General features: G+C 63.7%; 433 protein-coding genes, 7 tRNA genes and 6 pseudogenes (2 of these 446 running past the window's edge). 230 read left to right on the top strand and 216 right to left on the bottom strand.

The genetic code is table 11. From position 1 onward, the window contains the following. A protein-coding gene (locus tag AArcSl_RS04730; protein WP_119815734.1) for a glycoside hydrolase family 68 protein crosses the window boundary here: on the bottom strand, positions 1-623 show its start. The gene continues 673 nt to the left of window position 1, outside the view; the window shows 623 of its 1,296 coding nt (coding positions 1-623); the start codon lies at positions 621-623; its stop codon lies beyond the left edge, outside the window. 145 nt (positions 624-768) lie between these two features. Between AArcSl_RS04730 and AArcSl_RS04735 the strand changes: the two genes are divergently transcribed. Continuing rightward, positions 769-1,707 (top strand): DUF7260 family protein, encoded by a 939-nt coding sequence (locus tag AArcSl_RS04735; RefSeq protein WP_119815737.1) that lies wholly within the window; start codon positions 769-771, stop codon positions 1,705-1,707. 61 nt (positions 1,708-1,768) lie between these two features. On the opposite strand, the gene AArcSl_RS04740 is transcribed toward AArcSl_RS04735, so the two are convergent. The 3 genes from AArcSl_RS04740 to rbcL all read right to left on the bottom strand — a co-directional run bounded on the left by AArcSl_RS04740 (position 1,769) and on the right by rbcL (position 5,501). After that, positions 1,769-2,833: an amidohydrolase family protein gene (locus tag AArcSl_RS04740; RefSeq protein WP_119815740.1), complete on the bottom strand. Its 1,065-nt coding sequence runs from the start codon at positions 2,831-2,833 to the stop codon at positions 1,769-1,771. A 67-nt stretch (positions 2,834-2,900) separates the two neighbouring features. Continuing rightward, positions 2,901-4,142 carry an HD domain-containing protein gene (locus tag AArcSl_RS04745; RefSeq protein WP_119815743.1) on the bottom strand — a complete coding sequence of 414 codons (1,242 nt, stop codon included), beginning with the start codon at positions 4,140-4,142 and terminating at the stop codon, positions 2,901-2,903. 81 nt (positions 4,143-4,223) lie between these two features. Continuing rightward, a complete protein-coding gene (gene rbcL, locus AArcSl_RS04750; RefSeq protein ID WP_119815746.1) occupies positions 4,224-5,501 on the bottom strand; it encodes a type III ribulose-bisphosphate carboxylase in 1,278 nt (425 codons plus the stop codon). Between the two features lie 103 nt (positions 5,502-5,604). Between rbcL and priS the strand changes: the two genes are divergently transcribed. The 3 genes from priS to AArcSl_RS04765 all read left to right on the top strand — a co-directional run bounded on the left by priS (position 5,605) and on the right by AArcSl_RS04765 (position 8,455). Beyond that, entirely contained in the window at positions 5,605-6,777 is a 1,173-nt protein-coding gene (priS, locus tag AArcSl_RS04755; RefSeq protein WP_119815749.1) for a DNA primase small subunit PriS, read from the top strand. 67 nt (positions 6,778-6,844) lie between these two features. Continuing rightward, positions 6,845-7,756, top strand: a complete 912-nt coding sequence (locus tag AArcSl_RS04760) for a hypothetical protein (RefSeq protein ID WP_119815752.1) — start codon at positions 6,845-6,847, stop codon at positions 7,754-7,756. A 48-nt stretch (positions 7,757-7,804) separates the two neighbouring features. After that, positions 7,805-8,455: a zf-TFIIB domain-containing protein gene (locus AArcSl_RS04765; RefSeq protein WP_119815755.1), complete on the top strand. Its 651-nt coding sequence runs from the start codon at positions 7,805-7,807 to the stop codon at positions 8,453-8,455. 58 nt (positions 8,456-8,513) lie between these two features. Here AArcSl_RS04765 and AArcSl_RS04770 read toward each other — a convergent pair whose 3' ends face one another. Then, positions 8,514-8,819: a hypothetical protein gene (locus AArcSl_RS04770; protein ID WP_119815758.1), complete on the bottom strand. Its 306-nt coding sequence runs from the start codon at positions 8,817-8,819 to the stop codon at positions 8,514-8,516. A 192-nt stretch (positions 8,820-9,011) separates the two neighbouring features. On the opposite strand from AArcSl_RS04770, the gene AArcSl_RS17015 reads away from it, so the two are divergent. After that, positions 9,012-9,347 (top strand): hypothetical protein, encoded by a 336-nt coding sequence (locus AArcSl_RS17015; protein WP_193588502.1) that lies wholly within the window; start codon positions 9,012-9,014, stop codon positions 9,345-9,347. A 164-nt stretch (positions 9,348-9,511) separates the two neighbouring features. Here AArcSl_RS17015 and AArcSl_RS04780 read toward each other — a convergent pair whose 3' ends face one another. Then, positions 9,512-9,706, bottom strand: coding sequence for a cold-shock protein (locus AArcSl_RS04780; protein WP_119815761.1), 195 nt, complete (start codon positions 9,704-9,706; stop codon positions 9,512-9,514). Between the two features lie 146 nt (positions 9,707-9,852). Next, complete coding sequence (locus AArcSl_RS04785) at positions 9,853-10,056, bottom strand: hypothetical protein (protein ID WP_119815764.1); 204 nt, start codon at positions 10,054-10,056, stop codon at positions 9,853-9,855. 126 nt (positions 10,057-10,182) lie between these two features. Here AArcSl_RS04785 and cofD point away from each other — a divergent pair, with 126 nt between their 5' ends. The 6 genes from cofD (at position 10,183) to AArcSl_RS04815 (ending at position 13,405) form a co-directional block, all read left to right on the top strand. Next, positions 10,183-11,181: a 2-phospho-L-lactate transferase gene (cofD, locus tag AArcSl_RS04790; RefSeq protein ID WP_119815767.1), complete on the top strand. Its 999-nt coding sequence runs from the start codon at positions 10,183-10,185 to the stop codon at positions 11,179-11,181. Continuing rightward, positions 11,178-11,966: a tRNA-dihydrouridine synthase gene (locus AArcSl_RS04795; protein ID WP_119815770.1), complete on the top strand. Its 789-nt coding sequence runs from the start codon at positions 11,178-11,180 to the stop codon at positions 11,964-11,966. The genes cofD and AArcSl_RS04795 overlap by 4 nt, the downstream gene beginning before the upstream one ends. Before the next feature lie 150 nt (positions 11,967-12,116). Further along, positions 12,117-12,353: a hypothetical protein gene (locus AArcSl_RS04800; RefSeq protein WP_119815772.1), complete on the top strand. Its 237-nt coding sequence runs from the start codon at positions 12,117-12,119 to the stop codon at positions 12,351-12,353. Beyond that, positions 12,346-12,699, top strand: a complete 354-nt coding sequence (locus AArcSl_RS04805; RefSeq protein ID WP_119815775.1) for a type II toxin-antitoxin system PemK/MazF family toxin — start codon at positions 12,346-12,348, stop codon at positions 12,697-12,699. Before AArcSl_RS04800 ends, AArcSl_RS04805 begins: the two co-directional genes overlap by 8 nt. A gap of 159 nt (positions 12,700-12,858) precedes the next feature. Continuing rightward, the gene (locus AArcSl_RS04810) at positions 12,859-13,131 is read left to right on the top strand and encodes a ribbon-helix-helix domain-containing protein (RefSeq protein ID WP_119815778.1); all 273 of its coding nucleotides are present in this window, start codon (positions 12,859-12,861) and stop codon (positions 13,129-13,131) included. Continuing rightward, the gene (locus AArcSl_RS04815) at positions 13,124-13,405 is read left to right on the top strand and encodes a type II toxin-antitoxin system RelE family toxin (RefSeq protein ID WP_119815781.1); all 282 of its coding nucleotides are present in this window, start codon (positions 13,124-13,126) and stop codon (positions 13,403-13,405) included. Before AArcSl_RS04810 ends, AArcSl_RS04815 begins: the two co-directional genes overlap by 8 nt. A gap of 27 nt (positions 13,406-13,432) precedes the next feature. Here the strand turns inward: AArcSl_RS04815 and AArcSl_RS04820 are convergent, their stop codons facing one another. After that, positions 13,433-13,768: a chorismate mutase gene (locus AArcSl_RS04820; RefSeq protein ID WP_119815783.1), complete on the bottom strand. Its 336-nt coding sequence runs from the start codon at positions 13,766-13,768 to the stop codon at positions 13,433-13,435. Positions 13,769-13,778: 10 nt separating this feature from the next. Then, complete coding sequence (locus AArcSl_RS04825) at positions 13,779-14,639, bottom strand: shikimate kinase (RefSeq protein WP_119815786.1); 861 nt, start codon at positions 14,637-14,639, stop codon at positions 13,779-13,781. A gap of 145 nt (positions 14,640-14,784) precedes the next feature. Here AArcSl_RS04825 and AArcSl_RS04830 point away from each other — a divergent pair, with 145 nt between their 5' ends. The 6 genes from AArcSl_RS04830 to AArcSl_RS17020 all read left to right on the top strand — a co-directional run bounded on the left by AArcSl_RS04830 (position 14,785) and on the right by AArcSl_RS17020 (position 22,099). After that, positions 14,785-15,231, top strand: coding sequence for a DUF5796 family protein (locus AArcSl_RS04830; protein WP_119815789.1), 447 nt, complete (start codon positions 14,785-14,787; stop codon positions 15,229-15,231). 40 nt (positions 15,232-15,271) lie between these two features. After that, the gene (locus AArcSl_RS04835; RefSeq protein ID WP_119815792.1) at positions 15,272-15,505 is read left to right on the top strand and encodes a DUF7508 domain-containing protein; all 234 of its coding nucleotides are present in this window, start codon (positions 15,272-15,274) and stop codon (positions 15,503-15,505) included. Between the two features lie 158 nt (positions 15,506-15,663). Further along, complete coding sequence (locus AArcSl_RS04840) at positions 15,664-17,898, top strand: universal stress protein (protein ID WP_119815795.1); 2,235 nt, start codon at positions 15,664-15,666, stop codon at positions 17,896-17,898. A gap of 284 nt (positions 17,899-18,182) precedes the next feature. Next, positions 18,183-20,486: an amino acid permease gene (locus AArcSl_RS04845; RefSeq protein WP_119815798.1), complete on the top strand. Its 2,304-nt coding sequence runs from the start codon at positions 18,183-18,185 to the stop codon at positions 20,484-20,486. Positions 20,487-20,542: 56 nt separating this feature from the next. Next, on the top strand, positions 20,543-21,835 hold the full coding sequence (locus tag AArcSl_RS04850) for a tRNA (N(6)-L-threonylcarbamoyladenosine(37)-C(2))-methylthiotransferase (RefSeq protein ID WP_119815801.1): 1,293 nt from the start codon (positions 20,543-20,545) through the stop codon (positions 21,833-21,835). A gap of 108 nt (positions 21,836-21,943) precedes the next feature. After that, the gene (locus AArcSl_RS17020; protein WP_193588503.1) at positions 21,944-22,099 is read left to right on the top strand and encodes a DUF7563 family protein; all 156 of its coding nucleotides are present in this window, start codon (positions 21,944-21,946) and stop codon (positions 22,097-22,099) included. 37 nt (positions 22,100-22,136) lie between these two features. Here AArcSl_RS17020 and AArcSl_RS04855 read toward each other — a convergent pair whose 3' ends face one another. Then, a complete protein-coding gene (locus AArcSl_RS04855) occupies positions 22,137-22,352 on the bottom strand; it encodes a helix-turn-helix domain-containing protein (protein ID WP_119821730.1) in 216 nt (71 codons plus the stop codon). A gap of 230 nt (positions 22,353-22,582) precedes the next feature. Here AArcSl_RS04855 and AArcSl_RS04860 point away from each other — a divergent pair, with 230 nt between their 5' ends. The 3 genes from AArcSl_RS04860 to AArcSl_RS04870 all read left to right on the top strand — a co-directional run bounded on the left by AArcSl_RS04860 (position 22,583) and on the right by AArcSl_RS04870 (position 25,656). Further along, positions 22,583-23,119 (top strand): metal-dependent hydrolase, encoded by a 537-nt coding sequence (locus AArcSl_RS04860; protein WP_161945909.1) that lies wholly within the window; start codon positions 22,583-22,585, stop codon positions 23,117-23,119. A 91-nt stretch (positions 23,120-23,210) separates the two neighbouring features. Beyond that, the gene (locus tag AArcSl_RS04865) at positions 23,211-24,215 is read left to right on the top strand and encodes a VOC family protein (protein ID WP_119815808.1); all 1,005 of its coding nucleotides are present in this window, start codon (positions 23,211-23,213) and stop codon (positions 24,213-24,215) included. An 82-nt stretch (positions 24,216-24,297) separates the two neighbouring features. Then, positions 24,298-25,656, top strand: coding sequence for a HEAT repeat domain-containing protein (locus AArcSl_RS04870; protein WP_245883362.1), 1,359 nt, complete (start codon positions 24,298-24,300; stop codon positions 25,654-25,656). An 18-nt stretch (positions 25,657-25,674) separates the two neighbouring features. Here AArcSl_RS04870 and AArcSl_RS04875 read toward each other — a convergent pair whose 3' ends face one another. Both AArcSl_RS04875 and pcm read right to left on the bottom strand, forming a co-directional pair. After that, entirely contained in the window at positions 25,675-26,088 is a 414-nt protein-coding gene (locus tag AArcSl_RS04875; protein ID WP_119815814.1) for a universal stress protein, read from the bottom strand. Positions 26,089-26,113: 25 nt separating this feature from the next. Then, positions 26,114-26,713: a protein-L-isoaspartate O-methyltransferase gene (pcm, locus tag AArcSl_RS04880; RefSeq protein WP_119821732.1), complete on the bottom strand. Its 600-nt coding sequence runs from the start codon at positions 26,711-26,713 to the stop codon at positions 26,114-26,116. A 110-nt stretch (positions 26,714-26,823) separates the two neighbouring features. Between pcm and AArcSl_RS04885 the strand changes: the two genes are divergently transcribed. Continuing rightward, positions 26,824-28,518, top strand: a complete 1,695-nt coding sequence (locus tag AArcSl_RS04885; protein ID WP_119815817.1) for a phospholipase D-like domain-containing protein — start codon at positions 26,824-26,826, stop codon at positions 28,516-28,518. A gap of 35 nt (positions 28,519-28,553) precedes the next feature. On the opposite strand, the gene AArcSl_RS04890 is transcribed toward AArcSl_RS04885, so the two are convergent. Continuing rightward, entirely contained in the window at positions 28,554-30,458 is a 1,905-nt protein-coding gene (locus AArcSl_RS04890) for a DHH family phosphoesterase (RefSeq protein ID WP_119815820.1), read from the bottom strand. A 146-nt stretch (positions 30,459-30,604) separates the two neighbouring features. Between AArcSl_RS04890 and AArcSl_RS04895 the strand changes: the two genes are divergently transcribed. Beyond that, entirely contained in the window at positions 30,605-31,099 is a 495-nt protein-coding gene (locus AArcSl_RS04895) for a Mov34/MPN/PAD-1 family protein (RefSeq protein ID WP_119815823.1), read from the top strand. Next, complete coding sequence (locus AArcSl_RS04900) at positions 31,096-31,581, top strand: adenylyltransferase/cytidyltransferase family protein (protein ID WP_119815826.1); 486 nt, start codon at positions 31,096-31,098, stop codon at positions 31,579-31,581. Before AArcSl_RS04895 ends, AArcSl_RS04900 begins: the two co-directional genes overlap by 4 nt. Before the next feature lie 27 nt (positions 31,582-31,608). On the opposite strand, the gene AArcSl_RS04905 is transcribed toward AArcSl_RS04900, so the two are convergent. The 3 genes from AArcSl_RS04905 to AArcSl_RS04915 all read right to left on the bottom strand — a co-directional run bounded on the left by AArcSl_RS04905 (position 31,609) and on the right by AArcSl_RS04915 (position 34,872). Next, a complete protein-coding gene (locus tag AArcSl_RS04905) occupies positions 31,609-32,745 on the bottom strand; it encodes a Gfo/Idh/MocA family protein (RefSeq protein WP_217563500.1) in 1,137 nt (378 codons plus the stop codon). Between the two features lie 10 nt (positions 32,746-32,755). Next, positions 32,756-33,727 (bottom strand): sugar phosphate isomerase/epimerase family protein, encoded by a 972-nt coding sequence (locus tag AArcSl_RS04910; protein ID WP_119815832.1) that lies wholly within the window; start codon positions 33,725-33,727, stop codon positions 32,756-32,758. Between the two features lie 83 nt (positions 33,728-33,810). Next, positions 33,811-34,872 (bottom strand): Gfo/Idh/MocA family protein, encoded by a 1,062-nt coding sequence (locus AArcSl_RS04915; RefSeq protein WP_119815835.1) that lies wholly within the window; start codon positions 34,870-34,872, stop codon positions 33,811-33,813. Between the two features lie 133 nt (positions 34,873-35,005). Here AArcSl_RS04915 and AArcSl_RS04920 point away from each other — a divergent pair, with 133 nt between their 5' ends. After that, positions 35,006-35,389 carry a DUF4870 domain-containing protein gene (locus AArcSl_RS04920; protein ID WP_119815838.1) on the top strand — a complete coding sequence of 128 codons (384 nt, stop codon included), beginning with the start codon at positions 35,006-35,008 and terminating at the stop codon, positions 35,387-35,389. A gap of 54 nt (positions 35,390-35,443) precedes the next feature. On the opposite strand, the gene AArcSl_RS04925 is transcribed toward AArcSl_RS04920, so the two are convergent. The 5 genes from AArcSl_RS04925 to AArcSl_RS04945 form a co-directional block, all read right to left on the bottom strand. Beyond that, a complete protein-coding gene (locus AArcSl_RS04925) occupies positions 35,444-35,977 on the bottom strand; it encodes a hypothetical protein (protein ID WP_119815840.1) in 534 nt (177 codons plus the stop codon). Positions 35,978-36,076: 99 nt separating this feature from the next. Continuing rightward, a complete protein-coding gene (locus tag AArcSl_RS04930; protein ID WP_119815843.1) occupies positions 36,077-37,204 on the bottom strand; it encodes an ABC transporter ATP-binding protein in 1,128 nt (375 codons plus the stop codon). A gap of 2 nt (positions 37,205-37,206) precedes the next feature. Continuing rightward, positions 37,207-38,244 carry a carbohydrate ABC transporter permease gene (locus AArcSl_RS04935; protein WP_119815846.1) on the bottom strand — a complete coding sequence of 346 codons (1,038 nt, stop codon included), beginning with the start codon at positions 38,242-38,244 and terminating at the stop codon, positions 37,207-37,209. Beyond that, positions 38,241-39,248 carry a carbohydrate ABC transporter permease gene (locus AArcSl_RS04940; RefSeq protein ID WP_119815850.1) on the bottom strand — a complete coding sequence of 336 codons (1,008 nt, stop codon included), beginning with the start codon at positions 39,246-39,248 and terminating at the stop codon, positions 38,241-38,243. Before AArcSl_RS04940 ends, AArcSl_RS04935 begins: the two co-directional genes overlap by 4 nt. 15 nt (positions 39,249-39,263) lie before the next feature. After that, positions 39,264-40,718, bottom strand: a complete 1,455-nt coding sequence (locus tag AArcSl_RS04945) for a substrate-binding domain-containing protein (protein WP_119815853.1) — start codon at positions 40,716-40,718, stop codon at positions 39,264-39,266. A gap of 134 nt (positions 40,719-40,852) precedes the next feature. Here AArcSl_RS04945 and AArcSl_RS04950 point away from each other — a divergent pair, with 134 nt between their 5' ends. After that, positions 40,853-41,653 carry a hypothetical protein gene (locus AArcSl_RS04950; protein ID WP_119815855.1) on the top strand — a complete coding sequence of 267 codons (801 nt, stop codon included), beginning with the start codon at positions 40,853-40,855 and terminating at the stop codon, positions 41,651-41,653. Positions 41,654-41,690: 37 nt separating this feature from the next. Here AArcSl_RS04950 and trmB read toward each other — a convergent pair whose 3' ends face one another. After that, positions 41,691-42,746, bottom strand: a complete 1,056-nt coding sequence (gene trmB, locus AArcSl_RS04955; protein WP_119815858.1) for an HTH-type sugar sensing transcriptional regulator TrmB — start codon at positions 42,744-42,746, stop codon at positions 41,691-41,693. A 112-nt stretch (positions 42,747-42,858) separates the two neighbouring features. After that, positions 42,859-43,273, bottom strand: a pseudogene (locus AArcSl_RS04960) (proteasome assembly chaperone family protein); the annotation flags it as partial. A gap of 131 nt (positions 43,274-43,404) precedes the next feature. On the opposite strand from AArcSl_RS04960, the gene AArcSl_RS04965 reads away from it, so the two are divergent. The 6 genes from AArcSl_RS04965 to AArcSl_RS04990 all read left to right on the top strand — a co-directional run bounded on the left by AArcSl_RS04965 (position 43,405) and on the right by AArcSl_RS04990 (position 47,741). Beyond that, positions 43,405-43,698 carry a 50S ribosomal protein L21e gene (locus tag AArcSl_RS04965; protein ID WP_119815861.1) on the top strand — a complete coding sequence of 98 codons (294 nt, stop codon included), beginning with the start codon at positions 43,405-43,407 and terminating at the stop codon, positions 43,696-43,698. Position 43,699: 1 nt separating this feature from the next. Continuing rightward, the gene (locus AArcSl_RS04970; protein WP_119815864.1) at positions 43,700-44,056 is read left to right on the top strand and encodes an RNA polymerase Rpb4 family protein; all 357 of its coding nucleotides are present in this window, start codon (positions 43,700-43,702) and stop codon (positions 44,054-44,056) included. An 86-nt stretch (positions 44,057-44,142) separates the two neighbouring features. Next, positions 44,143-44,754: a DUF655 domain-containing protein gene (locus AArcSl_RS04975; RefSeq protein WP_119815866.1), complete on the top strand. Its 612-nt coding sequence runs from the start codon at positions 44,143-44,145 to the stop codon at positions 44,752-44,754. Continuing rightward, entirely contained in the window at positions 44,751-45,632 is an 882-nt protein-coding gene (locus AArcSl_RS04980) for a 16S ribosomal RNA methyltransferase A (protein WP_119815869.1), read from the top strand. The genes AArcSl_RS04975 and AArcSl_RS04980 overlap by 4 nt, the downstream gene beginning before the upstream one ends. A 3-nt stretch (positions 45,633-45,635) precedes the next feature. Beyond that, on the top strand, positions 45,636-46,238 hold the full coding sequence (locus tag AArcSl_RS04985) for a HemK2/MTQ2 family protein methyltransferase (protein WP_119815872.1): 603 nt from the start codon (positions 45,636-45,638) through the stop codon (positions 46,236-46,238). 114 nt (positions 46,239-46,352) lie between these two features. Further along, positions 46,353-47,741 (top strand): ABC transporter permease, encoded by a 1,389-nt coding sequence (locus AArcSl_RS04990; RefSeq protein WP_119815875.1) that lies wholly within the window; start codon positions 46,353-46,355, stop codon positions 47,739-47,741. On the opposite strand, the gene AArcSl_RS04995 is transcribed toward AArcSl_RS04990, so the two are convergent. After that, on the bottom strand, positions 47,738-48,745 hold the full coding sequence (locus tag AArcSl_RS04995) for an ABC transporter permease (protein ID WP_119815878.1): 1,008 nt from the start codon (positions 48,743-48,745) through the stop codon (positions 47,738-47,740). The two genes, AArcSl_RS04990 and AArcSl_RS04995, sit on opposite strands and share 4 nt — an antisense overlap. 217 nt (positions 48,746-48,962) lie before the next feature. Here AArcSl_RS04995 and AArcSl_RS05000 point away from each other — a divergent pair, with 217 nt between their 5' ends. Both AArcSl_RS05000 and AArcSl_RS05005 read left to right on the top strand, forming a co-directional pair. Further along, positions 48,963-49,955 carry a ribose 1,5-bisphosphate isomerase gene (locus AArcSl_RS05000; protein ID WP_119815880.1) on the top strand — a complete coding sequence of 331 codons (993 nt, stop codon included), beginning with the start codon at positions 48,963-48,965 and terminating at the stop codon, positions 49,953-49,955. A 10-nt stretch (positions 49,956-49,965) separates the two neighbouring features. Then, on the top strand, positions 49,966-50,934 hold the full coding sequence (locus AArcSl_RS05005) for a carbohydrate kinase family protein (RefSeq protein ID WP_119815883.1): 969 nt from the start codon (positions 49,966-49,968) through the stop codon (positions 50,932-50,934). Positions 50,935-50,936: 2 nt separating this feature from the next. Here the strand turns inward: AArcSl_RS05005 and AArcSl_RS05010 are convergent, their stop codons facing one another. From AArcSl_RS05010 to tbsP, 10 genes are all read right to left on the bottom strand, one after another. Beyond that, positions 50,937-51,839 carry a DMT family transporter gene (locus tag AArcSl_RS05010; protein WP_119815886.1) on the bottom strand — a complete coding sequence of 301 codons (903 nt, stop codon included), beginning with the start codon at positions 51,837-51,839 and terminating at the stop codon, positions 50,937-50,939. 80 nt (positions 51,840-51,919) lie between these two features. After that, a complete protein-coding gene (gene pepF / locus AArcSl_RS05015; protein ID WP_119815888.1) occupies positions 51,920-53,716 on the bottom strand; it encodes an oligoendopeptidase F in 1,797 nt (598 codons plus the stop codon). 34 nt (positions 53,717-53,750) lie between these two features. Continuing rightward, positions 53,751-54,338 carry a GNAT family N-acetyltransferase gene (locus AArcSl_RS05020; protein WP_119815891.1) on the bottom strand — a complete coding sequence of 196 codons (588 nt, stop codon included), beginning with the start codon at positions 54,336-54,338 and terminating at the stop codon, positions 53,751-53,753. A gap of 75 nt (positions 54,339-54,413) precedes the next feature. Then, positions 54,414-54,791, bottom strand: coding sequence for a hypothetical protein (locus AArcSl_RS05025; protein ID WP_119815894.1), 378 nt, complete (start codon positions 54,789-54,791; stop codon positions 54,414-54,416). A 74-nt stretch (positions 54,792-54,865) separates the two neighbouring features. Beyond that, positions 54,866-56,851 carry an aconitate hydratase gene (locus tag AArcSl_RS05030; protein ID WP_119815897.1) on the bottom strand — a complete coding sequence of 662 codons (1,986 nt, stop codon included), beginning with the start codon at positions 56,849-56,851 and terminating at the stop codon, positions 54,866-54,868. 104 nt (positions 56,852-56,955) lie between these two features. Continuing rightward, complete coding sequence (ndk, locus tag AArcSl_RS05035) at positions 56,956-57,432, bottom strand: nucleoside-diphosphate kinase (RefSeq protein ID WP_119815899.1); 477 nt, start codon at positions 57,430-57,432, stop codon at positions 56,956-56,958. Continuing rightward, the gene (locus AArcSl_RS17750) at positions 57,429-57,800 is read right to left on the bottom strand and encodes a 50S ribosomal protein L24e (RefSeq protein WP_119815902.1); all 372 of its coding nucleotides are present in this window, start codon (positions 57,798-57,800) and stop codon (positions 57,429-57,431) included. Before AArcSl_RS17750 ends, ndk begins: the two co-directional genes overlap by 4 nt. Next, entirely contained in the window at positions 57,800-58,024 is a 225-nt protein-coding gene (locus AArcSl_RS05045) for a 30S ribosomal protein S28e (RefSeq protein ID WP_119815905.1), read from the bottom strand. Before AArcSl_RS05045 ends, AArcSl_RS17750 begins: the two co-directional genes overlap by 1 nt. Positions 58,025-58,030: 6 nt before the next feature. Next, positions 58,031-58,393: a 50S ribosomal protein L7Ae gene (rpl7ae, locus tag AArcSl_RS05050; protein WP_119815908.1), complete on the bottom strand. Its 363-nt coding sequence runs from the start codon at positions 58,391-58,393 to the stop codon at positions 58,031-58,033. Positions 58,394-58,625: 232 nt separating this feature from the next. Beyond that, entirely contained in the window at positions 58,626-59,444 is an 819-nt protein-coding gene (gene tbsP, locus AArcSl_RS05055; protein WP_119815911.1) for a transcriptional regulator TbsP, read from the bottom strand. A gap of 290 nt (positions 59,445-59,734) precedes the next feature. Between tbsP and glyA the strand changes: the two genes are divergently transcribed. Beyond that, positions 59,735-60,982, top strand: a complete 1,248-nt coding sequence (gene glyA / locus AArcSl_RS05060; RefSeq protein WP_119815914.1) for a serine hydroxymethyltransferase — start codon at positions 59,735-59,737, stop codon at positions 60,980-60,982. Between the two features lie 185 nt (positions 60,983-61,167). Next, entirely contained in the window at positions 61,168-61,776 is a 609-nt protein-coding gene (locus tag AArcSl_RS05065; RefSeq protein ID WP_119815917.1) for an RAD55 family ATPase, read from the top strand. A 56-nt stretch (positions 61,777-61,832) separates the two neighbouring features. Here the strand turns inward: AArcSl_RS05065 and AArcSl_RS05070 are convergent, their stop codons facing one another. Continuing rightward, entirely contained in the window at positions 61,833-63,689 is a 1,857-nt protein-coding gene (locus AArcSl_RS05070; protein WP_119815920.1) for a cation:proton antiporter domain-containing protein, read from the bottom strand. A gap of 163 nt (positions 63,690-63,852) precedes the next feature. On the opposite strand from AArcSl_RS05070, the gene AArcSl_RS05075 reads away from it, so the two are divergent. Beyond that, positions 63,853-64,377, top strand: coding sequence for a redoxin domain-containing protein (locus tag AArcSl_RS05075; protein WP_119815923.1), 525 nt, complete (start codon positions 63,853-63,855; stop codon positions 64,375-64,377). A gap of 35 nt (positions 64,378-64,412) precedes the next feature. Here AArcSl_RS05075 and AArcSl_RS05080 read toward each other — a convergent pair whose 3' ends face one another. Then, the gene (locus AArcSl_RS05080) at positions 64,413-64,883 is read right to left on the bottom strand and encodes a MaoC family dehydratase (protein ID WP_119815926.1); all 471 of its coding nucleotides are present in this window, start codon (positions 64,881-64,883) and stop codon (positions 64,413-64,415) included. Positions 64,884-65,049: 166 nt separating this feature from the next. Here AArcSl_RS05080 and amrS point away from each other — a divergent pair, with 166 nt between their 5' ends. Further along, the gene (gene amrS, locus AArcSl_RS05085) at positions 65,050-66,120 is read left to right on the top strand and encodes an AmmeMemoRadiSam system radical SAM enzyme (RefSeq protein WP_133412124.1); all 1,071 of its coding nucleotides are present in this window, start codon (positions 65,050-65,052) and stop codon (positions 66,118-66,120) included. A 26-nt stretch (positions 66,121-66,146) separates the two neighbouring features. Here the strand turns inward: amrS and amrB are convergent, their stop codons facing one another. Next, positions 66,147-67,046: an AmmeMemoRadiSam system protein B gene (amrB, locus tag AArcSl_RS05090; protein WP_119815932.1), complete on the bottom strand. Its 900-nt coding sequence runs from the start codon at positions 67,044-67,046 to the stop codon at positions 66,147-66,149. 104 nt (positions 67,047-67,150) lie between these two features. Here amrB and AArcSl_RS05095 point away from each other — a divergent pair, with 104 nt between their 5' ends. Beyond that, complete coding sequence (locus AArcSl_RS05095; protein WP_119815935.1) at positions 67,151-68,047, top strand: HpcH/HpaI aldolase/citrate lyase family protein; 897 nt, start codon at positions 67,151-67,153, stop codon at positions 68,045-68,047. 61 nt (positions 68,048-68,108) lie between these two features. After that, the gene (locus AArcSl_RS05100; RefSeq protein ID WP_119815938.1) at positions 68,109-69,365 is read left to right on the top strand and encodes a Glu/Leu/Phe/Val family dehydrogenase; all 1,257 of its coding nucleotides are present in this window, start codon (positions 68,109-68,111) and stop codon (positions 69,363-69,365) included. A 46-nt stretch (positions 69,366-69,411) separates the two neighbouring features. On the opposite strand, the gene AArcSl_RS05105 is transcribed toward AArcSl_RS05100, so the two are convergent. Together AArcSl_RS05105 and AArcSl_RS05110 are read right to left on the bottom strand one after the other, a co-directional pair. Then, the gene (locus AArcSl_RS05105) at positions 69,412-69,870 is read right to left on the bottom strand and encodes an NOB1 family endonuclease (protein ID WP_119815941.1); all 459 of its coding nucleotides are present in this window, start codon (positions 69,868-69,870) and stop codon (positions 69,412-69,414) included. Continuing rightward, positions 69,871-70,116: a PRC-barrel domain-containing protein gene (locus AArcSl_RS05110; protein WP_119815944.1), complete on the bottom strand. Its 246-nt coding sequence runs from the start codon at positions 70,114-70,116 to the stop codon at positions 69,871-69,873. It lies immediately after the preceding gene. A 147-nt stretch (positions 70,117-70,263) separates the two neighbouring features. Here AArcSl_RS05110 and infB point away from each other — a divergent pair, with 147 nt between their 5' ends. The 4 genes from infB to AArcSl_RS05130 all read left to right on the top strand — a co-directional run bounded on the left by infB (position 70,264) and on the right by AArcSl_RS05130 (position 75,126). After that, positions 70,264-72,078: a translation initiation factor IF-2 gene (gene infB, locus AArcSl_RS05115; protein ID WP_119815947.1), complete on the top strand. Its 1,815-nt coding sequence runs from the start codon at positions 70,264-70,266 to the stop codon at positions 72,076-72,078. Between the two features lie 35 nt (positions 72,079-72,113). Beyond that, complete coding sequence (locus AArcSl_RS05120; protein WP_119815950.1) at positions 72,114-72,833, top strand: phosphoribosyltransferase; 720 nt, start codon at positions 72,114-72,116, stop codon at positions 72,831-72,833. A gap of 1 nt (position 72,834) precedes the next feature. Continuing rightward, positions 72,835-73,935 (top strand): ATP-NAD kinase family protein, encoded by a 1,101-nt coding sequence (locus tag AArcSl_RS05125; RefSeq protein ID WP_119815953.1) that lies wholly within the window; start codon positions 72,835-72,837, stop codon positions 73,933-73,935. A 159-nt stretch (positions 73,936-74,094) separates the two neighbouring features. After that, the gene (locus AArcSl_RS05130) at positions 74,095-75,126 is read left to right on the top strand and encodes a phosphate signaling complex PhoU family protein (RefSeq protein ID WP_119815956.1); all 1,032 of its coding nucleotides are present in this window, start codon (positions 74,095-74,097) and stop codon (positions 75,124-75,126) included. Between the two features lie 30 nt (positions 75,127-75,156). On the opposite strand, the gene AArcSl_RS05135 is transcribed toward AArcSl_RS05130, so the two are convergent. After that, entirely contained in the window at positions 75,157-76,203 is a 1,047-nt protein-coding gene (locus AArcSl_RS05135; RefSeq protein WP_119815959.1) for a radical SAM protein, read from the bottom strand. 178 nt (positions 76,204-76,381) lie between these two features. On the opposite strand from AArcSl_RS05135, the gene AArcSl_RS05140 reads away from it, so the two are divergent. The 6 genes from AArcSl_RS05140 (at position 76,382) to AArcSl_RS05165 (ending at position 82,866) form a co-directional block, all read left to right on the top strand. Next, complete coding sequence (locus AArcSl_RS05140) at positions 76,382-78,022, top strand: type II/IV secretion system ATPase subunit (RefSeq protein WP_119815962.1); 1,641 nt, start codon at positions 76,382-76,384, stop codon at positions 78,020-78,022. Beyond that, the gene (locus tag AArcSl_RS05145) at positions 78,022-80,163 is read left to right on the top strand and encodes a type II secretion system F family protein (protein WP_119815965.1); all 2,142 of its coding nucleotides are present in this window, start codon (positions 78,022-78,024) and stop codon (positions 80,161-80,163) included. The genes AArcSl_RS05140 and AArcSl_RS05145 overlap by 1 nt, the downstream gene beginning before the upstream one ends. A gap of 3 nt (positions 80,164-80,166) precedes the next feature. Then, positions 80,167-80,844, top strand: coding sequence for a class I SAM-dependent methyltransferase (locus AArcSl_RS05150; protein WP_119815968.1), 678 nt, complete (start codon positions 80,167-80,169; stop codon positions 80,842-80,844). A 64-nt stretch (positions 80,845-80,908) separates the two neighbouring features. Next, positions 80,909-81,967 carry an NAD(P)/FAD-dependent oxidoreductase gene (locus AArcSl_RS05155; protein WP_119815971.1) on the top strand — a complete coding sequence of 353 codons (1,059 nt, stop codon included), beginning with the start codon at positions 80,909-80,911 and terminating at the stop codon, positions 81,965-81,967. 49 nt (positions 81,968-82,016) lie between these two features. Further along, positions 82,017-82,583: a pyruvate kinase alpha/beta domain-containing protein gene (locus AArcSl_RS05160; RefSeq protein WP_133412125.1), complete on the top strand. Its 567-nt coding sequence runs from the start codon at positions 82,017-82,019 to the stop codon at positions 82,581-82,583. 91 nt (positions 82,584-82,674) lie between these two features. Further along, positions 82,675-82,866, top strand: coding sequence for a 30S ribosomal protein S17e (locus tag AArcSl_RS05165; RefSeq protein WP_119815977.1), 192 nt, complete (start codon positions 82,675-82,677; stop codon positions 82,864-82,866). Positions 82,867-82,912: 46 nt separating this feature from the next. Here AArcSl_RS05165 and AArcSl_RS05170 read toward each other — a convergent pair whose 3' ends face one another. Together AArcSl_RS05170 and AArcSl_RS05175 are read right to left on the bottom strand one after the other, a co-directional pair. Beyond that, entirely contained in the window at positions 82,913-83,230 is a 318-nt protein-coding gene (locus AArcSl_RS05170; RefSeq protein ID WP_119815980.1) for a hypothetical protein, read from the bottom strand. Then, positions 83,227-85,698 carry a penicillin acylase family protein gene (locus tag AArcSl_RS05175; RefSeq protein WP_119815983.1) on the bottom strand — a complete coding sequence of 824 codons (2,472 nt, stop codon included), beginning with the start codon at positions 85,696-85,698 and terminating at the stop codon, positions 83,227-83,229. The genes AArcSl_RS05170 and AArcSl_RS05175 overlap by 4 nt, the downstream gene beginning before the upstream one ends. A gap of 122 nt (positions 85,699-85,820) precedes the next feature. On the opposite strand from AArcSl_RS05175, the gene AArcSl_RS05180 reads away from it, so the two are divergent. Both AArcSl_RS05180 and AArcSl_RS05185 read left to right on the top strand, forming a co-directional pair. Then, positions 85,821-87,185, top strand: a complete 1,365-nt coding sequence (locus tag AArcSl_RS05180; protein WP_119815985.1) for a hypothetical protein — start codon at positions 85,821-85,823, stop codon at positions 87,183-87,185. Between the two features lie 22 nt (positions 87,186-87,207). Next, positions 87,208-88,182 (top strand): aldo/keto reductase, encoded by a 975-nt coding sequence (locus AArcSl_RS05185; protein WP_119815988.1) that lies wholly within the window; start codon positions 87,208-87,210, stop codon positions 88,180-88,182. A gap of 27 nt (positions 88,183-88,209) precedes the next feature. Here the strand turns inward: AArcSl_RS05185 and AArcSl_RS05190 are convergent, their stop codons facing one another. Continuing rightward, entirely contained in the window at positions 88,210-88,497 is a 288-nt protein-coding gene (locus tag AArcSl_RS05190; RefSeq protein WP_119815991.1) for a phenylalanine--tRNA ligase subunit alpha, read from the bottom strand. Between the two features lie 129 nt (positions 88,498-88,626). Further along, positions 88,627-90,168: a thermosome subunit alpha gene (gene thsA, locus AArcSl_RS05195; RefSeq protein WP_119821734.1), complete on the bottom strand. Its 1,542-nt coding sequence runs from the start codon at positions 90,166-90,168 to the stop codon at positions 88,627-88,629. Between the two features lie 193 nt (positions 90,169-90,361). On the opposite strand from thsA, the gene aceB reads away from it, so the two are divergent. The 3 genes from aceB (at position 90,362) to AArcSl_RS05210 (ending at position 93,904) form a co-directional block, all read left to right on the top strand. Then, positions 90,362-91,669, top strand: coding sequence for a malate synthase AceB (aceB, locus tag AArcSl_RS05200; protein WP_119815994.1), 1,308 nt, complete (start codon positions 90,362-90,364; stop codon positions 91,667-91,669). 97 nt (positions 91,670-91,766) lie between these two features. Next, positions 91,767-92,969: a pyridoxal-phosphate-dependent aminotransferase family protein gene (locus tag AArcSl_RS05205; RefSeq protein ID WP_119815996.1), complete on the top strand. Its 1,203-nt coding sequence runs from the start codon at positions 91,767-91,769 to the stop codon at positions 92,967-92,969. Between the two features lie 146 nt (positions 92,970-93,115). Further along, entirely contained in the window at positions 93,116-93,904 is a 789-nt protein-coding gene (locus AArcSl_RS05210; RefSeq protein ID WP_119815999.1) for a DUF2797 domain-containing protein, read from the top strand. 47 nt (positions 93,905-93,951) lie between these two features. On the opposite strand, the gene AArcSl_RS05215 is transcribed toward AArcSl_RS05210, so the two are convergent. From AArcSl_RS05215 to AArcSl_RS05225, 3 genes are read right to left on the bottom strand one after another with little or no spacing between them, the layout of a single operon-like run. After that, positions 93,952-95,019: an ABC transporter permease gene (locus AArcSl_RS05215; RefSeq protein WP_119816002.1), complete on the bottom strand. Its 1,068-nt coding sequence runs from the start codon at positions 95,017-95,019 to the stop codon at positions 93,952-93,954. Next, positions 95,012-96,877 carry an ABC transporter permease gene (locus AArcSl_RS05220; RefSeq protein ID WP_119821736.1) on the bottom strand — a complete coding sequence of 622 codons (1,866 nt, stop codon included), beginning with the start codon at positions 96,875-96,877 and terminating at the stop codon, positions 95,012-95,014. The genes AArcSl_RS05215 and AArcSl_RS05220 overlap by 8 nt, the downstream gene beginning before the upstream one ends. Positions 96,878-96,933: 56 nt before the next feature. Then, complete coding sequence (locus AArcSl_RS05225) at positions 96,934-97,851, bottom strand: ABC transporter ATP-binding protein (protein WP_119816005.1); 918 nt, start codon at positions 97,849-97,851, stop codon at positions 96,934-96,936. Between the two features lie 400 nt (positions 97,852-98,251). On the opposite strand from AArcSl_RS05225, the gene AArcSl_RS05230 reads away from it, so the two are divergent. The 3 genes from AArcSl_RS05230 (at position 98,252) to AArcSl_RS05240 (ending at position 101,848) form a co-directional block, all read left to right on the top strand. After that, a complete protein-coding gene (locus AArcSl_RS05230) occupies positions 98,252-99,556 on the top strand; it encodes a glucose-6-phosphate isomerase (RefSeq protein ID WP_119816008.1) in 1,305 nt (434 codons plus the stop codon). A 213-nt stretch (positions 99,557-99,769) separates the two neighbouring features. Next, positions 99,770-100,525 (top strand): CPBP family intramembrane glutamic endopeptidase, encoded by a 756-nt coding sequence (locus AArcSl_RS05235; RefSeq protein WP_119816011.1) that lies wholly within the window; start codon positions 99,770-99,772, stop codon positions 100,523-100,525. Positions 100,526-100,609: 84 nt separating this feature from the next. Then, on the top strand, positions 100,610-101,848 hold the full coding sequence (locus tag AArcSl_RS05240; RefSeq protein ID WP_119816014.1) for a mandelate racemase/muconate lactonizing enzyme family protein: 1,239 nt from the start codon (positions 100,610-100,612) through the stop codon (positions 101,846-101,848). Between the two features lie 178 nt (positions 101,849-102,026). Here AArcSl_RS05240 and AArcSl_RS05245 read toward each other — a convergent pair whose 3' ends face one another. From AArcSl_RS05245 to AArcSl_RS05265, 5 genes are all read right to left on the bottom strand, one after another. Beyond that, positions 102,027-103,439 carry an ABC transporter ATP-binding protein gene (locus AArcSl_RS05245; protein ID WP_119816017.1) on the bottom strand — a complete coding sequence of 471 codons (1,413 nt, stop codon included), beginning with the start codon at positions 103,437-103,439 and terminating at the stop codon, positions 102,027-102,029. After that, positions 103,432-104,556, bottom strand: coding sequence for an ABC transporter ATP-binding protein (locus tag AArcSl_RS05250; protein WP_119816020.1), 1,125 nt, complete (start codon positions 104,554-104,556; stop codon positions 103,432-103,434). Before AArcSl_RS05250 ends, AArcSl_RS05245 begins: the two co-directional genes overlap by 8 nt. Before the next feature lie 9 nt (positions 104,557-104,565). Next, positions 104,566-105,552, bottom strand: coding sequence for an ABC transporter permease (locus AArcSl_RS05255; protein ID WP_119816023.1), 987 nt, complete (start codon positions 105,550-105,552; stop codon positions 104,566-104,568). Positions 105,553-105,568: 16 nt separating this feature from the next. Then, on the bottom strand, positions 105,569-106,555 hold the full coding sequence (locus tag AArcSl_RS05260) for an ABC transporter permease (protein WP_281259902.1): 987 nt from the start codon (positions 106,553-106,555) through the stop codon (positions 105,569-105,571). Between the two features lie 117 nt (positions 106,556-106,672). Then, on the bottom strand, positions 106,673-108,280 hold the full coding sequence (locus AArcSl_RS05265) for an ABC transporter substrate-binding protein (RefSeq protein WP_245883369.1): 1,608 nt from the start codon (positions 108,278-108,280) through the stop codon (positions 106,673-106,675). A 261-nt stretch (positions 108,281-108,541) separates the two neighbouring features. Between AArcSl_RS05265 and AArcSl_RS05270 the strand changes: the two genes are divergently transcribed. Then, positions 108,542-108,626 (top strand) — tRNA-Leu (locus tag AArcSl_RS05270). A gap of 321 nt (positions 108,627-108,947) precedes the next feature. On the opposite strand, the gene AArcSl_RS17340 is transcribed toward AArcSl_RS05270, so the two are convergent. Next, positions 108,948-109,133 carry an HVO_0416 family zinc finger protein gene (locus AArcSl_RS17340; RefSeq protein ID WP_119816029.1) on the bottom strand — a complete coding sequence of 62 codons (186 nt, stop codon included), beginning with the start codon at positions 109,131-109,133 and terminating at the stop codon, positions 108,948-108,950. A 122-nt stretch (positions 109,134-109,255) separates the two neighbouring features. Here AArcSl_RS17340 and pyrF point away from each other — a divergent pair, with 122 nt between their 5' ends. Continuing rightward, a complete protein-coding gene (gene pyrF / locus AArcSl_RS05280; RefSeq protein WP_119816032.1) occupies positions 109,256-110,101 on the top strand; it encodes an orotidine-5'-phosphate decarboxylase in 846 nt (281 codons plus the stop codon). 250 nt (positions 110,102-110,351) lie between these two features. After that, on the top strand, positions 110,352-110,852 hold the full coding sequence (locus tag AArcSl_RS05285; RefSeq protein ID WP_161945910.1) for a J domain-containing protein: 501 nt from the start codon (positions 110,352-110,354) through the stop codon (positions 110,850-110,852). Between the two features lie 58 nt (positions 110,853-110,910). Here the strand turns inward: AArcSl_RS05285 and menD are convergent, their stop codons facing one another. Then, positions 110,911-112,770 (bottom strand): 2-succinyl-5-enolpyruvyl-6-hydroxy-3-cyclohexene-1-carboxylic-acid synthase, encoded by a 1,860-nt coding sequence (gene menD / locus AArcSl_RS05290; RefSeq protein WP_119816038.1) that lies wholly within the window; start codon positions 112,768-112,770, stop codon positions 110,911-110,913. Positions 112,771-112,849: 79 nt separating this feature from the next. On the opposite strand from menD, the pseudogene AArcSl_RS05295 reads away from it, so the two are divergent. The 4 genes and pseudogenes from AArcSl_RS05295 to AArcSl_RS05310 form a co-directional block, all read left to right on the top strand. Further along, a pseudogene (locus AArcSl_RS05295) lies at positions 112,850-113,530 on the top strand (nucleotide exchange factor GrpE); the annotation flags it as partial. Between the two features lie 203 nt (positions 113,531-113,733). Next, on the top strand, positions 113,734-114,063 hold the full coding sequence (locus AArcSl_RS16610; protein ID WP_133412126.1) for a zinc ribbon domain-containing protein: 330 nt from the start codon (positions 113,734-113,736) through the stop codon (positions 114,061-114,063). A gap of 89 nt (positions 114,064-114,152) precedes the next feature. Continuing rightward, on the top strand, positions 114,153-114,800 hold the full coding sequence (locus AArcSl_RS05305; RefSeq protein ID WP_119816046.1) for a phosphate ABC transporter permease: 648 nt from the start codon (positions 114,153-114,155) through the stop codon (positions 114,798-114,800). Positions 114,801-114,862: 62 nt separating this feature from the next. Continuing rightward, the gene (locus tag AArcSl_RS05310) at positions 114,863-115,543 is read left to right on the top strand and encodes an isochorismatase family protein (protein ID WP_119816049.1); all 681 of its coding nucleotides are present in this window, start codon (positions 114,863-114,865) and stop codon (positions 115,541-115,543) included. Positions 115,544-115,571: 28 nt separating this feature from the next. On the opposite strand, the gene AArcSl_RS05315 is transcribed toward AArcSl_RS05310, so the two are convergent. Beyond that, complete coding sequence (locus tag AArcSl_RS05315; protein ID WP_119816051.1) at positions 115,572-116,267, bottom strand: hypothetical protein; 696 nt, start codon at positions 116,265-116,267, stop codon at positions 115,572-115,574. A 142-nt stretch (positions 116,268-116,409) separates the two neighbouring features. Here AArcSl_RS05315 and AArcSl_RS17590 point away from each other — a divergent pair, with 142 nt between their 5' ends. From AArcSl_RS17590 to AArcSl_RS17595, 3 genes are read left to right on the top strand one after another with little or no spacing between them, the layout of a single operon-like run. Further along, complete coding sequence (locus AArcSl_RS17590) at positions 116,410-116,538, top strand: hypothetical protein (protein WP_281259898.1); 129 nt, start codon at positions 116,410-116,412, stop codon at positions 116,536-116,538. After that, entirely contained in the window at positions 116,535-116,831 is a 297-nt protein-coding gene (locus tag AArcSl_RS05320) for a hypothetical protein (protein ID WP_119816054.1), read from the top strand. The genes AArcSl_RS17590 and AArcSl_RS05320 overlap by 4 nt, the downstream gene beginning before the upstream one ends. Further along, positions 116,828-116,956, top strand: a complete 129-nt coding sequence (locus tag AArcSl_RS17595; RefSeq protein WP_281259899.1) for a hypothetical protein — start codon at positions 116,828-116,830, stop codon at positions 116,954-116,956. The genes AArcSl_RS05320 and AArcSl_RS17595 overlap by 4 nt, the downstream gene beginning before the upstream one ends. A gap of 107 nt (positions 116,957-117,063) precedes the next feature. Here the strand turns inward: AArcSl_RS17595 and AArcSl_RS05325 are convergent. Together AArcSl_RS05325 and AArcSl_RS05330 are read right to left on the bottom strand one after the other, a co-directional pair. Beyond that, positions 117,064-117,135, bottom strand: a tRNA-Thr gene (locus AArcSl_RS05325). Between the two features lie 48 nt (positions 117,136-117,183). Then, entirely contained in the window at positions 117,184-117,843 is a 660-nt protein-coding gene (locus AArcSl_RS05330; protein ID WP_119816057.1) for a DUF7114 family protein, read from the bottom strand. 125 nt (positions 117,844-117,968) lie between these two features. Between AArcSl_RS05330 and AArcSl_RS05335 the strand changes: the two genes are divergently transcribed. Next, positions 117,969-118,664 (top strand): enoyl-CoA hydratase/isomerase family protein, encoded by a 696-nt coding sequence (locus AArcSl_RS05335; RefSeq protein ID WP_119816060.1) that lies wholly within the window; start codon positions 117,969-117,971, stop codon positions 118,662-118,664. A 30-nt stretch (positions 118,665-118,694) separates the two neighbouring features. Here the strand turns inward: AArcSl_RS05335 and AArcSl_RS05340 are convergent, their stop codons facing one another. Further along, positions 118,695-119,534: an NAD+ synthase gene (locus AArcSl_RS05340; RefSeq protein WP_119816062.1), complete on the bottom strand. Its 840-nt coding sequence runs from the start codon at positions 119,532-119,534 to the stop codon at positions 118,695-118,697. A gap of 183 nt (positions 119,535-119,717) precedes the next feature. Between AArcSl_RS05340 and AArcSl_RS05345 the strand changes: the two genes are divergently transcribed. Then, a tRNA-Gly gene (locus AArcSl_RS05345) sits at positions 119,718-119,788 on the top strand. Positions 119,789-120,161: 373 nt separating this feature from the next. Here the strand turns inward: AArcSl_RS05345 and AArcSl_RS05350 are convergent. Continuing rightward, complete coding sequence (locus AArcSl_RS05350) at positions 120,162-120,509, bottom strand: winged helix-turn-helix transcriptional regulator (protein ID WP_119816065.1); 348 nt, start codon at positions 120,507-120,509, stop codon at positions 120,162-120,164. A gap of 75 nt (positions 120,510-120,584) precedes the next feature. Between AArcSl_RS05350 and merA the strand changes: the two genes are divergently transcribed. From merA to AArcSl_RS05370, 4 genes are all read left to right on the top strand, one after another. Next, a complete protein-coding gene (gene merA, locus AArcSl_RS05355; RefSeq protein ID WP_119816068.1) occupies positions 120,585-122,033 on the top strand; it encodes a mercury(II) reductase in 1,449 nt (482 codons plus the stop codon). Positions 122,034-122,138: 105 nt separating this feature from the next. Beyond that, the gene (locus AArcSl_RS05360; RefSeq protein WP_119816071.1) at positions 122,139-123,893 is read left to right on the top strand and encodes a cation:proton antiporter; all 1,755 of its coding nucleotides are present in this window, start codon (positions 122,139-122,141) and stop codon (positions 123,891-123,893) included. Positions 123,894-123,919: 26 nt separating this feature from the next. Next, entirely contained in the window at positions 123,920-125,599 is a 1,680-nt protein-coding gene (locus AArcSl_RS05365; protein WP_119816074.1) for a cation:proton antiporter, read from the top strand. 53 nt (positions 125,600-125,652) lie between these two features. After that, complete coding sequence (locus tag AArcSl_RS05370) at positions 125,653-125,859, top strand: hypothetical protein (protein WP_133412127.1); 207 nt, start codon at positions 125,653-125,655, stop codon at positions 125,857-125,859. A 144-nt stretch (positions 125,860-126,003) separates the two neighbouring features. Here the strand turns inward: AArcSl_RS05370 and AArcSl_RS05375 are convergent, their stop codons facing one another. After that, the gene (locus tag AArcSl_RS05375; RefSeq protein WP_119816080.1) at positions 126,004-127,200 is read right to left on the bottom strand and encodes a threonine synthase; all 1,197 of its coding nucleotides are present in this window, start codon (positions 127,198-127,200) and stop codon (positions 126,004-126,006) included. A gap of 267 nt (positions 127,201-127,467) precedes the next feature. Between AArcSl_RS05375 and AArcSl_RS05380 the strand changes: the two genes are divergently transcribed. Further along, positions 127,468-127,896: a universal stress protein gene (locus tag AArcSl_RS05380; protein WP_119816083.1), complete on the top strand. Its 429-nt coding sequence runs from the start codon at positions 127,468-127,470 to the stop codon at positions 127,894-127,896. A 68-nt stretch (positions 127,897-127,964) separates the two neighbouring features. Here the strand turns inward: AArcSl_RS05380 and AArcSl_RS05385 are convergent, their stop codons facing one another. From AArcSl_RS05385 to AArcSl_RS05400, 4 genes are all read right to left on the bottom strand, one after another. Further along, a complete protein-coding gene (locus AArcSl_RS05385) occupies positions 127,965-130,037 on the bottom strand; it encodes a TRAP transporter permease (protein WP_119816086.1) in 2,073 nt (690 codons plus the stop codon). Positions 130,038-130,108: 71 nt separating this feature from the next. After that, a complete protein-coding gene (locus AArcSl_RS05390; protein WP_119816089.1) occupies positions 130,109-131,239 on the bottom strand; it encodes a TAXI family TRAP transporter solute-binding subunit in 1,131 nt (376 codons plus the stop codon). Positions 131,240-131,568: 329 nt separating this feature from the next. Continuing rightward, entirely contained in the window at positions 131,569-131,760 is a 192-nt protein-coding gene (locus AArcSl_RS05395) for a hypothetical protein (protein ID WP_217563501.1), read from the bottom strand. A gap of 213 nt (positions 131,761-131,973) precedes the next feature. Beyond that, the gene (locus AArcSl_RS05400) at positions 131,974-132,204 is read right to left on the bottom strand and encodes a DUF7385 family protein (protein WP_119816095.1); all 231 of its coding nucleotides are present in this window, start codon (positions 132,202-132,204) and stop codon (positions 131,974-131,976) included. Between the two features lie 170 nt (positions 132,205-132,374). On the opposite strand from AArcSl_RS05400, the gene AArcSl_RS05405 reads away from it, so the two are divergent. Next, positions 132,375-133,403: a lysylphosphatidylglycerol synthase transmembrane domain-containing protein gene (locus AArcSl_RS05405; RefSeq protein ID WP_119816098.1), complete on the top strand. Its 1,029-nt coding sequence runs from the start codon at positions 132,375-132,377 to the stop codon at positions 133,401-133,403. A 28-nt stretch (positions 133,404-133,431) separates the two neighbouring features. Here the strand turns inward: AArcSl_RS05405 and AArcSl_RS05410 are convergent, their stop codons facing one another. Beyond that, positions 133,432-134,394: a phosphatase PAP2 family protein gene (locus tag AArcSl_RS05410; RefSeq protein ID WP_217563502.1), complete on the bottom strand. Its 963-nt coding sequence runs from the start codon at positions 134,392-134,394 to the stop codon at positions 133,432-133,434. A gap of 153 nt (positions 134,395-134,547) precedes the next feature. Between AArcSl_RS05410 and AArcSl_RS17025 the strand changes: the two genes are divergently transcribed. Continuing rightward, positions 134,548-134,763 (top strand): hypothetical protein, encoded by a 216-nt coding sequence (locus tag AArcSl_RS17025; protein ID WP_119816100.1) that lies wholly within the window; start codon positions 134,548-134,550, stop codon positions 134,761-134,763. Between the two features lie 301 nt (positions 134,764-135,064). Here AArcSl_RS17025 and AArcSl_RS05420 read toward each other — a convergent pair whose 3' ends face one another. Beyond that, on the bottom strand, positions 135,065-136,402 hold the full coding sequence (locus tag AArcSl_RS05420) for an NUDIX domain-containing protein (RefSeq protein ID WP_119816103.1): 1,338 nt from the start codon (positions 136,400-136,402) through the stop codon (positions 135,065-135,067). 121 nt (positions 136,403-136,523) lie between these two features. Then, entirely contained in the window at positions 136,524-136,754 is a 231-nt protein-coding gene (locus AArcSl_RS05425; RefSeq protein ID WP_119816106.1) for a hypothetical protein, read from the bottom strand. A 156-nt stretch (positions 136,755-136,910) separates the two neighbouring features. Between AArcSl_RS05425 and AArcSl_RS05430 the strand changes: the two genes are divergently transcribed. Beyond that, on the top strand, positions 136,911-138,719 hold the full coding sequence (locus AArcSl_RS05430) for a site-2 protease family protein (protein ID WP_119816109.1): 1,809 nt from the start codon (positions 136,911-136,913) through the stop codon (positions 138,717-138,719). A 38-nt stretch (positions 138,720-138,757) separates the two neighbouring features. Beyond that, positions 138,758-139,258 carry a hypothetical protein gene (locus AArcSl_RS05435; protein WP_119816112.1) on the top strand — a complete coding sequence of 167 codons (501 nt, stop codon included), beginning with the start codon at positions 138,758-138,760 and terminating at the stop codon, positions 139,256-139,258. A gap of 47 nt (positions 139,259-139,305) precedes the next feature. On the opposite strand, the gene AArcSl_RS05440 is transcribed toward AArcSl_RS05435, so the two are convergent. Beyond that, the gene (locus AArcSl_RS05440) at positions 139,306-140,808 is read right to left on the bottom strand and encodes an amidohydrolase family protein (RefSeq protein WP_119816115.1); all 1,503 of its coding nucleotides are present in this window, start codon (positions 140,806-140,808) and stop codon (positions 139,306-139,308) included. A gap of 77 nt (positions 140,809-140,885) precedes the next feature. Here AArcSl_RS05440 and AArcSl_RS05445 point away from each other — a divergent pair, with 77 nt between their 5' ends. Further along, the gene (locus AArcSl_RS05445; RefSeq protein ID WP_119816118.1) at positions 140,886-141,797 is read left to right on the top strand and encodes a 1,4-dihydroxy-2-naphthoyl-CoA synthase; all 912 of its coding nucleotides are present in this window, start codon (positions 140,886-140,888) and stop codon (positions 141,795-141,797) included. 14 nt (positions 141,798-141,811) lie between these two features. Here the strand turns inward: AArcSl_RS05445 and AArcSl_RS05450 are convergent, their stop codons facing one another. Beyond that, a complete protein-coding gene (locus AArcSl_RS05450) occupies positions 141,812-142,093 on the bottom strand; it encodes a hypothetical protein (protein WP_119816121.1) in 282 nt (93 codons plus the stop codon). Positions 142,094-142,446: 353 nt separating this feature from the next. Here AArcSl_RS05450 and purD point away from each other — a divergent pair, with 353 nt between their 5' ends. Both purD and AArcSl_RS05460 read left to right on the top strand, forming a co-directional pair. Next, positions 142,447-143,730, top strand: coding sequence for a phosphoribosylamine--glycine ligase (purD, locus tag AArcSl_RS05455; RefSeq protein WP_119816124.1), 1,284 nt, complete (start codon positions 142,447-142,449; stop codon positions 143,728-143,730). 54 nt (positions 143,731-143,784) lie between these two features. Further along, complete coding sequence (locus tag AArcSl_RS05460) at positions 143,785-144,354, top strand: acyltransferase (RefSeq protein ID WP_245883370.1); 570 nt, start codon at positions 143,785-143,787, stop codon at positions 144,352-144,354. Between the two features lie 16 nt (positions 144,355-144,370). Here AArcSl_RS05460 and AArcSl_RS05465 read toward each other — a convergent pair whose 3' ends face one another. Both AArcSl_RS05465 and dacZ read right to left on the bottom strand, forming a co-directional pair. Further along, a complete protein-coding gene (locus tag AArcSl_RS05465) occupies positions 144,371-145,162 on the bottom strand; it encodes a mechanosensitive ion channel domain-containing protein (RefSeq protein ID WP_119816130.1) in 792 nt (263 codons plus the stop codon). Further along, positions 145,162-145,977: a diadenylate cyclase DacZ gene (gene dacZ / locus AArcSl_RS05470; protein WP_119816133.1), complete on the bottom strand. Its 816-nt coding sequence runs from the start codon at positions 145,975-145,977 to the stop codon at positions 145,162-145,164. Before dacZ ends, AArcSl_RS05465 begins: the two co-directional genes overlap by 1 nt. Before the next feature lie 166 nt (positions 145,978-146,143). Between dacZ and AArcSl_RS05475 the strand changes: the two genes are divergently transcribed. From AArcSl_RS05475 to AArcSl_RS05495, 5 genes are all read left to right on the top strand, one after another. Beyond that, the gene (locus AArcSl_RS05475) at positions 146,144-147,451 is read left to right on the top strand and encodes a Zn-dependent hydrolase (RefSeq protein WP_119816136.1); all 1,308 of its coding nucleotides are present in this window, start codon (positions 146,144-146,146) and stop codon (positions 147,449-147,451) included. A gap of 72 nt (positions 147,452-147,523) precedes the next feature. Beyond that, entirely contained in the window at positions 147,524-148,339 is an 816-nt protein-coding gene (locus tag AArcSl_RS05480) for an alanyl-tRNA editing protein (protein ID WP_119821742.1), read from the top strand. 2 nt (positions 148,340-148,341) lie between these two features. Continuing rightward, a complete protein-coding gene (locus AArcSl_RS05485; protein ID WP_119816139.1) occupies positions 148,342-149,421 on the top strand; it encodes a DUF3179 domain-containing protein in 1,080 nt (359 codons plus the stop codon). Positions 149,422-149,469: 48 nt separating this feature from the next. Then, on the top strand, positions 149,470-150,420 hold the full coding sequence (locus AArcSl_RS05490; RefSeq protein ID WP_119816142.1) for a calcium/sodium antiporter: 951 nt from the start codon (positions 149,470-149,472) through the stop codon (positions 150,418-150,420). A gap of 91 nt (positions 150,421-150,511) precedes the next feature. Continuing rightward, complete coding sequence (locus AArcSl_RS05495; protein ID WP_119816145.1) at positions 150,512-151,894, top strand: D-aminoacyl-tRNA deacylase; 1,383 nt, start codon at positions 150,512-150,514, stop codon at positions 151,892-151,894. A gap of 64 nt (positions 151,895-151,958) precedes the next feature. Here AArcSl_RS05495 and AArcSl_RS05500 read toward each other — a convergent pair whose 3' ends face one another. Beyond that, positions 151,959-152,975 carry a glutathione S-transferase family protein gene (locus AArcSl_RS05500; protein WP_119816148.1) on the bottom strand — a complete coding sequence of 339 codons (1,017 nt, stop codon included), beginning with the start codon at positions 152,973-152,975 and terminating at the stop codon, positions 151,959-151,961. 95 nt (positions 152,976-153,070) lie between these two features. Here AArcSl_RS05500 and AArcSl_RS05505 point away from each other — a divergent pair. The 5 genes and pseudogenes from AArcSl_RS05505 to sufD form a co-directional block, all read left to right on the top strand. After that, a pseudogene (locus tag AArcSl_RS05505) lies at positions 153,071-157,531 on the top strand (3'-5' exonuclease); the annotation flags it as partial. Between the two features lie 921 nt (positions 157,532-158,452). Then, a pseudogene (locus tag AArcSl_RS17850) lies at positions 158,453-159,682 on the top strand (DNA polymerase domain-containing protein); the annotation flags it as partial. Between the two features lie 145 nt (positions 159,683-159,827). Then, a complete protein-coding gene (locus AArcSl_RS05510) occupies positions 159,828-160,742 on the top strand; it encodes an ABC transporter ATP-binding protein (protein WP_119816153.1) in 915 nt (304 codons plus the stop codon). Between the two features lie 51 nt (positions 160,743-160,793). Further along, positions 160,794-162,221 (top strand): Fe-S cluster assembly protein SufB, encoded by a 1,428-nt coding sequence (sufB, locus tag AArcSl_RS05515; RefSeq protein ID WP_119816156.1) that lies wholly within the window; start codon positions 160,794-160,796, stop codon positions 162,219-162,221. A gap of 15 nt (positions 162,222-162,236) precedes the next feature. Beyond that, positions 162,237-163,448, top strand: coding sequence for a Fe-S cluster assembly protein SufD (gene sufD / locus AArcSl_RS05520; RefSeq protein WP_119816159.1), 1,212 nt, complete (start codon positions 162,237-162,239; stop codon positions 163,446-163,448). A 21-nt stretch (positions 163,449-163,469) separates the two neighbouring features. Here sufD and AArcSl_RS05525 read toward each other — a convergent pair whose 3' ends face one another. The 5 genes from AArcSl_RS05525 to AArcSl_RS05545 form a co-directional block, all read right to left on the bottom strand. After that, positions 163,470-163,802 (bottom strand): hypothetical protein, encoded by a 333-nt coding sequence (locus AArcSl_RS05525; protein ID WP_119816162.1) that lies wholly within the window; start codon positions 163,800-163,802, stop codon positions 163,470-163,472. A gap of 67 nt (positions 163,803-163,869) precedes the next feature. Beyond that, the gene (locus AArcSl_RS05530; RefSeq protein WP_119816165.1) at positions 163,870-164,700 is read right to left on the bottom strand and encodes a CPBP family intramembrane glutamic endopeptidase; all 831 of its coding nucleotides are present in this window, start codon (positions 164,698-164,700) and stop codon (positions 163,870-163,872) included. 53 nt (positions 164,701-164,753) lie between these two features. Beyond that, entirely contained in the window at positions 164,754-165,299 is a 546-nt protein-coding gene (locus AArcSl_RS05535) for an NUDIX hydrolase (RefSeq protein ID WP_119821744.1), read from the bottom strand. Between the two features lie 20 nt (positions 165,300-165,319). Next, positions 165,320-165,886 carry an NADPH-dependent FMN reductase gene (locus AArcSl_RS05540; RefSeq protein WP_119816168.1) on the bottom strand — a complete coding sequence of 189 codons (567 nt, stop codon included), beginning with the start codon at positions 165,884-165,886 and terminating at the stop codon, positions 165,320-165,322. A 53-nt stretch (positions 165,887-165,939) separates the two neighbouring features. Next, positions 165,940-166,917, bottom strand: coding sequence for an FtsZ/tubulin family protein (locus AArcSl_RS05545; protein ID WP_161945911.1), 978 nt, complete (start codon positions 166,915-166,917; stop codon positions 165,940-165,942). 82 nt (positions 166,918-166,999) lie between these two features. On the opposite strand from AArcSl_RS05545, the gene AArcSl_RS05550 reads away from it, so the two are divergent. Further along, positions 167,000-167,182, top strand: a complete 183-nt coding sequence (locus AArcSl_RS05550) for a hypothetical protein (RefSeq protein WP_119816174.1) — start codon at positions 167,000-167,002, stop codon at positions 167,180-167,182. Positions 167,183-167,218: 36 nt separating this feature from the next. Here the strand turns inward: AArcSl_RS05550 and AArcSl_RS05555 are convergent, their stop codons facing one another. After that, positions 167,219-167,539 (bottom strand): hypothetical protein, encoded by a 321-nt coding sequence (locus AArcSl_RS05555; RefSeq protein WP_119816178.1) that lies wholly within the window; start codon positions 167,537-167,539, stop codon positions 167,219-167,221. After that, positions 167,529-168,569, bottom strand: a complete 1,041-nt coding sequence (locus AArcSl_RS05560) for a zinc-binding dehydrogenase (RefSeq protein ID WP_119816181.1) — start codon at positions 168,567-168,569, stop codon at positions 167,529-167,531. Before AArcSl_RS05560 ends, AArcSl_RS05555 begins: the two co-directional genes overlap by 11 nt. A gap of 112 nt (positions 168,570-168,681) precedes the next feature. On the opposite strand from AArcSl_RS05560, the gene AArcSl_RS05565 reads away from it, so the two are divergent. The 3 genes from AArcSl_RS05565 (at position 168,682) to AArcSl_RS05575 (ending at position 172,255) form a co-directional block, all read left to right on the top strand. Further along, complete coding sequence (locus AArcSl_RS05565) at positions 168,682-169,446, top strand: Nmad3 family putative nucleotide modification protein (RefSeq protein WP_119816184.1); 765 nt, start codon at positions 168,682-168,684, stop codon at positions 169,444-169,446. A gap of 74 nt (positions 169,447-169,520) precedes the next feature. Further along, positions 169,521-169,778, top strand: a complete 258-nt coding sequence (locus tag AArcSl_RS05570; protein ID WP_119816187.1) for a hypothetical protein — start codon at positions 169,521-169,523, stop codon at positions 169,776-169,778. A gap of 95 nt (positions 169,779-169,873) precedes the next feature. After that, on the top strand, positions 169,874-172,255 hold the full coding sequence (locus AArcSl_RS05575) for a DEAD/DEAH box helicase (protein WP_119816190.1): 2,382 nt from the start codon (positions 169,874-169,876) through the stop codon (positions 172,253-172,255). Here the strand turns inward: AArcSl_RS05575 and AArcSl_RS05580 are convergent, their stop codons facing one another. From AArcSl_RS05580 to AArcSl_RS05605, 6 genes are all read right to left on the bottom strand, one after another. Then, positions 172,256-172,912, bottom strand: a complete 657-nt coding sequence (locus tag AArcSl_RS05580) for a bifunctional 4-hydroxy-2-oxoglutarate aldolase/2-dehydro-3-deoxy-phosphogluconate aldolase (RefSeq protein WP_119816193.1) — start codon at positions 172,910-172,912, stop codon at positions 172,256-172,258. A gap of 61 nt (positions 172,913-172,973) precedes the next feature. Beyond that, a complete protein-coding gene (locus AArcSl_RS05585; RefSeq protein WP_119816194.1) occupies positions 172,974-173,756 on the bottom strand; it encodes an ABC transporter permease in 783 nt (260 codons plus the stop codon). After that, positions 173,753-174,772, bottom strand: a complete 1,020-nt coding sequence (locus tag AArcSl_RS05590) for an ABC transporter ATP-binding protein (protein WP_119816197.1) — start codon at positions 174,770-174,772, stop codon at positions 173,753-173,755. The genes AArcSl_RS05585 and AArcSl_RS05590 overlap by 4 nt, the downstream gene beginning before the upstream one ends. A 74-nt stretch (positions 174,773-174,846) precedes the next feature. Continuing rightward, the gene (locus AArcSl_RS05595; RefSeq protein ID WP_394337321.1) at positions 174,847-176,286 is read right to left on the bottom strand and encodes a heme o synthase; all 1,440 of its coding nucleotides are present in this window, start codon (positions 176,284-176,286) and stop codon (positions 174,847-174,849) included. Positions 176,287-176,655: 369 nt separating this feature from the next. Next, a complete protein-coding gene (locus AArcSl_RS05600) occupies positions 176,656-177,663 on the bottom strand; it encodes an AIR synthase family protein (protein ID WP_119816201.1) in 1,008 nt (335 codons plus the stop codon). An 87-nt stretch (positions 177,664-177,750) separates the two neighbouring features. After that, complete coding sequence (locus AArcSl_RS05605; protein ID WP_119816203.1) at positions 177,751-178,158, bottom strand: SHOCT domain-containing protein; 408 nt, start codon at positions 178,156-178,158, stop codon at positions 177,751-177,753. Between the two features lie 175 nt (positions 178,159-178,333). On the opposite strand from AArcSl_RS05605, the gene AArcSl_RS05610 reads away from it, so the two are divergent. Next, the gene (locus AArcSl_RS05610) at positions 178,334-179,263 is read left to right on the top strand and encodes an alpha/beta fold hydrolase (protein WP_119816205.1); all 930 of its coding nucleotides are present in this window, start codon (positions 178,334-178,336) and stop codon (positions 179,261-179,263) included. A 73-nt stretch (positions 179,264-179,336) separates the two neighbouring features. Here the strand turns inward: AArcSl_RS05610 and AArcSl_RS05615 are convergent, their stop codons facing one another. Further along, complete coding sequence (locus AArcSl_RS05615; protein WP_119821746.1) at positions 179,337-179,984, bottom strand: TVP38/TMEM64 family protein; 648 nt, start codon at positions 179,982-179,984, stop codon at positions 179,337-179,339. Positions 179,985-180,120: 136 nt separating this feature from the next. On the opposite strand from AArcSl_RS05615, the gene AArcSl_RS05620 reads away from it, so the two are divergent. Continuing rightward, positions 180,121-180,486, top strand: a complete 366-nt coding sequence (locus AArcSl_RS05620) for a DUF5830 family protein (protein WP_119816207.1) — start codon at positions 180,121-180,123, stop codon at positions 180,484-180,486. 16 nt (positions 180,487-180,502) lie between these two features. Here the strand turns inward: AArcSl_RS05620 and AArcSl_RS17030 are convergent, their stop codons facing one another. Then, positions 180,503-181,750 (bottom strand): DUF7115 domain-containing protein, encoded by a 1,248-nt coding sequence (locus AArcSl_RS17030; RefSeq protein ID WP_119816210.1) that lies wholly within the window; start codon positions 181,748-181,750, stop codon positions 180,503-180,505. 129 nt (positions 181,751-181,879) lie between these two features. Here AArcSl_RS17030 and AArcSl_RS05630 point away from each other — a divergent pair, with 129 nt between their 5' ends. From AArcSl_RS05630 to AArcSl_RS05645, 4 genes are all read left to right on the top strand, one after another. Further along, the gene (locus tag AArcSl_RS05630; RefSeq protein WP_119816213.1) at positions 181,880-182,323 is read left to right on the top strand and encodes a bis(5'-nucleosyl)-tetraphosphatase; all 444 of its coding nucleotides are present in this window, start codon (positions 181,880-181,882) and stop codon (positions 182,321-182,323) included. Between the two features lie 210 nt (positions 182,324-182,533). Further along, the gene (locus tag AArcSl_RS05635; RefSeq protein ID WP_119816216.1) at positions 182,534-184,735 is read left to right on the top strand and encodes a thioredoxin domain-containing protein; all 2,202 of its coding nucleotides are present in this window, start codon (positions 182,534-182,536) and stop codon (positions 184,733-184,735) included. Between the two features lie 48 nt (positions 184,736-184,783). After that, a complete protein-coding gene (locus tag AArcSl_RS05640) occupies positions 184,784-186,067 on the top strand; it encodes an HAD family hydrolase (protein WP_119816219.1) in 1,284 nt (427 codons plus the stop codon). 85 nt (positions 186,068-186,152) lie between these two features. Then, complete coding sequence (locus tag AArcSl_RS05645; protein WP_119816222.1) at positions 186,153-186,746, top strand: DUF7344 domain-containing protein; 594 nt, start codon at positions 186,153-186,155, stop codon at positions 186,744-186,746. A 3-nt stretch (positions 186,747-186,749) separates the two neighbouring features. Here the strand turns inward: AArcSl_RS05645 and AArcSl_RS05650 are convergent, their stop codons facing one another. The 3 genes from AArcSl_RS05650 to AArcSl_RS05665 all read right to left on the bottom strand — a co-directional run bounded on the left by AArcSl_RS05650 (position 186,750) and on the right by AArcSl_RS05665 (position 190,829). Next, positions 186,750-188,060, bottom strand: a complete 1,311-nt coding sequence (locus AArcSl_RS05650; RefSeq protein ID WP_119816225.1) for a DUF5305 domain-containing protein — start codon at positions 188,058-188,060, stop codon at positions 186,750-186,752. A 202-nt stretch (positions 188,061-188,262) separates the two neighbouring features. Continuing rightward, positions 188,263-189,162, bottom strand: coding sequence for a hypothetical protein (locus AArcSl_RS05660; RefSeq protein ID WP_119816231.1), 900 nt, complete (start codon positions 189,160-189,162; stop codon positions 188,263-188,265). A gap of 11 nt (positions 189,163-189,173) precedes the next feature. Next, entirely contained in the window at positions 189,174-190,829 is a 1,656-nt protein-coding gene (locus tag AArcSl_RS05665; protein ID WP_119816234.1) for a DUF1102 domain-containing protein, read from the bottom strand. 564 nt (positions 190,830-191,393) lie between these two features. Here AArcSl_RS05665 and AArcSl_RS05670 point away from each other — a divergent pair. The 4 genes from AArcSl_RS05670 (at position 191,394) to AArcSl_RS05685 (ending at position 193,976) form a co-directional block, all read left to right on the top strand. Then, on the top strand, positions 191,394-191,984 hold the full coding sequence (locus AArcSl_RS05670; protein WP_119816237.1) for a DUF7344 domain-containing protein: 591 nt from the start codon (positions 191,394-191,396) through the stop codon (positions 191,982-191,984). Between the two features lie 6 nt (positions 191,985-191,990). Beyond that, positions 191,991-192,734 (top strand): hypothetical protein, encoded by a 744-nt coding sequence (locus tag AArcSl_RS05675; protein WP_119816240.1) that lies wholly within the window; start codon positions 191,991-191,993, stop codon positions 192,732-192,734. Positions 192,735-193,006: 272 nt separating this feature from the next. Continuing rightward, positions 193,007-193,678: a casein kinase II subunit beta family protein gene (locus AArcSl_RS05680; RefSeq protein ID WP_119816243.1), complete on the top strand. Its 672-nt coding sequence runs from the start codon at positions 193,007-193,009 to the stop codon at positions 193,676-193,678. Positions 193,679-193,793: 115 nt separating this feature from the next. Next, on the top strand, positions 193,794-193,976 hold the full coding sequence (locus AArcSl_RS05685) for a DUF5786 family protein (protein ID WP_119816246.1): 183 nt from the start codon (positions 193,794-193,796) through the stop codon (positions 193,974-193,976). A 36-nt stretch (positions 193,977-194,012) separates the two neighbouring features. On the opposite strand, the gene mtnP is transcribed toward AArcSl_RS05685, so the two are convergent. The 11 genes from mtnP to AArcSl_RS05740 form a co-directional block, all read right to left on the bottom strand. Then, on the bottom strand, positions 194,013-194,882 hold the full coding sequence (gene mtnP / locus AArcSl_RS05690) for an S-methyl-5'-thioadenosine phosphorylase (RefSeq protein WP_119816249.1): 870 nt from the start codon (positions 194,880-194,882) through the stop codon (positions 194,013-194,015). A gap of 74 nt (positions 194,883-194,956) precedes the next feature. Next, positions 194,957-197,062: a hypothetical protein gene (locus AArcSl_RS05695; RefSeq protein WP_119816252.1), complete on the bottom strand. Its 2,106-nt coding sequence runs from the start codon at positions 197,060-197,062 to the stop codon at positions 194,957-194,959. A 160-nt stretch (positions 197,063-197,222) separates the two neighbouring features. Then, on the bottom strand, positions 197,223-197,651 hold the full coding sequence (lrpA1, locus tag AArcSl_RS05700) for an HTH-type transcriptional regulator LrpA1 (protein WP_119816255.1): 429 nt from the start codon (positions 197,649-197,651) through the stop codon (positions 197,223-197,225). A 186-nt stretch (positions 197,652-197,837) separates the two neighbouring features. After that, positions 197,838-198,776, bottom strand: coding sequence for a thiamine pyrophosphate-dependent enzyme (locus tag AArcSl_RS05705; protein ID WP_119816258.1), 939 nt, complete (start codon positions 198,774-198,776; stop codon positions 197,838-197,840). A 3-nt stretch (positions 198,777-198,779) separates the two neighbouring features. Further along, entirely contained in the window at positions 198,780-200,675 is a 1,896-nt protein-coding gene (locus tag AArcSl_RS05710; protein ID WP_119816261.1) for a 2-oxoacid:acceptor oxidoreductase subunit alpha, read from the bottom strand. 170 nt (positions 200,676-200,845) lie between these two features. Further along, positions 200,846-202,693 (bottom strand): FAD-binding protein, encoded by a 1,848-nt coding sequence (locus AArcSl_RS05715; protein ID WP_119816264.1) that lies wholly within the window; start codon positions 202,691-202,693, stop codon positions 200,846-200,848. A 108-nt stretch (positions 202,694-202,801) separates the two neighbouring features. Further along, on the bottom strand, positions 202,802-204,634 hold the full coding sequence (locus AArcSl_RS05720) for an FAD-binding protein (protein ID WP_119816267.1): 1,833 nt from the start codon (positions 204,632-204,634) through the stop codon (positions 202,802-202,804). A gap of 31 nt (positions 204,635-204,665) precedes the next feature. Continuing rightward, the gene (locus AArcSl_RS05725; RefSeq protein WP_119816270.1) at positions 204,666-205,622 is read right to left on the bottom strand and encodes a succinate dehydrogenase/fumarate reductase iron-sulfur subunit; all 957 of its coding nucleotides are present in this window, start codon (positions 205,620-205,622) and stop codon (positions 204,666-204,668) included. A gap of 3 nt (positions 205,623-205,625) precedes the next feature. Next, a complete protein-coding gene (locus AArcSl_RS05730; RefSeq protein WP_119816272.1) occupies positions 205,626-205,997 on the bottom strand; it encodes a succinate dehydrogenase in 372 nt (123 codons plus the stop codon). A gap of 1 nt (position 205,998) precedes the next feature. Then, positions 205,999-206,424, bottom strand: coding sequence for a succinate dehydrogenase, cytochrome b556 subunit (gene sdhC / locus AArcSl_RS05735; RefSeq protein WP_119816274.1), 426 nt, complete (start codon positions 206,422-206,424; stop codon positions 205,999-206,001). Between the two features lie 98 nt (positions 206,425-206,522). Further along, positions 206,523-207,527 (bottom strand): succinylglutamate desuccinylase/aspartoacylase family protein, encoded by a 1,005-nt coding sequence (locus tag AArcSl_RS05740; protein WP_119816276.1) that lies wholly within the window; start codon positions 207,525-207,527, stop codon positions 206,523-206,525. A 121-nt stretch (positions 207,528-207,648) separates the two neighbouring features. On the opposite strand from AArcSl_RS05740, the gene AArcSl_RS05745 reads away from it, so the two are divergent. After that, a complete protein-coding gene (locus AArcSl_RS05745) occupies positions 207,649-208,995 on the top strand; it encodes a putative ATP-dependent zinc protease (RefSeq protein ID WP_119816278.1) in 1,347 nt (448 codons plus the stop codon). A 79-nt stretch (positions 208,996-209,074) separates the two neighbouring features. On the opposite strand, the gene AArcSl_RS05750 is transcribed toward AArcSl_RS05745, so the two are convergent. The 4 genes from AArcSl_RS05750 to AArcSl_RS05765 are packed head-to-tail and all read right to left on the bottom strand — an operon-like array spanning position 209,075 to position 212,135. Further along, positions 209,075-209,872 carry a GHMP family kinase ATP-binding protein gene (locus AArcSl_RS05750; protein WP_245883373.1) on the bottom strand — a complete coding sequence of 266 codons (798 nt, stop codon included), beginning with the start codon at positions 209,870-209,872 and terminating at the stop codon, positions 209,075-209,077. 9 nt (positions 209,873-209,881) lie between these two features. Beyond that, positions 209,882-210,649 (bottom strand): Sir2 family NAD-dependent protein deacetylase, encoded by a 768-nt coding sequence (locus AArcSl_RS05755; RefSeq protein WP_119816280.1) that lies wholly within the window; start codon positions 210,647-210,649, stop codon positions 209,882-209,884. Between the two features lie 42 nt (positions 210,650-210,691). Then, on the bottom strand, positions 210,692-211,414 hold the full coding sequence (locus tag AArcSl_RS05760) for a DUF2391 domain-containing protein (protein WP_119816282.1): 723 nt from the start codon (positions 211,412-211,414) through the stop codon (positions 210,692-210,694). A gap of 40 nt (positions 211,415-211,454) precedes the next feature. Then, positions 211,455-212,135 (bottom strand): DUF2391 family protein, encoded by a 681-nt coding sequence (locus tag AArcSl_RS05765; RefSeq protein WP_119816284.1) that lies wholly within the window; start codon positions 212,133-212,135, stop codon positions 211,455-211,457. A gap of 103 nt (positions 212,136-212,238) precedes the next feature. On the opposite strand from AArcSl_RS05765, the gene AArcSl_RS05770 reads away from it, so the two are divergent. Further along, positions 212,239-212,313, top strand: a tRNA-Glu gene (locus tag AArcSl_RS05770). A gap of 88 nt (positions 212,314-212,401) precedes the next feature. Here AArcSl_RS05770 and AArcSl_RS05775 read toward each other — a convergent pair. Further along, positions 212,402-212,782: a secondary thiamine-phosphate synthase enzyme YjbQ gene (locus tag AArcSl_RS05775; protein ID WP_119816286.1), complete on the bottom strand. Its 381-nt coding sequence runs from the start codon at positions 212,780-212,782 to the stop codon at positions 212,402-212,404. A gap of 232 nt (positions 212,783-213,014) precedes the next feature. On the opposite strand from AArcSl_RS05775, the gene AArcSl_RS05780 reads away from it, so the two are divergent. Further along, on the top strand, positions 213,015-213,554 hold the full coding sequence (locus AArcSl_RS05780; protein ID WP_119816287.1) for a DUF7344 domain-containing protein: 540 nt from the start codon (positions 213,015-213,017) through the stop codon (positions 213,552-213,554). Between the two features lie 30 nt (positions 213,555-213,584). Here AArcSl_RS05780 and AArcSl_RS05785 read toward each other — a convergent pair whose 3' ends face one another. The 6 genes from AArcSl_RS05785 to AArcSl_RS16770 all read right to left on the bottom strand — a co-directional run bounded on the left by AArcSl_RS05785 (position 213,585) and on the right by AArcSl_RS16770 (position 222,238). Next, positions 213,585-214,187: a DUF7344 domain-containing protein gene (locus tag AArcSl_RS05785; protein WP_245883375.1), complete on the bottom strand. Its 603-nt coding sequence runs from the start codon at positions 214,185-214,187 to the stop codon at positions 213,585-213,587. A 68-nt stretch (positions 214,188-214,255) separates the two neighbouring features. Next, positions 214,256-216,328 (bottom strand): SpoVR family protein, encoded by a 2,073-nt coding sequence (locus AArcSl_RS05790; RefSeq protein ID WP_119816289.1) that lies wholly within the window; start codon positions 216,326-216,328, stop codon positions 214,256-214,258. A gap of 25 nt (positions 216,329-216,353) precedes the next feature. Then, a complete protein-coding gene (locus AArcSl_RS05795) occupies positions 216,354-217,667 on the bottom strand; it encodes a DUF444 family protein (protein WP_119816292.1) in 1,314 nt (437 codons plus the stop codon). Further along, the gene (locus tag AArcSl_RS05800) at positions 217,658-220,000 is read right to left on the bottom strand and encodes a PrkA family serine protein kinase (protein WP_119816294.1); all 2,343 of its coding nucleotides are present in this window, start codon (positions 219,998-220,000) and stop codon (positions 217,658-217,660) included. Before AArcSl_RS05800 ends, AArcSl_RS05795 begins: the two co-directional genes overlap by 10 nt. Continuing rightward, positions 219,993-222,068 carry a PrkA family serine protein kinase gene (locus tag AArcSl_RS05805; protein WP_119816297.1) on the bottom strand — a complete coding sequence of 692 codons (2,076 nt, stop codon included), beginning with the start codon at positions 222,066-222,068 and terminating at the stop codon, positions 219,993-219,995. Before AArcSl_RS05805 ends, AArcSl_RS05800 begins: the two co-directional genes overlap by 8 nt. Further along, entirely contained in the window at positions 222,065-222,238 is a 174-nt protein-coding gene (locus AArcSl_RS16770) for a hypothetical protein (protein WP_154670802.1), read from the bottom strand. The genes AArcSl_RS05805 and AArcSl_RS16770 overlap by 4 nt, the downstream gene beginning before the upstream one ends. A 304-nt stretch (positions 222,239-222,542) precedes the next feature. On the opposite strand from AArcSl_RS16770, the gene AArcSl_RS05810 reads away from it, so the two are divergent. The 8 genes from AArcSl_RS05810 to AArcSl_RS05845 all read left to right on the top strand — a co-directional run bounded on the left by AArcSl_RS05810 (position 222,543) and on the right by AArcSl_RS05845 (position 228,852). Beyond that, the gene (locus AArcSl_RS05810; RefSeq protein ID WP_119816300.1) at positions 222,543-222,920 is read left to right on the top strand and encodes a DUF5820 family protein; all 378 of its coding nucleotides are present in this window, start codon (positions 222,543-222,545) and stop codon (positions 222,918-222,920) included. An 88-nt stretch (positions 222,921-223,008) separates the two neighbouring features. Further along, positions 223,009-223,665, top strand: coding sequence for a hypothetical protein (locus AArcSl_RS05815; RefSeq protein WP_119816303.1), 657 nt, complete (start codon positions 223,009-223,011; stop codon positions 223,663-223,665). Between the two features lie 84 nt (positions 223,666-223,749). Further along, positions 223,750-224,925, top strand: a complete 1,176-nt coding sequence (locus AArcSl_RS05820; protein ID WP_119816306.1) for an ABC transporter substrate-binding protein — start codon at positions 223,750-223,752, stop codon at positions 224,923-224,925. Positions 224,926-225,024: 99 nt separating this feature from the next. Beyond that, the gene (locus tag AArcSl_RS05825) at positions 225,025-225,918 is read left to right on the top strand and encodes an ABC transporter ATP-binding protein (RefSeq protein WP_119816310.1); all 894 of its coding nucleotides are present in this window, start codon (positions 225,025-225,027) and stop codon (positions 225,916-225,918) included. A 6-nt stretch (positions 225,919-225,924) separates the two neighbouring features. After that, a complete protein-coding gene (locus AArcSl_RS05830; protein ID WP_119816313.1) occupies positions 225,925-226,692 on the top strand; it encodes an ABC transporter permease in 768 nt (255 codons plus the stop codon). 28 nt (positions 226,693-226,720) lie between these two features. Continuing rightward, entirely contained in the window at positions 226,721-227,500 is a 780-nt protein-coding gene (locus tag AArcSl_RS05835; RefSeq protein ID WP_119816316.1) for an ABC transporter permease, read from the top strand. A 68-nt stretch (positions 227,501-227,568) separates the two neighbouring features. Continuing rightward, positions 227,569-228,615 (top strand): Mrp/NBP35 family ATP-binding protein, encoded by a 1,047-nt coding sequence (locus AArcSl_RS05840; RefSeq protein WP_119816319.1) that lies wholly within the window; start codon positions 227,569-227,571, stop codon positions 228,613-228,615. Positions 228,616-228,633: 18 nt separating this feature from the next. Further along, entirely contained in the window at positions 228,634-228,852 is a 219-nt protein-coding gene (locus tag AArcSl_RS05845; protein ID WP_119816322.1) for a hypothetical protein, read from the top strand. Positions 228,853-228,880: 28 nt separating this feature from the next. Here the strand turns inward: AArcSl_RS05845 and AArcSl_RS05850 are convergent, their stop codons facing one another. From AArcSl_RS05850 to sucC, 3 genes are all read right to left on the bottom strand, one after another. Continuing rightward, a complete protein-coding gene (locus AArcSl_RS05850; RefSeq protein WP_119816325.1) occupies positions 228,881-230,449 on the bottom strand; it encodes a carotenoid oxygenase family protein in 1,569 nt (522 codons plus the stop codon). Positions 230,450-230,531: 82 nt separating this feature from the next. Next, entirely contained in the window at positions 230,532-231,401 is an 870-nt protein-coding gene (sucD, locus tag AArcSl_RS05855; RefSeq protein WP_119816328.1) for a succinate--CoA ligase subunit alpha, read from the bottom strand. Further along, the gene (gene sucC, locus AArcSl_RS05860) at positions 231,398-232,546 is read right to left on the bottom strand and encodes an ADP-forming succinate--CoA ligase subunit beta (protein ID WP_119816331.1); all 1,149 of its coding nucleotides are present in this window, start codon (positions 232,544-232,546) and stop codon (positions 231,398-231,400) included. Before sucC ends, sucD begins: the two co-directional genes overlap by 4 nt. A 114-nt stretch (positions 232,547-232,660) precedes the next feature. On the opposite strand from sucC, the gene AArcSl_RS05865 reads away from it, so the two are divergent. Then, the gene (locus AArcSl_RS05865; RefSeq protein ID WP_119816334.1) at positions 232,661-233,530 is read left to right on the top strand and encodes an acetyl-CoA synthetase; all 870 of its coding nucleotides are present in this window, start codon (positions 232,661-232,663) and stop codon (positions 233,528-233,530) included. Positions 233,531-233,536: 6 nt separating this feature from the next. Here AArcSl_RS05865 and AArcSl_RS05870 read toward each other — a convergent pair whose 3' ends face one another. After that, a complete protein-coding gene (locus AArcSl_RS05870) occupies positions 233,537-234,028 on the bottom strand; it encodes an SRPBCC family protein (RefSeq protein WP_119816337.1) in 492 nt (163 codons plus the stop codon). Between the two features lie 203 nt (positions 234,029-234,231). On the opposite strand from AArcSl_RS05870, the gene AArcSl_RS05875 reads away from it, so the two are divergent. Beyond that, positions 234,232-234,429, top strand: a complete 198-nt coding sequence (locus tag AArcSl_RS05875; RefSeq protein ID WP_119816340.1) for a DUF7501 family protein — start codon at positions 234,232-234,234, stop codon at positions 234,427-234,429. Between the two features lie 170 nt (positions 234,430-234,599). Continuing rightward, positions 234,600-235,217: a hypothetical protein gene (locus AArcSl_RS05880; protein ID WP_119816343.1), complete on the top strand. Its 618-nt coding sequence runs from the start codon at positions 234,600-234,602 to the stop codon at positions 235,215-235,217. A 37-nt stretch (positions 235,218-235,254) separates the two neighbouring features. On the opposite strand, the gene AArcSl_RS05885 is transcribed toward AArcSl_RS05880, so the two are convergent. Together AArcSl_RS05885 and AArcSl_RS05890 are read right to left on the bottom strand one after the other, a co-directional pair. Then, positions 235,255-235,911 carry an ArsR/SmtB family transcription factor gene (locus tag AArcSl_RS05885; protein WP_119816346.1) on the bottom strand — a complete coding sequence of 219 codons (657 nt, stop codon included), beginning with the start codon at positions 235,909-235,911 and terminating at the stop codon, positions 235,255-235,257. A gap of 58 nt (positions 235,912-235,969) precedes the next feature. Next, positions 235,970-236,995 (bottom strand): type II glyceraldehyde-3-phosphate dehydrogenase, encoded by a 1,026-nt coding sequence (locus tag AArcSl_RS05890; protein ID WP_119816349.1) that lies wholly within the window; start codon positions 236,993-236,995, stop codon positions 235,970-235,972. 160 nt (positions 236,996-237,155) lie between these two features. On the opposite strand from AArcSl_RS05890, the gene AArcSl_RS05895 reads away from it, so the two are divergent. The 7 genes from AArcSl_RS05895 to AArcSl_RS05925 all read left to right on the top strand — a co-directional run bounded on the left by AArcSl_RS05895 (position 237,156) and on the right by AArcSl_RS05925 (position 243,366). Then, positions 237,156-238,109, top strand: coding sequence for an aminopeptidase (locus tag AArcSl_RS05895; RefSeq protein ID WP_119821752.1), 954 nt, complete (start codon positions 237,156-237,158; stop codon positions 238,107-238,109). A gap of 63 nt (positions 238,110-238,172) precedes the next feature. Continuing rightward, positions 238,173-238,829: an HVO_0476 family zinc finger protein gene (locus AArcSl_RS05900; RefSeq protein WP_119816352.1), complete on the top strand. Its 657-nt coding sequence runs from the start codon at positions 238,173-238,175 to the stop codon at positions 238,827-238,829. 120 nt (positions 238,830-238,949) lie between these two features. Further along, positions 238,950-240,155: a tryptophan synthase subunit beta gene (gene trpB, locus AArcSl_RS05905; RefSeq protein WP_119821755.1), complete on the top strand. Its 1,206-nt coding sequence runs from the start codon at positions 238,950-238,952 to the stop codon at positions 240,153-240,155. A 54-nt stretch (positions 240,156-240,209) separates the two neighbouring features. Then, positions 240,210-240,503, top strand: coding sequence for a twin-arginine translocase TatA/TatE family subunit (tatA, locus tag AArcSl_RS17600; RefSeq protein WP_119816355.1), 294 nt, complete (start codon positions 240,210-240,212; stop codon positions 240,501-240,503). A gap of 35 nt (positions 240,504-240,538) precedes the next feature. Next, positions 240,539-240,611 (top strand) — tRNA-Arg (locus AArcSl_RS05915). Between the two features lie 199 nt (positions 240,612-240,810). After that, the gene (locus tag AArcSl_RS05920; RefSeq protein WP_119816360.1) at positions 240,811-242,211 is read left to right on the top strand and encodes a trimethylamine methyltransferase family protein; all 1,401 of its coding nucleotides are present in this window, start codon (positions 240,811-240,813) and stop codon (positions 242,209-242,211) included. A gap of 63 nt (positions 242,212-242,274) precedes the next feature. Then, positions 242,275-243,366, top strand: coding sequence for an FKBP-type peptidyl-prolyl cis-trans isomerase (locus AArcSl_RS05925; RefSeq protein ID WP_119816363.1), 1,092 nt, complete (start codon positions 242,275-242,277; stop codon positions 243,364-243,366). A 96-nt stretch (positions 243,367-243,462) separates the two neighbouring features. On the opposite strand, the gene AArcSl_RS05930 is transcribed toward AArcSl_RS05925, so the two are convergent. After that, entirely contained in the window at positions 243,463-244,185 is a 723-nt protein-coding gene (locus AArcSl_RS05930) for a DUF7546 family protein (protein WP_119816366.1), read from the bottom strand. Between the two features lie 136 nt (positions 244,186-244,321). Between AArcSl_RS05930 and AArcSl_RS05935 the strand changes: the two genes are divergently transcribed. From AArcSl_RS05935 to AArcSl_RS05945, 3 genes are read left to right on the top strand one after another with little or no spacing between them, the layout of a single operon-like run. Then, on the top strand, positions 244,322-244,738 hold the full coding sequence (locus AArcSl_RS05935; RefSeq protein WP_119816369.1) for a cobalamin B12-binding domain-containing protein: 417 nt from the start codon (positions 244,322-244,324) through the stop codon (positions 244,736-244,738). Positions 244,739-244,742: 4 nt separating this feature from the next. Then, positions 244,743-245,837, top strand: coding sequence for a methylmalonyl Co-A mutase-associated GTPase MeaB (meaB, locus tag AArcSl_RS05940; protein ID WP_119816372.1), 1,095 nt, complete (start codon positions 244,743-244,745; stop codon positions 245,835-245,837). Continuing rightward, on the top strand, positions 245,830-246,555 hold the full coding sequence (locus AArcSl_RS05945; RefSeq protein ID WP_245883377.1) for a class I SAM-dependent methyltransferase: 726 nt from the start codon (positions 245,830-245,832) through the stop codon (positions 246,553-246,555). Before meaB ends, AArcSl_RS05945 begins: the two co-directional genes overlap by 8 nt. 17 nt (positions 246,556-246,572) lie before the next feature. On the opposite strand, the gene AArcSl_RS05950 is transcribed toward AArcSl_RS05945, so the two are convergent. The 3 genes from AArcSl_RS05950 to AArcSl_RS05960 form a co-directional block, all read right to left on the bottom strand. Then, the gene (locus AArcSl_RS05950; protein ID WP_217563503.1) at positions 246,573-248,288 is read right to left on the bottom strand and encodes a ferrous iron transporter B; all 1,716 of its coding nucleotides are present in this window, start codon (positions 248,286-248,288) and stop codon (positions 246,573-246,575) included. Between the two features lie 13 nt (positions 248,289-248,301). Further along, positions 248,302-249,333 carry a nicotianamine synthase family protein gene (locus AArcSl_RS05955; protein ID WP_217563504.1) on the bottom strand — a complete coding sequence of 344 codons (1,032 nt, stop codon included), beginning with the start codon at positions 249,331-249,333 and terminating at the stop codon, positions 248,302-248,304. 207 nt (positions 249,334-249,540) lie between these two features. Further along, positions 249,541-250,182 carry a methyltransferase domain-containing protein gene (locus AArcSl_RS05960; protein ID WP_119816381.1) on the bottom strand — a complete coding sequence of 214 codons (642 nt, stop codon included), beginning with the start codon at positions 250,180-250,182 and terminating at the stop codon, positions 249,541-249,543. 68 nt (positions 250,183-250,250) lie between these two features. On the opposite strand from AArcSl_RS05960, the gene AArcSl_RS05965 reads away from it, so the two are divergent. Together AArcSl_RS05965 and AArcSl_RS05970 are read left to right on the top strand one after the other, a co-directional pair. Next, entirely contained in the window at positions 250,251-250,691 is a 441-nt protein-coding gene (locus AArcSl_RS05965; protein WP_119816384.1) for an SRPBCC family protein, read from the top strand. 121 nt (positions 250,692-250,812) lie between these two features. Then, positions 250,813-251,727 carry a serine/threonine-protein kinase RIO2 gene (locus AArcSl_RS05970; protein ID WP_119816387.1) on the top strand — a complete coding sequence of 305 codons (915 nt, stop codon included), beginning with the start codon at positions 250,813-250,815 and terminating at the stop codon, positions 251,725-251,727. Positions 251,728-251,854: 127 nt separating this feature from the next. On the opposite strand, the gene AArcSl_RS05975 is transcribed toward AArcSl_RS05970, so the two are convergent. The 6 genes from AArcSl_RS05975 to AArcSl_RS06000 all read right to left on the bottom strand — a co-directional run bounded on the left by AArcSl_RS05975 (position 251,855) and on the right by AArcSl_RS06000 (position 257,910). After that, positions 251,855-252,751, bottom strand: coding sequence for a hypothetical protein (locus AArcSl_RS05975; protein WP_119816390.1), 897 nt, complete (start codon positions 252,749-252,751; stop codon positions 251,855-251,857). Between the two features lie 95 nt (positions 252,752-252,846). After that, the gene (locus AArcSl_RS05980) at positions 252,847-254,940 is read right to left on the bottom strand and encodes a coiled-coil domain-containing protein (RefSeq protein WP_119816393.1); all 2,094 of its coding nucleotides are present in this window, start codon (positions 254,938-254,940) and stop codon (positions 252,847-252,849) included. Positions 254,941-255,021: 81 nt separating this feature from the next. Continuing rightward, positions 255,022-255,468, bottom strand: a complete 447-nt coding sequence (locus tag AArcSl_RS05985; RefSeq protein ID WP_119816396.1) for a universal stress protein — start codon at positions 255,466-255,468, stop codon at positions 255,022-255,024. A gap of 66 nt (positions 255,469-255,534) precedes the next feature. Next, complete coding sequence (locus AArcSl_RS05990) at positions 255,535-256,368, bottom strand: MBL fold metallo-hydrolase (protein ID WP_119816399.1); 834 nt, start codon at positions 256,366-256,368, stop codon at positions 255,535-255,537. A gap of 25 nt (positions 256,369-256,393) precedes the next feature. After that, on the bottom strand, positions 256,394-257,290 hold the full coding sequence (locus tag AArcSl_RS05995) for an SAM hydrolase/SAM-dependent halogenase family protein (protein WP_119816402.1): 897 nt from the start codon (positions 257,288-257,290) through the stop codon (positions 256,394-256,396). Continuing rightward, positions 257,287-257,910, bottom strand: coding sequence for a nicotinamide-nucleotide adenylyltransferase (locus AArcSl_RS06000; protein ID WP_119816405.1), 624 nt, complete (start codon positions 257,908-257,910; stop codon positions 257,287-257,289). The genes AArcSl_RS05995 and AArcSl_RS06000 overlap by 4 nt, the downstream gene beginning before the upstream one ends. Before the next feature lie 264 nt (positions 257,911-258,174). Here AArcSl_RS06000 and lonB point away from each other — a divergent pair, with 264 nt between their 5' ends. Further along, positions 258,175-260,337, top strand: coding sequence for an ATP-dependent protease LonB (lonB, locus tag AArcSl_RS06005; RefSeq protein WP_449267271.1), 2,163 nt, complete (start codon positions 258,175-258,177; stop codon positions 260,335-260,337). A 57-nt stretch (positions 260,338-260,394) separates the two neighbouring features. Then, the gene (locus AArcSl_RS06010) at positions 260,395-261,297 is read left to right on the top strand and encodes a CPBP family intramembrane glutamic endopeptidase (protein ID WP_119816411.1); all 903 of its coding nucleotides are present in this window, start codon (positions 260,395-260,397) and stop codon (positions 261,295-261,297) included. Here AArcSl_RS06010 and AArcSl_RS06015 read toward each other — a convergent pair. The 3 genes from AArcSl_RS06015 to tmk all read right to left on the bottom strand — a co-directional run bounded on the left by AArcSl_RS06015 (position 261,294) and on the right by tmk (position 263,530). Further along, entirely contained in the window at positions 261,294-261,980 is a 687-nt protein-coding gene (locus tag AArcSl_RS06015; RefSeq protein WP_119816414.1) for a DUF7095 family protein, read from the bottom strand. The genes AArcSl_RS06010 and AArcSl_RS06015 overlap by 4 nt on opposite strands. Positions 261,981-262,044: 64 nt before the next feature. After that, complete coding sequence (locus AArcSl_RS06020) at positions 262,045-262,848, bottom strand: ZIP family metal transporter (protein WP_119816417.1); 804 nt, start codon at positions 262,846-262,848, stop codon at positions 262,045-262,047. 91 nt (positions 262,849-262,939) lie between these two features. Further along, positions 262,940-263,530, bottom strand: a complete 591-nt coding sequence (tmk, locus tag AArcSl_RS06025) for a dTMP kinase (RefSeq protein WP_119816420.1) — start codon at positions 263,528-263,530, stop codon at positions 262,940-262,942. Between the two features lie 139 nt (positions 263,531-263,669). Here tmk and AArcSl_RS06030 point away from each other — a divergent pair, with 139 nt between their 5' ends. From AArcSl_RS06030 to AArcSl_RS06040, 3 genes are all read left to right on the top strand, one after another. Next, the gene (locus AArcSl_RS06030) at positions 263,670-264,569 is read left to right on the top strand and encodes a complex I NDUFA9 subunit family protein (protein ID WP_119816423.1); all 900 of its coding nucleotides are present in this window, start codon (positions 263,670-263,672) and stop codon (positions 264,567-264,569) included. Positions 264,570-264,827: 258 nt separating this feature from the next. After that, entirely contained in the window at positions 264,828-266,006 is a 1,179-nt protein-coding gene (locus tag AArcSl_RS06035) for a tubulin/FtsZ family protein (protein WP_193588505.1), read from the top strand. 68 nt (positions 266,007-266,074) lie between these two features. Then, on the top strand, positions 266,075-266,938 hold the full coding sequence (locus tag AArcSl_RS06040; protein ID WP_119816426.1) for a mechanosensitive ion channel family protein: 864 nt from the start codon (positions 266,075-266,077) through the stop codon (positions 266,936-266,938). A gap of 12 nt (positions 266,939-266,950) precedes the next feature. Here AArcSl_RS06040 and AArcSl_RS06045 read toward each other — a convergent pair whose 3' ends face one another. Further along, positions 266,951-267,187, bottom strand: a complete 237-nt coding sequence (locus AArcSl_RS06045) for a hypothetical protein (RefSeq protein ID WP_245883379.1) — start codon at positions 267,185-267,187, stop codon at positions 266,951-266,953. A gap of 537 nt (positions 267,188-267,724) precedes the next feature. Between AArcSl_RS06045 and AArcSl_RS16895 the strand changes: the two genes are divergently transcribed. After that, the gene (locus tag AArcSl_RS16895) at positions 267,725-276,985 is read left to right on the top strand and encodes an LAGLIDADG family homing endonuclease (protein ID WP_193588506.1); all 9,261 of its coding nucleotides are present in this window, start codon (positions 267,725-267,727) and stop codon (positions 276,983-276,985) included. A gap of 37 nt (positions 276,986-277,022) precedes the next feature. Here AArcSl_RS16895 and AArcSl_RS06070 read toward each other — a convergent pair whose 3' ends face one another. From AArcSl_RS06070 to AArcSl_RS06085, 5 genes are all read right to left on the bottom strand, one after another. Beyond that, on the bottom strand, positions 277,023-277,982 hold the full coding sequence (locus AArcSl_RS06070) for a phytoene/squalene synthase family protein (RefSeq protein ID WP_119816429.1): 960 nt from the start codon (positions 277,980-277,982) through the stop codon (positions 277,023-277,025). Positions 277,983-278,140: 158 nt separating this feature from the next. Next, positions 278,141-278,269, bottom strand: coding sequence for an HVO_2523 family zinc finger protein (locus tag AArcSl_RS17665; RefSeq protein WP_303645936.1), 129 nt, complete (start codon positions 278,267-278,269; stop codon positions 278,141-278,143). Positions 278,270-278,340: 71 nt separating this feature from the next. After that, complete coding sequence (gene cruF / locus AArcSl_RS06075; protein WP_119816432.1) at positions 278,341-279,222, bottom strand: bisanhydrobacterioruberin hydratase; 882 nt, start codon at positions 279,220-279,222, stop codon at positions 278,341-278,343. Next, entirely contained in the window at positions 279,219-280,073 is an 855-nt protein-coding gene (locus AArcSl_RS06080) for a prenyltransferase (protein WP_119816435.1), read from the bottom strand. The genes cruF and AArcSl_RS06080 overlap by 4 nt, the downstream gene beginning before the upstream one ends. Positions 280,074-280,086: 13 nt before the next feature. Then, positions 280,087-281,595 (bottom strand): phytoene desaturase family protein, encoded by a 1,509-nt coding sequence (locus tag AArcSl_RS06085; protein ID WP_119816438.1) that lies wholly within the window; start codon positions 281,593-281,595, stop codon positions 280,087-280,089. A gap of 92 nt (positions 281,596-281,687) precedes the next feature. Between AArcSl_RS06085 and AArcSl_RS06090 the strand changes: the two genes are divergently transcribed. Next, the gene (locus AArcSl_RS06090; protein WP_119816441.1) at positions 281,688-282,386 is read left to right on the top strand and encodes an SDR family NAD(P)-dependent oxidoreductase; all 699 of its coding nucleotides are present in this window, start codon (positions 281,688-281,690) and stop codon (positions 282,384-282,386) included. Here the strand turns inward: AArcSl_RS06090 and trpG are convergent. The 7 genes from trpG to proS all read right to left on the bottom strand — a co-directional run bounded on the left by trpG (position 282,358) and on the right by proS (position 289,800). Next, positions 282,358-282,996 (bottom strand): anthranilate synthase component II, encoded by a 639-nt coding sequence (gene trpG, locus AArcSl_RS06095; RefSeq protein ID WP_119816444.1) that lies wholly within the window; start codon positions 282,994-282,996, stop codon positions 282,358-282,360. The two genes, AArcSl_RS06090 and trpG, sit on opposite strands and share 29 nt — an antisense overlap. Continuing rightward, entirely contained in the window at positions 282,993-284,609 is a 1,617-nt protein-coding gene (gene trpE / locus AArcSl_RS06100) for an anthranilate synthase component I (RefSeq protein ID WP_245883381.1), read from the bottom strand. Before trpE ends, trpG begins: the two co-directional genes overlap by 4 nt. After that, entirely contained in the window at positions 284,606-285,253 is a 648-nt protein-coding gene (locus tag AArcSl_RS06105; RefSeq protein ID WP_119816447.1) for a phosphoribosylanthranilate isomerase, read from the bottom strand. Before AArcSl_RS06105 ends, trpE begins: the two co-directional genes overlap by 4 nt. After that, complete coding sequence (trpD, locus tag AArcSl_RS06110) at positions 285,253-286,248, bottom strand: anthranilate phosphoribosyltransferase (RefSeq protein ID WP_119821765.1); 996 nt, start codon at positions 286,246-286,248, stop codon at positions 285,253-285,255. The genes AArcSl_RS06105 and trpD overlap by 1 nt, the downstream gene beginning before the upstream one ends. A gap of 130 nt (positions 286,249-286,378) precedes the next feature. Next, positions 286,379-287,278 carry an ArsR/SmtB family transcription factor gene (locus AArcSl_RS06115; RefSeq protein ID WP_119816450.1) on the bottom strand — a complete coding sequence of 300 codons (900 nt, stop codon included), beginning with the start codon at positions 287,276-287,278 and terminating at the stop codon, positions 286,379-286,381. A gap of 74 nt (positions 287,279-287,352) precedes the next feature. Next, positions 287,353-287,553 carry a hypothetical protein gene (locus tag AArcSl_RS06120; protein ID WP_119816453.1) on the bottom strand — a complete coding sequence of 67 codons (201 nt, stop codon included), beginning with the start codon at positions 287,551-287,553 and terminating at the stop codon, positions 287,353-287,355. Between the two features lie 765 nt (positions 287,554-288,318). After that, a complete protein-coding gene (proS, locus tag AArcSl_RS06125) occupies positions 288,319-289,800 on the bottom strand; it encodes a proline--tRNA ligase (RefSeq protein ID WP_119816456.1) in 1,482 nt (493 codons plus the stop codon). 270 nt (positions 289,801-290,070) lie between these two features. Here proS and AArcSl_RS06130 point away from each other — a divergent pair, with 270 nt between their 5' ends. The 5 genes from AArcSl_RS06130 (at position 290,071) to AArcSl_RS06150 (ending at position 293,487) form a co-directional block, all read left to right on the top strand. Then, the gene (locus tag AArcSl_RS06130) at positions 290,071-290,790 is read left to right on the top strand and encodes a phosphatase PAP2 family protein (protein ID WP_119816459.1); all 720 of its coding nucleotides are present in this window, start codon (positions 290,071-290,073) and stop codon (positions 290,788-290,790) included. Positions 290,791-290,875: 85 nt separating this feature from the next. Beyond that, the gene (locus AArcSl_RS06135; protein WP_119816462.1) at positions 290,876-291,472 is read left to right on the top strand and encodes a metal-dependent hydrolase; all 597 of its coding nucleotides are present in this window, start codon (positions 290,876-290,878) and stop codon (positions 291,470-291,472) included. Positions 291,473-291,639: 167 nt separating this feature from the next. Then, a complete protein-coding gene (ftsZ, locus tag AArcSl_RS06140) occupies positions 291,640-292,788 on the top strand; it encodes a cell division protein FtsZ (RefSeq protein ID WP_119816465.1) in 1,149 nt (382 codons plus the stop codon). An 85-nt stretch (positions 292,789-292,873) separates the two neighbouring features. Beyond that, entirely contained in the window at positions 292,874-293,050 is a 177-nt protein-coding gene (locus AArcSl_RS06145) for a protein translocase SEC61 complex subunit gamma (protein ID WP_119816468.1), read from the top strand. Continuing rightward, on the top strand, positions 293,050-293,487 hold the full coding sequence (locus tag AArcSl_RS06150) for a transcription elongation factor Spt5 (protein ID WP_119816471.1): 438 nt from the start codon (positions 293,050-293,052) through the stop codon (positions 293,485-293,487). The genes AArcSl_RS06145 and AArcSl_RS06150 overlap by 1 nt, the downstream gene beginning before the upstream one ends. A 45-nt stretch (positions 293,488-293,532) precedes the next feature. Here the strand turns inward: AArcSl_RS06150 and AArcSl_RS06155 are convergent, their stop codons facing one another. Next, positions 293,533-293,883: a DUF7565 family protein gene (locus tag AArcSl_RS06155; RefSeq protein ID WP_119816474.1), complete on the bottom strand. Its 351-nt coding sequence runs from the start codon at positions 293,881-293,883 to the stop codon at positions 293,533-293,535. A 150-nt stretch (positions 293,884-294,033) separates the two neighbouring features. Between AArcSl_RS06155 and AArcSl_RS06160 the strand changes: the two genes are divergently transcribed. Next, positions 294,034-294,786: a PHP-associated domain-containing protein gene (locus AArcSl_RS06160; RefSeq protein ID WP_119821767.1), complete on the top strand. Its 753-nt coding sequence runs from the start codon at positions 294,034-294,036 to the stop codon at positions 294,784-294,786. 132 nt (positions 294,787-294,918) lie between these two features. After that, the gene (locus AArcSl_RS06165) at positions 294,919-295,284 is read left to right on the top strand and encodes a hypothetical protein (RefSeq protein WP_119816476.1); all 366 of its coding nucleotides are present in this window, start codon (positions 294,919-294,921) and stop codon (positions 295,282-295,284) included. On the opposite strand, the gene AArcSl_RS06170 is transcribed toward AArcSl_RS06165, so the two are convergent. Continuing rightward, the gene (locus AArcSl_RS06170; protein ID WP_119821769.1) at positions 295,281-296,330 is read right to left on the bottom strand and encodes a KaiC domain-containing protein; all 1,050 of its coding nucleotides are present in this window, start codon (positions 296,328-296,330) and stop codon (positions 295,281-295,283) included. The genes AArcSl_RS06165 and AArcSl_RS06170 overlap by 4 nt on opposite strands. A 119-nt stretch (positions 296,331-296,449) precedes the next feature. Here AArcSl_RS06170 and AArcSl_RS06175 point away from each other — a divergent pair, with 119 nt between their 5' ends. The 13 genes from AArcSl_RS06175 (at position 296,450) to AArcSl_RS06235 (ending at position 303,105) form a co-directional block, all read left to right on the top strand. After that, positions 296,450-297,298, top strand: a complete 849-nt coding sequence (locus tag AArcSl_RS06175) for an NAD(+)/NADH kinase (protein ID WP_119816479.1) — start codon at positions 296,450-296,452, stop codon at positions 297,296-297,298. After that, positions 297,298-297,855: a hypothetical protein gene (locus AArcSl_RS06180; RefSeq protein ID WP_119816482.1), complete on the top strand. Its 558-nt coding sequence runs from the start codon at positions 297,298-297,300 to the stop codon at positions 297,853-297,855. Before AArcSl_RS06175 ends, AArcSl_RS06180 begins: the two co-directional genes overlap by 1 nt. Before the next feature lie 68 nt (positions 297,856-297,923). Next, positions 297,924-298,127: an HVO_0649 family zinc finger protein gene (locus tag AArcSl_RS06185; protein ID WP_119816485.1), complete on the top strand. Its 204-nt coding sequence runs from the start codon at positions 297,924-297,926 to the stop codon at positions 298,125-298,127. Between the two features lie 89 nt (positions 298,128-298,216). Then, a complete protein-coding gene (locus AArcSl_RS06190) occupies positions 298,217-298,747 on the top strand; it encodes a hypothetical protein (RefSeq protein WP_119816488.1) in 531 nt (176 codons plus the stop codon). 72 nt (positions 298,748-298,819) lie between these two features. After that, positions 298,820-299,359, top strand: coding sequence for a DUF5812 family protein (locus tag AArcSl_RS06195; protein ID WP_245883383.1), 540 nt, complete (start codon positions 298,820-298,822; stop codon positions 299,357-299,359). Between the two features lie 87 nt (positions 299,360-299,446). Continuing rightward, positions 299,447-299,725, top strand: coding sequence for a ubiquitin-like small modifier protein 1 (locus AArcSl_RS06200; protein WP_119816491.1), 279 nt, complete (start codon positions 299,447-299,449; stop codon positions 299,723-299,725). Positions 299,726-299,728: 3 nt separating this feature from the next. Further along, positions 299,729-300,031 carry a hypothetical protein gene (locus AArcSl_RS06205; RefSeq protein ID WP_119816494.1) on the top strand — a complete coding sequence of 101 codons (303 nt, stop codon included), beginning with the start codon at positions 299,729-299,731 and terminating at the stop codon, positions 300,029-300,031. Further along, complete coding sequence (locus AArcSl_RS06210) at positions 300,031-300,411, top strand: hypothetical protein (RefSeq protein WP_119816496.1); 381 nt, start codon at positions 300,031-300,033, stop codon at positions 300,409-300,411. Before AArcSl_RS06205 ends, AArcSl_RS06210 begins: the two co-directional genes overlap by 1 nt. Before the next feature lie 89 nt (positions 300,412-300,500). Then, complete coding sequence (locus tag AArcSl_RS06215) at positions 300,501-301,181, top strand: AzlC family ABC transporter permease (RefSeq protein WP_119816500.1); 681 nt, start codon at positions 300,501-300,503, stop codon at positions 301,179-301,181. Next, complete coding sequence (locus AArcSl_RS06220) at positions 301,178-301,531, top strand: AzlD domain-containing protein (protein WP_119816503.1); 354 nt, start codon at positions 301,178-301,180, stop codon at positions 301,529-301,531. Before AArcSl_RS06215 ends, AArcSl_RS06220 begins: the two co-directional genes overlap by 4 nt. A 59-nt stretch (positions 301,532-301,590) precedes the next feature. Beyond that, the gene (locus tag AArcSl_RS06225; protein ID WP_119816506.1) at positions 301,591-302,292 is read left to right on the top strand and encodes an FxsA family protein; all 702 of its coding nucleotides are present in this window, start codon (positions 301,591-301,593) and stop codon (positions 302,290-302,292) included. Positions 302,293-302,424: 132 nt separating this feature from the next. Beyond that, positions 302,425-302,498, top strand: a tRNA-Ile gene (locus AArcSl_RS06230). A gap of 154 nt (positions 302,499-302,652) precedes the next feature. Further along, positions 302,653-303,105, top strand: a complete 453-nt coding sequence (locus tag AArcSl_RS06235; protein WP_119816510.1) for a nucleoside deaminase — start codon at positions 302,653-302,655, stop codon at positions 303,103-303,105. 103 nt (positions 303,106-303,208) lie between these two features. Here AArcSl_RS06235 and AArcSl_RS06240 read toward each other — a convergent pair whose 3' ends face one another. Further along, the gene (locus AArcSl_RS06240) at positions 303,209-303,652 is read right to left on the bottom strand and encodes a pyridoxamine 5'-phosphate oxidase family protein (RefSeq protein ID WP_119816513.1); all 444 of its coding nucleotides are present in this window, start codon (positions 303,650-303,652) and stop codon (positions 303,209-303,211) included. Positions 303,653-303,775: 123 nt separating this feature from the next. Beyond that, positions 303,776-303,988 (bottom strand): annotated as a pseudogene (locus tag AArcSl_RS06245) (HVO_2922 family protein); the annotation flags it as partial. Positions 303,989-304,140: 152 nt separating this feature from the next. On the opposite strand from AArcSl_RS06245, the gene AArcSl_RS06250 reads away from it, so the two are divergent. Continuing rightward, positions 304,141-304,869 (top strand): hypothetical protein, encoded by a 729-nt coding sequence (locus AArcSl_RS06250; protein ID WP_119816518.1) that lies wholly within the window; start codon positions 304,141-304,143, stop codon positions 304,867-304,869. 191 nt (positions 304,870-305,060) lie between these two features. Next, positions 305,061-305,492, top strand: coding sequence for a universal stress protein (locus AArcSl_RS06255; RefSeq protein ID WP_119816521.1), 432 nt, complete (start codon positions 305,061-305,063; stop codon positions 305,490-305,492). Between the two features lie 25 nt (positions 305,493-305,517). On the opposite strand, the gene AArcSl_RS06260 is transcribed toward AArcSl_RS06255, so the two are convergent. Further along, a complete protein-coding gene (locus AArcSl_RS06260) occupies positions 305,518-307,158 on the bottom strand; it encodes a sensor histidine kinase (RefSeq protein ID WP_119816524.1) in 1,641 nt (546 codons plus the stop codon). A gap of 42 nt (positions 307,159-307,200) precedes the next feature. Further along, positions 307,201-308,649 (bottom strand): hypothetical protein, encoded by a 1,449-nt coding sequence (locus AArcSl_RS06265; RefSeq protein ID WP_119816527.1) that lies wholly within the window; start codon positions 308,647-308,649, stop codon positions 307,201-307,203. Positions 308,650-308,835: 186 nt separating this feature from the next. Here AArcSl_RS06265 and AArcSl_RS06270 point away from each other — a divergent pair, with 186 nt between their 5' ends. Both AArcSl_RS06270 and AArcSl_RS06275 read left to right on the top strand, forming a co-directional pair. Further along, positions 308,836-309,276, top strand: coding sequence for a metal-dependent transcriptional regulator (locus tag AArcSl_RS06270; protein ID WP_119816531.1), 441 nt, complete (start codon positions 308,836-308,838; stop codon positions 309,274-309,276). Beyond that, positions 309,273-309,749, top strand: coding sequence for a DUF7533 family protein (locus tag AArcSl_RS06275; protein ID WP_321167772.1), 477 nt, complete (start codon positions 309,273-309,275; stop codon positions 309,747-309,749). The genes AArcSl_RS06270 and AArcSl_RS06275 overlap by 4 nt, the downstream gene beginning before the upstream one ends. On the opposite strand, the gene AArcSl_RS06280 is transcribed toward AArcSl_RS06275, so the two are convergent. Further along, positions 309,746-311,602: a UvrD-helicase domain-containing protein gene (locus AArcSl_RS06280; RefSeq protein ID WP_119816534.1), complete on the bottom strand. Its 1,857-nt coding sequence runs from the start codon at positions 311,600-311,602 to the stop codon at positions 309,746-309,748. The two genes, AArcSl_RS06275 and AArcSl_RS06280, sit on opposite strands and share 4 nt — an antisense overlap. Before the next feature lie 385 nt (positions 311,603-311,987). Here AArcSl_RS06280 and AArcSl_RS06285 point away from each other — a divergent pair, with 385 nt between their 5' ends. From AArcSl_RS06285 to AArcSl_RS06295, 3 genes are all read left to right on the top strand, one after another. Further along, positions 311,988-312,314, top strand: a complete 327-nt coding sequence (locus AArcSl_RS06285) for a hypothetical protein (RefSeq protein WP_119816537.1) — start codon at positions 311,988-311,990, stop codon at positions 312,312-312,314. Between the two features lie 164 nt (positions 312,315-312,478). After that, positions 312,479-312,670, top strand: coding sequence for a hypothetical protein (locus AArcSl_RS06290; protein WP_119816541.1), 192 nt, complete (start codon positions 312,479-312,481; stop codon positions 312,668-312,670). Positions 312,671-312,754: 84 nt separating this feature from the next. Beyond that, entirely contained in the window at positions 312,755-314,041 is a 1,287-nt protein-coding gene (locus AArcSl_RS06295; RefSeq protein WP_119816545.1) for a tRNA pseudouridine(54/55) synthase Pus10, read from the top strand. A gap of 32 nt (positions 314,042-314,073) precedes the next feature. On the opposite strand, the gene AArcSl_RS06300 is transcribed toward AArcSl_RS06295, so the two are convergent. After that, entirely contained in the window at positions 314,074-314,421 is a 348-nt protein-coding gene (locus tag AArcSl_RS06300; protein ID WP_119816548.1) for a hypothetical protein, read from the bottom strand. A gap of 139 nt (positions 314,422-314,560) precedes the next feature. On the opposite strand from AArcSl_RS06300, the gene AArcSl_RS06305 reads away from it, so the two are divergent. The 6 genes from AArcSl_RS06305 to AArcSl_RS06330 all read left to right on the top strand — a co-directional run bounded on the left by AArcSl_RS06305 (position 314,561) and on the right by AArcSl_RS06330 (position 320,380). Further along, complete coding sequence (locus AArcSl_RS06305; protein WP_119816551.1) at positions 314,561-315,640, top strand: aminopeptidase; 1,080 nt, start codon at positions 314,561-314,563, stop codon at positions 315,638-315,640. Between the two features lie 44 nt (positions 315,641-315,684). Next, positions 315,685-316,311, top strand: coding sequence for a hypothetical protein (locus AArcSl_RS06310; protein WP_119816554.1), 627 nt, complete (start codon positions 315,685-315,687; stop codon positions 316,309-316,311). A 98-nt stretch (positions 316,312-316,409) separates the two neighbouring features. Then, positions 316,410-317,513, top strand: coding sequence for a branched-chain amino acid ABC transporter permease (locus AArcSl_RS06315; RefSeq protein ID WP_217563506.1), 1,104 nt, complete (start codon positions 316,410-316,412; stop codon positions 317,511-317,513). Then, positions 317,510-318,856: a branched-chain amino acid ABC transporter permease gene (locus AArcSl_RS06320; protein ID WP_119816559.1), complete on the top strand. Its 1,347-nt coding sequence runs from the start codon at positions 317,510-317,512 to the stop codon at positions 318,854-318,856. Before AArcSl_RS06315 ends, AArcSl_RS06320 begins: the two co-directional genes overlap by 4 nt. Beyond that, on the top strand, positions 318,849-319,676 hold the full coding sequence (locus AArcSl_RS06325; protein ID WP_119816562.1) for an ABC transporter ATP-binding protein: 828 nt from the start codon (positions 318,849-318,851) through the stop codon (positions 319,674-319,676). Before AArcSl_RS06320 ends, AArcSl_RS06325 begins: the two co-directional genes overlap by 8 nt. Beyond that, positions 319,676-320,380 carry an ABC transporter ATP-binding protein gene (locus tag AArcSl_RS06330; protein WP_119816565.1) on the top strand — a complete coding sequence of 235 codons (705 nt, stop codon included), beginning with the start codon at positions 319,676-319,678 and terminating at the stop codon, positions 320,378-320,380. The genes AArcSl_RS06325 and AArcSl_RS06330 overlap by 1 nt, the downstream gene beginning before the upstream one ends. 45 nt (positions 320,381-320,425) lie before the next feature. On the opposite strand, the gene AArcSl_RS06335 is transcribed toward AArcSl_RS06330, so the two are convergent. Continuing rightward, positions 320,426-321,643 carry an ABC transporter substrate-binding protein gene (locus AArcSl_RS06335; protein ID WP_119816568.1) on the bottom strand — a complete coding sequence of 406 codons (1,218 nt, stop codon included), beginning with the start codon at positions 321,641-321,643 and terminating at the stop codon, positions 320,426-320,428. Between the two features lie 199 nt (positions 321,644-321,842). On the opposite strand from AArcSl_RS06335, the gene AArcSl_RS06340 reads away from it, so the two are divergent. After that, positions 321,843-323,186 carry a sodium-dependent transporter gene (locus tag AArcSl_RS06340; protein WP_119816571.1) on the top strand — a complete coding sequence of 448 codons (1,344 nt, stop codon included), beginning with the start codon at positions 321,843-321,845 and terminating at the stop codon, positions 323,184-323,186. Positions 323,187-323,268: 82 nt separating this feature from the next. Here the strand turns inward: AArcSl_RS06340 and AArcSl_RS06345 are convergent, their stop codons facing one another. The 13 genes from AArcSl_RS06345 to AArcSl_RS06405 all read right to left on the bottom strand — a co-directional run bounded on the left by AArcSl_RS06345 (position 323,269) and on the right by AArcSl_RS06405 (position 336,308). Beyond that, positions 323,269-324,069 carry a ZIP family metal transporter gene (locus tag AArcSl_RS06345; protein WP_119816574.1) on the bottom strand — a complete coding sequence of 267 codons (801 nt, stop codon included), beginning with the start codon at positions 324,067-324,069 and terminating at the stop codon, positions 323,269-323,271. 78 nt (positions 324,070-324,147) lie between these two features. Beyond that, positions 324,148-324,654, bottom strand: a complete 507-nt coding sequence (locus AArcSl_RS06350) for a hypothetical protein (protein ID WP_119816577.1) — start codon at positions 324,652-324,654, stop codon at positions 324,148-324,150. Positions 324,655-324,753: 99 nt separating this feature from the next. Beyond that, positions 324,754-326,667 (bottom strand): Na(+)/H(+) antiporter subunit D, encoded by a 1,914-nt coding sequence (locus tag AArcSl_RS06355; RefSeq protein WP_119816580.1) that lies wholly within the window; start codon positions 326,665-326,667, stop codon positions 324,754-324,756. A 37-nt stretch (positions 326,668-326,704) separates the two neighbouring features. After that, positions 326,705-328,153 (bottom strand): proton-conducting transporter transmembrane domain-containing protein, encoded by a 1,449-nt coding sequence (locus tag AArcSl_RS06360; RefSeq protein WP_119816583.1) that lies wholly within the window; start codon positions 328,151-328,153, stop codon positions 326,705-326,707. Next, a complete protein-coding gene (locus AArcSl_RS06365; RefSeq protein ID WP_119816586.1) occupies positions 328,150-329,616 on the bottom strand; it encodes a proton-conducting transporter transmembrane domain-containing protein in 1,467 nt (488 codons plus the stop codon). The genes AArcSl_RS06360 and AArcSl_RS06365 overlap by 4 nt, the downstream gene beginning before the upstream one ends. Next, positions 329,613-331,472 (bottom strand): Na(+)/H(+) antiporter subunit D, encoded by a 1,860-nt coding sequence (locus AArcSl_RS06370; protein WP_217563507.1) that lies wholly within the window; start codon positions 331,470-331,472, stop codon positions 329,613-329,615. Before AArcSl_RS06370 ends, AArcSl_RS06365 begins: the two co-directional genes overlap by 4 nt. Continuing rightward, positions 331,469-333,097, bottom strand: coding sequence for a proton-conducting transporter transmembrane domain-containing protein (locus tag AArcSl_RS06375; RefSeq protein WP_119816589.1), 1,629 nt, complete (start codon positions 333,095-333,097; stop codon positions 331,469-331,471). Before AArcSl_RS06375 ends, AArcSl_RS06370 begins: the two co-directional genes overlap by 4 nt. Then, positions 333,090-333,452, bottom strand: coding sequence for a sodium:proton antiporter (locus tag AArcSl_RS06380; protein WP_217563508.1), 363 nt, complete (start codon positions 333,450-333,452; stop codon positions 333,090-333,092). The genes AArcSl_RS06375 and AArcSl_RS06380 overlap by 8 nt, the downstream gene beginning before the upstream one ends. Then, positions 333,449-333,940 (bottom strand): MnhB domain-containing protein, encoded by a 492-nt coding sequence (locus tag AArcSl_RS06385; RefSeq protein ID WP_119816592.1) that lies wholly within the window; start codon positions 333,938-333,940, stop codon positions 333,449-333,451. Before AArcSl_RS06385 ends, AArcSl_RS06380 begins: the two co-directional genes overlap by 4 nt. Then, positions 333,937-334,509, bottom strand: coding sequence for a DUF4040 domain-containing protein (locus tag AArcSl_RS06390; protein WP_119816595.1), 573 nt, complete (start codon positions 334,507-334,509; stop codon positions 333,937-333,939). The genes AArcSl_RS06385 and AArcSl_RS06390 overlap by 4 nt, the downstream gene beginning before the upstream one ends. Then, on the bottom strand, positions 334,506-334,901 hold the full coding sequence (mnhG, locus tag AArcSl_RS06395; protein WP_119816599.1) for a monovalent cation/H(+) antiporter subunit G: 396 nt from the start codon (positions 334,899-334,901) through the stop codon (positions 334,506-334,508). The genes AArcSl_RS06390 and mnhG (AArcSl_RS06395) overlap by 4 nt, the downstream gene beginning before the upstream one ends. A gap of 2 nt (positions 334,902-334,903) precedes the next feature. After that, positions 334,904-335,182: a cation:proton antiporter gene (locus AArcSl_RS06400; RefSeq protein WP_119816602.1), complete on the bottom strand. Its 279-nt coding sequence runs from the start codon at positions 335,180-335,182 to the stop codon at positions 334,904-334,906. After that, positions 335,175-336,308, bottom strand: a complete 1,134-nt coding sequence (locus AArcSl_RS06405; RefSeq protein ID WP_161945912.1) for a monovalent cation/H+ antiporter subunit E — start codon at positions 336,306-336,308, stop codon at positions 335,175-335,177. The genes AArcSl_RS06400 and AArcSl_RS06405 overlap by 8 nt, the downstream gene beginning before the upstream one ends. 438 nt (positions 336,309-336,746) lie before the next feature. Here AArcSl_RS06405 and AArcSl_RS06410 point away from each other — a divergent pair, with 438 nt between their 5' ends. Both AArcSl_RS06410 and AArcSl_RS06415 read left to right on the top strand, forming a co-directional pair. After that, positions 336,747-338,660, top strand: a complete 1,914-nt coding sequence (locus AArcSl_RS06410) for a COG1361 S-layer family protein (protein WP_133412129.1) — start codon at positions 336,747-336,749, stop codon at positions 338,658-338,660. Between the two features lie 6 nt (positions 338,661-338,666). Then, the gene (locus tag AArcSl_RS06415) at positions 338,667-341,081 is read left to right on the top strand and encodes an efflux RND transporter permease subunit (RefSeq protein WP_119816610.1); all 2,415 of its coding nucleotides are present in this window, start codon (positions 338,667-338,669) and stop codon (positions 341,079-341,081) included. Positions 341,082-341,270: 189 nt separating this feature from the next. Here AArcSl_RS06415 and AArcSl_RS17350 read toward each other — a convergent pair whose 3' ends face one another. Beyond that, complete coding sequence (locus AArcSl_RS17350; RefSeq protein ID WP_245883385.1) at positions 341,271-342,230, bottom strand: hypothetical protein; 960 nt, start codon at positions 342,228-342,230, stop codon at positions 341,271-341,273. Between the two features lie 185 nt (positions 342,231-342,415). Here AArcSl_RS17350 and ddh point away from each other — a divergent pair, with 185 nt between their 5' ends. Both ddh and AArcSl_RS06430 read left to right on the top strand, forming a co-directional pair. After that, the gene (gene ddh, locus AArcSl_RS06425; protein WP_119816613.1) at positions 342,416-343,345 is read left to right on the top strand and encodes a D-2-hydroxyacid dehydrogenase; all 930 of its coding nucleotides are present in this window, start codon (positions 342,416-342,418) and stop codon (positions 343,343-343,345) included. 136 nt (positions 343,346-343,481) lie between these two features. After that, positions 343,482-343,556, top strand: a tRNA-Val gene (locus tag AArcSl_RS06430). Positions 343,557-343,869: 313 nt separating this feature from the next. Here the strand turns inward: AArcSl_RS06430 and AArcSl_RS06435 are convergent. From AArcSl_RS06435 to AArcSl_RS06510, 16 genes are all read right to left on the bottom strand, one after another. Next, positions 343,870-344,202 (bottom strand): hypothetical protein, encoded by a 333-nt coding sequence (locus AArcSl_RS06435; RefSeq protein ID WP_119816616.1) that lies wholly within the window; start codon positions 344,200-344,202, stop codon positions 343,870-343,872. Positions 344,203-344,297: 95 nt separating this feature from the next. Then, positions 344,298-346,478: a LamG-like jellyroll fold domain-containing protein gene (locus AArcSl_RS06440; protein WP_119816620.1), complete on the bottom strand. Its 2,181-nt coding sequence runs from the start codon at positions 346,476-346,478 to the stop codon at positions 344,298-344,300. 2 nt (positions 346,479-346,480) lie between these two features. After that, the gene (locus tag AArcSl_RS06445) at positions 346,481-346,936 is read right to left on the bottom strand and encodes a hypothetical protein (protein ID WP_119816623.1); all 456 of its coding nucleotides are present in this window, start codon (positions 346,934-346,936) and stop codon (positions 346,481-346,483) included. Positions 346,937-346,979: 43 nt separating this feature from the next. After that, a complete protein-coding gene (locus AArcSl_RS06450) occupies positions 346,980-349,661 on the bottom strand; it encodes a phage tail tape measure protein (protein ID WP_119816626.1) in 2,682 nt (893 codons plus the stop codon). 267 nt (positions 349,662-349,928) lie between these two features. Next, a complete protein-coding gene (locus AArcSl_RS06455) occupies positions 349,929-350,378 on the bottom strand; it encodes a hypothetical protein (protein WP_119816629.1) in 450 nt (149 codons plus the stop codon). Between the two features lie 84 nt (positions 350,379-350,462). Next, complete coding sequence (locus AArcSl_RS06460) at positions 350,463-350,987, bottom strand: hypothetical protein (protein ID WP_119816632.1); 525 nt, start codon at positions 350,985-350,987, stop codon at positions 350,463-350,465. A gap of 93 nt (positions 350,988-351,080) precedes the next feature. Then, complete coding sequence (locus AArcSl_RS06465; RefSeq protein WP_119816635.1) at positions 351,081-352,280, bottom strand: hypothetical protein; 1,200 nt, start codon at positions 352,278-352,280, stop codon at positions 351,081-351,083. 113 nt (positions 352,281-352,393) lie between these two features. Further along, complete coding sequence (locus AArcSl_RS06470; protein ID WP_119816637.1) at positions 352,394-352,885, bottom strand: hypothetical protein; 492 nt, start codon at positions 352,883-352,885, stop codon at positions 352,394-352,396. 3 nt (positions 352,886-352,888) lie between these two features. Then, a complete protein-coding gene (locus AArcSl_RS06475) occupies positions 352,889-353,278 on the bottom strand; it encodes a hypothetical protein (protein ID WP_133412130.1) in 390 nt (129 codons plus the stop codon). Between the two features lie 8 nt (positions 353,279-353,286). Further along, positions 353,287-353,613, bottom strand: coding sequence for an HK97-gp10 family putative phage morphogenesis protein (locus tag AArcSl_RS06480; RefSeq protein WP_119816645.1), 327 nt, complete (start codon positions 353,611-353,613; stop codon positions 353,287-353,289). A 22-nt stretch (positions 353,614-353,635) separates the two neighbouring features. Further along, a complete protein-coding gene (locus AArcSl_RS06485) occupies positions 353,636-353,968 on the bottom strand; it encodes a hypothetical protein (protein ID WP_119816648.1) in 333 nt (110 codons plus the stop codon). 73 nt (positions 353,969-354,041) lie between these two features. Next, positions 354,042-354,875, bottom strand: a complete 834-nt coding sequence (locus tag AArcSl_RS06490; protein WP_119816651.1) for a phage major capsid protein — start codon at positions 354,873-354,875, stop codon at positions 354,042-354,044. 118 nt (positions 354,876-354,993) lie between these two features. After that, positions 354,994-356,202, bottom strand: a complete 1,209-nt coding sequence (locus tag AArcSl_RS06495) for a hypothetical protein (RefSeq protein WP_119816653.1) — start codon at positions 356,200-356,202, stop codon at positions 354,994-354,996. Between the two features lie 4 nt (positions 356,203-356,206). Next, a complete protein-coding gene (locus AArcSl_RS06500) occupies positions 356,207-356,524 on the bottom strand; it encodes a BppU family phage baseplate upper protein (RefSeq protein WP_119816655.1) in 318 nt (105 codons plus the stop codon). A gap of 13 nt (positions 356,525-356,537) precedes the next feature. After that, positions 356,538-356,927, bottom strand: a complete 390-nt coding sequence (locus AArcSl_RS06505; RefSeq protein ID WP_119816656.1) for a hypothetical protein — start codon at positions 356,925-356,927, stop codon at positions 356,538-356,540. 139 nt (positions 356,928-357,066) lie between these two features. Next, a complete protein-coding gene (locus tag AArcSl_RS06510; RefSeq protein ID WP_161945913.1) occupies positions 357,067-358,896 on the bottom strand; it encodes an outer membrane protein assembly factor BamB family protein in 1,830 nt (609 codons plus the stop codon). A 1-nt stretch (position 358,897) separates the two neighbouring features. Between AArcSl_RS06510 and AArcSl_RS16900 the strand changes: the two genes are divergently transcribed. Beyond that, positions 358,898-359,257, top strand: coding sequence for a hypothetical protein (locus AArcSl_RS16900; protein WP_161945914.1), 360 nt, complete (start codon positions 358,898-358,900; stop codon positions 359,255-359,257). A gap of 114 nt (positions 359,258-359,371) precedes the next feature. Here AArcSl_RS16900 and AArcSl_RS06515 read toward each other — a convergent pair whose 3' ends face one another. From AArcSl_RS06515 to AArcSl_RS06550, 8 genes are all read right to left on the bottom strand, one after another. Next, complete coding sequence (locus AArcSl_RS06515) at positions 359,372-360,499, bottom strand: hypothetical protein (protein ID WP_119816660.1); 1,128 nt, start codon at positions 360,497-360,499, stop codon at positions 359,372-359,374. Between the two features lie 69 nt (positions 360,500-360,568). Further along, positions 360,569-361,402 (bottom strand): phage head morphogenesis protein, encoded by an 834-nt coding sequence (locus AArcSl_RS06520; protein ID WP_119816662.1) that lies wholly within the window; start codon positions 361,400-361,402, stop codon positions 360,569-360,571. A 107-nt stretch (positions 361,403-361,509) separates the two neighbouring features. After that, entirely contained in the window at positions 361,510-362,892 is a 1,383-nt protein-coding gene (locus AArcSl_RS06525; RefSeq protein WP_161945915.1) for a phage portal protein, read from the bottom strand. 170 nt (positions 362,893-363,062) lie between these two features. Continuing rightward, the gene (locus AArcSl_RS16905) at positions 363,063-364,628 is read right to left on the bottom strand and encodes a hypothetical protein (protein WP_161945916.1); all 1,566 of its coding nucleotides are present in this window, start codon (positions 364,626-364,628) and stop codon (positions 363,063-363,065) included. A gap of 422 nt (positions 364,629-365,050) precedes the next feature. Beyond that, positions 365,051-365,482 (bottom strand): hypothetical protein, encoded by a 432-nt coding sequence (locus AArcSl_RS06535; protein ID WP_119816666.1) that lies wholly within the window; start codon positions 365,480-365,482, stop codon positions 365,051-365,053. A 184-nt stretch (positions 365,483-365,666) separates the two neighbouring features. Continuing rightward, positions 365,667-365,996 (bottom strand): hypothetical protein, encoded by a 330-nt coding sequence (locus tag AArcSl_RS06540; protein WP_119816668.1) that lies wholly within the window; start codon positions 365,994-365,996, stop codon positions 365,667-365,669. After that, entirely contained in the window at positions 365,989-366,285 is a 297-nt protein-coding gene (locus AArcSl_RS06545; RefSeq protein WP_119816669.1) for a hypothetical protein, read from the bottom strand. The genes AArcSl_RS06540 and AArcSl_RS06545 overlap by 8 nt, the downstream gene beginning before the upstream one ends. Before the next feature lie 231 nt (positions 366,286-366,516). Then, a complete protein-coding gene (locus AArcSl_RS06550) occupies positions 366,517-370,638 on the bottom strand; it encodes an Eco57I restriction-modification methylase domain-containing protein (RefSeq protein ID WP_217563509.1) in 4,122 nt (1,373 codons plus the stop codon). Positions 370,639-370,729: 91 nt separating this feature from the next. Here AArcSl_RS06550 and AArcSl_RS06555 point away from each other — a divergent pair, with 91 nt between their 5' ends. Continuing rightward, complete coding sequence (locus AArcSl_RS06555; protein ID WP_119816672.1) at positions 370,730-371,272, top strand: TATA-box-binding protein; 543 nt, start codon at positions 370,730-370,732, stop codon at positions 371,270-371,272. 1,462 nt (positions 371,273-372,734) lie between these two features. Here the strand turns inward: AArcSl_RS06555 and AArcSl_RS06560 are convergent. Together AArcSl_RS06560 and AArcSl_RS06565 are read right to left on the bottom strand one after the other, a co-directional pair. Then, positions 372,735-373,352 carry a tyrosine-type recombinase/integrase gene (locus AArcSl_RS06560; protein WP_119816675.1) on the bottom strand — a complete coding sequence of 206 codons (618 nt, stop codon included), beginning with the start codon at positions 373,350-373,352 and terminating at the stop codon, positions 372,735-372,737. 376 nt (positions 373,353-373,728) lie between these two features. Further along, positions 373,729-375,450, bottom strand: coding sequence for an AAA family ATPase (locus tag AArcSl_RS06565; RefSeq protein ID WP_161945917.1), 1,722 nt, complete (start codon positions 375,448-375,450; stop codon positions 373,729-373,731). Between the two features lie 251 nt (positions 375,451-375,701). Between AArcSl_RS06565 and AArcSl_RS06570 the strand changes: the two genes are divergently transcribed. The 5 genes from AArcSl_RS06570 to AArcSl_RS06585 all read left to right on the top strand — a co-directional run bounded on the left by AArcSl_RS06570 (position 375,702) and on the right by AArcSl_RS06585 (position 379,175). After that, positions 375,702-376,691 (top strand): hypothetical protein, encoded by a 990-nt coding sequence (locus AArcSl_RS06570; protein ID WP_133412132.1) that lies wholly within the window; start codon positions 375,702-375,704, stop codon positions 376,689-376,691. 27 nt (positions 376,692-376,718) lie between these two features. Continuing rightward, positions 376,719-377,279 (top strand): hypothetical protein, encoded by a 561-nt coding sequence (locus tag AArcSl_RS06575; RefSeq protein ID WP_133412133.1) that lies wholly within the window; start codon positions 376,719-376,721, stop codon positions 377,277-377,279. Further along, positions 377,272-377,397: a hypothetical protein gene (locus AArcSl_RS17605; RefSeq protein WP_281259900.1), complete on the top strand. Its 126-nt coding sequence runs from the start codon at positions 377,272-377,274 to the stop codon at positions 377,395-377,397. Before AArcSl_RS06575 ends, AArcSl_RS17605 begins: the two co-directional genes overlap by 8 nt. A 92-nt stretch (positions 377,398-377,489) precedes the next feature. After that, positions 377,490-378,122, top strand: a complete 633-nt coding sequence (locus tag AArcSl_RS06580; RefSeq protein ID WP_133412134.1) for a hypothetical protein — start codon at positions 377,490-377,492, stop codon at positions 378,120-378,122. A gap of 291 nt (positions 378,123-378,413) precedes the next feature. Then, entirely contained in the window at positions 378,414-379,175 is a 762-nt protein-coding gene (locus AArcSl_RS06585) for a hypothetical protein (protein ID WP_133412135.1), read from the top strand. Positions 379,176-379,389: 214 nt separating this feature from the next. On the opposite strand, the gene AArcSl_RS06590 is transcribed toward AArcSl_RS06585, so the two are convergent. Continuing rightward, entirely contained in the window at positions 379,390-380,412 is a 1,023-nt protein-coding gene (locus tag AArcSl_RS06590; RefSeq protein ID WP_119816692.1) for a tyrosine-type recombinase/integrase, read from the bottom strand. A 613-nt stretch (positions 380,413-381,025) separates the two neighbouring features. Between AArcSl_RS06590 and AArcSl_RS06595 the strand changes: the two genes are divergently transcribed. Then, positions 381,026-381,370: a hypothetical protein gene (locus AArcSl_RS06595; protein ID WP_119816695.1), complete on the top strand. Its 345-nt coding sequence runs from the start codon at positions 381,026-381,028 to the stop codon at positions 381,368-381,370. 60 nt (positions 381,371-381,430) lie between these two features. On the opposite strand, the gene AArcSl_RS06600 is transcribed toward AArcSl_RS06595, so the two are convergent. From AArcSl_RS06600 to fer, 7 genes are all read right to left on the bottom strand, one after another. After that, positions 381,431-382,123, bottom strand: a complete 693-nt coding sequence (locus AArcSl_RS06600; protein WP_119816698.1) for a hypothetical protein — start codon at positions 382,121-382,123, stop codon at positions 381,431-381,433. A 116-nt stretch (positions 382,124-382,239) separates the two neighbouring features. Further along, positions 382,240-383,241 (bottom strand): Cdc6/Cdc18 family protein, encoded by a 1,002-nt coding sequence (locus AArcSl_RS06605; RefSeq protein WP_119816702.1) that lies wholly within the window; start codon positions 383,239-383,241, stop codon positions 382,240-382,242. A gap of 76 nt (positions 383,242-383,317) precedes the next feature. Next, positions 383,318-385,444 carry a type B DNA-directed DNA polymerase gene (locus AArcSl_RS06610; protein ID WP_119821781.1) on the bottom strand — a complete coding sequence of 709 codons (2,127 nt, stop codon included), beginning with the start codon at positions 385,442-385,444 and terminating at the stop codon, positions 383,318-383,320. Next, positions 385,428-385,712, bottom strand: coding sequence for a hypothetical protein (locus tag AArcSl_RS06615; RefSeq protein ID WP_119816705.1), 285 nt, complete (start codon positions 385,710-385,712; stop codon positions 385,428-385,430). The genes AArcSl_RS06610 and AArcSl_RS06615 overlap by 17 nt, the downstream gene beginning before the upstream one ends. Next, positions 385,699-386,397: a P-loop NTPase family protein gene (locus tag AArcSl_RS06620; protein ID WP_119816708.1), complete on the bottom strand. Its 699-nt coding sequence runs from the start codon at positions 386,395-386,397 to the stop codon at positions 385,699-385,701. The genes AArcSl_RS06615 and AArcSl_RS06620 overlap by 14 nt, the downstream gene beginning before the upstream one ends. Before the next feature lie 110 nt (positions 386,398-386,507). Continuing rightward, positions 386,508-387,014, bottom strand: a complete 507-nt coding sequence (locus AArcSl_RS06625; protein WP_119816711.1) for a DedA family protein — start codon at positions 387,012-387,014, stop codon at positions 386,508-386,510. 55 nt (positions 387,015-387,069) lie between these two features. Beyond that, a complete protein-coding gene (gene fer, locus AArcSl_RS06630; protein ID WP_119816715.1) occupies positions 387,070-387,723 on the bottom strand; it encodes a ferredoxin Fer in 654 nt (217 codons plus the stop codon). A 139-nt stretch (positions 387,724-387,862) separates the two neighbouring features. Here fer and AArcSl_RS06635 point away from each other — a divergent pair, with 139 nt between their 5' ends. From AArcSl_RS06635 to AArcSl_RS06660, 6 genes are all read left to right on the top strand, one after another. Beyond that, positions 387,863-389,053: a hypothetical protein gene (locus AArcSl_RS06635; protein WP_119816717.1), complete on the top strand. Its 1,191-nt coding sequence runs from the start codon at positions 387,863-387,865 to the stop codon at positions 389,051-389,053. Positions 389,054-389,109: 56 nt separating this feature from the next. Beyond that, positions 389,110-389,517, top strand: coding sequence for a winged helix-turn-helix domain-containing protein (locus AArcSl_RS06640; RefSeq protein ID WP_119816719.1), 408 nt, complete (start codon positions 389,110-389,112; stop codon positions 389,515-389,517). Between the two features lie 20 nt (positions 389,518-389,537). Continuing rightward, positions 389,538-389,699, top strand: a complete 162-nt coding sequence (locus tag AArcSl_RS06645; protein WP_119816722.1) for a DUF7560 family zinc ribbon protein — start codon at positions 389,538-389,540, stop codon at positions 389,697-389,699. Positions 389,700-389,804: 105 nt separating this feature from the next. Next, positions 389,805-390,275, top strand: a complete 471-nt coding sequence (locus tag AArcSl_RS06650; protein ID WP_119816725.1) for a pyridoxamine 5'-phosphate oxidase family protein — start codon at positions 389,805-389,807, stop codon at positions 390,273-390,275. Between the two features lie 70 nt (positions 390,276-390,345). Further along, a complete protein-coding gene (locus tag AArcSl_RS06655) occupies positions 390,346-391,038 on the top strand; it encodes a helix-turn-helix domain-containing protein (protein ID WP_119816728.1) in 693 nt (230 codons plus the stop codon). Between the two features lie 56 nt (positions 391,039-391,094). Then, positions 391,095-391,472, top strand: a complete 378-nt coding sequence (locus AArcSl_RS06660; RefSeq protein WP_119816731.1) for a winged helix-turn-helix domain-containing protein — start codon at positions 391,095-391,097, stop codon at positions 391,470-391,472. A 70-nt stretch (positions 391,473-391,542) separates the two neighbouring features. Here the strand turns inward: AArcSl_RS06660 and AArcSl_RS06665 are convergent, their stop codons facing one another. Continuing rightward, positions 391,543-392,394, bottom strand: coding sequence for a universal stress protein (locus AArcSl_RS06665; protein WP_119816735.1), 852 nt, complete (start codon positions 392,392-392,394; stop codon positions 391,543-391,545). Positions 392,395-392,581: 187 nt separating this feature from the next. Between AArcSl_RS06665 and AArcSl_RS06670 the strand changes: the two genes are divergently transcribed. The 12 genes from AArcSl_RS06670 (at position 392,582) to pheT (ending at position 406,149) form a co-directional block, all read left to right on the top strand. Further along, positions 392,582-393,037, top strand: a complete 456-nt coding sequence (locus tag AArcSl_RS06670) for a 30S ribosomal protein S19e (protein WP_119816738.1) — start codon at positions 392,582-392,584, stop codon at positions 393,035-393,037. 84 nt (positions 393,038-393,121) lie between these two features. After that, a complete protein-coding gene (locus tag AArcSl_RS06675; RefSeq protein WP_119816741.1) occupies positions 393,122-393,472 on the top strand; it encodes a DNA-binding protein in 351 nt (116 codons plus the stop codon). 4 nt (positions 393,473-393,476) lie between these two features. Next, positions 393,477-394,070, top strand: a complete 594-nt coding sequence (locus AArcSl_RS06680; protein ID WP_119816745.1) for a DUF7411 family protein — start codon at positions 393,477-393,479, stop codon at positions 394,068-394,070. 121 nt (positions 394,071-394,191) lie between these two features. Continuing rightward, the gene (gene hisS / locus AArcSl_RS06685; RefSeq protein ID WP_119816748.1) at positions 394,192-395,496 is read left to right on the top strand and encodes a histidine--tRNA ligase; all 1,305 of its coding nucleotides are present in this window, start codon (positions 394,192-394,194) and stop codon (positions 395,494-395,496) included. Between the two features lie 30 nt (positions 395,497-395,526). Further along, a complete protein-coding gene (gene truA / locus AArcSl_RS06690; RefSeq protein ID WP_119816751.1) occupies positions 395,527-396,366 on the top strand; it encodes a tRNA pseudouridine(38-40) synthase TruA in 840 nt (279 codons plus the stop codon). Positions 396,367-396,470: 104 nt separating this feature from the next. Next, complete coding sequence (locus tag AArcSl_RS06695; protein ID WP_119816754.1) at positions 396,471-396,722, top strand: AbrB/MazE/SpoVT family DNA-binding domain-containing protein; 252 nt, start codon at positions 396,471-396,473, stop codon at positions 396,720-396,722. Further along, complete coding sequence (locus tag AArcSl_RS06700) at positions 396,723-397,157, top strand: PIN domain-containing protein (RefSeq protein ID WP_119816757.1); 435 nt, start codon at positions 396,723-396,725, stop codon at positions 397,155-397,157. A gap of 123 nt (positions 397,158-397,280) precedes the next feature. Next, positions 397,281-401,315, top strand: coding sequence for a replication factor C small subunit (locus AArcSl_RS17755; protein ID WP_394337315.1), 4,035 nt, complete (start codon positions 397,281-397,283; stop codon positions 401,313-401,315). A gap of 15 nt (positions 401,316-401,330) precedes the next feature. After that, positions 401,331-401,846 carry a metallophosphoesterase gene (locus AArcSl_RS06715; protein WP_119821785.1) on the top strand — a complete coding sequence of 172 codons (516 nt, stop codon included), beginning with the start codon at positions 401,331-401,333 and terminating at the stop codon, positions 401,844-401,846. Between the two features lie 138 nt (positions 401,847-401,984). Next, entirely contained in the window at positions 401,985-402,458 is a 474-nt protein-coding gene (locus tag AArcSl_RS06720) for a hypothetical protein (RefSeq protein ID WP_119816760.1), read from the top strand. Positions 402,459-402,781: 323 nt separating this feature from the next. Next, the gene (gene pheS / locus AArcSl_RS06725; protein WP_119816763.1) at positions 402,782-404,338 is read left to right on the top strand and encodes a phenylalanine--tRNA ligase subunit alpha; all 1,557 of its coding nucleotides are present in this window, start codon (positions 402,782-402,784) and stop codon (positions 404,336-404,338) included. Beyond that, positions 404,338-406,149, top strand: coding sequence for a phenylalanine--tRNA ligase subunit beta (gene pheT / locus AArcSl_RS06730; protein WP_119816766.1), 1,812 nt, complete (start codon positions 404,338-404,340; stop codon positions 406,147-406,149). Before pheS ends, pheT begins: the two co-directional genes overlap by 1 nt. A gap of 36 nt (positions 406,150-406,185) precedes the next feature. Here pheT and AArcSl_RS06735 read toward each other — a convergent pair whose 3' ends face one another. Then, a complete protein-coding gene (locus AArcSl_RS06735) occupies positions 406,186-406,500 on the bottom strand; it encodes a YbjQ family protein (protein WP_119816769.1) in 315 nt (104 codons plus the stop codon). Positions 406,501-406,623: 123 nt separating this feature from the next. On the opposite strand from AArcSl_RS06735, the gene mce reads away from it, so the two are divergent. The 3 genes from mce (at position 406,624) to AArcSl_RS06750 (ending at position 408,763) form a co-directional block, all read left to right on the top strand. Then, positions 406,624-407,025, top strand: a complete 402-nt coding sequence (mce, locus tag AArcSl_RS06740) for a methylmalonyl-CoA epimerase (protein WP_119816772.1) — start codon at positions 406,624-406,626, stop codon at positions 407,023-407,025. Positions 407,026-407,078: 53 nt separating this feature from the next. Then, a complete protein-coding gene (locus tag AArcSl_RS06745; RefSeq protein WP_119816774.1) occupies positions 407,079-408,047 on the top strand; it encodes an aldo/keto reductase in 969 nt (322 codons plus the stop codon). Positions 408,048-408,127: 80 nt separating this feature from the next. Next, on the top strand, positions 408,128-408,763 hold the full coding sequence (locus AArcSl_RS06750) for a cupredoxin domain-containing protein (protein WP_119816777.1): 636 nt from the start codon (positions 408,128-408,130) through the stop codon (positions 408,761-408,763). A gap of 55 nt (positions 408,764-408,818) precedes the next feature. Here AArcSl_RS06750 and AArcSl_RS06755 read toward each other — a convergent pair whose 3' ends face one another. Beyond that, on the bottom strand, positions 408,819-409,244 hold the full coding sequence (locus AArcSl_RS06755; protein WP_119816782.1) for a DUF4440 domain-containing protein: 426 nt from the start codon (positions 409,242-409,244) through the stop codon (positions 408,819-408,821). Positions 409,245-409,291: 47 nt separating this feature from the next. Further along, a complete protein-coding gene (surE, locus tag AArcSl_RS06760; RefSeq protein WP_119816785.1) occupies positions 409,292-410,185 on the bottom strand; it encodes a 5'/3'-nucleotidase SurE in 894 nt (297 codons plus the stop codon). 129 nt (positions 410,186-410,314) lie between these two features. Between surE and AArcSl_RS06765 the strand changes: the two genes are divergently transcribed. The 8 genes from AArcSl_RS06765 to AArcSl_RS06800 all read left to right on the top strand — a co-directional run bounded on the left by AArcSl_RS06765 (position 410,315) and on the right by AArcSl_RS06800 (position 419,438). After that, positions 410,315-412,033 carry a glycoside hydrolase family 13 protein gene (locus AArcSl_RS06765; RefSeq protein WP_119816788.1) on the top strand — a complete coding sequence of 573 codons (1,719 nt, stop codon included), beginning with the start codon at positions 410,315-410,317 and terminating at the stop codon, positions 412,031-412,033. Positions 412,034-412,144: 111 nt separating this feature from the next. Then, on the top strand, positions 412,145-414,532 hold the full coding sequence (locus AArcSl_RS06770) for a type II/IV secretion system ATPase subunit (RefSeq protein WP_119816791.1): 2,388 nt from the start codon (positions 412,145-412,147) through the stop codon (positions 414,530-414,532). Beyond that, complete coding sequence (locus AArcSl_RS06775) at positions 414,529-416,451, top strand: type II secretion system F family protein (protein WP_119816794.1); 1,923 nt, start codon at positions 414,529-414,531, stop codon at positions 416,449-416,451. The genes AArcSl_RS06770 and AArcSl_RS06775 overlap by 4 nt, the downstream gene beginning before the upstream one ends. Beyond that, entirely contained in the window at positions 416,448-417,191 is a 744-nt protein-coding gene (locus tag AArcSl_RS06780; RefSeq protein ID WP_119816797.1) for a DUF7289 family protein, read from the top strand. Before AArcSl_RS06775 ends, AArcSl_RS06780 begins: the two co-directional genes overlap by 4 nt. Then, entirely contained in the window at positions 417,184-417,720 is a 537-nt protein-coding gene (locus AArcSl_RS06785; protein ID WP_193588507.1) for a DUF7266 family protein, read from the top strand. The genes AArcSl_RS06780 and AArcSl_RS06785 overlap by 8 nt, the downstream gene beginning before the upstream one ends. Continuing rightward, positions 417,717-418,430: a DUF7263 family protein gene (locus AArcSl_RS06790; protein ID WP_133412136.1), complete on the top strand. Its 714-nt coding sequence runs from the start codon at positions 417,717-417,719 to the stop codon at positions 418,428-418,430. Before AArcSl_RS06785 ends, AArcSl_RS06790 begins: the two co-directional genes overlap by 4 nt. Before the next feature lie 10 nt (positions 418,431-418,440). Beyond that, a complete protein-coding gene (locus tag AArcSl_RS06795) occupies positions 418,441-418,890 on the top strand; it encodes a DUF7262 family protein (RefSeq protein ID WP_119816802.1) in 450 nt (149 codons plus the stop codon). Beyond that, a complete protein-coding gene (locus tag AArcSl_RS06800) occupies positions 418,887-419,438 on the top strand; it encodes a DUF7261 family protein (RefSeq protein WP_119816805.1) in 552 nt (183 codons plus the stop codon). Before AArcSl_RS06795 ends, AArcSl_RS06800 begins: the two co-directional genes overlap by 4 nt. A gap of 10 nt (positions 419,439-419,448) precedes the next feature. On the opposite strand, the gene AArcSl_RS06805 is transcribed toward AArcSl_RS06800, so the two are convergent. Beyond that, entirely contained in the window at positions 419,449-420,033 is a 585-nt protein-coding gene (locus AArcSl_RS06805; RefSeq protein ID WP_119816808.1) for a hypothetical protein, read from the bottom strand. Between the two features lie 20 nt (positions 420,034-420,053). Beyond that, on the bottom strand, positions 420,054-420,821 hold the full coding sequence (locus AArcSl_RS06810) for a nucleotide-binding protein (protein ID WP_119816811.1): 768 nt from the start codon (positions 420,819-420,821) through the stop codon (positions 420,054-420,056). Between the two features lie 137 nt (positions 420,822-420,958). On the opposite strand from AArcSl_RS06810, the gene AArcSl_RS06815 reads away from it, so the two are divergent. Genes AArcSl_RS06815 through AArcSl_RS06825 form a run of 3 tightly spaced genes read left to right on the top strand, consistent with a single transcriptional unit; the run spans position 420,959 to position 421,684 of the window. Next, positions 420,959-421,237: an eL43 family ribosomal protein gene (locus AArcSl_RS06815; protein ID WP_119816814.1), complete on the top strand. Its 279-nt coding sequence runs from the start codon at positions 420,959-420,961 to the stop codon at positions 421,235-421,237. Positions 421,238-421,239: 2 nt separating this feature from the next. After that, positions 421,240-421,374: a DNA-directed RNA polymerase subunit P gene (locus AArcSl_RS06820; protein ID WP_119816817.1), complete on the top strand. Its 135-nt coding sequence runs from the start codon at positions 421,240-421,242 to the stop codon at positions 421,372-421,374. Between the two features lie 28 nt (positions 421,375-421,402). Further along, positions 421,403-421,684 (top strand): KEOPS complex subunit Pcc1, encoded by a 282-nt coding sequence (locus AArcSl_RS06825; RefSeq protein WP_394337322.1) that lies wholly within the window; start codon positions 421,403-421,405, stop codon positions 421,682-421,684. A gap of 19 nt (positions 421,685-421,703) precedes the next feature. Here AArcSl_RS06825 and AArcSl_RS06830 read toward each other — a convergent pair whose 3' ends face one another. Next, entirely contained in the window at positions 421,704-423,506 is a 1,803-nt protein-coding gene (locus AArcSl_RS06830) for an acyl-CoA carboxylase subunit beta (RefSeq protein WP_119816820.1), read from the bottom strand. A gap of 386 nt (positions 423,507-423,892) precedes the next feature. Further along, on the bottom strand, positions 423,893-424,366 hold the full coding sequence (locus AArcSl_RS06835; RefSeq protein WP_119816823.1) for a DUF7282 domain-containing protein: 474 nt from the start codon (positions 424,364-424,366) through the stop codon (positions 423,893-423,895). A 169-nt stretch (positions 424,367-424,535) separates the two neighbouring features. Here AArcSl_RS06835 and AArcSl_RS06840 point away from each other — a divergent pair, with 169 nt between their 5' ends. Further along, positions 424,536-425,462 (top strand): sulfide-dependent adenosine diphosphate thiazole synthase, encoded by a 927-nt coding sequence (locus tag AArcSl_RS06840; RefSeq protein WP_119816825.1) that lies wholly within the window; start codon positions 424,536-424,538, stop codon positions 425,460-425,462. 17 nt (positions 425,463-425,479) lie between these two features. Next, entirely contained in the window at positions 425,480-426,265 is a 786-nt protein-coding gene (locus AArcSl_RS06845) for a DUF7001 family protein (protein ID WP_119816828.1), read from the top strand. Between the two features lie 132 nt (positions 426,266-426,397). Here AArcSl_RS06845 and AArcSl_RS06850 read toward each other — a convergent pair whose 3' ends face one another. Then, on the bottom strand, positions 426,398-426,652 hold the full coding sequence (locus AArcSl_RS06850; RefSeq protein WP_119816831.1) for an acc operon protein: 255 nt from the start codon (positions 426,650-426,652) through the stop codon (positions 426,398-426,400). A gap of 9 nt (positions 426,653-426,661) precedes the next feature. Beyond that, on the bottom strand, positions 426,662-428,212 hold the full coding sequence (locus tag AArcSl_RS06855; protein WP_119816834.1) for an acyl-CoA carboxylase subunit beta: 1,551 nt from the start codon (positions 428,210-428,212) through the stop codon (positions 426,662-426,664). A gap of 147 nt (positions 428,213-428,359) precedes the next feature. Between AArcSl_RS06855 and AArcSl_RS06860 the strand changes: the two genes are divergently transcribed. Continuing rightward, entirely contained in the window at positions 428,360-429,217 is an 858-nt protein-coding gene (locus AArcSl_RS06860) for a translation initiation factor eIF-2B (RefSeq protein ID WP_119816837.1), read from the top strand. 135 nt (positions 429,218-429,352) lie between these two features. Continuing rightward, the gene (gltB, locus tag AArcSl_RS06865) at positions 429,353-433,912 is read left to right on the top strand and encodes a glutamate synthase large subunit (RefSeq protein WP_119816840.1); all 4,560 of its coding nucleotides are present in this window, start codon (positions 429,353-429,355) and stop codon (positions 433,910-433,912) included. Between the two features lie 20 nt (positions 433,913-433,932). Here gltB and AArcSl_RS06870 read toward each other — a convergent pair whose 3' ends face one another. Then, a complete protein-coding gene (locus AArcSl_RS06870; RefSeq protein WP_119816843.1) occupies positions 433,933-434,733 on the bottom strand; it encodes a DUF7547 family protein in 801 nt (266 codons plus the stop codon). A 161-nt stretch (positions 434,734-434,894) separates the two neighbouring features. On the opposite strand from AArcSl_RS06870, the gene AArcSl_RS06875 reads away from it, so the two are divergent. The 10 genes and pseudogenes from AArcSl_RS06875 (at position 434,895) to AArcSl_RS06920 (ending at position 444,728) form a co-directional block, all read left to right on the top strand. Continuing rightward, the gene (locus AArcSl_RS06875; protein WP_119816846.1) at positions 434,895-436,049 is read left to right on the top strand and encodes an acyl-CoA dehydrogenase family protein; all 1,155 of its coding nucleotides are present in this window, start codon (positions 434,895-434,897) and stop codon (positions 436,047-436,049) included. A gap of 126 nt (positions 436,050-436,175) precedes the next feature. Continuing rightward, entirely contained in the window at positions 436,176-437,333 is a 1,158-nt protein-coding gene (locus AArcSl_RS06880) for a monovalent cation/H+ antiporter subunit E (RefSeq protein ID WP_119816848.1), read from the top strand. Continuing rightward, a complete protein-coding gene (locus tag AArcSl_RS06885; RefSeq protein WP_119816851.1) occupies positions 437,330-437,635 on the top strand; it encodes a cation:proton antiporter in 306 nt (101 codons plus the stop codon). Before AArcSl_RS06880 ends, AArcSl_RS06885 begins: the two co-directional genes overlap by 4 nt. Continuing rightward, positions 437,632-437,970, top strand: coding sequence for a monovalent cation/H(+) antiporter subunit G (gene mnhG / locus AArcSl_RS06890; protein ID WP_119816853.1), 339 nt, complete (start codon positions 437,632-437,634; stop codon positions 437,968-437,970). Before AArcSl_RS06885 ends, mnhG (AArcSl_RS06890) begins: the two co-directional genes overlap by 4 nt. Then, positions 437,967-438,503, top strand: coding sequence for a DUF4040 domain-containing protein (locus tag AArcSl_RS06895; RefSeq protein ID WP_119816856.1), 537 nt, complete (start codon positions 437,967-437,969; stop codon positions 438,501-438,503). Before mnhG (AArcSl_RS06890) ends, AArcSl_RS06895 begins: the two co-directional genes overlap by 4 nt. Beyond that, positions 438,479-439,042, top strand: a pseudogene (locus AArcSl_RS06900) (MnhB domain-containing protein); the annotation flags it as partial. The gene AArcSl_RS06895 and the pseudogene AArcSl_RS06900, both read left to right, overlap by 25 nt. After that, the gene (locus tag AArcSl_RS06905) at positions 439,039-439,419 is read left to right on the top strand and encodes a cation:proton antiporter subunit C (RefSeq protein WP_119816862.1); all 381 of its coding nucleotides are present in this window, start codon (positions 439,039-439,041) and stop codon (positions 439,417-439,419) included. The pseudogene AArcSl_RS06900 and the gene AArcSl_RS06905, both read left to right, overlap by 4 nt. After that, positions 439,412-440,998 carry a monovalent cation/H+ antiporter subunit D family protein gene (locus tag AArcSl_RS06910; RefSeq protein ID WP_119816865.1) on the top strand — a complete coding sequence of 529 codons (1,587 nt, stop codon included), beginning with the start codon at positions 439,412-439,414 and terminating at the stop codon, positions 440,996-440,998. The genes AArcSl_RS06905 and AArcSl_RS06910 overlap by 8 nt, the downstream gene beginning before the upstream one ends. Continuing rightward, on the top strand, positions 440,998-442,938 hold the full coding sequence (locus tag AArcSl_RS06915) for a cation:proton antiporter (protein WP_119816869.1): 1,941 nt from the start codon (positions 440,998-441,000) through the stop codon (positions 442,936-442,938). The genes AArcSl_RS06910 and AArcSl_RS06915 overlap by 1 nt, the downstream gene beginning before the upstream one ends. Beyond that, a complete protein-coding gene (locus tag AArcSl_RS06920) occupies positions 442,935-444,728 on the top strand; it encodes a Na(+)/H(+) antiporter subunit D (RefSeq protein WP_119816872.1) in 1,794 nt (597 codons plus the stop codon). Before AArcSl_RS06915 ends, AArcSl_RS06920 begins: the two co-directional genes overlap by 4 nt. 64 nt (positions 444,729-444,792) lie before the next feature. Here the strand turns inward: AArcSl_RS06920 and AArcSl_RS06925 are convergent, their stop codons facing one another. From AArcSl_RS06925 to AArcSl_RS06940, 4 genes are all read right to left on the bottom strand, one after another. Beyond that, positions 444,793-447,015, bottom strand: coding sequence for a CDC48 family AAA ATPase (locus AArcSl_RS06925; RefSeq protein ID WP_119816875.1), 2,223 nt, complete (start codon positions 447,013-447,015; stop codon positions 444,793-444,795). A gap of 99 nt (positions 447,016-447,114) precedes the next feature. Beyond that, entirely contained in the window at positions 447,115-447,486 is a 372-nt protein-coding gene (locus AArcSl_RS06930; protein ID WP_119816878.1) for an Hsp20/alpha crystallin family protein, read from the bottom strand. 84 nt (positions 447,487-447,570) lie between these two features. After that, entirely contained in the window at positions 447,571-448,545 is a 975-nt protein-coding gene (locus tag AArcSl_RS06935; RefSeq protein WP_119816881.1) for a deoxyhypusine synthase, read from the bottom strand. 99 nt (positions 448,546-448,644) lie between these two features. Then, positions 448,645-450,257 carry the 3' portion of a histidine kinase N-terminal 7TM domain-containing protein gene (locus AArcSl_RS06940; RefSeq protein WP_245883388.1) on the bottom strand. The gene runs 193 nt beyond the window's last position, so the window shows 1,613 of its 1,806 coding nt (coding positions 194-1,806); the start codon falls outside the window, past its right edge; the stop codon is at positions 448,645-448,647.

The raw sequence follows: 450,257 nt of genomic DNA on the forward strand, positions 1-450,257 counted from the left end.
TCGGGATCCTCGAAGAACCACGGATCCCTGAACGTGTAGATCATCCCCCGGGACTGGCCCTCCCGTTCGTAAAACCTCCCGTCCGGTTCGAGCAACACCTCGTGGCGCCAGTCCCCGTCGATCGTGATACCCTCTCCGTCGGGGGAGACGGACACGCGACCGCCTTCCGCACCCGCGATCCGCTGGGTGTAGGTGAGCTCTGACTCCCCGCGGGAACCGGACGCCGTATAGAACACGTAGAGATCGCCGTCGTCGTACAGCGCCGAACCGGCCCACTGTCGGGAGCCGAACGCGCCGCCGTCGAACAACGGACCGCCGTGCCCCCAGCGTCGTCCATCGGGGGAGTAAAAGTAGTGCAGTTCCGCGAGGTCGTGTCGCTTCCCGGGCAACAGCGTGTCCTCGGTCGTCAACGAGACGATGACGCGATAGCCGTCGATTTCGGCGATCGTCCCGTCCCGGGTTCGAACCGGCCAGGTGTCCCAGATGTGCCAGCCGTCGAACGGATCCGACGGCGCGGGATAGATGATCGGCGCGACCGTCCGGTCTGTACGTTCGAGGCCGGCCGCCTGTGACCGGGTCCACGCCGACGGACGTCCCCCGCCATGTGAGAACTGGTTGGTCATGGGCTCAGTCTCGGATACTGGTGGTCCGGAGAGAAATGTCTTTGCAGTTTCCCTCGACAGCGAGTAAGTTTTCCAGTCTCGGCGGGAACTCGCAAAATAGTGGCTCAGGCGTAACATCTAAGCACACCCTGGTAGATTATCACACATGAGCACCGGCGGGGGACAACAGTGGCAGCTCGACAGAACTGCCCTGGAGACGGGATGTACGGGCTGGGAATGCGGTCTCGTCGAGGCGCTCGGCGAGCCCGCGGTCGCGCTCGTCGCGATCGCCGTGGGCCTGGCGGTCTTCGTCTCACTCACCCTCCTCCGGGAGGCGGCCGACGCGGTCGTCGAAGAACGGAAACACGTCGTCCGCGAACGGAACGCGTTCGAAGCGTTCGCCGAACGTGTCGAACGGCTCCAGCCCGAGATGAGTTCCGACGGCGGAAAGGGCGGAACGCTGTCCGGGGCAGCCGCAGTACGAGTGGTCTCCGACGGAGCGACCGGAAACGGCGAGGGGATCGACGCGGTCGAAGCCACCTACGAACGAACCGTGATGTCCATGCAGCATTACGAGGAGGAGTACGGCGAGACGCTCGCCGAGAACATGGCTGCGGAGCTTGGAAGCGACGTGGCCACGGCAGTCGCTGCCGGCGATCAGCTCACGCCCGGGCTGCAAAGTGCGCTGGTTTCCGAGGCCCGCCGTGCCGCAAAGCGCCGTGAGACACTGCTTGCCCAGCTCGAAGACGAGGCAGAACGGATCGACGAGGCGTACCGCGCGATCGAGCCGGTCGAACACCGCCTCGAATCCGTCGAAGCGGATCTGGACGCGTCCGGCGGCTTCCACGAGGGGGTAAGCGCCTGGAACCGGCTCCGCTCGATAGAAACGGATCTCGAGGGCGAACTGGAACGCCAACAGACACGGCTCGACCCGTCGGAGCATCCGGCCGAGGAGCCGCACGTGTTCTGCAGATACCTCTACGGAGACGATGCCGGGAACGGCGAGTACCCGGTGTTGGGAACGCTCGGTCGCCTCCTCCAGCGTGTCGAACGGAGCAAACGACTCGCCGTCCGGACGATCACGGAAAAATCCGCCTCGGGGTGATCCGGCCGGGAGGCGGTCCTGCGACAGTCCTACTACAGTTCTGCGACAGATCGGCGGTAGACTACAGAATCACGCGCGAGACGTCTCCGTGTCCAGCGCGTCGAACGACGGCTCGCCGGACGTCAGTCACGCCCTCGAGGTTGTCGCTTCCTCCGTCGAGAACGAGCAGCCGTGCGTCGCGTCCCTCCTCGATCAGTCCGCAGTTCAGTCCCGCGATCTCCGCGCCGTTGATCGTCGCCATTCGGAGAACCGTCGCAGCGGGAACGCCCGAGAGCTTCGACGCGAACGCCATCTCCCGGAACATCGACGGAGAGTTTAACATTACGTTGTCCGTTCCCAGTGCCACCGTCGTACGCTCGGCGAGTTCGCGGATCGGCGGCACACCGACGTCCGTCACCAGGTTCGATCGCGGACAGATCACGACCGGAATCGATCTGTCCTCGAGCCGGTCGAGGTGGAGATCCCGGACGTGAGTCATGTGAACGAGAAACGACGGGTCGAGATCCAGCGCCGGGTTGACGTCGTCGGAATCGCGTTCGCCGGCGTGGATCCCGAACAACTTCCCCGCCTCCCGGGTCGCTTCGCGGACGCTGGAGAACTCCCCGTCGCGGGCGCCGGACGCACCAAACCCGTCGGTTTCCCGCATCGCCTCGATCGTTTCCCGGCCGAGAACGACCGGTTCCATCGGGGAGCCATCGAGCGCCTCCCGGATGAGTTCGACCCCCTCGACACCCCCTTCGCGGAACTCGATGAACGCGCCGGTCCCCGTCGACGTCATGTATCCGAGCGACCGCCGCATCGCCGCGACCATCGTCTCCGGGTCGGCCGCTTCGAGCAATCTGTGTTTCAATCCGTCCGGCGGCGCGACCAGTTCGTCGAGGGAGAGTCCCTCACCGGCCTCCTTCGCGATCGAGTCGCCGATGTGGGTGTGAGCGTTGACGAACGCCGGGAGCACGATCGCGTCGCTTTCGACGGACGCCTCCTCGATCGCGGCGATCTGGCCCTCCTCGAGAACGACCCGCCCCTCGATCGGTTCGAACTCCCGCCCGACGAGGAGCGTGCCCTCGACCGTCGTGGATCCCTCGAGATCCGAACGATCCTCGACGTCGGCGTGTGCTGTGGTCATTGCCGCCGCCTTTGCTACCCGACCGCTTGAATCTCACGAAGCGAAACGGCGTCCCGATTCCCGAGGATCACAGCTCGAATTCATCGAGGGTGTGATACACATTCGTCCGAATGTCCGTGACGAGACCGCCGTCGGCGTCGATATCCATTTCGTCGGCGGCGATCCGACCCACGCGGTCGGTCAGTTTCCGGCGAGTGTACACGCCGAGCCGCCACTGTCCCTTTTGTGCGGTCCTGAGCGCCGACACCAGCGGCGACTGCTCGTCGAGTCTCCGCATCTCGCCGCTGACGAGAACCCGCGAGGAGGACTCCGTGATCGACGGCTCCGGCGGAACGTCGACGATCACGTCCGTCGGTTCGACGTCAGCGGCGTCCGCGATACCACGTTCGATCCGCCGTATCTCGCGGTGATCGGCGTCGAGGATCCACCCGGGGACGTCCGTCCATTCGGCCCACACGGATCGCTTGAGGAGCCGACGCTCGTCGAACCGTCGACTGAACGCCTCCGTCTCCGGGGTCGAACGGAGCGCTACGATCAGGTCGTGGTCGTCCATCCGCCGGAGCCGTTCGGCGTCGACGTCCGCGGCTGCCCCGCTGTCGGCGTCGAGGAGCCGTTCGGACGCCCGGCGGAGCATCGCCTTGGAAATGCGCGCGACGTGGTGTTTGTACACGGTCGGGTTCATGAGCGCCCGGGCGAGCAGCAGCGATTCGGCGGTCTGGACGTTCCCTTCATCGAGGACCAGCTCCCCGTCGACGAACGTAAGCTCCCTGATCAACCGCTCGTGGTCGATCGTCCCGTACGGGACGCCGGTGTGGTGGGCGTCCCTGACCAGATAGTCCATGCGATCGACGTCGAGCTCTCCGGAGACCAGCTGTCCGTACTGTCCCTCCCCGCGGATCAAGCGGGCGATCCGGTCCGGTTCCAGGTCGTTGTCCCGGAGGACCTCTCCGACCTGTCCCGAGGCGATCAGTTCCTCGACGTCGTCGTGGTACTTCCCCGTGCGCCGGTGGGTGAGCGCCTCGATGTTGTGGCTGAACGGGCCGTGACCCACGTCGTGAAGCAGGGCTGCCGCCTCGACGTGGACGGCGTCCCGTTCGGGTAAGTCGAGTCGCTTCGCCGCCCGGGAGGCGAGGTGATAGACGCCAAGCGAGTGTTCGAAGCGCGTGTGGTTCGCGGAGGGATAGACGTACTGGGCGGTCCCGAGCTGCCGGATCCGCCGGAGTCGCTGGACTGCCGGCGTGTCGAGCAGCGCCTCGGGAGGGCCAGTCACTTCGATGTGGTCGTGGACGCTGTCCTTGATCGTCGCCATGACTGGACAGTAGACCCCCACTGCATTTAAACGGCGGCCGCGGGTGGCGACTGTGTGCGGATCCGTCCGATCGGACGGGCGCTATCTCGGCGTCTCGGTGCCCCACATCTCGATCGCGGTTTCGAGGTCGGGATGATCGCGTGCGCGCTCCTCGAGTGGAACCCCTTCGGCGGCAGCCTCGACGGCCGCACGGAACGCCTTCGCCCCCGCGTGCGTGCCGTCGGGATGGCCGTGGACGCCGCCGCCGGCCTGAATGCACAGGTTCGTGCCGAGCCGGTCGAGAAGTTCCGGCATCAGTCCGGGATGGAGACCGCCGGACGCCGTCGGCAACACGTCGTTTAGCCCGTGGAGGTCCCCCGCGAGCCACTCGTTGATCCCGTAGGTGTCCTCGTTTTCCAGCTTCCCGAGGTCAGCGGTCCCGGTGTGGATCTGATCGACGCCGCACAGCCGGGCGATCTGTGCGAGCACACGCATCGACACGCCGTGCTCGGGGAGGCGATCGAACGCAGCATGCATCGCGCGGTGGGCGTGGATCGCCATCCCGTGGCGTTCACACCGCTCGCGAACGGACTGGACGGCCGCCCACCCCGTAGTGATCACATCGACCATCACGTACTCCCCGCCCGCGGCGGCGACGTCGTCGACGCGGTCGAGCATCGTGTTCGCGTCGGCAGTGACGTTTATAAGGTACGACTTCGGCTCGCCGGTTTCCTCTTGGGCCCGGTCGCGGGCCGCAAACGACTCCGTGAGGCGCTCCTGGAACGGGTTGAACGACTGGTCGGTGAGGTTCTCGTCGTCCTTGAGCAGGTCGAGCCCGCCAGTCCAGGCGTCGTAGCCCACCTGGACGTGCTGATCGGTCGTGAGGCCGACCTTCGGCTTCGGCACCGTCGCCAGAATGGGTCTGTCGCCGGCGTCGAAGAACTCCTCGCGGACCGAGGATCCGAACAGCGGACCGGCGAACGACGTCGCGAGCGGTTCCGGCCACGTGCAGTCGACGAGCCGGATCCGATCGACCGCCTTCATCCCCATGATGTTGCCCGCGATGCAGGACAGCACCTGAGCCATGTTGCCGGGTTCGAACAGCGCGTCAGGGTACGCGACCGCGATCTCGGCGGGGTCACCACCGGCAGCGTCAGTCTCCTCGACGTCGATGTCGAAGGCGGTCGCCGACAGATCACGGACCTCCCCGTCGACCTGTAGCTCCGCCCAGGTACCGTTCGAGGACTCGCTTGCGACCCGGGAAGCGGCGTCTTCGACGGTCATATCCGACGCCGGTTGGATCCGGAACCGACAGACGAGTTCGTCATCGACCGGTTCGTACGACGTATCGAGGAAATCTTCGTATTTGATGCCGACCATGACGGCGCTATTCGTCCCGGTGTCGTATAAATCGTACAGGAATCGGTTCGCCGGGCGAACGGAAGGTAACGACTTTACCCGCCCCTTTCGTACCCCGGAACCGATGGAAAAGCGCACCCGGGAGTATCTGCGGGGTCGGTTCCGGGACTACTACCGCGGCGCCGACGTGTCCCCGCCGCCGGACGCGAACGAACGGGAGTGGGGCTACATCCCGTGGACCGCAGGCGGCGGGACGACGATGGTCCGCCATCAGTCGTGGCTGGATTTGACCCAGGGCGCCGCGTTTTCGGACGCGCTCGCGCGGACAGCACCCCGTCACGCCTACTTCTCGGCGGCGCGGTACGACGACCCCGGTGCTTCGACGATGGGCAAGAAGGGATGGCGGGACGCCGATCTCGTGTTCGACCTCGACGCCGATCACCTCCCCGGAGTCGATCCCGAGGAGACCTCGTATGCGGAGATGCTCGAGGCGTGCAAGGGCGCGCTCGAACGGCTGCTTTCGTTTCTCGAAGGCGAGTTCGCCTTCGACGAGGTGACGATCGTTTTTTCGGGCGGGCGCGGCTATCACGTCCACGTCCGGGACGAGAACGTTCGGGGGCTCGAAAGCGACGCACGCCGGGAGATCGTCGACTACGTTCGCGGAATCGACCTCGAGGCCGACGATCTGATCCGCCGGATATCCGTCGAGGGGGCAAACCAGCGCGTGCTCGCGACCGGCGGCGGCTGGGGACGCCGAATCCACCGGGCGCTCGTCGAGTTCGCAGACGAACTGCGAGCAGCCGACGAAACGACGGCGATGGAACGGCTCCAGGAACTGGACAGGATCGGCGAAGGGCGCGCGAAAACAGTCCTCGGCGCGTTCCAGCACAATCCCGAGGCGGTGCGTGACGGGAATCTGGAGGCGGGCGGTCCCGGAATGCGCCGGCTGGTCGAGGCGCTCGTCGCCCGCGAGCGGGCGGCACAGGGGGCTCCGATAGACGAACCGGTGACGACCGACACCCGTCGGTTGATTCGGCTGCCCGGAAGCCTCCACGGCGGCACGGGACTCCGGGTGACTCCGATCCCACGGGAGAAACTCGCGTCGTTCGATCCGCTCGCCGACGCCGTCGCCGAGCGGTTCAAAGGCAGGGAGATATCGATCCTCCTCGAGGAGGAGTCGGTCCTCGAGATCGACGGCGAAACGTATAACATCCCCGCAGGCGAGAGTTACGTTCCGGAAGCGGTCGGCGTCTTCCTGATGGCCGGGGGCGACGCCGAAAAGGGGACGGAACAGTAGCCCGCAGGGGGAGAACCACGCGACAGGCCGGCCGCGTACGTGACGCGGGAGAACACGAAAACGACACATGGATCTGGACGAACTCCGGACGGTACAGGCGAAGGAACGCCGGAAGGACAGCCTCCAGCATCTCCGGGACTCCTTTTACACCGACGTGGCGACGTACATCGCGGACCTTCGCGCCCAGCGTGACAGGCGTGCCGAACGAGTGGACGATCCCTTCTCCGACGACGGCGTCCGGCGGCTCTCCGACGAGATCGAAACCGCCGAGGAGGTCGCGGAGGCGACCTACGAACGCCGCGTCGGGAAGGTAGTAAAGCTCGCGTCGTTCGCGGCCGCGGACATGGCCGTCGAGGAGGAGGGAATGACCGAAGACGAACGGCGGCTGTTCGAAGACCTCGTCGACCGGATCGAGCGGAACAAGGCGACGGTACTCGACGCGCTGTCGGGCGTTACGGGCCCCGGAGACCTCGGGAACGCAGACACCGAACCAGCCGCGAACGCGGCCTCCGGAACCGCAAAAGAGTCAGAAAAGCCCGATGTGGACGGAAACGACCGGAGCGACCTGCTCGCGGAAGCGATGGGCGCCGAGGATCCGGCCGGAACCGACGAAGCCCCAACGGACGTCAGCCAACCGCCCGGACACACTGGGACAAACGATTCAGAGACTCGCCCGGAGGTCGACCCCGATACCGACGCCGAGACGGACGGGCCGGACACGCTCGATGACGAGCCGTCGGCGCTGCGGACGGACGGGGCGACCGCGGCTTCAGAACTGGCGGACGATCCGCACGGCGGATCCGACCCCGGGCTTGCGACCGGAACCGACCGAACCACCGTCCGCATTACCGACGACGTCGGATCGATCCTCGGGGTCGACGATCGGGAGTACGACCTCGAGCGGGAGGACGTCGTCACGCTCCCGGAGACGAACGCCGGACCGTTGCTCGAGCAGGGAGCTGCAGAACGGGTCGATTGACGCGATCCAGCACCAATTCCTATAACCACTGGGGGTGTAGACCCGACCATGGAGTGTCCTCGGTGTGGCGGCGCACTCACCGTCTACCGCCTCGGCGGCGAGTCGTCGTGGGTCTGTCAGGAGTGTGGCTCCGTCGGCGTCGAAACGGAACACGGGTCGGAGCCGGAGCGGACCGAAACGTGGGAACAGGCCCTGCAGCGGTTTTACGCCAAACACGTCGAACCGGACGGTGTCGTGCCGGACGACGTCGAACAGGACGGCGTCGAACCGGACGGCGTGGGGGACACCGATGACGGAGGTGACACCGGCGGCCGAGACGACACCGGCGACGGGGGTGAAACCACTGCACCCGAACCGTCCACAGAAACGGCCGCCGCCGCACTGGACGATTTGGAAGTTCCTGGGGACGGAGAAACCGAACTGCGTCGCCGGGAAACGGTCGCCGAACTGTACGCGTTCCTCAAGGAACGCAGAACCGCGAAACGGAGTGACTTCCTCGAGATAGTCGAGCCGGAGGTCGTATCGTACGCCAGCGCCGAAGGGTTCTGGGAGAGTGTCGGCCGTGACAGTCTCGGAGAGCTACCCGGAGTGACACCGCCGGAGTCGGGACATCACGAGTGGGCCTTCGAAAACGAAGAAACCGAACCGGAAACCGAAGCGGAAACCGAAGCGGAAACCGAGCCGCAGAGCGAACGCTAGAGACTAATAGTGACTGCCGCCGCTGGAACGCCCTGCATCCGGGATCACGGCGCGAGTGTCAGCCCTCTACTTCCGGGACGTCCTCGATCCGCATCTCCCCGAGTTTGTCGACGATCTCGTCGATTTTTCCGTCGAGTTCGTCGACGAACTCCTGGGTTCGCTCGGTCGTGATCGCACCCTGGCTCGACGGTTCGATGAGGTTTTCCTCCTCGAGGACGCGAAGCGAGTACCGGACCTTGTGGTGTGGGTAGCCGGTCTCGTTCGACATCTTCACGATCCCGATCGGCTCGTTTGCGATGACCATTCGGAGCACCTGCAGGTGCCGCTCCAGCATATCGACTTCCTTCTCCAGTCTGTCTATCATGCCATATGTTAACTCGTCTTTGTGCCTTTTAAACGTTGCTGTCTGGCGGCGCACTGAAAAGGGGGGAGACGGGGTGACGCCCGCGTTTTTCCGGTCTGATACCGATTTTTGCGTGTTAGAAGTTAACGCTTCGGGTTGTTCCAGATCCACGGGAATCGATAACTTAAGTGGAACCCCGACCGAATTCCCAGCGTGGCGTACGTGCTCGAAATCAAGCCGTCAGCGCGCAAGCGGAACGCGGCCGCGGGACGTGCAGTAAACCGGGACGGTACCCGGTGGTCGTTTGCGACGCGGGAGGCCGCCGAACGGTGGGCCGAGGAGCTCACTCAGGCCGGCGGGGAGCTCGTGTGGGTCCAGTCGGCCCACCCCCGCGACGCGTCGGACGTCGACGGCTACCTGCTCTCCCGGCTCGACAGGGGATCGATCGCGGATCGGACCCGACTCACGGCGGAGGGGTCCGACGGAGAAGCCGATCGGCCCGAGGAGGCGACCGAACAGGACGTGTTCCCGCTTGCCGACCGACGGTAGTGCCTCGTGTATCCACCACAGCTGTCGGATCCACAGTTGGAACGTTCGGGGTCACCCAGGCGACGCTGTTCGGGTCGAATAATAGTAAGTCGTTTCGAACCACCGGACCGCCGAAGGCGATCCGGAGGCCGAACTATCCGTACGGTTGACTGACTCCACCGGAGTTACAGCCGCTGAAGGTTCGTCGCGCGCGGGCCCTTCTCGGCCTGCTCGATGTCGAATTCGACTTCCTGTCCTTCCTCGAGATCCGGACCGCCGACGTCTTCCATGTGGAAGAAGACGTCCTCGTCTGCGTCCTCAGTCTCGATGAAACCGTAACCGCCAGTGTCGTTGAAAAACGCCACAGTGCCTTTCGCCATTGCAAATGACTCCACGCGGAGTGAGGCAATCTCACCTTAAATAGCTGTGGGTTACAGTCCGGGGTTCGACCCTCGCACTTAAATGAACGGTCCGGATCGATGGGGGCGGGGGTGGGGAAACAAACAGAAAACGCGAACAGACAGATTTACTCGTTTTTGAACGAGGCGGTGTACACGAGGAACGCGCCCGTCGCGAGGACGAACGCGAGGAACGTCACGAGCGCGAGCACGTTGGCGATCGGCGCCAGCGGTTCCACGAAGCTCTGTCCCGTAGTGTCGAGAACGAGGACGGCCAGGAGGGCAGCGATGAGCGCGAGCAGCCAGTTCGTTGCGAGTTCGTCGAGAGCCATACCCGACGGAACTGCCCGCGAACGTAAAAAGCCCGGTCATCAGGAGTGGCGGGGCGTTCTGCGGCGGGATGCTGGTACTTCGCCTCGTTACGCAGAGTACAAAACGATGCCCGCCGATGAACGCGTATGGTCACGTTTCTCGCTGGTGGGACGGGCACCCCGAAGCTGCTCGATGGCGCGGTTCGCCTGCTCGAACCGTCGAACGTCAGTGTCGTCGGCAACACCGGCGACGACATCGAACTCGGCGGTTTGCTCGTCTGTCCCGACATCGACACCGTCCTGTTCCGTGGCGGCGGCGTGCTCGATCGGGAAACCTGGTGGGGGATCGCCGACGACACGACGACAACCCACACGGAACTCCATCGACTCGCCGAGGCAGCGGGACTGGAACCGGGTCCCCGATATCTCCCCGAGGAACTCCAGACGGCCGGACGGGAGATTGCGCGCTGGCGACGGTTTTCCGGCGTCGCAGAGTTCATGGAGATCGGCGACAGGGATCGGGCAGTTCATCTCACGCGCACCAGCCTTCTGGACGAGGGGTATCGGCTCACCGAAGTGACGCGTCTCCTGGCGGAGGCATTCGATCTGGAGGTCGACCTCGTGCCGATGTCGGACGATCCCGTCGCCTCGATCGTCCACACCGAGGCCGGCGAACTGCACTTCCAGGAGTACTGGGTGGACAGACGGGGCGAACCCGACGTCGAGGACGTCGAGTTCCGCGGGGCCACCGACGCGTCCCCGACACAGGAAGTTCGTGCCGCGCTGACGAAACCAGTGGTGATCGGACCGTCGAACCCGGTGACGAGCGTCGGTCCGATCCTCGCGTTGTCGGGGGCCCGGGAGGCGCTGCACGCGACGCCGGTGGTCGTCGTGTCCCCGTTCGTCGAGCGGGAGGTGTTCTCGGGACCGGCGGCGGATCTCATGAACGCGGTGGGCTACGAGCCGTCGACCGCCGGCGTGGCCGAGGCGTACCCGTTCGCCGACGCGTTCGTCATCGACAACGACGACGGAACCGACCTCGATCGGCCGACCGTCCACACGGACGTGACCATCGACGACGCCGACGACGCCGAGCGCGTGATGCGCGCGGTGGCGACGGCCCTGGAGCGGGTGACCGAACCGTGACCCGGCCGTCGCCGCCGTTTTCGCCCCCCGTCGCCGCCGCCAGTTTGAGCGGTCAGTCCGACGCTGACTGGGCGAAAGCTGCCGCGCAGTACGTCGGCTGTGCGTTCCTCGGCGGGATCGCGCTGGATTCCAAAAGCCGGGACGCGGCCAGAAAGCTGCGGGAGCGGGATCGCGAGGAGTTCCTGCCGGAGGACCCACTCGAGTTTATAACGTCACAGCTCGCGGAGTTGGAGGACGTTCCGATCCACCCCGCCGTCAACGTTCGTTCGGCGACGGTCGAACCGGTTCGGGAGGCGGCGGTCGTGTGTGCCTCGGCCGACGCGACCCTCGAGATCAACGCCCACTGTCGACAGGAGGAGATGTGTGCGGTCGGCTGTGGCGAAAGCCTGCTGCGGGACACCGATCGCCTCTGTGAGTACGTCTCGGCGGCAGCCGACGCGGGGGCGACAGTTTCGGTGAAAGTCAGAACTGAAGTCGACGGCGTCGACCTGCCCGAGACCGCCCGGCAGGTAGCGACGGCGGGAGTCGACCTCGTTCACGTGGACGCGATGGACTCCGAACACGTCGTCGGAGCAGTTGTCGACGCCCTGGAGGCGGAGACAAGCCCCGCCAACCGTCCCGCAGTCGTCGCCAACAACGGGGTGCGGGACCGCGAAACCGTCCGCGAGTATCTCGGCGACGGTGCCGACGCGGTGAGCGTCGGGCGCCCGAGTGACGATGCCGACGTGCTCTCTCGCGTTCACGAGGCGACAGTGGAGTGGTTCTCCGAGCAACGGATCGAGTGACGGTTCGGCAACCTGGACTGAATCATCGGCTCCTCCGTTGCTCTATCTCGTTCAGGTAGGTGAAATCCATAATACACGCCACAATCTCTGCCGGAAGGTTGTGGGTAATAGTGGGCAATACATATCAGCGGTGGGTCCGTATCGGTATCCATGAAAGTCGAAGCAACGGACCTCAAAACGAAGGAGACGGACGACCGTGGCCGGGTCTATCTCGGCACCGAGTACGCGAACAAGCGCGTAACCGTCGCCGTCGTCGAGGTGGAGTCCGACCGTCCGGACGACGACGAGCTGGCTACCGCCTACCGGGAAGCGTCCGATAGCGCAGAGGCGCTGGCCGAGGAGTGGGACGAAACGTCCGACGAAGCGTGGGAAACTCTCGATGGGTGAGGATACGGACGTTCGGCGGGGTGATGTCGTCATCGTTCGGCTCGATCCCGCCGAAGGACACGAAATGAATAAGACGCGACCGGCCGTGGTCGTTCAAAACGACATCGGTAACCGAAACTCCAGCACGACCATCGTCGCGCCCGTCACGGGAACGTATCGCGAGTATCCGTTCGAGGTGCTCGTCGAAGCGGACGGGTCACCGCTGGAAAAGGACTCCTCGGTCCGGTTAGACCAGATTCGAACCGTTCCGGTTCCGGAACGGATTCATTCGGTCGTCGGTTCACTCGACGGACCCATTATGGCTGAAGTCGACGAGGCGCTGAAACTGAGTCTCGGCCTCGACTGAGCTACCGACTCTCCCGTTGCTCCACCTTGTTCAGGTAGTCGACTGATGTAACGGATTCTACGCCGATTGCCGCTATCTTCGATATTGGACCGGACAGTTTATCAGAGGAGCGCCATCGATAGCCGAAGCTTCTTGTGTAGTACGTTCGTACTACAGAATATGGCACAGTCGGATACTACTGCCGACGGGAACGATGAGAAGGTCAACCTTCGGCTCCCGAAGGGATTCCTCGCGGACCTCGACGAACAGTGGCAGGAACAGGGGTATAATTCGCGGTCGGAGTTCATGCGCGAAGCCTTACGAGACGCAGTGTACGGAACTCGGCTCTCGAAGCGGGCGCTCGAAGACCTACTGGAGAGCGAACGACAGTTCGAGGAGGGCGAGACGGTGAGTGCAGAGGAAGCCCGCGAGCGATTCGGTACGGATGAGTGAGGCATGGACGTGGGAGCTATCCGACCGAGCGGCCGACGGACTCGGGTCCCTTGACGACGAAATCCAACAGCGAGTTCTCGACAAGTTCGATGACGTGGTCTCGGACGAGTTCCGCGAGCCACCGGACTTCGCCAAGCCGCTGACCGGCGCGAAACCGTGGCAGTCGTTACGGGTCGGTGACTACCGAGTCATCGTGCGATTCGACCGCGAAACACGAGTGATGCAGGTCGGCGCAGTCGGGCACAGGTCGTCTATTTACGACGAGTTTCCCTGAAGTGGAACGTCTCGGGATACGAGAGATTCACCGCGATTCGCGTTGCTCCACTTTGTTCAGTTCGATCAGCAGCCGGAATATGGCCTTCACGAGATTCGAGTCCACATCGAACCGCTCTGCGTTCTCGCCGGCCCGCTCCATCACCCGGTTTTCCTGTGACTCGTCTGTGGTGGGCAACCCACGTTCCGCTTTGACCTGTGCGATCGTGTCGGCGACGTAGGTCCGTCTGGCGATCAGTTCGACGATCTCCCGGTCGATCGATTCGATCTCCGCGCGCAGTTCCTCGAGGGACATCTCCTCGGTAACCACCACGCTCTCGTCGTCCGATTCCTCGTTTCGGTTCGGTTGTGTGGGCTCGGTCATCGTCGATCTGTTAGGCTGTCGTTATTCGTGCGCCGTCCGATCGTGTGGTCGTCAGCCTCGTTTCCCCCGGCCGATCCTGCCAGCGATCCCGGAGCGCCTGCAGGTTCTCGAGTTCGCCGACGGCGACGACGCTGGGTCCGGTACCGGAAAGCGAGACGCCCTCGACCAGCGGCATCGCCTCCACCGCCGGATCGGTCGGGAACCCGAGTGCCGCCGAGAACGCCAGCCCGTTTACGGTCATCGCCTCCCCGAACCGCCCCTCCGCTGCCAGTTCGGCGACGAGTTCCGCCATCGGTGCGACCTGCGTGCAGCGGTCGGCGTCGGCGTCCGCGCTGTACGCGCGCTCCGGGGGTGTCCAGATCAGGACGTCCCAGTCGCGTTCTTCCCGGACGAGGAGTTCGTCGGCGTCGTTGTCGGTGAGCGTGACGCCGCCGAGCATACTCGCGGAGGCGTCGTCGAACGCGCCGGTGACAGTGACGCCGGCCTCCCGTGCCGCCCGGACGCCGAGTCGGCACGCGTCGATCCTCGCAACGGCGTCGGCTCGATCGAGTGCGGAAAGCGTCGCGAGCACGGTCGCGTTGGCTGCCGCACTCGAGCTTTTGAGCCCGGCTGCCAGCGGGACGTCGCTTTCGGTGCGGACGTGGCCGCCCTCGCCGTCGCCGAACTCCCCGACGACGACCTCGACGCACCGCTCGATCAGCGTCGTGTCCGCGTCCTCCAGCTCGGCGATTTCGCCGGTCACGCTGTCGGCAGCAGGATCGAGTTCGACAGTCGCGCGCGTCTCGAGATCAATCGCGAACGCGGATCCGACGCCCGTCGCCAGCGCGTTGAGCACCGTTCCCGCACCCGGCGCCGCAGCCCGTCCCTCCATACAGGAAGGGAGACGAGCGGGGGCAAATGGTTGGCGGTCCCGGCGAGACTGCGATTCGACGACACCTGTGAAACCGCGGTTCGGCGAACCGGCGAGACCGACGAGACCGCGGAGTACTTCAACGCGGCGCGGTCAACGTCTATCCATGAATGGACCGGAGAGAACCGACGTTCCGCCCGACACCGTCGGCGTCGAGCTGCGCGAGGAGGGGATCGTCGTCGAGTACGTCGACGGACGAACCACGCTGTACCGCGGGGTCCCCGAACGCGTCGAGGGGACGCTCACCGCGGTTTCGACCAAGGAGATCCACGTGCTCGTGACGGATCCCGCCGAAACGGAGGGGGTCCTGCTGTACGTGAACGACCTCAAAACGGACGAGGAGATCCTCCGGGATTCAGGAGTCGGGCGGATCGTCCTCGATTCGGGGGACGAAGAGGAGTTGTTCCCCGGCGTGACCGCCAGACAGACCCGGGAACGCACCGAGGTCGAAGCCGACCCCGAGATTGCGCGGGGGCGCGTGTTCGTCTTCGTCGAAGACGAGTGGACCGAAAACAGCTACGAACTCGTTGCACCCCCCGAAAGCGACGAGTGATCGAATGACAGTTTCGAAAACCGATGTGCCTCAAAAAGCCATGAGTCTCAAAAAGCAGTGGCGCGAACTCGACAGGAGTACCGTCGCGAGCGCGCCGGATCGATACGGCGTGTACGAACTGGGCGACGAACGCGGAAACAGCCTCGGAATGGCAGTCGGCGTCCTCCGGGACGATCTGAAAGAGGAACTCGCGTACGGCGACGCCCGGCAAGTCAGGTGGACGGTCGCACAGTCCAGAGATCACGCCGAACGACTCCTCGAGAAGTATTCCTGAACACACTGTTCCTGAAAGCGTACTGTATTATTATTGCGTTATATACGCGGACGGGTTCTTGACAACTACTCAGTTTCCACGATGTAAATGATAATTAGTCCAGTAATAAAGATAGAAATGCAAAGACACAAGTCACGAAGGCCGAGACAACCACGCATATGACGAAAGACCTCGAGCGGGACCTGGGTCTCGTGGCCGTCGTCGCCGTGTCGATGGGGGCGATGATCGGCAGCGGGATCTTCATTCTCCCCGGACTCGCGATGGCCGAAGCGGGGCCGGCAGTGATCCTCGCGTTTCTGGTGGCCGGAATCCTCGTGATCCCGGCCGCGCTGTCGATTTCCGAACTCGGGACCGCCATGCCCGAGGCAGGGGGCGATTACGTGTTTATCGAGCGGGGGATGGGTCCCGGCGTGGGGACGATCGCCGGACTCGGGACGTGGCTCACGCTACTCTTTAAGGGTGCGCTCGCGCTCGTCGGTGGGATGTACTATCTCGACGTCATCTTTGCGCTGCCCAATCTCACTGCGACGGCGGTCGTCCTCGCAACCGTGCTGATCGGGGTCAACCTGATCGGCGTGAAACAGACCGGACAGCTCCAGTCGTGGATGGTCGTGGTGATGGTCGCGATCCTCGCGGTGTTCATCTCGGTGTCGATCCTCCAGGTCGACGGCGCAAGCTACGATCCGTTCTTCACGGCCGGCGGGGAGGGCGTCATTAGCGCCATCGCGCTCGTGATCGTCTCGTATGCGGGCGTCACCAAGGTCGCAAGCGTGGCCGAGGAGATCGAAAACCCCGGCCGGAACCTCCCGCTTGGGCTTTTGATTTCGCTTGCGATCACGACGCTTCTGTACGTGCTCATCGTCTTCGTGCTGGTGGGTATCGTCGACGCCGAGACGCTTCGTGGGACGAACATCCCGATGGTGGTCGCGGTCGATCCCCTGTTCGGTACCCTGGGTGTCGTAGCGATCGTTCTGGCCGCCATCCTCGCGCTGATTTCCACGGCGAATGCGGGGATTCTCACCGCCTCGAGGTATCCGCTGGCGCTGAGCCGCGACGACCTGATCCCCGACGTGTTTTCGCGGGTACACTCGAATTTCCAGACCCCGCACATTGCGATCCTCGTCACCGGCGGAGTGATGCTGTTTATCATCATTTCGCTACCGGTCCAGGAGATCGCGAAGATGGCCAGCGCGTTCCAGATCCTGGTGTACGGGCTGGTGAACGCCGCGCTGATCGCGTTTCGGGAACGGGATCTCGAGTGGTACAGCCCCGACTTCAAGTCGCCGGGGTATCCGTGGGTTCAGCTCTTCGGGGTCGTCTCGGCCGCGTTCATCATCACACAGATGGATGTACTCCCACTCGTTGGGGCCGTCGGGATCACCGTGGTCGGCGGGCTGTGGTACCTCTACTACGTCCGTGGCGAGGTCGACCGCGAGGGGATCGCCGTCGACGCGGTCCGTCGGGAAGCCGGCAGGCAGTACGTCGCCGAGACGGAGCGAAAGATCGCCGAGCCGAAGGGCGACGAGATCATGCTCGCACTCCGACGGGACGTCAGCAGGCTGGAAGAAAACAGGTTGCTCGAGATCGCCGCGCCGATCGCCCGCAGCCGAAACAGCCGGATCCGTGTGATCAGATTCGACGAGGTTCCGGACCAGTATCCGCTGGACCAGGCCGTCGACCAGTCCGCCGAAGACGTCGAGTTCGAACAGCGAACCGACGAACTCGCCCGAGAGATCGACGCTCCAGTCGAAGTCGGCGAGATCGTCAGCCACGACACGAAGCACGCGATCGTGAACTACGCCGAGCGCGCGGGCGTCGATCTGATCCTCACGCGGGCCGATCCCGTGAGCCGGCTCCGGACGCTGTTCGGCCGGGACGCCGACTGGATCATGGAGCGGGCGCCCTGTGACGTGGCGTTCGTCCAGCTCGGGAAACTCGAGCGGATAGACGAGATCGCGATCGTCACTGACCGGAGCCCGTTCAACGACCCGCTGAAGGTCGAACTCGCTGACGCCATCGCTCAGCAGTCGGGCGGACGAATCCGGTTCGTGTTCCCCGCCGGTGAAGACGCCTCCGAACAGGTGCTCGATTCGATCCGGGCGTATCACGACGAGTTGAACGACCTCTGTAGTTCACCGGTCGAAGGCACCATCATCGAGGGGGAAAACGCACGACAACAGTTGATCGCCGAGGTCGAAACGGCCGACCTGGTGATGCTGTCGACGAAGACCCACAAGCTGCTCCCTGACCTGGTGTTCACGCGAGAATCCGACCGGATCGCGACCCGACTCGACCAGCCGGTCGTGATGGTCCATTCGAGCCGGTCCCGGCGGGCGACGTTCCTCGAACCGATCGTCGAACGGTTGCTGTTCAGGGAGGAGAACCGTGAGTGATGGCGACGGGAACGCCGTCACAACGCTGTCGAATCGCTTTTAACCTACTTGCCTTTATGAACAGAGACGTGACAGACGTTGTAGGGGGCTGTGCTCGCGTGACCGAGGCCGAAACAGTAACATGACTTCCGGTGGACAACCTCCACAGCAGGGTCTCCGCAAACTTCCGTCCGGACCTATTGAGACGAACACCGATCGAACAATGGACGCACGACACAGACTGCGGAAAGGCGACCGACGCACTGAAGCGGAATTCTGGAGCGCCGTAACCGAGGTGAGCGAGAGTGGCTGAAGAAGAACTGGCGAAGGACCTCGGTCTCCTGTCGGCGCTGATGATCGGGATCGGCACGATGATCGGAGCCGGAATCTTCGTGCTCCCGGGTCTGGCGGCACAGGAGGCGGGACCACTGGTCGTCGTCTCGTTCGTCATCGGGGGGATCATCGCGATGATTAACGCGCTGTCCGTCTCGGAACTGGGAACTGCGATGCCGAAAGCGGGCGGTGGGTACTACTACGTGAACCGCGCGCTCGGACCGATGTTCGGCTCGATCGCCGGGCTGGGCGACTGGATGGGACTCGCGTTCGCCTCCGCTTTCTACGCGATCGGATTCGGGCAGTATCTCGCCGAACTGTTGACGCTTCCCTCCATCCTCTTTTTGAACGAGATCCAGGTCGGGGCGCTTCTGGCGGGGATCGTCTTCGTCGGGGTGAACTACATCGGGGCGAAGGAAACCGGCGGCGTCCAGACGATCATCGTCCTGACGCTTTTGGCAATCCTCGGCGTCTTCGCGGTCGCGGGATGGCTCTCGTTCGACTATGCTGTCCTGACTGGCTCCGGCGGGCTCGTTCCCCTCGGCTACGGGGAACTGCTCCCCGCGACGGCCATCGTTTTCGTCTCGTTCCTGGGATACGCAAAGATCGCAACCGTCGCCGAGGAGATGAAAAACCCCGGTCGGAACCTCCCGATCGCGGTGATCGGCAGCGTCGCGTTCGTCACCGTCGTGTACGCGATCCTCGTCACAGTGATGCTCGGGGTCATCCCGTGGCCGGATCTCAGCATCGAGGCGCCGGTCGCCCAGGCTGCGCTCGTGGCGTTTCCCGAATCGATCGGGCCGATCCCGGGCGTCGCAGTGGCGGCAGCGACCGCGATGACGCTCGGTGCCCTGCTCGCGACCGCCTCCTCGGCGAACGCCTCGATCCTTTCGTCGGCCCGGATCAACTTCGCGATGGGCAGAGAGAAGATCGTCACCGACTGGCTCAACGAGATCCATCCCAGCTACTCGACGCCGTACCGGTCGATCCTGCTCACGGGAGGCATGATCATCGTCTTCATTGTGCTGCTCGGTCGAGACATCGAGATCCTCGCAAAGGCGGCGTCGGTGCTTCACCTGATCGTCTACGCGCTCATGAACACCGCGCTTATCGTGTTCCGCGAGGCCGACGTTCCGGATTACGACCCGGACTTCACCGTCCCGCTGTACCCGGTGACGCCGATCCTTGGGGCGGTATTGTCACTGGGATTGATCGGGTTCATGGACGGGATCGAAATCGCGCTCTCGATCGGATTCGTCCTGGCAGCGATCGCGTGGTACTTCATCTACGCCCGGAGACACACCGAACACCAGGGGTATCTTGGCCAATACATCAGCGAGCGCTCCGAGGAGTTCCCGGAGGCGGCTGTGTCTGCGGCCTCGAAAGTCGAACCCGAGCAGGCGAACTACCGGGTGATGGTACCGCTCGCGAACCCGCGGACGGCAAGCGACCTTCTCGAACTCGCCGCCGTAATGGCAAAGGCGCGCGACGGGGTCGTCGAGGCGGTACACATCGTCACCGTCCCCGATCAGGTTCCGCTGTCGGCCGGTGCAGAGCGACTCGAACAGCTCGACGTCGAATCCGAGCGCCTGCTTTCGAACGCGACCGAGGAGGCTGAGACCCTCGATGTCGACATCGAAACCCGAACCGTCATCTCACACAGGTCGTTCGAGGAAATATTCGATGCGGCGGAGACGGGCGAGGCAGATCTGGTCGTGATGGGGTGGGCCGATCAACCGTTCTGGTCGTCGGGTCGCGTCGAACGGGGATTAGACGAGCTCACGAGAAACCTCCCGTGTGACTTCCTCGTCATGCAGGACCGCGGGTTCGATCCGAGTCACGTGCTCGTCCCGACCGCCGGCGGGAGCGACTCCGATCTCTCGGCTGAGGTAGCCCAAACGCTCAAGGAGGAACGCGAGGCAACTGTCGAACTCCTGTACGTCGTCGACGACGAGGAAGAGCGTGCCGCCGGTGCACAGTTCCTGGGCGAATGGGCCCAGGAAAACGATCTCGGCGGGGCCGAGCTCACCGTCGACACCGGTGGCGACGTCCAGACGGCGATTGGGCGCCACTCCCAGGACGCCACGATGGTGATCATCGGGGCGACCGAACGGGGACTGCTCTCGCGGCTGCTCCGTGGATCGCTGGTGTATGGCATCGTCGACGAGGTCGACTGCTCGGTGTTGTTGTGTGAACGTCCTCGGCGTCGGTCGATCAGGGAACGGCTGTTCGGTCGCCGGTCCGACTCTGGCACTGACCTGGATTCCGAAGAGTAGCCACCAGCGCGATCCGTCGAACTTTTGCTCGTCCGTCCACAACGGACGGTACTCCGATGGCGACGTATCACATCGAGACGTACGGCTGTACGTCCAACCGCGGGGAGAGCCGCCGCATCGAGCGGGCGCTCCGGGACGGCGGCCACCGTCCGGCGGACGGCCCGGACGACGCCGACGTCGCCATCCTCAACACCTGTACCGTCGTCGAGAAGACCGAACGGAACATGCTCCGGCGGGCCGAAGAGCTCGCGGAAGACACTGCCGATCTGGTCGTGACCGGCTGTATGGCCCTCGCACAGGGGGATCTCTTCCGCGATGCCGGGTTCGACGCCGAAATCCTCCACTGGGACGAGGTGCCGTCGGCGATCCTCAACGGGGAGTGTCCGACGACGACCCCGGACACCGAGCCGGTGCTCGACGGCGTCGTCGGGATCCTCCCGATCGCTCGCGGCTGTATGAGCAACTGCTCGTACTGCATCACCAAGTTCGCGACCGGCCGGATCGACTCCCCGCCGATCGAGGAGAACGTCCGGAAGGCCCGGGCGCTGGTGCACGCGGGCGCAAAGGAGATCCGGGTCACCGGCCAGGACACCGGCGTCTACGGCTGGGACACCGGCGAGCGGAAGCTGCCGGAGCTGCTCGATCGGATCTGTGCGATCGACGGGGAGTTCCGGGTCCGGCTGGGCATGGCGAACCCCGGTGGAATCCACGGAATTCGGGAGGAGCTTGCGGACGTCTTCGCGCGCAACCGGAAGCTGTACGACTTCATTCACCTCCCTGTACAGTCCGGCAGCGACGAGGTGCTGGACGAGATGCGCAGACAGCACCGCACGGAGTACTTCCGGGAGATCGTCGAGACGTTCGACGACCGGCTCGACGAGTGGACGCTGTCGACGGACTTTATTGTCGGGTTCCCGACGGAAACCGAGGCGGATCACGAGCGGTCGATGGAACTGCTACGGGAGGTCCGACCCGAGAAGATCAATGTCACCCGCTTTTCGAAGCGTCCCGGCACCGACGCCGCCGAGATGAAGGGGCTGGGCGGTACGATAAAAAAGGAGCGGTCGAAGGCGATGTCCGAACTGAAGCGACGCGTCGTCGGCGAGGCGTACGAGTCGATGGTCGGGACCCGCCGGACGGTCCTCGCGGTGCGTCCGGGCACCGGCGACTCGGTGAAGTGTCGCGACGGCGCCTACCGCCAGATAATCGTCCAGCGGGCCGACGAACGCGGCGTCGAACCCGGCGACGTGTTCGAACTCGAAGTGACCGGCCACAACACGATGTACGCGCTGGGAGCGCCCGTCGACGGGGAAAAGAGCCGGTCGATCGGCGCAGCCGACGCCGTGTGATCCAGGGAAACGGACGGTAGCCGACAGCAAGCGAGCCGACGACCGACACTGCCGGAAGGAACCTCACAGGCACAAAGAATTATTACGTAAATTCGAATACGTCTACATATGCCCGAGTGCCAAAACTGTGGCTCGTTCGTCACCCGGTCGTACGCACGCGTGTTCACTCCGAACGACGTGGAGGATCCGCGCGCCTGTCCGAAGTGCGAGGACGTGGTACGCGAGGGCGCTACCGTCAGAAAAGCTCGCTCGAAGCGCCGTTAACGACGGTCGTCTCGATCGTTCTCGGCTCGATACAATCTCAGGTGAGGACGTACTCGTCCGTCCGCTGTCCGACGAGCCCCTCCTCCCGAAGCGTCTTCAGGATGCCGTACAGCGAGAGCTTCTTCATCCCGAGGTTCTCCTGGAGTTCGGTGATCGTCGCACTCCCGTGTGTGGACAGGTAGAGATACACCAACTTCGCCTGTGGCGACTGTAGCTCCGTTGGAACCTGCTTTGTCGGCCGCGAGGTCTGCATCATCGTTCGATGAAACGAGTTCGACGATAATAAACCCCCATTTCAACGTTTGTCGTAAACCTCCGATGGGCGTCCGTCTCGTCGCCACCTGGGTCCGAGGCAAGTAGAATACGCTACTCGAAACAGTCGACAGTCCCCCTTAAGTACCTGACGACAGCAGCCAGTCGTCTCCGTACTCAACCGGATCTACGACGCAGCCTATTTTCCGTTTCGCCCCCAATACGACCGACGTGCTTCCAGTCGTCCATCCGGGCCTCGCGTACCTCGTGTACACCGGCTGGACTCACCTGACCAGCGGGAGGCCTCCGGGGGGGTTGGCCACGCTTGCGCTGGTCGGCGGTGCACTCCTGCCGGATCTCATAGATCAGCCACTGTACTTCCTGTTACCCCTACCGAGTACCCGTACGCTCGCCCACTCGCTGCTCGTCGCAGTACCGGTGACCGTGGTCGTGGTCGTCGCAGTCCGGCGGTCTTCGCTTTCGAACACTGTCGGCAACGGATTTGCGATCGGGTATCTGTCACACCCCATCGCTGACGCGTTCTGGCCGTTACTGCTGGGAAAACACGCCGAACTCGGGTTTCTCCTGTGGCCGCTGACGGAATCGCCCGCATACGAGGGAGAGAAGGCACTGTTCGTCGTCGGCGACGTGACCGTGACCACGTGGTGGCCCGAACTCGGCTTGCTGGCGCTTGCAACGGTCGTCTGGTGGCTGGACGGGAAGCCCGGAATTACGGCCGTCGTCGAACTTCTCGAAGGGAGTCAGTGATCGACAACGGCGAGAGCGATGAGTGGGAGAAAGAAAGGTACCACGAGTGTGCCAAGGTGGATTGAAGTCGTTCCGACACGTATCCGCGGTAATGACTGGTCTGACGCCCACGCCCGGAATCCATCACGTCACCTGCATCGCCGGCGATCCCCAGCGGAACCTCGACTTCTGGGTCGAGACGCTCGGTCTCCGCCTCGTCAAGCGATCGGTCAACCAGGACGATCCCAGCACCTACCACTTCTTTTTCGCCGACGCCGAGGGTACTCCCGGAACGAGCATGACGTTCTTCCCGTGGGAAGACCTCTCGCAGGGGAAAATCGGCTCGGATCAGGTTGCACGGACCGCGTTCCGGGTTCCGGACGGCAGCCTCGACTACTGGGAGGATCGGTTCGACCGGCACGACGTCGAGTACGACGACCGCCTCGAGCGCTTCGGCGAGAGCGTCCTGCCGTTCCGGGATCCCGACGGACTGCCGGTCGAACTGGTCGAAGTCGAGATCCCGGCCGAGGATACCACCGTTCCCTGGACCGAGTTCGTCCCAGAGGAGGCAGCGATTCGGGGGTTCCACTCGGTGACGCTGTGGCTCGCGGATCCGGAACCCACCGAAGAACTGCTCGAGACGATGGGTTTCGAGGAGACCGGCACCGAGCAAGCGCAAGGGGACGCGCCCGGCGACGAGCGGACACGGTTCGCCGCGACGGGACCCGTCGGCAGGTACGTCGACATCCTCCCGACGATCGAGGGCGGCCGACCTGGGCACGGAACCGTCCATCACGTGGCGTTCCAGACCCCAACCGACGCCGACCAGGAGGCGATGCGCTCGGCCGTTCAATCTGCGGGGCTCAGGCCGACCGCACAGATCGATCGCCACTGGTTTCGGTCGGTGTACTTCCGGGAGTTCGGGGGGGTCCTGTTCGAACTCGCCACGAACGGCCCCGGATACGACAGCGACGAATCCCTCGAGGAACTCGGCGGACGTCTCGTCCTCCCCGGCGAGTTCGAACACCGCCGGGATGCCATCGAGTCCGACCTCCCTGACGTGACGGTTCCCCGCGCGGAGGCGGCAAAAGCCGAGGACAGCGCCGAGGGGACCTGAAACCCCGCGCGGCGAGCCGTCACCGGCCGGGCGCGACGGCAAGCGAAACGCCCTTATGGATGTCACGCAGATTTCCCGTTATATGAGCGAAGACGCCGATGCGGGCGAGGACGCCGACGCGGCGGAGGGAACCGACGCGGACGGGGGCGAGGAGGAACCGGAACTCATCGGGGAGCTCCGCGAGCGACTCGACGACGTCGAAGCGGCGCTCGAGGCCGCGGAGACGGAAGACGACCTCGACGACGTGGAGGCCGACCTCGACGGAGTCGAAAGCGACCTCGACGACGTCGAACTTCCCGAAGAGGAAGGCGAAGAGGGGGACGACGACGAAGACGACGGGCCGTCCCCGGTCGAGGAACTCGAAGACCGGATCGCCGACCTGCGAGACGGGATCGAGAACGCCCGCGGGCCGTACGGCGAAGACGTCGTCGACGCCGTCTCCGGAGCCCGGTCGACGCTTTCGAGCACCCGGTGGACGGAAGACGGCGTTCCCGAAGTCGAGGCAGCCGTGTCGGCGTTCCTCGAGGCGGTCGGCGAGGCGCTCGACGCCTCCTTCGAGATCGACGGCGACGCAGAAACTGACGCCGAAGAGGGCTCGGGGGGCGCGCTCGTGGCCGCACTCCAGTCCGTCGAGGGGGCGGTCGAAGACGCCGGGCTCGACGCCGACGAGGACGCCGAGACCATCGCGTCGCTGCTCGAAGCGGTCGAGGAGCTGGAGGCCGGGCTCGAAGACGCCGAGGAGTGGAGCGACCTCGAGGTCAGAGACCAGCTCGCAGCCGAGGGGTACTACGACGTGCTGGGCCACTACAAGGACTTCCCCGTCGAGTGGTCGGCGCTCAAGGAGCACGAAATGCGCGGCAACGTCGACATGGTGCTGCTCGCGTTTGATTCCCTCCAGTCGGACTACATGGAGGAACACTGCCTCGAGGCGCTCGAACGGATGGGCCGTACCGCCGCCACCGACGAAGCGATCGAGGAGATGCTCGGGCTCGCGAACCGGCGGAACCACGACGCGATCCGTATCCTCGGGAAGATGCGCGCAACGGAGGCCGTCGACACGCTGGTCGAGTACGTCGAACCCGACAACGACACGAAGCTACAGAAGGTGACGCTGAAGGCGCTGGGCGAGATCGGCTCCCGGGAGGCGGTGCAGCCGATCGCGAACCACCTGGCGGCGGGGGAGGCCGATGTCCGTCCGGTCGCCGCGCGTGCGCTCGGACTCATCGGCGACACGCGGGCGATTCAGCCGCTGTCCGAGACCCTCGAGACCGACGACGACGACACCACCCGGGCCGCCGCTGCGTGGGCGCTCAGACAGATCGGCACCCGCGAGGCGCTGGAGATCGCCGCCGAGTACGACGACGAGCGCTCGTTCCTCCTCCAGACGGAGGCCGAAAAGGCGCAGGCGACGCTCGGCGACGAAGCCGAACCGACCGCCTGAAGCTGCGGCCCCGGCTCCTCATCTGACGACCGTCACCGGGACGGGCGAGCGACGAACCACCTTCTCCGCGACGCTTCCGAGGAGTACCCGCGCGGCGCCGGTACGACCGTGGCTACCGATGACGACCTGATCGATCCCCTCGAGGTCTGCGTACTCGACGATTACCCGCGCCGGACGCCCGAACGCGAGTTCGGTCTCGACGTCGACGCCGCGCTCGTCCCCCAGGCGCTTTGCGTCCTCCAGCAGTTCCTCCGCGTCCGCCTGGACGGCCTCCATCGCCGCGTCGATGTTGCCGAGCCCCCCGGCGATGACGCTCCGCTGGGGATCCAGCACGTGCAACACCAGAAACTCCGCGTCCGGATGCTCCGCGTACGCGAGTTCCAGTGCCTCACGCGACGGGTCTGAGTCGTCTATCGGAACCAGGATCGCCATACCGCTGGTTGGGCGGCTGCGGTAATCAAACGTCCGGGCCCTGCATGGTGACGAACTGGACGGGGCCACAGTCGAGCCGATCGAGCGATCCGTCCCGGAGCTTCTTTGCCAGCACGAGCCGCTGATCGGCGAGGCCGATCGGCGCGAGGAGCAACCCCTCGGACCGGACCTGCTCGACGACCGCGTCGGGAAACGACCGATCGGCACAGGTCAGATACGCCCTGTCGTAGGGCGCGTGTTCGGGCCAGCCCTCGCGTCCGTCCCCCACGCGGATCGACACCGCCCCGTATCCCAGCTCCGTGAGTCGTTTGCGGGCGGCGTCGGCGAGTTCGGCGTCGATCTCGACCGTGTAGACGTTTCCGGCGCCGACGATCTCGGCGGTCACCGCGGCGTGGTAGCCGCAGCCGGTGCCGATCTCGAGCGTTCGGTCCCCCGAGGAGAGCGCGAGATGATCGCACATCTCCGCAACGATCCCCGGCGCGGTGATCGTCGCCCCGCCGCCGATCGGTAGCGGCCGATCCGCGTACGCGAGATCGCGCCACCGCTCCGGGACGAACTCGTGGCGCGGAACCGCCCGGAGGGCGGCAGCCGTCGTCTCGAGTTCGGGATCGATCGCCTCGACCATCCGTTCCCGTGCTGATTCGAACTCCACAGTGGGAACACGGGTGCTGGAAAATAAGCGCTTGTGCCGATGCCCTCCCGCCACTTATCTGCGATACCGAGCCAGCACCGGCCATGGCTTCCGGAAACGTCGTCCCGACCCAGTCGACCGATATCGGTCCACCACCGGTCGTCGCTGTCGTGGTCGTGTGGCTCCTCGCTGCTGTGCTGTTCGGGGCAGTTCCCACCGTTTCCGGAACCCCAGCGGCAAATGAGACGGTCGAAAACCGCACCCCGGACCCCACGGGAGACGACGCTCGGATCCTCGAAGCGTATCCGAACCCGCACGCGGATGGCGATCCGGGGGAGTACGTCGTGCTGGCGGTGCCGACCGAGGGGAACTGGACGCTGACCGACGGGACGACGACCGTCGAGGTACCCGACCTGACGGGACGGTTCGCCGTCTCGACCGAACCGGAGGTCGCGGCCGAGCACACGAACGACCCCGTTTACGGCCTCGAGGGGCGGCTCCAGTTGGCTGACGCCGGAGAGACGCTGACGCTTTCGGAAAACGGAACGGCGAAAGACGAAATCTCGTACGGACGCGCCCCCGCAGGCGCCCGGTGGCTCCGCGGAGACGGCGAACTGGTTCGGGAGCCGGACGCGGACGGCGGATGGCGCGCGGACGGGTTCGACCCCCGTGAGCCGAAGACGTTCGAGGACATCTCGGGACGGGCGTTCGTCCTGCCCGACGCCCCGGACGAGCCAGTTGCGCCGATCCGCGAAGCCGACGACCGGGTGTATCTCGCCGCCTACACGCTGGAGTCCTGGCGGCTCGCCGACGCGCTGGCCGCGGCCGCCGATCGCGGTGTGACCGTGCGAGTGCTCCTCGAGGGGAGCCCGGTCGGCGGCGCCACGGAGACGCAGGCCGCGGTGGTTCGGTTCCTGGACCGACGGGGGATCGACGTTCGGGTGCTCGACGGCGAGTACACGCGATATACGTACCATCACGCGAAGTACGCCGTCGCCGACGACTCGGTGGTGGCGCTCACGGAGAACTGGAAACCCTCCGGAACCGGCGGGGCGTCGAACCGAGGGTGGGGCGTCCGCGTGGACGATCGGGACGTCGCCGCGGCCGTGGCGTCCGTGTTCGAACACGACTCGGGATGGCGTGACGCCGTCCCCTGGGCGCAGTACAAATCCGACGCGACCGTACGCGAGGGTACGACGACAAACGGAAGCTACCCGGACAGGTTTCCGGCGGCGGAGTTCGACGACGCCTCCGTCAGGCTGCTTCTGGCGCCCGACAACGCCGAGTCCGAACTCGAGACGATGATCGACGACGCCGACGACCGGGTCGCAGTCGTGGTTCCACGGACGGGCGGCGCCGACTACCGGCTCGTGGAGGCGGCGATCGGCGCGGCCGAGCGCGGTGCGACGGTCAGGCTGCTGCTTTCGGGCGCGTGGTACGACCGGGAGGAAAACGAGGCGCTCGTCGAGGAGTTGCGCGGGCTCGACGTCGCCGGGGGCGATCTCGACGCCCGGATCGTCGAGCCACGGGGGCGGTTCGACAGGATCCACGCCAAGGGAACTGTCGTCGACGACACCGCCGTGGTCGGCTCGCTCAACTGGAACGACCACGCCGGGTCGCGGAACCGGGAGCTACTGATTGCGGTGGGGAACCCGGCGATCGCGGAGTTTTACTGGCGCGTCCTCGCGGCCGACTGGCACGGCGGGAGCTTCCGGACGCCCGTCGGGCTGCTGGGTGGATTCACAGTCGTAACACTCACAGGAGGTGAAATCGCCAGGCGACGGGTTCGCTTCTTCTGACCGGAGAATCTCCGCGCTTTCGGAACCGAACGCTCCTACTCCGGCGTCGCCGCCGACGAGAGCGCCTCGTCGAGCTCCGCGTCGGCCATCTTCTCCACCAGCGCGTCGATCACTTCCGACCGCCGTCCCTTCACGAACTTGATGGAGCCGACGACGAGATGGCCGCCGCCGGAGACTCCGCTTCCGGGGAGTTCCTCGTTCAGCTCGGTCACCATCTGCGGGATGTCGAGTCTGACGCCGTCGGACCGGAGCACCGCGAAGTCCGGCCCGTAGCCGATCGTTATCACCGGCTCGCCGGTTTCGGTCACCTTCCTGTCGTGGAGGTTGCCGGTCGTTTTGCCCGGTGCCGGGTAGGTGAACCGGTGGGCGAAGTTGTCGAGGTCGACGCGATAGAGGTGTGCGCCGGAGGCGAGTCGCTCGTGTTCCACGTGTGGCTCGAGTGCCGCGAGCTGTTTGTCGACGTCGCGTCGGGACCGACTCGAAAGGAACTCCACGAGTTCCCGGTGACGTTGTTCGTCGTCACAGCCGACGTTGAGCGCGTCGTTGACCAGCGTCTCGCCGTCGCTGTACCGCAGCAGGTGAGCGGCGTAATCCAGCGCCTCACTGATGTCGACCAGCGCGTCCCGGTCGTATCCGGCGTCGGCTGCGAGGGCGATGTACTCCTCCATCGCCTCCGCGCGCGACCGATCGGAGATTCCGGCGACTGCGGGGACGTGCTCGAGGTCGTCGCCGACGTCTGCGACGAGCATCCGGGCGAGTTCGACACACATCATCCCTGTCGTGATCCGGTAATCCTCCCCGTGGAGATACGGGTTTACGTGGGCGTCAAGCAGCGGCTCGACCGCCTCCGGATCCGGGTGGTGGTGGTCGACCACCGCGATCGGGATGTCGTAGTGTGCGAGGTTCTCGTAGGCGGGAACGTCCTCCTCGGTGGAGCCGTTGTCGAGCATCAAAAGCAGCGGCAGCTTCTGTCCGTGGCGGGCGCGCCCCTCGAGTGCAAAGTTGAGGTCGCGGGTGACGTCCTCCATCTCGTAAAACGGCGCCTTGCTCGGCAGCCGCTTGAACAGATGTCTCGGTGCGTCGGGGTCGCCGTGGACGTCGCGAACGAACGCCTCCAGAGCGTGCTGAACCGGGATCGCCGCGCACATCCCGTCGCCGTCCGCGTGGTGACGCACCCGGATCGGCCGTCCCTCGAGAACCGTCCGGCGGAGGAGACTGGCGAGCTCCCGGAGGTCCTCGCGGATCGGCTCGAACGCCTCCCACTCGACCAGCGGCTCGACGTCGATCGGCTCGGCCCGTTCGTCGATCCGTTCCTCGACGGTTTCCGTCACCTCGTGAGCCCGTTCGTCGGCCAGCGCGGACAGTTCGTCGACCTCGACCTGCCGGCTTCCCTGGTGGTTCTCGACGGATCCGGCGATCCGGACCGGATCGTCGACAGCGACGTCGGGATACGCCCGCACGCCCGCCTCCTCGAAGGCCGCACAGGGGACGATTCCGGTGCCGTCGTTGACGTGGAAGATCGTCGGTCCGTCAGTCTGTTTGATCTGGACGACGAGCCCCTCGATCGTCACCTCGGCGCCGGGAGAGAGCATCTCGACGTCGGTGATTTCCGGCTCGTGCTCGATTGCTTCCGTGCGGTAGTCGTCCGGATCGACGACATCGAAGGCGACGTCCCCGTTTTCGCGAACTTCCTCGAGTTCGACGATCAGTCGGTCGCCGACCTCGTAGCGCTCATCGAGGTTCGACTCGTGGATCAGGCCGGAAACGACGTCGGAGACGTCGACGAACACGCCGTAGTCGACGACGCCGTTGACGACGGCGTGATAGTAGGCGCCTTCCGAAACGTCCTCGAGCGTACAGTTCGGCGAGAGATCGTACACAGTCGGTGCGGAACTCGAATCGTCCCGCTCGCCGGAAATCCCGGCGATTTCGTCTGTCATGTCACGCGATATGGCGGTGACAGGGGTAAGCGTTATTATCCGGCCGTACGGCGGGGGCTCCGCGACGGATCGCGTCAAGGATCCGTCGGAGGCAACGACGGAACGGGTCCGGAATCCTTAGGAGGCAACGACCCCGAAGAACGTACATGCGTCTGTTCCGGTCGCGCGAACTCCTCGGGATCGCCCGGGAGACAATGGAGTTCATCCTCGAGGCGTGCGAGGAGACACATCCCAACGAGTACATGGGCTTTCTCCGCGCCGATGACGCCCGCAAGCTGGGTCTCGACCGGGACGGACAGGTGATCACCGACGTGCTCGTCATTCCTGGGACCGTCTCGAACCCGATGAGCGCGACCGTGAAGACCAACATGAAGCCAAACGACATCCGAAGCGTCGGCTCGGTCCACTCCCACCCGAACGGCGTGCTCCGCCCGAGCGACGAGGACCTCATGACGTTCGGGCAGGGTCAGGTTCACATCATCGTCGGCGCACCGTACGGCTGGGGTGACTGGCGGGCGTTCGACAACGAGGGCGAACAGACGAAACTCGACGTGATCGACGTCGAACTCCCCGAAGAGCAGTTCTTCGACTTCACTCAGGAAGACATCGACGCCGAGATCCGGGACGAGGAGTACCGATGACCGCCGGAAGTGATTCCGGGGAGGAAGCCGAGGCCGACGACGACGGCGACCTCGACCGGGTCGTCGCCCAGGGAACGTTCGACCTGTTGCACCCCGGCCACGTCCACTATCTCGAGGACGCCGCGACGTACGGCGACGAGTTGCACGTCATCGTCGCCCGGCGGGAGAACGTCACCCACAAGGATCCTCCCGTGCTCCCTGACCGCCAGCGCCGTGACGTCGTCGCCGCCCTCTCGGTCGTCGACAAGGCCCACCTCGGACACCCCGAGGACATCTTCGTCCCGATCGAACGGATCGATCCCGACGCGATTGTACTGGGCTACGACCAACACCACGACGCCGACGCCATCCGGGAGGCGCTGCGCGACCGGGGGTTCGGCTGTCGGGTGGAACGGGCCACCCGCCGTTCCCCGCAGTACGAGAGTGAAATCCTCTCGAGTACCGCCATCGTGGATCGGATCATCGACGAGCGGTGTCCCTGAGACAGAAGGCGAACGGAAGCGGGGGCCCTACACGTCGTCGAGGGTGATCCACTCGTCGCGCTCGTCGCTGCGCTGGATCGCCTCGAGGAGACGCTGGACCCGACAGGCCTCCGAAAACGACGGCGAGAACGCCTCGCCGGCCGCGACCGACGAGAGGAACTCGTAGTTCTCGTGGACGAACGTGTGTTCCCAGCCGAGCACGTGTCCGGGCGGCCACCACCGGTCGACGTACGGATCCGTCTCGTCGGTCACCAGGATCGTCTCGTAGCCGCGGTTCCCCTCCCGATACAGTTCGAGTTCGTTCAGTCGCTCCAGGGAGAACCGGAGGCTCCCCTTCGATCCGTGGATCTCGATCGTGTGGTCGTTCTTGTGCCCGGTGGCGAACCGCGACGCCTCGAAGGTTCCGACCGCGCCGTTCTCGAACGCCGCCTGGGCGGTGTAGGCGTCGTCGACGGTCACTTGACGGTATTCTTCGGTTTCGCCGTCCTCGTCCAGGACCGGACGCTCGTCGACGAACGTTCGCAGCTGGCCGGAGACGCGTTCGATCCCCCCCGCGACCTCGCCCACCAGAAACTCCGCCAGATCGAGCGTGTGCGCGCCGAGGTCGCCGAGCGTCCCCGACCCCGCGAGCTCCTCGTCCAGACGCCACGCCCACGGCGCCTCGGGGTCGACCAGCCAGTCCTGCAGGTAGCGCCCTCTGACGTGGTGGATCTCCCCGAGTTCGCCGTCCTCGATCAGCCCCTTCGCGTACCGGATCGCGGGCAGGAACCGGTAGTTGAACGCGGTTCCCGCGATCGCGTCGCTGCCGGCAGCGGCCTCGCGCATCCGGACCGCCTCCTCGAGCGTCGGTGCGAGCGGTTTCTCACACAGGACGTGCGTCCCCGCCTCCAGTGCCGCCATCGACGGCTCGGGGTGGAGGTGGTTCGGTCCCAGATTATAAAGGACGTCCACCTCGTCGACGACCTCGCGCCAGTCGGTCGCCGTGCGTTCGAAGCCGAACCGATCGGCAGCCTCCGAAAGCGCCGTCTCGTCGCGCCCGATCAGCACCTCCCTGGACACCTCCGGCGCGTCCGGGAAGAACATCGGCAGGCGGGCGAGCGCGTTCGAGTGTGCTTTGCCCATGAAACGATACCCCAGCATTCCGACGGCAAGTGTCTCAGTCACGTGAATCACCTCACTCCGCCCAGTAGGCCTCCCCGGGCGTGGTGTCGAAGACGGCGCGCTCGAGGACGTCGACGGCCTTTTCGAGCCCCTCCATCGAGGAGGTCAGCGAGTCCTCGTGTTCGATCGACAGCGCCCCCTCGTAGCCGACCATCCGGAGCGTGGAGACGACGTCCTTCCAGTGCTCCTCGCCGTGACCGTAGCCGATCGATCGGAACAGCCACGATCGGTTCACCTCGTCGGTGTAGTCGGTGGTGTCGAGGACGCCCTTCTCCCGGGCGTTCGCCTCGTACACCCGGGTGTCCTTGGCGTGGACGTGGTGGATCGCGTCCACCCCGCCCAGCAGGCGGATCGCCGCGGTGACGTCGATCCCCTGCCAGTAGAGGTGCGAGGGGTCGAAGTTCGCGCCCACCCGTTCGTTGGTCGCCTCGCGGAGTCGGAGCATCCCGCGCGGCTCGTACACCAGCATGTTCGGGTGCATCTCGATTGCGAGATCCACACCGTGGTCGTCGGCGAACGCTGCCAGGTCCTGCCAGTACGGGATCGCTACCTCCACCCATTGGTACTCGTGGGCCTCGGCGTGTTCGGTGGGCCACGGCGCAGTCACCCAGTTTGGCACCTCGTCGTTCGGTCCGCCGGCGGGCAGCCCAGAAAAGCAGGTGACGGTCCCCACCTCGAGCTGATCGGCCAGCCGGATCGCCTCGCGAAGTTCGGTGTCGGCCTCCCGTGCGCGAGCCTCGTCGGGATGCAGCGGGTTGTTGTGGGTGGCAAGCGCCGAGATCCGGAAGCCGTGTTCCTCCAGCTGGTCGTGCAGTTTGGACTGTTCGGCCTCGTCGCCGAGGGTGACCCGCCGATCCACGTGATCCTCCCCGGGCCAGCCGCCGACGCCGAGTTCGACGGCGTCGACGCCGAGATCCGCAAGCGCCGCGAACGCTTCGTCCCTCGATCGGTTCCCGAGCGGAACGGTGAGTACGCCGATTTCCATGTCTCAAAGATATACAACCGAGTGAATAAAGTTTCAGGCCACACCGACTCCCGGGCCGTTCCCGGGGACGCTCCCGGCCACGTTCAATCCAGCCGAACGGCCCGCCCGTCCTCGGCCGACCGGTAGATCGCGTCGACGATCCGCTGTACCTGGAGCCCTTCATCGACGGTGTTTCGTTCGGGAGGCTCCCCGGCGCCGACCGCCTCGAGGAACGCCCGTTGCTCGGCGGCGTACGCGTCCCGTGACCGAGTTGTGATCTCCGTGTCAGCCAGGTGATTTCCGCCGCCGGGGTCGGCCTCGTAGATCGTCAGTTCGTCGCCCCCGACGTCGAACGACGCGCCAGCGTCGGTGCCGCGGACGACCGCCTCTCTGGTGTCCGGGCGGTTCGCCGCCCAGGCGACCTCCAGCGAGATCGTCGCGCCGTCTGCAGTCCGGAGAAACGCCGTCGCCGAGTCCTCGACATCGAACCCGTCCGGGCCGCAGTCCTCGCCCCACATCTCGACGAACGCGTACTCGTCGCTGGTTCCGAACTCCGCACGAGTCTGGCCGGACACCTCCACGACTGTCGGGTGACCCATCACGTAAAGGGCGAGATCGAGCGCGTGGACGCCGACGTCGACGAGTGCGCCGCCGCCCGCGACGTCCAGATCGGTGAACCACGACCCCCGCCCAGGGATCCCGCGCCGCCGCAGGAAGTTCGCTTCGACGTGTGTGATATCGCCGAACCGTCCCTCGCGTCGGTAGTGTGTGAACGCCTCCGTCGAGCCCGCAAAGCGGTTGTGAAACCCCAGCATACAGAAGCCGTCGGCGTCGGCCGCGGCGTCGGCGATCCGCTCTGCGCTCTCGAGCGTGTGAGCGAGGGGTTTCTCGAGCAACACGTCGATCCCCGACTCGAAGGCCCGGACCGCGTACTCCTCGTGAAACCGGTTCGGCGTCGTGACGAACGCCGCGTCGACCCGGTCGAATAGTTCGTCGACGTCGCCGTACGTCGGTACGTCGAACTGCTCTGCGAACCGGGCACGCGCGTCCGCGTCGATGTCCATCCCGCCGACCAGCCGCGCGTCGGATTCCCGGAGGCGTTCGGCGTGGTGGCTGCCGATACCGCCCAGTCCCACGACGCCGACGCGAACGTCTTCGAGGCTCATGAGTTCCGATTAACTACCTCGGTTGTTAAATATCACGTTCATCAGTCCGCCCTCGAGACGGGGTCTATTGTCGCCACTGGACGGGTGGTTTTATTCCGTTTCCGGAACGGACGATAACCGGTGAAGGTCCCGCATGTCCGGTTCCGCCGATCGGGACGAACCGACGGTCGTGCTCGGGCTCGAGAGGAATCTCGCGGGTGCGCTCGCCTATTCGCTTACGTTCATCTCGGGGCTGTTTTTCTACGTCCTGGCGGACGACGAGTACGTGCGGTTCCACGCCACACAGAGCATCGTTACGTTCGGGGGTATCTTCGCGCTCGTTCTCCTGCTCGAGTTGCTGGGAGGGGTACTCGGCGTGTTGGCACCCGGTACCGCGCTCCCGGCGACGTTCGCGTTGCTTTCGTCCGCGCTGGGGCTTTTCGCGTTCGTTCTCTGGATCGTGTTGCTGGTCCAGGCCGCCCGTGGGAGACGGTTCCGTCTTCCCGGCATCGGTCGGGTCGTGGATCAGTTCATCTGAGCCCACGGCGACGAATTCACCTGATTTCGACGCTCTGAACCTGTGGCCTCTCACCTACCGTCGTCTGGCCATGAATTCGTCCACGGTCCGCGGAAACAGGAGCGTCGCCACGGTAGCGACGATTCCGGACACGAGCAAGCCGAGCCAGGGTCGGGAGGTGGCTCCCGAGAGGGAAAGCCCGCCGAACGCCGCGGCCAATAGTGTGAGGTTGAAATACCCGACTCGAAGCACGAGCAACGAGGGCGCGAGCGTCACCCAGCCGGGGATGGCGGTCCAGAGCGGGTGGATCCAGCCGCCGCGGACCAGGGCCCCAACAATCGTCATCGTGACCCATGCGACGAGCGCCATCGCTGTGACGTCGACGAACTCCGTGCGCGGATACTGCCAGATGTACAGTAATGCTGGAAGCCCCAGGACAGCCACCTCCCCGAAAACGCGTATCACGTCGTGGAGAAACATGCCGAGCGGGTCTTTCTTCCCCCGGGCGAGTTGGCCGTAGCCGTACCAGATCCGACGCTCCGGGGAGCGAGATGCGGCAGCTTCACGGCCGGGTGGTGGACGTCGATAGCGTCCGTCGTCTTCTGTCATCAACGTGTCCGTCGTCTTCTGTCATCCAAGCGTCCGTCGTCTTCTGTCATCGAACGATGACGGGCTACCGAACGCGGAGTTCGGTCGCTTACGTGTCGCCTACGTCAACCCGTGGGTGATCGCATTCCCGCTGTCCGTATCGAAGAGGTGAATCTTGTTCCGGTCGGCGACGACCTTCACGTCTTCCCCTTCGGTGACGTCGGTGTCGGGCGACAGGCTGATCAGCAACTGTCCCGTTCCGCGTCCCTCGGCACTGGCTTCGACATCCCTGTCGAACAGCAGATACACGAACACCTCATCGCCCATCGGTTCCATGACATCGACCACCGCGTCGATCGGATCAGTCGGTTCCTGTGCCTTTCGCTGATCATCCGCGAGATAGACGTCTTCGGGACGAACGCCGAGTGTTACGTCCTGTGCGGGCTCGACGCCCTGGTCGGCGGGGTTCAGCGGTACGGTGACGTACTCGGAATCGAAGCCGTCTTCCTCGATTACACCGTCGACGAAGTTCATCGCCGGCGAGCCGATGAAGCCGGCGACAAAGAGGTTCGTCGGCTCGTTGTAACACTCGAGCGGCGGCGCGACCTGCTGGAGTCTGCCGCCGTCGATGACGGCGATGCGGTCGGACATCGTCATCGCCTGTGCCTGGTCGTGGGTGACGTAGACGATCGTCGTGTCCAGCTGGCGGTGGAGCCGCTGCAGTTGGGTTCGCATGTGGACGCGCAGTTCCGCATCGAGGTTCGCCAGCGGCTCGTCCATCAAGAACACGTCGGGTTCGCGCACGATGGCGCGGGCGATCGCCACACGCTGGCGCTGTCCGCCCGACATCTCCGAGGGCATCCGGTCCATCATCCCTTCGAGTTGCACGATGTCGGCGGCCTCCTCGACGCGACGGTCCACCTCCTCCTGGTCGTACTTCCGGAGCCGGAGACCAAACGAGATGTTGTCGTACACGTCCATGTGCGGGAACAGCGCGATGTTCTGGAACACCATCGAGATGCCACGGTCCTTCGGCGGGAGGTTCGTCACTTCCCTGTCGCCGATGTAGACACTCCCCTCCGTTGGAAGCGTGAGGCCGGCGATCGTCTCCATCGTCGTCGACTTCCCACACCCGGAGGGGCCAACCAGCGTGAGGAACTCGCCGTGTTCGACCTCCAGGTTCATGTCTTCGACTGCCGTTACGTCCTCGTACCGTTTCGTGATGTTTTCGAGCGTGACTGATGCCATGGTTACTCTTTGACTGCTCCCGCGGTGAGTCCGCTGACGATCTTTTCCTGTGCGACGATGACCAGTATCGCCACCGGCAACACGGCGACGATGCTTGCTGCAGCCATGAGGTTGAACAGCACCTCGAACTCGCCCTGGAACCGGAGGATTCCCTCCAGCATCGGTGCCCAGTTCTGGTGACGGCCGTCCGTCATGAGCGAGGAGAAGAAGTACTCGTTGTACACGGCGATGAAGGTCAACACACCTGCGGTTGCGACGCCGGGTGCCGATAGGGGGACGATTACCCGAAACAGGGCACCGAGTCGGGTCGTCCCCTCGATGCGAGCGGCGTCCTCGAGACCGTCGGGGATCTGTGAATAGAACGTCATCAGGATAAATATCGACAACGGGAGGAAGATCGCCGACAGCGGGACGAAGATCGCGTAGGGGGTGTTGTACAGCGATCCGTCCGCCATGATCGGTCGGAGGACGTCGACGTTCCGGTTGAACAGTCTGTTGAGAGGGACGAAGAACGCCGCCGGCGGGAAAAACGAGGTGACGAGCACCAGCAACAACAGCGGGTTCTTCCCCCGGAACCGGAGCCGACCGAAGACGTAGCCGGCCAGGCTCCCGACGAACAACACGATGACTGTCGCCATCGTGGCGATCAGGAAGCTGTTGAAGACGTACCGGTGGAAGGGAATCGTCTGGAAGATTTCGACGAACGCGAGCACGTTCAGGTCAGTCGGGAGGCCGACGGGGATCCCGATCGTCGCGTCGATGAGCGGGAGTTCCACGTCCGCCCGCGGCGTTCCACCGGGCGTGAAGGCCCCGGTGTCGCCGAGTTGTGCCCGCGGCGTCACCGCGAGCACGAACAGCCAGTAGAAGGGGAAAAGCGTCGTGACGAGAAACACCACCGTCGCCGTATAAAAGGCCGCACGGTAGGCCCGGTCGGGGTTGGAGATCATCCTGGCTGCCCACGCCTCGACCGCGCCGCGGTCCAGTTCCGGCTCCTCGGTCCGATCCATCGCCGCGATGTCGGGGTGTTCGTCGTCGGTCATGAGATCCCTCCATCGGTATCACGGAGCCCCCACAGGTAGACGATTACCAGGAGACCGATCACGACAGCCGTCAAGAACGCGACCGCCGACGCGGTCGCCCACCGGCGGGTCTGCTGCAGGGAGATAATCACGAGGCAGGTCAGCGACGGGACCGTCTGACAGCCGGCCGTCGCGTCGATCAGGCCGTAGATCCGCATCGCGTCCATCGTGCGGAACAGCATCGCGACCAAAAGCGCCGGCATCACCAGCGGCAGTGTGATGAACTTGAAGCGCTGCCACGGGGAGGCACCCGAGACCCTCGCGACGTCGTAGAGCCCCCGATCGATGCTCTGGAGCCCTGCGAGGATGAGCAACGCCATGAACGCCGCCGTCTTCCAGATGTCCGCGACCAGCACGATGATAAACGAGTCGCGGCTGCTGGCCAGCGGATTGTCGCCGAAGATACCGAGCCACTGCATGAACTCGGTCCCGAAGCCGATCGTGGGATTGAAGATCAAAAAGAAAATCATCGCCTGGATGACGATGGGGATCGCCCACGGGATGATGATCGCGACGCGCACCCAGCGCCGGCCGTAGAAGTCCTGGTTGATCACCAGCGCCTGACCGAAGCCGATCAACGTTTCGAACAGCACGCTGATGATCGCGAACGCCAGCGTCACCATTATCGCCTGCCGGAAGAACGGCGTTCCGAGTTCGACAAACGGGAACTGTCCGGTGAAGACGATGTCGAGGAACTGCCGTGGAATGCGGGCTTCGCCGGCCAGAAGCGCGATATAATTGTCGAGGCCCACGAACTCGCCGAACGGATCAGCGGCAGCGACCTCGTCTGCAAGCAGCGAAAACCGGAACGTCTCCACCAGCGGGTAGAACGCGATCACGCCCAAAAGCAGGAACGACGGGATCAGCAAGATGTACGCGTACACCTCCTCGCTCCGGGTCTCGAGCCAGTTGAGCGGACGGGCGAGGAGCCGTGTCCCGCTTTCGCCCTGGGAATCGGGAGGCATTCGAGTCGGCCCTCGCTATCCTTCTTCGGTCGTCGCCAGCGACTCTTCGAGATCCGCCATCGCTTCCTCAGGCGTCTTGTCCCCTTGATATGCGTCGTGGATCTCGGAGGAGATCTCCGGCGACTGTTCCGGCCACACCGCCGTCACCGGCCGCGGGACGGTGTTCTCGCCGGCGACCGCCAGCGTCTCGAGGAACCGGCCCATCGGGCCGACCGCGTCCGGATCCGCCTGTTCGGTGACCGAAGGGTTCGGCGGGATGTAGCCGCCGAGTTCGAAGTTGCTCAACATGACGTCCTCGTCGACGAACGCCTCGAGCACCTGGAGCGCCTCGTCGAGGCGTCCCGTTTCCGGGTTGACAGTGAGGTGCCAGCCGCCGAGCGCGTGGGCCGTCCCGCCGGTTCCGTCGTAGCTTCCCTGCCCCGCTTCGACGCCGTACGGCAGCGGCATCGCCGCGTGATCCTCGAAGTCGAAGGCGGCGTCCTCGGCGTTGATCGGAATGACGTACGGCCAGTTCCGGTGGAAAATCGCGTTGCCGCCCGTGAACGGCTCGCGGGACGGTTCCTCGGTGAATTCGACGAGGTCCGATGTCGAGATCTGGGGGATGTCCGGATCCGCGTTATCGGCGTCGGGACCGTGCATGAACGACCGCATCATCCGGATCGTGTCGAGGACCGGCTCCTCGTTCACGGTGATCGGACGTTCGCCGACCGGGCCGAAGAGGTTCTCGTGATCCCCGAAGTAGGCACCGCCCATCGACGTCATCATCTCGTTGAACGTACAGCAGGAGGTCCCCTCGTAGTTGTCCCCCTGTGTCGTAAACGCGTAGTCGAACTCGGCTTCGCCGCCGTGGTACTCCCAGACGTCAGCCGCCATTTCGGCGAACTCCTGCCAGGACATCGGCTCTGTCGCCCAGTTTTCCCCCTCCGGATCGTAGCCGGCTTCCTCGACCAGATCCTTCCGGTAGTGCATCATCGGGTAGTCCGGGAACAGGGGAACACCGTAGAGATCGCCGGTTTCCGGATGGCTCGCGGTGTCGACCGCGGCCGGGAGGTAGTCGCTATGGATTGTGTTCAGGGTCTCGTCGGACAGTTCCTCCTCCAGGTTGACCAGCTGTTCGCGGATGATGAACGGGATCGTCCAGCCGGAGTCCATCATGAAGATGTCCGGGCTCGAACGACCGGCGTCCAGCGCCGAGGTGAAATCGGCGCGCCGTTCGCCGGTCTCGAAGTCGCCCGGCAGGATCTCGACCTCGATGCTCTCGTCGAGTCCGGCGTCGTACAGGGACTGGATCACCTCGTCCTCGATCCCCACCCACTCGCCGTCCATCGTGATCTCGATCGGCTGGTCCTCGTCGTCGCCGAGACAGCCCGCGACGCCGACCATTACGCCCGATGCTCCAGCCGCTTGCACGAACCGCCGTCTGGAGACGCCACTCCGTTTCGAATCGCGTTGGGAGTCAGTATCGACCATTACAGTTGGGTGGGTATGTGTACCACCCGTATATAGATTTGGGACGTGTTACTACACCTGTTGTTGTTATATAAATTATAACTTTGTACGGCAGCCTGCAGGCTTTTATACGCCGGGGGCAACCATCCAGCAACATGTCGGCACTCGACAGGGTACGCGAACCGGCCTACACGGGCGATCGCCGCTGTTGGCCCTGTACCGTGCTGAACACGATTCTGATCGGGATCGTAACCGTCGCCGTCGCCGTAGTCTGGCCGCTGGCAGCACTGGCCGTTCTCCTCGGGGGGTTACTCCTCGTGTATCTGCGCGGCTACGTCGTCCCGTACACCCCGCAGTTCGCCCCGTGGCTCGTCGAACGGCTCCCGATCGACGTCGGATTCTCCCACGGATACGGGACCGATCCCGATTCCGACTCGCTCGCGGACGACCTCGACTCGCCCGCCCCCGACGCGGTCCTCGAGGAACTGTTCCGGGCCGGCGTCCTCGAGGGCGACGACGAACTCCACCTGTCGGAACCGTTCGAGACAGACTGGGAGGACCGGATGGAAGAGCTTGCTGCTGCTTCCGAATCCGAACTGCTCGAACGGGCGGGTGAGGCCGCTCGCGGGGACATCGAGGCACAGTCCCATAACGGGCGGATCCTCCTGGCGGGCGATCGCGACGTGTGGCTGTCGCGGCCGGTCGCGATCGCGGAAACCGCGGCCGTCGAGACGCTGGCCGAGCGGGGGATCGACCCCGACGTTCGGACCGCCGCGGCGAGACCGTTGCGGCTGTTCCTGGATCGATGTCCCGACTGCGGCGGCCCCGCGGCCGAAACGACGATCAGCAGGTGTTGTGGCGGCCCGGGCAGCACGCAGCGACGCCCCGGTCGGGAGGTACTGGCGTGTGAGTCGTGTGAGGCTGTGCTGTTCGACTTCGAACGGCTGCCCGAGTAACGAATCGGTTGGATTTGTCTGAGCGTTTGCCGACAGGTCACTCGAAGGAGGGGGTTCCGTCCCGATCCAGGAGGATCTCCTGGGCTTCGACCTCCTCGAGGGCGGCCACGAGGCCGCCGATCCGGACGCGATCGCCGTCGTCGGTTTCGACGACGAACGACGCCACCTCCTCGCTCTCCTCGAAGGCGACGTCGACGACTTCTCCCTCGACGTGAACGTTCTCGCCCGTTTCGACGTCCCGTCCCTCGATGGCCGCGTAGAACTCCCCGTCGAGTTCCCGCATGTCTTTCACGGCACGCCTGATGGAGGCGTAATGTCGTGGGAACGGGCGTTCCTTGCCGTCTGCCGCGAGGGTCTCTGCAGTCGTCCACAGCACGGTTCCGAAAAAGCCCGACACCAGGAATCCGAGCGCGGATCGGTTGAAGATGACGCCGTACCGGTCGCGATCGTCCCGCAGCGCGTCCTGGGTGGCGTACACCGAGTGCTCTCCGTCGGCGACCGCGAGGATCGGCGTCGTGATCCCCCGTCGCGCCCGGGCGATCGTCGCGACCTCGAAGTAGTCGTACTCCCTCGGATCCGGGGCGCGTGAGGCCGGCGTCACGAGCAGTTCCACGCTCACCCCGTCGTCGATCTTCTCTGCGAGTTCGTCGTGGAACCGGCGCAACAGCTCCGGAGTCAGCGACAGGGCAAGTTCGTAGTCGGCGTCGGCGATCACTTCCTCGAGATACCTGAGGATTGTCGACCGGGACTTGACCAGCGAGACGGCCTCCGTCTCCCGTGCCGGTGCCGTGTATCTGGCCTCGAGTTCGGCGACGAGTTCGGCGAACGACGACTCCAGGTTCCCGAAGGCGTCTTCGGGGTCCACTGCCACGATCTTCATCGGACGGGATTCCCGCAGTTCGACCAGCCCGCGATCCGAGAGACTCCGGACAGTGTCGTAGACGCGGGGTTGCGGGATGTCGGTCCTGTCGGCGATCTCGCTTGCCGTGAGCTCCCCCCGCTCGAGAACAGTCAGGTAGGCCTCGATCTCGTATTCCCCGAGGTTGAACTGTTCGCCGAACCGCTCGAGCGTGTTCCGGAGGTCATCCGTCATGTTCGTACGCTCGAAGCCGCCCGTAAAGAGTTTACTGGTGTTCGAGTAATATCAATTTCCGAAACACAGTTAAAACGTTGTGGTCGCACCCGTGCAAAGCGGAATGGCGTATGTCTTCGATCGTCTCGACGAGCCGGAGGGCGGCGTCGACGTCGACCGACTGTGGATGCACGGGCGTGACAAAGACGCAGACGCCCAGCGACGAGTCGATGCCCTGCTCGATCAACGCCGCGTGGGCTCCGTCGAGGAACCCGGCCCCCATCGGGGGGACATCCCGCCCGTCGAGCCGCCGTTTCCGGTAATCGTCCGTCGCGACCAAGAAGGTTCGGTGATCGTCGGGGTCGTGTGCGATCGGAACCCCGCTGATGATCGGCGGAACGAACAGTTCGCAGACCAGAACAGTCACCTCGAGATCCGGACGGGAGAACAGCCGTATTGGATGCCGGGGGCGCCCGTTCTCGAACGACGTTATCGACGAGGTAGTCGGCCGCCGTCAGCCCCGCGAGACCGAGCGTCGAGAACCCGGCGGAGCATGCCAAACATGATCTACTGTTCAATCGAATGAGATATAGTCGTTCTACCGTGTGGTAGAGTGGCACGTCCACGGATCGGGAACGCACCATTTATAATCGAACCCGCAGTAAAGGGACGTACGACTATGCCGAGTTCGAATGGGCCCATGAAGGGAACGCGGAAAAAGCTCGCCAACCATCCCCGAGAGCGGGGACAGTCGCCACCCCAGCGGGCGATCCAGGAGTACGAGGAAGGCCAGATGGTCCACCTCAAAATCGATCCGAGCGTCCCCAAGGGGCGATTCCACCCCCGGTTCAGCGGCCACACCGGCGAAGTGATCGGAACGCAGGGATCTTCCTACAAGGTGTCGATCACCGACGGCGGGAAAGAAAAGACCGTCATCGCGCATCCGGCACACCTCCGCGCCCAGCAGGGGTAGTATGACGATATTCAAAGAGAAGATCGACGAGGAGCATCTCACTGTCTCGGAGGCGAAAGAGTACCTTTCGCAGGTCGAATCCGAGCGCGCGCTGGAGGACGACCGGGAGCTGCGATACGAACTCGCTCGCGCGCTCGAGCACGTCAACCGGTACGCGTTCCTGGACCCCGAGGAGGCCCGCGAACTCGTCGAAGAGCTCCAGCAGCTGGAGAAGGTCGACGAGAAGACGGCGATCAAGATCGTCGACCTCCTCCCGGAGGACCGGACGGAACTTCGCGCGGTGTTCGCCCAGGAACGGTACAGCCTCGACGGCGACGAACTCGACGAGGTTCTCAACCTCATCGCGAAATACGCGTGACCGTGCCCGCCGAACGGACGGGGGGTCGAACGACCACCGGGCTTCTCGGGCGATTTTTTAAGTAGCCCGTTGTCGTATCGGAGCATATGGAAGGGACGGATTCAGACTCTCTCGACTCTTCGCCCGACGAGGGGGAGGAGATCTACGCGGTCGTGCTCGACTACTTCCCGCACGGGCATCCGGACGACTCCCGCCCGCAGTTCGAAAAGTCGCCGGTGGCCCAGGCGATCGGGGAGGACCGGTTCCGGCTGTTCGAGTTCACGCTCACGGAGGACCCGGATCTGAACATCACCGATCGGATCAGAATCGAGCCCGAACAGGACGAACGGATCTCGCGGATCCGGGAGATCGAATACGACGACCTCTCGAGCAGCGCGACGTCCGAACTCGAGTACGCCGTCGAGGAGTTGATCGACCGCAACGAGCGTCGGTTCGTCGACTTCTACAACGACGCCCAGCCGATCACCCTTCGGCTCCACCAGCTGAACCTGCTTCCGGGGGTCGGAAAGAAGATCAGGAACACGATCCTCGACGAGCGAAAACGCGGGCCCTTCGAGAGCTTCGAGGAGATCACCGAACGGGTCAGCGGGCTGCACAGCCCGAAGGAAGTCATCATCGACCGAATCATCGAGGAACTTCGCGAGGAGGACCTCAAGTACAAGACGTTCGTCCGCCGGGAGGACGGCGGGAGCGAATGACCGGCGGGAGCGACGTCGAGACCGGATCTCGCGATCCGGACGCACTCGTGCGGCGAGCCGGAGCCAGGGGGAATCCCGACAGGGACCAGCACTTCCTGGTGGACGACCGCGTCCTCGACAGGATCCCGACGTATCTCCCGGAGTCGGCCGACCGGAGCCACGTCCTCGAGGTCGGCGGCGGCGCCGGCGCGTTGACCGACCGCCTGCTTGCGGCTGCGCCTGCGGACGGAAGCGTCACCGTGATCGAACGGGACCCGACGTACGCTTCGTTTCTTCGGGAGGAGTTCGAAGCGGAGATCACAGAAGGAACGCTCACCGTCATCGAGGCGGATGCCCTGGAGTGTGAACTCCCGGCATTTACCGCCTGCGTCTCCAACCTCCCGTACGGCGTCTCGAGTGAACTCGCGTTCCGGCTGCTCCCGGCAAAGCGACCGCTGGTGTTGACGTTCCAGCGGGAGTTCGCCGAACGGATGGTCGCCGAGCCGAACACGGCAGAGTACGGCCGCCTGTCGGTGAGCGCACAGCATTACGCCGACGTCGAACTCCTCGAGGTCGTCCCGCCGGAGGCGTTCGATCCGCAACCGGCGGTGGAAAGCGCGATCGTCCGGGCGACGCCGCGCGAGCCGGCCTACACCGTCGACGACGAGGCGTTCTTCCTCCGGTTCGTGAAGGCGCTTTTCACCCAGCGCCGGAAAACGGTCCGGAACGCGATCCGCAACACCGCCCACATCTCCGGACTGGACGATCCCGCGGCAGTCGTGAGTGCCGTCGACGAGACCACCCTCTCGAAACGGCCGGGAGAGCTCTCCCCAGCGGGATTCGCGGAACTGGCCGCGGTCGCAGCCGAGCACGGGGTCGTGTCCGGCGGCGGGGAGTAACTCGTGGCCCGCCCCGACGACCTCGCGGAGCGACGCGGGCTGGAAACCGACGTCTACCAGCCGGCGGAAGATTCTGCGCTGCTGGCGTCGGCGACGGTCGAGGCCGTCGAGGCCGGCGACGCGGTGCTCGAGGTCGGAACCGGATCCGGCTGGGTCGCAGCCCAGGTCCGGGAGACCCGCGAGGCTCGTGTGATCGCCGCCGACGTCAATCCGCACGCCTGCAGGCAGGCGCGCGATCGTGGGCTGGAGGTGGTGCGGGCCGATCTCGTTTCCCCGTTCCGAACGGACAGCTTCGACGTGGTCACGTTCAACCCGCCGTACCTCCCAACCGATCCCGACAACGAGTGGGACGACTGGATGGAAGCTGCACTCTCGGGCGGGGAAACCGGTCGCCGTCTGGTCGAACCGTTCCTGGAAGAGGTCGGGCGTGTGCTCGCATCCAGCGGGTGTGTGCTCCTGCTCGTGAGCAGCCTCACCGACCGGGAGGTGGTCGAATCGATCGCGGCCGACGCAGGGTTCGAAACGGAGGCCGTCCGGGAGGAATCGTATCCCTTCGAGACCCTGTGGGTGTTGCGGCTGTTTCCTGTCGGACCGGACACGTCGTGATCAACGAGGGACTCGCTTGTCCCCGGCTACCGGTCGAACCGCCGAAAGGTTCTTTATGTGCGAGTGACAGGCTCGGAGTAGCACACCGCCCCGCGCAGTGCCTTCCCACGAGGTATGCCCTCCGACACTGATCCCGGCGACGGCGTCGAACCGTCCGCCGGTTCCGATACCGACGCAGCGGCCGGCTTCGGCGCCCCCCAGTTCGACCTGGACAGCTCACGGGGCGTCCCAGACAGCTCACGAGTCGCCCCAGACAGCTCACGGGGCGTCCCCGACCACCGGGTCGGGCGAGCCGGGAGCCGAGGGGGCGACACCCTTCGGCTCGTGGGGATGGTTGTTTCCGGGGTGGCAGTGGTTCTCGGTGCGGCCTACGATTACCTCGTTTTGGGGGGAACTGAACCGCTGGCGTTCGGCTGGAACCCGACGCCGGTGGACTGGCTGTTTCTCCTTTCGCTGTCGGTCTTCGGTTGGCTCCTCGTATTTCCGCTCGTCCGAGACCGGGAACGCGCCGCCCGCTACGGTCGTCTCCTCCGGGCCGAGCCGCTCAGACTCGCGGCCGCCCTGTATCTCCTCGCGTTTTTCGTCGCCGGGCTCGTCGGAACGGTAGTAGGGAACACGATCTCTGAAGGGCTCGATCACGGATACCAGCCGCCCGTCTTCTTTTCGGTCCCGGACCACGTTCCGGTACAGTGTCTCGGTGCCGAGGCGGCCGGGCGGTGCCGCGGGAGCTTCCAGTATCCGCTGGGTACCGACGCCCACGGGAACGGCCTGATCGAACTCGTCGTGCTCGGTGCCGGCGTGAGCCTGCGCGTCGCGTTCGTCGTGGGGATGATCGCCGTTCCACTCGCGCTCGCGGTCGGCGTGATCGCCGGCTATGCGGGCGGACGAACCGACGCCGTGTTGATGCGGTACGTCGATGTCCAGGGCACCGTTCCCGCCTTCCTCGTGTACATCGTATTGATCTACGTCTACGGTCGGAGCCTGTTTCTGCTCGTTCTCGTGTTCGGCCTGTTGAGCTGGGGCGGTATCGCACGGATCGTGCGCAGTGAGGTACTCCAGATCCGGACGGAGGCGTACGTCGCGGCTGCGCTGGGCCAGGGTGCCGGTCGGTTCCGGGTGCTCCGTCGACACGTGGTGCCGAACGTGTACGACAGCCTCGCGGTCTCTGCGACGCAGGCGATACCGCGGATCCTGCTGATCGAAGCGGCGATTTCGTTCATGCTTTTAAACGACATCGGCGTCGCATCGTGGGGCCACACGGCGACGATGGGGCTGCGCCACCAGCACCAGTTCGTCCACACGTGGTGGATCTCGACGATTCCGATCGCGTTCCTCGCGATGACGGTGCTGTCGATCACCGTGCTCGGCGACTTCTTCCGGGACGCGCTCGACCCCACGGCCGGTCGTCCGGACGCCGAAACGGATGTCGATAGCGCGATCGGAACGGAAGTCGACCATAGCAGTGGCGGGACAGAAGCAGAGCCCGAGGTCGACCGTCGTTAGCTCTCGTTGAGCTCGATCCGCGGATCGAACACCATGTATGCAACGTCCTGCAGGAAGTTCCCGACGATTCCGACCCCCGCGACGAACAGCGCCATCCCAATGATTACCGGCAGGTTCCGAGTCATGATCGCATTGTAGCTGAGCGTGCCGAACCCGGGAAGTTCGAAGACGAACTCGATCACGAAGACGTTCACGACGAGCACGCCGAGGAGGTTTGCGAAAAACAGCGAGATCAGCGGGATCAGCGAGATCCGAAGGAGGTGTCGGACCACGTGGACCGGCTCCATCCCCTTCGCTTTTACCTGCGTGACGAACAGTTCCCCTTCCCGCGACAGCACGGCCGACCGAACGTATCTGGCCTGCTCGGCGATCAGTCCGGTGCCGAGCAGGACCGCCGGAAGCGCCAGCCGCTTGAGATTGTGCGTCGAAAGCACGCGCTGTTCGAGGTCGTAGCCGATCAAAAACAGCCACCCGAACTGGTACATCCCGACCAGGATCGCCACGGCGGCGATCCAGAAGTTCGGGACGCCGAACACGGTGTAGGTGAAGCCGGTCGCCACCCGGGAGAGAACGGGGTTCGTTCCGATCGCGGAGTAGGTACCGACGGCAACGCCGCCGACAAGTGCGATCGCCATGCCCGGGACCACGTACCCCAGCGTGATCGTCAACCGTTCGCCGATCAGCGTCGTCACTGGCGTCGGATGGCTGTAGGAGACTCCGAGATCCAGCCTCGCGACGCTTGCAAGCCAGTTCACGTATCGCTCGTGGACCGGCTGGTCGAGGTTTCTCGCCTCGCGGTACGCCTGCACTGCCTGTTCGGCCTCCCGTTCGATCTCCTCGGCGCTTGCCCCGCTATCTGCGAGTTCGGCCGCGACGGAGAATTCCACGGAGGCCTCGCCTGGATCGCCGGTGAAGGCGACGAGCGCGAACGTCACCGACACGACGACCCACAGCGCGAACAGCGAAAACACCAACCGGCGAGCGAGCCACCACCAGCGGTTCATCGTTTGTTCAGGGTTGAGGGAAGCGTCGAACGGGGACGTCGACAGAGGGGTTTGCGACGGGCGGGGAGGGCTGTGCGGAGGGACACGACAGTCTGGGATGTTTCCTCGTACCGCATAAATGTTTCTCAGCCGTCACCGGCGATCCAGCGGTACCCTCCGGGACTCGATACTCGACCGGGCCGGAACGCCCTTTTATCCGGGGGACCCACACGGAGCCATGACCACACAAACGCTGGACGAGGCGGTCGAGTCGACCGCAGGCGCCATCGCCTCGATGGAGATCCGCGGGGCGGCGACGATCGCGGCGGCGGCGGCCGACGCCCTCGCAGCCCAGGCGGAGGCCAGCACCGCAAGCGACCCGGAAACGTTCCGGCGGGAGCTCCGAGCGGCCGCCCGCAGGCTCCACGAGACGCGCCCGACCGCCGTGTCGCTGCCCAACGCGCTCAGATACGTTCTTCGTCGGATGGACGGCGACAGGGGCGGCGACGTCACCGACGTCGACGCGCTACGCCGGAACGTGGTCGGTGCCGCCCAGGAGTTCGACGACCGACTCGACCGCGCACAGGAGGAACTCGGCAAGGTCGGCGCCAACCGCCTCCGCGACGGCGATGTCGTGATGACTCATTGCCACTCGACCGACGTTCTCTCGTGTGTCGAGGCCGCGGTCGACCAGGGGAAACAGCTCGAGGCGTACGTAAAGGAGACTCGGCCGCGGAATCAGGGCCACATCACCGCCAGACGGCTCCGCGAACTCGGCGTTCCCGTCACGTTGATCGTCGACTCCGCGGCCCACCGGTATCTCCCTGAGGCCGACCACGTGCTCGTCGGGGCCGACTCGATCGCCGCCGACGGCAGCGTGATCAACAAGATCGGCACCTCCGGGCTGGCCGTGAGCGCCCGCGAACTCGGGACGCCGATCGTGGTCGCCGCCCAGACCATCAAGCTCCACCCGGAGACGCTAACGGGACACACCGTGGAGATCGAAACCCGTGACGAACGCGAGGTCGTCGACGAGTCAACCCGGGGTGATATCGGCGACATCGAAGTCGCAAACCCCGCCTTCGACGTCACGCCGCCGCGGTACGTCGACGCCATCGTCACCGAGAGCGGCCAGTTCCCGCCCGAGAGCATCGTCACGCTGATGCGTGAGCTGTTCGGGGAGTCGGCAGACGAGCCGTGGAAAGAACCCGACGAGAGGATCACCCACTAATGGGGCACGAATGACGGACACCAAGCCGAACGTGATCTGTGCGGGCCACATCAACTGGGACGTGACGATGCACGTCGACAAACTGCCCGAACCCGACGGCGAGGTGCAGATCCGGGAGCTGATCCAGTCGGGCGGGGGGAGCGCCGCAAACGTCGCAGTCGGCCTCTCGGGGCTCGACGCCGACGCGACGGTGTTCGGAAGCGTCGGGGGCGACGACTCCGGCGCGTTCGCCCTACAGGAACTCGATCGATCGGGAGTCCAGTGTGGTCACGTCCTGGTCGCGAAGGACGAAACGACCGCGGTGAAGTACCTCGTCGTCGACGACGACGGCGAGGTGATGGTGTTCGCGAGCGACGGCGCGAACGAGGCGTTTTCGGCGGGTGACCTCCCGCCACGGGTGGTCGCAACGGCGGATCACCTCCACCTTACGAGCCAGCGGCCCGAAACCGCCGTCGAGCTCGCCGCGCTGGTTCGCGACGTCGGGGGGACTGTCAGCTTCGATCCAGGCCGGCGCGTCGGACAGCGGGCGTTCAAACGGGCGTTCCCCCACGTCGACGTCCTGTTTTGCAACCGCCGGGAGGCGGAACTCGCGGCCGAGGATTACCGGGAAAACGGTCCCGACGACGGCTTGCTCGTGACGAAACGTGGAGCCGACGGCGCGACGGTTTCCGCGCCGAAGGGAACCGTCTCGCATCCGGGCTTCGAGATCGACGCCGTCGACACCACCGGGTCAGGCGACGCGTTCGCCGCCGGCTTTCTCGCCGCCTGGCTCGGATCCCGGACGTTCCGTCGGCGGTTCCGGCGGGACGGTGGAGCCGCCGGTCCGGACGTTGGTTCCGACGGTTCCGACGATCCACCACTCGAGGAGGTGCTCGCGGTCGCGAACGCCTGTGGCGCGTTGACCGCGATGGAAGCGACGGCCCGGACCGACCTCACGTGGGATCGGGTCGCGTCGCTGGTCGAGAAAACGGAGGAGTGACCTCACGCCGCAGTCTGCCGGTCTGAAGCCGTGAGATAGATCCCGGACAACACGACGATCCCCGAGGCCACCGTCACCGCCGTCGGAACCTCGGCGAGCAACACCAGCGCCAGGATCGTGGCGCCGACCGGCTCGCCCAGCAGGGAGACGGAAACCACACTCGACTCGAGGTGCCCTAGCGCCCAGTTTATGACGGTGTGACCGAACAGCCCCGGCCCGAGCGCCAGCCCCGCAAACAGCAGCCACTCGCGGGCGGGATAGTCCGAAACCGGGTGGCCACCGCCGACGACGAATCCGAAGAGGACGACGGTACAGACGGAGTAGACGACGACGACGTACGGAACCAGTGCCACCCGCTGGCGGAGATCCCGGCCGGCGAGAACGTAGACGGCTGCCATCACCGCCCCGAGAAGCGCGAGCGCGTTGCCGTACAGCGGGTTCGGCCCGACGAGAACGCCCCCGAGCAGATCCCCGAGCGACATCCCGACCATCCCGGCGACCGCCACGAGGATTCCAAGCACCATCCGTCGGGTCACGCGTTCGCGCAACAGGAGCCACGCCCCCAGCGCGACGAACACCGGCTGTGCCTGCACGAGCGTGACGCTTGCCGCCACGCTGGTCCAGTCGAGCGACTCGAACCAGGCGCCGAAGTGGATCGCAAGCGCCGTCCCCGAGACGACCGCGTATCCGAAATCGCGCCGCGTGATCCGCCGGAAGTCGTCCCGGTATCGAACAAGCGCCACCGGCAAGAGCGGAAGCGTCGTAAACAACACCCGATAAAAGGCCGCGACCACGCTGGGGGCGTCGCTCCAGCGCACGAGGATCGCGCCGAAGCTGATCGCGACGATCGCGACACTCAGGCCGCCGATCGGCGGGACGACGGGACGACTCCCGGGGTTCGACACGGAATCACGTGGCAGCGGGGACCGCTTACCGGTTTCGGAACCGGTGCATCGGCGGCGTCATCCCACCGAAGCAGCGACAGCTACGTCTCGAGCAGATCCTCGGCCCGGTCGAGATACTTCCGGTAGACGCCGATCGCCGACTCGACAGGCGCAGGTGAGGTCATGTCGATCCCTGCGGTCTCGACCACCGAAAGCGGGTACTCCGAGCCGCCCTTGCGGAGCATCTCCCGGTACGATTCGGAAGCCGGCTCGCCCTCGGTTCGGATCCGCTCGACGACGGCCGCCGCCGCGGAGATGCCGGTCGCGTACTGGAACACGTAGAAGTTGTAGTAGAAGTGCGGGATCCGCATCCACTCGCGGTGAATCCGATCGTCGAGTTCGGCGGGATCGTAGAACTCGGCTTTGAGCTCCCCGTACAGCTGATCGAATGCGTCCGGAGTGAGAGGTTTTCCATCCTCGACTGCGGTGTGGATCCGGTGTTCGAAGTCCGCGAACATCGTCTGTCGGAACAGCGTCGAGCGGAACCGTTCGAGATACTGATCGAGGACGTGGATCCGAATCTCGTCGCTGGGTGCGTTTTCCAGCAGGTAATCCGTAAGCAGCGTCTCGTTTACCGTCGAGGCGATCTCGGCGACGAAGATGTCATAGCCCGCGTACTGCCAGGGCTGGCTCTCCTTTGCGAGTTCCGAATGCATCGAGTGACCCAGTTCGTGTGCGAGCGTGAACATCGAGGGGACGTCGTCCTGATAGTTCATCAGGATGAACGGCTGGGTGTCGTAGGTGCCCGACGAGAACGCCCCCGATCGTTTCCCGCGGTTCTCGTAGACGTCGACCCACCGGGAGTCGAGCCCTTCCTGGAGGCGGCGTTGGTACGGCTCCCCCAGCGGTTCGACCGCCTCGACGATCCAGTCTTCGGCCTGTTCGTACTCCACGTCGGGGCCCTCCTCTCCCGTGAGAGACATATACAGATCCCACGACCGGAGCTCGTCGACCTCCAGCGCCCGGCGCTTGAGTTCGGAGTGGCGGTGAAGGGCATCCAGGTTCTCCCGGACGCTGTCGACCAGCGCGTCGTACACGTCGGTCGGGACGTTCGAGCCGTCGAGGGCGGCCTCGCGGGCAGTGTCGTAGTTCCGGGCGCGGGCGACCTTGACGTCCTTTTTCAGTTGCTTTTCGAGGGCGGTGCCGACCGCGTTCCGGACCGTCTCCCACTCGTCGTAAAACTCCTCGTGGACGGTCCGCCTGAACGGGCGGTGGGGGTTCTTCTGGAGGCGGACGAAGTTAGCCTGCGAGATCTCGACCTCCTCGCCGTCCGGATCCTCGACGGTCGGAAACGTCATGTCGGCGTCCGAAAGCATCGAGTAGATCTCCGACGGCGCCGAGGTGACCTCCCCGAGTTCGGCGAGCAACTCCTCGATTTCGGGTGACCGGGTGTGCGGTTTCATCCGAAGCACGTCGTCGAAGAAGTGCTCGTACTCCCGGAGTTCGGGCTCCTGCTCCATGAACGCCTCCACGTCCGCGTCGTCCATCGTCTGGAGCTCAGGCTCCACGTACGAGGTCGCCGCCGCCGCGTCTGACTGCAGCGTGGAGGCCTTCGCCGACAGCGCCTGGTACTCCTGATTGCGGGTGTCCTCGCTTTTCCGGAGGTTCGCGTACGTCACGACAGTCGATACGGTTCGCATCAACTCTTCGCGACGCTCGAGGAACTCCAGAAGCGTCTCCGGGTCGTCCGTCAGTTCACCCTCGTAGGCGGCGAGTTCGTCGATTCGATCGCTCACCGATTCGTAAGCGTTCTCCCAGGCGTCGTCGTCCTCGTAGATCGACTCGAGAGCCCACTTGTATTCCCGTTCGATCTCCTCGCGTTCGGGGAGGGAACTCATATCGGACGAACGGTCGGTCGAACAGTAAGTCTTCTCACTTCAACTGACTGTTATTGCCGGTGAATTCCGCTGTCGTTTTCCAGTTTTCGAGGTCCAGAAGCATGACGAGCGCGTCCTCCCCGTCGGCGTAGTACCGGGGGACCCGCCGGGCGGGTTCGAACCCCTCCGAGCGGTACAGCGACACGGCAGCCTCGTTGCTGGGACGCACTTCGAGTTTGGCGACGGTCGCCCCCTGGACCAGAAGCGACACGAGCGCCCGGCCGAGGAGCCGACGGCCGACTCCCCCACCCTGTACGTCGGGCCGCACCGCCAGATCCTTCACGTGGCCGATGTCGCGCCCGAAGTTCGGCGTGACGTCGGCGATGACGTATCCCAGGACGTCCTCGCCGTCGTCGCCGACGCGATCGGAGTTCCCCCTGTCGTTCCGGTGCTCGTCACGGTCGTCCGGTTCGGGACGGACCGCGACCAGGAACCCCGCTTCCCCGAGAAACCGCTCGAACACGGAAAACGTCCACGGCTGGGAAAACACGGCCCGTTCGATCCGCGAGACCGAGAGCAGATCGCTCTGGGTCGCCCGTCGAACGTACAGCGAGTCAGCCTCGCGTTCGGGAACCGTGGTCACACAGATGGATAACGACCCTCCAGTAAAAAGACGCTCGTTCGCGCCGCTCGATCGGTGCGCGAGCCTGCGCACCGTTCAAAGGAGCCCGAACAGACGAAGGATCGCGACGGTGACGACCAGGGCGATCCCGAGTGCGGTGCCGATCCACACGCCGACCGAAAGAGCGGACGTCTCCTCGGCGATATCGGCGAGGCGATCGCCGACGCCGTCGGGTTCACCCCCGTAGTCGAGTACCTCCTCGGCACAGTAGGAACACAGGACGCGCGTCTCCGCCGGCCGCTCGTGTTGCGTCCGGCAGATCGGCAACCCGTCACAGGTGTACGTCTCGCGGCCGATGCCGACGAGGACCGCCTCCTCCGGAACGATCTCGGTCCGGCAGTTCGTACACGCGACGACGTCGTACTCGACGGCGCCGTGGGGCGTTTCCGCTTCGACAGTTCGGGCGTCGGTCATGAGGTTGTTGCGTTGTGGTCGGCCGGAATGTCGTGAGTGCGATCGGTGGTAGTTCCGCTCCGTCGGCGTCGTGATCAGTCGTCAGCCGGCGCTGCGCCGGATCCGCTCTCGTGGTGCTGTTTCGTCCACGAGAGCTTGCCGCCGGCCGCGAGGATCTCACGTTCGCGTCCGGAGGCGTCCAGCTGTGCGGTGAACTCCCAGTCGTCGTTGACGCGGACGGTGAACGTCTCCTGTCCCGAGCGGACGCCCTCGCCGACGTTGTCGACGATTTCGAGATGGTCGCCCTGTTCGATCCGGTCGTAGGTTTCCTCGTCGATGGTGAGCGGAACGAGCCCGAAGTTGAACAGGTTGGCCTTGTGGATCCGGGCGAAGCTCCGCGCGAACACGCCCTGCACGCCGAGATACATCGGACACAAGGCGGCGTGCTCCCGGGAGGAGCCCTGCCCGTAGTTCTCGCCTGCGACCAGGAAGCCGCCGTCGGCCTCGAGTGCCCGGTCTGCGAACGTCTCGTCGACACGCGAGAGCGTGTACTCCGACAGCTTCGGGATGTTCGACCGGTACATCAGGATGTCGGACGTCGCGGGGATGATGTGGTCGGTCGTGATGTTGTCGCCCATCTTCAACAGCGCCTCGCCGGCGAGCGCTGACTCGAGTTCCTCGCGGAGGGGAACGTCGCCGATGTTCGGTCCCTTGATGAGTTCGTCGTCGATCGCCTCGTCGGGGGCGATGATGTCGGGATCGTCCTGTCCCATCCCCGGGGAGTAGCCGTCTCCGATCTCGAATCCGGGCGCCTCCAGGTCGCCGAGCTCTTCGGCGAGGTCCCGCGGGTCGACGATTTCGCCGGTAATCGCGGCGGCAGCCGCCACCTCCGGGGAGCACAGGTACACCGCGTCGTCCTCGATCCCCGACCGGCCCTCGAAGTTCCGGTTGAACGTCCGCAGGGAGACCGAGTCGGAGGCGGGCACGTGGCCGATCCCGATACACGCTCCACAGGTTGCCTCCGAGAAATTGACGCCGGCGGCCATCATCTCGGCGGTCCATCCTTCGCGGGAGAGCATCTCCGAGGCCTGCTTGGATCCGGGAGCGACGATCATTTCCGTCTGTTTGGCGACCTCTCGTCCCTTCAGCATTTTCGCTGCGGGGAGGATGTCCTCGTAGGCCCCGTTGGTACACGAGCCGACGATGACCTGATCCACCTCCGTGCCGGCGGCCTCCCGAACGGGAATCACGTTGTCGGGCATGCTCGGGGCGGCGATCAGCGGTTCGAGCGCCGAGAGGTTCACGACGACCTCGTCGTGGTACTCGGCGTCCTCGTCGGGGGTGAGTTCGACGTATTCCTCCTCGCGACCGATCCGGGAGAGCCAATCTCTCGTCTCCTCGTCGGTGGGGAAGATCGAACTCGTCGCCCCCAGTTCCGTTCCCATGTTCGTGATCGTCGTCCGTTCTGGAACGGTGAGGGATTCGACGCCGGGACCGGTGTACTCCAGCACCTTGCCGACGCCGCCTTTTACGGAGAGCTCGTCGAGCAGGTGAAGGATCACGTCCTTGGCGGTCGCCCACTCGGGGAGTTCACCCTCCAGACGGATGTTGACGATTTCGGGCATCTCGACGTAGTAGGGACCACCGCCCATCGCGACCGAGATGTCGAGCCCGCCGGCACCGATCGCCAACTGCCCGAGCCCCCCGGGTGTCGGGGTGTGTGAGTCGGAACCGAGCAGCGTCTTGCCCGGCGCCGCGAAGTTCTCCTTGTGGACCTGGTGACAGATCCCGTTGCCCGGCCTGGAGTAGTAGGCGCCGTACTTCCCCGACGCCGAGCGGAGGAACCGGTGGTCGTCGGTGTTTTTAAAATCGAACTGGTAGGTCTGGTGGTCACAGTACTGCGCTGCAAGCTCCGTTTGCACTTCCTCCAGTCCCAGTGCCTCGAACTGGAGCCACACCATCGTGCCGGTGGTGTCCTGGGTGAGCACCTGATCGATCTCGATCCCGATCTCCTCGCCGGGTTCGAGTTCGCCGTCGACGAGATGGTCCGCGAGAATTTGCTCCGTAACTGTCTGTCCCATATCGTTCGAGCGTCGGGACGCCTCGGGTATAAATCCCTTGAGTCATTAGCCCGAGGAGCTATGATTCGGGGAAGGAGAACCGATTCGTTCGTCCCCGTACGGCGTCAGTGATCTTCTTCGTACAGCCAGGTCTCGTCGATGCGCTCGTAGTCGACGAGATCCTCTTCGTCGAAGAACAGCGCGATCTCGCGTTCGTTCGCTCCCTCGTCTTCGTGGTCGGAGGCGTGGACGACGTTGCGGCCCAGATCGAGCCCGTAATCCCCGCGGATCGTGCCGGGATCGGCCTCCAGCGGGTCGGTCTCGCCGACCATGCTCCGTACCTGCCGGGTGGCGTCTGCGCCCTGGAGAACGAACGCGAAGACGGGACCGGACGTAATGAACGACACCAGGTCGTCGTAGAACGGCTTGTCCTCGTGCTCGGCGTAATGTTCGCTCGCGAGTTCCTCGTCGATCTGCAGGAACTTGCCGCCGACGACCTTGAGGCCGCGCTCCTCGAACCGGGAGAGGATCTCCCCGATCAGTCCACGCTGGACGCCGTCGGGCTTGACCATCACGAACGTGCGCTCGCCGTGGTGGCTCATTGGTCCTCCGCGGAGTCGACCTCTTCGGCTTCCTCGGCTTCCTCGGCTTCCTCGGCTTCTTCGGCTTCCTCAGCCTCCTCGACTTCTTCGGCTTCCTCAGCCTCCTCGGCTTCTTCGGCTTCCTCAGCTTCCTCAGCTTCCTCAGCTTCCTCGGCCTCCTCGACTTCTTCGGCTTCTTGAGCCGGGGCGCGTTCGGCGCGTCCAGCCTCGGTCCACTCCAGGTCGCGGGCTTCGCGGCCGAGCAGATAGTTCTTCTCGGCCTTGGAGTCCTTGAAGTGGAGCACGGTACCGTCGGTCTTGACGAACATCGTGCCCGTTCCGGGCTCGATCTCCTCGCCGGTGTAATCGCAGGTGCGCTTTTCGACCATTACTGCCCTCCGATCGAATCGGCGTCACGCTGGGTCTCCCGGAGCTGGAGGATGTCGCCTTCCCGGACGGGACCCAGGACGTTCCGCGTGATGATTCGTCCTTTGTTCGATCCTTCCTGGATGCGGCACTTGACCTGCATGGCCTCGCCGTGCATCCCGGTCTTGCCGACGACCTCGATGACCTCCGCGGAGGTCGAGTCGCCGGTGCCCTCTTCTGCGCTCATGGTCGCTTACCGGAGTTCCTCGACCTTTCCGGCGATGTCTTCGACGTCGTCGTCCGCCTCGCCGCCATCGATGATCGCCGCCGCCGCGCTGCCGACCTCCAGGCCGGCCGCGCGTCCGACATCGTCTTGCGTTTCGACGAAGACGACCGGGATCCCCTTCTCGTCGGCCAGTTCGGGGAGATGCATCACGATCTCCTCGGGCTGGACGTCCTCGGCAACGATGACGAGGTCGGCGTTGCCGCGCTCGACGGCTTTGGTCGTTTCGTTGGTTCCTTTCTTGACGGTACCTGTATCGCGGGCGATCTCGAGCGCCTCGAGAGCTCGATCCGCGAGGTCGGCCGGAGTTTCGTAGTCGACGTAAACTGGCATGGTTGTTATCCTCCTGCCCGTGGGCTCGCGTGTCCACGCCGGCGGTCGGGTCCCTGACGGCGCGGCACATCATCAACCCCGAACAGGCTGTACAGTCCGTTGAGCGGGTTCGGTTAAAAACGCTTTCAAACTACCGAGCGCGTGCGAACAGGAACCACGGAGGACGATTCGACCACCACGGAGGACGATTCGACCACCACGGAGGACGATTCGACCGAGACGACTGTGTCGTTCACTCCGACGTCAGTTCCAACGCGATCGACGCGAGTTCGTCCGGATCCGCACCGACGAGGCGCTCGTCGCCGAGTTTGAGCCGGAGGCGGGGGCGTCCCACGTCGATCGGGACCTTCTCGGTGTCGATCGCACCGACGTCCTCGAGCCAGGTTTTGGTCCGCGAGAACGTCGCCTTCGAGGCGATACCGACGTCCTCGCCCCACTTGGAGATGTCATACAGCAACACGTCGTTTTTCGCGGCCACGAGCAACGAGATCGTCACCTCGTCGAGACCGTCGCCGTTGCCACGGGCCGTCTCGACTGCCCCGAGTACGGCCTCGAAGTCGTCCCGCGTCGCCTCCCCGATCTCCGCGGCGAGCGTCTCCCGCACGTGGCTGATCCCCGGGGTCCGAAGGTTGAACGGTTCCGCGTCGGCCCAGACTCCGTCGTAGGCGTCGACGACAGCGTCGACGAACTCGCGGTCCTCGGTGACCAAGGCGCCCACATTCTCCCCGGAAGTGACGAGCGCCATCACGGACTCCTCGGAGACGAGAAGCGAGTTGTCCTCGTCCTCGACGAGCGTGCGCATCTCGAGTGTTCCTTCCTCGACGAGATCTGCCGCCCGCGATCCGACCAGGAAGTCGTCCATGACGTACTTCAGGACGTCCTCGTCGGCGAGCAGGCGAACGTCGGGCCCCCCGTCGACGTCGGCGGCGACCGCGACGAACGCCTCGATTATTGCCGCCGACGGATCGACGACGTACAGCGTTCCCTCGGCCCGATCCAGCACCCCGCCGAGGATATTCTCGACGTCCTCCTCCAGTAAATTCGATGTCATCAGTGTATGGAGATAATCGTCTGATATCTATTTAATATTAACGGGGAACCACCGAGTAAAACAGCCGATAACGCGTTCCTATCACCAGAAATGGCCATGTTTTGTCAGTACGATATCATGCTAGTAATTTCCATTTCGTGCCAGGTTGTTATTAATTATATGTCACGGTATTCTTTCGCCCGGCAGAAGCTGGTAGTCCCGTCGAAAGTGACGCGAGTACAGAGCTCCTTTCGACGGGAAGACCGGCGGAGACGGACAGGTTTATGGGTGTTTCACCCGCGGAACGGGATATGGAGTTCGAACACGTACGCGCTGAAGATCAGTCGGTTGCGGACGCACTGGCCGGCGAAGTCGACCGACAGGAGGGGACGCTGTCGTTGATTGCAAGCGAGAACTACGTGAGCCGGGCGGTGATGGAGGCCCAGGGTAGCCTCCTCACGAACAAGTACGCGGAAGGCTACCCCGACCGGCGGTACTACGCCGGATGCGAGTACGTCGACGAGATCGAACAGCTCGCGATAGACCGGGCCAAGGAGCTGTGGGGTGCCGACCACGTAAACGTGCAGCCGCACTCGGGCACCCAGGCGAACATGGCGGTGTATCTCGCGACGCTTTCCCCCGGCGATCGAATCCTGTCGCTCGAGTTGAGCCACGGCGGTCATTTGAGCCACGGCCATCCCGTGAACTTCACGGGACAGCTGTTCGACGTCGAACACTACCACGTCGATCCCGAAACCGGCTATCTCGACTACCAGGAACTGAAAGAGAAAGCAGAATCGTTCGAGCCAGACATCATCGTCTCCGGGTTCTCCGCGTATCCCCGAGAGGTCGAGTGGGAGACCATCCAGGAGGTCGCCGACTCGGTCGGTTCCTACCACCTGGCGGACATCGCACACATCACCGGTCTCGTCGCCACCGGCGTGCACTCTTCGCCGGTCGGGGTCGCCGATTTCGTGACCGGCTCGACTCACAAGACGATCCGGGCCGGTCGCGGCGGGATCGTAATGACCGACGACGAGCACGCCGAAGCCATCGACAAGGCAGTGTTCCCCGGTGGACAGGGCGGCCCACTCGCGCACAACATCGCAGGGAAAGCAGTCGGGTTCGGTGAAGCGCTGACACCCGAATTCGACGAGTACATCCAGCAGACGGTCGACAACGCCCGGACGCTCGGGGAGACGCTCGCGGAACACGGATTGTCGCTGGTCTCCGGTGGCACCGACAATCACATGGTGTTGGTCGACCTCCGGGACTCCCACCCCGACCTTTCCGGTGGGACGGCCGAAGACTCGCTCGCGGCCGCGAACGTCATTCTCAACGCGAACACCGTCCCCGGCGAAACCCGGTCGGCGTTCGACCCATCCGGGCTGCGAATCGGCACGCCCGGCATCACGACCCGGGGATTCGACGAGGGGGCCGTCGAGGAGCTCGCGGACCACATCTACCGGCTCATCGACAACCACGACTCCGAGGACGTGATCTACGAGGTCGGCGAACGCATCGACGAACTCTGTGCCGAGTATCCGTTGTACGATTGAGATCCTCTCCGAAGCCGAATATCGGCGGCGGAACCGCCTCCTCGAGGACGGATCGCTCGTCTCGAACAATCAAAAAGAATAATACCAGTTCCGGGTAAACTACAGGTAGTCGATGTCTCTCGGTCAGATAACGTTCCGTGTCACTGTGTTTTGCGGTGTGCGGACTGGCGAGGCGAGGGGTAGACATGTATGAGCTTACCCCCCACCTCGACGCGCAGGTCGAGCCGGGGACGAACCTTCTGATCACGGGTCCGCCGCTCACCGGGAAGCGATCGCTCGGGATGGACCTGCTCGCGGAGGGTACGAAACAGGGGGACGGCGCGATCGTAGTGACGACGAAGGACAGTGCCGATCGAGTCCTCGGCGATTACGCGAAGCGGACCGAGTACGAGGGACAGCCCGTCGCAGTCGTCGACTGTGTCACCCGCCAACAGGGGGTCGGGGAGATGCGCGACGATGACCGGATCAAGTACACGTCCTCGCCGGTAGACATGACCGGAATCGGGATCAAGCTCTCGGAGTTCCTCCAGGCGTTCTACCACGATCGGGGGATACAGCGGAACCGCATCATGCTCCACTCGCTTTCGACGCTTTTGATGTATTCGGACCTCCAGACGGTGTTCCGGTTCCTCCACGTCTTCACCGGGCGGATCCAGAGCGTCGGCGGGCTCGGCCTGTTTTGCATGGATTCGACGGCGCACGACGACCGGGAACGGAACACCCTCACCCAGCTGTTCGACGGGATCGTCGAGACGTCCGAGGACGCCGAGCCGACGATCCGGCTCGGCGAGTGAAGACCGAATACTGCCGACTCGGGAACGGAACCGGGACACAGTGAGGACGGGACCACTCAGGAGTGTGGATGGAACCGTCTGGCCGCCTCCCGGACGGCTTCGGCGTCCCCGAGGAACGTCACGTGGTCGCCGTACTCGATCATCTCGTCGGCGTCGGGAACGTGTGTGTCCTCGCCCCTGCCGATGACTGCGACGATACAGCCGGACGGGATCGCCTCGTTCACCTCCCGGATCGTCTTGCCCGCGAGGTCCTCTGCGGTCACCTCGATCTCGACCACCTCGTGCCCCTCTCCGAGTTCGTTCATCCAGTGAGCCATCGCCGGACGCTCGATCTCGTTGTCGATCGACCACGCCGTCGCGAGGGAGGCGTCGATCGCGGTCACGTCGAGCGTGTCGAACGCGTCGACGTTCTCGGGCCGATTGACCCTGGCGTACACCCGCTCGATGTCGAACTTCGACCGCGCGAGCTGTGACACGAGCAGGTTGTCGTTGTCGTCGCCGGTTGCGGCGACGACGATCTTCGCGTCGTCGATTCCGAGGCTCCGGAGGACGTCGGATTCAGTCGCGTCGCCCTCGTGGGCAGTGAATCCGAGCTCCCGAACCTCTCTGACGACGTCGCGGTCGATATCGACGAGAACCACGTTTTCGCCGCGCTGTTCCAGTTGCCGTGCGAGCGTGCGACCGACCCGGCCGCCGCCTGCGATGATCACTTTCATTGGTATCACGCCGAGCCTGTCTGCGATCTGCCGTGCCAGCCCGGCCTGGATCACGACAGTGGCAAAGATGATGAGAAACACGACCCCAACCAGCGCCTGGGCCGCCTCGCTTTGGCCCGCGTCCTGCAGTTGGATCGCGAACACGGTCGCGACCGACGCCGGAATGATCCCGCGCGGCCCGACGAGGCTGAGAAACAGCTTCTCCTCCCGGGTAAAACGCCAGGATCTGACCGACAGGAACACCACGCCCGGACGCACCACCAGAGCCACCACGACAACGACCAGGACGCCGGCGAGCCCGAGTTGAGCGATGTCCCCGAAGTCCAGAAGCGCCGCGAGGACGATGAAAATGAACGACAGCACGATAGCCCTGATGTCGCGCTCGAACGATTCGATGGCGTCACGGTGAGGAAGCTCCACGTTCCCGAGGACGATCCCGGCGGTGGCGGCGGCTGCGACACCGGATTCGGCGGCGACGGTGTCGGCGATCGCGTACGTGCCCACGATCCCGGCGAAGACGATCAACCGGGTGACGTGCGGGGCCGAGTCGGGGGAGATGTCCAGATGCGTCAGCGCGTAGTACACGACGGCAGCGACGGCGAGCCCGGCGGCGACGCCGACACCGACGCGTTCGAGGAACCCCAGAAACACCGACCCGTAGGATCCGTTTCCAACGACCAGCAGTTCGAAGATCACTACCGCGAGTACCGCGGCCGTGACGTCGTTGATAATCCCCTCCGCTTCGAGTACCGACGCGACCTGTTCGCGGACCGTCACCACCTCGAGGATCGGGGTGATCACGGTCGGTCCCGTGGCGATCATCAACGCCCCGATCAACAGCGCGACTTCCCATCCCGGCCCGATCAGATAGTGAACGACGGCCGCAGTGCCCAGAAACATGACGACCGCACCCACGGAAACCATCCCGACAACGGCCTGCGGTGCCCGTTGCAGGCGCTCCCGTTTGAGTTCGAACGCCCCCTCGAAAACGATCACTGCCACGCCGACACCGACGATGACGAACAGTCCGTCGCCGAACGTCTCCAGGGAGACCAGCCCCAGTACGTGCGGGCCGATCAGCACCCCCGAAAGGATGTGAAACAGGACACTCGGAACCTGGAGTTTCATCGAGAGGAGCTGTCCGACGACACCGAGGGCGAGAACGAGAGCGGTGACCGCGAGGACGGCTGAACTCACTACTAACAGTATTGCACTAGGAGGTAAAAAGCGCACCGTATTACTGGTGAGGGAAAGCCGAAAACCAAACAGCGAGGCGGCGAGTTGCGATCCCGGTTGCGCCGACGATCACGAGGGCTCGGGGATTAATGACACTCGGCTCCGAATCCCCGGACAGAAACCGATGGTATCACAGGGGCAGACTGCACCGGACTTCATCGCACCCGCCGTCGACGGCGGTCGAACGGTCGAACTCGTACTGTTCGAACTGATCGAGCGTTACGAGGCCGTAGTGCTGCTTTTTGCCCCCTGTACGTTCGTCCCGGAACCGACCGCCGAGTGGCTCGCCGTCGAGCGGGCGGGCTGGCCGGACCACGAACGGATTGGGACGGTCGGGCTCTCGGCCGACAGCCTGTATGCGGCGTACGCATACGCCGACCGCTACGGGTTCTCGTTCCCGATCGTCTCGGATTTCCACGGCGGCGTCTCCGACCAGTACGAGCTGCTGGCCGACGAGTGGGAGAGTCACGGAGACGTCCCACGCCGGGCGGCCGTCGTCGTCGACGGCGACTGGACCGTTCGGGCAGTCGAGACTGTCGAGGATCCCCACGATCGGGTCCAGCCAGGGCCGGCAACCCGCACCGCCGACGCTCTCGAGAAATGCGGAATCGACGTGGAACGACCTGACGTCGACTACGACATCGTGTGACGGCATCGGCCGGGATCGATCGGAACTGCAGCCGGCTACGTGGGCTCGGCGTCCCTTTTGAGCGACAGCACCGTCCGGTCGAACGAACAGACCAGCGTGTCCTCGCCGTCGTCTTCGACTTTGAACGCCTCGACGTGCATCGTCACGACGCCGCGGTTCCCGTCGCTGGTCTCGCGTTTGTCCGTGACCGTCGACTGCGCGTAGATCGTGTCGCCGTGGAAGACGGGCGCCGGATGCTCGACATCGTCGTACGAGAGGTTCGCGACGATCGTCCCGTCGGTGGTGTCGGGGATCGAAAGTCCGACGGCGAGCGCCATCGTATAAATACCATTGACGAGCCGCTCGCCGAACTGGGTGTCCGCCGCGAAGTCTGCGTCGAGATGGAGCGGCTGCTGGTTCATCGTCATGTCGCAAAAGCGCTGGTTGTCGGCTTCGCTTATGGTCCGTCGCTTCCCGTGTTCGATCGTCTCCCCGACCGTGAACTCCTCGTAGTAGAGCCCGGACATACCGCCTCCGTCGCCGCGGGCGTACTTATGGGTTCGCGTCGGTGTCGGGGACCCCTCGAACACCGAATCGCGGGAGCCGTCGCCGGGTACGGATCGCTTCTCCGGGTATGGGAATCAGGGACACGGTTTTTGTCGAGGAGGGCAAACCAGCCCTTGAGTGAGAACGATGTCCCCGAGCACCCGCGGACGCGAGGTCGAACGCTACGAACCGCTCGAGGACGACCGCGTCCGGTGTGCAGTCTGTCCCCGTCGCTGTGTCGTTCCGCCCGGCGAGCGTGGCGTCTGTGACGTCCGACAGAACGACGGCGGGCGGTTCGAGCTGCTCACGTACGGCAGGGCGGTCTCGACCGCGATCGACCCGATAGAAAAGAAGCCGCTGTTTCACTTCGCGCCGGGTGCCCGCGTGCTCTCGGTGGCCGCACGCGGCTGTAACTTCGAGTGCGACTTCTGTCAGAACTACCGGATCGCGATCGAACACGAGGACGTCCCCGAACAGTCGTTCCCGCCGGCCGAACTGGCTGACGCCGCCGAAGAGAGGTCGTGCGAAGGGATCGCATACACGTACACGGAGCCGACGATTTTCCTGGAGTACGCCCTCGATACGATGCGGGAGACAGGCGAGGACACGTGTAACGTGTTCGTCTCGAACGGTTACATGACAGAGGAGACCGCGACACAGCTTGCCACCGAGTTAGACGCGATCAACATCGACATCAAAGGCCACACCGAGTTCTACCGAAAGCGGTGTGCCGTTCCGGATCCGGCGCCGATCTACGACGCCGCGGAAACGCTCGCCGATGCGGGCGTCCACGTCGAGATCACGAACCTCGTGATACCCGACGAGAACGACGATCCCGAAGTCGTGCGGGAGAGAATGGCCTGGATACGGGAGGAACTCGGTCCGGGGACGCCGGTGCACTTCTCGCGGTTCCGCCCGGCCTACCGGATGCAGGACGTTCCGCCGACGCCGATAGCGACGCTGGAATCACTGATGGACGTGGCCCGCGAAGAGGGGCTGTATCACGTGTACTGTGGCAACGTCCCGGGACACGAATCCGAAAGCACCGACTGTCCGGACTGTGGAACCTGCGTGATCAAACGGCAGGGGTTCGAAATCCGATCGTACGATCTGGAGGACGGCGGCTGTCCGTCGTGCGGTCGGCCGATCGAGGTCGCCGGCACCGAATGGAGCCGAGGTGCAGAATCGACCGGAAGCAGGCGGCGGCTGCGGTTCTGACTGCACGCCGTCCCGTTCGGACGCGATCAGGCGTCGCCGCCGTCGATGCCGGCGGCGGCGTACCCGACTGTTCTGCCGCCAGTGGTTGCCGTGTCGGCGCTGGTCGCGTACGCGTAGACGGTTCCCGACTCCGCACCGAGTCGGCTACCGGCCGAAAGCGTTGCCGCCGTCGCCCCCGGGCCACACATCGTGTGGGCGGTCCGCTCGACGTGATCGAGCAGCCCGACAGGGTCCAGATCGGCGAGGAGATCGAGGACGGGTTCGTCGGCGGCGGTCGCCGCCTCGGGCGGCTCGTAGTGGGTGAGATCCGTCGAGGCGATCACGACGGCGTCGCGCCCGATCGCGTCGATCGCCCGGGCGATCGCTTCCCCGAGGGATTCACACCGCGATCGCTCCCGCGTTGCGACCGAGACCGGGAGGATCCGCGAGGTGGCCTCGAGCTGCTGGAGAAACGGGAGTTGGACCTCGACTGCGTGTTCCGCCCCGTGTGCACGGTCGTCTATCCGGATCGCCTCCGCCGTTCCGAGGAGCTCATCCCGGAGTCGGTCGTCGACCGGGAGCGTTCCGAGGGGGGTTTCCCAGGCGTCGTGGGAGGGGAGCGCGATCTCGGCTCCGACCTGTCGGTGGTTCGGTCCGAGAACAACGGCCGTTTCCGGCGTCCACGAACGCGCGAGGGCAGCGTAACTGTGCGCCGCAATCGGGCCCGAGTACGGATAGCCGGCGTGTGGAACCACGAGTCCGAGGAGACGCTCCTGGGGCGATCTCGACTCACCCGACCGCGGGTCACTCTCCCGTTTCGCCTCTGTCTCCGGGACAGTTCCGGGACCGTGTTCGTTAGTGAAACACGCCTCGATCTGTTCTTTCAGGGCCGCAGGGTCGCCCCGATAAAATTCCCCGGCCACAGCGGGCTGACGAACGTCCGTCATCGTACTCGATGGATACGGCCGCCGGAAGGAAGTGAATATCCCCTCGATATTGCGGGTGGGAAAACAGCGTGTGGATTTTTCACCGCGACGAGCAACCGGTGTGTATGGTCAGACGAAGTGTGCTCTTCTCGCCGGGCGATCAGCCGAAGCTCATGCGAAAGGCACCGGGAACCGGTGCCGACGCCGTCGTGTTCGATCTCGAGGACGCCGTTGTCCCCGACCGCAAGGACGAGGCACGCACGGCAGTGCGCGAGACATTGACCGACGATCAGTTCGATCCCGCTCCCGAAGTGTGCGTTCGGCTCACCGCAACGGAGCCGGACGCTGATCTCGACGCCCTGGTCGGCGGGGACGACGAGTCGAAGAAGGGCAGCCGCAACCACAGCGGCACCCTTCGGCTGGACGCGCTGGTGTTGCCGAAGGTCGACTCCGCGCGGACGGTCGAGCGTCGCGTGGAGATGGCCCGCGAGCGCGGGCTCGACGTGCCGGTGCTGGCGCTCGTCGAGACGGCCGCCGGCGTGCTCGCGGCCGAGGAGATCGCGACCGTCGACGCAGTCGACGCGTTGATCTTCGGCGCGGAGGACCTCGCTGCTGACGTCGGCGCCTCTCGAACGAAAGGGGGCGAGGAAGTTCTGTACGCCCGTGAACACGTCGTTCTGGCTGCAGCGGCCGCCGGGATCGACGCGATCGACACTGTGTACATCGACTTCGAGGACGACGAGGGGCTCCACGAGGAGGCCTCGTTCGCCCGGCAGTTGGGCTTCGATGGGAAACTCGCGATCCATCCGGCACAGGTGTCGGTGATAAACGACGCGTACACGCCCGACGAGAAGGAGCTGTCGTGGGCCCGCCGCGTGCTCGCTACAAGGGAACGGGCCGACCGCGAGGGACGCGGCGTCTTCGAGGTCGACGGCGAGATGATCGATCGGCCCCTGATCGCCAGAGCCGAACGGGTGCGTGAACTCGCGACGGCGGCCGGGATCGAGTTCGAGTCGCAATAAAAATCGCGCAGTAACTCGGGCGACCGGTACAGTTAACAACAAACACAGTAGTCGGTCAATTATGTCTGACCAGGCCAACCCCTTCGAAAGTCTCCAGGAGCAGATCGACGACGCTGCGGCGCATCTCGACGTCGATGCTGGCCTGATCGAGCGGCTCAAAAACCCCGAGCGGGTGCTCGAGACGAACCTCACCGTCGAGCGCGACGACGGCACCCTCGAAACCGTACGGGCCTACCGGTCGCAGTTCAACGGCGACCGGGGTCCGTACAAAGGCGGTATCAGGTACCATCCCGACGTCAACATGGACGAGGTGAAGGCGCTGTCTGGCTGGATGGTGTACAAGTGTGCGGTCGTCGACATCCCGTACGGCGGGGGGAAAGGCGGGATCGCGATCGACCCCACCGACTACAGCGAGACGGAACTCGAACGGCTCACCCGGGCGTTCGCGATGGAGTTGCGGCCACTCATCGGCGAGGACATCGACATCCCCGCACCGGACGTAAACACGGGCCAGCGGGAAATGAACTGGATCAAAGACACCTACGAGAAGCTCGAAAACACCACAGCGCCCGGCGTGATCACCGGGAAAGCGCTCGATTCGGGCGGTTCCGAGGGTCGCGTCGAGGCGACCGGCCGATCGACGATGCTCGCAGCCCGGGAGATGTTCGACTACCTCGATCGGGATATCGAGGGTGCGACGGTCGCCGTCCAGGGGTACGGCAACGCCGGTTCGGTCGCGGCGTATCTGCTCGACGACCTCGGGGCGAAGATCGTCGCAATGTCCGATACGTCCGGCGGAACCTACAGCCCCGACGGGTTCGACGCTCGCGAGGTAAAGGAGTTCAAAAGCGAAACGGGAAGCGTCGTGGGGTATCCCGAAGCCACCGAGGAACTGACCAACGAGGAGCTGCTCGCGCTCGATGTCGACTTGCTGGTGCCGGCGGCACTGGAGAACGCCGTCGACGCCGATCTCGCCCGTGAGCTACGGGCCGACGTCGTCGCAGAGGCCGCAAACGGCCCGCTGACACCCGGTGCCGACGAGGTTCTCGAAGAGACGGACGTGTACGTGCTGCCGGACATCTTCGCGAACGCCGGCGGCGTGACGGTGTCGTACTTCGAGTGGGTCCAGAACCGCCAGCGGTTCTACTGGACCGAACAGCGCGTCAACGAGGAGCTCGAACGGCTTATTTGTGACGCGTTCGACGACCTGATCGAAACCTACGAGGAGCTCGACCTGCCGAACCTCCGGACGGCCGCCTACGTCGTGGCGATACAGCGAGTGGCTAATTCGTACGAAGAGGCCGGGAACTGGCCGTAGCGGAGTTCGAGGGGGAAAACAGGGACGGAGCAGAAACGCCGGCGGGTCAGGCCGGGTTTTTCCGGGTGAGTTCGCTCCCGCAGATCGGGCACCGGTCGTGCTGCTCGTCGAACTCCCGCCCGCAGCCGGCACACTGGAACAGCCAGTCGCGCTGTTCGGTGATCCCGTCCCGCGCGATCGCGTGAACGGCGATCCCGAGGTGCTCGGCGACGTTTTGCATCGCGTAGTCGTCGGTGACGAGCGTCCCGTCAAGTTCGAATGCGGTCGCGAGCAGACGGGTGTCCGTCTCCGACAGCTCGTCGGCGTCGCCGGTTTCGCGTGCCGCACGCGAGACCTTCTCGACGGTTCCCTCGGCGGGGATGTGGATGTGCATCCCCGCACCCTCCATCGCGTCGAACCTGAAGGCGTGTTCGCCCTCGAGTTCCTCCTGGACGAGCGGGATCGATGCCGTCTGCTCGTCGGTGTGATACTCGTGAATGAACGCGGACGTGTCGAGAACGTGCATCTAGCGTTGAACGACGATGTAGTCTTTGACCGCCTGCACTGTAGAGACCGGGACCCGTAGTCGTCCCCGATCGTCGGTGTCGAACGACACCTGCCGGACGTCGAGCTGCTCGTGGGGCGAAACGAGGAGATGTTCGAGGCGCCCGGACTTCAGGTCCATCGTGATGTTGTACAGGTCACCCAGCTCTGTGCCGTCGGTTCCCATGACGGCTTTCCCCGAGAGGTTCTCGGCGAGTATGTCTGCCATGCTTCGAATGACAGACTGGAGCGATATAAACGCCACGGGGCGTCGGACGGTTGCGCGCCGGCTGTCGGACGGGCGACGGGGACGACGGTTCTGAAAGGCTTAACTCCCGCCCCCGACTGTACCAACCAAGGAGTTTTCGGGGGACCCATGTCGAACGACACATCCACTGACGCCGGGACGGAGGACGCGGCCACGCTGCGGACGCCCATCGTCGCCGTCCTCGGCCACGTCGACCACGGGAAGACCAGCTTGCTCGACAAGATACGCGGCTCGGCCGTAAGCGAAGGCGAGTCCGGAGCGATCACCCAGCACATCGGCGCGACGGCGGTTCCGCTGGAGACGATCTCCTCGATGGCAGGGGAACTCGTCGATCCGGACGACTTCGATCTGCCGGGGCTTTTGTTCATCGACACGCCGGGACACCACTCGTTTTCGACGCTGCGGGCACGCGGCGGGGCGCTGGCCGACATCGCGATCCTCGTCGTCGACGTGAACGACGGGTTTCAGCCCCAGACCGAGGAGGCGATCGACATCATCCAGCGGACGGGCACGCCGTTCGTCGTCGCCGCGAACAAGGTCGACACGATCCCGGGATGGAACCCGAACGAGGGCGCACCGATCAAGGCGAGCTACGACGCCCAGTCCGAACGGGTCCGATCGACCCTCGACGAGGGACTGTACGACATCATCGGCGACCTCTCGTCTGCGGGGTTTTCGGCCGACCTGTACTGGCGCGTTCAGGAGTTCCAGCGAAACATCGGCGTCGTCCCGGTGTCGGCAATGACCGGCGAGGGAGTGTCCGACCTGCTCGCGGTGCTGATGGGACTGTCCCAGCGATACATGCGCGAGGAGATGGAGGTCGACGTCTCGGGCTCCGGCGTCGGAACGGTGCTCGAGGTGAAAGAGGAGCGCGGGTTCGGTGCGACGATCGACGTCGTCGTCTACGACGGCGTGATCAGGGAAGGCGACACGATCGTCGTGGGCGGAATGGACGAGCCGATCGTCACCGAGATCCGGGCGCTGTTGCAGCCCCGACCGCTGGCGGAGATCCGCACCGAGAACCGGTTCGAACGCGTCGACGAGATCGAGGCGGCCGCCGGCGTGAAGATCGCCGCGCCGGAACTCGACGACGCGATGGCGGGTGCGCCCGTCATGGTCGTGCGTGATCGCCCCGTCGAGGCCGTCGTCGACGACGTGCGCGCAGAGCTGGCGGAACTCGAGGTCGAAACCGAGGAAGACGGCGTCGTCGTCAAGGCCGACACCCTGGGGAGTCTCGAGGCGATGGCCGACGCGCTCCGGGAGGCGGAGATCCCGATCCTCCGGGCAGAGGTCGGCGACATCGCGCCCCGGGACGTCGCGGTCGCCGGCACCGCGAACGAGGCGACCTACCGGGCGATCCTCGGGTTCAACGTCGACGTACTCTCGAACGCCGAAGACGAACTCGAGGAGTCCGAAGTCGAGGTGTTCGTCGACGACGTCATCTACCAGCTCGTCGAGGACTACGAGGCGTTCGTCGAGGAACGCGAACGGGCCCAGCAGGAGACGATCCTCGAGAAGATCGTTCGGCCCTGTCGGTTCCGGATCCTCGAAGACCACGTCTTCCGGCAGTCCGATCCGGCAGTAGTCGGCGTCGAAGTACTCTCGGGAACGCTCCAGAACAACCGGCACGTCGTCGCGTTCGAGAACAACGAGCCCGAGCGAAAGGGGCAGCTCGCGGGGATCCAAGAGCAGGGCGAGGACATCTCGGAGGCTCGTGCGGGAACCAGAGTCAGCGTCGCGATCGACGGCCCGACCGTCGGACGGCAGATCGACGAGGGCGACGAGCTGTGGACGGAGCTGCCGGAGAAACACGCGAAGATCCTCGAACAGGAACTCGCAGACGAGATTCCGGCCGACGAGCGGGAGGCGCTGCAGGGCTACCTCGACAAACAGCGGAGCCGCGATCCGTTCTGGGGCAAATAAACCCTTATGTGCGCGCCGAGTCCATCCTCGCCCGTATGAGCGATCTCCCGGATGAGTTCAACTGCACCGTCACGAACTGGGAGTACATCTACGGGCTCTGTCGGAACGTCTCCGACCAGGTCAAACAAGACCAGTTCGAGCCGGACGTCATCGTCGCGCTCGCTCGCGGCGGCTGGTTCGCCGGCCGGTGTCTGTGTGACTTCCTCGGTCTGGACGACCTCGCCAGCCTCAAGATGGAACACTACGTCGGCACCGCGGCGAAAGCCGACGAACCGCAGGTTCGATATCCGATGCCGGAAGGGAGCGTCGACGGGAAGGACGTCCTCATCATCGACGACATCGCCGACACCGGCGGGTCGATAAAGCGAGCCCACGAGTACGTCAACGAACGGAATCCGGAGACGGTGAGAACTGCGACGCTCCAGCTCCTCCAGACCAGCGAGTTCGAGCCGGACTTCGTCGGGGAACGTCTCGAGCGGTGGACCTGGGTGGTCTACCCGTGGAACTTCATCGAGGACATGATCGATCTCATCTCGGGGGTCATGGAGAAGGCCGACGAGGACACCTTCGATCGCGAGGCGATCAGACAGTACCTCTCCGCATACCACGAGGTCGACAGAATGGAGATGGAGATCGCCCAGCCGAACCGACTCGACGAGGTGCTCGCGGAGATGGAACGACGCGACGTCGTCGAACGGGTTACGGGAACCTTCGAGGACGACGGCAACGTCCCCCGCTGGCGGCTGGTCGAGTAACATGCACGTTGGCGTCGTCGTCAATCCGATCGCGGGAATGGGCGGTCGGGTCGGACTAAAAGGCACAGACGGGAAGGTACAGGAGGCCCGCGAGCGGGGCGCAGAGCCACGGGCACCGGACCGGGCGCGCCGTGCGCTGTCCAGACTTGCCGAACTCGATCCCGACGTTCGGGTGTCGGCGGTCGCGGACCCGATGGGTGAGTCGCTCGTCCGAGAGGCGGGTCTCGAACCCGAAGTGGTCGCCGAGCCGTCGGACCCGTTCGGCGACGCGCCGGCGGAGGACGATGAGTACGCCCGCGCGGAAACCTCCGCCGGAGACACCCGACGGGCGGTCGAGGCGTTCCTGGAGGCGGGCGTAGATCTGGTTCTGTTCGTCGGGGGCGACGGCACCGCCGCCGACGTCGCCGAAGCGCTGGAGGGGACCGACACACCGATGCTGGGCGTCCCGGCGGGCGTAAAAGTGTACTCCTCGGTGTTTGCCGTCTCCCCGGAGGACGCCGCCGCGGTGGCGGTTTCCTTCGAGCGCACCGAGCGCCGCGAGGTGATGGACATCGACGAGGACGAGTATCGCGAGGGTGAAGTGAATCCGGAGCTGCGGGCGATCGCCCGCGTCCCCGTCGCCGAGGACCTCCAGTCGTCGAAACAGCTCGGCGGCGGCACCGTCGAGTCGCTCGCGGAGGGGTTCGCCGCCGACGTCGAGGAAGGGGTCACCTACGTGCTCGGGCCGGGATCGACGCTGGGGGCGATCAAAGAGCAACTGGGTTTCGAGGGGTCCCCCCTCGGCGTGGACGTCTGGCGGGACGGCGAGGTGCTCGCCCGTGACGCGACCGAAGACGAGATCCTGGAATGTCTGGGCGAGCGCAACGTCGTGGTCGTCACCCCGATCGGTGGCCAGGGGTTCGTCCTCGGCCGGGGCAACCCGCAACTGTCGCCGGCGGTGATCCAGCAGAGTGAACTCGAGGTGGTCGCCTCCCGTCGGAAACTCGACGATCTGCGCGTGCTCCGGGTGGATACCGACGATCCCGAACTCGACGAGTCGCTCCGCGGCTGGATTCGAGTGCGCGTGGGTGCCTACGAAACCCGGATGATGAAGATCGTCTGATCGCCCGCCGCGACGGAGATCGGTTGTACTTTTAACTCAGTTGTATCCTACTCCCATCCTTTCATATTCTCCAGCGTGTGCGGCTCCCCTTCCATACGGAACCTCGTCATTAATGAACATACAGACAAGATTAAGGACGTATGTGGCCTACGGCGTGCCATGGAAACGCGAAAGGTGCAGCGGCTCGGTCCATCGACGCTGGCGATGACACTTCCGGCGGAGTGGACCAGGGAACACGACGTCGACAAGGGAGACGAGGTGTCGATCCGGATCGGCGGCAAGGGAACGTTGACGGTGCTGCCACAGTCGACAAGCACCGAGGAGTCCGAGGCGACCATTCACGCCGACGCGCTCGACGCGGACGCGCTGGAGCGGGCGATCGTCGCCCAGTACGTGCTCGGCCGGCGGGTGATCCACGTCCGGCAGTCGGAGGGTGCACTCGACAGCGATCACATCAACGCCGTATATAAGGCCGAAACCCAGCTCATGGGACTCGGCGTCATCGAAGAGACCCCCGAAAGCATCGCCATCAGGTGTTCGGTCGACCCCGAGGACTTCACCCTGGACAACCTCCTCGAGCGGCTGGAAAACACCGGCTCGACGATGCGCGGGGAGGCGGTGAAGGCGCTCGCACACGGCAACCCGGACCTCGCACAGCGCGCGCTCAACCGCGAGCGGCAGGCGAACAAGATCTTCGTGCTCATGCTGCGGCTCATCTTTACCGCCTACCAGAACCCGAACCTCTGTCGGGCCGTGGGGCTGGAATCGGGGTTCCCGCTGATCGGCTACCGATCGGTCGCAAAGAACCTCGAACTCACCGCGGACAACGCGGAGGACATCGCCGACATCGTCCTGGAGATCGACGGACACACCCTCGATATCGACGGCGGAACGATGCGACAGATCCGCGAGTTCACGGACAGCGTCGACGAACTCACGAGCCTGGCGGTCCGATCGGTCGTGGAACGCGACTACGATCTCACGATCGAGTGTCGGGAGCTGTTCCGCGGACTCGCAGACCGCGAGCGGGAGATCCTCGACGACCTCCCGGAGCTGTCCAATCAGGAGCTGCTCCACGTCCGGGAAGTGCTGGTGAGCCTCCAGCAGACTGCCCAGTACGCGATGCGCAACGCCGAGATCGCGGCGAACCTCGCGCTCAACGAGGAATCCGAACACGTAGAAATTTCGTGAGCGGCGCAGGCGACACCGCGGCTCCAGCGACTAGCCCTCCCCGAACCCCGGCGGCTCGAACGGACACAGTTCGTCGGTTGCGAACGGGTTTCCGGTTTCCGCGTACGCACGGGCTCGGCTCCCGCCACAGATGTCCCGGTACGGACAGGCCCCACAGCGTCCTTCGAGGTTACTCCGGTCCCTGAGCTGTCGGAACAGGGAAGCTTCACGGTACGTCTCGACGATCGAACGCTCCCGAACGTTGTCCACGGATTTTCGAAACAACTCCGAGGGTTGAACGTTCCCCACGTGATCGACGTGGACGATGCCGTCCCCCGCGTAGGTTCCAAACTGGTCGCGGACACCGGTGACGATCTCCCCGCGCTGAATGGCGACCCGACGGTACTGGGGCGCCTCGATCGTCCGGACGTCGAACGGAGAGACGTTCGACGCCTCGTGGAGCCAGCGCATGATCGCGTCCGCGGTCGACGGATCGACGTTTTCGAGAGTGCAATCGGATGCCGGAATCACGAAAAACAGGTTCCACAGCACGATGTCTAGCTCCTCGATCCTGTCGCGAATCGCCGGCAGCTCCTCGAACGTTTCGCGGCTCACGACAGTGTTTACCCCCGCCGGCAAGCCCACCTCGCGTGCGGCTTCGAGCGTCTCGACTGCCGCCTCGAAGCTTCCGGGCGCCGAGCGAACCGCGTCGTGCCCCTCGGCGGTTGCTCCTTCGAGGCCGACAGCGAGACGATAGAGCCCGGCCTCCGAGAGGCGTTCGAGGCAGTCCAGGGAGATACCGCCCGACAGGGAGGCGTCGAGTGCGACAGTGAGCCCGATCCCGTTTCCGTATTCGACGAGTTCGAAGAGGTCGTCGCGTTCGAGCGGATCGCCACCGGAAAAGACGACGAGCAGTCCCTTCCCGAACTCCCGGAGGCTATCGAGCAGCCGTTTTGCCTCCTGGGTCGTCAGTTCCTCGGGATGTGGCTGCTCGGTCGGGTTCCGACGGCAGTTCGCGGAACCGACGCCGCCTGCCCGCGTGCTCTCCCAGGTCACGACGAGCGGTCTATCGTCGGTGTCTATTGCTTCCGATTTCATGCTCGTGAATTGACCGATGAAGTCGGTGCTACCCGACGTTTGGCCCCTCAGGGGAATATAGTTCGATGCATGTTCTAACCGAATGAAAAAACCCCCGTACGGAAGAGGATCAAAAATCCACCCGTGGTCGGTACGCGACTTTTTAAGTCCCCTCCTCCCGTTGTCGTATCCAAGCGAAATGTCAGGTGAGCGCTCTACCGAGGAAATCGGTGGACTAACGCGGCGCATACGACACGTCTGGGAGCTGTTTCGGGGCTCGAATCTGGACGTGCGACCGTTCCGTCCGTCCACAGACGGAACGCTGTCGACGTTCACTCTGCCGCCGGGCGAACGGGAAGTCGAACGCTACTGGGTGAACGCTCCGTACGCATACGTCGTCATCACCTACGACGAGACCGAAAACGAACACCGATACTACGCCGTCGAACCGGACCTCGACGAGTTCGGACGGGCACTGCTCGGCCGCGTCGTCGAGGACATCCGTGATCCGCTGTTGTTCCGGGAGGACATCGATCCCATCGACGAGTCGACGCTCGGAGCCGAAGTGGAGTCGCTGCTCGAACAGTACGGGATAGAGCCCGACATGGCAACGTTTCACACGCTCGTATACTACCTCCTCCGCGACTTCCAGGGGTACGGAAAGGTCGACCCCCTGTTGAACGACCCTCGTATCGAGGACATCTCCTGTGACGGGTACGATCTCCCGATATTCGTCTACCACGCGGAGTACACTGACGTCAAAACGAATATCTCGTTTCCTCCCACTGAGCTGGACAACTACGTCGTTCGGCTCGCCCAGCAGTCCGGCAAACACATCAGCGTCGGGGAGCCCATCGTCGAGACGACGCTGCCGGACGGCTCGCGTGCGGAACTGGCGTATGGCGAGGAAGTCACCCCACGGGGGTCGGCGTTCACCATCCGACAGTACGCCGAGGAGCCGTTCACGCCGATCGACCTGGTGAACTACGGGACGTACAACGTCGAGCAGATGGCGTACTTCTGGCTGTGTATCGAACACAACAAGTCGCTGATCTTCGCCGGCGGCACCGCGTCGGGGAAGACCACCTCGATGAACGCCGTCTCGATGTTCGTTCCGCCGCGGGCGAAGGTGCTGACGATCGAAGACACCCGGGAACTGTCGCTGTATCACGACAACTGGCTCTCGTCTATCACCCGGGAACGGCTCCAGGAAGGGGCCGACCTCGACATGTACGACCTGCTCCGGTCGGCACTCCGTCATCGCCCGGAGTATATCATCGTCGGCGAGGTCCGCGGCGAGGAGGCGGTGACCCTGTTCCAGGCGATGAACACCGGCCACACGACGTTTTCGACGATCCACGCCGACTCGGTCCGGACCGTCATAAACCGGCTGGAGAACGAGCCGATAAACGTTCCCCGTGCGATGGTGCAGTCGCTCGACATGGTCGTCGTCCAGCGACTCGTCAGGTTCGACGACGAACGCCTCCGGCGAGCGAAGATCATCGGGGAGATACGCGGGATCGACCAGCGAACCGGGGAACTGGATTACGCCTCGGCGTTCGACTGGAACCCCACATCCGACACCTTCTCCCGAAACGATTCGTCGTTGCTTTCGGAAATCCAGGAGGATCGGGCGTGGAGTCGGTCGGAGTTGCTCTCGGAGCTTCGACGTCGCGAGACGTTCCTCCGGAAACTCCAGGAGATCGGCGTGACCGGCTACCGTCGCTTTACCGCACTCGTAAACGAGTACTACGCCGATCCCGAACGGACGATGCGACGGCTCGAATCGGAGGTCGAGGCGGCCGGCGACGGGGCGACCGCCGGCGCCGAGGTCGACTGATGTGGTATCTACTACCCCTCGTGGTGGTGCTTGCACCACCAGTCGCGCTCGCCGCCTCGCGGTTCGATCGTCGGCTGGATCTGTTCGTCACCCGCCTCGCACTTTCGGCGTTTGGAAACTACGTGGGCGAGGAGACCGCCGACAGCGAACGACAGCGCGATCGGCTTCGGGCCGCTCACGTCGGGGAAACCCACCGGATGTACGCGTCGAAAACGCTGTTGTACAGCGCCGTTCTCGCCGTCTCCGGGAGCGTTCTCGGGGTGTATCTGGCCGGCTACGTTCTCTCGGAGTTGGCGATAACCGAGGAGACGCTCCGTGCGGCGCTTCCGCCGGCGCTGTCGTTTCTCTCCCCGATCGCGCGCCTCTCCGAGATCGGACTGGGCGAACTGTTCTTATTGCTCGCGTTCTCCGGGGCGACGGTCGGGACCGTGCTCGCGGTGGGGACCTACTATCTGCGATGGGAGTTGCTCGATCAGTTAGCTGACGCACGGGGGAAACGGATCGACGTGACGCTTCCCCGCACGGTCGCGTTCGTGTACGCGCTGTCGCGGTCGGGAATGGCGTTTCCGATCGTGCTCGCGACGCTGTCCAGAAACGAACGGGTGTACGGCGAAGCCGCACGGGAGCTTTCCGTCGCCGTCCGGGAGATGGAAACGTTCAGCACCGACGCGTTGACCGCCCTCCGCGAGACGGCCCACCGGACGCCCAGCGAGAACATGGCGGAGTTCACGGAAAACCTCGCATCGATCCTCGAATCGGGACAGAACCTATCCGGGTTCCTCGAGGATCAGTACGAGCGGTTTCAGGAGGAGGCGAAGGCACAACAGGAGCAGTATCTCGAACTGCTGTCGACGTTCGCCGAGGCGTACGTGACGACCCTGGTGGCGGGGCCGCTGTTTCTCGTGACGATCCTGGTGGTCGTCGGCCTCGTGTTGAGCGACACGCTCCCGATACTGCGGCTCGTCATCTACCTCGGCGTTCCGCTCGGAAGCGTCGCGTTCATCGCCTACGTCGGCAGCGCCACCGAATCGCTGCGGCGCCCGGGCGGCGCGGACGCCCCCGAACGGCGACGGCTCGACGTCGCACGACGCCAGGCTGTCGGCCAACTCGGTGCCGACACCCCCGCCCGGATCCAGGCCTCCGAATCCCGCGACGTGCAGTCCGACGGCGGGACCACCTCGACAGCGCAGCAGGACGCCCTCGAACGGCTCGCGGTGTACGACCGGTACTCTCGCCTGCTCGACCGCGTGACGAATCCGCTCGAGACCGCCTACCGAATGCCGTCGGCGACGTTCATCCTGACGGCTCCGATCGGGGTGCTGTGGGTGCTCGCGACGGCGGAGCCGACGCCGGTTACCGAACCCGTCTCGGTGCTGGCCGCGATCGATCGGGCCGTCGTCGAGGCGGCAGTGTTCGCGCTCGGCGTGTACGCCGTCGTGTTCGAACTGCGATCCCGAAAGCAACGGGCGATCGAGCGGGCGGTCCCCGACTTCCTCGATCGGTTTGCAAGCGTCAACGACGCCGGGATGAGCGTGGTCCGAAGTCTCCAGCGCGTCTCGGAGTCCGACCTGGATGAACTGTCCGCGGAGCTGCAGCGCACCTGGCGGGACATCCAGTGGGGGGCCGACGTCGAAACCGCGCTGTATCGGCTCGAAGAACGGGTGAACTCGCCGATGGTCTCCCGGGCGGTCGCGTTGACCACGAACGCGGTCCACGCGAGCGGCGACATCGCCCCCGTATTGACGATCGGCGCCGACGAAGCCCGCGCGACCCGGCGCCTCCGGCGCGAGCAGAGACAGGTGATGTTGACGTACCTCATCGTCATCTACATCTCGTTTCTCGTCTTCCTGGGGATCGTGGTCGCGCTCACGGTAGCGTTCGTTCCAGCCGTCGAGGGCGCCCAGTTCGACCCAGACCTGCCCGAGGCGACCGCGGGTGCGTCCGTCGGGTTCGTCGACACGATTACCCAGGCCGACGTGGGCGCCTACGAGGAGTTGCTGTTTCATGCCACGATGATTCAGGCGCTGTTTTCGGGGCTGATCGCCGGACAGCTCGGAGGAGGAACGATACAAAGCGGCGCGAAGCACGCGGTCGTGCTCCTCGTGTTAGGCTACCTGACGTTCGCAGTGATGGTCTTTTGACCGATGTCGGACCACTCGCTCCGGGAGACGTACGATCGGATCGCCGCCCACTTCTCGTCGACCCGGGAGTATCCCTGGCCGGAGGTGACCGAGTTCCTCGTGGAGCACGGCACCGAAATCGACGACGGAGAGGAAAGCGCGAGAGACGACGGCGACAGGATCGGACTCGACGTCGGCTGTGGCAACGGCCGGCACACCGAACCGCTCGTCGAGTACGTCGATCTCGCGGTGGGGATCGACGTGAGCCGCGGATTGCTCGCGGAGGCGAACAGCCGGAGCTCCGAGCGCGGGTTCGACGGTGACTCGACGTTTCTCCAGGGCGACGCCGGAGCCCTGCCAATCGCCGACGGGACAGTCGACGTCGGCGTGTACGTCGCGACGCTGCATCACCTGTCGCCGCGGGAACGGCGGATCCGTAGCCTCGAGGAGTTCGCTCGGGTGCTCTCCGGGAACGGCATCGGTCTCGTGAGCGCCTGGAGCACGGCACACGACCGGTTCGACCGCGAGTCGGGGTTCGACACCACCGTCGACTGGACGCTTCCCGGCGGCGAGACGGTGCCGCGGTTCTACCACATCTACGATCCCGACGAGTTCCGCGCCGACCTGGAGGCGAGCCCCCTCCGTGTGGAGTCGTTCGAACTCTCGAGTGGCAACTGCTACGGTGTCGTCCGGCCGGAGTGACCGCGGCGGCGGGACGGAGCGATCGAATCTGTGGAGTTATCCCCCGCGAACGACTACCGGACCTATGGAACCGACGGAGGGCGATGAGGCCAGCGATCGGCTGGACGGACGCGAGGAACGCGACGTGGACGAGCGGTACGAGGTCGCAGTCGTCGGGGGTGGCCCGGCGGGGCTGTCGACTGCACTGTACACGACCCGGCTGGGCCACGACACCGTCGTGCTGGATCGCGGCGGGGGCCGCGCGGCGATGATGCTCGAGACGCACAACGTGATCGGGGTTCCCGAGGGGACGTCCGGCAACGAACTGCTGGCGACGGCACGCGAGCAGATCCAGGCGTACGGCGCCGACTACCACCGGAAGTACGTCGAGTCGATCGAACGCGACGACGACGGGTTCCGGCTCGAGACGGGCAACGTAACGTACGGCGCCGATCGCGTGGTGATCGCCGTGGGATTCAGCGACGAGCGACCGGAGCCGCCGCTGCCCCGAACTGGCCGGGGGCTGCACTACTGTCTGCACTGTGACGCGTACATGTTCGTCGACGAGCCGGTGTACGTGATGGGAACCGGCGAGGCGGCCGCCCAGGTCGCGATGGTCATGCTCAACTTCACCGACGAGGTGGATCTGCTCACGCGCGGCGATGACCCCGAGTGGAGCGAAGAAACCGACCGACAGCTCGAGGCGCATCCAGTCGAGGTAATCCGTGAGGAGATTGTCGGACTCGAGAAGCGCGAGGACGGCTGGCTCGCCGGATTCGAGTTCGAAGACGGCACGTTCCGCGAGTACAGGGGCGGGTTCCCGATGTACGGTTCGAACTACCGGAACGAACTCCTCGACCAGCTCGGCCTCGACCGGACCGACGACGGCGCGGTGGTCGTCGACGAACACGGCCGGACCAGCGTCGGCGGCGTCTACGCGGTGGGGGACGTTACCCCCGGCCACAACCAGGTTCCGGTCGCGATGGGCGAGGGGGCGAACGCGGGGATCGCGATCCACAAGGAACTCCGGACGTATCCGAAACCCCTGTCGGAGATCGAACGCGACGGTCCAGTCGACGAACGCGAGGTGCCCGCGGTTTCCGATCGGCTTCGGGAGGCGGCTGCGGCATTCTTCGGGAAGTAGACTGGACGATCGGAATTATTACGTCACCTGCAATCGATATTTAAATTGAATGATACGTACCGACGGCATGGGGACCGAACAGGTTCTCGAGGCGGCAAAGGAGTACGCAGTCGAACACGCGCTCGACGACATTGTCGTCGCCTCGACGACGGGCGAAACGGGGGCGATGGCCGCGGACGTGTTCGACGCGATCGATCGGAACCTCGCGGTCGTGGGACATTCGACAGGCTATCGCGAACCGAACGAACAGGAACTCCACGACGAGCACGTGGAAGCGATCGAATCAGCCGGGGGCGAGGTCTTCGTCGGCCCGATGGTCTTCAGTAACGTCGGTGCTGCAGTCGCAAAACGGGACGGCCACGCGGTACAAAGCGTCCTCGCGAACGCGCTCCGGCTCTTCGGGCAGGGGAGCAAGGTGGCCATCGAATGTGTTCTCATGGCATGTGACGCCGGACTCGTCGACGTCGATCGTCCCGTGCTCTCGATCGCTGGCACCGGAAGCGGGGCGGATACGGTCTTTTTGATCCACTCGGCGAACAGCCGAGATCTGTACGATCTGCGCGTCCTCGAGGTGATCGCCAAACCCGCCGACCGGGAAAACATGCCGTTCTACTGATCCGGGAACCCCCGGCGAAGGGTTCGGATACTGCAAGCGCTGCCCGTCGTGGAACGAACGCTTTTAGTGGTTCTCCCGGGTATTCAGGGACATGGCCATCAAACCCAAGTACATCAAACAGCTCGCCAATCGACTGCTCGAGACGTATCCGAACGCCTTCAACACCGACTTCGAGACGAACAAAGAGAGCGTCGAACAGCTCACCAACGTCGAGTCCAAGGGCGTCCGCAACCGGATCGCCGGCTACATCACCCGCAAGAAAGCCGGCCAGGCTGCTTCCTGATTTTCCCGGTCCTGTCCGAGCGTGTCCGAGCGCGATCGTTGTCTGATCATCGCAATCCCCGAGCCAATCCCCCGAATGCCCCAAGTGCTACTGCGATCGCGGCGCTGAGCGCAACGAACCCGCCAGTCGCCAGGAACGGCTCCCACGCTCCGTCGACGATTATCGTCCCCGCGAAGACCAGCCAGACGAACAGCCCGAAGGCCGCGCCCGCCAGCACCCCCCGCGGGACCGTTCTCGCGAGCAGGCCGACGAACGCCCCGCCGATCACGACCCCGATCCAGTGGGCGCTCGCGAGCCCGACGCCGGCGATCGCCGCACCGATCCACAGCAGCCAACGCAGGACCCTCCGCTCGCGTGGAGTCATTCGTCGTCACCTCCGTCGCCAGCACTGATAAACCGGAACCGCACGTCACCCCGTAGCTCCCGGTCCATCGGCTTGTACTCCCCGTCGGCCCACCGGCGGAGCTGATCGTCGTAGTGGGGCGAAAAGTAGTTCCCCGAGTTCCCACCCGGGAGGATCGCCTCGCAGTCACCGTCCGGTTCGCAGATCATCCGCCAGCTGCTGCCGGCCGGCCGGGCGGGCCTGAAGTTCATCAGGGTCCGCGGCGAGCCGTCGGTTTCGTGGCGGGGATACCCGAGCGCGCCGACACCGAACGGGTGCGTCAGGACCCCGGTGTGGGTCGCGTCGCCGTAGCGGTCGGCGCCCCCGAACCGCGGGTTGTCGCCGTCGATTCCGTCGAGCGCACGTTCCATCGCCTCCCGTGCGAGCTCCGCCCTGTCTCGTCCGTCGAACAGCGACGAGTCCGGTCCGGCGTTCAAAAGAGCCCAATCGCCGGGGTAATACTCCGCCCCCAGGCCCAAGTCCGAAAACAGCGGTTCGAAGACGATTTCGCGGTAGCCGTCGAGCCACGCCGCGAACAATAGTGCACCCCGGGAGTCGCGGTCCATCCGTCCGTCCCACTCTGAAAGGGTTTCACCGGCGTTTCTCACCCGGGATGACGCCTCGGCGTGGGTCAACGCCGGCACCAGGAAGTCGGCGTCGTCGATCCGGTAGTCCCGAACGTCCAACTGCATCGAGCGGACGAACTGGCGGTCCACGGGCCGGTTCTCCTCGATCCGTTCGTCCAGCAGGTCCCACACGCGACGACCGCGATAGCCGTCTGCATACGACGCCGCAAAGTAGTGGGGATACCGGTCGTCGTCGATCACCCGCTGGTTGGCGGTGCCGAGGTGCGTCGGGTCGATCGCGGCCGGCATCTCTTCGAACGGGATGAACCCTTCCCAGGTCGGCTGGCCGTACGGTTCGAAGCCGTCCCACTCCCCCTCGCCGGCGGAGCCGTCGAACACCCGGTCGCCCCGGACTGGCTCGCCGTCAGTGCGACGGATCGGGACCTTCCCGGTCACCTGAAAGAGTGTCCGGCCGTCCCGGTCGGCGTAGACGAGACACTGCGTCGGGAGATCGAACCGCCGTGTGGCCTCGAGGAAGTCGTCGATCCCGCCGCTTCGGGCGTACTCGAAGATGGCCCGGGTCGTCCGGGTCGCAGCCAGCCCCGTCCAGGCGACCGCCACCGATCGCCCCTCCCGGTCGATCATCGGCCCGTGAACCGTTCGGTTCACCTCGATCGTCCGGTCCCGCTCTCCCTCGACCGGGATCTGCCGTGCCTCCCGGTCGAACTCCCGCCACTCGCCGCGGTAGCGGTACCGATCTCCGTCGTCGTCGACCTCGTAGGTATAAAAGTCGATCACGTCAGCGCCAGCGTTGGTAAAGCCCCACGCCCCAGCGTGGTTGGCGCCGATGATTACGAACGGGACGCCGGGGAACGTCACCCCGCGAACGCTCGCGTCGGGCGTTTCGACGTGCTGTTCGTACCACAGCGGTGGGACGGACAGATCGAGGTGCGGGTCGTTCGCGACGATCGGCCGGCCGGAGTCGGTGTGTTCGCCGGAGACGACCCAGGAGTTGGAGCCGACACCGGGTGGTGACTCGAACCGCGAGAGACGGGCCACCTCTGCAGACGAGAGGCCAGAAACGTCGGTGCCGGACTCGCGGTCGTCAATAGCACCGGGACTCCGAGAGACGGCGTCGCGACCGGGGGAAGACCCGTCATCCTTCCGCAGAATTGGGGCGTCGTGAGGGATGCGAGACGGGTACAGTTCCTCGACGATGTCGGCGCCGAGCCGTTCTTCGAGCAGCGCCAGCCGGAGCGTCCTGAACGAGCCCGTAAGCCCCCACGAGATCTGCTTTTCCATCAACATCGTGTCGACCGGCGTCCACGGGTCCGGCTCGTACGCCAGCAGCCCGAACTCCATCGGGAGCGGCCCGTCGTCGATGCGGGCGTTGACCCCCTCCGCGAACGCGGTGACTGCCTCACCGACCGGTTCCCCACGCAGCCGTTCCCAGTTGGCCCGCGCCGCATCGAGGAACCCCATCCGGACGTTGAACTCGTCGGATTCGAGGGCGTCGGGACCCACTACCTCCGAGAGCCGACCGCGCATCACCCGCCGCTGGAGGTCCAGTTGGAACAGCCGATCTGCCGCCTGCGCGTAGCCGACGGCGTAGTAGGCGGCCACCTCCGAGTCGGCGTCGACGTGGGGAACCCCCTCGTCGTCGAACCGTACCGTCGCCGCACCGTACGGCGACGACAGTTGCCGTATCCGGTCGTCGCCCGCGGCGCCCCAGACGGTACCCGAAAGCGGGGCGAAACCGCGGAGGTAACCCGACACCGGCGAGAGGACACCCCCTGCGACGCCGCCGGCGAGGACCGCTGAGACCAGGTCGCGCCGGGAGACCGAAATCGATCGACCTCCAGTCGGTGTGTCACCACTGTCCATAGTTCCGACACCCTCGGTGAGGACTTAAAAGATCGGCCGCCAGGGAAACCCAGGGGCTGTAGACGCGAGGAAGTGACGGGGACACGAAGATATTTGGTGGATCGTCCGATACACTCGCGGCGATGCCCTCCACAGCGTCCTCTACCCCGCTTGCGAGCCGCCGATCGCTGCTTGCTGCCATCGGCACAGCGGCGACCGTCGGTCTCGCCGGCTGTAGCGCGTTCGAATCCGACGAGTCGTTACCGGCGTTCGAACCGGAGGCGATGGTGGACGTTCTCTCGACGCCGGCACCGGAGTACCGACGACCCGCACCGGTCCAGCCGTCGGCAGCGGCGATCGACGCCGGCCTCGAACGTGGTGACGGGTTCCTCGATTCGATCCCCGACGAGGTGACCGCAGAGACCGTCCCGGACGAGGACCTCCACGAGCACATCGACGTACAATCCGAACGTGCCAGGACCCAGCGGGAGGACGTCGAGGAGGCCCCGGACCGGTTCAGGGCACTTGAGGAGGTTCGGCAGTACCGCCGATACGCCCGCCGGGCCGCGGCGACCTACGAGGCGGCCGCCGCCGGCCCCGGCGAATGGGATCGACTTCGGGAGTCCCTCGAAGCGGAGCGCAACGATGCCAGGTCACGGGCGAAGCGCCGGCTCGCAGCCGTCGAGTACGTCGGAGACCACCCGGACCGGACACTGCTTCTCACAGTTCGACTGGAAGAGATGCTCACCGCCGCGTTGAGACTGGGGCGCCGTCGACCGGGCGAGAGGGCTCCGGTCCACACCCTTGCAGATCTGGCACGGCGGACGGAGCGACTGCGAACGAGCGTCGACGCCGCCGAGGAATTGCGCACCCGGCACGTGGAACGATCCGACGAGGCGACCGACTTCACGACCTGGTTCGACATCGCGCTCGAACGATCCCTGCGGCCGCCGGATCTCGTGAGGGTCCACGACGAGGACGCCACGCCGGCGGATGTCGTCGGCGGTCAGGCGGACCGTCCGGAGGTGAGACACGCGATCGCTCTCGCCCTGGGTATCCCCGGCGACTTCGACGACGTGGACCGCCACGCGAACCGGGGGACCCTCGCGCTGGGTCTCGAGGGCGTTCTCGAACTCGAGCGAGACGCCCGCGCGTTCGAGACGGTGACCGGACGGATCGAGGACCGCGAGTTCCCCCGGCCGGAATCGATCGACCGGGTTCGCGAGGAACGTGAGGCGACGATCGAGGCGGCACACCAGGCGGCAAACCAAGCGGAGATCGATCCGTCGGAACCGAGCCTCGGTGCCGACGTGTTCGTCCGGACCTGTGGGTGGATCGACTCGACCGACCAGTCGATCCGGCGGGACATCGACCGGGATCAGAGCAGTGATCTCGGGTTCCAGTACGCCCAGTATGCGAACGCACGAGCACGAATCGAGGCGCTGCCGTCAGCGATCGAGACGGTACGAGAGCGGATCGAGGCGGCAACCCAGGACACACCTTTTTGAGGGCTCCCCCGGAGAGACGCCCATGGAGTACACGACGCTTGGCGACACCGGAGTGACCGTCTCGAAGATCTGTCTCGGCTGTATGAGCTTCGGCGATCCGGGGTGGCGCGAGTGGGTGCTCGACGAGGAGGCGGGGATCGAACTCGTCGAACGTGCACTCGAGTTGGGTGTCAACTTCTTCGACACCGCGAACATGTACTCGCACGGCGAGTCCGAGCGTGTGCTCGGGGAAGCGCTGGAGGGCCACCGCGAGGAGGCAGTCGTCGCGACGAAAGGCTACTTCCAGATGGACGAAGAGGATCCCAACTCGGGTGGCCTCTCCCGGAAAGCGATCGAACAGGAGCTCGAGGCGTCGCTGGACCGGCTGGGGATGGAGACGGTCGACCTCTACCAGATCCACCGCCGGGACGCGGACACGCCGGCGGCGGAGACGCTCCGGGCGCTCGACGACGCGGTCCGCCGCGGGAAGGTCCGGTATCTGGGTGCCTCCTCGATGTGGGCCCACGAGTTCGCGGAGTACCTCCACGCGAGCGATCGGCTCGGGCTGGATCGGTTCGTCACCATGCAGAACCACTACAACCTGGTCTACCGCGAGGAGGAACGGGAGATGCTCCCGCTGTGTGACCGGGAATCGGTCGGCGTGATCCCGTGGTCACCGCTCGCCCGTGGGTACCTCGCGCGACCGCACGAAGAGATCGACGCGACCCGACGCGGGGAGGCCGAAGAGCACATGTACGAACACCCGTACCGGGAGGGCGGCGGCCGGGAGATCAACGAGCGGGTCGAAGAACTCGCCGCGGAGAAAGGCGTGAAGATGGCCCAGATCGCGCTGGCGTGGCTGTTCGGCAAGGACGTGGTGGACGCGCCGATCGTCGGGACGACGTCGATCGAGCATCTGGAGGACGCCGTCGAGGCGATGGAGATCGACCTGCGCGACAGCGACGTGGAGTATCTAGAAGAACCGTACGAACCGGTGGACGTTTCCGGACACGAGTAGCGGGTGTGACTCCCCGTCGGCAGATCCCTAATCCGAGGCGCGGTTACTGTCCACTCCCGGGAACGATCGGTCCCAGTTTCCGCGCTCCGACTCGAGATACTCGGTACCCTCCTCGGTCAGACGATACACCGTCGCCTCGTCGACGGATTCGATGTAGCCGGCCTCCTCGAGGAACGCACACCGTCGCTCGGCGAGCGTTACGTACAGCCCCGTATTGCTCGCGATGAGCGCGGGAAACTCAGCGCCGTTGGTGTACAGGAAGTTCATCACTCGCCGGTCGGCGTCCGTCAGTTCACCACGTCGGGGACGGGACATTCTGTTGTGTCTATGCATACCAACCCGCAAATACCCTCGGGGGAGTTCCAGCGAAATGAAAATCGCACCGGTGATCGCGCGAAACTGTTCGGGGATATAAAAGACCAGAGGGGGGGGCTGTCTCTTCGATCAGTTCGCGCTGATGACGTCGTCGATCCGCGTGATCAGCGTGCTGGCTTCGGTTGCGTTTCTGAACACCTCACGCTTCACTTCGGCGGGATCGAGGACGCCGTGATCGACGGGATCGGCGACTTCGACCTCGCCGCCAGTCGACACCAGACCGGCGCGTCCGTCGCCGTTGGCGGCACGCAGGTCCGCCAGCGCGTCGATCGGGTCCTCGCCCGCAGTCGTCGCGAGTGTCCGGGGGATGGCGTCGACGGCGTCGGCGAACGCTTCGACGGCGAGCTGCTCGCGCCCCTCGACGCCGGCGGCTGCCTCACGGATCGCGCCGGCGACCGCTATCTCGACGGCAGCCGCGCCGGGAACCACCCCGCCGGTGTTCAGTGCCGCAACGGCGGCGTCGACCCCGTCGGTGACTGCGCGTTCGAGTTCGTCCAGCACGCCCTCGGTGCCGCCGCGAAGGAACAGGGTCACGGTATCGGCGGCCGCGCCGCCCTCAAAGAACGCCAGATCGTCGTCGTCGTACGACTCGACGCGAACCGTCTCGGCGGCGCCGAGGTCGTCGCTTTCGAGGCCGTCGACGGTCCCGAGCAGGCCGGCACCGGTCGCCCGGGCGATCGTCCTGGCCGTCGAAGAACTCACGTCCTCGAAGACGACGACCCCCTCCCGGGCGAGGATTCCGGCAGTCGTGTCGGCGACCTCGCCGGTGGTGACCAGCACGTCGGCATCGGCGTCGACAACCGACTCTGCCATGTCGCGGTACTGCTCCCGTTCGCTTTCGACGGCAGCGTTCAACTGATCGACGTTCCCGATCTGATACTCCGCGTCGACCTCGGTTTCGGCGAGATCGAGGTCGGCATCGAGGATTGCCACGGCGGCGTCGGACACCGGTGCCGGGCGCTCGCGACCGACGTAGTCCGCGTCGGCGATCACGCCCTCGATCACCTCCGTGGCTGCCGAGGACCGACCGGCCCGCGCGACGACCTCGATCGCGTCGCGGTCGAGATCGCCGTCTCCGTCGACGTGCCGTACCGCCTCGACGACAGCGTCGGCAAGCGTCGACGGGGTGACCCCGCCGGTGCCCTTGCCCGTCATCGCCGTCTCGGCGACCTGCTGGAGGATCTCGTTGTCGACCTCGCCTTCGAGCGTCAGTTCCTCGACTGTCTCGAGGGCAACCTCGCGCGCGGTCAGATACCCCTCGACGATCGTCGTCGGGTGAACGTCGTTCTCGAGCAGTTCCTCGGTCTCCGAGAGCAGTTCGCCCGCGAGCGCGGCGGCCGTCGTGGTCCCGTCACCCACTTCCTCGTCTTGACTCTCGGCGACGTCGACGAGCATCTCGGCGGCCGGATGCTCGATGTCCATCTCCTCGAGCACCGTCGCGCCGTCGTTCGTGACGACGACGTCACCGGAGTCCGAAACCAGCATCTTGTCCATCCCGTTGGGACCGAGCGTGGTCCGTACCGACTCGGCGACGGCCTTCCCGGCCTGGATGTTGGCCGACTGTGCATCCCGGCCGCTGGTTCGTTCGGTATCCTCGCTGAGAACGAACATCGGCTGTCCGGCGATCCGTCGCTGTCGCTGTGCTCCTTCGGATTCGGACATGAATGCGAACGGATCTTCGAGCGGTTCGATAAAAAAGTTTTCCTCACAGGGACAGGAGCGTGTGAGAATCGTGGGGAGCGCTGACACCGCAAACGCTACCGGAACAGGAAAGCCTGCCTTACTAGATGTTTTGAAACGAAGTATGGGAATTGATAAACGAACACACGATCGTGAGTTCGTGAGAACGTTCTTCACGACACCGACAGCGGAGAAGGGTGTCGAAGACTCCGCGAAGAAACTACGCGGTGGGATCGGATTGCGCGGCATGCAAGCCCCGGACGTGTGGGTGCCGGACAACGAGGACGCCACCGCGCCGTCCATGCGCGGAGAGGGAGCAGAAAACATCGCCAAAGTCGTCGCTGAGGGGGGCGCAGACTTCCCCGGCGAGATCCACCCCCGAGTGGTCTGGCACCGTGACGATCCAGAAACGCGCTACGAGGGATTCGAACAAATGCTCACGATCGCCGACCCCGAGAGGGGCGCGATCGACCACATCGACGGCTTCGTGATCCCGGAGGTCGGCGACATCGACGACTGGAAGAAGGCCGACGAGTTCTTCACCCTCGTCGAGACGGAGTACGGCCTCGCGGAGGGAAGCCTCGCGATGTCCGTGATCGTCGAAAGCGGGGCGGCAGAGCAGGCGATGACAAAGCTGCGCGACGAGATGGGAAAGCCCACGAACAACCTGCAGCGGCTGTTCATGCTGGTCATCGGCGAGGTCGATTACACGAAGGATATGCGTGCGATTACGCCGACGGGTTCGCTGCCGTCGTGGGACGAAATTCGACACAACACCTCGAGTGCCGCGAGCGCGGCGGGGCTCATCTCCGTCGACGGGCCGTACGACGACATCCGCGACATAGAGGGGTATCACGAGCGCATGACCGACAACCAGTCGAAGGGGCTGCTGGGCATCTGGTCGCTGACACCCACCCAGGTCGTCGAGGCGAACAAGGGACCGCTTCCGCCCGAAGACGGCTACTGGCTCATCGAGGCCGGCGACCGGGAGGTGAAACTGGAAGACGACGACGGCGTGCAGGTGTATCGTGGCGACAGGATCGGACTCGAAGAGACTGACGACGGCTACGTGCTCACCGTCGGGGGCGACCGACTCGAACTCGACGACGACGGGGTCCGCGAGGAGCTTCTGGATCTGGTGTCGTACGTCCCGAGCATGGGCGACATCGTCGACTCGATGGAGGAGTTCGAGGCCGCCAAGGAGGCCGGCCGGGGCGCGATCGCGATGACCCAGGCTGCGACGCTCCGGATCGACGGGGTGGAAGTCGACGTCGAGCGCGATCGGATGTGGGACGAGGCGACCTATCAGGCGTTGATGGTCCCGATCAGTCTGTTCCAGGACGTCTACGAGAACAGACCCGACCAACACGAGGAACTCGCAGCGATGTACAGCGAGGACGTCGTCGAACGCGCGATGGACGTCGGGAACTGACTGTCGTCGATCGGTCGGCTCGCCGTCCGAAATCGGCCGCCGGCAACCGACGGCGGTGACCGCCGATTTTATACTGTCCGTTCGTGAATCTCCAGATATGGACCAAGCCACCACCAGTCCAGAGACTCGCGAGAGAGAAGGGAACGCGGTCCGGGCGTCCGACGATCCGCCGGAGGTCGGCGAACTCCTCCCGCCGGATCGGACGCTGATGGGCCCGGGACCGAGCGACGTCCACCCGCGGGTACTTCGGGCGATGAGCACGCCGTTGATCGGCCATCTCGACCCCTCGTTCGTCGAGATGATGAACGAGGTACAGGAGCTGCTCAGGTACACGTTCCGGACGGACAACAAGTGGACGATCCCCGTGTCGGGCACGGGATCGGCGTCGATGGAATCTGCGATCGGAAACATGGTCGAGCCGGGCGACACGATGCTGGTTCCGACGAACGGCTACTTCGGCGACCGGATGGCGAAGATGGCCCGACGGGCCGGCGGGGAGGTCGTCGAGGTCGACGCGCCGTGGGGCGAACCGCTCGACCCCGACGACGTCGCAGACGCGTTCGACGAACACCAGCCGGACGTGTTCGGGTTCGTCCACGCCGAGACGAGCACCGGCGTCCTGCAGCCGGATGTCCCGGAGCTCACAAGCATCGCCCACGACCACGACGCCTACGTGATCGCCGACACCGTCACCTCGCTGGGCGGCGTCGAACTCCGCGTCGACGAGTGGGACATCGACGTGGCGTACTCGGGTCCACAGAAGTGTCTCTCGTGTCCGCCGGGTGCGAGCCCGCTCACGCTCAACGACCGGGCGATGGAGAAAGTGCTCGATCGGGACGAGTCCTCCCGGTCGTGGTATCTCGACCTCTCGCTGCTGGAGGGGTACTGGGGCGAGGAACGCGCGTACCACCACACCGCCCCGATCACGAACGTCTACTCGATCCGGGAAGCACTCCGCCTCGTCGCCGAAGAGGGCATCGAAAATCGGTGGGAGCGACACCGCGAGATCGCCGGCGTACTGAAGTCAGGTCTCGAGGGACTCGGACTCGATCTCCACGCCGAAGAGGAGTACTGGCTCCCGAGCCTCAACGCCGTCGAGGTGCCAGACGGCGTCGACGACGGGGCAGTCATCGACTACCTCCTCGAGGAACACGACCTAGAAATCGCCTCCGGGCTGGGTGCGCTCGAGGGTGACATCTGGCGGATCGGTTGTATGGGGTACTCGGCGAAGCGGAAGAACGTCGAGTTCCTGCTGGCCGCCCTCGAGGACGCACTCGAGGCGCAGGGCTACGACGCCTAGATCCGACGACACCCCGAGTCTCCGGAGGTGACTCGCCGTCGGTGTCTCTCCGGAGGTGACTCGCCGTCGGTGTCTCCCCGTCGGCGGCTCTCCGACGTCGACTCTGCGTCGCGTCGTTTTTATTCGGGCGTTGCTAACCGCCTCACGTGCAGATCGTCGGCTACGCGACGGACGCGGGGGACGGTGAATCCGGACTGTTATTCAGCGACGGCAACGGCAGCGACGTCGAGTTCCGGCCGACCGACCCGGGGTCGGAGTTGTCCTACACCCTGGGAGACCGACGATGTGCCGGCACCGTCCACACCGGCGAACACCTCGCCTGCGACGCCGAGGACGCCCCGTACTGCCGGGATCACGCCGACACCTGGGTGTGTGCGCGGTGTACCGGAACGTGCCTGAAAGACGAGATGGATTGCCACGAGAAGCACGCGATCTACCTGGCGGCGTTTGCGCCCGACCTGTTCAAAGTCGGGGTCACCCGCCTGTGGCGGCTGGAGACCCGCCTGCGCGAGCAGGGGGCCGATCGGGGGGCACACATCCGAACCGTTCCCGACGGTCGAATCGCCCGAGAACTAGAAGCCGAGGTCGCCGCCAGAGATGATCTACCGGTTCCGGTGTCCGACAGCGTTCGCGTCGATCGAAAGCGACGGGGACTGGGTCGCGGCGTCGACGTGAAGGCGTGGCCCCGGCTGTGTTCGGCGTTCGACCCTCACGAGACGTTTGCGTTCGACTACGGGCTGGATCTCGACCGGCGTCCGGTCGCGGAGACGATGCTCACGGGAACCGTCCGGGGGACGAAGGGACGCATACTCGTGCTCGATCGCGGGGCGTCGACGTACGCCGTCGACCTCCGGGACCTGGTGGGTCACGAGGTCGTCCCCGAACGGAGCCGGCGGGAACGGCAGTCCAGCCTGGGCGCGTTCGAGAGGAACTGACCGACGAATGCGGTCAACTCGACGGATACGGGGACTCCGACGACCGGTCACTCGAAGCCGTGCCGGGCGATTGCGGTTCGTACCCCGAGGTAGCCGGCCGCTGCGACGGTGGCGTAGACGACGACGGTGGCAGTGGTGGTCGCGGTCGCACTGTCGACTGCAAGCAGGGCGGCGGCGTTGATCGGGTTGCCCGGAAGCAGCGTCGAGCCCGCAAAGACCACGAGGACACCCACCGAATAGAGGAACTGAGCGTCCCGTCGGCGCGGGGCAAGGGTCGCGATCGCGATCCCCATCGCCACAACCGCCGTCGCGAACGCGGCGACGAGCAGCAGCAGCGTTCCGGGGTTCGCGATCGGGGTGTCGTTTACCCAAAGCAGGAGGATCCACAGCGCCGCCTGCGCCGGCGCGAGCCCGATCGCCGCGAGGCTCTTGCCGTCGACGATCTCTGCGGTCGTCACCGGCGCGACCCGAAGCAGCTCCAGGGTTCCGCGATCCAGCTCTTCCGTGACCGAGTCGACGATCAGTGATCCGCTTATAAACACCGGCAGGAACAGCAACAGCGGAATCAACACCGTGTAGGTGAACCCGTAGTACGGACTGCCGCCCGGACGCTCGGGGAGGGGAAGCGGCTGCCGGTCGAGCCATCCCGCGTTGCGCCCCCGCTCGTCGCGTTCGAGCCCACGCAGCGCCTGCTGCAGCTGGGCGACGACCACCGTCGACTCGACGCTGCTATCCGGGGCGACGGCGGTCACCTCGATTCTCCCGTCCCGGCGATCGACCCTGACGGCGGTGTCTGCTGCCCCCGTGTCGAAGGTCCCCCGTGCAGTTTCCCAGTCGTCGTACCGCGTCGTGGAGATCCCGTCGACGCGATCGGCGGCGGCGATCAGTTCGTCGACCGTCTCGCCGGAAACCGCAACCTCGACCTCGTAGCCGTCGAGGCTGGATGGATCGTACAGCGAGACCAGCCCGACGACCAGAAACGAGGAGAACGCGGCGATGAAAAGCTGGATGAGGAGCGCCAGCACGATCGTCTTCTCCCTGCGGAGCACCGAAAGCTCCCGACCGGCGATTCGCAGACGCGGCGAGGACGACCGTCCAGGCTTTCGATCACGCATAGAGGGTCACCACCCCGAAGTTGTATCCGGCGTGGATCAGCGTCGCAACCACGAGTGCGATCGCGTACAGCCGCCGGTTTCGGCGTGCCCCGAGCGCGGAAACGACGGCGGTGACGACGTGCAACGCGAGCGGCGCCAGAAGCAGCGCGAGCAGGAACGCCCAGGGAAGCTCGCCGATGCCGGCCACCCCCGAGGGTCCAAACGCCGCACGACCGAGCGTGAGCTCGGGGAGACCGACCAGCTGGACGACGACGGTTCCCTTCTCCGCGAGGAAGAACCCGATTCCCGAGGCCGTCCCGACCGCGAGCGCGGACGAAACTGACGCCTCGAGGCGATCGTCGGCGAAGCCGGCGTACACGTGAACGCTCTTTGCGATTTCCTCGATCAGTGCGATCACGACCAGCAGAAGGGGGATCGACACCGCGATCGGGAGGGCGAAAAGCACCGCCACCGCGAGCAGTTCGGCGACGAAGACGAACGGGACAAAGAGGGCGGTCAAAAGCGCGACGGACCGCGGCCCGGAGACGCGCACCGAGAGGGCGTCGAGCGCCTTCGCAGGCAGCGGCTTCTGGGTGAACAGGTCCTCCTCGCGGTAGACGCCGGCACCGAGCCAGAAGCAGACCGCCGAGACGAGATACAGCGGCCCCGTCGCGAACAGGTACTCGCCGAACCCGACTGCTTCCCCCTGCAGGTCGAGCACGACCAGCGTCAGCGGCGAGATCAGCGCGATCGGGGTGACGTTGGTGAAGATCGCCGGGACGAAGACGTACGTCGTGAAAAACACCGAGACGGTGACGGTGACGAAGGTGAGCTCCTTGAACGACCTGGCGAAAAGCGCCCCCAGGAACGTCGCAGCCAGGAACGCGAGCGCGACGGGGACGATCGCGAGCACCGAAACGATCCCCCCACCGACGAACAGCGCAATGAGGGCAGTGACGCCGATCGCGCCGGCGAGGTACGGGAGCGTCTTGCCCGCGACGATGTCCAGTGGCTCGACGGGCGCAACCAAAAGCAGCTCCCCGCGTCGGTTCACTCGCTCTCCGAGCATCGAACTCCCGTACGCCTGGATGATGAAGTTCATCGGGATCAAAAATACGAACGCGAGGATCAGCGACGCGAAGGGGAACGGCGGGGTGATTTCGGCCGGCGACCCGGTCGTTGCGGCGCCGAACAGCCCGCCGGAGCCACCGAGTTGGGGAACTGCGAGCCCGTCGTCGGCGTCGTCGTCAGTCGCCGGGAGTGCCGGCTCGACGCCGTCGCCTTCGGCGTCGGTCGTGTCGTCGCGATCGCCGTCCGAGTCGTCGGCCGGAGCGTCGCGATCGTCTACCGAGCCGTCACCTGCAGGATCGAACCCTCCTCGCGGTTCATACCGGAGCGTCACGTCGACCGGGAACGCCGCAGACTGGTTCGACTCGTCGGCCATCAGTCGGTCGTTGTACGACTCGGCGGCAGCACGGAGCGTCTCGACGGCGGCGGCCCCCTTCGGGCTCTCGACGGCCGTAACGGTTACCCAGCCGTCGGCCGCGATGCCGTCAGTGGCGTCCGCGTCCGTCGACGGGACGGAACTCTCCACGTGGACGTCGGCGTCGGTCCCGAGTGTCGCGTCCGGCGGGCGTGGCGAGAGTCGGTCGTCGGCTTCCACGACCGACGCGTACGGGTCGTCCTCGTCGACAGCCACCCGGTAGATATCGCTGTCGGGAGTGACCCCACCGACGCCGGACAGGGCCGCGGCACCGACGACCGCGCCGACCAGAAGGACCGCCAGAACGCCGATCGCGACGGTCCGTCGGTCCACGGTTCCGGTCGCCGTCGAGAGTTCCCACCGAGCGATCCGGCGGATTGCGGCGAGGCGCCCCAGGCCGTCTTCCTCGGCTGTGCCGGATCCGTCGTTCGTGCCCGGTTTCCCCTCCCGGTTCACCTGGCTGTCCCCGCGCGTTCGCCGTCGACGGATCGATCGGCAAGCTCGAGGAACACGTCCTCGAGGCTGGACTCCCGCGTTCTGATGTCCAGCACCGATCCGCCGGCGTCTTCTGCCCGCTCTCGAGCCGACTCGACGCCGTCCATGTCCGCGCAAACCACCCGGAACCGACGGCCCGTTCCGTCCGATCCGCCGGATGTCGGTTCGGCCCCGTCGATCGGTACGTCGACGTACACGTGATAGCTCGTCTCACCGTGTTCGGCACGGATCTCGGGCACGGTTCCTCTGGCGACGATCTCCCCTTCGTTCATGATGATCACCCGGTCACACACCGACTCGACGTGATACAGGTTGTGTGCCGAGAAGACGACCGTCTTCCCGCGATCCCTGAGATCGCGTGTGAACTCGAGGACGTAGTTGGTGGTTAGCGGATCCAGCCCCGACGCGGGTTCGTCGTAGAGTAATACCTCCGGGTCGTTGACCAGCGATCGGGTGATCGCCACCTTCCGTTTCATTCCCTTCGACATGTCGCCGATGCGGCGGTCCCGGTACTCCAGTTCGAGCCGGTCGAGCGAGTCGGCGATCCGTTCGTCGGCGATCTCCCGTTCGACGCCGTACAGATCAGCGAAGAACCGCAGATACGAGCGGGGCGTCATGTCCTCGTACAGCGGCGACTCCTCGGGAAGGTAGCCGAGCAGCCTGCGCATCGCCGGATCGTCGGCGTCGTACCCCGCAACCATCGCCGTCCCTGCAGTCGGTTCCACAAGTCCCGCGAGCATCTTCAGCGTCGTCGTCTTTCCCGCGCCGTTCGGGCCGACGATTCCGAACACTTCGCCGGGTTCGACCTCGAAACTGGCGTCGACGACCGCCGGGAACCCGGCGTACGTCTTCCGCAGACCTGCGACCTCGATCATGTGAACTACCCGTCGGGATCCTCCGACTTATAATTCGCCCAGAAAGCACGAAGAAAACGTCCGTCGTTGTCCGCGTACGCCGGCCGGATGCGTCGCTACCGAACGGTGCCGTCCGATCTATCGTGAAAAATGCTCAATCCGTTTGTTCGGTCGCCTCTCCGCCTCGTTCCCAGACGCCGCCGGCGGACACGCCGGTCGGCGCCGTGTGACTCACGTCCCGCATCGTTGCGTTGTTTGCCATCGTGCTCTTTCATAGCACGGACGTCATATATAAACGCACCGGGGAACTGGCTATTACATTCCTTATCAAATAAGGGACCTTATACACCGGACCGCACTCGCCGAAATCGGCAGCCGGAAGACGAGACAACTTAAGTGGCGAGGACGCCCCGAATGAGCCATGAACGTCGACATCGGGAACGCGCTCGACACCTCGCCGGGGGTCTCCAGGGACGGTCTGGAACGGCTCGACCGGCGAGTAGAACGCGCCCACGGGCGAATTCAGGAGGGGCGAGAGCGCGGCGAACACGGCTTCGCCGCGTTGAACCTCCCCGAGCGGTGCGACCCGAGGGAGGTCGAAGACACCGTGGCGCCGTTCGGGGACCCACGCGCCGTCGTGACCGTTGGAATCGGGGGCAGCGCGCTGGGGGCAGCGACGTTCTCGGCTGCCTTGGAAAGCGACGTCGACGCCTACTTCCTCGACAACGTGGATCCGGCACACGCCCGGAGGCTGTTGTCGTCGCTTCCACTCGAGGAGACCGTGGTGAACGTCGTCTCGAAGTCCGGGACGACCGCGGAGACGCTCGCAAACTTTCTGGTCGTCAGGGACGCCATGCAGCGGGCTTCCGTCGACTGGACCGACCGAACGTTCGTGACGACCGGGCCGTCGGGCAACCTCCGGGAGCTCGCAGCAAAACACGATCTGCCCGCCCTCGACGTCCCGGAGGGTGTCCCGGGACGATTCGCCGCACTCTCGCCGGTAGGACTGGCGTGTGCGGCGATTCAGGGCCACGACGTCGAGGCAATCCTGGAAGGGGGCTCGGCGGCCGCCGATCGACTGGATCGAGCCGGAGCCGGATCGCTGTTCGAGACCCCCGCCTACGCCTACGGCGCGGTGACGTACGCGCTCGCCCAGCGCGGCGCCGGCGTCAACGCCGTGATGCCGTACGCGGAGTCGCTGGAGACGTTCGCAGAGTGGTTCGCACAGTTGTGGGCCGAGAGCCTCGGGAAGGACGGGCTCGGTCAGACGCCGGCACGGGCACTGGGCGCGACCGACCAGCACTCGCAGCTCCAGCTGTATCGTGCGGGTCCACGGGACAAGCTGGTGACGCTGCTCCGGCCGACCGAGCGACCCGATCTGGAAATTCCCGAAACGGATCTCGAGGGGCTGTCGTATCTGGGCGGGTCGACGCTGGGGGAGCTACTCGACGCGGAGTTCGAGGCGACGGAGGCGAGCCTGGCAGCTGCCGGTCGTCCCTCCGTCCGGATCGAAATCGACCGCGTGGACGAACGCTCCCTCGGCGAACTGCTGTACGCCATGGAGGCCGCCTGCGTACTGCACGGCGATCTCGCCTCCGTAGACACGTTCGTCCAGCCCGCCGTCGAGTGGGGAAAACGCGCCGCGAGGGGCCTTCTCGGCGGCGGGGAGTTCCCGGAAGCTGAGGCGGTGCGGGACAAGGAAACGCTGATCGTCGACGGTAACTAATCGACGGCAACTGAACAGCCGTCGACGGTAACTGATCGACGGCAACTGAACAGCCGTCGACGGTAACTGATCGACGGCAACTGAACAGCCGTCGACGGTAACTGATCGACGGCAACTGAACAGCCGTCGACGGTAACTGATCGACGGCAACTGAACAGCCGTCGACGGTAACTAATCGACGCTCCTTTGGGGTGCCGGCGCGTACTCGACCCGATGAGCGAATCGCCCGAGTCCGGGGGTGGCGGGACGGTGAGCTCCGTGCTCTACCGGCTACTGCAGGGAGTCGCAGTCGTGTTGGCCGCGTTCGCGGGGGCCGTCGTTTTCGCGGGTGCCGGGATCGGCGCCCTGGTTTCCGGCGGGATCGTCGAACCCGAGACGGTTGGCTATCACCTCGCGTTGACGGTGTTGCAGTTCGTCGGCTTCGGCGTCGGTATCGCTGGCTACGTGGCGATCACCGACGATCGGGAGCTCATTCGGTATCGTTTCCCCACGCGGTACAGTTGGGGACTGATCGGGGTCGGCGTCGTCATTTTGCTGGTGGTCCAGTTCGGTTTTGGATTCCTGCTTTCCGAACTCGGGCTCGAGGCGGGCCAGAACGAGGTGATCATCATCGGGAGGGAGAACCCACAGTTCTTCCTGTACATGATCCTCGTATCGATCGTCGTCGTCGGGCCGGTCGAGGAGTTGCTGTTTCGCGGGGTCGTCCAGGGGCTGCTCCGGCGGGCACTGTCCGCCTGGCCTGCGATCGTTATGGCGTCGGCGTTTTTCGGCCTCGTCCACGTGTGGGCCGTCCGTGGGACGATCGAACAGCAACTCCTGTACGCGTTCGTCGCTACTGTACTCGGACTCATACTCGGCTATCTCTACGAACGGACGGACAACATCGTCGTCCCGGGACTCGCACACGGGCTGTACAACGCGGTGTTGTTCGCGATCCAGTACGTTGCCGTCACCCGTGCGTTTATTTGATCCGTCACGGACGGTCATCAGATCGCCCGAGACGGGGGGTTCGCGCGACCAAAGGTTTACGCATTCACGAGTTAATTAGCGACTATGGGAAGAGAGTACGCAGAGTTACACGACCCAAATGCCGAGTACACGATGCGGGAGCTCTCCGCGGAGACGATGGGCGTGACGGCAAAGCGGGGCGGGGGACGCGACATCGAGATCACCGACGTCCAGACGACGATGGTGGACGGTAACTTTCCGTGGACCCTCGTTCGGGTGTACACCGATGCGGGAATCGTCGGAACCGGGGAGGCGTACTGGGGCGCGGGTGTGCCCGAACTCATCGAGCGGATGAAGCCGTTCGTCGTCGGCGAGAATCCCCTGGACATCGATCGGCTTTACGAGCACCTGATCCAGAAGATGTCCGGGGAGGGCTCTGTCGAGGGTGTCACCGTCACCGCCATCTCCGGTATCGAAGTCGCGTTACACGACCTCGCCGGGAAGATTCTCGAGCTGCCGGCCTACCAGCTGCTCGGCGGAAAGTATCGCGACGAGGTCCGGGTGTACAACGACTGTCACACCGAAGCGGAGGCGGACCCCGAGGCGTGTGCCGACGAGGCCGAACGCGTCGTCGAGGAACTCGGCTACGACGCACTGAAGTTCGATCTCGACGTTCCCTCCGGGTTCGAGAAAGACCGTGCGAACCGGCACCTCCGACCGGGCGAAATCCGCCACAAGGCAGAGATCGTCGAGAAAGTCACCGAGCGGGTGAAAGATCGGGCGGACGTAGCCTTCGACTGCCACTGGACGTTCTCGGGAGAATCGGCAAAGCGGCTCGCGGCCGCCATCGAGGAGTACGACGTCTGGTGGCTCGAGGATCCCGTCCCGCCGGAGAACCTCCAGGTTCAAGAGGAAGTCACAAAGTCGACGATCACGCCGATCGCGGTCGGCGAGAACCGCTATCGGGTCACCGAGGAGCGTCGACTCATCGAGAACGGCGCCGTCGACATCGTCGCTCCCGACCTCCCGAAAGTCGGCGGGATGCGCGAGACCCGGAAGATCGCCGACGTCGCCAACCAGTACTACGTCCCGGTGGCGATGCACAACGTCGCCTCGCCCGTGGCGACGATGGCTGCAGCCCACGTCGCCACCGCGGTACCGAACTCGCTTGCCGTCGAGTTCCACAGCTACGAACTCGACTGGTGGGACGACCTCGTCGAAGAGACGGTGATCGAGGACGGTTCCATCACGGTGCCAGAAGAGCCGGGACTCGGCGTGACGCTCGATCTGGACACGGTCGAAGAGCGGATGGTCGACGGCGAGGAGTTGTTCGAGGAAGCGTGAGCTTCCTCGAGCCAGCGAATCTCCGATTCGCGTTGTTCGATCCGGCGTGAGCCGGATCGGGCTCGGAAATCTTCGATTTCCGGTGTTCGAGGAAGCGTGAGCTTCCTCGAGCCAGCGAATCTCCGATTCGCGTTGTTCGATCCGGCGTGAGCCGGATCGGGCTCGGAAATCGGAGCAGTCAGTCGTCCGAACCGAGGATCCCCAGGCCGGCATCCTCCTCGTCCGTTCCCCCGAGAACCTCGTCGCTGACGTCCGTTCCGTCCTCCTGATGGAGGTGACACGCCGCATAGTGGCGTGAGGTACCGTACTCCGTCTCGACCTCGTAGGCCGGTTCCTCGCGGGCACAGATGCTCTGCTTTGCGAACGAGTCGACGAGAAGCGCTCCCGCCTCGTCCCACTCCTCTGCGGAGAGATGCTGGAACGCCTCCTTGATGATCGACCCGGCGTCGCCGTCCGGCACTCCCTCCTCGAAGTACTCCTCCCGAATCCGGGAGCTGTCGGTGACCTCGAAGGTCCGTCGGTCTACGGCCCGCGTGAACTCCCGAACGCCCGTCCACTCGACATCGGTAAGATCGTACTCCGCCGGCTGGATCAACTCCGGACACCGAGTCCGGAACCGACACCCCGACGGCGGATCCAGCGGCGACGGGACGTCGCCCTCCAAGATTCCGCGTTTGCCACCCGACCGAGGGTCCGGCACCGGAATCGAGTCGAGCAACGCCTTCGTGTACGGGTGTTGGGAGTTCTCGTACAGCTCCTCTTTGTCGGCCAGTTCGACGAGTTTGCCCAGATACATCACCGCGACTCGATCGGAGATGTACCGGATGACCGAGAGGTCGTGGGCGATGAACAGGTACGTGAGATCGAACTCCTCCTGGAGCTGCTCCATCGTGTTGAGCACCTGCGCCTGAATGGAGACGTCGAGCGCGGAAACGGGCTCGTCACACACGATGAAGTCCGGGTTCACCGACAGCGCCCGCGCGAGGTTGACCCGCTGGCGCTGCCCGCCGGAAAAGGCGTGCGGGTAGCGGTTGTAGTGCTGGGGATCCAGTCCGACCTTCTCGAGCAGTTCCCTGGCGCGGGCTTCGCGTCCCTCCTCGTCGAGCATCCCGTGGGCCTTCATTGGCTCCTCGACGATCGGGCCGACTTTCATCCGGGGATCCAGCGACGACTGGGGGTCCTGAAAGATCATCTGCATTTCCTTGCGCCGCCTCCGGAGCGGTTCCCCGGACAGTTTCGCGAGGTCCTCCCCTTTGAAGTAGACGCTGCCTTCCGTGGGTTTCAGCAGGCGCAACACCGTCCGCGCGAGCGTCGACTTCCCGCAGCCGGACTCGCCGACCAGCCCCAGGGTCTCGCCTTTCTTGATGTCGAAGGAGACGTCGTCGACCGCTTTCACCTGCCGATCCTGCCGTCGGAGGTACGGGAACTCGTCGTCGACGGTGACGTTCCCGAACAGGCTGTCGGTGTCGCTGAAGTACTTTTTCAGTCCCTCGACCCGGACCAGCGGCTCGCCTTCCGCCACCTCCCTGTCGATTCCCGGCGTCGCGAGCGTATCGTCCTCGAAGTCGAAGCCTGCATCGGCGTCACTCATCGACCTCACCTCCCTGTCGGCCGGCGAAACCGGCGCTGAATCCGCCTGTCGCCTCCGTCTGCAGCGGTCGGCTCTCCTGGTAGCCGACGTCGAAGGCGTCGTACTTCACGCAGGCGACGTTGTGGCGCTCGGCCGACTCGCCGAGGTCGCGCGGTTCGGGATGCACCTCTGTACACACCTCCCGCGCTTCCGGACAGCGCGAGTGGAACCGACAGCCGGACGGCGGATTGATCGCTTCGGGCATCACGCCCTTGATGGGATCGAGCGCGTCGACTGTTTCGTCGGGGCGTGGCATCGAATCCAAAAGCGCCACCGTGTACGGGTGCATCGTCTCGTAGAAGATCTCCTCGACGTCGGCCTGTTCGATGATTTCGCCGAGATACATCACGTTCACGCGGTCGGCGATCTCGGCGATGACGCTCATGTCGTGAGTCACCCAGATAAACGCAGTGCCGTACTTCTCCTGGAGTTCCTCGACGAGATCCAGGATCTGTCCCTCGACGGTCACGTCCAGCGCCGTCGTCGGCTCGTCGGCAATGATCAGGTCCGGCTGGCAGGCGAGCGCCATTGCGATCAGCACGCGCTGGCGCATCCCGCCGGAGAACTGGTGGGGGTACTCGTCGTACCGTGCCACCGGATCCGGGATACCCACCTCACGGAGCATGTCGATGGCCTCCTGTTTGGCCGCTTTTTTGTCGAGTTCCCGGTTGATCTCGATGAACTCCCGGAGCTGTCCGCCGACGGTGAACACCGGGTTCAACGACTCCATCGGGTCCTGGAAGATGATCGCGATCTCCCGGCCCCGGATCTCCGTTCGCATCTGTTCGTTCGAGAGCATCTCCTCGCTGGGACGGAGTTCGCCTTCTGGGCCTTCCTCGAAGCCGATCAGCGTCCGGCCCTTGAACGTGACCTCGCCGTCGACGATCTCTCCGGGGCTTTCGACGAGCCGGAGGAGACTGGAGGTCGCGACGCTTTTGCCCGCGCCCGACTCGCCGACGAGCCCGACGATCTCCCCTTCGTGGACGTCAAATGAGATGCCGTCGACCGCCCGAACGGTGCCTTCTTCGGTGAAAAACTGGGTCTTGAGGTTTTCGACGCTGAGTAGTGGTTCGCTCATATATCGATCTCAGTTGTTGATTCGTGGATCCAGCGCGTCCTGCAGACCGTCGCCGAGAATGTTGAACCCGATCACCGTGATCAGGATCGCCAGGCCCGGCCAGAGACTGAACGTGGGCGCCGGCAGCATGTAGTGACGCGACTCCGAGAGCATCTGTCCCCACGACGGTGTCGGCGGCTGCGCGCCGAACCCGAGGAACGACAGGCCGGCGACGATCAGGATGCTCACGCCGATCTGGAGCGTTGCCTGCACCAGCACTGGCGCGAAGCTGTTGGGAATGATGTGCCGGAGGATGATGTTGCGGTCCTTCACCCCCGCCGCCCTCGCGGCCTCGATGTAATCTTCTTCCCGGATCGAGACGACTCGCGACCGGATGAGACGATTGAAGATCGGGATCGCGGTGATCCCCACGCCCACCATCGCGAACGTCAAGTTGCGGCCGAACGCGACCATGAACGCGATCACGAGCACCAGGAAGGGGATGGCGTAGATCGTCTCCGTGACCCGCTGGAGCACGTCGTCGACCCAGCCGCCGTAGTAGCCCGACACCGCGCCGATGAGCGTGCCGCCGACCAGCCCGATCGCGGTGGCCATGAAGCCGACCGTGATCGCGATCCGGGTCCCGTAGATGAGCCGAATGAGGATGTCCCGACCCCGATGGTCGGTTCCCATCGGGTGTTCGAGCACGCCCTCGCCGAACTGGTTTTCCATGCCGAACGGCGGCAGCAGCCGGGTTACCTCGTCGGGGTCGCGGGCGGGGTGGTACCAGACGGATTCGGCGATCGCGTAATCGAAGACGAAGTAGTCGATCGACGCGTAGATCGCCACGAGCGTGACGATCCCGACCACGAAGATGCCGATCCGGGCGGTAGTGTCGCGTTTGACCTGTTTGAGCGTGTACCGCAATCCGACGCGGGCCTCCACCTCGTCGACGCCGCCTTCGGTGTCCTCCCCGGGGGAGAACTCGTCGGTCTGAGATTCGGTTCCAGTAGCCATCAGTCGTCACCCTCCATTATTCATCACCGTAGGTAACCCGCGGGTCGATGTACGCGTACGCGATGTCGGTGATGATGACACCGATCACGAACGCGAACCCGAACATGAACGTCGTGCCCATGATGAGCTCGTAATCCAGGTTGTTGATCGCCGTAATGATGAGCCGGCCCATTCCCTGGATCTCGAAGACGGTCTCGATCAGCACCGACCCGCCGAGTGCCGTCGAGAGGCCGAGCCCGACGATCGTGATCACGGGCAGCTGTGCGACCTGAAACGCGTGTTTCCGGACGATAGTCGTCTCGGAGACGCCGTAGGCCCGGGCGAGTTTGACGTACTCGCCCTGTAGCGATTCGACCATCGATGACCGCTCGATCCTGGTAATCTGGGCCATCTGGAGCGTCCCCAGCGCGATCATCGGCATGATCAGGTGATACAGCGACGTCCGGATCACCTGCAGTTGCGTCTCGGCACCCCTGACATCACCGGGAGCATCCCACGGCAAGGGGAGCCCCCGGGCGGGGAACCAGCCGAGGTGGAACGCGAAGACGATGATCAACATCAGCCCGATCCAGAACGACGGCGTCGAGACGCCGATCAGCGAGACGATCCGGGCGACGTGGTCGGTGGGCTTGTTCCGCCGCTTTGCCGAGATGACGCCCAGCGGGATCGCCGTCGCGATCGCGAACGCGAACGCCGAGACCGTGAGGTACAGCGTCACCGGCAGACGAAGCATAATCATTTCGATGACAGGACGATCGTAGTAGAGACTGTGTCCGAGATCGCCGACCATCACGCCCTGAAGGTACGTGAGATACCGCTCGTGGAGCGGTCGATCCAGCCCGTATTTGGCCTGGATGAGTTCGACGCGTTCCTGTGCGGGTGACGGTCCCAACATGATCGAGACTGGATCTCCCGGAATCTGATTCGCCAGGAAGAACGTTATCGTGATGATTCCGATCAGGACGGGAACTGCCTGCGCACACCGCCAGAGTGTGTAACGCAGGAGGCTCACGGGTAATCACCGGTGTGAACAGAGGTCATGGCTCGTACTCGCAATCGCAACTTGGAAAACCTCGCAAACGCAAGGATAAATACCCTTCGGGAAGTTTCGGTCGTTACGTTACTCGACCGAGACGTTGTTGTGCTCGCTGAAGACCCGCGTGACACTGGAGATCGGGTGCGCGTGGTAGTCGTCGACGCGTCCGCTGATCCCGTAGGAGTTTTGCAGGTTGTACGCCGGCAAGTGGACGCGTTCCTCGAGGAGTTCGGTCGTCGCTTCGATGTACAGCTGGCGGCGCTCCTCGCGGTCGGCCGACTGCCGGGCCTCGGTGATCTTGTCGGACGCCTCGTCGTAGTCGTGGAACGTCCCGTTGGTGACGCCTTCGACTTCCTGGGAGAGGAGGTGGTACGCGAACGCGTCGGGATCCGGACTCCCGGACCAGCCGAGCGTGTACATGTTGAAGTCCTCCTCGTCACCACTCTGGTACGCCTCGGTGAACGTCCCCCAGTCGAGACGCTGCACCTCGACGTTGTCGAAGCCGACGTTTTGCAGGCCGTCGCCGATCGAGACACCGATCTGTTCGCGCATGTCGTCCGGCGGGACGATGATCCGCCAGTCGTAATCCCAGTCGACGCCGGCTTCCTCGAACAGGTCCTCGGCCGCGTCGAGGTCCCGGTCGTGTTCGATCTCCGCCCACTCGTCGATCGGGAAGTCCCACTCCTCGGAGATCGACAGCGGGTACGGGCTCACCTGGCGAACTCCGGCCGGTTCGACGAAGTTCTCGATCGCCTGATCCATCGAGAACACGTAGTCGACCGCCTCGCGGACGACCGGATCAGCGGTCGGTCCTTCGCCACAATTGAACGCCAGATAGAAGTATCCGACACCCGGCTCCTCGTCGATCGTCGCGTCTTCGATACCGCGAACGGTTTCGTACAACTGAGGCGGAATCGTCTCGATGATGTCGTTGTCACCCGTCTGGAGACTGGTGACGCGAGTCGTCTGTTCCTCGATGGGGTCGAACTCGATGCGTGCGATGTTCGGATAGCCGATCCGGTCGCCGTCCCAGTAGTCGTCCCAGCGCTCGACCGTTGCGAAGTCCTCTTGGTCCCAGTCGATAAGCCGGAACGGTCCGGAGCCGACGGGATCCACGTTGTAGGCGTCGCGATCGTCGGTACGGACGCTCTCGTTTACGACGTATCGCACCAATGTCGTTTCGAAGGCACCGTACGGGAACTCCAGGTCGAACTGAACCGTCGTTTCGTCGATGACCTCCGCACTTTCCACCATATCGACTTCCGCGGCGTTTTCGGTTTCCTCCTCGTAGGGAGCCCGCACCGTGTGGATGACGTCCTCCGCGGTGACCGGATCGCCGTTCTGGAACTCAGCGTCGTCACGGATCGGGACGATAAATCGGGTTCCGTCGCGTTCGACCGTCGGTTGATCGCTCGCGATCTTCGGGTCGATCCCGACGCCGAGATCGTACTCGTATAACCCGTCATATAGCTGTCCGATAATCTGAACGGACGGGACGTCGTTCGCGACGATCGGGTCGAGATCGAGAGGGCCTTTGACCTGTGCGAAATATAGCTCCTGGTCCGGAAGCTCATCTCCTGGATCCGGGTCCTCGCCGTTCTCGCCGGGGTCATCCCCGTTGTCGTCGTCCGCCGGTTCGTCGCCGAGACAGCCGGCCAATCCGACTGCGCCGCCCGCGCCGACGTACTTCATTACGTCGCGCCGGGACCAGTCCTTAATGTGGGACAATTTATCACTCATGGTTGATGGTATGCGATACCAAGCAGCTATTCCAAGTTCGAATATAAAAGGTTGTCGGTTCGTGCAAGACACAAATCGCGGGCTACGGAATGTCGACCCGTTTCCGTGTCGGTCATTCGACCGTTCAAACTGCCCAAAGTCGGGCAGTCGATCCGGGTGGTCGAACAACCGATCCGGAAGGCCCTTTTCAGTCGAGGACGAACCGACGGACAGGCGGGGGTGGCCGAGCCTGGCCAAAGGCGGCGGACTTAAGATCCGCTCTCGAAGGAGTTCGAGGGTTCGAATCCCTTCCCCCGCACTCTCACCTTCAGTTCACTGGTCGTCCGTGCCGCATCCGTCGCCAACCCACGAAGCGGCCGCTTCCCGAGTTACCGTCGGTCAAAAGGGGATAGAAGCGAACCCGCGCCGACTGAAAAACGGTCGGCGCGGGCACGCGCCGCCCTGAATGGTCCCCGCTGACGCTTCGGCCCTCCAAGCGAAGCGTCACGGGATACTGGTAGCGGGCACAACTTAAATTTGCCGGGCGCGGCAGCAATTTTGGATACCGAGCCGACACTGAGGGGGTCGATCGCCGACCAAAAAAATGGGCCGCATGCGAAATCAGTCGCCTGTATCCTCGTCAGGCCGCACCCGGACGCCAGCCGCATACCGAGCACTCTGTCGACGATTCGTCGTTGAGTCCGCCACACTCCGGACACTGCTTTTTGTTATATGAGTACTCCCATCGTGTCTCCGAAATTTCGTGTCCGCGGTCCGAAAGGAATTCGTCGAACAGCTCGTCGTCGGCACTCGGTGCAGAGGCCATACGTGTTACGATATACCACACCACTACTTCAACTTTGTGGGGGGCTCTCACAGCGGGGGAAACGGCCGGACGTATTCCGTCGAACCGGGGGCCTATTTACGGGCGGCTGTCGAGGAGTTCGTATGAGTTTCTTCGAGGAACTCCGGGATCGTATCGAGGCAACCGACAGCGTCGTATCGGTGGGGCTGGATCCGGATCCGAACAGGCTTCCAGGACCGATGGCCGACCGCGACCTCCCCCGATTCGCGTTCAACCGGCGGATCATCGACGCGACACACGAACACGCCGCCTGCTACAAGCCGAACGCCGCCTTTTACGAGGGCGCGGAGGGCTGGCGAGCACTCAGAGAGACTGTCGCGTACGCGCACGGCAAAGGTGTTCCAGTGCTCCTGGACGCGAAACGGGCAGACATCGGAAACACGACGCGTCAGTACGCCTCCGTCCTCGAGTGGGTCGACGCGATAACCGTCAACCCGTATCTGGGCCGCGACTCGCTGCAGCCGTTCCTCGACCGGCACGACAGCGGGGTATTCGTGCTGTGTCGGACCTCCAACCCGGGCGGCGCGGACCTCCAGGATCTCGAACTCGAAACAGGGGAGCCACTGTATCGCCGGGTCGCCGCCCTCGCGGATCTCTGGAACGAAGGTGGCAACGTCGGGCTGGTCGTCGGTGCGACCGCTCCGGAGGAGTTGGAGACGCTCCGGAGGGAAGTGCCGGACCTGCCGTTTCTGGTTCCGGGGATCGGCGCACAGGGAGGCGACGCGGAAGCTGCAGTCGAACACGGACTGGTGGATCGCGATGGGGTGGACGTCGGCCTCGTGAACTCCTCGCGGGGGATCATCTTTGCCGGCGAAGACGCCGTCAACGCGACGGGAGCAGACGTCACTGAGGCCGACCTGGATCGGTACGTCAAGGCAGCCGGCGACGCCGCGAAACGGCTCAAAAGGGTTCTCAATCGGTACCGGTAAAATACCTTACTGCGACGTCCCGGCAGCGCAGTCTGTACAGACTCCCTCGACCGTCCGGAAGTGCTCTTCACAGACGAATTGTCCGCACAGCTGACAGGTGTGGCGGCCCGGACGGGACTCGCAGATCTGGCAGACTCCGCTGACGCTCATGTATCGGCGTACGCAGGCGGGAATCGTATACGTTCGGGTCTGGTGCCAACAGTTCACCTCACCAAAATCCGCCCGAGAACCTTACGGGGATCCGCCCCCAATGGAACCTGTGCACCGGGAGACGATCGTCGTCGGGCTCGCTGCGGTCATGGGAGGAATGACTGCGTTCATGCTCGTGGTCGGAGTCGTCGTCTCCCCGTTCTTTTTCCTCCTGTCGGTGCCGTTCGGGGGCGCGACATACGTAATGTGGCAACATGCAACGGGCCGGCTCGTCTTCGATCGTGCTCGGACGAGGACAGCCGGCCGAGTGCGTTCCGGATCGGGAAATCCGGGCTTCGATCGGGAGCGACGAGCCGAACGGAATCGAAAGCGAGCCCGCCAGTCGAACGGGACGACCGCGGGTGTCGGAGTGTCGGAGACGACCCGACCCTCGAAACGGGAGGCGTTCCGTACGCTCGAGATCGAACCGAACGCCTCGCCCGACACCATACGGCGTGCCTATCGGCGTCGTGTGAAGGAATCCCATCCCGACACCGACACCGGAAGTCGCGAGGAGTTCAAGCGCGTCAACCGCGCGTACGAACGGCTCCGCGAGGAGTGACCCTCGGTGCTGAGCGAAGAGAGACGCTCGGCAGCTCGACGCGAGGGTCGGCGTGGGGCTACTGGGTCTGCGTTTCTTGTGCCACCCGTTCGAGCACAGTCGCTTCGAGAGCCTCTCGCGCCCGGTGTCCCGCGTTCGCGTCCGTCCGGAGTTCGACCACGTGAGACCCCTCGCCGTCGATCGCCCCGGACAGGCGATCCCGGAACGTCTGTCGGGGGGTCTCGAGGGCGCTTTCGGGTCTCGCGTCGACGCGGGCAAACGAGAAGCCATACAGCTCCTCGCTGGGTTCGAAATCCAGCCCGTGTGGGGTTTTGAACTGCCGGGTGAACGGCGGGTCGAACCGCTCGATCGGGAGCTTGTGGAAGATCCCGCCGCCGTCGTTGTTGACGAGCACGAACGTCGCGTCGATCCCACACCGATCGAGCGCCAGCAGCCCGTTCATGTCGTGATAGAACGCCAGGTCGCCGAGTACGCAGATCAACTCGTCGGTCGTCCCGCTGCCGGCACCCAGTGCCGTCGAGGCAATGCCGTCGATGCCCGAGACGCCCCGATTTCCGAGCATCGTGACGGCACTCGTGTCGGCGGCCGCGAAACGGTCGGCGTCCCGGACCGGCATGGAGTTGGACACGAACACCGTCGCGGGATCGGGCGCGAGATCGACGACGTCCGCGAGCACCCAGCCTTCGTAGAGCGCTCTCCCCTGCATCCCGTCCCCACGGTCGATCCACTTTCGGGCCTCCTCGAAGTGGATCCGGTCGGCCGTCTCCCAGCGGCGACGCCACTGCTCGGCTGTGGAGGATCGGCCCCGCACCACCTCCGAGAGACGGGCGCACAGACGGGAGGGGTCGGCGACGACGAGGTCGGTCGCGGAAAACTCCGCCTCCCGCCATTCACCGGCGGGATCGACCACGTACTGATCTGCACCGGTCCGGGCGAGATACTCCCGTAGCGGTTTCGACGTCGGAGAGGCGCCGAGTCGGAGCACGACCTCCGGTGCCGGCCAGTCGTCAACCGGGCCGGCCGGCGCGTCGTCGGGGTCGACAGTCAGGTAGCCGTCGTACCCCGAAATCACCGGCGCAACCCGTACGTGGCCGCCGAACCGGAGCCCGGAGAGCGGATCAGCGAGGATCGGATAGCCAGTCGCATGCGACAGCGCGACGATCGATTCGCGGTCGAATCTCGGCGGGTCCGCGGGCCCGGCCACGATGAGCCCACGTTCGGCCTCGAGATCGTCGGCCAACCGCCGGAGCCTTCCGTCGTCGAGTTCGGGCGTCCCGGGCATTCGGTCGACGAACGGTTCGGTAGTCGATTGAGACGGTCGTCGCCCCTCCGCAGCAACGGGATCCAGGTCGTCGGGTACGTCGCCCTCGACTGCGGTCGGTTCGAGCGGTTTCGCGAACGGCACGTTGAGGTGAACCGGTCCGGCGGGCGTCCCTTCCGCCGCCGAGAGCGCCCTGGCGACGGTGGTCCGGAGCGATCTAAGTTTCCTGGGGGCGGCTTCCGGTTCCGGGAGGTCCTTGTAGTACCGAACCGCACCCCCGTAGAGCTTCTCCTGATCGACTGTCTGGTTCGCGCCGGAGTCGCGCAGTTCCGGCGGCCGGTCCGCAGTGAGCGCCAGCAACGGCACGCGGGCGCGATCCGCCTCGAGCACCGCCGGATGGAAGTTCGCCGCCGCGGTTCCGGAGGTACACACGATCGGCGTCACCCGGCCGGTTCGACGCGCGCGTCCGAGGGCGAAAAACGCCGAGGAACGTTCATCGAGGTGAGAGAAGACGTGGACGTCGTCGTGGGTCGCGAACGCGACGGCAAGCGGCGTCGATCGGCTGCCCGGCGTGAGGCAGGCGGCGTCGACGCCCGCGGCCACGAGCTCCTCGACGATCGCCTGGGCCCACAGCGCGTTTCGGTTCGGCGCGGTCATGCCGCGTAGTTTGTCGCTACCCGTGAAATAGGTCGGCGGTTTCTGAACTCTTAAGCCGAGCCGTCCGTATCCTTCGAACATGACCGAGCAAGCCGGCGACGATACCCGGGAGACCGACGCGGCGTCGACGTCGACGGACGCGGCTGAGGGTTCGACCGCGGAGGGTTCGACCGCGGAGGATTCTACCACGACGGACTCGGCGGATGGAGCTGTCGGTGACCGCAAGCCGGAGTTCGTCGAGCGAGTGGCCGCACACGACGAGGAGCTCGCGGAGGCCGTCGAAGAGCGGATCAGCGAACTGGAAGAGAGAGTCGAAACGCTCGAATCGGAGCTCGAGGAGAAATCCGAGGAGGTCGACGACCTGGTGAGCCGGCTGAAACGCAAACAGGCCGACTTTCAGAACTTCAAGAAACGGCAGAAGAAAAAGCAATCGCAGCTCCGCGAACGGGCGACCGAGGAGCTTGTCGAACGGCTCCTTCCGGTTCGGGATAACCTCATGCGTGCCCTAAAACAGGACGAGGACGCCGACATCCGCCCCGGCGTCGAGTCCACACTGGAACAGTTCGACGACGTACTCGACGAGGAGAACGTCGAGGTGATCGACCCGGACCCGGGCGAGGAAATCGACCCCCAGCGCCACGAGGTAATGTTGAAAGTCGATTCGGAGGAACCCGAAGACACCATCGCCGAACTGTACCAGCCGGGCTACGAGATGGGTGAACGGGTACTCCGTGCGGCACAGGTGACCGTGAGCAACGGCACCGACAGCGAGAAAGGAGACGACGGGACTGACGGTTCAGGCGACGACGAGCACGACGAAACAGGCGACATCGAGGAGAACGGCGACGAGAAGAACGGCGACGAGAAGAACGGCAACAGGGATACCGCCGACGGAGACACCACCGACGAATCCGACCCGAAGTCGGCCGAGGGAGCCGAAGGCAAAGACATCGACAGGGAGGAGTGAGAGGGACCAAGCTCCCGCCATCCATGCCCCGTGACAACCGCGAGCCACGGGCGCGACGTCGCTGCTTCGCCTGCGGCGAGCCGATTTCTCGAGGTACCAAAACGTGCCCACACTGCGAGGAGGTCCAGCCGTCGGGAGTGCTGTCGATCGTGCTTGCAACTGTCGGGGTGTTCACCTTCCTGATCGGATTTCTCGTCGGAACCTTCTCGATCGGGATGAGCAGCATCGTCGGGTTCGTGATCGCGATCGTCGGTCTCGCGCTCGCGGTGGGGTCGTACAGCCGCTATCTCGACATCCAGGCGGCCAAACGCGGGCGTCCACGGTGAGGGAAAACGGACGGACGGGGGGCGTCTACAGGCTGCAAGCGAGGGATCCGTCCGCCGACTTTTATAGGAAGCCAGGTGAACACGTACGTATGGTCACCCCAGTCGACGTCGGACTCGTCCTCGCAGGGCTGTTGCTCGCGTTCGTCGGCGCGGCGGTTTCGGTGTACACCGTCACGCTCGCCGGGTTCCTCGTCGGCGCAGGAACCGGCTACGTCTTCGCGCCGTCGGCGCTCGGCCTCCTCGGAGCTGAGGGACTCGTAGCGACGGCCGGGATCGTCGTTGTCGTCGGGTTGATCGGCGCGTTCCTGGCGTACGCCGGCCTCTCGTTTGCCGTGATGGGGATCGGCGGGATCGTCGGTGCGTTCATCGCCCGGTTCGCCGTGGCGCCGATCTACGCCGCCGGGACGTGGGAAACCGCAGCGGTCACCGTCGTCGGCCTCGTAGCCGGCGCGCTGTTCGGCCTGATCGCGACCAAACTGACGCTCGTGTTCGCAAGCGGCTTCATCGGCTCGGCGTTCGCGACCCGGTCGCTGACGCTCGCGGAGTTCCAGACCGCCCAGGAAACCCTGTCGATCGATCCCCTGATCTTCGACATGCTCTCGCCGCTGTTTGTGGCGGTGTTCGTTCTGGGGGTATTGTTCCAGCTCGGGCTGTTCCGGTTCGGCTACGTGACGAAACTGGTGGCGGTGATTCCGGGGGCGCGGCGGTGGACCGCCGGGGAAGAGTCCTCCAGTTAACTCCACCACTATCGCTACTCGGGAGAGGTAGTTTTTTCTCGCCCGGTGCGGTTCGCCCCGCTATGAGCGAGCGGGTGTTCGGGGAATACTACGTCCCCGACGTGATTCCGGAGTCAGACGTCCACTACTTCGACCTCGACGGGGACCGATCACGACGGGCCGGGTGGGGCAAATCGCCGGCAATCCTCGTCGTGGATCTGACGCGAGCATTCACCGAGGAACGCCCCGCGGTGAGTCAGCCGTGCGTGGAGGCAACCGCAGACCTTCTGGAAGTGGCCCGGGACGCCGGCGTTCCGGTCGTGTACACGACCCCGACTCCCGCCGGTACGTACCCCCGTGACTACCGGAAACCGACGATCCGATCGTCCGATGGAGCGCCGAGTGACGAGCACAGACAGTGGGTGCAGAAACTGGACGAGATCGTCCCGGAAGTCGAACCCGAGGACGGAGAACAAGTGTTCGAGAAACCCCGTGCGAGTGCCTTTTTCGATACGCACCTCTCGAACTACCTTCACCACTACGGGATCGACACGCTGATCGTGGCAGGAATGTCGACGAGCGGGTGTGTCCGGGCGACCGTCGTCGACGGCCACTCCAGCAACTTTCGGATGATCGTGCCCCCCGAGTGCGTGGCGGATCGGTCGGTGACGTCCCACGAGGTGTCCCTGTTCGACATGGACATGAAGTACGCCGACGTCACCCCGCTGGCGACAGTCACGGAGCGACTCGAGGCGGACGACTGAATCTGGCGGCTGACGGTGTCGCCCGCTATCAGCCGGTCACAGGGGCCAGATCTGACGTATCCGCGTAGTCACACTCCGGGAGTATCGGGCAGCCGAGACAGGAGTGGAATCCCGGCACCTGAGTCACGTCTGGACCCATGCCGACGACGCCGCTTATCGTCTTGTTCGGGACGTTCAATCCGTTGTCCAACAGCCTGACGTCTATCTCCTCGGCGGGGAGAGTTTCGAAGACGTATTTCCGATTCGCAAGCGGCCAGTCGTACCCGCCGTCGCCGGGCGTGAACAGCCGCGTGGTGTTCCAGCCGTTCGCATCGGCCACGTCCCGGATCTCCTCGCCGACGGTTTCCGTGAGCACCGTAAGCGCCACGTTCTCGACGGCGTCGCGAACGAATTCCTCGAACAACTGCTGACCGTCGTCCCCGCCGTCCGACAGTTCCCCCGCGGTGACGATGACGCTGCAGACGTACTCCGCGTCCGTCAACAAGTCCGGCGGATCGTAGGCGCCGATCCCGGAGCCGTCGGTTTCGAGGATCCGGTACATCCCTCGCGGGTCGAGGTCCGCCAGGACCGCCGGTCGAAGCTCTGTGACCGTCTCCCGGAGTTTCTCCTCCGAATGCCGGGAGCCCATCCACTTCGGAAACGGCGGCCGGTTTAGGATCTCCTCGACCGGCAGGTCGATGTCTATCTCCTCCAGCCGGCGAATCTCCCCCACCTTCAGGGACATGTCCGTAAGATCTCTTGTTGGGACTTAACGGTTTTCGGAGTTGTCATACACTGGGACAAACCTCCGAAGTAGTGTTCGATCAGATTCCGGATGCGGTCGGAAATACGGTGCACGATACAGTCAATAGGGATCGCGCCGTACGGTGAAACGAGAGGTCGTCGACATGCAGGAGTTGAAACTCGTCGACACCGGACAGTTCGAGGACCGAGTCGACGGCCCCGTCGACGCGATACGACAACTCTTCACGAGGACAGAACTGTCTACCTGGTGACCGGCTTTTTCACCGCGCCGGCATCCCACGAACTCCGCGAGGAGATCCGGGAGTTTCTCGATCGGTCGCCGGACAACGATATCGTGATCGTTGTCGGGAACGGCGCAGACCAGTTCTCTGCGACGATCGCCCGGGACCTGTGGGACCTCGACGTGAAGGGAAGCCTCCGGCTGTGCAAGTACCCACACGGGTTCCTCCATGCGAAACTGTACACGCGACATGGCTCGTCGCCGCGAGCGAGCCACTCCGACGGCGAGACCTGCTCGCGCCCGTCAGGGTCGCCACGACGGTGAGCAACTGGGCAAACAAGGGGCGGAAGTTCCCCGCCCGACAGGCAGCGCGATACGTCCCCCTGCGGACGATCCTGGCTGCGGCAGTCGCCGTCTGGCTGCTTTCGAGTCACCCAATGGGGCCGTGAGTGACAGCGTCCCCGACGGAAGTCGTTGGACGTCTTTTCGATGGAACAATAACGTAACGGTAGTGAGATCGTGAGTTTGTGAGTTTGCGCAGAAACGAAAGAATCGAAGCCTAGGCCGGGATTTGAACCCGGGCTCTCGTCCTTACCAAGGACGCGCTTTACCGCTAAGCTACCCAGGCACGCAAGAGTGGGTTGGCCGGATTCGTCTTTAGGGCTTTCGATTCGCGTCAGGAATCGGTCGTCGACGGCACTCGCCCACCGGTCAACGTTGCGATGTGATCGGTGGTCGTCTCCGACAGTGCCTGCCGGGCCGGGGGCATATCGCCCTCGTACTCCCGGGCGAGTGTGCAGGCGTACGAAAGCAATTCCTCGGGGGGTTCCTCGTCGACGGCCGTCGTACCCGCCAGCACGGCGAGTTCGAACACGTCGGCCTCGAGGTTACGATCGAGCGTCTCGACGTCGGCACCGCCTTCCTCTCGGCGCGTCTGATCGCGGCCGAACGCCCGGACCACCTCGACCGCCCGGTCGCCGGCTTCGGTGCGGGCCAGCAGGTAGAACCCACGGGCGACGAGTACGTCGGCGGCGACGACGTCGAGATCGGCGTCGATGTCAGCCTCTGTGGCCGCAACGTCGGCCCACGGCTCCTCGTGGGCGAGCGTCCGGGTGAGGCGCAGCCCCTCGTAGATGAGTTGCACTCCGGCAGCACACCCGTGTAATGTGTCGAGATCGACGTCGGGCGAGAGCGCGCGGGCGCTCAAAAGCGTCAAAACTCCGGGAGTCATCGAGGCGTCGGCGATCCGGTCGTCGAGAACCTCTCGGAGCCGCACCGGTTCGATATCCGAGAGCGCCTCGCGCGCGGCGTTTCGAGCCCGCACGGCGTCGTCCATCACTGTAATATTGGGGAGCGAAAGGCAAAGACCTTTGGAAAATCCCGCCGGATTCGGGGTGTGCACAGCCGCCAGATCGACTCGGAAAATCGCACGACTACGCCCCATCGACGGGAGGAACTGCCGTGACCGTTCGGACGAGGACACGCGACAGGGTCAGAACGGTCGAACTCGCGAATCCCGATCGGCGAAACGCCGTGTCGCCGGCCGACCTGAACCGCATCGAACGTGCGATCAGTCACGCCGAACAGGCGGGAGAGCCGGTGGTGTACCTCGCAGGATCGGACGCCGCGTTCTGTGCGGGTGCGGACCTGGGCGCTGTCGCGTCGCTGTCTGACCCGGCGGCGTTCGCCCGACACGGAGCGAGAGTCGCCCGGCGGATCGAGGAGAGTGAGCCGATCGTCGTCGCCGGGATCGGCGGGCCGGCACGCGGCGGCGGCGTCGAACTCGCACTCGCGTGTGACCTCCGAATCGCCACGCCGGAAGCGACGTTCGCGGAGTCGGGTGTCCGGCTCGGACTGTTCGGCGCCTGGGGCGGGACGGTCCGGCTGCCGCGGATCGTCGGCGAGGGGAACGCCCTCGACCTCTCGCTTTCCGGTCGGACGATCGACGCCGAGGAGGCGCTCCGGATCGGGCTCGTCTCCCGGATCACCGACGATCCCTTCGATGTCGCGGCCGATCTCGCCCAGTATCCGCCGGACGCGCTCCGGGGAATCAAACGGCGGATCCGGGACCGGAGTGACCTCGACTCTCAAGAACGCGCCGAGGCGGAGCTGTTCGCCCGGCTCCACGATCGGTACGGTGAAAACCTTCGCAAATGACGGTGTGGTGGCACGCGACCGGGATATCAGTCACTCCCGCGACGGAGCCGGCGGCATCGACCGCTTGTGTTCGCTGCCTTCGACGAGTTCGACGACCCGGTGGATCTGGTCGGCCGTCACGTCCAGGGCTCGGACAGTGGCGGCGACCGACAGCGGACCGTCGACGTGCAGCGCCAGGATCCCGTCGAGTGTGTCGTAGTCGACGCCCATCTCCTCCTCGTCGGTCTGGCCCACCCACATCCCCGCGGTGGGCGTCTGCATCACCAGATCGTGCGGGACGCCCAGGTGGGTCGCGAGCTGGCGCACCTGCATCTTGTAGAGGTTACCGATCGGATTGCAGTCGACCGCCTGGTCGCCGTACTTCGTGAAGTAGCCGGTCATCGCTTCCGAGCGGTTGCCCGTCCCGAGCACGATCCGGTTTTCGTGGTTCGCAACGAAGTAGTTCAACACCGCCCGCGTCCGGACGTAGACGTTGCCGGCGGCCATCCGGTCGTCTGCCGCCTCGGGATACCGGTCGAAGAACGTCTCGGCGATCGGCTGGATCTCGATGACGTCGTACTCGATACCCAGATCCTCGGCGACGCGCTCGGCGTCGGACATCGTTTCGGGATCGTTCACCTCGCTGGGCATGAGCAGGCCGTGGAGGCCGTCAGTCCCCAGCGCTTCGACCGCGAGATACGCGGTCGTCGTCGAGTCGATCCCGCCGGAGAGGCCGAGGACGGCGCCGTCGGCGCCGGCCGCCTCGACGGTGTCGGCGATAAAATCGGTGATACGTTCGCGAGTTCGTTGCAGTTCGGCGTCCGAAAGCGTGAGGTCGAGCGGCGGTTCCCCCTGGAGGAAGATCGACCGCTCGTCGTCGAGTTCGCTCATCGTCCGACGGTTCGGGTTCGAATAACTAATAGCCACCTGTACCGACTAAAGTGTGTACAATCAACCCAAAATTGGAATGATAAACAAACGTTCGTTTATAAGGCAGGCAAAAATTGAGACGGAACTGGATCGTCGGGCGACAAGCGCTACGTTGAAGTGTTCCGATACGGTATCTCGACGTGCGCGCCGTTGGTCCAGTGGTAGGACAGTGGCTTCCCAAGCCACTAGCCCGGGTTCAATTCCCGGACGGCGCATGCGAGGCCGAACGCAGTGAGGCCTCGAAAACGTGAACGGCGAACGAAGTGAGCCGTGAGCGCATGATTGTCTGTACTAACCGATTCCATTCTCTGCGATTCGGGAGATGGAGGCGGGGGTAAGATACGCGAGCTGTAACTTGCATCGGGTTTCTGGTGAAATATTGATAAAATGGGCTTGAGTCCGGGCAGTCACTCACATATAGTAACCCAAGAACGATCCCCTCGATCCACAGCTCTTCGATGAGGTATTCGCCCCTTGCACACAGCAGCGGTCGAATGTCAGCTTAAATATGCGATTCGGACCGACTGGGGTATACAGACGTTGTACACATCAACTCCCAGGGTTGGCCCTGTTGCCTCGGTTGCTCCCCTAATTTGACTCCTCGGACGCCCATTCCAAGAGCGGACGAAGGCGATCCCTAACCTCTTCACCTTCTTCGGTTAGTGCGTATTCGACACGGGGTGGAATTTCGTTATACTGGCTGCGCGTGACGAGCCCAGCCCCCTCAAATTCATCGAGGCGTTTCGAAATCGTTGATGTGCTTGCAGTCGGGAGGTGGTGTTCTATCTCGGCAAATCGCATCGAATCGTGCGCCCCAATGATACTCACCAACTGCATGGCGTATTTCCGGCTCAACGTTTCGATGATACCGGTTAATGGACAGTAACACGTGCCGTCGATATTGCAGTTTGGCGCTGGTGAGGTTGCATCTGCCATGACTTTGATGCCTCGAAGTGTGTTTGAGGCTTTGGACTCTACAGTATAATAGTTTCGGGAAGTACAGTATAGGAAATGACGAAGTCAGATACGTACGATCTGGTCGTTTTGGGTGGCGGAGCGGCGGCGTTTGCGGCTATCACTGAGGCTGACAGACGTGGACTCTCGACGGCTCTGGTAAATAGTGGTCTCCCATTGGGCGGAACGTGCGTGAATGTCGGTTGCGTCCCCAGCAAACACCTCCTCGAAGTCGGAAAGACTGCCTTCGAGCCGCCCCGTACGCCGTTCAAAGCCATTTCTTACGACGACGGGCAGCCGGCGACGAATTGGCACGAAGCGATTGCGGAAAAAGATGATCTCGTTGCCGGATTGCAACACGAAAACTACGCGAGTGTCGCCGACCACTTCGGCACGAAAATTCTCGAAGGATACGGAGCTTTTTCGGATTCTCGCACCATCGAGATCCTCGACGGCCAGGACGCCGGTCGTTCGGTGACCGGTAAAAAGATACTGATCGCAACTGGCAGTTCACCGGCAATTCCCGACTTTCCGGGATTAACCGACGTACCCTACGAAACGAGTGAGTCGATCCTCGAACGAACTGACTTGCCCGAACACGTCATCATGATCGGCGGCGGCTACGTGGGGTTGGAATGGAGTCAGATACTCCATCATTTCGGGGCGAGTGTAACCATCCTGCAACGCTCAGACCGCGTGCTCTCTGCGATGGAACCGCAACTTGGTGAGGAAATCGAGCGGACATTCACCGACGAGGGGATCGAGGTTATCACCGGTGCACAGATTCAGGCAATCGATGGGTCGGATCGTACTATCGAGAACGACGAGGATGTCGTCGTTGCTGCGGATGTGGGTGGGAGCAACCAGACGTTTGCGGGGAGCGATCTCTTCCTCGCAACCGGGGTCACCCCGAACACCGACGAAATCGGCCTGGAATCCGCCAAGATAGCGACCGAGAACAGCGGTGCGATACAAGTCAATAAGCGGTTTCAAACCGCAAATCCCGACGTGTATGCGGCCGGTGACTGTATCGGGGAACCAATGCTTGAAACTACGGCCGCGAAGGAGGGAAATCACGCCGTGAAGAATGCCGTTGGCGACGAAGGGGTGACGATTGATTACCAAAGTGTTCCGGCGGTGGTTTACACCAGTCCCGAGGTTGCTTCTGTGGGTATCACGGAAGCCGAGTATGTGGAGGAGTTTGGCACTTGTACCTGTCGAACCGTTCGCATGGACGACGTGCCGAAGGCGAAGGCTGTCCGGGATAGTCGCGGCTTTGTACAGGTTGTCAAGCATCACGAAACGGATGAGATCGTCGGCGTGCACATGGTCGGGGCCCGAGCAGCAGACATGATCTCGGAGGCAACTCTGGCCGTAAAGTTTGGCCTGACAGTGGACGACATTATCGATACGGTTCACCCGTTTCCGACTTTCTCGGAGGCCTTCAAACACGCCTGTCAGGCGTTCCGTCGGGATGTCTCAAAAATGAGCTGCTGCGTCGAATAGTTACATGAGACCCTCCATCACCGTAGTACGAACGGATCGAGAGCAGTTAGCCGATCGGGGCTTCGAAACTGTTAATTGACATCTGCGAAAATTGGCCACGAATAGATGGTTTCAGAAGTAGCGCTTTCTTTTGATCTGGCTATCATTCTCCTCGCTGCGACTATCGCCGGATTCCTCGCCAGGCAGACCGGCCAGCCGACCATTATCGCCTACATCATCGCAGGGGTCATAATCGGCCCTGTCGTGCTCGGCCTCGTCGAGGTCACCGAACTCACGGAGACACTCTCGGAACTGGGACTCGCGTTTCTGCTGTTCCTGCTCGGCATCAAGATGCGCATCGACGAGATCAAACACATCCTCTCGCCGATCGTCAAGATCTCGCTGCCGCAGATGGCCGCCGTCGCCGCCGTCGGAACCGGCGTCTCGCTGGCGCTTGGATTCGGCACGATGGAATCGATTATCATCGGCCTGGCGGTGATGTACAGTTCAACTGCGGTCGTCATCAAGATGCTCACCGATCTCGGCGAGACGACCACCCTCCACGGCAAGATCGACGTCGGAATCTTGCTGCTCCAGGACGTCGTGGTCGTCATCATCCTGGCTGTCCTGGCAGCGGGCCGTCCCGAAAGCGCCGCGGAGGTCGGCACAACGCTCGCGGTCGTCCTCACGCTCGTGGCGATCATCACCGTCGCAGCGTTGGCGGCCTCGAAGTACGCGCTCCCACCCATCTTCCGGCGGATCGCCGACAACAAGCAGATTTTCTTCCTCATCGCCATCTCGTGGGCGTTCCTCTTCGTGTTCGTCTCCGATAACGTCAACCTCTTTTTGGCGCCGTTAGGCATCACAGCCTACCTCTCGATCGAGATGGGCGCGTTCCTCGCCGGAGTCGCCATCGCCCAGCTCCCTTACAGCAAGGAACTGCAGGATCGGGTCAACCCACTGACCGACCTGTTCGTGATGATTTTCTTCGCGTCGGTCGCGTTGAGTCTCGATGCCGGTGAGCTCTTCTTCTACTGGCAGGAGGCCGTCATCGCGGCAGTAGTGTTGATGATCGGGAAGTTCGTCATCTTCTTCGCGCTCATCAGCTGGCAGCGCTTCGACAGCGAGACGACGTTCTTCGGCAGTCTCTACATGATCCAGGTCAGCGAGTTCGGTGTGGTCGTCGCAACTGCCGCGGTCGTTGGCGACTTTATCGGCGTCGAAATTCTCGGCTTCCTCACGCTTGTAGCACTCATCACGATGGGCGTTTCGGTGTACTTCTTCGCCTACGGGGGCGCTCTCTACGAGCGAGCGCAACCGTCCCTCTCGCGGTTCGAGGCCGAGGAGACCTTCGCCGAGGAGAAACGGGAGTACACAGACCACGCGGTCGTCGTCGGCTACGACGACCTGACGCGGAACGTTCTCGAACTGCTGGACGACCACTACGACGACCTCGTCGTGGTCGACCGGCAGGCCGCCCACGTCACCCAACTCACCCAGAAGGGCTACGACGCGGTGTTCGGCGACATCGGGAGCGGCTCCATCCGGAAGGACATCGCCCTCAAGAAGGCTGATTTCGTTCTCTCGTCGTCGGACCAAATCGAGATCGGAAAGACGATACTGCGGGAGACGAGCCAGGACGCGACTGTCATTCTGGAGGCGGGCGACGACGAGGACGCCCGCGCGCTCTACGATCGAGGAGCTGACTACGTCATTCAAAGCGTTCCCCTGTCGTCGGAGCGTCTCGCCGACTACCTGGAAGCGCTGCTGGAAGATCCGGACACCTTCGAGGACGCAGCAGAACGCGACGTCGAACTCCTCAAAGATCCGCAGCCGTTCCGGGACGTCCACGAACGGATGCGAGGTGATCTCGATGAGTGAACCGCCACACGACGGAGGGGATAAGGATGTCTGAGATGCTGACTGCGGTGGCGATCATCTTCATCGTCGCCGGGCCGTTCCTGCTGTTCGCCAACCGGTATGACCTGCCGGCCGCACCGCTTTTGGTCCTCGCGGGGATCGTCGCCGGCTTCTTCATCGACGAGGCGCTGGCGCTGGAGCTCGCGCAGTTCGGCATCGCACTACTGGTGTTTACCTTCGGTGTGGGGATCCAGCTCTCCAGCATCGAGATTGTGCTCGCCGACAGCGAACTCACCGCCCTCGGACAGATCCTCGTGGTCGGGGCACTCGGCATCGGGTTCGGCGTTCTCTTCGGAATTCCGCTCGGTGAGGCGATCTATCTCGGCGTCGCCGTCGCGCTGTCCTCGACAATCGTGGGGACCGCGCTGTTGCAGACCGAGATCCGGACGGATCTCATCCGGGGCCGGCTGGGCGAGTCGATCCAGTTCGTGCAGGATCTGTTCGCGGTCGCGTTCATCCTCGTCGTGGGTGCCGGCGTTCTGGAACTCGATCCGATCGTCCTGCAGATCGGCTACGGCGCCGTCTTCCTGGTTGGCGCTGTCCTCGTCAATCGCTACGTGTTCGACGCGATGGGGCGACTCGCTGGGGGTTCAGACGAACTCATGATCGTCGGGGTTGTCTCGCTTTTGGTCGTGTTCGTCGGCGCGGCGGCGGCAGTCGGTATTCCGATCGTCGTCGGGGCGTTCGCCGCCGGGCTGGCAGTGCGCCACGAGCCGGGCGAGTATCTGGGGCTGTTCAACGGCCTAGAATCGATCAAGGACTTCTTCGTGGCCATCTTCTTCGTGACCGTCGGTGCGCTCGTCGTCCTCCCGTTCGTCCAGCTCGGCGTGGCCGAATCGGTCGAGAAGCTGGCGCTCGTGGCCGGGGTCGTGTTGTTGGCGGTGCTCGTGAAGCCGGCAGTGACGACCACGATCCTGATGTACAGGGGATATGAGGCGCGGACGGCGACGCTGACGGCGCTCAGCACCGACCAGATCAGCGAGTTCTCCCTGATAATCGCCATCGAGGCCCTGCTGGTCGGACTGTTGACGCAGGCGGTGTTCGACGCCATCGTCCTCGCTACCGCCGTGACGATGATCACTTCGACAGTGACCCAGCGATACAACGAGCGGATCTACCGGATGCTTTCGACACGTGGCCTCGTCTCGGTCCGTCACGACAAGATCGACGAACTGAGCGACGTCCCGGAGGACATCAGCGACCACGTGATCATCGTCGGCTACGGCCGGAAGGGCAGGCGGATGGTCGAAACCTGTGAGGAACTGAATCACCCCTACGTCGTTATCGAAAACGACCCGGCGCTTCGAGAGGAGGTTCGCATTGACTGTGAAGCGTACGTCTTCGGCGACGCGATGGGGGATTACACCTGGGAGAAAGCCAACGCCGACGAGGCCCGAGTCATCGTGTCGGTGTCTGGTTCGGGGGTTATCTCCCGCCGACTGCTGGAGCTGGAGTACGACGCGACCCTCGTCCTCCGGGCCCGGGACGAACGCACCGCGCTCTCGCTGCTCGACGCAGGAGCCACCTACGTCGCCGTCCCGGACCTGCTGGCGGGCCAACAGTTGATCCAGTACGTCCGTGGACTGCTCGAAGGCGACCTGTCGGCCGAGGAGCTGCGAACGGAGGGGATCGCAGAACTAGAAGAACCCGTCCGCCTCATCCTCTAACTTAACGCGACCGTAGGCAAAGCGTATACTGTCCCGGGATTCAATTCGTGACCATGAGACGACCGGATGAACGGATGATCCCGGCTGAAAATCGAAAATGGTACCGCCTCGGTACTGCCATAGCGTTCTTCTGGGCAGCTTTCGTCGTGGTTTTGCTGTTGGCACTCGAGTGGAACCTGTTCTACGGGCTGGTGTTTGCAACGGTCGTTAGCGTGGTGTTTGGGATTGCGTTCACGTACTTCGTCTTGTACGTTTACTGATCGCTCATTCAGGTCAATCCTCTGTCGGTGGGTTGCCGTCCCCTATAGTCCATGTACGTCACCGATCGAATCTGTAGGTTGTCGTCGGTTATTATGAAGGCTAATGTAAACGAACGCACTACTGGAACGCTTCGAAGCCACCGCTCAGGGATCCGTCTCTCCGCCGACGAGCCCCGAAAGAACCCGTTCGAGATCGTCGATGGGGAGATCCCGTACGGCAGTGTCGACGGTCGTCTGTTCCTTGTAGCCCGACCCCGTTAGAATGCCGACAACGTCGTCATCCGCACCGAGAGTATCGGATCGAGTCAATTCCTCGATCGCCGAAAGGACGAGCGCACTGGACGGTTCCACCGAGAGCCCGGCTTCTTCGGCGAGTTGTCGCATGGCGGCCCTGATCTCGTCGTCTTCGATCGAGAGCACGGCCCCACCAGTCTCGCGAACAGCAGTCAGGGCTCTCGTCCCGCTCGGTGGGTCTTCGTTCGCAATCGACACCGCAATCGTCTCCTCACCGTCGACAGCCGTCACCGCCGCTGACCCAGCCCGGTAGCTCTGGGCGATCGGATCACAGCGGGCCGCCTGGACGAGATACAGACGAGGCATTGCCGACGAATCGAGCAATTCAGCCGTCTCGAGTTCCCGCAGTGCCTTCCAGATCCCGCTCGCGTTCCCACCGCTGCTCACCGGAAGGACGATCGCATCCGGAGCCCCGGGGGCAAATGCCTCGCAGATTTCGTATGCCACCGTCTTCTGTCCGGCGACCCGCAGTGGCGTATCCGAGTTGACGAACTCGATATCCACGTCGAGATTGAGGGTCTCCTCATACAGATCGCCATACGATCCGATCGCGCGAAACAGGTGCGGATCGTGTTGTCCGATGAGTTCGAGGCGTTCACGAGGCGTCTCCTCGGCGACGAGTACTGCACACTCCAGGTCGACACTGGCAGCGTGGGCGGCGACGCTCAAGGCCATGTTCCCATGCGAAACGGTCCCAACCCAGGTCGTGCCGTCGGCAACTGCGTAACTGATGCCGACCGCACTCCCGCGATCCTTGAAACTCCCGGTCGGATTGAGCCCCTCGAGCTTCAGGTGGATTCGTGGCCCGTCCGCAGATTCGAGCCCTCGATTGCGATGAAGTGGCGTGTTGCCGGACACACGGGACAGTCCCACGGGTTCATTCACGGGTAAGACATCCACATAGCGCCAGATTCCCATCCCTTCGTCGGGCCAGTCAAAATCGCGTGTGTCGGTGTCGAACCAGTGTGGTTCGCCGCAGTTACAACGTTTGCGATCACGGAGGTCGTCCGTTGCCCCGCAGTCGTAACATCGCACCCGGGTATCCATGGTATCCGTTGATCCGGTTCGGAGTAAAGCGTTCCTGTCACCTGGTGGAACGTATGTTTCACGTGGGAAGCTTACTCGCAGGATTCTCTGAAATAATGGATCACGTTTGGTGGCTCCTGAATTTGGGGCGTGAATTGTGAATCATGGACGCTTCGTCAGCGTGTTCGAGCGCGTTACGGAGATTTTCAGCGGTGGCGGTAGTCGAAAAGGGGAGCAGTGATAATCTTCTGAGATACTTTTAAGGGCCATTTGAGACAACACGTAGGTATGTACACGGTCCTTCTCGCTGTTGATAAAGAGCAACGGAATGTCCAGAAGCTCGCAGACGTTGTCATCGACTTTCCGGGATCCCCCGAAGAGAAAAAAGCTGTAATCGTGAACGTCGAACGCGAGTTCGACACCCCAGACGAGGGGGAGCGGGTGTCATCGGAAGACATGTTCGACGCGTCGAACATACCGAAAAGCGTCACCATGGTCAAGGAGCGCCTCGATTCGGCCGGGATCGAAACGACGATCCGCCGTGAACACGGTGAACCGTCGGATAAAATCCTGGAAATTGCCGACGTTATCGACGCCGACAACATCGTTATCGGTGGGAAAAAGCGCTCTCCAGCAGGCAAAGCGCTGTTCGGTAGCGTGACACAGTCAGTCATTCTGGAGGCCGAACGACCGGTTACCGTGATTCAACGGGAATGAGAGAGGAAAGGGTGGCCGACTGCTCTTAGTAGTGTTCGAAAATATCCTCACAAGTACCGCCAGCGGTCCTACCCTCGATCGATCACTGAAGCCATCGGAAACGGCCGATCTGTCGCTACCGTGCGGTAGACCAGGAACGTCAGAACAAACACACCGATTCCGGCAATCTGGAACAGCCTGACCGGGGCGATCATGACGAAAACACCCAGCCAGAACATGCCGAAACGGAGTGGATAGGCGAACCGTCGCTTCAGTCCGAACGGGTAGTTGAGGGCATAAATAATTGTTATCGAACCCATCATGATCACAGATGCGGTTATCAACGTATTCAGATCGATCACCGTCGAAACCAGTTCTGGATGATAAATGAACGAAATCGGCAAGACGAACAGTGGTGCAGCGATGGTGATCGCAACACCACATGACCGCCAGAAGTTCGAGCCGGCAATCCCGGAGGCAACTACGACCGCGATAGCCACCGGTGGCGTTACGCCCGCCATCACGGCGGCGTAGAACACCATGTAGTGTGCGGCAAGTTCCGGAACCGCGAAGACGTTGACAAACGTCGGTGCGACGAGTGTCGAGACGATAACGTATGCTGCCACCGTCGGCATACCGACGCCCATTACGATACAGACACCCATCCCGAACAACACGGCGATAAGCAGGACACCACCAGACAGCTCCATCAACATAATGGCGATTCGTGACGGCACACCGGTAGTCATCAGCAGGTCGACGACGCCGTTGACGGCGGCGAGGATGATCGCTATCGGAGCGAGGATGACCGCGCCTCGCCGGAAGCCGTGGATCGTGCGGCCAGTTTCTGTGAGGAACGTGTCGACGATTCGGTGTCCGCGAACGGTCCCTGCGACTCGAAGGACCGAGTTTTTGCCCCAGCGATCGCTGAGTTCGACCCGTGCGGATTGATGCCCGGTTACCACACCGTACGTCGATTGCAAGACCGGTGTCGTAATTCCCAGGATGACCATCGCGACGATCGTGTACAGTGCGGAAGTCATTACCGTCCACTGCAAATAGCCGAGTGTGAACAACAGGATCGCGAACGGGATACCGAACCGGGTCCCCTCCACGACCTTGTCTGCGGTCGTCAATTCGTCGTCGAAGTAATCGGCGAAGTCCATGCTCTGTCCACCGATCTCGTTGATGGACGTGTAGTGGACAGCAACGAGCACGGAAAACACCAGAATCGCCGCCGGGAGGAGGCCCGCAATAACCACGTCGATATAGGGAATCCCCAGTACCGACGCCATCACGAACGCCGAGGCACCCATGACGGGCGGGAGCACCTGCCCCGAGGTGGAGGCAGTTCCCTCGATACCGGCTGCCGTACGGCCGGAGAGCCCTGCGTCCATCATTGTCGGGATCGTAAAGGATCCGGTCATCCCTGCATTGGCGGCGTAGCTCCCGTTGATAGAGCCGATCACTGCGCTCGCAATGACTGCCGTTTGGGCCACGCCGGATTCGATGAACTTGGCGCTAACAATCGCGATTCGTAAGATCAAATCGAACGCCCCGAAGGCGAACAATAACCCTGCATACAGCAGGAATGGTGCAATCCAGGCGGCCGTCAACTGCGTCAGTGAGCCGTAGAAGCCGGCCAGATCCGTAAACAGCATCTGCAACATAAACGTCGTGTCGATCCCGGCATGTCCGAACAGGCCGGGGACGTAGTTCCCAAACACGGCGTACAGCATCGTCCCACCGACGAGCGCGAGGAAGATGTTTCCATAGGATCGCCAGGTCAGATAAAGAATGACGGTGACGACGAGCCAGCCGAGTCGATACTCGTGATCGTAGGCCCATCCCTGTCGACTAATGTAGAACCCCTGATAGTCGTTCCAGATGTAGATACTCGCGGCAATCATCACCAGTGCGGCCGCAAACAGGATGAGCAAATCCAGATAATCCTCGTCTTCGATGGATTCTTTGGCTTCCTTGATGGCGTACAGGACGAGGATTCCCCCGAGGAACAACACCCCGTACTGGGATCGGCTGATGTCCTGAGTCCAGGCCCACCAGAGAACCAGTGCCCACAGAATAAGGGCACCGACAGTGATGGCGTAATCGAGTATTGTGACGTTGATCTGTTGTATCCGAGACGCTGTTTCAGTACTCATTGATAGATGGATTGGCGATTGATCCACTGCTCGCTCCACTGTTCGAAACGGGCTGCCCAGCCGCAGGGCAGTTAGTTCACGTAATCGCCGACCATGTCACGGTCGCCGACGACCCAGTCGTCCTCCCAGACGTCGTTGTCCTGGTAATATTCGGCGGCACCCGGGTGGATCGGGTAGTCGGAGAGCGTCGGTGCCGCCGCACTCTCCGTGTCACTTGGCGTGAACCGTCGTTCGGCATCGCGCACGGTGTCGCCGTGTTCTGCCGCGATCCGAGTCAGTTCGTACACGGGTTCATCCGGTGTGTCGGGATGGAACGCGAACGTCACGTTGAGATCCCATGAAATGATCTCGTCGGCGTCGATATCCTGGCCCCAGTTGAAGTCCTCTACAGGGTTCTCGTACCGACTGAATCCGGCGCCGGCGAATCCCTGAACGGATTCGACAAGTGCGTCGGTGTGTTCGACGTATCTGACGTCGACCCGGGAGTCGTATTCGACGACAAAACCGGTGTTACCGACCCCAGGCGTCCCGTATGCGATGGCAGCGTCGATGCGTCCTTCTTCCATCGCACCCGGTGCGTCCGAGACGTCCATGTCGACGATGTCCATCTGCTCGTAAATGTCGGCCGTCGGTTCTTGCGACCACACTTCGAGCGTCGTCGCCCGGGTCGAATAGCCCGGTTCCGCCGGATACACGCTGGCCCCGGCGAGGTCGTCGAACGTTTGAATGTCAGTGTCCTCCCGTGCCATTATATAAATACTATACGGGAACGCGAGGAAGCCCTGCCACGGGAGGAAATCGACCGGATCCTCCTCGAACATGTCCAGGTGATTCTGGGCCTTATCCATCGTGTTCGTGTCGGTAATGCCGCCATCGAAGGCGTCCTGCTGGAGCCGACGGACCGTTCCGACGTACCCAGGGCTCTCCACGGTGGCGTAATTGACCATGTCACTTTCGGCGGACACAGCCGCTTCGAAGGCCAGTCCGACATCCATCGTGCCACCAGCTGACGTTCCGATACTGATGTCGTATTCTGCGTCCTCGTCAGTATCGTCGTCGTCATCGTCATCTACGCCATTATCGTCTTCGAGTGGGTCATCATCCGGATCCACGTCATCTCCGAGACATCCAGCAATTCCCACCACACTCATGCCACCGGCCGCTTGCAAGAAGCGACGGCGGTTCGGTTTTTTGCTTGTCATGCGTGACAATCTATACCAGAATCTTTTATTATATAAATTCTTCGCCACCCCTCCAACGATGTGTCAGTTTTTTATCCTGAGGGACGTTCTATTTTTGCAACCAACATCAATACGAACAACTCCATTTACAATCCCCATATATCACTGTACATACTTATTAACTAAAAATTTATTTAAGGGTTTCAGCGGGGTGTTTTACAGGATGCACGAATACAGCCATGGACTTGCAAATTTCGGAAAATGCCACTCTGTTCACTCTGACGTCGGATGGATCGGGAGAGACGATCAAGGAGATCTGTGATCACCGAGAGCCGCCGAACGGATTTCATTCAAGCACCGACGATGTAAACGGTGTGATACCACTGGGCGAGCAGGATAAGGAGCCCCAACGCCAGGACGATTTCGATTGCGCGGACGACGTACGGTGTGTAATTACGGAGCCATTCGACAGTTGTATTGTACGTTTCCTCGACAGTGGTAAGCAACTCGAACAACCGGTCGGAAATCGAACGTTCTTCCATGTGAGTCATTGTCGAGAGTGTGCTGTAATAAATTATGCGCTGATATAGTCATATACAGTACATTAATTAACGGTTGACTGGGTCAGTTTCACGGGTGGTTTCCCGATAACTGTGAAATCCCCGTTTGGATTTCGCCTAGAGGCAACCTCGGAGGAACTATCGACATCGCTACCGACGAGGTCTCTTCCAGTGAGTGCCCGGACGCGACGGGACTCACTGCTTGTGTGTGAAAATAAACGCCTGACCGTCCTCGACGCCGACACAGAAATTCAACTGCTTCGAGAGATTTAGGCTGGTCGGATTCTGTTTGCAGACGACCAGGTCGTCGAAGGGCATCCCGCAGGCCGGACAGGCGACCGACACCGTGTTCTGGTACGACTTGAGCGCCGAGTTCTCTTTGCGTGGCGTCAGGGACGTGATCAACTCCTCCGTATCGATGTCCATACGTTCTCTCAGCGATGCCACCGTATTCAATTACGGGGGCGACTGCTCCTATCACCCCGGAGGGGTGACCGCGATGTCAACCGCACCCCTGAATCGCACCGGCATCACGAGAATCCGGGGGCCCTAAGAGCGTGTTTTTATAGGCGAGGAAGGTAACCGACCGAACCAGGATGAAAGGACGGGCCCTCGTGGCGTTCGCCATCGCGATCGGGTTGCTCGGACTGTTCGTGTACGCGATCGGATGGAACGAGGTACTTTCCGCGATTTCCCGGACGACACCGTCGGTGTACGCAACTGCATTCCTCGCGATGATCGGCTGTCTGTTCTTTCGAAGCCTCGTCTGGCATCGGGTACTATCGATCGTGGACGAGGCCAGACCCTACTGGCTCGTCGCTGGTGTCTTCCTCACCGCGATGTTCGCGAAGTACGCCGTTCCCTACGGGCAGGTCACCTCCGGCGTCGGGATCGCCGCGGTGATCAGCCGCTACTTCGACGCCGCCTACGAGGAGGGGCTGGCAGCGATCGTGAGCGCTGACTTCCTCAACTACGTTCCCTACTACACGCTGGGCGGTGTCGGCGTCGGCTACGTTTTGTTTACCCATCCGCTGCCGATCGACCTCGGGGCCCACGCACTCCCGGTCGTCGCGCTCGTCGCGCTCGTGGCGACCGTACTCTGGATCGGCTGGCAACGTCGGACACTCGTGGTTCGGGGGATGGCCGGGGTTACTGCCCGAATACGAGCGCTCGTCCGTCGTCTGACCGGCCGGAACGTCGGGTTCCTCCGGCGGGAAAACGTCGAACGGCGGTTCGAGGGGTTTTACACGACGCTGGATCTGGTGGGGCGGGATCGCCGGGGAGTTCTGGGTGCTATCGTTTTTGCCCATCTCGGCTGGACCGGGCTCGCCGTCGCGCTGTTCGCGACCGCACACGCAGTCGGGACCGAAATACCGCTCGGAATCGCGTTTTTGGCCGTCGCCGTGAGCAAGGTCGGCTTCCTCGTCCCGACCCCGGGCGGCGTCGGCGGCGTCGAGGCGTCGATGGCGACTGCGCTGTATCTGCTGTGGCCCGTCGGATTCGCGACCGCGACCGCGACCGCGCTGCTGTGGCGGCTGTCGACTTACTGGTTTACGATCCTCGTGGGCGGAACGACCGCGATGGCGATGACGCTCCGGGATCCGACATCAGCAGGCACGGAGTGATCCGAACGGTCTGTCGTCGACCGAACAGTCAGTCGTTCGGTTCGCCACCATCCGCCTGCAGTTCGGGGTCGACGACGCGGCCGCGGAACGGGAGCGTCGACTGGAGTGATACCACCACCGGGTGTGTCTCAATCCGAACCGCAAGCCAGGGGACGACCAACACGAAGACGGTGAGCACGGCGTAGGCGATCACTTCGGCGACGAGCGCCGAGATCGAATGGGTGTTCACCAGCGCCGTGATCCCCAGCCACACCGTCGCGACGCGCAACACCAGGATGCCGACGAGACCTGCCGCACCCAGAACCAACACGGCCGCGCCAACGGAGGTAGTCGGACGGTCGGCGACGAGATACCACCCAATCGCGCCGCCGAGTGCCGCACCCAGCGAGAAGGTGAGAAACACGCGCGAACCGAGGAGCCCGGCGAAAAGCGCGATCGCCGTCGCGGCGACGAACAGCGGCCCCGGGTCGAACGTCCACTGATCCCGATAGTAGATACCGAACGCGACGATGCCGAACCCGAGCAGAACGCCCACGAGAACGTCACCGACGTAGTGGACGCCCATCACGACCCGCGAGACGGCGACCACGGCCACGAGGACGCCCGCGGCGAGATACCGCCACACCGGACGACCGCGGGTCATACTCGCCGCCAGCGCGCCGTAAAACCCCGCACTGCCCATCGCGTGGGCACTCGGGAACGAGTAGCCCGGATAGCCGGCCGGGGTAAACGCCAGTTCCGGCCGGGGAAGCTGGACGATTCCCTTCAGGCCGACCGAGAGCGCAAACACCGCGATTCCCACGGCGATGACGAAAGCCCGTTCCTGACGCGTCTCCCTGGCACCGAACCAGTAGAGCAACACGCCGAGGACCATCAGGAACGCGCCGTCGCCCAGATGGGTGAGCACCTCCAGGACCGGAACGAGCGGCTCCACCGCTTCCCGCAACGATCCGTTGACGGTCGGGTCCCACAGCGGGCCGTAGCGGTTCATCCCTCGAAGCCAGGGACGGGAGACAAAAATGTCCTCCGACTGCAGGCGAATCCAGGTGTTCGAGGGAGAGGTTGGAAGCTCCCTCGAGGGGTAACTCAAGCGTGCGTTTGTGTCTACAGTACGTTATTAGAGTCGCAGATCGTGCCGTGATATATGAGCGGCTCAGTCGCCCGATCGAAGCCGTGGTCCGGGAGCTTCGGCGGCGATCGCCTCCGCGATCTCCTGCGGACGATCGCGTTCGTCGCCGCCGTCGCCCTGCCCGCGGTGTACGTCCCCGTGCTGTTCGCCGGCGGAATCGGCCCGCTAACCCCCTCCCTCGGACTCGCACTGCTCGCGCTTCACGTGCTCGCGCTGGTTGCGGGACACTGATACTGGCTGGCGTAGTGATTTACCGGTCGATCGGCCGCTCGGCCCGCCGATCGTCCGGTAACGGCCTACAACAGTCAGTACGAGAGGGACACCCCCCCGTCCCCGAGCGACCGATCCCAGCAGAGAGAGCGACGGCGTTCGACGGAGTAGTGATCGCGGATACAGGTCGTCGACAGAAATCAGTAGAGTGGCTCGGTAGAACCCATCATCACAAGGGGCTCAGTGGGGGTAACCGTCGTCATCGCCACCAGATGCGAGTAGGACGCGCCGCCTCAAAAGTCACTCGGCGCAGGGGCGTCTCTCAACAGTCGCCCGCCCCGTCAAAGCGCCGGTTCCACGCCGCGTTCTCCCGGTGTTTGGCTGCAAACGACCGGACGTCCGCCGTCGACAGCGTCCCGTGTTCGGTGACGATCGCCGTCACCAGCCCCGGCGGCGTCCGATCGAATCGGGGCGTCGTGACGTCGATCCCCGACCCGCCATACACTGCCGCAGGATCCGACCATTCCTGCTCGAATCCGGCCGTCGGGGCGATCTTCGGAGTCGACGCAACGACGACCATCGGAACGCCCGCCCGGTCGGCGGCAAGTGCGAGCCCGTAGGTTCCGGCCTTGTTGTACACGCCCCCGCTGGGATCGATCGTGTCGGCCCCGACGAGTACGCAGGCGGCGTCGTCGCGTTCGAGGAGCCAGGGGAGCGCCGAATCCGCCGCGAGCGTGACCTCGATGTCGGAGTCGGACAATGTCTCGGCCACGCCAACACCCTCCCGATCGGGACGCGACTCGCCGACAATCACCCGGAGGGCCGCCGCCCCGTCCGGATCACCGATCGGTCTCGCCCGTGAACGCAGTTCGCGAAGCGCGGCGAGTACCGTTTCAGAGCGGGAGAGGGTGACGATCGGTCCGCCACGTTTTCGGAACCGTCCTCCGGGTTCGAGCAGGTCGGCGACGGATCGGGACGCGGTGCCGTCCGCCTCGACCGCCCGTTCGATCGCCGCGACCGTCCGGTCGTGAACGAGATCCAGTGACGGCACGGCTTCCTGGAGGTCCCCTTCGGCGACAACGGCTTCCATCACCCGGTTCACCCGGTTTCCGATCGCAACCATCCCCGGACGGGCGTCGACGAGTTCTCCCGCGAGTTCAGCGATCGTTTCCCACTCGTCGGCCGTCCCGGCCCCGTCACGGAGCACTTCGAGCGCGCGAATCGAGAGCCACGACGCGCCGTGAACCTCGTCAGTCCGGATCGTCTCGACGGTCGGGGCGATCCGGCAGTAGGTCTCCCACAGCATCGGGACGGTTTCGCGGTCGCGTATCGCCGTTGCGTGAGCCCATTCGGCATTCGCGACGGTTTCATCCGGGTGAACCTGCCGATCCGCGACATCGAACAGGAACGGGTGGACGAGCCAGGTGCGGTCCCCGTCCGGAACCGTGATCGGCGCCCCAGACCGAACGAGATCCGTCCCGTCGAGGCCGACGGTCTCGCGAACCCGACGCTCGGCCTCGGCAAGTGGATCCTCGGGGTCCGCCCCGAGATAGTCGGTCAGTCCCGCCCAGCAGTTCGGATAGACGTCGACTGCCGAGGACCGACGGACCAGCAGGATTTCCCCGCGGTTTCTGAGATACGTCGCGACGGCGTGATACATACCCGGCTTTGGCGTCCGCAGGATACGGTACTTTCGGATTCGTCGGGTTTGACTGGCTGTGCGACTGGCCGCTGGTGTTGACCGTCGGTGCTGGCCATCGATTCTGGCCGTCGACGCTTGCCTACGACGACTGGCCGTCGCCGATGCGTGGCAGCGTGATCCCGACCTCCGCCAGAACCGCGCCGATGGCCGAATAGAGAAAGACGACGACGGCGATCGTGATGAACGCCGCACCGCCCGCGACTGCGACGGCGCTGAGCGGATCTGCCAGTGCGACCTCCGTCCCGATGATGACGATCATCTCCCAGAGGTCGGTGACGAGTTCGACGACGAGTTCGCCCGGCGTGTACATATGGGAGGATTGAACGGGCGGGTATTTGTACGTTGATGGTTGTTCCCTTGTGATGCTTGATGCTTGCTCCCGCGATGCGTTACCCGACCGTGGTCACGCAACGTTGCGTCCGCCGAATCCGAACTCCTTTGCCCGCTGAAGCCTCAGGTACCCACGATGAATACGCTGCTTTGGGTCCTGGCGGGGATCCTCGCGTACACGTTCGCCGCGATGGCGCTGCGGAACCGCGGGTATCTGCCGGACTCCGTCCGCGTCAGCGGACCGCTCATGACGGTCCACACGAAACGCGGACGGGAGTTTCTCACGCGTCTCTCCCGCCCGAAGCGGTTCTGGCGGGCAGTCTCGAACGTCGGACTGGGGCTGGCGCTGGTCGCAATGGCAGGCGCGTTCCTGATGCTCGTCGGACAGGCGTTCATGATTCTCGAGTCGCCGCCCGACAGCGCGATCGCCGGTGGACCCCAGAACGTGCTCGTGATCCCCGGAGTCAACGAGTTCCTCCCCCTGGAGGTGGCGCCGGAGATCGTCATCGGCCTGCTCGTCGGGCTCGTCGTCCACGAGGGGGGTCACGGACTGCTGTGCCGCGTCGAGGACATCGACATCGAGTCGATGGGCGTGGTGTTGCTGGCGTTCATTCCGCTCGGTGCGTTCGTTCAACCGGACGAGGAGAGCGCTCAGGCGGCCTCCCGGGGGGCCCGCTCGCGGATGTTCGCCGCCGGCGTGACGAACAACATCATCGTCACGATACTCGCGTTCGGGCTGCTGTTCGGCCCGGTCGCCGGCGCGATCGCGGTCTCGCCGGGCGCGGCGGTCGGCGGCGTATATCCGGGCTCTGCAGCCGACAACGCGGGTATCGAGACGGGTGACCGGATCGTCGCCGTCGAAGGTGTCGATGTCGACTCGAACGCCGACCTGTATGCTGCGCTTGACGACATCGAAGACCGGACGATCACCGTGACCCTCGCCGACGGCGACGAACGGATCGAAACGAGCGTAGAGCGGTCGCTGCTCGTGACGACGCTGGTTGCCGACTCGCCGTTCGCCGCTCGAGGGGAGCGGGCCGGCCTGTCTATCAATGACACCGTGACCGCCGTCGACGGAACCGACGTCCGGACGGAAGCCGAACTCAGGAACGCGATCGGCGACGACCACGTCGCGACGTTCGAGACTGACGACGGCGAGACCGCAACCGGACCGGTCGGCGCGCTCGTGGCCGCCACCGACGACGGTCCCCTCGCCGCCGCCGACGCACCGACCGACAGACGGTTCGTGGTCGCCGAAATCGGCGACGCGCGGGTGTACGATCACCGCGACGTGAACCGGGCGCTGGAGCCGTACGACCCCGGCGACACCGTCGAAGTCGAAACGTACGTCCCGGACGAGGAGGGTTCGTGGGACGAATCGGACGAGGAGACGTTCACCGTCACTCTCGGCGAGAACCCCGACCGCGGCGGCGCGTTCCTCGGCGTCTCCAGCGCCCGCGGGTTCAGCGGCGTCGCCGTCGACAGCGTCGGCGTGAGGTCGTATCCGGCAGACACCTTCCTCTCCGTGCTCACGGGTGGGTTCGTCGACTCGCCGTTCCTCGGCGCCTTCTTCCTGCTCGTGTTGCCGCTGTTTAGCCTCTTTGGCGCCGGAGTGGATTTCAACTTCGCCGGCTTCGTCTCGGCGAACGCGAACTTCTATGAGGTTTCGGGAATCCTCGGCGTCGCCGGCGAGCCGGTCGCGTTCCTGCTGGTGAACGTGATCTTCTGGACCGGCTGGATCAACCTCAACCTCGCGTTCTTCAACTGTATCCCCGCGTTCCCCCTCGACGGCGGCCACATCCTCCGCGCGTCAACTGAGGCCGTAGTCTCCAGACTACCGATCGAATCGAAGCCACAACTCACTCGGGCGATAACCACCAGCATCGGGCTCACGATGCTGCTCGCACTGCTCGTGATGCTGTTTGGGCCTCAACTGCTGACCTGATCGACCGGAGATACTGACCCGATCGACCGGAGACAAAGATGGTACGGAAACGATACGACGGAACCGACGACGATCGACTCGGGTTCGACGAGACCAAAAACTACATGAGCGACGCGGTGGCGAAGTTCGTGCCGAACGCACTCGCCCGCCGGGCAGTCGACGTCGACGTCTCGACGGACAAGAAGGCCTACGAGGTCGGCGAGACGGTGACGATCACGGTGGAGTTCAAAAACCGGCTTCCCGTGCCCGTCCGGGTGCCGACGCCCAAACAGCGCAGATGGGGATGGGAGGTCGACGGGATTCTCGAAGCGACCGACGAGCAACGGTACGCCTCCGACACCCCGTCGACGTTCCAGTTCCGTGCGGGGGAACGGAAACGGTTCTCCGTCGAGTGGAACGGCCACTTCCGACGGACCGACGAGAACGGGATGGACGTCTCCCGACCCGCCTCGAAGGGGGATCACGTGATCACTGCGTTTCTGGCCACGGCCACGAACGGGGAGCGGCCGGAGGCGTCGACGTCGATTCGGATCGTTTGAGTCGAATTCGGATTCCGGCCGTTTGAGCCGTTCTGGCCGCAACAGAACTACAACCGTCCGGCATCGACGTCCGTGACCAGTTTGGAGCCGGCGTCCCGCCAGTCCTCCTCGGCGTTCGAGAAGATTCGTTCCGCCCGGCGGTTCGCCTCGGCGATCAGTTCGCCGGCGTCGAATCCCTCGATCGCAACCTCGCCGTCACGGAGGAGGCGTCGCCCGTCGACGAAAACGTCGGTCGCCTCGACCCCGGTGCCGCCGTACACGAGGTTCGGGATCGCGGTGTGGAACGGCTCGTCGACGGTCGGGGCAGTCCAGGGGCTTTCGAAGTCGAACACGGCGACGTCTGCGCGCTTTCCCTCCGTCAACGTGCCGACAACGTCGTCGATTCCCAGCGCCCGCGCCCCGCCGACAGTCGCAACCTCGAGGGTTTCCCATGCGGGCATCGCGGTCGGGTCGCCGCGATCGGTTTTCGACAGCAGCGCGGCCGTCCGGAGCTCGCGGACCGCGTTGTGACCCCCCGGTCCGGGTGCCTGATCGGTCCCGATCCCGACGGTCCCACCGTGCTCCCGGTACTCGACGATCGGGGGAACGATACCGTCGATGGCAGCGATCGACGAGGGACACCCCACCATCGAAACGCCGGCGTCGGCGAGACGGGCGCGTTCGTCAGGGGTCGCGCCGTGGAGATGGGCGGCGATCAGCCGGTCGGAGAGCAGATCCGCCGCGTCGAGGACCGACACCGTGGTGGGTTCCTCGCCGGCGCCCGGGATCGGGTTCGGGCCGTCCTCGCCGTACCGCTCCCGGATCTGGATCGCCTCCCGCTCCCCCTGGGCGACGTGTATGTGAATCCGACGGCCGTGTTCGTCCGCTCGACGCTCGATCTCCTCGAGCAACCGGAGAGAAACCATGTCCAGCGCCTGTGGACCGTACGCCGGCTCGACGAGGGACGCCGTCTCGTCTTCGTACTCGTCGAACAGCGCCTCCGCGCGTTCGAGCCCGGCTTCGCCGTTCCCCCTGTCGAACGGGTACAGCTCCTCGGGCCCCAGATCCGCACGGTCGTCGGGAACCTCGTTGATCGTCTCGGTGGCCACACACCGCACCGAAAACGGCTCGTACACTTCCTCCACGAGTTCCCCGACACGCCTCGCGTACTCACAGACGGTCGTCGTTCCCGACGCGAGAGCCTCGAGAACGCCCAGTTTCGCGCCGATGACGCCGTCTTCGCGGGTCGCGTGAGCACTGATCGGCCCGAGCCCGCGGTTCATCCACTCGATCTCGGGGAGATCCTGTGCCGCCCCCCGGACGATCGTGTGTCGGGTGTGTGCGTGTGCGTTCACGAGTCCCGGGCACGCGAGATCTCCCTCGGCGTCGACAACGGCTCCCGCCCGGGGACGAGCGATCGCCTCGTCGACGTCTGCCGCCGGGCCGACGTACTCGATTTGTCCGTCCGCGATTCCAACTGCCCCGTCCTCGACGATTCCGAGTTCGCCGGTTGCACCCCGCGACTCCGGGTCCATCGTCACGAGTAGTGCGTTCTCGATGAGCGTGTCCATGTCCACCCCTCACGTTCCCGAACCGTGAATGTCCGGGAGTCGAACGCTTTTATACGGGTCTCGGCCGTCGATCCGATATGGTTTCGAAGATTTTCGATCCGGATCGGTACGAGCCCATCACCGAGGAGTTCGAAGACGTTACGTACCACCGGGCAAGGGACGTTCCCGCCGTCCGGATCGCGTTCGACCGGCCGGAAGTGCGCAACGCGTTCCGACCTGGAACCGTCGACGAACTGTACGCCGCACTCGATCACGCCAGGAAGCAGGCGGACGTCGGCTGCGTCCTCCTGACGGGGAACGGCCCGTCCCCGAAGGACGGCGGGTGGGCCTTTTCCGCCGGCGGAGACCAGTCGGTCCGGGGCGGCTCCGGGTACGAGTACCGCGACGACGACGAGGCCGACGAGGCGGACGATCCGCTGGTCCGGGAGGCGAAAGCCGGTCGCTTACACGTGCTGGAAGTACAGCGGCTGATTCGGTTCATGCCCAAACCCGTCGTCGCGGTCGTTCCCGGCTGGGCCGTCGGCGGCGGCCACTCGCTGCACGTGGTGTGTGACCTCACGCTCGCCAGCGAAGAACACGCGAAGTTCCTCCAGACGGATCCGGACGTCGCCTCCTTCGACGGCGGCTTCGGCTCGGCGTATCTCGCCAGACAGATCGGCCAGAAGAAAGCGCGTGAGGTGTTCTTCCGCGGGAAGACCTACTCGGCAGCGGAGGCAGCAGAGATGGGGATGGTCAACGAGGCAGTCCCCCACGAGGAACTGGAGTCGGTAGCGCTGGAGTGGGCCGACGAGATGACGAAGAAGTCCCCGACCGCAATGCGGATGCTCAAGTACGCGTTCAACCTCGCGGACGACGGGATGGTCGGACAGCAGGTGTTCGCCGGGGAGGCGACTCGTCTCGCGTACATGACCGACGAGGCTCGGGAAGGGCGGGACGCGTTTTTAGAAAAGCGGGAACCGAACTTCAGGGAATACCCCTGGCACTACTAGACCCGACTAGCGTCTCAAGGCGACGTGATCCGGTACTCGACGGTTCCGACGCCGGGGATCGTGAGCCGGCGTGTTCGGTCGTAAAGCCGCCGGAGGAGCCGCGGTCCGCCCCGTCGCAGGAGAACGGCGACGGCGACGGCGATCGACAGCACACTCACCGCGAGCAGCGGATAGTTCATCGCCCACATGAGCGCGAGCAGTACCACCGGCACAGCGAGGAGGCTCACCAGCGACGGCCATCCGGGCGGGGGATCGTGCCGTTCGGCGGCGAGCGGCGTTCCGTGATGCAGGGACATGATATTTCGTTTCGAGATACGATCCCCGGCATCTTAAATCTTCAGATACTAGATAAGAATTGAGAAGTGTTAACACACATATTGATAAGATATCGGCTTTCGCGGCCTGAAACACCCTGTAAAGAGTAACATGGTATAGGAGACATATTGATAATGAATCTGATATATCTCGCAGTAGATTCGTCACTCCTGGATTCGTCGAACGGTCGCTTCGGGTCGTCGCTCGCAACGTCACGGCCGAACGGGAACGCCGAAGCGTGGCTCCCGGGCTGGACCTTTTATATCCACAATCTTGGATATGCTCCCGGCTACTCAGGGAAAGATTTACACTTCCATGTGGTTCGATTTCCAGTATGACCGAGACCGTACTCCTGGTCGGGGGCGGCGGGCGGGAACACGCGATCGCCAGGGCGCTGGCCGAAGACTGTACGCTGTGTGCGTGTGCGGGCAACAGGAACCCGGGTATCGCGAGCCTCGCTTCACAGTTCGAGACGCTCCCCGAGACCGACGCCGACGCGATCGTCGAGTTCGCGGGAGAGGTCGACGCCGACCTGGCGGTGATCGGTCCCGAGGCGGCCCTCGAGGCAGGGGTGGCGAACGCGCTCGACGACGCCGGGGTCTACACGTTCGGTCCGGGGGCGGAAGCGGCCCGCATCGAGACCGACAAGGCGTTCCAGCGGCGCTTCATGCGGGAACACGGGATCACCGGTTGCCCCGAGTTCGAAACGTTCGACGACGTGGACGCCGCCTGTGCGTACATCGACGCGGTCGATCACGATCTCGCCGTAAAGCCCGCAGGGTTGACCGGCGGAAAGGGCGTGAAAGTGATCGGGGATCAGGTCACTCGCGGCGAGGCGAAGCAGTATCTCCGGGACTCCGAGTACGATCGGGTCGTGCTCGAGGAGCGACTCGTCGGCGAGGAGTTCACCGTCCAGGCGTTCGTCGCGAACGGTGACGTCCGTGTGACGCCGGCGATCCAGGACCACAAGCGCGCCTACGAAGGCGACGAAGGGCCCAACACCGGCGGGATGGGGAGCTACAGCGACACCACACCCGAACTCCCGTTCATGACGCGGGACGACTACGACGACGCGGTGTCGATCCTCGAGGAGGTCGCCGAGGCGCTCCCCGAATACAAGGGCGTGCTCTACGGCCAGTTCATGCTCACCGCCGACGGGCCGAAAGTAGTGGAGTTCAACGCCCGGTTCGGCGATCCGGAGGCGATGAACACCCTGCCGGTGCTAGAGACGCCGTTTCTCGGGGTTCTCACGGCTGCCCGCGACGGGAGGCCGCTGCCGGAACTGTCGACGACCGGTGAGGCGACCGTCTGCAAGTACGCCGTCCCCGACGGCTATCCCACCGATCCGTCGGCGGGAGCCCGGATCGAGGTCGACGAGTCGACCGTCGGCGACGCCCTGCTGTTTTATGCCAGCGTCGACGAGCGCGAAGACGGCCTGTACACCACGACCTCCCGGTCGTTCGCGGTCGTCGGGCTCGGAGAGTCGATCGCCGAGGCCGAACGGAGCGCCGAAGCGGGGCTCTCGGCTGCGGGCGAGGGGCTCCGGGTGCGCCACGACGTCGGAAAGCCGGATCTCGTCCAGCGCCGGATCGATCACATGGATCAGTTGCGCGGGTAAGCGATCGTCCACAGAGGTGGTCCTTTTTAAATTATGCGGCACGAACCCCATACCGTGACGGGTTCGAACGCGGACGATCGAACGCGACGGTCCCGGCTGGAACGCCATCCGACGCCGGGAGCGCGAAACTCCCTGTGGTCGTGGCCGTCGGCGAAGTCTCCGCTCGCGGTCGTCCGAAACTACGTCGTGATCGTGCTCGCGCGGATCGCCCCGAGCCTCCGACTCAAAAACTGGCTGTTGCGTCGGATCGGCGTGACGGTCGGCACCGGCGTCTCGTGGGGACTCGAGTCCACGCCGGACGTGTTCTGGCCCGAGCGCATCACCGTCGAAGACCACGCCATAATCGGCTACGACGCCACGATCCTGTGTCACGAGTTCCTCCAGGACGAGTACCGTCTCGGGGACGTCGTCGTCGGCGAACGGGCGATGATCGGTGCGGGCGCGATCATCCTTCCGGGGGTCGAGGTCGGTGAGGGGGCACAGGTGGCTGCAAACTCCCTCGTTACCGAGGACGTCCCGCCGAACGTGACCGTCGCCGGAGTCCCGGCGGAAATCGTCTCGGAAAGTTCTGAGGAGAGCCACACGGACGCAGGCGAGGATAAAAACGGACGACGCGAGGGGTGACCGCAGATCGACAGGTTCAGTTCCGGATCCGAACGATCCCGTCCGTGAAGACGGAGTGGTTCGGGACGATGTGCTCTTCGCCCTCCGTCTCGATGTGAGTGACGAGCAGGTTTACCTCCTGAACGATTCCGCGCTGTCCGGCGACCTTCACCTCGTCGCCGATGCTGTACGGTTGGGCGAGCAGCAGGTACACGCCGGCAGCGCCCGAGGCCAGCAGGTCCTTGGTCGCGATCGCGGTGAAGACGATCAGCGCGAACGCGTACATCCCCATCAAAACGACGAGGACCAGTGTGGCCACACCGACCTGCGCGAGCGCGAGCAGGATCGCGACGAACACGATCGAGTAGTTGGCGACGACCGGGACGACGTTGATCTCGGGGAGTTTGATCCCCTTGAGCCGTTCGGCGATGAGCAGTTCCACCTTGTCGCCGACGACGATCCCGACGAGGAGAATGAACACCGCAACGAAAAACTGCGGGAGAAACAGTGCAACCCCGGACCAGAAGATGTCGACGTACTGAATCTCGGCGACCGTCAATGCGGCCAGCAGGGCGATGGCCGCAATGAAGTAGAAGGTGAGCTTCGCGACGATTTCGACCGTCGACGTGTCGAACTCCCGGGCGGTGCGTTCGAAGGCGGTTCCCTCTATCGTCTCGGGGACACCGGCTCGTTCGAGCAGTCGCCGGTTGAGCCGCCCGGCCAGGAACGCGAGCACGATCCCGAACAACAGCACGGCCGTGGCTATCCACAGCTGTGGCGGGACGGCACGGACAATCTCCCACTGGAGCGGAGTCTGCCCGACTGACATCAGTAGTCCTCCGGATCGATCTCCATGACGAGGCGTCCACCCTTGAACGCCCTGACCAACCCGTCCGACTCCGAGAGCACGATCGCAGTGGCGTTCGTGTCCCTGGTGATCGCTCCCGCCGCCATGTGGCGGGCGCCCAGACCCTTGGGGATGTCGACACCCTCGGCGGCGGGCTCGAGGTATCGGTACGCGCTCACGATCTTGCCCGAATCGGAGATGACGAAGGCGCCATCGAGCCGCGAGAACTCCTTTAGCATCACGTCGACGATGGGATCACCCACGTGGACGTGAGATTTCTCGAACGGGTTGTACGACAGGGGCCGGGACTTGTTCATCACTTTACCGGCGTCGCCGACGACGAAAAGCGCCCCCACGGGCTTTCCCTTCTGCCCTTTCTTCCCCAGTTCGATAGCGACCTCGAAGACGTTTCGGATCACGCTCGGTTCCGCCCTGCTGTTGACGAACAGATCGTACACCCCCGACCGGACGGACTCCTCGACCCGCACCCGAAGCAGGGCGTCGGGATCGGAGTCGAAGACGTTCGCCACACACGCCACCACGTCCCCCTCCTCGAGGAACTCCTGTTCCATCGCGCCCTCTACCGCGTAGTGGATGCGGTCGCGAACGTTCTCGAATTCGAGGGGCAACACCAGGAACGTCTCGGCGTCGACGGTGTTTTCTCCCGATACGACGACGACCTCGTACTCCGGGTCTTCCTCCAGAAACGACTCGTAGAGAGAACCGCTGGGGGAAAACAGCAACGCGGCGTCGATCCCGGCGACCAGGTCCTCCAGAAAATCATTCAGTGGAGCCATTTGATTTAAGTGTGAACCCCCCCACTTAAAGGGATTGCCCCGCGTCGGCCGCGCGGCGGACGGGTAAAGCGGTGAGGAAGGTTGGTGTGTAGTCCCGAGGAAGGTGTCGTGTCGAGGGAGTCAGCCGACGGCAAAGGCCTTGTCCGCGGGGGCTCGAACGACGGGTATGACAGCGACACCGTTCGTGGAGGTCGACGCCGAGCGCCTCCGACTGGACCTCGAAGAAAACGGCGAGTTCGGTTCGACTGGGCGAGATCCCCCGAGAGAGTGGGGGCGTACCGTACTCGCCGGGACACCCGCAAACCGGGCGGCCCGCGATCGGCTCTGTGAGCGATTTGCCGACGTCGGACTCGAGGTGACCGTCGACGCGGTGGGGAATCTGCTGGGAACGTGGACCCCGCCGTCTGCAGATCCCGAGGCCGCGCCGGTCGTGGCCGGAAGCCACCTCGACTCGGTTCCGGAGGGTGGGATCTTCGACGGTCCACTCGGGGTGTACGCCGCGCTGGAGGCAGTCCGGGCGATGCAGGCGGGGGACGTCGAACCGGATCGCCCCGTCGGCGTCGTGAGCTTCACCGAAGAGGAGGGACAGCGCTTCGGCGAGGGGCTGTTGGGCTCGTCGGTCGCGGCAGGGGACCGGTCCGTAGCGGAGGCGCGTTCCCGCTCCGACGCCGGGGAGGTGACCGGCGAGGAGACGACGCTCGCCGAAGCGCTTGCGGAGATCGGCTACGACGGCGAGGGACGCCTCGACGCCGGCGAGTGGCACGCGTTCCTCGAACTCCACGTCGAACAGGACACGACACTGGAGCGGGCAGCGATCGACTCGGATGCAACGGAACCTGGGCCGGTGGGCGTGGTCACCACGGTCACGGGGATCACCCACGCGACTGCGGAGCTGGTCGGCGAGGCGAATCACGCCGGCGCGACGGGGATGGGCGAGCGGCTCGACGCGCTTTCGGCCGCCGCCGAATTCGTCCTCGACGTCGAAAAAAGCGCACGGGAGCTCGCGGACGACTATTCGGAGACGGCAGTTGGAACCGTCGGCTCGATCGACGTCGAGCCGAACGCGACGAACGTCGTTCCGGGGCGTGCGAGGTTGGGCGTCGATATCCGGGACGTCGAGTCGGAGCCGATGCGGCGGGTTCTCGCCGATGCGGAAGAGAGTCTCGCGCGCGTCGAGCGCGAACGGGGTGTCGAGACGTCGCTCGAACGCACCCTCGACGTTTCGCCGACGCCGATGAACGACCGGTTGCGGGAGGCGGCCCACCGGGCGGGAACGGAAGCCGGAATCGGGACGCTGGATCTTCCGTCGGGGGCCGCCCACGACGCGATGATGGTCGCCCGCGCGACCGACGCGGCGCTGCTTTTCGTCCCCTCTCGAAACGGAATCTCCCACAGCCCCCTGGAGTGGACCGACTGGGACGACTGTGCGGCCGGAGCAGCCGTGCTCGCCGGAGCGATGGCTCGCCTCGCGTGATCGACGGTTCTCCTCGCGTGACTGACAATTCTGTAGAGAGCACATATGTACCTCGAATCCGTCCGTCCAGTCGTGACTGACCAGCGCTACCTGGAGGACGCCACCGTCCGGACGTTCGAGGCGACCGTCGAGCGCGCGCTCGACGATCGGATCGTCCTCGACGGCACCCACTTCTATCCGACCGGCGGTGGCCAGCCCAACGACACCGGCCGGATCGTAGCCGACGGCGACAGCTGGCGGGTCGTCGACGTCGAAAAGAAGGACGTGATCTACCATCGCCTCGAACCGTCCGACGGCACTGACTCAGCTACCCCCACAGAGGGAACAGCCGTCACGGGACAGCTCGACTGGGATCGACGCTACGCCCACATGCGGTACCACACCGCACAGCATCTGCTGTCCGCCCTGTTGCTCGAGGCGTTCGACGCTCCGACGACGGGCAACCAGCTGTATCACGACCACGCGCACCTCGATTGCGCGTACGACCGGTTCGACGAGGCGGATCTGACGTCGATCGAGCGTCGACTGAACGAACTCGTCGACGAGGGGCGTCCCGTGCGGTGGTACACGATGGACCGCGAGCGGGCCGAAGAGACGCTCGACACCGACCGTACCCGGATCGATCTGCTGCCCGATTCGATCCAGGAGCTGCGGATCGTCGAAGTCGGCGGCGAGCGGGCACGGGCCGGCGGCGGCGCAATCGACGCACCACCCGGGGACTCCGATCGGGTGCCGCCGTACGACCGGACCGCCTGTGCGGGAACCCACGTGGAAAACACCGCCGAGATCGGCGAGATCGTCGTCGACGGTCGGGAGACCAAAGGGAGCAACGAGGAGCGGATCCGGTTCGTACTGGCCGACCACGACGGCGGGAACGCGGGGGAGTAGCCGTGGAGGTAAAGAACGTCCTCCCGAAGGACGCGATCCCCAGCGTCGAGGGGCCGACGTTCGCTCCCGCCTCCGAACGGCCGGATGCGGTGTCGGACGACGACAGGGTGATCGTCGTCGAGCCGTCGGCGGGAAGCCGGACGGACGATGGAAGCGAACACCGAGCCGGCGACGGGAACGACGGGAACGCCAGGGCGTACCCCGTCCGATATCTCCACTTCCACGAGATCGTCAACGACGTACTCGACTCGGGGGTCCCGATCGCGGTGACGTGGTGTCCCCTGTGTGGCAGTGCTGTCGTGTACGATCGCCGCGTCGGCGACGGGCGAGTCCTCGAGTTCGGCGTCTCCGGAAAGCTCGCGGACGACGACCTAGTGATGTACGACCGAGAGACGGAAAGCGAGTGGAAGCAGTCGCTCGGCGTCGCCATCACCGGCCCGCTTGCGGGAACCGATCTGACCGTTCTCCCGGCGGCGACCACGACGGTCAGTGCGTTCCGGAGACAGTTCCCCGAGGGACTCTTCATGGAGCCGCCAGGCGGCGCCTCCGAGGCGGCCAGCGACGACGACGAACCCGCGGCGATCGACTACGACGACGCCCCCTACGAGGCGTACTTCGAACGCGACGGGTTCGGGCTCGCCGCCCACCGGGGAACCGGCGGGCGCGACTGGAACCGGGATGATCTCGATCCGAAGGCGGTTGTGCTTGGTATCGAACGCGACGGAGAGAGCCTGGGAGTCCCGCTTCCCGTCGTCGAACGCGCGGACGGCGTCGTCACGGCGAGTGCCGGCGAGCTCGACGTCGTCGTCTTCGCGACCGACGACGGGATTCACGCCTTCGAGGACCCCGGCTGCGACTGGCGTCGTGTCCCCGGCGGGTTCCGGGCCGAAGGAGCCCAGTGTGACGGGATCCTCTATGACGGGGCGACCGGAGCGCCGGTCGACGCGCCGGCTGCACACACCGGTGACGGTGGCTCCAGGAACGCGGCGCCGTTGCGGCGGATACCGGCCCGGCGGCTGTTCGCGTTCGCCTGGCAGGACGACCACGGTCCAGACGCGTTCCTGCTGGATCCCGAGCGCTGAGCCGACACATCGGCGGCCTTATGAGTTTTCCCGAAATAGCCATCTCACGTGTCATACGGAGCCCTGCTGTCGATCGAGACACTGTTCCTCGTGGCCGGGATCCTCCTCCTGTGGAAGGGGGCCGATCTGCTCGTCACCGGCGCGGGGACGGTCGCGCTCGGGTTCGGCCTCCGCCGGGCGACCGTCGGGGTCACCGTCGTCGCGTTCGCGACGACCGCCCCGGAGCTGTTCGTCGCCGTCGTGGGGACGATCACCGCCACGACCGACATCGGCCTGGGGGCGGTGATCGGCTCGAACATCGCCAACATCGGGCTCGTGTTGGGCCTGGCGGCGCTGATCCGGCCGCTCCCGATCTCCGAGACTGTGCTGCGCCGGCACGTTCCCTTCATGGTGCTCGCGGCGCTGTTGCTCGTCGTACTGGGCGCGAACGGCCGGATCGGTCGGCTGGACGGGATCGTTCTGCTCGGGGTGCTCGGGGGATTCTCCTACTACATCGCCAAACGAGTCCAGGCAGGGGCGGCGTTCTCCCCGAACGCGTTGCCGAACCAGCCCGATCCGACGACCCGTGACTGGGCGTTGGTCGCACTCGGGCTCGTCCTCCTCGTGCTCGGATCGCGGTGGCTCATCGACGGCGGGCGGGGGATCCTGACGGCGATGGGTTTTAGCGACCTGTTCGTGGGACTGACCGTTCTCGCGATCGGGACGTCGCTGCCGGAACTCGCCGCGTCACTGGTGTCGGCGTATCGCGACGAGGCGGGATTCAGCATCGGCAACGTCGTGGGGTCGAACATCTACAACATCCTCGCGGTGATCGGAATTCTCGCGATTATTACCCCGATCCAGATCTCGCCGGGGGTCCTCACGTTCGAGTTCCCCGCGCTGGTGGCGTTCACGCTGGTTCTCGTGGCGATGATGTGGCACGGCGAGCGGCTCTCTCGACTCGACGGGGGCGTCCTGCTCGTCGGCTACGTGGCGTTCATCTGGCTGCTGTTGCCCTGAGAAACCGATTGATTGGCCTGCTCGCCGTGAGGGTTCGCTGTCGTCCGTGGCAAACGACGGCTATTCAACGACGGATCCCGCAGTGTCCCCCGTGATCGGAATCGTCGTCAGCCGGGCCGACCGCGCGTCGGAACACATCGGCGAGCAGCTGCTGTCGCTCGTCGACTGGGATCGTCTAACCGACGATTCCCGCCGCGACGCCGACGGCGGGGGCGTCTACTACCGCCGTCCCGGATTCGAGCTGCGCACCTTCGACGAGCTGCACATCGACATGACCGACCCGTCGCCCGCGTTCGGGACGGACCGCCGATCGCCCGAGGCGATCGCGTTCGTCTCCCGTCACTCGGGCGAGACGGGACCCCTTCTGACCGCCCACTTCACCGGCAACTTCGGGGGCGTGGAGTTCGGCGGAAGGGAGGGCGATCTCGCCCGAACCGCGCCGGCGATTCAAAAGCGGCTGGTGCGGGCGTTCGACCAGCACGCCCCCGACGGCTACGACGTCGGGATCGAATGCACCCACCACGGGCCGACTGCGATCGACCTCCCCTCGCTGTTCGTCGAACTGGGGAGCGGCGAGCCGGAGTGGAACGACCCGGACGGCGCCGCGGCGGTCGCCCGGTCGGTACTGGAACTCGTCGACGACCAGGGAACGCCGACACCCCCCGATCTCCTCGGTCCGGACGGCCGTCCAAGACAGCTCGTCGGCTTCGGCGGCGGTCATTACGCCCCGCGGTTCGAACGGATCGTGAGGGAGACCGACTGGGCCGTCGGCCACGTCGGATCCGACTGGCAGCTCGACGAGCTCGGTGCGCCGGCCGCGAGCGAAGAGGTACTGGAGGACGCCTTCGAAGCGAGCCGGGCCGAACACGCCCTGATCGAGGGAACGAAGCCGCAGTTGGTCGAGACCGTCGAACAGCTCGGCTACCGGGTCGTGACCGAAACCTGGCTTCGCGAGGTCGGGGACCGCCCGCTCGCGATGGTCGGTCGGCTCGAGGACGAACTCGCGACGGTCGAGGAGGGACTCCGGTTCGGTGCCGTGCAGCCGACGGACGGGGTGAGGAACTTCGAAACCGCGCCGCTACCTGCCGAACTGCTGGCGGAGGCACAGGGAATCGACGCCGACGCCGCCCGGGAGGCAGTCGAGACGCACGCCGTCGCGTTCGAGACCGAACAGGCCGGAACCCGAGCGGCCGGCCGTGCCGCGTTCGCGGACGCTTCCGACAGGGACGCGCTCGTCGACGCCCTCGCGGCGGTGCTCCGCCGACAGTACGAGGAGGTCACTCGCGAGGACGGCGATGTCGTCGCCCGAACGGAGGGATTCGACCCGGAACGCGCGGTGGAACTCGGCGTCCCCGAAGGACCCGCGTTCGGGAAACTGTCCGCCGGGCAGCCGGTCACCGTCGACGGCGAGACGATAGAGCCCGGCGAGGTCACCACAGAGCGTGTCGAGCGGTTCCCGGTCGAACAGGGCTGAGCCGTCCGAGGCTGCGTGTTCTGCACCATCCCGGGGCTGCGTGTTCGGCGTCTGCGGGGACGGCTCACTCCGCTGTGATCGGCTCCGGCGGGCGGCCGGGTAGTTCGTCCCGGCCGTGTGGTGCCGTGAAGTCCAGGTCTGGCCCGCGGGCGACGATTCCCGAGGGAGTCACGTCCGGATGGGTCGTGTAGTAGTGCTCCTTGATGTGGCCCATCCGGACAGTGTCCGCGACTCCGGCGGTTTGATACACGTCGCGGAGGTACGGCCAGAGGTTCTCGTACTCGTGGATGTGCCGGACGTTACACATGAAGTGCGTGTGGTACACCTGATCGAATCTGACGAGCGTGGTGAACAGGCAGATGTCGGCCTCGGTGAGGCGGTCGCCGGCGAGATACCGGTTCTCTCCGAGGTGTTCGTCCCAGTGGTCGAGGGCGCCGAACAGCTCGTCGATCGCCTCGTCGTACGGCTCCTGCTCGCTCGCGAACCCGGCGCGGTAGACCCCGTTGTTGATCGGCTCGTAGATCTCGGTGACGATGCGGTCGATCTCCTCGCGGCGGTCTGTGGGGGCGAGGTCCGCCCCGTTCCCCAGATCCGCGAACGCAGTCGTGAACTGACGCAGGATCTCCCTGGACTCGTTGTTGACGATCGTTTCCTCTGTTGTGTCCCACAGCACTGGCACCGTCACCCGGCAGGACACGTCGGGGTCGGCTTCGACGTACAGTTCCCGGAGGAACGACGAGTCGTACAGGTCGTCCTCGGTGCACCCGTCCTTTTCGGGAGTGAACTGCCAGCCGTCGTCGCCGCGCCAGGGATCGACCACGGAGACGCCGATTGCGTCCTCGAGACCCAGAAGCGACCGCGCCAAAAGCGTCCGGTGGGCCCACGGACAGGCGTAAGAGACGTACAGGTGATACCGGCCCGCTTCGGGCTGGAACCGGTCGTCGGGTTCGGCGTCGACGTGAGCGGGGACGTCGCTGCCGGCGACCCAGTCGCGGAACGTCGTCTGCTGGCGCCGGAACGCGCCGCCCTCGTCCGTCAGTTGATAGTCGGTCCGCCACTTCCCGTCCACGAGTCGGTTCATTCTTCCATCGGTACGGGTCCACGACACTAAAGGCTTCCAGCGAGGGCGACGGATCGAAGGCTGGACTTTTTACCCAGTACCGCCGAAGCCCTCCCATGGATCAGACGGGGCTTTCCGACTTCTCTCCGGACGCCGAGGGCGCGTCCACCGATTCGGCGGCTGACTCGGCGGACGAATCGCCGGGCGAGGAAGGGCGACCCGACGCCGAGGCGATCGCCGTCGCCGGCGACGACACAAACGTGAGCGACGTCGTCGACCTCGAGGAGGCGCGCTTCCCCGACTCGGAGGGCGTCCTCGAACTGCTGGTTACCCAGATCGATTACACCGTCGAACGGAACGGGCGTGAGGAGTACCCGGTCGTCCACGTTTTCGGCCGGACCGCGGACAACGAGGCGGAACACGTTCGAGTGCTGGGCGTCGAGCCGTACTTCTACGTACCGACAGCCGACCTGGAGGGGGACCTCACGGAATCGTACGACGTCGTCGTGTCGACGCGGGAAACCGACCGCGACGGGGAACCGTTCGAGAGCATCCGTGGGGAGTCGCTGACGAAAGTCATCACCCGGACGCCCCGGGACGTCGGGAACATCCGGGACGACTTCGAGACCACGTTCGAGGCGGACATTCTCTTTCCCAACCGGTTCCTGATCGACAACGGAATCTCCGGGGGGATCCGGGTGGAGGAGCGGCGGCTCGAGGACGGCCGGCTCCAGGTCCACGAAGGACACCTCGAACCGGCCGAGGTCGACGCGGATCTCCGGGTGCACATGATGGACATCGAGGTCGACGACCGCTCGGGGTTCCCCGAGGACGGCGAGGAGCCGATCATCTGTCTGACGAGCCACGACTCCTACCGCGACGAGTACGTCGCCTGGCTGTTCGACGCCCCCGACGGCGACGCTCCGCTGCCGACGGAACTGGACGGCTACGAACCGCTCCGCGGCGACGTCGACGTCAGGGTCGAGACGTTCGACGACGAGGAGTCGATGCTGGATGCATATCTCGAGTACATCGACGAGACGGACCCGGACCTCACCTCGGGCTGGAACCTGGATGACTTCGACGCGCCGTATCTCCTCGATCGTCTCGAACGCCTCGACCCCCACACCGACCGCGATCTCTCGATCGAGCGTCTCTCCCGGATCGGCGAGGTGTGGCGCTCGGGGTGGGGTGGTCCGGACATCAAGGGTCGGGTCGTCTTCGACCTGCTGTACGCCTACAAGCGCACGCAGTTCACCGAACTCGAATCGTACCGGCTCGACGCCGTCGGCGAACTCGAACTCGACATCGGCAAGGAGCGGTACCCCGGCGACATCGGCGACCTCTGGGAGCAGGATCCCGAGCGACTGCTGGAGTACAACCTCCGTGACGTCGAACTGTGCGTCGAGATCGACCGCAAGCAGGACGTGATCGCCTTCTGGGAGGAGGCGCGCAAGGTCGTCGGCTGCAAGCTCGAGGACGCCCCCACGCCCGGCGACGCAGTCGACATGTACGTGCTCCACAAGGCGTCCGGGACGTTCGCGCTGCCTTCGAAGGGACAACAGGAGTCCGAGGACTTCGAGGGCGGGGCCGTCTTCGAGCCGGTTACGGGCGTCAGAGAGATGGTAACGGTACTAGATTTGAAGTGCTTCAGCGGCGATACGCAGGTACTCACCCCAACCGGCGTCAAAAACATTACGGACATCTCGGAGGGGGACGAGGTCTACTCGCTGAATCCGGAAACCTTCGAGTGCGAGGTGACATCCGTTGCCGAGACGCAAGAATATCCGAACCAATTTGGCGAACTCCATCACCTCAGTGGGAACACGCACGATCTGAAGGTCACGGAGAACCACCGGTTCCTGTACTCGAACGATCGTGGATGGGACGGCCTCGGACCGGACGATTTCCAGTTTGACGCGTACCGGGACATTCCCGAGTACGACCGATACGCGTTCCCCAACCACATACCGATGGAGGGAGAACAGCCGGAGACGTTCGATTTCTACAGGGAGGTCGATGGGGGTTCTGTCGTCCTGTACGCCAAGGAGGATCTGCGTGCGGTCCGAAACGCCCTCCCGAAAGAGGTGACCGACGAACTGGACCTGGCTCGCGGCACCGCCGGTTCCCTGGGACTGCAAAAGGTCGGCAAGTACCTGCTCCCGGTCGAACTGTATCGCGAACACGCCGACGAGATCGACGCGTGCGTGGACGAGGTGTACCTGAAATACGGCCGTGGACACCGTGAAGTCCCGTTACAGTTCGAGATGGTTGACTGGCTCGAACTGATCGGCTGGTTCGTGGCCGAGGGGAGCATCGACGAGGCGAACGGTCGGCTGACCATCCATCAATCGGCGGGTGAATCGCGTGACGGGATCGTCGAACTCCTCGATCGGATGGGAATAAACTACAGCGTCGATCAGCGGGGGCTGAACGTCTCGAACCGGTATCTCGTTGAGTGGTTCCGCGAGAACTGCGGGGTCGGGTTCGCAAACAAACACCTTCCGGAGTGGGTGTTCGATCTCGATGCAGAGCTGCTCGAGGTAGTGCTCGAGACGCTGGTTGCTGGCGACGGGAGCGTCGCCGATAGCGGCCTGCGGAAGTTCTGGACAAAAAGTGACCAGCTGAAGACGGAGATCGCTCGTATCGCGGTACGGTGTGGTCACAAACCGACGGTGTCGCATCAGACAGATGGTACGTGGTACGTCTCGATCGGGAAGCGTGGGTCGTTCACGAAGTCGAACGCGACCATCGAGCAACACGACGGGAACGTGTACTGTCTCACCGCCGAGGAGAACCACGTCGTGCTTGCGGGACGGAACGGGAACTTCCAGTGGGTCGGGCAGTCGCTGTATCCCATGTGCATGGTGACGATCAACGCGGGGCCGGAGACGAAGGTCGACCCCGAGGAGTACGATGGAGAGACGTACGTCGCCCCGAACGGCACCCACTTCCGGAAAACGCCGGACGGGATGATGCGCGAGATGATCGACGAGTTGCTCACCCAGCGCGAGGAAAAGAAGGCACTGCGCAACGAGCACGACCCCGACAGCGAAGCCTACGAGCAGTACGACCGGCAGCAAGGAGCTGTCAAGGTTATTATGAACTGCTTCACGCCGGACACGGAGGTCCTGACGCCTGCCGGGGTTCAGGGGATCACCGATCTCGAGGTCGGGGACGAGGTGTACTCGCTGGATCCCGACACGCTCGAGATGGAGGTCAAGGAGGTCGAGGAGACCCACGAGTACCCCGACTATCGGGGTGAACTCGTCGACATCGAGACCGAGAAGATCGACTTCCGCGTGACACCGAACCACCGGATGCTCGTCCGGAAGAACGAGACGAACGGGATTACCGAAGACGGATTTGGGTTCGTCGAGGCCGGAGATCTCGATCGAGCGACGAACTACGAACTCCCCCACGACTGGACCGGGCCGGACGGAGAACGCATCGACAGAGTCGATCTAACGGAGTTCGTCGACAGAGAATACGAGGTCTGGGTTCGGCCGGAAGTCCATGGCCACACGTTCACCGCAAATCTGGGCTGGACACCCCGACGAGTCCCGAAAGCCGACGTCGGAGAAACTGGATACGTGTTCGACGCCGACCGGTTCGAAGACCACCGCGGATACATCGAATCCGTTTGCGAGTACAGTTATGTCCAGACAGAATCTGGTCGGAAGTGGATTCCGCGGACGTACGATGGCGACGACTTCCTCGAATTGGTCGCGTGGTATCTCACCGAGGGGAACGTGTATACGAGTACTGAGAACGTGTTCGGGGACAACGTCCGGGGATCGGCAACCACTGTGAAGATCGCCCAGGAGGCAGCCACTGACGGCGGAACGCTCGATTCTGTCGGAGAGGAAGAACCGGAAAGCGAGAGTGCAACTGACGTCACCCCCCAAGGGGATGCAGTTGGCGACGCGATCGACGATGGGTCGACGCACGCGACTATCGGACGCCTGCTCGATCGCATGGGGATCGACTACTACGAGGATAACCGGTCCTACCAGTTCACCTCGAAGCTCTTCGGAGACTATTTGAGAGAACACTGTGGGGCCGGGAGCACCGAAAAGCGGGTTCCGGAGTTCGTCTTCGAGGCGTCAGCCGACCAAAAGCGGCACTTCCTCGAAACCCTCATCGACGGCGACGGGGACAGACAGCTCGGAAGCTGGCGGTACACCACCGCGAGCGAGCAGCTGCGCGATGACGTCTTTCGGCTGTGTGCACACCTGGGCATCACGGCGAATTATCGACAGGACGGGTCCGTCTGGCGGATTTACGCCAACGAGGAGGCGAAGAACACCCTCCGAATGCATCGCAGTTCCGACCGGACCGAGGCCAACGACGGCGTCTTCTGTGTCACCGTCGAGGACAATCACACGCTATTGGCAGGTCGAAACGGGAAGTTTCAGTTCGTTGGGCAGTCGCTATACGGCGTGACTGGGTGGGATCGATTCCGACTCTATGACAAGGAAGGCGCTGCCGCCGTAACCGCAACAGGGCGAGAGGTTATCTCCTTCACAGAGGAGGCCGCGAGCGAACTCGATAAGGAGGTGACCTACGGCGACAGCGTGACCGGAGATCGCCCGGTCGTGGTCCGCGACCCGGACGGTATCGTACGGATACGTCCGATCGAGGAACTGTTCGAGAACGCGGCTGAAACGACTGCAGCCGACGTCGTCGTGACCGCCGACGGCGGCGTCGTCGGTTCGAACTCGATGAGCAAGGACAGGCGCAGGCTCGAGGGGTGGGAGGCGTTGTCGCTGTCTGCAGACAGAGGACCCGAGTGGCAGCCGATCCAGCAGGTGATCCGACACGAAACCGACAATCCCGTCGTTACTCTCCAGCACAAGTTCGGGGAGTCGACAACGACCCGGGACCACTCCTACGTCGTCGAGGAGGACGAGAAACTCGTCGAAGCGACGCCGGACGAAGTCGAGAAACCGCTTCGAATCCCGGGAGTTCCCGACGTCGAAACGGTAGAAACGATCGACGTCTACGAGGTGTTGAACGGATACACCCGCAAGTACGAGGACGGCCGAAGTGTCGGGAGCGAGAACGCCGAAACGAAGGTCAAGCGCGTTCACGCCGACGACGAGAAGGTCTGGTTCGGACACAAACACCACGCTGACATCGACAAGGCGATCACGGTGCAGCGGTACGTCGATCTCGACTCTCCCGACGGGGAGGCGTTGATCCGGCTGCTCGCAGCCTACGTCACGGAAGGCAGTGCTTCGACGATCGAAACCACCGATTCGAAGTTCGGGGCGAGCATCGCCGAATCGAGACGGGAGTGGCTGGAAGGATTCAAACGGGATTACGAACGGCTCTTCGACGGTGCAACTGCAGGGATTATCGCGTCGGACGCGAGCAGCCAACGAACCATCGCGTACGATACCGATTCCGGTCGGGAAACTGTCACGTACGGTGACGGGACGTACAAACTCCAGATGATGAACGAGCTCTCGGCCGTGTTCTTCCGAGAGTTCGCCGGGCAGCGATCTCGGGGGAAACGAATCCCCGGTTTCGTCTTCAATCTTCGGGACGATCTTCAGGAGTTATTCCTCGAGGTGCTGGTCGAGGGGGACGGATCGCGGTCGTTCCCGCGCTACAGCGAGGAGTACTCCGACCGTAACTTCGATTTCGAGACGACGAGCCGCGAGTTGGCGGCAGGCCTCTCGACGCTGCTCACGCAACGCAGCGAGAAGCACTCGCTGAAATACCGGAAAGACAAGGGGAGTTACACGGTCCGGACGTGTGACTTCTACCGGCGCGGGCGCGATCCGAGCCTCACGGAAACCGAGCACGACGGATACGTGTACGACCTGAGCGTCGCCGAGAACGAGAACTTCGTGGACGCCGTTGGCGGGATCGTGCTCCACAACACCGACTCGGTGATGCTGGAGCTCGGAGGAGACATCTCCAAGTCCGACGCCATCGAGACCTCCTTCGACATCGAAGACCACATCAACGAACGGTACGACGACTTCGCGCTCGAAGAGTTGAACGCCGAGTCCCACCGGTTCGAGATCGAATTCGAGAAACTGTACCGGCGGTTCTTCCAGGCGGGGAAAAAGAAGCGCTACGCGGGCCACATCGTCTGGAAGGAGGGCAAAGACGTCGACGACGTCGACATCACCGGCTTCGAGTACAAACGTTCCGACATCGCGCCCATCACAAAGGAGGTCCAGCGGGAGGTCATCGAGCGCATCGTCACCGGGGACGACCTGGAGTCCGACCTCGAGGGCGTGAAGGCGTACCTGAGCGACGTCATCGACGACGTGCTCGCGGGCGAACTCTCCCCCGACGAGGTCGCGATCCCGGGCGGGATCGGCAAGCGCCTCGATGCGTATGAAACCGACACCGCACAGGTCCGGGGGGCGAAGTACGCCAACCTGCTGCTCGGAACCAACTTCGACCGGGGCTCGAAACCCAAGCGGCTGTATCTAAAGAAGGTTCATCCGGACTTCTGGCAGCGCATGGAAACGGAGAAGGGCCTCGATCCGCAGACGAACCCCCTGTACGGGGAGTTCAAGCGCGATCCGGACGTGATCTGTTTCGAGTACGCCGACCAGATCCCCGAAGAGTTCGAGATCGACTGGGAGAAGATGCTCGAAAAGACCCTCAAGGGACCGATCGAGCGCGTGATCGAGGCGCTGGGGATGTCGTGGGAGGAGGTCAAGACCGGACAACAACAGACCGGCCTCGGCAACTTCATGTGAGTGCCGAAACCGGGAACAGTCTCACCTGGAAACGAACACGTTATTCGTGTTGTAAGAATATTTCTTTCTCCTACAAAAAATAGGCCACGAGAATCCGTAAGCATTATGCGTGTATCGCCCTTTTCGTCGGTGAGACACAGCAACGATGGCAACGCTTACTATTTCGAACCTCCACACCGAAGTCGCACAGGAAGACGGGGAAAAAATCCTCCGTGGCGTCGACCTGGAAGTCAGTTCCGGGGAGATCCACGCGCTGATGGGGCCGAACGGCTCCGGAAAGTCGACGCTCGCGAAAGTCATTGCCGGCCATCCCGCCTACGAAGTCACCGAGGGCTCGATCACGCTCGAGTTGACCGACGAGGACCTCTCGGATATCGACGCAGAGCTCGACGAAGACGACTACACCTGGGAGTTACTCGACCTCGAACCCAACGAGCGTGCAGCGCTGGGAATCTTCCTGGGGTTCCAGTACCCCGCCGAGATCGAAGGCGTCACGATGACGAACTTCCTCCGGCAGGCGCTCAACGCCAAACTGGAGGAACGCCAGGAGCTGTTCGAGGAAGACGGGGAGGAAGCCGAGACCGAAGACGAGGCGGGCTACGACACCTCGCCGATGGAAGGCCCCGCCGACGACGGCGACGTGAGCGTCGCCGAGTTCCAGGGGCTGCTCCAGGAGAAGATGGAACAGCTCGACATGGACTCGAAGTTCGCCCAGCGGTACCTCAACGCCGGCTTCTCGGGCGGCGAGAAGAAACAAAACGAGGTGCTGCAGGCGGCCCTGCTCGAACCCGCGATCGCGGTGCTCGACGAGATCGACTCCGGGCTCGACATCGACCGACTCCAGGACGTCTCGAACGGGATCAACGCGCTCCGGGACGAACAGGGAAGCGGCATCCTCCAGATCACCCACTACCAGCGCATCCTCGATTACGTCGAACCGGACTACGTCCACGTCATGATCGACGGCGAGATCGCCAAAAGCGGCGGCGCCGAACTCGCCCACGAACTCGAAGACGAGGGCTACGACTGGGTTCGCGATGAATTACAGGGGGCGGCGTAAACATATGTCGTTACTCAAAGCCTACATAAGCAAGCATACGTAATTACAACCATGAGTTCAGAAGAACACCTCAAGCAGACGGACACGGAAGCCCGCTTCGAGTTCAAAAAAGAAGAGAAGTCGGCCTTCGCCGCCGAGAAGGGGCTGACCGAGGAGACGATCCGTGTCATCTCGGAGGACAAAGACGAACCCGAGTGGATGCTCCAGCGCCGCCTTCGCGCACTGGAGCAGTACAAGGAGATGCCGATGCCCACCGACTGGCCCGGACAGCCGGACCTCTCGGAACTCGATGTCGACCAGATCGTCCCGTACATCCGCCCGGACGTCGATGTTCGGGGCGGCGTCGACGACTGGACGGAGTTGCCCGACGAGATCAAGGACACGTTCGACAAGCTCGGCATTCCCGAAGCCGAGAAGAACGCCCTCTCGGGCGTCGGTGCCCAGTACGAGTCGGAGGTCGTCTACCAGAACATGCAAGAACAGTGGGAAGAGAAGGGCGTCATCTTCTGCAACATGGACAAGGCCGTCCAGGAGCACGAGGATCTCGTCCGCGAGCACTTCATGACGAAGTGCGTCCCCCCGAGCGACAACAAGTTCGCCGCGTTACACGGGGCGATCTGGTCCGGTGGCTCGTTCGTGTACGTTCCGGAGGGCGTCACCGTCGAGATGCCGGTGCAAGCGTACTTCCGGATGAACTCCGAGGGCATGGGCCAGTTCGAGCACACGCTCATCATCGCCGAGGAGGGCTCGGAGGTCCACTACATCGAGGGCTGTTCCGCGCCGAAGTACTCGGCGTTCAACCTCCACTCCGGCGGCGTGGAGGTGTTCGTCGGGGAGGACGCCCACGTGCAGTACTCCACCGTCCAGAACTGGTCGAAGAACACCTACAACCTCAACACGAAACGCGCCATCGCCGAGAAGGGCGGGCGCATGGAGTGGATCTCCGGGTCGATGGGGTCGAAAGCGACGATGCTGTACCCCTCGACGATCCTCAAGGGTCGCGGCGCGTCGGACAACCACATTACCATCGCCATGGCCGGCGAGGGCCAGGACATCGACACCGGCGCGAAGGTGTATCACAACGCGCCGAACACGAAATCGACGATCGAGTCGAAGTCGATCGCCAAGGACGGCGGCCGCACGAACTACCGCGGGCTCGTCCACATCGCCGACGGCGCCGAGAACTCCTCGACGGCCGTCGAGTGTGACGCGCTGATGTTCGACAACGAATCGACGTCGGACACGATGCCGTACATGGAGATCAACGAATCGAAGGTCGACGTCGCCCACGAGGCGACAGTCGGAAAGATCGGCGACGAGGACATCTTCTACCTCCAGTCGCGCGGTCTCGACGACGACGACGCGAAACAGATGATCGTCTCGGGGTTCATCGAGCCGATCACGGAGGAACTGCCCATCGAGTACGCCGTCGAGCTCAACCGGCTCGTCGAACTGGAGATGGAGGGAAGCCTCGGGTAATCCCCGAACGTCACCATGAGTACGCAGGTAACAGCAAACCTCTCCGAGGACGTCGTTCGACAGCTCTCGGAGGAACGAAACGAGCCGGACTGGCTTACGAACACCCGCCTGGAGGCGCTTGCAGCGCTCGAGGGGCTCGATCTCCCGGACGTCATTCAGACGCCCGGGCGCCGGTGGACGAACCTCGAGGCGCTCGACTTCGAGTCGCTGGTCGATCCGCTCGACCAGTCCGACGAGACCATCAGAGACGTCGAGGGCGACGCGGAGGTACTGACGTTCCGCGAGGCGATCGACGAGCACGAGGAACTCGTCCGCGAGACGTTCGGCTCCGTGATCGATCCGCACCACAACTACCTCACCGCGCTATCGACGGCGCTTTTCACGACCGGGACCGTCATCTACGTCCCGGAGGGCGTCGACGCGGGCGACGTGACGATCCGCGCGGAGATGAATTCCCGATCGCTGTTCAGTCAGACCCTCGTTGTCACCGAGAAATCGGCGTCGGTGACGATCCTCGAGAGTATCGAATCGGGCGACGTCGAGGTGGACGGTCACCGCTACTTCAGTAACCTCGTGGAGGTCGTCGGCGGCGAGAACAGCTACGTCCAGTACGGCTCGCTCCAGAACGTCGACCGGGAGACGTACACGTACACGCTCAAACGCGGCGACGCCGACACCTACGCTACGGTGAACTGGATCGAGGGCAACCTCGGCTCCCAACTCACCCGTTCGGACGTCGAAACCGAACTCAACGGCGACGGCTCCGAGACGAAGATCGTCGGCGCCTTCTTCGGCCACGAGGAGCAGCACCTCGACATCAACGCCCGCGTGTGGCATCAGGCGGAACACACCACCGCCGATCTCGTCACCCGGGGCGTCCTCGACGACGAGGCGCGCTCGGTGTACGAGGGCGTCCAGGACGTCGGTCGCGACGCCTGGAACACCTCCTCCTACCAGCGGGAGAACACGCTGATGCTCTCCGACGAGTCCGAAGCCGACGCCTCGCCGAAGCTGATCATCCACAACCACGACACCGAGGCGAGCCACTCGGCGACGGTCGGGCAGGTCGACGCCGAGGAGATGTTCTACATGACCTCCCGGGCGCTCGACCCGACGACCGCACGGAACATGCTCGTCGAGGGCTTTTTCGTGCCGGTGCTCGAGGAGATCGAGGTCGACGCGTTCCGCGAGGAGCTCCAGGAACTGATCGCCGCGCGGCTGCGGTAGACGGCGACACCCTCCACTCTTTTATATAGGATCGGGGCCGGCTGCGCTCTGGACCAGCCAGCCGCCCTCCATGGACTCGTCTCGCTCTACGAGTTCGATTTCGGTCTCCGAGCCGACGCGTTCCCCGCCGTCGACCTGTTCGATCCGGAACGGGACGTCGAGGCTGTCGCCACAGCAGCCGACGTCGACGAACTCCTCGCGGATCTCCCCGACCGACACCCTCCCGAGCGTCCGCCGGAAGTAGCCCCGGTATCGGTCGGATTCGACCTGATCGCGCCCCCAGTCACTCAGCGCCGACGGGTACGACAACACGACACGTTCGGCAGTGGGTGCGGCAGTGTCCGTGTCACTCATGCACAGACATATGGTTCGCGCGATCAAAAGGCGTCCGGCCGGAGCTGCACGGATCGAAAGCGCTGCCTCACAGGGCCGCTGCGGCCATCTCCTCCAGTTCGGGTCCGAACCGGACGACGACGTACAGAAGCGAAAACAGCGTGGCGTTGTACGCGCCGTGGATGAGCGAGGGAACGACGAGGTTGTCGGTCACCTCGTAGGCGACCCCGAACACCAGACTCGGGAAAAACAGGACTCCGAGCGCGAGGAGGTTGCCGGTCAGCGTCCCGCCCGTGAGCGCGAAGATGTGAATGCCGGCGAAGATGGCGCTCGCGAGCCCGATCCCGGCCACGGGACCGAGTACCTCCCGAAACCGTCCCTGGACGACCCCACGGAACAGCAGTTCCTCGCCGGGGCCGATGATCAAAAACGATGCCGGGATCAAAAACAACAGGACCTCCGGATTCTGCATGCCGATCTCCGCCGCCTGGTTTGCACCTGCATCCGCTTCCACCTGGGTCAACAGGAACGCTCCGGCAAACGCCAACCCGAGCGCGGTTACGTAGCCACCGACGACGAGGAGAAGTTCGCGTAGCGACGGCACTGACGCGGGCAGACTGAACTCCTCGCGAGCGTCCTCGAACGCCGGCACCCGCTCGCGGAGGAACGCCGCCACCCTGGGACGGATACGGGGATACGCCAGCGCAACACCGGCACAGCCCACACCCTGAGTGAAGATCAGTGTGAGGACCAGCAACGACGCAGCAGTGAGTTCGATACCGATTCCAAAGAGCAGGGCCGCTGCGAAAAGGGTGAGGACCGTACCGAGCGCGAGGCCGAACGCGCCCACGAGCGTGCCGCTGACGATCGCGAACGCCGGACGGAGGATATCCCCTCGCTCGGTCGTGAGGGTCGACATGGGTGACGATACGGGACTGGCACCGAAAACGATTGCGTACTCGCGCGGTGTCGCTACCGACGCGTCAACTCATAGTGCATCACCGCGAGGGCAGTTCGCCCATCCCGGAGGTGCCCGTCGACGACGCCGGAAAGCAGGTCCGCGTAGTCGGTGGTCTCAACACGGATCGTTTCGTTGAAGTCGAGACCCCGGTCGGCCGTGGGCTCACATTCCCGGGCGAGGAAGTGATGATGCAGCGAGTTGGCGATCCCGTTTGTCGGCTCGACCGTGGTGAGGTGTTCGAGCGAGTCGGCCTCGTAGCCGGTTTCCTCCGCGAGTTCCCGTCTCGCTGCAGTTTCGAGGTCGGAGTCCCCCTCGTCGACGCTTCCGGCCGGGAGCCCGCGGTTCACCCGGCCGACGGCCTGTCGCCACTCTTCGATCACGACGACATCACCCTCCGGAGTGAACGGTAACACCACAACAGCAGGCGATTCGTCGACGTAGTGGTAGTCGGTGTCGGTGCCGTCCGGGAGCGTCACCTCGTCCCGCCGGACGTCGAATCCCGGGCAGGCGTAGTCGATCTCGGAGGCTGTCGTCTCCCAGGCCATGCCGCCCGGCATGGGGTCGTTCTCGCTCACACTCAGGCTCCCTCGTTGTGGTCGCTCTCGAACGTCGGCGGTTCGGGTTCGATGTTCGCGTACGTGACCGTCCGACGGCCGAGGGTCTCGAGTCGCGTTTCGAGCCCATCGTCGACGAGTTGCCCGTCCTGGAAGGCGCTTCCAGAATTCGGCACCGCAGCCTGATGCGGGAGCACCCAGGCGTCGAGCGCCCGGCAGACAGACCGGAGGTGATCCAGCGCAGTAACCGGGAACGAGCCGCCGGCAACCGCGAGCAGTCCGACCGTCTTCCCCTCGAACTCGTCGAAGCCGCAGTGGTCGATCGCGTTCTTCAGGACGCCCGAGTACGAGCCGTGATACATCGGCGTTCCAAGAACGATCGCGTCGGATGTGCGCAGCGACCGTCTGAACGCCACGACATCGTCGCCAGCCTCGTCCTCGGGGTTCAACGGCGGGAGCATGTACTCCTCGAGATCGATCAGTTCGCCTGTGCCGCCGGCGTCGGTGACCCCCTCGAGGACGATCTCGAGCGAACGGCGAGTCCGACTGGCGTTCCGGAGGCTCCCGGAAACTGCAACCACATGTGTCATACCGGCAGGACGGACGGCGGCGGCTTAAAAGTCGTCGAAGGGGCGGGGGCCAGTTACCGCCTCGAGACACCGGCATAGCCGCAGGCGTCACAGGCGATCGTGGTACTGTCCCCCATTGTGTAGCCCGAAAGCGTCCCGTCACAGCGGGGACACCGGTCGCCCGGGGAACGCGTCGGCTCCGGCGGTTCGATCCCCGAAAGGAGCAGCCGGACGCGAACGCTCCCGTCCGCACCGCCCGGTTGGGACGATCCGGAGGTCTCCTCGTCGACTGCGGTCCCCCAGATGACGTGAGCCTCCCCGTCGATGCGATCCCGGACACATCCGACCAGAGATGCCGCGCCGTCGACGCTCAGATCAGGAGTCCCCGACACGTCGACGATCGCACCGCTTGCGGCCGCCACGTCGACGTCGGAAATCACACCCTCGAGCGCGGCGGAGACGGCGGTCTCCGGCGTCGATTCCGGACCGGTGCCACTGGAGAGTGTTCCCATCCCGTCAGGCGACAACAGCGTCTGAACGTCTGCCAGGTCGAGGTTCACCACCCCGGCCTCCTCGATCAGGGCAACGAGCTGTGAAATCGCCCCGGGGAGCCATCCGTCCCGGACGAGTACGACTGCGTCGGCGATCCCCTGGAGCCGGTCGATCGCCGCACGTTCGCTCACCCCGAACCGGGAGGGGACTCCGACGACAACGATCGAGAACGCGTCGTCGCCCCGGCACGAAGACTCGACCGACGACAGCGTTTCACCGGCCTCGGGAGTCGGGTTCCGGGTTGCGGTGTCGGCGTCGGACCCCTCCATGCCGACGTCGCCGACGTCGACCGCGACGACGGTCGCCTGCCGGTTTACCGACTGTCCCGCGTCGCTGGCCCCGGGAGCGAGCGAGCAGTCCCCACGGAACCCGTCGACTGCAGCAGCTCCGCGAGGACCACAGCCGACGACCGAAAGCGACGACTCGACCGCGTCGGCAACGTGTCTGAGTTCCTCGTCGGTCGTCATCGGCGTTGTCGAGAGTTTCGGACCGAGGCTCATAAACTGTCCGCTGGAGCTACCACTTTCACTTTCACTCCGCCCGTGGAGGACGTACAAGGGGGGCGACGGCGGAGTTGTCTGTATGGACGCGAAATCCGCACCGACCCCCCGATTCGGGTCCGACCTCGAGGTGGACGTCACCGACTGGACGGCCGAGGAACTGTCGCGGCGGAGCCGGGACTACCGCGTTCGCGGCTCGGAACTGTATCTCGAACGGCGGGGCGGGCGCACGTATCTCGTCGCCGACCCAGTCCCGGGGCGGTGAACCCGCCAGGGAGTCGGTCGTCCGGGACCGCGACCGTCAGGCGTTCCCATCGCCGCGTTTCAGCAGCCACACACCGATCAGTCCGAGTCCGATCGCCGGTACCAGGGGTAACACGAGATACGTCGCGAAAAACGACAGTCCGAACGCGCCGACGGCGATGGGATACAGGTAGATCACTCCCGGGACGAGCAGGAACGCCACGAACACGACGCCGACGAGCAGCCAGCCGACGTGTCCGAGCCCCTCGGCGGGCTCTGCCGTCTCCTCGGGTTCCGCCGTGCCGTGGGCCTCCGCCGTGCCGTGGGCCTCCGCCGTGCCGTGGGCCTCCGCCGTGCCGTCGTTACGATCAGAACTCACTGTCGGGTTTTACGACTACCTTGCCAAAGCCCTCACGGTTCTCCAGCAGTTCGTGGGCCCGGGCGGTGCGGCTCATCGGCAGCACCTCCCGGATCCGGGGTTCGAACGTCCCGTCCCAGACGAGCGAGAGCACGTCGTCCGCCTGGCCGGGCGTTGCCATCGTCGATCCGATCACGGACAGTTGGTTCCAGAAGATTCGGTTCAGGCCAGCTGGCGGGTTCGGCCCGGTCGTCGCCCCGCAGGTGACCAGGCGACCGCCCTTCGCGAGCGACTTCAGCGAGTCGTCGTACGTCGCCTCCCCGACGTGATCGACCACGACGTCGACGCCGCGTTTCCCGGTCAACTCCCGGATCGCCCCCGCGAAGTTCTGCGTCTCGTAGTTGATGAGGTGATCCGCCCCGCAGTCGTCGGCGTACTGCAGTTTCTCGTCGGTGGAGGCGGCCGCAAACACCTCGGCGCCGGCGTGGGCGGCGATCTGGACGGCCGCGTGGCCCACGCCGCCGGAGGCGCCCAAAACGAGCACCGTCTCCCCGGCCTCGAGATCGGCCCGATCGACGAGCATCCGCCAGGCGGTCTGGAACACGAGCGTCGCGGAGCCGGCGATCTCCCAGTCGACGTCGTCCGGGACGGGGATCAGGTTGTCCTCGGGGACCGCCGCGCGCTCGGCGTGGACCCCCGGGAGGTGCTCCCCGATGATCCGATACCGGACGCACATCGACTCGTCGCCGTCCCGACAGAACTCACAGCGTCCACAGCCCACCCCAGCCGAGAGGGCAACGCGGTCCCCCTCGTCGAACCGGGTGACGTCCGGACCCGTCTCGAGTACGACGCCGGCGGCGTCGCTTCCGGGCACGTGGGGCATCTCGGGATCGATCCCCGGAAGCCCCCGGCGGGTCCAGATGTCCAGGTGGTTGAGCGCCCCCGCCTTCACATCGATCAGCACCTCGTTCCGACCGACATCGGGCTCCGGATAGTCGTCGTACGTGATGACACTCCGGTCCCCGTGCTCGGTGAATTGCACCGCCTTCATACGTGATCGAGCGGTCGGAGCCGTGAAAACTGTACGGCATCGCGGGTCGGTCGGCAGGTCGACCCAAGGGGACGCAATCCCTTTGCGCCCGGAGTTCGAACCCCGCCCGTCGATGTCGCCATCACCCCACCGCGCCGTGGCGATCAACGTGGGCGCAAACACGTCGCTTCCCGGCTTTCGCGGGCCGATATACCCCGACGGGAGCTTCGAGTACGTCCCGATTCCCGAGCGAGAATCGACGGATCCCGACGCGTCGGTTCCGACGTACGGCGACCTTGCGGCCTCCCTCCGGACGCCGATCCCGGAGGAGTTGTTCGACCGGGAGGTCCACCTCGATCCGGAGTTCGCCGGCTATCCGTGTTGTGAACGGTACACGTACGGCGACGAACACGGCGTGAAAGCCGGTCCGCTGTCCAGACTCGACCCCGGCGACCGTCTCTACTTTTATGCCACGCTCTCGAGCGTCGAATCCACCGGCGGGGCGGACAGTCACGACGGGAACAACTGGCTACCGCCGGAGTGGGGCGCGTTTCTCATCGGCCACTTCGAGGTAGAACAGAGCCTCACCGGGGAGGCGTACGCGGAACTGTCCCCAGGCGAGCGCGGGCCGTTCGCAAACAACGCCCACGTGAAGCGGACGGAAGTCGACGCCGCGGTGTTCGTCCTCGGAACCGACGAGTCCAGGCTGTACGACCGGGCCGTTCCGCTTTCGACACCGGAGGCCGGAAGCGAGGCGAACGACCTGGTCACCCGGCTGTCGAACGACTCCGGCCGGGGACCGTGGTGGCGGCGCGTCCTCCGGTTCGATCCCGACGCCGCCGGCGAGTTGGCAGCCGTCGTCCGCCGACGGGCGCACGAATCCACCGGGGGAAAGTGAGCGCCCACCCGGCCGGAATTTACTCAGTTCCGTATCCGAGTAAACTTATAAGGTTCGAACGGCATACACCGCATATGGAACCCAGCGACGCGGTGAAACAGCTCGAGTACGTCTTCGATGCGAACACCGACTCGGTCGGCGCACGTTGTGCGCCGATGTACGGCCGGACGTTCGAGCGCGTCGCCGAGCACGGCACGGGACAGGACATCGTGACCGTCGCAGGCGAACTCGGCGCCCGAATCAGCGACGGACAGCGTCCGACCGCCGACGAGGCAAACGCCCTCGCGAAGGAGGTGCTCGACCGACGGGCACTGACCGACGGCGGCGACTGAACCGCTCCAACCGCGTCGACGCTGTAGTTCTCCCTGATACGGTTTCGTGGATCATCGACCACAACTGTTAGGCGCCGGCCACGCCGACGTGTACCGTGGACGACCTCGTCGCCTGGCTTCGGGATAGACCCTACTACGAGGGACAGATCGTCACCCACGATCGACACCCGGCACGGGAACCGCAGTTTTCCGACGTCGAACTGGAGCCACGACTCCAGGGCCTTCTCGCGGATCGAGGGATCGATTCCCTGTACGCCCACCAGGCTGACGCCATCGAAGCGGTCCGGGAGGGAGACGACGTCGTGCTCGCGACCGAGACGGCAAGCGGGAAGTCACTCGCGTACACGGTGCCGGCGTTCGAGCGCGCGATGGACCACGGCGGCCGGACGCTGTATCTCGGCCCACAGAACGCCCTGATCGCCGATCAGCTGGAGACGCTCGCGGAACTGGCCCGGGGACTGGGGTTCGGCTCCCGGGTTTCAGTCGATCAGTACACCGGACGGCTGTCGAAGACCGAAAAGCGCGAGGTTCGCGATCGGCGGCCGACGGTGCTGCTTTCGAACCCCGACATGGTCCACTACGCGCTGTTGCCGCACGGCCACCGGCTGTGGGAGTGGCTGTTCTCCTCGCTTGAACTGGTCGTCGTCGACGAGGTGCACAGCTACCGGGGCGTGTTCGGCTCCCAGGTGGCGTTGACGCTCCGTCGGCTCCGCCGGCTCTGTGAACGGTTCGGCTCGGACCCGCAGTTCGTCTGCTGCTCGGCGACGATCGGCAACCCCGTCGAACACGCCTCGCGGGTGACCGGCCGACCTGCCGACGGGTTCCGGCTTGTCGACACCGACGCCTCCGGTCGGGGTCCGCGCCACTGGATACTCTGGAACCCACCGGAGTACGACGCCGACTGGAGCGACCGGAGTGCGGGAGAGGGTGGTCGCAGGCGGTCGAGTCACGCCGAGTCGATGCGGCTGTTCGTCGACCTGCTCGTCCGCGGACACCAGACGCTGTCGTTCACCCGGGCGCGCCAGACCGCAGAGCGGTACGCCCAGGAGAGCGCCCGCGAACTCCGAGAGCGGGGACAGCGCGATCTGGCGGGGGCGGTGCAGGCGTATCAGGGATCGCTCCGGGGTGACCGTCGGCGGTCGATCGAACGACAGCTCGACGCGGGCGAGATCCGGGGCGTCTGGTCGACGAACGCGCTCGAACTCGGCGTCGACGTCGGCGGCCTCGACGCGGTGATCCTCGACGGCTACCCCGGCACCCGGATGGAGACGTTCCAGCGGGCCGGCCGCGCCGGCAGGGGGTCGGAGCCGGCAGCAGTCATCATGGTCGCCGGCGAGGATCAGCTCGACCAGTATCTGATGGGTCATCCGGACGAACTGTTCGACGGCGATCCGGAGGAGGCGATCACGGATCCGGAGAACGACCGGCTCCTCCGGAACCACGTCCCCTGTGCCGCAACCGAAAACTGGCTGTCGCCCGACGACGAGGGGTACTTCGGGGAGTCGTTCCCGGACGTCGTCGCCGATCTCGAGGCGTCCGGGACGCTCTCGCGACGGGAGACCGACGCCGGGCTCCGGTGGCTCTTCGACGGCGGCGGGAGCCCGCAGCACGGGATGAGCCTCCGACGGATCGACGACAGAGAGGTGGACCTGCTCGACCGGCGGGACGGGGACGTTATCGCGTCGCTGGGGTTTTCGGACGCGCTCCGGGACGCCCATCCCGGCGCGATCTACCACCACCAGGGGGAGACCTACGAGGTGGCCGAGCTGGATCTCGATCGCGACGTCGCCGAGCTTACCCCGACGTGGGCGGATTACTACACCCGTGTGCTCACGGACAAGACGATCGAGGTCGACGAGGACCGCAAGCGACGGCCCCTCTCGGCCCGGCCGGAGACGTCCGTCCGCTTTGCGGATCTTTCGGTCACCGAGCAGGTGACCGGCTACGAGCGCCGGGACGGCTCCACCGGGGAGCCGCTGGGGCGTGTCGACCTCGAGTTGCCCGAGACGACGCTGTCGACGACTGGACTGTACGTGACGGTGCCGCCGGGCGTCGAACGGGGGATGCGGGCGCTGGGTCGGGAAAACGGGACGGGAGCCGCCGGCGAACTGGCGCTTGCGGGCGGGATCCACGCGGCCGAACACGGCGTGATTTCGCTTTTCCCGCTGGAGTTCCTCTGTGACCGGGCGGACGTCGGGGGGCTCTCGACGCCGCGTCATCCCCACACCGACCGGGCGACGGTGTTCGTCTACGACGGCTACCCCGGTGGGGTCGGCCTCACCCGACGGGGATTCGAGGTCGCCGAGTCGCTGTTCGACCGGACCGCACGCCTGATCGACGGCTGCGGCTGCGAGGACGGCTGTCCCGCCTGCGTGCAGTCGCCCCACTGTGGGAACGCGAACGAACCGCTCGAACCCGAGCCCGCGGTGGCGTTTTTAAATGAACTGGTTGGCGCCGACCGATCGGGCCGGAAGTGACTACCCCCGGGCAGCCGCGATCCGATCGCGGAACTCCCGGGCCGTCTCTGTAACCGACTCCGGCTCGCCGCGCTCGACGGCGTCGTAGTCCACGAGTGAACCGCCGGCGCCGACACAGATCGCGCCGGCCTCGATGTAGGCTTCGACGTTCTCGAGATCGATCCCTCCGGTGGGCATCAGCGGGACGTCGCCCAGCGGCCCCCGGATCGCCGAGAGGTGTCCCGGACCGACTGTCGACGCCGGGAACACCTTCAGGAGGTCGGCCCCGGCCTCGCGCCCCCGGATTGCCTCCGTCGGCGTCATAACGCCTGGAGCGACCAGCGCGCCGTATCGGTTCGCCGTCTCGATTACGTCGGCGTGTAGCGACGGCGAGACGACGAACTCCGCGCCGGCAAGCAGGCAGCTCCGGGCAGTCTCCGAATCGAGAACCGTCCCCGCGCCGACGACGGCCTCCGGAACGCTCGCGTCGACCTCCGCGATCAGGTCGCTCGCGCCGTCGGTGTCGGCGGTGATCTCGATCGCGGTCACCCCGCCGGCCACAAGCGCGTCGGCGGTGTCGATTACCGTGTCCGGTTCCCCGCCGCGCATGACCGCCACGACGCCGCTTTCCCGCAGCGCTTCGAACGTCTTCGGCGTTCCGTCGGTCTCGTGAGTCATGTCCCGGTGTGGGGCGAGCACCGGAATAAAACTACATACTACCGACCTCCAACCGCCCATATCAGTCCGTTCGGGGGATTGCGGACGCCCCGATCGCGAAGGCGACGACCGCGAGCCCGATCACGACCGCGAGCTCCGGCTTCCAGGACATCGTCGGATCGAACGTGATCGCGCGCACGCCGCGGGAGAAGTAGGTGACCGGCGAGTGCTCGACGATCGGCAGGATCCAGGCGGGGAACATCTCGGCGTTTACGAACGCCTCCGAGAGGAACAAAAGCGGGAACGCGATCCCGTTCGAGGCGGCGATCGCGCCGTCCCGCGAGTCGGTGATCCGGCCCAGAACGGCGCCGACGCCGCAGAACAGCGCAGACGCGAACGCAACAAAGGGGATCAAACCCAGAAGCGCCGCAGAAAGCGGGATCGGTGCGCCGGTGAGCCCCACGACCAGAACCAGGATGAGGAGGCTCGCTGCACCGATGATGAGCACGTTGACGACGGTGTGGGAAAACAGCCACTCCGCCCGAGACAGCGGCGTCGTCGCGAGTTTCTCGAACCGGTTGTCCTCGCGGTGGCGGGCGACCTCGCTACCGATGCGCGAAAGCGGAGTAAACAGGACCACCGTGACGACGTACCCCGGGATGTAAAAGCCCGCAGGTTCCGCGAACAGCCCGCCGTCGGCCGTCTGCGTCTGGATGAGCGCCCCGAATATCAACACCAGCAGCGCCGGAAAGAGGAACGTGAAAAACACCGCCGTGCGCCGCCTGAAAAACGAGCGCCAGGCGGCGAGTGACTCGGCTCGAACGCGTCGAGCTCGCCTTCCGACGCGCCCGGGTCCGTCGCTCATTCGTTTCCCCCGTCGGCGGAGACGGTCGGTTCCGCGGCCGCCGACGCCGTCGCCGGATCCTCGAGGGCGACTGCCGCGCCGGGTGGACGTCTTCCTTCGAACGTCTCCCCGGTCAAGGAGAGATACACGTCCTCGAGCGACGGTTCGGTCCAGGTCAACGACTCGTAGCTCACGGCCGCCGATTCCAGGGCGTCGACCGCAGCCGGGATGTCCGCCGGGGTCACGTCGGAGAACACGACGTTCCCGCCGGCGGTTGTGACCTCGAAGCCGGTCGCGTCGGCGAGAGAGTGGGTGACCTCGGCGAGCGAATCGGTGACATCTGTCGGCGCCACGGTGCCGCGGACGACCAGCCGGCTCCGACCGCCGTACTCAGCGATCAGCGACGACGGCGTGCCGGCCGCCACGAGTTGGCCGTCCCGGAGCATTCCGACCCGGTCGGCGAGCCGCTCGACCTCCGCCATCGAGTGGCTCGTGAGAAAAACCGTGGTCCCGCCCTCGGCGAGCCGGTCGATCAGGTTCCACAGCGATCGGCGGCCGGCGGGATCGATCGACGTGGTCGGCTCGTCGAGGAACAGTACGTCCGGGTCGTTCACCAGCGCGGTCCCCACGCAGGTTCGTCGGCGCTGTCCCCCCGAGAGGTTCTCGTACCAGGTATCTGCGTCGTCCTCGAGCCCGACGTCTGCGAGCACGTCGACGACCGGTCTGGGGTCGTCGTACAGCCCCGCGTAGTAGCCGATCAACTCGCGGGCCGTGAGGCGGGCAGGTGGGGAAAACGACTGCGGGAGGAGCCCGATCCGCTGGCGGTCGACCTCGGTCGGTTCAGCGTCCAGAACAGTTATCGACCCGCCGTACCGGATCGTCCCCGAGAGCGCCCGAACCAGCGTCGTCTTCCCCGCGCCGTTCGGACCGATGAGCCCGAACACCTCGCCCGTGTCGACGGACAGGGAGACCCCCGAAAGCGCCGTGGTCTCGCCGTACCGCTTGCGTACGTCCTCGGCGACGAGCGCCGCGTCCATACCTTCCGAAAGCCAGCGACGGCCCTAAGCGTTCCTTTTCGTTCCGGGAACCGAGTCCCCCATCCGGAGGGCGATCAAAACAGCGTCGCGTCGAAAAGCACCGCAAGCAGCGCGAGCCCCAGATACGCGTTCGAGGCGTGAAACGCCCGGAACGCGGCCGTTTCGGTCCGTTCGAAGTGAAGCCGGATTACGGCCCACAGGAACACGGCCCCCACGACGACGGTCGTGGCCGCGAACAGCCACCCCAGTTCGGTCCACGCTGCCAGGGCGGCCGCCACCGCGAGCGTGGCGCCCAGATACCAGACGATGTGTCTCCGGGTGGCCGTCTCGCCGCGAACCACCGGCATCATCGGGAAGCCGCCGCGGGCGTAGTCCTCCTTGTACGCCAGCGCGAGGTTGTAGAAGTGGGCGGGCGTCCACGCAAAGATCAACGTTGCGAGCAGCACCCCTCCGAGACCGATCTCGCCGGTGACCGCCGCCCAGCCGATGAGCGCGGGCAGCGCCCCCGCGGCACCGCCGATGACCGTGTTCTGGACGGTGTTGGGCTTCAACACCAGCGTGTAGATCACGCTGTAAAACACGATTGCGACGAGTCCAAGCGCCGCCGCGAGCAGGTTTACCCACGCGAAGAGTGCAAGCGAGATGCCCGCGAGGATGATCCCGAACGCGACTGCGTTGCCGACCGGAACCAGGTCGGTCGCCAGCGGTCGATCGCTCGTCCGCTGCATCCGCCTGTCGACGTCCCGCTCGAGGACGTGATTGAACGTGCCCGAGGCGCCGATCGCGAGTGCACCCCCCACGAGTGTCGCCGCGACGACTCCCGGCGTGAAGCCTGGACCGCCGGCAAGCGCCATCGCGGCGGCGGCGACCAGACACAGCAGCCACATCAGCCGTGGCTTCATCAGGCTGTAGTACGCTCGCACGGTGAGTTTCGCGCGAGCGATCCGGGAGGTCGGCAGATCCGGTCGCTCCGGAGACGGTGTTCCCACACCGTCGGCCGGGGGAGCCCCTGAACCGTCCGTCGAGTCGCCGGCGGTATCGACTTCCCGACCGGACTGCTCACCGTGGCCGGTGAGGATTTCGAGTCGCCACGCGAGTGCAGCGAGCGTGCTGGCAAAGATGAGGACGCCGAGCGCGAGATGAATCGCGGACAGGGAAGCGCTCGCGCCGGCCACCGCCACGACTGCGCCGATCCCGGCCTGAAGGGGGTACAACACGACCGCGAGGCCGAGTGCCGCCTTGACCCGGGCTTCGACGCCGCGTCGCCACGCGAGAAGCGTCGTGAACACCAGAACGACACCGACGACGATCGCCGCGAGGCGGTGGCCGATGGCGATCCAGCCGTCGGTCGTCGCCGGAAGACTCGACCCGTCCCCGCAGGCCGGCCACGCCATACAGGCCGACGCCGCGTCCGTCACCGCCGTGACCGCGCCGGCAACCACCAGCAGATACACCCCCATCGCCGTCGCGGCCAGCATTCCGGGAAGGGAAATCGAAGGGAAACGGGTCACTATCCGCACCTAGGGCGCGTTCCACATATATGTTCCGCGCCTCCGTCGGCCGATTCGACGGTACGAAGACCAGTCACGTGGCGCCTCCGAAAAGCGACCGGAACGGTCCGGCGCCGCCGCGCCGGGAAAATCGAGGCGTGGACGGTGGCAGGGTGCGCGGCGTCGGGGGGTGATCCGCGCGCTGGGGATGTCGCCGGACGAGGGGGTAGCGTCCGGACGGTGGTGGGCGACCACGCGTGTCGGGCGGCGCGTCGAACGACGGGAACCGTCCGGTAAACCGGACTAATGACTGGAAACTGAAAGAAATGACGCTTTGTTCCGAGCGGGTCGAGAGGGATTATTTGGAGACTTCGCCCCGTTAAAGGGAGCGTATCACTCCTCGAGAAGCCGCTCGTACACCGGCCACGACGCGTCACCGTCCGGCGGGGATGTCTCCTCGCCGTCGACGACGACTCCGCTGCCGGCCTCGACCCGACCGGCGATCCCGACCGGCGTTCCCCGTTCCCGGAGCGCCTCGACCACGTCGTCGGTGTCGTCTGGATCGACAGCGATCACGAGCGTCCCCGCGCTGGTCGCACGCCACGGGTCCATTCCCAGCGCCTCACAGACCGTCACAACGGGCGACTGCGTGGGAACGGCGTCGGTGTCGACGGCGAGGCGGACGCCGCCACTACGGGCGACCTCGTGGAGTGCGCCCACCAGCCCACCCTCGGTGACATCGTGCATCGCGGTTACCCGTCCGGCGGCTGCCGCCGTCACCGCGTCACGCACCCCGTCTAAGTCGTCCAGTCCGGACTGGACGGTTGCAAGCGTCGACGGGTCGACGTCGACCGCATCGGGGAACAGCGACGACAGCAGGCCGGCAGACTCGACCGCCGGTCCGCGGGTGACGAGCAGGTCGTCCCCGGGTCGGGCGCCGTCCGGACGGACGACCGCTTCCGGATCCCCGACCGCCATCGCGGTCGCGCCGCCGACCCACGGATACGAACACCCCTCGTACCGGGCCGTGTGTCCGGTGACGACGCTCACGCCGAGATCGCGGCACTCCTCGTGGATCGCGTCCCACGTCTGCGCGAACTCCCCGTCGCTCATCGACGGGGGAAGCGTGAAGGCGATAGAGAGATGCGAAGGCGGGAGTCCGGAGACGGCGACGTCAGAGAGGACGATCCGAACCGCGAACCGGCCGGCACGCCGAAAGCCGAGCTGGGGGAGGATCGACACTGGATCCGTCGCCATCACCACGGCGGTGTCCTCGACGGTGACGACCCCGAAGTCGACGCCGTGTTTCGGCCCGAGCGCGACGTCGTCCCGCGTTGCGCCCAGCTTCGGTTCGATCTGTGATTCGAAGAACTCCCGATCGACCTTTCCGGTGTCCGACATCGGTTCGAACAATGCCGGCACCGGATTTGTAGGCTTCGCACGTGGTCTCGGCAGGAGTCGTCGTGTTGTGCCGGCGAGGGAATCGGTTCACCGCTCCCGATCTCGGATCCGGTCCCTGGCGCTTTCGGGCGACTCCGTCTCCAGCAGCGCCTCGACCTTCCGCTCGAACTCCTCGTCGTCGAGGTGACCGCGTGCGTACCGATCCCGCAGCGTCGCGAGCGCCTCGTCGTCCGTCTCCTCGCGTTCCCGTGCGCGCTCGCCGTGCGCTGCCTGCTCCGATCCCGTCTCCCGCCCGGTTAACAGGAGATAGCCGACGCCGAGCACCAGCGCGCAGAACAGCAGCCAGCCGCCGAACATCAGTGGCCCGAACACCATCATTCCCTCACCCATCATCGTCGATCCTCCGAACGAAAACATCGAGCCGAGCAGGAGCGGGACGAAAAGCAATACCGCTCCCGCAAGAAGCAGTGTTCGGAGCAAACCGGTGTCACTCATGGATGCAGGTACGCCGCCGAGTTTTTTCCCCCTTTTCGTTGGCCGATCGTGTCTGTCGTGGGCCGGAAAGTTTCCTTTCTGCAGGACACCCCCATCGTCGATTTGGAATCGAATCCGAACGGTCGGCCCGTCGGTCGCCAGGATTTATAAATCCGGGGCGAGCGTACGTCCGGACATGTCCGGAGACGAAACCGCGAGCGGGGACGACCTCCCGGAGATCCCCCCGGAGGTGCCGGGAGAGTCGGTCCGGATCCGAACGAACGGGACCGAGTTGCACGCCGTTCGCGCCGGGCCCTCGGAGGGTCCACTCGTCGTATTATTACACGGTTTTCCGGAGTTCTGGTACGGGTGGCACGAGGCAATCGCGCCGCTTTCCAACGCGGGCTATCGCGTCATCGTCCCCGATCAGCGCGGGTACAACAAAAGCGAGAAACCGTCGGGGGTGTCGCCGTACCACATCGACGAACTCGCCGCCGACGTGGCCGGGATCGTCGAGGCGCACGGGCGTGAAACCGCCGGTGTCGTCGGCCACGACTGGGGCGCAGCGGTCGGGTGGTGGCTCGCGATGCACCGTCCCGAGCGGGTTTCGTCGTTCGTGGCCGTCAACGCCCCACACCCGACCGTCATGTATCGCCGGCTCAGGGAGCGGTGGACCCAGCGACTCCGCAGCTGGTACATCCTCGGGTTCCAGCTCCCACGGATCCCGGAAGCGGTCGCCCGCGCCGGAAACTGGCGACTGCTCGTCCGGGGAATGCAAAAAAGCAGCCTCCCCGGGACGTTCTCGCCGGTCGACTTCCGGCGGTATCGACGAGCCTGGAGTCGTCCGGGGGCGTTCACTGCGATGGTGAACTGGTACCGGGCCGTCGGCCGCGACCGTCCCCGTCCGGAGTCGGCGCGCGTGGAACCGGAGACGCTCGTGATCTGGGGTACACAGGATCAATACCTGGAACATCAGATGGCAAGGGAGAGCCTCGAGTACTGCGATGACGGTCGGTTGAAGACCCACGAGGACGCGACCCACTGGGTACAACACGAGGAACCCGTCGCCGTCGCCGACGAGATACGGGACCACCTCGACGCGTTCACGCGGGTCGCCCGCGAGTAGCGACCACAGTAGCTGGATCCACGATCGCGAAACGAGGATCGACCCAGGAGCGCCGAGAGGGCGCCGGTCCGCGCTACGCTTCGGTAGTTCCCGCCGGAGCGGTGTCACCGCGATACACTCGATACACGGGGCCGGCGAGCAACAGGGCGCCCAGAAGTGCGAGTCCGGCGACGAACCGCCAGTCCAGAACCAGCCCGTCGGCGAGCAGCGACTCCGCGGAGACGCCGATCAGGACGCCCGCGATCACCCAGGGGAGTTCGCCGGCGGCCGTCCCCAGAAGGAACGGGCGCGGCGGAACCCGGGCGGCGCCACACGCGACCGTGATCACGTCCGAGGGCGCCGGGAGCAACCGACTCGCCGTCACGGTCCGCACGCCGCCACCCGCGTCGACGAGGCGTGCGCCCGCCGCCGAAACCCGGCCGTCGGGGACCGTTCGGACCGCAATGAGGTACGGCGGCACAGCCGTCAGCGTGAGCAACCCGACGCCGATCGGGACACCCCACAGGCCGTAGCCGTACCCCGCAGCGATCGCAAGCGGCGTGGTCGGCCACGCGAGAAACGGTCGAACGACCGCGACCGCGAGCAAAACTGCACCGAACGCGACCGGACGGTCGGCGAGCCAGACGAGCGCGGACAGCGCACGCTCCGGCGAGGTCGTCCACGCCCCCACCAGGACGACGACGAGCACGGCAGTCCCGATCGCGATTCGTCGACGGTTCACGGTCGATCCCTCGACGGTTGTTCCCGGCCTTCCGGACAAACGCTTTGTGGTCGGTCGTGGGGCCTCGACCGCGAACATCCGTCCGCGATCGACCGGTGCGAAAACCGTTATTGTCTCCCCCGGACAAGGTGGCTGCGTGAGCGAGCGACAGCGCAAACGGGAACTCGGTCTCGAGCTGCTTGCCAACCTCGAGGACGAGGATCTCCCGATGTCGGCGGTCGTCGACCGGATCGAGACGATCACCACGAGCCCCTCGCTCACCCGGGAGATCCTCGACACTGCCGACCGGCGCGGACTGATCGACCGGGAGGACGGGCGGATCCGTGTCCGACGGGGCGGAACGTTCGTCAGGTTCGAGAGTCAGGTGATCCAGCGCGATGGAGAGTTCGAGTGCCGACGGTGTGGAGCCTCGATCGCGACCGGCCACTTCGTCCGGTTCGACGCCGGCGAGCTCGGCCCGTTCGGCTCCTCGTGTGTCAGAAAAGTCCTCGGACGCGAGTGAGACTGACGAGTCGGCGTTATCGTCCGCGGCGGAGCTCCTCGATCAACTGTTCGATGAGCTGTGACTGCTGATCGAGCCGCTCACCCTGCCGTTCGACGGTCTCTCGAAGCGTTTCGACCTCCTCGAGGAGCCGTTCGAAGTCTCCGTCCGCGGCGCGTGCGGGCTCGAACGTTCCTTCGAATCCGTTGTCGGTTCCGGCGTCGGTTCCGGCGTCGGTTCCGGCGTCGGTTCCGGCGTCGGTTCCGGCGTCGGTCCCGTCGTGAGTCGCCGAATCGGGTGTCGCCTCCTGCGCGGCACCACGTCCGGCGGTCGTACCGGTTCCGGCTTCCGCCCCAGAATCACCGGACTCGGCGGTGGAAAGCACATCGTCGATCGCGTCGTCGACAGCGTCGACTCGTGCGGTTTCGGACCCGTCCTCGCTTTCGGTTCCCGACGCCGGACTCGCCGCGTCGGACGGTGACGAGACCCCCGCAGTCCCAGAGCCGGTCTCCGAAACGGAGATACCGTCGTCGGTATCGTCGCCTTCGGCCGGTTCCGCCGAGAGGGGATCCGGGCCTTCCCCGAAGTCGGTCGGATCGGGGGCCTCCTCCCCGCCCTCCTCGTCCGGTTGGACCGCGAGCCGGAACTCCTCGAGGCTGGCCACGTCGTAGTGGTCACACAGCGCGTCCACGAGCGTCTCCTGGACCGCCCGGGCCTGTTCGTTTGGCGCCTTGAACCGTTGCTGTCGGCCGTCGACCGTCAACACGACCGACGTGGCGACCGATCCTTCCTCGAACTGCAGGTCTGAGACGTCGTCGTAGTGGAACTCCTCGTAGTCGTCGTCCCACACGGCGGCGCCGATGTGCTTGACGACGCGGTCGCTGGTGACGACGAGCGTCAGTTCGCTGAATCGGAAGGTTCTGAGCGCAGACTCGCCCGGATCCGTGATCCCGGCCGCGCTGAGCGTCCCGGCGAGCACCGGGTGTAGTGCGTCCTCGAGCCGCTTTGCCGGAATCGAGACCGTCCGCTCGCCGTCGAGGCCGTAATCGAAGGTGAGTTTCGCCTTCCGTCGCCCCCGAGAGACGGTGAGACGTTCGGCGCCGTGGGGGTACTCCTCGACGGATTCGTCGGAGAGCAACCCCTCCGCGCGGTAAACGAGGGTCCGAGACGGCGTCACGACGAGCCGGTCGTCGCCGCCCAGCGGGACCGTCGCGACGGCCTCCTCGTCGTCCAGACGTGTCGCGAGTGTCTCGGGCAGACTCATCACCTCCGACGTGTCCTTCATGCGATATAAATCCGCGGGATCGACGGTCGGATGGGTCCGAACGAGAGTCACGTGACGGGACACGGCATCGAAACCGAGACGATTGTCCCTCCGACACCCATTTAACTGGCGATAGCTTACCTGACGTCAATGGCGGTCCAAGCGACCAGCGCTGGAGCCATCCTCTTCCGCGACACCCGCGATCGGAGGGAGTATCTCCTCCTGAAGAGCCGACCGGGGGACTGGGAGTTCCCCAAAGGCGGGGTCGAAGGCGACGAGGAGCTCCAGCAGACGGCGATACGGGAGGTCAAAGAGGAGGCCGGAATCGAAGAGTTCCGGCTGATCGACGGCTTCCGCGAGGACTACGATTACGTCTTCGAAGCGAACGGCAAAACGATCCACAAGACGGTTCACCTGTTCATCGCGCACTCGTTCGAGGCGAGCGCGGAGCTGTCGAAGGAGCACCGCGACCTCCAGTGGCGCGATTACGAACAGGCGATAAACACCATCACCCAGGACGGTCCCCGGGAGATACTCGAGGAGGCACACGAGTATCTCGATTCCGTGCTCGAGGACCAGGAGAGCTACGTTTGATTCGGTAGCCGGCCCGATTTATGCGATGAACCGGTTGCCGGCCCGAATTCGCGGCCGACCAGGGGGTCGTTCCGCGGGCTGACCGTTCCGCGGGCTGACCGTCCCGCGGGCTGACCGTTCCGCGGGCTGACCGTCCCGCGGGCTGACCGTTCCGCGGGCTGACCGTCCCGCGGGATACATGCTTTTCGGCGTGGGGTCCAAGGTACTGGCATGTCTGATCCGCTATCCCGGAACCGTCTCGGCGAGGAGGCCAGCCCGTACCTCCGGCAACACGCCGACAACCCCGTGAACTGGCAGCCGTGGGACGAAACAGCGCTTTCGGCCGCCCGCGAGCGGGACCGCCCGATCTTCCTCTCTATCGGCTACTCGGCGTGTCACTGGTGTCACGTAATGGAGTCGGAGTCGTTCGCCGACGAGTCGATCGCGGCGGTGATAAACGAGGAGTTCGTCCCGATCAAGGTCGACCGCGAGGATCGGCCCGACGTCGACAGTCTCTACATGACGGTGTGTCAGCTCGTCACCGGGGGCGGTGGCTGGCCGCTTTCGGCGTGGCTCACGCCGGAGGGGAAGCCGTTCTACGTGGGGACGTACTTCCCGCCGGAGCCGCAACGCGGCCGACCCGGATTCGAAGAGCTCTGCCGGCGGATCGCCGACTCCTGGGCAGATCCTGCCCAGCGAGAGGAGATGGAGTCGCGCGCCGAACAGTGGATTCAGGCGGCCCGAAGTAACCTCGAATCGGTCGGAGGGTCCTCGGGGAGCCCGAAAGCGGCCGGCGGCGATGGGGGCGATCCGCTCGGTCTGGACGACGAGACGGGAAGCGATCTGCTCGCCTCGGCGACGAACGCCGCGCTGCGAAGCGCGGACGCGGATCACGGCGGATTCGGCTCCGACGGCCCGCAGTTTCCACAGCCCGGACGCCTCGACCTGCTTTTGTACGGCGCCACGGAAGGGGGCAGGGAGGCCGCACTGTCTGCTGTGACGCGGACGCTGGACGCGATGGCAGCCGGCGGGATGTACGACCACGTCGGCGGGGGATTCCACAGGTACGCCGTCGACCGGGAGTGGACGGTCCCGCACTTCGAGAAGATGCTGTACGACAACGCGTTGCTACCCCCGGTGTATCTGGACGCGTATCGGATCACGGGAACCGAGGAGTACGCCCGGGTCGCTACCGAGACGTTCGATTTCCTGACCCGGGAGTTCCAGGGAGATCACGGCGGGTTCGCCGCCACGCTCGACGCCGAAAGCGAACCGCCCGCCGGGCGCGACGGCGGCCCGACCGAGGGCGCGTTTTACGTCTGGACCCCCGAAGAGGTGCGAGACGTGCTTTCGGAGCCGGCTGCAACCGTCGTTTGCGAGCGGTACGGGATCACCGACGGCGGGAACTTCGAGGGAGGAACCACCGTCCCGACGATTTCGAAGGGTGTCGACGCGATCGCCGACGACCACGACATGTCCCTGGAGGCGGTCGAGGAGGCGATCGAAGACGGCCGCGAGTCGCTGTTCCAGGCTCGGGAGAGCCGTCCCCGCCCCGACCGCGACGGGAAGGTGATCGCGGCGTGGAACGGACTCGCGATCTCGGCGTTCGCACGGGGCGCGCTGGTTCTTGGAGACGACGGGCTCGCAGACACCGCCCGGGAGGCGCTTTCGTTCCTTCGGGATCGACTGTGGAACTCCGACGCTGGAAAGGCTGGGCGGCTGGACCGCCGGTGGCTCGATGGTGACGTGGTGGGCCCGGGCTATCTCGACGATTACGCGTTCCTCGCGCGGGGTGCGTTCGACCTGTACCAGGCGACCGGAGACGTCGAACCCCTTTCGGTTGCACTCTCGCTCTCCAGAGCCGCAGTCGCGGAGTTCTGGGACGAAGAGGACGGGACGCTGTACTACACGCCCGAATCGGGAGAAGAGCTCCAGGTCCGTCCTCAGGAGTTCACCGACGGATCGACGCCGTCGAGCCTCGGCGTCGCGACTGAGCTTTTCGTCGAACTCGACGCGTTCGCGCCGGAGGCCGGGTTCCGCGACCGTGCAGACCGCATCCTCCGGACCCACGCCGACCGGATCCGGGCGAGCCCGATCGAACACGTCTCCCTCGTCCGGGCTGCCGAGCGTCGACGGCGAGGGTCACTCGAGTTGACGATCGCTGCCGACGAACTCCCGAACGCCTGGCGGAAAACCCTCTCGGAACGGTACCTTCCGGGATCGGTCCTCGCACGTCGGCCGCCGACAGCGGCCGGACTCGGCGAGTGGCTCGAGACGCTGGGGCTGTCGGAGGCACCCCCCATCTGGGAGAACAGAGCGGCAGTCGACGGCGAGCCGACAGTGTACGCCTGCCGGGAGTTCAGCTGCTCGCCGCCGCGTCACTCGATCGACGACGCGATCGACTGGTTCGAGACGGAAAGCGATCCGAAATAGCTGCCGTCCGGGACGCACTTAACTAACTGGGACGCGAAGTTCGGCGGGATGGAACGGTACGATCTCCTCTACAGGCTCTACGACGAGTTCGACACCGAGACGCTCCGAGAGTACCAGGACTTCGTCGACCTGTTCCCGCCTGTCGACTCCCGGGTCGCACTCGACCACTGGCAGGACGCAAACGACGAACTCGACCGCCGGAAAGAAGAGATCCGGACCGCGTTCCCCACCGGCGGCGTGTTCGCGGAGGTGGCCGCCAGGGCCGACCGGGAGTCGGCGTTCACCGCGCTGGATCTCCTCAACACCTACGATCGGGCCCTGAACGCGCTGGTACTCGACGTCGACGAAACGCTCCGATCCGCGGGGGGAACCGACAACGAGATCCCGCGCGACACGCTGCACGTGTTGACAGAGTTCCACGAAGCGGGGGTGCCGATCGTCATCTGCACCGGTCAGACCCTCGAGAACGTAAAGGGGTTCATGATCCAGGGGCTGGGCAACGAGATCGTCCACTCCGGGAGGATGAGCATCGTCTACGAGGCCGGGACCGGCGTGTTTACGCCCGGCCACGGCTCCCGGACGAAACAGCTCCTGTACGAGGATCTCGACGAGGGGGTTCGCTCCGTCTTCGACGAGATCCGCTCCAGGGTGTTGCCGGACGCGCCCGAGCAGATCCGCCGCGGGTGTCACCTCCAGGGCAACGAGTTCAACGTCACGCTCAAACCCAACTTCGAGACCGGAAGTTCCCGCGCCGAGGCCGTGATCGACTCGGGGCTCGTGTACCTGCTCGATCTGCTCGGGGAGGCAGTCGCCGGACGCGTCGACGACGACGGCGACGTGGATCGAACCCACTCCACCGAGGAGTTCGACCTCGAGGTGGGCCCAGCGTGGGCCCGGGCGTTCTACGCCGCCGTCGACCCGGAGATCCGCGACGTGCTGGAAACCGAAGGGGAAACCGCCCCGATCGGAGCCGACGACGTCCCCGACCCCGTGCGGGCGCTCTTCGAACGGATCGACGTCGCCTACTACCACGCAGACGCCGCCGAGATCGGCTCGCTGGAACTCAACAAGGTCGCCGGGGTCGAAGCCGCCCTCGACGTGCTCGATATCGAGGACCCGTTCGTGCTTGTCATGGGCGACAGCAAGTCCGATCTACGGGTGATGCGATGGGCGGAAGAACACGACACCGGAATCGCGGCTGCACCCGCACACGCCTCCACAGACGTACTCGAACACGTCATGGACACCGACGACCTGGTGTTCGAACGGGGACAGTCCGCATCGCTTTTGCGCACCGCCTTCGTGATGAACCTGCTTGCCCGGATCGAGTGAAATACGCAGACTGAGTCGGGTCGGCAGCCGTCGTTCGTGTCCCTGACAGAACACTTATGCCGAAGCAACCCCCCAATATAGGGTAGTGCCCGGGTCGTCCAGCGATGCGAAGGGGGGGGAGCTACTCCAGCGGGACGAGCCCCAACGCCGGGAAACACAGGACGTCTACGAGGTCCTGCGCAACGAGCGACGCAGATACGCCCTCCACGCGCTGTCCGTCGCCGACGGACCCGTTGCAGTCGGCGATCTCGCGGACCGGGTGGCAGCGTGGGAACACGACACCACCGTGGCGGAGGTGACCGAACGCGAACGGCATCGGGTGTACACCTCCCTGCAGCAGGTTCACATCCCGCGACTCGACGAGGCCGGTCTCGTGCGGTTCGACGAGGATAGAGGGATCGTCGATCCCTCACCGGAGATCGAGACGTACGACGTCTACCTCGACGTCGTCGGCGCAGAGGAGATATCCTGGAGCGGCTACTACCTCGGGCTGTCGCTGGTCACGCTTGCGGTGTTCGGGCTGGTGGCCCTCGAACTGTACCCGTTCACGTTGCTCCCGGTCGAAGCCTGGATCGCTGGCGTCGTCGTCGGATTCATGGGATCGGCGGTGATCCACGTGTGGTCGGTCCGGCGAACTACCGGCGGGTTTGCAGGTTCCCCCGACGTCGATGACACCTAACGGCTAGGATGCCCCGTCAGAACGCCCGTCTTCACCGGAACTACCGTTTCCGTCGGCGGGCCCGGGGACGTGGCCGTCTCTCGATACTGTTCCGTTCTCTCCATCCCCAGCCGGAGCGTCGTCCTCCGGTTCGGGCTCGGAGGCGGACGTAGCGACGCTTTCCTCTGATTCGAATACGTCGTCAGTCGTCGAATCACCGCCGCTATCCTGCGGCAAAACTGACTCGTCGCTGCCGTCGCGATCCCGCCCGGGATCGGGACCCGCTGGCGGTTCGTACGTGTACACGTACTCGTCGGTGATCACGAAGAACGCGTTCCGTTCGGGATCTTCGACGACTCCCGCGGAGTTGTCGATCGCGAAGTCGACGAGATCCTGTAGCGACGCGGCGCGGGCCGTCGGCCGCCGGAGCGCTTCCTCGGGCAGCGAGATCCGGGTCACCCACTCGTCGAACTCGGATCTGTCGTCTCGGAACGCGAGCCAGTCGCGCTCGGCGTCGTCGACCGCGAACCGCCCGGTGTGGCGCCCCGCAGCGACGCCTGCCGCGCCAACGAGGCCCAAAAGCAGGAGAATCGGCGCGATGACGCCTCCAAGAACTCCCGGCTCGACCGGTTCGGAGACGGGTTCGGTTCGCTCGAACACCTCACTCTGGGGCCCGGGGTCGTCGACGCTGTAGGTCGTTCCGTCCAGTTCGAGCGGTAGCTCGTAGGTCAGTTCGGCTGCCTCCCGATCGCCGTCGAAGGTCCCCTCGATCGTCACCGTCGTCTCGACGAACAGTTCGAGCGTCCCCGGATCCGCACCGATCTCGTCGCGGATCTGCCCGATCCGCTCGTCGAGTGCAGTGGTGTTGATCGAGAACGACGTCTCGACCGTTCCGTCCGGATCCATCCCGTCGGTCGACGCCGTATCCAGCGCGTCAGTTTCCGACCAGTAAACCGTCTCAGTCTCCTGGTCTACCGACCTCGCGACGAGCGTGCTCTCGGCGTCGATCGAGACGTCCGACGCCTCGGTTGCGGTGTAGCCCACTTCGAAGACGCCAGAGAGAGTCGGCGCGATCGCGCCGAAGTAGGTGGTCCGATCCTCGAGTTCGGTTCCGACAGGGAACACGGTGTTGTCCTCCGTGACTGTCGCGCTGTGGCTCCACTCCGCGTCGACGCTCCAGGAGGAGATCACCTCGGACGTGGTCTCCTCGGGCGGATCGACGTACGCACCGTAAGCGAACCATCCCCCGGCGAGCGCCAAAAGCAAGAATACGGCAAGCAGGACGCCCCAGTTGGAATCGACGAACGCACGGATCCGGAGGGTGCGTTCGTTCATGGCGGCGTTCCTCCGCGACTCGTTCGATCACTCTTGTGTCGCTTTCGACCACGAGATCTACCTCGGCTCGGTTCGCGAGAACTCGGTCGACGCCACCCGTTGCTGGCGGCTCTCTCCCCCCGCATGCCCCGACGACGTGACATTGTTGTTACTTTTGCACCGTTTGCCGGTCGCCGTCTTATAGTTTCGGTCGATGGGGTGCTCACTCGGCGTCCCCGTGGGAGGTCTCTGCCAGCACGTGAGTCACCTCGCCCACGTACGTCGCGACGAACGCGACCGCGAATCCCAGGAAATGGACGTAGAGGTTGACGACGCGATTGGCTGCGACGAGCTCCGAGGGGAACCCGACCAGAGGGTAGCCGACGAGCAGAATTACACCGACGACGGGGAGTTCGACGTATCCGAACGGCCGTACTGGACGTGCCGGGGAGCCGAACGTCTTTCGGGCGCGACGCTCCCGGACGAAGATGTAGCCGCCATACACGACGGCCAGAACACCCGAGACGACCGCGATCGCCACCGTCGCGTCCGACCGCGGGAGAACGATTCCGCTGATGATCCCGACAACGAGGAAAAACAGCACCGGGAGGTCTCGCGAGCGCAGGTCCGAGACGAATAGCGGACGGACGTAGTTGTACAGCGCGACCGGAAGGATGCCGAAAAACGCCATGATGAGCCCGGAGCTGCCGTACCCGATCGCGGCCCGTGGGAAAGCGAGGTTCAGTCCCGACAGCACGAACGGCCCCGCCAGCCACACCGTGGCGAACATCGTCCAGAACAGTCTGCGACGGCTTGCCAAGACCGATAGTAGATAGGTCGTCGGCACGACGAGCGCGTACCCGAGCATGTTCGCGAGGAGGTGATCGCTGCGGAGGTGAACGAAGTGAGAGACGTACGCAGTGATCACCGTCGGATCGGTGTAGGCGAACGTCAGTGCACGCTTCGTCTCCTCCGGAAGCAGAAAGGTTCCCGCGATCAACACAGGAAACACCGCAAGCACCACAAGTTCGCGGGGACGAACGAGCGTCCACAGCGCCGTCGAGAACGGAGGCAGTTCGCCGTCATCAACGCGCAAATCCTCCGATTCGCGTGTACCGTTCATGAATTAGAGCGTCATCTCCGCGGCATCCGCCTGACGAGATATGTCGTTGCCAGGACGATGGCGAGGAACAAAACGAGCCCGACGGTCCGCTCGAGATCGAGCCCGGCGGGCTCCTCGATCCAGTCGAACGGCTCGTCGATCTCGGCCGGGGTGTCCTCGGGTTCGGGCGTCTCTGCCGGCGGTTCCTCGGGGGCGGGCGTCTCGGCCGGCGGTTCCTCGGTTTCCGGCGGCTCCTCTGTCGGCGGAGCCTCGACGGTGACGTTTCCGACCACCTCCCCATCGACGGTGATCTCGTAAACGCCCGGCTCGTCGAACGGGTGGTCGAACGTGACGGTCGTCCACTCACCGGCCGGTACAGTGACCGTCGGCGTCGCGATCACCGTTCCGTTCGCCTCCAGGGTGAGCTGGACGTCTCCCCCGGCGAGGCCGTCGTTTGCGAGCGTCACGGTGATCGTCGTCGGTTCGTCGACCGCGACGGTCGATGGCTCGAGGGTCGTCTCCTCGACGCGCAGGACCGGGGCGTCGACGCCGACCGCGTACACCGGGAACCCATCCGAGTCGGTCCGGAGGAGCACACCCTCGTCTGTCGTTTCCACGACCTCCGTTTCGAGGGGGGTCCAGCTCTCGTTTGCCGGATCGAAGCCGTACAGCCGGATCGACTCCGGATCGAGTTCGGCGATCGGACCGGGATCGCGTACCGTTCCGGGCGTCTCGATGCCGGGCGTCGCGAGCCGTTCCGACGACACGAAGACGTCGTAACTGCGGTCCGTCACCTCCGTCGCATCCCCGACCCTCGGCTCGTACTCGGCGGTGAAGTAGCCGAGCGGGGCGGCGCCGGTTTCGGTCGGATCGAGCGCGGACCGGTCGGAGAAGGGGATGGGGCTCCCCTCGAGACGGACGTCGACGGTGTCGTCGAACGTCATCGTGAACGACACCGACTCGAGCGTGACTCCGTCGGCAATCTTCACCGAGCAGGCGTCGATACGGGTCTCCTCTCCACCCATGGCGTTGTACACCGTCCCCTCACACACGTTGGGTTCCGGCGAGGAGAAGGCGAAACGAGTCCGGGTCGTTGTCACGGTCTTTTCCTCCATCTCCGTCTCTGTGGGGAACTTGGCGTAGATCGTGAAGTTGCTCGCCACCAGGCCCGGCTCTACGCCGGTAGAGTCGACAGACAGGCCGATCGATGCTGTCTCGTTCGGTTCCAGCGTGAGGTTCGCGTTCTCGCCTTCGATCGGGTCGCCGTCGCTGGTGAAGGTGAGTATTTCACTTTCCGCGACGTCGGTGTCCGGATCGTCGCCGTGCTCGATCCACACCTTCACCGGCGTTTCATTCTGAATCGTCGACGCGTTGTACGTCACCGTGAACACGTCGTGTATCGTCGTCCCCGCTTCCACGTTGACGCCCCGCTCCCCATCGATGTTCGGGTTGGAAGCGCCGATGGCGATTTCGATCTCGTCGTCCTCGTTTAAGTAGGCGTACTTGCCATTCGGACCATCGTGCGGTTCGAGCTCCAGATGTCCGGTCGCGTCGACCTCGTCGTCCGGGCCGATCACGTCGATCCCGTCCTCGAACGTGAGCCCGTCAATCGGGGCGCCGGCTGTCGCCACTATCACGAGGCCGCTGGCGAGCACAGCCGCGAGGAGCAAGAACTGCGTCCGGTCCATCGTTTGATACTTTTGTCCTCGGGTTCGCGTCCGTCTCGTCGGTCGCCGCCGACCAGCTCCGCCGTCGATCGGTCCCCCACCGGGGTTTCCCCAGCACCCACCACCAGGCGTCCGTAACGCAAACACCGCTTCCGGTTGCACATAGTGACCGTGTATATAAGGTATTGATCCGTTTGAAGCGGCGCCACAGGACAGTTTTTTGGTTCGATGACGCTCAGGGGGTCCCTGAGACGTTTTACGCCCGCCGAAGTGTCACCACGAGACAGCCCAGATCGATCGTCAGCCGGGCGATCATCGGCGCGACACACGATCGTCGCGAGAACGGTTAGAGCACGGTTGAAATTCCCGATACGGACGGAGCGGGGGAGGGACGCCAGAAATCGGGTGGTTCGGCCGGCCGCTAATCGTCGATTAAACGCGAGAATCAATCGACATAGCTCCGAGTACAGGATCCCGACAGGAGATAGACGTCTGACACCAACTCTCAAGAGCCGCCTGAACGGGGGTGGAAGGTAGAACGGTCGTTTATCTTTAAGAGTATTCGCAGCAACAGATATAGTTGAGATGGGTGTCGCGTCAGCCACTGGCCGCGGGGGGACCGGCCGAGTTACGGAAAACGAGTTGTTCGAGGTGTTAGCCAACCGGCGGCGCCGGTACGCGTTGCACGCGCTCAAACGCGACGCGGAGGGCGCAGACGGGCAGGTCGACCTGGGGACGCTGGCCGAGCAGGTCGCCGCCTGGGAGAACGAGGTAGATCCTGGGGAGGTGTCCTACGACGAGCGAAAGCGGGTATACACTGCCTTACAGCAATCCCACCTCCCGAAAATGGACGAGGTGGGGATCGTCTCGTTCAACAAGGACCGAGGGGTGGTCGAGCCGACGCCCGCGATGGACGACGTCGAGATCTATATGGACGTCATCCACGGGAACGAGATCCCATGGAGCGAGTACTACCTCGGTCTCTCGGTGGTGTCGGCGGCGCTGTACGCCGCCGTCTGGATTGGGGTGTACCCGTTCACGCTGTTGCCCGACCTCTCGTGGGGCGTGTTCATCGTAGTCGCGTTCCTGGTGTCATCGCTCGCACACCGGTACTACACCTCCGAGATGCGGCTGGGGACGGGCGAGATGCCGCCGGAGATGGAACGCGAGAGGTGATCAGCCATGAGCCCACTCACGCGGTTGAGCGTCCTGTTTGCGGTACTGGGGATCCTGCTGCTGGTCGCCGGGACCGGCGGCTTCTCGGCGATGACTGCCGATCGAGGCGTCGACGTGAGTGTGGTTCCAGACGACGAGGCGTACGTGGGGATCGAAAAGGTAGGCGACCAAGTGTACGAGGACGACCGGATTCACCTGTTGACGATCACCAACCAGTTCGCGAGCGAGATGGACGAACTCTCGGTGACTGTCGACGGCGAGAGTGATGTAATTGTCACCGGTTTAGTGAAACCGGGGGAAACGTCTCTCAGTCCAGGTGAGCGTACTAACGTGACGGCAGAGTGTACGAGGACAACCGAGCGGGGTTCAGTCGAACTCGACATCACCGGCGAGGCAGGAGCCGCGAGTTTTGATATCACCCGGGAGATCGACGTCGACTGCGGTCCGACCACCGATACTGAATCGGAGACACTCGAGAACGTGAACACGACTGGTGACGGAACTGGAAACCTGACCGTTACATTCCTCGGTTTCGGACAGGTCGAGTTCTCCGACGATATCGACGGCGAGTACAACGTGACCGTTACGATGCACAGCGGTACTGAGGAAGACGTGACCGTGGACCTCTCCGACAGCGACAATAAAATTGACCGCGAGTGGGGCGGAAAGATCGCGAGCATCACTGTAGACGAACAGACCGTGGATAACCCGCTCGGAAACGGAGCCCCCGGAAACCGATCCGATAACTAAGGTATTCGTCTTCGGCCGGCGCCTGAAGTTACACATTATCTGACGCCCGAACGAACTGTTCAACTAATAAATTTTTAGATAGAAAGGAACATTTATACAGTACCTACATAGTTGGGAAAATAGATGACATAGCAAACTTCGACAGGCGGTGCGAACGACCTGGGGACTTGCTCCGACACGTAAGTCGAGGACGGGCGTAACCGCACATCCGCCAGTCGTTGAGGACTGAAAGAAATCATACCAGTCGGGTAGCGACCGAGCGCTATACAACGATGAGTGACGACCATACCGATACAGACGGACAGTCGAATCGCACGCGAAGAGGACTCCTCCGGGGACTGGGGACGACCGCCGGTACCACGCTTTTGGCGGCCGGTCTCGCAAACCACATCGTCGGCTCGACGGCCGCCGTCGACGCCGAGGCCTCGGAGTTCACCGCCGCCGACACGCCCACCGTCGAGGACAACGACGGCGATGTGGAGAAGGTGTACGTGGCTCCAGTGATCGAGGTGGACTGGATGAACTTCTCCGAAGGGGTCGACGAGGTCGAGGTGACGCTGGAAGCGACTGTGGACGGTCAGACAGACGAAATTTATGACGTAGTGTTGGAAGACATCGATGACGAATCGAGTGATGAGGTCGAGAGTACAGATACAAGTAGCACAGGCCAATTTTCGGATACTAATAGTTGGTTCCAAATCACCTTTACCCAGCACGACATCACCGACGTCGACTCCGACATTACCGAGGACGACTTCAGCGACAATTCGCTCGATGCGGGCGACTCGAAGGTGACGACGGTGGATCTCGACCTCGTCGTCGACGTCCGGGGATACGAAAGCGAGAACGGAACCGTCTCGATCTCGGACTCCTTCGACGTCGAGGTCGAGAACCCCGACGGCGAGACGGAAGTCGACGGCGACGCCAACACCGACGCCGAATAGGCCAGACGGGGCGATCGGCCCGGCTGCTGGGTCGGTTTCCGAAACGTGTCTATCGAGCGACGAGACTGCGGGCGCGGACCGGGTGTTTTAATTCGCCGCGGCTACTAGCATACATATGGGTTTTGGAAGCTACGACGAGTCCGAACAACAGGATCAGGAAGTGGACGCGGACGAAAGCAAGGGCGTCAACGTCCACGAGAACGACCACGAGGGGAAACTCACGTTCGAGTCGGACGCCTCGACTGACGACCTCGTGGACCGGCTCGCGGAAATCAAAGACGACGACGACGAAGAGTAGCGGTCCGTCCCGGCCCGATCTCTCCCTTTCTCTCTTTTAAAGGTACTCGCCGACGAGCGGCTCCACCCGATCGCGGGTCTCCTCCGGTATCGCCTCCGTCGGCGTGTTCACGGTGCCTTCGAGCGCCGAGTGCGCCTCGCAGGTGTGATCCTCTGGCAGCGTCCGGACGGCTTCCTCGACGGTCGCCTCAATAGCGCGCTGGTTCCGCTCGGCGTTCTCGAGCACTTCCTCCAGGGTCACCTGGCTGTCCTCCTTCCAGACGTCGTAGTCGGTGACGCCACAGATCGTCGCGTAGGCGATTTCCGCCTCGCGGGCCAGTTTCGCCTCCGGGATCGTGGTCATCCCGACCAGGTCCCACCCCTGCGAGCGGTAGAACTCGCTTTCCGCCTTCGTGGAGAACTGCGGCCCCTCGATGCAGACGTACGTCCCGCCCTTCACGACGTCGGCGTCGATCCCGCGGTCCGAGACCGCCTCCCGAGCCGACTCGGTCAGGTGATCGACCAGTTCCGGGCTGTACGGCTCCGCGAACGGCTGGTGAACCACGATCCCGTCGCCATAGAAGGACAGCTCCCGGTGTTTCGTCCGATCGTAGATGTTGTCCGGGATCACGAGCGTTCCCGGCGGGAGTTCTTCTTTGAGGCTGCCGACCGCGTTCGACGCAAAGACGTGGGTGACGCCCGCGAGCTTCAGGGCGTACATGTTCGCGCGGTACGGCAGGTCGCTCGGCGACTTGCCGTGGTTCGGTCCGTGACGGGGCAGAAACGCAACCTCGCGGCCGGTGTCGCCAAACTCGCCGATTGTCACCGGCGCGCTCGGCTCGCCGTACGGGGTCGCGTACTCCTTCTTCCGGACGTTCCCCAGTGGAAGCGCCTCGTAAATGCCGCTGCCGCCGATGAATCCGATCATGCCCGAGACTGGGCCCCGTCGGAACTTATAAGCGACGCGTTGGCGTCGAGGATGCGTTCGACGGCACCTGGTCGCTAGGCTTCCGGGACTTCCCGGTCCGATCGGTCCCATCGCGACCGGCGGACGGCACGTCTGAGGTCCTTCTCCGTGAACCGTTCGGAATCGGCAACGGTCGTCTCCCGAGTTTCGATAATCGAATCGTCGAAGGCTGCCAACTCCAGGAGTTCGTCCCTGGACATCGGGGTATGATCGCTCCGACGAGTCCCGAGTAAATGTGCTCGATCGTTCATCCAACTCGCGTGGAAATGCAGCTCTTCTCCGACCCGATGAGTAACCGAAAGGAAGCTGTCCGTCGTCACCTCGTAATGCTCGGCGCCAACTGGCTCGAAATTGACGACGTAGGGGGCAGAAGAGTTTTGTCCAGCCACGAACTGGTGACCCGGTTCGCCAACAAATCTAACCCCGTATTGGTCGCCGAACGAAGAGACACGAACGCTCTGTCCCAGCGACAATCCCACCTCCAACACTTCGAGGAATTCCCGTAACTGATCGACCGAGACGGCACCCGCGATGACAGCTCCGGCAACGCCGCCGTTGCGGATCACCGACGCGACCGCCGTCACGGATGGACTGTCCTCGAAGACGACGAACCGTGTCCGAACGTCTTCGATCTCCGAAAGCCGAACGGTGCCGTCCGCGCACGTAACCTCGTCGCTTTCTGCCGGTAACGCGGCGTACACCATGTCGTATTCACCCCCGAAGAGCGCCCGGAAGCGCTCGCGCTCCGGCCGAACGATTGTTTCGACTGCATCGATCCCGATCCCGCCATCCGACAGTCCCTCCAGCGTTTCCCGCCATCGCTGTCCCCGCTCCGGGCTGTCGGTGACGAGTGCGACCGTCGCCGCTCCGGGAGACGCCGGCGGGAGATCAAACGCGTTTTCGTACGTCTCGGGGTTCAAAAAGGCGGTGTTCGGAGGGAGAGCCTCCGACCTCACCGATGGGACGTTGCCGTCGGCCGAAACGTCCGGCAGACGGCCGTCGAGCCGGCCATACGGGACGGTTTCGCCGTTCCCCTCGCCGTCATTACCGACGACGGGGGATTCGCTGACGCGTATCGGCGAAAGCGTATGCACCAGGTATGGGAGCAGTTCGACGTCCGCCGGATCGGATCGGAGGACGGCCGTCGTACTCCAGTTGGGGTAGTACGGTTCCAGTACCGATCGCTCCACCTCCAGATACTCGAGCAACTGGGCCGACAGCGTGGCGTCATAGAGGTTCGGCGGATAAAACGGGAGATCCGGTCCCAGCTCCTCGTACTCGTAGCGCTGTGACGGAATGTATCCCCCGATCCGAACCAGTGAATCCAGAAGTAGACACCGCTTCAACAGTTCTTCGACCGTCTCGGAAAGCGATCGACCCGAGGATCGAAGCGGTTCGGTGTAACCGTTCTCCAGATGAATTGCGGCCTCATCGCCGGGTTCGACCCTCGCCCCCAAATAAAACGCAAGCGGTGCGATCCGATAGACGTCCGGATACGTCGGTGGGATCTCGATCCGGACGCCGGTTTCGGGACGGTTAATCGAGTCGGGAATCTCGAGCCGGTCACCCCGACGGATCCGCGGCGGATGCCCACGGAGCGTCGGCCACGATCGCTCGGCGGAGAACTCCTTTATCGAGGAGCAGAGATGCGATATCGCCTCCATTGCGGCCGTCGGATCGTCGGGAACGACGATCGTCCCCTCCGGTCGGGTATGAAGCGACCGGGACCCGACGGTCACCGTCGTCGAGTCGTCGAACTCGATGGTAAAGGAGTCGTCGTCGTTCCGTCCGGAGGTGGAAAACCCGATGTCCTCTACCCGGATGTATGTTCGAACGTCACCGACCACCTCAAATAAATACGCACTCCGGGGGTATTCAACCGGGTCGAGAAGCTTTTCGAGGTAGTCGCCGCCCTCATCGTAAAGCTGGACGATCCCGTGTGACGGCAGACGAATCGATTCGGTCTCGAATGAAACTGCCCGATCGACCGGAAACACGAACAGGTCGGTGAGCGCCGGCACCGGATCTATTTCCCGGTCGGCCTCGACGATCAGTTCCTTCCCCTCGATCAGATCGCGGACGTGAAGCGTCTCCCCTTCGGGCGTGAACGCTATCCGCGTCTCCGTGTCGAGACCTCCCATAGTTCCAGAGTCACTCGCCATCTGCCTTAGTAGTTGGTCCGAACAACCTTTTTTGAAAACTGGGAAAGAACTTCTCTGGAGCCGACGGACGCCATTCACCCGACCTGATTGTGGCTCACTTCAGTATCGCTCACTTCAGTATCGCTCACTTCAATATCGCTCACTTCAGTCGCTCCTGGAGAAACGAGGGGTGTGCCGCCGTGATCCCCTCGATTCCCAGGATGTCCTCCGCGATGACGTCACCGAGTTCGTCCCCGTTTCCGGCCCGGACTTCCGCCATCAGCATGTGATCTCCCGAAGACGTGTACAGCGATTCGACAGCGTCGAGCTGCTTGAGTTCCCGTGTCGCCTCGACATACCGCCCGCTGTCGACGTCCATCCCGACCATCGCGATCGACTGCGAGGAGAGTTTCTTCGGGTCGACCTCCGCGGAGTAGCCGACGATGACTCCCTCCTCCTCCAGTTTGCGGATGTACTTCCGGACGGTGGGTTTCGAAACCCCGGCCTGTTGTGCGATTTCGGCGTACGACGCCTGGGCGTCCTCCTCGAGAGCCTCGAGGATTCGATCCTCCGTCGGGGCAGCGCTCATGTCACCTGTTTTGGCCGGACAGGAAAAATACCTTCCGAATTACAAAAACGTTTGTCGACCACCAGACCACGCTCTTCCGCTACGACAACACAGGGTTTGGTCGGCCGAAAAAAGCGCCTCAGTCTGCGATTTTAGTGATCGAAGGGGGTTCCGACCGTCGGATCGACGCGTCGGCCGCGAGTCTGGCTACCGGTGTTTGTCGATGAACTCGTCGTAGGCGCGTTCCCACTCGTAATCGTCGTCGAAGTACCGCTCCGCCAACGGCGTCTCGGGCATCTCGCCGATGCGCTGTTTCTCCCCCTGATAGGAGGGCCGCGTCTCGTCGACGTAGAACCGACCGGTAAGCACTTCGCCCTCGTACAGCGCCTCCTCGGCGGTGCGCATCGCCTCCTGGGCCTCGACGCGGTCGTGGACGTCGAAGTCGTAGTCGTCGGAGTCCTGGACGTCGGTGTACGGGACGTACTGGCGAGCGTCCTTGTTCCAGGTCGGACACTGCGTGAGGAAATCGATGTGGGCGAAGCCGTCGTGCTGGATCGCCTCAGTGAGGATCTCCTTCGCCTGGTTCGGATTCACCGCGGCGGTCCGGGCGACGTACGAGGCGCCCGAAGTCAGCGCCAGCGACAGCGGGCGGATGGGTTCCTTCGCGCTGCCGTGGGGCTGGGTCTTTGACTTGTGCCCCTTGGGGCTCGTCGGGGAGGTCTGCCCCTTTGTGAGCCCGAAGATCTCGTTGTTGAACACGACGTAGGTCATGTCGTGGTTCTCCCGGGCGGTGTGCATGAAGTGGTTCCCGCCGATCCCGTAGCCGTCGCCGTCGCCGCCGGCAGCGATGACCTCGAGCCCGGGGTTCGCCAGCTTCGCCGCGCGGGCGACAGGCAGCGACCGGCCGTGGATGGTGTGGAAACCGTAGCTGTCGAGATAGCTGTTGAGTTTGCCCGAACAGCCGATACCGGTCACCAGAAGCGTCTCCTCGGGCGTCCGTCCGACCTCGGGAAGCGCCTGTTTCAGCGCCTTCAGGACGCCGAAGTCGCCACAGCCGGGACACCAGGTCGGCTGCGGCTCGATTCCCGGCGTGAACTCCTCTCGGTCGATCTCTCGTTCCTCTCCGATTGCGTTGAATGCACTCATGAGTTAATCACCCGCTGCAGGTACGAACGTCGTTTCAATGCCCGGCACGTCGTCGTTGCCGTCGATCATCGTCGACTCGAACCCGTCGACGATGTCGGCCGGCTCGAACGGGTTGCCGTTGTACTTCAGCAGGCTCGACAGCTTCTCGCCGTAGCGACCAAGCTCCTTCTGGGTGAGCCCGCGGAACTGTGCCGACGCGTTCATCTCCACCACCAGCACCTCATCGACGCTCTCGAGGAACGCCTCGACCTCCTCGACAGGATACGGCACGAGATCGGAGACGCCCAGCGACTTGACCGAGTGACCAGCTGCGTTCAGTTCGTCGACCGCCTCCTCGACGGTTCCCTGCTGGCTACCCCACGTGAGGATTCCGTATTCGGCGTCTTCGGGGCCGTGTGGCGTCTGGTTGCCCTCGTCGTCGAGGTCCGCCCGGATCGCTTCGACCTTTTGGCTCCGCCGGTCGACCTGCGCGACCCGGTTTTCCGGACTCTCGCTTATGTGGCCCGAGGGCTCGTGTTCGTTGCCCGACGCGAGGAACCGGCCACCCTTCTGGCCGGGCAGCGACCGCGGGCTCACGCCGTCTGCGACGTCGTGCTGGTATCGCTCGTACTTGCCCGCGGCGTTGTGCGGCGCGTCCTCGAGTTCCGCCTCCGTCAGCGTCGATCCCAGATCCGGGTTCGGCTCCCGGTCGAACGTGCTCTCGGGGACGCTTATCAGCTCCCCGCCGAGCTTCTGGTCGTACAGGACGATCGCCGGGATCTGGTACTCGTAGGCGATCCGGAACGCCGTCCGTGTCTGGTCGTACGCTTCCTCGACGGTTCCCGGGGCGAACACCACGCGGTGGGTGTCACCCTGGGAAGTGTACAGGACGTGCTCGAGGTCGCCCTGCTCTGTCTTCGTCGGCATCCCCGTGGAGGGGCCGGCGCGCATCGCCTCGACGAACACTACCGGCGTCTCGGTCATCTCCGCCAGCCCGAGCGGCTCCGACATCAGCGCGAACCCGCCGCCGGAGGAGCCCGACATCGCCTTGACGCCGGCGTGGGACGCCCCGAGCGCCAGCGCCGCCGCCGCGATCTCGTCTTCGACCTGCTCGGAGATCCCCCCGAGCTGCGACATACTCTGGGTCATGATGGTGAATACCTCCGTCCACGGCGTCATCGGATAGCCGGCGATGAACCGGCATCCCTCGTCGATGGCACCGTAGGAGATGGCCTCCGATCCGGACAGCAGAAGCTGCGGTTCGTCGTGCTCCCCGGACGGAACCGCCACGTCGTGGGCGTCCGGGTCGTGCTCCTCTTTGACCTGGTCGTACGCCGTCTGGAGGATCTCGAGGTTCGGCTCGAGGATCTTCTCGGGCATCGCCTCGCGCATGAGGTCCTGGATGTACTCTAAGTCCATTCCGATCAACGCACACGTCACACCGACGCCGGCCGTGTTCCGCATGACCTCCCGCCCCTGCTCTCGGGCCATCCCGCGGAGGTCGATCGGATACACGTGCCAGTTGTTCTCCTCGGCTCGTCGGTCGAACTCCTCGATCTCGCCTGCGTCGAGCAGCCCCGAATCGTAGACGATCACGCCACCCTCGCGGAGCTCGTCGAGGTTCTCCGAGAGCGGTTTGAGTTCTTCGTTCCCGTAGTAGGCGTCCTCCTGTGGGTTCCGAGCGAAGGAGTCCCCCAACGCGAGGAGGAAATTGTATCCGTTCCCCCGCGACTTGACGGGTTCGCTCGACGCCCGGATTTCCGTGTACGTGTGGCCGCCCCGGATCCGCGACGGGTAGTGGCGGTGCGTGAACACGTGCAGTCCCGACCGCATCAACGCCTTGGCGAAGTTCTGGCTGGTCGAGGCGATGCCGTCACCCGAACCGCCGGAAATCCGCCAGATGAGTTCACTTTCAGTCATAGTTTTTGGCCGCGGCCCGTTCGGGCCGAGTATCCTGGACTTGCGAGGGCGAGGTAAAAGGGCTTGCTATGAATTACCACAAATCGATCGTTATGAATCCCCTAGTTCCGGAAAACGTTGCTTCCGGGACGACGCGTCTTTCGACGAAAAAATGAAACGCAGAGGGGGGATCAGTAGCTGCGTGTCTTCGGCTCGTAGGTTTTCGCTTCGCCCTCGAGAACGACCGGCCGGAACCACAGCTCCGGATCGCCGTCGTTCCACGAGAGCATGGTGTGTTTGAGCCACTCGTCGTCCTTGCGCGTCTGGTGTTCCTTCCGCCAGTGGGCACCCCGGAACTCCTCGCGAGCCAGCGCGCCGATGGTGATCGCCTCCGCCAGATCCAGCAGGTTCCGGGTTTCGATCGTCTGGAGCAGGTCGGTGTTGAACGTCCGCGACGGATCCGCGACAGCGACGTCCTGATACCGCCCCCGTGCGCGCCGAATGCCCCGAAGCGCCTGTTCGAGTCCCTCTTCCTCGCGGAACACGTTGACGTATTGGGTCATCGACTCCTGCAGTTCGGCCCGGATCTCCGCGTGGTGGACGCCGTCGTCGCGCTCCAGGAGAGTCTCCACGCGCTCGCGTTCGTTCGCGACCGCGCGCTCGACGATGTCGGTTCCCCCGGGTTCCGATCCCTCGGGTTCCGTTCCGCCGTCGGAGGCGACGGGTTCGCCGGAGGCGTCGACCTCGCCGAGTTCGACCGACGCCGCGATATCGCCGGGTTCGTACTCGCCGCGTTTGCCCGTCTCGATTTTCGCCTCCCCGATCTCTTTGCCCCCGGCATGATGTCCGGCGCGCTTGCCGAAGACGGTCAGCTCGGGCAGGGCGTTCCCTCCCAATCGGTTGGCACCGTGGACCGACGCACAGGCACACTCGCCGGCGGCGTACAACCCCTCGATGCACGTCTCGCCGTTCTCGTCGGTCTCGATCCCGCCCATCGCGTAGTGCTGCCCCGGCTTTACCGGCATGGGCTCCTCGAGTGGATCGACGCCCTCGAAGTCCTCCGCGAGGTGGACGATGTTCTCCAGCCGGTCGATGATGCGCTCCTCGCCCAGGTGGCGCATGTCCAGATGGACGTACTCGTCTTCGATTCCCCGACCCTCGTTCACCTCGGTGAGCTCCGCCCGGGAAACCACGTCCCTGGAGGCCAACTCGCCGGCGTTGTTCGCGTAGCCGCGCTCGAACATGAACCGCTCTCCCTCCGCGTTGTAGAGGATTCCCCCCTCCCCGCGGACGCCCTCGGTGATCAACACCCCCGTCGAGGGCAGCGTCGTCGGGTGGAACTGGATGAACTCCATGTCCTCCAGGGGCACCCCCGCACGGTAGGCCATTGCGGTGCCGTCGCCGGTGCATGCGACCGCGTTCGTGGTGTGATCGTACACCTGTCCGGGGCCCCCGGTCGCGAGGATCACCCCGTCGTTCGCTTTGAACCCCGCGATCTCGCCGGTTTTGACGTCGTAGGCGACGACGCCGTGACACGTCCTGTCCTCCGGGCGTTCTTCGTCGGTAACCGCGAGCCGCGTGACGTGCCATTCGTCGTACACCTCGACGCCGCGCTTTACGAGCTGTTCGTACAGTGTGTGAAGCAACTGGTGTCCGGTTTCGGCGCCGGCGTATGTCGTCCGGGGGAACGACAGCCCGCCGAACGGTCGCTGACTCATCCGACCGTCGTCATCGCGGGAAAAGGCCATCCCCCAGTGCTCCAGCTGGACGGTTTCCTCTGGGCTGTCCTGGCACAACGTCTCGATGGCCGGCGCGTCCCCGAGGTAGTCGGAGCCTTTCATCGTGTCGTAGGCGTGGTCTTCCCAGGAGTCGCCATCCCGGAGCGCGGCGTTGATGCCGCCCTCCGCTGCGCCGGTGTGGGACCGGACCGGATGGAGCTTCGTGACGATGGCCACGTCGGCCCCCGCTTCCTGTGCCGCGATCGCCGCCCGAAGGCCGGCACCGCCTCCGCCGACCACGATGACGTCGTATTCGTACATTTATCTCCTCTCTGTATAAGAAATACAGCAACCTAATTGTACTGTTCGTTCCAGTCGGCAATTGCCGAGGCTGCGATCGCAAGAAGCCGCGACCGCCAGCGAGCCGGGTTAGTAGCTTCGCTCTTTCGGCTCGTAGTTTTGCATCTCGCCCTCGAGGACTACCGGCCGGTACCAGAGCTTCGGATCGCCGTCGTTCCACGAGACGAAGGTGTGTTTGAGCCACTCGTCGTCCTTGCGGGTTTGGTGCTTCTCGCGCCAGTGAGCGCCACGGAACTCCTCGCGGGCCAGCGCGCCGACCACGATCGTTTCCGCGACGTCGATGACGTTGCGCGTCTCCAGCGCCTGGATCAGGTCGGTGTTGAACGTCCGCGAGGGATCCTCCACGTGCACCTCCTGATACAGGCTCCGGGCCTCCAGGACGTCACGGAGCGCCTGCTCGAGACCGCTCTCCTCGCGGAACACGTTGACGTGCTGGCCCATCGTGTCCTGGACCGTCGCCCGAATTCTGGCGTGGTTGACGCCGTCATCGCGTTCGAGCAGCCGATCGATCCGCGCCCGTTCGGACTCCGCCGCGTTCTCGACGAGGTCGGCCGGCGAGGCGGCCATCGCGCCGCCGTCCGCGACCGGGGCGGGCTCGACGCCGGCGGTCCCGAGCGCGACCGGCGGCTCGAAGTCGGCCTCCTCGGCGTCGTCGGTCCTGCCGGTCGGGACCTCAGGTTCCTCGATTTCCCCGCCTGCGGCGTCTCGACCGGCGCGCTCGCCGAACACGAGCAGTTCCGCGAGCGAGTTCCCGCCCAGGCGGTTCGCACCGTGCATCGAGACGCAGGCGCATTCGCCGGCGGCGTACAATCCATCGATGCGAGTCCGGCCGTTCTCGTCGGTCTCGATCCCGCCCATCGTGTAGTGACAGCCGGGTTTGACGGGCATGGGCTCCTCGAGTGGATCGACGCCCTCGAAGTCCTCCGCGAGGTGAACGATGTTCTCCAGCCGGTCGATGATGCGCTCCTCGCCCAGGTGGCGCATGTCCAGATGGACGTACTCGTCTTCGATTCCCCGACCCTCGTTCACCTCGGTGAGCTCCGCCCGGGAAACCACGTCCCTGGAGGCCAACTCGCCGGCGTTGTTCGCGTAGCCGCGCTCGAACATGAACCGCTCTCCCTCCGCGTTGTAGAGGATTCCCCCCTCCCCGCGGACGCCCTCGGTGATCAACACCCCCGTCGAGGGCAGCGTCGTCGGGTGGAACTGGATGAACTCCATGTCCTCCAGGGGCACCCCCGCACGGTAGGCCATTGCCATCCCGTCGGCCGAGTTGGAGATGGCGTTCGTGGTGTGTTCGAACACCTGACCGGCGCCGCCGGTCGCGAGGACCACGCCGTTACGGGCGTGAAAGCCCGCTACCTCGCCGGTCCCGATGTCGATCGCGACGACGCCGTGACAGCGTCGATCTGCCGGGTCGTCCTCGTCGGTCACGACGAGTCGCGTCACGTACCACTCGTCGTAGACCGTGATGCCGCGTTTTACCACCTGTTCGTACATCGTATGGAGCAGATGGTGACCGGTCTCGGCCCCGGCGTAGGCGGTCCGCGGGAACGCCATTCCGCCGAACGGTCGCTGGGAGATGCGACCGTCCTCCTCGCGAGAGAACGCCATCCCCCACCGTTCGAGTTGAACGACCTCCCGCGGGATGTTCTCGGCGAACGTCTCGACCGCGGGGGCGTCGGCGAGGTAGTCCGACCCCTTCATCGTCTCGTAGGCGTGATCCTCCACCGAGTCGTCCGGGTGGAGGGCGGCGTTGACGCCGCCTTCCGCCGCGCCGGTGTGGGACCGGACCGGATGGAGCTTCGTGACGATGGCCACGTCGGCCCCCGCTTCCTGTGCCGCGATCGCCGTGCGGAGACCGGCGCCGCCCGCGCCGACCACGATGACGTCGTATTCGTGCATAGTTTGATCTGAGTGTCTTCTCGCGTCTGGATCACCAGAACTTCAGGTTGTGTTTGACCGCTTCACGCTTGAGCGCCTGGATGTGCTCGGTGAGCGGGATGTCCTTCGGACACACCTCGGTACAGGAGAACTGGGTCTGACACCGCCAGACGCCGTTCTCTTCCTCGATGAGCTGCAACCGGTGTTCCGTCATGTCCTCGCCCTCCCGCTCGTCCATGGCGAACCGGTACGCCTTGTTGAGCGCGGCAGGGCCGAGATACTCGTTGTTCCCGGCGGCGATGTTGCACGAGGACATACAGGCGGCACACCAGATACACCGCGTAGACATCTTGATCTTCTCTCGGTTCTCCCGCGTCTGTCGCTGCTCTTCGAGTTCGTCCTCGGGGAGTTCGTTCGTCTGGAAGTACGGCTCGACCGCCTCCATCTGGTCGTAGAAGTGCTCCATGTCGACGACGAGGTCCTTTTCGACCGCCGAATGCGGGAGCGGTTCGACCATGACGGGTTCGCTCATGTCGCTGATCTGCGTCTTGCAGGCGAGTCGCTGTCTCCCGTTGACAAACAGCGCGTCCGACCCACAGATCGCCTGCCGACAGGAGTGTCTGAAGGTGAGGGAGGGATCGTAGTTGTCCCGCGCCCAGATCAGCGCGTCCAGGACGGTCATCCCCTTCGTGAACGGAACGTGGAAGTCATCGAAGTAAGGCTCCGTCTTGCCTTCGACGTCGGGATCGTACCTGAACACGCGTAGATGGACGGTGTCGTCGGCCGACGCCGCCACGTCTTCGGCCTCGCGTTGGGCCTCCGCGTCGCGTTCGGCTGCACGCTCACGTTTGGCCTCCCTGCGTCGTTCGCCCGGCGAGGGTACATCCGGTTCTGTCTCGGTCGCGGTTCCGGTTTCGGCCGCCGCGTCCGTTTCCGCTTCCGTTTCGGCTGCCACGTTCGTTTCTGCCTCCGTTTCGGCCGCCGCAGTTTCAGTTGCGTCTGTACTCATGGTTCAAAACACCCCGATCCCGGCCCAGGCGTTCGCTGTCCTGATTCCCTGTACGATCACGACGACGCTGGCGACGACGAGGATCCACTTCACCGCGGTGCGCTTCGTGCCCGAAAGCCCCTGATTTATGAGCGCATTGTACACGCCGTTGACGCCGTGGAACGTCGCCGTAATCAAAAACAGCACCATTAGCGAGTAGTAGCTCCACTGTTCCATGCGTCCGGCTGTCAACGCGAACGACACCTCGTCGGCGTGATAGACGAAGTGCAGCAAAAAGAAGTGGAACGCCAGCACGACGATCAAAAACGCCGCCGTGATCCGCTGGAGCAGCCACATCGTCCCGCCGTGTTGGAAGGAAGAGTACTGTTGTGCCATCTCAGAACGCCCCCGCGATGAACGTCGGTACCGACGCGACGGTGATTGCGCCCGTCAGTATCAACGACGCGTAAAAGCTCTTGTCCTGTGACTCCAGGCCGATCCCCAGGTCGATGAACAGCAGCCGCGTCCCGTTCAGGATGTGGAACACGGCGACAGCGAGCAATCCGACTTCGAGAACGCGAACCAGCAACAGTTCCTCGAGCGTCACGATCGTCTGGGTGTAGATGTCGTTTCCGGCCGCGATCACCGACGGGTCCTGACTCGCTGCGGGGATCGCCGTACTGAGCACGGCGATGTGGGTAAACAGGTATCCCACGAGCACCCAGCCGGTGAACTTGTGGAAGATCCAGGCCCACATCCCGGCCGAGAACTCCCGCCAGCGGCTAAAGTCCTCGATCACGCCCCTGTTGTACGACTGACTCATAACGTTTGGGCGGTCGTCGCGGGGGGGTATAGTAGTTACGTAGTCTCCGACAATTAGGGAACACCCGAGCGTAACGCGGGAACCGGGGGGAGCGACTCTCACCCCCGTGATTCGAGTACCCGCCGAACCTCCGGCTCGAGTTCGACCAGGTGACACAGCGGGTTGCCGGGATACACGACTGGATTTTCGAGTATGCCGACCAGAACGCCGGTGAACGGCGCCTCGATGGCGACGTCGTCCGCCTTGAACGGGTTCGTGATCGTCGCGATCTGCTCGCCTTCCCGCACGAGTTCGCCGCGCGAGGCGTGCATGTCGACGATTCCGCCCCCGTCCGCGCGGATCCACGTCTTCTCTGTGCCGCCGGCGACGATGGTCCGCCATCCGGGCCACCGGACCGCGGCAGATTCCAGTATCCCGTACTCCGCGAAAACCGACTGGACGCCAGCGAGCGCGTCGTCGATCAGATCCCGCTGGAACCGGTGTGCCTCCCCCATCTCGACGGTGATCGTCGGCGTTCCGGCGTTCGTCGCTTCCCCTCTGAGCGTCCCGTCCGGGGGCTCACTGTCGATGACCACCTTCGATCCGAACGCCATCGCGAGCCGGTGGACCTCCTCGTCGGTCATGTCCGCTCTCACGTGGAGCATGTTCGTCCGTCCCCGGGTCGAGGTGTGGAAGTCGATTCCGACGTCACACGGCTCGATGAAGTTCGTGAAGATCCGGTGGGCCATCCGTTTCGAACTCGTCGATTCGGGATCACCCGGGAACGAACGGTTCAGATCCCGATCGTAGATCGGTAGATATCGCTGTTGAGCGATGAACCCCGGGACGTTGAGGACGGGCAGACAGACCAGCGTCCCGGCGAGGTCGGACAGCTCCCACTCGTGGGCGACCTCCCGGACCACCTCGATACCGTTGAGTTCGTCGCCATGAGACGCTGCAGAGAGAAACGCGGTCGGACCGGGGCGCTCGCCGTTGATGATCGTCACTGGGATGCGAACCGGATCCCCCAGATACGTCTCGCTGATCCGATACCGGAAGTTCTGTCGCTCCCCGGGTTCTACCTTCCCCCCATTGAACGTGAAAACGTCCCCGGACGCGGCCATGACCGGGATCAAACGTGCGTGGACTTAAATGATCGGACAGCACGGCGAGACTCCGGAACGGCAGGGAACTGAAGACTGAAAAACCGGCAAACATATTGACGTACCCCAAATATGTGGATTCATGTCTGAGGAGCCAGTCCGAGTCGGCGTACTGTCGCTGCACAACAGCAAGGAGACGAAAGCGATCTGCAACGCGATCGACGACCTGGGACACGAAGGGATCTGGCTCCGGCGAGAGAACGCGGCAGTCTCTATCGAGGACGGCGAGGTGAGCGTCGAACCCGACATCGACGTCATCGCGAACCGGCTGTTGCTCTCGAACACCGAAGAGCCAGCCGAAGCACTCGGCCTCGCGACGACGTTCAACCGGATCCGGCCGATGCTCAACGAGCCGGGGGCGGTGCTCACGGCGATCCACAAGTTCGCAACCGCCGCGACGCTGGCCGACTGGAACATCCGCGTTCCGGACGCCTTGCTTGCGCTGTCGAACCAGCGGCTCAACCAGGGCCGCGAACGGTTCGGCGAGGTGGGCGTCTACAAAACCGCGATCGGGACCCACGGCGGCGGCACCTGGAAGGTAGATCTCACCGAGCCGGTGAACCCGAAGGTCGGGAACCGGCAGGCGTTCCTCCAGGAGTTGATCGACAGGGACGGCGAAAAACACCGGGACCTGCGTGTGTACGTCGTGGGCGATCAGATCGTCGGCGCGATGTACCGGTACGCACCCGAAGGCGACTGGCGGACGAACGTCGCGCTCGGGGGTGCCGTCGAGGACGCTGACGACATGCCCGAAGAGGCCGCCGAAACCGCGCTGTACGCGACCGAAGTCATCGGGCTCGACTACGCCGGCGTCGACCTCGTCGAGGGCTACGACGGCTGGTACGTACTGGAGGTGAACCCGACGGCAGGGTTCAAGGGGTTGTTCGAGGCGACCGGTGTCTCGCCCGCCCCGCACATCGCCAAACACGCGATCGAAACCGTCGGCGGCGAGGTCGACGAGAAGCGCGTCGAGGGGCTCTCGACGGCGCTCGACGACTCCCGGCCGGCCTCGGCACCGAGACCGATCCGGACCGATCTGGGCGAGACGCCGCTCATCGGCTACATCGAGGAAGTACTGGTCATCGGTACCAGCGGCTCGAAGCAGGCCCACGCCAAGTCCGACACCGGCGCAACCCGAACGAGCATCGACACCCAACTCGCCGCCGATATCGGAGCCGGACCCATAAAGAGTATGACCCGCGTGAAGTCCGGAAGCATGAAGACCGGCAAGGCCCGACCCGTCGTCGATCTCGTGATCGGAATCGGCGGCAACCAGCACACCGTCACCGCAAGCGTCGAGGACCGCTCGCACATGGACTACCCGCTGTTGCTCGGCCGCGACATCCTCCAGCACTACCGCGTCGACGTGCGAAAGCGGGTCGACGACGCGGTCGAGGAAGACGAACGCGAAGAAGAGTATCTCGAATAGCGACTTGCTCTCGTCGTTCTCGAACAGTAGTTCCAGCGGTACGGCTCCTGAGCGGCTCCCGTTTTCGACATTCCGACGGTCAGGTCCCGGACAACAGTCTCGCACCCACGGGGGAGACGTGGGTGCGTTCGGGCAGAATACCGTCCACGTCCACGGCGAAGACGGTCTCGCCGAACAGCGCCATCCCGGCAGCCCCACCGGCGGCCTCGACACGTTCGATCTGTCGGTCGACGAACGACGTCGCGATTCCGGTTTCGGCGACGTATTCCCGGGAGCGTTCCGCCAGTTGCCGCAGCGTCGGCTCGGAATCGAGCGCGTCGAGTCCCCGGATTCCCGCACGGCGGGCAGCAGTCATGAACGCCTCGTCGTCCAGCATCGTGGCGGTGTCGATCCCGCCGGCCGTGGCGTACTCGATCGGTGAAGACGGAACCGTTCGTCGGATCCCCGCGTCAGTGGTCCACAGCAGGCCGCCGCGTTCCTGAATGAACACGTCGCCCTGGCCAGTTCCGGCCGCCATCTCCGCACGGTGGGCGGCGTCGACGAGTTCGGCCCGCGATCGGGGGAGATCGAACGCGTCGGCCGCGGCGATCGCCGTCGCCAGCGTCGCCGCCCCGCTGGCCCCGAACCCGTGGCCCAGCGGTACCTCCGGGCGCACGTCGACCGACGCAGTCACCCCGAGATCCGAACATAGCCCCTCGACCGGCTCGAAGGGGGCCGGTTCCCCTTCGACGGTAACCGAGATCGTGTCGGCCGGTTCGAGTTCGACGACGACACCGTCCCGGATCGCGAAGCTCGCACCCCTGGAGGCGCCGCCCTCCGCGGGTGGCGGGGCAAAGAGTCCGGTGACACTTCCCGGGGCGAACGCTCGGATGACCATACTCGGAGGTCACTCCGGATCACACTTCAACACTCGCGTTGCGAGGGCGGGCAGCAGTTCGGTGACGTCCTCGCGAAACGTGTACGTCGCCCGCGATGCGTACCGGGTTCGCTCGAAATTAATGATCGCGAGTACGCCGTCCCGCTGGTAGCTCGGCAACGACGCGGCCGGATCCACCTGGAGCGAGGAGCCAGCGGCGACGATCACGTCGCTGTCTTCCGCCAGCCGACGGGCACGTCCGAGAACGTCTTTGGGCAGTAGTTCGCCGAACAGCACGACGTCCGGCTTATACACCCCGCCACACTCCCCGCAGGTCGGCGGGTTCTCCCCCGACCGGATCCGGTCGTGGATCGCTTGGGCGGGCTTTCGCCGACCACACCGGTGACACACAACGCGTTCGGCGTTGCCGTGCAACTCCAGTACCGTCCCGGTTCCAGCGGCAGTGTGTAATCCGTCGGTGTTCTGAGTGACGACGGCGTCGAGGATTCCGGCGTTTTCGAGGTCCGCGAGCGCCTCGTGTGCCGGATTCGGTTCGATGTCGTCGGGCCGCAATAGCTCGTTCAGCTCCAGCCGATCCTCCCAGAACCCTTCGGGATCCCGTTCGAAGCGAGTGACGTGGAAATCCGCCTCCGAGAACTCCTCCCCCCAGATCCCGTCCTCGCCCCGGAACGTCGGGATCCCCGAGGCCGCCGACAGCCCTGCTCCGGTGAGCGCGATGGCGGTGTCGGCCTCCCGGAGGTCTCTAGCGAGCGCCTCGAGATCGTCGCTCCGTTCCATATTTTCGGTAGGGGCCGAAGCGTATTGAGCATCCGGGCGACGTCAGTCGTCCCCGCCTCCGACTGCTTCGGTAAAGGAGTCGAACCGGTCGCGGATGTCCGGTCCTTCCGACTCGCCGGGGAGGATGTCGCCCAGCGCCGCCCCGAAGGCGGCGGCCGTCCAGATGACGGAAATCCGGGCGAACGCAACGCCGGGATCCTCCCACCCCTCGACCCGGCCCCACATCGTCATGAGTGTCGTCGCCGTGATGAACGAGACGGCCAGTACACCGAGGAGCCGGCGGGGAACGATGCCGAGGATTCGCTGGACGTCGACGTCCCGGAAGTCGGCGTAGTACATCAGCCCGGCCGACAGGAGAACGATGAACGCCACGTTCGCGAGGAGGAACACCGGGACACCGCCGACAGTCACCGCGAGGAAGTGATCGCCGATGTCGTAGACACCGTCCTCGACCAGAAGCGGCAGCGAGATCAGGATGCTACCGACGAACGACTCCGCGATGTCCCGGGTCGTGTACTTGCTCACTCGCCGGGTGAACGCCCGGCTACCCGGCATCCGCTCGACGAGATCGATCGTCTGGCGGACCTTCCGCTGCTCGTGCTCGGCGTCGACGGTCTCTTCGAGCGCTGCAAGCTCCGTGAGGAGATCCGACACGTCCGGGTTCTCTCGGTCGATCTCGTGTCGGTTCCTTCCCCGTTCGATTTCGGGATCGGTTCGCGACCGGGCCGGCGGATCATCCGCTCTGGGATCGGGTTCGTCGGTCATCGACCGAACGGTACGCGGACGCCCGGCGAAAAACTCCCGGCTACGTTTCGGAATCGGGACGGTCAAGCAGCTCGCTTACGTCCGTCCCGGTCGACTCGCCGGGGAGGATGTCGCCCAGCGCCGCCCCGAAGGCGGCCGCCGCCCAGATGACCGTGACCCGTCCGACGGTCTCGAAGGAGGTCGGATCCTCGGCGGCGAGGCGGCCCCACATGTACATCATCAGCGTCGCCGTCAGTAGCGAGATCGCGAGGACGCCGATCAGCCGACGTGGGATGATGCCGAACACCGGGCGATGGATCTGGACGTCACGGAAGTCGGTGTAGTACAACATTCCGGCAGTGAGAACGACGACGAACACGACGTTCGCGATGAAGAACGGCGGGACCGAGGCGATTGTGACGGACGTGAGATAGTCGGCGATCTCGAAAACGCCGTCCTCGACCAGAAGCGGCAGGGAAAACAGGACTGCCCCGACGAACGCCTCCGCCATGTCCCGGGTCGTGTACTTGCTCACTCGCCGGGTGAACGCCCGGCTACCGGGCATTCGCTCGACGAGGGCGATCGTTTGACGCACCTTGCGTCGTTCGTGGTCGTCGTCGACGGTGGTCTCCAGCCGCTCGAGTTTCGCAATCAGGTCGTCGATATTTGGATCGTCCGGACCCGCGTTTCCCGAACTCTCAGTGTGAGGTGTTCCCATTTCGGAGTCGTTCGGTTCCGTCATGTTCCAAACGACAACGGACTGGATATAAATGTGTGCCGTCGGCCCACACACTGGCCGTAGTTGAGAAGAGTTAAATCGAAGGCAGCAATACGTGCGGTTGCACGCTCGCTTGGTGTAGCCCGGCCAATCATATCGGCCTTTCGAGCCGATGACAGGGGTTCAAATCCCCTAGCGAGCACTCTTCTGAGGAACGAAGTGACGAGAGAAGTGCATAGCGAGAGCGGGTCACCTTTTCAGTGATCCACACCCGCCACGTCGCCCCTTTTTCAGTGAACGACGACGTCGAGTGTGCGGGACCGGGGCCCATCACACTCCACCAGCAGGATCGCCTGCCACGTCCCCAGGTCCGGCTCGCCGTCACGAACTGGAACCGTAACGCTCTCACTCAAAAGGAGCGCCCGGAGATGGGAGTCGGCGTTGTCGTCGATCCGGTCGTGTTCCCACCCCTCGTCGGGAACGAGCTCCGAGAGAAACGTCTCCACGTCCCCGAGGAGCCGCTCTTCGGGCTCGTTGACGACGAGGCCGGCGGTGGTGTGGCGAACGAACACGGTGGCGACGCCGTCTGCGGACGGCGGGAGAACGTCCGTCACCTGCTCTGTCACGTCGTGAACCGCAGTTCCGGTCTCGGTATCGACGGTGAAACGCATCTCGATCGGAGTTTGCCGGGCACAGTATAAAAGGTACCCCGGAAATGACGAACTCCCCGGCAGCAACCCGAAACGTTCTTTTCGACGACAGAGTTAATACGTAGAAACCTATCTAATACAATAGATAATCTTTATGAAATCAACACAGAAGCCACAGCTAGATCTGCAGTTTTCGACGACGCCGGTTTCCTCCCGACGGCAGCAACAGACCTTCGGACCGTCAGCTACGTGCGTGGCGTCTACAGGAACGGAACTCTCCCTGGACGCGACGTTCGCGACGTTGAGCAACCGACGGCGCCGCGATGTGCTCCGATACCTGAAGGGGAATCCGGGCGAGTCGAGCGTCCGGACGCTCACCGAGCGGATCGCCGCCTGGGAGAATGACGTCGACCCCTCCGAAGTGTCCTATCGACAACGGAAACGGGTGTACACGTCACTCCACCAGACGCATCTCCCGAAACTGGCGGACGGCGGATTTATCGAGTACGAACCTCACAGGGGTCGGGTCGCCTTGACGCCCGCCGCAGCCGAACTGGACGTCTATCTCGAGACGGTCGGGAAACACGAACTTCCCTGGAGCGAATACTACCTCGGACTCGGCGCCGTCTCGCTTGCGGCGACCGTCGCCCTCGCCCTCGGCGTCCTTCCGGCGGGGATTATCACCGGAACGACGCTTTCGGCCGTCGTGGGCCTCGTGCTGTTCGTTTCGGCACTCGTGCACGTTGTTTCGAGCCGGCGGATGCGACTCGAAGACGACACATCCCCTCGGTGAAGACGAGACCGGACAACAAGGAAGCGCAAACTAGAGCCGATCGAACACTGTCTCGCCCTGTTTTGCGGTGTAAAACGTCGCTGCGATCGCGATCAGCGCGAGCGCGACGAGCGCCCACGTCCCCGGCGCGACCGCCGCGAATCCGGGAACACCGAGCGCGGCGGAGAGCGTCAAGAGGATTCCGAGAACCGCGAGCCCCAGATACAACTCGTTCCGTGAGAGGCCGTATCGGGGCACCACTTCGAGATAGACGGTTACCTGATCGGCCTGATCCGTGAGATCGACGGTCTTTTCATCGGTGTCGTAGTCGACGATTCCGAGATCGTCGAGCTTCGGGAGATGCGTCTGGTGGAGGGACACGTACACGCTCTGCCGGAGGTTCCCCGGCGGCGGACGCTCTCCCGTTTCCATCGCCGCGACGTGTTCGGCCAGGTCGCTCACGCTCGTCGGTTCCGAACGCTCCGAGAGTCGCTCGAGTGCGAGGCGGCGTCGCTCGTTTCGGAGCACGTCGTGGATCTCGGTCTCCGCGAGATTGCCCGCGTCGGCCCCTTCCCGGGCAGTCGATCCGGACGCGGTCGCCCCCTCCGTCTCGGTCGCCCCCTTCGCCGACGGTTCGGCACCCCCCGTTGTCATACACAACAGTCGTCACGCTGCTGATATCAATCCTGCGCTGTTGACGGCTGGCAGGGCCAGCCGGCAACTCATGCGAGCCAGTCGTCCGGCTTCGTGTCGTAATCGACGTCGTTTGCCGCCAACTGGTCGAACAAGTCGTCGTCGAGTTCGTGCTCCTCGAACTCGTCGCCGTCGTATCGGATCCGGACGCCGACCTCGGTCCCCTCCGGCTCCTGCGAGCGCCGCCTGGCGACCTCGATCTCGCGGTCGTCGTACTCGACCCGGATCGTCGCGAGGTTCACCGGCCGCCCCCACAGCCGGAAGACGCGTTCGAGCGTCGCGCGTGCCTGCTGCTCGTCGATCGCAACCCCGTTGTACTGGTGACCCAACAGCAGTTCACCCGCGTTGTCGAAGTTGCCGTCGTAGACGGCGATCGTCGGCTTCCCGAAGTTGGTGAACCGCAACAGCAGCTTCTTTTTCACGTCCGCGGCGTCGGTCGACGCGACCCGATACTCCTGGGCAGTCCGGGAGTACTCGTAGGTGAAGTAGTCGTACTCGTCGACGAACTCCTGTGTGAGGAACTCGTCGATGAACGTCACGTCGTTGTGGCTCTCCCGCACTTCGAAGAGGCGATCCCAGCCGGCGGAGTAGGGGACGTCCGCGATCGCCTCCTCGATGCTCCCGTAGCGCTCGTCGTCGAAGAGATACCGCGCACGCCGCTCGAGTTGCGATCGGCTCACCCGTTCCAGAACGCCGTAGTTGTGCGGTTTGACGAGGGAGTAGTGACGCTCTGCGAGTCCCTCGTAGGTGAGCAGTTTCCAAGGATATCGATCGGCGTCGACGGCTTCCTCGTCGTCGGGAGAGATTCCCCCGTCGCGGGTCCGTCTGGCGGCCTCAAGCGCCGGCGCGTCCACCCGCGGATCGTCGGGATCCAGCCGGTCGAGCGTCTCGAAGCCGACGTTCGCGACGGTCTCGTCGGGTTCGAGGAGGTCACGGACGTACCCCAGATCGACCGTCTCCTCGAAGTTCCGCCAGGTGACGCCCTCGACCCGGAGCAGTCGCTCCAGGACTTCGCGCCGGTTGGTGCGGTTTTCGACGTACTCCCACAGCTCCCGGCCGAGTTTGTAAGGGTTCAGCCCGGGCGAGGCGAGCACCCGCGACATGTGGTCGGCGTAGGTGAGGAACTCGTCCGTGCCGGCGAACTGCTCGTCTGCCATCATCAGCGACTCCCAGTAACTCGCCCACCCCTCGTTTGCCACCTTGGTCATCTTCTGGGGGGCGAAGTAGTACGCCTCCTCCCGAAGCATCGAGAGGACATCTGTCTGCCACTCCGGACGTTCGACGGCTTTCCCCTCGTCTTCGTCGTACTGTTTACCCCGTGCGAGAAGGTATCCGAGCACGTCACGCCTCGGTTCCGACGGGGTGCCCTCGGATTCCGCGTCCAGCCACTCCTCGTCGAAGACTGCCTCCCGAACCTCCGTTGATATCTCGAGATCGGCGAACTCCTCTCGGCGTCCGTCCTCCGCTCCATCGGATTCGTCGCCGCCGGAGACCCCGTCGCCGGATGGCCCGCCGCCGGACCCGTCGTCGGGGTCGCCAGAAAGCGGCCGGTACTGGTCGATCGTGTCTTCAAGACAACTGACCGCGTCGATGAACCGTTCGACATCGTCGCGGGGGATTTCGGGGTCTTCCATGTACTCCTCGATCGCATCGGCGTGGCGGGACAGCATCGCCGCGGCGGCGGGGCCTTCCTCCCCCCGATCCGCGTACAGCCGATACCACTCGTTGTTCCGGAAGAAGTCCGCGTGGGCCTCGACGTGGGTGATGACTGCCTTCTGGTCGGCCAGGGAGTTCGACTCCTGGAGGAACGCGTTCGCGGGGTCGTCGTTGTTGACAATCTCGAACGCCTTCCCGAGCCCGTGCTGGTCGCGCTTCCGCTGGCGATCGTACTTCATTCCCCATCGCCAGTGAGGATACCGTCGCTGGAAGCCGTCGTACGCGATCAGGTGGTTCATCTCCTCGTGGTCGACGACCCAGTAGTTCACCGGATACGGGTCGAGTCCGAGCTTCCGGGCCAGGTTCCGGGCCTCCCGAACCGGTCGCGAAAGCTGAGTGGCCTCCCGCTTTGCGAGCAGCCTCTCGTCCCTGTATGCGTTGCTCATCTGTCGTCACTCCCGTGGGCGTCTGTCATTCGGTGTCACTCTCCGTGCTCAGGATCTCGTAAATCGCGTCGGTCACGTCGTCGGCCTCGGACACCCGCGCGACGGCGACGTCGTCTGCGTCTCCGAACGCCTCCAGCAGTTCGTCGGCGTGGGTGGCGTTGACCGCGCCGCCGCCGGGCTGGGTCTCCACGTAGGCGTGGAGGTTGGCGTCGATCTCCCGCATCAGCGGGATCACGCGCTCGCGGGTGTCGTTCGCGGAGTTCTCGCTGTCGCCGGCGGCGAAGACGTACCGGTTCCACTCCTCGAACGGGTACTCCTCGAGGATTTCGGCAGCCAGTTCGTAGGCCGCGGAGATCCGCGTTCCACCGCCCGACTGGATGCCGAAGAACTCCCCGCGTTCGACCTCCCACGCCTCGGCGTCGTGGGCGACGTACCTGAACTGTGCCTCGTCGTACTTGCCGGTGAGATACCAGTCGAGCGGTGTGAGCACCCGCTCGACGAGTTCGCGTTTCCGCTCGCGCATCGACCCCGACACGTCCCGAATGTTTACTACGACGACGTTCTTCTGTCTCCGTTCGATTATCTCCGGGTGGCGGTAGCGTTCGTCCTCCCGGCGGAACGGAATCTTCTGGATCCCCTCCTGCCGGAGCCGAACCGAGACCGGCTCCCGCTCGACGTGCTCTTCCAGATCCTCGAAGCTCTCCCAGCGGTCGGTCTCCCCGGCCAGGTCGGCCGCGGCGTCGGCGATCCACGCACGCGAGACCGGAATCCGCTTTCCGCGAGCCCACCGGTAGACGTCGTCGACGTCCGCCCCCGAGACGCGCAGCCCCTCCCGGACGTACTCCCCGTCGAAGTCCGTCGCGAGTTTCCGTTTGAGGCCGCGCTTGAACAGCTCCTCGAAGTCCAGCGTCGAGTCGGGGCCGGTGCGGGTGACGTCGGTGAACTCCCCTTCGATCTCCTCGAGGACGCGTTTCCCCTTCGGTTCGAGATCGAGACCGAGTTCCTCGTCGAGTTCCTGGGCGAACTCCTCGGGATCCATCTCGTAGTACTCGTGATCCCCGCTTTCGTCTCCCGGCTCGCCGTCCTCCTCGCCGTCACCGTCTCCGTCCTCTCCGGGAACCGAAACCGGCTGTCCCGGCTGTGCGCCCTCGCCTTTCCCGACACCACCCATCGACCGGCGATCGTACTCGAAGGACGGCAGATCGACGATCTTGACGGGGACCCGGACACGGTCCGGTGATGATCCGGTCAAATCGCCGTGCGAGATGAACTCCGAGAGGTCCTGTCTGCGCTGCTCTCCGACGTCGCTGAACCGATCGAGGTCGTCTTTCAGTCCCATTCGTGTGCCACCTCCCGGAGGACGCGTCCGGTCGTCAGTTCGGCCGACGCGGGGGAGTAGCCGCGTTCGCACAGCCGGTCGATCGTCTGTCGCTTCACCGTGGCGGTTTCGGTGTCTACAGGGGGGTCCGCCCACTGGCCGGGATCGAAGTCCGGAAACAGTCGCCTGACGTCGTCCCAACTGTCGGCCTCGAGCACCGTCTGGATGATCGGGACCTCCTGGAGGTCGACCCGCTCGACGGAGAAGTCCTCGTCCCGGTGCTCCCACGCGTACCTGTTCAGCGCCGCAATCACCTTCGTCCGCCGGAACTCCGCCACGTCGTCACCCGGCGATGAGCCCTCGTAATCGGCCTCGTCGAACCGACCGAGCTGTTCGGTTTCGAACAGTTTCATCACCAGCGGGTCCGGCTCCACCTCGCCCCGGGAAGTGTCGACGGTGCCGCCGGTGTCCCAGGCGTACACGTGCTCGACGTATTCGGTGACAGCCGCCTCGTCGACGCCAACCTCCGAGAGCATCGCGTCGAGGACGTCGGCCTCCTGGCGGTCCCGAACGTGGGACTTCACCGCTGCGACCCGGCTTTCGAACTCCGTGGTTTCCGCCCGGGAAAACACCGGGGCGGTAGCCAACCCGTTCGCCATCGCGTCGAGCACGTCGTCGGGCATGATCACGTTCTCGACTGAAAGCTCCGGATGGGACCGATCCCGTGGCTCCTCCAGGAGCTCGGCGATCACGTCGCGGGTGAAGGTCACGGGGATCCCGCTTCGTCCATCGTGGCTGCGGGTTCTGGCGCCGCCTCGATCTCCGGTTCTTCCGCCGTCTCTGCCGCCGTCCCGGCCCCCTTCGCCGCCGAAATCGAACTCGTCGATCTCGCGGCGCTCGTCGCCGGTCTGAACGTACCCCTGCTCGAGCAGGATCGCCGTCTCGACGGTTCCGAGATCCGGGGGAAGCCGATCTGCGTCGAGACGAGTCACGACGTTGTAGGTTGCCGCCGCCGCAACTGCGTGTGGAGCAAGCTCCCGGACCAGGCCGGTGCCGTCATGGATCGGCACGTGGACGGCCTCCCGGACCCGCTCGTCGGGGTCGATCCCCGCGGCGGTCGCCCACACCTCGCTTTCCCCGGTCAGCTCGCGACGGATCAGCTCCGCTTCGAGCGTCCGATCGGTGAGATACCGGAACTCGTGGCGATCCAGACGGCGTTTGAGCGCCTTCAGCGGATCAGTGCCGTCCCGGTCGGCGTACTGGTCCAGTTCGACATCGAGATCCGGGTTCGAGATGACGATCAGCTGCGTGTCGACGTCCATCCCGATCCCCTTGTCGAGCTTGACGTGACCCTCGTCTGGAACGTTGAGCAACTTTCGCAGCAGGTCGGCGTGCTGGCTCGCGTCCTCGACGACCGAAAGCAGGCCGTTCCCCTGGGAGAGCACGCCGTCGTAGGAGAACGCCTGCGGGTTTTTCCGCCCCCGTGAATCGAGCTCCCGGAGCATCCCGGGCATCCACGAGCCGACGAGCCGCTCTTTGGGTGTGCCGTCGTCTTCCGCATGGAGGATACCGATCCCCCGGCCGACGTCGACGAGGTAGTTTTTCACCCGGCAGTGCTCGCCGTCGGTCACCGCTGAAAAGAGATCGTTCCGACCGGATCGCCGGTACCGCTCTTCGAGGTAGTCGTACGCCTCCCGGCTGAACGGGTCGAGTTCGCCCGGCACCGAGATCTCGCCGTCGACCAGCTCCGAGAGGTCGTCGACGATTTCTTCGCGGACCTCCCGGGGGAAGACCGACAGCGGGTGGACCTGCACCGGACTCGCGTGCCAGTCTTCCTCGTCGGCGTAGCCGTCCCCGTAGCCGAGGCTCCGATCCTGTGTGGCGCCGGCGACGTTCCACTCGAGGGTGTACCGGCGCCCCTCCGGCGTTCGGGAGTAGCCCCGGAGCCCGTTGACGAGACACCGCTTCAGCTCCGACTTCCCGGTGGCGGTGGGGCCGTCGAACCAGATGATCTTCTCGGTTTTTCCCCGGCCCGTGACGATCGCCCGCAGATCGTCGACGAACGCGTTGAGTGTCGCGGTGTTGCCAAGAACCGCGTGTTCGCCGTCGCCGTACGGGTCGTCGAAGAATCGATAGCGGGTCATGCGCTCGCCCCGTTCGAACACGGTCCGGGTGCCCGCAGACTCGATCGCATCGAGGAGGTATCTGGCCGCCCCCGCCGCGATCTGTGGGTCGCTGAACGCGGCATCGACGTACTCGCTCAGGCTCATCGGGGGCTCGAACGCCTCCGAAAGCGCCTCGTCTGCGGCCCGGCGGTAGGCGTCGGCGTCCGCCGGCCGGCCCCCCTCAGACATCCTCCTCGAGTTCGCTTTTGGCGACCTCGGCGCCGGCGAACTCGAGCACCTCCCGGGCTCCCGCCGCCGAGTACCCCTGTTCTTCCAGGGCGTCGATCCAGGCGGCACGGTCGTCGTCGTCCGTCTCGCTTGCGGACACGAGCGCGGAGAAGTTGATGTTGTGCTTTTTGTCGTCCCAGAGCTTCCGTTCCAGCGCCCGCCGCAGCCGGTCGTTCTCGTGGGGATCGAACGTGGTTCCCTCCCGGGCCCGCCGGGAGATCCAGTTGGAGATCTCCTGCCGGAAGTCGTCCTTGCGATCCGCCGGGATGTCGAGCCGCTCTTCGACCGCACGGAGGAACGTCTCGTCGGGCTCCCCCTCGCGGCCGGTGAGTTCGTCCTCGACGGTGGTGTCGTCGATGTAGGCCATGACGTGATCCACGTACTTTTCACCCTGCCGGCGCAGCTCCTCGATGTCGTACGCCAGCGCGTGTCGGACGTCCTCGATCGCCCGCTCTTTGTACTCCTCGCGGACCAGTTCGAGCAGCCGCTCGTACTGCTTCAGGTTGTCGGCGTCGATCGAGCCGTGGCTCTCGAGGTTCGCCTCGAAGTGACGGAACGTCGAAAGCGGCGAGAGGTATCCGCGCTCCCGGTGGGTCGCGTCCATGATCGCCTCGGCGATCTCGTCGCCGATGAACCTGGCCGACACGCCCGACATCCCTTCTGCGATCTCGGCGCGCGAGTCGCCGTCCTCCCTGAGTTTTTTCACGTCGACGGCGTCGGCCTCGTCGAGTTCGCCGTTGTACGCTTTCGCCTTCTGTAACAGCGAGACCGACTCGTCAGAGGGCTCCTCGATCCGGGTCAACACGCCGAACAGTCCCGCCATCTCCAGGGTGTGGGGTTCGACGTTCACGTCCGGGACATCGGCGTTGCGCAGCATCTTCCTGTAGATGTTCGCCTCCGACTCGTACTCGAGGACGTACGGGTAGTCGATGCGTTTCGTCCGGTCGTTGAACGCCTCCATCTTCTCGTCGCCCGTCTTCTCGCGGTACTCCGGCATGTTCGTCCGGCCGACGATCACCTGGTCGATGTCGATCCGGGGGTTGTTCTTCGGCTTGATCGTCCGCTCCTGGGTGGCGTGCAGGAAGTCGTAGAGGAACTCCCGCTGGAGTTTCAGCAGCTCCTCCCCCGAGAAGATCCCACGGTTGGCGTTACAGAACGCACCGGCGTAATCGAACGCTCGCGGGTCAGATTCGCCGTACACAGCGAGCTTCGAGTAGTTGACGTCGCCGGTCAGTTCGGTCTCGTCCTGGTTTTTCTTGTCCTTCGGTTCGAACGTCTCGATGCACTGGCGCTTGTTCTCGCTTGCGGTCAGTCGGACGATCTCGACGTGATTCTCCATGACTGCCTCGAGATCATCGCCGTAGTGGGAGAGCAACGCGTCCATGTAGAACTCGCTTGCCGGATCCAGTGACTGGTCGTTCCGGATCGTGTACGGCGCGTCCAGCCGCTCGTTGAGATCCTCGATGATCTCGTCGCGCTGTCCCGCCGGGAGCAGCACGAGCGGATCCTGATTCATGGGCGACCGGACCTCGTCGTCGGCCGGGTCCTGATCCCGGATGACGTCACACAGGTTCGTCCACCGGAACGTGTACATCCGGCCGGCATCCTCGAGGGTGTACGCCTCGAAGTAGCGCCGCACCAGCCAGTCGAAGTGAGACTTTCCGGAACCGACCGGCCCGAGCAACAGCTTGATCCGCTTTTCGGGCCCGAGCCCGCGTGCCCCCGACTTCACTTTGTTGACGAACTCGTGGATCGCCTCGTGGATCTCTCGGCCGTAAAAGACGTGTTCGCCGTCGTGCAGCGGGTCCTCGGAGGCGAGCCGGTACTCGACGACGCCACGCTGTTCGTCGTAGGTGGTGCCGTAGTGGTCGAACATGTCCGCGACCCGCTGGTGGGCGTTGCGGGCGATGTGCGGGTCCTCGTACAGTTCCTCGAGATACCACTCGAACGACTTCGCCTCTCGCAGATCCGATGGTACCGACTCGCGATACTCTCGGCTGATCTCCTCGAGCGTCCGCCCGGACGTCATCGTTTCCTCCCGGTCGTCGACACGGGCGTCGGCACGGTCGTCGACACGGGCGTCGGCACGGGCGTCGTTTCACGTTCGTACTCGATACGTTCGTGGTCGGTGCGTTCGTGGTCGGTTCGGGTTCGTTTCCGGGGCGCGTCGTCCGCCCGGAACGCGTTGGACGAGGTCATTGTTATGTGTGTTCAGCTACCACACCTCCGCGGCGACCGGACGTCGAAGCGGACGACACATCGTTCGGGGACCAGCGGACGGGGGTGGTCGGCGTGTCCGGTCCGGTACCGGGACTACTATGTTCATGAGAATTAAAGATATTTAAATGTATCGTGACCCCTTGTTATTCCACAGTGAAAAGCCAAAGACGAAGAGAAGTCATGTGGAATGATATCATGTAAAAAATGAGCCTCCTTTAAGTACTACACCGAGAAACCGTCACTGGAGCGGGATCGCTTTGCGGCTGTAGCTCACAATGGGGGTATGGACCTGCCGACGTTGCCGGACGGATGGACGGTGTGGAACGACGGATCGGACGGGCGTGTCGTGCTCACGTATCGGCCGGACGTGTTCGACTCCAGTGCGTTTCCCGCTCCCTGTCTGCCGACGCTCTACGTGACCGACGGGCCGCGTGATTCGCGTCCGGCAGCCGCACGCCGGGAGAAACGCGGCTGGCAGGTGGTGCTATTCCTGGAACCGGAGATCGAACTCGAACGTCGAGCCTACGACGATTGCAGTGAGGCGCTCGAGGGGGCCGTCTCGCTGGCCGAGCAGTTCGCCGCCGGCGAGATCGAGTTCCGCGAGGCGTACCAGCTGCCACGCGAGGCGTATCTCGCAAAGCTCGACGAGCTGGTGGGCTGACGCGGACGGACCGGCCAAGACGGCTCGCTCCCGGAAAACGTCGAGAACCAGCAGCCTTATTGCGTATTCCAGAAAACATATAACTGAGATGGCCGACAACGCTTCGTCCGGTCGGGACGACGCCACCCCTTCGTTCCCCCGGGACGAGATCCGGACCACGGTAGACACCGTCGTCGCCGCGGGCCAACTGCTCGCGTCGCCACGGAAATGCAAGATCTGGCACGAGGCCTGGCTCCACGAGGGGCTCGACATCAAAGGGCTGACCGAGAAGACGTCGATCCCCCAGAGTACGCTGTACAATCTCACCAAGGAAATGGTAGACGAAGGGAGCCTCTACCCGTCGGGTTCGGCGGACACCCGGGCCACGATTTATAAACCCTCCCGGATGCAGATCTTCGTCTCGGAGCATCCGAAGGGGATCGGTCCCCAGTTCAACATCCACAGTACGCTCATCGGCGTGCTGGGACGCGGAGTCGAGACCGACGACATCCAGATGTTCCTGGATCGGAACAACTACACGATCCTGCTCGAGGCGATCACCGGCGTCCTGGTGATACTCGACGATCCTGAGACCGAAGAGACCAGCCTCGACCAACTGTTCGAACACATGAGCCCGGCCGACGCCCGGATGATCCAGGGCCACATCGTGGCGGTATTGGAACGTGAAACCCGCAAGGACGGTATCGACTGGGACTTCCCGGACGATCCCGTGATCGAACCCGCAGAACTCTCCTCGGTGGAGTAGCACCGATCTCCCGGTATCCCTGTTCTCCGCTGAACGGACTGACCACAACCCTTATACCACGTTACAGAAAATCTATAACAGATAATGGACGATAGTCGATCGATTCAGCGAGGTGAGCGGACATCGAGACGGGGGTTTTTAGCCTTCGGTGGCGCCGCCGTGGCGACGTCACTCGGCGGCTGTCTCGGCGACGTCGGAGAAACGACGGACACCGTCGCGTTCGGGACGCTGCCGATCGCCGCGGTCGCCGAGGTGTTCATCGCCAAGGATCGGGGGTTCTTCGCGGATCGGAACATCGAGATCGAAACCGAACGTATCGCCGGCGCTAGCCAGGCGGTTCCCCAGCTCGCGTCCGGGGATCTCGACGTCGCGAGCGGCTCGATCGGGGCGGGCGTGTTCAACTCGATCGCCCAGGACGTTCCCGTGCGGGCGGTGGCAGACCAGACGCAGTACTGGGACGACCAGCCGTCCGGCAACAGGTTCTGGATTCGAGCGGAGTTGTACGAGGAAGGGATGTCCTTTTCGGATCTCCCGGAGGATCCGACCGTGGCGATCAACGGGGAGGCGACGGCGATGGACTACCTGGTCGGGCGGCTGCTCCAGCTCAACGACATGGGGTGGGACGACGTGACGGTGACGGAGATGCCGTTCCCGGACATGATCTCGGCGATGGGCTCCGGGGAGATCGACGCCTGTACGATCCCCGATCCGCTCGGACTGCAGGTCGCCCAGGAAACCGGCGCGGGACAGTTGCTGTACGGCTCGCAGCTGGCCCCCCGAATGCAGATCGCGACGTACTTTTTCGGGGAACCGTTCATGGAGGATCGACCCGACGTCGCCAGACGGTGGCTGGAGGCGTATCTCCTCGGGATCCGCGAGTACTACGATCTGGGGGGATTCCCGAACGAGGAGGTCGCCTCGATCATCAGCGAGGAGATCGACGTCCCCGTTCCGGCGATCCAGGCGTCGATCCCGTCGCTCGTCCACAAGAACGGCCGGATGAACGTCGACAGCCTGATGCGGCAACAGGAGTTTCACGCGTGTCGCGGCTATCTCGACGAGACCGTCTCCGCCGACGAGGTCGTCGACGAAACGCTGCTTGATGCTGCCCTCGATGAGGTCGGACGGCTGGACGAGTCGGAGGCAACCCCGTCGGTTGGCACGATCCACGAGTGGAGCGAGACGGCGCCGGCGCCGTACGCACCGGTCGGGGAGATCACCGTTCCCGAGGGGTTCCCCGGAGAACGGATCTGCGAGTGATCACCCGTGACGCCGGGGCCTCCTCAGTTCGGATCGCGATCGTGGCCGGACGTCCCCGAACGGAAACGTTCCAGTAGCTCGAACTCCAATCGGCTCGCGATGCGGGACGCTTCCGCCCCGATCGACGACGGTGACGGCGACGCGTCAGTCGAGAGCGAGTCGATCGAGGGCGGGGGATCGAGGCCGGCGTCCGGACGAGGCGATCCCTGCCTCCGGGCGACGGCGGTCAACAAGGTGTACCGCTCGCCCTCCGGGGACGTCTCGGCGCTCGAAGACGTGACCCTCGAGGTGTACGACAGGGAATTCTTCTGTCTGGTCGGCCCCTCCGGCTGCGGCAAGTCGACGTTCCTCCGGCTTCTGGGCGGGCTGTTGGAGTGTGACTCCGGGGAGATAGAGATCCTGAAACCTGAACCCGACGACCGGCCGACGACCAATATGGTCTTCCAGGAGTACGGGATCTTCCCCTGGAAGTCGGTCATCGAGAACGTCGCGTTCGGGCTCAAAATGCGCGGCGTCCCGAAGTCCCGACGTCACGAGATCGCCCGGCGGTACATCCGGAAGGTGAACCTGGACGGCTTCGAAGAGTCGTATCCACACCAGCTGTCCGGCGGGATGAAACAGCGGGTGAGCATCGCGCGGGCGTTCGCGAACGATCCCGAGATTTTCCTCATGGACGAGCCGTTCGGAGCGCTGGACGCACAGACGAAACAGTACCTCCTCGAGGAGTTGCTCTCCCTGTGGAACGAGTCGAAAAAGACCGTCGTCTACGTCACACACGACATCGAGGAGGCGATCCACCTCGGCGATCGGATCGGCGTCATGTCTGCCAGGCCGGGTCGGATAAAGACCGTCGTCGACGTGGATCTCGACCGGCCCCGCACGCGTGACAACATCCCGGTCGACCGGTTCGAGGAGATCCAGGAGGCGGTGTGGACGAGCCTGAGCGACGAGGTGGAGCGGTCGGTCGAACGGTCGAGCGGACGGACCCCCTGACCGGCCATGCGATCCCGCTCGTCGATCGGCACCCGGCTCCGATTGAACCTCCTTCCGATACTTTCGGTGCTGCTGCTGTGGGAGGTTGCCTCCCGTGGTGCCCTGGTTCATCCGGTGTTCTTCCCGGCACCGACGACGGTGCTTGCGGCGACGTTCGAGGAGATCCTCCACGGGGAGCTGCTGTATCACCTGGGAGTGAGCCTCCGGCGGATCCTGCTGGCGTTCCTGCTGGGGGCCACCAGCGGGATCGCAGTCGGGCTGGCGATGGGATGGTCACGGGAGATCCGACTGCTGGTGAATCCCCACATCGCGATACTGTATCCGGTTCCGAAGATCACGCTATTGCCGATCGCTTTCTCCGTGTTCGGCGTCACCGAACTCGCACGCATCCTCACTATGAGCGTGGCGGTGTTCCTGCTCGTGGCAGTCAACACGATGGCGGGGGTCAGGCAGATCGACGACGTCTACGTCGACGCCGCTATCGACAACGGGGCTGGGACGACAGCACTGTATCGCGACGTCATCATCCCGGGGGCGCTGCCGCAGATCACCGCCGGACTCAGCCTGGGATTCGGGATCGGGTTCGTGCTGATCGTCGTCATCGAGATGGTCGGCGCGAACGCCGGGCTCGGCTACGTGATCTGGAACTCCTGGCAACTGTTCACGATCACACGAATGTACGTCGCGCTGCTGGTCATCAACGTGCTCGGGGTCGTGTTCGTCTACGGCATCGAGGAACTGGGCGAGTATTTGACGCCCTGGGAGGGAGCATGACTGGACGGATTCATTCGGGGGTGGGGCTATGAGAGGCCGCAAGTTGGCGGCCCAGTTCGGCTCCGTCGCAGTCGTGCTGTTGTTCTGGCAGCTGTCGGTCGACGTGTTCGGTCTCGTCAGCCCGTCGGTGTTGCCGGCGCCGACGGCGATCGCAGTCCAGACGGCGGCGCTCGGGGTCGACGCAGGCTTCCTCGCTCACGTCGCGTCGACCCTTCGTCGCACGGTGATTGCATCGGTGTTCGCGGCCGGGTTCGGGATCGTGATCGGACTGGCGATGGGATGGAACGACACGGTTCGGTCGCTTCTGGGCCCAATCTTCTCGGCGCTGTATCCGCTTCCGGTCGTCGCGCTGTTGCCGCTTTTGATCCTGATCTTCGGCCGAGGCGACGGCGCGTTGATATTTGCCGCCGCGTTCGGGGGGTTCTTCCTCGTGGCGTGGAACGCCATGAGCGGGGCCGGCGGCATCGAATCGGTGTACTTCGACGTCGCCCGCGACAACGACGCAACGTCGACGTACGCGCTGTTCCGGGAGGTGCTGCTCCCGGGCTCGCTCCCGGTCGTGTTTACGGGGCTCCGTCTCGGGTTGAGCACGTCGTTCCTGATCGTGATCTCGGTGGAGCTGATCGCCGCCAACGACGGGCTCGGCTACTTCATGTGGGTGTCGTGGAACACCTATCAACTCGGGGAACTGTACGCCTCGGTGGTCGTCATCGGCGCGTTCGGGATCGCGATCACCTACGGTCTCGAGCGGCTCCAGGGCTATCTGGTCCCCTGGGAGGAAGAAACGCCGCGCAGACGGTTGATATAACCCCAAGACGCTGTTCTCTCCGGCGGCGATCCCACAACTCTTAACCCCGACAACTCCGGATTTCCACTATGGACGAATCGGAAGTACGCGAGTTGCTCGCCGACGTCGAGGACCCGGATCTCGGGGACGACATCGTCTCCCTGGGGCTCGTGAACGCCATCGAGATCGAGGACGAAACGGTCCGCGTCTCGCTGGCCCTCGGGGCGCCGTTCGCCCCACACGAGAGTCAGATCGCAGACGACGTGCGTGAAGTGCTCTCGGCGGAGGGATTCGAGGTCGACATCTCCGCGGCGGTTCCCTCACAGCTGTCAGAGGAAGAGCAGGTATTGCCGAACATACAGAACATCATCGCCGTCGCCTCCGGGAAGGGCGGCGTCGGGAAGTCGACGGTTTCGGTCAACATCGCGGCCGGCCTCTCCCAGCTCGGCGCCCGGGTCGGGCTGTTCGACACCGACGTGTACGGGCCGAACGTCCCGCGGATGCTCGACGCCGACCAGCACGCCCAGGCGACAGAACGGGAGACGATCCTCCCGCCGGAGAAACACGGAATGAAGCTGATGAGCATGGGATTCCTCGTCGGCGAGGAGGAGCCGGTGATCTGGCGGGGCGCGATGGTCCACAAGGTGCTCACCCAGCTGATCGAGGACGTCGAGTGGGGCGAACTCGACTACCTCGTGCTCGACATGCCGCCGGGCACCGGCGACACCCAGCTCACCATCCTCCAGACGCTGCCGCTGACCGGCGCCGTCATCGTCACCACCCCACAGGGCGTCGCGGTCGACGACGCACGCAAGGGACTGCGGATGTTCGGCGAACACGGCACCAACGTCTTGGGGATCACCGAGAACATGTCCGGCTTCCGGTGTCCCGACTGCGGCAGCTTCCACGACATCTTCGGCTCGGGCGGCGGCGAGGAGTTCGCCGCGGAGAACAATCTGCCGTTCCTCGGCGGGATCCCGCTGGACCCCGACGTTCGAACCGGTGGGGACGAGGGGAAGCCGGTCGTGATGGACGACGACAGCGAGACCGGCGAGGCGTTCCGCACGCTCACGGAGAACGTTGCAAACAACATCGGCATCGTTCGGCGTCGCGACGCCAGCCAGCAGAACTCCTGATCGGCGTCCCTACCGCTCATGAGTGGCGAAGACGACCCCGAACGCGCCCGACAGATCCGCGAGATCGCCGAGGATGTCCGCGGCGAAAGCTCCGAAAGCGAGCAGGTCGCGGCGTTCCTCTACCGGGTGTCGGACCTGTACGATCCCGACGAGGAAACCACCCCCGAAGACATCTACCGCAACGTCCGCACCATCATGCAGATCAAAGAGCGGGGAACCCTCGAGCGGGACCGGTAGTCGGAGGGGCGAGCGACCGATCGCGCCGTCACGCCATCGACCGCACGAATTCGCCGCCGTTTTCGAAGAACTGTTGCCCGAAGAACTGTCCGTGGAAGCCGAACGGCAGCACGCAGGGTAGCGGCGCACGGGCAAGCTCCGCGAACGATCCGGCGTCCAGTACGAGCAGGAACGACCGGGCTCCGGACTCGTCTACGGGCGCGGGGTGGTCGGTGTCGAGAACGATCGAGAGGACGGCGCCGTCGTCCTCGTCTGCGCTGTCGCCCGTCACCTCGTCTGCCTCCCCGTTCTCGAGAGTGCGAGGAACGAACAGAGGCTCGCCGGGGAAACAGTCGCTCTCCCGCCATACCCCGGTCGTGTTCCCGTCGAGGTCGATCTTGCAGAGCCGATCGGGGAGCGTTCGAACCGGCGACTCGCCGTTCCCGACGGTGTATACGTACCGGTAGGGACGTCCGTTAACCCGGCCGTAGTTGACGGTCGGGAACTCGACTGGATCGTCGTAGAGTGTCTCGGTCGTCGCTTCGAGTTCGGCGACCCCGTTTTGCGTTGCCGGGACCTGCAGTTCGTGTCGCCGGAGTTGTCCGCCCGGCAGCGTCGCGTCCGGATCCCGGAGCGTCGAAAGCGAGAGCGACCGGACGATCTCGGCGTCGTCGTACGCGATCAGATCGACGACGAGGTCGGTTCCGGGGTTCTCCCCGTGCCCGCCGTCGTCCGCCGACCGCTCGAACGCGTTGACGTGGTGGAACGTGAAACACGGATCGATGGTCGCAGTCGCGACGTGCTCGCCAGACTCGCGGCCGAACACGAGCAGGCGTGCGTCGTGGTCGGTCCACTCGAACGCCGCCGAGATCGGCCCTTCGTCGAGGAGATCCAGCGGTTCGATCCGGAACGGCGACTCCAGGACAACTACGTGGCCGTCCGTCAGGCCGAACGAGTGGAGGTAGGCGGGTCGCTCGCGTTCGAGGCGTCCGAACGTCTCGAACCTCGACGCCCCGAGTTCGCGACGACAGAGCAGATACTCGCTGGTCCACCCCAGCCTGGTGCCGACCGCGATCGCCTCGCCGCGTCGGTGATCCCGATGGGTGTGCGCGAGCAGCATCGTGGCCTCGGAGTCGACCACCCGATCGACCGTCGGCCCCGAATCGAGCGTCTCCGGATCGACGACGACCCCACGCGGCGTCTCGGTCACCGCACGGATCGACCCGTCGACGACCTCGAAACCGATCGAGGCGTTGTCGGTCGGCGCGGGCGAGAGCACCCGGCCCAGCCGCTCGAAGACGTCGGCGTACGGGTCAGTACCGAACTGGTCGCGCGCGAGTCGCCCCTCCGCGTCGACCGACTCGTACTCTTCTGATCTGAGGAACCGCGCGGCAAAGGAGACGTAGTTCGACCCACCGTCGAGCCGGAACCGGCGCACCAGCGCGAGCCCGTCGAACCAGTGGTTCACCGAGCGACCGTCCGCGATCGTGAACCGACCCGGACCGTTGCACAGCAGCGTCCCCGCCAGCCAGTCTGGAAGCTCCCCCTCGACGCCGAGCGCCGTCTCGCCGAACTCGCGATCGAGATCATAGAGCCCGACGGCGTGTTTCGACTCCATCCCTATCGACCGCACGCACTCCACCCCCTAAACTGTCGTGTCTCCCCGCGAAAAACGGCCCGAATGCGCCCTTCGACAGCGGCTAGAAGAAGTTCTCGACGTGATCGGCGACTTCTTCGGGCGTGTCCCCGACGGGGACGCCCGCCTCGTTGAGCGCCTCGATCTTGGATTCGGCGGTGCCGGTGCCGCTGCCGGAGACGATGGCGCCGGCGTGACCCATCCGCTTGCCCGGCGGGGCTGTCCGACCGGCGATGAAGCCCGCGACCGGGGTGTCCATGTACTCGGAGATGAACGACGCCGCGCGTTCCTCGTCCTCGCCGCCGATCTCGCCGCACATGACGACGGCGTCGGTTCCGGTGTCGTCCTCGAAGGCTTCGAGGGCGTCGACGAACGATGTCCCGATGATCGGGTCGCCGCCGATGCCGACGGCGGTCGTCTGCCCGATCCCCCGCTGGGTGAGGTTGTCCACCACCTGGTAGGTGAGCGTCCCCGACCGGGAGACGAGCCCGACGTTGCCCGCCGCGAAGATGTTGCCCGGCAGGATACCGAGTTTGGCCTCGCCGGGCGTGATGATCCCCGGACAGTTCGGCCCGATGAGCCGGGTATCGACTTCAGAGAGGCGTTTTTTCACCCGCGCCATGTCCTGGGTCGGGATCCCCTCGGTGATGGCGACGACCAGATCCAGATCCGTATCCAGCGCCTCGAAGATCGCGTCTGCCGCGAACGCCGGCGGAACGAACACGACCGAGGCGTTCGCGTCCTCGGCCTCGACGGCCCGATCGACCGTGTCGTAGACGGGAACGTCCTGGACCGACTCGCCGCCCTTACCGGGGACGGCACCGGCCACGACGTTCGTCCCGTAGTCGATCATCTGTTCGGCGTGGAACCGCCCCTCGCCGCCGGTGATGCCCTGTACCACCACTCGCGTGTCGTCGTCGACGAAGATGCTCATTCTTCAGTCACCTCCTCGGTGTTCGCGATCGCACGCTGGACGGCTTCCTCCAGCGTCGGTTCGACGTCGACGAGATCCGTATCGAGGATCTCCATCCCCTCCTCGGCGTTCGTGCCGGCCAGTCGAACGACGACCGGCTTGGGCACCGTCTCGAACGCCGACAGCGCCTCGTTGATACCGCGGGCGACCTCGTCGCCGCGGGTGATCCCGCCAAAGATGTTGAACACGACCGACTCGACGTTCGGGTCAGAAAACACCAGATCCAGCGCGTTCCTGACGCGTTCGGCCTTCGCGCCGCCACCGATATCAAGGAAGTTCGCGGGCTCGCCGCCGTAGTAGTCCACCAGATCCAGCGTCGTCATCACCAGACCCGCGCCGTTGCCGATGATGCCGACGTTGCCCGAGAGCCGGACGTAATCGAGGTCGTACTCGCCGGCCTTTCGCTCGAGGTCGTCCTCGTAGGCTTCGTCCTCGAGTTCGGCGAGTTCGGGCTGGCGGAACAGCGCGTCCTCGTCGATGTTCATCACGGCGTCTGCGGCGACGACCTCGTCGTCGCTCGTGATCATCACGGGGTTGACCTCGATCTCGGAGGCGTCGCGTTCGTCGAAGAGATCATACAGCGTCGAAAGGATTCCGGAGACGTCCCGCGCGAATTCCCGGGGAACGTCCGCGTCGTAGACGGCCTTGCGAGCCTGGTAGGGTTGCATGCCGAAGGAGGGATCGACGTGCTCGCGGGCGATCGCCTCGGGCGTTTCCTCGGCGACCTGTTCGATGTCGACGCCCCCCTCGGTGGAGACCATCGCGACCGGGCGGCCCTCGCCGCGGTCCATCGTGACGCCGACGTACAGTTCGTCGACGAAGTCGACGCCCGCCTCGACGAGCACTTTCTCGACGGTGTACCCCTTGAGATCCATCCCGAGGATCTCCTCGGCGTACGTCTCCGCCTCCTCGCGGTCCCCCGCGATCTTGATCCCGCCGGCTTTCCCCCGCCCGCCGACGTGAACCTGGGCCTTGATCGCCGCCGGGAAGCCGATCTCGTCGACCGCGTCCAGGACCTCCGACACGCTCGAGGCCAGTCGCGACTCCGGTACCGGGATTCCGGCGTCCGCGAAGATTTGCTTCGCCTGATGTTCATGCAGTTTCATACGTCTGTATCCGCGTCCGAAGGTCGCTTAAAAGCGTCCATTCCCGGCTCCCGTCAACGAGGCACATCCTCGAGACTCGACAATCCCTTTATCAGGGGAGCGCCTACTGCCTGTATGGATGCACCTCGCGACGCGGGGGGCGACGGACACGCGACCGACGACCGACACGCGACCGACGACCGACACGCGACCGACGACCGACACGCGACCGACGACCGACACGCGACAGTGGTCGGCGACCTGCTCTCGCGGGATCGACGGAGCTCCGATCCCGCACTCTACGACGGCGACTCGGACCGCGAGTTCAGCTATCGTGACCTCATCACGACCGCCTACAGGACGTGTAACGTCCTCAGATATCTCGGGACGAGAGGGGGATCCCGGGTCGAAATCGAACCGGAACTCGCCCCCAAACCTCTCTTTACCTTCTTCGGTGCCGCATTGCTGGGGGCGCCGGTGTCGTTTGCACCGCAAACTGCCCCGGGGCCGGATGACGCTCCCGCAGCCACGATCGTTCCCGTCCAGCGTGAAGGGGAGTTCGACCTCCCGCCCGGAAGCAACCTCGCAGTGTACGGTGGCGAGCCCGAAGACCCCCGGACCACCCACTGGGAAAAGGAAGCATGGAGCGAGAATCCCGGTGTGCCGCCGTACGAGGTCGCCCCCGGCGACGTGTTGCTCGAAGTCGCCGGCGGCGTTCGCGGGACGGGATCGGACATCACTCACGAAGCCGCCCTCGGGGCGGCAACCGCTGCCGGGGGAGAAATGGAACTCGCCGACGAGGATCGAATCGCAGTCTACGGTTCTCCGGCGGATCCACGGACGCTTGCGGCGGGGGTACTCGCACCAATCATCGCCGGAGCGACGGTGGTGCTCCCCGCCGAGGGAGATCACAGGCTGGCCGACGTGACAGTGGCCGTCGTGAACGCGCAAGCTACTGCCGGCGATGTCGCCACCTTCGACGTGGAGCGCGTCGAACTGTCCTGAGGGCGCTCAGTCGTCGGCGCCCGCGAGCAGTTCCCGGGTCTTCGCGTGCCGTCTGCGGAACATGCCCTCGAACCCGAGTGACGCGAACGGCGACGAGAGGGCGTTCAGTCGTCCCCCCGGGAGTTCGTACTCGACAGTGTCGACCATCACCGTTTCGTCGCCGTCGCCGAAAAACGAGTGGGTGTGCTCCCACTTGCGGAACGGCCCGCCGACCATGTCGTCCCGGAACCACGCGCGGCCCTCCTCGCGATGGCGCTCGATGATCCGGGCGGTAAACGAAAGGCGGGGACCGACGCCGAACGGACGCATCGAGAGGCGGAGCTGTGACCCCTGTTCGAGGACAGGGGGATCCCGCTCGCCGTTCGGACCGCGAACCGACTCGACCTGCATTCCCATCCAGTCTGGCGTCAGCGCGTCGAGTCCCTCGGATCTGGAGTGAAACTCCCAGACGGCCTCCAGCGGGGCAGCGATCCGCGTCTCGCGCCTGTAGGTGGGCATGTTCCTGGGTAGGGCCCGAATTCGGTTAACCGCTCTGCCGCTACATCCCACCATCACCTAGTAATATATAAGGAGTGTCATCGCATATTATCATACGAACGTCCAGATAAAATGGAAATATTTGCGCGGAAACTCCGGATATCTCGGAGAAATATTCTCACCAGGATAATTATAAGTGGGTGTCTCCCCTGAGAGTGGCTGTGATGGCAACGAAGACCACACATCCGCCCCCGGCGCCCGACTGGACCGGCCTCATGCAGTGTCCGTTCTGCGAGGCGGCCCTCGAGAATCCGGGAGCGGGATTCATGGCTCACCTGCGGGAGAATTCGACCTGCGAACGGGGGTTCGAACGGTGGCGGGATAACGTCGCCGGCGACATGCGCGGGGAGTGGGGTGGTTGACGGGATCGGCCGCCCGCAGTTACGGAGTCGCCGGCCTCCTGTCCGGCACCGCCTGCCACTTCGTCTCCAGTCGTCGGGTTTCTCGGGGGGGCGTAACGGTCGGTATTTTCCGCTTCCTCGAGAGAACAGCGCACCTAAAGCCCTTTGACCGTCGATTTCCAACGTGGAGTATGCAACCCTCCAGGGAGCCCGAAGAGACCGACGACGGAGTAGGCGAGTCCGTCGACGACCTGCTCGACGACGATCTGCTCGACGACGATCTGCTCGACGACGACCTGCTCGATGGCGGTTCCCGTACCGGAGGGTCGTCCCAAGGGACGGACGGAACGATGTCCTCCGGGGCGGGCTCCTCCGAGTCGGCGCCGAGCGAACCCGATACTGAAGGCGACAGCTCCCCGCTCGTCGGGATGAACGGCCGGCTATTCTCGGGAAAGGCAACGCTTCTCTCGATCGCTGTGATCGGGATCGGCATGTTCCTCGGGGGCGCGATTCCGATCGTCGGCGGGATCGGTCGATTCGTCGGGCTGTTTCTGGGGGCGTTCGTCGTCGGACTGGTGCTTTCAAACCGGCGCTACGTCGAAACGGGACTCGTCGGGGCGGGCGCCGCGACTGTAACCGTCCTGTCCGGCTTTCTCGGAGCCGCGTTCCTCCCGGTGAGTTTGCAGGTGCTACAGGACTACGGCGTGAGCTTCGCCGTCGTCGCCGCCGCGATCGGTCTGATCATCGCGCTCGTGGGACATTACTTCGGTCGGGATCTCCGGAAGGGACTGTCCCAGGACCTGGAGTGAGGCGAACGAAGAACTGTGGAATCGTCCGAGGAGGGCGTTACGGAAGCTCGAACCGGTTTCCGCGACGGGCGAGCAGGCCACGATCTCCGAGCACGACGAGCGCCTCCTCGACCGTCTCCCGTCTGGCGTTCATCTCGTTTGCGACCGCATCCGGCGTCCCGTCGGTCACCGCGACCGCCGCGAGGACGTCCGCGTAGAACCGGGAGTCCGCCTCGGTACCGAGATAGTCGCTGAACTGGTCGAGAACCTCCGTCATCCGGCCGTGGACCCACCGCTGTGCGATGGACAGTTCCCGGGTGAGTTCCCGGAGTTCCTCGTACTCGGCGGCCAGTTCCTCGACGTCGGCGGGGCCGTCGGTCTCCGGGAGTTCGACCGACACGTGGGGACATCTACCGTTCATGTCGAGATCGAGGCTTGCCGGGTAGGCGCTTTTCGCCTCGAAGTTGTACGGGGAGAGACTCACTTCGAGCCTCACACCACGGGAGATGTGAAAGTACTTTCGTCGCTTCTGGTCGGTGACCGACTCGATGAGTCCGGCTTCCTCCAGCTTCCGGAGGTGATCGATCACCGCTTTCGGGCTGACGCCGAGATACTCGCTGATCTCCGTGACGTAACAGGGTTTCTGCGAGAGGAGACGGAGGATCCGTCGGCGGTTCTCGTTGCCGAGGAGATCCAGGAGTACCGCGGAGTCCATGTACGTCAGGTAAACGGTTGGTATATAAAAGGGTTTCCTCGAGGTCGCCCGGCACCAGCTAGAACCGGCTCTCGAATCCGACGCCCATCGACTCGTCGGTTCTGGCGATGCTCTCGTCGGCGTCGACGTCCGAACACAGCGCCCGGATCGCGTCGACGTTCTCGGGGACGACGTCGCTCTCCTGATGGATCGCCTGGAAAAGATACAGATCCCCCCTTTCCACCGATATCGAGCGACCCCAGATGCAGTTCTCCCACAGATCACCCCGCGGACGACCGGCGTCGAGGGCGTACTCCTTGAGTTTGCCGGCGCCGTCGATGTCCGCCTCCTCCGGGATCAAAAACAGCCGGGACTCCGCCTCGAGCAGTTCCCGGACCTCCTCGGCGGTGGGTTCGGATTCGAGAGTGACGTTCACGCCGTGCATGTGCATCATCGTCGCGGGTACCTTCATTCCCATCGTGTCGATGTCCAGTTCCGGGAAGATCGTCTTCACGTCCGGGCCGTGGTGGGACGGGATCTCGACGGGATCAGGGAGGATATCGTTTATCGGTCCCCGGTCGGATTGGCCCGGATCGCCACCCCGGCGGACCAGCGTCGCCCGCGCCTTCCGGACGCCGTACTCCTCTCGGAGAGGGGCAAGCAGCCGCGAGAGCCCTGTCGTGTTACACGAAACCACGCGGACGTACTCGAGGTCGCGGACGGAGTCGTAGTTGGCCCGGGCGACGAAGCTCCCGTCGGCGACGTCGGCGTCCTCCCCGCCCTGAAAGATGGCCGGCGTCTGATACGCCTCGTACATCGCCCGGTTTTGTGCACCGATCCCGGAGGGGCACGTGTCGACGATGACGTCGCTCGCGCCGACCAGTTCGGTCACCTCGCCGGCGATGCGGATTCCGGCAGCGTCGAACGCGCCCGCCCGATCCGGGATTGCCGCATACAGCGGATACCCTTTCCGCGCCGCCGTGTCGGCCTCGAAGTTCGGCCGGGTTTTCGCGACGCCCACGAGTTCCATGTCGGGCTGGGCCGTCACCGCGTCGGCGACGCGCTTGCCGATGGTGCCGTACCCGTTTATGCCCACACGTATCATTACCGGAGCCTCGCTTCCGATTCCGTATAATCGTTTCGAGTGTCTGTTCCGAGGAATTAACTTCATTGCGAGTAACGATGTCGCGGTGGATCCCGGCGGGACGGGAGCCGAAACGGTCGGAAGGACAAGACTCAGGGACGCGGCAGCAAAACCGGACAGTATGGTCGAACGACTACGGGAACCCGCCGAGACTGCGGTGCTGCAGTGTTTGTCGCTCGAAACTGGGGAGTCGTGTGCGGTCGTCACCGACGAGAAGCGCCGGCCGATCGGCGAGGCGCTGTACGAGGTGGCACGCGAGGTCACCGACGAGGCAGTACTGCTGGAGTATCCGTCGGGGGAGCAACACGGGGGAGAACCGCCCGCACCAGTCGCAGCCGCGATGAAAGGCGCCGACGCGTTCCTCGCACCGACAACGAAAAGTCTGAGCCACACCAGAGCCCGCGGCGACGCCTGCGAGGCCGGCGCCCGCGGGGCGACGCTGCCGGGGATCACCGAGGAAGTGTTCGTCGCCGGGCTCGACGCCGACTACGACGCGATCGCGGAGGCCTGCAAAGCGGTCCACGATCGGGTCGCAGGCGCCGACAAGGTCCGGATCACCTCCCCACAGGGGACCGACCTCACCGTCGAACCGGGCGACCGGGAGTGGCTCTCGGACACCGGACAGATACAGGAACCGGGCGCGTTCTCGAATCTCCCCGCCGGCGAGGTGTTCGTCTCGCCGGAAACAGCGGAGGGACGGTACGTCGTCGACGGCACGATGATGCCACACGGGTTACTCGACGGACGAACCCTCGAGTTCGAAGTCGAGGACGGGTTCGTCACGTCGGTCTCGAACGGCGAGATCAGAACGCAGCTCGAAACCGCCGCGGAGTCGGTCGGCCGGGACGCGTACAACCTCGCGGAACTCGGGATCGGAACCAACGTCGGCGTGACCGAACTGGTTGGGTCGGTGCTGCTCGACGAGAAGGCGGGCGGGACGGTACATCTCGCGATCGGCGACGACGCCGGGATCGGCGGCGACATCGACGCCCCGCTCCATCTGGATGGAATCCTCCGGGAGCCGACGGTGTACGCCGACGGCGAGGAGGTCGACTTGCCGACATCCGCGGACTGAGGACAGCGTCCCTCGCAGTCGGAGATACGCGCTTTTATACGCCTCAGTCGTCAATTCCCGGCAATGACTGATATCGAAGCCGGCGACCGGATCCCGGTCGCATGTCCCTCCTGTTCTCCCGGCGCCGAGGTGGTCCACGAGGTGCTCAAACCCGGCGGGCAGGTTACGGTTCGGTGTACCGAGTGTAGCCACGTCCACAAGGAACAGATAGAGATAGAATCCGACGTCGAACGAACCGTGGTCGTCTCCCAGTCGGGCGAATCGTTCACCACCAGGATCGAGGCGTCTCCCTCCGACAATCTGTCGGTCGGCGACGAGTTCGTCGTGGACAGCGAGGATGCGCTGTTGACCGCTCGAATCACCGCGCTCGAGCGCGAGGACGGCGACCGCCTGGAGGAAGCCAACGTCGAGGACATCGAAACGATCTGGACCCGCGCCGTCGACAACGTCTCGGTGAGCGTCACCCTCCATCCGGGCGACGGGAACCGCGATCAGAGCCGGAGCCTCACGATCAACGTCCCGGGGGATTACGAACTCACGGTCGGGGAGTCGGAATCGTTCGGCGACGAACAGTTCGAGATCGAAGGGATCCAGATCCGTTCGGACGCGGACGGGTACCGGTTCGAGAAATTCGACCACGAGGGCGACAGCGTGTTCGCAAAGGACGCAAAGCGCGTGTACGCACGCGATGAGACGACTGACGCCTGGTCCGCCTGGTAGTCGACCGACGCCGGGTCCGCCGTGTAGTCGCTACAGCCGGTTCCAGCGCCGCCGGTCCGCCTTTTGAACATTTTTGAACAATACCGAACATATATGTACATCGCCTTCGGACGGGGACGTATGAGCAGTCGCGAGCAAGAAGAGACGGGATCGGCCGGTGGAAACGGCGAGTCGGGTGACTTCGACGGCTACGGTGGTCGGTACGTGCCAGAGGTGATGGAAGAACCGCTCGATCGGTTGACCGAGGCGTTCGATTCGATCGTCAAGACGCCGGAGTTCCAGGCTCAGTTCAGGGACACGCTCGAGGAGTACGCAGGCAGGCCGACGCCGATCACGTACGCGCCGGGACTCTCCGAGCAATATGGGGCGGACATCTATCTCAAGCGGGAGGATCTGCTCCACGGTGGCGCCCACAAGATCAACAACGCTGTCGGGCAGGCGCTTCTGGCGGTCGAGGCGGACAAAAAGCGGCTGATCGCTGAGACCGGCGCCGGACAGCACGGGGTCGCCACCGCGATGGTCGGGGCGCTGTTCGACCTGGACACCGAGATCTACATGGGTCAAAAGGACGCCAACCGCCAGCGGATGAACGTCTTCCGGATGCGTCTGATGGGCGCGGAGGTAAACGAGGTGACCGAGGGAGGTGCGGGCCTTGCGGACGCGGTCGACGCCGCGCTCGAGGATTTCGCCCACAACGTCGCGGACACCCACTACCTCGTCGGCTCGGCCGTCGGTCCGGATCCGTTCCCGCGGATGGTCCGGGAGTTCCAGTCGGTGATCGGCGAGGAGGCGCGCGAGCAGTTCCGCGACCGGACGGGCGAGTTGCCGGAGGCGGCCGTCGCCTGCGTCGGCGGCGGATCGAACGCGATCGGGCTGTTTCACGCGTTCCGGGACGACGACGTCGCGCTGTACGGCGCCGAAGGCGGCGGCGAGGGATCCGACTCCCCCCGTCACGCCGCCCCGCTCGCGTCCGGACACGACGACGTTCTCCACGGGATGAAAACCCGCGTCATCGGCGACGACGTGGAGGTCCACTCGGTCTCGGCGGGCCTCGACTATCCCGGCGTGGGACCCGAACACGCGATGTTCCGGAAAGCCGGCCGCGTCGATTACCGCGGCGTCGACGACGACTCGGCGCTTTCGGCGTTTCGGGACCTTTCGGAGGCGGACGGCATCATTCCGGCACTGGAATCGAGCCACGCGATCGCCCTTGCCAAAGAACTCGCCGAGGAGCACGACACCCTCCTCGTAAACCTCTCCGGGCGGGGGGACAAGGACATGGAAACCGCCGCCGAGCGGTTCCACCTGCAGGGAACGGAGATTTAACGCCCGCGCAAGGCAAAAAGCCTATAATCAGCACAGGGCAAGAAGCGGGTAGAGATGGTTTCCATGATTCCACTGTTTCCCGGCATTCCCGGCGGGCCCGAACTCCTCATCGTGCTGTTGGTGCTCGTGCTGCTGTTCGGGGCGAACAAGATCCCCAAGCTCGCACGGTCGACAGGTCAGGCGATGGGTGAATTCAAGAAGGGGCGCGAAGAGGTCGAAGAGGAGCTCCAGGAGATGCAAAAGGACACCCTCGAATCCGACGTCGAGGACATCGACGCCGACGACGAGGGAGTGTCTTCGGTAGAGGAGGAGGAAACCGAAGTCGACCGATCGGCAGAGGAAGTCTAACGATCCGCTTCGGGTCCGTCGATCTCTTCCTTCCTGGGCGTGTGGCCAAGCGGATACGGCACGAGGTTCCTAACCTCGGGATCGCGGGTTCGAATCCCGTCACGCCCGTACCGTGTGGCGAACGTCAGTGAGCCACCGGTACGGGCAAAAGGGATTCGAGCCCTGCCAGTCGCGCGCAGCGAACGAATGGGAGCGAGACACGAACGGAGAGAGTGTCTCGAAAACGCGAGCGGCGAAGCCGCGAGCAAAGGGAGGCGACCGAAGCCCTGATTACGCTCCCGGGAGCCAACGAGACCGGAGCGTTGGAATGACGCTGTTTGCACCCTTCGACGACGCCGATGTCGCCGAAATCCACGACGCGACCCGCCAGCTGCTTTCGACCCGCGGGGTCGATGTCGCCCACGACCGCGCCCGAGAGGTATACAACCGGAACGGCTGTGAGGTCGACGGAACCACCGTCCGGATTCCCGACACAGTTCTCGAGGAGTGTCTCGATCGGGCGCCCGGATCGTTCACGCTGCATACTCGCAACGGCGACGAAGTTGTCGTCGGCGACGGCGATCCCGTCTTCGCCCCGGCGTTCGGTCCGACCGACGTGTACACAGCAGAGGACGGGGTCCGGGAGGCGACGCTTGCCGACGTCGAAACCTTCGCCAAACTGGCTCACGAAGAGGATGTCGTCGACTGTGCCGGATACAACGTCTGTGACCCGTCGGACGTGCCGAAGCCACAACGTGCACGCGAATCGATGAAGCGAACCCTGCTGTCGACCGACATGCCCGTCGTCGGCTCGGCGTACGGACGCCGCAGGTCCCGAGAATGTCTCGAACTGTCCGGGATCGCGGCCGGCGATCCGGCCCTCACCCGGCCGTACGTGCTCGGCCAAGTGTCGCCCGTCTCGCCGCGTCAGTGGCCCGAGGCGATGGCCGCCGGGCTGCTCGCGTACGCTGCCCGGAGACAGCCGGTGATCGTGATGTCCCAGCCGCTCGCGGGCGCCTCCGCCCCCGCAACGCTCGCGGGCGCGGTGACACTGGCAAACGCCGAGATCCTTTCGGGGATCGTCCTCGCCCAGCTCGAAAACCCCGAAACACCCGTCGTGTACGGCTCTGCACTCACCGCACTCGACATGGAGACCACGACGATCGCGGCGGCTGCCCCCGAAGCGGCACTCGGGGCGGCCGCGACCGCACAGCTTGCGTCGTTTTACGAGCTCCCGGCACGGGGCGGCGGGGGGGTGACAGACGCCAAACGGCTCGACGACCAGGCAGGCTCCGAATCGATGCTCGGCCTGCTCGCGGGCGTCGACGCCGGGATCGACTTCATGCTGCACGCCGTCGGAATCCTCGATTCCTATCGGGCAGCCTCCCCGGAGAAGTTCCTGCTGGACTGTGAGCGGATCAAAACGATCCGCAGAATCCGCCAGGGGATCGATGTCACCGAGGAGACACTCGCGGGCAATCTGCTCGCAGAAACCCCACCCGGCGGGGATTTCCTCGGGAGTCGCCACACCGTCAAACACGCCAGGGAGTCGCTGTTCCGTCCGAACCTCGCGGTCCGCGATACCAGCGACGGCTTCGGGATGGAGGGAGGATCGGCAGTCGACCGCGCGCAGGCTCGCGTCGAGACGCTGTTGGACCGGTACGAACCGCCGGCGATCGATCCGAGCGTCCGGGAACGGATCGAGACGTACGACGGTCTCGACTCGTGAAGCGAGGGATCGCCGCAGCGTCGAATCGTGCTCCTTAAGGGTCCAACGAGAGATTTTCATAGCATGAGTGACGAACCGCAGGCAGAGGCGGCCGACGCCGTCGACGCCGAGGAGTCCGAAACCGAAGCGGGAACGGAAGCCGAATCCGCCGGGATCGGCGACGGAGACTTCGTGCGCATCGCCTACACCATCCGAACGGTCGACGATGGAACCGTCGTCGACACCACCGACGAGGAGGTCGCCGAGGAGGCCGGCATCGACGACGAGGACTACGAGTTCGGCCCCAGAACGATCGTCGTGGGCGCGGGTCACGTGTTCCCGAGCGTCGAGGAGGCGCTCTCGGGCGCCGAAGCCGGCGACGATGGCTCCGTCGTCGTCGACGCGGCGGAGGCGTTCGGCGAGTACGACCCCGACGAGGTCCGGACGGTCGCCGCCGACAAGATCCCCGAAGACGACCGGTACCCCGGCGCGCCCGTGACGATCGACGGCGAGCAGGGGCACCTCGAGACGATCATCGGCGGCCGCGCCCGGGTCGACTTCAATCACCCGCTTGCGGGCGAGGACCTCGAGTACGACTACGAGATCGCCGAGATCGTCGACGACCGCGAGGAGCAGGCGGCCGGCCTGCTCGGGATGTACCTCCAGCAGACGCCCGACGTCCGCGTCGAGACGGTCACCGAGGAGGAAGAAGTCGTCGTCGCACCCGACGAGGACGAGGGAGAAAGTGACGACGTAGACGAGGAGGAAGCCGACGAAGACGACGAAGAAGCCGACGAAGACGACGAAGAAGCCGACGAAGACGACGAACTTGCCGAACCCGAAACTGAGCTCCAGGAGGTCGAAAAGGAGGTTCTCTACATCGAGGCCACCCCCGCGATGTCGATGAACCAGCAGTGGCTCTTCTCGAAACAGCAGATCGCCCAGGACCTCATGGACCGGCTGGACCTGGACCGAGTCGTCATCGAGGAGGTCATCGAGGGCGGCATGATGGGCGGCCTCGGCGGCATGATGGGCGGCGCCGGCGGCGCCGGCGACGTCGAACTGGACCCCGACGAACTCGCCGCCGAACTGGGCGAGGAGATCGACGAGGACCTCGACGAGGAACTCGGAGAGGAACTCGAAGGTATTGCCGACGACGAGTTCGACGAAGAGTAGCGCCGCGAGGACTCGTTTTCGCAGTCGCTTTTTCCGGTATCGACGCCCGCGTTCGGCAGCCGGCACCCCCGCGTTCGGCAGCCGGCACCCCCGCGTTCAGCCCCGGAGGCCGGGACGCCACAGCAACAGCCCGACCGCGAGCAGGAACACCAGCGTCGAAAGGTCGATCGACAGCGCGTAAACCGCCGTGGCGAGGCCCGAGGATCCCCCGGCGGCGCCGGCCACGACGGAGGCGAGAAGCGAGAAACTGCAGCCGACGCAGGCGAACAGGCCGAGCATACCCGAGGCTGCAGCAGACGTCGCGTCGGCGATCGCCGCGTACACCAGATACGACAGCGTCGCGTAGCCGACGACGAGGTAGGGAATCACCGTCACGTGTCCGAGCGCGGTCACGTAGCTCACTCGGGGACCCCACCCCGGCGACGCGAGCGCCACGTCGAACCCCGTCTGCACGTGGTGTGCGTGATCGCCGTGGGTCCCGATCAACCCGGCGATCCACACGACCAGAAGGAAGTAGCCGACCGCGACCGCCGCACCGACCACCCGGGCGCGGGTGCTGCCGGTTCTCGGTCCGACGCGGAGCGGCGCCCACAGCCCGACGGCGATCCACGCCAGGGGATACAGGAGATACCGCGGCTGGGTCGCCTCCGCGTCGGTGGCCAGAAAGTACACCGCGAGGAACGCCAGCTGGATCGCCAGCAGCCCGCCGATCACGATGACGTCACGACGCACGTCCGGACGCGAGAGGAGCTCACTGATCCGCCCAGTCACCACCCGGAGACGTTGGCGAGCTCCCGCCGATCGTCCGCCCGTGTTCATCACCTCGGGATGACGTCCGTCCGGACAAAAGGATGTCGGCACCGCCGATCCCAAACCGGAACCCGGGCCCGGATCCGTCCCGAATTCTTCCCGGTCGTCCGTTAAAGTCAAACCGACTCCTCGCGAACGTGGAGCCATGAGCGTCGACCAGGAACAGCGGACCGTCCGGTGTCTCGTGGCGAAGGTAGGGTTGGACGGCCACGACCGGGGGGCACACGTCATCGCCCGTGCGTTCCGGGACGCCGGGTTCGAGGTGATCTACTCGGGACTCCATCGGTCGCCCGACGAGATCGTGCAGGCGGCCGTCCAGGAGGACGTCGACGTGCTCGGGATCTCCATTCTGTCGGGGGCACACAACACGCTCGTCCCGAAGGTGCTCGAGGGACTCGAGGAGTACGACGCCCTCGAGGACACGCTCGTGCTCGTCGGGGGGATCATTCCCGACGACGACGAAACGGAGTTGAAGGAACTCGGCGTCTCGGAGGTGTTCGGTCCGGGGACGCCCATGGAGGAGACGATCGAGTTCGTCAGGGAGAACGTCCCGGAGCGATAGCCGCATGTGCCGGGGCACGGAGACCGACCTCGTCGACGAACTGCTCGAGGGGAACCATCGGGCGCTCGCACGGGTCATCTCGAAGATCGAAAACAGGCGACCGGGGTACAGACAGCTCGTCTCCCGACTTCACTCACACACCGGGAACGCGTCGATCGTCGGTGTCACCGGCTCGCCGGGGGCGGGGAAGTCGACGCTGGTCGACAAGCTGGCGAAGCGCTACCGCGACCGCGGGGAGACCGTCGGCGTGATCGCGGTCGACCCCTCCTCGCCGTACACCGGCGGTGCGGTTCTGGGCGATCGGATCCGGATGGCCTCGAACGTCGGCGACATGGACGTGTTCTTCCGGTCGATGAGCGCCAGGGGGCAGCTCGGCGGGCTCTCGACGGCGACCGCCGACGCGGTGACGGCACTCGACGCGTTCGGGAAGGACCGAATCGTGATCGAGACGGTCGGCGCCGGGCAAAACGAGGTCGACATCGTCGAAACCGCCGACACCGTCGCCGTCCTCGTCCAGCCCGGGTCGGGTGACGACGTACAGATGCTCAAGGCGGGGATCCTGGAAATCGGCGACGTGTTCGTCGTCAACAAGGCCGACATGGAGGGGGCAGACAGGACCGTCGCCGAGCTGGAGGAGATGCTCCACATGCGCGAGAGCCCCACCGCCGGACTGAACACCGGCCACCACGGGTTCCAGGCGGTCGAAACGCCCGGCGAGGACGAGACGAGGGTCGGAGGCGAGTCGGTTGACGGGTCCGAGCCGACGGACGGGGACGAACCGGAGTGGAGCCCGTCCGTGATCGAAACGGTCGCGACGACGGGTGAAGGGATCGAGCAGCTGCTCGAGCAGCTCGATTCCCACTACGCGCACCTCGAGGCGTCCGGCGAACTCGAAGCAAAGACCAGAAACAGGTACGCGAAGGGGATCAGGACGCTGCTGCGCAACGACATCGCGGCGCTCGTCGAACGGGAACTGGATCGCCGTGGGGGGATCGACCAGCTCGCAGACCGGGTGGCCCGGCGGGAGACCGATCCGTACGCGGTGGCCGAACGGATCGTCGAACCGATCGCCGACTGTCTCGACGACAACCGTGAGTGATCAGTCCATCCCGGGTGCGTTTTACACCCGGTGGGCCGGCGTCTACGATCGGATCGCAAGCGACCTCCCCGGTGTGGCACGGATGCGATCGGCGTTTCTCGATCTCCTCTCGCCGTCCCGCGGAGACGTCGTCGTCGAGATGGGATGTGGAACCGGCGCGAACTTCCCGTGGCTCCGAGATCGGGTGGGTCCGGAAGGAACCGTCGTCGGCGTCGATCTCTCAGAGGGAGTTCTCGAGCGGGCACGCGCCCGGGTTCGCCGAAACCGCTGGGAGAACGTCCACGTCGTTCGGGGCGACGCGACACGTCCGCCGTTCGTGGGGGGGCCGACGGCGGTTCCGTCCGGATCGCTGGGGCTCGGGGCCGGCGAAGTCGACGTCGTGCTCGCGACGTTCGTCGTGGGAATGCTCCCGGATCCGGGAGGCGCAGTCCAAGCGTGGGGACAACTTGCCGGCGACGGCGGCCGACTCGGACTGTGCAACCTGGCCCGGAGCACCACCCCGCTTGGACGCGTTTGTAATCCCGCGTTCGCCGCGCTGGTGCGTGCGAGTTCGCCGCCGGGCGGGAAGGGACGAACCCGGGGCGCCGCACAGTTGCTCGACGAGCGCGTACTGGAGGGCCACCGGGCGCTACACGACGTCTGTGACGGTGTGGTGAGCCGACGAGCGTTCGAGGGGTTCGTTCGCATGTCGGCCGGAACCGTTCGAACCGAGCGTTGAGCGGCTGTCGTCGTCGGTCAAAAGAGTGCAAGCGTCTGTGCGATCACTCCGCCGATGAGGAAGGAGACCCCCATCGTCAACACGAGCACGACCCCGGCGATCCGGATGTCGAACTCCTCGGCGACGGTGGCGAACACCGCGATGCAGGGCACGTAAAACAGTCCGACGACCGCGCCGACGAACAGCTGTCCAGTCGAGAGGTCCATCTCGAGCAGCGGCAACACCGTCAGTTCGCGCCTGACGATCCCCAGCATAAGGGGGGTTGCTGCCTCCTCCGGCAGCAGCAGCCAGCCGACCACGAGTGGACGGAGATGCTCGCCGATTAGCTCCAGAATACCCAACTCGTACAGCAGCGACGCCACCCCGATCGCGTAGATCATGTGGACTGCGCCGCCGAACAGGTAGTGTTTCAGCCGCATCCAGACCTTGTTCGCCGTGATGTGAGCCTTCGGGATCAAAAGCGGCGGAACGTCGGCGACCGTCGGATTCCGATCCCCTTCGAGAACTCGATCGAGCACGACCCCGGCCACCGCGAGCGCGAGAAACGACACAAAGAACACGGCAATCACGAGGAGAATCGTCGCCTCGGCGAGCAATGCGATGAACGCCCCGGTCTGGGCCACGCAGGGCACAGCGAGACAGATCATGAGCGTGATCGAGAGCCGCTGTTTGTACGTCTCGGCCGCCCGGGAGCCGGTGATCCCCGGGATCGCACAGCCGTAGCCCAAAAGAAGCGGGACCACGTTGCTCCCGGTCAACCCGATCCGGGCGAACAGTCCGTCGAGCAGCACCGCGAGCCGGGGGAGGTAGCCGCTGTCTTCCAGCAGGCTCAACGCAATATAAAACGAGATCACGTACGGCATCACGAGCGCGAACGGCCACTCGATTCCCTTTATCAGGAAGCCGTACTCGCCGATCAGGACTGCCCTGACGAGCCCAGGATCTGTTACCGATCGCACCGCCCCTTCGATCACGGGGAACACGAACCCCTCGAAAACGGGGATGAGGAGATACTGTCGCAGTCCCATTCCGAGCCCGACAACAATCGCGAACGTCCCGACCAGGACCAGAACCGCAACGGGTAAGCCGGGCCACGGTTCGACGAGCCGGTCCCCCCACAGCTGTAACGTCCCCGCTGGAGTGGACCCGCCGGACGATTCGTCGACGATCGCAATCTCCACGAGTTCCTCGGCCCGATCCCAGGTCGCCTCGTCCCCGCCGGGAACGGTCGGATTTCGAAGCGTGCCGGCGACGGCGTCGACGAGTTGCTCGAACCCTTTCCCGATAGTCGCGACTGTGGGGATCACGGGAACCGACAGCTCTCGAGCGAGAACCTCCGCCCGGAGCCGTCTCCCCTCTTCCAGCAGGTCGACACGGTTGATCGCGACGACTGTCGGCACGTCGTGTTCGAGCACCTGCAACAGCAGATGCAGGCTGCTCTCGAGGTTTGCCGCATCGAGCACGCAGACGACGACGTCACAGCCACCATCCAGGATGTCGACCGCCAGCTGTTCGGCCTCGTTCGTCGCCGAAAGCGAGTACGTGCCCGGGACGTCGATGAGGGTCGCCTCCTCGCCTCTGAACGTGGCCGTCCCCCGCTTGTACTCGACAGTCGTGCCGGGATAGTTCGCGATCCCGGCGTCGAGCCCGGTCAACGCGTTGAAAAGAACACTCTTTCCGACGTTGGGTGGGCCGAGAAGCGCGACGCGGGTGTCTTCGGAGTCAGCGTCCACCTCGGCCGTCTCCTCACGGCGAGACATCGAGGTTCGGCTGTGAATCCTCGGCCGGATCCTCCCGCGTTACCCGGATGTGATCTGCGAGCGACCGGTCGATCGCGACTCGACGTCCCTCGGCCTCCACGATCAACGGTCCGCCGAACAGCTGGCGTCCACGAACGCGAACCGAGTTCCCGGGACGGACGCCCAGCGGAGACAGCAGGTCGTGATCCGGAACGCCGCTGACGACGGCGCGTTCCCCCTGCTCCAGCGATTCCAGGGTGGGCCCTTCCGGTCCCGTCGGGATGGCGGCCGATCCGCCGGCCGATCCTCCATGAGCAACGGTTCCGCCGTCGGCAGTCGCTGCCGGAGGCGCCTCCGTATCCGCGATCGGTTGCGACGCCGGACAGTCCGTCGCGTCCGAGCAGCCGGCACAGTCGGTCGGGTCGTTGCAGACGACCACACTTTCCTTGCCGAATCGCTGGGCGATCGTCTCGGAGGAGACATCGCCCGACGGCACGTCGATGTTCGGAAACAGGGGGCTGGCCCAGCCCCGCGGTCGGCGGTAGACGAGCGTCTGTCCCGCACGGAGCTGAGACATCGTCTCGACGACGACCTCTCGCTTCGGGTGGACGTGAAACGCCATCCAAATCACGTCGAAAGAGGCGGTATCGAGCGTCTGCCCGTCGCTCACCGCGAAGTCGATCCGACCGGTGAGGTCCCGACTCTCGACAGCCCTGCGGGCGGCGTCGACTGCGTCGGGATCGTTGTCGATTGCGACGACATCGTAGCCGCGCTCGGCCAGCGCCATCGCGGTCATCGGCAGGGGCCCACAGCCGACCTGCAGCACCGACGCGTCGTCGTCGGGGGCGACGAGACCCAGTTCCCGCTCGATGACGTGCTCGTAGAATAGCCGACGGTAGAGGTTCCCGAACGCAGATGACACCCGATCCAGCCGTTCGAGACGTTTCAACACGCCCGCGCTCGCGGCTACCGCTCGGGATCCCTTCACGCCCTCGTACTCCGATCCGTCCCGTCTCAGGTATCCATCAGTGTTCGTCACGGGTCTACTCGTTCCTATCTTTAGGCCCCCCTAAATTAAATACGGGAGCGGGTTCCCACTCCGTGAAAAACCGGCAACTGATTCGATCTCACTCCCGGAAACGGTCGATACCGCCCGCGGGACGCGAGGTTCAAGCCCACCATCGCGACCATGTATCCGGCCCCACGTCGCAACCATGTATCCGGCCCCACGGCGCGATCGGTCGCCTCAGTCCGTCCGGAACAGGAGCGACCGACCGAACGTCACCATCCAATGAGAAACGGAACCGTCCGGAACCGCCGGAATGACCCTCGACGACGTAGTCGAACCGGCCGAACTTCCGCCGTCGTGGGCGCTGTCCTGCGCCGCCTGCGCCGTGGTGACCGGATCGTAATCAGCCGAGAACACCGACCGAGGCTGACGGACGACAACTCGACTCGGGCCGCCCTGCGCCCGTCGGTATCGCTCGACGATTTCGTCTTTCGGTTCCGCCTGCAGGGCAACGACGGCGACCGAACAGGGCTCCGGAAGGTGGGTTCCGTCGCCGATGACCTCCCGGCCGTCCCCGACGACGACTTCGACGTCGTCGGCCACGCCGGCACGCGCGAGGTTTCGACGCGCCTCTCGAACCACGCTCGGGTCGTTATCTAGCGCGTACACGGTCGCGCCGGAGCGTTTCGCGAGTAATGCGGCCGTAAACGGCATCGCACCACAGCCCACGTTGAGTACCCGGTCGTTTGCGTCGATCCCTGCGAGTTCGATCTCTCTATCGACGACCGACCGGTAGATCCGAGTGTAGACCTCGAACAGCCACGGAGCGTCCGTGAAGACCTTTTCAAGCGCCGCGACGGTTTCCCCGAACCGACCCATACTCCTGTTAGGTGATCTCAGGGGAAAAGAAGACGCCGGTTTTTTGTCCAGTGTGATTACGCTCGAGTATGGTCACAGTGAGCGAATCGATCGAGATCGAGGTTTCGATCGAGACAGTGTTCGAGTACCTCGACGATCCCCACAACCACGTCGAAGTGACGCCGAGCCTCTCGTCGGTATGGAACGTGGAACCGCTCGAGAACGGCGGCAAGCGGCTCGAGTTCACCTACAAAATGGCCGGGGTCGGGATCGACGGAGAACTCCGAGAGACAGTTCACGACCCCCCGCACCGGTTGACGTTCGACATGCGGGGCAGGCTCGACGGTGAGATCGACCTGGAGCTCACGGAAGTCGGGGAGCACACCCGGGTGACGTACACCGGGACCTACGAAGTTCCAGGGAAGGTGCTGTCGTCGGTCACCGAGCCGTTCGTTCGCCGGTACAACGAGCGCGAACTGCAGACAACGCTCCAGAACCTGAAGAGCCGCCTGGAGAGCGACGAGCGCTGAAACGGGCGGCTGGTTGCCGTTATCGGACGGCCTCCCGGAACCCCCAACATTTCATATAGCGGTTATTCGTTTACTTGCCCGACGCGGCGGGCTTTTATCCGCGGCGCCCGCACGCCGAGACATGGTACAGAACGTCGCCGGGCTGATGCCGGAGCTCGAGGCGGAGGATTTCTATCTCCTCTCGGGCATCGAGCAGGGGATGCGGTTTTCCGAATGGGTACGGCGCGACAAACTCCCGGAGTACTCCGATCTGACTCCCGAGGAAGTCGAGTACCGGCTGGATCGGTGCATGCGACGGGAGCTGATCGAACGGAAGACGATCCAGTACGAGGGATATCGACTGAAGTTCGAAGGGTACGACGCACTGGCGCTCCGGACCTTCGCCGAACGCGAGACGGTGATCGACGTCGGCGCACCCCTCGGCGTCGGCAAGGAGTCGGACGTCTACGAGGCGCGGTCGTTCGAGCCGCTCGCGCTCAAGTTCCACCGCGAGGGGTACACGAACTTCCGGGCGGTCCAAAAGGAACGGGAGTACACCGCCGACCGAAATCACGTCTCCTGGCTGTACACCGCGCGCAAGGCTGCCGAACGGGAGTACGAGGTGCTCGAAACCCTCTATCCGGACGTCTCGGTTCCCCGGCCGATCGACCAGAACCGCCACGCGCTCGTGATGGGGAAGTTCGAAGGAGTCGAGCTCCCCCGGTCGAAACTCCCCTCCGAACAGGTCCTCGGAGTAGTAGATCTCGTCTTCCGGGAACTCGCATCCGCCTACGAGAGGGGGTTCGTCCATGCGGACATGAGCGAATACAACGTGGCGATCTCGGAGTCCGGTATCGTCATCTTCGACTGGCCACAGGCGGTCTCCACTGATCACGACAACGCGCGCGAACTCCTTTTCCGGGACACGGAGAACGTGATCGGCTACTTCCGGCGGAAATATCCCCACGACGTGCCCGAACCACTCGACGTCGACGGGATCTGTGACGCGATCGCCGACGGCTCGTTTTCGAGTGTGCGAGAATTCACGACTGAATAAACCGCATAGTGCGATAACAAATCGAACATCCGGTTCGAAACCTGTCGATCAGTCGGCGAGCGAGACGCCCGGCTCAGCGACCACGGACCCGGGACGTTCTGTTCGAAGTGGCCGGGAAAACCCCGACTCAAACCCGGAGTTCGGTCTCGAGATCCAGTCCGGAAAACAGTCGTTCGACGCGATCGACAGCGGGGGTTCGTTCGGCGACGTTCCTCAACAGCACCGTTTCGCTCGGAAACAGTTGTTCTCCCAGCAAGAGTCCGTGGTCCCGTGCTGTGCTGCCGGTCACGGTCAGATACACGCCGACTCCGGCGTCGGCGATCGCTCGCTCCTCCTCCTGGCCCCCGTTCGCGAACACGAACTCGACGTCCTCGATCGCCTCCGTTCCGAGCACCGCCGCCACGAGACGTTCGTATCGGGGCGAGATGCACAGTTCCCCCTCGTAGTCGGCGACGAACGACCTGTCCAGCGATTCGCCCGCGGGAACCGCATCGGGGGCGGCGAGCAGCGTGTGATAGACAGTGTCACCGAGCCCAGTGACGACACGCACGTCGGTATCCCGGGGATCGATCCGTTCGTTCACCTCGGCGATCGAGTCGATCCCCCGCTCGTGCAACGTCACGGCCTCCTCGAGTACGAGGTCGGCACTGTCGAACCCCAGCGCGAACTCGTGGGTCCGCAACGCGCGGAACGGTTCCTCTCGTCCGATCAACCGGAGTTGTAATCCCCCGACGTCGACTCGCGCCGAATCGAACACGATCCGCCTCGGGAACCCGGGACGGTCGTCGCGATACAGCGTGTACTCGGGACCGTCCGGCGCGTCCGGATCGCTGTAGGCAGTGAGGCGTTCGTAGACGTTTCGCTCCGGTTCGATCTCGCCTTTCGTGATCGCCTTTTCGTAGCGCAGGGTCGAACTCACCTCGTCTGCGAGCGCCTCCGCATCCGTGGCGCTCGCCAGCCGATCGAGAATCGCTTCCAGCGGCCGTCCCTTCCGGGGAACCGCGACCGCAACCGACTCGTTCATTGCGGGAAACCACGATACAGCGAAGTAAACCGGTTGCGTTTCGACGCCGGCCGGTTCTTCGGCCGCCGCAGTTTCCTACCTCCTCTTACCGCGGCTCACATATCGCCGAATGCGCTACCGAGACGCTCCCGGAACGCGTCGAACGTCTCGAGACGGTCGTGTATCTCCGCGATATCCTCCTGCAGCGATTCGACGCTTTCTGCGAGTTCCTCGTCCGCGTCGCCGATCTGCGCGTCGATCTCTGCGAGATCCGCTCGGATCGAATCCGCGCGTTCCTCGAGCGCGTCCAGGTCATCCATCCGCGATTCGATCGATTCGAGACTTTCGTCGACCTCCCGCTTGGACGTAAACAGATCGTCGACGTGTTCCCGGAGCGACGCCACGTCCGCCGAGAGTGGCTCGATCGACTCCTTGGCCTCCTCGGTGTCGCTCGCGACCGCGGTGAGTTCTGTCTCGATATCATCCACCGTGGATTCGAGTTCCTCGACTGTCGTGGACACCTCTCCGATCTGCGAGTCGAGTTCGTCGACCGTTTCCTCGACGGAGTCGATCGACGTCTCCATCGTTTCCGTGGACTCCTCGAGCGCGTCAGTGCGCTCCTCGTTGGAGGCGACCCGCTGATCGACGTCGTCGATCCGGCCGGTCAGATCGTCGGTAGCCTCCTCTACGTCGACGACCCGATCCGCGAGTTCGACGGTGGTGTCGTCGAGATCCGCCGTGATGTCGTCGAGGTCGGCGGCCTTCGCCTCCACAGCCTCGGTCCGTTCTGCGATTTCGCCGGTCCAGTCGGCGATCTCTCCGGTTTCGGTTTCGAGTTCCGAGGTGTCCTTCCGGAGTTCGTGGCGCTCCCGTGCGCCCACCTCGACGTCGCCTTCGAGCCGCCGTACGTCCGATTCGATCTCGGAGACAGTGTCGGTGACGCCGTCGACCTCCGCCTGGAGCTCGGCGAGCAGTTGCTCTGCGGTCCCGTTCTCGTCGATGAACTCCTCGAGTGCGTCCGTGTAGGCGTCGAGGTCGGCCACTCGCGACTGGAGGCGGCTCAATCGCACGTCGACGCTGTTTGGAACGCCGACGTCGAGCTCCTCCCGGAGCAGTTCGAGGTCGGCGTCGGACACCTCGTCTTCGCGGATCTCGCGTGCCAGTGCGGCGGCGATCCCCTCCGGTGCGAACTCGGCTGACTCGATATCCTGTTCCGCCTGGTCGGTGGCGGGTTCCTCCTCGATATCGTCGGCCTCGTGTGGGGTGATCGCCGATGTCTTGTCTTCCGGGACAGTATCCGGCTCAGGGCTCGTCCCCTCTTCCGGCTCCTCGTCCAACTCCAGTTCCGGTTCCTCTTCCGGCTCCTCGTCAAACTCCAGTTCCGGTTCCTCTTCCGGCTCCTCGTCCAACTCCAGTTCCGGTTCCTCTTCCGGCTCCTCGTCAAACTCCAGTTCCGGTTCCTCTTCCGGCTCCTCGTCCAACTCCAGTTCCGGTTCCTCTTCCGGTCCGTCTGACGAGACGGGATCGTCCAATTCGAGGGGTTCTTCCTCGTCATCTTCGCCGTCTTCGACGTCAGCGGCTTCATCCACTTCAGCAGGCTCGTCCGACTCGCCGAGTACGATTGGCTCCTCCGAAGAATCGTCGCCCTCGTCTACAGGTTCGGACTCTTCAGTGTCAGTCGGGGAATCGACACCTTCGGGTTCTGCCAGCGGATCCGGCTCGCCTTCGTCCGTTTCGTCGTCCTCCTTGTCGAGTCCGGGAAGCGTCGATCGCTCCCCCGCGAGCACTTCCCGGATCGCCTGACTGTTGTCCGAGCCGAGCACGTCCTCGATCGATTCCGGTTCCGGATCGCCCTCCGTTACCTCCTCGACCTGCGGTTCAGTTCGGAACGCATCCAGAGCCGACGGGTCGTCGGTCCGCACGCCGTACACCGTCGTGACGCTTTCTCCAGGCTCCAGCGTGGTTCGAAACTCTACTCTGTTGTCGCGGTAAGCGGTCCAGTTTTCGCTGCCGTAATCGGGGTGGAACCCGATCCGATCCATCGGGAACGACTCCGGGACCTGATCGACCAGACGGACGGTGACCGGCTGGTCGCTGGTCGAATGGACCAGAAACGAAACCGCCGGCACCGGGAATTCGTCAGTGCTGAAGGTCTTTCTCACCTTCAACTCGCCGCTCGAAGTGGTAATGGCGCCGTCGCTGGGACTCATGAATAGCCGTTCAGCAGACGGGCTTGTAAATGGTATGGGCCGATTGTCGCAGTTGATACTGGGAACTCGAATCGTGGAAGATCAGGTCGTCAAAACCGTAACGGGGCCGTCGAACTCGAGAATGATCTGCTGGGTGTCGTCACCGAACAGCGCCTTTCCAGTCGGGGAACGCGTCCGGCCGCTGACGAACACGTGATCACAGCCCTCGTTTTCGGCGTGGTCGAGCACCGTTTCCACGGGGTCACCCAGTGCCCCGACGGCGTCGTACTCGACGTCGATGTCGGAAAGAGTCTCCCGGGCGATGTCCTCCGCGTAGTTTGCCGCACCCTGTTCGGCCTGATAAACGCCGTACTCTCCGCCGTAACTGGTGATCGACTGTAGCTCCCGATACGTGTCGTTGTACTTCTCCTCCGTCGTGACGTGCAACAGCGTGAGCCGTGCGTCGACACCTGCAGCAAGCGTTCCTGCCTCACGAACCAGCTCTTTCGAGCCCTCCGTCGACGAAACGACTGCGAGCGCGTGGCGCATACTCGAAGCTCATCGGGGAAATGACATAAACGCACGGGTGGACTTTCGAGGAAGGCAAGCTCGGATTCAGAGATCGATCCGGTCGCCGATCTCGACGATCTCCAGCTGTCGGGGGTACTCGAAGCTTCTGACGTGTTCGTGGAGCGCGGTCGGGTCCGCGGTGAGCCCCTTCCACATGTCCCAGTGGGACGGAACCAGTCGATCGAACTGGAGGTCGCTCGCCGCCTCGACGATCTCGTTTTCGTCGCTGTACCACTTCGTCCGGACTGGCTCGCGGGTCTCCTTGTCCGGGATAGTGCCGACGCTTCCGAACGCCAGGATTCCGAGGTCGAAATCGTAGCGACTACCGAGTTCCGCGAAGTTGTCCGACGGTTTGGTGTCGCCGCCGTGGAAAACAGTTCCTGCCTCGTGTTCGATGACGTAGCCGACCGGGTGGGTCGCGTCCGGATCGAACACCTCGACGACGCCAATCTCGAACTCGCCGATCTCGATGGTATCACCCTCGGAGACTTCCGCGAACTGTTCCTCCTCGACGTTCCATCGGTCCGTCCAGGATTCCTCGTCCCGGGCAACGGCGAGCGAGTCGTCGGGCGCGTAATACGTCGCCCCGGTGTTCGCCAGGATCGGCGCCTGCGAGGGGCCGTGGACGTGGTCGGTGTGTTCGTGGGTGGCGAGCACCGCGTCGGCGACGTCGATGTCGGCCGGATCGAACGGCACCGGTATCATCCGAACGGTTCGCGGCGGATCCCCGAGACCGACGTACGGGTCGATCCAGATCGTCGTTCCCTCACGCCCCTTGAGAACGAAACCGTTACAGCCGAGATACCACACGGCGACGGTTTCGGGCTCGGCCCCGACGATCGCGTCCGGCAGCCACGTTCCCCAGTCTGATTCGCTCATACGCACTAGTCCGGCTGCTCGACTCCTAACCGTTGCGGAGTTCTTCCAACCCGTCCCCGGAACCGTCGTCCGTCGGGGGGAACACGATCTCGACTCGATCGCCCGGCCCGAGGTCGAACGCCTCGTCCCCTCTGCCTTCGCGGACGTCACACTCGAGATAGCCGTGGCTTCCAACCGTAAGGAGACAGCTCCCCGGATCGACGTCCGCGAACGTGTCCACGATCGGCACCGACATCCCGTTCACGACGGCCCGGTCACGGCCCTCGGCGGCGGTCCCTGGAACGTTGGTGATGGCGTTGCCGAATCCGTCGACCACGAGGACCTCGCCAGCGATCCCGTCGGCGGTTTCCGCCGTCCAGTCGGCCGTTTTTGGGCCGTCGATCGGTTCCGGTTCGGGAAATCGGAGATCGACGAACGACTCGGCGGGTTCCACACCGTCGATCTCTTCGATCGTCGAGATCCCTGTTTCGTGGACTTCCGCGGCAAGCGGCGCGAAGACGTCCCGTCCGTGAAACGTCGACGAGGCCGGACTCTCGGGACGATAGACGAACACCTCGAAACCGGCGTCTCTGCAGTCGGCTTCCGAACTGGCTCCGCCGGATCCACGGTCGGCGGAGTCTTCGTCTGCGAGCGCTCGAGCGGGCGGAACGAGCGATCCATTGTCCGGCCCCACGAGCGCGTGGCCGCCCACCCGGATGACGATCGCGTCCCTTTCGGTCCCGACTCCGGGATCGATCACCGCACAATGGACTACGGGCGGAAACTCCGGGAGAACGAACCGGAGCCAGAAGCCTGCCGCCCGGACGTCCTGACGCGGAAGATCGTGGGCTACGTCGACGATTCGAGCGTCCGTCCGCCGGAAGATCACCCCCTTCATCGCGGCAGGGTACGGCGATCCGAAGTCCGAACTGAGCGTGATCATTCCGCGTCCGGCTCCGTATTGGTGCTCGCTTCGACGCCGGAGTCACGATCGTGTTCCGACTCCGATTCACCGAACGGGTCGATGTCGGAGCCGTCGGCGCCGTACTCGTCGTCGGTCGAGTCCGTCTCGCTGACGCGCTGGAGTCGCTCTACGCCGTCGACCTCCTCGATCACCTCGACGACGGGGGCCGGAACGAGGTGTTTCCAGGGTTCGCCGTGGATCATCCGCTGACGGAGTTCGGAACCCTCCAGGACGTCCCGGTTGAACATCGGCGACTGCCGCACCTCGACGCCTGCCTCCTCGAACAGCTGAATGACCAGAGGGTTGTTCGAGTAGGCCACCTCGAACGCCGGCGACATCGACTGGACGTGGCTCACCCACACGGAGTTGCGATCGAGGTCCTCGATCGGAACGACGTACGTGGTGAGATCGTACGGCTGCACTGCCTTGGTGAGCATCATCACGCGTTCCCCCGCAGTAAAGGGGTTCTTCTCGGTGTGGGAGTCCCCCGCCGACCCGATTCCGAGGACGAGTTCGTCGACCTCCTCGGCGATCTCCTCGACCATGTACTGGTGGCCGTTGTGGTACGGCTGGAACCGGCCGATGTAGAACCCCCGCATATCCCGTTCTTTCTCGAGAATATTTATAAAGGCCGCGGGTCGGACCCGACGACAGAATAGCGAGGATACACGGCCTATATCTGGTGATTAGCTCGGTGGGGGCGGATCGTCGAGGGGGAGAAAGTATATCAATCGCGGGGACTACCTTTCTGGTAACCAATCGGTTCTATGAGTAACGACGACAACAACGGTTCCCGTGATCGGCGACGTTCCGACGGGGAAGACGACGCCGAGGACGCCTCGCCCGACCGCGAGGAACGGACGATGCCCGAGGGGTCGCAAGACGGAGAGGAGCCCGACGGGAACGAACAGACCGACGACGACGATCCGTGGCGATCCCCCGGATCGACGATCGAAGAAACGCTCGCCGGAAACGGCGAATCACCGGGAGAGACGTTCGATGAAGACATCGACGAGCAGCCGGCGGGCGGCGACGAGCAACTGTCCGACACCCACGGGGAAAACGAGGAGCCGACGATCGACGACCTCGGTAGCGACGTCGAGATCGACGCCGAGATCGAAGACGATCCCGACCCGGAAGACCTGCTCGGCGGGCTGAAAATCGACTCGACCGAGGAGATCAACATTCCCGAACGGCTGGTCGACCAGGTGATCGGTCAGGAACACGCCCGGGACGTCATCATCAAAGCCGCCAAACAGCGGCGGCACGTGATGATGATCGGCGCCCCGGGGACGGGGAAGTCGATGCTCGCGAAGGCGATGTCCGAGCTTCTCCCGAAAGAGGAGCTTCAGGACGTTCTCGTCTACCACAACCCGGACGACGGCAACAAGCCGAAGGTCCGGACCGTCCCGGCGGGGAAGGGCGAACAGATCGTCCAGGCCCACAAGGAGGAGGCCCGAAAGCGCAACCAGATGCGATCGTTCCTGATGTGGATCATCATCATCGTGGTACTCGGGTATGCGCTCATTATCGCCGGTCAGATCCTGCTCGGTATCCTTGCAGCCGGCATTATCTACATCGCGTTCAAATACGCCTCCCGTGGTTCGGACGCGATGGTGCCGAACCTACTGGTGAACAACGCCGACACCAAGACGGCGCCGTTCCGTGACGCGACGGGTGCCCACGCCGGGGCGCTCCTGGGCGACGTTCGCCACGACCCGTTCCAGTCCGGCGGGATGGAGACCCCGAGCCACGACCGCGTGGAGGCCGGGGCCATCCACAAGGCGAACAAGGGCGTGTTGTTCGTCGACGAGATCAACACGCTCGACATCCGCAGCCAGCAGCACCTGATGACCGCGATCCAGGAAGGCGAGTTCGGCATCACCGGTCAGTCCGAGCGCTCCTCGGGTGCGATGGTCCAGACGGAGCCGGTGCCGACCGACTTCATCATGATCGCGGCGGGGAACCTCGACGCGATGGAGAACATGCACCCCGCGCTGCGGAACCGCATCAAGGGATACGGGTACGAGGTGTACATGGAGGAAACCATCGAAGATACCCCCGAGATGCGGCGCAAGTACGCCCGGTTCGTCGCCCAAGAGATCACCAAGGACGGAAGGCTCCCCGAGTTCACCGACGACGCCATCCGGGAGATCATCCTCGAGTCGAAACGGCGGGCCGGGCGGAAGAACCATCTGTCGCTTCACTTCCGTACGCTCGGTGGACTGGTCCGCGTCGCCGGCGACATCGCCCGCGGCGAGGACGCCGAGATGACCACGCGTCAGCACGTCCTCGCCGCGAAGGACCGCTCGCGGTCCATCGAACAGCAGTTGGCCGACGATTACATCGAACGCCGGAAGGACTACGAGATTCAGGTCGCGGAAGGCTACGTGGTCGGCCGCGTCAACGGGCTCGCTGTGATGGGCGAAGACTCGGGGATCATGCTGCCTGTCATGGCCGAAGTCGCCCCCTCACAAGGTCCCGGCGACGTGATCGCCACCGGGCAACTCAAGGAGATGGCCCAGGAGTCGGTGTCGAACGTCTCGGCGATCATCAAGAAGTTCTCCGACGTGAACATCTCCGAGAAGGACATCCACATCCAGTTCATCCAGGCGGGCCAACAGGGCGTCGACGGCGACTCGGCGTCGATTACTGTCGCGGCTGCCGTCATCTCGGCGCTGGAGGAGGTCGGCGTCGACCAGAGCCTCGCGATGACCGGATCGCTGTCGGTCCGCGGTGACGTGCTCCCCGTCGGCGGCGTGACCCACAAGATCGAGGCGGCCGCGAAGTCCGGCTGTGACCGCGTTATCATCCCCGAATCGAACAAACAGGACGTGATGATCGAAGACGAGTACGAGGAGATGATCGAGATCATCCCGGTTTCGCACATCAGCGAGGTGCTCGACGTCGCCCTCGAGGGCGAGCCGGAGAAGGACTCTCTGGTCGATCGACTCAAGAACATCACCGGATCTGCGCTGAACGAGGGGGCCAGCGTGGCCGGACCGTCGAGTCCGAGCCCGCAGTAGCATCGTCACGACGGGTCGACCGCGACCTCCCGCAGATTTTCAACCACCACCACACGAATGCCGGACTGGACGACGTTTACGGCGTTTGCAGCCGTGACGGCTGTGCTCGTGTTGGTTCTGGCTCGCGCCTCGCAGTCGATGCTGGTTCGGACAGAAGAGTCGGACCGTTCGAACGGACTCGACGATCGTGAATTCGACGAGAGAGAAGTCGACGAGAGAGAAGTCGACGAGAGAGAAGTCGACGAGAGAGAAATAGACGATCACGAGCAACCTGAAGGTGACGGGGGGACAGTCGCTTCCGGCGGCAGATCAGTACCCTCCACTGGGCCGGAGCTTACGACGACCGCGCTACTCGCCAACGTCGCCGTCTCTCAGGGTGCGTTTCTCCTCTTGATCGCTCTTGCAGCCTGGCTGCTCGGAATTCCGGCGTGGGCGTTCGGCGTCAGCGAAGCGACGGTCGGCGTCGATTTCGTCGCTTTGGGCGTCGTCGCCGGCGTCGTCCTGTACGTCGGAAACGAGGCGGCAGCGGCAATCGGCAAGCGACACGGGTTCACGGGCTCTGAAGAGCTCCGTCGCCGCCTGGCACCCGACACCGTCTCGGGATGGGTGGCGTTGCTCTTCGTCGTGCTTCCGCTGATCGCCGTCTTCGAGGAGTTGCTCTTTCGAGGGGCCCTGATCGGCGTCGCCGCCGCGGGGTTCGACGTCTCCCCGTGGCTGCTCGCGGTCGTCTCTTCGATCGCCTTCGGCTTCGGTCACGGCGCACAGGGGCGGCTGGGGATCGTGGTGACCGGAGTGCTCGGATTCCTCCTCGCGGTCCTGTTCATCGTGTCCGGGAGTTTGCTTCTCGTGATCGTGGCCCACTACGTAATCAACGCTCTCGAGTTCCTGGTCCACGAGGCGCTCGGCTGGGAACCGTTCGGCGGCGAACCGCGATCGGGCACACGATCGAAGGCGAACTAGACGACGTCGCCGCGAACGCTGGATCCCGACTGTTCGCGCCGACGCTCGCGGATCGTTCGTGCCGCCGCATCGGCGACCTCGGGGTCGGCACCGATCATCCCCAGGGCGTCCGACAGCGTGGGCATCGCGAACGACCCCTCGCGCAGGCGCTCCAGCGCTTCCTCGTCCCGGCGGCCGTCGAGCCACAGACAGACGCCCCGGGGATCGAGCAGCTCGCCGTACGCCTCGCGGGAGAGCGCCCCCTTCAGTCGCTGCGTGACGTTCGCGTCGAAACTGGCGTTGCACACCTCGAAGTGTACTGGGGACTCCCCCGTCGTTCGTTCGTCCGTCGACGGGGTTCTCCGCGACGTCGCGTCCAGGAGGTGTGCCGCCAGGCAACGCTCCGGTGCAGCGTATCCGTTTTCGTTCGTCGCGACGTACTCGGGATGTTCGCGAGCCCACTCCGTCCTGACTGTACGTCCGACACCTTTCACGCCGTGTGCGTTCTCGAACTCGGCGGCCGCCTCGTCGTCACCCCGCATGAGGATGTCCTTGGTGAGATACACGTCGAGCCGATCGATCGGGTCCAATCCGATCGCGAGGTCGCCGTACACCCACACCTCGCGGACGGGAACCGGCATCACCTCGTCGTCGAGAACGTCGAGCATCGATTCGATCCACTCGAAGGCGGCGTCGCGTTCCATCGGCTGAACCACGGGCTACAGCAGGAAAACAGTTTCCGAGGCCCGGGGTACCAGGCAGGTTCCATCACTCCGTGAGCAACAGCAGCGGGATCATCACTGCGAAGCCGATGGCGAGTCCCAAAGCGAGTTCCTTGCGCCCGCCGCCCGGGAGGTCCGATCCGTGATCGAGCCCCTCCGGTAGGAGATCGTGAAACACCAGATAGATCATCGCGCCGGCGGCAAAGCCGAAGCCGAAGGGGAGAAACTCCCGGGCGATCGTGACAAACACGTACGCGACTCCGGCGCCGATCGGCTGTGGGATGCTCGAGAAGACGGCCGCCGCGAACATTTTCCAGGGGGCGACGCCGTAGGTGTGCATCGGGATGGCGACCGCCAGCCCTTCGGGGATGTTCTGGATCGAGATCGCCAGCGTGATCACGATCGCGAGTACCGGTACTGTGAAGCCGGCAACGGGGATCCCGCCTTCGACCCCCAGATCCGCGAACGCGACACCCAGCGCCACTCCCTCGGGAAAACTGTGGATCGTCAAGACGCCGATAATCAACACGAGTTTCTTCGTCTGTGCCTGGGTGAGTTCCCGAGGCCGGAACTCGTGAGTGGAGATGAGACGGTTCGCGACGACGACCAGAACCACCCCGGTGACCAGCCCCAGCGTCACCTGCGTCGCGGTCCCCTCCCCGAGACCTTCGACGATGAAACCGAAAAGCGACGCCGAAAGCATGATCCCGCCGGCCAACCCCCAGAGCCCGACTGTGACCCGGTCGTCGAACTCGTCGGTAACGAAGAACGGAAGCGTTCCCAGGCCGCAGACCAGCGCCGTAAAGACCCCGGAGGCGAGGACGAGAGCGAGGTTCTCGAGGAGACCCATCGAGACGCCGTACGATTTCCACGGGTATAAATATATTAATTTAGAAATGTTTTGGCTATCCTAATGTCTCCGACAGGACGGCCGGCTACAGTCAGCCCTCGACCCGATCGGCGAGAACCCGTTCGCATCGCTCGATTACGGTTTCCGGGGATCGCGAGGCGTCGATCCGGACGAACCGACCCGGTTCAGAACTGAGCAGTCGCTCGTAGTTCTCGCGGACGGCACGCAGATACTCGACCTGTTCGAACTTGTTCGTCGCGCCGGCCCGTTCGGCCGCAGTTTCCGGGTCGAGATCGAAGTAGAGTGTGAGGTCGGGTGTCCGTGAAAACGCCGAGTGAATGCCGCGAACGTACTCCATGGGTCGTTCCAGGTCGGTCTCCGCCGCCAGCGTCGCGCCCTGGTACGCGAACCGGGAATCGGAGTATCGGTCCGAGACGACCAGTTTTCCCGCCGAGAGCGCCGGTCGGACGACCCGCGAGAGGTGGTCGGCGTGATCGGCCGTATAGAGAAACAGTTCGGCCAGCGAGTCGGCGTCGTCGGCGGCGATCGACCGATTCACCGCGTCGCCGTACCAGGAATCGGTCGGTTCGTGGGTGAAAACCGCGTCGGGATATCGAGGCTGTAAGGCCTCCCACACAGTCGTTTTCCCCGTTCCGTCGAGTCCCTCCAGGGTGACGAGCATATCCGAACGTGGGCCGGGGGTCCCTTAAGGCTCCGTCGGTTGTCGGGCCACCTCTGCACCGTCTGTGCGGATCCACACCGTCTGTCACACGTCTGACGCCGCGGTAGCTTTAGGTTTCGAGAATCCGTAAACTGAAGGTATGAGAGTGCTCGTTGCGGGCGGAAACGGTTTTGTCGGAACTCACCTCTGTCGCGAACTTGTCGATCGCGGCCACGAGGTGACGGTGTTGGCCCGAACACCGGACGAAGATGATCTGCCCGAGGGGGTCGACGCCGTCGTCGGCGACGTCACGGCGATCGACTCGCTCGAGCCTGCCGTCGCCGATCGGGACGCCGTGGTGAACCTGGTGGCGCTTTCGCCGCTGTCGGTTCCGGACGGCGGAAACGAGATGCACGACCTCGTCCACCGACGGGGGACCGAAAACCTGGTCACTGCGGCCGAACAGGCCGGCGTGGATCGGTTCGTACAGATGAGCGCCCTCGGCGCGGACCCCGACGGTGACACCGCCTACATTCGGGCGAAGGGTCGGGCGGAGACCGCCGTTCGGAAGTCGGACCTCTCGTGGGTGGTCTTCCGACCGTCGGTGGTCTTCGGCGAGGGAGGGGAGTTCGTCTCCTTCACCAAACGACTCAAGAGGATGTTCGCTCCCGGCGTTCCCGTCTATCCGCTCCCAGGTGGAGGGAAGACCCGGTTCCAACCGATTTACGTCGGCGATCTCGCGACCATGCTCGCCGACGGCGTTGAGGCGGACGAACACGCCGAGAAGACGTACGATATCGGCGGACCGGAATCGCTCACCCTCCGAGAGATCACGGAGCTGGTGTACGAGTCGGAGGGGAAAAACGTCACCATCATTTCGCTTCCGATGGCGCTTGCCGGCGTCGGGTTGACCGTTCTCGACGTCGTGCCTGGATTCCCGATGGGACCGGACCAGTATCGGTCTCTCAAGTTCGACAACACCACGAGTGAAAACGACGTCGGGGCGTTCGGCGTCGACGAGGAGGAGCTACTGACGTTTCGGGAATATCTGGGGGTCTGAGGACCGTTTCGAAACGGACCCAACGGCGTATCAGGGGTGATAATTTGACACCAACGCTAATATGCCAGGGGATGACATCCGAAACGTGTCAGGAAGGCGCTCGAACGGACGGGCGGAAAAACGAGGAAAACGAATGATCACCGATAACGAACCACGACCAGGTCTGCAGTACAACGGTTCGAAACGGGCGGTGCAGCCATCACAAGGCTTATATCCGCAATCGTGTTTGAATCCAGCAATGAGGACGGGGAATAAGGAATGAAACTCGCAATGATCGGCTTCGGGCAGGCAGGGGGAAAGATCGTCGACAAGTTCATCGAGTACGACGAAAGACACGGCTCCGAGATCGTCCGGTCCGCGATCGCGGTGAACACTGCGAAAGCGGATCTGATGGGATTGAAACACATCCCACAGGACAAGCGAGTACTCATCGGACAGGCCCGGGTGAAGGGTCACGGTGTCGGCGCCGACAACGAACTCGGCGCAGAGATCGCAGAAGAGGACATCGACGAGATCCAGGGTGCGATCGACTCGATCCCCGTCCACGAAGTGGACGCGTTCCTCATCGTCGCCGGTCTCGGTGGGGGGACCGGTTCCGGCGGCGCCCCGGTGCTCGCGAAGCATCTCAAGCGGATCTACACCGAACCCGTCTACGGACTGGGCATCCTTCCGGGCTCGGACGAGGGTGGAATCTACACGCTGAACGCCGCACGATCGTTCCAGACGTTCGTCCGCGAGGTCGACAACCTCCTCGTGTTCGACAACGACGCGTGGCGAAAAACCGGCGAGTCGGTCTCGGGGGGGTACAATCAGATCAACGAGGAGATCGTCCGCCGGTTCGGCATCCTCTTTGGCGCCGGCGAGGTTTCCAAAGGGCAGGAGGTGGCCGAAAGCGTCGTCGACTCTTCGGAGATCATCAACACGCTTTCGGGCGGCGGCGTCTCGACGGTCGGCTACGCGAGCGAGGACGTCGAACCGCGGGAGTCGGGTGGGCTGCTCTCCCGGCTCCGGGGCGAAGACAGCGACGACGACCTCGACACCGCACACACGACGAACCGGATCACGAGTCTCGTTCGGAAGGCAGCCCTCGGTCGGCTGACGCTTCCCTGTGAGATCGAGGGTGCCGAACGCGCCCTCCTCGTGATGGCCGGTCCGCCGCGATACCTCAACCGGAAGGGGATCGAACGGGGGCGCAAATGGATCGAAGAGCAGACCGGTAGCATGGAGGTCCGCGGCGGCGACTACCCCGTTCGGGGAAGCGACTTCGTCGCCGGCGTCATCCTCCTTTCGGGCGTCACGAACGTCCCGCGCATCAAGGAACTCCAGCAGGTAGCGATCGAGGCGCAGGACAACCTCGACGAGATCCGGGAGGAAAGCGAGGAGAACCTCTCGAGTCTCGTCAACGACGACGCGGACGAGCTGGAGTCGCTGTTTTAACTCCTCGGCTCCCCCGTTCGAGGAGCCAACACCTTCTTTTGAGCACCCGCCGTCGTTCGTGACGGAACATGTCTGTGTTACAGGTGCAGACGGTGTTAGAGGCCATCGACGTCGGCACAGTCGCGACCGGGGTGGTAGCGTTCGTCGTCGGGTTCGTCGTCGTCCTTCTACTGGGGAAGGTCGCGTTCGTGCCGGTCGTTCGGCGAGCACTCGGTACGCGAGGGTTCGACGATGCAGTACGGAGCCTCGGAACGAGCGTCGCGAACGCGGTCGTGTGGCTCGCGGCAATCGCCGTCGCCTTTACCGTCGCCGGCTTCGGCGCGTTCCTCTCTGCGTTCGCCGTCTTCGGAGGCGCGTTCGCGCTGGCGATCGGGTTCGCCGCACAGGATCTCCTGGGCAACTTCGTCGCCGGCATCTTCATCCTGAAGGACAAGCCGTTCGAGGTCGGCGACTGGATCGAGTGGGAGGGCAACAGCGGCCGGGTCGAGGACATCGACCTCCGCGTCTCCCGGGTCCGAACGTTCGACAACGAACGGATTACCGTCCCGAACGGTGACCTCGCCAACAACGCGGTGACGAACCCGGTCGCCTACGAGACGCTGCGTCAAAAGTTCGTCTTCGGCATCGGTTACGACGACGACATCGACGAAGCGACCGACTACATCCTCGAGGCCGCCCGAGAGCATCCCGAGATTCTCGAGGATCCCGCTCCGTCGGTTCGGCTCGTCGACCTGGGCGACTCCGACGTCGGTCTGCAGGCCAGAATCTGGATCGAGGAACCCGATCGCGCCGACTTCATGCGCGTTCGCTCGGAGTACGTTCAGGCGGTGAAAGAGCGCTTCGACGAGGAGGGAATCGACATACCGTACGTCCACCGGGAGCTCACCGGGAGCGTCGAACTCGTCGAACGGGCCGCAGAACCTCCCGAGTGATCGGGAAGCCGATCACAGCAGGCCGAACATCGAGAGCACGAGCGCGATTCCCACGATCACGGCGGCGATAGTGACGAGTCGCCAGGCGATCCGCAGGACGATCCGACCGACCACGATGACGATCGCGATCCCGACCAGCACGACGAGCAGTTGACCGATCGGCGTTGCGAGGATTCCGGCCTGGAGAACCGGCGCGGCCGAGAGCAACGTGAGGAGTCCGAGCAGCATTCCGCCCTGTATCAGTGACATACCATCCGTTTCTCGGTCGAGGGAATAAGCTTTGGGCGTCGTCAGACGGGCGCACGACCCGCGGAAATCACGGAGACGACGGTGGTGACAGAGAATCACCGTTCCCGATCCGATCCGACGGAGGACAATTAATATATAAAAGGTTATATAATCACCAGGATATCGGGACGGAAGCGCCGGGAAGCGGCCGTTATCGAACCTCCTACGGCCGGGAAGCGGTCCGGATACGGATCGGAGACAAACCCCCTCGCTTCTACTGTGGTTTCCGATCACGTCACGCGTTTTTCGGAGACCAAGATCCACTTTCACTCCGCTCTAGGTACCGTTATATGCAACGCTCCGTTGTATTGGTGGTGTGTACGCGACGCCGTGACTGTCGCGGGGGAGAACTGATCAGAACCTGGAGAGGTACCGACCCATCGGGCCCGGGAAACGCAAACATGAAGGGGCCCACTCGCCGAGAGAACAATCCATGGATACCGGGAACTCACGCGGATTTCGAGAGACGCCTTGCACGCATCGTGGAGTGATGACGCAATGAGTGACGCCGAACACAGTATCGAAGATACCGATCTACCGATCAAACGCACCGAGGGAGAGACGTTGAGAGAGCGGCTCACCGACAACGCCTACGAGAACATCCTGCCGGCCAGGTACCTCCGGAAGGACGCTGACGGAGAACTGATAGAAACCCAGGAGGACCTGTTCGTCCGGATCGCGCGCAACATCGCGCTCGCCGAGGCCGTCTTCGAGGCTGAAAAACGCGACGTCGAGATCACGGTGACGCCCGAGCAGCTCAAGCCCGACCATCCCCGGCGCGAGGAACTCGCCGAGGAAGTGTTCGGGAAGGGCGTGACCCCCGAGGACGACGCCGAAACCACGCTCTCCGTCTACAACGTCAACAAGTTCGCCTACGAGACGATCGTTCCGGAGCTCCCCGCGGAGATCTCCGCGGTAGTGGAGGAGAAGTCAGAAGAGTTCCGGAGATTGATGGAGAGTCTTTCTTTCATTCCGAACTGCGTTCCTTCGAATTCGCTCGTCGCCGCTGGAGGTGGGATGAAACCGCTCGGGGACATACAGCCCGGAGAACGAGTGTACGACGACGTGGATGGAAATGCCAGCGTCGAAGAGAAATATCGGAACGGACGGAAAGCCGTCCTCGAGATAGAGACGGACGCAGGGTATACCGTACGGGCAACGCCGGAGCATTACTTCCGGATAATCGACGAGAACGGCGAGTACGCGTGGCGGCAAGTAAAAGAACTCGACACCGGAGACACGATCGCGCTCCAGCGGGACTTCCTGGACGACGATGGAGTACGCCACGCTCTCGGAACCGATACACAGCTCACGGACGGCGGGACGGCCGCCGTACCCTCTCGGGGGCGCGATCGGCTCTCTATCGACCCGCCCGAAGAGATTACTCCCGAGTTCGCCGAATGGCTGGGACTGTATGTCGGAGACGGAACCGCCCGCGAAAGCGGCGTCAGGATGGCCTTCGACGACGCCGACGAGGACCTCGTCGATTACTGGGTCTCATTAACCGAGAGCGTCTTCGGGTTCGAACCAACAGTCGGTCACCACGGGGATGCGGCGTGTATTATCGGACGTGCGAGCCGACGCGACCTGTACGACTTCCTGAACGCGAACGACCTGTTAAAAGAAAGCTCCAAAACTGCGGCGATTCCGGAGGCCGTCCTCCAGTCAGGCCGAACGATCGCAGCACGGTTCCTGCGCGGACTGTTCGAGGCCGACGGGACCGTGGGAGACAGATCGATCGAGCTGTACACACACAGCGAAGCACTCGCGTCACAGGTACAAAAGCTCCTGTTGGGGCTCGGAATACGCTCGGCAATTCGCGACAAACGCGACGGGTACCGGGTGAGAGTTCGAAAGAACCGGTGTGGGAAACACTTCGTCGAGCGCGTGGGATTCATAAGCGACCGAAAAACCCGGCGTTCAGAACGGTTCGAAACGGTCGCTGACAGCGCCACGTCGCTGGAGATACCGAACCAGAGCGAACGTCTCCTCGAGTGGTACCGCGAGAGCGATCTCGGCCACGACGCGTACCGTGATCTCTCGCAGTTCCTGATCGATCCCGACTCCGAGTACCACCAGGTGATCGGCGAGGAGCTGTTCGAAACGTACGCCGAGAAATATCCCGAGCTGTGGGACTCCCCGGTCGCAGAACACGTCGAACGCGACCAATTCTACGAGACGGTTTCTGAGATCACGGAACTGGGAACGATGGCGGTCGAGGACATGCAGGTCCCCCGCCGAAACACGTACGTCGTGGAAGGGTTCGTGAGCCACAACAGTCCGACAATAATGAACGCGGGTGACGAGCTCCAGCAGCTGTCCGCCTGCTTTGTCGACTCCCCGGACGACGACATCACGGACATCCACCAGACGATGAAGGAGGCCGCGGAGGTCTTTCAGTGTCTCACCGACGAAACCACCGTCTTCGTCGACGGCAAGGGGGTCGTCTCGATCGCTGACGTCGAACCCGGCGACGAGATCCGGGGACGAGACGGGGAGGGACACCGGACTCGCCGGGTCGAGGAAACCCACGCGTACGACGACGCACCCGTCTTCCGGGTCGTCACGGAAGCCGGAATCGAGCTCACGGGCACGCCGAACCACGAACTCTGCGTCGGTGGCGACTGGACTCGGATCGACGAGATCGACCCCGGGGACGCGCTCGCGGTTCGTCTGGACTGGATTCCCGATGTCGACGAGGAGGTCGAACTCGAGACCGTCGAGAACCGTAATCCCACAAACGAGACGGGCCGCGTACTCGACGAAGGGACCGTCGCCGAAATCGGTGTCGCCTCGGAATCGGACACTCTCCAACGTAGTCGACAGACTCTCGAACCGAACGGCCGTCCGGTGAAAACCGTCACGCAACCGTCGACGCTCACCACCGAGCTCGCCGAACTGGTGGGGATGTGGGTCGGGGACGGCTCACTCCACGAGGACGGTATCCGATTCCACCTTCGTCGCGAGGAAACCCTCGAACACGCCGACCGGCTATGCCGGGAATTATTCGACGAGGGACTCGACTGGCAGTGGGCCGACGGCTGCTACGACGCGGTGTTGCACAGCCACGAGATCAAGCGGTTCTGGCTGGAGAACTTCGGCGACGCGAAGCCCGATTCGACGACTGCATCCGTGCCCGAACCCGTCCGACACGCGGGTCACGACGTCATAACGGGGTTCCTCCGAGGGCTGTACTCCACAGACGGCAGCCTGCAGAAGGGAGCGTATCCCCGGCTGTGGAGCGCATCCGCGGAACTGATCGACGACGTCCAGCAGCTTCTCGTCGGCCTCGGAATCCCGGCAGCATCGTGGGAGTCCGACTCCCCAGAGCGCGACTACTACAACGTCGGTCCGACCGGGGAGGCCGGCCTCGAACGATTCGTCGATCTCGTGGGATTCGTCGACGGACGAACGGAGGAGATGCGGTCGAAACTGGCCGAGATCGACCACGCGGGGACGACGTTCGGGACGATCGACGGCTCGACGTGGGAAGTTCCGGTCGAGCGCGTCGAGGCGGCCGGCACCGACACCGTCTACGACGTGACCGTCGAGACGGAGCCCGAGTACGTCGCGAGCTCGGTTGTCTCTCACAACAGTGGCGGCGGAATGGGGTATGCCTTCTGGAAACTTCGCCCGTACGGCGACGCGGTGGGCTCGACCGGCGGGATCGCCTCCGGACCTATCACGTTCATGCGAACGTATGACCAGATGTGCTTCGTCCCCGGTACCAAAATCCTCACCCCGGGCGGGACGACGCCGATCGAGGAACTGGAGGAAGGACAGCTGGTGATCGACGAACACGGGGACGCCCAGCCGGTCACCGAAACGATGGAACGGTTCGTCGACGAGGAAATCGTCGAAATCACGCCGAAACGAATCAACAAGCCGATCCGCGTGACCGAGGAACACCCATTTAAAGTCGCCCGTGATAGCGGCTTCGAGTGGGTCGATGCTGGCGATCTGGACGAAGACGACCGTCTCGTCTTCGGACACTGGAACGAGGAAAACGACCTCGCTATCGAGGGGACTGTAGATCTCACCCAAGTAGCGTCCGGTCCCCTCGTCTTCTCCGACGGGGGCGTCGTGATCAACCGGGATCATTACGGCGTCTCGAAGGGAACGAAGCCGAAAGCGTTCGAATCCGAGGTCCCGACGAAGGACCTCGCGACGATCGCCGGCTGGTACCTCGCGGAAGGCAGCATTCGCTACCAGCGGGGGATCCCCTCGACGGTGACGTTTACGTTGAACAACGACGAGCGTGCGGCAGCCGAAGAGATCCAGGAGGCGCTCCGATCCTTCGGCGTCGATTCGCGGATCCGTGAAGTCGAGGACCGGAACACGCTTCACGTTCACGCAGAGCACACCAGTTTCGCAGGTTTCATCGAAGGAACGTTCGGAACCGGCGCCTCGGAGAAGTCGGTCCCCCGTTTCCTCTGGAACGCCCCTACCCCCGTTCAGGCACGTGTGCTGGAGACGCTGTTCGAGGGCGACGGACGGCTTGAAAAGCGAGGAAAAAGTCAGCGCGTCCAGCTCAAGCTGGCAAACGAGGAAATTGTCGACTTCGTCTTCCAGGTCGGAGTGCGCTGTGGGGTCCAGTTCTCACGCCACGATCGAACCCCGGAGGATCGGCAGCCGACGTACTCGGTCAGTGCGAGCGTGAGTACCGCACTCGGGACTCCACTCGAACGTCTCTTCGAGGAGGTCCCCGACGGGTTCTCCGCGCGCGACCGGACCAAGCAGGCGAACGGTCGGGAAGTCGTCGCGGTCGACGCGATCGAACGAACGGAGTACAGTGGACCGGTCTACAACGCCGAAGTCGCGGGCACCCACACGTACGTCGCCGAGGATGTCGTCGTGCACAACTGCGAGACTATCGCACAGGGTGGGGCCCGCCGGGGCGCGCAGATGGGGGTGATGCGCGTCTCCCACCCGGACGTCATCCAGTTCATCCACGCGAAGAACAAGGACGTCTCGCTTGCCCACTCGCTGCGACTCAACGACCCCGACGACTACACCCACAACTCCTTTGCGGAGGCGCTCGAGGAGGCACGGGAACTCATCGACGACGAGGGCCGGGTCCCCAAACATCTCCGGAATGCCGTCGAGGGGCATCTCTCGAACTTCAACATCTCGGTGGGCGTCACCGACGACTTCATGGAGGCGCTGGCAAACGACGAGGAGTTCACGTTCACCAACCCGCGGACCGAAGAGCCCCACGTCACGACCCCGGAGACGAAGGAGCTGTACGACATGTTCGGCCTCGGCGAGTACGTCGAGGTTGGCGAGGTGCTGTCGGTACCGGCGGCCGAACTCTGGCAGGACATCGTCGAAGGCGCCCACGAGAACGGCGAACCAGGAGTAATCTACCTCGAGCGAGTGAACAAGCAACATTCATTCGACGTAGAGGAGCACCCCGACCACCGGATACTCTCGACCAACCCCTGCGTCACCGGCGACACGCTCATCAGCACCGAGAGCGGGCTGATTCCCGCCGAGGAACTGTACGAGCAGGGCGTCGCACGCGATGTCGTCGTCGACGGCCGACTCAGCGACGACCGGGTCAAGGAGGCAAGCAGCGTCTTCCGAACCGGTGAGAAGGAGGTTTACAAACTCACGACCGAGGAAGGATACGAACTCCGCCTGACGGCCGACCACCGCGTCATGACCGACGACGGCTGGGTCGAGGCTGGAGACCTTGACGCCGGCGACACAGTCCACATCCAGAACCGGAAAGGCGAGTTCGGTCGCCACGGCTCCGGCGCCGAAGGCCGCGTGCTCGGCTGGCTCGTCGGCGACGGGCACTTAAAAGACGGCGAGGAGCGGGCGATCCTGAACTTCTACGACGAGGACGCGGAGATTTCCGAAGATCTGGCAGCCGACGTCGACGAGGTGGTGCGCGATCCGGTTGGCAACGCCGACTACGAGGTCGGCGTCAGCGAGATCGGTCGAAGCGACGAGTACCGTGGGGCACAGGCCGTAGAGCAGCGGATCCGCTCGGTACGGCTGTACGAGATGGCGGCGGAACTCGGCCTGACCGAGCAGAAGTTCCAGGTGCCCGATGCGGTGATGCAGGGTAGCGAGGAGATGGCCCGGGGGTTCCTGCAGGCGCTGTTCACCGCCGACGGCAGCGTGCAGGGAAGTAAAAAGAACGGGCGGAGCATCCGACTGGCAAGTTCTCACCGCGAATTACTCAAAGAGGTCCAACAGCTCCTGCTCAATTTCGGTATAGCGAGCCGGATATACGAAAACCGCCGTCCAGAGCAAATTCGAGAGCTGCCGGATGGAAACGGCGGTACAAAGGAGTATGAGACGAGAGCCCAACACGAACTGGCAATCACGAAGGACAATCAACAGCGATTTGCCAGGGAACTCGGATTCCTTCGCGAAGACAAAAACGATCAGCTCGAGAAGAATCTCGACGCCTACACGCGGGGACCACAGACAGAGACATTCGTGGCGACGGTCGAAGAAGTGACCCCGGATGGATACGAAGAAGTGTTCGATCTGACTGAGCCGGAAACCCACTCATTCGTCGCTAGCGGCCTCGTAACCCATAATTGCGGGGAACAGCCGCTCGAAGAATACGAAGCCTGCAACCTCGGCCACATCAACCTCTCGACGCTTGCGGCCCTCGACGCCCCCGACTGGCGAGCCTGGAGCGCCGAGCACGGCGACGAGTACGACACCCAGGCCGAGGCCGTCGAGGCCTTCCTTGAGGAGGCGATCGATTTCGAGGAGTTCGACTACCGGATCGACCGCGGGACGCGGTTCCTCGAAAACGTCGTGACGATGTCGGACTTCCCGGTGCCGGAGATAGAGGAGAAGGTCAGGGAGATGCGCAAGATCGGCCTCGGGATCATGGGTCTCGCGCAGCTGTACATCCAGCTTGGCGTCCGGTACGGCTCGGAGACGGGCAACGAGATCGCCCGCCAGCTGATGACCCACATCAACCACACCTCGAAGTGGACCTCCCACGAGCTGGCGACCGATCGCGGCTCCTTCGACGACTGGGATGACTCGAAGTACGCGAACCCGACCGAGTACGCCGAGTGGTTCGAGCACCACACCGGCCTCGACGCGACCGAATGGGAAGAAGGGTTCCCGATCCGAAACCACAACACTACGACGATCGCGCCGACCGGCTGCGTCGACGAGAACTCGCTGATCTCCACCGACGAGGGGCTGCAACCGATCAAAGAGCTCGACGAGACGACCGCGGAGTTCGAACAGTGGGACGATATCGAGGTCGGCGTCTCGACCGACGGCGGCACGAAGACCGCCACGGCGGTGTACGACAACGGGTTCGCCGACGTACGCCGGATCGAAACCGAGGGCGGCTTCAGCGTCGCAGCCACACCGAACCACCGGTTCCGGACGCTCACCGACGACGGCGAGTACGTCTGGCGCGAGGCCGACGACTTCGAGTCCGGCGACACGATCCTCCTGCAGCGGGATACGTTCCAGGGCGAGATGCGGGCCTCTCTCGACACGAGCGAGGAGAGGAACCGCCACTGGAACTCCGCGGAGGCACTGGAGCTCCCGTCGGAGATGACGCCCGAACTCGCGGAGTTCCTCGGGTACTTCATGGGCGACGGCTACGTCCACGACGACGTCGGCGTCAAGCTCGTCGTCGAATCCGATGCCGAGGAACTGGACGCACACCTGCGAGAACTCGGCGAGTCGCTGTTCGGCGTCGAACCCACCGTCGAAGATCGAGACACCAGACACATGCTCGTCTTCGGCGGCCGACACCTTCCCCGGTACTTCGAAGACAACGGCTGGAAGAAGGCCGACGGGAACGCCGGCGAGGGCGCCGCCAGCGCGTTCGTCCCCGAGGACGTTCTCGCCGGCGACGAAGCGGTCGCGAAGGCGTTCCTCCGCGGGCTCTTCGAGGCCGACGGAACCGCCTCCCGGAAGGTCGAGCTCTCGACCGTCTCCGAGACCCTGGCGAACCAGGTGCAGACCCTGCTCCTCTCGCTCGGTGTGGTGTTCGTCCGCGACGTCCTGGAGATGGAGTCCAGGGACGACCACTTCGGGGACCGTCCGCGTCACTGCATCCGGGGCGCAAACAAGCGCGAAGACAAGCGTTTCCTGGAGGAGATCGGGTTCGTCACGAAGGCGACGGAGATCGAACTCACGGCCCAATCGTACAAGAACGACACGTACCCGCCGGCGGTCGTCGAGGCGTTGCGTGACGTCGACGGATACGACGCGGTGGACAGTTCCGTGAAACACCGTGTCAACCAGTCGCCGAGAAACGGGTCGGTGTCCCGGAAGCTAGTGCGGGACGTGGAAGCCGAAACCGGCGAGACGGTTCGCCTCGATGGGCGGCGCCTCACCGACTTCTACGCGGCGACCGTCGAGGAGGTCACCGAAGAGAAGGCGTACACCAAAGACATCAGCGTGCCCTCGAACAACACCTACCTCGCGAACGGGTTCGTGACCCACAACACCACCTCAATGCTAGGAAATACGACAGGTGGCTGCGAGCCGATATATAACGTCGCGTACTACAAGAACGTCACCGACGACGTGCAGGGCGACGAGATGCTCGTGGAGTTCGACGACTACTTCCTGCGGACGCTGGAGGCGAACGGTATCGACGTCGAGGCGGTCAAACGCGAGGCGCAAGAGCAGATGGCCGCAAACGAGTTCGACGGCGTCGAGGGGCTGTCGACGGTCCCCGATGCCATCGGCGAACTGTTCGTCATCACCGAGGACCTCTCCGGAAAGCAACATGCCGCAGTGCAGTGCGCATGTCAGGAAGGTGTCGACTCTGCGATCTCCAAGACGTGCAACTTCCCGAACGACGCCACCGTCGAGGACATGGACGAGGTGTACCGGTACATCTACGACCACGGGGGGAAGGGCGTCACCGTCTACCGGGACGGCACCCGATCGAAGCAGGTGTTGACCACGCGGGCGAAGAACACCGACTTCGCCGACGAGTCCGAGGCCGCAGAGGCGATCGTCGAGCAGATCCAGGAAGTGTTCGGCGGGGTCGAGTCGTTCCTCGAGAACGACGACGTCCGGGAAGCGCTCGATACCGAGATCGAGGCGTTGCTGGAGTCGGCCGACGGCGACGGTCCCAGCTACGCCGAGCGTCGTCCCCGCCCCGACTCGCTTACGGGCGTCACCCAGCGGATCGATACCGGCTACGGCAAGATGTACGTGACGATAAACGAGGACGAGAACGGGGAGCCGTTCGAGCTGTTCGCCAACATCGGCCACTCGGGCGGTTTCACCAACTCCTTTACGGAGGCGCTCGCGAAGGTGATCTCGACGGCGTTGCGGTCGGGCGTCGATCCCCACGAGATCGTCGACGAGCTTCAGGGGACCCGTTCGCCGAAGGTCGCCTGGGACAAAGGAGAGCAGATCCAGTCGATCCCGGACGCGATCGGCACCGCGATGCGGCGGTATCTCGACGACGAGATCGAGAAAGGCTACCCCCAGCAACAGCGGCTCGAGGAGGCCGCCGGCGGGATGTCCGCGGCGGTGGGCGATGTCGACGCCGACGCGACCAGCGACGTCGACGACGACAGCGACGAGGAGACCGACGGCAGATCTTCACTCGCCGAAAACGGGACCGGCACCGGGGTCGGAAACGACGACGGAGACGGGAACGACGACGGGATCGACGCGACCCAGGCACTCATCGACGCCGGAGAGTCGCCCGAGTGTCCCGAATGCGGGTCGATGTCTCTGTACTACTCTGAGGGCTGTAAGACCTGCGAGTCCTGTGGCTGGTCGGAGTGTTGAGACGGATTCGGTACTCCGTTCGGACGGTGAAAAATAGTTAATCCGTTCCGACGGCCGGCGGATCGTGCGGCCCGCGACCGGGCCTCGGCCGTTCCTCACCGAATCCCGCGGCGACGTCGCGAAACACGGCGTCCGGATCCTTGTTCCACGACCACTTCCACCGGGTTTTCGCAAGCAGATACAGCTTCCGAGAAAGCGACAGCTGGGGCGTCTCCGAAAGGACATCGTAGTTCCGCTTGCGGATGAGCCGGTGGTGATCGGCGTACAACACCGCAGCCAGCAGAACGGCCAGCTGACAGTCCTTCGGCAGGTACTTGATCCCGGCGACGCCCTCCCGGTAGAGCCGTTCGGCCCGTCGGAGTTCCGTTCGCATTGCCGCCTCGAATCCCCCGTCCATCCGGAGGCTTTCGATCTGCGCTTCGGTGACTCCGTGTTCGGAAAGCGTCGTCTTCGGGAGGTAGATCCGATCGCGTTCGAGGACGTCCTCCCGGACGTCCCGAAGGAAGTTCGTGAGCTGGAACGCCTCCCCGAGCGCGGTCGCGTGCGGGAGCGCGTTTTCCGGAGAGTCGGGGTCCATCACGGCAGTCATCATCCGGCCGACAGCGGCGGCGGAGCCGTCCATGTATGCCTCCAGCTCCTCGTAGGTCTCGTACCTGGAGGTGTCGATGTCGGCCACCATCGCGTCGACGAAGACGTTCACGTCACGGTCGTCGATCCCGTACTCGACGCGAAGTTCCGAAAACGCCGACAGGACAGGATCGTCCGTCGGCTCCTGGCCGAGCGCAGCCCGGCGAATCCGTTCCAGTTCCGCCCGCTGTTCTGCGGGGTCCCTACCGCCGGGGTCGTCGACGACCTCGTCTGCAACACGGAAGAACGCATACAGAACGTAGGTCGCCTCGCGAACGCGCTCGGGAAGGAGTCGCGTGGCGACGTGAAACGTCTTCCCGGTCCGTTGCTGGATCGCCTTGCTCCGGGCGACCTGTTCGTCATCTACCATTTGTAGCGGTAGGGAGGGGTTACTGTCGAGGTACGATGCCGGCGGCGCATATTACACCTCTGTAGTAGGGGTGCCAATCATATAACAGTTCGTGCAAAGCGAATCCGGCCGAAGGCGAACGCGGTTTAAGTACCCGTCTTGTGGCGGGTATATATCAGTTACCAGAACGTATCCGAGCAGTCGTAGACGACCCCGTGGCTGGGGCAGACGTACTTGCAGTGACGGCGGGTCATCTGTCGCCCGCAGATGGGGCACGGTCGACCCCCGTCAGTCCGGTTGGCTGTCACAGTCTCACTGGGTGGAGAACGAACAAGACGCTTTCGCGCCGGAAGCAAAAGCCCAGACCGGTCTCGGGCCGTCAGTCGCGCCACGGCCACAGGAGTTCCGAGTCGAATCGATCGGTTGCGATCAGGCCGGCTGCCATCGCCGCCGCCAGTATCGCGGGGACGGGGTTCCCGAACCAGACGTTGATACCGCCCCACAGGATCACGAAACTCACCATGTCGTCGAGCATGAACGGCGTCGTGTTGAGGCGGGAAAGCAACCCAGCCCGGTCGAACGCCCGATCGAGCGAGACGACCGCCACCGTCGCCGACAGCACCCACCCCGCGTAGTTGGACAGCGGGACGTCATAGAAGATCCCGCCGCCGTCGTAGCCCCAGAAGCCGATCGCGACGGCACCGGGATCGAGAACGGCGTCCATCGCGATCACGAACCCGATCACGGTCGCGAGTCGAATCGGCGTCGAGTTCGCCCGCGTTCCCAGCAAAAGTAGGCAGAGCAGATACGCGTTCGCCACGAGGGGTATGAAAAACAGCGGCAACGCGAGCGGGACTCCCCCGAGCATCGGCCCGAGGCTCACCCCGTACTCGAAGTAGCCGTAGGGCCACCCCGTCCTGACGCCGACATGCTCGATGGCATACGTGTACGCCACGAGCAGTCCGAGCCACGCGCCGGCCCGCCGATCGACGAGCGGGGCCACGCCAGCAACGAGCGGAGAGCGCATGACCGCAACGCCGACGAGCAGCAGCCACGGGTTGAACGCGAGTGGATCGGGAAGCAGCCCCTCCGCGCTGGCGACGAGCAGCAGCGCGCCGACCGTCGGAAAGACGACCGCGATCGTGAACCGGTTTTCCTCGACCGTCCGGTCGAACGAGCGTTCGAACTCCCGTCGCGTGTTCGGCAGTTGGTCGCGGACAGCTTCGAAGGGGACCCACTCGGGGATGGTGCGACCGCTCACGCGAGCACCTCCGTGAGCGGCACGATCCGCCACAGCGCGCCGAGCGTCATGGCCGTACCGACCAGCGTGTTGAGTGCGGGATACCACCAGTAGGCCCGGGCGACATCGATACCGGAACGGTAGACGAAAAACACCGCCACCGGATACACCAGCAGCAGCGCACCCAGCCGGACGTCGACGAGGGCGAACCCGATCGCGGACAGCAGCCAGACCCCGCCACAGTACGCGAACGTTCGCGCCTCGCCGAGGACAGTCGCTGTCGTCTGGATCCCCGCCGCGCGGTCGGGTTCGATGTCGGGGATCGCCGAGAACGTGTGCATCCCCATCGTCCACAGCCACGCACCGACGACCGCCGCCGCCGGTGGCTGCGCCCCGGCGACGGTTACGTAGGCAGCGATCCCCGGGAGGACGTACAGTCCGTTAGAGAGGGAATCGAGAAACGGCGTCGTCTTGAACCGAAGAGGAGGTGTGCTGTACCCCACCGCGAGCAGGAAAAACCCCGCGAGCCACGGCCAGGCATCCGTCGGAGTGACCGCAAAGAGGGCGAGTCCGAGTACACCGGAGACAGTCACGACAGCGAAAACGAACCAATCGCCCTTCCACCTGGCCTCCCGGTCATCCTTTTTGGGGTTTACAGCGTCGATCTCGGCGTCGAAGACGTCGTTTACCCCGTAAAGGAGCACGTTCGCCGGGACGAGGAAGTAGGCCGCGAGCAGGACGGCGACCGGAGAGAACAGTTCCGACACCGTCGTCGCCCCGAACGCGACGCCAACGACTACTGGCCCGGCCAGATACAGCCAGAACCGGGGGCGAGAGAGCGTAACGAGGTACGTCAGTCGATCGCGACCCATGGTCGGCCTCCCGTCAGTTCGTCTCACTCGTCTCCGCCATCCGTTCTGCAGTCAGCTGACCGCTTATCAGACACATCGGGACGCCGATTCCGGGCGTTGTGTACGATCCCGTGAAGTAGAGCCCGTCGACGGCGCTGGACTCCCGGTTCGGACGCAGCAGGGCGGTCTGTGAAAGCGTGTGTGCGAGCCCGAGCGCAGAGCCGGCGTAGGCGTTGTACCGGTCGGCGAAGTCGTCCACACAGAACGTCTCCTCCACGACGATCCGGTCCCGGAGATCGACGCCGGTGTTCGCCTCGATGTCGTCGAACAGCTGTTCTCGAAACGCCGCCCGGCGCTCGGGTGTGTCCTCGAGTCCGGGAGCGATCGGAACGAGCGCAAACAGGTTGCTGTGCCCCTCCGGGGCGACCGCGGCGTCGGTTTTCGAGGGGACACACAGATAGTACGCCGGGTTCTCGGGCCAGGCGGGTTTCTCGAAGATTTCCTCGAAGTGGTCGTCCCAGTCGGTCGGAAGCACGAGCGTGTGGTGCGCGAGCGGTTCGACCTCGCCTTCGACTCCCAGGTACACGAGATACGCCGACGGCGCGTAGGTCCGACTCTCCCAGTACTCCGCGGGGTACTGCCGCTTTTCGGGAGAAAGCAGTTCCTGCTCTGTGTGGGCGTAGTCGGCGTCGGAAACCACCAGATCCGCGAGAAACTCCCCGCCACCTTCGGTTCGGACAGCGAACCCCCCGCGTCTGCCGGCGATCTTTCGAACAGGCTGATCCGTATAAAACTCGACGCCGAGTTCTTCTCCGAGCTCGACGATCCCGTCGACCACGGTACCGATGCCGCCGTCCGGGTAGTAAACGCCCATGTTGAAGTCGACGTGACTCATGAGGTTGTACAGCGCTGGCGTGTTGTGGGGCGATCCGCCGAGAAACACCAGCGTGTACTGCATGATCTGCTGGAGCTTCGGGTGCGAGAAGTACTCCTCGACGTGGCCTTGCATCGTACCCAGAAGCGAGAGGTGCCGAGAGTGTCGAAGCACCTCGAGGTCCGCGTAATCCCGAAGCCGGGGACGGTCCTTGTAGACGAACTCCCGCATCCCCAGCTCGTAGTTCCGTTTCGACGTCTCGAGATAGCGGGAAAGCGCCTCCCCGGCGCCGGGCTCGTACGACTCGAACAGCCGTTTGTTCTCCTCGAGGTCGGGCACCAGGTCGACCCGGTCCCCGTCCTTGAAGAAGATCCGGTAGTGTGGATCGAGTCGGGAAAGCGAGTAGTACTCGGCGGGGTCTCGTCCGAAGTGGCCGAAAAACCGCTCGAACACGTCGGACATCAGATACCAGGAGGGCCCCATGTCGAACTGGAAGCCGTCGACCTCCAGCCTGCTCGCGCGGCCGCCGAGCTGTTCGTTCTTTTCGAGGAGAGTCACGTCGGCACCGGCGTCGGCGAGATAACAGGCGGTCGAGAGCCCGCCGAACCCGCCGCCGATCACGACGACGGACTTCCCGGCGAGCGAGCCGAGATCCGTAGGCGAATCCATGCATCCCGATAGGTCTCTCGCAAGTGTCAATCTTGCCCCCGAGGAGAGACCAAGGCTCGAAGAATTAAGGCCGTTCCGACCGTACAGCGGGTATGGTTCTGACGGTCGTCGTCACCGGCGGGACGCGGGGAATCGGACACGCAGTCGCCCGCGCGTTCGCCGAACGTGGCGACCACGTCGTCGTCGCGTCGCGGGAGAAAGAGGCAGTCGAGGAAACAGTGTCGGAGCTGTCAGCACTCGACGGTACTGCGTCCGGCCTCCGAGCCGATGTCCGCGACGAGTTCGACGCCGAACGGTTGATGGAACGCGCCGCCCGTACGGGAGAGCGTGACGGGATCGACGTCGTTGTCGCGAACGCCGGCGTCGCCCACGGAACACCGGGTGAGCGGCCGATCGACGCGGAGCCGTACACGGCGTTCGACGACACTCTCCGGACCAACGTCCGTGGGGTGTTCGCGACGATACGCGAGGCGCTCCCGCACCTGACGACCGACGCGAGAGTGCTGGTTCCGTCGGGATCGGTCGCCCACGAGGCGAAACCGGGAACGGGCGCGTACGCGGTCTCGAAGGCGGGCGCCGAGGCGGTCGTCCGGGCGTTCGCTGCCGACATCGACGAGGCGGTCGGGGTCGTCGATCCCGGGCTCGTGGCGACCGACCTCACCGACGCGGATCGGGCTCGGGACCCGGCAGACATCGCTCCGATGTTCGTGTGGGCTGCCGTCGAGGCCGATCCGGAAACCCTCGACGGGGAACGAATCGATCTCAGGACGTGGAAGTCGGCGACGCGGTGACGTACTGCTCGAGGAAATTCTCTACGACGTCGTGGCCGACGCCAGTGAGCACGCTCTCGGGGTGGAACTGAACGCACTCGATCGGATACTCCCGGTGACGGATCCCCATCACCAGCGTCTCTTCGCCGTGTTCCGTGGTGGCGGACACGTCGAAACAGTCCGGAACCGTCCGGGCCACCAGCGAGTGATACCGGGCGGCGCTGAACCCGTCCGGGAGTCCAGCGAACACACCCTGTCCGTCGTGGTCGATCTGCGAGGCCTTCCCGTGGATCGGCGAGGGCGCGTGACCGACCTCCCCGCCGTACTCGTGGACGGCAGCCTCGAGCCCGAGACAGACCCCGAAGGTGGGAACCGTCGTGCTCGTCTCGCGGAGGACCTCGGCGGTGACACCGACGTCACGATCGTTTTTTGGATGCCCCGGGCCGGGGCTGATCACGACGGCGTCCGGATCGGCGGCCGACACGTCCGCGAGCGACGCCGTGTTTTTGAGCACCTCGACATCGACGAGTTCGGGGTCGTCCGTGGTTGCGTCGCCGACGCGCTGTTCGGAGAGATACTCGACCAGGTTGTAGGTGAACGAGTCGAAGTTGTCGATCACGAGCACCTTCATCGGGACGCCTCCAGATCGTTTCTCGAACCGATCCGGTCGACGGCTGCGAGGACGCCGTCCATCTTGCGTTCGGTCTCCTCGTACTCGGCGGCCGGATCGCTGTCGGCGACGAGCCCCGCACCCGCCCTGATGGTGAGCCGATCGACCGATTCCTCGTGATCGATCGTCGCCGTCCGGATCACGATCGCCATGTCCGCATCGCCGGTCCAGGAGTAGTAGCCGACCCCGCCGCCGTAGACGCCACGTGGTTCGGTTTCCAGCTCGTCGATGATCTCCATCGCCCGGACCTTCGGCGCGCCGGTGAGCGTCCCCGCCGGAAACGTCGCCCGGGTGGCGTCGAACGCGTCGGCGTCGTCGGCGAGACGCCCAGTGACCGTCGATTCGATGTGCTGGACGTGGCTGTACTTGAGCACGTTCATGAACTCCTCGACCCGAACCGATCCTGGGGTAGACACCCGTCGGACGTCGTTTCTGGCCAGATCCACGAGCATCGTGTGTTCGGCACGCTCCTTGTCGTCGGCGAGCATCTCCCCGGCGAGCCTGCGGTCCTCGGCGGGGCTATCGCCCCGGGGACCGGTGCCGGCGATGGGGTTCGACACGAGTCGACGCCCCTGGACAGAAACGAGCGTCTCCGGGCTCGCGCCGACGATCGACCGGTCCCCATACGACAGGAGGTACATGTACGGCGACGGGTTCACCTCCCGAAGCGACGCGTACAGCGCCAGCGGATCGATCTCCCCGTCGAACTCCCGCGTCCGGGAAATGACGCCCTGGTAGATGTCGCCGTCGAGCACGTGTCGCTTCGCGCGCCGAACCGCGTCCTCGTACTCCCCGCGGGCTCCGGCGCGCTCGGCCCGGATCTCTATCCCGTCGTCGATCGCGACCGGCTCGTCGGACGCCACAGACAGCATCTCTGCGACGTCCCGCGCCTCGGAGACGAGGGCGTCGTACTGTTCACCCGGATCGTCATCCGGCTGCAACAGTGGCGTCAACACCAGTTCGACGGTCCCCTCGACGTCGTCGAAGACAAGTGTTCGCGTCGTCAGGCAAAACTGGGCGTCGGGGACGATCGGCTCGGGACGGTCGACGCCGACCTCCTCGAGCCAGATGTCGTACACGGAATCGTACGACAGGAACCCGACCAATCCGCCGGACAACTGCTGGCGATCCGTCTCCGGAAAGCCGATCGGTTCGACGTCCGGCATCGACGCTCGAAGCCGATCCAGCGTGTCGCCCGTGTTCTCGACGTCGATCGCGTCGGCCGCCGGCCCGAACGACCTCACGTCCGTTCGATCGGGGTACACCGAGATCACGGCTTCCGGATCGTATCCGACGAAGGAATATCGGGCGTGTCGTTCGACGTCCGGACCGGGAGCGAACGCGCCATCGGGATCGCTCGAGGCGACCTTCCGTGCGCTCTCGAGCAGGAACGTGTAATCGCCGTTGCCCGCCGTGAGCGCCGCGTAGGCCGCAAGCGGCGAGATATCGACGTCGAGACTCGCCGCCATCCGAACCACCGCCGGCCCGGAGGCCCCTGCTGCGAGTTCGCAGAACTCCTCGCGGGAACGGTCGAGTTCGAACGCGCTTCCGGCGTCGACATCCGTCGACGTCACTGCACCACCTCCGGCGACCGCTCGGCGTTCCGGACGAACGTCGCCAGCGCCGTATGGTCCTTGACTCCCCCAGTGAGTTCGACGCCGCTTGCGACGTCGACGGCGTACGGTTCGGCGATCCGGACCGCCTCGCCGACGTTATCCGGCGTGAGCCCGCCCGCCAACACCACCGGCGACCGGAGTTCTCGGGTCAGTTCCCGGGTCGCCTCCCAGTCGTGTGTCCGTCCAGTTCCCCCTGCGCCCGCTTCGGTCGTGGAATCAATCAACAGCGCGTCGACCGCGGAGTCGAGCTTCCGGGCCCGGTCGGCGTCCTCGCAGTCGACCGCGACGGCGAGTTTCGTTCCAGTTTCGCTCCGGAGATATCCCAACTCCTCGGCTTCGAACTCCCCGTGGAGCTGGGTCACGTCGGGCTGGACCGTCCGGACGGCGTCGACCGCGTCCGACGGCGAGTCGGGCATCGTCACGAGCGTGGTGGTGACGAACGGCGGCGCCTCGGCGACGAGTTCGGCGGCATCGGCGAGATCCACCTCCCGCGGCGTGTCGACCGTGACGTCTGCGATCACGCCGACTGCGTCGGCGCCGGCCTCCACCGCCGCCCGGAGGTCAGCGCTGCGGGTGATGCCGCAGATCTTCACGCGGGCCATCAGGCCCCCCGCATGGTCTCGAGCGTCTCGGCGGCGTCCCCGACGTCGATCGCCTGCGCAGCCAGTTCGACACCCTCGCGCAGATCGTTGGCCAGCCCGGCGACGTAGACGGCGGCGCCGGCGTTGGCGAGGATGATGTCGCGTTTTGCCCCCTGTCGTTCCCCGGTCACGATCGCCTCGAGTTCGGTCGCGTTCTCCTGGGGCGTTCCCCCGGCGACTGCGTCGATGGGCGCCGAATCCAGGCCGAGATCCGCGGGCGTCAGCGTATACTCGGTCACGTCCTCGCCGTCGACCTCGGCGACGGTCGTGGGACCGTGGAGGCCGATCTCGTCGATGCCGTCACCGTGGACCACCAGCGCACGCTCGACGGGCATCCTGGTGAGCGAACCGGCGATCCGCGGCACGAGATCCGGATCGTACACACCCAGCACCTGTGCCTCCGCGCCCGCCGGGTTCGTCAGCGGGCCCAGCACGTTGAACACGGTCCGCATCGACAGCTCCCGCCGGGGCCCGATAACCGCCTTCATCGCCGGATGGAACACCGGAGCGAGCATGAAGCCGATCCCGTCGGACTCGATCATCCGCTCGACTGCCGGCGGTTCGGCGTCGATCTCCACGCCCGCCACCTCGAGGACGTCGGCGCTGCCCGACGAGGAGGAGACCGAGTAGTTGCCGTGTTTGGCGACTGCCGCCCCCGCCCCGGCGGCGACGATCGCGCTGGTCGTCGAGACGTTGATGGTGTCGTGATCGTCCCCGCCGGTGCCACAGGTGTCCACAAGCGGCGCACGGTCCGGCTCGATCGTCCGGGCCGCTTCCCGCATTCCCTGGGCGAAGCCGGCGACCTCCGTGTCGGTTTCTCCTTTCGCCCGGAGCGCCGCCAGCAGCGCCCCGATCTGTGCCTCCGTCGCCTCCTCGAACACGAGCGAGGCGGCCTCCCGCGCCTCTGTCAGACTCAGATCCTCTCCCTCCGTCACCCGTTCGATGTACGTTTCGATAGCCATATTATTACACCAATGTATGAGTTCGTCTTGTAATGTACAAGTCTGCTCATCAATAAAAGGCTGTCGGCAGCGGCTGATGGATCGGCACAAGCAGGTTCGAGTCCGCCATCGGCGGAAACCCCGATCAGCGATCGACGTCGACGACGGAGAGCGAGTCGTCGACGACCACCGAAAGCGTTTCACCGTCCTCCCTGTAGGTGACCACGGCCTGGAACGGGTCCCGGCTCCGGATCCGTGCGCGATCGGTGTCTATCGCCGCGTACTCCCAGATCTCGTGTCCGTCGATCGTTTTGTCCTGCTCGGAGTGAAAGGCGACGACAGCCGGATGATCGAGGAGGGACTGGCTCAGTCCACCCACTGGACTGGCCCCACACCGTCGGCAGTCGTACCGAACCACCGGAAAGTCCACCACCTGCTCGAAGAGGCCATCGGGCGCGTCCTCGGGTGGTTCCTCGTCGGGATCGACCGCGGGTTCGACAGTCACCTCCACTCGCCCATCGCAGTACCAGCAGAAACTGTTGTCGAGATGCTGAAACATCGATCGGAGATACCGACCGGCCACCTCCGGGATCTCGTCGCGGCCCACGTCGATGAGAACGCTTGGCGGGAGGGCGAACTGGCTTTTGACTGGACAGGTTTCACACTCGATTCGGACGGTCTCACCCTCGTAATACAGCGTTCGAGTGTCCCCGCAGGTCCGACACGGGTGATCAAGGGTAATCGGTTCGAGGGACCCTTCTAGTGTGTACGACCCGCGTTCGATCGCGCCATTAACCCAGGTGCCGGCTTCCGTGAGTTCGTACCCAGTTTCCGTCTTCGCGACGAACGTACCGACAAGTTTGTCGAGGTGATAGTTGAACTGACCCGAATCCCGCATCCCGACGGCGTCGCGGAGCTGCGAGAACGACGCCTCGTGACCGTCGGCCTCCCACAGCGCCCGGAGGATGGCAATGCGGTTGTCGTCCGCAAGCGCAGTGAACGCCTCCTCGGGATCCGCTTTCTCGGAGAATTCCGGATCCGACATGACTCACGTAATGTGGCTCCGCTCCCATAAATCGTGCCGCCTGTTGACGCACGGCGCGGCTGCCGGGCGACCGATCACCCGCCGTCAGTACCGTTCAGAACGGTCAACATGACCGCGCCGAAGAACGTCCCGCCGGCGAAGGTGGGTTCGGCGATCATGACGGGCAGGGCGACCAGCAACGCAATGTAGCCGATTAACCCGGCCAGAGACCGCTGATCGTGGTTCGAGAGTCCGGTCGATGCCTGACTTTGCAGCGAGTGAGACGTGTGTTGCATCACAGATAGTAGATAGAACGTGACCACCATAAATATAATCTGAATGATATTTCTGTAAGTGGCGTTACTGAAATTCCTTTCAGTACGAGCGCACGGGAAGTTCTCCAATTTTCGTGGGGAAACTTAAAAAGGAATACGGGGCAGCGTTCGACCCTGCAGCGGCTCGGCCTCGAGAACGGTTTCTATAGCGGATCGAACGAAGCCCGGAGAGCGAACCAAGCCTGGAGAGCGAACAATGGCTGTAAAATATTTAAAACAAGGGAATCCCACCGGCGGCGAGCGGAGCGAGGCGCGAGTGAAACGAGCGCCTCGGAACTGCGAACGGGGAGCGTAGCGACCCGTGAGCGGAGCGAGGCGCGAGTGAAACGAGCGCCTCGGAACTGCGAACGGGGAGCGTAGCGACCCGTGAGCGGAGCGAGGCGCGAGTGAAACGAGCGCCTCGGAACTGCGAACGGGGAGCGTAGCGACCCGTGAGCGGAGCGAGGCGCGAGTGAAACGAGCGCCTCGGAACTGCGAACGGGGAGCGTAGCGACCCGTGAGCGGAGCGAGGCGCGAGTGAAACGAGCGCCTCGGAACTGCGAACGGGGAGCGTAGCGACCCGTGAGCGGAGCGAGGCGCGAGTGAAACGAGCGCCTCGGAACTGCGAACGGGGAGCGTAGCGACCCGTGAGCGGAGCGAGCCGCCGGCTTTTTTGGTCGAGCTTTTTTGGCGGGGGTCGAGGGCGCTCTTCGAGCGCCCGAGGCCCCCGTTAAAAAAGGTCGGGGTTTAGTAGGACTTCGCGAAGTACGCCGTCCGTTCGGCGTCGTCGTCACAGACCGCACACGTCTCGTCGTGATCGCCGTCGGCGAGGTCGTCCTCCTCTTCGAAGGGCACCATTACGATCTCGGCGGCGATCTGATCTTTGACCTCGGTTTCACACGCCTCCTCGCCGCACCACGGCGCTTTCACGTACCCGCCGTGCTGACCGATCGTCCCGAGAATCTCGTCGCGGGTGTCCGCTTCCCGGACACCGTCCTCGAGGATCTCTTCGGCGGTGGCGTACAGCTTCGCGTACACCTCGTCGAGATGGTCCTGCACCGTCTCGTCTGCGTTCTCGCGATCCTCGACGGTCGACTCGCCGTCGGGGCGGTGAACCAGGGTGAGTTCGTCGTCGTCGACCTCATTGGGGCCGATCTCGATCCGGAGCGGGACGCCCTTCAGCTCCCACTCGTTGAACTTGAAACCGGGGTTGCGCCCCTCCCGGTCGTCAAGTTTGACGCGCACGCCATCTTCCTCGAGCTCCGCGGTCAGCTCCTCGGCGTACTCGAGTACCTCGTCTTTGGTGTCGGACTGCCAGATCGGGACGACGACGACCTGCTCGGGCGCCACTGTCGGGGGGAGCACGAGCCCCTGGTCGTCCGAGTGGGTCATGATCAAGGCGCCGATCGCCCGCCAGGAGATCCCCCAGGAGGTGGTGTGTGCGAGGTTCTGCTCCTCGTCCTCGTCGGCGTAGGTGATGTCGAACGCCTCCGCGAACGATGTCCCGAGGTAGTGGCTCGTCGATCCCTGGACCGACTTGCCGTCGGGCATGAGCGCCTCGATGGTCGTGGTCGTGTGGGCGCCGGGGAACTTGTCGTGTTCGGGCTTTTCTCCCTTGAGGACGGGCATCGCCAGCAGGTCCTCGTAGGTCGATTCGTACTGGTCGAGCCGGCGGAACGTCTCCTCGAGAGCGTCCTCGCGGGACCGATGGGCGGTGTGGCCCTCCTGCCAGAGGAACTCCTTGGTCCGGAAGAACGGCTTCGTCTCGGTTGCCTCCCAGCGGACGACCCCACACCACTGGTTCACGCGAAGCGGGAGGTCGCGGTGGCTGCGGATCCACTGGCTCATGTACGGCGTGATGATCGACTCGCTGGTGGGCCGGACGGCGAGCCGCTCTTCGAGCTCATCGTGACCGCCGTGGGTGACCCACGCCACCTCGGGGTCGAACCCCTCGATGATGTCTTTCTCCCGCTGGAGATACGATTCGGGGATGAAAACGGGGAAGTAGGCGTTCCGGACGCCCGTCGACTTGAACTGCTCGTCGAGGTCGTCCCGGATCGCCTCCCACAGCGCGTAGCCGCGGGGCCGGGTGATGATGAAGCCGCTCATTCCCTCGGGGCCGTAGCTCGCGAGTTTTGCCTTCCGGACGACCTCGGCGTACCACTCGCCAGTCTCGTGTTCCTTGCTTTTAGTGATGCCGAGTTCCTGCTCGGTTGTCGGTTCGCTCATTACCGTATCCGTCTCGGTTGTGGAACTTAAACGGACCGAAGGGATGAGGGAAGCTCACATCCCGTGGGCGATCGACACTGACCGGACAGGTTCGGGACAGAACGGTCGTCGGTGACTGTTCTCGGCACCGTCACCGGCAACGAGGTCGACCGCTGGATCGCCGAACGGCTGGTTGCCGCCCGAGGTCGGGGGAGAGTTCGATGCCGGGAGCCGAAGCGCTCCCGGGTTCGAACCGGGACGGTTTAGTCGCTCGGACGGAGTCGTACCCCCATGAGTCGCGGACTCGGTGTGACCGTCGCCCTGCGGGAGTCGCTCCCCGAATGGACGGCGACCCTGTTCGCTGCGGTTTCGGTGCTGGGCGATCTCGCGGTCATCGTTCCGGTCCTCGGAGTGCTGTACCTGGTCGACGTCGGCGAGAGCCTGCGTGAGAGCCACAGTCACGACGGGGAAGAACCGCTCTGCTCCGACCGGACTGCGTTCCTTATCGCGACCGTCTTCGGCGGGCTCGCACTGATCGTCCTCTTGAAGGCGACGTTCGCGCTCCCCCGCCCCCCCACAGAGCTTCACGCCGTGGTTCCGAGCGAACACGGGTTCCCGAGCGGCCACACGATGGCGGCGACCGTCTTCTGGGGGGCACTGGCGCTGTGGACGACTGTCGGCCGACGTCGCCCGCGGTTCGCGACCGCGGCTACAGTCGTGGGACTCGTCGGCGTCTCCCGAATGGCACTGGGCGTTCACTACCTCGTCGACGTGTTCGCGTCGGTCGGGTTCGGGACGGCGTATCTCGCCGGGATGTGGTACCTCGCCCGCGGAATCCCGGTCCGGGCGTTCGTGATCGCCGCCGTGGTCGCGCTGCTATCGCTCGCCGTAACCGGCGGCGAAACCAGGGCACTGCTGGCGACTGCCGGAACGATCGGAGCGGCGGTCGGCTGGTGGACCGTCGAGCGAGCGCCGGTCGAGCGACGTCTGCGGGCCGCTTTTGCGGACTGATTCCCCCAGTCCCCCCAGTATCAATCGGACACCCGGAAGTCGACAAGCCGAGAGATGTATACTGGAGGAGGTTAATTCTCGGGATATGCCGAACTATCCGACCCACGCACAGTGGGGTCGTCGCGCGGCGGTCGCGGTCGCTCTGTTGGTGGGGGCTGGAATCTACACAGCGTTCGATCTCCCGATCCTGGCGGTCGTCGCCGCGGTCGGCGCGGGAGCGACGACGTTCGTCGGGTCGATCTACCCGGACGTCGATCACCACAACTCCGTCCCTCGCCGGAAGGCGACGCGGATCTTTCGAGGCTTCGCTGTATTCGGCGTTATCTCCCTGGGCGTATTACACTGGGAACGACTGGTCGAATTCGCCGCGACGATCCCGACCGAGGAACTGCTCTCGGAGGACGTAATCCCCACGGAAATAGTCGCAAGCGGCGGGATCGCGATGCTCGCGCTGGGGAGTGCGGCGCTCGTGGATCCGCTCATCGGGATAGTGACCCGACAACACCGCGACTGGACACACAGCGTTCCGATCAACTTCGCTTTGACAGCGCTTTTCGCTGCCGGGGTCTGGCTTCTGGTCCGGGAGTTCGAGCCGGCCTACCAGATCGCGGCTGTCGCCGTCGTCGGCGCGTTCTTCCTCGGCTGTCTCGTCCATCTGGGACTCGACGGGGAGGTCGGGTGACCGTCCACGACCGTCCACGACCGTCCACGACCGTCCACGACCGTCCACGATCGGCATCGTGCAGAAATGGATCGAATCGGCCGTATTCGGACGACATCCGGCGTCAGACGTTCGTCTGACGAATGGGAAAGGTAAATAGGCTCGGTACACAATCCGTTTGCAAGTATATGGACTCCATCGTCGAGGACGCGATTGACGAGGCCGAGGAACCGGGGGAGGATCCGCCCGAAGGGGAGTTCGGCGGCGAGGCGAACCGCGACGCCACGCCGACCGGGACGATGTCCGACGACGAACTCCGCGACGTCTTGCAGGATCTCCAGACGAACATCACCGTCGTGGGCTGTGGCGGCGCCGGCGGGAACACCGTAAATCGGATGTCCGAAGAGGGGATCCACGGGGCGAAGCTGGTCGCTGCCAACACCGACGTCCAGCACCTGGTGAACGTCGAATCCGACACCAAGATCCTGATGGGACAACAGAAGACGCAGGGTCGCGGGGCGGGATCGCTCCCGCAGGTCGGCGAGGAGGCGGCCCTCGAGTCCCAGGAAGAGATCTACGACGCCATCGAGGGCTCCGATATGGTGTTCGTCACCGCCGGACTGGGTGGCGGCACCGGCACGGGTTCCGCCCCCGTCGTCGCCAAGGCCGCCCGCGAGACCGGCGCGCTCACCATCTCGATCGTCACCACGCCGTTTACCGCCGAAGGGGAGGTCCGCCGGACGAACGCCGAGGCGGGGCTCGAGCGGCTCCGTGACGTCTCGGACACGGTGATCGTCGTGCCGAACGACCGCCTGCTCGACGCGGTCGGGAAACTCCCGGTCCGTCAGGCGTTCAAAGTGTCCGACGAGGTGTTGATGCGGTCCGTCAAGGGGATCACCGAACTGATCACGATGCCCGGCCTCGTCAACCTCGACTTCGCGGACGTCCGCACGGTGATGGAGAAGGGCGGCGTGGCGATGATCGGTCTCGGCGAATCCGACTCCGAATCGAAGGCGCAAGACTCGGTGAAGTCCGCGCTTCGCTCGCCGCTTCTGGACGTCGACATCTCCGGGGCGAACTCCGCGCTGGTGAACGTCACCGGCGGCTCCGACATGAGCATCGAGGAGGCCGAGGGCGTCGTCGAGGAGATCTACGACCGGATCGATCCGGACGCACGCATCATCTGGGGCACGTCGATCGACGAGGAACTCGACGGACAGATGCGGACGATGATCGTCGTCACCGGCGTCCAGTCGCCACAGATCTACGGGGGAACAGATGGCCAGCCCGCCGGCGAATCCATCCAGGGAACCGAAGACATCGACTACGTCGAGTGATCGATCGGCGGCTCCGATCGGCGATTGCCCCGACCGTCGGCCCATCAACAGATAGAAAACCTCCGAAGCCGTAGCCGCGTTTGATATGGACGTCCCGTACGACCTCAACAGCTACATTCGGGTGTTAAAACTCGCCAGCACCCCGACCTGGGGAGAGTTCATCCAGGTGTCGAAGATCGCGGGAGCCGGGATCCTTCTGGTCGGCTTCATCGGATTCCTCATCTTCGCGATCATGAGCCTCCTCCCAGGGGTGGGTGTCTGATGTCCCTGTTTGCCGTCAAGACGACGGCCAGCCAAGAGATGACCGTCGCCGACATGATCGCAAACAGGGAGGAAGAGGAGATCCACGCGGTGATAGCGCCGGACTCGCTGACGAGTTACGTGATGGTCGAGTCGGACAACACCGCGGTGATCGAGCGGATCATGGACGAAATTCCCCACGCACGCAGCATCATTCCCGGGGAGTCCTCGATGGCCGAGGTGGAGCATTTCCTCTCGCCGACGCCGGACGTCGAAGGCATCGCCGAGGGCGACATCGTCGAACTCATCGCGGGTCCGTTCAAAGGCGAGAAGGCGAGAGTCCAGCGGATCGACGAGGGTAAAGATCAGGTCACCGTCGAGCTGTACGAGGCGACGGTTCCGATCCCGGTGACCGTCCGTGGCGACCAGATTCGGGTGCTCGACTCCGACGAACGGTAGCGTTGGGTGCTCGACTCCGACGAACGGTAGCTCCGGGCGGCGCGGTCACGACGACTCGGTCGTGCGTTCGGTCGATCCCTCGGTCGAGGGCGCTCCCCCGCCACGGGCGTCGTCGAGGCGTTCGACCACCTGCTGGAGATCGGCTTCCGATTCGATCTGTTCTTTCACCTGTTCCCGCAACCGCACCGCCGTGGAGTCCGCGTCGTAGGCTCTCACGTACTCGGCTCGGGTGTGTTCCTCGAACGCGTGCCGGATCGCGAAGTACCCCTCGGGTACGATCGTCCCACAGACGTTACACTCGTGTCGTTGGTGCTCGGTCGTCTGATGGACGATCGCGTCCTCGACGGTATCGAACCCGGCGCCACAGCCGTCGATACCGCAGTTCCAGCGGACCATACCGACACGACGCCCCCGCACCGGTTAACCGTTTTCCCCCAGCTCGGCCGCCACGGCAGAACCCGAAGAGGAAACCGATTTGGGCGCGGATCCGAATCACCGTGTATGGCGGGGAACACGTCGACCGGCGATCCCGGGACGCGGGTCGACATGCACGTCAAGGTACTCGACGAGTCGGTCGCAAAGCGGGCGAAAGATCGCGGAATAGACGTCCTCGTGTACGCGCCACACTTCACGCGGCTGCCGGAAATCAAACGCCGGGCCGAACGGTTCAGCGACGAGGAACTGCTGGTGATCCCGGCACGGGAGGTGTTTACGGGCGACTGGCACTCGCGCCGTCACCTCCTGGCGGTTGGGCTCTCCCGTCCGGTCCCTGACTTCATCACGTTCGAGGGCGCAATGCAGGAGTTCGAGCGACAAAACGCCGTTGTGCTCGTCCCCCACCCCGAATTCGCGACGGTGAGCCTCACCGGTCCGGAGATTCACTCGAACCTCCGGCGGCTCCACGGCATCGAGATCTACAACGCGAAACTGTTTCCCCACCAGAACGGCAAGGCACGAACGGTCGCACGGGAGACGGGACTTTCCGGGTTCGGATCGTCGTACGCCCACCTCCGGAGAACCGTCGGCGAAGCGTGGACGCAGTTCGACGCGGAGATCCGCTCGGAAACGGACCTTCTGGAGGCACTCCGTGACGGGAGCCCCCGCCGAGTGTTGCGGCGCAACGGCGCGGGACACCGTCTCCGGGGCCTTGCAGAGTACGCACACCTGTTCTGGGAGAACACCTACGAGAAGTTCGACCGTGTGTTCCTCTCGGGGACCGAACCGACACACCCGACCCACGTCGCGTACGACGGCCGATTCGACGACGTGACGGTCCGGGGCGCCCACAGATTTAGCTAGTTCACGACCCGGGATCGACAGTGTTCCTCGACACGGAACTCGCCCGGGAATATCATGAAAAACGATAGCGTAAATAAACAGACAATATACAGCAGTACGACTTCGGATGGTTGGTGTGTACAGTAAAATAACATGCCTTGTATCTCACTGGAAGAGACCCAGACGGGCACCAATACGGCCGACCACGCCCGTTGTATCTTTCCCGACGGGGGTGAGTACAACTGCGAGGTCGTCTACGACGTCGGCGACGACCTCCCCGACGACCGGGAGTGGTGGCTGCTCAAGGTCACCTCCTGGATGGTCGAGTGGGGTCCGCCCCGGGACGTCGCATTCACCCGACAGCCGAGCGACCGGTGCGTGCGGATCGAGTTCAACTTCGATTCGCTGGATAACTGTCGCGAGTTTCGCACCCGCGAGGACCACGAACTGATCGTCGACGGCGATCTGATCGTGGACGCGCGAATCGAGAATCGGTGTGAAATCCCCGATCCGACTTAAAACAGGTTCGCCTGCTGGTAGACGTTGATCCCCTCGTTGGTTATCTCGTAGGGCTTCGTCTCCCGAGAGTGGTTTGCGTCCCTGATCTTCTGAATCTCGACGGCCATACGCGTCTCCTGGAAGTTCGAGGTCCGAACGTACCGGAGGACGAACACTGCGTCCGTCAGATACTCCACGATCCCGTATCGGGAGGTGTACGGGCTCTCTTCGCTCGCCTCGGAGGTGAGAAGTGTCGTCACCCCCACCTCCTTGAGCGAGCGAGTGAACTCGAATACCTGGGACCGCCGCTTCGACGGGTGGTCGTACATCATTTCCAGAAGCGACACCGAGTCCAGAACCAGCCTGTCGGCGCCGAAGTCCGCGACCAGCCGCGAGAGGTCCGAGCTGATGCTGGAGAGGCTGTTCGCCATCTCGATGGGATCCATCGAAACCACCGCCAGCCTGTCGTCCTCGACGTACTCCCGGAACGGCCAGCCCTTGTCTTCGGCGGTCGAGAGGATGGCCTCCCTGCTTTCCTCGAGTGTGAGGTAAATGGCTCGTTCCCCATCTTTGAATCCGTGTTCGAGGAACTGGAGAGCGAACGTCGTCTTGCCGGTGCCGGCGCTTCCGATCACCGAGATGAGAGATCGTTGTGGAATTCCGCCGAGGATCATGCTGTCGAGTCCGTCGATCCCGAGTTGGATCCGCTCGACGTCGGAATCCAGTTCCGCCTCCGTTAGGTCGGGTTCGAAGCCGCCGGGGGCGTCGCCGGACGCTGCGCCGCCGAAGGGATCGCCCGTCGATTCGCCCGGCTTGCCGAAGTCGGCGAAACCGAAGTCGTCGACGTCATCGGAACCGTGCATCGGTTCCGGTCCCGGCGTGACGCCGGGATCCATCTCGTCGCCGCCGGTGTCTTCGCCCCCGCCGGTGTCTTCGCCCCCGCCGGTGTCTTCGCCCTCGTCAGTGCTTTCGTTCCCGTCGGATCGACGCGCGTTCCGGCCGGACGATTCGCCTTCGGCTTCGAGTTCGCGAAGCGCCCGTTCGAACCAGTCGTCGTTGTCGGTCATGCTCTTCGGGATCCCGTCGCCGATGTCGGCTGTCCGAACAATCGAGTCCCCGCCTGATGAACTTTGCCCGTCGGAACGCACCCGTGGTGCTTTTGTCGAGGGGTGTCGAACCGCGTCGCATGGAGGTAGGCATCGTCGCACAGCGGGGAAACGCCCGGGCCGCCAGACTCGCGTCCGAGATCCGCGAGAAACTTCGGGAACTCGATGTCGCCGTTCGCATCGACGAGGCGACTGCAGACCGGCTCGGTGCCGTCGACGGGAACGAACCAGCCGTGCCGGAGGGACATCCGGTGGAGACGTTTCGCGAGTGTGATCTCGTCGTCTCGATCGGGGGGGACGGCACGTTCCTGTTTGCCGCCAGGGGCGCCGGCGGGACGCCCGTTCTCGGCGTCAACCTCGGCGAGGTCGGCTTTCTCAACGCAGTTTCCCCGTCAGAAGCAGTCGAGGTGATCGGCCGGGAGGTGACGGCGTACCGACAAGGGGAACTGGACGTGCGCGAGGTGCCCCGGGTGAAGGCACGAACGGACAACTGGATGTCGGGACCCGCCGTCAACGATATCGTAGTACAGGGATCCCGCCGGGGGCACGGAGGCGGGATCGACTACGACCTCCGGGTCGACGGATCGCTGTACTCCGGCGGCCACGCCGACGGGGTACTGGTGGCGACACAGACGGGATCGACCGCGTACAATCTGTCGGAGGGCGGTCCGCTCGTACATCCGTCGATCGGTGGGTTCGTCGTCAACGAGATGTGTGCGTCCGGCGGGATGCCCCCGCTGGTCGTCGACGGCGACGCCGAGGTGACCGTTCGCGTCACCGGCGCCGACCGCATCGTCGTCGTAAGCGACGGCCGGAACCCGGACGAGCTTACGGTTCCCGCCGAACTGACGATCGAACGGAGCGATCCCCCCGTCAGGCTGGCCGGCCCGACCTCTGACTTCTTTGAAGCGCTCGGAAAGCTCTCCTAATGACTCGACCAGACGGGAGAACGCTCCCCGTGGGACTGGCGTCGTTCGCCGGCGAAACGCGTCTCGGACACGCGGTTTTGGTTCTCGTCGGCGCGGCGGGGTTCCTGGCGGGATATCTCGGGAGTGCGGTGCTGTTCTTCGAGGGACTGGAGACGTTCGCTCCGGGGGCTCGGCGGCTCCCCGCCCTGATAGCCGGCGCCTTCGGTTCGCTCGGTTGCTGGGGAGTGTTCGCGGTCGGGTTCGTCCGGGGTCGCGGCGGGCCGGTGTTGAACGCGATCGTCTACCCCGTCCCCATCGTGGCGGTGTTGCCGGTCGCGGTCCGATGGACGGCGTTCGGGCCCGAGATCGGCGCCCTGATCAGTCGACTCGGGTTCGTTCTGTTTCCGCTGGAGGTTCTGGTTTCGGCCCTCGCGCTGGTCGTGCCCGGCGTCGTCTTTTTCGCGTCGCTGCTCGCGGTGTGGGCGGCGACCCTCGATGAGGACCGTCGGCGTACCTGGCAGCGCGAACAGCTCTCCCGGGAGTTCTACGAGGAGTTCGTCGAAGAGTCCGAACGCTGACTCGGCTCTCGACAGTGTCGCGGGCTCCCGGGGAGAAGTTTATTCGGACGGCCATGTGAGTCTCTAACATGGTTTCGATAGACAGAGGTGGAGCGACTCCGATAGAGCGCTTGTTGCGCCGGTATGAAACAACCGACACGAAGTGTCCGAAGTGCGGCTACGTCGACGAGGAGGGAAACTGGACGACCAGGACGGACGGCCGACGGATCGTGTATCACCACGTCTGTCCGAGCTGTGACGCCGACCGAGAGCACATCTTTCGTCTCGAGTGATCCCTGCCTGCTCACTGTCGTCGGAACCGCAGGCAAGCTGTCCCCGCATTCGGCGGATTTAATCGGCCGCGGGGCGTACGACCGGACGGATGGAAGACGGCTATCGCGGCGTCGTCGGCGCTGTCCCGTTCGCGTTCGGGAAAAGCGACTCGTACCTGTTCAAAAGCTACGCCGTCGTCGGGACACTCGTCGCCGCGTTCATCGGGATCCTGTTCGTTCTCGGCGTGGTCGTCCTGCTCGGGCAGACCGGCGGCCGGGCCGGCACCCTCTCGTTTTCCCGGAGCTTCGTCCTCCTGGTCGGCGTACTCCTGGTGGCCCCGCTGCTCGCGCCGACGCTTCTGGTTGCTCGGCGGCACCGTCGTGGATCCGGACACGATCGACGGTACGACGCCGCGATGGCGCTGAGCGGCTATCTGTTCCTTCTGGCCGTCTACGCCGGCGCGGTCGCGTCGATGCCCGAATGTTTCATCCTCGACGGCGAGACGGTGTGTCGACCGCCGCCAGGAGGACTGACCGGACCAGTCGTCGCCGCCCTGTATGCGGTTCCACAGTTCCTCTCGCCGGTTTTTCCCGTCATCGGGGCAATCCTCATCGGCGTGTTTCACCGGGTCTGTCGGTGATGAACGAAGAGTGTACCCAGTTGCGGATGAATGGCGAAACCGGGAAACCGCTCCGGCGAATAGCATCCTCCGATGACCGACGACGACCTCGACTCGTCTGCCGATGACCCCAACTTGTCCGCCGATGACCCCGACTCGTCGGCTGACGACACGAAGGAGAGCACGTTTCTCGTGACACACGCCGACGAGGAGTCGGCCGTGTTGAGAGACGTAGCCGACGGACAGGTGCACACGCTCGAGTCGAATCCGGGGCTTTCGGAGGGGGAAGCCGTCGAGGGCATCGTCTCGCCGGACCCACCTCTCGGCGTCACGTGGCAGCTCGTCGGGGTCGAGGCACGGCGCAGCCTCACGATCGAGGAGAGCGACGAACCGCCGACCGCACGCGAACGGGAACTCGCAGCGGCACAGCCAGTGGGTGAGCTAACCCGGGAACAGCGCGCCGGAACCGGTGAGCTACACGTCATTACCGTCGAGGAATCGGAAACGGAGGCGGCAATCGCTGACGTCCTCGACGACAGGGAGACGACGCTTTCTCGGGCCGCACGGCTGGGCGTCTCCCGGGTCGAAATCCGGTCGGAGCCCGGCGTGATCTCGATTCGATACCTTCCCTAATCCGCCGGCGGGGCAACGTGTCGAGGCAACGCGTCCAGGGCCGCCGGTGCCGACGTACATTTTAACCTCGGGCCCTACCCACCTCGTATGGAACTGGAGCTGCGGTTCTTCGCGACGTTCCGCGAGACCGTCGGAACGAAAACGAAAACGCGGGAGTTCCCCGACGGCGCCGTCGTCGGCGACGTTCTCGAGACGCTCGAGTCGGAGTACGAAGACCTCGAGGGACGGCTGCTCGACAACGGGGAGCTGGCCCCACACATAAACGTACTCAAAAACGGACGCGAGGTGTTGCACATGGAGGGACTGGAGACGGAACTGGCGGAAGGCGACACGCTGTCGATCTTTCCCCCGGTCGCTGGCGGATAATTCATGGTCGACGACGCAACTCCCGAAGAGTGGGATCGGCGAGAACGCCCCTTCCGCGGGATATCGCGGCGGCTCGCCGCCAGATACCTCCGCAACCTGGGCGGAGAGTTCGCCGACGCCGACAAACCGATGTCGGCAAGCGAGATCGAAAGTGACGACTGGCGGGCGACCCTCGCCACGGACACGGTCGAGATCGGCCAGTCGCTCACCCTCACGGAGGTGACGGTGACCTTCGAGGGGGAGCCGTCGGTGCTGGATCGGCTGATCGAGGAGTTCAGACGAAAGGCGATGCGGGCGGGTGGCTGATGTCGGAGAATCCGACGCCCGAGCGTCACCTTCCCTTCGACGGACCGGTGCTGCTGTACGCCGCCGCAACGGCGAGCGTCGCGCCGAACCGGCTGCCGGAACTGCTCGTCGACGGACAGGAATTGCTTTCGGGGCGGGTCGATGCGTACCACAGACAGTACGAGAACGTCCGGAGCGACTCCGGTCGCTCGATCTTTCTGGTGCCGACCGGACACTGGGAGGAGATCGGGGAGGAACTGGGCGTGAACGAACGGGAGGCAGACGCGCTCCGGCGGGCACACGAACGGCAGCTCTGGCGGGTCGGCGCCGAAAGCCAGCGCCGCGAGGGGTTCGATACCGCCCTCGAGATCCGCGAGGCGGTCGTCATCGGACGGGAGTAGGCGTCTTACCTCGTTTCCGGGGCGTTTCTCGATCCAGAGATCGGGAGGCAAACCGACAGTCGTTTGCCTGCCGGTCGTAACGTGATCGTGTGGACCGGGAGGACCTACGAGCCGGAGTCAGGGACGCGTCCCCGCTGTTTTTGGGTATCGTTCCGTTCGCGCTGGTCGTCGGTGTCGCGGCCGTCGAGGCCGGGTTGACGCCCGTACAGGCGGTAGCCATGTCCGTGATCGTCTTCGCCGGCGCCGCACAGCTCGCCGCGCTGGAGCTCATCGGCGAGACGGCTCCCCTTTCCGTCGCCGTCGTGACGGCCGTGATCATCAACCTCCGGATGGTGATGTACTCGGCGTCGATCGCACCGCACTTCCGGTCGTTCCGCCGTCGGATCCAGGCGCCGCTTTCGTACGTGCTCACCGATCAGGCGTACGCGCTGTCGGTCGCACGGTTCGCCCGCGAGGGAAACACCGACCGGCTGGCGTACTACCTCGGCGTGGCGGGGTCGATCTGGCTGGTCTGGCAGGTCGGGACTGTCGCGGGCGTCGTGGTCGGCGCGGGCGTCCCGCCGGAACTCGGGCTCTCGTTTGCGGTGCCGCTGGTGTTCCTTGCGCTTCTGGTGCCGGCGATGAAGGATCGCCCCACGACAGCAGCCGGCATCGTCGCGGCCGTCGTCGCGGTCGCGGCCGCCGGCGTCCCGTACAACCTCGGGCTGCTCGTGGCCGCCGTCGTCGGGATCGTCGTCGGCCTCGCGGTCGAAGTGGGTGAGAAGGTGTGACCGGACACGGTTACTGGGCGGTGTGGTTCGCTATCGTCGTCATCGGCGTCGCGACGTTCGCGCTGCGGTTTTCGTTCATCTACCTGTTCGGCCGCGTCGACGAGGTGCCGCCGCGTGTACGCCGGGCGCTCAGGTTCGTTCCGCCGGCGGTGCTGGCCGCGCTGGTCGCGCCGGCGCTGGTGACGATCGACCCCGACATCGGCGTCGTCGCCTCCCTCGCCGACGAGCGCCTCGCGGCCGGACTGGTCGCAGCCGGGGTCGCCTGGCGCACGGAGAACCTGTTTTTGACGATCGCCGTCGGGATGGGCGCGCTGTGGCTGCTGCGGTTCGGATTCGGGATGGGATTGTGATCTGCGACCGGGAGACCGACTCCGCCGCAGTTTTTACCGTCGGGGCTCGAAGGGCGGGTATGCGACTCCGGTACGTCCTCGGCCTGCTGCTTTTGATCCCGCTGGCCGACGCCCTACTTTTGGTCGTGGTCGCGGGGTACATCGGCGCGCCCGCGACGATCGCGCTGGTGGTGCTCACCGCGCTGGTGGGGATGTTGCTCGTGCGCGCCGAGGGCAGACACACCCTGCGCCGGCTCCAGCGCAAGGCCGCCCGCGGGGAGCCGCCGACCGACGAACTCATGGACGGCGCGCTGTTGATCGCCGCCGGCGCGTTCCTGCTCACGCCGGGGCTGGTCACGGACGCGATCGGGATCCTCATCTCGATCCCGATCACCCGGTACCCGATCCGGGAGGTGCTCAAGCGGTACGTGGTGGTGCCGTACCTCGACCGCGAGATGGACGGGTTCGTCACCGGGGGTGTGTGGACTCACGGCTTCCCGGACCCCGACGAGTTCGAGGGGAGCCAGTTCGGCGGGAGCCAGTTTGACGGGAGTCAGTTCGGCGGCACCGACGGCCCGGGGACCGATGAGACGGGCGCCGGCGTCGGGTTCGGTCGCGAGCGATTCGACGAGGAGTTCGGGGGCTTCGACGCCGATGACCGGAGGGACACGGCCGACGGAAACGACGTCGTCGACGTCGACTTCGAGGTCGACCGCGACGACGAAACCGAGGAGAATGACGACACCGAAGACGACGACGCTCGCGACGTCCCACGCCGGTAGTACGCGATCCTCGTTCGTTCTCGCGTCTCGGCATCCGCCGACCGCGATAAGAGGAAAATCGACGGACGTAAACGTGATTTCGAAAGGAAAATCTTAAACAGTTACCCGCGCAACGACTTATTGCGCTCACCTGGGCCAATAGCTCAGTCAGGTTGAGCGCTCGGCTGATAACCGGGAGGTCCGCGGTTCAAATCCGTGTTGGCCCACCTGATTTCCTGGCTGTTTTCAGCCAGGAGAGATTGGGGCCGGGAACTCCCCAGCCACCTAATCTCGACGTTCTACCTGATCCGAGAGAATTCTCCGCCCCGAGTATCGGAGACTCAGTGACGTACACTAAGTATCACCGCGAAAAGTAACTGTATGGCCGAAGACGAGGAGTACATCCGAGAAGCGATCGAACTGGCACGCAAGTCGGTTTCGAACGGAAACAATCCCTTCGGATCACTGCTCGTGGTCGACGGGACAGTCGTCGAGCGGTCGGGAAACACCACGGAGACCGACAACGACGTCACCGCCCATCCCGAACTCAAACTCGCCCGCTGGGCGGCCCGCGAACTCGACGACGACGAGCTCGCGGCGTGTACCATGTACACCAGCACCGAGCCCTGCGAGATGTGTGCGGCTGCGATTTACTACGCGGGGCTGGACCGGGTCGTCTACAGCGTCTCCGGTTCGACGCTGGCGAACGTCCAGGGGAAGACGAAAAGCGGCATCAGCTGCGAGGAAGTGATCGACCGAAAAGGCGGGGACACGGACGTCGACGGACCCGTCCTCGAATCCGAAGGGAAACGCGTTCACGAGGAGTTCTATTGAGTGCCTCCGGCCGAATCCAGTCGAAGCACAGGACCCGTCTGCTAGACGGTGCTCGGGAGAAAGAGGGACGTGCACGGTCTGGATCGAGTTCTTGCCGAGGAGATCACTCGATGGTCATTCTGCCGACGACTTCCACCATCCGGAGTTCGTAAATAGTAAACTGGATGTCCTCGACCACCTCGGCGAACAGCCGGAACGGCTGGAACCACTCGTTGATCGTCGCGTCGTCCAGTTCCGTCTGCCACTCGTGGAGGGATCCCCGAACGAGAATACTCCAGGATTCCTCGGAGGAAGCGTCGTAACACACGAACGTCGCAGTGTCGGTCGTCTCGAGGAATCGCATCTTTTCCCCCTCCTCGGAGTCGTCCACACCGGACTCGCCCACGCGAAGGAGGAACCGATCGCCGTCGTAGTGGTAGCTCAGGGGGATCGCGTACGCGTCGTCGCCGTCTGCCAACCCGAGAACGCCGTGTTCGCCTGACCGCAGGTGGTATTCGACGTCCTCCTCGTCCATCCCCGCAGTGTACACGTAGTTGACATTTTCCATGAGTAGCGTTTGTCACCCGTGGTAATATACTCTCGCACGGACTCACTGCGGACTACCGCTCGGCCGTCGCCGATCCCCCAATCAATCCACGTTGATTCCCCCGGTCACCCTTCCTCGACCCGGTCACGGATCGTCGTGCTCCCGGACGACGTGTTCCTCGACCGCTGCTCCGGGTGCGTTGTCTTTGACGCTCTCGATTCCCTGTATCGCCGCCCGTTTGGTGGTGTATCCCTGTCCCGAATCGGCGATGATGTTGCCGTTGTCGTGGCGAAGCCGCCACCGCCAATTGCCGGCTGCGTCCTCGTACAGTTCGAACGTCGCTTTGCTCGCGGTGCTCATACTAAACGGTTCACAGGAGTGTCATATAAATGATCAGCTGTGAGGGGCGGGTCAGCTGTCCTGCTCAGTCGGCCCATCCTCTGTCAACGCCGAGAGCGTCTTCCACGAGGATGGAAAAACGTTATAAGCAAACATCAAAACCCGTTGACATGGTCCCCGACGAACCGACCCGAACCGGCCTCCTCCTGGTTGCGCTCGGTCTCGCGACCCTCGGTGCGGGCCTCGCGGTCGGCGGGATGCCCGCCGACACCGTCTTCCAGTACACCGCCGCCGAGATCTCCGGCGAGGACGGCGAACTCCACGCCGAACCAGTGCCGCCGGAACGCTCCGGTAACCTGCACCAGCTCCCGGTCGACGGTCGGATCGTCTGTCTCCCGTCGGTGACTCGGGAGTGTTATCTCGAGTTGAACGCGCTCGAGGAGGGCGAAACGCCCGGCTACCCCCTCAGATCCGCCCACGACTACCTCTACGCCGATGGTCAGTTCTACGAGCTAACGCACGACCGGGACGACCAGACCATGGGCCACGAGCCGGTGGCCACCGAGGAGGCTCTCTCGCGACTGGCCGTCCCCGAATCGGAACTCGACGGGGCGACCCGCGCCGCGATCGACGACGGAACCGTGCGGACGGTCCGTGAACTCCCCGCGGCCGACATCCTCGTGGTGACCGACGACGGTGACTACTACACCGTGTACCGCTCCGGGAGCAAACAGTACGGCGACACGGGGTCGTTCTGCTCGTCCGCCGGGGACGGCTTCTGCGATCGGGCGGACCGGACCCGCTATCGACCCGTGACGATGCTTATTTTCGGCGCCGTGTTCGGGATGGTCGGGATCGTCACCGGAGGGCGACGGATCCTGGAGGGCCTCCGTGAGTGACAGTTCTCGCCCAGATCCGCACAGTCCGACTCACCGAAACCAGTGACCAAACCACAAGCAGAGACTGTTTTAGTACCGAAACCGACGGTCCATACAGTAGACAACTGGACACGCAGTCGGATTTCGGCACAGTTTTTGTAATACAGAGATAACGTTCAAATGACGCCGGTCGTCGGCGTCGGGGAGCAACCATGATCGAACGGATACTACTACCAACGGACGGGAGTGAGGCGGCCGAAAGCGCGGTCGAACGGGCGTACGAACTCGCAGACAAGTTCGACGCCGAGCTACACACGATGTACGTGATCGAGATCGAGGCGCTGCCGACGTTCGCGAATCTCGACACCGAACCGGTCCGGGAAGCTCACAAACGGCGAGGAGATGAACTGCTCACAGAGATCGAGGAGAACGCACCCGCCGGCGTGAACGTGACGAAGGCAATCGAGGAGGGCCATCCGGAAAGTCACATCGTCGACTACGCCGAAGAACACGACATCGACGTGATAACGATGGGGACCCACGGCCGTGAGGGTCTCGGACGCGTGTTGATCGGCAGCGTCACCGAACGCGTGATGCGGGAGTCCCCGTGTTCGGTACTGGTGACGCCCGTCGAGGAAACGTAGCGGTCGACTGTGACAGCGACATTTTTCAGTTGTCGAGCAGGGTCACGTTCCGAAACTCGAATCGGGCTCCGCCGGAGTCGCCGTCGGTGATCCCGACCGTCCATCCGTGGGCGTCGGCGATCCCCTTCACGATCGCGAGCCCGAATCCCGTCCCGTCCGACTCGGTGGTGACTCCCGACTCGAAGACGCGTTCCCGTTCCTCCTCGGGTATTCCCGGTCCGTCGTCTTCGACGTAAAAGCCGTCCGACAGATCACCGACCGTCACCGTCACGTCAGTCCCGCCGTGCTCGATGGAATTTCGAAACAGGTTCTCGAACTGCTGCTGCAGGCGGTCAGGATCCGCCCGTACCCGGCGATCGCTTTCGATCCGCAACTCCGCGCCGTCGCTTTCGACCATGTCCCAGGAGCGTCGGGCGATGCTCGACAGCTCGACGGCTTCGGGCTCGTCGATCGGCTGTCCCTGTCTCGCGAGCGCCAGGACGTCCTCGATCAGCGCTTCCATCCGATCGAGCGCGTTGCGTGCCGCCTCCAGATGCTCGCTTTCCTGCTCTTCGCGGGCCAGTTCGATCCGGCCGGTCGCGACGTTGAGTGGGTTCCGGAGGTCGTGAGAGATCATTCCGGCGAACTCTTCGAGACGTTCGTTTTGCCGCTCGAGCTCCTGTCGATACCGCTCCCGGTGGGTGACGTCGGTGAGCGTTATCGCACGGCCGATGCGGGCGTGACCGGTCGTGAACGGGTTCGCAGAGAGCTGATAATAGCGGGCGTCGCCACCACGGTCGACCTCGATGAGTTCCTCCTCGTTGGCGACGAAATCGGCGAAACGTGGGTCGACCGCCTCGAGCCGCTCCCCGATAGCGCCATCGAGAGAGGGAAACAGTCGCAGGGCCGGACGGTTGTAGTCCCACACCTCGCCGTCGTCGTCGAGCATGACGACGGGATCGTCCGTGGCGCCGGCCAGTTGAACCCGCTGAAACCGATCGAGGAAGACGAAAAGCACGCCGATCGCGAAGGCGGCGACGCCGATCGGCGAGTAGGTGAACTGTAGGACGACCGGTGAAACGGCGCCGAGAACGTCGAGTACCACCGGAAGCCCGGTAAGCGCCACGAGAACTGCAAGCGGTTTCGTATCGCCGCCGACCTGAAAGAACAGCTCGTACAGCATGAAGAACCCGACGACTGCAAGCGAGTACGCAAGGGCCATGACGAGCCAGTGGATCGGCTGGTGAAACACCGCAAGGTGGGGAAACGGTACCGTCGCGATCTCGGACGTGAAGTACTGGCCGTGCCACGGGTTGGTGAGTTTGACCGCGACCACGGCGAGATACACGCCGAGCGCGATTCGGCGGAGTGTGGCGTCCCGATGTAACGAACGCCCGGTGTACGCCGAGCAGAAGTACAGCCACGGGCCGACCGCGGCAAACCCGACGATCAGACCGGCGAGATAGAAGCCGTACTGGAACGACGGCGTGGGAACGAGCAGATAACCGACGTGTGTCGTCGCCCAGGCGCCGCTCGTGAGCAACAGCGTGTACAGCCCCCATCGGGTGTCTGTGTCCTCCACTGCGTCGACTTTCGCCAGACTCGCGAAGCAGCCGATTGCGGCCGCAGCGAAAACGAATACATAACCCAGAAAGAGCGGATCAGAAAACGACGTCGACAGCGCCATTACGGAAAACCCACCCCCCAACTGTATCAACGTTGTGGAACGTCACCCGGAGGGCGATTCGTCGTCAAACTGTCCCTCGGCGTCAGCGTTCACATCGTCTTCAGCGATCTTCTCGTCACCGTCCTCCGCTGTACTCTCCTCGCCTGCGTCATCCTCCTCGCCTGCGTCGTCCTCCTCGATGTCGTCGTCAGCCACGACACCGACGTCGCCCTCGGTGGAATCCTGGACTTCGTCTCCGGTCTCTGCCGCCGGTCGATCGGAAACTGGCACGACGCCGGTGCGTATCGCGATTCCGCCGATCACGAGCAACAGACCCAGTCCGACGAGCACCCAGGACTGACTGAAGAACACGGCCAGGGTCCGATCGAGAAGTCCGAGCACGAGCGCCACGAGTTCCGGTTGTATTTCACCCTGGCCGGCTGCGGCTTCGAGCTCCGTTTCGATCACGTCCTGTGAGATTTCCAGGCCTGCAACGGTTATCACCCCGGCGAGAGTGGACGCCGATCCCACGACGAGTAGACCCGCCGACCGAGTGACAGTGAACCAGCCGACGAACGCCGAGACGACGATGGCAACCAGCGGCAGCACGATGGCGAGGATTCCCAGAAGCGACACGCCGTCGCGGACCGTCTCCAGGTTCTCCCTGTCCTCTTCGGTCAGTTCCTCCGTCAACTCGACGGTGTCCGGGAGCTCCTCGTCGAGCTGGTTGTGCGCCGCGGTTTCCGCCGCCTCCAGGACGCTCGCCTCGGCGTCTTCGACGCGTTCCATGAACTCATCGTAGGTGAGATCCTCCTCGATCAACCCGTCGACGTACACCGTCCCCAGCTCGAGGACCGCGCTCTCGACCTCCGGTGGATACTCCTCGTCGGCGATGTCGGCTTCGAGCTCGGCGATCGCCTCCTCACGGATCTCCTCGCGCGACTCCTCGTATGCCTCATCCAGTTCCTCATCCGTGAGATGCGGCGTCGTCTCCTCCTGGATACGCTGTTTCTGCTCCTCCTCGAACTCCGCTCTCGTGGCCTCGAACTCCGACTCGCTTTCCGTCAGCGCAGCGAACGTCGGATCTAGCTCCCGGAGTTCCGCGGTGTCGACGACCGATTCCGCGATCTTCGGGGCGAGTTCGTCCTTTAGCGTCTCGGTTTCGACGGCGAGATACAGCTCCTCCCGGTCGCCGTGGAGATACGCGTACAGACGATCGACGTTCGCCTCAGTCTGTTCCTGGAGGTACTCCTCGGTGACCACCTCGGCGATCAGTTCCTCGGGATCAGGTTCATCCTCGACAGTTCCGTCGGCCATCCCCTCGGCCATTTCCCGTTGTATCTCCTCGAGCAAGACAGCGTACGCGTCCTCCTCCTCGAGGCTCTCCTTCACGAACTCACTGTCGAGTGCAGTCCTGTCGACTCCGACGGCGAAATTGGCACCCAGAATCGATATCAACAGTACGACACCAAGAAATCCAACGACGAGAGCCCGCCCCAGATTTCGCGCCATGTGCCATTCTCATCATCAGCCTCACAAATACTGTTCGGTGCAGTTACCGTTTTTGAGAGTCGGACCCTCCCGAAAGCCGATCGGGACGCGAGTCGCCACAACGGGAACGCTCTTGACCGGGAGGATACAATTGCGACGTGTCCGCAACTGCGACGAACGGCGGTCAACGGGAGCCGAAGACGAGACATGAGCCACGAACCCGAAAAGCAGTACAGCGAAAGCGTCGAGATGTACCTGAAGGAGATGTATCTGCTCTCCCGGAACGGTGATCCAGCCAAGACGGGAGAACTGGCCGACTCGCTGGGGGTGTCCCCGCCGAGCGTGACCGAGATGGTCGATCGGCTGGCCGAGCAGGGGCTCGCCACTCGCGAGAAACATCGGGGAACGCGACTCACCGAGGACGGGACACACGAGGCCGAACGTGTGCTGCGGAAACACTGCCGGATCGAGCGGTTTCTGGTGGAACAACTGGGCAAGACCACGGGGTTCCACGAGGAGGCGTGCCGGCTCGAACACGCGATGAGCGACGACGTGGCCCGCGCGCTCGATCGGTTTGTCGACCTCCCCGACGAGTGTCCGGACTGTTACGACCGCGAAGCTGACCGTTGCTCGCGGCTGTTCGGGTGAGCGATCCGGAACTGAACGCAGTCGGGACCGACGACAGCAGCACCGACGACGAAACCGGCGATGTCGAGGACGAGGAGCTTTTACCGTCAGGAAGCGTATCCACGGCGATGCGTTTCGGACTGTTCGACATGATCGGGTTGGCGACGACGCTCGTGTTCGCCATCCCGCTGGCCAACGTCGGCGTGCTGCGGATCCTGGGCGGCGAGACGCTGTTCGGTGCGGGGCTCGTCGCCGTAGCCGTCGCGATGGTCGTTTTACCCCAGTTCTTCTTCAATCCTGGGCGGATCGTGAAAGCGCTCGTGTCCGGATTGGTTCCGCGCCGCCTCCGGAGCGTCGGCGACGGAAGCGCCACGGCTGACGGCGATGGCATCTCGGGTCACGACGATGGCATCGCGGTCGAAGACGGGAGCGTCACGGTCGAAGACGGGAGCGTCACGGACGGCGGTGACGAGAAAACTGAACCGCAGGGCTAGGTCGCCGTCTCTGCCTCGACGGACGGCGCAATCTCGAGTTCGTCGAGCAGTTCCTCGATCGAAGCCTCCTGGGGTTCACCACACAGGAGGACGTCGAGAGGAAGCGTCGGCGCCCCTTTGATGACGTTTTCCAGCAGGACGAGTCGCTCGCGGGCCCGGGACATCCCGACGTAAAACACCCGACGCTCGTTGTCGGTCACGATCGGTACCGGGTTCGTCGTCTTCGTGAACGTTCCGTCGATCCCCGGAACGTTCTCGGGATCCTCGACGGAGGCGGCCATCTGCTCGACCACCTTCTCCGTGAGGTCGGTGCCGACGTACACGTGGTCGGCCTCGCGCCCCTTCGCGGAGTGGATCGTTCCGACCCGCACCCGGTTGGGATCCATCTTCTGGTAGTCACCCGTGAAGTACGCCTTCACGGAGTTGCGCTGAAAGCTCGTCACCTTCCGGAGCATGTCGCCAGCGCTGGCGGGACCGGGCATGAACGGAACCCGGTCGCGGATCCCGTCGGGATCGATGTCGATCTGGGCGATGTCGTCGACGTCGGCTTCCTCCTCGATCTCCTCGAGGAAGTCGTAAAACTCCTCCCTGTCGTTCGTCCCGAACGCCGACGTCTGCAGCATGTCCGCGAGTCGGCGGGCCTGCAGGCCGGTGACCTGCTCGTCGGCGTCGATCGCCTCGATGGCCCGCACGTAGTCGGTGAGTCGGTCGGTCCACATCCGCTGGTCGGTGAGCGCGCTGAAAGGGATCCCGATGTCGATGAACTCGTCGATGAACTGGAACAGCTGATAGCGAGCCCGAAACAGGACCATCACGGTCTCCTCGTCGTCGCTTTCGACGGTGTACCGGACGTTCCGGGCGACCTCGAGCATCGAGGGGTTCTGCTGGGCCTCGACAATGCCGCCCTCCTTGCGGGGTTTGAGGTCCTTCTCCTGCCGCTTTGCGATGTGTCTGACCTCCGCGTTGACGGCATCGAGGATCCGCGAGGGGAGCCGGTAGGAGTTGGGCAACACGACGTCCTCGTCGACCGGGGTTTCGAGCAGGAGGTCGGGGTCGGCACCCTGCCAGGCGTACACGACCTGGTCGTCGTCGCCGGCGATCAACACCTTCTGCATGTGCGGGCGCCACTCTTCGTACACCTCGTACTGGAGCGTCGTGATGTCCTGGAACTCGTCGATCACCAGATAGTCGACGTTCGGGAGAAGCGACCGCTGGGCGACCCGTTCGAGCATGTCGGCGAAGCCGACCAACCCGTGTTCGCCTTTATAAGCTCGCCACGCGCGGATCGTCTGTGGGACGTCGACGCGGTCGTCCGACGACGACCACGTCGGGGTGTATTTGTTGCCCTCCTGGGCGTTCGGATCGATCTCCGGCGGGAGGCGAACCTCCTCTACGTCCCACTGGAACGGGACGTCGTACCAGTCGGCGACGTCACGCTGGGTTCGCTGGAGCCACTGGGAGGTGGCGATGACCTTGTTTCCGAGCGTCGTCGACCGAGCTGTGCGGCGTCCGGCGCCGCTGTGCTCGTCCTCGAACTCGATGCCGTAGTCCTCGCAGAACTCCTTTTTGTCGTCCTCGCCCACGACGTCCCCACGCGAGAGGTTCAAAAGCTCGTACGCCTTCGCGTGCATGGTACAGACGTTTCCCTGCAGGGCACGGGGGGAGACGTCGAGACGCTCCGCGAGGCGTTCGCGGACCTCGGCCGCCGCCGCCCGTGTGTACGAGACGACGAGGACGTCCCGGAAGGTTATCTCCTCGTCTTCGAGCAACTCTTCGACGCGATCGAGGAGCGCCGTCGTCTTCCCGCTCCCCGGACCGCCGAACAGTCGGGTTACCGTCGGGTCCGAACTCATTACAGGTTCTCTGGGCCCGAACCCGTATAAACGACGTGGCTACAGTCACATCGTGAAAACGGACGGAAAATAGCCCACCAGATCGTTCGACACTGTGTACCACACACAAACAAAAATTAATATCCCTCCATCCTACGGTGTGTCTGTCCCGGTTCCCCGGGCCGATCAACCCATGACCACGTACCCAACCGCGATCCCGTCGACCACTGACCCCAAGTGGTCCGTGCGTTCCGCTCGCGGTGGCGTGGTCGGACTCCCGGCCGTCGCCGCGTAACGCACGACCGGCGACGGCTGCACTTTCTCCGCGTGCCGACCGGCGAGGTGTCGCCGTCGCCCCTGGCCCCGTTTCGACGTTCGAACGACACACCACACAGACCCGAGTCCAATGGCAGCAGCACGACACGACAGACGGACCGCCCACGAAGGCGACGACGCCGACGACACGGCACGCATCGAACTCCGCGTTCGCATCGAGGTCCCACGCGACTGCGAGGGCGACCTCCAGGACGGAGTCGAGTCGAAACTCGTCCGGCCGTCGACAGTCGACCGGCTCGTCGAGTTCGAGGTTCACGAACTCAGACCGCGGCTCAACGACCTCAGCGTGGACGCCACCGCACAGTTCCGGACCGCGGCCTCGCCGGAAGCACTGCGGGCCGAACTCGAGGAACTCGTCGGTGTCACGCCGGCTCTCCCCGAGGACGGTTCCCGCTGACTCCCCAGCTGACGCCGAAGCCCACGACCCCCGCTGACGCCGAAGCCCACGACCCCCGCTGACGCCGAAGCGATCGCACCCTCCACGCCCTCCAGGGCCTCCAGGACCTTCGGGTGCGAAACGCCCAACGTCGACACGAAAAATCGAGAGAGAGAGAGAGACCGATGTTAGACCCCAATCACTCGCCCTACGAACAGCAACGTGCACGCCCCGCGGACGCGTCCCAGGACCCCGCCCTCGTGGTGGGCTTTTTCGCGGCGATCGTCGTCGCACTCCTGGTCGCCTCGTTTCCCGCAGTCGTCGGGTATCTGGGTGCGGCGGCAGTCGGTGCCGTCGCGCACCGGGTCGTCGTCTGAGGGAGGCAGTAGAGGCCACTCCAACGGCGTTCTGCGGGAGGCCGAAACACAAGACGGTTTACCGCCACGCCTGTTTTTCACTGTATGGACGACCTACTCGACGCCGCTGCCCGGATCACGGCGGGGGGGCCCGTGTGCGACGCATGCCTCGGACGCCCGTTTGCGGACCGAAGCTACGGCCTCACCAACGAAGCGCGGGGGCGATCGCTCCGGGTCGCGCTCGCGCTCCGGGACGACGAAGAACCCGACGACGTCGAGCCCGACGACTGCTGGGTCTGTGAAGGGTTGTGTGGTCGGTTCGACGAGTGGGGCCGTCGCTGCGTCGAGACCGTCGAGGACGTCGAGTTCGAAACCTACCAGGTCGGAACCCGCGTTCCGCCGCTGCTGGAGGAGAACGAACAACTGCTCCGGGAGGATGCGGGCCTCGACGACGACGCCGGCGAACCCCTCAAGTCGGAAGTGAACAGGGAAGTCGGAAAGCGGGTGGGTCGGCTGACCGAAACGGAAGTGTCCTTCGAGCGACCGGACGTCCAGTTCACCATCGACGTCGCCGACGACCGGGTGGAACGACAGATAAACAGCGCGTTCGTCTACGGTCGCTACCGGAAGCTCGAACGGGACATCCCACAGACCGAATGGCCCTGCAGGGAGTGTCACGGATCGGGCCGCCAGGGCAAACTGGAGTGTGACCACTGCGGCGGCACCGGCTATCTCTACGACAGAAGCGTCGAGGAGCTCACCGCCCCGATCGTCATGGACGTGATGGACGGCACCGACGCGACGTTCCACGGCGCGGGCCGGGAGGACGTCGACGCGAAAATGCTCGGAACCGGGCGACCGTTCGTGATCGAGGTGTCGGAGCCGACCCGACGGCGCGTCGACGTCGACCGGCTGGAGGAGGACGTCAACGCGTTCGCCGACGGGGCAATCGAAGTCGAGGGGCTCCGGCTGGCGAGCTACGAGATGGTCGAGCGCGTCAAACGGCTGCCGGCCTCGAAGCGCTACCGCGCGACGGTTACGTTCGAGGATGACGTCGACGAGGAGGCGCTCGCGGAGGCAGTCGAGACGCTCGAGGGCGCCACCGTCGAGCAGTACACCCCCAACCGCGTCGACCACCGACGCGCGAGCAAGACCCGGGAGCGAACCGTCTACGACATCGACGCCACGCTGGAGGGGCCGCGACGGGCGACAGTCGAGATCGACGGGGAGGGTGGACTGTACATAAAGGAACTGATCTCGGGGGACGAGGGACGGACGGAGCCGAGCCTCGCAGGGCTGCTGGGGATCGAGGCGACGGTGACCGCGCTCGACGTTCTGGCGGTCGAAGGCGAGGACGAGCCGTTCGAGGATCCGGAGTATTTCCGGAAGTAGTCTCGGAGTTCGTCGGGGAGACCCCCACGTTGCTACAGGAACTCTCGCACTTCCGAGTACCACATGTCGTGGTAATCGACGGCGTCGAGTGCCTCCGCGACGTCGACCGCCAGCGCGTGCCAGCACCGCTGGTCGGGGTCCGTCGAGTCGAGGTTGTACTCGCTGTCCTTGCAGTGGCAGTCCCCGTTTTCGACGATGTACTCCTCGGAGTGCCCGACGACGACGGTAAAATCCCGGTACTGCTTCACCCGTCCCTCCCCGACCGCCGATATCGCTTGCTGGCCGCGGTCGCCGTGTGCCGAGACGATGGCGTCGGCTATCTCCGGAGTGAGTTCACCCGCCTCCGAGAGCGCCGCCTGCCAGTCGTCCCCCTCGCTCACGCGTGCTAATTTACGGTACCCATTCAAAACGGCGTCGGTGCGGGCCACCTCCCGAACCGAGTCGGCCGCCCGAAACCAGTCGACCGCCGCTGAGTCCCGTTTCGCAAGGTGTATGTCCCAGCCCTCGAACCGAAGCGGTATGGACCCGCGCGTTCGCGAACACGCTGAGATCATCGTCGATCACTCGACCGGAATCAAGGCCGGCGACGACGTCGTCATCCAGATGCCGCCGGAGGCCGAGGACCTCGCAGTCGCGTTGCACGAACTGTGTGGCGATCGCGGTGCCAATCCGGTGTATCTGAGCCACTCCGAGCGCGCAGATCGTGCGTTCCAGCGGGCGAGCGAGGGATTCGAACTCCCGGAACACCGGCTCGCGCTGTACGAGGAGACCGACGTTTTCGTCATCTCGCGGGGCGGGGCGAACGTCACTGAAAAAAGCGACGTGGACCCGGAGACGACCGCGAACTACAACCGGGCGTTGGAACCGGTCAAGAACGAACGCCTCTCGAAGACCTGGTGTCTCACCCAGTACCCGACCAGCGGTCACGCGCAGTTGGCCGGGATGAGCACGGAGGCGTACGAAAACTTCGTGTGGGACGCGGTCACGCTGGACTGGGACAAACAGCGGGACCGACAGGCGAACCTCGAGGAGATCCTGAACGAGGGAGAAGAGGTCCGGATCCGATCGGGCGAGGAGACAGACCTCACGATGTCGATCGCGGGCAACACCGCACTCAATGATTACGGCGAGGCGAACCTGCCGGGAGGCGAGGTGTTCACCGCCCCGGTCCGGGAGAGTCTCGAGGGAACCGTCCACTTCGACATGCCCTTGTACCGGTACGGCCGGGAGATCGAGGACGTCCGGCTCCGGTTCGAAGAAGGGAAAGTCGTGAGCCACAGCGCCGGACGGAACGAGGACTTGCTCGAAAGCATCCTCGACACCGACGAGGGGTCCCGATACGTCGGCGAACTCGGGATCGGAATGAACCGGGCGATCGACCGGTTCACCTACAACATGCTGTTCGACGAGAAGATGGGCGACACCGTTCACATGGCCGTCGGATCCGCGTACCCCGACACGGTCGGTGACGAAAACGAGCGCAACGAGTCTGCCGAGCACGTCGACATGATCGTCGACATGAGCGAGGACTCGACCATCGATGTCGACGGCGAAACGATCCAGCGGGACGGCACCTTCGTTTTCGAGGACGGGTTCTAGCGCGAGCGAACAGGCTCTTTTAGCTGCGGCGCTTCGGATGTCGCATGCGAGTCACCCGACGGGGCGTGCTTTCGACTCTCGGCGGGGCAGCAGCGGTCGGTTCGGCAGGCTGTCTCGGAGGCGCCGGGAGGGAGCCGGAGGGGCCGGCCGGAACGCCGGCGGAGTTGGTCTGCGAGGAAGACGAGTTTCGACGGCTTGAGCCCCCGTTCGACGAGGACGAGGTGTCGTACACGACTCTCGTTGCGGACGGTGAGCCGCTGTTCGAACTGGCACTCGACGGCCGGACGATCTCCTATGGAAGCTCCGTCCGGATCGCCCTCCGAAACCGGACCGACGAACCGCGAGAAACCGGCCCCATGAGTGCGTTCAGTCTCCAGCGGGACACCGAAGCCGGCTGGCAGGACGTCCGGGGAACGACCGACGGATCGGCCGACGATCCGTTCGAGGGGGATACAGACGAAGCGGAAGCGGAAACCGTTCACGCCTCCGGCGAGGGGTTCGTCTGGGATCTCACCATCCGCGAATCCGATCTCGTCGACGTCGTGGAAACCGAGTCGTCGCATCCGCTGTCGGTCTGTCCGCCGCTGGGAACCGGATCGTACAGGTTCGTCTACTGGGGAATCCCCGAGGGCGCGATCGCCGAAGAGTTCACGGTGGTCGGTCCAGGCTAGCCACGGACGGGAAATCGTCCAATCCCGCTATCCTGCGGCGGGAAAAACCGGCACGTAGCGTGAAGTATATGTCGTCTGGGGGAAGTACCTTGACACGAATGAACATATCAAGGTTGAAGGAGCGGGTCGAGGACCCGACCGCTCAGGAGCTGTTCGGGTTCTTGCTCCTTTTGGGGATCGTGGTTTTGACGCTGGATCTCGTCCGGCTTGTTTTCGTCGGTGAACTTCCGGTGTCACGGCTCTCGTCGCTCCTGTGGAACGGTATCGTCGACTCGCTGTACATCGGTCTGGCGGCGATCGGGCTGTCAATGACGTACAGCATTCTCCGCTTTGCAAACTTCTCGCACGGAGATCTGATCACCGTCGGAGCGTTCGGCGGCTGGACCGTCGCCTACCTGATCGGCGGAATCGGCGCTGCGGGACTGGGCAGCAGGCTGTTGCTCGACGCCGACGGCGGTGCACGGGCCGGTGACCTCGGAATGAGTATCGTCGGCTCCCCGCTTGCGATCGTAGTGGGGTTGATCGCGGCGGCAGTGTTCACGATCCTCGTCGCGCTGGCGATCGATCGCCTCGTCTACAAACAGCTCCGCGATGCTGGCGGGATCACCCTACTCATCGCCAGCGTCGGCGTCGCACTGGCACTGCGATACATCGTGGCGATCATCTACACGCAGGACTCGCGGGGAGTCGTCGCATCGGCACCGTTCTGGGAGCCGGCGTACCTGCCGGTCGATCGGATCAATCTCCACGAAATGACGCTCGTGCTCTCCGCTGTCGCGTTGATCGTCGGCGTCCACCTGTTGCTCCAGTACACCAAGCTCGGGAAGTCGATGCGGGCGATGTCGGACAACAGGGATCTCGCACTCGTGACCGGAATTTCCACCGAGCGGGTGATCACGGCGACGTGGATCATCGGCTCCGGTCTCGCCGGGGTCGCCGGCTACCTCATCGTACTCGACCGGTCACAGATCACCATCAACCTCGGCTGGTTCCTGTTGCTTTTGATCTTCGCGGCGGTGATCCTGGGCGGGATCGGCTCGATCTACGGGGCGCTCGCGGGGTCGCTCGTCATCGGGATCACCATAAACCTCTCGCTGGTCTGGATCCCAGCAGATCTCAACGAAGTGGCCGCGTTCGCGCTGATGATCCTCGTGTTGATCTTCAAGCCCGACGGCCTGTTCGGGGGGGTGGAAACAGCATGAGCAACGAACCCGACAACGGAGCGCCCGACAACGGAGCGCCCGACAACGGAGCGACCGACAACGGGGAACCCGAAGAAACACTCACGGCCAGCGTCGGTCGGTGGAAATCCGACCTCAAGCTCGTCGTCGGACTGGTCTTTGCGACGTATCTCGCCTTCGGTCTACTCGGGATACTCACCGGCGTTTCGGTCAACGAAACCGCCGGCTTCCTCCAGACGGTGACGTTCTTCGCGGCGGTGTTTGCGCTTCTGACGCTCGCACTCAACCTCCACTGGGGGTACACTGGGCTTTTCAACATCGGCATCGCGGGGTTCATGGCGGTCGGCGTCTACACGATGGCGATCTTGACGGCGTCCCCGGACGGGACGCCCGCCGGATTCGGCCTCCCGATCCCGATCGGCGTGATCGGCGGGACGATCGCGGCGGGGCTCGTCGGCGCCGTCATCGCGCTCCCGGCGTTGCGGGTTCGGGCCGACTACTTCGCGATCATCACGCTCGGGTTCTCCGAGATCGTCCGACTGACGATCACCTCCGGGAGCCTCAGACGGATCGAGGTCGGCGAGCGGATCTACGGGACCGGCGGCGGCAGCGGAATCCGATACACGCCGGTCGATACGGTCGTTCCGTGGTTGCTCGACTTCTCGGTGCTCGGGTATCTGGGTGAAGTCCTGTACGGGATCGGCGCGGTGGTGGGCGTCTCGCAATCGATCATCAACCGGGTGCTGTACGCGCTGGTCATCATCACGTTCGTCCTGTTGTTTTACCTCCTGTTGCAGCGAATCGCCAGATCGCCGTTCGGGCGAATCCTCAAGGCGATCCGCGAGGACGAAATCGTCGCCAGGTCACTCGGGAAGGACACCCAGCGAGCGAAGATCAAAGTGTTCACGCTCGGGTGTGCGTTGATGGGACTGGCCGGCATCCTCTGGATCGGCAGCCGGTCGCTGGTGACCCCCGAGAGCTTCATGCCGGTCGTGACGTTCTACATCTTCGTCGCCCTGATCGTCGGCGGCGCGGGATCGAACACTGGAAGCGTCGTCGGCGGGTTCGTGTTCGCGGCGTTTCTCTGGGAGGGACCCAGGTTCGTTCGGACGATCCTCCGGTCCAGCCTCGACGTTCGATCGCCACCGACCATCTACGACGCGTTCGTCGAACTCGCCGCGCTGGACCCGATGCCACTCGTCGGCTACGTCGTCGGCAGCCTCGACGAGATCCGGTGGGTGCTGATCGGGGTCGTGCTGGTGCTGTTGATGATCTATCGCCCGGAGGGGCTGATGGGCGATCGCAAGGAGATCGCCGCTGCGACGGACCTATCCCGGCCCGGGAGGGGTGGTTCCGATGAGTGAATCCACGCAGGCGACGGCGGGAGAAAAAGACACAACCGAAAAAAGAGTTGCCGATCCCGTCCTGCAAATCGAGGAACTCGACAAGCGGTTCGGGGGGATCGTCGCGGTCGACGGCGCGAGCTTCGCGGTCGAACGCGGATCGATCACGGGGCTGATCGGTCCGAACGGGGCGGGTAAATCGACGACGTTCAACTGTATAACTGGAGTCCACCGGCCCGATGGTGGCTCGGTCGTCTTCGACGGGACCGACATCACCGGCGAAAGCCCCGAACGGATCGCCAATCGGGGGCTCGTCCGAACGTTCCAGATCGCCCGCGAACTCCCCGAAATGACTGTTCTGGAGAACGTCATGCTCGGCCCGAAAGGCCAGCTCGGGGAGTCGATCTGGCGGTCGGTCGCTCCGATAGCGAGAGGAAACGTCATCGAGCAGGAAGAGGAGCTCCGAGACCAGGCGTGGGAGACGCTGGAGTTCTTCGAGATCGACCACCTCGCCGAAGAGTACGCCGGCAACCTCTCGGGGGGGCAGCGGAAGCTACTGGAACTCGCTCGGGCGCTGTCGACCGATCCGGAGATGCTGCTTCTCGACGAACCGATGGCGGGGGTCAACCCCTCCCTGGAGCGGAAACTCCTGGACCGAATCCACGATCTCCAGGAGGAGGGATACAGCTTCCTGCTCGTGGAACACGACATGGACGTGATCATGGAGCACTGCGAACACGTCGTCGTCATGCATCAGGGGCAGGTGCTCGCAGAGGGGCCGCCCGCAACCATCAAGTCGAACGAGGAGGTCATCGAGGCGTACCTGGGAGGTGAGATCTGATGGCGCTACTCGAGGTCGTGGATCTCGACGCCGGGTACGGGGACCTTCAGATCCTCGAGAGTGTCGACCTCGTCGTCGAAGACGGGGAGTACGTGACGATCGTCGGTCCGAACGGCGCCGGAAAGTCGACGGTGATGAAGTCGATCTTCGGGCTCACCAACCTCATGGGCGGCTCGGTGGTGTTCGACGGCCAGGAGATACACGACCTCCGCCCCGAACAGATCATCCGCACCGGAATCGGATACGTACCCCAGAGCGACAACGTGTTCCCGTCGCTTTCGGTGCTGGAGAACCTCGAGATGGGGGCGTACATCCTGGACGAGGTTCCGGAGGACCGGCTACAGCGGGTGTTCGATCGGTTCCCGATCCTCGAAGAGCGGAAGGCCCAGAAGGCCGGCACCATGAGCGGCGGCCAACAGCAGATGCTCGCGATGGGTCGGGCGCTGATGTTGGACCCGGACCTGCTGATGCTGGACGAACCGAGCGCGGGGCTGGCCCCGGACCTCGTCGACGACATGTTCGACCGGATCGACGCGATCAACGACGACGGGACCGCTGTCCTGATGGTCGAACAGAACGCCAAGGAGGCACTGCGTCGGTGTGACCGCGGCTACGTGCTGGTGCAGGGACAGAACCGCTACGAGGACGAGGGTGACGCGCTGCTCGCCGACGAACAGGTTCGACAGGACTTCCTCGGCGGGTGACTTCGGGCGTTCGGAAAAACTGGACGTTCGACGTTCGACGTTCGACTACAGTTCGAACTGTGTGGTGACGGTGTACCCGTCCATGTCGAACTCGAAGATGTCGAACGTCGCGGCGTCGAGGTCGCCGTTGTCGTCGAACACGATCTCGCTTGAGGCCCCTTGATACTGTATTTCCTCGCCGTCGAGGGCCATTTCGAGTCCGTCAGCGAGCGTCGACGGGGTCACAACCTCGCCACCGGGGTTTGCGACCTCCCGTACCTCCGCGCTGACTGCGGGGCCCGAGAGTTCATCCGCCCGGAACTGTGCGAGGAGGTGTACCGCCGTCGCGTCGTACGCCTGCGAGGTAAACACGCCGGGGCTACTGCCGAACTCCTGGTTGTACAGTTGGTCGAACGTCTCGCGACCCGGTCCGACCGCCGCCGGTGCCGTCCCGATGACGTTCTCCATGGGATTGTCGACGTCGCCGGGGAGGTCGTGACTCTGCATCCCGTCGGCGACCATCACCAGCGTGTCGTCGGGATCGAAGTTCTCGTAGAAGTCACGGAAGATCTGTTCGCCGCTGTCGGGATAGCCGACAATGTACAGGAGGTCCGGGTTGTCGCCAAGCACCACCTCGAGCGCGGAGTCGTAGGACGGTTGTTCGGCTTCGAACGCCTCCTGTTCGTACACCTCCCCACCCAGGTCCTGGTAGTTCGCGACGAACGCGTCGTTCAGTCCCTGCCCGTAGTCGTTGTTCAGGAAGAACGTCGACGCCGTTTCCAGTCCACGGTCATCGTAGGCGAGTGTCGCCGCCGCGACCCCCTGCAGCGCGTCCGTCGGACAGGTCCGGAGCAGAAACTCCCCGGGCATGTCCGTGATGTCTGGTGACGTGCTCGCCGGGGAAATCCCGACGACCTCCTCCGGGAAATACACGTCCTGTGCGACGGCGATCGTGACCCCCGAAGAGGCGGCACCTGTTATCGACGGGAAGCCGGCATCGACCAGCGCCTGCGCGCGTTCGATCCCCACCTCTGGTTCGGTTTCGGTGTCCTCCCGACGGATCTCGATCTCGTAGGGCACGCCCTCGTCTTCGAGCTGGAGTCCCGGAAGCGCACCGCCGTCCTGGATGGGCGCACCCAGGTCGCCCAGGTCGCCGGTGGCCGGCTGTAGCACGCCCACCCTTGCGTCGTGGTCGGCGTCGCCAACACAGCCTGCGACCCCGACTGTCAGTCCGGCGGCTCCGATACCCTTCAACACGCTTCGTCTGCTTGTCTTGTGTGACATACTCACACTATTGACAGGGAGACACATATTTAATGACTTCGATGGTAGCGTCGATATCTGCCGGCGATAATATCCCAACCCTTTCACTTCACAAACCTTCGCTATGCGGGTTTCTCACGGTTTTATCATCGATCAGTAGCCGAAACGAGGGCGGCATGCAGAGGTTTTTTAATCGACACCGGTGCACAGACAGGTTGGGATGTCATCCACTGACAGAGAACAATGGGCGACGCGCATCGGCTTCATCCTCGCGGCGGTCGGCAGCGCCGTTGGGCTGGGAAACATCTGGCGGTTCCCGTTCCAGGTCGGGCAAGAGGGCGGAGCCGCCTTCCTCGTCGTGTATCTCGCGTTCATCATCCTCATCGGACTGCCGGCGATCCTCGTCGAGTTCGTGATCGGCCGTCGGTCCGAACGGAACCCGATCGACGCCTTCGAGCGGCTCGGATATCGGGCGTGGACGATTGCTGGCCTACTCGGCGTCCTGGGTGGATTCATCATCATGTCCTTCTATTCCGTCGTCGCAGGATGGGTCACCCGGTACACGCTGGCGAGCGCGACGGGGGCGTACTTCGCCGAGCCGGCGGAGTACTTCATGGATATCGCAGCGGGTACCGACGCCCTGCTATTCCACCTGTTGTTTATGGGGCTCACCGCGATCATCGTCGGATTGGGGATCCAGCGGGGGATCGAGATGGCAGTGAAGCTCCTTGTTCCAGCGTTGGTCGCACTGATGGTACTGCTGATCGTCTACGGGTTCACGTTGGACGGTGCCGTCCAGGGATACGCCTACTACCTCTCGCCGGAGCCGGGCGCGATCGCGGCCAACTGGACATCGATCCTGCCGGCCGCCGCGGGACAGGCGTTTTTCACCCTCTCGTTGGGGATGGGGATCATGATCACCTACGCCTCCTACATCGACGACGAACGGAGCCTCGTGGGTGACGGCGCCTGGATCGTCGGCCTCGACACCGCGATCGCGATCATGGCCGGCCTGATGATCTTCCCCGTGCTGTTCACCATCGGCGTCGAGCCCGGCGCCGGCGGGGCGGGCGAACTGTTCATCGGCGTCGGGGGTGCAATCGCCGGGTTGCCCGGCAGCCGGATCATCGGCGTGCTGTTCTTCGGCACGGTCCTGGTGGCGGCACTCTCCTCGGCGATCAGCCTCACCGAGGTAACCGTCTCGTTCCTCATCGACCGGTTCGGACTCGACCGGCCGGTCGCCACGGGGATCGTCGCCGGCGGGATCTTCCTTCTGGGAATCCCGACGGCGCTGGATCTGATGGTGCTGGAGCTGTACGACCAGGTGACCGCGGAGCTGTTCCTCCCGCTTACGGTGTTCCTGCTCGTGCTGTTCGTCGGCTGGTTCTACGACGAGGCGCTCGACGAGGTGAGCAAGGGCGTGTCGGCAGACTGGCTGCCCGGCGCGTGGCTGTGGCACGTCCGGACGATCATCCTGGTCGTCATCGGCATCACGCTGATTCTCAGCATCCAGGGGCTGATCGAGACGCTCCCCGAGACGATCGAGGCGATCGAACTGCTGTGACCGGCTGACGACTGACGAATCCGCTGTTCCGTATCGTCGTCCTTGTTTGCCTTCGTTTCCCGGCCGCGACAGACAAGAACCATCAAAGCAGCGTCAACAGTCCCAACATCCCCAGAAATCCGACGCCGGTTCCGATAGCGAGTTCGGCGCGGCCGCCTCCAGGCAGCGCCTTGCCGGCGGTTACACCCGCCGGGAGGAACTCGGCGACGACGAGGTACAAAAGCGCACCCGCGGCGAAGCCGAAACTCACCGGGAGCAACTCCCTGAGGCTCGCAGTCAACACGTACGCGCCGACCGCCCCGATCGGCTGCGGGAGTCCGGAAAACACCGCCCAGCCGACGACCCGCCACCGCCCCATCCCGGAGGCGACGAGCGGAATCGCGATCGCCAGCCCCTCCGGCACGTTGATAATCGAGATCGCGATCGCCATCGAAACCGCAAGCGTCGACACCGCGAACTCACCGACGACGAAGGCGGTAGCGGCGTCGATGTCGGCGAATGCGACGCCGACTGCGATACCCTCGGGAAGACTATGGAGCGTGAGCACACCGACGACGAGAACCACCGTCCGGCGATCGGGGGACGCATCGGAGCCGGTGAACAGGTCGTAGTCTTCGAGCAATCGGTCGACGGCGTAGACGAACCCGACGCCGGCGAGACACCCCGCCGCGACGTGTACGAACTCTCCGTCTGCGGCCCCCTCGACGAGCAGTCCGAACGACGCAGCCGACAGCAACACGCCGGCGGCGATCCCCCACAGCACGACCAGCCACCGCCCGGTGATCTCCTCGGTGAGAAAGAACGGGAGCACACCGAGTCCCGTCGCGAGCCCCGTAACGAGCCCCGCAATGAAGACGACCATCAACTCGCCGAACAGTAGCATCGTTTGGCGGTTCCGCCGCCCGGGATAAATAGCCGGCCGTCTCGCGTCCGGTTCGACAGCCTCCGGAACCGCCGTGTGCTAGGCCGTCTCCGCGAGAGGATAGCGGTCCTCGACCGGCTTCACGACGTACTCGATCCCCGCTTCGGACAGCAGATCCCTGATCTTCTGGACTCCCTTTTCTGCGTCGACCTCCCGAGCGCGGTAGTGCCGGATCGGATGCCGGATCCAGGACGGTTCCCAGTGAGCGTACACGTCGGTCGACTCCTCGTTCGGGCCGACGTACAGCGCGAGATGGAGCTGGTAGTGGCTCCGGAACGTCCCCCGGGGATAGCACACCCAGCTGGCGACAGTCACTTCCTCTGGAGCGGCGTACTCCCGTCGCTTCAGCGAAGAGACGACGTTCCTGACGAACCCCAGCCGGTGGAGTTCCGCCTCGAACAGTGCGTAGGGCTGTCGGACCGTGAGCGCGTACTGGTCGTGGGGAGTCGTCCGCTCGGCGTACAGCCCCAGAATCGAAAACGGGGCGTGCAACAGCGAGGCGACGTGCTGTCGAACCCGCTCGAGAAACCGGAGTTCGTGTGTCATACAGGTACATTGGGCTCGATCGGCTTGAGCGTATGCTCGTCGCGTTGACGTCCGCGCTTCGCGTGAGAACCGCTCCTCGACTGCTGTCTGTGGGGGCACTCAAAAGTACAGCGCGAGCGCGATGACCAGCGCGAGAACAGCGATGATAACGATGAGGCTGTCCTCGATACTCAGGTTGATCCCGGTTTCGCTGGTGGGTGTCGAACGCCGGATGTTCTCATACGGGCCGAGCCACCGATCAGGTAGCCATCGAATCACCGCGTCCCGTGGGGCACGCACGATGCCGATGGCGTTCCGGATGTACCGATCGGCAACTTCATTTCCGATGTCGCGGCTATCCTGGTCCCTGACGGCTTCGATAACATCGTACACCTTCCTGTCGGTTGGCTCTTTGCCGATTCGTCGTCCGCCTCGGTGACGGACGGTGGCAAGGATCCGCCAGGCGGTCCCTACGGCCGACCGGTTGAGCGAGCCGGCCGCCCGCGCCACGGTTCGACTCGCGAGGCGCGTCCCGAAGAACGCGACCGGGTCGGTGACGCGATCGATGTCCCAGCCACCGTGGAGGCGTTGCAAGAGGGATCTGGTCGACAGGAAAGCAAGGAGGCCGACGACCAAGATGGCCGTCGCCTCCTGGAGGTGGCCGACCGAATAGGGGGTCGTCTCCCAGGCCTCCGGTGCAGGCAATAACGCAAACAACGCCTGATACCATACACCGAGGGCGATACACGCGAACGCTATCGCCCCGAAGACCGCGCGTTCGACCCAGGTTGCCGGCCTGATCGCGCTTGCATCACCCTTGAGGAAAGCGTAATACCCGAACTTGGCAAAGGACATCACGGTCCCGACCGCCCCAGCCAACAGCAACCAACGAAGCACCGGCTCCCCGGCATCAACGCTGGCATCGACAACCATTCCCTTGCTGACGAAGCCGTTGAACCCGGGCGCGGCGGTAATCGAGAGCGCGGCAACAAGGAAGGCCAACAGGATCGACGGACTCGTTCGCCCCAGGGCACCAAACCTGTCGAGCCTATTGTGACCGGTACGGAGAATGATCGCCCCGGCGACCATGAACAGCAGGCCCTTGTAGAGCACATTGTTGAAGAGATGGGCGAAGCCGCCGGCGACGCCGAGGGCGGAGCCCAGGCCGATGCCGGCGAGCATGTATCCGACCTGTGCCTGGATGTGATAGGAAAGCAGCCGGCGCATGTCCTTTTGGGCGAGGGCGTACGCGGCGCCGTAGATGGTCATGACGCCCCCGATGTAAGCCAGGACGAGGTTCCCCTCGGGAAACGTGCGATACGCGGCGTAAACGGCGGTTTTCGTCGTATAGGCACAGAGGAACACCGACGCCATCACGTGCGGGCGGGGATAAGTGTCGGGGAGCCACGTATGCAGGCCGATAACTCCGGCATTGATGGCAACGGCCCCACCGACCAGGAGGGTCGCCCCGGTGGTCGCCAGTCCAGCCTGGTCGAACTGGAGTGCAGCCGAATCGAGTCCCGAGGCATGCAAATGCGCGACGACACCGGCGACGAACAGCCCGCCGCCAAGGGCGTGCCAGAGGGCGTAGCGGTAGCCGGCCCGGACGGCGTCGCCCCCGTACAGCCAGACAAGAAGCGTGCTCATGATTGCCATAAGCTCCCAACCGATAACCAGCCCAAGCCAGTCTCCGGCGAAGACGGCAAACATCGCTGCTGCAACGTACCAAAGCGCCACCGAGAGGTGCCGGCGATCGGCCCCGGTCGCGTAGCCGAAGCCGACGGCCCCGGCGCCAAACCCGCCGAACACGAGGCCGACGACGCGGGAGACGGTGTTTACGTCGACGATGACGACTTCGAGTCCGAGAAATGGAACGGCCGGGCCGGTCACCGCCGGCACGAGCGCTACCCAGGCCGTTACACCGAGGAGGACGGCGGTCGCCGCCCCGTATCCTACCCTCCGTGGAACGAACAACACCACTGCGGCGATCAGGGCGACCGGGACTGCCGGCGGAATGGCTTCCGGACCGATCATCCGTTTCCTCCGTTTCGTCGCCGAGACGTCCGCCGAATCATGTGATGACGAGCACCTCCACGATCCACCGAGAGCCAAGCCCCAGAACGATCCCCAGAGCGGCCGCGGTGACAACGATGGCCACCATGCCACGGGTGACGCCGGGCCGTTCCGTGCGGTCCTCCCGATCGCTTCGGAAGTACATCGCGTTGATGAACGGTAGCGTGTACCCGAGGGTGAGCAACGTACTGACGACGACCAGGACCGCCACCAGGAAGGCACCCTCCTCGATCGCCCCCAGAGCGATGTACCACTTCCCGATGAACCCAACCGTCGGGGGCAATCCGATCATCGAGATGGCCAGCACGACGAAGGTACCCGCAAGGAGTGGCGCCCGTTTGGCTACCCCGGCGTATTCGTCGATCGTCCGTGCATCAAAGCGAAGGTACAACATCCCGGCGAGAATGAACAGGCCGCCTTTGGCGAAGCCGTGGCCGGCCATTTGAACGATCGCTCCCTGGAAAGCGGTCTCGTTCACCAGGGCGACGCCGACGAGGACGAGGCCGAACTGCGCTATCGTCGAGTAGGCCAACATGAGCTTGATATGCCGCTGGAACAGGGCCGCCAGATTCCCAACCAGCATGATACCGACCATCCCATACAGAAAGACGGTAACCAACGTGGGGTGGGTGGCCAAGAACTCGATCGTGAACCCGGTGACGAGTATCCGCAGGAAGACAAAGACCGCCAGCGCGGGCACTGCCCCTGAAATCAGGGCACTCACGGCATCCGGGGCGGCGGCGTGAGCGTCGGCCAGCCACCCGTGGAAAGGAAAGAGCCCGATCTTCATCGATAGACCGAGGAGTATCAGTCCGAAGGCCACCTGGAGTTGTGGATCCGTATAGCCGATCTCTGCGATCGCGTCGGGCAGTTCGGAAAGGAGGAGCGAATCCGTCCGGACGAACACCATCCCGACCCCGAGCAAGGCTACGATCCCCCCGCTCGCGGCGAGGAACAGATACTTGATCGCCGCAAAGGTGGCCCCTTCCTTGTCGCTGGCGGCTACCAGGGTGATGATCGTCAGCGAAGTAATCTCGAGGAACACCACCAGGTAAAACAGGCTCCCGATCACAGCGAGCCCGTTGATACTTCCAGCGAGCAACAGCCACCCCGTGTAAAACAGGGTACCGCGAGGGCCTTCGGTGCGGGTATACACGAGCGCACCGGCCATCATCGTGGAATTGACCACGACCAAAGTCGCCGAGACGCCATCGGCCAGGAACGGGACGACAGCAACCCCAAACACGTCGATAAACTGGAAACGGAGGGTACCGTGGTGGGCTACCTCGAGGGCGACGGGCAGCGATACAGCAACGGTAATCGAGAGGCTGATCGCAGCGATTCCCCAACCGCTTCGGGGGATTCTCCTCGGCACGAGCAGGGCAGCGATCATTCCCAGGTAAGGGATCGCGATCGCACCAGGGAGGGCCCAGCCAATCTCGATCATTTGACAAGCACCTGGATGGTTTCACGGAGTACTGTCTCGATCCACGCGGACATGAGGCCCAGACCGATCCCGACTACCGCGGCGAGGACGACCGCGACCACCATGCCGATCGTGACTTTCGATCGGTCCGGCCGGTCGTCGTCGAACGGGTGGAAGTACAGCCGGTTGATGAACGGTACCACGTACGCGAGCGTCATCACCGTGCTCAAAACGATGAGAACCGCGATCAGCCACAACCCCTCTTCGATGGCCCCCAACGCGATGTACCACTTCCCCATGAACCCGACTGAGGGAGGGAGCCCGATCATCGTGATCGAAAGGGCAACGAACGTCGCCCCCAGTACCGGAGCCCGCTTTGCCAGCCCAGCGTACTCCTCGAGCGTGTACGCGTCGAACCGGATCGCGAACATCCCCGCCAGGATGAACAGTCCGCCCTTGATGATCCCGTGGCCGAACATCTGCAGGATCGAGCCGAACAGCGCCCTCTCGTTTGCGATCATCAGTCCGACCACAATCAGCCCGAACTGGGAAATGGTCGAGTACGCCAGCATGAGTTTGATCTGCCGCTGGAGGATCGCGAAGACGTTTCCGATCAGGAGGCTGAGAATCGTCCCGTAGATCAGCCCCTCCGCAATGATCGGGTTGGCCGCGAGGAAATCGGTGGTGAACACCGAGTAGATCACGCGGACGAACGCGTAGACGGCGACCGCCGGCATCAGCCCCGAGATCAGTGCGCTGATCGCGCTGGGGGCGGCCGCGTGAGCGTCCGCCAGCCAGGTGTGCAGCGGAAACAGCGCGATCTTGAGCGCGAGACCGATCGTCATCAACGCGAAGCTCGCCACGACGACCGGGTCGGTGTACCCGACTTCGGCCAGCCGGATCGACAGATCCGCCATGTTCAACGTTCCGGTCGCCGCGAAGGCGAACGCGACCCCGAGGAGATACAGCATCGCGCCGACGGTCCCGAGAATCAGGTACTTGAACGCGGCGTACGTGGACCACCGGGACTCCGCAGAGGCGACGAGCGCGTATGCTGCGATCCCCATCATCTCGAGGAAGATGTACAGGTTGAACAGGTCGCCGGTGAGGATGATCCCCATCATCCCACCGGTGAGCAGCAGATAGCCGCTATAAAAGGCGTTCCCCCGCGGGCCGGCGGTCCGGGTGTATGCGAGCACGCCGAGCGCCATGAGGATGTCCAGGAGAAGTACCGTACCCGAGAAGGCGTCGGCGTACAGTTCGACCCCGAACGGTGCGGGAATACCGCCCATCTCGTATCGTATCGTGCCGACCGCCAGGATCTCGAGGAGGAGAACCAGGGTAAGGAAGAACGTGACACCGAGGGAGACCGCCGTGACCCACCAGCCGGCCCGGTCGTACCGGAGACTGGCGACCACCGGGATGACGGCGGACAAAATCGGGACGAGGATGATGACGCTGGCCAGCCAGGCGAGTTCGCTCACGCGAGCGCCACCCCCAGCGCGACCGCGATGACCAGCGCGGTCAGATACAGACACGACCGGAGGCTGAGCTTGGTTCCAGTTTCACCGGGCGTTCGCCGGGCACGTCGCCGGTACCGATCCTCGAATCCCGGGGGAAGCAGCCCAGCGATCGTCTCGACAGGTGCGCGGACGGCACGTCCCGCGGTCCAACCGACGGCGCTCGCCCGGTCGTCGACCACGCGATACGTCGCGGTGATGGCACCGACGAGCCATCGCATTCCGTAAAACGCCATCCGGTCCTGGAGGACGTCGACGTCGACACCACCGTGGAGTCTGTCGAGCACGCCTTTCGCCAGCACGAACCCGACGAGCCCGGCCGCCACGATCGCGAACCCTTCGATGAGATGGGACGTCGAATACGGATCCGTGGCCCATGCATCCGTCGCCGGCAACAGGGAGAACAGCACCCCGTAGTTGAGCCCGAAGAAGACGCAGGCGGCAGCGATCGCGAGTCCGACGACCGCATGCTGGAGTGAGGCGTCACGGAGCCCGTCGTCGGCTGTGTCCCCGAGACCGTCGTCGGTTGCGTCCCGTGTGTCCCGAAGACCCTCGTCGGATCCCTCCAGGAACGCGTAGTAACCGAATTTCGTGAACGACATCACCGTCCCCACGCCGCCGGCGATCAACAGCCATCGCAACGTCGGCCGGTTTGCCGCCACGCTCGCGTCGATCACCATCCCCTTGCTCACGAACCCGTTGAACCCCGGCACCGCCGAAATCGACAGCGCCGCCGCCAGAAACACGACGAGAACGACCGGGGCGGCGGTACCGATCGCCCCGAACTCGTCGAGCCGGTTCCGGCCGGTTCGGAGAACAACGATCCCCGCGACCATGAACAGCAGCCCTTTATAAAGAACGTTGTTGAACAGGTGCGCGAACCCGCCTGCGACCCCCAGCGCCGATCCGATCCCGATCCCCGCGAGCATGTACCCCACTTGCGCCTGGATGTGGTACGACAGCAGGCGACGCATGTCCTTCTGTGCCAGCGCGTATCCCGCCCCGTACACCGTCATCACTCCCCCGACGTACGCGAGGAGGAGCTGGCCGTCCGGGAACGCTCGATACGCGGCGTAAACGGCGGTCTTCGTCGTGTACACACACAGGAACACCGACGTCGCCACGTGCGGTCGCGGATAGGTGTCGGGAAGCCACGCGTGTAGCCCGATCACCCCCGCGTTTATCGCCACCGCCGTCCCGACCAACAGCGTCGGCAGCCCCGGCGCGATCCCCGTCCCGTCGAACTGGAGTGCAGCCGCCGTGAACCCACCGCCGGCCACGGTGTGAGCAGCGACCCCGGCGGCAAAGAGGCCGCCCCCCAGGCCGTGCCAGATCGCGTACCGGTAGCCCGCCCGGATCGCGTCCCCGCCGTGAAGCCACACCAGGAGCGTGCTCGAAAGCGCCATGATCTCCCAGCCGATCAACAGCCCGAGCCAGTCGCCCGCGAAGACCGCCCACAGGGCGGCAGCGACGTACCCCAGCGCCGCCGCGAGATGCCGCCGGTCGAACCCGGCGGCGTCGGCGTACAGGACTGCAAGGGCGCCAAAGCCCGCGAACGCCAGTCCGACCAGCCGCGAGACGTCGTCGACCGCGACGACGATCAGGTCGTACTCGAGGAACCGGACCGTCGCCCCGACTCCGTCCGGGAGCAGGAGGATCCAGCCGAGAACCCCGAACAGGACGAGCGAGGCCGTCCAGTGAGCCGCCCGCCGGGGGAGAACGAGCGCAAGCGCGGCAGCAACGAGGACAGCTCCGGCCGGTGGATACGCCGGAACGTCGACCGAGGCCGCCACCGTGAGAAGGTTCACCGGGTCGATCACGGACCGTCACCTCCCGTCGACAACTCCACGGCGAGACCCACGAGATCGTACAGCCCGGTCGCCCACGGAACGATCCCGAAGACGAGGACGAGCGCGAGCGTCGCGAGGATCGGCGCGAGCATGAGAAGCGACGTCTCGTCGGTCCACGACTCCACCCGCTGGAACTGCTCGCCGTCGGTCCCGCCATCACCGTCGGTCCACCCCCCACCGTCGGTTCCACGCTCGCCGCCGCCGAACGGTCCCTCGATGAGCGGCTTCGGGTCGGCGGTCTCCGGCGTCTCGAAGAAGGCGGCGGAGACGACCGGCCAGAAGTATGCGACGTTGAGAACGCCCGAGACGACGAACAGGGCGACGACGATAGCGCCGACCTCGAATCCGCCCTGGAGCAGGTGCCACTTGCTCGTGAAGCCGGCGAAAAGCGGGATGCCGGCCATGCTGGCGCTTGCGAGGGCGAACGCCCCCATCGTCACCGGCATCCGCGTTCCCACCCCGACCGCGTCGCTCACGTCGTCGACGTGAAGCTCGACGTGCAACGCCCCGGCACAGAAAAACAGCGTCAGTTTGGCGAACGCGTGTGCCGGCAGGTGGAGCAGTGCCCCGGTGATCGCCGCCGGCGTGAGCAAAGCGACGCCGAGCACGATGTACGACAACTGCGCGATCGTCGAGTACGCGAGCAGCCGCTTGATGTTGTCCTGTCGGAGCGCAAGCAGGCTCGCAAGCAGGATCGTCGCGCCCGCCGCGACCGCGAGCAGGACGGCCAGTCCGAGTGCCTCGGCAGTGGCGGGACCGAACACGTCGAGAACGGTTCGGGCGATGCCGAAGACCCCGGACTTCACGACGGCGACCGCGTGCAGCAGCCCCGAAATCGGGGTCGGCGCCACCATCGCGCTCGGAAGCCAGGAGTGCAGCGGCATCACCGCCGCCTTGACGCCGAACCCGACGACAAGCAGCGCAAACGCCGTCCGGGCGATCGTCGGATCCGCCCCGGCGAGACCGGCGATACCGCCGGAATCGAACGTCACCGTTCCGGCCGCCCAGAACACGACGAGCGTCCCGGCGAGGGCGACGACACCCCCGCTGAATGCGTAGACGAGATACTTGTAGCCGGCTTCTCTCGCGTTTTTGGATTCATCATGTGCGACCAGCGGATAGGTGGCAACCGTCAACAGCTCGTAAAAGACGAGCAACACGAGCAGGTTCGTGGCGAACGCCACCCCCATCGTCGCGCTCAGGCTTGCCGCGAGCCCGGCGAAAAAGCGCGTCTGTTCGTCCGCAGACAGCCCCCGCATGTAGCCGACGCTGTAGACGGCGGTAACGACGTACAGCCCGCTGGCCACGAGCGCGAACACCGTTCCCAGCGGATCCGCCTGAAAGGCGAACTCGACGCCGGGAACGAGCGTCCCGAGGTCCGTCGTCGGGCGTTGGCCGTCCAGAACGGCCGGAACCAGACTCGCGACGAGGCCGAACTTGAGAACGGCGACGACGACGGTCACCCCTTCTCTGAGGTTCGGCCACCGGCCGAGGCCCATGATGAGCAACGCCGCGACTCCGGTCACGAGGACGGCAGCGAACGGGCGCCAGGAGTCGACCGCGGCGGCTGCAGAAAGCGGGAGGACCTCATTCATCGGCGAGCGCCTCCTCGATCTCTCTCACGTCGGTGGTGCCGAACTCCGCATACAGGCGGATCACGATCGCGAGCGCGAGCGCGCTGAGCGACACCGCGATCACGATCGCGGTCAACACGATGACGTGGGTGAGCGGGTTGGCGTGAGGGCCGGGCTCGTCGACCAGCGGCGGATTGGCGCCCTCGACGTAGCCGATCGAGACGAACAGCATCAACACCGAAATCTGCATCAACCCGAGCCCGATTACCTTCTTTACGAGATGGGGATCGTCGATCAGCGTGTACAGGCCGATCAAGAAGACGGCGAGAAACAGAAGGTAGTAGTGATGGATGTCGGGAACGACGGGGTCGATCACGCGCGATCACCGCCCTCGTGTATCGGTTCTCGAAGGCCGGCTCCGATGACGAGAAACAGCCCACCGACCATTCCGCCCACGATGAGCCCGATCGCAACCTCGACGATCTCGACGACGATGGTCACCGGAATCGGAAAGACGAACACCTCCATGGTCGCCCCGCCCGCGACGAGCGATCCCGCGCTGAGGGCGCCGAACAGCCCGAATCCCACGAGGGCGCCACCGGTCACGATGCGGTCGTCGAGCCACTCGCGGGTCGGCTGGAGTCCGAACGCGAGCCCGAGGAGCACGACTGTCGCACCGACCACGACGCCGCCCTGGAACCCCCCGCCGGGAACGTGTGCGCCGTAGAGGATCAGATACCAGCCGTACGTCATCACGAACGGGGCCGTCGTCCGGGCCGCCGTCGTGATGACAGGACTGCGAACGTACGGAGGGTGGCTCGGTCCCTCCGAATCGGTGGCGGGATCCGGTTCGGGTTCCGTCACGTCAACACCTCCCGCTCGAGGACGATCAGGACGCCGACCGCGGCGGTGAAGACGACCACGGCCTCCCCGAACGTGTCGAGCCCACGGTAGACCACCAGCACCGCCGCGACCGCGTTCGACAGTCCGGTTTCCTCCAGCGTGTGTCCGACGTAGTAGCCGTAGGGAGTCAGCGAGCCGTCCGGATAGGTCTCGCTCACCGCCGGCGCCGTCGGGTCGCCGACGTCCGGAAGCCCGTTGATGGCAATCAAAAGCGGAACCGCCAACGCGACGATGACGGCGAGGGCACGGAAATTTATCGACCGAAAGAGCCCCGCTTCCTCCCGATCGGCGGCGGGAACCCCCCGGCTCGTCAGGATCACCGCGAGAACGTACAGCACAGAGAGGATGCCACCCCCGACCGCCGCCTCCGCCAGGGCGACGTCGGGCGCTGCAAGCAGGACCCAGAGCAGCCCGAGCCCCAGACTGAAGACTGCGAAGGTGGCGATCGCCCCCACGATGTCCTCGAGGAGTGCCACGAGCACCGCCGTCAAAAAGACGAACACCACCAGAACGAGTTCGACGAGGATCATGGCTCTGTCTCCCCTCCGTCGGCCGACTGTACACCGGTTTCTGCGCGGTGCTCGTCGGCCCGTGGCGAAATCAGTTCCCCCGATCCGTCTTCGGCCCTGCTCCAGACCGGCGCGTCCTGGAGATACGCCGCCCGGGAGATGGCGTGACTGGCGGTCGGGTTGGTTATGTAAATGAACACGAGTAACAGCAACACCTTGACGACAACGTACTGGACGCCGAAGTGCACCGCCGCCGCAGCCACGGCGAAGCCGGCCCCGAGTGTGTCGGCCTTCGCGGCGGCGTGTGCCCGGGTGTAGATGTCCGGCAGGCGCAAGAGCCCGACCGCGCCGACGAAGGTGAAGAAGACGGCGGCGACGGTGAGCCCGATCACGACCGCAGTCTGGACAGTCATGTTCACTCGACCCTCCCCTCGTGGTAGGTGAACCGGGCGATCGCGAGGCTCAAAAGGAAGTTCAACAGCGCATACACCAGCGCGATGTCGATGTACTCCGGACGACCGAGTCCCGCAGCGATGAACACGATGACGATCACCGTCGAGGTGCCGATCACGTTCACGCCGATGAGCCGATCCTGGGTGGTGGGTCCGGTCGCGACTCGATAGAACACCACGAGGGCCATGAGAATGACGAGTCCGGCAGCACCGAGCATGACGGTCTCGGCGAGTTCACTCATCCTCCGGACCCTCCGTGGTTTGCGCGCCGGTGTCGGATTCCTCCGTGACTTGCGTGCCGGTGTCGGGTTCCGACGTCGGGACACCCTCGGGTTCCGTCGCGGGATCGATCGGGACCGAACCGACGAGTTCGACGACCGCCTGCCGCTCGATCGGACCGGGAAGGTCGAACGCCGACCGACCTTCGAAGACGTACTGGACCGCCCGTTCTCGGTTCCCGTCCAGGAGATCCCGCCGGGTGCCGGCGGTCATCGAATGCACCACCAGGTCGTTGCCGTCGGCGTCGATCGTGAGCGTCCCCGGCGTGAGCGTGAGACTGTTCGCGAACCCCGTCACCGGTAGCCCGCCCGAAAGTGGCGTGTCAATTCTATCCAGATAGGTTTCGAGGGGAAGCGACGGATGCAACACCACGTACGCGATCACGACGTTGGCCTTGAGGATCTCCCACAGGAGATACGGAACGTACGCGATTCCCCGGATCACGACGAGGACAGCCCGCGCTGGCCGGGGCGTGGTTTCGAAGACCACGTTCCTGAGGAGTCCGGCAACGACGAGCGCCGTGAGCGCGCCCGTCACCGTCGCGTAGAGGTATCGCTCGCCCGCGACTGCGAGATAGAAGCCGAACGAGAGGAGAAACACGCCGCCGAAGCGAACCAGCTCCGCCCGCGATGGAAGCCGCCGATCGACAGCGACCGCGGGACGTTCGTACCGAACGCCCTCGTCTTCGAGCGCGGCGCCGATCGAGTGGAGGTCGGGGTCGGTCGCGTCGATCGCGTAGTTCGGATCCAGGACGACGAGTCCGATCCCGTGCTCGTCGACGTACCGCCGGATCTCCTCGGCGTGGTCGGTCGGATCGGCGAGATACCGATCCGGCGCGACGAGAGCGGTGGTGACGGAAACCGACGACGTGGCCGTCTCCCGTGCGCGTTCGGCGGCCCGGTTCAGCTGGCGGTCGGTGGCCACGTCGACGTCGTCGCGAACGTGGGGCAGAACGCGAATCAGATGTAACGTGACACGGGTGTCCGATTCGACAGCCCGGTCGTCAGCCCGATCGACTGCGGCGTCGATCACTTCCGGCAACGTCGGGGACTGCGACACTGGCAGGAGGACGTCACTGGGCACGTTCACTGCCGTTACCTCGGCGTTCCGGAAAGAGCTGGCGGCGTCTTCCCTGTACGCTGCCGAACCAATGCCGTGTGGACCCCGCACATACGTGTTGGTTCGCAGAAACGTGTCATATACGTTTCGTCGATTCCCACTGGACTGTCCTGAACTTTCGTCGAACACCTCTCACGTCCTACAAAATACAGGCCCACACACCAGAATTCAGTCAGGTGATGACGATCGCAGTCGCGCGGAATCTCGCGGCCCATTTGCCCACCCGTCGCGGGCGCGAGCAGTCGTTTTCGATCCCGGCGGAGGTCCACCGCGAGGAACACAGTCACAAGTCGGCGTGATCGCTCCTCGGAACGGTCGAGGATCGATGGCCTCCAAGCGCGTGGTCGACCGAAGCCGATGATTGACCGCTTACCATTATTACCGTTCCCGGAGTAGTTCCGAATATCCGTGTCACGAGTTCACTTGTCCAGGCTCGTGCTGGTCGCGGCCGTCTGCATCGGGCTCATCGCCGGCGGCGGCGCGGTCGCGAGCGACGCCGGCGTCGTGGTTGTGTTGTCCGACGATACGCTGGTCGCAGGCGAAGAGGCGACACTGGACCTCCAGATCGTCAACCGAGAAACCGTCGCCGGCGAGACGATGCAGGGTACCACAGTCGAGGTCGACGCCGGCGACGCGCCGCTCACCGTGCGGACCGCAGAGCGATCGCTGGGCAACGTGCCGACCGGGGCCTCTCGGACGGCCCCTTTCGATGTCGTCGTCGACGAAAACGCGACGCCGGGAACCTACGACCTCGAGGTGACGGTTACCTACCGAACGATCGAGGATGACGGCGAGGTCGTCCCCGAGGCGACCACCGAGACCGAGACGATCGATCTCGAGGTGACGATCGAAGAGCGCGCCCGCTTTGCGGTCGTGAACGCGACCACCGACGTCCACGTCGGCGAGCCGGGAGCGATCGAACTCGAGTTGAAGAACGTCGGCACCGAGACGGCTCGGAATGCCACCGTCGAGGTCCAGTCGATCGATCCGGGACTCCAGATTGGCGGCGGTACGACGTTCACCCGGACATTTAGCGGCGAATGGGCCGTCGATGAGACCCGAACGGTGCGGCTCGCGACGCGCGCCACAGACGACACCGAAGCCCGGGTCCACGCGCTCGATGTCACGGTTCGGTTCTACGACTCCCTCGGGGTTCGCCGCTCCGACGATGTCCACGAGCCGGGCGTGGAGGTGGGGCCCGAACAGGAGTTCGCGGTCGGGAACGTGACCAGCACGCTCCGAGTTGGCGAGGACGGCCGGGTGGACGCCACGATCCGTAACGAGGGCAACCGGTCGCTGGAGAACGTCGTGGCGATCCTGGCGTCGCCGAATCCGAACGTCGACGTCCGGGACACAGAATCGTCGGTCGGCACACTCGAACCTGGCGAACAACGCGATATCTCCTTCCGCGTTCGACTCGACGACGGTGCCGACCCCGACGAGCGTCTCCTCCCGCTTGCAGTCCGGTATCGAACACCCGGCGGGGACGTCGTCGTTGGCGATCCAGTTGACGTCGTTGACGTCGCGGTGGCGCCCAAACAGGAGTTCGCTGTCGAGGATGTCACGAGCACGCTCCAGGTCGGCAAGGACGGCCGGGTGAACGCCACGATCCGTAACGAGGCGAACCGAACGATCGAGGGAGTGGTAGCGATCGTCGAGTCGCCGAATCCGAACATCGCCGTCCGCGATCCGGAGTGGTACGTGGGGACGCTCGGTCCGGGCGAGCAACGCGATATCTCCTTCCGCGTGGGGCTCCGAGAGGACGCCGAACCCGGCGAGCGCGCGCTCCCGCTCGTGGTCCGGTATCGGACCCCCTACGCCGACAACCTCCTCAGCGATCAGATCGACGTCCCGGTGATCGTCGCAGAGAAGATCGAACCGTTCGAGGTCGAGGCGATAAGCCGAACGATAACCCAGGGCGAGGAGATCACCTATCGCGTCGAGATCCGGAACGCCGGCGACGAGCGGTACACGGACATCGAGGCGCAGTTGTTCGCCACTCCGCCACTCGCCGTGACCGACGGCGAGGCATACGTCCCGGGTCTTGCTCCGGGTGAATCGACAGAGATCGCTTTCGGACTGGAGGCCGAAGACGACGCGACGCCGACGACGTACTCGGTGTCGATTGACTTCCGCTACGAGGACGAGATCGGCGACCGCCACCTCACTGATCGACAGCGGCTGCCGGTCGACGTCCTCGAGAGCGAACCCTCCCCGATCGTCTTTGTCGCCGTCGCCGCGCTGCTCGTTGGGGTTTTCGCTCTCGCCTACTGGCAGCGCGAACGCCTCCGGCGAGTGATCGACGACCTCGGACCCGAGTGACTACCGATGAGGGGGCGTCCAGCCGGACGGATCGCCGACGAAATTGTCGGTCGACCCGGCCGGATCGCGCTCGCGTTCCTCGTCGTGACGGTGCTTCTTGCCCCCGGGGTTGCGCTGATGGAGACCGAACCCGGAACCGAACCGTTCACCGAGGCGGTTCCGGAGGCGGACGCGCTCGAACAGGTCACACTCCGATTCGAACCGACGTTCGGCCCGGACGAACCGACGACACAGATCATCCAGTACGAAGAGCGGAACGCGCTCTCGCGGGAAGCGCTGTCGACGCAGTTGCGGGTCGTCGAACAGTTGCGGGACCGCGAGGAGCTCCGTGTCATCGAGACGACGTCCCCGGCGGGGATCGTCGCAGCCGAGCTCGACCCCACCGCCGACACGACGAAACAGAAGCGAGAGGCGATAGAGGGGGCGACACAGTCAGATCTCGAGGGAGCAATTCGGGCGGCGAGCGACGATCCTGTCTTCACGTCGATCGTCAGCGAGGACTTCAGCCCGGAGGCGGGTGAGGCGTCCGCGGCGATTGTCGTCACAACCCACGCGATCCCGGCCGGCGACGAGGTGTTGATCGACCTCCAGCACGACGTCACCGAAACCGTAGAGGGGGTCGACCGGCGGCTGCTCGTGTTCGGATCCGGCATCGTCGAGGCGGAGTTCCGGGCAATCATCTTCGACTCGCTCGCGATCGTGATTCCCGTTGCCGCGGTCGTCATCCTCGGTCTGTTGCTCGCGGCCTACCGCGATCCGTTCGACCTCGCGCTCGGTCTAACCGCGATCGTGATGACGGTCGTCTGGACGTTCGGCGTCGCAGGGTACGTGGGGCTGCCGTTCAACCAGATGTTGATCGCCGTCCCGATCCTCTTGCTCGCAATCGGGATCGACTTCGGTATCCACATGATCGATCGCTACCGCGAGAAGCGAATCGAGGGGAGGTCGATCGCGGAGTCGATGCGGACGACGGCCGCCAACCTGCTCGTCGCGTACGGCCTCATCGCCGGCACGACCGTGATCGGGTTCGGCGCGAACGTCACGAGCGAACTTCAGCCGATCCGGGAGTTCGGAGTCGTCACCGCGATCGGGATGATCTTCACGCTGCTGATTTTCGGTATCTACCTCCCCGCTGCCAAAGTGTGGCTCGACCGCCGCCGCGAGGCGCTCGCGCTTCCCGAGTTCGATTCCAGCCCGATCGCCGGCGGCGAGTCGACGCTCGGACGGTGGCTCGAGGCGGCCGCGATCCCCGCACGCACCGCGCCGGTCGCGTTTCTCCTTGCGGCGTTGCTTTTGACCGGAGCGGCGGCTGGTTACGGCGCCGGCGTGGACACGACGTTCGACGTCGACGACTTCCTCCCGGCGGAGGAACAGCCGGAGTACGTTCACTACTTCCCGGGTCCGATGCAGCCGTCGGAGTACACGATCACGCGATCGATCAACGTGATAGAAGACGAGTTCGTCGCCGGCGAGGAGGACACGATTACGATACACTTACGGACAGATATGACCGACGACGACGCGCTCCGTCGTCTCGTGCGCGTCGAGGAGAACCCGCCGGACTCGTTCGTCGAGGTCGACGGCTCCGCACAGAGCCAGTCGATTCTCGTTCCGATCGCGCTCGCGGCCGAGGAGAATCCGCGGATCGCCGTACTCGTTTCGCGGAACGATCGGACAGGCGACGGGATCCCCGACCGGAACCTCGATGCGGTGTACGACGAGGTGTTCGACTCGGAGTACGGCGACCTTGCCCGCGAGTACCTCACCGAGGACCGCGACGAGACACGGATCATCATCAGCGTGCGAAGCGAGGCAACCACAGAGGAGGTGACCGAGGACGCCCGCGCGTTCGTCAACCGGTACCGGGGCGAAGCCGTCGCGACCGGCCAGATCATCATCAACCAGTCCGTGGCCGAGGAAATCTTCGACACCGCCGTCGAGAGTTTCTTCGGGGCGATCATCGTCGACGGCATCTTTCTGATTCTCCTCTACTGGATACTGACCAGGCGGGCGTCGCTTGGCCTGCTCGCGTTGCTTCCGATCGCGGTCACCGTCGCCCTCCTGACTGCCACCATGCGCGTTCTGGGAATCCCGTTCAACGCGCTCTCGACGACGATTCTCGCGATATCGATCGGACTCGGCGTCGACTACACCGTCCACTTCACCCATCGGTATCACATCGAGTCACAGTCGACCGACGACCCCATCGAAGCGATCGAGACGACGCTCCGGGGGACCGGCGGCGCGCTGACGGGGACAATGTTGACGACAACACTCGGTCTCGGATCGCTTGTCCTGGCGATCACCCCGATCCTCGGCCAGTTCGGCCTGCTGACGGGACTGAGCATCATCTACTCGTATCTGACCGCCCACCTGCTGTTGCCGTCCCTCGTGGTGGTTCTCGAACGCATTCGAGGTTGATGTGAGCGTGTTCGATCCTCGAAATAGCCGAGATCGACGGTCGGAAGCGATCACGAACACACCGGACTCTCCCGGACTTTCGTCAAACTCCTCTCACGTCCTGCAAAATACGCCTGAAGTCGCTCGGACCACCCACCCGGAGATCTCAGACGACCCACCCGGAGATCTCAGACGACCCACCCGGAGATCTCAGACGTCCCATCCGGAGATAGCGATCCGGTGCCACTCTCCCTCGTAGCGAACGTACTCGAGATCGCCGGCAACCTCCGATTCCAGCTCGGAGAGGTATGCCTGGAGGGCATTTGCAGCCTCCTGGTTCGGATCCACCTCACCCTCGTCGCCGGGATCGTCGTCGCACACTTCCAGCCGGCCGTCCTCCTCGCGGGCAGTCAGGAGGAGTTGTTCGACCTCCTCGGGCGGCGAATCCATCGACGTTCCCCGTTCGGCGAGGATCACGTCGGCAAACTCCTCCGTGTCGCCCGCGACGTGTTCGGCGGCGTACGCGAGGCGGCGTGCGGACGCCGTTCCCCCGCCCACGTCGTCGATCGCGAAGTGGCCCTCGTCGACTCCGAGATACGACTCCTCGATCCCCGCCGTCAGGTGTGAGTCAGCTTCGGCGTCCGGATCGAGATAGCCGGCGACGAACGGGCGGGATTCGAAACCGCGATCGCGCTCCCGGACCGCGAACAGTTCGGGCTGGTAGTCGACGGCCTCGCCCACCCGGAGTCGGTCCTGGAACGGGAGCTCCGCGTACGAAAGCGTATCAGCCGGCACCGGATCCGAAGGAACGTCCTCGTCTCTGCGGAGGCGGTACTGTGGGCCCGTCACCTCCCCGTCGGTGACGACCGTCGAGGTGAATTCGTAGTAGTCGTTCCCGGATCGGTAGTAGGTCAGCCATCCCAGCGGGTCGCGGTACGTGGTCTCGACCTCGACATCGCCGGCGGCGAGCACTCGGTCGACGAGGGTTTCCAGGAGTTCTGGGCGGTCCTCCGTCGCGGGGGCGGCTTCGCGGTCGGCAATGTCGTCGGGATCGACGGGAGTGAAGATGACGGTCCGACCCTGCGAGCAACCCCCACCGACGGAGAGACAGCCGGCGAGGCCGGCAGTCGACGCGGCAGCGACACTGGACAGGAGGGCACGGCGGCGCATAGTCGGAGTTCGATCCAGGGATACGAGTGTCTTGTGTCGAAAGCGGCTTCGGGATCCGGGCTGCGATAACCGAAGACAAGTTCGGTACTGAGGGACACCGTTCCGGCGCTACCCGAAGAGAGCCATTCGATCCGTCCGATCATCTTCGCCGAAATCCTTACCACCCGACCGGGAGACCGGCTCCCATGAACCTCGAACGAATCGGCGTCGACGAATCGGTTTCGACAGTGTTTCCGCCGGAAAAGCTGGTCGAGGCACTCTCGGGTCTCCCGGTCGAGGTCGAACGGGTCGACGGGAGCCCGGACTCGCTGGCCGACTGCCAGGCCGTGGTTACGTTCGTGAACCGCGAGGCGTTTCTCGATCTCGAGTGGGTCCACTCGATCCAGGCCGGCGTCGATCGGTTCTCCCGCGAGCGGTTCGAGGAGGCCGGCGTCGTCCTCTCGAACAGCACCGGGATCCACGGCGACGCGATCGGCGAGACGGTCGCGACGCAGGTGCTCATGCTCGCCCGACGGTTCCACGTCCACGTCGCGAACCAGCGACGGCGCGAGTGGTCACAGCCGGGGTGGGACGACGCCTGGACGGTCGCCGGGGAGCAGGCCTGCGTCGTCGGCCTCGGCGGACTCGGGCGCGGGATCGTCGACCGATTGACCGGGCTCGGCATCGACGTCGTCGGCGTCCGCCGGACGCCCACGCCGGAGCCGGGAGTCGACCGCGTGTATCCTGCAGAGAGACTCCACGACGGGATCGCAGACGCCCGGTTCGTCGTCCTCGCAGTCCCGCTCGTCGAGGAGACCCGGAACCTGTTCGACGACGAGGTGCTGTCGGCGATGCGGGAGGACGCCTACCTCGTCAACGTCGCCCGCGGGGGCGTCGTCGATCAGTCGGCGCTGGTAGACGCTCTCGAGAGCGGTGAGATCGCCGGAGCCGCACTCGACGTCTTCGAAACCGAACCACTCCCCGAGTCATCACCGCTCTGGGAGATGGACGACGTGATCGTTTCGCCTCACTGCGGGGCATTCATCGACGAGTACTACCGGCACATTGCAGCGATCGTTCGCGAGAGCGTCCGCCGAGTGCAGACCGGCGACGAGCCGGCAAACCGAGTGTTTTGAACACTTCCGTGCCCAGAGGCGTTATTTAAAGGGCTATCCGGACATGATCGCCATCACTTAAAAGATGAATAGTCCCGAACGGGTCAAGGAGGGACAAAGCAACGTTTAAGGCCGGACATCGGATACCAACAGGTACGGGTTGGTGGTCTAGCCCGGTTATGACGGCTCCTTCACACGGAGCAGGCCGGCGGTTCGAATCCGCCCCAACCCATACGTTTTCTTACAACTTTTGGATGACTGTTAACGCCATCGTGAGGCAGTGTACCGTCTAATACACCCCTTTCTTGTCCGATTTGTGAGGGTAGAACCCAATCGGATCTTTGTTGGCATCGACGCCGTGGCACGATCTCGGGCAAATGACTGCGCGCCCGGTACAAAAAAATGGCGGGGTGCTACACAACCCCAGAAGAGTCCACTGCTACCGACGCGCGCGTTTCTACAACCGTTGAAAAACGAGACTGACGGTGCCCTCGACTCGGATCCCAACCCAAGCGTCATCGGGCGCAAGAAGGAGTCAGTGGGTATCAGTCTTCGACGTCGTCGCGTTCGAAGTCGAGATCCTCCTCGTCGTGAAGCGCGTCGACGAGCTGCTCGAGACGAACATTGATCTCCTCTATTTCTGCAGCGATTCCACTGTTAGTCGGATCCTCCTCGCGTCCGAACATCCAGGTGTGCGCAACATCCATGTCGCGCTTCATCTGGAGAGACTGGGACTCGAGCTCGCCGACGTTCTCCTCGAGATTACTGATCCTGCGTCGCAGTCGACGATAGATGATACCGACGAGGGTGAATAGAATGCCAGCAACGAGGGCGAGAATCGTATCGAGTAGCCCAATTGGAATTGAAGCCTCAGACATCGATGACAACAGAATGTGAGTGGTTGGTAGCGATTCTGCGACGTGGAGTTTAACCAACACTCCATTGTGATTCACACCGAGTGTTGGTTAAGATCTCAAAGCGAGCGCCGGTTCGTCCGTGCCGAGCGCTGTGTCGAGACGAGCTCGGTGTCGATCCGGCCCGAGATATCGAAGTCCAGGGAAAGCGTGTCTCCGTCGCCCAGTGAATACTGAACCTCGTCGAGCTTTCCGAACTTCTCCTGGTACTCAGCACCGACGATCTCCGAGTCGAAATACATCGCCGTCCCGTCGTTTCTGACTTCGTCCGTGTCGGAGTGATCGTCGAATCTGAGATAGTTGAGGAGCCCCTCGAGATCCTCGTCAGCTTCGACGAGATCGGCGTACGCGTTCTGCCTGATCCATTCCTGAGACTTCCACTCGCTAGAAGCGAAGATTCGGACATCGTCGATGCCACCCTTGAACCCGTTCTCACCGTTGCGATCGGCACCAACGTAGTAATCACCGTACTCCAAGTCGAGCCACGGAGGGTGGGCCGAATCTTCGTACTCGAGCTGGCCATCGACGTAGAAGTAGCGATCCCAGACGTCTTCGCTCCATAGGATGGTGAGCCGTTGCGTGTCGCCCTCACGGATCGTGTTCATATCCGTCCTCGTTACGTCCCCAGTCGTCGAGGTGTAGTCCAGTTGAATACTTCCGTCACCGTAGAGACGGACGTACGCTGTGCCAGCTTCGTCCTCGTCGAACTCGAAGATCGTGTAGTACTCGTCGTCTCCGAGATCGGCGAGATCCTGTGGGTGAACCAGGAACTCCCAGGTGTATTCACCACCCGATCCATAGATCAAGTTACTCCAGCTGTAGACGACGTGATCGTCGACATCACCAGGAGAGTCCGGGCCACGGAAGTACAGCGAGTTCGAGCCGATCTGGGAACCGTAGGGGAAGGAATCGCCCCAGGCGGATACGTTGTAGGAGTACCCTGGCGCAACTTGCTGTGGAACGATCTCGAGTGAACCCGATTCGTCTCTCTCGTTGACGCTCTCACGGAGGAATCGTTCCGCCCGAGAGTCCACCTCTTCCTGAGTAGTCAGCTCGGGGTTCTTCTCGAAGCGTTCGACGACACCGTCGTCACCGATACCGCGCTGAGCCATGTCGTCGATCTCGTCCTGGTTCTCGGCTGTAGCTTTCGGCGTCGATCCATCGTCACCTGTTCGCCCGTGGACAGTGACACGGTTCGCGTAGTCAGTGAGATCCTTCGATCGGTTCGACGACGTGATCCGCCAGTCGGGTTCTCCGTTGAGTGTCCCAGTGGGGAACGAATGGACATCCAGCGTCTCGTAGTCGTTGACGTTGAACTCGTAGGATCCGATGTCGTGGAGTTCCTGGAGGATCTCGAACTGCGTCCCGTCGATCTCGACACCGTCGAGGGTGGAGTAGCCAGACTCGTCCGGGATGAAGATCTCGCTCCGGACGATGTCGAACGTTTCGTCGTAGATCTGAAGCTTCGGACGGAACTGATCCCACTCGCTGTCGAACTCGAGCCGGAAGAGGTGGAACCGTTGTGGTGTGTTGTGATCGACAGAGTCCCAGGCTTCCTCGTAGATCCCGTCGGAGCTCCACGTCTCCTGTTGGTGTATCCCAACGTCAAACGTGTTCACCGGCTCGTCAGTCTCGATGAGTACCCACCAGACGTCTGTTTCATCATCGTGGGAGAGAGATGCTTGAGAGTCATCGTGCTCCGTCTCGTCGACGAGGATGTTTGGTTCGTTGATCTCGAACCGGTTCGGTACGAGCTCAACGTCGTCCTGGCGGGTATCCCCGTCGCGAGTACCCTCCCAGCTCCAGACGGCAGCGTGATCGAACTCGGACACCTGAACCGTATCCCTCACCTCCCGATTCGGAGGGAGAACCAGGGCGTCCCAGTCCGTCTCGTCCCAGAAGTCGACGATTGCATCGTAGACGGTGGTGTCCTCGTAGTGAACGGACGACGTCTTCCGGTTCATCTCGACGAAGATTCCTCTGCCGTTGATCTCCGTAGTGGAGCTCTCGTAGTCGGCCTCGAACGACTCCAGTTCGCCACGGAAGATGATCTCGTCCTGATGGTAGATCCACACCTTCGAGAGAAGCTCGTCCTCGAAACTGGCCCGGAACGGAAGTGTCGCTCCCCAGGAACCCATCGACGAAGCTGCTTCAGTGACGTCGAAGTCCACAAAGTCCGCGTAGACATCGGCATCGTCGTCACTCCGCGGGCCACCGATCGAGAGTTCGTAGCCCGACATCGTTACAGGCCAGCCTCGAACTCGTTTTCGACGAACTCACAATCGTCGTACTCGTCTCCCTCTGCGAGAACAAACAGCTCCAGTGTGATCCGACGGGCAGTTCCCACGGAGTTGGTTGTGATAGATGCCTCGGTGATTATTGCCCACCAGTCCCGGACATCTCCGACGCTACCCCCGGGTTCGAGACGGACAAGTGCCGAAGAAAAGTCGGCAGACGGGTGCGGTGATTCGTGGTACCAGGGCTTCCCCCTGATATCCGTCCCAGTGTTCGTCGTCGAATCGTTACTGTAGCGGACGTACTCCCGAAGCGTGTCGAACGCGTCACCGTCGGAGTCGGCGACGAACTGGAGGGAGACGGAGCTCCCGGTGCTAAACGACGGCATCGAGCTGCCGATCGCACCAGGCAGTGTGAGCGCTCCAAAGTCCTTGGTGTGAATCGTCCAAGAAATGTCAGTCATCGTTGGTATGAAAAGTGGTAGTTAGTTCAGTGGGAACCGGACGCTACATCCGACTGATTCGGTTCGCCTTGGCGTTCTCGTGATCCTCGACGACGAGTTCAGCGTGTTCTCGAATCAGATCAGCCAGCTCTCCGTCACCTTCGACGCGGAGGGTGGCAGTCAACGTCGAGGACTGGGAGTCACTCGTGGCGCCGTGTGGGCCCTCAGAGACAGTCTGGGCACCCACCTCGTACGCCGTGTCGAGGAACCGCGAGAGCCTGTGGAGGGGAACGACGGCCTCGTTGTCACCAGCTTCGCCGATCCGGGCCAACGTGTCGCCAGTGATGATTCCACCCTGGGCGAGCTGGGGGAGATCGATTCCCTGTCCACCGACTGTCGACGACGGAATGCTGAGACGTCCACCACCAATGGTGCCGATCGTTTCCCCGGAGATGGGATCCTCGAAGGTGTGGCTCGGAAGGCTAACCGATCCACCTCCAACGGTGACGGATGGAATCTCGAGCGTGTTCGGGACGTTCCGGTTGAACCAGTCGATGGCGTCGTCCACGGCGTTTTGCACCGTGTCCATGATGTAGTCAGGCAACTCGGAGATCGTGTCCTCGATCGTCGAGACAGCCGTCGAGATCGGGGACGTGATCGCCTCCTGGACGGCACCGAACGCACCTTCGATCGCATCGGAACCCTGGTTCGTCACCCAGTCAGCGATGGTGCCAAGGGTACCACTGATTCCGCCGGCGAGATTCTCGAGGAACTCCATCAGGTTCCCGATCGTCGCATCGAAAATCGCCTGGAACCCGTCGGCGATTAATTCCTTTCCATCATGGACAAGCCAGGACTGGACGGTGGCGAACCACGTAGTGAGGAAATCGAGGATCTCGTTGAACGTGTCGGGGATGATCGAGCCCCCGATGAGGAAGTCATAGATCGCCTCGAAGACGTGCTGGATGAAGCCGAAGACGGCCTCGAAGGTGGCCACGATCCCGGAGAAGAAGTCGTTGTCCAGGAAACCGAGGATCTCCTCGAACGTCGTCACCCAGAAGTCCAGATAGATCTCGAGGGCTTCATCGAAGTCGCCCCGAATGATCGCGAGAACAGCTTGGATCGTCGTCGAGATCGCCCGCAATGCAGTGCCAATCGTCAGTTCGAGGAAGGCGAACGTCGCCTCGACGATCGTCATTATCGAGTCGCCGTGTTCCTCCCAGTAGCCCTCGAGGAAGGCCAGCACCGTCTCGATCCGATCGGAGACGACGTCCATCGTCTCGGCCACGTCCTCGGCGATCTCCTCGAACTGTTCCTCCCAGAGCTCCTGGAGATCTTCCAGGAGGGGCATCACGTAGTCCTCGAAGACGTCTTCCGCGAACGACTGGACGGAAGCCAGGGCGGGCTCGATCGCCTCCCACATCTCCTGGGTGGCGTCCTGAATCCCACCCATGTTCTCGTCCCACGCCGTCTTGATCGCGTAGGCAGTCGCTCCGAGGGCACCCAGAGCAGCAATTATCGGGAGAATCGTCGTCGCTGTGATTCCAGTAAGCGCCGTCAGGGCAACAGTGAGGCCACCGATGGCTGCCGTCGCAGCCATGATCACTGCTGGGAGGCCATCGAATTCCTCGTTGACGTCGGCGAATTCAGAGATTAGTGGGGAAACAGTCTCCAGGACGTCGACGAGAACCGGGAGGAACGACTCGCCCATCGCGATCTTGATGTTCTCGACTTCGGAGCTGAGCAGCTCCATCTGGCCGGCCATCGTGTCCGTTTCCGTGGCAACCTCGCCAGCGAGGGAGCCACCTTCCTCCATCGCTTCTCCCGACTCCTGCATCGCCTCTTTCATCGCGTCAGCCGAGTCAGCGGTGTCACGGAAGGCACGGGCTTGTGCTGTAGTCAACTCGTCGTTGAGAGTATCGAGGGCGTCCTGGTTCCCGTCGATGTTCTCCATCAGAGACATCATCGTCTCCTCGGGAGCCTCATCGCGCATCTTCTCGAACTCCTCAGCGGAGACGTCAAGCATGTCCGCGAACATTTCGACGTTGTCCGGATCCATCATCGACTCCGAGACTTGCTGCATCCGCTGAGCAGCCTGCCGGCTCGTCGGAGAAACTTCGTTGAAGGCAGCCGAGAGCCCCAGGATCTCGTCAGATTCGAGGCCCAGTGTGTCCAGTGCCTGGCCCGAACGCTGGGCGGAGTCGACGATCTCGTCGGACGTCGTCTGGAAGTTGTTCGATAGTTCGTTGATCGAGTCACCCAGTTCGCCGACGTTGTCCAGGGGTTCGTCCAGCGCCGTCGTCATCTTCCCAAGAGCCGTCCCTGCTTCGTCTGCAGAGAGAGTCGTCGCAGCTCCCATCTGGCCGGCAACCTCGGTGAACTCTGCAATCTCGTCAGCACTCTCGGCCCCCATCCGGCCCGCCTGGGTGGCGAGCTCGGCCAACTCGTCGTGGGCGAGGGGAACCTCCGATGCGAGATCCTTGATGTCGCCAGTTAGTTCCTCAGCGACGTCTTCACCGGCAACCTTCTCGATCTCAGCCATCGCCTCTTCGAACTCGATGGCGGAGTCAGCTGCACTGCCAAAGGCTGCCACACCGGCCCCAGCGAGGACACCTCCGGCTGCACCGACGGCGTGCTTCATTCCAAGGGCGGAACTCTCGACGTTCTCGAACGCCTGAGAGGCGCCCTGATCTTCGGCTTCGATAGCGATCTCTACGGATTCGCCTCCGCTGGGAGTAAATGTCATTTATTCGTAATGAAGAAAGTCAGAAGTTCTGCTCGCGATTCAGCTCCTCTACCCACTGCTCATCGGACTTCCTGGCCTGGCCAGGAGCCCGTTCGTGGGGGCCGGAGCCTCGCGAAGTTCCGTTCCGTTTCGCTTGTTCTTCTTGCTGTACAGTGGCACCCTCGAGTAACACCCGCACTTCGCGGACTGTGAGATTGTAGAAGGATTCGTCACCGACGAACCGATAGCCGTTGTCGTGGAGCTGCTTGATCCAGAGTGCTTTGTTCCTTAGCGCTTCTGTTCGGCCAGTTCCATCATCGTCTCCAACTTTCCCTCAGGAACCTGCTCGAGCATCTCCAGGTTCTCCAGATTGAGTGCGTTCTGCATATCGTACCCAGAGGCACGAAGGATCGCAGTGAGAAGGGCGTCTCGTCCGAAGCCAATCATGTCCTCCGCCACCATCTCGGCGGTGACTTCGTAGTCGTCTCGTTCCCGTACGTCGTACCAGTGATTCGAGAGTATTTCCGCGATCTCCTCATCGGAGAGATCGCCCGGGTTCAGTCGGCCTTCGGCGCTCCCGTACTGATTCAGATCACCCATCGACATCGGGATCACCCGGATCTGCTGATCGACACCCGGGAGTGGCTGGGTGATCGGCTGTAGTTCGTCGTCTCCGTCGCGCTGGACGAAGAAGTCCTCGGGCTCTGCTATCGAAAGGGAATCGTCTTGGGTAGACATTTGTCAGTCTCGTTGGGATTGAAGTAGAGTTCCCACAAGGTGGGATGATTGAGTAGTGATTCAGCGACTATTTGAAACAGAACCTCAGATCACAGAACTCGCGCCGGACAGTAAGTTAGTAGAGATGACGCTTGTGTCCCCGAAAAGCTGTACCGCTAGAATCTGGAACATGAACCCCGCCGTGAGCCATACCAGTGCGATGTTCGTCGCGACGGTGTTCTCCGCCAATCTCTTCGCTTCGTCTCGATCAAGGTGAGTACCCCCACCAAAAATAGCCCCACTGGTGTACGTCGCCTGTCCGGCGATCGTGAATCTGCCCATGATGTCAGATTCTACGAGGAGGAACCAAGTCCCCACCATGCTGATGACGAGTCCGTAGACTTGGGGTGACATCTGGAAGAGGACGTCGAGGACTGCCAGTGGAACAATCACTTTGAGAAACCACCAGACAGTCCCTCGGCCCTTGTCCAAATACGTCTCAGCAAGCAATATCTCAGCTTCTTCGACGAATTCGTCATCGGGTTTGTTGTCAGAACTAATCTTGAACTCCGTGTCAACTAACGGCAACAGATGTTTTCGGATGAACTCGATCTGATCACTTCTATTCATGTGGGGCCGTTGAACGTTCTTCGTTATTAGATTACCCCAAGTATCAAAAATATAATCTATTGATCGGTTCACCCACAGATTCACCGGAGCGATTTAGTTCGCGTCTACTTCGATCCGCTTGGGCTCAAATGAGTTGTCCATCGTGGAGATGACTTCGCCGGCCTCGGGCCCGACATCGCCGGGATCCTCGAGAACGGCGTTCTTGAAGTGGACTTCCCCACCATCCATCATCCACACCAGATCGAACTCGGCGCCAGTCAGGTGATCGACGAGGTTCTCGTGGTGGGCGAAGTTGCCGGCCACCGTCGCCGAGAACTCGACGTCCTGTTCGCCGATATGGATCGCCTGCTGGGACGTACCCATGACGGGCTCCTTCTCGTAGTTGTTGTCCACCGAGAAGGAAGCCGAGCGCACTTCGGCAGCCAGCTGGCCACCGTCCTGTTCGATGTGATCGTCCAGGAAGCGCTCGTAGCCCGACTCAATTGCGTCGGCATGGGAGCCGTCACCGAGTGCAGGGACACCGAGATCGCCTTCAGCGTCACCGTAGGAGTCGGCACCACGGAGCCGGACGAGTTCGTCACCATCTTCGTCTTCGATGACAACGTCGCCCTCAGTGCTCTCGTCGAGCTCGAAGGCGTCCAACGAGGAGAACTCCTCGGTGGTGACGACTTCAGTCGTCCCCTCGAGAGAGACGTCTTCCGTCGCGTACGCACCCTGGGACTCCAGGGTAAGCGTCTGACTCGTGTCCTCGTCGGAGGTACTGCGGACGGTGAGGGTTTCACCGGTGGGCTGATCCGCCCGGAACATCCGCACCGTCTTCGCCTCGTACTCGAGGCTGACTACCATCGGAAGCGCAGTGCCGGGATCGCCCGACAGATCACTCAGATTCGGGTGGCAGCCACGAGCCACGACGTAGGTGTGAGCATCGTCGAATTCGGCTCGATCGACGATGGTGTGGGTGTTCTTGACACCACCATCGTCGTCCCGGAGGATGGCGTCACCTGCGGGATCCAGCGGATCACCGTCGGAGTCGACGAAGAACCGCTGGAGGTGGTACTCGATCGACACCGAGTGATCCTCGGCGCCGGTGAAGTGGTTCTGGACTCGATAGTCACCAAGTCCGCGCTGTGCTTCGATCTGGGCGTCCGCGTCCCACTCGAGAGCCGTCTCGAGGGTGTCGGAGAACAGTTCCCAGTCGGGATCGTCCGGCGTCACACCGGGTTCGACTTCTCGGACGAACTCGACACGGTGATCGCGGAAGCCAGTGTCTGCCTGCGTAGCCTGATTACTCATGATTAGCGTGAATTGTCAATAAATTGTCTGGTACGGCGGTGCTCGCGAAGGAGCAGAATTAGTTCTCGGAATCGAAATTCCGAGGACGAAGCAACCTCTCGGGAAGACGTTGCTTAGTCGCGTGCTGGTTCCTTCTTCCAGAGATAGCGAATCCGGAACTGGACGGCGTACTCAGTCGGACTCACTTCGTCGTCAACGAGATCCTCTCTGGGGCCAACGGCCAGTGCGAGGTACTCGCCAGGCGACTGATTCCGTCCGATAATTCGGGAGATCTCGTTGCCCATGTCCTCGGCCTGGAGGCGTTCGATGCCACGAGAGTCGTACTCGTCGCGACTGCCAGCGAACGCTGTCACGAGAACAGTGCCAGTCCGATCCTGGACACCACCGGAGCCGTCACCAGCAATCGCAGTGAATCCGGTGTCGGTGACAGTAGAGAGATCCTCGTTCCGGTTCGAGACAGCTATCTGGGGGAACCCCTTGCCGTCGTCGAACCAACCAGTGTGGATGTCTCTCTCCTCCAATTCCGTGGGAACTGCGTCGTTGTCCCACTCATCTCGAAGGATATCTCGAACGACGAGCTTGGGATCCTGGATCGTCTCTGGCATGAATTAGAGTTCCTCGACGTGGACAGCAGTGAGATGAAGTTGGTGCTCGACGGAGACTGCTCGGTACCGAGCTCCCGTTTCGAGATCTACGAACTCCGTGGCTCGAGACTCGTCATCCGTTCCAGGATGGACAGGGGCGCTGTCTTTCTGGAGATAGATGACAGCGTCGCGTTCGACATTGGCGCCGGAGCCATCCCCACCCGTTTCGTCCTGAGTTCCGAAGTCGATCGTTGCAGGAACTGTCAGGGGCGACTCGTCGGACTCAACCCAGTCGCCGTCTGCGTACGGATTGTCTCCGCCACCCTCCTCGTCGTATTCGAAGTTGACGACGTGGAAGTCACGTCCGAGCATCTTGTGGGCACGAGCAATAGCTGCCTGTCCTGGTGCAGTCATATTGAATTCTAGACTCGCTGGGCTTCAATCGAACCTCGGAGGTTCCCTGTATCTACGACAGCATTCGCCTTCGCATACTCCTCTATTTTCAACGCGAGATGTTCGACGAGTTCTTCGGGACTGTCGACTTCGTTCGCGTACTGATCGAGTTCGGAAACGGCCTGTTCGACAGCTGGGCGAAGGAATGGCTGGGCTTGATTTCGAGACGTGCCGAATTCGACGTAGACGGCGTACTCTACGTTGGTTCCGACGCGATACTCTCGAGAGCCAAAACTCTCGTAGTCGAGAGCATTCACCACGTCGGTGAATCCGAGCATTGAGATTCCAGAAGACATAGTCAGTCGAGAATAACGGAGATCACGTCGTCACGACGCAGTACCCACGTTGCGGGCGATCGAGCCGTCCAGTTGGATCGAGAAGCACGGCCTGGTGCCAGTATCGATCCCCATCTGCGTCGAGTTCGACGTCAGTGACGGCGCCAGAGGTGGCGGAGACACGGGGTTCCTTGGCCGTTGCGAGGTGCGCAGCCACGTACGTCTCGACGTCGGCGAGGGCCTCTTCGTCGTCAGTGTGCGGTTCACACCGGCGATTGACGACGTTGTGGGCGTCACTGATGAAGGCCATCAGGGCCGAATCGTCGAGTTCCGTCTCGAGCACCTCAGCAACGTCGTGGGGAGTTACGCGTGTCATTTTCTGGATATGAAAGGGGGGAGTATGTCAGATGGGGACAAGTGACGTCGAAGGAATGGAGGAAGTAGCCGACTTAGCCCTCGATCTTGACGCCGGCTTCGGGCCGGACTGTCTTCCAGCCCATCCGGGTACGAACCTGGACGACGCGCTTGTTCTCCGACTCCTCTTCGTACTCCTGGCTCGTCATGGCCTCACGCTCGGACTCGATTCCGTACCGGCCCGAGTCGAACATGACGGCTTCGCCGGCACCGATGTGTCCGTTGTCGTCGACGAAGACGTCGAGGCCAGCCAGCTCGCCGAACGCACCGTCGCGGACGACGTCGTCGCCCATCTCGGACGCACGGGTAAACTCGTCGGACTTCATCAGATCGCCCTTCGATTCGGGCGAGACGACGAGGATGTCGGGATCGAACGACTCGGACTCGAGTGCCGTCATCGCATCGATAGCGTCGGCGTACTTGAGTTCACCACTGGCATCGCCGATGATGTCTTCCTGGAGGTTGACGTAGTCACCTTCGCCGTCAGTCTTGGAGACTTCCTCGTAGGCAGCCTCGTCGAGGGCATCGGCGAGATCCTCGGCTCGCTCCTCAGTGTGGAGGGCGATGACGTCCAGGAGCGCGTCCTGGATGGACTCGTAGGTGAGCTCGACTTCGACACCGTACTTTTCGTGCTCGACGGTGACTTTGCGCGTCGCGTCACCGGCGGACGGGTACTCGGTGCCTTCGTCGACGACACCGGCAGCGCGCTCCTCGTCGAGAACGGGGATCTCGACAGTGTTGGAGTCGATGTCGGTGCTGTCGATCTGGCGGAATGCCTGTCGCCAGACACGGTTGCTCTGGGCGTACTCTTCGACTTCGGCGCGAACTGCTTCCTGATCGATAACGTCGTTGGAAAGGATAGTACTCATTGTTGGAGGGAATGAAGCTGTCAGCGGGGTGACAGCAATTCAAGGGTGCTCTCAGCGAACTGAAAGCGGAAAATGGTGCGAGCGACAACCCGCGCTCGCGGTGGGTAGAAGACTCTACTTAGGAACGAAGCTCTTCGAGACGCTCCTCGGCGTCAGCCTTGGCAGCGTCCCACCCGAGCTCGTCGTAGTTCTCGATCTTGCTCTCGAGTGCAGCGATTTCGGACTCGACGTCCTCATCGTCGCTGGTGGAGAGCTCCGACTCGGCGTCCCCAGTCTGGGGCGCCGGCGTCGCTTCGGCCTCGGAGGTATCCTCGTCGGAGACGAGGGAGGCCTCGGCTTCGTCGAACTTCTCGCGAAGCTCGTCGAACGAGAACTTCTCGGCTAGCTCGGCAGCCTCGAAGGGGGTACCCTCCGAGAGCTGTCCAGCATACTCGAGACGGACACTCTGGAGTTCCTTCCGGAGCTCCTGGTTCTCGGCACGGAGGGACTCGAGTTCCTCTCGGAGCTCTGCCTCCTCGAGATCAGCGTCAGCGTCCGCCTCTTCGGCTTCAGCCTCTGCTTCTTCGGTGTCCTCAACCTCGGCCTCGTCGGCTTCAACCTCCGCCTCAGTCTCTTCCACCTCCGCCTCGTCGGCTTCGACTTCAGCCTCTTCGGTGTCCTCAGCCTCCGTCTCGGATTCGTCGGCTTCGATTGCTTCTTCCTGTTCAGTGTCGTCAGTGTCGTCAGTCATAGATTCATGATTCGTAGTGTCAGAACCAGAGTCAGCATCGTCGAGGATCTCCGCCACCTCGTCGGTGGACAGTGAGGCCAGCACTTCGCTGGGAGACTCGCCTGCCTCGACGAAGTTCGAAGGAGAACCGCCTCGGGGGACGAGTGAGAGATCGAGGAACTGGACGTCCTCGACGATCAACTCACCCTCGCCGGTGCGCCCACCGTCTCTGTGGAGGGCGTGAACGGAGACTTCGAGTCGCCCACGGGCGATCTTGGTGGCGAGATCCTCGTCGTCGACTTCCGCCTCGAAGACGATCCCGACGCCGGGTTCGAAACCAGCGTCGATCACTTCTCCGACAACGGACTCGACGCGATCGTCGTCATGGTTCTTGGTTAGCGGGACACCGACGAGCGACTGTACGGCCTGACGGAGCTCATCGCTGGGCCAGAACTTCGGCCCGTTGGCGCCGTGCGTAACCTCGTTGGCGCCGATCGCGACGCCGTGCACGGTGTAGGGCTCCGACTGCCCCTCGAGTTCCTCACACCGGGCAATCCCGGTGGGCCTCGAAGCGCCAGCCGTGTGCTCGACAGTGTCCTCTGAAGTAGCAGTACTCATTTGTCTAAGAAGTGATAATTACGTCGTGATATCCGTCGTTCGGGAAGGACTCGACGTCGCCGTTGACATATTCGACGACGAATTCAGCGCGATAACGGCCCGGTTCGTCAGTATCCTCTTCGTCCCAGGTGTACCGAACGAGGCCGTCTTCGTCGACAACCTCCGCAAGCTCTTCGACGAGTACATCGCCACCTCGAGGAGCACGGAGACGGAATAGTATTTCTGCATCACGAAGATCGACAGGATTCCCATCGTTGGATCGAAGTACGGCCTCGATCTGAGGGGAGGTGTCTCCGGCCTTGAGGTGGAACGATTCACTCATCGGAAATCACCACTTACTCGAGTTCCATCCCGACGTTCGACAGATCCAGCGTGTCGATCGAACCGAGATTGTACGTCTGATCCAGCGCGTTGGTGAAGATCAGATCGCCGGATACGTCGTCTCGAACGTAGACGTAGTCGATCTCACGCTCGGCGTCGCTCACCTGGAACGACAGCCCACCCATCGTCACCTCAGCGTTATTGTCGGCGTTCTGCTCTACTTCGGGATCGTCGACAGTCTGCGGTTCGTAGTCGTCACCATCCGGCTCAGTGGTGATGTCGCCGTAGGTGCTATCCTCGGTGAGTTGATCGGTACTATCATCGAAGAGCCCCACATCGACAGTGCGCCCATCAAAGGCGTCGTCGAGGACAAGGAGCTCACCTTCGTTGTGGAGATGTGCCATGTGTAGTCAGAATCGGATTACGAATCGCTGTGGCGAGAGTATCGGGTTCCCGATACGACGCGGAAAAAAGTGCGCTCGTACTATACTATACGCACGCCAACCACCTTACACTTCGGCGTCAAAAGGGTAGCATGAACCGCTATTCGTCGTCAGAACCCTGGTACTCTCTCACGTCCATTTCGTTCGCACCATCCCCAGTGAGATCGGCATCTCTCCGGCCAGTGTTCGTCGTCAGTTGATTGCCGGGCGTACTCACCCGACTAATTCGGGGGCCGAACTCGATGCCAGTATTGAGGATGGCCGAGATACTATACTTCTGGACAGCGACGAGGGTGATCCCGTTGGAATCGACAGCCAGCGGAGTTCCATCGACGTCAACCAGGATCCCAGTTCCGTCCGTTCGAGTTTCCACGGGAGGTGTGTAGGGACTGGCACTCCCGGTGGTGATGGACGCAGTCGGAGTCGTCCACGTCTCCATTTCGCCAACAGAGAGGGCGCTGGTTGCCGTCACGGGCTCTCCGATGGCATCGATGAAGTGTCTGCCGTGGATTTCGAGGAACGTCGCTGAAGCCGACGTAGTGGATCCTGCGCCGGATGTCTCGGCGTAGATTTCTCCGACGGATGGAGTCCCCGTCGCGTCTATCTTGACGGCCCCGGTGCTCTGTGCACTGTGAGCCTGAACTGCCGTCGGAGTCCCAGTCGCCGTGATGGTGTTGGTATGGAACTCGTCCATCCTGGTGGATGGAGTGAACAACGTCGTCTGGACGTTCACAGCGTCACCAGCAGCGTAGACGCCTTGGGAACCAGTGGTTCCAAGGCTCGAACCGGACGCCGTTGCCGTCGTTGTCATCGCACCAGATTGTGCTGTTGTCACTCCACCGGGGCTGGCCGGCGCCGACACAGCTCCTGCTCCAGTGGGACTGGGTACTGCTGTGCTCGAGGCCGACGGAGCAGTCGACGCTCCGCTGGACGCAACGACGTTCGCGGAGGAATCCATCGACGCCGTCGGTGATGGCGAACTCAGTGATCCGGAAGCAGACGTCTCGAGGGCTTGAAGCCCAGCTGTGGCTTCGTCGGACTCCCACATATCCGGGAATCCACCGACGGGTGGGTACGACACGAGATCTCTTGTTAATCCACCGTCATCCGTTACATGGACAACATCAATTAGTTCTCCACTATCGGAGAGTTGGTGGATTTCGTAGCTTTCAGTGGTGTCGTCCTCAAGATGGACAAAGACACCGTCGGTGAGAGTCGGATCTATGGCATAGTGTGTATCACCAGCCGAATACGTCCAGACGAATTCATCGGCGTCCCAGTCGTACTTGTAGACGGAGTCCCCGTCGTTGAGGTAAAGATAGCCGTCACGATCGATCGCCTCCAAGTCGAACCCGTAGGGAATATCACGTGTTTCGACGACAGTGCCATCAGAAATGTCTAGCTTCTTGATTTCGTACCCATCTTCAGATAAGACGTAGACGTATTCGTTGGCGCAGTCGACAGTAATTCCGCGTGGTTGATCGACATCTGTGCTCCACACCTCTTCCCCATCCGGATTGATCTTCGTTACGACATCATCCCAATTGTTGGATGGATAGTAGTTGCCAGCCGGATCGGTGGCACTCCCTTTAACATCGTATGCCAAACCAACTTCTTTCCACAGTAGTTCTCCAGTGTCTTTGTCCAGTTGTAAAGTGGCCCCGTCATCATTGGCATACACATATCCCGCTTCCGAAACAACAATTGTATCAAGAGAATCATCGGGACTCTCACTCCACCGTTCGTTCCCGGAGGAATCGTACGACGTGATTACGCTTCCCTCTCTTGTATAGAGATTGAACTCGTCGTCGATAGCAAGTGCATCGGGATAGTCGTCGACTTCCCACTCGACGTTGCCGTTGCTATCCACTGCGACGATCTGCATGTCCATGATCGCATAGTTGATGTCGGGAGCATCAGGCTCCTGCATCGTGATCGTCGACGGTGGTTTGAGTCTCGACGTAGAAGTGATGGGCGAAGCTGTCCCCATTCGTTCTGTGTTACTACTGGGAGACAACAGTGTCGCCGTGCCTACGATAGGAGAAGATTCGACAGATTGGATTTTCTTGTGTAATGCTGTGTTCAACACCGATGTCGCTGTAATCGACGGAGAGGATGCCGATGTCTGGGCGCCAACCCCTGGGATTGAGGTGGAGACAGTGGCATCCACGGGGGTGGAAATGGGGGATGAGTTCGTCGTCGAGATCGTATCCGTCTGTGTCGATGTAGCAGTCACTGATGTTGCCGATGCAGCGATCACACCTTCAGTGCTCCCCTGCGCAGTATTCTGATCTGTCGTCGCTACAATCGGGCTTGCAGTAGCTGTGACTGTTTCTTCATCATCTTCGCCGAAGGTGTGGGGGAACTCAAAAATAGCCATGGGCTGATCCGGATGTTATCCAGTATTAGTCAATACGTCGCCACTGATCGCCATCACTTACGTACGTTTCAGCCGTCTTCTCAAACTCATAAATGAATATCTCACTGTCTTCACCATACCCAGCAGAGTTTCCTACGAACAGGTGAGATCCAGCATATTGAGTATCACCAGCTGATTGTAAGTCAGTACTCACTTCATCTAAGACAGTACCTGTCGCTCGATCGGTGACTAAGGTGTTATTATCTTGATCTGTCGAAAATACGTACTCGTCGCTCATTGACACACCATACACTCTATCAGTATGTTGTTCGTGTTCCCAAATTACAGAAGGTTCGTCTCCAAGTAAATCAAAGTAGACAAGCTTATTTCCGTCAGATCCCGTTACAGCGTACTCTGAATCAACTTCTGTAGCTCTTACACGCTCATCGTGTAGATCTTCACTACTCCATTCTAGGTAGATCCCCCATCCAACATAGCAATCAACTGTACCATCATCGTTGCCAATGATTATGTGAGGATCGAGATCTGGTTCGAACTCATCAGCGCCAATACTCCATGCCCACCCATCATGTTCTTCGTCGCTGTCTAGTGATTCCTCCTCTAAGTCCCACTCGTGAATTGTCGGATTTTCGTCAAAATCAACTGTGGCAGCATACGGAGTACTCCCACGTGTGTATGAGGCAATCCCATCTTCGAACACCCCAACGTCTTCTTTCCACTCTGTCTCGACAGAATCCGGATCAACCACCTCAATATCTTCAGAGTGTATTAGTACAATACTGTCATCCTGGGAGTTATACGCAATACCATCGATAGAAGTATAGTCATTATCGTACGTCCACACTTCATCGAGTGTTGTAGCATCATACGCAACTAACTCCTCTTCGTTTACACCAACGTATACTAGATCCCGACTCTCGTCGAAATCAGCAGGCATGTCCATTCCCCCACTGTGGATCACCCGCTTTACTTCAGCAGGATTGATAGTACTCTCGTCTACACTCGGACGGGCCCACAAATCTCCTTCGTTGCCTACAGATGGCTCATCTTCTTGAACCTCTGATAGCGCGCGACTCAACTGATCATCGACGTGATCGTTCCACTCATCCGACGGGAGCTCATCGCCCTCTTCTTTCTCTTCGTCCCAAGCCATTGTGTTATTGTAAATTCAGAATGCGTTTGTTCGGCAGCAGTACTGTCTGTGATGCGACAAAATCCCAACTCAGTCGTCGACGATCGGCACCCATGCGCACCGACATCGTGGGTGAATCGGCAGCCTCCCTCGTGCTTCCTCGATCGTGTACGTGTTCCCCTGCAGCGAGGCACACTGCGGACACACCCGATTATCTCCGGCTGTACGGTGCTCGACGTCGGCCTGTACCTCGGTGAAGCCTTCCGATTCCAGCCTGTCCAGCGTGCCCTCTGCGTGACAGTGGATGATCTCAGTCTGGGCCAACGTTCGGGCTCGGTTCATCCCGACAGCATCGACACGATCGTTGAGCTCACTGGCTGCCTTCCTCGGATTCCACCCTTGCGAGATCGCGTTCGAGAGTTCCCTGGAGATCTGCGTATCCATCTCCTGAGTAATTCCCTCAAGTCCGTCGTAGGCCCGGGTGTACAGGATCTCGATCTTCGACGAGTGGATTGGTTGGTTGAACACCTGCTCCAGATTGTCGAGCTTCTCAGCGTCGACTCCTGCCTGTCGAAGGTTTGCACCGGTGTCGGTGACACCCTTCGCGTAGGCCTTCTGGACGTACTGTGAGTGCCACGCATCTCCAGATCGAATCGCACTTTCGTCCGTCGTCTCGAGGATTCCCTCGTCGATCCGTTCGCGGAGCCACGCCTGGAAGCGCTGACGCTTCTCACTGTCGGACAGGAACTCGAAGTCACGTGGGTTCGGAGCCTGATTGACAGCCTGCTGGCTCCCGAGATGGAGAACATCTAGTTCCTCGACTGCTTCGCGAACGTCGCCCTTCAGAGCACGGAATCGTTTGTTAACTTCTGCCTCGAAGTCTCCTCGAAGAGTACGGGTTCTCGTCGGATCTGTAGTTGTCACGGAGGTTGTGTGGTGGTGAGTGTCAGTTGGAAGCCGGTGCAGAGTGCGACGAAGTGGAGACGGATCGAAGTTAACCAACAGTCTCCATCAGAAACGACGAGTGTTGGTTAATCCGCAGTCGGCGCTTGAGGCTCCGACTCGTTCGACGTATCGAGATCGAAGTCGGCGCCGTCTCCCATTGCATCTGGCGTGGATGGTTCACCGTACAATTCCTCGAACTGGGCCTGGACTTGTTCGTTCTCCTCGTCCAGTTCTTCCTCGAGGGCACTCTCTTCCACCTCATCCCGATCCGGGAGGCCGAGAAGCTCGCGCATCTCTTCGGGCGGGACGATGTCGCTCGGTTCGCCCTCGTCGCCAGCAGCTGCCTGGAGGCCACGGGCGAATTCTGCGAACTCCGAAGCGTCGAAGTTGTCGCGGAGTAGCGGGTTCTCCTCCCGTTCCTCCTCGATCGAGAGCTTGACGGAGGCAACGTCGTTCTCACTGTAGCCGAACTCCTCGGCTTTTCGACGGAGAACTGGCGTGAAAGCCTCTTCGAGCTGACGTCGTTTGTTTTCGATCTTGCGCTCGTACTGGGGTGCTTGTTCGGCAGTGACGTCTCGATTAATCGAATCTGTAAAGCCCAATTTGTACTTCGGAACGGGAAGGGTGGAGACGATTTCCTCGACGTACCAGTCCAGGAGTTCTTCGATCTCAGGGACGTCCGAGGAGATCGTCTCGACTTCCACGTCACCGGGGACGAAGTCTTTGGATCCGACTTCCCAGTTGCCCTCCTTGTGCTCGTCACGATAGTCCTTGATCTTGTCCTCGGGCCAGACGCCAGCTCGGGGATCAGTAATGTCACCACTGGGTTCGCCCAATTTGAAAATCCAGTGTGGATAACCTTTCGAGTGGACAGCCTCGCCGATGTCGTCGAGCATTCGGTACAGCTCGTCGATCTCCTGGGAGACGGGTTCGATCGAACTGTTCCCGAAGATGTCCGACGTGTCCGGATCGCGGACGAGTTTCACGATGTCGTTCTGGCTCAGGGGGACAGTGTTTTTGTCATTGAACGGGCCAGCCAGCGCGCTGTTGTCCCACTGTCCGTAGGCTGCTGCTTCACCACGAGACGTCGTCTGGACACCGTCAACCTCGGTGTCGTCGGGACGGATCAGGACTGCCTGGTTCTCGTAGGTGTACGCCGAAACAGTGGAGACGTTGATGAGTCGGAATCCCCAGATCTCATCGTCAGCTTCGGCCTTCGGGACTACTTCGACGAGTGCTGTCCCGCGAACTTCCTCCTGGACGATCGAACCGTCCAGGATCTCCGCGAAGTCGCGATGGGATTCGCCGGCGACGATCGCCGAACTGGAGAGCCACTCTTCGAGTTCCTCGACAAGTTCGTCGTTGTCGGCGTCGACGCGATAGCCGGGTGCCGTAATATCCTCGGCAAAGATGTCGATTCCACGGCGGACGAGGGGACAGGTTCGATATTGGGCCCAGAATTTTTCCAAGTCCCCCTTGTTCGGGCGAATTCGGTGGGTGTCACCGGAGAGGGTGTAATATGCGTATTCATCTGTCCGATTCTCCGACTGAACGTCGGGATCACCGTTCCCGAGAACAGCTTCACGTAGTCGATTTCGAAGACTCATGTATTGGTTATATCAGAAATATTACTCTTCCGTCAGTACGAGTAGAAGGAGTAGCCTGCGTTCGACGACACCTGCTGGACGTTGAGGCCCCACGCAGCGAGACTTACGGCGTCAAGCAAGTCCGGAGATCGTCCGAGAGCATCACTCTTCTTCAGATCCGACTTCGACGTCGCCTTCCAGGTGGTGCCGGACTTCAGTGATTTTTCTTCCAGTTCGATGTGACGGGCAGCCTCCCTGAGCTCGGATGCCACGTCACTCCTGGGTTCGACGGCACCGTTCTCGAGCCAGCTACCCAACTCGCAGAGCGCTTCAGTGCGACAATCCGAGTATTTGGTTCTCTGACGTGCGTTCTCGCTCGCCTTGAACCGAGTGACGTTGTAGCCCTCGCGCTTGAGTTCGTCGGCGATTCCGGAACCCTCACCGATTGCGTCCATGATGACTGGCGTCCGTTCGTCGTCGACGTGGCGCTCGATGAGGCGTTTATTCACCGAGTGATCACCAGGGGACTCGACTGACTCGAGGACGTCGACGCGCTCCGGTGTGATCCCAGCGATCACCGTTCGATCGCCACCACCGCGGGCGACGTCGACACCGTACGCGTTGTACTCTATGTCCGCTGAGTCGGTGCTATCGCGATTTCCGAAACCCGAGCTATCAACAAGCTCCTCCCAGTTGTTCTCAGCTGTGGTGACATCCTCGGCGTAGAACGGGCGGACTGACTTTGCACCCGTCGGCGGGATCACTCCGAGCCGACGTCGGTACCAACGTTCGTCGAGGCCTTTCTCGGTACAGGTGAGAATCCCAGTGTCCTCGTCCGTTTCGAGCGTGTCCAGGACGTTCTCGAACCCGGGGAAATTCTCCCGGTTCCAGCTCCGATAGTCCTCGCGGATCTGTTTGAGATCGACGAGGCCCGGGATCTTGTCACCCTCCGCCAGGCCGGCGTCCACCTGGGCATTGTGGGAGTCCAGCGAGGAGAACTGGATCACCTCGTAGCGAGGATCCTCCATCAGATCGAAGAGGGAATTCCCTTCGTCTCGAGGCGGGTTGCCAATTACTACCATACGATCCTTCTCGTCGGTGATCGAGGACTGAGCAGAGTCGAAATGTTCAGCAGTAATATCTGGCTTATCCGCCTCGTCCACCACCACCTGGACGCGTTTGTTATGGCGTCCTTCGAGGTTTTCGGGGTACCGGCCCGAGATACAGCGGAAGTAGTGTTCGGGATCGTGTTCGAACTCGATACGTGGGGGCGACTTCTTCACTTCTCCTTCCAACGGGAACTCCTCTTTGGCGCCCCGAAGCAGCGACTGCATCGGTTTGAACGTCGCTTCCTCCATCTGGCTGTACGAGCCAGACGTCATGACGACAGTCGAGTTCGGGTTGGTGTAGAGAAAGGCCAGGTTGAGACAGGCGATCGCGAATGACTTCCCAACACCGTTGCCAGATACGATGATGAGGTGTTTGTGTCGAGTAACTGCACGGAGGATCTTGGCTTGTACCTCGGCCAGTTGGACTCCCAGTACGTCCTCTGTGAAGCGGACGTATCGCTGTTCGCCGGAAACGTAGGGCGCGAGTGGATGGGAGTCCGTTGTTGACATCGGAAATAACTAATAAAGGACGGAGCGTTTGTTCACCAACTGGTTGTCGCAGTCTGGCGATTAACACATGAAAACCGGAGTGTGTGTTGTTTATAAACGAACGGCGACAGATGAAACAGATGAAATAGATGAAGGGGCAGTTGGGACAACTGGCACTCTATCGTTCCTGCTAACACTCGAAAACCGGAGTGTGTCTGTTTTATAAACGAACGGCGACAGATGAAACACCTGAAACAGATGAAATAGATGAAATGGTAGTTGGGACACCTGGCACGATATCGTTCCTGCTAACACATGAAAACCGGAGTGTCTGCTTTATAAACGAACGGCGACAAATGAAACAGATGAAACACGGGGTGTTTGTTCCTAACTGATCGTCGCTGTCTGGCGATTAACACATGAAAACCGGAGTGTGTTACTATTTATTCCGAGTCGTCCTTCGCGTTCTCGATCTGTTCCATCCAACCTGCCTGCGCTTCTGCCTTCTTGAGCTCCGGGCCCTCTTCAAGCAAACCTAATTTCTCCAATTCCTTCGTCGTCGTCCGAACGAGTCTATCGTATACCATATTGATCCGATCGGATCGCTCCGAACCTTCGGAGATGAGATCCTCGGCGATGATTGTCTCGTTCGCTCGGAACCGCTTGACGGTGTCGAGGGCTACGTTGCGGATCGCATTCCGCTCGTAGGCACCGACGTCGCCGTCGAATTTGTCCAGGAGATCAGTCGAGATCTCGACGACGAGTCGCTTCTCGTCGTCCGACATGTTCTCGAAGAGGTTGTCTCGCTTCTGGTACAAGCCGTGCGTCACTGCGTTGTCGTTGCCCTCTGGGGCGCCAGGTTTTCCGTTAGTCATAGTTGTGTCTCAAAAAATCAGTCGTCTGAATCGTGCGCTTTGATTCGGTGTCGACGCATCAGTTCGTCGTTCCCGAAGAGGCGATCACAGTCGGGACACTGGGCGAAGAGTTCACCTTCTGCGACTGCGTCGGAAGTCGCAGGATCTTCCGATCTCTCGTCGAGAGAATCAGAAAAATCAGTCATCAGTCAAAGCGGATCTTGGTTCGTTTCGTCCGAGGATGCAGGCCTTCGATCTCGGCCTCACACTCGGCGCAGACGATGACGAGGTTGGCGCGCACCGGTTCCTTGTCGGAGTCAACCTGATGGACATCCAGGGACTCCTCGGCTCCACACCGGCGACACTGTCCGTTGTCACGGGCGTAGACTTCGGCCTCGAGCCCGTCGACGGCCTGTCGGGGAGCAGTCTGGGCTTCCTCGGCGCCGTCGCAGTGGGCCTTGTGGGCGCCGATCCCGCGCTTGTCGAATTCTTCTCCACAGTATTCGCACTCGACGGTGTCAGAGCCCTCAGTCATCGTCTTCCTCCAGTACAGCGAGTTCGGTGACAGTCTGGACGGTGGCGATCCCGACGTCGTCGTCCTCGTAGGCCTCTTCGAGGCCGTCCTCGTCGAACATCACCTGTGACGTAACGTAGCTGGTGTCGTCTTCGTTGAGCTCGTCAACGTCGTCGACGATCGAACGGGCCACCGTCTCGACAAGCGTCAGCTCCACCTCGTCGTAGGAGTCGAAGACGGAGAGATCGAGCGGGACGGTGACTTCGTAGGCGTTGAGTTCGAGTTCGTTTATGGGCTGTTTTGTCGTCATTTGGTTTCTCTTAATTACAGTAGTTGAACTCATCCCAGTCGAAGCTAGCAGACTGTCAATCTGCGAACTCGTTTCGCTGTAGGAGTCGTTCTAAATGTGATTTCAGAATAAGGACGTACTACTGTTCGTACTATAGTATAGGTGCCCGACGTACCTTACATTTCGGCGACGATTAGGTAGCCTACAAGTAGGCCATACGAGATTAATTAGTCTAGAAGAACTCGATGAGTCCTAGAATTCTGGATCGATTTTCTGGACTTTTTCGTACTGCTTGTTGTATCGGTGGATCATCTCACGATGGCGATCAGAGTCGATCCCGTACAGTCCGAACACGATGTCGTCTATTTCCTCTTCAATATCACTGATTGAATCGGAAGCGAGCGTCTCTTGATCTTCTTCGAGTTCCCTGAGTGCGTCGGAAGCCACATTATCGTCCAGAGGCAGTGGAATCGTTACTGACTCGTTGGCTGATAGGGATCTCCCACTCAGCGCTTCAACGACATAATCAGCCTTCGTTCTAGTGTCGATTGCACTGTGGTTGATTCCACCGTCTTCTAACGTAACTGTGAATCCACCGGAAAGATCGGAATCCAGTGATGGATTAGCGATGTAAGACGACGAAGGTGCATACGAGACTGGCGCAAACTCCTCACCTGATTCACGTGCATCAGCTATGTATGGATCGGGGAATTGGGGGACTTTAATTTCAAGATCTTTTAATTCCAATATATCCTTTACTAATTGTTTTAATTCACGTTTCTGGGTTGCACTACCGAGATTAACTGGCCATTTCGACGTGTAGTCTTCTATATAGCTGTATGCATCCCCTTTATGTATACGTGAATGTTGTTTGTGGAAGAAGTCGACAACCTCAGAATTCAGAACGGCAGCAAGAGCATGTTTCACAGAATCTTCTGCGAGAATGGCATAAACGCGTGCATTATGGGGAGCCATAATCCCCGCATCATCGAAACTAAGTTTATTTCTCTGTGCTTGATTTCCAGTTAGAAGTTTTGGTTTTGGAAGTGATTCTATATTCTGTCTACGCATATATCTATACCACCACAAGTTGTTATCTAGTTCTTGGACTTTGGATGGGGCAGAACGCAGTTCTGAAGAAAGTTTCCGATATTGAGAGGGAGATAACGAACTATTATCTTCATCGTCCGCATTGAAAACCCCTAACTGGGATGCGAGTTCAATGTGAACGTTCTCTCGTTCGTTTGACTCATCAGAGAGAGTTTTTAGGACTTCCTCATCAGTAAAATATTCCCACGTCAAAGGATACGATTCTGCCAGTTTTGTTGGTTTGATGAGTTCTGCACGATTATCTCCCTGAATATACGGGACAAAGACGAGTCGATTATTCCAGTTTGGCAACCACCGATCTGCGTCTTCCCCAGTAATGTCAAGTTTCATCAAACCAGTTTCAACGGTATACGTTTCATCAATGTCTTCTGGAGTAATTGTTAGCCTGTCTAATTCATGTAACTTTTCTTTAACTATCCCAGTCGTTGGATAAACCACATAGGCACCATCTCCGCTTGTTTGAATCCCTACTCGGATATCGTCACCTACCAAGTTACCATCATTTACTGGCTTGTTATTCCTAATCACATTTTTATCTCCGAGTCGCATCTCTGTAGAGTCTTCAATCTGATTGAGTATCCGGAACTCTTCTGGTGAGGCTACCGGCCACACGTCTGCGAGAGGTAGATTACGAGTTAGTGTGATCTCCCCGAATTTGCCTTCAAAAGTCTCGCTAAGCTCTTCTGTCTCGACACGCCCAGAACGAGTATAGACACGAACTTGGAACTTCCGAGAGTCGATTTCAAAGAAATCAACTGATTCTGTAGGTTCTCGAGTTCGAATCTGTTCGACGAGTGCTGATACACTATCATCCCAGTCCCTTACGCGTGTTGCTGAGATCTCGTAGGTGTCTGTGAATTTATCATTCTCAATGAACGATTCCCAATCGTCGTTGTATACCTCCTTTTCAACGACGATTAGACTCGAGTAGTTGGTTGCGTCCTCAAAGAGTTGATAATCGGTGAAATCGATGAGTTCTTGGATATTATTTTTGGCGAGAAATGCTCTGATTTCTTTGCCACCCTGGTTTTTTAGATATCGGTTTGAAACTAGGAACCCGAGATTTCCTCCAATTTTCAGGATATCTAATCCTCGCTCCATGAATTGGAGGTACGGATCGGTTTCCTTCCAAGCAGACAGATAGAGTTCCTGCATCTGTCGCTTTTCCTCTGTATCCTCGTGACGGCTTTGCTTCGCAACCCATGGCGGATTCCCTACCACGTAGTCGTACTTGATATCATTCTTGAGCGTAGCTCCAAGAACGACATCCTCAATTAGCTTCAAGAGCCGGCCATCATTGTACTCCTCACGGAGCGCTCGGATAGTTTCAAGGAATTCATTCGCTGTATCATGAAACACACTTGCAATCTGCTCTACACTCCGCTCTCGGGTGAAATAATCGTAAAAATAGGGGATGAGTTCCTCACTAGATATCTCGTACGATTCGTCTTCAGCTTCTGCTTTAACTGCGTCAAAGACTGCACATAGTGCAGAGAAGTACTGTTGTTGATTACTGATTTCTCCTGATGTAATAGACTGAACGTGGCCGAATTGAGGGAATTCGAAGTCCATCGATTCGAATTCCGCTCCATCTCCATTCCGAATTGGCAGAGGCATAGTGAATTCAACCTTCCCTCCCCCATAACTCGCTGAAAGCGATTGCTGAACGCCCTCTTGCGCTCTCGATTCATCCAGTAGTGAGTCGGTGCGGAAGATAGGTAATCGCCTAAGAACGAGGTTCGGCTCTGCTTCTATGGCACGTTTGTAGTCCTCCAAAATTTCAAGCATAAACCGAATTTGGGCAAGGACAACTGCGAAAGGGTGGATGTCAAGTCCGACGATACGGGCGCGATTACAGAGATCTTGGAGGGCTGCCGGGAGATCGTCTCCGTCCATATCTTCCTGGTATCGATCAAGGGCTGCCATGAGGAAGGTACCTGAACCACACGCTGGATCGATCAGGCGTTCATACTGGACATTATCCCCGTATCCAGTAGATTCGACAATATAGTCACAAACAGAAGGTGGGGTGTAGAACTCACCGAGTGCACGTCGAGTCTTCGGATCGAAGTACTGCTGATAGAGTTCACCCAAAGGATCGCCTCGAATGCTTGAGAAGTCGAACCGAGCCATCGTAATTGTGAACTCAATAAGAGACTTCCCGAATTCGTCGTATTCAGCGGGCCAGTCCTCCTCGGCTATATCTCGGGCGGATAGCTCTTCAATCTCTTCCGCTGGTTGTGTCCACCAGTAATATATATCCTGTTCGAAGACGGACTCTACAAGCTCCTCACGCATCGTCCACATCAGACTTCGGCCTGTTTGGACGTGTGAAACCGGTTCAACCTGTCCGCGGAAATCTATCGTCTCGTCCTCAATATGCTCTGAGATGCTAACGTTCGGGAACTCGTAGTCTTCACAAGCCTTTGCCAACATGAGCCGGCCGAGCATCGACTGAACCGTCTCCACTGCGAACATCACTTTTTGCTTGTTCGACGCACTCCCGGCAATATCCCGCCACTCCTCGGGGAGATCGTACCAGCTCGGATCTGAGGCATAATACGACTGCCAGAACTGGTACGCATCTCTCGGGAACGTTCCGCCCTCGGCCGAGTATTCTTGCTCCAGATAGTAATCGAGAAGTTCGTAAGTCTGCTCAAGCATCTCGTAGAAGAGTGTGTTCTTCTCAAGACGGAACGTATCGAGAAACTCATTCCGCCCCACCGGTTCCCCTTCGACTAATTCACCAACGGAAACGGTATCAGCAGTGCTAAAGTAGGATTCGACATCGTCGACAGATTCAAACTCGTAGTCTGGCTTCTCTAACTGTTCCAACTCTGTTAGCTGTTCCTCTAAGAGTGAGTCAAGTTGGGCCCGATATTTACGCTCTCGCCTATTTCGGCCCACACGCTCGTAAAGAATGAGTTCCTCACCATTAGTGAGTATTCCGTACTTTGCACGGAGTGGAACTACATACTGTTCCCAAAGCTGGCCGGTATGGCTTGCAAGATCTTCGGATCGAGATGGCTTCTTGAACTCGACGACAAAAATGACGTTCCCGTATTTGTCCTTCGCAAAGTAATCGGGACGATCGCCTCCGACTATATGATTCTCGGAGCGTACGTCGATCGGGATTCCTTCGTATCCGAGCTCCTCAAAGAAATTGTAATCAGTAAAGACATCCGTTACTTCGCTCTCTTCGAGATCAGGACGTTCTTGAATTCTTCGATATATATTTTCAAGCAGTTCCTTCAATTGGGACATAGAAGGCGTCTCGGAGGATGTAGACTTTAATCCTCCCCCTCTAAGTTTACCCTACAGACTAGCTAATGAATACAAGAGGAGGCCAATAACTATGCATGTTGTAAATGTAGTTTCGTCGGGACAATTAGGCCGGGAACTGGATTTACCTGAACTTGCTTCTGCACTCTCCGATTTATCTGCAGACGCTGAATACCATCCAGAAACCTTCCCTGGATTGACAATTAGATTTGATTCGTCAAACTATATTATCGTCGTCTATTCATCAGGTTCCTATGTTATTATGGGTGCTAGTTCCGAGGAAGAGGTTACAAACGCATATGAACGATTCTTGAGAATTTTAGACAAATTAGACATTGAAACTAAACCTGAAGAACCAACGGTAGCAAATTTAATCTGCAAAGAAAACCTCGAAATAGAGATAGATTTAAATGCATTAGTTCTTAAGCTAGGTTTTGAAAATGCTGAATACGAACCTGAAACATCTCCATTTGTTTATTATTGGCCAGACGGCTTCGACTGTTTGATTACTATTCCATCAAATGGCGAAGTAATTGTGACTGGCGTGACGGATGAGAGTGTAGCAGAACGTGCTATCGATGAACTTCGTGGGTTGATCGACGATCCTTCCTTCTAGACGCTCCTTTTGCTATTCAAACAACAGATTATTCATATATTAGACAGTATCATATGATAATTAACATAATATAGATATTATCTCGATGCAGTGCCGATACATGTACTTTTGGAATGTTCTTCTCTATCCAAAGTTTAAAAGCAAGATGGCTATATTTTCCCACTGGGGAAGTGTAGTAAACATCACGTGCCTCTGACATCACTTGACTGATTCCCCTTCCCCATTTTAGCTGGATGGTTTGTGAGGAGCGCGTTCTCCATACGAAGTACCATGTCCACAGTTTGGGACACCGGAGTTTCCACAGTAGGGGGTGGAGTAGCCCCTCAAGTTCACCACGTTCGGGCGACACAAGGCGCTCGATCGGCCTCGAGGCTGGCGATCGTCGAGCCGAAGAGGCTCCAACGTGTTCCGGAAGCTGACTACTCCTTAATACATAAGCAGATTTAGTTATATCAGAAAAGTTATATGGCCCACCATCGACGAAGCTCGGGTAGTGATCGACTGGGTGCCTGGTGGGGAGAGGCGGAGCACCCTCACCTCCCACCTGTTACTTGATCGGGTTCGAGGGTAACGACGTCGGGGACAACGACGGAGCGCGCCGGTGCCGTTCGGTTTCGAGAGGACACAGTGTCGTTTTCACCAGTACTGGTTCCGCTTCGACGATGCTCCTTAGACTTCAACCTCACCCAGTAGCGTGGAACACCACTCCGTCTAGTGTAGAACCAACGTACCTATTCCTATCCATACTCCGTGGGAACCTTGCTTGTTCGGACAAGGCCCTGTTGGAGCAGTCAGTGATCATGTTTGGACACTACTCGTGCTAAGTTGTGTTGAACCCTACATATGTTATGTACAAGTATACAAAGCCGAGATCGAGGAGTAATTCGAGTTGGAATGGACTCGGTGGGGATCTGCAGGGGGACAGAGATCAAATCTGAGTCGGCCCACGTCGTCGCTGATCGATTCATGTGGGCTCCGAATGGGACGCATCATCTCGGTGCTCAAGAAGCTCTCACAGCCCGCTGTGTGGCTCCTGAGATTTCAGCTGTTGTCTGAACTGTGACGGCATCGATCTCAAAGAGATCGGTGTACTCACAGAGACGGCAACAGATGGCTCTCTAAGCGGTTCCAGGTGCGACGTAAGGGTTGGCCCATGGTTGCGTCACAACGAGCTGTGCGACGCTGTGAGGGCTGTCAGTTTGGACGTGAGTTCATCCGCACTGACTCCAGCCACAGTTCAAGCAAACGGGGCAGCCTCCGTCTCGACGAATTACTCCTTCGGTGCAATCTGGACAGTTGGACTGTTCTGCAATAGCCATGCGACTGTATAAGTAAACTGGTACGTCGGGGTTCGTTATCGAGTAAGTGATACGTTCCCCGGCGATCGGGAGCGAGAAGGGGCCCACTAGAGGGACGGACTCGAGGCCTTCACCCCATCCTCTGTGGCAACTCGAGTCTGGGACTAGCTGTGTACTCGATCGGAGGCCATCGCGTCGCCGATTCGGGATTCAGTCGGCGCGTGGAGGTACGGTTCGATCGCCGTGTACGAGCTCCAGCCCCCGATTGCCATCATCGTCCGGACGTCGACGGGATCTGGGCGTTCCACGAGGTGCCACGTCGCCCACGAACGGCGAAGATCGTGCGACGAGACATGTTCCCATCCATCCGACTCCGTCCGATCTGACACCGTCTCAGCTGCCTCTCGAACCCAGCGACGAACACTCGAGGCCGAGACGTCGACGATTGGTTCGTCGTCGGAGATCTCCCGCTCCCGAACGAACTTCGAAACGTTGCGTTCGACGTCGTCCGGCATCCACGCATCCCGCATCTTTGGTTCGCCACCGTCTGTGTTCTTCCCCTCGACACGGAACAGCCAGCAGCCTCCGTCCTCCGAGAAGCGGATGTCCCCTGGGGTGACACGGGGAACCTCGTCGGATCGGAGTCCGCACTCTGCCATCAGTTCGATCGCGACTTCCCGCTGCCAGTCAACCTCGCCGGCTGCTCGAGCGAGCTCGTCGCACTCGTCCCGCGACAGCCAGCAGCTGGTTCGTCCGGCACCGGACTCCTGCACTGACACCATACACAAGTTGTTAACACTATTTGCTTATCAGTGTTGGGGGCGGATCCGGCGTCGACGACTCCTACTTATAAATCAGTGCCGACAATGGTGGGGTTCGTGCACAAGTTGTTGTACAACTTGGCTACGGAGCGGGATTGTTAGGGCGCCACCTGGGATTATTAACTTCGGAGTTTGTTTTAGTAACGGTTCGAACGCCGAGAGACTGTTCGCTGAGCCAGACTCTCTGAAGGAGACTTTCAGATCTGTTTATAAGGGATCAATGGCCCTCTACGGACAGTCTGGAAAGTAGAACAGTCTTGATGTGTAACGGGTGCCTCATCAAAAAAATAAATTCTAGAACTGAACTAGCGGTAGAATGATCGATGAATTATCTCTTTTAGATATGACTCTGTGGCGTTGACTCCTTATCTAGTATTTCTCTGATTTCGTCAACTATCTCTGTGAGATCATCTGGTTGGTTATTTTTTCGTTCCAGATTTACAGCGATTGCTCTTCCTAATTTGTCCTGTGTTACCCCGAATTCTGAACTAATCTCGCCGAGTATAAATTTCCCATTTAGCTTATTTAGATCTTTGCTTTTAGCACTTTCTTCCACCGATTGTTTGACATCTGATATACTATTCGACACTCTTTCTTTCTTTTTCTCAGTCACTTCATCAATTCTCGTCTTGATGTTTTCTTCGTTAAGCTCATCGATGTCATTTGTTCCAACATAGAAGCTGAGTTCTTCGTTTAATCTTTTCCTTATCTCTCGCTGTTTATATGATTCTCTTGTGATTATTTTTCCTAAAAGATCCTGAATATCTTCTGGTGAATTACACCCATTTTCTTTTAGCAATTCGTCACCGGCTAGAACATCTAATGCGTCATAGATAGCTCCAGAATCAAGAAGGAAATTCTCAATACATGTTACTGGAATCGGGTGAATAAACTGGCTATATTTTTCCTCAATAGAAAAGTCTCGATCTCGATCCACTATTGCAAAGATATAGACACCTGACGAGTATAGTTCGGGGATTATTTTATTGAATGCCTGATCCAATCCGATAATATTGTCTTTGCCCCCCAACGGGATAATTTCGACACGATCTGTAAAATCTGGGTAGAGTTTCCTCAGGTACTCTCTATCCGATTTTCCTTCCACAAGTATAAGCGGATTGCCCGAAGAAAGAGCAGTCATACCTAATTCGCCAAACACCCTGTCCAATTCATTTGTAGAAATATTTTCCGCGGAAACAAGCTGATTATCGTCTCTCTGATCCTGATATAGGAGAAAGTAAATGATATCCTTGTCCGCATTTTCCAAAATGGTTCGAGAATGGGTGCAAATTATAACCTGTAGTGATACTTTCTCATTTACAGTATCTTGGAGCGTCGTTTCCAAGAAGTTCAAAAACCGCTCTTGCATTGCAGGATGGAGATATGCTCCTGGACTATCAATGAGCATGACTAAATCTTCTTTTTCTCCTTCCTCACCTCTGGCTTGGTTGAATAGTTCTTCTGTCTGTCGTTCTACAATTAAAAAAAGAATGGAAATAGCATCTTTTTCTCCGGAACTCAACTCATCAAATTCAATTTCTGCACCAGATTTGTCTGTAAATTTTATCTTGTACTTTTGTCCGTCTTGTTTTACTCCAAGATATTCAATACCTGGTAACACAGCATCTATCGCTGATTTTAATGGTTGGCCAATATCGGGGAGATAGTTCGGTGGGACTTCATTTTTCTCTTCATAAATATCTGTCAATAGTTGTCCTTTATCAAATTCAAATTGGGCGAGACGTTTCTTCACCTCAAAGTATGGAGCGAAATCAGCCTCATATCGATTTCTTTTATTTTGTCGCCTCACTTCATTAGGCAAGCTACTAGGTGACAACTTGTACCTACGTTTTGACAGAGAGTCCCTAGAACTGGTACGCTCAAGCGATGTAAGTGCAGTCGCATTCAAATCAGAGGAAATAGGAGCACGGTGGGGAGAAAGATACACAGCATCTACATCACCTGAAGTTTCAACAGAATCTCTATTTCTTTTTATATATTCATCAAGTTCATCAAGAAGGGTAGATTTCCCGACTCCATTTGGCCCTGCGATTATCATTAGAGAGGGTACGTCACTACATTCGGCCTTACGTAGTGCTCCTGTATCTTTGACTGAGAATGAATTTAATGGCATTTGTGGATGTATAATTAGGATATTGTGATTTTCCGTTTTAATATCTTCGGAGTAACAGGATGAACGTTGTCAACAGCATAGCTAGAGCTGACATGTCCTCATTTAAGTACTCCATAGTGACTACGGATGAAGTGAAGAGGCGACGGGGGACGATCCTCGTCGCTACGAACGTCGCAATGTCTACCTGTACTAGCCTGACACCGAGCATCGTCGACGACGAGCCTGTCGGACTCGACACGATCCAGGAGGGACGATTCACCGTTCCGGATTCCCTCGAGGACGAAGCCTGCTGGATCGTCTACACCCGCAAGGGAGACGACAAGATCCCGTCCGATCCCAGGAGCCCTGTTCCCAGCTACGTCGACGGAACCGATCCCGACTACTGTGTCACATTTGGCGAAGCTTTGGACACTGTCGCCGAGAGCCGTCGTCGGTTCGGACACGACGACGGACTCGGTGGTGTTGGACTGTGCCTCGGCGCGACGGACGTGTGCGCGATCGATCTCGACGACGTAATCGATGAGGATGGAGAACTCGACGAACTGGCTGCCGATCTCGTCGATGACATCGATTCGTTCACAGAAGTGTCACCGGGTGGGCGCGGACTGCACATCCTTGTACGGGATGAACAGGGCGTCGACGACGATCACCTCCAGAAGGATGTAATCGAGTGCTACGACGAACGAATGATGACGTTCACCGGACGGACGCTCCGTCGGGCCTCAAGGGAGATCGTTAACTGTCCCGGCCTCGTCGGCGCCTATCAGTCACTGTATAACGGCGAACGAGACACAGATGGCGACGAGTCAGCCGAGACGGGATCCACGTCGGCGCCTACGGAGCGCACCTCCCGGGGCGAACTGGGCGATGTCCTGGAGGACATCGTCGACACTGCCTGCGAGTACGACGGCGACTTCGAGGTTCTCTGGAACCGGGGCTCCACTGCCTGGGACTCCGTAACGTGGAACCACGATCGGAGTAGAGCCGACATGTCTCTGGCTTCAAAGATCCACTGGTGGTGTCAAGAAAGTGATGCCTTCGCCGAGGAGGAAATCAGCCGGAGTGAGATGGAACGCATCTTCCTCGAATCTGATCTCGCCCAGCGAGACAAGTGCCAAGATCGCACTGACTACGTCTCTCGGACGTTCGACAAAGTCCAGCGCTAATCTGCCGTCAAGTTCCCCTACGTCGCAATGTCTGGTTATACAAGCAGTGCCAAAGATCGAAGAGACGACGTACTGCATGGCGAATTGTCCCCAAAACAGGAGGCACTCGGATATCTCGTTGCAGTGCGAGAGGTTCAGAGGTACAGGGAGTTTCTGGAGAGTATGGGTGAAAGAGAAACGTTTCGACTTAAACACACTGAACTCGATCGTTCAGATCTCGGACACCTCTCGACTACGTTCCTGATCATAAAGAGTGAGAACGGGTTCGGACGCGTGGCGGATTGGCGCCTCACAGAACGTGCCCTGTTCCTGCTGGACGCTATCCCGGAAGATGTAGAGATCGAATACGACGAACTCGATGCATTCCTGACTGCCGGTACTGATGCGATGGAGCTTCCCTCGCCCGATGAAGAGTGGCAGATTCGAGAGCTCGAGGATGTCGATCTCGCCGATCGAACCCTGGGGGTTTTGCGGAACGCAGGCCTGATCGAGGCCGTGAATGAGCCGACTGGACACTCAAACACATGGGTGACGACTGAGCGACTTGTTGAGATCAACGAGCTCCTGGAGGGCCTGGTTCATGAGTAAACTCGCGATTTACATCCTCGGACTCGGGATCGGTGCACTAGGAGCAGGCGTCCATTTTGGCGCCGGAATGTTCCTAGCTATGTTCGTCTTCGTCGTCCTATTCGTGGACACAGTGTAGCTCAGATCTTAACCAACAATTGGCCCTGTTAGCCGAGATCGTTGGTTAAATCACGAACCACTGGGTGCGCGGTGCACCCGGCCCCCGTCGCGATGAATCTTGCTAAATCCTTTCAGAAAGTTGAGACTACTGAGTATCTCGAAGATGGCCAGCAGATTCGCTACGAGCTCGACGAGGAAGAGATCGAGCACGCCAAACAGTGGGCCAAGCGCCGACACAACTCGTACGCGTCGGGCGAAACGAGGGACGAAGATTGGGGCGACTCGCTGGCTTCGATGGAACGTGGCGTCGCTGTCGAGCTCGTATTGGCTCTGATCTACGAAGAGTGTGAGTTCGACACCTACGTCGGCGCCGACGGGGACGACGGCTCGGACGGACAGCTGGAGATTGATGGTTCGATCGAGAAGTTCGACGTGAAGTCCTCGACTGCTAATCAGCGCGAAGTACCCTTCGACGTCGAGCTCCTCGTGGCTCGACACCATGTCGACGAGCGTGACGTCCCACCCGTCCTCGTCAGCGCCTACGTGGCAGAAGATCTCTCCGAAGTCCGGATCCGGGGTTGGATTCGGACGTTGGACTTCCTCGAGGAAGCGGACGTCAAGGACGCCTACGCCGGCGATCACCAGAACTACGCCCTCTCCGTCGACGAACTCGAACCGATGCCGAAGCCAACGGGTGAGTTCGATGAAGATGAGAAGGAGCCGAAAGTGATCTGGTATGACTGAAGCACTAAATCTTTGGTGAATCGGATTGGTAAATTGCAGGTAGAAGGCTTGTTCTCAGTGAAAACGTACGATCCGTTCGGGCAAGTTTTTTCAGGAACGGATTTGAAGATGTAACCAACGCTGCGCAATATCATCGTTCGCCAAAAACCGGGGATAAGGGCCCCGGTTGAACCGCTGTGGTGCGACGTACAGCGCCGGGATGGCACTGCAGGTTATCCTAGGCGTCGATTCCCCTTCAAGCCACCGAACGCGGGCTGGCGTCCGACGGATGCGTGGCGTGGGAGCACGCCAATGGATGCAATCGACAACGGCAGAGAGGTACCGACGAACAGCTGCTCAATCTCTACTGGGCAGAACGAAGTGGCACAGCTCCGCGCGGAGCTTGGAGATCTCCGCGCCGAAGTGGAAACACTTCAAGCTGAAAAAGAACAACTGCAGGAACGCGTTGACGAGCTGGAAAAGGACGGAGCGTATGCTGTTGGCGCCGAGGCAGATGAATCCGCGCGGATAGAGTGGCGCGGGGATGGACACGAAATCGAGAATCTTTGGATCGACGGAATTCCAGTCGGGAACGCAATAGCGAACCGGAAAGAAGAGATCAGAGAGCTTGCCGAAGATGTCGGCGAACTCCGGGACAAAGACTCTGGAACCGAGACGGAGCCGGAGGCCTGTGTTGAAGACACGTACACTCCAATCGAACGGATGGCTGCAGTCGGCGACATAGCCGAGTCCAAATCAGATCAGCGAGCCGTGTCGATCTTCCGGAATTTCACAGACTGGGGTTCGAAGACGCCCGCTGGATTCGTACTTCGAGCAGATGAGGATAACGCACTGTCGCTGCTCGATACTGCTCGCGAAGACGACAAAATATCGTCTTGGAAACAAGTTCATCGAGCCTTCGAGGCGCTCGAGGAGCTCTCGGACGGATATATCGAGCTACGGGACGACGGCGGGAAGACGCTCGTCCTGACGGAGCAGATGCCCTCAATGAAAGACGAGGACGGGGATGATGAGAACGGGCAGGCGCTGACAGCGTCGTCAGCGGGGGAGTAGGTATGCCCGTCAGAAGCCACTCCAAGGAGGGATCCAATACGACGTGAGATAAGTCGCTTCGCCGGAGAACCGCACGCATACTGTACTGCTTTACTGGCGAGACTGAGCGAGATCGTTGACGCGTTTAAATAGTAGTATACGAAGATAGAGACGGTTTCCGAGCCACTCGGTGTTTTGCCCACTGACGACGATGTCAGCGGGCTAGTGGGGAGCGTTAGAAGCGGAGATCGTCGATGTATTCTTGTCGAGTCGATCTTGCTTGCTCTTCAGTCCGGACGTCGTAGTGTTCTGATAGTGTATCCATACTTACACTTGCACGCTCGGAGACGATCTCCTTGGGAACGCCCTGTTTCAGGTGCGACGTGATCGCGGATCGTCGCAGAGCATGGGGCGAGATCGCACTTGGACAGCTTGCTAGGCGGTTGCGCTCAACGTATTCGCAGTTCTCCCTCACCCTCCCGTGGCAACACTCGTCGGTGTGACACGGTTGTGTCGCCCGGTACACACCAACCCGGATAGTCGTTTTGGCAGCCCGTCCCTGACGTGTGGCGATCAACGGTTCCCGTTCATACTCGTCCTCGACAGGGGGACGTTGATGTTTCACCCAATCTTCGATAGCAGACGAAAGCGTGGGATCTGCGATTGTGACGTTGCGTTCGCCTTCCGCCCCCAATTTGAGGGGCGTTTCCGTCTCAGGACGATGCCGGACTTTCAGATACATCGTCCCGTCGTCCGCATGAACCACATCGTCGACGTCGAGGGCTCGGAGGCTCCCGGTTCGCATTGCAGTATGCCATAGGATACCAAAGACAATGTGCCGGCGCGAAGCGTATTCGAACTGTTCGAGGTACGAGACGATGCGCTGGGCTCGCTCGTAGGAGATCGCATCGTCGCGCCGACGATCGGCTTTGTCCACCTCCGGAATTCGGACAAGTTCGTGGAGATCGGGTTTGCAGTAGCCCACGACACCGCACCACCGGATGAACTGACGGAACGTGCGCATGTGGGCACGCATCGTTACAGGTGCGAGCCCAGCGTTTGCTCGTGCGAGTTTCCATCGTTCGCAGTCACGCCCACTGAGCTCTCGCATATCGTCCAAACCTGTCTGTTCCGTCCAAAGACGGAACTGTTTCAGCCGATAGCGGAGGTTCTGGATCGTCGCAGCCGAAACCTCGTGCTCCTTGCTCTGCATAAACTCTTCCACTGCTGTCTCGGGCGAAATGGGTTCGCTGTGCATGGTTTCTCCCGAGATCGTCCCATCGACGTCTACCGGGGGCCAATTGAAACCGAACAGGAGGAGCAGGCCGGCGCTCCCGCCCCTTACGCCTCTCGAGGCGTACGGGCGGGAGGCTTGAGAGACGGGCGCAGAGCGCTTTATAGCGCGCGAGCACGTCTCTCATACGTTCGAATCCGCCCCAACCCATCCGTTTTCTTACAACTTTTGAATGACTGTTAACGCCATCGTGAGGCAGCGTACCGCCTAATACACCCCTTTTTGTCCGATTTGTGAGGGTAGAACCCAATCGGATCTTTGTTGGCAGCGACGCCGTGGCACGATCGCGGGCGAATGACTGCGCACGCACGGTACTGAAACAGGAGTACGATCCCACAAGCCTCTTCAGTGCGAATTATCGCTGAATGACCGCCTCGATATACCTGCAGAGTGACCTATTCTGACGCAGGCGTCCCCACAGCGTTCGAGGCGCTAAATGCGAGCAAACGACGGAGACAGATACATCACGTTGTAATAATTTCTGCGTCGAAATGTATGACTCACGTCTGACGTGTGTTATAATCTATCTTACTCATATACCCCACAATATATCCGACTGGCTGCCGACCCTTCACGTATGGTCCTGGGTTCAATCGTTTCCTTCGTCGTCGCCCTCCTGATCGGAGGACTGGCAATTTACATCAGTGGTCGCCTCGTCACGGGGGTCGACGACTACTCGCATGCGGTCGTCACCGCACTGATCGGTGCCATCGCCTGGGCAATCGGATCGCTGATCCCGCTGATCGGGTCGCTTGTCGCACTGATCGCCTGGATCTGGGTCATCAAGTGGCGATATCCCGGTGGCTGGAAGGACGCCGCGATCATGGGTCTGGTCGCGTGGGTGTCCGCGCTGGTCATCATCGCCCTGCTGAACAGTTTCTTCAATCTCGGCATCAGCGCGTTCGGCGTGCCCGGCGTCTGACGGACTGACGCCCTCCGAAGAGCTGTTTTCCCTTCTCGTGGCGACGAGTGTCGGCGTCTGCTACCGGCCGGTCAACGACGGATCGCGCAGCGTCGGGGTCAGCGACTTGAGATCGAACTCGGAGGTCCCGCAGTATCGCTGGGCGACCCCCGCGAGTGCGTCCGTCCGGAGGATGTCCGCGAGGTTGTGCGCCAACAACGGCCGGAACTCGCCGCGCTCGAACGCCGCGACGGCCTCCCGACTGTCCGCGAACGGGTCGAGGGCAGTGAGCCCGTCGCCGATCAACGCCTGATACGCACCCTCGAGATCGTTCACCTGTTCTTCGTCGACGGTCGTATTGAATCGGGCTCTGAATATCGGAAGCAGATCCGCATACGGGACGCCGTCGAACGGCCACCGGCAGTCCAGCAGCGCACACCGCGTGCGCAGAAACGGGAGGTCGAACCCGCCGCGATACAGTTCGCCGTTGTACGCGACCAGCATGTAGTCGTCGTCCGCGATCGATTCCGCGACGAATTCCGCAACCGCCGCCAGGAGCTCCCGCTCGTTTCGATGGCAACTCACACGGACGACCGCGTCGAACTCCGTTTCCAGTTCCCGTTCGAGGCGATCCCGGTCGGCGGGTCTTCCGCCCGCATTGAGAAACACCCGACACCCCAGCGGAAGGACGAGACCGAGGACGGTGACCGTCGAGTCGCTCTCGAATCCCGTGGTTTCGACGTCGAACGCGACCGGCGTCAGTTTCGTTCCCATGGCGGCCAGTTCCTTTCCCCGGTGGAGGAATGAGGGTTCTCGCCGGAGTTCCGGGTTTCCGGGTTCGAGGAGGATCGAAACCGAGCTCCTCGCCGAGCAGTGAACTCGAGTAGCTGCTACTTCGTTACGATCTCGTATCTGCGACTCGGCCCGCGACCCTCGCTTTCGACGAGGTTGTACTGCTCGAGCTTTCGGAGGTACGTCCGGATCGTGCGCTTCGATCTGGGCTCGTCGACGCGATCCTCGTACCGGGAGTAGATCTCCTTGGGCATGAGCTCGCCCCCGCTCCGGAGCACCTCGTAGACCGCGAGCTGGTGGGAGGAGAGGCGATCGAGGCTCTTCTGTCGCAGTTCCGTTCTGGCTTCCGGGATCGCGGCCTCGATGTCGGCCGTCCGGAGTTCAGTCGCGCCGTCCCGTTCCGCTCTGCGGGCGGCGGTGCGAAGGATCCCGATCGCGTCCCGGGCGTTCCCGCAGGCGGCCGTCGCCATCCGGTCCAGCTGGTCGTCGGTCACAACGTCCTGGGCGAGCCCCCACTCGACCCGGTCGGAGAGGATCGCCACGAGCTCCCCGTGGCTGTACTTGTCGAAGGCGACGTGCTCGCTGCTCCGGAGCCGCGACTGGAGCCGGCTGTCGAGGGGATCGAACAGGTCCCGTTCGCGGTTAGCGATCAGCACCATCGTCACCCGCGGGATCGCGTACAGCTGCCGCAGGAGGCCTGGATCCTCCAGCTGGTCGGCCTCGTCGAGCACCACCAGGTACGGCTTGTCGATCTCCTCGAGACGCAAGAGCAGTTCGTCGAGCGGCGTCGTTCGATGGATGTCGTAGGTGGTTCCGACGCTCTCCAGCAGCTTGTACAGAACCCGGAAGTCGCTCGTGTGCAGCCAGCAGTCGACGTGGGCGGTGTGGACGTCGAGCACCTGCTCTTCGAGCCGATCGAGGGTCGCCCGCGCGATGCAGGTCTTCCCGGCGCCCGAGGGGCCGGTCAACACGGCGTGCTGGGGCTTGTCCCCGTCGACGACGGGCTCCAGCGCCCCGGCGAGCTGGGACATCTCGCTGTGGCGGTGGACGATCTCCCGCGGGAGGTGATCGTCCTGCAGGACCCGCGCGTCCCGAATCATGTCGGAGGGATCAGGCGGAGACGACATAAGCGGAAGGGGTAGCCTTCCGGGTTTCCGTGTTCGGATACGGCACACCTCAGTGCCGGGCGTCGTGGAACCGCCTAAGCGTCGCGTCCCGCGTTTCGCCGAGTGCGGCCTCGATCTCCTCGCGGGTCCACCCGACGGGTGAGAGAACGCTCTCGGCGGCGCGGATCAATCGCTCCCGATAGAAGTCGGCGTCGTAGTCGTCGGCTTCGTGCGCGAGCTTGACGCGATCCCTGGAGCGTTTGTCGTCGTCCACGACGACGTATTCGACGTCCTGTCCCGGCGCGGGAGCGATGCCCCTGTCGTCCGCCCGTTGCAGGGCCGCGACCGTCCGCGTCCGGCGGGTATACTCGTCGGCGCGCTTCGACGTGCGCCGCGTGACCCGTAACCGGGCCGGATCGACGCCGGATTCGAGCCGGTCGATCCAGACGGCCAGGCGATCACAGACCGCCGCCGGATCGCGCGTCGCGTCGAACGTGTCGATCAGGTCGCGCTGACAGTCGGCCACGAACGAGGGCGTGCTCCGCTGGCGGCACTCGATGCCCCGGTATTTGTACTCGCCGTCACACCGTCGGCCGAAGTACTTCGTGAGCGCGCCCGCCTCGCCGTCGCGGACCGGCACGAACGCGATCCAGTCGTAGGTCGCCTCCTGTTCCAGCCGGATCTCCGTCGACGACGTGACCGTCTCGACGACCGCCGACAGTCGCTGCTGTGTGGCGTCCTCGCGGGCAGTGATCCAGAGACTGTCGACGATCCCGTGGAGGACCCGCCAGCCCGCGTCTTCGAGGGCCGCCTTGGCGTCGAGCAGGATCTCGCGGGCGAAGGCGTTGATCGCCTCGTGGCACTCGATCCGCCCGAACTTCGCGTTCGAAAACCCCTGGTAGCCGAAACAGGAGACGAGGATCCACTTCAGTGCCGCCGATCGTCCCGACAGGGCGTCCCGCCGCGCCGGATCCGCGGCGTCGTCCAACGCTTCGAGTTCGGCTTTGATCGCGTCCCGATCGTCGATGATCGGCCCAAGGACGTCCGGAAGATAGCCCGGCTGCTCACAGATGCTGTAGCCGAGGTCGGGGACGTCCTGGCGATCCGGGTGACACTCACAGCGGACCGTCTCGGGACTGACGTTTCGGGTCCGGATGATGTTGGGGTACAGCGAGGAGAAGTCCAGTTCGTGAACGTCCTCGTGAACGCCGACCGCGGGGGCGAACGTGAAGCCGCCGCGGTCGCCCTCGTGGAGCTGGCGCATCGTCTTCGGGAGTTCGTGGCGCCAGCTCTTCCAGGGGACCAGCACGCCGCGGGCGAGCGCCTCCCCGATCTGGATCGCGGTGAGGACGTTCCCGATCGACGCCCACGACAGCTCCTGGAGCGGTTTCCGCGACCGTTCCACCAGGTCGAGACAGCCCTCCAGGTTCGTCTCGTGGTAGAAGAACGTGTTCGACAGGTCGACGATGACTCGTCCGGGAACGTTGTACCGGGCCGGCGAGTGACCGACCCGGCCGTAACTCTCGTAGGTCGTCGCGCCCGCCAGCTGTTCGTACCCGGGACGGCGCCCGAGCTGGAAGCCACAGTCGTGGGCGGTTGCGGTCTCGAACAGCGCGGGGACCAGCTCCGCAGAAGAGCAGACGAGAACGTCAGGATCCTCCCGTTCCAGCCGATCCGAAAGCGTCCCGATGACGTGTTCCGGATCGCCATCGATCCGGTCGCACGAAGGCGACTCACCGCCGATGTCGACGGCAGTGACCGGAGCCTCCGAAACCCCCGGCGTGGGGTCGCCGAGTTCCAGCGTGCGGAGTTCCCGATCGGGAAGCGGCGTGACGTCGCGTTCGAGACAGTACCGAAATCCCGGGGACAGGTCGACGTTGAAGAGTCGGTACGTGCCGGGACGACCATAGCGCCGGATCCACCCGGAAAGCGGCCGAACCCGGTCGATCGAGGTGACGTCGATCCGGAGCACCGACTCCGGATCGTTTCTGAACGCGGTGCGCCAGCGTTCCCGCGAGGTGCGGCTGACGTCAGTCCGGTCGTGCAGGACCGACTCGAGCGGGGAAAATCCGTCTGCGGACCGCGACGCGACGTATATCGTCGGTTCGTAGTCCGGGACGCACCGAACGCGAGCACCGTCTGCGGTCGCGTGCCACTCCAGTACCGCCCCGTCCGCGAACTCAATCGAAAAGGGCATCCCCATCGGAGAGACGTTGCTCGAGCGTGTCGAGACGCTCCTCGCGTTCGTCGAGTCGCCGCTGGTGGGCCAGAAGCACCGAGACGAGCAACGGAAGTTCCGGTGTCGGGTGGTTGAGATTGCTCGCCGCGTGTGCGTATCCCCGCCCGTGTTCGAACAGCCGGTCGAACCGCGGCTGGTCGACGGCTCGCAACCCGCGGCGGTAGGACTGCCACTCCCGTTCGATCGACGCGAGTCGATCCCGGTAGGTGGGGTTAGTTCGACCCACGGTGGGTCACCTCCCGATTGAGCCCGGGGGCGTCGTACAGCGTCGTCCGGGCGGCGAGCACGCGCTTCCAGAACGCGAGCGTCGTCTGTAGGCTCCTCCCGCCGTCGACCGGATACACGAGCGTTTCCTCGCCCCCGTCGTCGGTTCGGAATCGAGGGCCGAACGGCGTCGTGCGACAGTGGAGCTCCCGGGATGCCGCCTGCACAATCGGCCTGCCGAACTCGTCGTCCGCCACCCGCGTGACCAGGACGGGAATCTCGTGTTCCCGGACGATCCGGGCGAGAGCCGCGATTGCCGACAGGAGCAGCTCCTGTCCCTCTCCAGTGAGGAGATCGTCGTCCCGGTAGCGACCGTCGATATCGGGGACGACGACCAGCTCGGTGCGATCGGACAGCGATTCGGGCAGCGATCCGATCAGCCCCAGATGCTGAAACGGCGTGAACCCGCGAGCGAGGCGAATGCGGTCGAGGATCCTGTCGGACGGCGCGAGTTCGACGAACGGCGCCGACCGTGCGTGTGGCCCGGTATCGATCCAACAGGCGTCGCCCGCCGACAGCAGGACGTGATCGACAGTCAGCGCGTGAACGGCCCGTGACGCCTCCGAATCGAGGCGGAGAAGCTGTATACCCGGTTCGAGGCTCGGAAGCTCCGGGGTAGTGTGTCCGCCTGGCAGTGAACTGATCATGTGGACACCGGTCGGCAGGGGAGTGCATAAGCGACGGGAGGGAGCTTCCGGGTTTCCGCGTACGCGTCACGAACGGAGCGATCCGAACGCGCCGGCGACGCGGGCGAAGATCAAAAGATCGCCCTGACGATGCCGACCGCGACCGCGACGATGACGGCGTGATAGATCAGCGTCGACGAGAGGGCGAAAAACACCAGCTTCGGGACGGGGTAGCGTGCGATCCCGGCCGGAATGAAGATCAGGCCCCGGAGATACGGGACGAAGTTCGTGACGAACACGCCGACGCCGCCGTACCGGGTCAGCCACCGCTCGGCCTGCTCGATCCGCTCGGACGGGATCGCGAACCGCTCGGACGACTGGATTGAGGCCAGTCCCTCCCGGCGCGCCAGGGTGTAGATGATCAGCTGTCCGATGACGTAACCGGTCGACGAGACAGCGACGATGACGACCATCTCCTCTCGGGTGGCCGATATCGCCAGCACGTACCCCGGAAGGATCACTGTCGTCGGAATCGGCTTGCCGACGAACGCCCCCTTCAGGACGAAAAAGACGAACAGTGCGGGGAGCCCGACGTACAGGAGAAACGCGAACACGGCGTCGACGAACGCTTCATACATCGGCGGTGTGTTCCCGCGGGTCCGGTTCGGGCCGGGAAGAGATCAATCCTGGGACTCACTCCGAATGCGCCCACGCGAACGGACCCGGCGGCAGTATCAGGTCGTCGAGTTCGGGGAGGTGTTTCACGTTGAAAACCACCTTCAACTCGTCGCTGGCGGGGTATCCGTTACACGAGAGCCGGAAGCCGGCGTCGGAAAGCTCTTCGGGCATGATGTGGTTGACGGGCTGGGAAAGTTCGCCCTCGACGAGATACACCGCGCAGTTCGCGCAGGCGCCGCCCCGACAGGAGAACGGCCAGACGAACCCCCGGTTTTCGGCCGCCTCCAGCAGCGTCTCCTCGGGCTCGACGAGCAGTCGGCCGTACGCCTCCGGCGGAAGGTCCGCGATCGCCGCCTTCCCGAACAGGTCGTCGTCGTGCAGGTCCCAGCCGCGGTCGGCGACGACTTCGTAATCGAGATACTGGACGGTTGTGGGTCCGACCTCGACCGTCGCGTCGCCGACGTCCGTGAGATCGACCTCCGCGTCGCCGTCGCCCCCGTTTTGCGCACGCTTTTTCAACAGCCGATAGGCGCGCCTGACGAGCTGGAACTCCTCCATGCTGCCGCCCTGGTCGGGATGGGCCTCCTTGATCCGCTCGCGGTAGGCACGCCGGATCTCGGCTTCGTCGGCGTCGTCGTCGACGTTCAACACCTCGGACGGGGTCACCATTCAGATGTCCCCCTGTAGTGGACTGAGACTGATAAGCTTCGCTCAATCGTCCCGGGAGATTTCGCTCGATCGGCGCGGAATCGGTGAGACTCTCGCTTCCAAAGGTAGTTTCTTACGCCAGCGCGTCGACCGGCGGAGTATGGACGAGGCGACGGCATTCGATCGCGTCGTCACCGAGCTCCGGGACCGGGAGTACGAACCACTCGTCCACGTTCCGGACGCCCATGCCGACACCTACGCGGACGTGCTTGACCGGTGTCGCCGCCACGAGATTTCGATCCGCGGTCGGTATCCGGACGTTCTCGGGTTCACGGACGCGAACCGAGTGTTCGCCGTCGAGGTGAAAGGCTCCAGCGGGATCCTCCGAGGGATCGGACAGGCGTTGACGTATCAGTACGGCGCTCACGTCTCGTATCTCGCGGGCGAAGAGTCGGCGGTCGCACCCCACGGCGACCTGCTGGGAGCGAAAGGCGTCGGTGCCATCGGCGTCGACGACGACGGTGTCTCCCTCTGGCGTGCGCCGCCGGCCTCCGAATCCGCGCGACAGGTCGCCGACGTCGAGGGTCAGCTGTCGCTTCGGTTCCGGGGGGACGAGTTCGGCGGGGACGTCACGACGCTGTCGCTCGCACAGCCGCTGAACTACCTCGCACCCGTTGTGGCCGTCGATCGACACGGACCGCTCGGGCGGGAAGCACTCCTCGAGAGGCTCGAAGACGAGTACAGTTTCGGTGCCGGAAGCGGGGCGCTGGCCGGCGCCGAGACGCTCGGACTCGTCGCGTCGTCCCGACCCCACACACTCACCGACCAGGGGGATCTGGCCGCGACCGTGCTACGTGGCTACGGAATCGAAAACCTCGATGACCTCCGGCTCACGAAGGAAGAAACCCGGGGAAACACCGTCGTCGAGATCCACCGACCACTCGCAATACTGTTGCGCAACGCCTTCAGTCGCCACCCCGAGTTCGGACTCCTGCTGGAGGCGCTCCGGAAGGAGGGCGAGGTGGTGTACTTCCCGGAACTGCTCGAGCGGCTGGTCTGCGAGTATCCGAACGTCTTTTTGAGCGCGTTCTGTACCGCCCGCGGTCGCGAACGGGCCAGGGAACTGATCGAGCGCGGTCGGAGCGAACAGCTCTACGAGGATCGCGGTGTCTGGGCGGACGTCGTCCGCAACAACGTCCTGTTCAACTTCATCCAGCAGTTGAAACACCTCGGAGTGCTCGCCCCGGAAACCCGGAGCCACAGCGGGGCGATAGCCGAGTACGATCCCGACGAGAAGCCGTGGATCGTCTCCCGAACCACCGTTCGCGGCGTCACTCCCGACGGCACTTAAACCACCCCGGATATCGTGGATTCGGATACCTGCGGGAAGGGTTCGTGTGTAGAGATATGAACGCCTCCCTGACCCAGGCTCGACGCGACGTTCCGGATGGACATCCGAGCGTATCCGACGCCGAGCCCGAGGCGGATCCGACCGACGTCCTTTCGGCACTGGGCGACCCGGACTGCCGGCGGCTGCTGTCCGCCTGCGAGGAACGTCCCCGGACCGCACAGGAGTGTGCCGAGGCGTGTGACCTGCCGCTGTCGACGGTGTACCGGAAACTCGAACAGCTCGGCGATGCCGGACTCCTCGAGGAAGGGCGGCGCATTCGCTCTCGAAACAACCACCCCTCCGAGTTCTCGACGACCTTCGACACCCTCGCCGTCTCGCTTCGGGCCGGCGACGAACTGTCGGTCGACTTCCGCCAGGTCGCCGCCGACGGCGACGGTCGGGAGTCCGATCCGGAACGACGATGACGACGACCAGATCACCCACGATGAGCGAATCCCCAACCGACGACTACGCGTTCGAGTGTTCCGACTGCGGCGAGGAGTTCGAGGTCAACGCCGGGATGCGGAAGGCGCTTTTGACCCACGGCTGTCCGGTTTGCGGTGCGACAGTCGACGAGGAGGCGTTCACGTCGATCGCACAGTCGTGACACTGGCTTGTCATTGGAACCGAACGCTGGATTCCCACAACAGGTAGGACAGCCGTACTTCACAACAGTGATTAGTCGGTGCGGCCCTACGTTACCTAACACACGATGGCTTTGGACCAGCAGACAGAGATGGCTCCCGAGGAGATCGAGGAGTTGCTCGGCCGCCACGAGACCGCCGTGTTGTCGCTGGCGAACGCGGACGAGCCGTACGCGATCCCGATCTCGTACGGGTACGACGCCGACTCGAACCGGTTTTACTTTCGTCTCGTCTCGACGCCCGAAAGCGAAAAGCGGGCGTTTCTCACCTCTTCGCCCCGCGCGAGAATCGTTATCTACGAGGAGGTCGACCCGATCTACCGGAGCGTCGTCGCCAAAGGCACCCTCGAACGGATAGATCCGGACGAAATGAGCGTCGAACACGTCGTCCAGTACGGCGACACCAAGAAACCGCTGTTCGAGATCTGGGGGGAGTCGAAACGGGATCTGGACATCCAGCTGTACCAGCTCGACGTCGAATCGGTCGGCGGTCGGCGGATCGATCTGGAGGAACACGGAGACGACTCGGTCGAGGAGTGATCGGGACAGCGAGAAACCGGCTCCCACCCGCAAACTCAAATACGTCTGCATCCAAGTCAGTAGCGTTCTGATGTCTTCCGGAATTCGCGCTACCGTCGTGTTCTCCTCGCCCGACGTCTGTCCGATCGTCCAGATTTCCGCCGCCACCGACTCCGTAATCGACAACGTCTCCACGAGCGTCGCCTCCTGTTCCAGTTTCGACTCAAACTCCCGGGACGCCGGCGGAGCGAGCCGCGTCACCGGAAGCGTTACGGAGTTCGTCGTCGACGCGGACTCCCCCCCGGAGGACGTCCCCGCAGAGCTGGTGTTTTCCTACGGCGACAAACACCTCTACCGGCTCGCCCACGACGGAACCGTCGGCTGCCCCTGTGAGTGTCTCGGAGAGTTCGGCTGTCCCCCACACCGGTACGTGGCGCGTCACGGCACACTCGAACTCGTGTTTCACGCCGCCGACTACGACCAACTACAGACAGTTATCGGGGAACTCCGCGAGCGGTTCCCCGGGACGGACATCCGTCGTCTCGTCCGGTCACCCTCCGAAGACGCGGAAAGCGACACCGTCTTCGTCGACAGGGGCAGGCTCACCGACCGGCAGCTCGAGGTGCTCCGGACGGCCTACGAGAAGGGTTACTTCGATCGGCCCCGGAGGGCGAACGCGACCGAGATCGCCGCGGAGCTCGGCATAAACCAGTCGACGTTCTCGGAACACCTGGTGGCCGCACAGACGAAGCTTCTCGCGGACGTCTTCGAGGACGGTACTTGAACCACCCCGGATAGCGTGGATGGAGATACCTGCAGGTTCAGGTAGTACAATAGAGTATGGATCCGACGTCCTCGCAACGCTACCGACGACATTCCCGGGAGGATCCTCGCCACGAGACGTTCCAGGACGATGACGTCATCCAGCGCGTGCTGGAGCCACTCGACGATCCCGACTGTCTCGAGATCCTCGATGCGATCGACGAGGAGCCGCTTTCGGCCCGCGAGATCGCCGAGACGTGTGACCTCCCGCTGTCGACGAGCTACCGGAAGCTCGAACTGCTCGTCGACGCGGGTATCGTGGCGCAAGGTGTTCGGCTCTCTTCGTCGGGGAGCCACACGTCCGAGTACGAGCGTCTCGTCGACGACGTGAAACTCTCGGTCACCCCGGACGGGTTCACCCTCCGAATCTCCCGGCGGGACGTCGACCGTCGGTGAGGATACAGTCTTCCGGATTCCGAACCAATCCCCTTCCGGATTCCGAACCAATCCCCTTCCTGATTCCGGATCAGTCCTTCTCTTCGGGCCCTCCACGAACCATAATCACCGAGTTTTCGGCGGCCCGTCCGACGCCTTCTGCGACCGATCCGACCAGTTTGCGCTTGAGGAATGGCTCCTGGCTCGCGCCGAGAACCGTGAGCTCGTGGTGTTGTGTCTCGTCGGTGATCGCGCCCGCGACGTGATCGTGTTCGACGGTTTGAGTCGTCACCTCGACGCCGAACGGCTCGAGCAACGATTCGTATTCGGAAAACAGCGCCTCCGTCCCCTCCCGGTCGGGCTCGGAAGAGTCTGGGGAGCGGACGTGCAGCAGGTGGACTGTCGCACCGTGTTGTGCCGCGATCGCCCCGGCCAGTTCGACCGCCAGGTCGCCGTGTGGGCCGCCGGCTGCCGGGACCAGGATCGATTCGATCTCCGCCGACGGAGCGCGGATCCGCTTGACGAACAGGTCACAGGGCGCCTCCGCGAGGAGTCGATCCAGGAAGCTCCCGAGCACGATGTCCCGTCGCCGGGGGCGTCCGTGCCAGCCGGCGAGCAATCCGTCGGCATCGTACTCCTCGACTGCCCCGACGATGCCGGTCGCGACGTCCCGCGCGTAACGGAGCCTGGTATCGACTTCGACGCCTGCATCTCTCGCCTGTTCGGTAGCGGATGATAGCAACTGCCGTTCCGCGTCGTCCTCGGAGAGTACCGCACTTCCCTGAGACAACGGGATCTGTGGCGGCACGTCGACGACGTGAAGCACCACGATCCGCATCGAGCGCTCCCGGGCGATATCGATCGCAGTGTCCATGAGTCGGTCCCGCGTGTCGGGGTTGGATATCGGAACCAGAAGGGTCCCGCCCTCCGAAAGTCTGCCCATGGTTGATCGTTGGACGGGGAGAACCATCAAGGTACGTTCGAACCGTCGAGAGCTCGGCGTCCAGTCGGTCGTCGGAGCGGCGAGCGATTCGAGCGACCGGCGCGTCACTGCCTCACACGGCCGTTCGTCGGGAGTGCCCCGTTTCCGTCTCGTAACCCTTAAACAGCGTCCGGCAGAACGGATTCCCATGGTAACTCTCTACGACGTCCCGGCGGAGGACCTCATCGAGGAGGTCGCCGACCGGCTCGCGGATCGAATCGAGGAGCCGGCGTGGGCCGGCCTCGTCAAGGGCGGTGCACACAACGAACTTCCCCCCCAACAGGACGACTTCTGGTACGTCCGGACTGCGAGCCTGCTCCGGAAGGTCGCGATGAACGGCCCGATCGGCGTCGAACGGCTCGCCACCGAGTACGGCGGCAAGAAACGCGGATCGAACCGATACCGGGTCGCGCCCGGCAGCCACGCCGGCGGCTCCCGGAAGCTCATCCGGGCGGCGCTCCAGAGCCTCGAGGAGGAGGACCTCGTCGAGACCGCACAGGGCGAGGGACGCCGCATCACGGACGAAGGGCGGGCGTTCCTCGACGACGCCGCCGCGGACGTCTTCGAATCGCTCGACCGGCCGGACCTCGAGCGCTACGCCTGAACGGGCAGCGGTCCTGCCCGCGCGGACGGTTCCGCCGAATCCGGCTCCGAAATCGTTTTCCTGCCGGCAACGGAACGAATAGCTATGAGTGGCAACCCCGACGACGAACGGCTCGAAGAGCTTCGAGAACAGAAGCTCCAGGAGCTCCAGGATCGCGCCCAGGAGGGCGACACAGCAGAAGCCCAGGAGGCCGCCCAGGAGCGTGCAGACGCCCAGCAGGAGGCGATCCTCCGGCAGTACCTCACCGACGGGGCCCGCCAGCGGCTCAACGCCGTGGAGATGTCGAAGCCGCAGTTCGCGAAACAGGTGAAACAGCAGGTCGTCGCGCTGGCCCAGAGCGGTCGGCTCCAGGACCGCATCGACGAAGACCAGATGCGGGATCTGCTGAAGGAACTGCAGCCCGACTCGAAGAGCTTCGACATCCGACGCCGGTAGGTCGATGGATCTCGCACTCCTGTACAGCGGCGGGAAGGACTCCTCGCTGGCCGCGCTCCTCGTGGACTCGTTTTACGACGTGCGGCTGGTGACGGCCCACTTCGACGCCACCGACGACTGGCAGCACGCCGAAACCGCCGCCGAGGCGATCGGCTTCCCGTTCGAGACGATCGTCCTCGAGGCGGAAGTGGCCGAGGAAGCCATCGCACGGATGCGAGAGGACGGCTATCCCCGCCGTGGGATCCAGTACGTCCACGAACGGGCGCTGGAGGCGGTCGCCGAGCGCGACGTCGACGCCGTCGCCGACGGTACCCGCCGGGACGACCGGGTGCCGACGGTGTCGCGGGCACAGGCCCAGTCGCTGGAGGATCGCCACGACGTCGACTACATCGCACCCCTCTCCGGGTTCGGCCGGCACGCGGTCGACCGGCTGGTCGAGGCGACGTTCGACGTCCAGACCGGTCCCAGCGAGGAGGTCCCGAAAGCCGACTACGAGGGCGAACTCCGGCGGTTGCTTACCGAGAAATACGGCGATGACGCCGTCGCCGAAGTGTTCCCGGATCACGACCAGACGTACGTGCACGGCTTCCGGGAGTGAACGCGCGCCGGGGAGGAACGCGCGCCGGGGAGGAACGCGCGCCGGGGAGGAACGCAGCCGGGCCCGGAGCAGTCGACCGAGGAAAGCAGGTTTCAAGCCGCCGAACCACGAACCCCGGTGCATGTACGACCGCCTGAAAGGCTTTCGCGACTTCTATCCCGACGAGATGGGCGCTCGGCGGGAGGTGTTCGACACGCTCGAGGCCGTGGCAAGGCAGTACGGCTTCCGCGAGGTGGGGACGCCCGCACTCGAGCGCACCCAGATGTACGTCGACAAGTCCGGCGAGGAGATCGTCGATGAACTGTACGCGTTCGAGGACAAGGGCGGCCGAGCGGTATCGCTCACGCCCGAACTGACGCCGACGGTCGCCCGCATGGTCGTCGCGAAGGGTCAGGAGCTGTCCAAGCCGATCAAGTGGTTCTCCACGCGACCGTTCTGGCGGTACGAACAGGTCCAGCAGGGCCGGTTCAGGGAGTTCTACCAGACCAACGTCGACATCTTCGGCTCCTCGGACCCCCGGGCGGACGCGGAGATCCTCGCGTACGCAGCCGACGCGCTGACCGCGCTCGGTTTGACCGGCGACGACTTCGAGTTCCGCGTCTCTCACCGGGACATCCTCGGGGGACTCGTTCGCGAACTGGCCGACGATCCGGCAGCAGTCGACACCCGGGCGGCGATCCGCGCGGTCGACAAGCGCGCGAAAGTCGAGCGGGCGGAGTATCTCGGCCTGCTCGTCGACGCCGGACTGGACGAGTCCATCGCTCGCGAGTTCGACGACCTAATCGCCGACGGCAACCTCGATGCGATCGCCGCGGTCGGCGACGAGGAGGTTGCGGCCGCCGTCGAGAACCTGCAGGACGTCCTCGCGGCGGTCGAGGATTTCGGCGCCCGGGAGTACTGCGAGCTCTCGCTTACGACCGCCCGCGGGCTCGACTACTACACCGGCGTCGTCTTCGAGTGTTTCGACTCGACGGGCGACGTCTCCCGGGCGGTGTTCGGCGGCGGCCGGTACGACGACCTGATCGAGTCGTTCGGCGGCCAGCCCACCCCGGCGGTCGGCGTGGCGCCGGGGCACGCCCCCCTCCAGCTGCTGTGTGAGCGGGCGGGCGTCTGGCCCGAGGAAGCGCCCTCGACGGACTACTACGTCCTCCAGGTCGGCGACACCGAAACCGAGGCGGCGCAGATCACCCGCGAACTCCGGGTATTGGGTCACGTGGTCGAAACCGACGTCGCCGGGCGGAGCTTCGGCGCGCAACTGGAGTACGCCGACGGCATCAACGCCGAGACGGTCGTCATCGTCGGCGAGCAGGACCTCGCGGACGACGCCGTGACGATCAAGGACATGAAATCGGGCGACCAGACGCAGGTTTCCCTCGACGATTTCCCGCCCGAATCCGGGCGACCGACCTACGAGGACTACGAGTAGGCGGCGGCCCTCGACGGCTTCCAAACACTAATGCGCGCGTTTCGAATCGCCTACGACGGCCGGCCGTTTCACGGGTTCCAGCGTCAGCCGGACGTTCCAACCGTCGAGGACACTCTTTTTGAGGCCCTTCGAGAGCTGTCCGTCATCGATGGCGACGCGGACAAACCGCCGGGATACGCGGCTGCGGGCAGAACGGACGCGGGTGTCTCCGCCGTGGCACAGACCGTCGCCTTCGAGGCACCCGGCTGGCTGACTCCCCGGGCGCTCAACAGCGAACTCCCGGGGAGCGTCCGAGCCTGGGCGGTTGCCGACGTTTCCGACGGTTTTCACGCCACCCACGACGCCGCCTCGCGGTCGTACCGGTACTACCTGTACGCGCCGGGTTCGACGGACGGAGGCGGGACCACGACCGCCGACTTCGACGACGACCGCGCCCGGCGGGCGCTCTCGCGGCTCTCCGGAATCCACGACTTCCACAACCTCACGCCCGACGAGCGGGGCACCGAGCGCGACCTCGACCTTTCGGGTGTCCGAGAGGGGCGGTTCTTCGTCGTCGACGCCACCGCGGGCGGGTTCCCACGGGCGTTCCTGCGACGGCTGGCCACCCTCGTGCGGTCGGTTGCGACAGGGGCGGCGTCGATCGATCGAATCGACCACGTACTCGGCGAGGAACCGCTCACGGGACCCGAAGGGATCCCGCCGGCGCCTCCCGAACCGTTGTTGCTCCGGACTGTCGAGTACCCGGGTGTCGCGTTTGACGTTGATCCGGAGGCTGCTGTACGGACCCGGGAAGCGTTCGCCGAGCGGCGGCGGCAGGGTGCGGTGCTGGATCGGGTGGCCGGGGATGTGATCGACCGAATTCGAGAGTGACGTCTTCGAAACGGCCACCGTTCCCGGAAAGCGAATTGGTCGTGCCGGCAAATTAGTGTGAGCGCACACTATATTTTATCAACGGTGACCACGTACGCCGAGATATGAGTAGTGAGAGGGTTGATTCAGAAAGCAAGGTCTCCGGGAATCAGGCGAACATTCCCGCCCGAATCCGCCGAGAACTCGATATCGACGACGGCGACAAACTCCGCTGGTACATCGAGGACGACGGAACACTCCGTGTCCAGCTCATTCAACAGCGCAGCGGAACGTTCAGCGACTTCGACGGTTACGACGGTGCAGAGGCCACAGAAGTTCGAGACCACCACGACACGTGGGGCGTCAACGTCGAGTAGATGCCGCGCGCACTTGTCGATACGACTGTGCTCTTTGCGGCGGCGTACCGCCGTGATGGGGCCCACGATGACGCACTCCCGATCATCAGGGGGATCGATACCGCTGACCTCCCGGAAGCGGTGATCCTCGATTACGTCCTCGCAGAGAGCTTAAATGGGTTAACTGCGCACGCGGGACACGATGCCGCTGTCGACTTTCTCCAACGGGTGGAAGAGAATACGCGATTCCACATCGATTCCCTGACCAGGGATGGGTTTGCCGTGGCAAAAGCGCTTTTTCGCCAACACGAATCCTTCTCGTTCGTCGATGCCGCGATCGTCGCGTATATGCAGACTGAGGGGCTTGGTTATCTCTACGCCTTTGACGACGATTTCGACGCTGCAGCGGATGTCTACCGTCTCGACACCCCAACGAACCCATATCAACCAGAGTGAACGATAGGTCCACCGCATCTCACTGGCGATTCCCGTGACGACTCCCAGCGGAGGGACCCCTACTTCCGTGAACGATCGGTCCCGTCTCGGTTCGTTTATGTGACCGCCGGACTACCCTCGAGTATGAGCGAGGGCGAGGCCGCGCCTGGCCGGGAGATATGGATCGAGAAGTACCGGCCACAGACGCTGTCCGAAATTCACGGCCAGGAGGAAATCGTCGAACGGCTGGAGAGTTACATCGAACAAAACGACATCCCCCACCTGCTCTTTTCGGGGCCGGCGGGCGTCGGGAAGTGTGTTACCGGCGAGACACCGGTGGTAACTGGAGACGGCGTTCGACGGATCGAGGATGTCGTCGGCGACGTAGACGGCGAAGAGGACGGCTTCGGCGACCCCGACGAGGGGACGACGGTCGCGACGATGACCGACCGCAACGAGTTCGAGTACGTCGAACCCTCACACGTGTTCGCGCAGGACGTCGACGAACTCGTCCGGATCCGCACGCGCGACGGCGGCGAATTCCGTGTGACTCCCGAACACCGGTTTCGTGTCCTGACCCACGACGGGTTCGAGTGGGTTCCGGCAGCCGAGCTGTCGGCGGACCACAGGATCGCCCGCCCCCTTTCGCTGCCGACGCCCGAGGGCCACGGGTCACTCCCCTGGCACGAGGAGATGGACCCGGATCGAACCGAGGTCACGCTTTCTGCCACAGTTGCGGATCAACACTGCCTCCCCGAGACGATGCCACTCGCGGAGCTTCACGCCGCAACCGTCGGTTCCGACGAGTGGCTGCCGGCAGTCGAGTGCATAGAGTACGTCAACGTCCACGGCCACCGATCCCGGCCGATCGTCCCGCCGACCGAAATCACGCCCGAACTTGCACGGTTCGTCGCCCTCACCATCAGCGAGGCGTCTATCGACGGCGGGAGAATCAAATTCTACAACACAGCCGAGGATCTGCTTTCCGCGTTCGAGGCCACTGCGCAGGAGGTCTTCGAGGTGGAGACGACGCGGGGCATCCAGAAGGACGTGCCGTACGTCCGGATCGGCTCTCGAACCCTCACACACTTCCTGGAGTCGACGTTCGATGTCTTCGCGCGTGCCGCCGGCGACTCCGGAATCGGTTCGGCGATCCTCGCGGCGGACGACGCCTCTCGGGCCGCGTTCCTGCGCGCGATGTTCGACGCCGAGGCACACGTCGACAAACAGGGCGGAATCGAACTCACGCAGCGTGTGCCCGAACATATCACTCTCGTATCGTACCTGCTCTCGACGTTCGGGATCCCCTCGCGGCGAAAGCAGGTGCGGAAATCCGCGACGAACGGGTCCGGCGACGAACGCACGTACCACACGCTGTATATCTCGGGCGCATCGGCGCTCACGACGTTCCGCGATCACATTGGCTTCACAGTCCAAGAGAAGGCGGCACGGCTGGCGGAGCATGCGGAAAAGAAGTCGAATCCGAACTACGACACCATCCCGGTACAGACCGTCCTTCGAGAACTGTGTCGTCGGCTGGACATCCCAGTGACTGACCACCTGCCGAAGACGCTGAACCCCGACTCACCCGGCCGGGAGCGCTACTGCGAGGTGCTCGACAACGTCGTCGACGTGGCCGCAACCCGCGTGGAGAACGTCCAGCGAGCACTCGAGCGACTCGACGAACTCGAGCCCGAACTCGCCGCGACCGCAGGGGTTCCGGCGAGATGGGTCGACGCCCGCACCGAACTCGAACCGGTGAACGTCAGAAACGAACTCTCCGAGACCGTCGGCGTCCGTCAGGATCGCCTCCTCGAATACGCGGACGGACGGCGGACGCCGTACGCGAACCGCTCGCTTGCGGCACTGGAGGGAATCGATCGCTCGATGGAGGCTGCAAAGTTGGACTACGTCCAGGCGGAACTTCGGGAGTGCGTCGACCTGATCGGCGCCGAATACGCCGAAATCGTCGAGGATCTCTCGTTCGGGGCGTCCGACCTCACGAACCTGCTCCGTTCGGAGGATCACCAGATCGAGTCGTTAACGCGGTTCGAAACGGTGGCCGAACGGCTTCGGGAAATCGCCGTCGACCGCCTCTCGCTGGAAACGTTCGAACTGATCGACCGGGCGGCACGGATCGCGAACGCCGACCTGTACTACGACCGGATCGATTCCGTCGAGCGAGTGAAAACAGAAGAACGAGTCTACGACCTCACCGTCCCCGGGACGCGAAATTACGTCGCCGGCGACGTGCCGACCGTCGTCCACAACACCACCGCAGCCACATCAATAGCCCGCGAAATCTACGGCGACGACTGGCGGGGGAACTTCCTCGAACTCAACGCCTCCGACGAGCGTGGTATCGACGTGGTTCGGGATCGGATCAAGAACTTCGCGCGCTCGTCGTTCGGCGGGTACGATCACCGGTTGATATTTCTCGACGAGGCAGACTCCTTGTGCGTGCCGCCAGGGACTGGAGTAGTCACCGGGTATCCATCGGCGCCGGAAATAAAGCCGATAGAGGAGGTGAGCGACGACGGTGAGCCGATCCCATCAGTCGATTTCGAAACCAACGAGATACAGTCAGACAAAGGAAAGCTGGTTGATTCCGGAGTTGCGGATTTCTTTGAACTCGAACTGGAGGACGGACGGACGATACTCGCAAGTTTGTCCCATCCGTTCTTTGTGGTTGATGAAGACGGGAGATTGGTCGAAAAGGAGCTACGTGATCTGTCTCCGGGTGACGAGATAGCAGATTTCAAAGACGAAGTTGGCGTTTCGAGGTGTGAAATCTGTAACACGTGGACTGTCGGTCGGTTCTGTTCCGTCGACTGCAAGAACGAGGGGCACAGTCGCGAAATGCGTGGCGAAAAGAATCCGATGTATGGGACAACGTGGTCGGACGAACGCCGAAAAAAGATCGTCGAGAGGCTCTCAGACGGACGATTGGCTGGCGAAAATAATCCGAACTACGGAGGAGAATTCCACGGCGTTCATGTCCTCGATATGGATGAGGAGACGGTCGAACGATTCCGCGAAACGATCAGCGAAATGCGATCCGGAACCCCGTGGGAGGAATGGGTCGTTGACGCCGATCCCGATAAAGTAAAAGAGAAAATCGGGGAGTCTTCGGCCGAATGGTGGGAAAACCTCGACGACGACGAAAGGGAAGCGATTATTCAGAAGGGCGTCGAGCACCGTGACTACCCTGTCTGTGACATCACCGGTGACAACAATCCAATGCGCGACCCGGAGATCGCACAGAAGGTTTCGGAAGCGTTGAAGGGCCACGAGCCGACGGGGGGCAACATCAGACACAGCGAAGATCTCGGACACTTGGTCCGATCCGATTGGGAGGGTGATGGTGATCTCCCCCACCACGAACACTACGAGCGAGAAGAATTCGAGCCAGCGCTCGTTACCGATGGTGGTCTACAGGCAGTTCAAACAGTAGGTATTAGTCGGATCGAATACAGCCACCGTGGAAAAGCCTACAACATTAGCATGGAGGGGACCCCGAACTTCATGCTGGCTAACGGGGTTTTGACCCACAACACCTCAGATGCCCAGTCAGCGCTTCGCCGGACGATGGAGCAGTTTTCGGACAACACCCGGTTTATCCTCTCGTGTAACTACTCCTCGAAGATCATCGACCCGATCCAGTCGCGGTGTGCGGTGTTCCGGTTTTCGCCGCTGTCGGACGAGGCGATCGCCGCGCAGGTGAGAGAGATCGCCGAGGCCGAGGACATCCAGATCACAGACGACGGCGTCGACGCCCTGGTGTACGCCGCCGACGGCGACATGCGCCGGGCGATAAACTCCCTGCAGGCGGCCGCAACCACCGGCGACGTCGTCGACGAGCAGGCGGTGTACGCGATCACCGCCACCGCCCGGCCAGAGGTGATCGAGTCGATGGTGACAGACGCGCTGGCGGGCGACTTCACCAAGGCCCGGGCGACCCTGGACACGCTGCTCACCGAGACCGGAATGGCCGGCGGCGACGTGATCGATCAGCTCCACCGGTCGGTCTGGGAGTTCGACCTCTCGGATCGAGAGACAGTCCGGCTGATGGAACGCATCGGCGAGACGGACTACCGCATCGCCGAGGGGGCAAACGAGAAGGTCCAACTGGAGTCGCTTTTGGCGTCGCTGGCGCTGCACGCAAACGGGGACCAGTAGGTGGGGGAAATCCCGATGTTGACGATCGTTTCAGATACACACAGGACAGAGGGGCACGGACTCCGTGACCGGACGCTGGAGGCAGTCCGGGAGGCCGAGCTGGTGATTCACGCCGGCGACTTCAACCGGGAGCCGGTGCTGGACGCCTTCGAACGGGAAGCGAGCGAACTGCAGGGGGTGTACGGCAACACCGACGACGCCGCGATCCGGGAACGACTGCCGGAAGCTAGGAACGTCGAGTACGCCGGGATCAGGTTCGCAGTCACCCACACACGGCGCGGGGGCGAAACCGCGCTCGCGCTGTTCGGGCGGGAGCGGGACGCCGACGTCGTTGTCTTCGGTCACACCCACCGACCGACGTTCGAGGCCGGCGGGCCGGTGTCCCTCTTGAATCCAGGGAGCCACGCGCAGCCGCGGGGGAACCGGGCGGCCCACGCCGAACTCGAGGTGACGTGTGACGCGCTCTCGGGTAAGCTGGTGACCCCCGACGGCGAGGTGTTCGAGCGGTTCCGGATCGATCCACGCGGGTGAACATGACGTCGGTCGGAGGGCCATTCACCTCTGGCGGCGAGAAAAATAACCATTAATTAGGGAGGACATTGTCGTTCGCCGAGAATCGTCTTGCACGCCCAAATACGGCGGGCGCGACGCTTCACGTAGGGGCAGACAATGACTGAAGATCCAACAGTCAGTGCCGTATCGATACCGGTTTCCCGGCGGCAGTACGCGGGGTTCCTCGGGGGTGCAGCTCTCGGCGGGCTCGCGGGCTGTCTCGAGGGGCGCGATCCGGCAACCGTCGAGACGACGCTTCTGGTTCGCGATCCGGACGGCGACGACGAACAGACGCTCATCGACGGCGAGCGCGACGAACTCGAACCGAACGAGTACGTCTGGTGGGAGTTCACGATCAACCTCGAATCGGAAATGGAGTACCAGGTCGACGTGGAGGAGGGAGGCGTCAACGCGTACGTTCTCGAACCCGATCAGTTCGAGATCATGTCTGAAGAGGAGGAAGGCTTCGAGGCGGTCCCCGGCAGTGTCTCACAGGAGGCCACCGCAACGGCACAGGCGACGGCGACGGTGGACCCCGGCGAGTACCGCATGGTTGTCATGAACGCGGACATCCTGCCCGACAACGCCTGAATTGGGTGCGCACAGTTCCGGCTCGACGTTCGAGTCGCCAACAGGTTTCGCACCCACGAAAACACCTATTACTGTCGACCTGAATGGAAGCTACATGGCATCCGAACCCGCCACCGACGTGCTCGCCAGCGAAGCGCCAGCCGCCGGGTTCGGCTTTGTTTTCGCCTGAACGTCCGGCGGATCCGCCCCCGCGGTCGGGGCGGTGAAACCGGTCGGAGCGGTCGCCCGTCGAGCGCGACCCAGGCACGCCGGGTTTCCGACGGAACCCGCTCGGAGATTCGGAACGGATAACTGACGATACCGACACGACACACACGGCACGAATGCAACTCCCCCAACGACAGCTCGCCGTTCTGGAGGCGGCGAGCGCGACCGACGAACGGAGCATCGACGCGATAAGCGAGGAGACGGGGCTGAAACCCGAGACTGTCACCGGCGCGGCGTTCGAACTCGAGGACGACGGGCTGCTAGACGTCGTCGAACGAACCGACGAACGAATCTCGCTCACCGACGAGGGAGCCGACTACGTCGACGCCGGCCTCCCGGAAGTGCGTCTCTACCGGGCCGCCGTCGGCGCCGGCGCGGCCGACGACCCGGTGTCGATGGGACAGGCCATCGGCGAAAGCGGGCTCGAAGGCGGAGAAGTCGACATCGCGCTGGCCAACTACGCCCGGAAGGGGTACGGCACGGTCGAAAACGGCCAGATCAGCGCCGACCCCGACACAGATCCCGACGCCGACAGGGAGGCTGCAGCGCTCGCGACGCTGGCCGAATCGGGTGATGGGGCCGGCCTGGACGTCGACGTCGATCCCGAGGTGCTCGATCGACTCGAAGAGCGAAACCTGATCGACCGTATCGAACACACCGTCCGGACGGTCACGCTCACCGACGAGGGCGTCACCGCCATGATGGAGGGGATCGAGGCCGCCGAAACCGTCGACCGACTCACTCCCGAGATGCTCTCCAGCGGCGAGTGGCGCGACGTCGAGTTCGCCGAGTACAACGTCGAGGCCGACGCCCCGGAGATTCACGGCGGACGAAAACACGTCCTCCGGCGCACCGCCGAACGCGTGAAGGAAACCCTCGTGGGGATGGGTTTTCAAGAGATGGAGGGGCCCCACGCCGACGCGGAGTTCTGGATCAACGACTGCCTGTTCATGCCCCAGGACCATCCCGCCCGGACCCACTGGGACCAGTTCGCACTGGACGTGCCGCCGATCCAGGAACTGCCCGAGGAACTGGTCGCAGACGTGAAATCGGCCCACCTGGAAGGAGTCGACGACGACGGCGACGGCTACCACTCGCCGTGGACCGAAGAGGTGGCCCGCGAGGTCGACCTCCGGGGTCACACGACGTCGCTTTCGATGCGGTACCTTTCCGGCTACGCCGACGCCACGTTCGGCGGCGACGGGGAACCACAGCGGGTCGACTTCGAGCCGCCACAGCGGTACTTCTCCGTCGAGAAGGTGTACCGCAACGATACCCTGGATGCGACCCATCTGCTGGAGTTCTTCCAGATCGAGGGGTGGGTGATGGCCGAGGACCTCTCCGTCCGTGACCTGATGGGAACCTTCGAGGAGTTCTACCGGCAGTTCGGCATCACCGACATTCAGTTCAAGCCGCACTACAACCCCTACACCGAGCCGTCCTTCGAGCTGTTCGGACGACACCCCGTCACCGACGAACTGATAGAGATCGGCAACAGCGGGATGTTCCGCCGGGAGGTGCTCGAACCTCTGGGCGTCGAGTGTGACGTGATGGCCTGGGGCCTCGCGCTGGAGCGGCTCGCGATGCTCACCACCGGCGCCGAGGACATCCGCGACCTCCACGGAACCTTGACCGACGTAGAATTCCTCCGGAACGCGGAGGTGAGTTACTGATGCCCGTCGTCGACGTCGACCCCGACGAGCTGCGGACCCTCACGGGACACGACGAAAAAAGCGACGACGAGCTGAAGCGGGACCTGTTCGACCTGGGCCTGGAGTTTGAAGGCGAAACCGAAGGCGGGGAGTTTCAGCTGGAGTTCGCGCCCGACCGCCTCGACCGTCTCTCAGTAGAGGGTGTCGCCCGATCGCTTCGGTACCAGTACGGCGACGACCGCGGCGTGCACGTGCCCGACACCAACGACGCAGACTGGACGATCGAGGTCGAGACGTCGACACCCGACCAGCGTCCCTACGTCACCGGGGCGGTCGTCCGTGGCGTCGACCTCGACGACGACGCGCTCGATTCGCTCATCCAGCTGCAAGAGAAGCTCCACGCCACGATGGGCCGCAAGCGGGCGAAGGGCGCGATCGGGATCCACGACCTGGCGATGCTGAAAGGCGCACCGCAACGGGAGGGGGCGAGTCAGTCGATCACCTACCGGGGCGTCGACCCCGACGGCGACACGTTCGTCCCCCTCGACTTCGATGCCGAAGTCACCCCCGGTGAGGTGATCGAAGAACACCCGACCGGCCGGGAGTACGCGGATCTCGTCGCCGACTACGACCGGATGCCTGCCATCTACGACGAGCTCGGGCTGTTCTCGTTCCCGCCGGTGATCAACGGTCGCCGGACCGAGGTGAGCACCGACTCCAGGGAGCTGTTCGTCGAGATGACCGGCACCGACCAGTGGACGATCGACCACATGCTCAACATCGTCTGTTACGCGCTGTCGGCGCGGGGGGCGACGATCGAGGACGTCGAGGTGCGGTACGCCGAGGACGCCCCCGATCACGCCGTCCCAGCGGAGGGGCGGGAACTCCTCCGCCCGGACTTCAGCGTCGACACGAAGTCGGTCACCCACGACCGCATCGAGACGGTGCTGGGTGTCGAGTTCGAGCCCGAGGAGGTGGTGGACCTGTTCGAACGGTCCGGCCTGGATGCGACCTACACCCTCGGCGAGTCGGTTACCTACGAGGTGGAGATCCCGCCGTACCGGGTCGACGTGCTCCACCCGCTGGACCTCGTCGACGACGTCGGACGGGCGTACGGCTTCAACGATCTGGAGCCGCAGTACCCCGACGTCGCGACGGTGGGCGGTCGACACGACCGCGCCCGGCTCGAGGACGCCGTCCGGACGCAGCTGGTCGGGCTCGGCTTCGAGGACATGCTGAATTTCCACATGATCTCGGGGGTGGAGAACTACGACCGAATGCGAATCGAGCCCGGTACCGGGGACGACGGCGAGGCTACGGCTGTTGGCGAGAGCGAAGGCGACGGCGACGACGGGACCTGCGATCCCGTCTTCGGCGCCGGCAAGCCCGTCACCATCACCGAGCCGTACAGCGAGGACTACACGCAGCTGCGGACATGGGCGCTCCCGTCGCTGGTGATGGTACTGGAGAACAACACCCACCGGTCGTATCCCCAGGACCTCGCCGAGGTCGGCTTCGTCGCCGAGTACGACGAAAGGGAAAACACCTACGTGGCCGAGAGCCACCACGTCGCCGGCGTGCTCGCGCGCCACGACGCCACCTACGAGGACGCGAAGAGTCGCCTCGCAGCACTCACACGCGACTTCGGCGTCGACCTCGAGACGACCCCGACGGAACATCCGACGTTCATTCCGGGGCGGGCGGCGTCGGTCGTGATCGACGGCGAGAGCGTGGGCGTGATCGGGGAGCTACACCCGGAGGTACTGGTCGAACACGACCTCGAACTCCCGGTTGCCGCCTTCGAGTTCGACCTCGACGCGCTGCGGAGCTGAAGAGCTGGGACACTCCGTTATTCCTTTAAAAGTGGTTCACTCCAGCCGCACGGCGGTCCCGTATGCGAGGATCTCCGCCCCGGTGTCGGCGATGCCGGAGGTCGTGAACCGGACGTTGACGACCGCGTCGGCGCCGAGCTCCTCGGCCTCCTGTTGCATCCGCGAGAGCGCCTCCTCGCGGGCGTCCGTGAGCAGTTCGGTGTAGCCTTTCATCTCGCCCCCGGCGATGTTGCGGAGGCTCTGCGTGAAGTCGCGGCCGACGTTCCGGGCGCGGACGGTGTTGCCCCGAACGACGCCGAGTGTTTCCGCGACCTCGCTGCCCGCGATCGAATCGGTGTTGGAGAGCTGCATGGACGAAACTCGCCGGGATGGTACTTAAGCGCTCGCGCCGGGCGAGTCGCGCTGCGGCCAGTGGTCTTTTGTGGGCTCTCTGCGGCCAGTGGTCTTTTGAGGGCTCCCTGCGCCCTCCCGGGCATGGACGTTGGAAACACCGAGTTCGATCACGCCGGGATTGCAACGCGCGAGGCCGACGAACTCGAGACGCTTTTCGGGGACCTGCTGGGGGCACCCGTCGCCCACCGGGAACGGTTCGACGGCATGGACGTGATCTTTCTGGATCTGGGGAACGGCTACCTCGAACTGCTGGAGCCCCACGAGGGTGGAACCATCGACCGATACCTCGAACGGCACGGGCCGGGGATCCACCACCTCGCGTTCGCGACCGGTGACATCGCAGCCGCGCTCGATACCGCCCGCGAGCTGGGAATCGACCTCGTCGACGAGGAGCCGCGTCCCGGCGCGTGGGGTCACGAGGTCGCCTTCCTGCATCCCGGCTCGACGGGCGGCGTTCTCGTCGAGTTCGCGGAACACGGCTGAACGATCCGTCGGTCCGGCCCACTTATAAGGTCGTCCGCAACCCAGCCCGAGACATGGAGTACACCACCCTGGGCGACACCGGGATGACCGTCTCGAAGATCTGTCTCGGCTGTATGAGCTTCGGGAGCGGACACGACTGGATGCTCGACCGCGAGGAGAGCCGGGAGCTGATCGAGCGGGCGATCGACCTCGGAGTGACCTTCTTCGACACCGCGAACGTCTACTCCACCGGCGAAAGCGAGGAGATCCTCGGGGATGTCCTCGCCGACTACGACCGCGACCGGATGGTCGTCGCGACCAAGGTGTACGGCGAGATGGACGATTCGAACCCCAACTCCGGCGGGCTCTCGCGGAAGACGATCGAACAGGAGCTCGCCGCCTCGCTGGATCGCCTGGGAATGGACACCGTCGATCTCTACCAGATCCACCGCTTTGACGACGAGACGCCCATCGAGGAGACGCTCCGGGCGCTCGACGACGCCGTCCGGCGGGGACAGACCCGGTACGTCGGCGCCTCCTCGATGTGGGCCCACCAGTTCGCCGATGCGCTGTACACTAGCGATCGGCTGGGTCTCGAGCGGTTCGCGACGATGCAGAACCTCTACAACCTGGTCTACCGGGAGGAAGAACGCGAGATGCTGCCGTTATGCGAGAAGGAGGGCGTCGGGGTGATCCCGTGGAGCCCCGTGGCGGCGGGGTACCTGGCGCGCCCGTACGAAGAGGACGACGCGACGACCCGGGGCGAACACGAGGCGTCGCTGGAGCGACCCTACCGCGAGGGTGGTGGCGAGGAGATCAACCGCCGGGTCGCGGAACTGGCCGACGAGAACGGCGTGAAGATGGCCCAGATCGCGCTGGCCTGGCAGTTCCACAAAGACGTCGTCGACGCGCCGATCGTTGGCACATCGAGCATCGAACACCTGGAAGACGCCGTCGAGGCACTCGATATCGACCTGCGCGACAGCGATATTCAGTACCTGGAGGAGCCCTACGAGCCGGTCCCGATCAGCGGTCACGAGTGACGTCTCCGACTGCCTGTTGCGGTGGACAACTCGCTTCGTTCCCCCCAAGACACTTACTTTCCGATAGCGCATCGTCGCCTATGAACCGACGGATGGTCCTCGCCGCTTCTGGAGCGGTTCTCGCCGGGGGTGCCGGATGTCTTGAGGACGAGGACCCGGATCAGGATCCAGATCCGGCAGAAAACGACGCATACGTTCGGCCGGACGACGATCCGGAGACGGTTCCGCCCGAACTCGTGTGTGACGATGACGAGTTCGAGCGTCGGAGTGGGTGGATCGACGAGGACGATCTCCAGTGGGGCGACCTGACTGACGAAGACGGGGAGGTGGTGTTCGAGCTTCGGACCGATTCCCTCGAGGTCTCTCGGGGAGAGGACGTGACGTTCACGCTGCGGAACGTGAGCGGCGCACAACAGGAAACCGGAAACATCCACAAGGCCAACTTCGACGTGTATACCGAGGCGGGGTGGCAGGATCCCCGAGGCTGGCCCGACGGGGTTCCGAAGCCGATCACCGACGAGCTGTGGACGTGGAGCCCCGGGGAGAGCCACGAGGTGACCTTCGAGATGACCGAACAGGGAGTCGTCGACGGGGCCTACCACGCACACCACGACGATCTCGTTACGTGTCCCGATCTCCCGCCGGGGCGGTACCGGTTCGCCACCGCGGCGCCCGACCAGGGCGACGTGGCAGTCGCGTTCGATCTGGTCGAGTAAACCCGACCGGGCTGCGCCCCTCATTCCGGTATCGACGTCCGGGTCGGAACGGACGCTACGCCTGGTCCGAATCGGGACCGTCGAGCCACGTCTCGTGGAGGTCACGCCAGACGACATCACCCGGCGCGTCGGGATCCTCCTCGAAAAGGACGGTACTCACCCGTCCCGTCGTTCCGTCCGGAGTTTCCTGCCATTCCTCGTACCGCAGGAGGCGACAGTCGTCGTTAGCGTACCGCGTTTCGACGTTCCGTATCTCGATATCGAAGGTTCCGGGTTCGCGGTCGGCGTAACGGTTCCTGATGGCATCAACGACGGCTGCGTACTCCCGGCGTTCGCCGTCAGGTGTCACCATCTCGAAGTCAGCTCCGAGAGCGCGTTCGACGCGGTCGTAGGCGTTCGCTGTGGCCTGTCCGGTATACCAGTCGACGAAGAACGCGTGGAGCGATTCGATCTCCCGACGACAGGTGGCGTGTGATGGCATACGGAGTCGTTCGCCCGCCGTCCCAAAAGTAGCCCGCCGTTTCGAGGTCAGCTCCCGTCGATCGACTCGAGGAGCGACTCGCGAAGCGAGGAAAGGGATGGCGACTCGACGGGCGAAAGGGACGGCGAAAGCGGCGAGACGCTCACGGCCCCGTCGATGAGTGCCCGACGGTCGCTGGCTTCGGGGTAGCGATCCCGATACTGATCCGCCTCCCCGAGGGGGTTCTCGTATCCCTCGACGTGGGGCCAGGTTTTGTCGACGAGATCAACGTCGATTCCCTCCTGGTTGGATCGACTCACATCCCGGTCGGGAATCGACTCGTGGTGGCCGTCGGGAATCGACGCATCGCCCGGGTCGTAATTGACGCGCTGGTCGTAATCGATGACGTGGCGAGTGAGCCGAAACGGGGGCGACGCGATATCGACTGGAGCGTTGACATTCAAGACTCCGAGCTCCGACGGAATCCCCGGCGACGAAAGCTGTTCCAGAAGCTGTCGTGCGACGACGGCTGGACGATCGAACGCGTATTGTTCCGGCGGATAACAGTGATAGTCCTGCGAATGATACGCGGAGACGGCGATGCCAGGGATTCCGAGAAAGGCAGCCTCGATGCAGGCACCGACTGTCCCGGACCGTCCAACGACGTAGTTCCCGATGTTCGGGCCGTCGTTGACGCCCGCCACGACGAAGTCGAACTCGCGGTCGACGCCGCCGCCGAGCCCGAAGGCCACGCAGTCGGCTGGAGTTCCCGTTACCCGATACCCCCGGGGATGGTCGGCGACCGTCACTGTGCCGTTGCGGATCCGGCCGACGCCGCTTTGGTTCTCCGCGGGAGCGACCACGGTGACGTCGGCGACTCCGGTCAGTTCCTCGTACAGCGAGGCGAGTCCCGGGGCGTCGATGCCGTCGTCGTTGGTGAGGAGTACGGTCGGTCGAGTCACTGAGCGAGGGAGACGATGGGGAGCTACATGAATCCAGCGGCCGGTGACGTTGGCAAAACTCAAATTGTTCTGATCGAGAGTTCCACTCTCGACCGGCCGTCTTTTGACGCAGGCAGCGTGACGACCGGTATGACGCAAAAAGATACTGCAAACGGGGTACTCGAGCCTCGGGAGTGGTGGAAGGAGGCCGTGGTCTATCAGATTTATCCGCGGAGCTTCAACGACAGCGACGGCGACGGGATCGGCGACATCCCGGGCATCAGGGAAAAGGTCGACTACCTCGACCATCTCGGCGTCGACTGCGTGTGGCTCAATCCCGTCTACGAGTCACCGCAGGTCGACAACGGGTACGACGTCTCAGATTATCGGGCGATCAACCCGGAGTACGGGGACATGGACGACTGGGAACGGCTGCTCGAGGAACTCCACGACCGGGACATCCGCCTCGTGATGGACCTCGTGTTGAATCACACGTCCGATCAGCACGTCTGGTTCCAGCGGTCCCGCGACGGCGACGAGGAGTATGCGGACTACTACTTCTGGCGGGACGGCCGCGGAGGGGAAGGGGGTGGGAAGGAGAGCTATCCGAACAACTGGGAGTCCTTCTTCGACACCCCGGCCTGGAGCTACGACGACGAACGGGAGCAGTACTACCTCCACCTGTTCGCGTCGGCACAGCCGGATCTCAACTGGGAGAACCCCACGGTCCGGGAGGAGCTGTACGAGACGGTGAACTGGTGGCTCGAAAAGGGCATCGACGGCTTCCGGCTCGACGTCATCAACCTGATCTCGAAGCCCGAGGGGCTCCCGAACGGGGATCCTCAGGCGGACACCCAGGTGGGGATCGACCAGTACGTCGACGGCCCCCGGGTGCACGAATATCTGGACGAACTCGCCGAACACGGCTTCGGCGACTACCGGGAGGAGGTCATGAGCGTCGGTGAATGCGTCGAGATCGACCCCGAGACTGCGCTGGACGTGACTGGCCGGAAGTCGAACGCGCTGGACATGACGATCTTCTTCGAGCACGTGGAACTCGATCGAGACGGCTGGAAATACAGCGAATGGAACCTGACCGACCTCAAGACAATCATGTCGAAGTGGCAAGACGCCGTCGAGGAGGGTGCGTGGGTGAGCCTCTATCACTCCAACCACGACCAGCCGCGGGGACTGTCCCGGTTCGGCGACCCAAACTACCGCTACGAGTCCGCCACGATGCTCGCGACGTGGCTCCACGGCCACAAGGGGACTCCGTTCGTGTACCAGGGCGAGGAGATCGGAATGACGAACGTCGATCTCGACTCGCCGGCGGAGCTGCGGGACGTGTGGGCCCAAAACTACTGGGACCGCAAGCGGAACGCCGGCGCGGAGTTCTCCGAGGTCGCAGACCGGATCGAGCGGTTCGGACGCGACAACGCCCGAACCCCGATGCAGTGGACCGACGGGAAACACGCCGGCTTCACCGACGGCGAGCCCTGGATTCCGGTCGGGGACGACTACGAGGAGTGCAACGTCGAGCGCGAACGGGAGCGGGATCGCTCGATCCTCGAGTACTACAGGGAACTGATCGACCTCCGGCACGATGACGACGTCCTGGTGTACGGAGACTTCGAACTCCTCTCGCCCGACGACGAGGCGATCTACGCGATCCGGCGGACGCTTCCGGCGGCGGACTACGAACTCCTGATCTGCTGCAACTTCACCGACGGGACTCCGACCTTCGAGACGCCCGCCGAGATCGACTTCGATCGCGCCGAGGTCGCGCTGTCGAACGAACTCGATCCCGACCGAAATCCCCGCGAGGTCGATCTGCGACCCTACGAGGCCGCGATCTATCGGCTATACTGAACAGCGCGTGCCGAACCCCGAATTAGATGTTAATTTTACATTCTATTTCCGGATACTAACACTTAAATACCGAAACGAATCAATCCGAAATATCCACGGAGCGGTCTGTCGATGGATGGGACGCAAGCCCGATCTAAGGGCACAGCCGAGGGATCGTCGTCGAGCGCCGGACGGGACGCGAACGGAAGCGGAACTGTGACCGTACCGCCGCCGGAGCCGCCGGACAGTCCAGACGCGTGGTACGCGCCGAACGTCCGCGCCCAGTACGAGGTTATCGAGGGCGTCGTCGCGACGATCCGGGAGACCGGCGGAAAGTTCCGGTACGACGTCCGCGAACCGGGGCTTGCGACCGCCGGCCGCGACGGCCTCCGGACCGCCCGGGAGTACTTCTCGGCGGGGAGTCACCGCCGACCGTTGACGCGGGAGGGTGCAATCGAGCGCGCCAGGAGGGGCTTTGCCCCCAAATACGAACGGGCGCTCGATCGCCTGCTCGACGTCTCGCCTGCGGCCCGGCGACGGATCGACTATCACGCCCTCTCTGCGTTGCGGCTGTTCGACGATCTCACTCCGGTCGCGCTGGACGGACGCGTCGAGGTCGCCGACGTCGGGGACGACGCAGAACTCGTCGTCCACACCGATCGGTTCGCGCCGGTTCATACGGGCTACGCCGGCGACGCCAGGTTCGCCGAACGCGTCGCAGGCGAGCGGCTCGGCACCTACAGCGTCGAGTTCGCGGGGTTCGAGGTCGACGTCGTGATCTACCGGGAGCATCTCCTCGGTTCCGACCAGTTCACGACGAAATACGCCGTCCTGGAGCCGGATCTGCTGCCGGGCGACGAACAACTCATTCGGGAGTGCAAGCAGCGCATCTGGGAGACGAATGTCACCCGCGTGCTGGAGGATCGCGGATCGTTCGTCGAGGAACGGGCCAGACAGTTCCTCTCCCGGCGGCTCACCGCCCGAAACACCCGGGCGTGGCTCGATGCCACCCGATACCGCCTCCGGTCGGCGCTTGCGGCGTACGACCTGGCGGTTCCGCCCGTCGATTCCCGGTTCGCGCCGGACCGTCTCGACGACCTGGTGTACTACGTGCTGCGGGATCTCGTCGGACAGGACATTCTCACCGTACCGATCCGGGATCCCCATCTCGAGGACGTCGAGGCCAATCGGATCGACGAACGGGTGAAGGTGATCCCGCGGACGGGAACGCTCCCGTCGGCCAGCGTCGGCGGCGACCGCGTGCCGACGAACCTCCGGTTCGACGAGGAGACCCGGTTCGTCAACGTCGTTACCCAACTCGCGGCCCACGACGGCACCGAACTCAACGCCGCAACGCCAAGCGCGAAGGTGAACCTCGACCTCGACGGCGTCGAACAGACGGTCCGCTGTGCGGTCGCGCTGCCGGTCATCAGCGAGGACGGTCCACACGTTTCGATCCGAAAACAGGCGACTGACATCCTCACACCCGTCGATCTCGTGGAGAACGATACGCTCTCGACGGAGCTGGTTACGCTGCTGTGGCTGCTGTACGAACACCACGGAGTCGGGCTGTTCTGCGGTCCGACCGGGGCCGGCAAAACCACACTCCTGAACGCGCACATGTCCTTCGTCGGGTTCGACGATCGACCGATCAGCATCGACGAGGGTTCCCGTGAGGTCGTGTTCCCCCACGAGACGGGCATCTCGCTTTCGACCCGGGAACACGAAAACGAGTACAAGCGCGTCACGATGGCGGAGTTGATGACCGAGACGAACTACCTCACTCCCGACGTCGAGGTCATCGCGGAGATCAACACGCCGGCGTCGTTCGAAACGTTTGCTGAGACGCTGAACACGGGCCATGGGCTGTTGGGAACGCTGCACGCCGAAGACGTCGAGACGCTGGTCAACCGGCTGATCGAACAGGGAGTCCCGTCGTATCTGCTCTGCGAGATCGACCTCGTGGTGTTCCCCCGTCACGTCGACGGCGAGCGGTACGTCGGACGGATCGTCGAGTTCCTCTCGGCGTCGGAGTTCGAGGAGCTTCCCGAAAGCGCACTGGAAACGACCCCGGACGATCGGGCCGGCACCGTCTCGAAGGGACGAAGCGAAATCCACTGGAACACGGTCGCCTGGAGGACGACGGACGGGGAGTTCCGACTCGCCTACGACCACCCGGACCTCCGGACGGGAGACGAAACTGGAGAACCGACCGCCTCCGACCGCGGCCGACCGGAAAGCGGGACGACAGATCCAGGCGAGGAACGCGTCGGATTCCGGTTTTTCCACCGGTTGGCCGAACGAACTGACCGCCCGGTGTCGGCAGTCGAACGGGAGTTCCACCGGAAACACCGCTACGTCGAGTATCTGGTCCGGGAAGGGGTCACCGACGTCGACGAACTGTTCTCCTTCCTGGCCGACCTGACTGCCGACGAGGCGGCGACCGTCGAGCGCGTGAGCCGCGGACGTTCGGGGACAGAGTCAGCAACCGGTCGTTCCCGGCCGGGGGACGGCCGATGAGTGTCGATGCCGACGACAAGCGACTGTCGATTCTGGACCGCGCGCTGTACGCGCTGTTCGCCCGCCACGCGGACGGAACGAAACACGCCACGGCCCGCCGTCGATATCGGGCAACCGATCTGCGAGTCAGTTTCGACGTGTTCCTGTCCCGGCTGTACGCCCTGTCGTGGCTGCTGGCATCGTTCGCCTGCGTTCTCGGCGTCGGGTTCCTCCTTGCTGTTCCGGACCGCACTCTCGCCGGCGTCGATGCGATCCTGCTCCGGATCGCCAGCGTACAGCCGTTCACCGCCGCCTCGCGGCTCTCTATCGCCGTCGGATTCGCCGCCGTCCTCGCGGTCGCGATCAAGGTGACGACGATCCGGGTCGGTGGGCTGTATCTCCGGTGGATGGCGACCGCCCGCCGAACCGACATCGAACGGACGCTCCCGGGTGCAGTTCGGTACCTCCACTCGCTTTCCTCCGGAAGCGACGACGCCCGCGAGATGCTCCGACGGACCGCCCGAAACGACGCCTACGGCGAGACTGCAGTCGCCTTCAGGAAAACGCTCAACACCGCGGAACTCACCGGGAGCCTCGACGCCGGATTGCGGCGGGTCGCACGTGACACGCCCTCCAGAGAGTTGCTCGCACCGTTTCTGCTCAAGTTCCGCGAACACGCGATGCAGGGCGAGGACGCACTCGAGAGCTACCTCCGCATGGAAAGCCGGATGTTGAGCCACCGTCAGGAACGGGCCCGCACTCGGGCCTCCGGCTACCTCGAACTGCTCGCCGAACTGTTCGTCGTGTTGCTCGTGTTGCCCGCCCTTTTCGTCATCGTTCTCACAGTGATGAGCGTGCTCGCGCCCGGGCTGGCCGAGCGGGTGTCGACGCCGGTCGGTCCCGTCAGCATGCGGGCGCTGGCCGTCTACGGGAGCGCCGGGTTCATCCTGCTCGTCGGCGTCGCGGCGGTGCTGGTCGTCGAGAGCGTCCGCCCGGACGACCAGCACACGAGCTACGTCCGTCCGAACGCCGCGATCGCGACGCTCAAAACTGCACGGCGGAACCCCGCAAGCGCGGCAGTCGTCTTCCTCCCGCTCGGGATGGCCGTCGGGATCGTCGCCGCGCAGTCTGGAACCGGGGCAGTAAACGCGTTCCTCGCGGGGTACGTCGGATACGGGCTACCCGTCGGGTTCGTCGCGCTGCGGCGGGCACGGCTCGACGACGCCAAAGACAGGGAGATCCGCGACTTCGTTCACGCCGTCTCGGGACACGTCTCGCTGGGACGACCGTTCCCCGAGGCGGTTCGGATCGTCTCGAAGGAGGTCGATCTCGGGCCGCTCGACGACGACGTCGCCGATCTGGGGTTCAACCTCGGACTCACCTCCGCTCCCGAGGGCGTTCGGGAGCGGGGCGTCACCACAGGCGGGACGCTTCAGGGCACCTCCGACAGGCGAACCGCCGCGCTGGACCGGTTCGTCGAACGGGTGGGAACACCGCTCGGGGAACAGACTGTCGGGCTCGTCACCGGCGCACTCGAGGCCGGCAGCGACACCGAAACAGTGTTCGAGAACCTGCAATCCGAGATCGGTCGGCTGTACCACGAAAAGCAGTCGCTGCGGTCGGCGATGCTCGTGTACGCGGTGGTCGGCTGGACGACCGCGGTGCTCATCGTCGGCATCGTCGTCGCAGTCAACCAGTACATCGTCGACGGGTTCACACAGCTTTCGTCGACGCCGGGGACGGCCGGGTTCGCGCTCGATCCAGCGACGATCGACCCCGAGCGCGACGGCTTCCGGTTTTACGTCGTCACCCAGGCGACGATGCTCGCGTCCGGCTGGTTTGCCGGGATCGCCTCCCGCAACCGGTACGAGGCGCTGTTGCACTCGAGTGTGCTCGTCTGTATTTGCTATCTCGTCTTCGCGGGAGTGGGTGCGGTATGAGCCGGCAACCGATAAGCGGTAACTCCTCCGTTCGGGCCCAGTCGGAGGTCGTCGGCGTGGCGCTGTTGCTCGGGATCGCCGTACTCAGCCTCGGTGCACTCACCCTCACCATCGGCGTCGCACTCGAGGAGAACGCCGCCGCCGCGGACGCGAACGCGGTCGCCACCGATCTCGAGCAGGGGATCGAACCGGTCACGGCGACCGGCACCCGCGAATCGAGCCTGTCGTTTACCGATGGGACGCTTCGAACCACCGAACGGACGGTCCGCGTCATCGAGGACGACGAGGTGATCTCGACGTGGGACGTCGGCGCGATCGTGTACGAAACAGACGGCCACCGGGTGATCTCTCTCGGCGGTGCTGTCGTGGAGTCCCGAGGGGAATATTCGCGTGTCCACGAGGGGCCACCGGTGGCCGCATCCGAGGGGGCGTTCCTCGTCGGGGTCGTCGAGATCGACCCAGTCGAATCGGTGTCGCACGGCGGCACCGGAGCCTCGACGCTCACGCTCCGGACGACCGTCTCGCACGACCGCACCGAACTCGGCGACGGCGAGTACGCCGTCGCGGTCGAGACCACGACGCCCGACGCCTGGGGACGGGAGTTCGAACGACAGGGGGCGTCCACATCGGTCGAGACGTTCGAGGGAGACGACGAGCCCAGCGTCGTGGGACGGTTCGAGGGAGAGCGAACGGGCTACGTCGTGATTCACGACGTCGAACTCGAGGTGTTCCATGACTGATCCGGCCCCGTCGAAAGGGTTGCACCGACGGCGGGAGCGAACAGACCGGGCGACAACCGCGGTCGTCGGTAAGACCCTCGAGGCGGCCATCGTGGTGCTTTTCGTTGGCCTGCTCACGACGACGTTGCACGCCGGGATCGCCCCCACCTACGAGCGCGCCGCCGGCGAGGAGGTCGCCGACAGGGTTCTCGTGGCCGCAAGCGACGAGATCGAACGGGCGGCCCCGCCCGATCGACAGGGCACCGAACGTTACGGGCTGGAGATGGAACGGCGGGTGGATCTGCCCCCTCGGATCGCCTCCGGAAACTACAGAGTGACCGCCGACGGGACCACGCTGCGGCTCGAGCATCCGGAAACGGAGATCGAGACGGCAGCGGAACTCGCGGTTCCGGCGTCGGTGACGGACGTCACCGGAACCTGGCGAAGCGGGGCGGAAACGATACTCGTGATCGAGGCCGAACGGGGCGAAGAGACCACCCACGGGGACGGAGAGACGATCGGCGTGACGATCCGGCTGGTGAACCGATGACGCCCGGACCCGACGGCCGAGGGGGGTCGACTGAACCGGTCCGGGGGCAGGCCAACATGGTGAGCCTCGCTGTCGCGCTGCTCCTGCTCGTTGGGGCCGCCGGAACGGCGATCGCGATAGCGCACGGATCGCTTGCAGCCGCCGAGCGCGAGCCGGCAGAACGGAACGTAGCGACGGACCTCGCCGACCGTCTCGTCTCGTCGGATGCCCCCCACGTCCGTCGGGAGAACGTGCTCGATCGGAACGAAATCGAGGCGCTCTCGGTGACCGATGTCGAGTCGCTAGCACCCGGGATCGAGGACCGCCCGTTCCGGATCCGGATCGACGATCGGACGCTGCTCGAGCGGGGTGAACCAACGGGCGGAACGAGGGTCGAACGCCTCGTCGTCCTCGCCGCGGACGACGAACGGACGTACCGACTCGATCTCGAGGAGGACGAAGCCGTGACGGTGCCTCGTCGGACGGACGAGCTCCAGGTGACCGTCGAGCCCGAAAACGACACCAGCGTGTCGACGATCCGGGTCAACGACCGCGTCCTCCTGTACGATCCGGGCGGGCTCGAGGGAACCGCAACGGCGTCGGTCCCCTGGACTGCGACACTGCGGGTGACCGTCCAGGCGGAGGGCTCGGACGGCACTGTGGCGATAACCGCGACGCCGGAGACGACGGCGAAAGCGCATCTGGAGGTGACCGTCGGTGCCGAGAGGTGAGCGGCCCCGGATGGGACACGATCGACGGAGGGGATCCGGGTCACACCGGGGACAGCTGTCTATCACGCTGATCGAGGCGATCGTCGGGGTCGTATTCGTGTTCGGGGTCGCCGTCACTTTCGGGATCGGCGTGCCTGCGGCGGGAGCCGACACCGCACAGCTGGACCGGTACGCGACGGACACGGTGACCGTCCTGGAAAACGAACCACCGCGACACGTCGGCGAGACGCGGCTCACCGAACTCACCAGGTCGGCGTCCGGCTTCGATCGCGAACGGGACGCACTCGAGCGGCGTGTCGGCCTGATCCTTCCGGACAACGTGTTCTATCGAGTGAACGTGTCGGGGCCGGACGAAGCCTACGGCGCTGTCGGTCAGGAACGCCCTCGCGGCGTTCCCGTTGGATACGCGGCTGTGACGACCAGACACGGAGAAGTCGAGCTGTGGGTGTGGTACGGATGACAGACGAACACCGAGTCGGGGGGATTTCCCCGGACGAACGCGGACAGTTGGTGCTCGTCGCGGCGGCCGTGATCGCGCTGGCGCTGGTTCCGATGGCGTTTGCGTACCTGCAGCTCGGCTATCACGGCGACGTCGGCACCGACGTCGAACCGGCTACCGAGCTCGCCGACGCCGAACGATCGCTGGAGCGGGCGGTCGAACACGCCAGCGTGGAGATCGATGGCGAGTACGACTGGGATCGGCGGGAGGCCGGGGTCGACGCGTTCCAGGACGTGCTCGACGACGACATCGACACGATCGAACGGCTGGGACACGCCGAGGGCGTGGTGATCGAGATCGTCAACGGTGCGGAGCCGGCCGCGACGTGGCGGGAGGGGACCTGCCCGTCCGGCCCGATGCGCTCGTTCGGCCCCTGTGAGCTGATCGACAACGTCGTCGTTCAGGAGCGGGCCGGAGAGACCGCGGTGCTCGCGGCGGGGTTCGAACTGCGACTCGCTACACCGGACGACCAAGCGACGGTGGAGGTGGTCGTGGTCATCTTCGAGTGAGTCGACCGAACTACCGGTCGTCTGCGAACTCCTCGGTGAACCCCCACTCGTCGGCTCGACGTTTCGCCTCCGCCCGCGCTTCCTCCTGGATCGCCGCCACGCGCTCCTCGTCGGCCAGAAACGACTCGAGCGGATCCGCTTTCCCGTCCGACTCCCCGACGTCGGGTGCCTGTCGTCGGGTCGCCCCAGCGAGGTCGGCGTCCCTGGCCAGCTGTTCCGCCGGGGCACCCGGCGGGACGCGGAAGGCGTCGGCGCCGTCGGCCCCGTGGAGCGAGCTGATCGCCTCCGGATCGGTCGCGTACCGTTCGACTCGGTAGGGTCCCGGATCAGCGAGCCGGGCGAGCGCCCGGGATCCCCGTTCGTCGGCGGCGACATCGTACACGAGCGTCGGGACGCCGTCCTCGAGCGTGAGCACGCCGTGGACGTCGCCGTCGAGCAACAGCGTCTCCTGCGGTTCCAGGAGGACGTATCCGGTGAGTGCTTCCTCGAGTGCTCGCCGGAGGGAGACACCGAGATCGGTGACGACCCGGGAGCTGAGCAGCTCACCCTGTGGAACGTGGAGCCCGCGTGATCTATCGAGCGTCGGGGGAGTCATGGCGATCGAGTCGGGTGCTGTCAGTGCGTCTCCGGGACGACGGCGCTCGTGAACCGGGCAGCGACGTCGTCAGCCCGCCCCGTCCGGGGTTCGAGCGCGTCCGCTGCCTCCCGATAGGCGTTTGCGGCGGCCGAACCGGGCGCGTGTGCGAGGAGGGGTTTCCCGGCACGGCGAGCCCCCCTGACCGCGTCGCTTTCGGGAATCGCCGAAAGCGTGGTGCCGCCGAAGTAGCGTTCGGCCTTCCCGGCGATGTCCCCGAGTTCTCCCCGAACCCTGTTGAAGAGGATCCCCGCCGTCTCCGTTCCGTACGAGCGGGCGTACTCTTGAGCCTTGAGCCCGTCCGACAGCGACGGAACCGTCGGCTGAAGGACGACGACGATCCGGTCGGCAAGCACCAGCGGAAGCACCGCGGATTTCGACCCCAGCGCCGCTGGCGAGTCCAGCAGGAGTACGTCGGTTTCGCCCCCGAGTTCGGCGACGACGTCCCGAAGGCGGGCCGGATCGGCGCGCTCGAACGCCGCGAGGCTCGTCCCGCAGGGCACGACCCGCATCCCGAACCGGTCGTAGGTCGCCTCCCGCACGTCGGTCCCAGTTCCCTCGATCAGCAGGTCGTGGAGCGTCACCTCGACGTCGTCCAGCCCCGCGTGAAACAACAGGTTCGCCATCCCGGTGTCCGCGTCGACGACCGTCACGTCGTAGTCGGCGGCGAGCGCCATCCCGAGCGCGAGAGTGCTCGTGGTCTTTCCGGTCCCCCCTTTCCCGCTCGCGACGGCGATGGCTTCGACCATACTCGCCATCGCTCGTTCCAGGGATTAAAACCACCGTTCTGTGTCTCGAATATATCCGCGTCGGACCCGCTCGATAGCCGATGACACGCTCCGGCCGACTCAACAAGTTTTTACGCGCGCTGCCGATATCGAACTGTATGGCTAAACAGAAGGCCCGATCGGTCGGCAGCGCCGGGCGCTTCGGCGCGCGATACGGGCGCGTCTCCCGCGTTCGCGTTCGCGACATCGAAGACGAGATGCGCTCTGCGACCGTCGACGGCAACGACGTAAAACGGATCGGTACAGGTATCTGGGTCGACGAGGAGACCGGCGAGACGTTCACCGGCGGGGCCTACCGCCCCGAGACGCCCGGCGGAACACAGGTCAAACGTTCGATCCGGGCCGCGCTGTCCAGCGACGAAGACGACGAGGAGTAACGATGGCGTACAAGTGTTCCCGCTGCAAACGGGACGTCGAACTCGACGAATACGGCGGCGTCCGCTGTCCGTATTGTGGTCACCGCGTGCTGTTGAAGGAGCGCGGTGGCGGCATCCAGGAAGTCGACGTCGAGTAACCTCGAACACACCGCCGCAAACCGGGGGATGAACCGCGTGACCGACATTCATTCTGCGACGCTGTCGTTCGTCTACCCCGACGAGGAGGCCGCGAGACTCGTCGCCGACGCCGTGGTGGTCGAACAGGACGAACTCGACGACGATCGGGCCGGCGCAACCGTCGCCCGGACGGATCGAACCGTCGAGGTGACCGTCGACGCGAGCGATCTGGTCGCGTTACGTGCCGGGATCAACAGCTGGGTCCGGCTGGTCGACGTCGCCGAACGCGCAGACGGGGTCGCAAAGGGAGCCGGCGACGCCGACCGGTGAGCGCTGCCCTCGAAATAGTTCAAAGGATTGTCCCGTGTTTCTTGTCGGGGACATCCTTCTCGATATCCGCGTAGAAGTCGAACCGAGCGACGAGTTCGTCCCTGAGCGCCGAGGGCGGCACGATCTCGTCGATGACGACCTCGCTCGCCATTCGATGGACGTCGATATCCCGTCGGTACTCCTCTCTGAGTTCGCGTTCGCGGCGCTCGCGTTCCTCCGGATCGTCGATTTCGTCGAGTTTTCGGGCGTACACCGCGTTGATCGCCGCCTCGGGCCCCATGATGGCTATCTCGCCCGACGGGAGGCCGATCACGCTCTCGGGGTCGTACGCCGGCCCGCCCATCGCGTAGATCCCGGCGCCGTACGCTTTCCGAACGATCACGGTCTGCTGGGGAACCGACGCCGCGGCGGTGGCGTAGATGAACTTCTTGCCCTCTTCGAGGATCCCGTCCTTCTCCACCTGCGAGCCGGCCATGAATCCCGGCGTGTCACACAAATACAGCAGGGGGATCTCGTAGGCGTCGCAGGTCCAGATGAACTCCGCGGCCTTGCTCGCGGAGTCGGGAAAGATCGCCCCCGAGCGCTCGGTGGGCTGATTGGCGACGACGCCGACCGGGCGGCCGTCGATCCGGGCGAGGGCAGTGACGATCTCGCTGCCGTAGTCGGGCCGCAGCTCCAGAACGGATTCGGCGTCGACGATCCGCTCGATCAGGTCGTGGACGTCGTACGGCCGGTTGGGCTCTGCGGGCACCAGTTCGTCTATACCGTCGGGGCTGTACCGGGGCGGCGTCGGCTCCGATCGCGGCGGCTTCTCGCCGGCCTTATCCGGGAGATACGAGATCAGGTTCGCGACCAGTTCCCGGGCGTGCGCCTCGTCGCGGGCGACGAGATCCGCCGAGCCGGAGTGGCGGGCGTGGACCGCCGGGCCGCCCAGTTCCTCCAGGTCGATCTCCTCGCCGGTCACCATCTTCACCATCCGGGGGGAGGCGATCGCCATCGCGGACATCCCCTCGACCATGATCGTGAAGTCGGCGAACACCGGCGTGTAGGCGGCCCCCGCGATACAGGGGCCGTACAGCACGCAGATCTGGGGGACCCGGCCGGACAGCATCGAGTGGTTGTAGTAGTACTTCCCGATCCCCTCGCGGTTGGCGAAGAATCCGGTCTGCTGGTCGATCCGCCCGCCCGAGGAGTCCATCAGATACAGCACGGGTTTGCCGGTCTTGAGCGCCCGCTGTTGCATCCGGAGGAACTTCTCGACCCCGTGGGCCGCCATCGAGCCGGCCTTGACGGTGAAGTCGTTGGCCATGAAGTGGAGGTCCCGCTCCTCGAAGGTGGCTGCGCCGGTTATGAGCCCGTCCGCGGGGAGTCTGTTCCCCTCGTCGTGCTCCTCGACCTCCGGGCTGTTCGGATGCCACGCGTCGAAGTGTGCGAACTTGCCGTCCTCGAATCTGAGGCCGGTCGGCGCCTCGCCGTCACCTCCGTTGTCGGCCTCGGTTACGACCGGTCCGTCCTCCTCGCCGAACCACAGCTCCAGCCGGTCGCGGACGAACAGTTTGCCCTGTTCGGGGAGACGGTCCCGGTACTTCTCGGGCCCCCCTTCGAAGATATCTTCGATCTCCTCGCGCAGGGCGGCCTCCCGCTCCGTCGGACCGAGGTCGTCCTCGAGGGGATACTCCGTTTCCGGCGGGGTCGCCGTGGCCGTCGGCTCCTGTTCGTCACCGACATGGACCTCGATCTCGACGGCGAGATGTTCCGCGAGGGCGGCGGCGATCGCTTCCGCCTCCTCGTCGGTCGCGCCCGCTCCGACGTGCACTTTCATGACGGTCACTCCTTCCGGCGGTCGCAAATTCTTTTCCCTCGACCTTTTTTGGCGGGGGCCTCGCTCGCGCGCGGCAGAGCCGCGCGCTTCGCTCGACCCCCGCCAAAAAAGCTCGACCAAAAAAGCCGATAGCTCGGGCCTCCGGCCCTCGCTATCGGTATGACAACTTCTCTTTTTTACCTTGGCTCATCTCTCACTGGGTTCGCTCGGACTTCTCGCAAAACGTTCGATAACAGCGGTCTCCGCGGGGCAACCCCGCTCTTCGAACGCACACCGTGACAGAGTTGGATCGACGTCCGGACGCACGGGATCCGTCACCAGCGAACACATTCGGAAAGGATCTGGCGTTCGAACTGAACGGCTCCAGTAGAAATCTGGCGTCGGCGCTATCGAGACCGATCTGCCTCAATGAATCTAACATCGGCTTTCTGGCGGATCTCTGGTGGACAAATCTTGTCGTCGCCATTGTCCACCTCATGGATCATCGCTACCAGTTCCTCGGTACCTGCCTCATCAGGACTCTTATCCAGAGGTACCGTTATTCCTCCATAGTGGCCGGGATCGAGGATGTCGGTGTCGCCGTAGATTTCGTGCATGTCCGGACAGCCCGAATCCGACATGTTCCCCATGTCGTGATCGTGTGTTTCATGCACCATGACGAAGCCGCTCTCGGGGAGATGCGCGCTGGCGACGAGCACGCTCGGTTCTTCGACGTCCAGGCGGCGCGTTTGTTTGTTGAACTCGATACGGAATTCGTCCGGATCGTGACTGGCAGTTACTGTTCCGCTACTGAAGCCAGCAAGCGCAATTCCGGTCACGCCGATACCCCGGAGCAATGATCGTCTAGTTTTTGGTTGCATGTCATGCTGGGAAAGGGTTAATTCCTTATAACGGTACCGTCGCCGGATGCTCTATTGACGTCCGAAAACGCGTGAGACTGTGGACCAATTCTGCTGTTTCGCCTCGCTTGGAAGATCCCATTCTTCGAGACAAACTATTATTGTTCACCAGGTAATATCACCGAGTGTTATGAGCTCCGAGACCGAACAGTTCAGCGACGTCGGCGAGGCGGACGTAACACGCGCGATCGGCCAGGAATGGACCGAAGAGTTCATGAACTTCTCTGACAGCGACGTCATCGTCGTCGGGGGTGGTCCCTCCGGGCTGACCGCAGCGAAGGAACTCTCCGAACGCGGCGTGAAAACGATGGTCGTCGAGAAGAACAACTACCTCGGCGGCGGGTTCTGGCTGGGTGGGTTCCTGATGAACAAAGTCACCGTGCGAAGCCCCGCCCAGGAGGTCCTGGATGAACTGGATGTCGACTACAAACGCGCTCGGGACACCGAAGGGCTGTACGTCGCCAACGGGCCCGAAGCGTGCTCTGGACTCATCAAGGCCGCCTGCGACGCGGGAGCGAAGATCCAGAACATGACCGAGTTCACGGACATCGTGATCCGCGAGGACCACCGCGTCGGCGGGATCGTGATGAACTGGACGCCGGTGCACTCACTCCCCCGTGAGATCACCTGCGTCGACCCGATCGCGGTGGAGGGCGACCTCGTGATCGACGCCACCGGACACGACGCCGTCGCGGTCAAGAAACTCCACGAACGGGGCGTCCTGGACGCGCCCGGTATCGACCACGCCAGCACCCACTCGACAGGGATGGACCGGACGGACGCCGACGAGTACGGTGCACCCGGTCACGACTCGCCCGGTCACGATTCGATGTGGGTCGGCAAAAGCGAGGACGCCGTCGTCGAACACACGGGGCTCGCCCACGACGGGCTCGTGGTGACGGGAATGGCCGTGGCCACGACGTACGGCCTGCCACGCATGGGACCGACGTTCGGCGCGATGCTGCTTTCGGGCAAGCGCGCCGCCCAGTCCGCCATCGACGAACTCGGGATCGACGCCGAGCCGGTCGAAATGACCCCCCAGGCGAGCGCCGACTAACCTCCAGGATCGTCGGTATGGTCGACGACGTCTTCCTGTACCGTGCACCGACGACGGTTGCAGATGCCGAGGAGATCGCCGACTGGCTGCGGGATCGGTTCGTCGCCGACGTCGAGGTCCGCGAGCACTTCCTCGACCGGTATCGCGACGCCGATCTGGCTCGCGATTTCGCCGGCGCTCGCGTGCTGTCGCCGTACGACCGCGACACTGGCAACGAGATGCTCGGCGTCGTCCGCTACGAAAAGCGGGCCCTCGACGATCCGGACCGGGCGGGCGGCGTGCTCTACGACGGGTTCGCCGTCCGGAGGTTCCTCGAACGCCGCCTGCCCGAAGCGGAACGATCGCTCGATCGACTCCACGTCGCCCTGCTCGATCGGGCTCTCGGGACCTGGGACGAGGACGGCCGCTGGCACAAACGCGTAACCGTTCTGGGCCCGCTGACGCTGATTTCCGTCCCGGGTCTCTACGAAGCGCCGGCCAAACCGGAGTCCTACTACCGGGCGAAACAGACCCACGCACTCCTTTCGGGAGACGCGCCACCCCGAGAAGTGCTGGAAACCGAAATCGACGGCGAGTTCCTCGTCGAGGACGACCCCCGGACGACTGACGCTTTAAAAGGATACGTGCTACAGGCGATACACCTGCTGGAAACCGGCGAGGCGTTCTGCGAGGAGCCACAGTGCCAGCTCTACAACGCCCATCATCAGGAAGAACTGGTCGACGCACAGCTACGCGATCCGGAGTTCTGTACCGACCACGAGGAGCTGTACGGCCGACGTTCGACCACGGTTCAGACAAAATAACGAGGACCCCCACCGCGAGCGACCGCAGGGAGCGAGCGGGCCAAGAGCCGACCAACGGGAGGCTCGCAGCGCTTTTGGTCGAGCTTTTGCCAGGGAGCGACCGAAGGGAGCGACCGCAGCAAAAGGTCGTTGTTAGAACCGATCCCGGCGCCCGCTGGCGGTCCAGGGATCCGTCGGCGTCCCCTCCCGGAGTCGGAAATCGCGCGCGCCGCGGGTGCCGAGACCCTCGATGCGACCCGCGAACGCCCATCGCTTGTCGTCCCAGGTCGGCTCCGAGTCGGCGGCGGCTGCCGCGGCGGCCGCCCGATCCCGGAGATGGGCGCCGATCGCCGCGGCGATCGCCGCCGCCTCCTCGTCGGACGCGTCCTCGGGAATGTGGAGTTGCATCGTCGATGCTTAAATCGGGATGTTGCCGTGTTTCTTTTCGGGGAGGCTCTTCCGCTTTGAGAGCAGCATCTCCAGGTCGTCGATGAGCCGTTTGCGCGTGTCCGGCGGCTCGATTACGTCGTCGACGAACCCCCGATCCGCAGCCGTATAGGGATTGGCGAACTCTTCGCGGTACTCGTCGATGAGCTCCTGCCGACGGGCCTCGGTGTCGCTTGCGGCCTCGAGCTCCTCGTCGTAGAGGATGTTGACAGCCCCCTTCGGCCCCATGACCGCGATCTCGGCGGTGGGCCACGCGTAGTTGACGTCGCCACCGATGTGTTTCGAAGACATCACGCAGTAGGCGCCGCCGTACGCCTTCCGAGTGATGACGGTCAACAGCGGCACCGTCGCCTCCGAGAAGGCGTACAGCAACTTCGCGCCGTGGCGGATGATCCCGTTGTGCTCCTGGTCGGTGCCGGGCATGAAGCCGGGGACGTCCTCGAAGGTGAGGATCGGGATGTTGAACGCGTCACAAAAGCGGACGAACCGCGCGCCCTTCTGTGAGGCCTCGATGTCGAGCGTGCCGGCGTTGACCCGGGGCTGGTTGGCGACGACGCCGACGCTGTAGCCGTCGAGGCGGACGAACCCGACGACGATGTTCTGTGCGAAGTTCTCGTGCACCTCGAAGAACGACCCCTCGTCGACGACCGCCTCGATCACCTCGACCATGTCGTACGGCTTCCGGGGTTCGTTGGGCACCAGCTCCGAAAGCTCATCGGGGGTGCGTTCGGGATCGTCCCACGGCTCCACGCGGGGCGGGTCCTCGACGTTGTTCGCCGGGAGGTACGACAGCAGCCGGGCGATGTCGTCGAGCGCACCCTCCTCCGAGTCGGCCGCAAAGTGGGCGACACCCGACGTCGAGGAGTGAGTGACCGCGCCGCCGAGCTCCTCGAAAGAGACCTGCTCGCCGGTCACCGTCTCGATCACGTCGGGGCCGGTGATGAACATGTGGCTGGTGTCTTTCACCATGAACGTGAAGTCCGTGATCGCCGGGGAGTACACCGCCCCGCCGGCACACGGCCCCATAATTGCCGAGATCTGGGGGACGACCCCCGACGCCTCGGTGTTGCGCCGGAAGATTTCGGCGTAGCCCGCAAGCGAGGCGACGCCCTCCTGAATACGCGCGCCGGCGGAGTCGTTGAGCCCGACCACCGGCGCACCCACGTCCATCGCCTTGTCCATCACCTTGCAGACCTTCTCGGCGAACACTTCGCCCAGGGAACCGCCGAAGACGGTGAAGTCGTGGGCGAACACGAACACCGTCCGCCCGTTCACCTCGCCGTAGCCGGTGACGACGCCGTCGCCCGGGATCTGCTTTTCCTCCATCCCGAACTTGTGGGTCCGGTGAGTCCGGAACTGGTCGAACTCGTGGAACGTCCCGTCGTCGAGGAAGTAATCGATCCGCTCCCTGGCGGTCATCTTCCCCCGCTCGTGCTGGGCCTCGATCCGCGCTTCGCCGCCGCCTTTCTCCGCGTTTTCGCGTCGGCGACGGAGCTCCTCGATACGGTCGTCGGTCGTCATCCGGGATCACTCCGCCTCATTGCCCCAACGGTCTGTGAGGCGGGGGATAAGAATTCCGGGACCGAACGAACGGACGGGCCGACGAGCGATCCGGGCCAGCGCCGAGAGCCCACAAGCTATTCATCCCCTGCTGGCGACCGATCGGACATGATCGACGAGACGGTCGCCGAGATCGAGGAGATGCGCACGCACAGCTCCTCGACGGTCGCGATCAAAGCGACCCGGGCGTTCGAGGAGCTGCTCGATCGGGAGTACACGTCGCGAACCGCCTTCGAACGAGATCTCGAACAGAACGCCGGGGTGCTCCGCCGGGCGAACCCCTCACACGCCACCCTCCATAACGCCGTCCGAGAGCTCGAGGATGCAGTCGTCGGGAACGCCGACGACGTGGCGTCGGCGAAGGAACTGCTCCGGGAGACCATCGACCGCGTGATCGACGACGTCGAATCCGGGAAAGGAACCGCCGCCGAAAACGCTGCGGAAACGTTCGTGGACGGCGAGACGATCCTCACACACGACTTCTCGACGACCGTCCTGGCAGCAGTCGAAGACGCGGCAACGTCGGGGTGCAACCTCGCTGTTTACGTCACGGAAGCACGCCCCAGGTATCTCGGCCGGAAAACGGCCCGAACGCTCGCCGGAATCGACCGCGTGGAGCCGACGCTCACGGTCGATTCGGCAATGGGACACGCCCTCCGGAACTGCGACCGCGTGGTGCTGGGCATGACCTGCATCGTCGAGGAAACCTACTACAATCGCGTGGGAACGTTCCCGATCGCGGCGACCGCACGCCGGCTCGACGTTCCGGTAGTCGTCGTCGGCTCCGGCGCCAAGGTGGTCGGCGAGGAATTCGTCTTCGAAAACGAGTTCCGGTCCGGAAGCGAGGTGATGCTCGAACCCGTCGAGGGCGTGACGATCGAAAACCCAACCTACGACGCCATTCCGCTGTCACTCGTCGATCGAGTGATCACCGACGAAGGGAGCTTCGAACCCTCCGACCTGTAGGTCGACGGCCGGATCCTCCCGTGAACATCCATGTCGAACAAGGAAGAACAATGACCTTATATTCCCTAATGTGTGGGTTAGTGCCCCTATCCCATTTATGAGAGACCCTTTATACGACGGTTCCGGAAACCGGGTATGACCGAGCCACGTAGTGACACACCCGACTCGCGGGCGGGGCTCGCCGCGCCCGACGACGACCGGTCGAACTGCGGCGTCGGCGTGATCGTCGACCTCGACGGCGACGTCGACCACGACAACGTCTCCGACGCGCTGGAACTGCTCGCGAACCTCGAACACCGCGGAACCACCGGAGCGGAGCCGAACACCGGCGACGGCGCCGGGATCATGCTCCAGCGGCCGGACCGGTTTTTCAGGGCGAAGGTGAACGCCGACCTGCCCGACGAGTACGCCGTCGGCAGCTTTTTCATGCCGCAGGATCCGACGGTGCGCCGGCAGCTCCAGGAACTCGTCGAGGACGCGCTGTCGGAGCACGACCTCGAGGTGCTCACCTGGCGGGACGTACCGACCGACAGTGCGGAGCTGGGCGCCACAGCCCGCGATCAGGAGCCGGACGTCTGGCAGGCGTTCTGTGCGCCGGAAGACGACGATCTCGGGATCAGCGCCTTCGACCGATCGCTGTACGTGGCCCGGAATGCGATCGAATCGCGAGCGATCGACGTCGACGGCGCCGAACGGTTCCACGTGCCGTCGCTCGATCGCCGGCGGGTGATTTATAAGGGATTGCTGAAAGGGACGCAGCTTTCGAGCTACTACCCCGATCTGACGGACGAACGCGTCGAAAGCGGCGTCGTCCTCGTCCACGCGCGGTTCTCGACGAACACGCTCGGGGCGTGGCATCTCGCGCACCCGTACCGGACGATCATTCACAACGGCGAGTTCAACACCATCCAGGGGAACATAAACTGGATGCGGGCGCGGGAGACCGACCTGTCCCATCCGGAACTGGACGAGCACCTCGACACGATCCGGCCGGTCATCGACGACCCCGAACAGTCCGACACCGCCTCGGTCGACAACGCACTGGAGCTGCTGTTGCAGGGCGGCCGCGAACTCCCGCACGCGTTGCGGATGCTGGTCCCCGAGGCGTTCCGCGGCGACTCACTGATGGACGAGGACCGCAAGGACTGGTACGACTTCCACGCCTCGCTGGTGGAGCCGTGGGACGGGCCGGCGCTGGTGGTCGGATTCGACGGCGAGCGGGTGGCGGGCGTACTCGACCGCAACGGCCTCCGGCCCTGCCGGTACGACGTCACGACCGACAACCGGCTCGTGATGGCCAGCGAGGCCGGCGCCCTCGAGACGGATCCTGCCGAGATCGAAACCCGTGGACGGCTCCAGCCCGGCCAGCTGTTCGTCGCCGATCCCGACGAGGGTCGGGTGATCCCCGACGACGAGGTGTTCGAGGAGCTCGTCGACGAGAAGTACGGCGAGTGGGTAGACGAAGAACAGCGGGCCCTCGAAGAGGTTGTCGCCGGGATCGAAACGGAGACGGACGACGACGCCCCCATCGAATCGCTTCGCGCCCACCAGACGGCGTTCGGCTACACCACCGACCAGCTCGATCACCTGCTCGAGCCGATGGCCCGCGACGGAAAGGATCCGGTCGGGTCGATGGGGGACGACACCCCGCTTTCGGTGTTGTCGGAGTTCGACCGGCCGCTTTTCACCTACTTCAAGCAGCTGTTCGCGCAGGTGTCGAACCCGCCGATCGACTACATCAGAGAGGAGCTCGTCACCTCCCTGGAGTCGCGGCTCGGCCACCAGCGGAACCTCCTTGCAGAGTCACGGGACCACGCCCGGCAGCTCGTCTGCGAGACGCCGGTGCTCACCGACGCCGAAACCGCGGCGATAAAGCGGCTCGGCGAGGGGGACGACGACCGGTTCGAGTCGGCTGTGATCGACGTCACGTTCGGCCCGGAGGAGGCCCTCGAGGACGCGATCGAACGGATCCGGGCGGACGCACGCGAGGCGATCGAGGCCGGCGCCGACCTGCTGGTGCTGTCCGACCGGGAGGTCGGTCCCGAGCGGCTCCCGATCCCGAGCCTGCTGGCAACGGGTGCGATCCATCACGACCTCGTCCGTGAAGGGCTCCGCAACCACGCCGGGCTGGTCGTCGAGTCCGGGGATCCACGCGAGGTTCACCACCTCGCGACGCTGGTCGGCTACGGCGCCGGCGCTGTCAACCCCTACCTCGCGTACCGCTCGATCGAGGATCTCGTCGCGGGCCCCGACGGTGCCGACACAACGGAGGCGGTCGCCGCCTACCGGACGGCGCTGGAGGACGGCCTGCTGAAGACCATGGCCAAGATGGGGATATCGACGGTCGAATCCTACCAGGGGGCCCAGATCTTCGAGGCGGTCGGGCTCGACTCCGGGCTCGTCGCAGAGTACTTCGAGGGAACGGAGATCCGGACCGAGGGGATCGACCTCGCACGGATCGAACTCGACGTCCGCAAGCGGCACGCCGTCGGCTTCGGGAGCGACCCGAAACTCGAAACCCACGGAGAGTACGAGAACCGCTCGTCGGGGCTCCACCACAGCTGGAACCCACAGACCGTCGGCACGCTCCAGCAGGCGGTCCGATCGGGCGACTACGAGACCTACCAGGAGTTCGCAGAGCTCGTCAACGACGAGTCCGAGACCCTCCACACGCTGCGGGGCTTGCTTTCGTTCGACTCCGATCGCTCGCCGGTTCCGATCGAGGAGGTCGAGCCGGTCGAAGAGATCGTCCAGCGCTTCTCGACGGCCGCGATGAGCCTCGGGAGCCTCTCGCCGGAAGCCCACGAGAACAACTCGATCGCGATGAACCGGATCGGCGGGAAATCCAACACCGGAGAGGGCGGGGAGCCCCCCGAACGGTTCGACACCGAAAGAGAGTGCAACGTAAAGCAGGTGGCCTCGGGGCGGTTCGGCGTCACCAGCCGGTATCTCCAGTCGGCCGACGAGTTGCAGATCAAGATGGCCCAGGGGTCGAAGCCGGGGGAAGGAGGCCACCTCCCCGGGAAGAAAGTAAACGAGATGATCGCTCACGTCCGCCATTCGACCCCCGGTGTCGGGCTCATCTCCCCGCCGCCCCAGCACGACATCTACTCGATCGAGGACCTCAAACAGCTGATCCACGACCTGAAAGCCGCGAATCCCGAGGCGGATATCAACGTGAAACTCGTCGCGGAGGCGGGGATCGGAACGATCGCCGCCGGCGTTGCGAAGGCGAACGCCGACGTCGTCCACGTGTCCGGCCACTCGGGCGGCACCGGCGCCTCGCCGAAGACGAGCATCAAAAACGCCGGCGTTCCCTGGGAACTCGGTCTCGCGGAGACCACCCAAATGTTGCGGGCGACTGGGCTCCGCGACCGGATCAGGGTCTCGACCGACGGCGGCCTCCAGACGGGACGCGACGTGGCCGTGGCGGCACTTCTGGGCGCCGAGGAGTACGTCTTCGGAACCGCCTCGCTGGTCACCTCCGGCTGCGTGATGGCCCGCCAGTGCCACGAGAACACCTGTCCGGTCGGCGTCGCGACCCAGCGGGAGGAGCTGCGCCAGCGCTTCCCGGGACAGCCCGATCACGTCATCAACTACATGACGTTCATCGCCCGTGAGCTGCGGGAGATCATGGCCGAGCTCGGCTTCCGGTCGCTGGAGGGGATGATCGGCCGGCCGTCGCTGCTCGTCCAGCGCGAGACGGACCACCCGCGGGCGAAGGCGCTGGACCTCTCTTCGGTCGTGGCCGAACAGGCCGGCGACAGGCGCACCAAGACCCGGCCACAGTCCCACGTCGACGTCGACGACCAACTCGACTGGGAACTCATCGACGCCACCGATGCGGCAATCAGCGACGAGGAGGCAGTGTCGCTCTCGACGGAGATCTCTAACGTCGATCGGGCTGTGGGTGCGACCCTGTCGAACCGGGTGTCGGCCGAACACGGGGCGTCCGGGCTCCCGCCGGAGACGATCTCCGTCGACTTTTCGGGGATCGCCGGACAGAGTTTCGGGGCCTTCCTGGCCCCCGGCGTCGCCTTCGAACTCGAGGGAGCGGCGAACGACTACCTCGGAAAGGGGCTCTCGGGCGGGCGGGTCGTCGTTCGGACGCCGAGCGAGGCCGCATACGATCCCGCCGAAAACGTCGTCGTCGGCAACGTGGCCCTCTACGGCGGGACGGACGGCGAATGTTACGTCAACGGTGCCGCAGGCGAACGGTTCGGCGTGCGCAACTCCGGAGTGAAAGCGGTCGTGGAGGGGCTGGGCGATCACGGCTGCGAGTACATGACTGGCGGCGTCGTGGTCGTGCTCGGGGAGACGGGGCGGAACTTCGCCGCCGGGATGTCCGGCGGCGTCGCGTACGTGTACGATCCCGACGCGACGTTCGAACAGACGGCCAATACCGGGATGGTGAGTCTCTCGCAAGAGCTTACAGACCGCGACGAACGGATGATCCGGCGGCTGGTCGAAAACCACCGGGCGCTTACAGGCTCGTCCAGAGCGGAGGAACTGCTCGACGCATGGTCGGGTGTTCTCGACGACTTCGTTCGCGTCTTCCCCGACGCCTACGCCAGGGTAATCGAGGAGGAGGGCCGGGACGATGTCCGAAAAGAACTCCCAGCGAGTGCGGTCGCCGCCGCCAGCGCCGAGTCAGACTCCGTTCACGCCTCCGACGACGCGACGACCGTCCGGTAGCGACTCGGCTCCCCTGGACGCTATTCGTCGGCGTTCGTGCCACTCTGTTCGTCGGCGTCGGTATCCTCCGTGTCGTCGGTATTGCCATCCCCGATCGCGTCCGGATCCCGGTTTTCGCCGTCGTCGAGTTCGCGCTTTATCGATTCGAGCTCCGCGTCGACGTCCACTTCCGGTTCCTCGTCCGGTTCGGCTTCGTCGTCTGCGTTCGGTTCCTCGTCTGCGTTCGGATCGTCCCCGGCCTCGGCTTCATCGTCGGGTGACTCCCCGGTCACGTCGATCGTCACTGCCCCCGACGGGGCCCTGTCGTTCCTGCCGAGATCGCTCGAACCAGCGTCCCGTCCCGGGCCTGTACCCTCGCGGTCTTCCTCGAGTTTCCGTTCGATCTCGCGGCTCAACTCCCTGGCGTCCTCGATCACCGACCGCGCCTCCGGCTCCTCGGGCAGGTTCTCGTTGGCCTCCGAGAGCGCGGTTCGCAGCTGGGAAAGCGCCGAGGAGAGCTGGTTCGACGCTTCGGTTCGGGCGCCCGACAGCCGATTCCGTGTTTCGCGGCCGGCCCCGCCGGCGTCGATTCCGGACCGGTTCGGATCTGCGAGTCTGAGTACCGCCTGCAACAGCTCCAGCGATCGGATCGTCGCCTCGAGCATCGCGATCACTGTCGGGATCGTGTACCGGTCGGTGAACCGCAGGAGCTCACCCGGGGTCGGCGGCCGCGGCAACCCGCGACTCCGCCCCTCGGCTCGCAGCTCGGTTCCGAGTTCGTCCAAGGTCGACTCCAGCTCCCCGAGTAGCTCGCGGAGTTCCTCGTCGTCGCGGGCGGACATATCCCCTCGTTGGTGCCGAGGGCTGAAAAGCCCCGCTCCCGTGGGTCGTGACAGCCGCGTCGCACACGCTCGAGACGACAAACTTCGGGGCGGTCGTAAACTCTAAATTTGTTTACTGATGTTTGGAAACGTGTATCATACCGCGGTGTGGATACTCGAACATGGAGTTCGAACTCACCGACGAGCAGAAGGCGCTCCGCGAGGAAGTCCGGCGGTTCGCGGAAAACGAGATCCGGCCGGTCGCAAGCGAGTACGACGTAAACGAGGAGTATCCCCACGAGGTAATGGACAAGGCTGCCGAGATGGGGCTGCTCGCCCCGCACATACCGATCGACTACGGCGGGGTGGGGTACTCGTCGATGGAAATGTGCATTCTGACCGAGGAGCTGTTCGCAGTGGATCCGGGGATCGGACTGTGTATCACGAGTGCCGGGTTCGGCGCCGAGGCGATCATGGAGTTCGGCAGCGAGGAAATGAAAGAGGAGTACCTCCCGCCGCTCGCGGAGGGCGAGACCGTGATGGGCTCGGCGATCAGCGAACCGCAGGCTGGATCGGACGTCACGTCTATCAGCACCCGAGCGGAGAAGGACGGCGACGAGTGGGTGATAAACGGGAACAAGATGTGGATCACCAACGGGACCGTCGCCGACTACTTCGTCGTGGTGTGCGAGACGGACCCGGAGGTGGAAGACCGCTATTCGGGCTACTCACAGATACTCGTCGAGGCGGATCGAGACGGCTTCTCGGCCGACAAGATCACCGGGAAGCTCGGAATCCGCGCAAGCGACACCGCCGAGTTGATCTTCGACGACGTACGGGTCCCCGAAGAGAACCTCATCGGGACCCGCGGAATGGGATTCCTGCAGCTGATGCAGTTCTTCGACGAGACGCGGACCGCCGTCGCCGCCCAGGGTGTCGGGATCGCGAAGGGTGCCGCCGAGCGCTCCCTGGAGTACGCCCAGGAGCGCGAGCAGTTCGGCCGGTCGATCAGCGAGTTCCAGTCGATTCAACACAAGCTCGCGGACATGCACACCCGCACGGAGGCCGCCCGACAGCTGACGTACAAGTCCGCCTGGAGCGTCGATAACCGCGGCGACGATCTCACGATGCTGGCTTCGATGGCCAAGGAGTTCGCCTCGAGGGTCGCCCGCGACGTCACCGACGAGGCGGTGCAGATCCACGGCGGCGCGGGCTACGTCAACGACCACGACGTAGAGCGGCTCTTCCGCGACGCGAAGATCACCCAGATCTACGAGGGGACCAGCGAGATCCAGAAGAACATCATCGCGCGGGAGCTGCTCGGCAAGGGCTTTTAAGAAAGGAAGATCGCATCCCGCGGCGCTCGACCCCGCCTCCTCGGACGAGATAAGTAGAGTTTTGAGCGGGTAGCCGGACCTTGTGGGTGATGAGACTCGCGGACGAACCCGACAGGAGGTGGTTCGGTGCCGGCTGAAAACGGACGGCTGCTGGTACCGGTAAAGAACACGGCTACCGTTCGCAAAACGGTCGCAAACGCAGTAGCGCGGATCACCACCGCGGAACGCGACCCCGAGCTCCACTTCGTCTATCTCGCAACGTGGCGGGACGACGATCCCGGATCGACCGATAGATACGCGGAGGCGACAGCATTGCTCGATCGGATCGAGGTGTGGTGTAGATACGACTTCGAGGAGACCGGATACGACGAAACGATCTCGTCGGCGGACGTCGTTCACACGACGGTTCTGGGACGCGGGGAGTACCTCTTCGGTGCGGACGACTACGCCGAGTTGCTCTTCGAATACGCCGAGGAACGCGGGATCGAGACGGTCCTGATGGATCCCGAATACAGCCTCGTCGGGCGGTCGACGCTGCATCAACCGCTGGATTTCGAACTCGAAGCTCGTGGATTGACCGTCGAGGAGGCGCCCGTCGATCGGCCCTCCAGGCGACAGCGGTTCGCCCAGGAGCTGTCTGCGGGACGGTTCCTGTTCGTGTTCGGCGTTTCCTATCTGTTTTACCTCGTTCTGGGCGGGTTTTCGGGGCTGTTCGACGTCATTACCGGCGCGGTCAGCGCCGCGATCGTCGCGGGAGTGCTCTCGACGATCACGGTCGATCGGGATCCCTCGTTTCCGGAAACTCCGCTCCGAATCCTCCGACTGGCCGTGTACGTCCCGTACCTGTTCATCGAGATCGTGAAGTCGAACCTCGTCATCGCGTCGGTGATCCTTCGACCGTCGATGCCGATCAAACCACGGCTCACTCGCGTTCGGGTGTACGTCGGCCCCGGCGTTCAGCTCACGACGCTTGCGAACAGCATCACGCTGACCCCCGGAACGCTCACCGTCCGGGCGAGAGACCAGAACCTCTACGTCCACTCGCTGGTCCCGTCGGCGCGAGACGGGCTGTTCGCCGGCTCGCTGGAACGGTGGGTCCGGTTTATCTTCTACGGCCGGGAAGCCGCCCGGATCGCAAGTCCCGAAGAGCGGGGAGACACAGAGATACTTCAGGGACCTGAAGCCGACGCGGTCGCCGACGGCGGCGTCTCCGATGGCGACAGCAACGACCACAACAGCTCCGACCGCGGCACCGCAGACGACCGGGAGGTGAGCGACGAATGAGTTTCGTCGAGACGACCGTCGTGGCCGGCTTCTCGCTCGGGGAGATACTGATCGCCATCGCAGCACTGTTCGTCGCGCTCGCGATCGCAATGCTGTACCGTGCGGTCGACGGTCCGACCATCCAGGACCGGGTGCTGGCGGTGAACGTCCTCGGAACCAACACCGTCGTCATTCTCGCACTGTTGGGCGCCGCACTCAACGAGCCGTGGTTCCTGGACATCGCGCTAGTGTACGCGCTGTTGAACTTCCTGATGTCGGTTGCGATCTCGAAGTTCACCGTCGAACAGGGGGGCGTCATATGACCGACCTGGAGTTCGTCCGCGTTGCGCTGGTACTCCTGCTCGCACTCACGGGGCTGTTTTTCACCCTCGTGTCCGCGACCGGCGTGATCCGCCTGCCGGACGTGTACGCCCGCGCCCACACCGCCTCGCAGGCCGACACGCTCGGGGCGGGCTTTGCGCTCGCAGCCGTCGCGTTCACGCTCGGCTGGGAGCCAACCACGGTGAAAACCGTGTTCCTCCTGTTTTTCATCTTCCTGACCAACCCGACTGCGGCTCACGCGATCGCCCGGGCCGCCTTCGAGGAGGGGATCGAGCCGTGGACCGAACTCGACGAGGAGGGAGGTGAACGGCGGTGACGCCGATCGAAGCCACCCTGATCGTGTTCGTGATCGCGGCAGCGACTGCGACGGCGCTGTTCCGCGACGTGCTGGCGTCGATCGTCGTGTTCGGCGCCTACAGCCTCGGGATGGCGGTGCTGTACACGTTCTACCGTGCTCCCGATGTCGCACTCACCGAGGCGGCCATCGGCGCGGGCGTGACGACGATCCTGCTTCTGTTGACGATCGCGAAGACGGTCCGACTGGACCACGACCGCACCTTCGAGCCGGTCTCGTGGCCGGCGGTCGGCGTCGTTGGCGTTCTCGGCGTGCTCATGCTCGCGACAGTGCCGTCGATCTATCCCGTGGGTGATCCCGACGCGCCGGCGTGGGCCAACCCGGAGGTAACGGGCTACTACATCCAGCACGCCTATCCCGAGACCGGGGTCGAAAACGCCGTGATGGCCGTCCTCGCCGGCTACCGCGCGTTCGACACCTTCGGCGAGGCTGTCGTCGTGTTCGCTGCCGGGATCGCCGTGCTGATCGCCCTCGATCGGGAGGTGTTCACATGACCGACCTCGACGAGGTCCGTCAGCAGCCGTACACCGAAAGCCAGGTGATCATGTCGACCGTGCGCGTGGTCGCACTGTTCGTGTTCACCTACGGGCTGTTCGTGACGTTCCACGGCGCCGGCTCCCCCGGCGGCGGGTTCCAGGGCGGCGCGATCATGGCGGCGGTCGTGTACATGATCGCGTTCGCGTTCGGCATCGAGGCGACGCGACGGTGGCTCGAAAACGCGGTCATCGTCGGGCTCGCGGCGGTCGGCGTCGTGATCTTCGGCGGCGTCGGCGTCCTCACGATCGCACTCGGGGGCAACTTCCTCGATTACCCGATGCTCGCCCCGGTCCTCGATCCATTCGTGGTACTTCCGCCAAACGAACTGACCAAGTGGGGGATGGAGACCGTCGAGATCGGCGGGATCGCGCTGATCGTCGCGTCGGTGCTCGTCGGCCTCTTTTTTGCCCTCGCTGCTGGCTTTTCGGCGGTCGCGCTCGACGCGGGACGACTCCCGGACGACGAAACTGACGACACCGAGGAGGTGCCGGAATGATCGAACTGCTGACGACGAGACACGCCTACATCGCGTTCGTCCTGTTGGTCTGTATCGGGCTCTACATGATGATCGCGAGCCCGAACATCGTCAAGAAGCTGATCGGGCTGAACCTGTTCCAGACGGCGGTGTTCCTGCTTTTCGTCGTCGCGGCGTACGTCCAGGGCGGTACCTCGCCGGTGATCCCCGCCGGCGCACCCGAGACGTACGTCAGTCCACTGCCGCACGTGATCGTGCTCACCGCCATCGTGGTGGGCGTGAGCCTCACCGCGGTCGGGCTCGCGCTCAGCATCCGGGTGTACTCGGAGTTCGGCACGCTCCGGATGGACGTGCTCAGAGAGATCGTCCGTGAAAACAGGGAGGTGAACGATGACTGACGTCCTGCTCCCGCTTCTGGTCGCAGTCCCGATCCTGGCTGCGGTGCTCCCGCTCGCGTTCGGCCTCCGGTTCGAGAACGTCGGCTGGCCGGTTGCGGCGGCGACCACGTTCGGAATGCTCGTGGTCGCAGCCGGTGCCGCGTGGGAAGTGTTCACCGAGGGTCCACTGTACCACGAACTCGGCGGGTTCCCCCGCCCAGTGGGAATCGAACTCGTCGGCGACGAACTGTCGACGCTCGTCGTCCTTCTGGTCGCGGTGGTGTCGTTCACCGTCGTGCTGTACGCCCGGACCGCCGGCCCGCGGGGCAACCCGTTTTACAGCGGCTACCTCCTTTTGATCGGCGGCCTGATGGGCGTCTCGCTGACAGGCGACCTGTTCAACATGTTCGTCTTCCTGGAGATCGTCGGGCTGACGACGTACGCGCTGGTCGCGGCCGACAGATCCGGGGAGGCCGCCTACGCCGCACTCAAGTACCTGTTCATCGGGACGGTCGGCGCGTCACTGTACCTCATCGGGGTCGGCTACGCGTTCCTCGCGACCGGCACGCTCAACATGATCGACCTGCAGACGGCGCTCGCCGACGCCGGGTACACCAACACGCTGGTGCGGGCTGCGTTCGGCTTCATCGTCGCCGGCTTCGCCATCAAGATCGCGCTGTTCCCGGTCCACACCTGGCAGCCGGACGCCTATCAGCAGGCGCCCGACAGCGTGAGTGCGCTGATCTCCGCGCTGGTGTCGACGGTCGCCGCGTACGCGCTGATTCGGGTGGTGTATACGGTCTTCACGATCGACTTCCTCGCGGCCAACCCCGCGATCACCGACGGCGTGCTGCTGCTTGCGACGGTGAGCATCCTCGCCGGCTCCGCCCTCGCGGTCACCCAGTCGGAGATCAAGCGGATGCTCGCATACTCCTCTGTCGCGCAGTTCGGGATGATCGCCGCCGCGGTGCTGATCGCGAACGACACCGCCCTCACGGGTGCGATCATTCACCTGATCGGTCACGGGCTGATGAAGGGGGCGCTGTTCATGGGTGCCGGCGTGCTCGCGGCGGCGTACGGCGTCCGCACCCTGCACGAGTACGCCGGCCTCTCCGCGAAGGCGCCCTACACCGCGGGCGCGATCTCCGTGCTGGGGCTCGCGCTCGTCGGGATCCCGCCGTCGATCGGCTTCCTCGGCAAGTGGTACATCGCGCTGGGGGCGATAGAGGGCGGCCACTGGGTCGTCGCCGGCGTCGTCTTCCTGTCGACGCTTTTGACCCTGGCGTACGTCGCCCGGCTGCTCGAGAAGTTCTACTTCACGCCGTCGGGGGTGGAACACCTCGGCGGCGTCGAGCCGGTCGAGCCGGGGGCGCCGGCGACCGACGGCGGTTCGACTCCCGAGCACGACGGTGAGAACGACGACGGACACGGCAGCGAGCACGTCCCGCCGGCGGTACCAGTTCCGGTGAACCGGCGTCCGGGCGTCTCCGCCGTGATGGTCCTTTTGGTCGTCCTGGCCGCGGTCGGGGTTGTCGCGCTGGGCTTCGGTGGTAGCGTCTTCGAGTCGCTGATCGATCCGTTCGTCGGGAGGGTTCTGTAATGGAGGTATTCGACTACCGACCACTGGCTGCGGTTCTGGTCTCGCTGGTCGGCACGGCCGCCATCGTGGCGCTGCACCGCCGACCGAACTACCGAGAGGCGGCGACGATGCTCACGGCGCTTGCGAAGTTCGGCATCGTCGCGAGCATGCTGCCGGCCGTCCTCGCGGGCACGACGTTCGTCTGGTCGTTCGGGACGTTCGTCCCCGGCGTCGAGTTCGCGCTCCGTGCGGATCCGCTGGGGATGCTGTTCGCGTTCCTCGCCAGCGGCCTGTGGATCATCACCTCGCTGTACAGCATCGGCTACATGCGCGGGCTCGACGAACACGGCCAGACGCGATACTTCGCCTCCTTTGCCGTCTCGCTGTCGGCGACCATGGGGATCGCGTTCGCGTCGAACCTCGTGACGATCTTCGTCTTCTACGAGCTGCTGTCGGTGGCGACGTATCCACTCGTCGCCCACGACGAGGACGACCGCGCGCGGTCGGCCGGCCGGAAGTACATCGCCTACACCTTCTTCGGCGGGGGCGTACTCGTCCTCGCCGGGACGGTGTTGACGTTCTGGCTGACCGGCACTACTGACTTCACTGCCGGCGGGATCCCGATGCTCGCGGACGTGGCTGCCGCCGACCCGTGGCTCGCGAAGCTGACGTTCGTACTGCTCGCGGTCGGGTTCGGCGTGAAGGCCGGCCTGATGCCGCTGCACCAGTGGCTTCCCGAGGCGATGGTCGCGCCGACCCCGGTTTCGGGGCTGTTGCACGCGGTTGCGGTCGTCAAGTCCGGCGCGTTCGGCGTCGCCCGGGTGACCCTCGACGTCTTCGGACCGCAGGTCGCGTTCGACCTGGGAATGGGGCTGGCGCTGTCGGTGCTGGCGGCGTTTACCCTGACTGCGGCGTCGCTGATCGCGATCCGGAAGGACCACCTCAAACAGCGGCTCGCCTACTCGACGGTGTCACAGCTGTCGTACATCGTGCTCGGGCTGGGGCTGTTCGGCTGGTACGGGCTGATCGGCGCGCTGTTGCACATCCCCGCCCACGCGTTCATGAAGCTCACCCTGTTCTTCTGTGCGGGCGCGATCCACGTCGAAACCCACACCGACTACATCTCGAAAATGGCCGGCATCGGCAAGCGGATGCCCGTGACGATGGGCGCGTTCGCGATAACGGCCGCCGGCATGGCGGGGATGCCGCTTCTGGCCGGCTTCGTCTCGAAGTACTACATGCTCATCGGCGCGGCGGAACTGGGCGGGGTGTTCCTGTATCTGGCGGGCGCCCTGCTCGTCTCCGGCGTGCTCAACGTCGTCTACTTCTGGCCGGTGGTGTACACCGCCTTCTTCGAGGCGGAGGACGACCACGATGCCAAGCCGCTGGTCGACGGCCCCATGGGCGGCGAGCGTCGCTCGCTGCTGGCGGCGACCGACGGCGGTCGGCCCCCGGAGGACGACACCGTCGAAGCGACCGGCGAAGAGACTGACGGCGAGTCTCCCCGGATTCCCGACGCCGAAGGCGAGGAAGACGACGACGTGATCCAGCCGGACTTCTCGCCGGGGGAGCGGGACTTCTCGGAGCCCGCACCCACCGTCGACACCGGCGACTACGCCGTCGACCAGTATCCGAGCGACCACCTCGATGACGATCACGAGGACAGGACAGCAGATCGGGATGACCGTGACGAACCACACGAAGGCCGCGACGAAACACACGAAGGCCACGACGAAACACACGAAGGCCACGACGAACACCACCACGGCGGCCCGCCGTCGGGCGGCTGGCGGCGACTTTCCGCCCGGGAGGCGCTTTCGGGCCGTGAAACGACCTGGTTCATGCTCGGGCCGATCCTGGCCGCCGCGCTGGGCGCGGTGCTGCTCGGGATCGTCCCTTACCGGATGGTGTTCCTCGGACTCATCGAGCTGATCGTCGAGAACGCGGGGGTGCTGCCATGAACGAACTGCTCGCCACGATCCCGCCGTTCCTCCCCGTCGCGGTCGCCGCGCTACTTGCGGTCTTGTTGCCGCGACACGCCGGCCACGCGGTCGGGATGCTGGCCGCGCTGTTCGTGCTCGGCCAGTCGCTCGTGATGCCGGCGACGACCCCCGCGACCGTGCAGTTCCTCGGCTTCGAAACGGTGCCGATCTTCGTCGATCAGTTCACCCGGCTGTACGGCGTCGTGATCGGCTTCCTCGCGGCCGCCGCCGTCGCGTACTCGTGGGGCAGCGACGCCCCGCGAGTACAGACCGGCTTCGCGCTCGCGTACGTCTCCAGCACGCTGGGGATGGTGTTCGCCGGCGACTGGCTCACGCTGATCTTCTTCTGGGAGCTGATGGCCGTCACCTCGACGCTTCTGGTGTGGCACTACGGCGGCGAGGCGGTCCGGGCGGGCTACCGCTACGCCATCGCCCACGGGATCGGCGGGACGCTCCTTCTGGGGGCGGTGACGCTACACTACGCCCGGGTGGGGTCGTTCCTCTTCGAAGCCAGCACCGGGATCGCAGGGAGCCTGGGGACGCTGCCGTCGGTCGAGGCGCTGCCGGCGCTGCTCGCGGCGCTGGGGATCGGCGTCAACTGTGCGTTCATCGGCCTGCACACCTGGCTGCCGGACACCTACCCGCGTCCCCACGTCGCGGCGTCGGTGTTCCTGTCGGTGTTCACCACCAAAACTGCGGTCTACGCAATGTACCGCGCGTTCCCGGAAGGTGGCCTGTGGCTGGCGTATCTCGGCGGCGCGATGGCCGTCTACGGCGTCTTCTTCGCCCTGCTGCAGTACGATCCGCGGCGGCTGCTCTCGTATCACATCCAGGCCCAGGTGGGGTACATGCTCGCGGGGATCGGGCTCGCGTCGCTGGGTGGCGATCTCGGCAACTTCGCGGTCGCCGGCGGGGTGGCTCACGCCTTCAACAACGTGCTGTACAAGAGCCTGCTGTTCATGGCCGTCGGGGTCGTGATCTACCGGACCGGAATAAACGACATCCGGAAGCTCGGCGGGCTCTGGAAGGTGATGCCCGTCACCTTCGTCGTCTACGTGATCGGGGCCGCGTCGATTACCGCCGTCCCCGGATTCACGGGATTCATCTCGAAAGGGATGGTGATCGACGCCGCCCACGAGGTGAGCAACGTGCCGCTCCTTTTGGGTGAAGACCTGCTGTGGTGGCTGTTGATCATCGGCGGCGTCGGGACGTTCATGTCCTTCATCAAGCTCGGCTGGTACATCTTCTTCCACAACGCGCCGGAGATCCGACCCAAGGACTCGACGGTGGGACAGACCGTCGGGATGGTCGCGGTTGCCGGGCTGTGTGTGTACTTCGGGATCTTCTACGGCTCGCTGTTCGAGCTGCTGCCGTTCGCGGAGACCTGGGAAACCTCGCCGTACAGCACGGGTCACCTGATCGAAGGGTTCGCCCTGCTGGTGGCCGGCTTCGTCGGCTTCTTCACGCTGAAGGGGCCGCTCGCCCGGATCTCCCACCTGCCGGACATGGAGCGGGTGATCAACCCGGCGGTCTTTTACACCGGTCGGGGCTTCGTCTGGGGTGTCACCGAGTTGTGGGCGGCCGTCGACCGGGTCGTCATGCAAACTGCGGCGACGCTGAAGCAGATCGGCACGCATCCCGAGCAGGCCGTGCGGCGCGTCGCCGGAATCTCCGAGGACGCCGACGTCTACCTGCGTGCCGACATCGGTCGGAGCGTGATCTTCCTCACGTTACTCACGGCGGCGGCGCTGGCGGCGCTGTTGCTGTAGCGCTGACACGCTGTCGCGCGCGACGTCGGTCGAAATCGGCCGACCGCTGAAAGCGGCCTCGGTGTCAGCCCATCGGTTCCGCGACCGGCTCGGCGGACAGGTCGCCGTCGACGTCGGCCTCGACGCTCACGAGCGCGCGGTCGAAGTGATCCATCGTCAGGACGATTTCTGCTGGATCGGGTTCCTCCCCGGCAGCATCGGCATCGACGTACTCGCGGACGGCGATCTGTGCGGCCTCCCGACAGATTGCCGCGATGTCTGCACCAGTCCGCCCGTCGGTCCGGTCGGCGAGTTCGTCGAGGTCGACGTCGTCGGCCAGCGGCCGATCCCGGGTGTGGATCGCGAAGATCTCCCGGCGGGCCCGTTCGTCGGGTTCGCCCACCTCGACGTGTCGATCGAGACGCCCGGGGCGGAGCAGCGCCGAGTCGATCAGGTCGGGCCGGTTGGTCGCCGCGATCACCACGACGTCCTCGAGCGCTTCCATGCCGTCCAGTTCGGTGAGCAGCTGGGAGACCACCCGTTCGCCGACGTTGGAGTCGCCGACGCCACGGCCACGCTCGGCAGCGATCGCGTCGATCTCGTCGAAGAAGACGACTGTGGGCGCGTTCGCCCGGGCCTTCTCGAAGATCTCCCGGACCGCCTTCTCGGATTCACCGACGAACTTGTCGAACAGCTCCGGACCCTTGATCGAGATGAAGTTCGCCTCCGACTCGTTTGCGACCGCCTTCGCGAGCAGCGTCTTGCCCGTTCCGGGGGGGCCGTACAGCAACACGCCCTTCGCGGGCTCGAGGGCGACCCGCTGGTAGGCGTCGGCGTACTCGAGGGGCCACTGGATGGTTTCCTTGAGGCTCCGTTGCGCCTCCTCGAGGCCACCGACGTCCGCCCAGGTGACGTCGGGCACCTCGACGAACACCTCACGGAGCGCCGACGGCTCGATGCTCCGCATGGCCGCCCGGAAGTCGTCGTCGGTGACTTCGATCGAATCGAGTACCTCGGTAGGGATCTCGTCGTCCTCGAGGTCGATCTCCGGACGGACGCGACGGAGCGCACGCATCGCCGCTTCCTTCGCCAGGCTCTCGATGTCCGCGCCGACGAAGCCGTGGGTGTTTTCGGCGTACGCCTCGCGGTCGACATCGTCGGCGAGAGGCATTCCCCGGGTGTGGATCGAGAGGATCTCCTCCCGGTCGTCGCGATCGGGGACGCCGATCTCGATCTCGCGGTCGAACCGGCCGCCGCGGCGCAACGCGGGGTCGATCGCGTCCACGCGGTTGGTGGTGCCGATCACCGTGATCCGGCCGCGCTCCTCGAGCCCGTCCATCAGACTGAGCAGTTGGGCGACCACCCGGCGCTCGACGTCGCCGGACACCTCCTCGCGTTTGGGGGCGATGGAGTCGAGTTCGTCGATGAAGACGATCGCCGGCGCGTTCTCCTCGGCTTCCTCGAACACCTCCCGGAGTTGCTCTTCGCTCTCGCCGTAGTACTTCGACATGATCTCCGGGCCACTGATCGTCTGGAAGTGGGCGTCGATCTCGTTGGCGACGGCCTTCGCGATCAGCGTCTTGCCGGTGCCCGGCGGGCCGTACAGCAACACCCCCTTCGGCGGCTCGATTCCGAGGGTGCTGAACAGTTCGGGATGCCGCATCGGCAGTTCGATCATCTCCCGGACCTGCTCGAGCTCCTCGTCGAGACCCCCGATGTCCTCGTAGGTGACGCTGGGTCCTTCGGGAACCGGGGTGGCCTCGCCACCGGCGACGTCGATGACGTCTTCGTCAGTGCCAGCTCTCGCGGTTTTGATCTCTGTGTCGGGCTGTACGACGACGGTGTCGGCCGGGGCGGCGTCGACGATGCGAAGCGGGAGACGTCGTCCGGATCGCCGGGAGAGCAGACCGAATCCAAGCTGCAGCGAGATCGTCTCGCCGACGGTGAGGGCTCTGTCTGTGAGTTCCTCGCGGAGATACGGCCCGAGATCGCCGCGCACACGTACCTCGTCGGGAAGCGCAACCGTCACGTGGTCGGCCGGTTCGATGTCCGTTGGTTCGACGGTCACCCGGTCGTCGATGCCGACGTTTGCCTGCGTCCGGAGTTCGCCGTCGATGCGGATGACTCCGGTTCCGGCGTCGCCGGCGTCGCTCGGCCACACGCGGGCAATCGTTCGATTCCCGCCCCGCCCCTCGATCGTCACGAAGTCGCCACCGGAGACGCCAATCTGTGAGAGCGCTTCCCTATCGATGACAGCCATACCGCTTCCCGGATCGCGGTTCTTGAGCTGTTTGACCGTGAGTCGCATGGGTATCACCGGTTTCTCGTACCGAAAAACGCGAAGTCCGTGGTTCGATCGACAGTCGATACGTCGGCACCCATCGACGACGGAAACGGCCGAGGGGCGTCAGCCCTCGATCTCGATCTCCCGGCCCTGGACCGTCGCACCGGTTTCGACCGGGAGACGCACCTCGAGGATGCCGTTGTTGTACTGGGCGGAGATCGCCTCGTCGTCGATGGTCTTCGGGAACCGGAACCGTCGGTGGTACGTCTTCCGACGGTCGCGATCCTCGTCCTCGTGCTCGGCGGAGATGTTCAACATTCCGTCGTCCCACGAGGCGGTGATCTCCTCGGGGTCGAAACCGGGCATCTCGACGGTCAACACGAACTCGCCGTCCTCCTCGTACAGTTCGTAGTCGTCGGTACCGCTTTCGAAGAGTCTACTCGGAAAGTCGGTGCCTTGCAGCCAGGAACTGGGAGTGTTGGTCGGAAGTGCCATGTTTCAGTCACCTCCGTGCTCGGTCGGAATTATGTTGGCGCTTCGTAAAAAATCTTTTGGAAGCGTGGCGGTTGTGTCTGGCGATTACATCTCGAAGGCGGCGGCGACGAGAAGCGGGAACACCAGCGTCGCCTCGGCTTCGATCTGGGTGTAGTTGGTCTCGTTTTCCTTGATCTTTCCCCAGGAAACCGCCTCCTCGGGGGTCGCACCCGAAAGCGAGCCGTCGCCCTCCATTCCCGTCGAGATGTAAACGACGTAGTCGGCGCCGCCCCGGAACAGGTTGGTCATGATCGCGTGGTGTTTCGGGACGCCGCCCCCGACCGCGATCAGTCCGGTGGTGTCGGCGAGCATGCCGTCCTCGATCAGGTCCTCGTAGTCGTCCATGGTCGCGATGTCGACGTCGTCCTCGTGGCCCTGCCGGTAGTAGTACAGGAAGTTGCCGATCTCGGAGTCGGTGAGCGCCGGGCAGTACACCGGCACGTCGTTGTCGGCGGCCTGCTTGAGCACCGAGTCCTCGTCCTCGAGCGTCTCGCCGAGCTCGCGGGCGAACGCCGTCGGCGTTCTGATCGGTTTCTCGGCGAAGAAGTCGTCGAAGAAGTCGTAGAGATACTCCTCGAGCCAGACGTACCGATCCGAGGGAACGTAGATGTTGCCGAGCCGGTTGATTCCCCGCTCCCGAAGGGCGGCCTCGTCTGCGTCCCACTGGCCCATCTTGAACGGTTTCGCGGTCTTGATGACGTCCTCGGCCAGCGATCCGGACGTGGTGATGATCACGTCGACGTACCCCTCGCGGACCAGCGCCGCCACCGTCTCCCGAAGCCCGGAGGAGACGATGTTGGAGGTAAACGTGAGGTAGACGGTCGCGTCCGCTTCCTGCATCCGTTTGGCGATGTCGACCGCCTCCGCGAGGTGTGTCGCCTGGAAGCCGGTCGTTGCGTAGGCGTCGAGCAGTGCTCCGAGGTCGAACTCGCCGCGGAAGTCGTAGCCGCGAACGTCCGGCGTGTCGGGCTCCTCGTCGGACCCGGGTACGACGTGTTCGCGGGATTCGTCGTCGTCCATACGCTCCGTTGGCCGACGGTGGGTTTCAATCGCTCGGGATCGATCTCGACGGCCGATCCCGACGAGACGCAGGCAGCGACGCGGTCGCTTTGTCCCCGATCAGGGGTTTCGCGACCGCGTCGATCGGGTCCGTCCGGTCGTCGAGGAGCCGAGAGTCGACCGCGTCGAGACGAAACTGGACGCAGCCGACCCCTCCAGCGCGTCCGTCGGAATCCGGGCCCACGGATCGGCCGACTCCGGCGACGGTTCGACGGGGACCTCGACGGTCACGATCGCTCCGGTCGGGTCGTTCTCCGCGAACTCGACGGTACCGCCGGCCATCTCCGCTCCCCATTTGACCAGCCACAGTCCCAGGCCGCTGCCGTGCTCCAGTTGGGTTTCGGTTCCGCTTTCCAGCACCTCCCGCTCGTACTCGTCGATTCCGGGCCCGTTGTCCGCGACCGTAATCGTGACCCGATCGCCGTCGGACTCCGCGGTGACCCTCATCCACGGATCGTCGTCGAGGTTGTGCTCGGCGGCGTTCTCGACGAGGTTCTCACACACCACCTCCAGTACACCCGCCACGTGGACGTCTTCTCCGGTCGGCTCCACGTCGACGTCGACGTGCGGATACGCCGATCTCACGTCGGCGACACAGGCCTCGAGAAGTCCGTCGACCGGAATCGGCTCCTCGCTGGGTCCAGTCTCGAACAGTTCGAGGATCTCCCTGCCCTTCTCGCCGATCTCCTCGAGACGGTCCGCACGCCGCTTTATGACGCGGGCCTCCTTCGAGTCGTATTCGTCGGTCAACAGTCCGGCGTAGCCGGCGATCACGTTCGTCTCCGTCCGGATGTTGTGGCGCAACACCCGGTTGAGCACCTCGAGCCGCTGTTGCTGCTGGAGGTAATCGGTGATGTCGTGCAGCGAGATCACCCGTCCGATGACCCGGTCGTAAGCGTTAGTGATTTCGGTGACGGTGACGTCGTACTTCCCGGTCCGGCCGTCGGTTTCGATGGTCAGATGTCCGGACATCGCTCCGTCCGCAGGCAGTTCGTTGTACTCCGGAACGATCTCGCTACCGGGCTCTCCGAGCGCCGCCGGTCGCTCCACGCCGAGACTCCGTACGGCCTCCCCGTTGAGTTCCACGACGTAGTCGTTGCTGTCGACGACGATGGCCCCCTGGTTCATCTCCTCGAACAACAACTCCGGCGCGTGACGGTTCGGGGATGGGTTGGTTCCGAACAGCCGGAATCGGGTGAGCGCGCCGAGATACGCCACACCGGAGACGGCGAAGGCGATCGGCGTGGGATCGATCCCGCCGGTCGGGAGAACGCCAGTCACGTACAGCACGCTGGTCAGCCAGGGGGCAACGGTCCCGATCAGCACCGCGCTACTCTGTCCGCGGAACTCGGTTGCCTCACTCCAGACGAGTTCGAGGAGAGGGATGCTCCCGAGTATGCCGAGGAAGTACGTGTAGCCCGCAATTATCCAGTACCAGGGGCCGGCGACGTAGTTGAGCCTCACCACTCCCGCCGTTTCGACGAGGGTCGTCTCCAGATACAGGAGATCGTGGAACTGACTGGTCATGGCCAGCCAGACAGTTGCGAGCGGTACGACCGACACCAGTCCGACGTAGCGTGTCTGAACGTACTGATCCCGCCCGGTGTATTCGAGGGCGAAAAACAGCCACGCGACCGGAATCGCGACGACACCGATCCACGACATGTTCATCC

Source organism: Halalkaliarchaeum desulfuricum, from assembly GCF_002952775.1.
Lineage (GTDB): Archaea > Halobacteriota > Halobacteria > Halobacteriales > Haloferacaceae > Halalkaliarchaeum > Halalkaliarchaeum desulfuricum.

Excerpts from the sequence above, each read along its gene's own strand:
- AArcSl_RS04735 (WP_119815737.1), top strand. The coding sequence starts at position 769 with ATGAGCACCGGCGGGGGACAACAGTGGCAGCTCGACAGAACTGCCCTG.
- AArcSl_RS04740 (WP_119815740.1), bottom strand. The coding sequence starts at position 2,833 with ATGACCACAGCACACGCCGACGTCGAGGATCGTTCGGATCTCGAGGGA.
- AArcSl_RS04745 (WP_119815743.1), bottom strand. The coding sequence starts at position 4,142 with ATGGCGACGATCAAGGACAGCGTCCACGACCACATCGAAGTGACTGGC.
- rbcL (WP_119815746.1), bottom strand. The coding sequence starts at position 5,501 with ATGGTCGGCATCAAATACGAAGATTTCCTCGATACGTCGTACGAACCG.
- priS (WP_119815749.1), top strand. The coding sequence starts at position 5,605 with ATGGAAAAGCGCACCCGGGAGTATCTGCGGGGTCGGTTCCGGGACTAC.
- AArcSl_RS04760 (WP_119815752.1), top strand. The coding sequence starts at position 6,845 with ATGGATCTGGACGAACTCCGGACGGTACAGGCGAAGGAACGCCGGAAG.
- AArcSl_RS04765 (WP_119815755.1), top strand. The coding sequence starts at position 7,805 with ATGGAGTGTCCTCGGTGTGGCGGCGCACTCACCGTCTACCGCCTCGGC.
- AArcSl_RS04770 (WP_119815758.1), bottom strand. The coding sequence starts at position 8,819 with ATGATAGACAGACTGGAGAAGGAAGTCGATATGCTGGAGCGGCACCTG.
- AArcSl_RS04780 (WP_119815761.1), bottom strand. The coding sequence starts at position 9,706 with ATGGCGAAAGGCACTGTGGCGTTTTTCAACGACACTGGCGGTTACGGT.
- AArcSl_RS04785 (WP_119815764.1), bottom strand. The coding sequence starts at position 10,056 with ATGGCTCTCGACGAACTCGCAACGAACTGGCTGCTCGCGCTCATCGCT.
- cofD (WP_119815767.1), top strand. The coding sequence starts at position 10,183 with ATGGTCACGTTTCTCGCTGGTGGGACGGGCACCCCGAAGCTGCTCGAT.
- AArcSl_RS04800 (WP_119815772.1), top strand. The coding sequence starts at position 12,117 with ATGAAAGTCGAAGCAACGGACCTCAAAACGAAGGAGACGGACGACCGT.
- AArcSl_RS04805 (WP_119815775.1), top strand. The coding sequence starts at position 12,346 with ATGGGTGAGGATACGGACGTTCGGCGGGGTGATGTCGTCATCGTTCGG.
- AArcSl_RS04810 (WP_119815778.1), top strand. The coding sequence starts at position 12,859 with ATGGCACAGTCGGATACTACTGCCGACGGGAACGATGAGAAGGTCAAC.
- AArcSl_RS04815 (WP_119815781.1), top strand. The coding sequence starts at position 13,124 with ATGAGTGAGGCATGGACGTGGGAGCTATCCGACCGAGCGGCCGACGGA.
- AArcSl_RS04820 (WP_119815783.1), bottom strand. The coding sequence starts at position 13,768 with ATGACCGAGCCCACACAACCGAACCGAAACGAGGAATCGGACGACGAG.
- AArcSl_RS04825 (WP_119815786.1), bottom strand. The coding sequence starts at position 14,639 with ATGGAGGGACGGGCTGCGGCGCCGGGTGCGGGAACGGTGCTCAACGCG.
- AArcSl_RS04830 (WP_119815789.1), top strand. The coding sequence starts at position 14,785 with ATGAATGGACCGGAGAGAACCGACGTTCCGCCCGACACCGTCGGCGTC.
- AArcSl_RS04835 (WP_119815792.1), top strand. The coding sequence starts at position 15,272 with ATGAGTCTCAAAAAGCAGTGGCGCGAACTCGACAGGAGTACCGTCGCG.
- AArcSl_RS04840 (WP_119815795.1), top strand. The coding sequence starts at position 15,664 with ATGACGAAAGACCTCGAGCGGGACCTGGGTCTCGTGGCCGTCGTCGCC.
- AArcSl_RS04850 (WP_119815801.1), top strand. The coding sequence starts at position 20,543 with ATGGCGACGTATCACATCGAGACGTACGGCTGTACGTCCAACCGCGGG.
- AArcSl_RS17020 (WP_193588503.1), top strand. The coding sequence starts at position 21,944 with ATGCCCGAGTGCCAAAACTGTGGCTCGTTCGTCACCCGGTCGTACGCA.
- AArcSl_RS04855 (WP_119821730.1), bottom strand. The coding sequence starts at position 22,352 with ATGCAGACCTCGCGGCCGACAAAGCAGGTTCCAACGGAGCTACAGTCG.
- AArcSl_RS04865 (WP_119815808.1), top strand. The coding sequence starts at position 23,211 with ATGACTGGTCTGACGCCCACGCCCGGAATCCATCACGTCACCTGCATC.
- AArcSl_RS04870 (WP_245883362.1), top strand. The coding sequence starts at position 24,298 with ATGAGCGAAGACGCCGATGCGGGCGAGGACGCCGACGCGGCGGAGGGA.
- AArcSl_RS04875 (WP_119815814.1), bottom strand. The coding sequence starts at position 26,088 with ATGGCGATCCTGGTTCCGATAGACGACTCAGACCCGTCGCGTGAGGCA.
- pcm (WP_119821732.1), bottom strand. The coding sequence starts at position 26,713 with ATGGTCGAGGCGATCGATCCCGAACTCGAGACGACGGCTGCCGCCCTC.
- AArcSl_RS04885 (WP_119815817.1), top strand. The coding sequence starts at position 26,824 with ATGGCTTCCGGAAACGTCGTCCCGACCCAGTCGACCGATATCGGTCCA.
- AArcSl_RS04890 (WP_119815820.1), bottom strand. The coding sequence starts at position 30,458 with ATGACAGACGAAATCGCCGGGATTTCCGGCGAGCGGGACGATTCGAGT.
- AArcSl_RS04895 (WP_119815823.1), top strand. The coding sequence starts at position 30,605 with ATGCGTCTGTTCCGGTCGCGCGAACTCCTCGGGATCGCCCGGGAGACA.
- AArcSl_RS04900 (WP_119815826.1), top strand. The coding sequence starts at position 31,096 with ATGACCGCCGGAAGTGATTCCGGGGAGGAAGCCGAGGCCGACGACGAC.
- AArcSl_RS04910 (WP_119815832.1), bottom strand. The coding sequence starts at position 33,727 with ATGGAAATCGGCGTACTCACCGTTCCGCTCGGGAACCGATCGAGGGAC.
- AArcSl_RS04915 (WP_119815835.1), bottom strand. The coding sequence starts at position 34,872 with ATGAGCCTCGAAGACGTTCGCGTCGGCGTCGTGGGACTGGGCGGTATC.
- AArcSl_RS04920 (WP_119815838.1), top strand. The coding sequence starts at position 35,006 with ATGTCCGGTTCCGCCGATCGGGACGAACCGACGGTCGTGCTCGGGCTC.
- AArcSl_RS04925 (WP_119815840.1), bottom strand. The coding sequence starts at position 35,977 with ATGACAGAAGACGACGGACGCTATCGACGTCCACCACCCGGCCGTGAA.
- AArcSl_RS04930 (WP_119815843.1), bottom strand. The coding sequence starts at position 37,204 with ATGGCATCAGTCACGCTCGAAAACATCACGAAACGGTACGAGGACGTA.
- AArcSl_RS04935 (WP_119815846.1), bottom strand. The coding sequence starts at position 38,244 with ATGACCGACGACGAACACCCCGACATCGCGGCGATGGATCGGACCGAG.
- AArcSl_RS04940 (WP_119815850.1), bottom strand. The coding sequence starts at position 39,248 with ATGCCTCCCGATTCCCAGGGCGAAAGCGGGACACGGCTCCTCGCCCGT.
- AArcSl_RS04945 (WP_119815853.1), bottom strand. The coding sequence starts at position 40,718 with ATGGTCGATACTGACTCCCAACGCGATTCGAAACGGAGTGGCGTCTCC.
- AArcSl_RS04950 (WP_119815855.1), top strand. The coding sequence starts at position 40,853 with ATGTCGGCACTCGACAGGGTACGCGAACCGGCCTACACGGGCGATCGC.
- trmB (WP_119815858.1), bottom strand. The coding sequence starts at position 42,746 with ATGACGGATGACCTCCGGAACACGCTCGAGCGGTTCGGCGAACAGTTC.
- AArcSl_RS04965 (WP_119815861.1), top strand. The coding sequence starts at position 43,405 with ATGCCGAGTTCGAATGGGCCCATGAAGGGAACGCGGAAAAAGCTCGCC.
- AArcSl_RS04970 (WP_119815864.1), top strand. The coding sequence starts at position 43,700 with ATGACGATATTCAAAGAGAAGATCGACGAGGAGCATCTCACTGTCTCG.
- AArcSl_RS04975 (WP_119815866.1), top strand. The coding sequence starts at position 44,143 with ATGGAAGGGACGGATTCAGACTCTCTCGACTCTTCGCCCGACGAGGGG.
- AArcSl_RS04980 (WP_119815869.1), top strand. The coding sequence starts at position 44,751 with ATGACCGGCGGGAGCGACGTCGAGACCGGATCTCGCGATCCGGACGCA.
- AArcSl_RS04990 (WP_119815875.1), top strand. The coding sequence starts at position 46,353 with ATGCCCTCCGACACTGATCCCGGCGACGGCGTCGAACCGTCCGCCGGT.
- AArcSl_RS04995 (WP_119815878.1), bottom strand. The coding sequence starts at position 48,745 with ATGAACCGCTGGTGGTGGCTCGCTCGCCGGTTGGTGTTTTCGCTGTTC.
- AArcSl_RS05000 (WP_119815880.1), top strand. The coding sequence starts at position 48,963 with ATGACCACACAAACGCTGGACGAGGCGGTCGAGTCGACCGCAGGCGCC.
- AArcSl_RS05005 (WP_119815883.1), top strand. The coding sequence starts at position 49,966 with ATGACGGACACCAAGCCGAACGTGATCTGTGCGGGCCACATCAACTGG.
- pepF (WP_119815888.1), bottom strand. The coding sequence starts at position 53,716 with ATGAGTTCCCTCCCCGAACGCGAGGAGATCGAACGGGAATACAAGTGG.
- AArcSl_RS05025 (WP_119815894.1), bottom strand. The coding sequence starts at position 54,791 with ATGACCGACGCCCGAACTGTCGAAGCGGAAACGCCCCACGGCGCCGTC.
- AArcSl_RS05030 (WP_119815897.1), bottom strand. The coding sequence starts at position 56,851 with ATGGGACAGACAGTTACGGAGCAAATTCTCGCGGACCATCTCGTCGAC.
- ndk (WP_119815899.1), bottom strand. The coding sequence starts at position 57,432 with ATGAGCCACCACGGCGAGCGCACGTTCGTGATGGTCAAGCCCGACGGC.
- AArcSl_RS17750 (WP_119815902.1), bottom strand. The coding sequence starts at position 57,800 with ATGGTCGAAAAGCGCACCTGCGATTACACCGGCGAGGAGATCGAGCCC.
- AArcSl_RS05045 (WP_119815905.1), bottom strand. The coding sequence starts at position 58,024 with ATGAGCGCAGAAGAGGGCACCGGCGACTCGACCTCCGCGGAGGTCATC.
- rpl7ae (WP_119815908.1), bottom strand. The coding sequence starts at position 58,393 with ATGCCAGTTTACGTCGACTACGAAACTCCGGCCGACCTCGCGGATCGA.
- tbsP (WP_119815911.1), bottom strand. The coding sequence starts at position 59,444 with ATGACATCGAATTTACTGGAGGAGGACGTCGAGAATATCCTCGGCGGG.
- glyA (WP_119815914.1), top strand. The coding sequence starts at position 59,735 with ATGGAGTTCGAACACGTACGCGCTGAAGATCAGTCGGTTGCGGACGCA.
- AArcSl_RS05065 (WP_119815917.1), top strand. The coding sequence starts at position 61,168 with ATGTATGAGCTTACCCCCCACCTCGACGCGCAGGTCGAGCCGGGGACG.
- AArcSl_RS05075 (WP_119815923.1), top strand. The coding sequence starts at position 63,853 with ATGGTATCACAGGGGCAGACTGCACCGGACTTCATCGCACCCGCCGTC.
- AArcSl_RS05080 (WP_119815926.1), bottom strand. The coding sequence starts at position 64,883 with ATGTCCGGGCTCTACTACGAGGAGTTCACGGTCGGGGAGACGATCGAA.
- amrS (WP_133412124.1), top strand. The coding sequence starts at position 65,050 with ATGTCCCCGAGCACCCGCGGACGCGAGGTCGAACGCTACGAACCGCTC.
- amrB (WP_119815932.1), bottom strand. The coding sequence starts at position 67,046 with ATGACGGACGTTCGTCAGCCCGCTGTGGCCGGGGAATTTTATCGGGGC.
- AArcSl_RS05095 (WP_119815935.1), top strand. The coding sequence starts at position 67,151 with ATGGTCAGACGAAGTGTGCTCTTCTCGCCGGGCGATCAGCCGAAGCTC.
- AArcSl_RS05100 (WP_119815938.1), top strand. The coding sequence starts at position 68,109 with ATGTCTGACCAGGCCAACCCCTTCGAAAGTCTCCAGGAGCAGATCGAC.
- AArcSl_RS05105 (WP_119815941.1), bottom strand. The coding sequence starts at position 69,870 with ATGCACGTTCTCGACACGTCCGCGTTCATTCACGAGTATCACACCGAC.
- AArcSl_RS05110 (WP_119815944.1), bottom strand. The coding sequence starts at position 70,116 with ATGGCAGACATACTCGCCGAGAACCTCTCGGGGAAAGCCGTCATGGGA.
- infB (WP_119815947.1), top strand. The coding sequence starts at position 70,264 with ATGTCGAACGACACATCCACTGACGCCGGGACGGAGGACGCGGCCACG.
- AArcSl_RS05120 (WP_119815950.1), top strand. The coding sequence starts at position 72,114 with ATGAGCGATCTCCCGGATGAGTTCAACTGCACCGTCACGAACTGGGAG.
- AArcSl_RS05125 (WP_119815953.1), top strand. The coding sequence starts at position 72,835 with ATGCACGTTGGCGTCGTCGTCAATCCGATCGCGGGAATGGGCGGTCGG.
- AArcSl_RS05130 (WP_119815956.1), top strand. The coding sequence starts at position 74,095 with ATGGAAACGCGAAAGGTGCAGCGGCTCGGTCCATCGACGCTGGCGATG.
- AArcSl_RS05135 (WP_119815959.1), bottom strand. The coding sequence starts at position 76,203 with ATGAAATCGGAAGCAATAGACACCGACGATAGACCGCTCGTCGTGACC.
- AArcSl_RS05140 (WP_119815962.1), top strand. The coding sequence starts at position 76,382 with ATGTCAGGTGAGCGCTCTACCGAGGAAATCGGTGGACTAACGCGGCGC.
- AArcSl_RS05145 (WP_119815965.1), top strand. The coding sequence starts at position 78,022 with ATGTGGTATCTACTACCCCTCGTGGTGGTGCTTGCACCACCAGTCGCG.
- AArcSl_RS05150 (WP_119815968.1), top strand. The coding sequence starts at position 80,167 with ATGTCGGACCACTCGCTCCGGGAGACGTACGATCGGATCGCCGCCCAC.
- AArcSl_RS05155 (WP_119815971.1), top strand. The coding sequence starts at position 80,909 with ATGGAACCGACGGAGGGCGATGAGGCCAGCGATCGGCTGGACGGACGC.
- AArcSl_RS05160 (WP_133412125.1), top strand. The coding sequence starts at position 82,017 with ATGATACGTACCGACGGCATGGGGACCGAACAGGTTCTCGAGGCGGCA.
- AArcSl_RS05165 (WP_119815977.1), top strand. The coding sequence starts at position 82,675 with ATGGCCATCAAACCCAAGTACATCAAACAGCTCGCCAATCGACTGCTC.
- AArcSl_RS05170 (WP_119815980.1), bottom strand. The coding sequence starts at position 83,230 with ATGACTCCACGCGAGCGGAGGGTCCTGCGTTGGCTGCTGTGGATCGGT.
- AArcSl_RS05175 (WP_119815983.1), bottom strand. The coding sequence starts at position 85,698 with ATGGACAGTGGTGACACACCGACTGGAGGTCGATCGATTTCGGTCTCC.
- AArcSl_RS05180 (WP_119815985.1), top strand. The coding sequence starts at position 85,821 with ATGCCCTCCACAGCGTCCTCTACCCCGCTTGCGAGCCGCCGATCGCTG.
- AArcSl_RS05185 (WP_119815988.1), top strand. The coding sequence starts at position 87,208 with ATGGAGTACACGACGCTTGGCGACACCGGAGTGACCGTCTCGAAGATC.
- AArcSl_RS05190 (WP_119815991.1), bottom strand. The coding sequence starts at position 88,497 with ATGTCCCGTCCCCGACGTGGTGAACTGACGGACGCCGACCGGCGAGTG.
- thsA (WP_119821734.1), bottom strand. The coding sequence starts at position 90,168 with ATGTTCGTTCTCAGCGAGGATACCGAACGAACCAGCGGCCGGGATGCA.
- aceB (WP_119815994.1), top strand. The coding sequence starts at position 90,362 with ATGGGAATTGATAAACGAACACACGATCGTGAGTTCGTGAGAACGTTC.
- AArcSl_RS05205 (WP_119815996.1), top strand. The coding sequence starts at position 91,767 with ATGGACCAAGCCACCACCAGTCCAGAGACTCGCGAGAGAGAAGGGAAC.
- AArcSl_RS05215 (WP_119816002.1), bottom strand. The coding sequence starts at position 95,019 with ATGCGTGATCGAAAGCCTGGACGGTCGTCCTCGCCGCGTCTGCGAATC.
- AArcSl_RS05225 (WP_119816005.1), bottom strand. The coding sequence starts at position 97,851 with ATGATCGAGGTCGCAGGTCTGCGGAAGACGTACGCCGGGTTCCCGGCG.
- AArcSl_RS05230 (WP_119816008.1), top strand. The coding sequence starts at position 98,252 with ATGAACGTCGACATCGGGAACGCGCTCGACACCTCGCCGGGGGTCTCC.
- AArcSl_RS05235 (WP_119816011.1), top strand. The coding sequence starts at position 99,770 with ATGAGCGAATCGCCCGAGTCCGGGGGTGGCGGGACGGTGAGCTCCGTG.
- AArcSl_RS05240 (WP_119816014.1), top strand. The coding sequence starts at position 100,610 with ATGGGAAGAGAGTACGCAGAGTTACACGACCCAAATGCCGAGTACACG.
- AArcSl_RS05245 (WP_119816017.1), bottom strand. The coding sequence starts at position 103,439 with ATGAGTGACGCCGATGCAGGCTTCGACTTCGAGGACGATACGCTCGCG.
- AArcSl_RS05250 (WP_119816020.1), bottom strand. The coding sequence starts at position 104,556 with ATGAGCGAACCACTACTCAGCGTCGAAAACCTCAAGACCCAGTTTTTC.
- AArcSl_RS05255 (WP_119816023.1), bottom strand. The coding sequence starts at position 105,552 with ATGGCTACTGGAACCGAATCTCAGACCGACGAGTTCTCCCCCGGGGAG.
- AArcSl_RS05265 (WP_245883369.1), bottom strand. The coding sequence starts at position 108,280 with ATGAAGTACGTCGGCGCGGGCGGCGCAGTCGGATTGGCCGGCTGTCTC.
- AArcSl_RS17340 (WP_119816029.1), bottom strand. The coding sequence starts at position 109,133 with ATGGCCTCTGCACCGAGTGCCGACGACGAGCTGTTCGACGAATTCCTT.
- pyrF (WP_119816032.1), top strand. The coding sequence starts at position 109,256 with ATGAGTTTCTTCGAGGAACTCCGGGATCGTATCGAGGCAACCGACAGC.
- AArcSl_RS05285 (WP_161945910.1), top strand. The coding sequence starts at position 110,352 with ATGGAACCTGTGCACCGGGAGACGATCGTCGTCGGGCTCGCTGCGGTC.
- menD (WP_119816038.1), bottom strand. The coding sequence starts at position 112,770 with ATGACCGCGCCGAACCGAAACGCGCTGTGGGCCCAGGCGATCGTCGAG.
- AArcSl_RS05305 (WP_119816046.1), top strand. The coding sequence starts at position 114,153 with ATGGTCACCCCAGTCGACGTCGGACTCGTCCTCGCAGGGCTGTTGCTC.
- AArcSl_RS05310 (WP_119816049.1), top strand. The coding sequence starts at position 114,863 with ATGAGCGAGCGGGTGTTCGGGGAATACTACGTCCCCGACGTGATTCCG.
- AArcSl_RS05315 (WP_119816051.1), bottom strand. The coding sequence starts at position 116,267 with ATGTCCCTGAAGGTGGGGGAGATTCGCCGGCTGGAGGAGATAGACATC.
- AArcSl_RS05330 (WP_119816057.1), bottom strand. The coding sequence starts at position 117,843 with ATGGACGACGCCGTGCGGGCTCGAAACGCCGCGCGCGAGGCGCTCTCG.
- AArcSl_RS05340 (WP_119816062.1), bottom strand. The coding sequence starts at position 119,534 with ATGAGCGAACTCGACGACGAGCGGTCGATCTTCCTCCAGGGGGAACCG.
- AArcSl_RS05350 (WP_119816065.1), bottom strand. The coding sequence starts at position 120,509 with ATGGCAGATGCAACCTCACCAGCGCCAAACTGCAATATCGACGGCACG.
- merA (WP_119816068.1), top strand. The coding sequence starts at position 120,585 with ATGACGAAGTCAGATACGTACGATCTGGTCGTTTTGGGTGGCGGAGCG.
- AArcSl_RS05360 (WP_119816071.1), top strand. The coding sequence starts at position 122,139 with ATGGTTTCAGAAGTAGCGCTTTCTTTTGATCTGGCTATCATTCTCCTC.
- AArcSl_RS05365 (WP_119816074.1), top strand. The coding sequence starts at position 123,920 with ATGTCTGAGATGCTGACTGCGGTGGCGATCATCTTCATCGTCGCCGGG.
- AArcSl_RS05370 (WP_133412127.1), top strand. The coding sequence starts at position 125,653 with ATGAGACGACCGGATGAACGGATGATCCCGGCTGAAAATCGAAAATGG.
- AArcSl_RS05375 (WP_119816080.1), bottom strand. The coding sequence starts at position 127,200 with ATGGATACCCGGGTGCGATGTTACGACTGCGGGGCAACGGACGACCTC.
- AArcSl_RS05380 (WP_119816083.1), top strand. The coding sequence starts at position 127,468 with ATGTACACGGTCCTTCTCGCTGTTGATAAAGAGCAACGGAATGTCCAG.
- AArcSl_RS05385 (WP_119816086.1), bottom strand. The coding sequence starts at position 130,037 with ATGAGTACTGAAACAGCGTCTCGGATACAACAGATCAACGTCACAATA.
- AArcSl_RS05390 (WP_119816089.1), bottom strand. The coding sequence starts at position 131,239 with ATGACAAGCAAAAAACCGAACCGCCGTCGCTTCTTGCAAGCGGCCGGT.
- AArcSl_RS05395 (WP_217563501.1), bottom strand. The coding sequence starts at position 131,760 with ATGGAAGAACGTTCGATTTCCGACCGGTTGTTCGAGTTGCTTACCACT.
- AArcSl_RS05400 (WP_119816095.1), bottom strand. The coding sequence starts at position 132,204 with ATGGACATCGATACGGAGGAGTTGATCACGTCCCTGACGCCACGCAAA.
- AArcSl_RS05405 (WP_119816098.1), top strand. The coding sequence starts at position 132,375 with ATGAAAGGACGGGCCCTCGTGGCGTTCGCCATCGCGATCGGGTTGCTC.
- AArcSl_RS05410 (WP_217563502.1), bottom strand. The coding sequence starts at position 134,394 with ATGAACCGCTACGGCCCGCTGTGGGACCCGACCGTCAACGGATCGTTG.
- AArcSl_RS17025 (WP_119816100.1), top strand. The coding sequence starts at position 134,548 with ATGAGCGGCTCAGTCGCCCGATCGAAGCCGTGGTCCGGGAGCTTCGGC.
- AArcSl_RS05420 (WP_119816103.1), bottom strand. The coding sequence starts at position 136,402 with ATGTATCACGCCGTCGCGACGTATCTCAGAAACCGCGGGGAAATCCTG.
- AArcSl_RS05425 (WP_119816106.1), bottom strand. The coding sequence starts at position 136,754 with ATGTACACGCCGGGCGAACTCGTCGTCGAACTCGTCACCGACCTCTGG.
- AArcSl_RS05430 (WP_119816109.1), top strand. The coding sequence starts at position 136,911 with ATGAATACGCTGCTTTGGGTCCTGGCGGGGATCCTCGCGTACACGTTC.
- AArcSl_RS05435 (WP_119816112.1), top strand. The coding sequence starts at position 138,758 with ATGGTACGGAAACGATACGACGGAACCGACGACGATCGACTCGGGTTC.
- AArcSl_RS05440 (WP_119816115.1), bottom strand. The coding sequence starts at position 140,808 with ATGGACACGCTCATCGAGAACGCACTACTCGTGACGATGGACCCGGAG.
- AArcSl_RS05445 (WP_119816118.1), top strand. The coding sequence starts at position 140,886 with ATGGTTTCGAAGATTTTCGATCCGGATCGGTACGAGCCCATCACCGAG.
- AArcSl_RS05450 (WP_119816121.1), bottom strand. The coding sequence starts at position 142,093 with ATGTCCCTGCATCACGGAACGCCGCTCGCCGCCGAACGGCACGATCCC.
- purD (WP_119816124.1), top strand. The coding sequence starts at position 142,447 with ATGACCGAGACCGTACTCCTGGTCGGGGGCGGCGGGCGGGAACACGCG.
- AArcSl_RS05465 (WP_119816130.1), bottom strand. The coding sequence starts at position 145,162 with ATGTCAGTCGGGCAGACTCCGCTCCAGTGGGAGATTGTCCGTGCCGTC.
- dacZ (WP_119816133.1), bottom strand. The coding sequence starts at position 145,977 with ATGGCTCCACTGAATGATTTTCTGGAGGACCTGGTCGCCGGGATCGAC.
- AArcSl_RS05475 (WP_119816136.1), top strand. The coding sequence starts at position 146,144 with ATGACAGCGACACCGTTCGTGGAGGTCGACGCCGAGCGCCTCCGACTG.
- AArcSl_RS05500 (WP_119816148.1), bottom strand. The coding sequence starts at position 152,975 with ATGAACCGACTCGTGGACGGGAAGTGGCGGACCGACTATCAACTGACG.
- AArcSl_RS05510 (WP_119816153.1), top strand. The coding sequence starts at position 159,828 with ATGGCAACGCTTACTATTTCGAACCTCCACACCGAAGTCGCACAGGAA.
- sufB (WP_119816156.1), top strand. The coding sequence starts at position 160,794 with ATGAGTTCAGAAGAACACCTCAAGCAGACGGACACGGAAGCCCGCTTC.
- sufD (WP_119816159.1), top strand. The coding sequence starts at position 162,237 with ATGAGTACGCAGGTAACAGCAAACCTCTCCGAGGACGTCGTTCGACAG.
- AArcSl_RS05525 (WP_119816162.1), bottom strand. The coding sequence starts at position 163,802 with ATGAGTGACACGGACACTGCCGCACCCACTGCCGAACGTGTCGTGTTG.
- AArcSl_RS05530 (WP_119816165.1), bottom strand. The coding sequence starts at position 164,700 with ATGTCGACCCTCACGACCGAGCGAGGGGATATCCTCCGTCCGGCGTTC.
- AArcSl_RS05535 (WP_119821744.1), bottom strand. The coding sequence starts at position 165,299 with ATGCCGGGCGGCATGGCCTGGGAGACGACAGCCTCCGAGATCGACTAC.
- AArcSl_RS05540 (WP_119816168.1), bottom strand. The coding sequence starts at position 165,886 with ATGACACATGTGGTTGCAGTTTCCGGGAGCCTCCGGAACGCCAGTCGG.
- AArcSl_RS05545 (WP_161945911.1), bottom strand. The coding sequence starts at position 166,917 with ATGAGCCTCGGTCCGAAACTCTCGACAACGCCGATGACGACCGACGAG.
- AArcSl_RS05550 (WP_119816174.1), top strand. The coding sequence starts at position 167,000 with ATGGACGCGAAATCCGCACCGACCCCCCGATTCGGGTCCGACCTCGAG.
- AArcSl_RS05560 (WP_119816181.1), bottom strand. The coding sequence starts at position 168,569 with ATGAAGGCGGTGCAATTCACCGAGCACGGGGACCGGAGTGTCATCACG.
- AArcSl_RS05565 (WP_119816184.1), top strand. The coding sequence starts at position 168,682 with ATGTCGCCATCACCCCACCGCGCCGTGGCGATCAACGTGGGCGCAAAC.
- AArcSl_RS05570 (WP_119816187.1), top strand. The coding sequence starts at position 169,521 with ATGGAACCCAGCGACGCGGTGAAACAGCTCGAGTACGTCTTCGATGCG.
- AArcSl_RS05580 (WP_119816193.1), bottom strand. The coding sequence starts at position 172,912 with ATGACTCACGAGACCGACGGAACGCCGAAGACGTTCGAAGCGCTGCGG.
- AArcSl_RS05585 (WP_119816194.1), bottom strand. The coding sequence starts at position 173,756 with ATGAGCGACGGACCCGGGCGCGTCGGAAGGCGAGCTCGACGCGTTCGA.
- AArcSl_RS05590 (WP_119816197.1), bottom strand. The coding sequence starts at position 174,772 with ATGGACGCGGCGCTCGTCGCCGAGGACGTACGCAAGCGGTACGGCGAG.
- AArcSl_RS05600 (WP_119816201.1), bottom strand. The coding sequence starts at position 177,663 with ATGTCGGACACCGGAAAGGTCGATCGGGAGTTCTTCGAATCACAGATC.
- AArcSl_RS05605 (WP_119816203.1), bottom strand. The coding sequence starts at position 178,158 with ATGAGTGACACCGGTTTGCTCCGAACACTGCTTCTTGCGGGAGCGGTA.
- AArcSl_RS05610 (WP_119816205.1), top strand. The coding sequence starts at position 178,334 with ATGTCCGGAGACGAAACCGCGAGCGGGGACGACCTCCCGGAGATCCCC.
- AArcSl_RS17030 (WP_119816210.1), bottom strand. The coding sequence starts at position 181,750 with ATGAAGGACACGTCGGAGGTGATGAGTCTGCCCGAGACACTCGCGACA.
- AArcSl_RS05630 (WP_119816213.1), top strand. The coding sequence starts at position 181,880 with ATGGCGGTCCAAGCGACCAGCGCTGGAGCCATCCTCTTCCGCGACACC.
- AArcSl_RS05635 (WP_119816216.1), top strand. The coding sequence starts at position 182,534 with ATGTCTGATCCGCTATCCCGGAACCGTCTCGGCGAGGAGGCCAGCCCG.
- AArcSl_RS05640 (WP_119816219.1), top strand. The coding sequence starts at position 184,784 with ATGGAACGGTACGATCTCCTCTACAGGCTCTACGACGAGTTCGACACC.
- AArcSl_RS05650 (WP_119816225.1), bottom strand. The coding sequence starts at position 188,060 with ATGAACGAACGCACCCTCCGGATCCGTGCGTTCGTCGATTCCAACTGG.
- AArcSl_RS05660 (WP_119816231.1), bottom strand. The coding sequence starts at position 189,162 with ATGAACGGTACACGCGAATCGGAGGATTTGCGCGTTGATGACGGCGAA.
- AArcSl_RS05665 (WP_119816234.1), bottom strand. The coding sequence starts at position 190,829 with ATGGACCGGACGCAGTTCTTGCTCCTCGCGGCTGTGCTCGCCAGCGGC.
- AArcSl_RS05670 (WP_119816237.1), top strand. The coding sequence starts at position 191,394 with ATGGGTGTCGCGTCAGCCACTGGCCGCGGGGGGACCGGCCGAGTTACG.
- AArcSl_RS05675 (WP_119816240.1), top strand. The coding sequence starts at position 191,991 with ATGAGCCCACTCACGCGGTTGAGCGTCCTGTTTGCGGTACTGGGGATC.
- AArcSl_RS05680 (WP_119816243.1), top strand. The coding sequence starts at position 193,007 with ATGAGTGACGACCATACCGATACAGACGGACAGTCGAATCGCACGCGA.
- AArcSl_RS05685 (WP_119816246.1), top strand. The coding sequence starts at position 193,794 with ATGGGTTTTGGAAGCTACGACGAGTCCGAACAACAGGATCAGGAAGTG.
- mtnP (WP_119816249.1), bottom strand. The coding sequence starts at position 194,882 with ATGATCGGATTCATCGGCGGCAGCGGCATTTACGAGGCGCTTCCACTG.
- AArcSl_RS05695 (WP_119816252.1), bottom strand. The coding sequence starts at position 197,062 with ATGGGAGGTCTCGACACGGAGACGCGGATAGCGTTCACGCCCGAAGGG.
- lrpA1 (WP_119816255.1), bottom strand. The coding sequence starts at position 197,651 with ATGAGCGCTGCCCCGACGGAGGATCGAATCCTCGAGGCTCTCGAGGAG.
- AArcSl_RS05705 (WP_119816258.1), bottom strand. The coding sequence starts at position 198,776 with ATGAGTGCATTCAACGCAATCGGAGAGGAACGAGAGATCGACCGAGAG.
- AArcSl_RS05710 (WP_119816261.1), bottom strand. The coding sequence starts at position 200,675 with ATGACTGAAAGTGAACTCATCTGGCGGATTTCCGGCGGTTCGGGTGAC.
- AArcSl_RS05715 (WP_119816264.1), bottom strand. The coding sequence starts at position 202,693 with ATGTACGAATACGACGTCATCGTGGTCGGCGGAGGCGGTGCCGGCCTT.
- AArcSl_RS05720 (WP_119816267.1), bottom strand. The coding sequence starts at position 204,634 with ATGCACGAATACGACGTCATCGTGGTCGGCGCGGGCGGCGCCGGTCTC.
- AArcSl_RS05725 (WP_119816270.1), bottom strand. The coding sequence starts at position 205,622 with ATGAGTACAGACGCAACTGAAACTGCGGCGGCCGAAACGGAGGCAGAA.
- AArcSl_RS05730 (WP_119816272.1), bottom strand. The coding sequence starts at position 205,997 with ATGGCACAACAGTACTCTTCCTTCCAACACGGCGGGACGATGTGGCTG.
- sdhC (WP_119816274.1), bottom strand. The coding sequence starts at position 206,424 with ATGAGTCAGTCGTACAACAGGGGCGTGATCGAGGACTTTAGCCGCTGG.
- AArcSl_RS05740 (WP_119816276.1), bottom strand. The coding sequence starts at position 207,527 with ATGGCCGCGTCCGGGGACGTTTTCACGTTCAATGGGGGGAAGGTAGAA.
- AArcSl_RS05745 (WP_119816278.1), top strand. The coding sequence starts at position 207,649 with ATGTCTGAGGAGCCAGTCCGAGTCGGCGTACTGTCGCTGCACAACAGC.
- AArcSl_RS05750 (WP_245883373.1), bottom strand. The coding sequence starts at position 209,872 with ATGGTCATCCGAGCGTTCGCCCCGGGAAGTGTCACCGGACTCTTTGCC.
- AArcSl_RS05755 (WP_119816280.1), bottom strand. The coding sequence starts at position 210,649 with ATGGAACGGAGCGACGATCTCGAGGCGCTCGCTAGAGACCTCCGGGAG.
- AArcSl_RS05760 (WP_119816282.1), bottom strand. The coding sequence starts at position 211,414 with ATGACCGACGAACCCGATCCCAGAGCGGATGATCCGCCGGCCCGGTCG.
- AArcSl_RS05765 (WP_119816284.1), bottom strand. The coding sequence starts at position 212,135 with ATGACGGAACCGAACGACTCCGAAATGGGAACACCTCACACTGAGAGT.
- AArcSl_RS05775 (WP_119816286.1), bottom strand. The coding sequence starts at position 212,782 with ATGCGTTTCACCGTCGATACCGAGACCGGAACTGCGGTTCACGACGTG.
- AArcSl_RS05785 (WP_245883375.1), bottom strand. The coding sequence starts at position 214,187 with ATGACAACGGGGGGTGCCGAACCGTCGGCGAAGGGGGCGACCGAGACG.
- AArcSl_RS05790 (WP_119816289.1), bottom strand. The coding sequence starts at position 216,328 with ATGAGCAACGCATACAGGGACGAGAGGCTGCTCGCAAAGCGGGAGGCC.
- AArcSl_RS05795 (WP_119816292.1), bottom strand. The coding sequence starts at position 217,667 with ATGGGACTGAAAGACGACCTCGATCGGTTCAGCGACGTCGGAGAGCAG.
- AArcSl_RS05800 (WP_119816294.1), bottom strand. The coding sequence starts at position 220,000 with ATGTCTGAGGGGGGCCGGCCGGCGGACGCCGACGCCTACCGCCGGGCC.
- AArcSl_RS05805 (WP_119816297.1), bottom strand. The coding sequence starts at position 222,068 with ATGACGTCCGGGCGGACGCTCGAGGAGATCAGCCGAGAGTATCGCGAG.
- AArcSl_RS16770 (WP_154670802.1), bottom strand. The coding sequence starts at position 222,238 with ATGACCTCGTCCAACGCGTTCCGGGCGGACGACGCGCCCCGGAAACGA.
- AArcSl_RS05810 (WP_119816300.1), top strand. The coding sequence starts at position 222,543 with ATGGACCTGCCGACGTTGCCGGACGGATGGACGGTGTGGAACGACGGA.
- AArcSl_RS05815 (WP_119816303.1), top strand. The coding sequence starts at position 223,009 with ATGGCCGACAACGCTTCGTCCGGTCGGGACGACGCCACCCCTTCGTTC.
- AArcSl_RS05820 (WP_119816306.1), top strand. The coding sequence starts at position 223,750 with ATGGACGATAGTCGATCGATTCAGCGAGGTGAGCGGACATCGAGACGG.
- AArcSl_RS05825 (WP_119816310.1), top strand. The coding sequence starts at position 225,025 with ATGCGGGACGCTTCCGCCCCGATCGACGACGGTGACGGCGACGCGTCA.
- AArcSl_RS05830 (WP_119816313.1), top strand. The coding sequence starts at position 225,925 with ATGCGATCCCGCTCGTCGATCGGCACCCGGCTCCGATTGAACCTCCTT.
- AArcSl_RS05835 (WP_119816316.1), top strand. The coding sequence starts at position 226,721 with ATGAGAGGCCGCAAGTTGGCGGCCCAGTTCGGCTCCGTCGCAGTCGTG.
- AArcSl_RS05840 (WP_119816319.1), top strand. The coding sequence starts at position 227,569 with ATGGACGAATCGGAAGTACGCGAGTTGCTCGCCGACGTCGAGGACCCG.
- AArcSl_RS05845 (WP_119816322.1), top strand. The coding sequence starts at position 228,634 with ATGAGTGGCGAAGACGACCCCGAACGCGCCCGACAGATCCGCGAGATC.
- AArcSl_RS05850 (WP_119816325.1), bottom strand. The coding sequence starts at position 230,449 with ATGGAGTCGAAACACGCCGTCGGGCTCTATGATCTCGATCGCGAGTTC.
- sucD (WP_119816328.1), bottom strand. The coding sequence starts at position 231,401 with ATGAGCATCTTCGTCGACGACGACACGCGAGTGGTGGTACAGGGCATC.
- sucC (WP_119816331.1), bottom strand. The coding sequence starts at position 232,546 with ATGAAACTGCATGAACATCAGGCGAAGCAAATCTTCGCGGACGCCGGA.
- AArcSl_RS05865 (WP_119816334.1), top strand. The coding sequence starts at position 232,661 with ATGGATGCACCTCGCGACGCGGGGGGCGACGGACACGCGACCGACGAC.
- AArcSl_RS05870 (WP_119816337.1), bottom strand. The coding sequence starts at position 234,028 with ATGCCCACCTACAGGCGCGAGACGCGGATCGCTGCCCCGCTGGAGGCC.
- AArcSl_RS05875 (WP_119816340.1), top strand. The coding sequence starts at position 234,232 with ATGGCAACGAAGACCACACATCCGCCCCCGGCGCCCGACTGGACCGGC.
- AArcSl_RS05880 (WP_119816343.1), top strand. The coding sequence starts at position 234,600 with ATGCAACCCTCCAGGGAGCCCGAAGAGACCGACGACGGAGTAGGCGAG.
- AArcSl_RS05885 (WP_119816346.1), bottom strand. The coding sequence starts at position 235,911 with ATGGACTCCGCGGTACTCCTGGATCTCCTCGGCAACGAGAACCGCCGA.
- AArcSl_RS05890 (WP_119816349.1), bottom strand. The coding sequence starts at position 236,995 with ATGATACGTGTGGGCATAAACGGGTACGGCACCATCGGCAAGCGCGTC.
- AArcSl_RS05895 (WP_119821752.1), top strand. The coding sequence starts at position 237,156 with ATGGTCGAACGACTACGGGAACCCGCCGAGACTGCGGTGCTGCAGTGT.
- AArcSl_RS05900 (WP_119816352.1), top strand. The coding sequence starts at position 238,173 with ATGACTGATATCGAAGCCGGCGACCGGATCCCGGTCGCATGTCCCTCC.
- trpB (WP_119821755.1), top strand. The coding sequence starts at position 238,950 with ATGAGCAGTCGCGAGCAAGAAGAGACGGGATCGGCCGGTGGAAACGGC.
- tatA (WP_119816355.1), top strand. The coding sequence starts at position 240,210 with ATGGTTTCCATGATTCCACTGTTTCCCGGCATTCCCGGCGGGCCCGAA.
- AArcSl_RS05920 (WP_119816360.1), top strand. The coding sequence starts at position 240,811 with ATGACGCTGTTTGCACCCTTCGACGACGCCGATGTCGCCGAAATCCAC.
- AArcSl_RS05925 (WP_119816363.1), top strand. The coding sequence starts at position 242,275 with ATGAGTGACGAACCGCAGGCAGAGGCGGCCGACGCCGTCGACGCCGAG.
- AArcSl_RS05930 (WP_119816366.1), bottom strand. The coding sequence starts at position 244,185 with ATGAACACGGGCGGACGATCGGCGGGAGCTCGCCAACGTCTCCGGGTG.
- AArcSl_RS05935 (WP_119816369.1), top strand. The coding sequence starts at position 244,322 with ATGAGCGTCGACCAGGAACAGCGGACCGTCCGGTGTCTCGTGGCGAAG.
- meaB (WP_119816372.1), top strand. The coding sequence starts at position 244,743 with ATGTGCCGGGGCACGGAGACCGACCTCGTCGACGAACTGCTCGAGGGG.
- AArcSl_RS05960 (WP_119816381.1), bottom strand. The coding sequence starts at position 250,182 with ATGGGTCGGTTCGGGGAAACCGTCGCGGCGCTTGAAAAGGTCTTCACG.
- AArcSl_RS05965 (WP_119816384.1), top strand. The coding sequence starts at position 250,251 with ATGGTCACAGTGAGCGAATCGATCGAGATCGAGGTTTCGATCGAGACA.
- AArcSl_RS05970 (WP_119816387.1), top strand. The coding sequence starts at position 250,813 with ATGGTACAGAACGTCGCCGGGCTGATGCCGGAGCTCGAGGCGGAGGAT.
- AArcSl_RS05975 (WP_119816390.1), bottom strand. The coding sequence starts at position 252,751 with ATGAACGAGTCGGTTGCGGTCGCGGTTCCCCGGAAGGGACGGCCGCTG.
- AArcSl_RS05980 (WP_119816393.1), bottom strand. The coding sequence starts at position 254,940 with ATGAGTCCCAGCGACGGCGCCATTACCACTTCGAGCGGCGAGTTGAAG.
- AArcSl_RS05985 (WP_119816396.1), bottom strand. The coding sequence starts at position 255,468 with ATGCGCCACGCGCTCGCAGTCGTTTCGTCGACGGAGGGCTCGAAAGAG.
- AArcSl_RS05990 (WP_119816399.1), bottom strand. The coding sequence starts at position 256,368 with ATGAGCGAATCAGACTGGGGAACGTGGCTGCCGGACGCGATCGTCGGG.
- AArcSl_RS05995 (WP_119816402.1), bottom strand. The coding sequence starts at position 257,290 with ATGATCACGCTCAGTTCGGACTTCGGATCGCCGTACCCTGCCGCGATG.
- AArcSl_RS06000 (WP_119816405.1), bottom strand. The coding sequence starts at position 257,910 with ATGCGGGGGTTCTACATCGGCCGGTTCCAGCCGTACCACAACGGCCAC.
- lonB (WP_449267271.1), top strand. The coding sequence starts at position 258,175 with ATGCCCGAGGGGTCGCAAGACGGAGAGGAGCCCGACGGGAACGAACAG.
- AArcSl_RS06010 (WP_119816411.1), top strand. The coding sequence starts at position 260,395 with ATGCCGGACTGGACGACGTTTACGGCGTTTGCAGCCGTGACGGCTGTG.
- AArcSl_RS06015 (WP_119816414.1), bottom strand. The coding sequence starts at position 261,980 with ATGGAACGCGACGCCGCCTTCGAGTGGATCGAATCGATGCTCGACGTT.
- AArcSl_RS06020 (WP_119816417.1), bottom strand. The coding sequence starts at position 262,848 with ATGGGTCTCCTCGAGAACCTCGCTCTCGTCCTCGCCTCCGGGGTCTTT.
- tmk (WP_119816420.1), bottom strand. The coding sequence starts at position 263,530 with ATGCTCGTCACCCTGGAGGGACTCGACGGAACGGGGAAAACGACTGTG.
- AArcSl_RS06030 (WP_119816423.1), top strand. The coding sequence starts at position 263,670 with ATGAGAGTGCTCGTTGCGGGCGGAAACGGTTTTGTCGGAACTCACCTC.
- AArcSl_RS06035 (WP_193588505.1), top strand. The coding sequence starts at position 264,828 with ATGAAACTCGCAATGATCGGCTTCGGGCAGGCAGGGGGAAAGATCGTC.
- AArcSl_RS06040 (WP_119816426.1), top strand. The coding sequence starts at position 266,075 with ATGTCTGTGTTACAGGTGCAGACGGTGTTAGAGGCCATCGACGTCGGC.
- AArcSl_RS06045 (WP_245883379.1), bottom strand. The coding sequence starts at position 267,187 with ATGTCACTGATACAGGGCGGAATGCTGCTCGGACTCCTCACGTTGCTC.
- AArcSl_RS16895 (WP_193588506.1), top strand. The coding sequence starts at position 267,725 with ATGAGTGACGCCGAACACAGTATCGAAGATACCGATCTACCGATCAAA.
- AArcSl_RS06070 (WP_119816429.1), bottom strand. The coding sequence starts at position 277,982 with ATGGTAGATGACGAACAGGTCGCCCGGAGCAAGGCGATCCAGCAACGG.
- AArcSl_RS06080 (WP_119816435.1), bottom strand. The coding sequence starts at position 280,073 with ATGGGTCGCGATCGACTGACGTACCTCGTTACGCTCTCTCGCCCCCGG.
- AArcSl_RS06085 (WP_119816438.1), bottom strand. The coding sequence starts at position 281,595 with ATGGATTCGCCTACGGATCTCGGCTCGCTCGCCGGGAAGTCCGTCGTC.
- AArcSl_RS06090 (WP_119816441.1), top strand. The coding sequence starts at position 281,688 with ATGGTTCTGACGGTCGTCGTCACCGGCGGGACGCGGGGAATCGGACAC.
- trpG (WP_119816444.1), bottom strand. The coding sequence starts at position 282,996 with ATGAAGGTGCTCGTGATCGACAACTTCGACTCGTTCACCTACAACCTG.
- AArcSl_RS06105 (WP_119816447.1), bottom strand. The coding sequence starts at position 285,253 with ATGGCCCGCGTGAAGATCTGCGGCATCACCCGCAGCGCTGACCTCCGG.
- AArcSl_RS06115 (WP_119816450.1), bottom strand. The coding sequence starts at position 287,278 with ATGTCGGATCCGGAATTCTCCGAGAAAGCGGATCCCGAGGAGGCGTTC.
- AArcSl_RS06120 (WP_119816453.1), bottom strand. The coding sequence starts at position 287,553 with ATGCAACACACGTCTCACTCGCTGCAAAGTCAGGCATCGACCGGACTC.
- proS (WP_119816456.1), bottom strand. The coding sequence starts at position 289,800 with ATGAGCGAACCGACAACCGAGCAGGAACTCGGCATCACTAAAAGCAAG.
- AArcSl_RS06130 (WP_119816459.1), top strand. The coding sequence starts at position 290,071 with ATGAGTCGCGGACTCGGTGTGACCGTCGCCCTGCGGGAGTCGCTCCCC.
- AArcSl_RS06135 (WP_119816462.1), top strand. The coding sequence starts at position 290,876 with ATGCCGAACTATCCGACCCACGCACAGTGGGGTCGTCGCGCGGCGGTC.
- ftsZ (WP_119816465.1), top strand. The coding sequence starts at position 291,640 with ATGGACTCCATCGTCGAGGACGCGATTGACGAGGCCGAGGAACCGGGG.
- AArcSl_RS06145 (WP_119816468.1), top strand. The coding sequence starts at position 292,874 with ATGGACGTCCCGTACGACCTCAACAGCTACATTCGGGTGTTAAAACTC.
- AArcSl_RS06150 (WP_119816471.1), top strand. The coding sequence starts at position 293,050 with ATGTCCCTGTTTGCCGTCAAGACGACGGCCAGCCAAGAGATGACCGTC.
- AArcSl_RS06155 (WP_119816474.1), bottom strand. The coding sequence starts at position 293,883 with ATGGTCCGCTGGAACTGCGGTATCGACGGCTGTGGCGCCGGGTTCGAT.
- AArcSl_RS06160 (WP_119821767.1), top strand. The coding sequence starts at position 294,034 with ATGCACGTCAAGGTACTCGACGAGTCGGTCGCAAAGCGGGCGAAAGAT.
- AArcSl_RS06165 (WP_119816476.1), top strand. The coding sequence starts at position 294,919 with ATGCCTTGTATCTCACTGGAAGAGACCCAGACGGGCACCAATACGGCC.
- AArcSl_RS06170 (WP_119821769.1), bottom strand. The coding sequence starts at position 296,330 with ATGACCGACAACGACGACTGGTTCGAACGGGCGCTTCGCGAACTCGAA.
- AArcSl_RS06175 (WP_119816479.1), top strand. The coding sequence starts at position 296,450 with ATGGAGGTAGGCATCGTCGCACAGCGGGGAAACGCCCGGGCCGCCAGA.
- AArcSl_RS06180 (WP_119816482.1), top strand. The coding sequence starts at position 297,298 with ATGACTCGACCAGACGGGAGAACGCTCCCCGTGGGACTGGCGTCGTTC.
- AArcSl_RS06185 (WP_119816485.1), top strand. The coding sequence starts at position 297,924 with ATGGTTTCGATAGACAGAGGTGGAGCGACTCCGATAGAGCGCTTGTTG.
- AArcSl_RS06190 (WP_119816488.1), top strand. The coding sequence starts at position 298,217 with ATGGAAGACGGCTATCGCGGCGTCGTCGGCGCTGTCCCGTTCGCGTTC.
- AArcSl_RS06195 (WP_245883383.1), top strand. The coding sequence starts at position 298,820 with ATGACCGACGACGACCTCGACTCGTCTGCCGATGACCCCAACTTGTCC.
- AArcSl_RS06200 (WP_119816491.1), top strand. The coding sequence starts at position 299,447 with ATGGAACTGGAGCTGCGGTTCTTCGCGACGTTCCGCGAGACCGTCGGA.
- AArcSl_RS06205 (WP_119816494.1), top strand. The coding sequence starts at position 299,729 with ATGGTCGACGACGCAACTCCCGAAGAGTGGGATCGGCGAGAACGCCCC.
- AArcSl_RS06210 (WP_119816496.1), top strand. The coding sequence starts at position 300,031 with ATGTCGGAGAATCCGACGCCCGAGCGTCACCTTCCCTTCGACGGACCG.
- AArcSl_RS06225 (WP_119816506.1), top strand. The coding sequence starts at position 301,591 with ATGCGACTCCGGTACGTCCTCGGCCTGCTGCTTTTGATCCCGCTGGCC.
- AArcSl_RS06235 (WP_119816510.1), top strand. The coding sequence starts at position 302,653 with ATGGCCGAAGACGAGGAGTACATCCGAGAAGCGATCGAACTGGCACGC.
- AArcSl_RS06240 (WP_119816513.1), bottom strand. The coding sequence starts at position 303,652 with ATGGAAAATGTCAACTACGTGTACACTGCGGGGATGGACGAGGAGGAC.
- AArcSl_RS06250 (WP_119816518.1), top strand. The coding sequence starts at position 304,141 with ATGGTCCCCGACGAACCGACCCGAACCGGCCTCCTCCTGGTTGCGCTC.
- AArcSl_RS06255 (WP_119816521.1), top strand. The coding sequence starts at position 305,061 with ATGATCGAACGGATACTACTACCAACGGACGGGAGTGAGGCGGCCGAA.
- AArcSl_RS06260 (WP_119816524.1), bottom strand. The coding sequence starts at position 307,158 with ATGGCGCTGTCGACGTCGTTTTCTGATCCGCTCTTTCTGGGTTATGTA.
- AArcSl_RS06265 (WP_119816527.1), bottom strand. The coding sequence starts at position 308,649 with ATGGCGCGAAATCTGGGGCGGGCTCTCGTCGTTGGATTTCTTGGTGTC.
- AArcSl_RS06270 (WP_119816531.1), top strand. The coding sequence starts at position 308,836 with ATGAGCCACGAACCCGAAAAGCAGTACAGCGAAAGCGTCGAGATGTAC.
- AArcSl_RS06280 (WP_119816534.1), bottom strand. The coding sequence starts at position 311,602 with ATGAGTTCGGACCCGACGGTAACCCGACTGTTCGGCGGTCCGGGGAGC.
- AArcSl_RS06285 (WP_119816537.1), top strand. The coding sequence starts at position 311,988 with ATGGCAGCAGCACGACACGACAGACGGACCGCCCACGAAGGCGACGAC.
- AArcSl_RS06290 (WP_119816541.1), top strand. The coding sequence starts at position 312,479 with ATGTTAGACCCCAATCACTCGCCCTACGAACAGCAACGTGCACGCCCC.
- AArcSl_RS06295 (WP_119816545.1), top strand. The coding sequence starts at position 312,755 with ATGGACGACCTACTCGACGCCGCTGCCCGGATCACGGCGGGGGGGCCC.
- AArcSl_RS06305 (WP_119816551.1), top strand. The coding sequence starts at position 314,561 with ATGGACCCGCGCGTTCGCGAACACGCTGAGATCATCGTCGATCACTCG.
- AArcSl_RS06310 (WP_119816554.1), top strand. The coding sequence starts at position 315,685 with ATGCGAGTCACCCGACGGGGCGTGCTTTCGACTCTCGGCGGGGCAGCA.
- AArcSl_RS06315 (WP_217563506.1), top strand. The coding sequence starts at position 316,410 with ATGAACATATCAAGGTTGAAGGAGCGGGTCGAGGACCCGACCGCTCAG.
- AArcSl_RS06320 (WP_119816559.1), top strand. The coding sequence starts at position 317,510 with ATGAGCAACGAACCCGACAACGGAGCGCCCGACAACGGAGCGCCCGAC.
- AArcSl_RS06325 (WP_119816562.1), top strand. The coding sequence starts at position 318,849 with ATGAGTGAATCCACGCAGGCGACGGCGGGAGAAAAAGACACAACCGAA.
- AArcSl_RS06330 (WP_119816565.1), top strand. The coding sequence starts at position 319,676 with ATGGCGCTACTCGAGGTCGTGGATCTCGACGCCGGGTACGGGGACCTT.
- AArcSl_RS06335 (WP_119816568.1), bottom strand. The coding sequence starts at position 321,643 with ATGTCACACAAGACAAGCAGACGAAGCGTGTTGAAGGGTATCGGAGCC.
- AArcSl_RS06340 (WP_119816571.1), top strand. The coding sequence starts at position 321,843 with ATGTCATCCACTGACAGAGAACAATGGGCGACGCGCATCGGCTTCATC.
- AArcSl_RS06345 (WP_119816574.1), bottom strand. The coding sequence starts at position 324,069 with ATGCTACTGTTCGGCGAGTTGATGGTCGTCTTCATTGCGGGGCTCGTT.
- AArcSl_RS06350 (WP_119816577.1), bottom strand. The coding sequence starts at position 324,654 with ATGACACACGAACTCCGGTTTCTCGAGCGGGTTCGACAGCACGTCGCC.
- AArcSl_RS06355 (WP_119816580.1), bottom strand. The coding sequence starts at position 326,667 with ATGATCGGTCCGGAAGCCATTCCGCCGGCAGTCCCGGTCGCCCTGATC.
- AArcSl_RS06360 (WP_119816583.1), bottom strand. The coding sequence starts at position 328,153 with ATGATCGAGATTGGCTGGGCCCTCCCTGGTGCGATCGCGATCCCTTAC.
- AArcSl_RS06375 (WP_119816589.1), bottom strand. The coding sequence starts at position 333,097 with ATGAATGAGGTCCTCCCGCTTTCTGCAGCCGCCGCGGTCGACTCCTGG.
- AArcSl_RS06390 (WP_119816595.1), bottom strand. The coding sequence starts at position 334,509 with ATGATCCTCGTCGAACTCGTTCTGGTGGTGTTCGTCTTTTTGACGGCG.
- mnhG (WP_119816599.1), bottom strand. The coding sequence starts at position 334,901 with ATGACTGTCCAGACTGCGGTCGTGATCGGGCTCACCGTCGCCGCCGTC.
- AArcSl_RS06400 (WP_119816602.1), bottom strand. The coding sequence starts at position 335,182 with ATGAGTGAACTCGCCGAGACCGTCATGCTCGGTGCTGCCGGACTCGTC.
- AArcSl_RS06415 (WP_119816610.1), top strand. The coding sequence starts at position 338,667 with ATGAGGGGGCGTCCAGCCGGACGGATCGCCGACGAAATTGTCGGTCGA.
- AArcSl_RS17350 (WP_245883385.1), bottom strand. The coding sequence starts at position 342,230 with ATGCGCCGCCGTGCCCTCCTGTCCAGTGTCGCTGCCGCGTCGACTGCC.
- ddh (WP_119816613.1), top strand. The coding sequence starts at position 342,416 with ATGAACCTCGAACGAATCGGCGTCGACGAATCGGTTTCGACAGTGTTT.
- AArcSl_RS06435 (WP_119816616.1), bottom strand. The coding sequence starts at position 344,202 with ATGTCTGAGGCTTCAATTCCAATTGGGCTACTCGATACGATTCTCGCC.
- AArcSl_RS06440 (WP_119816620.1), bottom strand. The coding sequence starts at position 346,478 with ATGTCGGGCTACGAACTCTCGATCGGTGGCCCGCGGAGTGACGACGAT.
- AArcSl_RS06445 (WP_119816623.1), bottom strand. The coding sequence starts at position 346,936 with ATGACTGACATTTCTTGGACGATTCACACCAAGGACTTTGGAGCGCTC.
- AArcSl_RS06450 (WP_119816626.1), bottom strand. The coding sequence starts at position 349,661 with ATGACATTTACTCCCAGCGGAGGCGAATCCGTAGAGATCGCTATCGAA.
- AArcSl_RS06455 (WP_119816629.1), bottom strand. The coding sequence starts at position 350,378 with ATGTCTACCCAAGACGATTCCCTTTCGATAGCAGAGCCCGAGGACTTC.
- AArcSl_RS06460 (WP_119816632.1), bottom strand. The coding sequence starts at position 350,987 with ATGAATAGAAGTGATCAGATCGAGTTCATCCGAAAACATCTGTTGCCG.
- AArcSl_RS06465 (WP_119816635.1), bottom strand. The coding sequence starts at position 352,280 with ATGAGTAATCAGGCTACGCAGGCAGACACTGGCTTCCGCGATCACCGT.
- AArcSl_RS06470 (WP_119816637.1), bottom strand. The coding sequence starts at position 352,885 with ATGCCAGAGACGATCCAGGATCCCAAGCTCGTCGTTCGAGATATCCTT.
- AArcSl_RS06475 (WP_133412130.1), bottom strand. The coding sequence starts at position 353,278 with ATGACTGCACCAGGACAGGCAGCTATTGCTCGTGCCCACAAGATGCTC.
- AArcSl_RS06480 (WP_119816645.1), bottom strand. The coding sequence starts at position 353,613 with ATGTCTTCTGGAATCTCAATGCTCGGATTCACCGACGTGGTGAATGCT.
- AArcSl_RS06485 (WP_119816648.1), bottom strand. The coding sequence starts at position 353,968 with ATGACACGCGTAACTCCCCACGACGTTGCTGAGGTGCTCGAGACGGAA.
- AArcSl_RS06490 (WP_119816651.1), bottom strand. The coding sequence starts at position 354,875 with ATGAGTACTATCCTTTCCAACGACGTTATCGATCAGGAAGCAGTTCGC.
- AArcSl_RS06495 (WP_119816653.1), bottom strand. The coding sequence starts at position 356,202 with ATGAGTACTGCTACTTCAGAGGACACTGTCGAGCACACGGCTGGCGCT.
- AArcSl_RS06500 (WP_119816655.1), bottom strand. The coding sequence starts at position 356,524 with ATGAGTGAATCGTTCCACCTCAAGGCCGGAGACACCTCCCCTCAGATC.
- AArcSl_RS06505 (WP_119816656.1), bottom strand. The coding sequence starts at position 356,927 with ATGGCACATCTCCACAACGAAGGTGAGCTCCTTGTCCTCGACGACGCC.
- AArcSl_RS06510 (WP_161945913.1), bottom strand. The coding sequence starts at position 358,896 with ATGCAGGAGCCTGATGCTCCCGACATCAACTATGCGATCATGGACATG.
- AArcSl_RS06515 (WP_119816660.1), bottom strand. The coding sequence starts at position 360,499 with ATGGCTTGGGACGAAGAGAAAGAAGAGGGCGATGAGCTCCCGTCGGAT.
- AArcSl_RS16905 (WP_161945916.1), bottom strand. The coding sequence starts at position 364,628 with ATGTCAACAACGGACTCCCATCCACTCGCGCCCTACGTTTCCGGCGAA.
- AArcSl_RS06535 (WP_119816666.1), bottom strand. The coding sequence starts at position 365,482 with ATGACTAACGGAAAACCTGGCGCCCCAGAGGGCAACGACAACGCAGTG.
- AArcSl_RS06540 (WP_119816668.1), bottom strand. The coding sequence starts at position 365,996 with ATGACTGAGGGCTCTGACACCGTCGAGTGCGAATACTGTGGAGAAGAA.
- AArcSl_RS06545 (WP_119816669.1), bottom strand. The coding sequence starts at position 366,285 with ATGACGACAAAACAGCCCATAAACGAACTCGAACTCAACGCCTACGAA.
- AArcSl_RS06550 (WP_217563509.1), bottom strand. The coding sequence starts at position 370,638 with ATGTCCCAATTGAAGGAACTGCTTGAAAATATATATCGAAGAATTCAA.
- AArcSl_RS06555 (WP_119816672.1), top strand. The coding sequence starts at position 370,730 with ATGCATGTTGTAAATGTAGTTTCGTCGGGACAATTAGGCCGGGAACTG.
- AArcSl_RS06560 (WP_119816675.1), bottom strand. The coding sequence starts at position 373,352 with ATGGTGTCAGTGCAGGAGTCCGGTGCCGGACGAACCAGCTGCTGGCTG.
- AArcSl_RS06565 (WP_161945917.1), bottom strand. The coding sequence starts at position 375,450 with ATGATAATCGCAGGGCCAAATGGAGTCGGGAAATCTACCCTTCTTGAT.
- AArcSl_RS06570 (WP_133412132.1), top strand. The coding sequence starts at position 375,702 with ATGTCTACCTGTACTAGCCTGACACCGAGCATCGTCGACGACGAGCCT.
- AArcSl_RS06575 (WP_133412133.1), top strand. The coding sequence starts at position 376,719 with ATGTCTGGTTATACAAGCAGTGCCAAAGATCGAAGAGACGACGTACTG.
- AArcSl_RS17605 (WP_281259900.1), top strand. The coding sequence starts at position 377,272 with ATGAGTAAACTCGCGATTTACATCCTCGGACTCGGGATCGGTGCACTA.
- AArcSl_RS06580 (WP_133412134.1), top strand. The coding sequence starts at position 377,490 with ATGAATCTTGCTAAATCCTTTCAGAAAGTTGAGACTACTGAGTATCTC.
- AArcSl_RS06585 (WP_133412135.1), top strand. The coding sequence starts at position 378,414 with ATGGATGCAATCGACAACGGCAGAGAGGTACCGACGAACAGCTGCTCA.
- AArcSl_RS06590 (WP_119816692.1), bottom strand. The coding sequence starts at position 380,412 with ATGCACAGCGAACCCATTTCGCCCGAGACAGCAGTGGAAGAGTTTATG.
- AArcSl_RS06595 (WP_119816695.1), top strand. The coding sequence starts at position 381,026 with ATGGTCCTGGGTTCAATCGTTTCCTTCGTCGTCGCCCTCCTGATCGGA.
- AArcSl_RS06600 (WP_119816698.1), bottom strand. The coding sequence starts at position 382,123 with ATGGGAACGAAACTGACGCCGGTCGCGTTCGACGTCGAAACCACGGGA.
- AArcSl_RS06605 (WP_119816702.1), bottom strand. The coding sequence starts at position 383,241 with ATGATTCGGGACGCGCGGGTCCTGCAGGACGATCACCTCCCGCGGGAG.
- AArcSl_RS06610 (WP_119821781.1), bottom strand. The coding sequence starts at position 385,444 with ATGCCCTTTTCGATTGAGTTCGCGGACGGGGCGGTACTGGAGTGGCAC.
- AArcSl_RS06620 (WP_119816708.1), bottom strand. The coding sequence starts at position 386,397 with ATGATCAGTTCACTGCCAGGCGGACACACTACCCCGGAGCTTCCGAGC.
- AArcSl_RS06625 (WP_119816711.1), bottom strand. The coding sequence starts at position 387,014 with ATGTATGAAGCGTTCGTCGACGCCGTGTTCGCGTTTCTCCTGTACGTC.
- fer (WP_119816715.1), bottom strand. The coding sequence starts at position 387,723 with ATGGTGACCCCGTCCGAGGTGTTGAACGTCGACGACGACGCCGACGAA.
- AArcSl_RS06635 (WP_119816717.1), top strand. The coding sequence starts at position 387,863 with ATGGACGAGGCGACGGCATTCGATCGCGTCGTCACCGAGCTCCGGGAC.
- AArcSl_RS06640 (WP_119816719.1), top strand. The coding sequence starts at position 389,110 with ATGAACGCCTCCCTGACCCAGGCTCGACGCGACGTTCCGGATGGACAT.
- AArcSl_RS06645 (WP_119816722.1), top strand. The coding sequence starts at position 389,538 with ATGAGCGAATCCCCAACCGACGACTACGCGTTCGAGTGTTCCGACTGC.
- AArcSl_RS06650 (WP_119816725.1), top strand. The coding sequence starts at position 389,805 with ATGGCTTTGGACCAGCAGACAGAGATGGCTCCCGAGGAGATCGAGGAG.
- AArcSl_RS06655 (WP_119816728.1), top strand. The coding sequence starts at position 390,346 with ATGTCTTCCGGAATTCGCGCTACCGTCGTGTTCTCCTCGCCCGACGTC.
- AArcSl_RS06660 (WP_119816731.1), top strand. The coding sequence starts at position 391,095 with ATGGATCCGACGTCCTCGCAACGCTACCGACGACATTCCCGGGAGGAT.
- AArcSl_RS06665 (WP_119816735.1), bottom strand. The coding sequence starts at position 392,394 with ATGGGCAGACTTTCGGAGGGCGGGACCCTTCTGGTTCCGATATCCAAC.
- AArcSl_RS06670 (WP_119816738.1), top strand. The coding sequence starts at position 392,582 with ATGGTAACTCTCTACGACGTCCCGGCGGAGGACCTCATCGAGGAGGTC.
- AArcSl_RS06675 (WP_119816741.1), top strand. The coding sequence starts at position 393,122 with ATGAGTGGCAACCCCGACGACGAACGGCTCGAAGAGCTTCGAGAACAG.
- AArcSl_RS06680 (WP_119816745.1), top strand. The coding sequence starts at position 393,477 with ATGGATCTCGCACTCCTGTACAGCGGCGGGAAGGACTCCTCGCTGGCC.
- hisS (WP_119816748.1), top strand. The coding sequence starts at position 394,192 with ATGTACGACCGCCTGAAAGGCTTTCGCGACTTCTATCCCGACGAGATG.
- truA (WP_119816751.1), top strand. The coding sequence starts at position 395,527 with ATGCGCGCGTTTCGAATCGCCTACGACGGCCGGCCGTTTCACGGGTTC.
- AArcSl_RS06695 (WP_119816754.1), top strand. The coding sequence starts at position 396,471 with ATGAGTAGTGAGAGGGTTGATTCAGAAAGCAAGGTCTCCGGGAATCAG.
- AArcSl_RS06700 (WP_119816757.1), top strand. The coding sequence starts at position 396,723 with ATGCCGCGCGCACTTGTCGATACGACTGTGCTCTTTGCGGCGGCGTAC.
- AArcSl_RS17755 (WP_394337315.1), top strand. The coding sequence starts at position 397,281 with ATGAGCGAGGGCGAGGCCGCGCCTGGCCGGGAGATATGGATCGAGAAG.
- AArcSl_RS06715 (WP_119821785.1), top strand. The coding sequence starts at position 401,331 with ATGTTGACGATCGTTTCAGATACACACAGGACAGAGGGGCACGGACTC.
- AArcSl_RS06720 (WP_119816760.1), top strand. The coding sequence starts at position 401,985 with ATGACTGAAGATCCAACAGTCAGTGCCGTATCGATACCGGTTTCCCGG.
- pheS (WP_119816763.1), top strand. The coding sequence starts at position 402,782 with ATGCAACTCCCCCAACGACAGCTCGCCGTTCTGGAGGCGGCGAGCGCG.
- pheT (WP_119816766.1), top strand. The coding sequence starts at position 404,338 with ATGCCCGTCGTCGACGTCGACCCCGACGAGCTGCGGACCCTCACGGGA.
- AArcSl_RS06735 (WP_119816769.1), bottom strand. The coding sequence starts at position 406,500 with ATGCAGCTCTCCAACACCGATTCGATCGCGGGCAGCGAGGTCGCGGAA.
- mce (WP_119816772.1), top strand. The coding sequence starts at position 406,624 with ATGGACGTTGGAAACACCGAGTTCGATCACGCCGGGATTGCAACGCGC.
- AArcSl_RS06745 (WP_119816774.1), top strand. The coding sequence starts at position 407,079 with ATGGAGTACACCACCCTGGGCGACACCGGGATGACCGTCTCGAAGATC.
- AArcSl_RS06750 (WP_119816777.1), top strand. The coding sequence starts at position 408,128 with ATGAACCGACGGATGGTCCTCGCCGCTTCTGGAGCGGTTCTCGCCGGG.
- AArcSl_RS06755 (WP_119816782.1), bottom strand. The coding sequence starts at position 409,244 with ATGCCATCACACGCCACCTGTCGTCGGGAGATCGAATCGCTCCACGCG.
- AArcSl_RS06765 (WP_119816788.1), top strand. The coding sequence starts at position 410,315 with ATGACGCAAAAAGATACTGCAAACGGGGTACTCGAGCCTCGGGAGTGG.
- AArcSl_RS06770 (WP_119816791.1), top strand. The coding sequence starts at position 412,145 with ATGGATGGGACGCAAGCCCGATCTAAGGGCACAGCCGAGGGATCGTCG.
- AArcSl_RS06775 (WP_119816794.1), top strand. The coding sequence starts at position 414,529 with ATGAGTGTCGATGCCGACGACAAGCGACTGTCGATTCTGGACCGCGCG.
- AArcSl_RS06780 (WP_119816797.1), top strand. The coding sequence starts at position 416,448 with ATGAGCCGGCAACCGATAAGCGGTAACTCCTCCGTTCGGGCCCAGTCG.
- AArcSl_RS06785 (WP_193588507.1), top strand. The coding sequence starts at position 417,184 with ATGACTGATCCGGCCCCGTCGAAAGGGTTGCACCGACGGCGGGAGCGA.
- AArcSl_RS06790 (WP_133412136.1), top strand. The coding sequence starts at position 417,717 with ATGACGCCCGGACCCGACGGCCGAGGGGGGTCGACTGAACCGGTCCGG.
- AArcSl_RS06795 (WP_119816802.1), top strand. The coding sequence starts at position 418,441 with ATGGGACACGATCGACGGAGGGGATCCGGGTCACACCGGGGACAGCTG.
- AArcSl_RS06800 (WP_119816805.1), top strand. The coding sequence starts at position 418,887 with ATGACAGACGAACACCGAGTCGGGGGGATTTCCCCGGACGAACGCGGA.
- AArcSl_RS06805 (WP_119816808.1), bottom strand. The coding sequence starts at position 420,033 with ATGACTCCCCCGACGCTCGATAGATCACGCGGGCTCCACGTTCCACAG.
- AArcSl_RS06810 (WP_119816811.1), bottom strand. The coding sequence starts at position 420,821 with ATGGTCGAAGCCATCGCCGTCGCGAGCGGGAAAGGGGGGACCGGAAAG.
- AArcSl_RS06815 (WP_119816814.1), top strand. The coding sequence starts at position 420,959 with ATGGCTAAACAGAAGGCCCGATCGGTCGGCAGCGCCGGGCGCTTCGGC.
- AArcSl_RS06820 (WP_119816817.1), top strand. The coding sequence starts at position 421,240 with ATGGCGTACAAGTGTTCCCGCTGCAAACGGGACGTCGAACTCGACGAA.
- AArcSl_RS06825 (WP_394337322.1), top strand. The coding sequence starts at position 421,403 with ATGAACCGCGTGACCGACATTCATTCTGCGACGCTGTCGTTCGTCTAC.
- AArcSl_RS06830 (WP_119816820.1), bottom strand. The coding sequence starts at position 423,506 with ATGAAAGTGCACGTCGGAGCGGGCGCGACCGACGAGGAGGCGGAAGCG.
- AArcSl_RS06835 (WP_119816823.1), bottom strand. The coding sequence starts at position 424,366 with ATGCAACCAAAAACTAGACGATCATTGCTCCGGGGTATCGGCGTGACC.
- AArcSl_RS06840 (WP_119816825.1), top strand. The coding sequence starts at position 424,536 with ATGAGCTCCGAGACCGAACAGTTCAGCGACGTCGGCGAGGCGGACGTA.
- AArcSl_RS06845 (WP_119816828.1), top strand. The coding sequence starts at position 425,480 with ATGGTCGACGACGTCTTCCTGTACCGTGCACCGACGACGGTTGCAGAT.
- AArcSl_RS06850 (WP_119816831.1), bottom strand. The coding sequence starts at position 426,652 with ATGCAACTCCACATTCCCGAGGACGCGTCCGACGAGGAGGCGGCGGCG.
- AArcSl_RS06855 (WP_119816834.1), bottom strand. The coding sequence starts at position 428,212 with ATGACGACCGACGACCGTATCGAGGAGCTCCGTCGCCGACGCGAAAAC.
- AArcSl_RS06860 (WP_119816837.1), top strand. The coding sequence starts at position 428,360 with ATGATCGACGAGACGGTCGCCGAGATCGAGGAGATGCGCACGCACAGC.
- gltB (WP_119816840.1), top strand. The coding sequence starts at position 429,353 with ATGACCGAGCCACGTAGTGACACACCCGACTCGCGGGCGGGGCTCGCC.
- AArcSl_RS06870 (WP_119816843.1), bottom strand. The coding sequence starts at position 434,733 with ATGTCCGCCCGCGACGACGAGGAACTCCGCGAGCTACTCGGGGAGCTG.
- AArcSl_RS06875 (WP_119816846.1), top strand. The coding sequence starts at position 434,895 with ATGGAGTTCGAACTCACCGACGAGCAGAAGGCGCTCCGCGAGGAAGTC.
- AArcSl_RS06885 (WP_119816851.1), top strand. The coding sequence starts at position 437,330 with ATGAGTTTCGTCGAGACGACCGTCGTGGCCGGCTTCTCGCTCGGGGAG.
- mnhG (WP_119816853.1), top strand. The coding sequence starts at position 437,632 with ATGACCGACCTGGAGTTCGTCCGCGTTGCGCTGGTACTCCTGCTCGCA.
- AArcSl_RS06905 (WP_119816862.1), top strand. The coding sequence starts at position 439,039 with ATGATCGAACTGCTGACGACGAGACACGCCTACATCGCGTTCGTCCTG.
- AArcSl_RS06910 (WP_119816865.1), top strand. The coding sequence starts at position 439,412 with ATGACTGACGTCCTGCTCCCGCTTCTGGTCGCAGTCCCGATCCTGGCT.
- AArcSl_RS06915 (WP_119816869.1), top strand. The coding sequence starts at position 440,998 with ATGGAGGTATTCGACTACCGACCACTGGCTGCGGTTCTGGTCTCGCTG.
- AArcSl_RS06920 (WP_119816872.1), top strand. The coding sequence starts at position 442,935 with ATGAACGAACTGCTCGCCACGATCCCGCCGTTCCTCCCCGTCGCGGTC.
- AArcSl_RS06925 (WP_119816875.1), bottom strand. The coding sequence starts at position 447,015 with ATGCGACTCACGGTCAAACAGCTCAAGAACCGCGATCCGGGAAGCGGT.
- AArcSl_RS06930 (WP_119816878.1), bottom strand. The coding sequence starts at position 447,486 with ATGGCACTTCCGACCAACACTCCCAGTTCCTGGCTGCAAGGCACCGAC.
- AArcSl_RS06935 (WP_119816881.1), bottom strand. The coding sequence starts at position 448,545 with ATGGACGACGACGAATCCCGCGAACACGTCGTACCCGGGTCCGACGAG.